At 65.2% G+C, this 458,246-nt stretch carries 375 protein-coding genes, 4 tRNA genes, 39 pseudogenes and 1 riboswitch; of the genes and pseudogenes, 210 read left to right on the top strand and 208 right to left on the bottom strand.

The window, feature by feature from the left end:
- Positions 1–24: 24 nt before the first annotated feature.
- From IDM45_RS06565 to IDM45_RS06550, 4 genes are all read left to right on the top strand, one after another.
- Entirely contained in the window at positions 25–1,263 is a 1,239-nt protein-coding gene (locus IDM45_RS06565; protein ID WP_209422133.1) for a vWA domain-containing protein, read from the top strand.
- A gap of 27 nt (positions 1,264–1,290) precedes the next feature.
- Positions 1,291–1,851 (top strand): CoxG family protein, encoded by a 561-nt coding sequence (locus IDM45_RS06560; RefSeq protein WP_209422132.1) that lies wholly within the window; start codon positions 1,291–1,293, stop codon positions 1,849–1,851.
- A 283-nt stretch (positions 1,852–2,134) separates the two neighbouring features.
- A complete protein-coding gene (locus IDM45_RS06555; RefSeq protein ID WP_209422131.1) occupies positions 2,135–3,244 on the top strand; it encodes an XdhC family protein in 1,110 nt (369 codons plus the stop codon).
- Positions 3,241–3,984, top strand: coding sequence for a nucleotidyltransferase family protein (locus IDM45_RS06550; RefSeq protein ID WP_232654237.1), 744 nt, complete (start codon positions 3,241–3,243; stop codon positions 3,982–3,984). The genes IDM45_RS06555 and IDM45_RS06550 overlap by 4 nt, the downstream gene beginning before the upstream one ends.
- A gap of 49 nt (positions 3,985–4,033) precedes the next feature.
- Here the strand turns inward: IDM45_RS06550 and IDM45_RS06545 are convergent, their stop codons facing one another.
- Both IDM45_RS06545 and trhP read right to left on the bottom strand, forming a co-directional pair.
- Entirely contained in the window at positions 4,034–4,921 is an 888-nt protein-coding gene (locus tag IDM45_RS06545; RefSeq protein ID WP_209422130.1) for a ParB N-terminal domain-containing protein, read from the bottom strand.
- A gap of 149 nt (positions 4,922–5,070) precedes the next feature.
- On the bottom strand, positions 5,071–6,456 hold the full coding sequence (trhP, locus tag IDM45_RS06540) for a prephenate-dependent tRNA uridine(34) hydroxylase TrhP (protein ID WP_209422129.1): 1,386 nt from the start codon (positions 6,454–6,456) through the stop codon (positions 5,071–5,073).
- A gap of 179 nt (positions 6,457–6,635) precedes the next feature.
- On the opposite strand from trhP, the gene IDM45_RS06535 reads away from it, so the two are divergent.
- Together IDM45_RS06535 and rimO are read left to right on the top strand one after the other, a co-directional pair.
- A complete protein-coding gene (locus tag IDM45_RS06535; RefSeq protein ID WP_232654239.1) occupies positions 6,636–7,499 on the top strand; it encodes a phosphate/phosphite/phosphonate ABC transporter substrate-binding protein in 864 nt (287 codons plus the stop codon).
- A 103-nt stretch (positions 7,500–7,602) separates the two neighbouring features.
- Entirely contained in the window at positions 7,603–9,009 is a 1,407-nt protein-coding gene (gene rimO, locus IDM45_RS06530) for a 30S ribosomal protein S12 methylthiotransferase RimO (protein ID WP_209422128.1), read from the top strand.
- A gap of 168 nt (positions 9,010–9,177) precedes the next feature.
- On the opposite strand, the gene efp is transcribed toward rimO, so the two are convergent.
- Together efp and IDM45_RS06520 are read right to left on the bottom strand one after the other, a co-directional pair.
- A complete protein-coding gene (gene efp / locus IDM45_RS06525; RefSeq protein WP_209422127.1) occupies positions 9,178–9,732 on the bottom strand; it encodes an elongation factor P in 555 nt (184 codons plus the stop codon).
- A gap of 179 nt (positions 9,733–9,911) precedes the next feature.
- Positions 9,912–11,186 carry an elongation factor P maturation arginine rhamnosyltransferase EarP gene (locus IDM45_RS06520; protein WP_209422126.1) on the bottom strand — a complete coding sequence of 425 codons (1,275 nt, stop codon included), beginning with the start codon at positions 11,184–11,186 and terminating at the stop codon, positions 9,912–9,914.
- Positions 11,187–11,296: 110 nt separating this feature from the next.
- Between IDM45_RS06520 and IDM45_RS06515 the strand changes: the two genes are divergently transcribed.
- The 6 genes from IDM45_RS06515 (at position 11,297) to alaS (ending at position 18,510) form a co-directional block, all read left to right on the top strand.
- Complete coding sequence (locus tag IDM45_RS06515) at positions 11,297–12,529, top strand: CaiB/BaiF CoA transferase family protein (RefSeq protein WP_209422125.1); 1,233 nt, start codon at positions 11,297–11,299, stop codon at positions 12,527–12,529.
- A gap of 107 nt (positions 12,530–12,636) precedes the next feature.
- Positions 12,637–14,604, top strand: coding sequence for an excinuclease ABC subunit UvrC (gene uvrC, locus IDM45_RS06510; RefSeq protein WP_209422124.1), 1,968 nt, complete (start codon positions 12,637–12,639; stop codon positions 14,602–14,604).
- A 37-nt stretch (positions 14,605–14,641) separates the two neighbouring features.
- Positions 14,642–15,208, top strand: a complete 567-nt coding sequence (pgsA, locus tag IDM45_RS06505; protein ID WP_209422123.1) for a CDP-diacylglycerol--glycerol-3-phosphate 3-phosphatidyltransferase — start codon at positions 14,642–14,644, stop codon at positions 15,206–15,208.
- A 162-nt stretch (positions 15,209–15,370) separates the two neighbouring features.
- Positions 15,371–15,643, top strand: coding sequence for an HU family DNA-binding protein (locus tag IDM45_RS06500; protein WP_209422122.1), 273 nt, complete (start codon positions 15,371–15,373; stop codon positions 15,641–15,643).
- Positions 15,644–15,675: 32 nt separating this feature from the next.
- Positions 15,676–15,751, top strand: a tRNA-Val gene (locus IDM45_RS06495).
- A 134-nt stretch (positions 15,752–15,885) separates the two neighbouring features.
- Entirely contained in the window at positions 15,886–18,510 is a 2,625-nt protein-coding gene (gene alaS, locus IDM45_RS06490; RefSeq protein WP_209422121.1) for an alanine--tRNA ligase, read from the top strand.
- 43 nt (positions 18,511–18,553) lie between these two features.
- Here alaS and IDM45_RS06485 read toward each other — a convergent pair whose 3' ends face one another.
- From IDM45_RS06485 to IDM45_RS06470, 4 genes are read right to left on the bottom strand one after another with little or no spacing between them, the layout of a single operon-like run.
- On the bottom strand, positions 18,554–19,567 hold the full coding sequence (locus IDM45_RS06485) for a GGDEF domain-containing protein (RefSeq protein ID WP_209422120.1): 1,014 nt from the start codon (positions 19,565–19,567) through the stop codon (positions 18,554–18,556).
- 41 nt (positions 19,568–19,608) lie between these two features.
- Positions 19,609–20,358, bottom strand: a complete 750-nt coding sequence (gene trmB / locus IDM45_RS06480; RefSeq protein ID WP_232654240.1) for a tRNA (guanosine(46)-N7)-methyltransferase TrmB — start codon at positions 20,356–20,358, stop codon at positions 19,609–19,611.
- Positions 20,355–21,302 (bottom strand): tRNA glutamyl-Q(34) synthetase GluQRS, encoded by a 948-nt coding sequence (gene gluQRS, locus IDM45_RS06475; RefSeq protein WP_209422118.1) that lies wholly within the window; start codon positions 21,300–21,302, stop codon positions 20,355–20,357. Before gluQRS ends, trmB begins: the two co-directional genes overlap by 4 nt.
- A gap of 24 nt (positions 21,303–21,326) precedes the next feature.
- Positions 21,327–22,397, bottom strand: a complete 1,071-nt coding sequence (locus IDM45_RS06470; RefSeq protein ID WP_209422117.1) for an NAD(P)/FAD-dependent oxidoreductase — start codon at positions 22,395–22,397, stop codon at positions 21,327–21,329.
- 181 nt (positions 22,398–22,578) lie between these two features.
- Here IDM45_RS06470 and IDM45_RS06465 point away from each other — a divergent pair, with 181 nt between their 5' ends.
- The gene (locus IDM45_RS06465; RefSeq protein WP_209422116.1) at positions 22,579–23,280 is read left to right on the top strand and encodes a pirin family protein; all 702 of its coding nucleotides are present in this window, start codon (positions 22,579–22,581) and stop codon (positions 23,278–23,280) included.
- 266 nt (positions 23,281–23,546) lie between these two features.
- Here IDM45_RS06465 and IDM45_RS06460 read toward each other — a convergent pair whose 3' ends face one another.
- The 7 genes from IDM45_RS06460 to IDM45_RS06430 form a co-directional block, all read right to left on the bottom strand.
- A complete protein-coding gene (locus IDM45_RS06460; RefSeq protein WP_209422115.1) occupies positions 23,547–24,290 on the bottom strand; it encodes an arginyltransferase in 744 nt (247 codons plus the stop codon).
- A 176-nt stretch (positions 24,291–24,466) separates the two neighbouring features.
- Entirely contained in the window at positions 24,467–25,177 is a 711-nt protein-coding gene (locus tag IDM45_RS06455) for a glycoside hydrolase family 15 protein (protein ID WP_209424031.1), read from the bottom strand.
- 12 nt (positions 25,178–25,189) lie between these two features.
- Positions 25,190–25,327 (bottom strand): hypothetical protein, encoded by a 138-nt coding sequence (locus IDM45_RS06450; RefSeq protein ID WP_209422114.1) that lies wholly within the window; start codon positions 25,325–25,327, stop codon positions 25,190–25,192.
- 95 nt (positions 25,328–25,422) lie between these two features.
- Complete coding sequence (aat, locus tag IDM45_RS06445) at positions 25,423–26,190, bottom strand: leucyl/phenylalanyl-tRNA--protein transferase (protein WP_209422113.1); 768 nt, start codon at positions 26,188–26,190, stop codon at positions 25,423–25,425.
- Positions 26,191–26,353: 163 nt separating this feature from the next.
- On the bottom strand, positions 26,354–27,562 hold the full coding sequence (gene trpB, locus IDM45_RS06440) for a tryptophan synthase subunit beta (RefSeq protein ID WP_209422112.1): 1,209 nt from the start codon (positions 27,560–27,562) through the stop codon (positions 26,354–26,356).
- A gap of 125 nt (positions 27,563–27,687) precedes the next feature.
- Positions 27,688–28,080: an SDR family NAD(P)-dependent oxidoreductase gene (locus IDM45_RS06435; RefSeq protein WP_209422111.1), complete on the bottom strand. Its 393-nt coding sequence runs from the start codon at positions 28,078–28,080 to the stop codon at positions 27,688–27,690.
- A gap of 222 nt (positions 28,081–28,302) precedes the next feature.
- Positions 28,303–29,037 (bottom strand): aldehyde dehydrogenase family protein, encoded by a 735-nt coding sequence (locus IDM45_RS06430; RefSeq protein WP_209422110.1) that lies wholly within the window; start codon positions 29,035–29,037, stop codon positions 28,303–28,305.
- A gap of 412 nt (positions 29,038–29,449) precedes the next feature.
- Between IDM45_RS06430 and IDM45_RS06425 the strand changes: the two genes are divergently transcribed.
- The 4 genes and pseudogenes from IDM45_RS06425 to IDM45_RS06410 all read left to right on the top strand — a co-directional run bounded on the left by IDM45_RS06425 (position 29,450) and on the right by IDM45_RS06410 (position 35,587).
- Positions 29,450–30,568, top strand: a complete 1,119-nt coding sequence (locus tag IDM45_RS06425) for an AraC family transcriptional regulator (RefSeq protein ID WP_209422109.1) — start codon at positions 29,450–29,452, stop codon at positions 30,566–30,568.
- 131 nt (positions 30,569–30,699) lie between these two features.
- On the top strand, positions 30,700–31,812 hold the full coding sequence (locus tag IDM45_RS06420; RefSeq protein WP_209422108.1) for an extracellular catalytic domain type 1 short-chain-length polyhydroxyalkanoate depolymerase: 1,113 nt from the start codon (positions 30,700–30,702) through the stop codon (positions 31,810–31,812).
- Between the two features lie 127 nt (positions 31,813–31,939).
- Positions 31,940–33,700 carry an AMP-binding protein gene (locus IDM45_RS06415; RefSeq protein WP_232654242.1) on the top strand — a complete coding sequence of 587 codons (1,761 nt, stop codon included), beginning with the start codon at positions 31,940–31,942 and terminating at the stop codon, positions 33,698–33,700.
- Positions 33,701–33,755: 55 nt separating this feature from the next.
- Positions 33,756–35,587, top strand: a pseudogene (locus tag IDM45_RS06410) (ABC transporter transmembrane domain-containing protein).
- 46 nt (positions 35,588–35,633) lie between these two features.
- On the opposite strand, the gene IDM45_RS06405 reads toward IDM45_RS06410, so the two are convergent.
- Positions 35,634–35,993 (bottom strand): toxin-antitoxin system HicB family antitoxin, encoded by a 360-nt coding sequence (locus tag IDM45_RS06405; RefSeq protein WP_209422107.1) that lies wholly within the window; start codon positions 35,991–35,993, stop codon positions 35,634–35,636.
- 60 nt (positions 35,994–36,053) lie between these two features.
- On the opposite strand from IDM45_RS06405, the gene IDM45_RS06400 reads away from it, so the two are divergent.
- The 3 genes from IDM45_RS06400 (at position 36,054) to IDM45_RS06390 (ending at position 38,098) form a co-directional block, all read left to right on the top strand.
- Entirely contained in the window at positions 36,054–36,311 is a 258-nt protein-coding gene (locus IDM45_RS06400; protein ID WP_209422106.1) for a type II toxin-antitoxin system Phd/YefM family antitoxin, read from the top strand.
- Complete coding sequence (locus IDM45_RS06395) at positions 36,301–36,588, top strand: Txe/YoeB family addiction module toxin (protein WP_233457478.1); 288 nt, start codon at positions 36,301–36,303, stop codon at positions 36,586–36,588. The genes IDM45_RS06400 and IDM45_RS06395 overlap by 11 nt, the downstream gene beginning before the upstream one ends.
- Positions 36,589–36,658: 70 nt before the next feature.
- Complete coding sequence (locus IDM45_RS06390; protein ID WP_209422105.1) at positions 36,659–38,098, top strand: Fic family protein; 1,440 nt, start codon at positions 36,659–36,661, stop codon at positions 38,096–38,098.
- Between the two features lie 314 nt (positions 38,099–38,412).
- Here the strand turns inward: IDM45_RS06390 and IDM45_RS06385 are convergent, their stop codons facing one another.
- The 8 genes from IDM45_RS06385 to IDM45_RS06350 form a co-directional block, all read right to left on the bottom strand.
- Complete coding sequence (locus IDM45_RS06385; RefSeq protein WP_209422104.1) at positions 38,413–39,003, bottom strand: hypothetical protein; 591 nt, start codon at positions 39,001–39,003, stop codon at positions 38,413–38,415.
- A gap of 72 nt (positions 39,004–39,075) precedes the next feature.
- Positions 39,076–39,366, bottom strand: coding sequence for a hypothetical protein (locus IDM45_RS06380; protein WP_209422103.1), 291 nt, complete (start codon positions 39,364–39,366; stop codon positions 39,076–39,078).
- Between the two features lie 36 nt (positions 39,367–39,402).
- Positions 39,403–39,546 carry a DUF1010 domain-containing protein gene (locus IDM45_RS06375; RefSeq protein WP_209422102.1) on the bottom strand — a complete coding sequence of 48 codons (144 nt, stop codon included), beginning with the start codon at positions 39,544–39,546 and terminating at the stop codon, positions 39,403–39,405.
- A complete protein-coding gene (locus IDM45_RS06370; RefSeq protein ID WP_209422101.1) occupies positions 39,543–40,100 on the bottom strand; it encodes a hypothetical protein in 558 nt (185 codons plus the stop codon). Before IDM45_RS06370 ends, IDM45_RS06375 begins: the two co-directional genes overlap by 4 nt.
- 7 nt (positions 40,101–40,107) lie before the next feature.
- Complete coding sequence (locus IDM45_RS06365) at positions 40,108–40,398, bottom strand: DUF1010 domain-containing protein (protein WP_209422100.1); 291 nt, start codon at positions 40,396–40,398, stop codon at positions 40,108–40,110.
- A 228-nt stretch (positions 40,399–40,626) separates the two neighbouring features.
- A complete protein-coding gene (gene mmsB / locus IDM45_RS06360; RefSeq protein ID WP_209422099.1) occupies positions 40,627–41,523 on the bottom strand; it encodes a 3-hydroxyisobutyrate dehydrogenase in 897 nt (298 codons plus the stop codon).
- Between the two features lie 79 nt (positions 41,524–41,602).
- Positions 41,603–42,769, bottom strand: coding sequence for an acyl-CoA dehydrogenase family protein (locus tag IDM45_RS06355; protein WP_209422098.1), 1,167 nt, complete (start codon positions 42,767–42,769; stop codon positions 41,603–41,605).
- Positions 42,770–42,898: 129 nt separating this feature from the next.
- Positions 42,899–44,422, bottom strand: a complete 1,524-nt coding sequence (locus IDM45_RS06350) for a CoA-acylating methylmalonate-semialdehyde dehydrogenase (RefSeq protein ID WP_209422097.1) — start codon at positions 44,420–44,422, stop codon at positions 42,899–42,901.
- Positions 44,423–44,561: 139 nt separating this feature from the next.
- On the opposite strand from IDM45_RS06350, the gene IDM45_RS06345 reads away from it, so the two are divergent.
- Positions 44,562–45,458, top strand: coding sequence for a LysR family transcriptional regulator (locus IDM45_RS06345; protein ID WP_209422096.1), 897 nt, complete (start codon positions 44,562–44,564; stop codon positions 45,456–45,458).
- A 267-nt stretch (positions 45,459–45,725) separates the two neighbouring features.
- Positions 45,726–46,799, top strand: coding sequence for an ABC transporter substrate-binding protein (locus IDM45_RS06340; RefSeq protein ID WP_209422095.1), 1,074 nt, complete (start codon positions 45,726–45,728; stop codon positions 46,797–46,799).
- 105 nt (positions 46,800–46,904) lie between these two features.
- On the opposite strand, the gene IDM45_RS06335 is transcribed toward IDM45_RS06340, so the two are convergent.
- Both IDM45_RS06335 and gloB read right to left on the bottom strand, forming a co-directional pair.
- Positions 46,905–48,449, bottom strand: a complete 1,545-nt coding sequence (locus IDM45_RS06335) for a transglycosylase SLT domain-containing protein (RefSeq protein WP_209422094.1) — start codon at positions 48,447–48,449, stop codon at positions 46,905–46,907.
- On the bottom strand, positions 48,446–49,225 hold the full coding sequence (gene gloB, locus IDM45_RS06330; protein WP_209422093.1) for a hydroxyacylglutathione hydrolase: 780 nt from the start codon (positions 49,223–49,225) through the stop codon (positions 48,446–48,448). The genes IDM45_RS06335 and gloB overlap by 4 nt, the downstream gene beginning before the upstream one ends.
- Between gloB and IDM45_RS06325 the strand changes: the two genes are divergently transcribed.
- Complete coding sequence (locus IDM45_RS06325; protein ID WP_209422092.1) at positions 49,224–49,997, top strand: class I SAM-dependent methyltransferase; 774 nt, start codon at positions 49,224–49,226, stop codon at positions 49,995–49,997. The genes gloB and IDM45_RS06325 overlap by 2 nt on opposite strands.
- 58 nt (positions 49,998–50,055) lie before the next feature.
- The gene (gene rnhA / locus IDM45_RS06320; protein ID WP_209424028.1) at positions 50,056–50,502 is read left to right on the top strand and encodes a ribonuclease HI; all 447 of its coding nucleotides are present in this window, start codon (positions 50,056–50,058) and stop codon (positions 50,500–50,502) included.
- 64 nt (positions 50,503–50,566) lie between these two features.
- Here the strand turns inward: rnhA and IDM45_RS06315 are convergent, their stop codons facing one another.
- A complete protein-coding gene (locus tag IDM45_RS06315) occupies positions 50,567–51,964 on the bottom strand; it encodes a cytochrome D1 domain-containing protein (RefSeq protein ID WP_209422091.1) in 1,398 nt (465 codons plus the stop codon).
- 109 nt (positions 51,965–52,073) lie between these two features.
- Between IDM45_RS06315 and rng the strand changes: the two genes are divergently transcribed.
- Positions 52,074–53,561, top strand: a complete 1,488-nt coding sequence (gene rng / locus IDM45_RS06310; RefSeq protein ID WP_209422090.1) for a ribonuclease G — start codon at positions 52,074–52,076, stop codon at positions 53,559–53,561.
- A 77-nt stretch (positions 53,562–53,638) separates the two neighbouring features.
- Here the strand turns inward: rng and IDM45_RS06305 are convergent, their stop codons facing one another.
- From IDM45_RS06305 to lptF, 6 genes are all read right to left on the bottom strand, one after another.
- Positions 53,639–54,790: a pyridoxal phosphate-dependent aminotransferase gene (locus IDM45_RS06305; RefSeq protein ID WP_209422089.1), complete on the bottom strand. Its 1,152-nt coding sequence runs from the start codon at positions 54,788–54,790 to the stop codon at positions 53,639–53,641.
- Positions 54,787–55,728, bottom strand: coding sequence for a CysB family HTH-type transcriptional regulator (locus IDM45_RS06300; protein WP_209422088.1), 942 nt, complete (start codon positions 55,726–55,728; stop codon positions 54,787–54,789). The genes IDM45_RS06305 and IDM45_RS06300 overlap by 4 nt, the downstream gene beginning before the upstream one ends.
- Before the next feature lie 35 nt (positions 55,729–55,763).
- Positions 55,764–56,156, bottom strand: a complete 393-nt coding sequence (locus IDM45_RS06295) for a sirohydrochlorin chelatase (RefSeq protein WP_209422087.1) — start codon at positions 56,154–56,156, stop codon at positions 55,764–55,766.
- 146 nt (positions 56,157–56,302) lie between these two features.
- Complete coding sequence (locus IDM45_RS06290) at positions 56,303–57,313, bottom strand: Rpn family recombination-promoting nuclease/putative transposase (protein ID WP_209422086.1); 1,011 nt, start codon at positions 57,311–57,313, stop codon at positions 56,303–56,305.
- Positions 57,314–57,414: 101 nt separating this feature from the next.
- Positions 57,415–58,521, bottom strand: a complete 1,107-nt coding sequence (gene lptG / locus IDM45_RS06285) for an LPS export ABC transporter permease LptG (RefSeq protein WP_209422085.1) — start codon at positions 58,519–58,521, stop codon at positions 57,415–57,417.
- Positions 58,518–59,615 (bottom strand): LPS export ABC transporter permease LptF, encoded by a 1,098-nt coding sequence (gene lptF, locus IDM45_RS06280; protein ID WP_209422084.1) that lies wholly within the window; start codon positions 59,613–59,615, stop codon positions 58,518–58,520. The genes lptG and lptF overlap by 4 nt, the downstream gene beginning before the upstream one ends.
- A 9-nt stretch (positions 59,616–59,624) precedes the next feature.
- On the opposite strand from lptF, the pseudogene IDM45_RS06275 reads away from it, so the two are divergent.
- The 4 genes and pseudogenes from IDM45_RS06275 (at position 59,625) to IDM45_RS06260 (ending at position 63,203) form a co-directional block, all read left to right on the top strand.
- Positions 59,625–61,120, top strand: a pseudogene (locus IDM45_RS06275) (leucyl aminopeptidase).
- A 29-nt stretch (positions 61,121–61,149) separates the two neighbouring features.
- Entirely contained in the window at positions 61,150–61,590 is a 441-nt protein-coding gene (locus IDM45_RS06270) for a DNA polymerase III subunit chi (protein ID WP_209422083.1), read from the top strand.
- A 173-nt stretch (positions 61,591–61,763) separates the two neighbouring features.
- Positions 61,764–61,940 (top strand): hypothetical protein, encoded by a 177-nt coding sequence (locus tag IDM45_RS17570; protein ID WP_232654247.1) that lies wholly within the window; start codon positions 61,764–61,766, stop codon positions 61,938–61,940.
- Between the two features lie 136 nt (positions 61,941–62,076).
- Positions 62,077–63,203 (top strand): annotated as a pseudogene (locus IDM45_RS06260) (branched-chain amino acid ABC transporter substrate-binding protein).
- 146 nt (positions 63,204–63,349) lie between these two features.
- On the opposite strand, the gene fnr reads toward IDM45_RS06260, so the two are convergent.
- The gene (gene fnr / locus IDM45_RS06255) at positions 63,350–64,093 is read right to left on the bottom strand and encodes a fumarate/nitrate reduction transcriptional regulator Fnr (protein WP_209422081.1); all 744 of its coding nucleotides are present in this window, start codon (positions 64,091–64,093) and stop codon (positions 63,350–63,352) included.
- 166 nt (positions 64,094–64,259) lie between these two features.
- Between fnr and hemN the strand changes: the two genes are divergently transcribed.
- From hemN to IDM45_RS18245, 4 genes and pseudogenes are all read left to right on the top strand, one after another.
- The gene (gene hemN / locus IDM45_RS06250) at positions 64,260–65,642 is read left to right on the top strand and encodes an oxygen-independent coproporphyrinogen III oxidase (RefSeq protein ID WP_209422080.1); all 1,383 of its coding nucleotides are present in this window, start codon (positions 64,260–64,262) and stop codon (positions 65,640–65,642) included.
- Positions 65,643–65,645: 3 nt separating this feature from the next.
- Complete coding sequence (locus IDM45_RS06245; RefSeq protein WP_209422079.1) at positions 65,646–66,395, top strand: sulfite exporter TauE/SafE family protein; 750 nt, start codon at positions 65,646–65,648, stop codon at positions 66,393–66,395.
- A gap of 126 nt (positions 66,396–66,521) precedes the next feature.
- Positions 66,522–67,793: an HD-GYP domain-containing protein gene (locus tag IDM45_RS06240; RefSeq protein WP_209422078.1), complete on the top strand. Its 1,272-nt coding sequence runs from the start codon at positions 66,522–66,524 to the stop codon at positions 67,791–67,793.
- Between the two features lie 59 nt (positions 67,794–67,852).
- Positions 67,853–70,278, top strand: a pseudogene (locus IDM45_RS18245) (putative bifunctional diguanylate cyclase/phosphodiesterase).
- 192 nt (positions 70,279–70,470) lie between these two features.
- Here the strand turns inward: IDM45_RS18245 and IDM45_RS06230 are convergent.
- The gene (locus tag IDM45_RS06230; RefSeq protein ID WP_209422077.1) at positions 70,471–70,842 is read right to left on the bottom strand and encodes a cell division protein ZapA; all 372 of its coding nucleotides are present in this window, start codon (positions 70,840–70,842) and stop codon (positions 70,471–70,473) included.
- Positions 70,839–71,066 carry a DUF904 domain-containing protein gene (locus IDM45_RS06225; protein ID WP_209422076.1) on the bottom strand — a complete coding sequence of 76 codons (228 nt, stop codon included), beginning with the start codon at positions 71,064–71,066 and terminating at the stop codon, positions 70,839–70,841. Before IDM45_RS06225 ends, IDM45_RS06230 begins: the two co-directional genes overlap by 4 nt.
- 43 nt (positions 71,067–71,109) lie before the next feature.
- Positions 71,110–71,358, top strand: a riboswitch (cobalamin riboswitch).
- Positions 71,359–71,439: 81 nt separating this feature from the next.
- Here IDM45_RS06225 and IDM45_RS06220 point away from each other — a divergent pair.
- The 12 genes and pseudogenes from IDM45_RS06220 to IDM45_RS06165 all read left to right on the top strand — a co-directional run bounded on the left by IDM45_RS06220 (position 71,440) and on the right by IDM45_RS06165 (position 83,811).
- Positions 71,440–73,329, top strand: a complete 1,890-nt coding sequence (locus tag IDM45_RS06220; protein WP_209422075.1) for a TonB-dependent receptor domain-containing protein — start codon at positions 71,440–71,442, stop codon at positions 73,327–73,329.
- A gap of 20 nt (positions 73,330–73,349) precedes the next feature.
- Positions 73,350–74,732: a cobyrinate a,c-diamide synthase gene (locus tag IDM45_RS06215; protein ID WP_209422074.1), complete on the top strand. Its 1,383-nt coding sequence runs from the start codon at positions 73,350–73,352 to the stop codon at positions 74,730–74,732.
- 11 nt (positions 74,733–74,743) lie between these two features.
- Positions 74,744–75,369, top strand: a pseudogene (locus IDM45_RS06210) (bifunctional adenosylcobinamide kinase/adenosylcobinamide-phosphate guanylyltransferase).
- A gap of 23 nt (positions 75,370–75,392) precedes the next feature.
- On the top strand, positions 75,393–76,259 hold the full coding sequence (locus IDM45_RS06205) for an ABC transporter substrate-binding protein (RefSeq protein ID WP_209424027.1): 867 nt from the start codon (positions 75,393–75,395) through the stop codon (positions 76,257–76,259).
- Between the two features lie 98 nt (positions 76,260–76,357).
- Positions 76,358–77,334, top strand: a pseudogene (locus IDM45_RS06200) (FecCD family ABC transporter permease).
- A gap of 20 nt (positions 77,335–77,354) precedes the next feature.
- Positions 77,355–78,146, top strand: a complete 792-nt coding sequence (locus IDM45_RS06195; protein ID WP_209422073.1) for an ABC transporter ATP-binding protein — start codon at positions 77,355–77,357, stop codon at positions 78,144–78,146.
- 122 nt (positions 78,147–78,268) lie between these two features.
- Positions 78,269–78,625, top strand: a complete 357-nt coding sequence (locus tag IDM45_RS06190) for a hypothetical protein (RefSeq protein ID WP_209422072.1) — start codon at positions 78,269–78,271, stop codon at positions 78,623–78,625.
- Between the two features lie 369 nt (positions 78,626–78,994).
- A pseudogene (locus IDM45_RS06185) lies at positions 78,995–81,078 on the top strand (TonB-dependent receptor domain-containing protein).
- 125 nt (positions 81,079–81,203) lie between these two features.
- The gene (cobO, locus tag IDM45_RS06180; protein WP_209422071.1) at positions 81,204–81,773 is read left to right on the top strand and encodes a cob(I)yrinic acid a,c-diamide adenosyltransferase; all 570 of its coding nucleotides are present in this window, start codon (positions 81,204–81,206) and stop codon (positions 81,771–81,773) included.
- An 82-nt stretch (positions 81,774–81,855) separates the two neighbouring features.
- The gene (locus IDM45_RS06175; RefSeq protein ID WP_209422070.1) at positions 81,856–82,377 is read left to right on the top strand and encodes a methylated-DNA--[protein]-cysteine S-methyltransferase; all 522 of its coding nucleotides are present in this window, start codon (positions 81,856–81,858) and stop codon (positions 82,375–82,377) included.
- Between the two features lie 65 nt (positions 82,378–82,442).
- Complete coding sequence (locus IDM45_RS06170) at positions 82,443–82,841, top strand: DUF4351 domain-containing protein (RefSeq protein WP_209422069.1); 399 nt, start codon at positions 82,443–82,445, stop codon at positions 82,839–82,841.
- 43 nt (positions 82,842–82,884) lie between these two features.
- Positions 82,885–83,811: an MBL fold metallo-hydrolase gene (locus IDM45_RS06165; RefSeq protein ID WP_209422068.1), complete on the top strand. Its 927-nt coding sequence runs from the start codon at positions 82,885–82,887 to the stop codon at positions 83,809–83,811.
- A 66-nt stretch (positions 83,812–83,877) separates the two neighbouring features.
- Here the strand turns inward: IDM45_RS06165 and IDM45_RS06160 are convergent, their stop codons facing one another.
- Together IDM45_RS06160 and IDM45_RS06155 are read right to left on the bottom strand one after the other, a co-directional pair.
- The gene (locus IDM45_RS06160; RefSeq protein WP_209422067.1) at positions 83,878–84,843 is read right to left on the bottom strand and encodes a helix-turn-helix transcriptional regulator; all 966 of its coding nucleotides are present in this window, start codon (positions 84,841–84,843) and stop codon (positions 83,878–83,880) included.
- A gap of 1 nt (position 84,844) precedes the next feature.
- Positions 84,845–86,350 (bottom strand): DUF2779 domain-containing protein, encoded by a 1,506-nt coding sequence (locus IDM45_RS06155; RefSeq protein WP_209422066.1) that lies wholly within the window; start codon positions 86,348–86,350, stop codon positions 84,845–84,847.
- Positions 86,351–86,560: 210 nt separating this feature from the next.
- On the opposite strand from IDM45_RS06155, the gene IDM45_RS06150 reads away from it, so the two are divergent.
- The 3 genes from IDM45_RS06150 to IDM45_RS06140 all read left to right on the top strand — a co-directional run bounded on the left by IDM45_RS06150 (position 86,561) and on the right by IDM45_RS06140 (position 87,651).
- Positions 86,561–86,869 (top strand): DUF883 domain-containing protein, encoded by a 309-nt coding sequence (locus IDM45_RS06150; protein WP_209422065.1) that lies wholly within the window; start codon positions 86,561–86,563, stop codon positions 86,867–86,869.
- A gap of 85 nt (positions 86,870–86,954) precedes the next feature.
- Positions 86,955–87,350: a phage holin family protein gene (locus IDM45_RS06145; protein ID WP_209422064.1), complete on the top strand. Its 396-nt coding sequence runs from the start codon at positions 86,955–86,957 to the stop codon at positions 87,348–87,350.
- A gap of 1 nt (position 87,351) precedes the next feature.
- Entirely contained in the window at positions 87,352–87,651 is a 300-nt protein-coding gene (locus tag IDM45_RS06140; RefSeq protein ID WP_209422063.1) for a hypothetical protein, read from the top strand.
- A 78-nt stretch (positions 87,652–87,729) separates the two neighbouring features.
- Here the strand turns inward: IDM45_RS06140 and IDM45_RS06135 are convergent, their stop codons facing one another.
- A complete protein-coding gene (locus IDM45_RS06135) occupies positions 87,730–88,788 on the bottom strand; it encodes a quinone-dependent dihydroorotate dehydrogenase (RefSeq protein ID WP_209422062.1) in 1,059 nt (352 codons plus the stop codon).
- 36 nt (positions 88,789–88,824) lie between these two features.
- Here IDM45_RS06135 and rpiA point away from each other — a divergent pair, with 36 nt between their 5' ends.
- Complete coding sequence (rpiA, locus tag IDM45_RS06130) at positions 88,825–89,526, top strand: ribose-5-phosphate isomerase RpiA (RefSeq protein WP_209422061.1); 702 nt, start codon at positions 88,825–88,827, stop codon at positions 89,524–89,526.
- Here rpiA and IDM45_RS06125 read toward each other — a convergent pair.
- From IDM45_RS06125 to IDM45_RS06105, 5 genes are all read right to left on the bottom strand, one after another.
- Positions 89,520–90,281, bottom strand: a complete 762-nt coding sequence (locus IDM45_RS06125; protein ID WP_209422060.1) for a glutaredoxin family protein — start codon at positions 90,279–90,281, stop codon at positions 89,520–89,522. The genes rpiA and IDM45_RS06125 overlap by 7 nt on opposite strands.
- 143 nt (positions 90,282–90,424) lie before the next feature.
- A complete protein-coding gene (locus tag IDM45_RS06120) occupies positions 90,425–92,458 on the bottom strand; it encodes a M3 family metallopeptidase (protein ID WP_209422059.1) in 2,034 nt (677 codons plus the stop codon).
- Positions 92,459–92,502: 44 nt separating this feature from the next.
- The gene (gene folD / locus IDM45_RS06115) at positions 92,503–93,372 is read right to left on the bottom strand and encodes a bifunctional methylenetetrahydrofolate dehydrogenase/methenyltetrahydrofolate cyclohydrolase FolD (protein ID WP_209422058.1); all 870 of its coding nucleotides are present in this window, start codon (positions 93,370–93,372) and stop codon (positions 92,503–92,505) included.
- A 102-nt stretch (positions 93,373–93,474) separates the two neighbouring features.
- Positions 93,475–94,101 carry a response regulator transcription factor gene (locus IDM45_RS06110; RefSeq protein WP_209422057.1) on the bottom strand — a complete coding sequence of 209 codons (627 nt, stop codon included), beginning with the start codon at positions 94,099–94,101 and terminating at the stop codon, positions 93,475–93,477.
- Positions 94,102–94,157: 56 nt separating this feature from the next.
- Positions 94,158–96,650, bottom strand: coding sequence for a PAS domain-containing sensor histidine kinase (locus IDM45_RS06105; protein WP_209422056.1), 2,493 nt, complete (start codon positions 96,648–96,650; stop codon positions 94,158–94,160).
- 173 nt (positions 96,651–96,823) lie between these two features.
- On the opposite strand from IDM45_RS06105, the pseudogene aceE reads away from it, so the two are divergent.
- The 4 genes and pseudogenes from aceE to IDM45_RS06085 all read left to right on the top strand — a co-directional run bounded on the left by aceE (position 96,824) and on the right by IDM45_RS06085 (position 104,250).
- Positions 96,824–99,528: pseudogene (gene aceE / locus IDM45_RS06100) on the top strand (pyruvate dehydrogenase (acetyl-transferring), homodimeric type).
- Between the two features lie 17 nt (positions 99,529–99,545).
- On the top strand, positions 99,546–101,369 hold the full coding sequence (aceF, locus tag IDM45_RS06095) for a dihydrolipoyllysine-residue acetyltransferase (RefSeq protein WP_209422055.1): 1,824 nt from the start codon (positions 99,546–99,548) through the stop codon (positions 101,367–101,369).
- A 28-nt stretch (positions 101,370–101,397) separates the two neighbouring features.
- A complete protein-coding gene (gene lpdA / locus IDM45_RS06090) occupies positions 101,398–103,278 on the top strand; it encodes a dihydrolipoyl dehydrogenase (protein ID WP_209422054.1) in 1,881 nt (626 codons plus the stop codon).
- Positions 103,279–103,368: 90 nt separating this feature from the next.
- Positions 103,369–104,250 (top strand): NAD(P)-dependent oxidoreductase, encoded by an 882-nt coding sequence (locus IDM45_RS06085; protein WP_209422053.1) that lies wholly within the window; start codon positions 103,369–103,371, stop codon positions 104,248–104,250.
- A 66-nt stretch (positions 104,251–104,316) separates the two neighbouring features.
- On the opposite strand, the gene IDM45_RS06080 is transcribed toward IDM45_RS06085, so the two are convergent.
- On the bottom strand, positions 104,317–106,146 hold the full coding sequence (locus IDM45_RS06080; protein WP_209422052.1) for a M14 family metallopeptidase: 1,830 nt from the start codon (positions 106,144–106,146) through the stop codon (positions 104,317–104,319).
- 134 nt (positions 106,147–106,280) lie between these two features.
- Positions 106,281–108,023 carry a DEAD/DEAH box helicase gene (locus IDM45_RS06075; RefSeq protein WP_209422051.1) on the bottom strand — a complete coding sequence of 581 codons (1,743 nt, stop codon included), beginning with the start codon at positions 108,021–108,023 and terminating at the stop codon, positions 106,281–106,283.
- A 276-nt stretch (positions 108,024–108,299) separates the two neighbouring features.
- Here IDM45_RS06075 and ettA point away from each other — a divergent pair, with 276 nt between their 5' ends.
- Positions 108,300–109,961 (top strand): energy-dependent translational throttle protein EttA, encoded by a 1,662-nt coding sequence (gene ettA, locus IDM45_RS06070; protein ID WP_209422050.1) that lies wholly within the window; start codon positions 108,300–108,302, stop codon positions 109,959–109,961.
- A 58-nt stretch (positions 109,962–110,019) separates the two neighbouring features.
- Positions 110,020–112,419 carry a DUF1631 family protein gene (locus IDM45_RS06065; protein ID WP_209422049.1) on the top strand — a complete coding sequence of 800 codons (2,400 nt, stop codon included), beginning with the start codon at positions 110,020–110,022 and terminating at the stop codon, positions 112,417–112,419.
- Positions 112,420–112,489: 70 nt separating this feature from the next.
- On the opposite strand, the gene IDM45_RS06060 is transcribed toward IDM45_RS06065, so the two are convergent.
- From IDM45_RS06060 to IDM45_RS06040, 5 genes are all read right to left on the bottom strand, one after another.
- Positions 112,490–113,521 carry a P1 family peptidase gene (locus tag IDM45_RS06060; RefSeq protein ID WP_209422048.1) on the bottom strand — a complete coding sequence of 344 codons (1,032 nt, stop codon included), beginning with the start codon at positions 113,519–113,521 and terminating at the stop codon, positions 112,490–112,492.
- 39 nt (positions 113,522–113,560) lie between these two features.
- Positions 113,561–114,082 (bottom strand): DUF411 domain-containing protein, encoded by a 522-nt coding sequence (locus tag IDM45_RS06055; protein WP_209424026.1) that lies wholly within the window; start codon positions 114,080–114,082, stop codon positions 113,561–113,563.
- Between the two features lie 605 nt (positions 114,083–114,687).
- Entirely contained in the window at positions 114,688–115,308 is a 621-nt protein-coding gene (locus tag IDM45_RS06050) for a YitT family protein (RefSeq protein WP_209422047.1), read from the bottom strand.
- A 183-nt stretch (positions 115,309–115,491) separates the two neighbouring features.
- Positions 115,492–115,923: a DUF3703 domain-containing protein gene (locus IDM45_RS06045; protein WP_325169002.1), complete on the bottom strand. Its 432-nt coding sequence runs from the start codon at positions 115,921–115,923 to the stop codon at positions 115,492–115,494.
- Positions 115,913–117,970, bottom strand: coding sequence for a heavy metal translocating P-type ATPase (locus IDM45_RS06040; protein ID WP_209422045.1), 2,058 nt, complete (start codon positions 117,968–117,970; stop codon positions 115,913–115,915). The genes IDM45_RS06045 and IDM45_RS06040 overlap by 11 nt, the downstream gene beginning before the upstream one ends.
- Positions 117,971–118,009: 39 nt before the next feature.
- Between IDM45_RS06040 and IDM45_RS06035 the strand changes: the two genes are divergently transcribed.
- The 4 genes from IDM45_RS06035 (at position 118,010) to IDM45_RS06020 (ending at position 121,207) form a co-directional block, all read left to right on the top strand.
- Positions 118,010–118,477 (top strand): MerR family transcriptional regulator, encoded by a 468-nt coding sequence (locus tag IDM45_RS06035; RefSeq protein ID WP_209422044.1) that lies wholly within the window; start codon positions 118,010–118,012, stop codon positions 118,475–118,477.
- Between the two features lie 99 nt (positions 118,478–118,576).
- Positions 118,577–119,389, top strand: coding sequence for an MlaE family ABC transporter permease (locus tag IDM45_RS06030; RefSeq protein WP_209422043.1), 813 nt, complete (start codon positions 118,577–118,579; stop codon positions 119,387–119,389).
- A gap of 127 nt (positions 119,390–119,516) precedes the next feature.
- The gene (locus IDM45_RS06025; RefSeq protein ID WP_411828416.1) at positions 119,517–120,437 is read left to right on the top strand and encodes an MlaD family protein; all 921 of its coding nucleotides are present in this window, start codon (positions 119,517–119,519) and stop codon (positions 120,435–120,437) included.
- Entirely contained in the window at positions 120,434–121,207 is a 774-nt protein-coding gene (locus IDM45_RS06020) for a hypothetical protein (protein WP_232654268.1), read from the top strand. The genes IDM45_RS06025 and IDM45_RS06020 overlap by 4 nt, the downstream gene beginning before the upstream one ends.
- A gap of 130 nt (positions 121,208–121,337) precedes the next feature.
- Here IDM45_RS06020 and wrbA read toward each other — a convergent pair whose 3' ends face one another.
- From wrbA to IDM45_RS06000, 4 genes are all read right to left on the bottom strand, one after another.
- Entirely contained in the window at positions 121,338–121,931 is a 594-nt protein-coding gene (gene wrbA / locus IDM45_RS06015) for an NAD(P)H:quinone oxidoreductase (RefSeq protein ID WP_209422042.1), read from the bottom strand.
- Positions 121,932–122,034: 103 nt separating this feature from the next.
- Positions 122,035–122,208, bottom strand: coding sequence for a hypothetical protein (locus IDM45_RS06010; protein WP_209422041.1), 174 nt, complete (start codon positions 122,206–122,208; stop codon positions 122,035–122,037).
- A 324-nt stretch (positions 122,209–122,532) separates the two neighbouring features.
- Positions 122,533–124,068: an NAD(P)H-hydrate dehydratase gene (locus tag IDM45_RS06005; protein ID WP_209422040.1), complete on the bottom strand. Its 1,536-nt coding sequence runs from the start codon at positions 124,066–124,068 to the stop codon at positions 122,533–122,535.
- 76 nt (positions 124,069–124,144) lie between these two features.
- On the bottom strand, positions 124,145–125,416 hold the full coding sequence (locus tag IDM45_RS06000; protein ID WP_209422039.1) for an FAD-dependent oxidoreductase: 1,272 nt from the start codon (positions 125,414–125,416) through the stop codon (positions 124,145–124,147).
- Positions 125,417–125,680: 264 nt separating this feature from the next.
- Between IDM45_RS06000 and rpsB the strand changes: the two genes are divergently transcribed.
- The 17 genes from rpsB (at position 125,681) to cobT (ending at position 142,323) form a co-directional block, all read left to right on the top strand.
- Complete coding sequence (rpsB, locus tag IDM45_RS05995; protein ID WP_209422038.1) at positions 125,681–126,439, top strand: 30S ribosomal protein S2; 759 nt, start codon at positions 125,681–125,683, stop codon at positions 126,437–126,439.
- Positions 126,440–126,585: 146 nt separating this feature from the next.
- On the top strand, positions 126,586–127,509 hold the full coding sequence (gene tsf / locus IDM45_RS05990) for a translation elongation factor Ts (protein WP_209422037.1): 924 nt from the start codon (positions 126,586–126,588) through the stop codon (positions 127,507–127,509).
- Between the two features lie 77 nt (positions 127,510–127,586).
- Complete coding sequence (gene pyrH, locus IDM45_RS05985; protein ID WP_209422036.1) at positions 127,587–128,315, top strand: UMP kinase; 729 nt, start codon at positions 127,587–127,589, stop codon at positions 128,313–128,315.
- A 57-nt stretch (positions 128,316–128,372) separates the two neighbouring features.
- The gene (gene frr, locus IDM45_RS05980) at positions 128,373–128,933 is read left to right on the top strand and encodes a ribosome recycling factor (protein ID WP_209422035.1); all 561 of its coding nucleotides are present in this window, start codon (positions 128,373–128,375) and stop codon (positions 128,931–128,933) included.
- Positions 128,934–128,988: 55 nt separating this feature from the next.
- Positions 128,989–129,714, top strand: a complete 726-nt coding sequence (gene uppS, locus IDM45_RS05975; RefSeq protein WP_209422034.1) for a polyprenyl diphosphate synthase — start codon at positions 128,989–128,991, stop codon at positions 129,712–129,714.
- 85 nt (positions 129,715–129,799) lie between these two features.
- Positions 129,800–130,654 (top strand): phosphatidate cytidylyltransferase, encoded by an 855-nt coding sequence (locus IDM45_RS05970; RefSeq protein WP_209422033.1) that lies wholly within the window; start codon positions 129,800–129,802, stop codon positions 130,652–130,654.
- A 46-nt stretch (positions 130,655–130,700) separates the two neighbouring features.
- Positions 130,701–131,876 carry a 1-deoxy-D-xylulose-5-phosphate reductoisomerase gene (gene ispC / locus IDM45_RS05965; protein ID WP_209422032.1) on the top strand — a complete coding sequence of 392 codons (1,176 nt, stop codon included), beginning with the start codon at positions 130,701–130,703 and terminating at the stop codon, positions 131,874–131,876.
- Positions 131,877–131,978: 102 nt separating this feature from the next.
- Entirely contained in the window at positions 131,979–133,349 is a 1,371-nt protein-coding gene (rseP, locus tag IDM45_RS05960; protein ID WP_209422031.1) for an RIP metalloprotease RseP, read from the top strand.
- A gap of 70 nt (positions 133,350–133,419) precedes the next feature.
- Positions 133,420–135,717 carry an outer membrane protein assembly factor BamA gene (gene bamA / locus IDM45_RS05955; protein WP_209422030.1) on the top strand — a complete coding sequence of 766 codons (2,298 nt, stop codon included), beginning with the start codon at positions 133,420–133,422 and terminating at the stop codon, positions 135,715–135,717.
- Entirely contained in the window at positions 135,717–136,259 is a 543-nt protein-coding gene (locus IDM45_RS05950) for an OmpH/Skp family outer membrane protein (protein ID WP_209422029.1), read from the top strand. Before bamA ends, IDM45_RS05950 begins: the two co-directional genes overlap by 1 nt.
- Positions 136,260–136,310: 51 nt before the next feature.
- Positions 136,311–137,306: a UDP-3-O-(3-hydroxymyristoyl)glucosamine N-acyltransferase gene (gene lpxD, locus IDM45_RS05945; protein WP_209422028.1), complete on the top strand. Its 996-nt coding sequence runs from the start codon at positions 136,311–136,313 to the stop codon at positions 137,304–137,306.
- Positions 137,303–137,743: a 3-hydroxyacyl-ACP dehydratase FabZ gene (gene fabZ / locus IDM45_RS05940; RefSeq protein WP_106685243.1), complete on the top strand. Its 441-nt coding sequence runs from the start codon at positions 137,303–137,305 to the stop codon at positions 137,741–137,743. Before lpxD ends, fabZ begins: the two co-directional genes overlap by 4 nt.
- A gap of 49 nt (positions 137,744–137,792) precedes the next feature.
- Positions 137,793–138,605, top strand: coding sequence for an acyl-ACP--UDP-N-acetylglucosamine O-acyltransferase (gene lpxA, locus IDM45_RS05935; RefSeq protein ID WP_209422027.1), 813 nt, complete (start codon positions 137,793–137,795; stop codon positions 138,603–138,605).
- Positions 138,606–138,631: 26 nt separating this feature from the next.
- Entirely contained in the window at positions 138,632–139,792 is a 1,161-nt protein-coding gene (gene lpxB / locus IDM45_RS05930; protein WP_209424023.1) for a lipid-A-disaccharide synthase, read from the top strand.
- Positions 139,764–140,468: a ribonuclease HII gene (rnhB, locus tag IDM45_RS05925; RefSeq protein ID WP_209422026.1), complete on the top strand. Its 705-nt coding sequence runs from the start codon at positions 139,764–139,766 to the stop codon at positions 140,466–140,468. The genes lpxB and rnhB overlap by 29 nt, the downstream gene beginning before the upstream one ends.
- The gene (locus IDM45_RS05920) at positions 140,465–141,250 is read left to right on the top strand and encodes a TrmH family RNA methyltransferase (RefSeq protein WP_209422025.1); all 786 of its coding nucleotides are present in this window, start codon (positions 140,465–140,467) and stop codon (positions 141,248–141,250) included. The genes rnhB and IDM45_RS05920 overlap by 4 nt, the downstream gene beginning before the upstream one ends.
- A gap of 65 nt (positions 141,251–141,315) precedes the next feature.
- A complete protein-coding gene (gene cobT / locus IDM45_RS05915; RefSeq protein ID WP_209424022.1) occupies positions 141,316–142,323 on the top strand; it encodes a nicotinate-nucleotide--dimethylbenzimidazole phosphoribosyltransferase in 1,008 nt (335 codons plus the stop codon).
- 65 nt (positions 142,324–142,388) lie between these two features.
- On the opposite strand, the gene nth is transcribed toward cobT, so the two are convergent.
- Positions 142,389–143,039, bottom strand: a complete 651-nt coding sequence (gene nth / locus IDM45_RS05910) for an endonuclease III (RefSeq protein ID WP_209422024.1) — start codon at positions 143,037–143,039, stop codon at positions 142,389–142,391.
- Between the two features lie 104 nt (positions 143,040–143,143).
- Between nth and IDM45_RS05905 the strand changes: the two genes are divergently transcribed.
- From IDM45_RS05905 to IDM45_RS05895, 3 genes are read left to right on the top strand one after another with little or no spacing between them, the layout of a single operon-like run.
- Entirely contained in the window at positions 143,144–144,370 is a 1,227-nt protein-coding gene (locus IDM45_RS05905; protein WP_209424021.1) for an aminotransferase-like domain-containing protein, read from the top strand.
- Complete coding sequence (locus IDM45_RS05900) at positions 144,367–144,594, top strand: SlyX family protein (RefSeq protein WP_232654275.1); 228 nt, start codon at positions 144,367–144,369, stop codon at positions 144,592–144,594. The genes IDM45_RS05905 and IDM45_RS05900 overlap by 4 nt, the downstream gene beginning before the upstream one ends.
- 45 nt (positions 144,595–144,639) lie before the next feature.
- Complete coding sequence (locus IDM45_RS05895; protein WP_209422023.1) at positions 144,640–145,086, top strand: CopD family protein; 447 nt, start codon at positions 144,640–144,642, stop codon at positions 145,084–145,086.
- Positions 145,087–145,169: 83 nt separating this feature from the next.
- Here IDM45_RS05895 and IDM45_RS05890 read toward each other — a convergent pair whose 3' ends face one another.
- The 3 genes from IDM45_RS05890 to ytfE form a co-directional block, all read right to left on the bottom strand.
- Positions 145,170–146,237: an alcohol dehydrogenase gene (locus IDM45_RS05890; RefSeq protein ID WP_325168950.1), complete on the bottom strand. Its 1,068-nt coding sequence runs from the start codon at positions 146,235–146,237 to the stop codon at positions 145,170–145,172.
- Positions 146,238–146,373: 136 nt separating this feature from the next.
- Complete coding sequence (locus IDM45_RS05885; protein WP_209422022.1) at positions 146,374–146,778, bottom strand: group III truncated hemoglobin; 405 nt, start codon at positions 146,776–146,778, stop codon at positions 146,374–146,376.
- A 38-nt stretch (positions 146,779–146,816) separates the two neighbouring features.
- Positions 146,817–147,515 carry an iron-sulfur cluster repair protein YtfE gene (ytfE, locus tag IDM45_RS05880; protein WP_209422021.1) on the bottom strand — a complete coding sequence of 233 codons (699 nt, stop codon included), beginning with the start codon at positions 147,513–147,515 and terminating at the stop codon, positions 146,817–146,819.
- Between the two features lie 87 nt (positions 147,516–147,602).
- Here ytfE and IDM45_RS05875 point away from each other — a divergent pair, with 87 nt between their 5' ends.
- On the top strand, positions 147,603–148,112 hold the full coding sequence (locus IDM45_RS05875; RefSeq protein ID WP_209422020.1) for an RrF2 family transcriptional regulator: 510 nt from the start codon (positions 147,603–147,605) through the stop codon (positions 148,110–148,112).
- A 70-nt stretch (positions 148,113–148,182) separates the two neighbouring features.
- Here IDM45_RS05875 and IDM45_RS05870 read toward each other — a convergent pair whose 3' ends face one another.
- Positions 148,183–149,100, bottom strand: a complete 918-nt coding sequence (locus IDM45_RS05870) for an HTH-type transcriptional regulator ArgP (protein WP_209422019.1) — start codon at positions 149,098–149,100, stop codon at positions 148,183–148,185.
- A 134-nt stretch (positions 149,101–149,234) separates the two neighbouring features.
- On the opposite strand from IDM45_RS05870, the gene IDM45_RS05865 reads away from it, so the two are divergent.
- Positions 149,235–149,867 carry a LysE/ArgO family amino acid transporter gene (locus IDM45_RS05865; RefSeq protein ID WP_209422018.1) on the top strand — a complete coding sequence of 211 codons (633 nt, stop codon included), beginning with the start codon at positions 149,235–149,237 and terminating at the stop codon, positions 149,865–149,867.
- An 85-nt stretch (positions 149,868–149,952) separates the two neighbouring features.
- Here IDM45_RS05865 and serB read toward each other — a convergent pair whose 3' ends face one another.
- The 12 genes from serB to IDM45_RS05805 form a co-directional block, all read right to left on the bottom strand.
- Positions 149,953–150,681: a phosphoserine phosphatase SerB gene (gene serB, locus IDM45_RS05860; protein WP_209422017.1), complete on the bottom strand. Its 729-nt coding sequence runs from the start codon at positions 150,679–150,681 to the stop codon at positions 149,953–149,955.
- Between the two features lie 105 nt (positions 150,682–150,786).
- Positions 150,787–151,182, bottom strand: coding sequence for a baeRF3 domain-containing protein (locus tag IDM45_RS17925; RefSeq protein WP_232654277.1), 396 nt, complete (start codon positions 151,180–151,182; stop codon positions 150,787–150,789).
- A complete protein-coding gene (locus tag IDM45_RS17920; RefSeq protein ID WP_209422016.1) occupies positions 151,143–151,556 on the bottom strand; it encodes a baeRF3 domain-containing protein in 414 nt (137 codons plus the stop codon). Before IDM45_RS17920 ends, IDM45_RS17925 begins: the two co-directional genes overlap by 40 nt.
- Before the next feature lie 484 nt (positions 151,557–152,040).
- Positions 152,041–152,116, bottom strand: a tRNA-Thr gene (locus IDM45_RS05845).
- A gap of 48 nt (positions 152,117–152,164) precedes the next feature.
- Positions 152,165–153,181, bottom strand: a complete 1,017-nt coding sequence (locus IDM45_RS05840) for a class 1 fructose-bisphosphatase (protein WP_209422015.1) — start codon at positions 153,179–153,181, stop codon at positions 152,165–152,167.
- Positions 153,178–155,937 carry an aminopeptidase N gene (pepN, locus tag IDM45_RS05835; RefSeq protein WP_209422014.1) on the bottom strand — a complete coding sequence of 920 codons (2,760 nt, stop codon included), beginning with the start codon at positions 155,935–155,937 and terminating at the stop codon, positions 153,178–153,180. Before pepN ends, IDM45_RS05840 begins: the two co-directional genes overlap by 4 nt.
- A gap of 54 nt (positions 155,938–155,991) precedes the next feature.
- A protein-coding gene (gene prfB, locus IDM45_RS05830) for a peptide chain release factor 2 (protein WP_209422013.1) occupies positions 155,992–157,096 on the bottom strand; the annotation gives its coding sequence in 2 pieces (ribosomal slippage) (positions 155,992–157,014 and positions 157,016–157,096; 1,104 coding nt in all).
- 171 nt (positions 157,097–157,267) lie between these two features.
- Entirely contained in the window at positions 157,268–157,861 is a 594-nt protein-coding gene (locus IDM45_RS05825; RefSeq protein WP_209422012.1) for a phage tail protein, read from the bottom strand.
- An 87-nt stretch (positions 157,862–157,948) separates the two neighbouring features.
- Positions 157,949–158,554: a phage tail protein gene (locus IDM45_RS05820; RefSeq protein WP_209422011.1), complete on the bottom strand. Its 606-nt coding sequence runs from the start codon at positions 158,552–158,554 to the stop codon at positions 157,949–157,951.
- A gap of 41 nt (positions 158,555–158,595) precedes the next feature.
- Positions 158,596–158,865, bottom strand: a complete 270-nt coding sequence (locus IDM45_RS05815; protein WP_209422010.1) for a hypothetical protein — start codon at positions 158,863–158,865, stop codon at positions 158,596–158,598.
- A gap of 5 nt (positions 158,866–158,870) precedes the next feature.
- Positions 158,871–159,554, bottom strand: a complete 684-nt coding sequence (locus IDM45_RS05810; protein ID WP_209422009.1) for a collagen-like domain-containing protein — start codon at positions 159,552–159,554, stop codon at positions 158,871–158,873.
- A gap of 76 nt (positions 159,555–159,630) precedes the next feature.
- Positions 159,631–161,427 (bottom strand): hypothetical protein, encoded by a 1,797-nt coding sequence (locus IDM45_RS05805; RefSeq protein WP_209422008.1) that lies wholly within the window; start codon positions 161,425–161,427, stop codon positions 159,631–159,633.
- A 103-nt stretch (positions 161,428–161,530) separates the two neighbouring features.
- On the opposite strand from IDM45_RS05805, the gene IDM45_RS05800 reads away from it, so the two are divergent.
- A complete protein-coding gene (locus tag IDM45_RS05800) occupies positions 161,531–163,078 on the top strand; it encodes an ATP-binding protein (RefSeq protein ID WP_209422007.1) in 1,548 nt (515 codons plus the stop codon).
- A gap of 310 nt (positions 163,079–163,388) precedes the next feature.
- On the opposite strand, the gene IDM45_RS05795 is transcribed toward IDM45_RS05800, so the two are convergent.
- Positions 163,389–164,306: an alpha/beta fold hydrolase gene (locus IDM45_RS05795; protein ID WP_209424017.1), complete on the bottom strand. Its 918-nt coding sequence runs from the start codon at positions 164,304–164,306 to the stop codon at positions 163,389–163,391.
- 128 nt (positions 164,307–164,434) lie between these two features.
- Here IDM45_RS05795 and IDM45_RS05790 point away from each other — a divergent pair, with 128 nt between their 5' ends.
- From IDM45_RS05790 to plsY, 4 genes are all read left to right on the top strand, one after another.
- Entirely contained in the window at positions 164,435–165,517 is a 1,083-nt protein-coding gene (locus IDM45_RS05790) for an aldo/keto reductase (RefSeq protein WP_209422006.1), read from the top strand.
- Between the two features lie 100 nt (positions 165,518–165,617).
- Positions 165,618–166,136, top strand: a complete 519-nt coding sequence (locus IDM45_RS05785; RefSeq protein WP_209422005.1) for an aminoacyl-tRNA deacylase — start codon at positions 165,618–165,620, stop codon at positions 166,134–166,136.
- Positions 166,137–166,184: 48 nt separating this feature from the next.
- A complete protein-coding gene (locus IDM45_RS05780; RefSeq protein WP_325168949.1) occupies positions 166,185–167,375 on the top strand; it encodes a GGDEF domain-containing protein in 1,191 nt (396 codons plus the stop codon).
- 131 nt (positions 167,376–167,506) lie between these two features.
- Positions 167,507–168,145 carry a glycerol-3-phosphate 1-O-acyltransferase PlsY gene (gene plsY, locus IDM45_RS05775; protein WP_209422004.1) on the top strand — a complete coding sequence of 213 codons (639 nt, stop codon included), beginning with the start codon at positions 167,507–167,509 and terminating at the stop codon, positions 168,143–168,145.
- Positions 168,146–168,357: 212 nt separating this feature from the next.
- Here plsY and IDM45_RS05770 read toward each other — a convergent pair whose 3' ends face one another.
- Together IDM45_RS05770 and IDM45_RS05765 are read right to left on the bottom strand one after the other, a co-directional pair.
- Positions 168,358–169,386, bottom strand: a complete 1,029-nt coding sequence (locus IDM45_RS05770) for an HD-GYP domain-containing protein (protein WP_411828415.1) — start codon at positions 169,384–169,386, stop codon at positions 168,358–168,360.
- A gap of 20 nt (positions 169,387–169,406) precedes the next feature.
- A complete protein-coding gene (locus IDM45_RS05765; protein WP_209422003.1) occupies positions 169,407–169,892 on the bottom strand; it encodes a YajQ family cyclic di-GMP-binding protein in 486 nt (161 codons plus the stop codon).
- Between the two features lie 75 nt (positions 169,893–169,967).
- On the opposite strand from IDM45_RS05765, the gene murB reads away from it, so the two are divergent.
- The 3 genes from murB (at position 169,968) to IDM45_RS05750 (ending at position 173,109) form a co-directional block, all read left to right on the top strand.
- Positions 169,968–171,035 (top strand): UDP-N-acetylmuramate dehydrogenase, encoded by a 1,068-nt coding sequence (gene murB / locus IDM45_RS05760; RefSeq protein WP_209422002.1) that lies wholly within the window; start codon positions 169,968–169,970, stop codon positions 171,033–171,035.
- A gap of 274 nt (positions 171,036–171,309) precedes the next feature.
- Positions 171,310–172,230 carry an alpha/beta hydrolase gene (locus IDM45_RS05755; protein ID WP_209424014.1) on the top strand — a complete coding sequence of 307 codons (921 nt, stop codon included), beginning with the start codon at positions 171,310–171,312 and terminating at the stop codon, positions 172,228–172,230.
- A gap of 15 nt (positions 172,231–172,245) precedes the next feature.
- The gene (locus IDM45_RS05750; RefSeq protein WP_209424013.1) at positions 172,246–173,109 is read left to right on the top strand and encodes a YbgC/FadM family acyl-CoA thioesterase; all 864 of its coding nucleotides are present in this window, start codon (positions 172,246–172,248) and stop codon (positions 173,107–173,109) included.
- Between the two features lie 79 nt (positions 173,110–173,188).
- Here the strand turns inward: IDM45_RS05750 and IDM45_RS05745 are convergent, their stop codons facing one another.
- The 3 genes from IDM45_RS05745 to IDM45_RS05735 all read right to left on the bottom strand — a co-directional run bounded on the left by IDM45_RS05745 (position 173,189) and on the right by IDM45_RS05735 (position 176,027).
- A complete protein-coding gene (locus tag IDM45_RS05745) occupies positions 173,189–173,788 on the bottom strand; it encodes a peroxidase-related enzyme (protein ID WP_209422001.1) in 600 nt (199 codons plus the stop codon).
- A 100-nt stretch (positions 173,789–173,888) separates the two neighbouring features.
- Positions 173,889–175,340, bottom strand: coding sequence for a catalase (locus IDM45_RS05740; RefSeq protein ID WP_209422000.1), 1,452 nt, complete (start codon positions 175,338–175,340; stop codon positions 173,889–173,891).
- A 141-nt stretch (positions 175,341–175,481) separates the two neighbouring features.
- Positions 175,482–176,027 carry a PAS and helix-turn-helix domain-containing protein gene (locus tag IDM45_RS05735; RefSeq protein WP_209421999.1) on the bottom strand — a complete coding sequence of 182 codons (546 nt, stop codon included), beginning with the start codon at positions 176,025–176,027 and terminating at the stop codon, positions 175,482–175,484.
- Positions 176,028–176,112: 85 nt separating this feature from the next.
- On the opposite strand from IDM45_RS05735, the gene IDM45_RS05730 reads away from it, so the two are divergent.
- The 3 genes and pseudogenes from IDM45_RS05730 to IDM45_RS05720 all read left to right on the top strand — a co-directional run bounded on the left by IDM45_RS05730 (position 176,113) and on the right by IDM45_RS05720 (position 178,932).
- A complete protein-coding gene (locus IDM45_RS05730; protein ID WP_209421998.1) occupies positions 176,113–176,814 on the top strand; it encodes a CoA transferase subunit A in 702 nt (233 codons plus the stop codon).
- 11 nt (positions 176,815–176,825) lie between these two features.
- A pseudogene (locus tag IDM45_RS05725) lies at positions 176,826–177,463 on the top strand (3-oxoacid CoA-transferase subunit B).
- A 116-nt stretch (positions 177,464–177,579) separates the two neighbouring features.
- The gene (locus IDM45_RS05720) at positions 177,580–178,932 is read left to right on the top strand and encodes an HD-GYP domain-containing protein (protein ID WP_232654283.1); all 1,353 of its coding nucleotides are present in this window, start codon (positions 177,580–177,582) and stop codon (positions 178,930–178,932) included.
- Between the two features lie 85 nt (positions 178,933–179,017).
- Here IDM45_RS05720 and IDM45_RS05715 read toward each other — a convergent pair whose 3' ends face one another.
- Positions 179,018–181,144 carry an AsmA family protein gene (locus IDM45_RS05715; RefSeq protein WP_209421997.1) on the bottom strand — a complete coding sequence of 709 codons (2,127 nt, stop codon included), beginning with the start codon at positions 181,142–181,144 and terminating at the stop codon, positions 179,018–179,020.
- A 324-nt stretch (positions 181,145–181,468) separates the two neighbouring features.
- On the opposite strand from IDM45_RS05715, the gene IDM45_RS05710 reads away from it, so the two are divergent.
- From IDM45_RS05710 to IDM45_RS18310, 8 genes and pseudogenes are all read left to right on the top strand, one after another.
- Positions 181,469–181,717, top strand: a complete 249-nt coding sequence (locus IDM45_RS05710; RefSeq protein WP_209421996.1) for a hypothetical protein — start codon at positions 181,469–181,471, stop codon at positions 181,715–181,717.
- Positions 181,714–182,007, top strand: a complete 294-nt coding sequence (locus IDM45_RS05705) for a hypothetical protein (RefSeq protein WP_209421995.1) — start codon at positions 181,714–181,716, stop codon at positions 182,005–182,007. Before IDM45_RS05710 ends, IDM45_RS05705 begins: the two co-directional genes overlap by 4 nt.
- Before the next feature lie 103 nt (positions 182,008–182,110).
- Positions 182,111–183,043, top strand: coding sequence for a pseudouridine synthase (locus IDM45_RS05700; protein WP_209421994.1), 933 nt, complete (start codon positions 182,111–182,113; stop codon positions 183,041–183,043).
- Between the two features lie 190 nt (positions 183,044–183,233).
- Positions 183,234–184,184: pseudogene (locus IDM45_RS05695) on the top strand (IS5 family transposase).
- A gap of 298 nt (positions 184,185–184,482) precedes the next feature.
- Positions 184,483–184,800: a type II toxin-antitoxin system PrlF family antitoxin gene (locus tag IDM45_RS05690; RefSeq protein WP_209421993.1), complete on the top strand. Its 318-nt coding sequence runs from the start codon at positions 184,483–184,485 to the stop codon at positions 184,798–184,800.
- A complete protein-coding gene (locus IDM45_RS05685; protein WP_209421992.1) occupies positions 184,800–185,258 on the top strand; it encodes a type II toxin-antitoxin system YhaV family toxin in 459 nt (152 codons plus the stop codon). The genes IDM45_RS05690 and IDM45_RS05685 overlap by 1 nt, the downstream gene beginning before the upstream one ends.
- Before the next feature lie 26 nt (positions 185,259–185,284).
- Positions 185,285–185,371 (top strand): annotated as a pseudogene (locus IDM45_RS18315) (DUF3742 family protein); the annotation flags it as partial.
- Between the two features lie 65 nt (positions 185,372–185,436).
- Entirely contained in the window at positions 185,437–185,661 is a 225-nt protein-coding gene (locus IDM45_RS18310) for a DUF3742 family protein (protein WP_456299372.1), read from the top strand.
- A 19-nt stretch (positions 185,662–185,680) separates the two neighbouring features.
- On the opposite strand, the pseudogene IDM45_RS05675 reads toward IDM45_RS18310, so the two are convergent.
- The 3 genes and pseudogenes from IDM45_RS05675 to IDM45_RS05665 form a co-directional block, all read right to left on the bottom strand.
- Positions 185,681–186,616, bottom strand: a pseudogene (locus tag IDM45_RS05675) (conjugal transfer protein TraG N-terminal domain-containing protein); the annotation flags it as partial.
- Positions 186,610–186,735: pseudogene (locus IDM45_RS05670) on the bottom strand (RAQPRD family integrative conjugative element protein); the annotation flags it as partial. The pseudogenes IDM45_RS05670 and IDM45_RS05675, both read right to left, overlap by 7 nt.
- A gap of 252 nt (positions 186,736–186,987) precedes the next feature.
- Positions 186,988–188,313: an IS4 family transposase gene (locus IDM45_RS05665; RefSeq protein ID WP_209421991.1), complete on the bottom strand. Its 1,326-nt coding sequence runs from the start codon at positions 188,311–188,313 to the stop codon at positions 186,988–186,990.
- Between the two features lie 41 nt (positions 188,314–188,354).
- On the opposite strand from IDM45_RS05665, the gene IDM45_RS05660 reads away from it, so the two are divergent.
- Together IDM45_RS05660 and IDM45_RS05655 are read left to right on the top strand one after the other, a co-directional pair.
- Positions 188,355–189,158 (top strand): hypothetical protein, encoded by an 804-nt coding sequence (locus tag IDM45_RS05660; protein WP_209421990.1) that lies wholly within the window; start codon positions 188,355–188,357, stop codon positions 189,156–189,158.
- Positions 189,159–189,167: 9 nt separating this feature from the next.
- Complete coding sequence (locus tag IDM45_RS05655) at positions 189,168–192,494, top strand: DEAD/DEAH box helicase (RefSeq protein WP_209421989.1); 3,327 nt, start codon at positions 189,168–189,170, stop codon at positions 192,492–192,494.
- 136 nt (positions 192,495–192,630) lie between these two features.
- On the opposite strand, the gene IDM45_RS05650 is transcribed toward IDM45_RS05655, so the two are convergent.
- From IDM45_RS05650 to IDM45_RS17555, 6 genes and pseudogenes are all read right to left on the bottom strand, one after another.
- Positions 192,631–193,956: an ISL3 family transposase gene (locus tag IDM45_RS05650; protein ID WP_209421988.1), complete on the bottom strand. Its 1,326-nt coding sequence runs from the start codon at positions 193,954–193,956 to the stop codon at positions 192,631–192,633.
- 71 nt (positions 193,957–194,027) lie between these two features.
- Positions 194,028–194,990 (bottom strand): annotated as a pseudogene (locus IDM45_RS05645) (tyrosine-type recombinase/integrase); the annotation flags it as partial.
- A gap of 240 nt (positions 194,991–195,230) precedes the next feature.
- Positions 195,231–195,304 (bottom strand) — tRNA-Gly (locus IDM45_RS05640).
- A gap of 152 nt (positions 195,305–195,456) precedes the next feature.
- Entirely contained in the window at positions 195,457–196,497 is a 1,041-nt protein-coding gene (locus IDM45_RS05635; RefSeq protein ID WP_209421987.1) for an IS4 family transposase, read from the bottom strand.
- On the bottom strand, positions 196,494–197,420 hold the full coding sequence (locus tag IDM45_RS18075) for a type II toxin-antitoxin system RelE/ParE family toxin (RefSeq protein WP_209421986.1): 927 nt from the start codon (positions 197,418–197,420) through the stop codon (positions 196,494–196,496). Before IDM45_RS18075 ends, IDM45_RS05635 begins: the two co-directional genes overlap by 4 nt.
- A gap of 16 nt (positions 197,421–197,436) precedes the next feature.
- Positions 197,437–197,728 (bottom strand): annotated as a pseudogene (locus tag IDM45_RS17555) (prevent-host-death protein).
- 513 nt (positions 197,729–198,241) lie between these two features.
- Between IDM45_RS17555 and IDM45_RS05625 the strand changes: the two are divergent.
- The 6 genes and pseudogenes from IDM45_RS05625 to IDM45_RS05595 form a co-directional block, all read left to right on the top strand.
- Positions 198,242–199,394: pseudogene (locus tag IDM45_RS05625) on the top strand (IS110 family RNA-guided transposase); the annotation flags it as partial.
- Positions 199,395–199,733: 339 nt separating this feature from the next.
- Entirely contained in the window at positions 199,734–200,993 is a 1,260-nt protein-coding gene (locus IDM45_RS05620; protein WP_209421985.1) for a DUF6538 domain-containing protein, read from the top strand.
- Between the two features lie 196 nt (positions 200,994–201,189).
- Positions 201,190–202,205: pseudogene (locus IDM45_RS18240) on the top strand (type I restriction-modification system subunit M).
- 14 nt (positions 202,206–202,219) lie between these two features.
- A complete protein-coding gene (locus IDM45_RS17910; RefSeq protein WP_325168948.1) occupies positions 202,220–202,738 on the top strand; it encodes an N-6 DNA methylase in 519 nt (172 codons plus the stop codon).
- On the top strand, positions 202,735–203,940 hold the full coding sequence (locus tag IDM45_RS05600) for a restriction endonuclease subunit S (protein ID WP_209421982.1): 1,206 nt from the start codon (positions 202,735–202,737) through the stop codon (positions 203,938–203,940). Before IDM45_RS17910 ends, IDM45_RS05600 begins: the two co-directional genes overlap by 4 nt.
- On the top strand, positions 203,937–207,143 hold the full coding sequence (locus tag IDM45_RS05595) for a type I restriction endonuclease subunit R (protein ID WP_209421981.1): 3,207 nt from the start codon (positions 203,937–203,939) through the stop codon (positions 207,141–207,143). The genes IDM45_RS05600 and IDM45_RS05595 overlap by 4 nt, the downstream gene beginning before the upstream one ends.
- Before the next feature lie 213 nt (positions 207,144–207,356).
- Here IDM45_RS05595 and IDM45_RS05590 read toward each other — a convergent pair whose 3' ends face one another.
- From IDM45_RS05590 to IDM45_RS05580, 3 genes are all read right to left on the bottom strand, one after another.
- Positions 207,357–207,602, bottom strand: coding sequence for a hypothetical protein (locus tag IDM45_RS05590; RefSeq protein ID WP_209421980.1), 246 nt, complete (start codon positions 207,600–207,602; stop codon positions 207,357–207,359).
- A gap of 278 nt (positions 207,603–207,880) precedes the next feature.
- Complete coding sequence (locus IDM45_RS05585; RefSeq protein WP_209421979.1) at positions 207,881–208,504, bottom strand: BRO-N domain-containing protein; 624 nt, start codon at positions 208,502–208,504, stop codon at positions 207,881–207,883.
- A 1,178-nt stretch (positions 208,505–209,682) separates the two neighbouring features.
- Entirely contained in the window at positions 209,683–210,267 is a 585-nt protein-coding gene (locus tag IDM45_RS05580) for a recombinase family protein (protein WP_209421978.1), read from the bottom strand.
- Between the two features lie 181 nt (positions 210,268–210,448).
- Between IDM45_RS05580 and IDM45_RS05575 the strand changes: the two genes are divergently transcribed.
- From IDM45_RS05575 to IDM45_RS05560, 4 genes are all read left to right on the top strand, one after another.
- A complete protein-coding gene (locus IDM45_RS05575) occupies positions 210,449–210,877 on the top strand; it encodes a KilA-N domain-containing protein (protein WP_209421977.1) in 429 nt (142 codons plus the stop codon).
- Between the two features lie 552 nt (positions 210,878–211,429).
- Positions 211,430–211,912 (top strand): BRO-N domain-containing protein, encoded by a 483-nt coding sequence (locus tag IDM45_RS05570; protein ID WP_209421976.1) that lies wholly within the window; start codon positions 211,430–211,432, stop codon positions 211,910–211,912.
- 234 nt (positions 211,913–212,146) lie between these two features.
- The gene (locus IDM45_RS05565) at positions 212,147–213,382 is read left to right on the top strand and encodes a tyrosine-type recombinase/integrase (RefSeq protein WP_209421975.1); all 1,236 of its coding nucleotides are present in this window, start codon (positions 212,147–212,149) and stop codon (positions 213,380–213,382) included.
- Positions 213,383–213,416: 34 nt separating this feature from the next.
- Positions 213,417–213,713 carry an AbrB/MazE/SpoVT family DNA-binding domain-containing protein gene (locus IDM45_RS05560; RefSeq protein WP_408631673.1) on the top strand — a complete coding sequence of 99 codons (297 nt, stop codon included), beginning with the start codon at positions 213,417–213,419 and terminating at the stop codon, positions 213,711–213,713.
- Between the two features lie 203 nt (positions 213,714–213,916).
- Here the strand turns inward: IDM45_RS05560 and IDM45_RS05555 are convergent, their stop codons facing one another.
- From IDM45_RS05555 to IDM45_RS05530, 6 genes are all read right to left on the bottom strand, one after another.
- Positions 213,917–214,381: an acetate and sugar kinases/Hsc70/actin family protein gene (locus tag IDM45_RS05555; RefSeq protein ID WP_209421974.1), complete on the bottom strand. Its 465-nt coding sequence runs from the start codon at positions 214,379–214,381 to the stop codon at positions 213,917–213,919.
- A 178-nt stretch (positions 214,382–214,559) separates the two neighbouring features.
- On the bottom strand, positions 214,560–215,516 hold the full coding sequence (locus IDM45_RS05550) for an IS5 family transposase (RefSeq protein WP_209421973.1): 957 nt from the start codon (positions 215,514–215,516) through the stop codon (positions 214,560–214,562).
- A 9-nt stretch (positions 215,517–215,525) separates the two neighbouring features.
- Positions 215,526–216,047 carry a ParM/StbA family protein gene (locus IDM45_RS05545; protein ID WP_209421972.1) on the bottom strand — a complete coding sequence of 174 codons (522 nt, stop codon included), beginning with the start codon at positions 216,045–216,047 and terminating at the stop codon, positions 215,526–215,528.
- Positions 216,048–216,191, bottom strand: a complete 144-nt coding sequence (locus IDM45_RS05540; RefSeq protein ID WP_209421971.1) for a hypothetical protein — start codon at positions 216,189–216,191, stop codon at positions 216,048–216,050.
- Positions 216,192–216,235: 44 nt separating this feature from the next.
- Complete coding sequence (locus IDM45_RS05535) at positions 216,236–216,595, bottom strand: hypothetical protein (protein WP_209421970.1); 360 nt, start codon at positions 216,593–216,595, stop codon at positions 216,236–216,238.
- A gap of 1,631 nt (positions 216,596–218,226) precedes the next feature.
- The gene (locus IDM45_RS05530; protein ID WP_209421969.1) at positions 218,227–219,438 is read right to left on the bottom strand and encodes an ISL3 family transposase; all 1,212 of its coding nucleotides are present in this window, start codon (positions 219,436–219,438) and stop codon (positions 218,227–218,229) included.
- Between the two features lie 91 nt (positions 219,439–219,529).
- On the opposite strand from IDM45_RS05530, the pseudogene IDM45_RS05525 reads away from it, so the two are divergent.
- Both IDM45_RS05525 and IDM45_RS05520 read left to right on the top strand, forming a co-directional pair.
- A pseudogene (locus tag IDM45_RS05525) lies at positions 219,530–220,402 on the top strand (IS701 family transposase); the annotation flags it as partial.
- Positions 220,403–220,898: 496 nt separating this feature from the next.
- Positions 220,899–221,231, top strand: coding sequence for an H-NS histone family protein (locus tag IDM45_RS05520; RefSeq protein WP_209421967.1), 333 nt, complete (start codon positions 220,899–220,901; stop codon positions 221,229–221,231).
- A gap of 154 nt (positions 221,232–221,385) precedes the next feature.
- Here IDM45_RS05520 and IDM45_RS05515 read toward each other — a convergent pair whose 3' ends face one another.
- Positions 221,386–222,078, bottom strand: a complete 693-nt coding sequence (locus IDM45_RS05515; RefSeq protein ID WP_232654292.1) for a type ISP restriction/modification enzyme — start codon at positions 222,076–222,078, stop codon at positions 221,386–221,388.
- A 97-nt stretch (positions 222,079–222,175) separates the two neighbouring features.
- On the opposite strand from IDM45_RS05515, the gene IDM45_RS05510 reads away from it, so the two are divergent.
- From IDM45_RS05510 to IDM45_RS05500, 3 genes are all read left to right on the top strand, one after another.
- The gene (locus IDM45_RS05510; RefSeq protein WP_209424009.1) at positions 222,176–222,673 is read left to right on the top strand and encodes a hypothetical protein; all 498 of its coding nucleotides are present in this window, start codon (positions 222,176–222,178) and stop codon (positions 222,671–222,673) included.
- A 124-nt stretch (positions 222,674–222,797) separates the two neighbouring features.
- Complete coding sequence (locus tag IDM45_RS05505) at positions 222,798–223,955, top strand: AAA family ATPase (protein WP_209421966.1); 1,158 nt, start codon at positions 222,798–222,800, stop codon at positions 223,953–223,955.
- Positions 223,952–226,177 (top strand): S8 family peptidase, encoded by a 2,226-nt coding sequence (locus IDM45_RS05500; protein WP_209421965.1) that lies wholly within the window; start codon positions 223,952–223,954, stop codon positions 226,175–226,177. The genes IDM45_RS05505 and IDM45_RS05500 overlap by 4 nt, the downstream gene beginning before the upstream one ends.
- Positions 226,178–226,359: 182 nt before the next feature.
- Here IDM45_RS05500 and IDM45_RS05495 read toward each other — a convergent pair whose 3' ends face one another.
- A complete protein-coding gene (locus IDM45_RS05495) occupies positions 226,360–226,722 on the bottom strand; it encodes a restriction endonuclease (RefSeq protein WP_232654294.1) in 363 nt (120 codons plus the stop codon).
- Positions 226,723–226,819: 97 nt separating this feature from the next.
- Here IDM45_RS05495 and IDM45_RS05490 point away from each other — a divergent pair, with 97 nt between their 5' ends.
- Entirely contained in the window at positions 226,820–227,317 is a 498-nt protein-coding gene (locus IDM45_RS05490; protein ID WP_209424008.1) for a hypothetical protein, read from the top strand.
- 172 nt (positions 227,318–227,489) lie between these two features.
- On the opposite strand, the gene IDM45_RS05485 is transcribed toward IDM45_RS05490, so the two are convergent.
- The 14 genes and pseudogenes from IDM45_RS05485 to IDM45_RS05430 all read right to left on the bottom strand — a co-directional run bounded on the left by IDM45_RS05485 (position 227,490) and on the right by IDM45_RS05430 (position 244,762).
- Positions 227,490–228,266 carry a sensor histidine kinase gene (locus tag IDM45_RS05485; protein WP_209421963.1) on the bottom strand — a complete coding sequence of 259 codons (777 nt, stop codon included), beginning with the start codon at positions 228,264–228,266 and terminating at the stop codon, positions 227,490–227,492.
- Complete coding sequence (locus IDM45_RS05480; RefSeq protein WP_209421962.1) at positions 228,267–228,941, bottom strand: hypothetical protein; 675 nt, start codon at positions 228,939–228,941, stop codon at positions 228,267–228,269. It abuts the gene before it with no gap.
- 25 nt (positions 228,942–228,966) lie between these two features.
- A complete protein-coding gene (locus IDM45_RS05475; RefSeq protein WP_209421961.1) occupies positions 228,967–232,362 on the bottom strand; it encodes a DEAD/DEAH box helicase family protein in 3,396 nt (1,131 codons plus the stop codon).
- A 715-nt stretch (positions 232,363–233,077) separates the two neighbouring features.
- A pseudogene (locus tag IDM45_RS17545) lies at positions 233,078–233,995 on the bottom strand (DNA methyltransferase); the annotation flags it as partial.
- A 1,485-nt stretch (positions 233,996–235,480) separates the two neighbouring features.
- Complete coding sequence (locus tag IDM45_RS05470) at positions 235,481–236,197, bottom strand: hypothetical protein (RefSeq protein ID WP_209421960.1); 717 nt, start codon at positions 236,195–236,197, stop codon at positions 235,481–235,483.
- Positions 236,134–238,419, bottom strand: coding sequence for an SNF2-related protein (locus IDM45_RS05465; RefSeq protein WP_209421959.1), 2,286 nt, complete (start codon positions 238,417–238,419; stop codon positions 236,134–236,136). Before IDM45_RS05465 ends, IDM45_RS05470 begins: the two co-directional genes overlap by 64 nt.
- Positions 238,416–238,619, bottom strand: a complete 204-nt coding sequence (mads1, locus tag IDM45_RS05460; RefSeq protein WP_209421958.1) for a methylation-associated defense system helix-turn-helix domain-containing protein MAD1 — start codon at positions 238,617–238,619, stop codon at positions 238,416–238,418. The genes IDM45_RS05465 and mads1 overlap by 4 nt, the downstream gene beginning before the upstream one ends.
- Positions 238,620–238,940: 321 nt before the next feature.
- Positions 238,941–240,139 (bottom strand): IS3 family transposase gene (locus IDM45_RS05455; protein WP_209421957.1). Its coding sequence is split into 2 segments (ribosomal slippage): positions 238,941–239,872 and positions 239,872–240,139, totalling 1,200 coding nucleotides; the frame shifts between segments, so codons are not numbered across the junction.
- A 67-nt stretch (positions 240,140–240,206) separates the two neighbouring features.
- A pseudogene (locus tag IDM45_RS05450) lies at positions 240,207–240,573 on the bottom strand (transposase); the annotation flags it as partial.
- 119 nt (positions 240,574–240,692) lie between these two features.
- A complete protein-coding gene (locus IDM45_RS05445) occupies positions 240,693–241,631 on the bottom strand; it encodes a lysozyme inhibitor LprI family protein (RefSeq protein ID WP_209421955.1) in 939 nt (312 codons plus the stop codon).
- Between the two features lie 222 nt (positions 241,632–241,853).
- Positions 241,854–242,655 (bottom strand): IS5 family transposase gene (locus tag IDM45_RS05440; RefSeq protein WP_232654300.1). Its coding sequence is split into 2 segments (ribosomal slippage): positions 241,854–242,325 and positions 242,324–242,655, totalling 804 coding nucleotides; the frame shifts between segments, so codons are not numbered across the junction.
- Between the two features lie 358 nt (positions 242,656–243,013).
- Positions 243,014–243,172: a DUF1010 domain-containing protein gene (locus IDM45_RS18235; protein ID WP_408631680.1), complete on the bottom strand. Its 159-nt coding sequence runs from the start codon at positions 243,170–243,172 to the stop codon at positions 243,014–243,016.
- Complete coding sequence (locus IDM45_RS05435; protein WP_209421954.1) at positions 243,142–243,423, bottom strand: hypothetical protein; 282 nt, start codon at positions 243,421–243,423, stop codon at positions 243,142–243,144. The genes IDM45_RS18235 and IDM45_RS05435 overlap by 31 nt, the downstream gene beginning before the upstream one ends.
- 367 nt (positions 243,424–243,790) lie before the next feature.
- Entirely contained in the window at positions 243,791–244,762 is a 972-nt protein-coding gene (locus tag IDM45_RS05430; RefSeq protein ID WP_209421953.1) for an IS5 family transposase, read from the bottom strand.
- Positions 244,763–245,171: 409 nt separating this feature from the next.
- Between IDM45_RS05430 and IDM45_RS05425 the strand changes: the two genes are divergently transcribed.
- From IDM45_RS05425 to IDM45_RS05395, 7 genes are all read left to right on the top strand, one after another.
- Positions 245,172–245,786, top strand: a complete 615-nt coding sequence (locus IDM45_RS05425) for a hypothetical protein (protein ID WP_209421952.1) — start codon at positions 245,172–245,174, stop codon at positions 245,784–245,786.
- A gap of 377 nt (positions 245,787–246,163) precedes the next feature.
- Positions 246,164–246,553: a hypothetical protein gene (locus IDM45_RS05420; protein ID WP_209421951.1), complete on the top strand. Its 390-nt coding sequence runs from the start codon at positions 246,164–246,166 to the stop codon at positions 246,551–246,553.
- Positions 246,554–246,569: 16 nt separating this feature from the next.
- Positions 246,570–246,989, top strand: coding sequence for a hypothetical protein (locus tag IDM45_RS05415; RefSeq protein WP_209421950.1), 420 nt, complete (start codon positions 246,570–246,572; stop codon positions 246,987–246,989).
- Positions 246,990–247,015: 26 nt separating this feature from the next.
- On the top strand, positions 247,016–247,399 hold the full coding sequence (locus tag IDM45_RS05410) for a hypothetical protein (RefSeq protein ID WP_209421949.1): 384 nt from the start codon (positions 247,016–247,018) through the stop codon (positions 247,397–247,399).
- Between the two features lie 301 nt (positions 247,400–247,700).
- The gene (locus IDM45_RS18230; RefSeq protein WP_209421948.1) at positions 247,701–247,883 is read left to right on the top strand and encodes a zinc ribbon domain-containing protein; all 183 of its coding nucleotides are present in this window, start codon (positions 247,701–247,703) and stop codon (positions 247,881–247,883) included.
- Between the two features lie 194 nt (positions 247,884–248,077).
- Positions 248,078–248,446, top strand: a complete 369-nt coding sequence (locus tag IDM45_RS05400) for a hypothetical protein (RefSeq protein WP_209421947.1) — start codon at positions 248,078–248,080, stop codon at positions 248,444–248,446.
- A gap of 118 nt (positions 248,447–248,564) precedes the next feature.
- On the top strand, positions 248,565–249,122 hold the full coding sequence (locus tag IDM45_RS05395; RefSeq protein ID WP_209421946.1) for a hypothetical protein: 558 nt from the start codon (positions 248,565–248,567) through the stop codon (positions 249,120–249,122).
- A 316-nt stretch (positions 249,123–249,438) separates the two neighbouring features.
- On the opposite strand, the gene IDM45_RS05390 is transcribed toward IDM45_RS05395, so the two are convergent.
- On the bottom strand, positions 249,439–250,557 hold the full coding sequence (locus IDM45_RS05390) for an ISAs1 family transposase (protein ID WP_209421945.1): 1,119 nt from the start codon (positions 250,555–250,557) through the stop codon (positions 249,439–249,441).
- A 468-nt stretch (positions 250,558–251,025) separates the two neighbouring features.
- Here IDM45_RS05390 and IDM45_RS05385 point away from each other — a divergent pair, with 468 nt between their 5' ends.
- A complete protein-coding gene (locus IDM45_RS05385; protein WP_325168947.1) occupies positions 251,026–251,265 on the top strand; it encodes a transposase in 240 nt (79 codons plus the stop codon).
- A gap of 194 nt (positions 251,266–251,459) precedes the next feature.
- On the opposite strand, the gene IDM45_RS05380 is transcribed toward IDM45_RS05385, so the two are convergent.
- Together IDM45_RS05380 and IDM45_RS05375 are read right to left on the bottom strand one after the other, a co-directional pair.
- Positions 251,460–251,948 carry a hypothetical protein gene (locus tag IDM45_RS05380; protein WP_209421944.1) on the bottom strand — a complete coding sequence of 163 codons (489 nt, stop codon included), beginning with the start codon at positions 251,946–251,948 and terminating at the stop codon, positions 251,460–251,462.
- Between the two features lie 225 nt (positions 251,949–252,173).
- Positions 252,174–253,260: pseudogene (locus IDM45_RS05375) on the bottom strand (IS3 family transposase).
- A 357-nt stretch (positions 253,261–253,617) separates the two neighbouring features.
- On the opposite strand from IDM45_RS05375, the gene IDM45_RS05370 reads away from it, so the two are divergent.
- The gene (locus tag IDM45_RS05370; protein ID WP_209421943.1) at positions 253,618–253,986 is read left to right on the top strand and encodes a hypothetical protein; all 369 of its coding nucleotides are present in this window, start codon (positions 253,618–253,620) and stop codon (positions 253,984–253,986) included.
- A 756-nt stretch (positions 253,987–254,742) separates the two neighbouring features.
- Here IDM45_RS05370 and IDM45_RS05365 read toward each other — a convergent pair.
- The 8 genes from IDM45_RS05365 to IDM45_RS05330 form a co-directional block, all read right to left on the bottom strand.
- A complete protein-coding gene (locus IDM45_RS05365; protein ID WP_209421942.1) occupies positions 254,743–255,759 on the bottom strand; it encodes a replication initiation protein in 1,017 nt (338 codons plus the stop codon).
- Between the two features lie 242 nt (positions 255,760–256,001).
- The gene (locus tag IDM45_RS05360; RefSeq protein ID WP_209421941.1) at positions 256,002–257,879 is read right to left on the bottom strand and encodes a helicase-related protein; all 1,878 of its coding nucleotides are present in this window, start codon (positions 257,877–257,879) and stop codon (positions 256,002–256,004) included.
- 207 nt (positions 257,880–258,086) lie between these two features.
- Positions 258,087–258,278: a helix-turn-helix transcriptional regulator gene (locus IDM45_RS05355; RefSeq protein WP_267912103.1), complete on the bottom strand. Its 192-nt coding sequence runs from the start codon at positions 258,276–258,278 to the stop codon at positions 258,087–258,089.
- Between the two features lie 300 nt (positions 258,279–258,578).
- Positions 258,579–259,277, bottom strand: a complete 699-nt coding sequence (locus IDM45_RS05350; RefSeq protein WP_209421940.1) for a hypothetical protein — start codon at positions 259,275–259,277, stop codon at positions 258,579–258,581.
- Between the two features lie 465 nt (positions 259,278–259,742).
- On the bottom strand, positions 259,743–260,273 hold the full coding sequence (locus tag IDM45_RS05345) for a hypothetical protein (RefSeq protein ID WP_209421939.1): 531 nt from the start codon (positions 260,271–260,273) through the stop codon (positions 259,743–259,745).
- Positions 260,274–260,760: 487 nt separating this feature from the next.
- A tRNA-Ser gene (locus tag IDM45_RS05340) sits at positions 260,761–260,851 on the bottom strand.
- A 93-nt stretch (positions 260,852–260,944) separates the two neighbouring features.
- The gene (locus tag IDM45_RS05335; RefSeq protein ID WP_209421938.1) at positions 260,945–262,642 is read right to left on the bottom strand and encodes a thiamine pyrophosphate-binding protein; all 1,698 of its coding nucleotides are present in this window, start codon (positions 262,640–262,642) and stop codon (positions 260,945–260,947) included.
- A gap of 19 nt (positions 262,643–262,661) precedes the next feature.
- Positions 262,662–263,621, bottom strand: a complete 960-nt coding sequence (locus IDM45_RS05330) for an amino acid ABC transporter substrate-binding protein (RefSeq protein WP_209421937.1) — start codon at positions 263,619–263,621, stop codon at positions 262,662–262,664.
- A 212-nt stretch (positions 263,622–263,833) separates the two neighbouring features.
- On the opposite strand from IDM45_RS05330, the gene IDM45_RS05325 reads away from it, so the two are divergent.
- The 5 genes and pseudogenes from IDM45_RS05325 (at position 263,834) to IDM45_RS05305 (ending at position 270,188) form a co-directional block, all read left to right on the top strand.
- A complete protein-coding gene (locus IDM45_RS05325; RefSeq protein WP_209421936.1) occupies positions 263,834–264,748 on the top strand; it encodes a LysR family transcriptional regulator in 915 nt (304 codons plus the stop codon).
- Complete coding sequence (gene cbiB, locus IDM45_RS05320) at positions 264,745–265,785, top strand: adenosylcobinamide-phosphate synthase CbiB (RefSeq protein ID WP_232653399.1); 1,041 nt, start codon at positions 264,745–264,747, stop codon at positions 265,783–265,785. The genes IDM45_RS05325 and cbiB overlap by 4 nt, the downstream gene beginning before the upstream one ends.
- Entirely contained in the window at positions 265,776–266,828 is a 1,053-nt protein-coding gene (locus IDM45_RS05315; RefSeq protein WP_209421934.1) for an aminotransferase class I/II-fold pyridoxal phosphate-dependent enzyme, read from the top strand. Before cbiB ends, IDM45_RS05315 begins: the two co-directional genes overlap by 10 nt.
- Positions 266,829–266,901: 73 nt before the next feature.
- A pseudogene (locus IDM45_RS05310) lies at positions 266,902–268,370 on the top strand (cobyric acid synthase).
- A gap of 66 nt (positions 268,371–268,436) precedes the next feature.
- Positions 268,437–270,188: a DUF262 domain-containing protein gene (locus IDM45_RS05305; protein ID WP_209421933.1), complete on the top strand. Its 1,752-nt coding sequence runs from the start codon at positions 268,437–268,439 to the stop codon at positions 270,186–270,188.
- Positions 270,189–270,204: 16 nt separating this feature from the next.
- Here the strand turns inward: IDM45_RS05305 and IDM45_RS05300 are convergent, their stop codons facing one another.
- The gene (locus tag IDM45_RS05300; protein ID WP_209421932.1) at positions 270,205–270,906 is read right to left on the bottom strand and encodes a hypothetical protein; all 702 of its coding nucleotides are present in this window, start codon (positions 270,904–270,906) and stop codon (positions 270,205–270,207) included.
- 122 nt (positions 270,907–271,028) lie between these two features.
- Positions 271,029–274,501, bottom strand: a pseudogene (gene mfd, locus IDM45_RS05295) (transcription-repair coupling factor).
- Positions 274,502–274,664: 163 nt separating this feature from the next.
- Between mfd and ispD the strand changes: the two are divergent.
- On the top strand, positions 274,665–275,477 hold the full coding sequence (ispD, locus tag IDM45_RS05290) for a 2-C-methyl-D-erythritol 4-phosphate cytidylyltransferase (protein WP_408631681.1): 813 nt from the start codon (positions 274,665–274,667) through the stop codon (positions 275,475–275,477).
- A gap of 35 nt (positions 275,478–275,512) precedes the next feature.
- Positions 275,513–275,992 carry a 2-C-methyl-D-erythritol 2,4-cyclodiphosphate synthase gene (ispF, locus tag IDM45_RS05285; protein ID WP_209421930.1) on the top strand — a complete coding sequence of 160 codons (480 nt, stop codon included), beginning with the start codon at positions 275,513–275,515 and terminating at the stop codon, positions 275,990–275,992.
- A gap of 20 nt (positions 275,993–276,012) precedes the next feature.
- Here the strand turns inward: ispF and gloA are convergent, their stop codons facing one another.
- Positions 276,013–276,432: a lactoylglutathione lyase gene (gene gloA, locus IDM45_RS05280; RefSeq protein ID WP_209421929.1), complete on the bottom strand. Its 420-nt coding sequence runs from the start codon at positions 276,430–276,432 to the stop codon at positions 276,013–276,015.
- 203 nt (positions 276,433–276,635) lie between these two features.
- Positions 276,636–276,968: an ArsR/SmtB family transcription factor gene (locus tag IDM45_RS05275; protein ID WP_209421928.1), complete on the bottom strand. Its 333-nt coding sequence runs from the start codon at positions 276,966–276,968 to the stop codon at positions 276,636–276,638.
- A gap of 124 nt (positions 276,969–277,092) precedes the next feature.
- Here IDM45_RS05275 and IDM45_RS05270 point away from each other — a divergent pair, with 124 nt between their 5' ends.
- The 12 genes and pseudogenes from IDM45_RS05270 (at position 277,093) to IDM45_RS05215 (ending at position 288,149) form a co-directional block, all read left to right on the top strand.
- Positions 277,093–278,193 carry an efflux RND transporter periplasmic adaptor subunit gene (locus IDM45_RS05270; protein WP_232653403.1) on the top strand — a complete coding sequence of 367 codons (1,101 nt, stop codon included), beginning with the start codon at positions 277,093–277,095 and terminating at the stop codon, positions 278,191–278,193.
- Between the two features lies 1 nt (position 278,194).
- Positions 278,195–281,437: an efflux RND transporter permease subunit gene (locus tag IDM45_RS05265; protein WP_232653404.1), complete on the top strand. Its 3,243-nt coding sequence runs from the start codon at positions 278,195–278,197 to the stop codon at positions 281,435–281,437.
- 76 nt (positions 281,438–281,513) lie between these two features.
- Positions 281,514–281,876: a carboxymuconolactone decarboxylase family protein gene (locus tag IDM45_RS05260; RefSeq protein WP_209421927.1), complete on the top strand. Its 363-nt coding sequence runs from the start codon at positions 281,514–281,516 to the stop codon at positions 281,874–281,876.
- Between the two features lie 55 nt (positions 281,877–281,931).
- Complete coding sequence (locus IDM45_RS05255) at positions 281,932–283,401, top strand: TolC family protein (RefSeq protein WP_209421926.1); 1,470 nt, start codon at positions 281,932–281,934, stop codon at positions 283,399–283,401.
- 46 nt (positions 283,402–283,447) lie between these two features.
- Positions 283,448–283,816, top strand: a pseudogene (locus tag IDM45_RS18225) (class I SAM-dependent methyltransferase); the annotation flags it as partial.
- Complete coding sequence (locus IDM45_RS05245; RefSeq protein WP_209421925.1) at positions 283,762–284,091, top strand: hypothetical protein; 330 nt, start codon at positions 283,762–283,764, stop codon at positions 284,089–284,091. The pseudogene IDM45_RS18225 and the gene IDM45_RS05245, both read left to right, overlap by 55 nt.
- Before the next feature lie 141 nt (positions 284,092–284,232).
- Positions 284,233–285,519, top strand: a complete 1,287-nt coding sequence (locus IDM45_RS05240; protein ID WP_325168946.1) for an NAD(P)/FAD-dependent oxidoreductase — start codon at positions 284,233–284,235, stop codon at positions 285,517–285,519.
- Positions 285,520–285,551: 32 nt separating this feature from the next.
- Entirely contained in the window at positions 285,552–285,914 is a 363-nt protein-coding gene (locus IDM45_RS05235) for a hypothetical protein (protein ID WP_209421924.1), read from the top strand.
- A gap of 64 nt (positions 285,915–285,978) precedes the next feature.
- Complete coding sequence (locus tag IDM45_RS05230) at positions 285,979–286,188, top strand: YgaP family membrane protein (protein ID WP_209421923.1); 210 nt, start codon at positions 285,979–285,981, stop codon at positions 286,186–286,188.
- Positions 286,189–286,219: 31 nt separating this feature from the next.
- Entirely contained in the window at positions 286,220–286,600 is a 381-nt protein-coding gene (locus tag IDM45_RS05225) for a rhodanese-like domain-containing protein (RefSeq protein ID WP_209421922.1), read from the top strand.
- Between the two features lie 42 nt (positions 286,601–286,642).
- Positions 286,643–286,849, top strand: coding sequence for a YgaP family membrane protein (locus IDM45_RS05220; protein WP_209421921.1), 207 nt, complete (start codon positions 286,643–286,645; stop codon positions 286,847–286,849).
- A 181-nt stretch (positions 286,850–287,030) separates the two neighbouring features.
- Positions 287,031–288,149, top strand: coding sequence for an ISAs1 family transposase (locus tag IDM45_RS05215; protein WP_209421920.1), 1,119 nt, complete (start codon positions 287,031–287,033; stop codon positions 288,147–288,149).
- A 19-nt stretch (positions 288,150–288,168) separates the two neighbouring features.
- Here IDM45_RS05215 and bioB read toward each other — a convergent pair whose 3' ends face one another.
- Both bioB and IDM45_RS05205 read right to left on the bottom strand, forming a co-directional pair.
- A complete protein-coding gene (bioB, locus tag IDM45_RS05210; protein ID WP_209421919.1) occupies positions 288,169–289,206 on the bottom strand; it encodes a biotin synthase BioB in 1,038 nt (345 codons plus the stop codon).
- A 394-nt stretch (positions 289,207–289,600) separates the two neighbouring features.
- Positions 289,601–291,001: an aminotransferase-like domain-containing protein gene (locus tag IDM45_RS05205; protein ID WP_209421918.1), complete on the bottom strand. Its 1,401-nt coding sequence runs from the start codon at positions 290,999–291,001 to the stop codon at positions 289,601–289,603.
- A 286-nt stretch (positions 291,002–291,287) separates the two neighbouring features.
- On the opposite strand from IDM45_RS05205, the gene gabT reads away from it, so the two are divergent.
- The 7 genes from gabT (at position 291,288) to IDM45_RS05170 (ending at position 299,903) form a co-directional block, all read left to right on the top strand.
- Entirely contained in the window at positions 291,288–292,589 is a 1,302-nt protein-coding gene (gabT, locus tag IDM45_RS05200; RefSeq protein ID WP_209421917.1) for a 4-aminobutyrate--2-oxoglutarate transaminase, read from the top strand.
- An 81-nt stretch (positions 292,590–292,670) separates the two neighbouring features.
- The gene (locus tag IDM45_RS05195; protein WP_209421916.1) at positions 292,671–293,747 is read left to right on the top strand and encodes an ABC transporter ATP-binding protein; all 1,077 of its coding nucleotides are present in this window, start codon (positions 292,671–292,673) and stop codon (positions 293,745–293,747) included.
- Between the two features lie 72 nt (positions 293,748–293,819).
- Positions 293,820–294,869 (top strand): ABC transporter substrate-binding protein, encoded by a 1,050-nt coding sequence (locus IDM45_RS05190; protein WP_209421915.1) that lies wholly within the window; start codon positions 293,820–293,822, stop codon positions 294,867–294,869.
- A gap of 30 nt (positions 294,870–294,899) precedes the next feature.
- Positions 294,900–296,159, top strand: coding sequence for an ABC transporter permease (locus IDM45_RS05185; RefSeq protein WP_209421914.1), 1,260 nt, complete (start codon positions 294,900–294,902; stop codon positions 296,157–296,159).
- A gap of 19 nt (positions 296,160–296,178) precedes the next feature.
- Complete coding sequence (locus tag IDM45_RS05180) at positions 296,179–296,994, top strand: ABC transporter permease (RefSeq protein ID WP_209421913.1); 816 nt, start codon at positions 296,179–296,181, stop codon at positions 296,992–296,994.
- Between the two features lie 74 nt (positions 296,995–297,068).
- Positions 297,069–298,562: an NAD-dependent succinate-semialdehyde dehydrogenase gene (locus IDM45_RS05175; RefSeq protein WP_209421912.1), complete on the top strand. Its 1,494-nt coding sequence runs from the start codon at positions 297,069–297,071 to the stop codon at positions 298,560–298,562.
- Between the two features lie 93 nt (positions 298,563–298,655).
- A complete protein-coding gene (locus IDM45_RS05170) occupies positions 298,656–299,903 on the top strand; it encodes a CaiB/BaiF CoA transferase family protein (RefSeq protein WP_209421911.1) in 1,248 nt (415 codons plus the stop codon).
- Between the two features lie 60 nt (positions 299,904–299,963).
- On the opposite strand, the gene IDM45_RS05165 is transcribed toward IDM45_RS05170, so the two are convergent.
- From IDM45_RS05165 to scpA, 7 genes are all read right to left on the bottom strand, one after another.
- Positions 299,964–300,440 (bottom strand): VOC family protein, encoded by a 477-nt coding sequence (locus IDM45_RS05165; RefSeq protein WP_209421910.1) that lies wholly within the window; start codon positions 300,438–300,440, stop codon positions 299,964–299,966.
- Positions 300,441–300,497: 57 nt separating this feature from the next.
- Positions 300,498–302,546, bottom strand: a complete 2,049-nt coding sequence (locus tag IDM45_RS05160; protein WP_209421909.1) for an acetyl-CoA carboxylase biotin carboxylase subunit — start codon at positions 302,544–302,546, stop codon at positions 300,498–300,500.
- A gap of 33 nt (positions 302,547–302,579) precedes the next feature.
- Complete coding sequence (locus tag IDM45_RS05155; RefSeq protein WP_209421908.1) at positions 302,580–304,112, bottom strand: acyl-CoA carboxylase subunit beta; 1,533 nt, start codon at positions 304,110–304,112, stop codon at positions 302,580–302,582.
- A gap of 58 nt (positions 304,113–304,170) precedes the next feature.
- Positions 304,171–305,202 carry a methylmalonyl Co-A mutase-associated GTPase MeaB gene (gene meaB, locus IDM45_RS05150; protein ID WP_209421907.1) on the bottom strand — a complete coding sequence of 344 codons (1,032 nt, stop codon included), beginning with the start codon at positions 305,200–305,202 and terminating at the stop codon, positions 304,171–304,173.
- Positions 305,203–305,208: 6 nt separating this feature from the next.
- Positions 305,209–305,622, bottom strand: coding sequence for a type II toxin-antitoxin system VapC family toxin (locus IDM45_RS05145; RefSeq protein ID WP_209421906.1), 414 nt, complete (start codon positions 305,620–305,622; stop codon positions 305,209–305,211).
- A complete protein-coding gene (locus IDM45_RS05140) occupies positions 305,619–305,975 on the bottom strand; it encodes a hypothetical protein (RefSeq protein ID WP_209421905.1) in 357 nt (118 codons plus the stop codon). Before IDM45_RS05140 ends, IDM45_RS05145 begins: the two co-directional genes overlap by 4 nt.
- Before the next feature lie 68 nt (positions 305,976–306,043).
- Positions 306,044–308,245: a methylmalonyl-CoA mutase gene (gene scpA, locus IDM45_RS05135; RefSeq protein WP_411828414.1), complete on the bottom strand. Its 2,202-nt coding sequence runs from the start codon at positions 308,243–308,245 to the stop codon at positions 306,044–306,046.
- A gap of 82 nt (positions 308,246–308,327) precedes the next feature.
- Here scpA and IDM45_RS05130 point away from each other — a divergent pair, with 82 nt between their 5' ends.
- The 4 genes and pseudogenes from IDM45_RS05130 (at position 308,328) to IDM45_RS05115 (ending at position 314,855) form a co-directional block, all read left to right on the top strand.
- Complete coding sequence (locus IDM45_RS05130) at positions 308,328–308,972, top strand: GntR family transcriptional regulator (RefSeq protein WP_209421904.1); 645 nt, start codon at positions 308,328–308,330, stop codon at positions 308,970–308,972.
- 145 nt (positions 308,973–309,117) lie between these two features.
- A complete protein-coding gene (locus IDM45_RS05125) occupies positions 309,118–311,184 on the top strand; it encodes a diguanylate cyclase domain-containing protein (RefSeq protein WP_209421903.1) in 2,067 nt (688 codons plus the stop codon).
- Between the two features lie 6 nt (positions 311,185–311,190).
- Positions 311,191–313,040 (top strand): annotated as a pseudogene (locus IDM45_RS05120) (AMP-dependent synthetase/ligase).
- 315 nt (positions 313,041–313,355) lie between these two features.
- Complete coding sequence (locus tag IDM45_RS05115) at positions 313,356–314,855, top strand: UvrD-helicase domain-containing protein (protein WP_209421902.1); 1,500 nt, start codon at positions 313,356–313,358, stop codon at positions 314,853–314,855.
- A 217-nt stretch (positions 314,856–315,072) separates the two neighbouring features.
- On the opposite strand, the gene IDM45_RS05110 is transcribed toward IDM45_RS05115, so the two are convergent.
- The 5 genes from IDM45_RS05110 to IDM45_RS05090 form a co-directional block, all read right to left on the bottom strand.
- Positions 315,073–315,360: a hypothetical protein gene (locus IDM45_RS05110; protein ID WP_209421901.1), complete on the bottom strand. Its 288-nt coding sequence runs from the start codon at positions 315,358–315,360 to the stop codon at positions 315,073–315,075.
- Between the two features lie 6 nt (positions 315,361–315,366).
- Positions 315,367–315,573 carry a hypothetical protein gene (locus IDM45_RS05105; RefSeq protein ID WP_209421900.1) on the bottom strand — a complete coding sequence of 69 codons (207 nt, stop codon included), beginning with the start codon at positions 315,571–315,573 and terminating at the stop codon, positions 315,367–315,369.
- Positions 315,574–315,683: 110 nt separating this feature from the next.
- Complete coding sequence (locus IDM45_RS05100) at positions 315,684–316,115, bottom strand: hypothetical protein (protein ID WP_209421899.1); 432 nt, start codon at positions 316,113–316,115, stop codon at positions 315,684–315,686.
- Between the two features lie 109 nt (positions 316,116–316,224).
- The gene (locus IDM45_RS05095; RefSeq protein WP_209421898.1) at positions 316,225–317,106 is read right to left on the bottom strand and encodes a ParB/RepB/Spo0J family partition protein; all 882 of its coding nucleotides are present in this window, start codon (positions 317,104–317,106) and stop codon (positions 316,225–316,227) included.
- A gap of 112 nt (positions 317,107–317,218) precedes the next feature.
- A complete protein-coding gene (locus tag IDM45_RS05090; RefSeq protein WP_209421897.1) occupies positions 317,219–318,295 on the bottom strand; it encodes a hypothetical protein in 1,077 nt (358 codons plus the stop codon).
- A gap of 115 nt (positions 318,296–318,410) precedes the next feature.
- Between IDM45_RS05090 and IDM45_RS05085 the strand changes: the two genes are divergently transcribed.
- Positions 318,411–318,989 (top strand): hypothetical protein, encoded by a 579-nt coding sequence (locus tag IDM45_RS05085; RefSeq protein ID WP_209421896.1) that lies wholly within the window; start codon positions 318,411–318,413, stop codon positions 318,987–318,989.
- A 64-nt stretch (positions 318,990–319,053) separates the two neighbouring features.
- On the opposite strand, the gene IDM45_RS05080 is transcribed toward IDM45_RS05085, so the two are convergent.
- Complete coding sequence (locus tag IDM45_RS05080; RefSeq protein WP_209421895.1) at positions 319,054–319,446, bottom strand: hypothetical protein; 393 nt, start codon at positions 319,444–319,446, stop codon at positions 319,054–319,056.
- 350 nt (positions 319,447–319,796) lie between these two features.
- Here IDM45_RS05080 and IDM45_RS05075 point away from each other — a divergent pair, with 350 nt between their 5' ends.
- From IDM45_RS05075 to IDM45_RS05060, 4 genes are all read left to right on the top strand, one after another.
- The gene (locus IDM45_RS05075; RefSeq protein WP_209421894.1) at positions 319,797–320,468 is read left to right on the top strand and encodes an EAL domain-containing protein; all 672 of its coding nucleotides are present in this window, start codon (positions 319,797–319,799) and stop codon (positions 320,466–320,468) included.
- Entirely contained in the window at positions 320,428–320,679 is a 252-nt protein-coding gene (locus tag IDM45_RS05070; protein ID WP_209421893.1) for a hypothetical protein, read from the top strand. Before IDM45_RS05075 ends, IDM45_RS05070 begins: the two co-directional genes overlap by 41 nt.
- Before the next feature lie 202 nt (positions 320,680–320,881).
- On the top strand, positions 320,882–322,081 hold the full coding sequence (locus IDM45_RS05065) for a tyrosine-type recombinase/integrase (RefSeq protein WP_209421892.1): 1,200 nt from the start codon (positions 320,882–320,884) through the stop codon (positions 322,079–322,081).
- Positions 322,078–323,244 (top strand): PDDEXK nuclease domain-containing protein, encoded by a 1,167-nt coding sequence (locus IDM45_RS05060; protein WP_209421891.1) that lies wholly within the window; start codon positions 322,078–322,080, stop codon positions 323,242–323,244. The genes IDM45_RS05065 and IDM45_RS05060 overlap by 4 nt, the downstream gene beginning before the upstream one ends.
- Before the next feature lie 44 nt (positions 323,245–323,288).
- Here IDM45_RS05060 and IDM45_RS05055 read toward each other — a convergent pair whose 3' ends face one another.
- The 3 genes from IDM45_RS05055 to IDM45_RS05045 all read right to left on the bottom strand — a co-directional run bounded on the left by IDM45_RS05055 (position 323,289) and on the right by IDM45_RS05045 (position 327,800).
- A complete protein-coding gene (locus tag IDM45_RS05055; protein ID WP_209421890.1) occupies positions 323,289–324,140 on the bottom strand; it encodes a hypothetical protein in 852 nt (283 codons plus the stop codon).
- A gap of 91 nt (positions 324,141–324,231) precedes the next feature.
- Positions 324,232–325,992 (bottom strand): UvrD-helicase domain-containing protein, encoded by a 1,761-nt coding sequence (locus IDM45_RS05050; protein ID WP_209421889.1) that lies wholly within the window; start codon positions 325,990–325,992, stop codon positions 324,232–324,234.
- Between the two features lie 2 nt (positions 325,993–325,994).
- A complete protein-coding gene (locus IDM45_RS05045) occupies positions 325,995–327,800 on the bottom strand; it encodes an ATP-dependent nuclease (RefSeq protein ID WP_209421888.1) in 1,806 nt (601 codons plus the stop codon).
- A 394-nt stretch (positions 327,801–328,194) separates the two neighbouring features.
- Here IDM45_RS05045 and radC point away from each other — a divergent pair.
- Positions 328,195–328,703 (top strand): annotated as a pseudogene (gene radC, locus IDM45_RS05040) (RadC family protein).
- Between the two features lie 167 nt (positions 328,704–328,870).
- Here radC and IDM45_RS05035 read toward each other — a convergent pair.
- The 3 genes from IDM45_RS05035 to IDM45_RS05025 all read right to left on the bottom strand — a co-directional run bounded on the left by IDM45_RS05035 (position 328,871) and on the right by IDM45_RS05025 (position 332,331).
- On the bottom strand, positions 328,871–330,715 hold the full coding sequence (locus tag IDM45_RS05035) for a coiled-coil domain-containing protein (protein ID WP_209421887.1): 1,845 nt from the start codon (positions 330,713–330,715) through the stop codon (positions 328,871–328,873).
- A gap of 205 nt (positions 330,716–330,920) precedes the next feature.
- A complete protein-coding gene (locus IDM45_RS05030; RefSeq protein ID WP_209421886.1) occupies positions 330,921–331,412 on the bottom strand; it encodes a hypothetical protein in 492 nt (163 codons plus the stop codon).
- Positions 331,405–332,331, bottom strand: coding sequence for a glutathione S-transferase family protein (locus tag IDM45_RS05025; protein WP_209421885.1), 927 nt, complete (start codon positions 332,329–332,331; stop codon positions 331,405–331,407). The genes IDM45_RS05030 and IDM45_RS05025 overlap by 8 nt, the downstream gene beginning before the upstream one ends.
- A gap of 612 nt (positions 332,332–332,943) precedes the next feature.
- On the opposite strand from IDM45_RS05025, the gene IDM45_RS05020 reads away from it, so the two are divergent.
- The 6 genes and pseudogenes from IDM45_RS05020 (at position 332,944) to IDM45_RS04995 (ending at position 338,125) form a co-directional block, all read left to right on the top strand.
- Positions 332,944–334,170: an IS256 family transposase gene (locus IDM45_RS05020; RefSeq protein WP_209421876.1), complete on the top strand. Its 1,227-nt coding sequence runs from the start codon at positions 332,944–332,946 to the stop codon at positions 334,168–334,170.
- A 36-nt stretch (positions 334,171–334,206) separates the two neighbouring features.
- Positions 334,207–334,878: pseudogene (locus tag IDM45_RS05015) on the top strand (site-specific integrase); the annotation flags it as partial.
- 139 nt (positions 334,879–335,017) lie between these two features.
- A complete protein-coding gene (locus tag IDM45_RS05010; protein WP_209421884.1) occupies positions 335,018–335,401 on the top strand; it encodes a type II toxin-antitoxin system RelE/ParE family toxin in 384 nt (127 codons plus the stop codon).
- On the top strand, positions 335,382–335,687 hold the full coding sequence (locus IDM45_RS05005) for a helix-turn-helix domain-containing protein (RefSeq protein ID WP_012479502.1): 306 nt from the start codon (positions 335,382–335,384) through the stop codon (positions 335,685–335,687). Before IDM45_RS05010 ends, IDM45_RS05005 begins: the two co-directional genes overlap by 20 nt.
- A gap of 25 nt (positions 335,688–335,712) precedes the next feature.
- Entirely contained in the window at positions 335,713–336,996 is a 1,284-nt protein-coding gene (locus IDM45_RS05000) for a hypothetical protein (RefSeq protein WP_209421883.1), read from the top strand.
- A 321-nt stretch (positions 336,997–337,317) separates the two neighbouring features.
- A pseudogene (locus IDM45_RS04995) lies at positions 337,318–338,125 on the top strand (transposase).
- On the opposite strand, the gene IDM45_RS04990 reads toward IDM45_RS04995, so the two are convergent.
- A complete protein-coding gene (locus tag IDM45_RS04990) occupies positions 338,079–338,420 on the bottom strand; it encodes a DUF2958 domain-containing protein (protein WP_209421882.1) in 342 nt (113 codons plus the stop codon). The pseudogene IDM45_RS04995 and the gene IDM45_RS04990 overlap by 47 nt on opposite strands.
- Positions 338,421–338,705: 285 nt before the next feature.
- Here IDM45_RS04990 and IDM45_RS04985 point away from each other — a divergent pair, with 285 nt between their 5' ends.
- Positions 338,706–338,999 carry a helix-turn-helix domain-containing protein gene (locus IDM45_RS04985; RefSeq protein WP_209421881.1) on the top strand — a complete coding sequence of 98 codons (294 nt, stop codon included), beginning with the start codon at positions 338,706–338,708 and terminating at the stop codon, positions 338,997–338,999.
- Between the two features lie 256 nt (positions 339,000–339,255).
- On the top strand, positions 339,256–339,753 hold the full coding sequence (locus IDM45_RS04980; RefSeq protein ID WP_209421880.1) for a BrnT family toxin: 498 nt from the start codon (positions 339,256–339,258) through the stop codon (positions 339,751–339,753).
- Positions 339,754–339,825: 72 nt separating this feature from the next.
- On the opposite strand, the gene IDM45_RS04975 is transcribed toward IDM45_RS04980, so the two are convergent.
- The 3 genes from IDM45_RS04975 to IDM45_RS04965 form a co-directional block, all read right to left on the bottom strand.
- Positions 339,826–340,140, bottom strand: coding sequence for a DUF736 domain-containing protein (locus IDM45_RS04975; RefSeq protein ID WP_209421879.1), 315 nt, complete (start codon positions 340,138–340,140; stop codon positions 339,826–339,828).
- A gap of 668 nt (positions 340,141–340,808) precedes the next feature.
- On the bottom strand, positions 340,809–342,035 hold the full coding sequence (locus IDM45_RS04970) for an IS256 family transposase (protein ID WP_209421876.1): 1,227 nt from the start codon (positions 342,033–342,035) through the stop codon (positions 340,809–340,811).
- 45 nt (positions 342,036–342,080) lie between these two features.
- On the bottom strand, positions 342,081–347,924 hold the full coding sequence (locus tag IDM45_RS04965) for an ADP-ribosyltransferase-containing protein (protein WP_209421878.1): 5,844 nt from the start codon (positions 347,922–347,924) through the stop codon (positions 342,081–342,083).
- A 420-nt stretch (positions 347,925–348,344) separates the two neighbouring features.
- Here IDM45_RS04965 and IDM45_RS04960 point away from each other — a divergent pair, with 420 nt between their 5' ends.
- The 6 genes and pseudogenes from IDM45_RS04960 to IDM45_RS04935 all read left to right on the top strand — a co-directional run bounded on the left by IDM45_RS04960 (position 348,345) and on the right by IDM45_RS04935 (position 353,401).
- Entirely contained in the window at positions 348,345–348,482 is a 138-nt protein-coding gene (locus IDM45_RS04960; RefSeq protein ID WP_209421877.1) for a hypothetical protein, read from the top strand.
- Positions 348,483–348,549: 67 nt separating this feature from the next.
- Positions 348,550–349,776, top strand: a complete 1,227-nt coding sequence (locus tag IDM45_RS04955) for an IS256 family transposase (RefSeq protein WP_209421876.1) — start codon at positions 348,550–348,552, stop codon at positions 349,774–349,776.
- Positions 349,773–351,467, top strand: a complete 1,695-nt coding sequence (locus IDM45_RS04950) for a long-chain-fatty-acid--CoA ligase (protein ID WP_232653412.1) — start codon at positions 349,773–349,775, stop codon at positions 351,465–351,467. Before IDM45_RS04955 ends, IDM45_RS04950 begins: the two co-directional genes overlap by 4 nt.
- A 46-nt stretch (positions 351,468–351,513) precedes the next feature.
- Positions 351,514–352,343 (top strand): annotated as a pseudogene (locus tag IDM45_RS04945) (crotonase/enoyl-CoA hydratase family protein).
- A gap of 120 nt (positions 352,344–352,463) precedes the next feature.
- A complete protein-coding gene (locus IDM45_RS04940; protein ID WP_209421875.1) occupies positions 352,464–352,928 on the top strand; it encodes a MarR family winged helix-turn-helix transcriptional regulator in 465 nt (154 codons plus the stop codon).
- Positions 352,929–352,981: 53 nt separating this feature from the next.
- A complete protein-coding gene (locus tag IDM45_RS04935; protein ID WP_042425476.1) occupies positions 352,982–353,401 on the top strand; it encodes an organic hydroperoxide resistance protein in 420 nt (139 codons plus the stop codon).
- Between the two features lie 22 nt (positions 353,402–353,423).
- On the opposite strand, the pseudogene IDM45_RS04930 reads toward IDM45_RS04935, so the two are convergent.
- The 4 genes and pseudogenes from IDM45_RS04930 to IDM45_RS04915 all read right to left on the bottom strand — a co-directional run.
- A pseudogene (locus IDM45_RS04930) lies at positions 353,424–353,549 on the bottom strand (IS5/IS1182 family transposase); the annotation flags it as partial.
- Between the two features lie 28 nt (positions 353,550–353,577).
- Positions 353,578–354,385: pseudogene (locus IDM45_RS04925) on the bottom strand (transposase).
- An 89-nt stretch (positions 354,386–354,474) separates the two neighbouring features.
- Positions 354,475–354,827, bottom strand: a pseudogene (locus tag IDM45_RS04920) (transposase); the annotation flags it as partial.
- Positions 354,828–355,133: 306 nt separating this feature from the next.
- Positions 355,134–356,120, bottom strand: a complete 987-nt coding sequence (locus tag IDM45_RS04915; protein WP_209421873.1) for a site-specific integrase — start codon at positions 356,118–356,120, stop codon at positions 355,134–355,136.
- 247 nt (positions 356,121–356,367) lie between these two features.
- Here IDM45_RS04915 and dusA point away from each other — a divergent pair.
- The 4 genes and pseudogenes from dusA to IDM45_RS04895 all read left to right on the top strand — a co-directional run bounded on the left by dusA (position 356,368) and on the right by IDM45_RS04895 (position 360,524).
- Positions 356,368–357,299: pseudogene (dusA, locus tag IDM45_RS04910) on the top strand (tRNA dihydrouridine(20/20a) synthase DusA).
- 35 nt (positions 357,300–357,334) lie between these two features.
- Complete coding sequence (locus tag IDM45_RS04905; RefSeq protein WP_209421872.1) at positions 357,335–358,417, top strand: GTP pyrophosphokinase; 1,083 nt, start codon at positions 357,335–357,337, stop codon at positions 358,415–358,417.
- 150 nt (positions 358,418–358,567) lie between these two features.
- Positions 358,568–359,887: pseudogene (locus IDM45_RS04900) on the top strand (polyhydroxyalkanoate depolymerase); the annotation flags it as partial.
- A 5-nt stretch (positions 359,888–359,892) separates the two neighbouring features.
- A pseudogene (locus IDM45_RS04895) lies at positions 359,893–360,524 on the top strand (RnfABCDGE type electron transport complex subunit B).
- 14 nt (positions 360,525–360,538) lie between these two features.
- On the opposite strand, the gene IDM45_RS04890 reads toward IDM45_RS04895, so the two are convergent.
- The gene (locus tag IDM45_RS04890; protein WP_408631641.1) at positions 360,539–361,981 is read right to left on the bottom strand and encodes a methyl-accepting chemotaxis protein; all 1,443 of its coding nucleotides are present in this window, start codon (positions 361,979–361,981) and stop codon (positions 360,539–360,541) included.
- Between the two features lie 343 nt (positions 361,982–362,324).
- Between IDM45_RS04890 and IDM45_RS04885 the strand changes: the two genes are divergently transcribed.
- The 4 genes from IDM45_RS04885 (at position 362,325) to IDM45_RS04870 (ending at position 367,712) form a co-directional block, all read left to right on the top strand.
- Positions 362,325–363,488, top strand: coding sequence for a PilT/PilU family type 4a pilus ATPase (locus tag IDM45_RS04885; RefSeq protein ID WP_209424003.1), 1,164 nt, complete (start codon positions 362,325–362,327; stop codon positions 363,486–363,488).
- Positions 363,485–364,402, top strand: a complete 918-nt coding sequence (prmB, locus tag IDM45_RS04880) for a 50S ribosomal protein L3 N(5)-glutamine methyltransferase (RefSeq protein ID WP_209421869.1) — start codon at positions 363,485–363,487, stop codon at positions 364,400–364,402. Before IDM45_RS04885 ends, prmB begins: the two co-directional genes overlap by 4 nt.
- Before the next feature lie 91 nt (positions 364,403–364,493).
- The gene (locus IDM45_RS04875) at positions 364,494–365,609 is read left to right on the top strand and encodes an acyltransferase family protein (protein ID WP_209421868.1); all 1,116 of its coding nucleotides are present in this window, start codon (positions 364,494–364,496) and stop codon (positions 365,607–365,609) included.
- A gap of 129 nt (positions 365,610–365,738) precedes the next feature.
- Complete coding sequence (locus IDM45_RS04870; RefSeq protein ID WP_209421867.1) at positions 365,739–367,712, top strand: ABC-F family ATP-binding cassette domain-containing protein; 1,974 nt, start codon at positions 365,739–365,741, stop codon at positions 367,710–367,712.
- Between the two features lie 353 nt (positions 367,713–368,065).
- On the opposite strand, the gene phbB is transcribed toward IDM45_RS04870, so the two are convergent.
- The 3 genes from phbB to IDM45_RS04855 form a co-directional block, all read right to left on the bottom strand.
- Positions 368,066–368,803: an acetoacetyl-CoA reductase gene (phbB, locus tag IDM45_RS04865; protein WP_209421866.1), complete on the bottom strand. Its 738-nt coding sequence runs from the start codon at positions 368,801–368,803 to the stop codon at positions 368,066–368,068.
- A 79-nt stretch (positions 368,804–368,882) separates the two neighbouring features.
- Complete coding sequence (locus IDM45_RS04860) at positions 368,883–370,064, bottom strand: acetyl-CoA C-acetyltransferase (protein ID WP_209421865.1); 1,182 nt, start codon at positions 370,062–370,064, stop codon at positions 368,883–368,885.
- Between the two features lie 44 nt (positions 370,065–370,108).
- Positions 370,109–371,815: a PHA/PHB synthase family protein gene (locus IDM45_RS04855; RefSeq protein WP_209421864.1), complete on the bottom strand. Its 1,707-nt coding sequence runs from the start codon at positions 371,813–371,815 to the stop codon at positions 370,109–370,111.
- Between the two features lie 171 nt (positions 371,816–371,986).
- On the opposite strand from IDM45_RS04855, the gene IDM45_RS04850 reads away from it, so the two are divergent.
- Positions 371,987–372,304 carry a hypothetical protein gene (locus tag IDM45_RS04850; RefSeq protein ID WP_209421863.1) on the top strand — a complete coding sequence of 106 codons (318 nt, stop codon included), beginning with the start codon at positions 371,987–371,989 and terminating at the stop codon, positions 372,302–372,304.
- Here the strand turns inward: IDM45_RS04850 and pgeF are convergent.
- A complete protein-coding gene (pgeF, locus tag IDM45_RS04845; protein WP_209421862.1) occupies positions 372,221–373,093 on the bottom strand; it encodes a peptidoglycan editing factor PgeF in 873 nt (290 codons plus the stop codon). The genes IDM45_RS04850 and pgeF overlap by 84 nt on opposite strands.
- Positions 373,094–373,164: 71 nt before the next feature.
- Here pgeF and IDM45_RS04840 point away from each other — a divergent pair, with 71 nt between their 5' ends.
- Positions 373,165–373,860, top strand: coding sequence for a fumarylacetoacetate hydrolase family protein (locus tag IDM45_RS04840; protein ID WP_209421861.1), 696 nt, complete (start codon positions 373,165–373,167; stop codon positions 373,858–373,860).
- On the top strand, positions 373,857–374,435 hold the full coding sequence (locus tag IDM45_RS04835; RefSeq protein ID WP_209421860.1) for an NUDIX hydrolase: 579 nt from the start codon (positions 373,857–373,859) through the stop codon (positions 374,433–374,435). The genes IDM45_RS04840 and IDM45_RS04835 overlap by 4 nt, the downstream gene beginning before the upstream one ends.
- Positions 374,436–374,442: 7 nt before the next feature.
- Here the strand turns inward: IDM45_RS04835 and ligA are convergent, their stop codons facing one another.
- The 4 genes from ligA to IDM45_RS04815 form a co-directional block, all read right to left on the bottom strand.
- On the bottom strand, positions 374,443–376,551 hold the full coding sequence (gene ligA, locus IDM45_RS04830) for an NAD-dependent DNA ligase LigA (protein ID WP_209421859.1): 2,109 nt from the start codon (positions 376,549–376,551) through the stop codon (positions 374,443–374,445).
- A gap of 18 nt (positions 376,552–376,569) precedes the next feature.
- Positions 376,570–377,664, bottom strand: a complete 1,095-nt coding sequence (locus tag IDM45_RS04825; RefSeq protein ID WP_209421858.1) for a cell division protein FtsZ — start codon at positions 377,662–377,664, stop codon at positions 376,570–376,572.
- A gap of 22 nt (positions 377,665–377,686) precedes the next feature.
- Positions 377,687–381,223, bottom strand: coding sequence for a chromosome segregation protein SMC (smc, locus tag IDM45_RS04820; protein ID WP_209421857.1), 3,537 nt, complete (start codon positions 381,221–381,223; stop codon positions 377,687–377,689).
- Between the two features lie 172 nt (positions 381,224–381,395).
- Positions 381,396–384,173, bottom strand: a complete 2,778-nt coding sequence (locus IDM45_RS04815) for a bifunctional diguanylate cyclase/phosphodiesterase (RefSeq protein ID WP_209421856.1) — start codon at positions 384,171–384,173, stop codon at positions 381,396–381,398.
- 138 nt (positions 384,174–384,311) lie between these two features.
- On the opposite strand from IDM45_RS04815, the gene IDM45_RS04810 reads away from it, so the two are divergent.
- Positions 384,312–386,147: an ABC transporter ATP-binding protein gene (locus tag IDM45_RS04810; protein ID WP_209424002.1), complete on the top strand. Its 1,836-nt coding sequence runs from the start codon at positions 384,312–384,314 to the stop codon at positions 386,145–386,147.
- On the opposite strand, the gene IDM45_RS04805 is transcribed toward IDM45_RS04810, so the two are convergent.
- Together IDM45_RS04805 and msrA are read right to left on the bottom strand one after the other, a co-directional pair.
- Complete coding sequence (locus IDM45_RS04805; protein ID WP_209421855.1) at positions 386,125–387,705, bottom strand: BCCT family transporter; 1,581 nt, start codon at positions 387,703–387,705, stop codon at positions 386,125–386,127. The two genes, IDM45_RS04810 and IDM45_RS04805, sit on opposite strands and share 23 nt — an antisense overlap.
- 101 nt (positions 387,706–387,806) lie before the next feature.
- The gene (msrA, locus tag IDM45_RS04800) at positions 387,807–388,358 is read right to left on the bottom strand and encodes a peptide-methionine (S)-S-oxide reductase MsrA (RefSeq protein ID WP_209421854.1); all 552 of its coding nucleotides are present in this window, start codon (positions 388,356–388,358) and stop codon (positions 387,807–387,809) included.
- 174 nt (positions 388,359–388,532) lie between these two features.
- On the opposite strand from msrA, the gene IDM45_RS04795 reads away from it, so the two are divergent.
- Positions 388,533–389,243 carry a protein-L-isoaspartate O-methyltransferase family protein gene (locus IDM45_RS04795; protein WP_209421853.1) on the top strand — a complete coding sequence of 237 codons (711 nt, stop codon included), beginning with the start codon at positions 388,533–388,535 and terminating at the stop codon, positions 389,241–389,243.
- A gap of 21 nt (positions 389,244–389,264) precedes the next feature.
- Positions 389,265–389,606, top strand: a complete 342-nt coding sequence (locus tag IDM45_RS04790; RefSeq protein ID WP_209421852.1) for a rhodanese-like domain-containing protein — start codon at positions 389,265–389,267, stop codon at positions 389,604–389,606.
- Here the strand turns inward: IDM45_RS04790 and IDM45_RS04785 are convergent.
- From IDM45_RS04785 to IDM45_RS04765, 5 genes are all read right to left on the bottom strand, one after another.
- Complete coding sequence (locus IDM45_RS04785; protein ID WP_232653423.1) at positions 389,600–390,094, bottom strand: CBS domain-containing protein; 495 nt, start codon at positions 390,092–390,094, stop codon at positions 389,600–389,602. The genes IDM45_RS04790 and IDM45_RS04785 overlap by 7 nt on opposite strands.
- A gap of 68 nt (positions 390,095–390,162) precedes the next feature.
- On the bottom strand, positions 390,163–391,497 hold the full coding sequence (glmM, locus tag IDM45_RS04780) for a phosphoglucosamine mutase (RefSeq protein WP_209421851.1): 1,335 nt from the start codon (positions 391,495–391,497) through the stop codon (positions 390,163–390,165).
- A 142-nt stretch (positions 391,498–391,639) separates the two neighbouring features.
- Positions 391,640–392,473: a dihydropteroate synthase gene (gene folP / locus IDM45_RS04775; protein WP_209421850.1), complete on the bottom strand. Its 834-nt coding sequence runs from the start codon at positions 392,471–392,473 to the stop codon at positions 391,640–391,642.
- A gap of 107 nt (positions 392,474–392,580) precedes the next feature.
- Positions 392,581–394,497: an ATP-dependent zinc metalloprotease FtsH gene (ftsH, locus tag IDM45_RS04770; protein WP_209421849.1), complete on the bottom strand. Its 1,917-nt coding sequence runs from the start codon at positions 394,495–394,497 to the stop codon at positions 392,581–392,583.
- Between the two features lie 153 nt (positions 394,498–394,650).
- A complete protein-coding gene (locus IDM45_RS04765; RefSeq protein ID WP_233457472.1) occupies positions 394,651–395,325 on the bottom strand; it encodes an RlmE family RNA methyltransferase in 675 nt (224 codons plus the stop codon).
- Positions 395,326–395,346: 21 nt separating this feature from the next.
- Here IDM45_RS04765 and IDM45_RS04760 point away from each other — a divergent pair, with 21 nt between their 5' ends.
- Together IDM45_RS04760 and IDM45_RS04755 are read left to right on the top strand one after the other, a co-directional pair.
- Positions 395,347–395,817 (top strand): YhbY family RNA-binding protein, encoded by a 471-nt coding sequence (locus IDM45_RS04760; RefSeq protein ID WP_209421848.1) that lies wholly within the window; start codon positions 395,347–395,349, stop codon positions 395,815–395,817.
- A gap of 26 nt (positions 395,818–395,843) precedes the next feature.
- Positions 395,844–396,587 carry a glycosyltransferase gene (locus tag IDM45_RS04755; RefSeq protein ID WP_209421847.1) on the top strand — a complete coding sequence of 248 codons (744 nt, stop codon included), beginning with the start codon at positions 395,844–395,846 and terminating at the stop codon, positions 396,585–396,587.
- A gap of 85 nt (positions 396,588–396,672) precedes the next feature.
- Here IDM45_RS04755 and IDM45_RS04750 read toward each other — a convergent pair whose 3' ends face one another.
- Together IDM45_RS04750 and greA are read right to left on the bottom strand one after the other, a co-directional pair.
- Positions 396,673–397,110: a DUF4149 domain-containing protein gene (locus IDM45_RS04750; RefSeq protein WP_209421846.1), complete on the bottom strand. Its 438-nt coding sequence runs from the start codon at positions 397,108–397,110 to the stop codon at positions 396,673–396,675.
- Complete coding sequence (gene greA, locus IDM45_RS04745; protein WP_209421845.1) at positions 397,110–397,586, bottom strand: transcription elongation factor GreA; 477 nt, start codon at positions 397,584–397,586, stop codon at positions 397,110–397,112. Before greA ends, IDM45_RS04750 begins: the two co-directional genes overlap by 1 nt.
- Before the next feature lie 138 nt (positions 397,587–397,724).
- Between greA and IDM45_RS04740 the strand changes: the two genes are divergently transcribed.
- The gene (locus tag IDM45_RS04740; RefSeq protein ID WP_209421844.1) at positions 397,725–398,429 is read left to right on the top strand and encodes a carbonic anhydrase family protein; all 705 of its coding nucleotides are present in this window, start codon (positions 397,725–397,727) and stop codon (positions 398,427–398,429) included.
- A gap of 128 nt (positions 398,430–398,557) precedes the next feature.
- Here the strand turns inward: IDM45_RS04740 and IDM45_RS04735 are convergent.
- From IDM45_RS04735 to IDM45_RS04715, 5 genes are all read right to left on the bottom strand, one after another.
- Positions 398,558–399,422 (bottom strand): IS5 family transposase gene (locus tag IDM45_RS04735; protein ID WP_209421843.1). Its coding sequence is split into 2 segments (ribosomal slippage): positions 398,558–399,005 and positions 399,004–399,422, totalling 867 coding nucleotides; the frame shifts between segments, so codons are not numbered across the junction.
- A 67-nt stretch (positions 399,423–399,489) separates the two neighbouring features.
- On the bottom strand, positions 399,490–402,732 hold the full coding sequence (gene carB / locus IDM45_RS04730; RefSeq protein ID WP_209421842.1) for a carbamoyl-phosphate synthase large subunit: 3,243 nt from the start codon (positions 402,730–402,732) through the stop codon (positions 399,490–399,492).
- 28 nt (positions 402,733–402,760) lie between these two features.
- Complete coding sequence (gene carA, locus IDM45_RS04725; RefSeq protein ID WP_209421841.1) at positions 402,761–403,942, bottom strand: glutamine-hydrolyzing carbamoyl-phosphate synthase small subunit; 1,182 nt, start codon at positions 403,940–403,942, stop codon at positions 402,761–402,763.
- 167 nt (positions 403,943–404,109) lie between these two features.
- On the bottom strand, positions 404,110–406,344 hold the full coding sequence (locus IDM45_RS04720) for a RelA/SpoT family protein (protein ID WP_209421840.1): 2,235 nt from the start codon (positions 406,342–406,344) through the stop codon (positions 404,110–404,112).
- Positions 406,341–407,285, bottom strand: coding sequence for an alpha/beta fold hydrolase (locus IDM45_RS04715; RefSeq protein WP_209421839.1), 945 nt, complete (start codon positions 407,283–407,285; stop codon positions 406,341–406,343). The genes IDM45_RS04720 and IDM45_RS04715 overlap by 4 nt, the downstream gene beginning before the upstream one ends.
- A gap of 74 nt (positions 407,286–407,359) precedes the next feature.
- Here IDM45_RS04715 and IDM45_RS04710 point away from each other — a divergent pair, with 74 nt between their 5' ends.
- Complete coding sequence (locus tag IDM45_RS04710; protein WP_209421838.1) at positions 407,360–408,142, top strand: 3-hydroxybutyrate dehydrogenase; 783 nt, start codon at positions 407,360–407,362, stop codon at positions 408,140–408,142.
- A gap of 104 nt (positions 408,143–408,246) precedes the next feature.
- On the opposite strand, the gene IDM45_RS04705 is transcribed toward IDM45_RS04710, so the two are convergent.
- Entirely contained in the window at positions 408,247–408,954 is a 708-nt protein-coding gene (locus tag IDM45_RS04705) for an SIMPL domain-containing protein (protein WP_209423999.1), read from the bottom strand.
- Between the two features lie 251 nt (positions 408,955–409,205).
- Here IDM45_RS04705 and ompR point away from each other — a divergent pair, with 251 nt between their 5' ends.
- A complete protein-coding gene (gene ompR / locus IDM45_RS04700; protein WP_209421837.1) occupies positions 409,206–409,937 on the top strand; it encodes an osmolarity response regulator transcription factor OmpR in 732 nt (243 codons plus the stop codon).
- A 184-nt stretch (positions 409,938–410,121) separates the two neighbouring features.
- Positions 410,122–411,560, top strand: a pseudogene (locus IDM45_RS04695) (sensor histidine kinase).
- Positions 411,561–411,701: 141 nt separating this feature from the next.
- Here the strand turns inward: IDM45_RS04695 and IDM45_RS04690 are convergent.
- The gene (locus tag IDM45_RS04690; RefSeq protein ID WP_209421836.1) at positions 411,702–412,715 is read right to left on the bottom strand and encodes a DNA-binding protein; all 1,014 of its coding nucleotides are present in this window, start codon (positions 412,713–412,715) and stop codon (positions 411,702–411,704) included.
- A 108-nt stretch (positions 412,716–412,823) separates the two neighbouring features.
- Between IDM45_RS04690 and IDM45_RS04685 the strand changes: the two genes are divergently transcribed.
- Positions 412,824–414,053 (top strand): tyrosine-type recombinase/integrase, encoded by a 1,230-nt coding sequence (locus IDM45_RS04685; protein ID WP_209421835.1) that lies wholly within the window; start codon positions 412,824–412,826, stop codon positions 414,051–414,053.
- 98 nt (positions 414,054–414,151) lie between these two features.
- Here IDM45_RS04685 and eda read toward each other — a convergent pair.
- The 3 genes and pseudogenes from eda to IDM45_RS04670 form a co-directional block, all read right to left on the bottom strand.
- Positions 414,152–414,873, bottom strand: a pseudogene (eda, locus tag IDM45_RS04680) (bifunctional 4-hydroxy-2-oxoglutarate aldolase/2-dehydro-3-deoxy-phosphogluconate aldolase).
- Complete coding sequence (edd, locus tag IDM45_RS04675; RefSeq protein WP_209421834.1) at positions 414,864–416,708, bottom strand: phosphogluconate dehydratase; 1,845 nt, start codon at positions 416,706–416,708, stop codon at positions 414,864–414,866. Before edd ends, eda begins: the two are co-directional and overlap by 10 nt.
- A 374-nt stretch (positions 416,709–417,082) precedes the next feature.
- Positions 417,083–417,625 carry an OmpA family protein gene (locus IDM45_RS04670; RefSeq protein WP_209421833.1) on the bottom strand — a complete coding sequence of 181 codons (543 nt, stop codon included), beginning with the start codon at positions 417,623–417,625 and terminating at the stop codon, positions 417,083–417,085.
- Positions 417,626–417,695: 70 nt separating this feature from the next.
- On the opposite strand from IDM45_RS04670, the gene IDM45_RS04665 reads away from it, so the two are divergent.
- Positions 417,696–418,298 (top strand): gamma-glutamylcyclotransferase, encoded by a 603-nt coding sequence (locus IDM45_RS04665; protein WP_232653428.1) that lies wholly within the window; start codon positions 417,696–417,698, stop codon positions 418,296–418,298.
- A gap of 12 nt (positions 418,299–418,310) precedes the next feature.
- Positions 418,311–418,979 (top strand): pyridoxamine 5'-phosphate oxidase, encoded by a 669-nt coding sequence (gene pdxH, locus IDM45_RS04660; RefSeq protein ID WP_209421832.1) that lies wholly within the window; start codon positions 418,311–418,313, stop codon positions 418,977–418,979.
- Positions 418,980–419,005: 26 nt separating this feature from the next.
- Here the strand turns inward: pdxH and IDM45_RS04655 are convergent, their stop codons facing one another.
- Together IDM45_RS04655 and mdtD are read right to left on the bottom strand one after the other, a co-directional pair.
- Positions 419,006–419,959, bottom strand: a complete 954-nt coding sequence (locus IDM45_RS04655) for an AEC family transporter (RefSeq protein WP_209421831.1) — start codon at positions 419,957–419,959, stop codon at positions 419,006–419,008.
- 174 nt (positions 419,960–420,133) lie between these two features.
- Complete coding sequence (gene mdtD / locus IDM45_RS04650; protein WP_209421830.1) at positions 420,134–421,576, bottom strand: multidrug transporter subunit MdtD; 1,443 nt, start codon at positions 421,574–421,576, stop codon at positions 420,134–420,136.
- Positions 421,577–421,752: 176 nt separating this feature from the next.
- On the opposite strand from mdtD, the gene IDM45_RS04645 reads away from it, so the two are divergent.
- Positions 421,753–422,076, top strand: coding sequence for a hypothetical protein (locus IDM45_RS04645; protein ID WP_209421829.1), 324 nt, complete (start codon positions 421,753–421,755; stop codon positions 422,074–422,076).
- A gap of 112 nt (positions 422,077–422,188) precedes the next feature.
- On the opposite strand, the gene IDM45_RS17905 is transcribed toward IDM45_RS04645, so the two are convergent.
- The 3 genes from IDM45_RS17905 to IDM45_RS18065 are packed head-to-tail and all read right to left on the bottom strand — an operon-like array spanning position 422,189 to position 423,392.
- Positions 422,189–422,323 (bottom strand): hypothetical protein, encoded by a 135-nt coding sequence (locus IDM45_RS17905; protein WP_267912102.1) that lies wholly within the window; start codon positions 422,321–422,323, stop codon positions 422,189–422,191.
- The gene (locus IDM45_RS04640) at positions 422,320–423,117 is read right to left on the bottom strand and encodes a catalase-related domain-containing protein (protein WP_325169001.1); all 798 of its coding nucleotides are present in this window, start codon (positions 423,115–423,117) and stop codon (positions 422,320–422,322) included. The genes IDM45_RS17905 and IDM45_RS04640 overlap by 4 nt, the downstream gene beginning before the upstream one ends.
- Positions 423,003–423,392, bottom strand: coding sequence for a catalase (locus IDM45_RS18065; protein ID WP_325168945.1), 390 nt, complete (start codon positions 423,390–423,392; stop codon positions 423,003–423,005). The genes IDM45_RS04640 and IDM45_RS18065 overlap by 115 nt, the downstream gene beginning before the upstream one ends.
- 549 nt (positions 423,393–423,941) lie before the next feature.
- Here IDM45_RS18065 and IDM45_RS04635 point away from each other — a divergent pair.
- On the top strand, positions 423,942–424,100 hold the full coding sequence (locus IDM45_RS04635) for a DUF3309 family protein (protein WP_209421828.1): 159 nt from the start codon (positions 423,942–423,944) through the stop codon (positions 424,098–424,100).
- A gap of 89 nt (positions 424,101–424,189) precedes the next feature.
- On the opposite strand, the pseudogene IDM45_RS04630 reads toward IDM45_RS04635, so the two are convergent.
- The 3 genes and pseudogenes from IDM45_RS04630 to IDM45_RS04620 all read right to left on the bottom strand — a co-directional run bounded on the left by IDM45_RS04630 (position 424,190) and on the right by IDM45_RS04620 (position 429,841).
- Positions 424,190–426,894, bottom strand: a pseudogene (locus IDM45_RS04630) (bifunctional acetate--CoA ligase family protein/GNAT family N-acetyltransferase).
- A gap of 107 nt (positions 426,895–427,001) precedes the next feature.
- Positions 427,002–428,354 carry a 3-deoxy-D-manno-octulosonic acid transferase gene (locus tag IDM45_RS04625; RefSeq protein ID WP_209421827.1) on the bottom strand — a complete coding sequence of 451 codons (1,353 nt, stop codon included), beginning with the start codon at positions 428,352–428,354 and terminating at the stop codon, positions 427,002–427,004.
- Positions 428,355–428,453: 99 nt separating this feature from the next.
- Positions 428,454–429,841 (bottom strand): annotated as a pseudogene (locus IDM45_RS04620) (phosphomannomutase/phosphoglucomutase).
- A gap of 232 nt (positions 429,842–430,073) precedes the next feature.
- Between IDM45_RS04620 and IDM45_RS04615 the strand changes: the two are divergent.
- Together IDM45_RS04615 and IDM45_RS04610 are read left to right on the top strand one after the other, a co-directional pair.
- Positions 430,074–430,997 (top strand): DMT family transporter, encoded by a 924-nt coding sequence (locus tag IDM45_RS04615; RefSeq protein WP_209421826.1) that lies wholly within the window; start codon positions 430,074–430,076, stop codon positions 430,995–430,997.
- The gene (locus IDM45_RS04610) at positions 430,994–434,854 is read left to right on the top strand and encodes a sensor domain-containing protein (RefSeq protein WP_209421825.1); all 3,861 of its coding nucleotides are present in this window, start codon (positions 430,994–430,996) and stop codon (positions 434,852–434,854) included. The genes IDM45_RS04615 and IDM45_RS04610 overlap by 4 nt, the downstream gene beginning before the upstream one ends.
- A 133-nt stretch (positions 434,855–434,987) precedes the next feature.
- On the opposite strand, the gene IDM45_RS04605 is transcribed toward IDM45_RS04610, so the two are convergent.
- The 3 genes from IDM45_RS04605 to IDM45_RS04595 all read right to left on the bottom strand — a co-directional run bounded on the left by IDM45_RS04605 (position 434,988) and on the right by IDM45_RS04595 (position 438,995).
- On the bottom strand, positions 434,988–436,892 hold the full coding sequence (locus IDM45_RS04605; protein ID WP_209421824.1) for a propionate--CoA ligase: 1,905 nt from the start codon (positions 436,890–436,892) through the stop codon (positions 434,988–434,990).
- 264 nt (positions 436,893–437,156) lie between these two features.
- A complete protein-coding gene (locus IDM45_RS04600; protein ID WP_209421823.1) occupies positions 437,157–437,771 on the bottom strand; it encodes an isochorismatase family protein in 615 nt (204 codons plus the stop codon).
- A gap of 78 nt (positions 437,772–437,849) precedes the next feature.
- Positions 437,850–438,995 carry a PQQ-dependent sugar dehydrogenase gene (locus IDM45_RS04595; protein ID WP_408631642.1) on the bottom strand — a complete coding sequence of 382 codons (1,146 nt, stop codon included), beginning with the start codon at positions 438,993–438,995 and terminating at the stop codon, positions 437,850–437,852.
- Positions 438,996–439,200: 205 nt separating this feature from the next.
- Between IDM45_RS04595 and IDM45_RS04590 the strand changes: the two genes are divergently transcribed.
- Positions 439,201–439,782, top strand: a complete 582-nt coding sequence (locus tag IDM45_RS04590) for a C40 family peptidase (protein WP_209421822.1) — start codon at positions 439,201–439,203, stop codon at positions 439,780–439,782.
- Here the strand turns inward: IDM45_RS04590 and IDM45_RS04585 are convergent.
- Entirely contained in the window at positions 439,747–441,372 is a 1,626-nt protein-coding gene (locus IDM45_RS04585; protein WP_209421821.1) for a methyl-accepting chemotaxis protein, read from the bottom strand. The genes IDM45_RS04590 and IDM45_RS04585 overlap by 36 nt on opposite strands.
- Positions 441,373–441,474: 102 nt before the next feature.
- Entirely contained in the window at positions 441,475–442,029 is a 555-nt protein-coding gene (phaR, locus tag IDM45_RS04580; RefSeq protein ID WP_209421820.1) for a polyhydroxyalkanoate synthesis repressor PhaR, read from the bottom strand.
- Between the two features lie 230 nt (positions 442,030–442,259).
- On the opposite strand from phaR, the gene crcB reads away from it, so the two are divergent.
- Together crcB and IDM45_RS04570 are read left to right on the top strand one after the other, a co-directional pair.
- Positions 442,260–442,643 carry a fluoride efflux transporter CrcB gene (crcB, locus tag IDM45_RS04575; protein WP_209421819.1) on the top strand — a complete coding sequence of 128 codons (384 nt, stop codon included), beginning with the start codon at positions 442,260–442,262 and terminating at the stop codon, positions 442,641–442,643.
- A gap of 109 nt (positions 442,644–442,752) precedes the next feature.
- A complete protein-coding gene (locus tag IDM45_RS04570) occupies positions 442,753–443,631 on the top strand; it encodes an LOG family protein (protein WP_209421818.1) in 879 nt (292 codons plus the stop codon).
- A gap of 75 nt (positions 443,632–443,706) precedes the next feature.
- On the opposite strand, the gene IDM45_RS04565 is transcribed toward IDM45_RS04570, so the two are convergent.
- From IDM45_RS04565 to IDM45_RS04540, 6 genes are all read right to left on the bottom strand, one after another.
- Positions 443,707–444,339 (bottom strand): hypothetical protein, encoded by a 633-nt coding sequence (locus tag IDM45_RS04565; RefSeq protein ID WP_209421817.1) that lies wholly within the window; start codon positions 444,337–444,339, stop codon positions 443,707–443,709.
- A gap of 123 nt (positions 444,340–444,462) precedes the next feature.
- Positions 444,463–446,100 carry a DNA recombination protein RmuC gene (locus IDM45_RS04560; RefSeq protein WP_209421816.1) on the bottom strand — a complete coding sequence of 546 codons (1,638 nt, stop codon included), beginning with the start codon at positions 446,098–446,100 and terminating at the stop codon, positions 444,463–444,465.
- Positions 446,101–446,167: 67 nt separating this feature from the next.
- The gene (locus IDM45_RS04555) at positions 446,168–447,142 is read right to left on the bottom strand and encodes a 2-hydroxyacid dehydrogenase (protein ID WP_209421815.1); all 975 of its coding nucleotides are present in this window, start codon (positions 447,140–447,142) and stop codon (positions 446,168–446,170) included.
- 17 nt (positions 447,143–447,159) lie between these two features.
- Positions 447,160–448,575 carry a sodium:proton antiporter gene (locus IDM45_RS04550; protein ID WP_209421814.1) on the bottom strand — a complete coding sequence of 472 codons (1,416 nt, stop codon included), beginning with the start codon at positions 448,573–448,575 and terminating at the stop codon, positions 447,160–447,162.
- A gap of 76 nt (positions 448,576–448,651) precedes the next feature.
- On the bottom strand, positions 448,652–449,824 hold the full coding sequence (gene pncB, locus IDM45_RS04545) for a nicotinate phosphoribosyltransferase (RefSeq protein ID WP_209421813.1): 1,173 nt from the start codon (positions 449,822–449,824) through the stop codon (positions 448,652–448,654).
- Between the two features lie 63 nt (positions 449,825–449,887).
- Positions 449,888–450,367 carry an acyl-CoA thioesterase gene (locus tag IDM45_RS04540; RefSeq protein WP_209421812.1) on the bottom strand — a complete coding sequence of 160 codons (480 nt, stop codon included), beginning with the start codon at positions 450,365–450,367 and terminating at the stop codon, positions 449,888–449,890.
- 232 nt (positions 450,368–450,599) lie between these two features.
- Here IDM45_RS04540 and IDM45_RS04535 point away from each other — a divergent pair, with 232 nt between their 5' ends.
- The 3 genes from IDM45_RS04535 to IDM45_RS04525 all read left to right on the top strand — a co-directional run bounded on the left by IDM45_RS04535 (position 450,600) and on the right by IDM45_RS04525 (position 453,471).
- Positions 450,600–451,169 (top strand): phasin family protein, encoded by a 570-nt coding sequence (locus IDM45_RS04535; protein WP_209421811.1) that lies wholly within the window; start codon positions 450,600–450,602, stop codon positions 451,167–451,169.
- Positions 451,170–451,485: 316 nt separating this feature from the next.
- The gene (locus IDM45_RS04530; RefSeq protein WP_209421810.1) at positions 451,486–452,541 is read left to right on the top strand and encodes an extracellular solute-binding protein; all 1,056 of its coding nucleotides are present in this window, start codon (positions 451,486–451,488) and stop codon (positions 452,539–452,541) included.
- Between the two features lie 171 nt (positions 452,542–452,712).
- Positions 452,713–453,471, top strand: coding sequence for a 3-hydroxyacyl-CoA dehydrogenase (locus IDM45_RS04525; RefSeq protein ID WP_209421809.1), 759 nt, complete (start codon positions 452,713–452,715; stop codon positions 453,469–453,471).
- 421 nt (positions 453,472–453,892) lie between these two features.
- Here IDM45_RS04525 and IDM45_RS04520 read toward each other — a convergent pair whose 3' ends face one another.
- The 4 genes from IDM45_RS04520 to IDM45_RS04505 all read right to left on the bottom strand — a co-directional run bounded on the left by IDM45_RS04520 (position 453,893) and on the right by IDM45_RS04505 (position 457,886).
- Positions 453,893–454,228: a TraR/DksA family transcriptional regulator gene (locus IDM45_RS04520; protein ID WP_011518936.1), complete on the bottom strand. Its 336-nt coding sequence runs from the start codon at positions 454,226–454,228 to the stop codon at positions 453,893–453,895.
- 16 nt (positions 454,229–454,244) lie between these two features.
- On the bottom strand, positions 454,245–455,108 hold the full coding sequence (locus IDM45_RS04515) for a universal stress protein (protein ID WP_011518937.1): 864 nt from the start codon (positions 455,106–455,108) through the stop codon (positions 454,245–454,247).
- A gap of 14 nt (positions 455,109–455,122) precedes the next feature.
- Positions 455,123–456,601 carry a SulP family inorganic anion transporter gene (locus IDM45_RS04510; protein ID WP_209423996.1) on the bottom strand — a complete coding sequence of 493 codons (1,479 nt, stop codon included), beginning with the start codon at positions 456,599–456,601 and terminating at the stop codon, positions 455,123–455,125.
- A gap of 520 nt (positions 456,602–457,121) precedes the next feature.
- On the bottom strand, positions 457,122–457,886 hold the full coding sequence (locus tag IDM45_RS04505; protein ID WP_001389365.1) for an IS6-like element IS6100 family transposase: 765 nt from the start codon (positions 457,884–457,886) through the stop codon (positions 457,122–457,124).
- Positions 457,887–458,246: the final 360 nt, after the last annotated feature.

Below are 458,246 nucleotides of genomic sequence, written 5' to 3'. Positions count from 1 at the left end.
GGACAAGCGCCAGCAGCTATCAAAATGTCAGAGCAGACCATCCCTGACCGACCCATTGCGCAGCTGGGCGACGCGCGCAGCGGCAAGCTGTCGGCCAACTTGAGTGCCTTTGGCCGCAGCCTGCGCCGCGCCGGCGTGCCGGTCGATGCCGCGCGCATCGCCCTGGCGCAGCAGGCCCTGCTGGCCGTGGGCGTGGCGCAGCGTCAGGACATGGAGGCGGCGCTGGAGGCCGTGCTGGTCAGCCGCGAGGCCGACCGGCTGGTGTTTCGCGAGCTGTTCGCCGCGTTCTTTCGCGACCCCGACCTGGCCAGCAAGCTGCTGGCGCAGATGCTGCCGCGCGCCGATGGCCGGGCCGAAGCGCCGCGCCGGCGCCCGCGCGTGCGCGAGGCCCTGACGCCGCCGCGCACGGCCCAGGCCGCCCAGCCGGCGCACGAGCAGGCCATCGACCTGGACGCCGCCATGAGTGCCAGCCAGACGGCACGCCTGAAAAACGCCGACTTCAACCAGCTCAGCGCCAGCGAGTACCGCATGGTCGAGCAGCTGGTGCAGACCATCGCGCTGCCCGTGCCGACGGTGGCCGGGCGTCGCAGCCGCGCCGGCAGCCGGGGCGCGCGCATCCATTGGGCGCGCACCCTGCACGCAGCCGCGCGCAGCGGGGGCGATGTGGCGCTGCTGGCACGCCGCCGGCGCCGGCGCCAGCCGCTGCCGCTGCTGATCCTGGTGGACGTATCCGGCTCCATGGAGCGCTACGCCCGACTGCTGCTGGCCTTTTTGCACGCCGCCACGGCGCGCGTGGTCGTGGGTGGGCAGCGGCTGCCGGTGCGCCGTGACGTATTCGCCTTCGGCACGCGCCTGACCGACCTGCAGGCCGCTTTTGCCCATGCCGACACCGACGCCATGCTGGTACACGCCGGCGGGCTGATCCAGGACTTCGGCGGCGGCACCCGCCTGGGCGAGAGCCTGGCCGCGCTGCGCCGCCACCATGCGCGCCGCCTGGTGGGACGGCGCACGCTGGTGCTGCTGGTCAGCGACGGCCTGGACACGGGAGGGCCTGAGGCGCTGGCGCAGGAGCTGGACTGGCTCAAGCGCCACACGCGCAGCCTGCTGTGGCTCAACCCGCTGTTGCGCTTCGATGGCTACCAGCCGCTGGCCCAGGGCGCAGCGGCGCTGCACCGCGCCTGCGATGCCATGCTGGCCGTGCATAACGTCACCCGGCTGCAGCAACTGGCCGACGCGCTGGCCGAGCTGCTGCGCCAGCGCTGAGATTTGTCAAAGGAAAGGAGACACACCATGGAAATGCAAGGCACGCGCCAGCTCGCCGTCACCCAGCAGCAGGCCTGGGAGGGACTGAACGACCCCGAAGTGCTCAAGGCCTGCATCCCGGGCTGCGACAGCATCGAGGCCACGGGCGAGAACGCCTACGACCTGGTCAATGCCATCAAGGTCGGCCCGGTGTCGGCCAAGTTCAAAGGCAGCATCGAACTGTCCGACATCCAGCCGCCCGAGAGCTATACGCTGGTCTTTGAGGGCAACGGCGGCGTGGCCGGCTTCGGCAAGGGCAGCGCCCAGGTACGGCTGCTGCCCAGCGACGGCGGCTGCGAATTGCACTACAGCGCCAATGCCACGGTGGGCGGCAAGATTGCCCAGGTTGGCCAACGGCTGATCGACGGCGTGGCCAAGTCCATGGCGGAGAGCTTCTTCAAGCGTTTCGAGGAGGAGATGCAGCGCCGCCACGGCCCGCAACCCGAGGAGGGGGCGCAAGAGGAGGCCAAGCCCGGTGCGCTCAAGAAGATGTGGGGCAAGCTGACGGGGGGCGGCAAGGACGAGCCGGCAGCCCAGGGCGAGGCCTGAGCCTGACTGCACGCCCTCTGCGGGGAAAGAGGGCAGCTGCCCCGGGAGCGGCCGCCACTCCCTCTCCCCTCTGGGGAGAGGGCTGGGGTGGGGTGAGGGGCCGGTTCGAGCGCTGCGCCTGTTGCAGGCCTGCCCTCACCCTCACCCTCTCCCGCACGCGGGAGAGGGAGTTGCGTCGCCATGCGCTTGCGACATTGGAAAAATCACCGCCTTGCCCGCGCTCCAACGCCAACTGGACAGTGTGCTATCAATTTGATCAGCAAACCCTCACGAAAGGCCCGCCATGGAAAACCTCGACGTCACCGTATTGCGCGGCCTGCGCGACTGGCGCGCTGCCGGCCAGCACGCGCTGCTGGTGACGGTGGTGCGCACCTGGGGCTCGTCGCCGCGCCCGGTCGGCTCCATCATGGCGCTGCGCGGCGATGGCGCAGTGGTCGGCTCGGTTTCGGGCGGCTGCATCGAGGACGACCTGATCGCTCGCTATACCCGACCCGCCACCCAGCCCGATGCCCAGGAGGCCCTGCCGCGCAGCGCTGCTCCCCCGCAACTGGTGCGCTACGGCGTCAGTGCCGAGGAGGCTTTTCGCTTCGGCCTGCCCTGCGGCGGCACACTGGAGCTGCTGCTTGAATTCGACCCCGACGCCGCGCGGCTGCGCGAACTGGTGCAGGCGCTCGATGCCGGCCAACTGATGCACCGCAGCGTGCGCTTGGCCGATGGCGTGGTCACGCTGCAGCCGGCCGACGCCCCTGCCGAGCTGCGCGTGGGCGAGGCGCAACTGGTCAACACCTTCGGCCCGGAATACCGGATGCTGATCATCGGCGCCGGCCAGATGAGCGAATACCTGGCGACCATGGCGCAGTTCTGCGGCTTTGCCGTCACCGTGTGCGACCCGCGCGAGGAGTACCGCGGCAGCTTCGCCGTACCCGGCGCGCGGCTGGTGACCACCATGCCCGACGACACCGTGGCCGAAATGCAGCCCGATGCGCGCACCTGCGTCGTCGCCCTGACGCACGACCCCAAGCTGGATGACCTGGCGCTCTTGCAGGCGCTGCAGACGCCGGCCTTCTACATCGGCGCCATCGGCAGCCGGCGCAACAACGCCGCGCGGCGCCAGCGCATGATCGAGCACCTAGAGCAGACCGAAGAAAGCCTGGCGCGCCTGCGCGGCCCGGTGGGCATCTACATCGGCAGCAAAACCCCGCCCGAGATCGCCGTGAGCATCATGGCCGAGGTGCTGGCGGTGAAGAACGGCGTGCCGTTGCCGCGCGATATGGATGTGGCCCACGTCAAGGACAGGCTGGGCGCCGTGCCGCCCGGCTCGGCCTGCACCGTGGATGTGGCAGATGCCGCCAGCGCGGCGCATACGCCGGGCGCAATGGGCGCGGCAGTGTGAGCCAGCCGGACAGGCCTGCGGCCCTGCCGGTCGCCCCGCAACCGCTGCCGGGTGACCCGCCGGCCTGTGTCGCCGTGCTGCTGGCCGCTGGCGCTGGCCGGCGCATGGGCGGCGTACCCAAGTCGCTGCTGCTGCGCGATGGCCAGACGCTGCTGGCGCGGCAGATCCGCCTGCTGGCCGGCGCCGGTGCTGCGCGGATCGCCGTGGCGCTGGGCCACCATGCCGGACGCTTGCAGCCGGTGCTGCAGGATGTGCGCGCCGAGCTGCAGGGCCGCAGCGCCGGCGCGGTGCAGCTGGCCTGGGCCATCAACCCGGCACCCGACGCTGGGCCGGGCAGTTCGCTGCGCTGCGCCCTGGCGCTGCTGCCCGAGGCACCCACGGTGCTGGTGGCTCTGGCCGACCAGCCGCTGCTAGAGCTGGCCGACGTGCAGGCCGTGCTGCAGGCCTGGCAGCAGCGCGGCCCGGGCATCGAGCTGCTGGTGCCCGTCCACCAGGGGCAGCCCGGCCACCCCATCGCCCTTGGCCCGGCGCTGCGCGCCGCCGTCATGCAGATGCCGGGCGGGCAGGGCGTGCGCGAGTGGCGCCGCGCCCATGCGCAGCAGGTACAAACCCTGGCAGCCCGGCACGCGCGCCACTGCACCGATGTCGATACGCCGCAGGATGTGCAGCGCCTGCAGCGCGAATGGGGCGTGGCGCTGGCGCTGCCTGCTGATTTCCCCTTTTCCTGCGAGGGCGGGTAGGGCAAGGGCCGGCGATGGTGGCACGGCAGCGCCAGCGCCGCCTCCCTCCTCACTCCTGCTCGGCCAGCAGCTCCTGCAGCGCCTTGACCTGCTGGCGCAAGCGCTCGTTTTCCTGCTCCAGTTCGGTGATGCGCTGCTGCAGGGCGGCAGCGTCAGGCGCGGGGGTGGGCGCGGCCTGCTCGGCAGTGCTGCCGCCGCCGGCGTCGGCCTTGGGCTTCTTTTTTGCCTCGCGCACCCGGCGGGCGGCCTGCTTGAGCTCCTGCGCGCCGCCGGCAGCGACGGTTTTCTGCTCCTCCTGCGGCAGGCTGGCCACCACGGCGGCGGCGTTGAGCGACAGCTCGCCGGATTTCACGGCAGCCACCACCTCGGGCGCGGCGTTCTGGTGGATGGCCTCGATCATCTTGACCTGGCTGGCCGTCAGCCGCGCAGCGCGCGCCAGCGCCTCGCGCGTGTCCAGCGCCTCGTCGGGCACCTTGGGCACGCTGGCCAGGGCGCGCGCCACCGCCGGGTCGGCCTCGCCCTCCCAGGGGGCAGGGCCGCCGGCCTCGTCCGGCGCGTCGGCCCGGGCGGCGACCACGGCGGCAGCGGCAGCCGCCCGGCGCGCGGCGATGATCTCGCGCTTCCTCAGCGCCAGCACGCCGCGCTGGAACTCGGACACGCTGCGCCGGCCCAGATGCTGGTCGATCATCCACAGGTGTACGTCCTCCAGGCTCTGAAAGTGCGGGTTCTGCACGGTCTGGAAGGGCAGACCGTGCTTTTGGCACAGCCGATAGCGGTTGTGGCCATCGACCAGCACGTCGCCCCACAGCACCAGCGCGTCGCGGCAGCCCTCGGCCAGGAGGCTGCGCTCCAGCGCCTCGTATTCATCGGGGGTGAGCGGGTCGATATAGGCCTGCAGCTCGGGCAGGACGGTGATGGCGGGGGGCGTGAAATCCATAGGGGCAAACCACAAAAAACGCAGGCAAAAGCAAAAGGCCCGGTCGGGCCTTTCATCAAAAACAATAGCTGGCAGCGCTTGCTGCACAACGGTTTCAAGGTGTTTTCTGCCTCAAACCCTTGATGGGCAAGCGCTGCCAGCTATGCATATCAAAGCAGGCGCGAGATCAGCGCGCCGTCCACCGGCCCTTCGAGCGGGATGCGCACGCGGATCGGGCTGCCCTGGGCGACCTGCACCGGCTCGCCGTCCAGGTTGAACATTTCCCTCAGCTCGATCTGGCGGTTGCCGCTGGGGTGGATGATCTCCAGCCGATCGCCCACGGCGAAGCGGTTCTTGGTTTCCACCTCGGCCATGCCGTCCGCATAGCCGCGTACCTCGCCGACGAAGTGGGCGCGCTGCAGCACGCTGTTGCCGGTTTCGTAGTTCTGGTAGTCGTTGGCCGGGCGGCGCTCCAGCAGGCCACCGGTGTAGCCGCGATTGGCCAGGCCCTCCAGCTCGGTGATCAGGTGTGGATTGAAGGGCCGCCCCGCCACGGCATCATCAATCGCCCGGCGATAGACCTGCGCCGTGCGCGCCACGTAGTACAGGCTCTTGGTGCGGCCCTCGATCTTGAGCGAATCGACGCCTATCCTGACCAGCCGCTCGACGTGCTCGACGGCGCGCAAGTCCTTGCTGTTCATGATGTAGGTGCCGTGCTCGTCTTCCATGATGGGCATCAGCTCGCCGGGGCGGCCTCTTTCCTCGATCAGATAGACCTGATCGGCCCTGGGGTGGCGCTGGCCGCTGCCGCAGGTACTTTGCGTGGTGCTGCTGAACTGGCTGTCGGCCTCCTGGCGCGCGGCCTCGAAGTTGAAGGCCGCGCCGCCGCTGCTGTCCATGCGCGAGGCCAGGGCCTCGCCGGTGTTGGGATCGACGGCCGCATCGTGCGTCTTGTACTCCCAGCGGCAGGCGTTGGTGCAGGTGCCCTGGTTGGGGTCGCGCCGGTTGAAGTAGCCCGATAGCAGGCAGCGGCCTGAATACGCAATGCACAGCGCGCCGTGGACGAACACCTCCAGCTCCATGTCCGGGCATTCCTGGCGGATCTTCTCGATCTCGTCGAGCGACAGCTCGCGCGACAAGATGATGCGCGACACACCCACGCTCTGCCAGAACTTGACGGTGGCCCAGTTGGTCGTGTTGGCCTGCACCGACAGATGGATCTCGGTCTCGGGCCACTTGTCCTTGACCATCATGATCAGGCCCGGGTCGGCCATGATGAAGGCGTCGGGCCGGCACGCTATGACCGGCTCGATGTCGCGCAGATAGGTGCGCACCTTGTCGTTGTGCGCGATCAGGTTGCTGGTGACGAAGAACTTCTTGCTGCGCGCGTGCGCTTCGCTGATGCCCTGGGCGATCTGCTCCAGGCGGAACTCGTTGTTGCGCGCACGCAAGCTGTAGCGCGGCTGGCCGGCATAGACGGCATCGGCGCCGAAATCGTAGGCGGCGCGCATCTTGTCGAGCGAGCCGGCGGGCAGCAGCAGTTCGGGGCTTTTCATGGCGGGGTGGGGCTGGGCAGGGGGCGCAGGCGGGCAAAGCCGGCGATTGTCCCCCAAGGGCAAAGAACGCAATGGCGGCCCAGGCAATGGGCTGGCAAAACCTCTTGGTCGCACAGGCTGGGTTGGCTATGCTGGCTCGTCGCCTAAAGCCATCCTGCCCATCTTGCTCGAGACCTTCCATGACCACCGTTCGCATGTTCCAGTTGCTGTGCCTGTCCGCTTTCCTGAGCTGCCTGCTGTTGCCGGCCAGCATGTCGCACGCTCAGGCGCAGCCCCAGATGCCGCCCCAGGCACAGCAGTTGGTGCTGGTGGTCAGTGAGGGCACCTCTGGCGGGCTGGATCATGCCCAGGCCATCGCCAAGTACCAGGACTTGGCCAACGTCATCGGGGGCGCCCTGAACAGCAAAGTCCGCGTAGTGTTTGCGCGCGAGTTCGCCACATTGGAAAACGGCATGAAGGAGGGCCGGTTCGATTTCGTCATGGCCCGGCCCAGCGACTATCCGGCCCGGGGTATGCGCGACAGCGGCTATCGCTACGTCGCCAACGCCAAGCCCGCCGGTCAGTGCCTGATCGTTGTGCCCCAAGATTCGCCCGTCAAGACACTGGCCGATGCCCGCGGCAGGCGTTTCGTGATGCCCGAGCAGGTGTCGTACATGGCGCGGTTTTGCCGTGCCGAACTGCGTGACCAGGGCATCAAGCTGGCAGCCGAGGACGTGAAATACGTGCGCGAGCAGGCCGCCGTGTCGTTTTACCTGAACAACAAGCTTGCTGATGTGGGCGGTATTGCTTCGTACTCGGGCCCGGCCAGAAAACTGGAGCAAGAGGGCCTGAGCATCCTGCATGGCAGCGTCCCGCAACCCTACTTTCCGCTGGTGGCGCACCGCCGCTTCGATGCCGCGCAGATCAAGGCTGTCCAGGGCGAGCTGGAAAGCCTGGCTGGAAGGCCGCAAGGGGTCGAAATCCTCAAGCGCATCGGCATCGCCGGCTTTGGCACCGATGGCGAGGGCGCGATGAAGGACTTGCTGGTCTGGCTGGAAAAATAGCCTGGACAGAGGGGAAAAACAGGCACTGCCGTAGAATTTGCGCCTTTTTCCCTTCCGCAACCTCCCCAAACAGGTCGCGCTGCGACGCTGCGAGACACACGCCATGCAATCCACTGTCGAGGGCGCGCAGTCGGCGGCCCAGGCTCCCAAGATCGCCTTCGCCAGCCTGGGCTGCCCGAAGAATCTGACCGATTCCGAACTCATCCTGACCCAGCTCTCCGCCGAGGGCTACCGCACCTCCAAGTCCTTCGACGGCGCCGATCTGGTCATCGTCAACACCTGCGGCTTCATTGATGACGCCGTGCGCGAAAGCCTGGACACCATAGGCGAGGCGCTGGCCGAAAACGGCAAGGTCATCGTCACCGGCTGCCTGGGCGCCAAGGCCGGCAAGGACGGCGGCGGCACGCTGGTGCAGGACGTACACCCGAGCGTGCTGGCGGTGACTGGCCCGCACGCGGCGCAGGAGGTCATGGATGTGGTGCATCGCCACCTGCCCAAGCCGCACGACCCCTTCATCGACCTGGTGCCGGGGGCGTTTGGCGAAGCCGGCATCAAGCTCACGCCGCGCCACTACGCCTACCTGAAGATCAGCGAGGGCTGCAACCACCGCTGCACCTTCTGCATCATCCCGTCCATGCGTGGCGACCTGGTCTCGCGCCCGGTGGGCGACGTGCTGCGTGAGGCGCGTGCGCTGTTCGAGGGCGGCGTCAAGGAGTTGCTGGTGGTCAGTCAGGACACCTCGGCCTATGGCGTGGACGTGAAATACCGCACGGGTTTCTGGGACGGCAAGCCGGTGCGCACGCGGCTGCTCGAATTGGTGCAGGCGCTGGGCGAGCTGGCCCGGCCCCACGGCGCTTGGGTGCGGCTGCACTACGTCTATCCCTACCCCAGCGTGGACGAGCTGATCCCGCTGATGAACGAGGGCCTGGTGCTGCCCTATCTGGACGTGCCGCTGCAGCACAGCCACCCGGATGTGCTGCGCCGCATGAAGCGCCCGGCCAGCGGCGAGAAGAACCTGGAGCGCATCCAGCGCTGGCGCGAGCAGTGTCCGCAACTGGTCATTCGCAGCACCTTCATCGCCGGTTTTCCGGGCGAGACGGAGGAGGAATTCCAGCACCTGCTGGATTTCCTGCGCGAGGCGCAGATCGACCGCGCCGGCTGCTTTGCCTACAGCGACGTGCCGGGCGCGGCGGCCAATGCGCTGCCGGGCATGTTGCCCACCTTGCTGCGCGAGGAGCGCCGCGCGCGCTTCATGGCGGTGGCGGAAGAGGTGTCCACGGCGCGCCTGGCGCAGCGCATCGGCTCGACAATGCAGGTGCTGGTGGACAAGGCCGTGAGCCTGGGCAAGAAGGGCGGCGTGGGCCGCTCCTGGGCCGATGCGCCGGAGATCGACGGCGTGGTGCATCTGCAGCCCGTCGAAAAGGCCAGCCGGGCCTACAAGAGCGGCGACTTCGTGCGCGCGCGCATCGTCGGCACGCAGGGGCACGATCTGGTGGGCGTGCCGGTCTGACGATCTCCTGCTCCCCCGGCGGCGGCTGAATATCTGGCCGCTGCGCCCACCGCCAGCCGGCCCCCATCCCAGCCTTCCCCCAAGGGGGAAGGAGCACAAACCAGTAGGCCGGGCAGGCACAAAAAAGGCTTCCCTCGGGAAGCCTTTCTGCTGGACGCTGCCGGCGCTTCAGACGCGCTTGCGGTATTCGCCCGTGCGGGTGTCGATTTCGATCTTGTCGCCTTGCGAGACGAAAAGCGGCACCGGCACTTCAAAGCCGGTGGCGATCTTGGCCGGCTTGAGCACCTTGCCCGAGGTGTCGCCCTTGACGGCGGGCTCAGTCCAGGTGATTTCGCGCTCGACGCTGGTGGGCAGTTCGACCGAAATCGCCTTGCCGTCGTAGAACACCACTTCGGCGGTCATGCCGTCTTCCAGGAAGCTGATGGCGTCGCCCATGTTGCCGGCTTCGACCTCGTACTGGTTGTACTCGGTGTCCATCCAGACATACATCGGGTCGGCGAAGTAGGAATAGGTGCATTCCTTCTTGTCCAGCACCACGTTGTCGATCTTGTCGTCGGCCTTGAAGACGACTTCGGTGCCCATGCTGTTGAGCAGGCCCTTGAGCTTCATGCGCACGGTGGCGGCGCCGCGGCCACCGCGGGCGTATTCGGTGCGCAGCACGATCATGGGGTCTTTGCCCTGCATGATGACGTTGCCGGCGCGGATTTCTTGAGCGAGTTTCATGGCTTGGCCTGATAGAGGTGAAGGTTAGGCCGCTCGCACGAGGCGGGGCGAAACCGGCAGGGCCTGCCGGGCAGGGCCTCTGCTGAATCACCCCGGCGCTGGGACGCTTGCGGCGGGGGCGCCGGCTGGCATCGATCACGCTGAAAGAGCCGGCCACGGATGGCGCAAAGCCGGCGATTCTAGCTTTTGTCGCGCACAAACCCCAGCAGTTGGGTCAACAAATCCGGCTGCTGCATGAGGCGATGGCGCGCCGTCTGGATGCAGGCGCGCCATTCGGCCAGGGTGGCAGGCTGCAGCAATGCAGGCAGTGAGGTGGGCGCAGCCAGGCCGTTCCAGGCCAGATGAGCCTGGCGCAGCGAGGGCGGGGCGGCCAGCCAGTCCAGGAAGGCGTGCAGCTTGGCGTGGTGGGCGTTGTCGTGCTGCGGGTAGATGTGCCAGACCAGCGGCTGGCCGGCCCACAGGGCGCGCACCAGCGAGTCCTCGCCGCGCACGAAGTTCAGCTCGCAGGCCCACAGCAGCTCGTCGAACTGCGGCTGTGGGCGGGGTGGGAGATACGAAATTGATAGCTGGCAGCGCTTGCCCAGCAATGGTTTGAGGCCGATTTCATCTGAAAAACGTGCCTGTTCGCCACGCTCCAGCCTGCCTTCAGCCCCCTCTCCCGCCAGCGGGAGAGGGAGCAAGGCAGGAGACGCGGCGCACAGCGCCTGGCGCAGCGCAGCACTGGCACGGCCCGGGGTGGCCAGCAGGTGGGCGCCCGGGCAGCCCTGCAATTGCGCCAGCAACTGTCCCAGCGCCGGTGGCTCGTAGCAAAACAGGCTGACGGTCAGGGCATCCGGGGCGATGCCGTGGCGCCGTCGCCAGGCCGTGCGGTCGAAGGCCGCCTGGCGTGCCGACAGGCCCGGCTCGCGCAGCAGGCCGCCCGTGCGCGGCGTGAAGCCGGGGTAGAAGAACCAGCGCGTCAGCCCGGCTCCCGGCCCGCTGGCCAGCGGCGAGGGCAGGCCGTGGCAGCGCTCGACATAGGCTTCGGCGGACAGGTATTCCAGGTTGATCCACAGCGGCGCGCGTTGGCCTTCGCCTGTGCTTTCGCCTGTGCCTGCGCTTTCCCGTGCCGCCTGTGCGATGGCGGTAACAAAGGGCGCCGGGATCTCGCAGCCGAAGGCCTCGACCACCACGTCGCCCGCACCGTCCTCGGGCGGCTGCGTCGGCCAGGGCAGCACCTGCACGCCGGCAGCGCCCTGCGGTGCCATCCAGGCCAGGGCGCTGGCGTCGTCCGTCCACAGGCGCACGCTGTGTCCGCGCGCCGCCAGGTCGGCAGCCAGACGCCAGCACACGCCTATGTCGCCGAAGTTGTCGATGACCTGGCAGAAGATATCCCAGCGCAGTGCGGGTGGCGAGGGCCGGGCCGGGAGCAAAGGCGCGGCGGCAGGGGCTGGTGCAGGGGCGGGGCTGGGCATGGCGGGCGATTATCGGCAGCGCCGGGCATGGCAAGATGCCGCGCGCATGGCAGGCGCGCCGTCGCCTTGCCTTCTTTCCAGACCAGGATTCACTACGCGAGAGGCTTTCGATGACCGAGCAGGCACTGACCCAGCACCCCTCCAGCACCGCCGCCCCGCAGGCCCTGGCCGGCGTGCGCGTGGTCGAGATGGGCCAGCTGATCGCCGGGCCGTTTGCCGGCAAGACGCTGGGCGACTTCGGCGCCGACATCATCAAGATCGAGGCCACGGGCGAGGGCGATCCGCTGCGCAAGTGGCGCCTGCTGCAGGACGGCACCTCGGTGTGGTGGCAGGTGCAGTCGCGCAACAAGCAGTCGCTGGCGCTGGACTTGCGCTGCGCCGAGGGCCAGGACATCGCCCGGCGCCTGATCGCCGAGGCCGACGTGCTGATCGAGAACTTCCGCCCCGGCACGCTGGAGGGCTGGGGCCTGGCGCCCGAGGCGCTGCACGCGCTCAACCCCGGGCTGATCATCCTGCGCATCTCCGGCTACGGCCAGAGCGGGCCGTACCGCGACCTGCCGGGCTTTGGCGTCATCGGCGAGGCCATGGGCGGCCTGCGCCACCTCACGGCCGAGCCGGGCCGCGTGCCGGTGCGCGTAGGCGTGTCCATCGGCGACACGCTGGCGGCGCTGCATGGCGCCATCGGCGTGCTGCTGGCGCTGTACCACCGCAAGGCGCACGGCGGGCCGGGCCAGGTCATCGACGTGGCGCTGCACGAGGCCGTCTTCAACTGCATGGAAAGCCTGATCCCCGAGTACAGCGCCTTTGGCGCCGTGCGCGAGCCCGCCGGCAGCGCCCTGCCGGGCATCGCGCCAAGCAATGCCTACCCCTGCCAGGACGGCTGGGTGCTGGTGGCCGGCAATGGCGACAGCATCTTCAGGCGCCTGATGACGGCCATTGGCCGCGCCGATCTGGCCGCCGATACGCAACTGGCCGGCAACACTGGCCGCGTGGCGCGCGTGGCCGAGATCGACGATGCCATCGGGCAGTGGACGGCTGCGCGCGGCGTGGCCGAAGTGGTCGAGGCGCTGGCGGCGGCGCGCGTGCCGGCGGGCAAGGTCTATACCGCACGCGACATCGCCCAGGATCCGCACTACCGCGCGCGCGACATGCTGCTGACCCAGCGCACGCGCGATGGCCATGAACTGCTGGTGCCGGGCATAGTCCCCAAGCTCTCGGCCACGCCCGGGCGCATCCGCGCGAGCGCCCCGCACCTGGGCGAGGACACCGATGCCGTGCTGGCCGAGGCCGGCCTGACGCCCGGGCAGATCGCGCTGCTGCGCGAGCGGGGCATCGTCCAGTGAGTGGATGATTTTGGGTCAAAAGACGATTTTGACCATACAGGACAAGCGCTGACAGCTATTTATTTGGTAGCAAAACAGGCTTGTCCCGCTGCACCCACAATAGCGCCATGACCCGCGCTGCTGCCCATCCCGAGGAACTGCTCGCCCAGGTGGCGGCCCTGCCGCCGCTGCCCGGCGTCTATCGCTATTTCGACGAGGCGGGCACGCTCTTGTACGTAGGCAAGGCGCGCAACCTGAAAAAGCGCGTTTCCAGCTATTTCACCAAGCAGCATGGCGGCACGCGTATCGGCCACATGGTGGGCAAGATCGTGCGGCTGGAGACGACGGTGGTGCGCTCCGAGGCCGAGGCGCTGCTGCTGGAAAACAACCTCATCAAGACGCTGCACCCGAAGTACAACATCCTGTTTCGGGACGACAAGAGCTACCCCTACCTGAAGCTCACCGGCGTGGCGGCCAGGGATGGCACGGGCGAGGCGCCCGGCCAGCGTTTCCCGCGCATGGCCTACTACCGCGGCAGCACCGACCGGCGCCACCGCTACTTCGGCCCCTATCCGAGCGGCTGGGCCGTCAAGGAAACGATCCAGCTGCTGCAGAAGGTGTTTCGCCTGCGCACCTGCGAGGACACGGTTTTTGCCAACCGCACCCGGCCCTGCCTGCTCTACCAGATCAAGCGCTGCACGGCGCCCTGCGTCGGCCTGATCTCGCCCCAGGCCTACGCCGTGGACGTGGCCCACGCCGAGGCGCTGCTGCGCGGCGAGACGCAGGAGTTGCTGGCGCAGCTGGAGCAGCGCATGTTGACGCACGCCGAGCAGCTTGAGTTCGAGCAGGCCGCCGAGGTGCGCAACCAGATCACGGCCCTGTCGCGCGTGCTGCACCAGCAGGCCATCGAGACGGTGAGCGACAAGGATGTGGACATCCTGGCCGTGCGCGTGCAGGGTGGGCGTGCCTGCGTCAACCTGGCCATGGTGCGCGGCGGGCGGCATCTGGGCGACCGGGCCTATTTTCCGGTGCATGTCGAGGATGCCGCCGGCGTCTGGCACGCCGAGGAAGAGGCCGCCGCGCACGCCAGCGACGGCGGGCACAGCGTCGCCGCGCAGGTGCTGGAGGCCTTCATCGCCCAGCACTACCTGGGCGTGCCGGTGCCGCCGACGCTGGTGGTGAGCGAGCCGGTCAGCCCCGAGCTGCTGGCCGCGCTGGCCCAGCAAAGCGGCGTGCGCGTGACGGCCGTGCAGCAGCCGCGCGAGCAGCGCCGCGCCTGGCTGGACATGGCGCAGCGCGGCGCCGAGCTGCAACTGGCCCGCCTGCTGGCCGAGGAAGGTTCGCAGCAGGCCAGAACGCGCGCCCTGGCCGAGGTGCTGGATCTGGACATGGAGCGGCTCGACGAGATCACCATCGAGTGCTTCGACATCTCGCACACGGCGGGCGAGGCCACGCAGGCCTCGTGCGTGGTTTTTCACCACCACAGGATGCAAAGCAGCGAGTACCGGCGCTACCGCATCGAGGGCATCACGCCCGGCGACGACTACGCCGCCATGCGCCAGGTGCTGGAGCGCCGCTATGCCCCGGTGGCCCAGGCCCAGCGCGAGGCCGGCGGGGCCGAGGTCAGCAGCCGTCAGGCGCGCCTGCCCGACGTGGTGCTGGTCGATGGCGGCAAGGGCCAGGTCAGCATGGCGCGCGAAGTGTTCACCGGGCTGGGCCTGGACATCGCGCGCATCGTCGGCGTGGAAAAGGGCGAGGGCCGCAAGGTGGGCCTGGAGGAGCTGGTCTTTGCCGATGGCCGGCCCAAGATCTTCCTCGGGCGCGATTCGGCAGCGCTGATGCTGGTGGCGCAAATCCGCGACGAGGCGCACCGCTTCGCCATCACCGGGATGCGCGCGGCGCGCGCCCGGGTGCGCGTGGGCGCGGGGGCCAGCCGGCTGGAGGACATCCCCGGCATCGGCCCCAAGCGGCGCGCACGGCTGCTGCAGCGCTTTGGCGGCGTGCGCGGCGTACACGATGCCAGCGTGCAGGATCTGATGCAGGTGGAAGGCATTTCGCAGGCACTGGCAGAGGACATCTACCGCGCGCTGCGCTAATGCAGCAGGGCGACACCCCATGCCACAATCGCGCCCCATGTTTTTCACCATCCCCACCCTGATGACGTGGACGCGCATCGTCGCCATCCCGCTGATCGTGGGCGTGTTCTACCTGCCGCTGGCGCCCGAGGCGCGCAACCTCATCGCCACCGTCATGTTCATGGTGTTTGCCGCCACCGACTGGCTCGATGGCTTCCTGGCGCGCAAGCTGAACCAGACCTCGGCCTTCGGCGCCTTCCTCGACCCGGTGGCGGACAAATTCCTGGTCTGTGCGTCGCTGCTGGTGCTGGTGCATCTGCAGCGCGCCGACGTGTTCGTCGGCCTGATCATCATTGGCCGCGAGATCGCCATCAGCGCGCTGCGCGAGTGGATGGCGCAGATCGGCGCGGCGCGCAGCGTGGCCGTACACATGCTGGGCAAGCTCAAGACCACGGTGCAGATGGTAGCCATCCCTTTTCTGCTCTACGACGGGCGCGTGGCGGGCATCGACACCGGCGTGTGGGGCACCTGGCTGATCTGGCTGGCGGCGGTGCTCACGGTGTGGTCGATGGTGTACTACCTGCAAAAGGCGCTGCCGGAAATCCGTGCGCGCGTCAAGCGTTGAGGAGGCGGCTGCCTGGTGCGCTGCTTGTCAATCGGGTATCGACCCGGCACCGGCGTCTGCGCGACAGCACGGCAGCGCCCAGCCTGAATCGGGGTGGCAATTGCGTCTAGAATTTGCCGTTCCGCGCCATGTATCCACTGTCCACGCGAGAGGGATTTTTCTGTGAACAAGACCGAATTGATCGAGCACATCGCCAACAACGCCGACATCTCCAAGGCCGCTGCCACGCGCGCGCTCGAATCCACCATCGATGCGGTCAAGCAGACTCTGAAAGAAGGCGGCACGGTGTCCCTGGTGGGCTTTGGCACCTTTGCCGTCGGGCGCCGCGCCCCGCGCACGGGCCGCAATCCGCGCACTGGCGCCACGATCAAGATAAAAGCTGCTAAAGTGCCGAAGTTTCGTCCAGGCAAGGCATTGAAGGATGCCCTGAACTGAACGCAGGAAAGAGTTTCAACAATTCTTGAGAGGGGTGCTTAGCTCAGTTGGTAGAGCGGCGCCCTTACAAGGCGTAGGTCGGCGGTTCGAGCCCGTCAGCACCCACCACCCTCTCATAAATGAAATCAAGGGCTTGGAGCGTATCCAGGCCTTTTTTTTGGTCGATCCGCTGTAGGCCGGAAATTTATAATGGCCGGTTTGCCGCAGCGCAGCACGCAGCACGCCCACTCCCCACGACAGCCATGAGCACACCCACTTTTTCCGTTGCGGACATCCGCAAGACGTTTCTCGACTTCTTCGCCGCCAAGGGACATACGGTGGTGGCTTCCAGCCCGCTGGTGCCGGGCAACGACCCGACGCTGATGTTCACCAACTCTGGGATGGTGCAATTCAAGGATGTGTTCCTGGGCACCGACAAGCGCCCCTACGTGCGCGCGGCCTCGGTGCAGACCTGCCTGCGCGCCGGCGGCAAGCACAACGACCTGGAAAACGTCGGCTACACCGCGCGTCATCACACATTTTTCGAGATGCTGGGCAACTGGTCGTTCGGCGACTACTTCAAGCGCGAGTCCATCCACTGGGGCTGGGAGCTGCTGACCCAGGTGTACAAGCTGCCGGCAGACAAGCTGCTGGCCACGGTCTATCACGAGGACGACGAGGCCTACGACATCTGGACCAAGGAAATCGGCCTGCCGCCCGAGCGCGTGATCCGCATCGGCGACAACAAGGGCGGCAAGTACAAGAGCGACAACTTCTGGATGATGGCCGACACCGGCCCCTGCGGCCCGTGCTCGGAGGTCTTCTACGACCACGGCCCGCACATCCCCGGCGGCCCCCCGGGTAGCCCGGACGAGGACGGCGACCGCTTCATCGAGATCTGGAACCACGTGTTCATGCAGTTCGACATGAAGGAAGACGGCAGCGTGGTGCCGCTGCCGGCGCCTTGCGTCGATACCGGCATGGGCCTGGAGCGCTTGGCCGCCATCCTGCAGCACGTACACAGCAACTACGAGATCGACCTGTTCGAAGTGCTGATCCGGGCCGCCGCACGTGAAACGGACACCGCCGACCTGGCCAATCCGTCGTTGAAAGTGATTGCCGACCACATCCGCGCCACGGCCTTCCTGGTGGCCGACGACGTCATCCCCAGCAACGAAGGGCGCGGCTACGTGCAGCGGCGCATCATCCGCCGCGCCATCCGCCACGGCTACAAGCTGGGCCAGAAAGCGCCCTTCTTCCACAAGTTGGTGGCTGACCTGGTGGCGCAGATGGGCGATGCCTATCCGAAGCTGCGCGAGCAGGCCGGGCGCATCACCGAGGTGCTGCGCGTGGAAGAAGAGCGTTTCTTCGAGACGCTGGCGCATGGCATGGAAATCCTGGATGCGGCGCTGGCCGGTGGCGCCACCGAACTGCCCGGCGACGTGGCCTTCAAGCTGCACGACACCTACGGCTTCCCGCTGGATCTGACGCAGGACGTGGCGCGCGAGCGCGGCGTGGAGGTGGACAGCGCCGGCTTCGACGCCGCCATGGAGCGGCAAAAGAGCCAGGCGCGCGCGGCGGGCAAGTTCAAGATGGACAAGGCGCTCGAGTATTCGGGCGCCGGACACGCCTTCACCGGCTACGACTGCCTGCAAGAGGGCGCGCAGGTCGTGGCCCTGTACCACGAAGGCAGCCCGGTGCAGGAGCTGACCGAGGGCCAGAGCGGCGTGGTCGTGCTGTCCTCGACACCGTTCTATGCCGAGTCCGGTGGCCAAGTGGGTGACCAGGGCCTGCTCGCCGCCGAGGGCGTGCAGTTCGGCGTGTCGGACACGCAAAAGATCCGCGCCGATGTCTTCGGCCACCACGGCACGCAGACCCAGGGCACGCTGCGCGTGGGCGATGCCGTGACCGCGCGCGTCGATGCCGGCTTGCGCGCCGCCACCGTGCGCAACCACAGCGCCACACACCTGATGCACAAGGCGCTGCGCGAAGTGCTGGGCGGCCACGTGCAGCAAAAGGGCTCGCTGGTCAACGATGAGCGCACGCGCTTCGACTTCACGCACAACGCGCCCCTGAACGACGCGCAGATTGCCGAGATCGAGCGCCTGGTCAACGCAGAAATCCTGGCCAACGGCGCCACCCAGGCGCGCGTCATGGACATCGAGAGCGCGCAAAAGACCGGCGCCGTGATGCTGTTCGGCGAGAAATACGGCGAGACCGTGCGGGTGCTGGACATCGGCACCAGCCGCGAACTGTGCGGCGGCACGCACGTGGCGCGCACCGGTGACATCGGCCTGTTCAAGATCGTCGCCGAGGGCGGCGTGGCCGCCGGCGTGCGCCGCGTCGAAGCCATCACCGGCGCCAATGCCCTGGCCTGGGTGCAGCAGCTCGAAGCCACGCTCGAATCCGCTGCCGCCACGCTCAAGGCCCCGTTGACCGAAGTGCAGCCGCGCCTGGCGCAGGTGCTCGATCAGGTGCGCGCCCTGGAAAAGGAAGTCGCCGCGCTCAAGGGCCGGCTGGCGGCCTCGCAGGGCGACGACCTGGTCAGCCAGGCTGTCGAGGTCAAGGGTCTGAAAGTGCTGGCGGCAAGGCTCGAAGGCGCCGACGCCCGTGCACTGCGCGAGACCATGGACAAGCTCAAGGACAAGCTGGGGACTGCCGCCATCGTGCTGGCTGCGGTTGACGGCGACAAGGTGCAGCTGGCCGCCGGCGTCACCGCCGACAGCCTGGGCCGCGTCAAGGCCGGCGAGTTGGTCAACTTCGTCGCCGCGCAGGTCGGCGGCAAGGGCGGCGGCAAGCCCGACATGGCCATGGCCGGCGGCACCGATGCGGCCGCGCTGCCGCAGGCGCTGGCCTCGGTGGCCGGCTGGGTGGGCGAGCGCCTCTGAGCCTCTGCGGCTCGATGGTGGCCCCTCAGGGGGCCTCAGGCGCTCAGAACAACTCGACCTCGCTGTGTTCGACCTTGCGGGCCAGGGCGCCGCTGGCCACCAACTCCTCGTAGTGGCAGACGCGATTGCGCCCGTGCTCCTTGGCGTAGTACAGCGCCTGGTCGGCCCGGCCCAGGATTTCCACGGGCGCGCCACTGTCGGTGGCTGCAAATCCGACGCTGACGGTGATGTGGCCGACTTGTGGGAACTCATGCGCGGCCACGGCGGCACGCAGGCGCTCCATGGCACTGCAGGCCTGCTCCAGCGTACTTGAGCGCAGCAGCACCACGAACTCCTCGCCGCCGAAGCGGAAGATCCTGTCCTGACTGCGGAACTGGCTACGCAGGCGGTTGGCCACCAGGATCAGCACCTCGTCGCCATACAGGTGGCCGAAGCGGTCGTTGACCAGCTTGAAATGATCGATATCCACCACCGCCAGCCAGTCGCGCGGCTGCTCGGGTGCGTCCGGCAGGGGCTGTGCGCTGATGTTGCCTCGGCGGGCAAACTGCTCGTCGAAGGTCTTGCGGTTGAGCAGGCCGGTCAGCGCATCGCGCTCGCTGTAGTCCAGCAGGCTCTGGTAGTTCTGATAGACCAGGAACACGGCGGTGATGACGTCGCGCTGATGGCGGCTCAGGCGGCGCGGCTGGGTCACTTCCAGGCAAGTCTGGGCGCGCTCGCCCAGCCAGACCGGCAGCCACAGCACGTGCTGCTCGGCACTGACGCGCTCGGCGCTGCGTGCGCTGGCGGCGATGCACTCGGCCAGCTCGGGCAACTGCGCCAGGGTAATGGCATGGGGGTCGGACACGGCCTCGAAGGTGCTGGTGACGATCTGCCCGTCATGGCTCCAGCTGCGCGGGCGCAGCATGGTCTCGCCATCGCGCCCGGCATTGAACAGCTCCAGCGCGCGCACCTGCATGTTGCGTCCTTGCTGCAGGATGGTAGAGAGAACCGATACCTCCAGGCGCAGGTGATCGCGGTGGGCAGTCATCTCGGCCAGGTTCTGCAGCAGGGGTTTCATGGCGGGAGATTCTCAGCTGAACGGGACGGAAAGGACGGGCATCAGGCCTGCCCGGTGCGCCGAAACACCAGATCCCACACGCCGTGGCCCAGGCGCAGGCCGCGGTTTTCGAACTTGGTCAGGGGGCGGTAGTCGGGCTTGGGTGCATAGCCGGTGGCCGTGTTGGCCAGCAGGGGTTCGTGCGACAGCACCTGCAGCATCTGCTCGGCGTAGGGCTGCCAGTCGGTGGCGCAGTGCAGGTAGCCGCCGGGCGCCAGGCGGCTGGCCAGCCGGGCCACCAGCGGCGGCTGGATCAGGCGGCGCTTATTGTGGCGCTTCTTGTGCCACGGGTCGGGAAAGAAGATGTGGATGCCGGCCAGCGACTGCGGCGCCAGCATGTGCTCCAGCACCTCGACGGCATCGTGCTGCACGATGCGGATATTGGTCAGGCCTTGCTCGCCGATGCGCTTGAGCAGCGCGCCCACGCCGGGCTCATGGACTTCGCAGCACAGGAAGTCATCGCCCGGGCGCACGCCGGCGATATGCGCCGTGGCCTCGCCCATGCCGAAGCCGATCTCCAGGATCAGCGGCGCCTGGCGGCCAAAGGCAGCGTGCGCGTCCAGCGGCTGCGGGGCGTAGTCCAGCACGTAGCGCGGCCCGAGTTCTTCCAGGGCGCGGCTTTGGCCGGTGGTAGTGCGGCCGGCGCGGCGCACATAGCTTTTGATGCCCTTGGGGTGGGCGACATCCGCAGGAGTGTCAGGGCGGTGCGGTGCGGGGCGGGCGGTGGCGGGAGAGGTCGGGGTTTCGGTCACGGTGTGCGATTGTAGATATCCGCCCAGGCGCGTACCCACAAAGCAAGCGCTTGGCCGACTGTGGCGCCAGCCGGAGGCGGGGGCAGGGCCAGCGCGCGTGCTGCGTCGGCCAGCACGGCCAGCGGGCGTGTTTCGTCGATGGCCGGGGCGCCGTGCTGCTTGGAGAGTTTTTCGCCATCGCTGGCGCGCACCAGCGGCGCGTGCAGGTAGCGCGGCGTGGCCAGGCCCAGGGCGGCTTGCAGCAGGAGCTGGCGCGGCGTGTTGTCGGCCAGATCCTCGCCGCGCACGATGTGGGTGATGCCCTGGTCGGCATCATCGACCACCACGGCCAGCTGGTAGCTCCACAGGCCGTCAGCGCGGCGCAGCACAAAATCGCCCACCTGGGCGGCCACGTCCTGCGCCTGCCAGCCCAGGCGGCGGTCGTGCCAGCGCACGCCTTGGCTGCTCAAAAAAATCATAGCTGTCAGCGCTTGACTGGCAAGGGTTTGCGGCTGATTCGACTGGTATTTTTCGGTGTGGAAGCGCCAGGCACGCGGCGCGCGCCCCCCCAGGCCGGCGCGGCAGGTGCCGGGGTAGGGGCGCTCGACATGGCGCTCATGCACCAGGCCGCGCGCTGCCAGGGCGGCATCGATGTCGCGGCGCGTGCAGGCGCAGGGATAGGCCAGGCCGCGCGCCACGCACGCGTCGAGCACCTGCTGGTAGCGCGCACTGCGGCTGGACTGCCACAGCGGCGGTGCGTCGGGCAGCAGCTGGCAGGCGGCCAACTGCTGCAGGATGCGCTCGGCGGCGCCACCGGGGCAGCGCGGCGGGTCGATGTCCTCGATGCGCACCAGCCAGCGTCCGCCGGCAGCGCGCGCGTCCAGCCAGCTGGCCAGCGCGGCGACCAGCGAGCCGGCGTGCAGCGCGCCGGTGGGCGAGGGGGCGAAACGGCCAACGTATGGCAAGAGACGCGGCAGGACTTCAGAACATCAGAGGGCCGCCAGCGCCAGCGACAGGCCCGAGACGAAGGCGTCCTCCAGCCTGTGCCCCAGGCACCAGTCGCCGCAGGCGCCCAGGCCGGCGGCCTCGTCCCAGACGAAGGGCTGGCCCAGCGCAGTCTGCGTCTGGGCATGAGGCCAGCAGCGCACCTGGGCTTGCGTGGGCGCGGCGTGGATGCCAGTGACTTCGGCAAAGGCGCGCGTGAGCTTGGCGCGGATGCGGGCATGGTCGTCGTGCAGATGCTCGCGCGACCAGGCCGGCGAGGCCTGCACCGTCCAGCGCTCGATCTGCGTGCGGCCCGGCTTGCTGGACTCGCGCGCCACCCAGGCCACGCGGTGATGCGTGCTGCGCGCGGCGTTCCACTGCGGCCCCAGCGTCACCAGGCCCGGGCGCACGGCCTGGGCAAAGGCCAGCATCAGCGTCCAGCACGGCGCAATCTGCACGTCCGACAGGGCCGGCGCCCACTCGGGGGCCAGGGCGCACTGCGCCAGCAGCTCTTGTGTCTGCGGCGCCGGCAGGGCCAGCACCACGGCGTCGAAGCCGGCCAGGGTGCGCGAGCTGCCGTCGAGCGATTCGGTGCGCAGTTGCCAGGCGCGCGGGCGCATGGGGTCGCGCTCGATGCGCGTGACGCTGGTGTGGGTCAGCAGCCGCCCGGCGCGCGCCAGCGGCTCGGCCCAGGCCTGCACCAGCGCATCCATGGTCGGCGTGGCCACCCAGTGCGCCTCGCCCGGCGGTGGCGCGGCGGCGGCCACCCGGCCACTGGCGTCGAGCACGCGCACGGTGCTGACGCTCCAGCGGCGCGTCAGCTCGGGCACGGTCTGCAGCGCCAGGGCGAAACGCTCGTCGCGCACAGTGAAATACTGCGCGCCAGCGTCGAAGCTGCCATAGGCTGTGTCCACCGAGCTGGTGCGCCCGCCGGCGTGCGGCTGTTTTTCGATCAGGGTGACCGTGTGGCCGGCCTGCGCCAGCGTGCGCGCGCAGGCCACGCCGGCCATGCCGGCGCCGACCACGGCAAAGCGGCGCGCACCGGCGGCAGGGGTGGGGTGTCGGGATGCAGTCATGGTCGGGCCTGGCACGGAGGGTGGCGATGTGCCGGCAGCGCCGGCAGGGAAGTGGCTTTACTCTACACGCGCTGATGGGGCCGGCCCAGCGCTCTCCCCTGGTGCCGGCACAGCACATACCCGTAGGCGCCGATGGGCGCCGCCTCTTGCCGCCTCTTGTTTTTTGCCATCTGGAGACTCCATGCACACCATCCGCCGCTCGCACGAACGCGGCCAGGCCGACCACGGCTGGCTGCAATCCCGGCACAGCTTTTCCTTTGCCAGCTACCACGACCCGCAGCACATGGGCTGGGGCAACCTGCGCGTCATCAACGAAGACCGTGTGGCCCCCGGGATGGGCTTCGGCACGCACGGCCACCGGGACATGGAGATCATCAGCTACGTGCTCTCGGGTGAGCTGGCGCACCGCGACAGCTTGGGCCACGTCAAGACCATCCCGAGCGGTGACGTGCAGCGCATGAGCGCCGGCACCGGCGTCATGCACAGCGAGTTCAACCACTCGGCCAGCCAGGCCGTGCATTTTCTGCAGATCTGGATCCTGCCCGCGCAGCATGGCATCGAGCCGGGCTACGAGCAGGCCAGCGTCAGCGATGCCGACAAGCGTGGCCGGCTGCACTGCATCGCCGCGCCGCAGGGCCAGGGCGGCGCCGTCGCCCTCCATGCCGATGCGCGCATCCATGCCGGCTTGTTCGACGGTGACGAGTCGGAGCGGCTGGAGCTGAACCCCCGGCGCAAGGCCTATGTGCAGGTGGCGCGCGGCAGCGTCGTGGCCAATGGCGTGGCGCTGCAGGCGGGCGATGCGCTGTTGCTGCGCGACGAAGCCGCCGTGGCGCTGGCGCAGGGGCAGGACGCGGAGGTGCTGGTGTTCGACCTGGCGCCCTGAGGAGTCCGCCCTCAGAGCGTGTTTACGATCTCCGCGCGCAGGGGCGCCGGTGCGGATCGGGATGGGCTGCCAGGCGCAAACCGCAGCGATAGCTCGTGCTATCGCGAGGATTTGCAACGCCGCAGACCGCCCGAGGCCGCGCTCGCGCACCCGCGCGGGGATCGTAAACACGCTCTCAGCGGCGTTGCAGCGATGAATAGCCCTGCGTGACTATTAAAATAGTAGCTGTCAGCGCTTGCCTGGCTTGGGTTTGGGCCCGAAATCACCTAAATTTCCTCAAAGCGCTGCCACTGACCCGCCAGGCGCCGCTCGTGCGGCAGGAAGCGCGCCTTGTAGTTCATCTTGGCGCTTTGCTCGATCCAGTAGCCCAGATAGACATGCGCCAGGCCCAGCGCCTGCGCCTGGCGGATCTGCCACAGCACGCTGTAGGTGCCGTAGCTGGTGTTGGCCTCAGGCTCGTAGAAGGTATAGACGGCGGACAGGCCGTCGTCGAGCACGTCCAGGATGGAGACCATCTTGAGCACGCCCGGCCCGCCGCCCTCGGACGGCTGGCGAAACTCCACCAGGCGCGAGTTGACCCGGCTTTGCAGCAGGAACTGCGTGTACTGATCGATGCTGTCGTGATCCATGCCGCCGCCGGCGTGGCGCTGGTTCTGGTAGCGCAGGTACAGCTGGTAGTGCTCGGGCACATAGCACAGGCGCAGCACGCGCACCTGCAGATCCTGGTGGCGGCGCTCGGCACGGCGCTGGCTGCGATCCGGGCGGAACTCGGTGGCCAGCACGCGCAGCGGCACGCAGGCCTGGCAGCCGTCGCAGTGCGGGCGATAGGTGAACATGCCGCTGCGGCGAAAGCCCTGCGCCACCAGCTCCGAGTACACCGCGCCCTGGATCAGGTGGCTGGGCGTGGCCACCTGAGAGCGCGCCTGGCGGCCCTGCAGGTAGCTGCACGGGTAGGGCGCCGTGGCATAGAACTGCAGGCTTTGCAGCGGGAGATCGTTGAGTTGCGTCACGCGGCTGTCGAAAATGGAGCGAACGAAAGGGCTGGTGGCGGGCTGGTGTCCGGCTGGTGTCCGGGGCGGCTCCAGGGGGCGCTTCCAGTATAGGCAGCAGCAGGTTCAGTCCTGCCCGGGCGGCGCCGATCCCTGCTCCTGCCTGCGGCATTCCTGCACGGTGACCGCCGCGTTGATCAGCGCCAGGTGGCGAAGCCGCTGCCCGCGTGCAGCAGCACCGAGGCGTCCAGCGCCGTGCCGCCCGCCCAGGCGGTGTAGCTGCGCTGCTGCGGCGACCAGCAGTGCTCGCGCACCCAGGCGCGGATGGTGTCGGCCTCGGCGCGCCATTGCGCCACCGGCCCGTCGATGGCGCCCATCTCGTGCAGCCGCACGGCCTCGATGAGCGCCTGCCAGCAGCCCATCTTGGAGGAGGTGTAGTGCCGCGTCTGCGGCAGCTCCCAGATGCCCGAATCCTCCTGGCGCCACAGGCCCAGCACTTCGTCCGCCAGCGTGCGCAGCAGCTGCGCCGTCCCGGCGTCCAGCAGATTGCCCGCTTGCACATAGACGCGCATGAGCTTCATCAGGTCGCCGAAGATGCCGAACTGCATCTGGCCATTGGCGCGGTTGCCGGCCACCACCGGGCCGATGCCGCGCCAGCCCGGCACGCAGCGCTCTTGCACGCCGCCCGGCAGGCTGCCGTCGAGGGCATAGAAGATGTGCAGGCGCGGGCCGTGGCGCTGGATGGCGCGCAAGAGCCAGGCGACGGCGGCGTGCGGCTCCTCGCGCAGGCCGAAGCGGATCAACGCCTCCACCGTGAAGGCGGCGTCGCGTATCCAGCCGAAGCGGTAGTCCCAGTTCTTGCCGCCGCGCCAGCTCTCGGGCAGCGAAGTGGTGGCAGCGGCGGCAATGGCGCCGGTGGGTTAGTGCATCAGCAGCTTCAGGATCAGCGCGCTGCGCTGCACAGCCTGCGCCCACGGCCCTTCGTAGCGAAAGTCGCGCGACCAGCGCTGCCAGGAGGCGATGGTGCGCTCCAGCCCCTCGTCGCTGAGCTGCGGCACGGGCACATGCACCGGCCCGTCCTCGGCGCCCGCGACCGCTATGCTGCGCCGCTGGTCGGTTTCGGCTATAGGACGCAGGAGCAGGGCGGCGTGGGTCAGGGGCCAGAGGCGGCCTGGCCTGCAGCGCCCAGTACGGCAGCCCAATCACGGCTCTCGAAGCGCCAGTGCAGCGCCGGCTTGGCACTGGCTGCCGCCACATGCTGCAGGAACTGCGCGCGCGGCACTTCATGCGCGCCCAGCGAGGCCAGATGCCGGGTGTTTTGCTGGCAATCGATCAGCTGCACGCCGCCGCGCCGGGCGATGGCCACCAGCGCCGCCAGCGCGATCTTGGAAGCGTCGGTGACGTGCGCGAACATGGATTCGCCAAACACCGCCCGGCCCAGCGCCACGCAGTACAGGCCGCCGACCAGCCGGCCATCGACCCAGGTCTCGACGCTGTGCGCGTGGCCGGCGGCGTGCAGCGCCTCGTAGGCGGCCACCATCTCGGCCACGATCCAGGTACCGCCGCCCTGGCCGGCGCGCGGCGTGCTGGCGCAGGCCTGGATGACGGCGGAAAAATCGCTGTCCACGCGCACCTCGCAGCCCGGTGTGGCGCGAAAGCGCTGCAAGGTCTTGCGCAGCGAGCGGTGTAGCCGGAACTGCGCCACCGGCAGCACCATGCGCGGCTGCGGGCACCACCACAGGATGGGCTGGCCCTCGCTGAACCACGGGAACGTGCCCTGGCGGTAGGCCTGCAGCAGCCACGGCACGCTCAGGGCGCCGCCCGCCGCCAGCAGGCCCGGCGCGGGCGAATGGTCGCCCCAGGCCTGCTGCGGCGCCGGCAGCGGCTGGTCAGGAGTCAGCCAGGGCAGCGGCAGGGACATGCTGTTTATCAAAAATGATAGCTGTCATCGCTTGATTGGCAAGGGTTTGAGGTCGAAAACACCTGAAAAATCGATGTTTTCGAGTGCCAAACGTCAGGTGTCAGATGTCAGATGTCAGATGTCAGGTGTCAGGTGTCAGGTGTCAGGTGTCAGGTGTCAGGTGTCAGATGCCCAGTACCTTGGCCACGTAGTCGGCATCCTTGTCGCCCCGGCCCGACAGGTTGATCAGGATGTGCTGCTCCCTGGGCAGCGTCGGCGCCACGCGCATGGCCCAGGCCACGGCGTGGGCGCTCTCCAGCGCCGGGATGATGCCCTCGACGCGCGACAGGCGCATGAAGGCGTCCAGCGTCTCCTGGTCGCTGGCGACTTCGTACTGCACGCGGCCCACGTCCTTCAGATAGCTGTGCTGCGGGCCGATGCCGGGGTAGTCCAGGCCCGAGGCGATGCTGTGGACGGCATCCGGCTCGCCCTGGGCATTTTCCAGCACGTAGCACTTCATGCCGTGGATCTCGCCGGGCTTGCCCATGGTCAGGGTGGCGGCGTGGCGGCCCGGCTTGTCCGTGCCCTCGCCAGCCGGCTCGACGCCGACCAGCCTGACATCCTGGTCGTTCAGGAAGGCGGTGAACATGCCGATGGCGTTGGAGCCGCCGCCCACGCAGGCCGCGACATAGTGCGGCAGGCGGCCATGCCTGGCCTGGAACTGCTCGCGCGCCTCGCGCCCGATGATGGACTGGAAGTCGCGCACCATCATGGGGAAGGGGTGCGGGCCGACCACCGAGCCGATGGCGTACAGGTAGTCGGTGGGGTTGTTCAGGTACTCCTCGAAGGCGCTGTCCACGGCCTCCTTGAGCGTCGCCGCGCCGCGCGTCACGGCCACCAGCTTGGTGCCCAGGATGCGCATCTTGGTCACGTTGGGGTGCTCTTTCTCGATGTCCACCTGGCCCATGTGGATCTCGCAGGGGATGCCTACCAGCGCGCAGGCCGTGGCCAGGGCCACGCCGTGCTGGCCGGCGCCGGTCTCGGCAATGACCTTTTTCTTGCCCATGAACTTGGCCAGCAGCGCCTCGCCCAGGCAGTGGTTGATCTTGTGCGCGCCGGTGTGGTTGAGGTCTTCGCGCTTGAGGTGGATCTGCGCGCCACCCAGCTGCTCGGACAGGCGCCGGGCGTGAAAAATCGGGCTGGGCCGGCCCACGTAATCGGCAAACAGCTGCGCCAGCTCGTCCTGGAAATCCTGCCGCTGGGTGATCTCGGCATAGGCGGCGTTGATGTCGTCCATGGCCTGCTTCAGATGCGGCGGCACGAGCTGGCCGCCGTAGGGGCCGAAGAAGCCGGCGGCGTCGGGCATGGGGGCGAAGGTGGGCTGTTGGCTCATGGTGCGAAAGACAGGAAAAGCGGGTTGATGGAAGAACGAGGCCGCGCCGGCGGAGGGCGCCGCGCCGGCGATTGTGTCCCGGAAAACTGCTCCGTCCCTGACAGCGCCAGCGCGCCCTGGCCCGGCTAGCGCAGGCTGCGGCGCACGATGGCGCGGCTCATGCGGCGCATCAGGCCAGGCAGGTGCTGTGTCAGCCAGGCGGTGGCGCGGCCCTTGAAGCCCACCTTGATGAGAAATTGCCGCCGTGCAATGCCGCGCAGCATGCTGTGGCAGGCCGGGCCGACCTCCAGCACTCCGGGCAGCTCGGCCGGCAGGCGGGTGGTGGGGTGTTCGACTTGCTGCTCGTGCGCCACCATGGGTGTGTGGATGATGCCGGGGCAGCACACGCTGACGTCTATGCCCAGCGCCAGCAAATCCAGGTCGAGCGTGCGCGCCAGGCCCACCACGCCGAATTTCGATGCGCCGTAGGCGGCATAGCCGTAGTTGCCCACCAGCCCGGCCAGCGAGGCCACCAGCACCAGATGGTGGGTCAGGTTGAGTGATTTTGATGGTGCGGGGGGCGTTGATGGGCGTGGGTATTGGCTCTCTCGCCCTGCAGGAGGAGGGCTGGCCTTTGCTCCCTCCCCCTTTGGGGGAGGGCTGGGGTGGGGCCAGCGACGGTGGCCTTGAACGCACGGCTTGCCAGAACCCGCCGGCCCCCATCCCCGCCTTCCCCCAGCGGGGGAAGGAGCAACGCGGCGCTACGACTTCATCCGCGTCATCACCTCCAGAATGCGCTGCGGCATCCCCCGGTACGGCGGCATGAACAGATCCAGCGCCCGCCACGGCCCCTGGCGGAACACCGGGCGCAGCTTGGAAAACGTCAGAAACCCTTCGTAGCCGTGGTAGTGCCCCATGCCGCTCATGCCCGCGCCGCCAAAGGGCAGGTCGTGCATATTGGCCTGCACCAGTGATTCGTTCAGGCCGACGCCGCCCGACAGGGTCTGATCCAGATAGAAGTCCTGCTCGCGCCGGTCGTCGCTGTACAGGTACAGCGCCAGCGGGTGCGGACGGCTGGCGATGTAGTCAACGACCTGCTGGCGGTCGCGGTAGGTCAGGATGGGCAGCAGCGGGCCGAAGATCTCGCGCTGCATGAGCTGCATGTCGTCGGTGGCGCCGACCACGGCTTCGAGCGGCATCAGGTGCCGGCTGGCATCGCCCGGCTGGCCGCCGCACAGGTTGACCAGGCGCGCGCCGCGCTCCAGCGCGTCCTGGCGCAGCTGCTGCAGGCGCTCATACTGGCGCGCATCGATGCTGGCGGTGTAGTCGCCGTTGGTGATGTCGAGGTGGCGGCGCATCCAGCGGCGCAGGTGGCGGATGGCGTGCAGGCAGGCGTCCATGACCTGCAGCAGCTCGGTGGCGCGGGTCTCGAAGGCGCTGCGGCAGCCGAAATCGGCATTGACGGCAGCCACGAAGGCGTCCTGGTTCTCGGCCACCAGAGCGTGCAGGGCGCGCAGGTCGGCCGCGCGCTACTGACGCGTGGGGTTGCGCTGGGCGCGCCAGGCGGCCTGCTGCAGGGCCAGGCAGTCGGTGAATTCGGCTGGAAGGCCCAGGGTGATCGGGGGCAGGGATGCGTTCATGGTGGCTCCGGGAGGGCGGGCAGGACAGGGGCTGGGGCGTACCGCTGGTTTGCAATTATTTTGATAGCTGTCAGCGCTTGTCCAGCAAGGGTTTCAGCCGTTTTTCATGCTTAAACCAACGAAACGATGCCAAACCTGGATGTTTCCCCAAGAAGCCGGTCAAGTCTTGACAATTGACGTCAATGATTTGACTTTGCACGACAATTCGGCTTCGGGTTATCCCCGGTGCCCGTCCCTGCCCGATCCATTCAGCCGCATGTTTCTATCCATGACTGTCCTCGTGCGCTCCTCGTGTCTGTCCGGCCTGGACGAACTGGCCGCCGGCCTGGGCCTGCAGCTGCCCCTGCTGCTGCGGCGCTTCGGCCTGCCGCCCGAGGCGGCGACCGACCCGGATTTGCCCGTGTCCTACCAGGCCTTCATCAATCTGCTGGAGCACTGCGCCCAGGCGGGACGCTGCCCCGATCTGGGCTTGCGGCTGGCGCAGCGCCAGGGCATCGGCGTGCTCGGGCCGATTGCCGTGCTGCTGCGCCACGCGGCCACGGTGGGCGAGGCGCTGGCCCTGGCCTCGCGCTATCTGTTTGTCCACAGCCCGGCGCTGCCCCTGCAGATCGACCCGGTGCCGGGCCGTGCGCACGAGATGGATGTGCTGTTCGCCCTGGACGGCGCCGCGCTGACGCCCCGGCCCCAGGTCATCAGCCTGTCGCTGGGCATCATCTGCCACAGCCTGCGGGCGCTCACGGATGGCCAGGCGCAGCCCGTGCAGGTGAGCCTGCCCCATCTGCCTGTGGCTGCGCCCGGGAGCTACCGGCAGGCCTATGGCTGCGCAGTGGTGTTCGGCGCGTCCGCCGCTGCCGTGCGTCTGGCCAGCGCCGACCTGGCGCTGGTGCTGTCCGAGCACGACCCGCAGATCAAGGCGCTGGCGCTGGGCTATCTGGAGCAACTCGCCGGCAGTGCGCACACGCCGGTCTCCAGCCAGGTGCGCGGCCTGCTGCGCGGCCTGCTGGGCTCGGGCAGCACCGGGCACGAGGAGTTGGCGCGCGCCCTGTCCATGCACCCGCGCACCCTGCAGCGGCGCCTGCACAGCGAGGGCACGACGTTTGCGCGGCTGCTCGATGAGGTGCGCCGCAGCCAGTTCGAGGCGCTGATTGCCATGCCCGGCGGGCCTGGCCTGACGCAGATCGCCCACATCCTGGGCTATGCCGAGGCATCGGTGCTGACGCGCAGCTGCCAGCGCTGGTTTGGCGTGGCGCCATCGCGGCTGAAAAAACCCCTGCTCCCAGGTGGCAGCGCAGGCGGGCAGGGGGAACGGGAAGCGCAGGAAGTGCAGGAGGTACAGGAAGTGCAACAGGAACAGGGCGCTGGGACTACAGCCAGCCACGGCGGCTGACCGCAGCTGCAGGCCGGTCGGGACGGCAACATGGCCGGCCAGGGTGGCGCGCAGGTTGCCAGCCCGTCAGGGCCGATCTTTTGCCACCTTTCACTTCACGCGCGCTTTGAGCGCCGCAAGCAGTTTTTCCTATGAACCACCCTTTCCACGACATGCTCGGCGAGGCCACGCGCCTGACGCAGAGCGGCGACCTGATGGCCGCCACCGAGCTTATCCAGCGCGTGCTGTGCGGGCAGGCCGCCTTCGCTCCGCCAGCCGCCAGCCCGCGCCCCGACCGCGCCGGTGCCGCTACCGGTGCTGGTGCCGGCCTGGTGATCGACGTGGACAGCCGCGTGCTTGCCGATCCCATCCCCGATCCCGATGTCATCCCCGGCGCCGCCGAGCAATGGCTGCGCGGCAGCTACGCCGGCAAGGGGCGGCAGCTGGCCTATCGGCTGTATGTGCCGCCGCGCCAGGCGGGCCAGGACGAGGCGCGCCCGCTGATCCTGATGCTGCACGGCTGCACCCAGGATGCCGACGACTTCGCTGCCGGCACGCGCATGAATGCGCTGGCGCGCGAGGCTGGCGTGCTGGTGCTCTATCCCGAGCAGACCCAGCACGCCAACGCCCAGCGGTGCTGGAACTGGTTCAAGCCGCAGCACCAGCAGCGCAACCGGGGCGAGCCAGCGCTGCTGGCTGCGCTGACGCAGCAGATCATGGCCGAGTACCACGCCGATCCCACGCGCATCTATGTCGCCGGACTGTCGGCGGGGGGCGCCATGGCCGACATCCTGGGCCGCACCTATCCCGAGCTGTTCGCTGGTGTGGGCGTGCATTCGGGTCTGGCTGCCGGCGCCGCTGCCGACCTGCCTTCGGCGCTGAGTGCTATGCACGGCGGTGCGGCGGCAGGCCATGCCAGTGCGCCGGCCTTGCGCCCGCTGATCGTGTTCCACGGCGATGCGGACGCCACCGTCCATCCGGCCAACGGCGCGGCCCTGGTCGAGGCCGCACGCAGCGCGCAGCGCGCGAGCCTGGGCGCGGCGCAGGTCAGCGAGGGCCGGGCGCCCAACCAGCAGCGCTTCACGCGCACCCTGCATGGCCGGGCGGAAGGCGGCACGGCCATCGAATACTGGCAACTGCATGGCACCGGCCATGCCTGGTCGGGTGGCAGTGCAGCGGGCAGCCACACGGCGCCCGGCGGGGTGGACGCCAGTGCGCAGATGCTGCGCTTCTTCTTGGCGCACCGCCAGACGGGCGCGCGCTGACGGCGGCGGGGCTTGCCGGGGTGCGCAGTCCGCTGGGGCCGGCTCTGCCAACGCTTCTGGCCTGCTGCTGGACTTGGCCGGGTTTGGGTATAAACACCCGCGACTGCAACCCTATCTGGAGGCCCACGTGACCTACCTTGCTGACCCTGCTTCGGCTGTTGCCTTCCGCACCGCACGCGACCATCTGCTGGCCCACGGCGCCAACCCGGCGGCCACGGCCGCCGCTTTCCGCTGGCCGCGCCTGGAGCACTTCAACTGGGCGCTGGATCACTTCGACCGGCTGGCGCGCGAGCAGCCCGAAGCGCCGGCGCTGTGGATCGTCAACGAGGGCGCGGATGAGCTACGCATCAGCTACGGCCAGATGGCGGCGCGCTCCGACCAGGTGGCCAACTGGCTGCGCAGCCTGGGCGTGGCGCGCGGCGAGCGCATCCTGATGATGCTGGGCAACGAGGTGGCGCTGTGGGAGGCGCTGCTGGCCGCCTTCAAGCTGGGCGCAGTGGTCATCCCGGCGTCCGCCCTGCTCACGCCGCAGGACTTGTGCGACCGCGTCGAGCGCGGCGGCGTGCGCCATGTGATTGCCGGCGAGGCGCATGTGGACAAGTTCGCCGAGGTGCCGGGCGAGTACACGCGCATCTGCGTGGGCGCCGCCCCTGCCGGCTGGACGGACTTTGCCGCCAGCGGCGGCGCCAGCGCCGATTTCACGCCCGATGGCGCCACGCGCGCCACCGATCCGCTGCTGCTGTACTTCACCTCAGGCACCACCTCCAAGCCCAAGCTGGTGCTGCACACGCACCAAAGCTATCCGGTGGGGCATTTGTCCACCATGTTCTGGATCGGCATCCAGCCCGGCGACATTCACCTGAACATCTCGTCGCCCGGCTGGGCCAAGCACGCCTGGAGCTGCTTTTTTGCGCCCTGGAATGCCGGCGCCTGCATCTTCATCCACAACAACGCGCGCTTTGCCGCCCGGCCGCTGCTGGAAGTGCTGGCGCGCTGCCAGGTCAGCACGCTGTGCGCGCCGCCCACGGTCTGGCGCATGTTGATCCAGGAGGACTTGAAGGCCTGGCGCGGCAAGCTGGCGCTGCGCGAGGTCATAGGCGCGGGCGAGCCTTTGAACCCGGAGATCATCGAGCAGGTGCAATCGGCCTGGGGCCTGACGCTGCGCGACGGCTACGGCCAGACCGAGACCACGGCCATCGTCGGCAATGCACCGGGGCTGCCGGTGAAGGCCGGCTCCATGGGGCTGGCGCTGCCAGGCTACCGCGTGGTGCTGCTCGACCCCGACGGCAACGAGGCCGAGGACGGCGAGGTGGCCCTGCGGCTGGACGACGCGCCGGGTGACGCCCCCGGCGGCCACCCCGGCACGGGCCGGCCCCTGGGCCTGATGGCCGGCTACGAGGACAGCGCTGCGCGCACCGCCGCCGTCATGGAGGGCGGCTACTACCGCACGGGCGACGTGGCGCGGCGCGACGCGGACGGCTACTACACCTTCGTGGGCCGGGCCGACGACGTGTTCAAGGCCAGCGACTACCGCATCAGCCCCTTCGAGCTGGAGAGCATCCTGATCGAGCACGACGCCGTGGTCGAGGTGGCCGTGGTGCCCAGTCCCGATCCGCTGCGCCTGTCCGTGCCCAAGGCCTTCATCACGCTGGCCCAGGGCTGCGTGCCCGACGCGCAGACCGCCCGCGAGATCCTGGCCTATGCCCGCGAGGCGCTGGCGCCCTACAAGCGCGTGCGGCGCATCGAGTTCGTGCAGGAGCTGCCCAAGACCATCTCCGGCAAGATCCGCCGCGTGGCATTGCGCGCGCTGGAAGACGAGCGGCGCGGGCGCGGCGAGCGCGAGCAGGGCGAGTTCTTCGAGGACGATTTTCCGGATCTGAAGGCCTGATGGCTGGACGAGCCGAGACCCGGGGCCGCCCGGGCCGGGTGGCGCTTTTTCCTTCATGACCCGCACATCGCCCGCACCCTCTGCCAGCCCTGCCGTCCGGGGCCAGCCGCGCGCGCTGCGCGGGCTGCTGCCGTTCCTGCGGCCCTACCGCTGGCCGATTGCGGCGGCGCTGCTGTGCCTGCTGCTGGCATCGGCGGCCACGCTGGCTTTTCCGCTGGCGCTGCGCCAGTTGATCGACCAGGCGCTGGCAGGGGCGGCGGGGGCAGCGGGCGGGGCAGCCCACGCGCATGACCTGGGCCGGCTGCGCGCCTATTTCGCGCTGCTGTTTGCCGTGGCGGCGGCGGTGGGGGTGTTCTCGGCGGCGCGCTACTACGCCATGAGCTGGCTGGGCGAGCGCGTCACCGCCGACCTGCGCAGCCGGGTCTATGCCCAGGTGCTGCGGCAAAGCCCGGCGTTTTTCGAGACCACGCAGACGGGCGAAGTGCTGTCGCGCCTGACGGCGGATGTCACGCTGGTGCAGACCGTCATCGGCTCGTCGTTTTCCATGGGGCTGCGCAACGCCGTGCTGGGCCTGGGTGCGCTGGCCATGCTGGTGTGGAGCAGCCCGCTGCTGATGGGCCTGGCGCTCTCGGCAGTGCTGGTCGTGGTGCTGCCGGCCATGCTGATTGGCCGGCGCGTGCGGCGCCTCTCGCGCGCCAGCCAGGATCGGGTGGCCGATGCCAGCGCCATCGCCGCCGAGGTGCTGGGTGCCATCCCCGCCGTCCAGGGCTTCACCGCCGAAGGGCGCGAGGCCGCGCGCTTTGCCGCCGCCGCCGAGGACGCCTTTCGCACCGCCGTGCGCAGAAGCGGCGTGCGCGCGGCGCTCATCGCCTTCATCATCGTCGCCAATGCCGCGCTGCTGCTATGGGGTCTGTACCGCGGCGCCGAGGCCGTGCTGGCCGGCCAGATGAGCGCCGGCGCGCTGGGGCAGACCATCGTCTATGCGCTGTTCCTGGCCGGTGCCGTGGCGGTGCTGGGCGAGGTCTATGGCGACCTGCTGCGCGCCGCCGGCGCCATGGAGCGGCTGATGGAGCTGCTGGCCGCCCAGCCGGACATTGCCTCCCCCATCCTGCTGAACGGCAGCACCTGCCGCCCGGGCGGGCCTGGGCGGTGGCGTTCGAGGCGGTGGATTTCCACTACCCGTCGCGCCCGGATCGGGCGGCGCTGGCGGGCTTCACGCTGCACTGCCGGCCCGGCGAGACAGTGGCCCTGGTCGGTGCCAGCGGGGCCGGCAAGACCACGGTGTTCCAGCTGCTGCAGCGCTTTTATGACGTGCAGGCCGGGCGCATCGCGCTGGGCGGCTGCGACATCCGCACGCTGGGGCTGGATGAACTGCGCGCGCATATCGCCGTGGTGCCGCAGGACGCGGTGATTTTCTCCAGCAGCGCGCTGGACAACATCCGCTACGCCCGCCCGCAGGCCACGCGCGCCGAGGTCATGGCTGCGGCACGCGCCGCCTTCGCGCATGATTTCATCGAGGCCTTGCCCGAGGGCTACGAGACCTTCCTGGGCGAGCGCGGCGTGCGCCTGTCGGGCGGCCAGCGCCAGCGCATCGCCATTGCGCGGGCGCTGCTCAAGGATGCGCCGGTGCTGCTGCTGGACGAGGCCACCAGTGCGCTGGACGCGCACAGCGAGCGGGCGGTGCAGCAGGCGCTGGACGCGGCCCTGGCGCAGGGTGCTGGCCGGCGCATCACGCTGGTCATCGCACACCGGCTGGCGACGGTGCAGCACGCGGATCGGATCGTGGTGCTGGAGCAGGGCCGGGTGGTGGAGCAGGGCAGCCATGCGCAGCTGCTGGCGGCGGACGGGGTATATGCGCGGCTGGCGCGGCTGCAGTTCACTGCGTGAGCTGTTGCTGTTGCTGTTGCCGTTGCCACGCCCGCGCTCATGCGCCTCAGGTCAGGTGCTCGCGGCGCCCCAGGCCTTCTGCGATGAAGGTGAGCACCAGAGCATTGAGCGACACACCTTCGGCCTTCGCGCGGGTGGTCAGCTGGGCGTGTGTCTTCTTGGGCACGCGCGCGACAAACTTGCCGGAAGCCACGCCGCCACTGTTGGGGGCGGGCACGGCAAAGCCCTTGGCCTCCAGCGCGGCAATGGTGCTTGCCAGTGCATCGCGGCCGTTGCCGATGGCCTCCGCGATGGTCTCGCCATCGGAAATGCACTCCGAGAAATCCGGATAGGCAATCAAAAAACCGCCGCCCTCGGCAGCGGTCAGGGGACGGATTTCAAAAGGGTAGTCGTCCAGGTTTCGCATGGCTCACGCTCCACTGACCAAAGACAGAAATTTCTTCACATAGATCGGCTTTACCGGTCGATGTGCTGGAACCGGCAAGGTCTTGCCGTCCGCACGGATGAACACGCAGTGGCTGGAGCCTTCGAGGATGCCGACTACACAGTCATCGTCCGGCGTGACGCGCCCGATGCCGTGGTCATGTCTCTGGACACTTTCAACAGCCTGATGGAGACCGTGCACCTGCTCAAGTCGCCCGCCAACGCCACCCATCTGGCGCGCTCGATCGCCCAGTTGCGCGCAGGCCAGGTGCAGGAGCGGGATCTGGCAGATGCCGATTGAGTCGCCAGCAGACAGGCTGGTGCGGCTGACCTGGACGCAGGCGGCCTGGGACGACTACGCCTATTGGCAGGGCCAGGACAAAAAAACCCTGAAACGCATCAACCTGCTGATCCAGGATTGCCTGCGCCAACCGCTTTCCGGCATCGGCAAACCTGAGCCGCTGAAAGAAAACCTGTATGGCTTTTGGTCACGGCGCATCGACGATACGAACAGGCTGGTGTATTGCGTGGACGGGCAGGCGTTGGTGGTGATCGCCTGCCGCTATCACTATCGCTGAATATAGCGGTTTGGTAGAAAACGAGGGTTTTTCTAGCAAAATGGCTGCTCCCATAGCGAAATTACAGACCATGCCCGACACCCTCCTGGGCTTCCACCGGCTCGCGGAAATTTACGGCATCCAACTGGTGCAGCCGCTGTTCACGCGCAGCCGCCTGGGGTCTGTGCGCCAGCGTGAAGCGACCGAAGGCCAGGAAACACGCACCTGGCCCGCGCAATACCAGCCAGCCGACAACTTCCGCGGGCACTTCGAATTCGGCCTGAAGTACGAGCGGCTCAGCTTCGAGTTCTTCTCACGGCTGTTTCACCGTGTCGAGCCAGAGGACGTGGCGGCCTGGGTGAGGGACGAACCCATGGGCCGCTATGCCCGGCGTGCCGCCTTCTTCTATGAATGGTTCACCGGGCGGCAACTGGCCGTGCCGGACACTCCGCCCAACGTGGGCTACGTGGACGCGATCGATGCCGGCCAGTACCTGGCCGCGCAGCGGCCGGACCGGGTGCGGCGCTGGCGGGTCAACGACAACCTGCCAGGTTCACGCGATTTCTGCCCGATGGTCTTCCTGGGACTACAGGATCAGCGTGACTTGCTCTATGACGTGGCAGCGGGTGTCCAGTCGCTTGACGACACCTATGGGGCAGAGTTGCTGCTGCGCAGCGCGGCCTGGCTGACGTTCAAGGAATCGCGGGCCAGCTTCGCGATCGAGCACGAGGCAGACCAGCAAGACCGGGTGAAGCGCTTCGCGGCGGCCATCGCCCACTACAGCGGCCGTATGGACGACCCAATGGCGCCCGAGCAGCTGCTGACGCTGCAGCAGGCCGTCCTGGGCGAGGCAGCACTGCGGGTGGGCATACGCCAATCGCCCGTGTTCGTGGGCGAACGCAGCTTTGCGCGCGAGATCGTCCACTACATCGCGCCGCCTGCGGAACTGGTGACGGACATGCTCGGTGCGTTGCGCCGCTTCGAGGCCCGCACGCGGGGCACGAGCCCGGTGGCGCGCGCGGCGGCGGTGTCGTTCGCCTTCATCTATTTGCACCCGCTCGCCGATGGCAACGGCCGCATCCATCGCTTCCTGGTCAATCACCTGCTCGCGGCGGATAAGGTGGTGCCGGCCAACATCATCGTGCCGGTCTCGGCAACGATCGCCGGCTCGGCCAAAGGGCGTGCTGACTATGACCTGGCCCTGGAGGCTTTCTCGCGGCCCTTCATGCAGCTCTACGCCGATGCCTACCGCTTTGGACAGAAGCGGGTGTGCCCGGATGGTGTCGAGACCAATGTCGAATTCCTGCAGGCAGAGGATGCGCAGCATGCGTGGCGTTACCTCGATCTGACCGGGCAGGCACGCTACCTGAGCGGCGTGCTGCGCCAGACGGTCGAGCAGGAAATGGCGCAGGAGGCGCTAGCGCTGCGCCGCAACGACCAGGCGCGAGCGGCGATCAAGGAGTTTGTCGAGATGCCGGACGCGGATGCGGACCGGCTCATCCGCTCGCTCAAGGAAGGGGCTGGCAGGTGAGCAATAAGCTGCGCAAGGATTTGCCACAAATCTTTGCCGAAGGTGGGGTCTTTTACCCAAGGCATGTGCGGATCATCGCTGCAGTGTGTGCGGTGTTCGAAGACGACGGCTCGGAAACCGAATAAGGCTAGTGCGCGTGAGCTGATGCCACCACAGGGCGCAGAGTAGCCTTGCCACTCATTAAGAGGGCGGAGCTCCACGCGCGCCATTTTGTTTTTCCATTTTTTCTGAGGTTGGCTGATGTCTGTGTGCGCCCTAACACCTGAGTTAAGCCGCGCCGCGAAGCGGCGTCGGCTTGAATGAATTGTTAGATTTCACACTCGTTTGGCCTCAATTGCTACCAGCTGCGCAGCCATGATCAGGTGGTGAACTGGCACGAGGTCTAGGTGCATGAAGGTCCCGGGGGCGTTCTCATATATGTAACGCCAGTCAACAAAAATGCGGCTCGCCTTCTCAACGAGTTGCTCCCGAAAGTCTTCAAGCTTCAATCGTGGGACTCCCATCCGAGCGCCGAAGATGTCAGCGAGGCGATCTTTGTGTCGACCTTCGATAAGGTCAAAGATCGTCGGGATGTGATGCGTCTCTAGCTTCTTGCGAAGAGATGCTGGAAGAGCTGAATATTCAAATGCGTTGCTGTGCTCCAGTACAACAAGGCATTTGAAGTACAGTTCTAACGCCATGGAGAGGCACATGATTTGCCCAGGCGCCACATTTGCATTCTTTACAGTCTCGATGTGCTTTCCGAGAGCGTTTGACGATTCGAGATACTTGTTTGCTAGTTGGAAAATCTGAAGGCTTATCTTGCGCTGTGTCTTAGCACCCTCCGTAAGCGCGGCATGCATCTCTTTGGCTTGCTCAAACGTGTATCCGAACTTCTTCACAAGCTCTTCTGGCGATTCGAGCATCCGATAACCTCCAGTGAAATCTAACGGGCTAGATAAGCCGCCCGCAGTATGCGGGTCGGCTTGAGCGATGGGTTAGGCTTGAGTTTCACCTCTTGGAATAGAGCCCGAAAGCCTATCCACTAAGGCACGGGCTTGACCAACAGTTTTTGCCTGCAGAGCATTTTTTATTTCCTCCTGATCCCATTTGTATCTCTCAACATAAATGGAAACACTTGTGACCAGCGCTGCATGAACAGCGGGTTGTAATTCTGAGTCAGCACTTCCGTTAAAGCAGGATTGATTTGCAATCCAGCGACCATCTTCGTTTTTGGCGATATCGAGAGCATGTCTAACAAATCCCTCGTCTTTAATTCCTCTATCCATAAATATTTCCTTTCTGAAAATTGAAGTGAAAAATTCCTAACGGGCGAGGTAAGCCGACCGCAGAATGCGGGTCGGCTTGACCGAAATGTTAGAGCCAGAAGCCAAAATCGATAACCTAAATTTGACGACGGGCACGAACTGCGAAAAAGCGTGGCGCCACCGCTGCGAGTTATGGCTCATGCTGCGGTGAATCGTAAGAGTGAAAGCGCTATGAGTGCCAAAATACAGGCGCTACTGACTGCGAGTGCAGTAAACCGGGCTACTCGATAAGTAGACTCGCCTGTTTGTACTCGGCGCCACTCTTCCTTTAGCAGCAATTGAGCTTCACCGACCAATCTCTTTTCTATGGCGTTGATTTCTCGATAATCCATTTTTTGACCAGGCTGCAATAAATTTTCAAGAGATTCGATAGTAGAAAGCACGGCGATAGCTTGGGCTTCTTTGGGATTTAATCTAAGCCTAATCTTGGCAGTTGCTTCATTAATTCCGACGAAGTCGTCTCGCACGACCTTCCAGAGTTCGACGGAGCTTTCTATGTTTGCAGCACCAGCACCATAAATAGCATTGGTATGTGCAATGACAGCCGCTATTTCGGAGCGCAAAGCGTCAATCCATGCTTGGCGGAACTCGGAAGTTTTTTGTTCTTTACTTACGATCAATCCTAAGAGAGATATCAGGCCCGCAATTAAGGCGGCCACAACAGCGCCGATAGCAACATCTGGAAGATTAGGCATATATTTTCTAACGGGCGAGGTAAGCCGACCGCCGTAGGCGGGTCGGCTTGACCGAAATGTTAGAGCCAGAAGCGAAAACCGATAACTTGGATTTGGCGACGGGCACGAACTGCGGAAAAGCACAGCGCAACTGAGGCTGCGCAGCACTGCAAAAACAATAGCTGCTTGCGCTTGCTAGGCAAGGGCTAGAGGCCAAAAATAATAAAAACCCGCGTGACGACAGCAGGCGAAGCCCAGAGAAACGACAAACCAAGCGCTGCACAACGCTTGAGAAAATAAATGCCGTTTGAATAAGCATGGGCTTGATGAATAAAGCGGGTTTTGAGTGGTGCTAACTAGGTTTAGGCGACAGTCTTTCGTGGACGACAGTCGCATAAAAAGATCGCCATCCGGGTTTTCTTTTGTTGCGGTTTCACCGCAGAATCGTTTAGCCAAACCTAAATTTCCCCGGATAGAAAACGCCAAGGGCGCTGAAACGACATGCTACAGCGCCCTTGCTCTGCGGTAAAGCCACTACCTCAGCAGCTCACCCCTGTTTCTGCACCATCTTGATCACACTCGAAAAATCTTCGCCACCATGTCCGGCAAGGCTATGCGCCGCATACAGCGCCCGCGCCATGCCGCCCAGCGGCGTGCTGGCCTTCATCGCCATCGCATTCTCCTGCGCCAGGCCCAGATCCTTCAGCATCAGATCCGTGCCAAAGCCGCCCGCATAGCCCTTGCTGGCCGGCGCGTTCTCATGCACGCCGGGGAAGGGGTTGTATTTCTCCAGCGCCCAGTTGCCGCCCGAGCTGCGGCGCATGATTTCGGCCAGCACCTTGGGATCCAGTCCGTTGGCCACGCCCAGCGCCATGGCCTCGCTGGTGCCGATCATCAAAATGCCCAGCAGCATGTTGTTGCAGATCTTGGCGGTCTGGCCGGCGCCCACGCTGCCGGCGTGGAAGATGTTGGCGCCCATCTTTTCCAGCAGCGGGCGGGCGCGCTCCAGGTCGGCGTCGCTGCCGCCGACCATGAAAGTCAGCGTGCCGGCAATCGCCCCGCCCGTGCCGCCCGAGACCGGCGCGTCGATGAAGGCGATGCCCGCAGCCTCGGCAGCCTTGGCGACCTTCTGGCTGGTGGCGGCGGCAATGGTCGAGCTGTCGATGACCAGCGCGCCCTTGGCAATGTGCGCCAGCAGCCCGCCCGAGCCGTCCCGGCCCAGGAACAGGCCTTCGACGTGCTGGCTGGCCGGCAGCATGGTGACCACGGCCTCGGCGCCCTGCACGGCGTCCTCGGCGCTGGTGGCGATGGCCAGGCCTTCGGCGCGGGCCTTGGCCAGCGCGTCCTGGCTCAGGTCGAAGGCCTTGACGCTGTGGCCAGCCTTGTGCAGGTTGATGGCCATGGGGCCGCCCATGTGGCCCAGGCCGATGAAGGCGATTTGCATGTGTGTCTCCTTGGAAATTCAGATGAAAAGCGGCGCAAAGCCTTGTTTAGCAAGCGCTGACAGCTATGGTTTTTGATGGTTATCGGATCGCGTCCGGCGCGTCGCCGTCCAGCATCCGGCGACCGATGATGACGCGCATGATCTCGTTCGTGCCTTCCAGAATCTGATGCACGCGGGCGTCGCGCAGCAGGCGCTCTAGTGGGTATTCGCGGATGTAGCCGTAGCCGCCGTGCAGCTGCAGCGCTTCGTTGACCACATTGAAGCCGGCATCCGTGGCAAAGCGCTTGGCCATGGCGCAGTAGGTCGATGCGTCGGGCGCGCCGGCGTCCAGCTTGGCTGCAGCCAGGCGCACCATCTGGCGCGCGGCGACCAGTTCCGTGGCCATGTCGGCCAGCTTGAACTGCAGCGCCTGAAAGCTGGCGATCGGCTTGCCGAACTGCTTGCGCTCCTGGATGTAGCGCTGGGCGTGGGTCAGCGCTCCTTGCGCCGCACCGACCGAGCAGGTGGCGATGTTGATGCGCCCGCCGTCCAGGCCCTTCATGGCGATCTTGAAGCCCTCGCCCTCGCGGCCCAGCAGGTGGCTCGCGGGGATGCGCACGCTGTCAAAACTGATGGTGCGCGTGGGCTGGCTGTTCCAGCCCATTTTTTCTTCCTTCTTGCCGTATTCGATGCCGGGCAGATTCGCTGGCACGGCAAAGGCGCTGATGCCGCCCGCGCCCGAGCCGCTGTCGCCCGTGCGCGCCATCAGCACCAGCACGTCGGTGGCGCCGGCGCCGCTGATGAAGGCTTTTGCGCCGTTGATGACGTATTCACTGCCGACCAGCTCGGCGCGGGTCTTGATGCTGGCCGCGTCCGAGCCGGCGCCCGGCTCGGTCAGGCAGTAGCTGGCGAGTTTCTGGCCGCTGGTCAGTGGCTCGCCCCATTCGGCGCGCACCTCATCCGTGGCCCAGGTGCCCAGCATCCAGGTCGCCATGTTGTGGATGGTGATGAAGGCTGTGGTGCTGGGATCAACCGCTGCCAGCTCCTCGAACACCAGCGTGGCGTCCAGGCGCGGCAGCTGCAGGCCGCCGGCGTTTTCGGGCGCGTACAGGCCGCAAAAGCCCAGTTCGCCGGCCTTGGCGATGGCTTCGCGCGGGAAGATGGCCTCGGCGTCCCAGTGGGCGGCGTGTGGCGCGAGTTCCGACTGGGCGAATTGCCGGGCGGTGTCGGCAAAGGCGCGTTGGTCTTCGGTCAGGTCAAAGTTCATGCGCTTCAATCTCCTCGGATGCTCGTGTTTTTATAGCTGCCAGCGCTTGCTGGGTAAGCGCTGGAGCCTGTTTTGGCTGCTACTCCCTCTCCCTGCAGGGAGAGGGATCAGGGCAGCGGGCGCGGCGTCTTACTTCAGGCTGATGGTGGTGTTCACGCCGTGGTGCAGCGTGCTGTCGTCGAACCAGCGGGCGGTCACCGTCTTGGTCTGGGTGTAGAACAAGACCACCTGCTTGCCGTAGGGGCCGAGGTCGCCCAGCTTGGATGCGCGGCTGCCCGTGAAGGAGAACAGCGGCACCGGCACCGGCACCGGCAGGTTGATGCCGACCTGGCCGACGTCGATGTCTTCCTGGAACATGCGCGCGGCTGCGCCCGATTGCGTGAAGATGGCCGTGCCGTTGCCGTTGGGGTTGGCGTTGATGAAGTCGATGGCCTGCTCCAGATCGTCGGCTTCGACAATCGCCAGCACCGGGCCGAAGACTTCCTGGTCGTAAATCGTCATGCCGGGCTTGACGCCGCTGAAGATGGTCGGGCCGACGAAGTTGCCCTTCTCGAAGCCTTCGACCTTCGGGTTGCGGCCGTCGAGTTCGAGCTTGGCGCCTTCCTGGACGCCGCGCTCGATCAGGCTCTCGACCCGCTCGCGCGCCTGGCAGGAAATCACCGGGCCCAAATCGGCGCCCGGCGTGGTGCCGGCCGAGACCTTCAGGCCCTTGGCCTTTTCCACGATGTCGGAGACCCAGTTGCGCGCCTCGCCCACCAGCACCACGACGGAGATCGCCATGCAGCGCTGGCCGGCGGCACCGAAGGCCGCGCCCACCAGGGCGTTGAGCGACTGCTCCTTATGCGCGTCGGGCATGACGATGGCGTGGTTCTTGGCGCCCATCATGCACTGCACGCGCTTGCCGGCGAGGCTGGCGCGGTTGTACACATGGGTGCCGACCTTGGTCGAGCCGACGAAGGAAATCGCCTTGATGTCCGGGTGGTCGCAGATGGCGTTGACCACATCCTCGCCGCCATGCACCACGTTCAGCACGCCGGGGGGGATGCCGGCTTCCAGCGCCAGCTCGCAAAGGCGCATGGTGACCATCGGATCCTGCTCGGAGGGCTTCAGGACGAAGGTATTGCCGGTGGCAATGGCCATGGGGAACATCCACAGCGGGATCATGGCCGGGAAGTTGAACGGCGTGATGCCGGCGCACACGCCCAGCGGCTGCATGACGGTGTAGGTGTCAACGCCGTTGGCCACGTTGTTGGCAAGTTCGCCCAGCTGCAGGTTGCCGATGGCGCTGGCGTGCTCGACCACTTCCAGGCCGCGAAAGACATCACCCTCGGCGTCGGGCAGGGTCTTGCCCTGCTCGGCGGTCAGCAGGGCGGCGAGTTCCTTCATGTTCTCGCGGATCAGCTGCTGCAGCTTCAGAAAAATGCGCGCGCGCGTGCCGATGGGCGTCTTGCGCCAGGTCTTGAAGGCCTCCTTGGCGTTGGCCACGGCCTCGCCCACTTCCTCGGGCGTGGCAAAGGGCACGTGGGCCAGCACTTCCTGGGTGGCCGGGTTGACCACGTTGCGCCACTGGGTGGTCTTGGACTCGACCAGCTGGCCGTTGATCAAGAGCTTGACGGTGGGAACCTTGACGGCTTGCGAGGTGGATGCGTCCATGGCGTTGATGTCTCCTGAAGAAAAAGGGGGGAAGGACGGCGCCTATGGTATGTGTGCAAAATTGTGAGGGCAAGGCCCAAGAATGCACCTTGGCTTTGCATATATGCACATCACACCGTGCGCTGGAGAAAGGCCGCTGATGGACTGGGACAACCTGCGCTATTTCCTGGAGCTGGCTCGCTCGGGCACGCTGGCCGCCGCCGCCCGGCGCACGGGCGTGGAGCACACGACGGTGGCGCGGCGCATCCAGGCGCTGGAGAAACAGATGGGCGCGCCGCTGTTCGTGCGCGAGGCGGCAGGGCACCGCCTGTCCGAGGCGGGCCGCCATTTGCTGCCCGCCGTCGAGGCCATGGAGGCTGCCGTGCTGGGCGTGGAGCGCGCCGCCCCGGCCAATGCCGCCGCCAGCGGCCCGGCTGGCCTGGTGCGCGTGGGGGTGACCGAGGGCTTTGGCACGCTGATCCTGGCGCCGCACCTGGCGCGCCTGACACGTCAGCATCCGCACCTGTCCATCGACCTGCTGGCCGTGCCGCGCATGTTGCACCTGTCGCGGCGCGAGGCCGACATCGTGATCTCGCTGGAGCGGCCCAAGCGCGGCTCGGTGCTGGTCACCAAATTGGCCGACTACGCGCTGCACCTGTACGGCCAGCGCGAGTACCTGGCGCGCCGCCCACTGGTGGCGCGGCGCGAGGACTTGCGGCACCACGATTTCGTCAGCTACGTCGATGACCTGCTGTTTTCCAAGGAGCTGCAGTTCATCGACCAGCTGTGGCCGCCCGAGCGCTTTGCCCTGCGCAGCACCAGCGTCACCGCGCAGTACGAGGCGGTGCGTGCCGGTGCCGGTCTGGCGGTGCTGCCGGCCTTCCTGGCCGACCGCGACCCGACCCTGGCGCGCGTGCTGCCGGGCGAGGCGCGCTTCATCCGCACCTTCTGGATGAGTATGCCGGCGGAGGCCAAGCACCTGGCACGCACGCAGGCGGTGTGGGCGCATCTCAAGGATGTCGGCCAGCGCGAGGCAGCACGCCTGATGCCGGGGTGAGGGCGGCTGCAGGGAGGTTGTGCGTGGCGCGTTTGGCAGTGAGCTTCTGATTTGTAATTTTGATAGCTGTCAGCGCTGTCCCAGCAAGGGTTTGCGGACGTTTTCATTCAAAAAATACCGCTTGCAGCAGACCGGATGAAGGCAAGTTGTGGGTTTCCCTTACGTAGTTGCTGCAAGGGTTGTCCCGAGTGGTTTCAGGGCAGTGGTGAGGCAATATTGCTGCGCTGCAACATGAAACTTTGCAGTGCCTTTTTCTTCTGTCCTTCGATGTTCGATTCTGCTTCGTCGCGTCGCCAGTGGTTCAGCCAGCTGGCCTGTCTGGGGGCCACGGCTGCACTGCCCCGCTCCACCCTTGCCTGGCCTGCAGCGGGCGCACAAGACCAGGGAGGCGGCCAGCCGCCGCTACGCATTGCCGTCGGCGCACGCGGCACGCTCTACCACCTGCCGCTGCTGGTGGCGCAGGAGCTGGACTACTTCGCCCAGGAAAAGCTGGCGGTGCGCATCGTGGATTTTTCTGCCGGCGCCCAGGCCGTGCAGGCCTTGGCCAGCGGTGCGGTCGATGTGTGCTGCGGTGCCTACGAGCACGTGGTGCGCGGCCAGCTGCAGGGCCGCGACTGGCGCAGCCTGGCGCTGCTGGCCCGGGCGCCGCAGATCGCCCTGATGGCGCCGGCCCATCTGCGCCTGGACGCCGACCCGGGGCGGCTGGCGACGCTGCGCATCGGGGTTACTGCGCCGGGCTCGTCCACCCACTACCTGGCTCGCCTGTGGCTGCAGGGTGCCGGCATACCTGCCGATGCGGCCCAGTTCGTGCCGGTGGGCGTCGGCACGACGGCGCTGGACGCCCTGCGCCAGGGCCGCATCCACGCCCTGTGCCATGCCGATCCGCTGCTGACCCTGCTGGAGCAGCGCAGCCGTGTCACGGTGCTGGCCGACACGCGCTCGCTCAAGGGCACGGCGCAGGTCTATGGCGGCCCCATGCCGGGTGGCTGCCTGTTTGCCGCGCAGACTTTCATCCAGAGCCAGCCGGAGCAGGCCCAGGCGCTGGCCAATGCCATGGTGCGGGCGCTGCGCTGGCTGCAGACCGCCAGCCCGGCCGATCTGGCGCAGATCGTGCCCAAGGCCTATCTGCTGGGTGATCGCGGCGCCTACCTCGCGGCCTTCGAGAAGGTGCGCGAGACTCTCTCGCCCGACGGCCTGATGCCCGCCGACGGCCCGGTCACTGCGCTGCGCGCCGTGCAGCGCATGCGGCCCGAGGCCAGCCAGCAAGCCCGCGTGGCGCTGGAGCGCACCTTCAGCAACACCTGGGCGCACAGGGCGCGCGCCAAGCTGGAGCGGGTTTGAGGATAAAAACGGCTGAAACCCTTGCTGGGACAGCGCTGACAGCTATCAAAAAATAGCCCAGGCAGTTCTGTGTGAACTGACTGGGCCGGGCATGGCCGGAGCGCTTCAGCGCACCCGTGCCTTGGCTGCCGGGCGGGCGCTGGCGGTGGCCGTGCGGGCAATCGGCGCGCGGGCCTTGGTCGCAGCCACCTTGCCGCGCGGGGCGGCGGCCACCGGCTGGCGTGGGCTGGTGCGTGCCAGCGAGGTGGCGGTCAGGCGCACCGGCAGATACATGGTCACGGCCTCGCCCGCCTTGAAGCGGCTGCCCACCTTGACATCGTTCCAGTCGGCCACGTCGGCGGCGCTGACCTTGTAGCGCCGGGCGATGGCGGCCACGGTCTCGCCGCGCTTGGCCGCGCGCACGCTGGTGCGGCGCGTGACGATCTCGGGCGTGAAGGCGATCTGGCCGTTGTCCGCCAGGTGGCTGGATACGTCCTGGCGCGTGGTGGCGGCGCGCGGCACCATCAGCGCCGAGCCGGCCTTGATCATCATGCGCGGCGGGATGCCGTTGAGCTGGCGCAGGTCGGCCTCGCTCATGCCGGCGCGCTGGGCGGCGGCGGCTGCGGTCATGTTGCTGGGCACTGTCCACACCGTCCAGCTGGCGTACTGGCCTTCGCTGTAGGCCTGCAGGTTGCGCCGGAAGACCTGCGCGTTGTCCCAGGGCAGCAGGATGCGCGGCATTCCGGCAGCCAGGATGACGGGCCGGTGCAGCGACGGGTTGAGCGCGCGGAAGTCCTCCTCGCGGATGCCGGCCAGGCTGGCCACCAGCGCCACGTCGATGTCGCGTGTGATCTCCACGCTCTGGAAGTAGGGGTGGTTCAGGATCAGCGGCAGCTCGGCGCCGAAGCGCTCTGGCTCGGCCACGATGTTCTTCACCGCCTGCAGCTTGGGCACATACATGCGCGTCTCGGCGGGCATGGAAAGCTCCGGGTAGCTCGTGCCCAGGCCGAGTTTCTCGTTCTTGGCGATGGCGCGGGCCACGCTGCCCTCGCCCCAGTTGTAGGCGGCCAGGGCCAGGTGCCAGTCGCCGAACATGCCGTGGAGCTTTTGCAGGTAGTCCAGCGCCGCACGGGTGGAGGCCAGCACGTCGCGCCGGTCATCGCGGAAGGCGTTTTGCTTGAGGTCGAAATACGTCCCCGTGGCCGGCATGAACTGCCACATGCCGGCGGCCTTGGCGCTGGAGACGGCCTGCGGGTTGAAGGCGCTCTCGATGTAGGGCAGCAGCGCCAGCTCGGTCGGCATCCCGCGGCGCTCCAGCTCCTCGACGATGTGGAACAGGTACTTGCGCGAGCGCTCGGTCATGCGCTGCATGTAGTCCGGGCGGTTGGCATACCACTGCTCGCGGTCGGCGACCAGCTCGCTGTCCAGGTCGGGCATGGCAAAGCCGCGGCGGATGCGATCCCACAGGTCGGCCGGGGCGTCGATGCCGGCGACGGCCTGCGCCCGGGTGCTGCCTGCCGTGATCGGGCGCAGCGGCCCGGTGGGGTACAGCGGCTGGTGCGCGGCGGCGGCGGGGCTGGAGTCGGCAGGGGCGGAGGCGTCGGGCGTGCTGGTGGTGGCACAGCCGGTCAGCAGCAGGCTGGCCAGCAGCAGCAGGTGCAGGAATTTCATCGGAATTCGTTTTTCCATTGGCGCAGCGCGGCCAGGACGGATGCGGGCGAGGCCGTGTCCACGCTGCTGTCGAAGCGGCGTGCGGCCTGGGCCACGGCGGGCACGCGCACGCGCAGAAAGGGGTTGATCTGGCGCTCCAGCGCCAGCGCGGCGGGCAGGGTGGGCCGGCCCTGCGCGCGCAGGGCCTCGCAGCGCTGGCTGTACTGGAGCAGCTCGGCGTTGGCTGGCTCCACCGCACGCGCGAACTTCAGGTTGGACAGGGTGTATTCGTGGGCGCAGCAGACCCGGGTGTCATCCGGCAGCGCGGCCAGGCGGTCGAGCGAGGCCAGCATCTGCGCCGGCGTGCCCTCGAAGATGCGCCCGCAGCCGCCGGAAAACAGCGTGTCGCCGCAAAACAGCAGCGGCCCGCCGGGCGCATCGGCGCAGAAATAGGCGATGTGGCCAGCGGTGTGGCCGGGCACGTCGATGACCTGGAAATGCAGGCCCAGCGCCTGGATGCTCTGGCCGCCGGCGACGCGGTGGACGGGCTGCGGCAGCTCGGCCTCGGTGGCTGGGGCGTGAACCTGGGCGCCGGTGGCCTGCTGCAGTTCGGTCACGCCGCCGACATGATCGCCGTGGTGGTGGGTGACTAAAATTGCCTGCAGCGGCACCCCTGCGCCGCGCAGCGCTGCCAGCACAGGCGCAGCATCACCCGGGTCTACCACGATGGCGCCTTGCGCGCCTTGCAGCATCCAGATGTAGTTGTCGGCGAAAGCGGGCAGCGGCAGCAACTTCATGAGCGGCGAAATTATAGGTTTGCATCAATGGTTCGGGTCTGCCCCAGGCCGCTATCTGCTGGACTGGGAGCAAGCCCGCTATGACGAGCTGGTGGCGGATGTGTTCGGCTTTCATGCGCTGCAGCTGGGTCTGCCGGCCCTGCAGGGCCTGCGCGCCAACCGTATGCCGCACCGCTGGCTGGCGCTGAGCCAGGAGGAAAGCCGCGACAGCGGGCTGCAGGGTAGCAGACCGGCGCTGCTGGCCGAAGCGGTCATGCTGCCCTTCCCCGAGGCCAGTCTGGACTTGGTGCTGATGCCGCACACCCTGGAGCTCAGCGTGGAGCCGCACGCCGCGCTGCGCGAAGTCCACCGCGTGCTGGTGCCCGAGGGCCGGGTGGTCATCAGCGGCCTCAATCCCTGGAGCCTGTGGGGCCTGCGGCAAAAGCGCGCCCGGCTGTACCAGCGCCTGGGCGCGGGCGGTCAGCTGTATCTGCCCGAAAGCGGCGAATTCATCGCCCCGGGACGCCTGCGCGACTGGCTGCAGCTGCTGGGCTTCGAGCTGGAGAGCGTGAGTTTTGGCTGCTTTCGGCCTGCCGTGTCCAGCCAGCGCTGGCTGCAGCAGTACGAGTGGATGGACGGCCTGGGCGCGCGCTGGTGGCCGGTGCTGGGCGCAGGCCATGTGACGGTGGCTGTCAAGCGCGTGGCTGGTGCGCGGCTGCTGGAGCCAGCGTGGCGCACGGCAGCGGCGCCGGTGGCCGCGCAGGCGCAGGTGGCGCAGCGGCGGGCCGGATGAGCGGTTTTTTCAATTTTTCGAGGTTGTCGATGTTTTCAAGGGGTGTGGTTTGTCTGCTCTGACCGAGGTGGTGATCTATACCGATGGGGCTTGCAAGGGCAATCCGGGGCCGGGTGGCTGGGGTGTGCTGCTGCGCGCGGGCACGCTGGAAAAGGAGCTGTTCGGCGGCGAGCTGGGTACTACCAACAACCGCATGGAGCTGATGGCCGTGATCCAGGCGCTGTCGGCGCTCAAGCGGCCCTGCCAGGTGCAGCTGTACCTGGACAGCCAGTACGTGCGCCAGGGCATCACGAGCTGGATCCACGGCTGGAAGAAAAAGGGCTGGCGCACGGCTGCTGGCCAGCCGGTCAAGAACGTCGAGCTGTGGCAGCGCCTCGATCAGCTGGCGCATGGCGCCGGGCACCGCATCGATTGGCACTGGGTGCGCGGCCATGCCGGCGACCCCGGCAACGAGCGCGCCGACGCGCTGGCCAATCGCGGCGTGGAGCTGGCGCTGGCGGCCTGAGGGTTTTGGGGTAAAAAGTGGCCCAAAGCCAAGCTGGGAAAGCGGAAAAAGCTATCAAAATATTTCAATGATCCAGTGCCAGCACCGGATTGACAAAAGGCACTGGCTGGACGCTGCAAGGCGCGCGCATGGGCAGGCGCCTGATCTCGCGCAGGCTCTGCGTGTCGTGGATGAGCAGCGCGCCGGTATTGGCCTCCTGCCCCTGCACGCTGACCAGCGCATGGCGGCCATCGCGGCTGAACAGCGTCTGGGTCGGCGTGCCGCCCGGGATGTCCAGTGCGCCGGTCGGCTCCAGCGTGTCCTTGTCGTACAGCGCCAGCGTGCCGGGCAGGGCAGCATCCGTCCACAGGTGGGCCGCCGCCACGTGGCTGGCGACGAAAGTCCCTGCGGCTGCGGGCACCAGGGAGCGGATGCTCTGGCGCTTTTCCAGGTCGAACACGTGCAGCAGCGCAGCGTGGCGATTGGCGCTGGCCAGGGCGCTGCGCCCCTGCCAGGTGAAGAAGGCGCCCGTGGCCGGGCTGGGCTGGCCAGGCTCGGGTGTCAGGCTGATCTGCACTCGCGCGTCCAGGTGCAGCATGGCCATGCCGGCGTAATCCGGGCCGGCACCCAGCAGGTAGCGCTGGGCCGGGTCGAGCCGCAATTGCCGCAGCGGCGCGCCCAGCGGGGTGCGGCGCACGCCCAGATGGCCAGGCCGGGCGATGGCCTCGCCCATGCGGTAGTCATGCACCAGGCCGTCGTAGATGGGCGCGGCGCCAGGGTCGTAGGAGATCTCCCAGAGCTGCGGGATGTCGCGCAGCGCGACGATGAAGCTGCGGCGCAGCGGCGCGTGCTGCAGGGCGGCGATGCGCGATGTCTGCCTGCCGTCCAGCGTGGCGGCGCGGTGCAGCCGGGCCAGGTGCAGCTCGGCGTCGAACAGGGCGACGGCGCCTGGGGCATCGCTGGCAGCCAGCAGCCAGCGGCCATCGCCGCTCAACAGTAAGCCCTGCAGCCGTTGGCCAATGCGCACCTGCGCTGCCTGCCGGCTGCGCCACAGGTCGTATTTCACGACCCAGCCATCGCGTGTGGCCAGGAAAGCATGGCGCCGGTCGGGGGCCAGGTGTACGGCGGGCAGCAGTTGCGGGCGGATGCGCTGGCGTGCCAGGACTGCCAGGTGCGTGCCGTCCAGCAGGCTCAGGTGCCCATCACCCTCGATGGCGATGAACAACTCCCGCCCGGCACTGGCCCAGGCGGGTGGCTCGGGGCTTGCATCGGTGGGCGCAGCGAAGGTCTGGCGGGAGGCGCGGATGTCGGCCTCGGCCTCGGCCTGGGACGGCGCCGGCGCTTCGCCCTGGGCTGCGTGCAGAGCCTTGGCGGATGGCATCAGGCAACTGCCCGCTAGCGTCAGTACGGCAGTGCGCCGGTGCATGGCTGGGAGGGTGGGCAGGGCGCAGGGTGAGAGCGGCAGTGGCGTGTCGGAGGGCATGGCGGCGGGCGGCTCTGGCTGGACGGGCAGGCAAGCAGGCAGGATGGCCCTGCCGATGGTGCCACGCGGCCCGTTGTGCCGACCAGCTTTCAGGCATCATGAACGTCCCATGCAACAAGACATTCTCATCAACTGGTCGCCCCAGGAAACGCGCGTCGCCGTGGTCGAAAACGGTGCCGTGCAGGAGCTGCACGTCGAGCGCACGCTGGAGCGCGGCTTGGTCGGCAACGTGTACCTGGGCAAGGTCTCGCGCGTGCTGCCGGGTATGCAGTCGGCCTTCATCGACATCGGGCTGGAGCGCGCGGCCTTTTTGCACGTCGGCGACGTGTGGCATCGCCAGGAGGGCGGCGAGGCGCCCATGTTCGCGCGCAAGGGCGAGCCGCCCGTGCCGATTGAGCGCCAGGTCTTCGAGGGCCAGCCGCTCATGGTGCAGGTCATCAAGGATCCGATCGGCAGCAAGGGCGCACGTCTTTCGACCCAGATCAGCGTGGCCGGGCGGCTGCTGGTGTTCCTGCCGCAGGACGACCACATCGGCATCTCGCAAAAAATCCCGTCTGCCGAGCGCGAGGCGCTGCGCGCGCGGCTGCAGGTGCTGGTGGGCGACAAGGCATCGGGCGGGGGAGGCGGCTTCATCCTGCGCACCAACGGCGAGGACGCCAGCGACGAGGAACTGGCCGAGGACATCGCCTACCTGCGCAAGACCTGGGGCCGCATCCGCCAGGCGGCGCTGGAGCGCCCAGCCGGCTCGCTGCTGCACCAGGATCTGAACCTGCTGCAGCGGGTGCTGCGCGACCTGGCCAGCGAGCACACGCAGTCGATCCGCATTGACTCGCGCGAGCAGTTCGAGCTGCTGTTGGGTTTCGGGCGTGAGTTCATGCCGGCGGCGGCGCCCAAGCTGCAGCTGTACAAGGGCGAGCGACCGATTTTTGACCTGTACGCCATCGATGAGGAGATTGGCCGGGCGCTGGGCCGGCGCGTCGATCTCAAGTCCGGCGGCTATCTGATCGTCGATCAGACCGAGGCGCTCACGACCATCGACGTGAACACTGGCGGCTATGTGGGCGCGCGCAACTTTGACGACACCATCTTCAAGACCAATCTGGAGGCCGCCGGGGCGATTGCCCGCCAGCTGCGCCTGCGCAACCTGGGCGGCATCGTGATTGCCGACTTCATCGATATGGCGCGCGAGGAGCACCGCGCGGCCGTGCTGGCCGAGTTCAGGAAGCACTTGGCGCGCGATCGGGTCAAGACCATGGTGGGCGGCTTCTCGCAGCTCGGCCTGGTGGAGATGACGCGCAAACGCACGCGCGAATCGCTGGCGCACATGCTGTGCGAGCCGTGCCCGACCTGCGCCGGCGTGGGCGAGGTCAAGACGGCGCGCAGCGTGTGCTACGACATCCTGCGCGAGGTGCTGAGGGAGGCGCGCCAGTTCAACCCGCGCGAGTTCCGCGTGGTGGCCTCGCCCAAGGTCATCGAGCTGTTCCTGGATGAGGAGAACCAGCACTTGGCCGGCCTGTCGGACTTCATCGGCAAGCCCATCTCGCTGCAAGCGGAAAGCGGCATGGGGCAGGAGCAGTACGACATCGTGCTGCTGTGAGTTTTGCTATTTTATCAATAGCTGTAATCGCTTGACTGGCAAGGGTTTGAGGCTGATTTGATGCTCAAAATCGATGCTCACAGCCGGCGCAGTCGCGCAAGTGCCGTGTGCAGCGTGGCATCCTGCTTGGCAAAGCAAAAGCGCATCACGCCCTGCTCGAAGCCGTCGCCGTAGAAGGCCGACAGCGGGATGCCGGCCACGCCGACCTCGCGGATCAGCCATTCGCAGAACTCGCGCTCGGGTAGGTTGCTCACGGCGGAATAGTCCACGCACTGGAAGTAGCTGCCGCTGCTGGGCAGGAGCTTCAGGCGCGAGTCGGCCAGGCCGGCGCGAAACAGGTCGCGCTTGGCCTGGTAGAAGGCCGGCAGGCCCAGGTAGGGCGCGGGGTCTTGCAGGTATTCGGCCAGGCCGTGCTGCATGGGCGTGTTCACGGTGAAGACGTTGAACTGATGCACTTTGCGAAACTCGGCCATCAGGGCGGCGGGTGCAGCTACGGTGCCCACCTTCCAGCCAGTGACGTGGAAGGTCTTGCCGAAGCTCGACACGATGAAGGCGCGCTCGGCCAAGCCGGCAAAGCGCGCTGCACTCTGGTGCTCCTGGCCATCGAAGACCATGTGCTCATAGACCTCGTCGCTGATGAGCAGCACGTCGGTGGGCGCCAGCAGGGCTTCGAGCTGGCGCATCTGCGCGGCGCTCCAGACGCTGGCGCTGGGGTTGTGCGGCGTGTTGAGCAGCAGCAGCCGGGTGCGTGGCGACAGGGCGGCGGCGATGCGCTCGAAGTCGGGCGCAAAGCTGCCTGGCGTGAGCGGCACGCGCACCACGGCGGCGCCGGCCAGCTCGATGTTGGGCACGTAGCTGTCATAGCAGGGTTCCAGCACGATGACTTCGTCGCCCGGCTGCACGCAGGCCAGGATGGCCGTCAGGATGGCTTGGGTGGCCCCGGCGGTGATGGTGATTTCGCTGTTTTCGCAATACCGGCGTGCGTGCAGTGCTTCTATTTTTGCAGCAACAGCAGCGCGCAGCGCGGGGATGCCGGGCATGGGTGGGTATTGGTTGTGGCCGGCTTGCATGGCGCGGCTCACGGCATCCACCAGCGCCGGGTCGCAGGCGAAATCTGGAAAGCCCTGGCCCAGGTTCACGGCGCCGTGCTCGGCGGCGAGCTGCGACATGATGGAAAAGATGGTCGTGCCCACCTGGGGCAGGCGGCTGGGGAAACTCGGTGTGTTCATAGTTCGTAGTCGTTGACATGCCCGGTCATGGCGCGATCGACCAGATCGCGGTTCAGCCGGTCGCTGAGCAGTTCGGCAAAGCGATAGACGAAGTTGCGCAAATAGGCGCCGCGCTTGAAGGCCACGCGCGCCACGCTCTGGCCGAACAGGTGGCCCACCGGGCGCACGGCCAGATCGCCCTGCGGGTCGTCGCGCATGGCCATCTCGGCCACGATGCCAATGCCCAGGCCCAGGCGCACGTAGGTCTTGATGACGTCCGAGTCGATGGCCTCCAGGATGATGCGCGGCTGCAGCTTGCGCGCAGCAAAGGCCTGGTCGATCTTGGCCCGGCCAGTGAAGGAGGGGTGGTAGGTGATCAGCGGCTCGTGCGCCAGGTCGTCCAGGCCGACGCGCTCCTTCTTGGCCAGCGGGTGTGCGACCGGGATGACCAGCACGTGCTGCCACTCGTAGCAGGGCAGGGTGACCAGATCGGGGTAGGCGGCGAGCGACTCGGTGGCCATGCCGATTTCCGCGACCTCGTCGAGCACCATGCGCGCCACCTCGTGCGGCGTGGCTTGGTGCAGGCTGATGTTGACCTTGGGGTATTGCTCGCGCAGCTTGGCCACCGGCAGCGGCAACACGTAGCGTGCCTGGGTGTGCGTGGTGGCGATCGACAGGGTGCCGCTGTCTTGCTGGCTGTACTGCTCGCCGATGCGCTTGAGGTTGCCGACCTCACGCATGATCAGCTCGATACTCTTGAGCACGTGCTGGCCAGGCTCGGTCACGCGCTTGAGGCGCTTGCCGTGGCGCGCGAAGATGTCCACGCCCAGCTCGTCTTCCAGTTCGATGATGGCCTTGGACACGCCGGGCTGGGAGGTGTGCAGCGCCTTGGCGGCTTCGGTCAGGTTCAGGTTGCGGCGCACGGCCTCCTGGACGAAGCGAAATTGGTGCAGGTTCATATCTTGTTGAGAATAATGAATTAAATTATTATGCCTCAATCATCTATGAAATCCTGGCTATCCAGTGCCTGTGCTGCCATTTGCGCCAGCAGCGCCACCACGCGCTCGTCCTCGCCGATGTGCCCGGCCAGGCTCAAGCGCAGCTGCGGAAATTGCTGCGCCAGCGCGCGCACGGTCTGCGGCAGGTCTTCGCGCACATGCCGGCCGGCGCCCAGGAACAGCGGTGCGATGGCGATGCGGGTGCAGTCGCCATCTGCCAGCTCCTGCAGCACTTGTTCCAGCGAAGGCGGGCACAGCTCCAGATAGGCGCAGCGCACGGCAATGCCGGGTCGTAGCGTCTGCAGCCGGGCCTGCACGGCTTCGATGGGCCGGCGCCACAGCGGATCGCGCGAGCCGTGGGCCAGCAGGATGATGGCGCGTTCACTCATGGATATTGTCTGTTTCGCTGCCAGGGAGCGTCATCGATCGGCTCCGCTAGGGGAAGAGGGCTGGAGGCCTTGATGAAGAAGGCCGCCCGGTGGAAGCGGTCTGGGGGATTCAGAGAGTGGCCAGTGCGCCAGGCAGAACGGCTGCTTCAGGAATGCTCGCCACCCGTCTGACCAAACAGCTCCTGCACCGAATTGGCGGTGAGGATACCTGTCGCCCAACCGATCAGCTCATCTTGCGTGGCCGATTGGAGCCGGGCATAGACCCAGGGCGGCACGCCGCCAAAGCGCATCTGCACCTGCAGGGCGATGGCGCGGGCCAGGCCTTTGTGCATGCCCTTTTCCATGCCCTTTTCCATGCCCTGGCGCACGCCGCGCATGGTGGCCTCATCAAACCAGCGTTCAATCGTCTGCTCCAGCATGGCATGGCCCTCCAACAGGTCGGTGATGGTCTCAATGTCGGTGATGTTAGCTTTGGGCACCTTGCGCCGCAGCAGCTTGCGCACCCAGATGTCCACCGTACGCCGCAGCTGTTGCATCTCCTGGCCCTGCAGCACCTCGCCCAGGCTTTTGAGCACGCGGATGATGTCCTCGGGCGTGCGGCTTTGCTCCAGTTGAAACAGCGCCTCGGCCAGGTTGCGCACTCCCTGCAGGGAATGCAGCTTCAGCCGCGCCTCGTCGACCAGGTGGTAGAGCAGGCGCGGGCGATAGGGTTCCAGCCCGGGCAGGCTGGGCGCGTAGCACTCGGCCACGTCGGTGGCGGCCTTCCACGCCGGCGCGCCGTTGTACAGCACGATGGGCACGATGGCAGGGAGCTTGCCGTCCTGCAATTCCCCCTCCTTGACCAGGTGCTGCGACAGCAGGCCCACATAGACCAACATGCGCAGCGCCATCCAGGCGTCCGCCTCGCTTTGGAACTCCAGCAGCAAATAGACCCACACCCACTGCTCGCCCACCTTGAGGCGCCAGACCATGTCGTCGTGGCGCTGGCGGTCGGATTCGCTCACATAGCTGGCGTTGACGCGCTCCAGTGATGAGAAGTCCGCTCGCTCGCGCCACGGCCCGGGCACGAAGCCCAGCAGCAGGTCGCGCACCATCTGGGGGTGCGAGAACAATTGCTTGTAGCCGCTGTCGTGGCTGTGGGCGCTGGGTGGTGGCATGGAGTGGCGGGAAGACAGGGGGCAGGGGTGGCAGCGCCGGGGCTGGGGAAGTGATCAGTTGAACTGCTTTCAATCGTCAGAGCATTGGCTGAGGACAGGCCTCAGCGCCGATGCACCAGCCAGCCGAAAGCTGCCAGTGACACTGCCGTGTAGATCAGCCCTGGAGCGGCAGCGGTGATCCAGGGCGACCAGTTGCGCAGATTGCCGACGAAGCCGAACAGGTTGTTGAGCAAGAAGAAGCTGATGCCAGCCATGACCCCGGCAAAAACGTAGCCGGCAATGCCGCCAGAGCGAAAGTGCAGATAGGCAAAAGGCAGCGACAGCACCACCATGACCAGGCAACTCAGTGGATAGAACACCTTGCGCCAGAACTCGATTTCGTAACGTTGAGCGGCTTGGCCGTTGGCCTTCAGGTGGCGCACGTAGCGAAACAATTCGATGGCCGGCATCTTGTCTGGCTTGAGCACGGCGGCGGCCACCATGCTCGGGCTGATGCTGGTGGGCCACAGCAGTTCAGCCTCGCTGGTGCGCTGCACCTGCAGCTCGTCGCCCTTGCTGCGCTGGAACAGGCTGCGCTGCACCTGGTGCAGCCGCCAAGCCTCGCCGCTAGCGTCGAACTCGCCGCGCTCGGCAGTCACTGTGGCAGCCACGCGGCCGCGTTCGTCGAACTCGAACGCGCGGACGCCCAGCATCTGTCCATCCGTGCCCAGGCCGCGCACGTTGATGGCGCGCGAGTGGCTGCCCCGGCGCTCCTTGAGCCAGGCGCCGGTGGCGCCGGTGCTGAGCTGGCCGAGGTGGCGCACACCCACCAGCTGTGCCGCCCGCTCGCTGGTCGGCGCCACGTAGTCGCCAATCAGGAACGTCAGTGCCACAAAGCTGCTGCCCAGCAGCAGCAGCGTGGACAGCGCCCGCCCCGGCCCCAGTCCGCTGGTACGCATGATGGTGAATTCCGAGCTCTGTGCCAGCCGTGCCATGACGAAGATGGTGCCGATCAATACCGTGATGGGTAGCAGTTCGTACAGGTGCTGGGGCAGGCTGAGGGCGACATACAGAAGTGCCTGCGTCAGTTGGTATCCGCCCGCGCCGCGCCCCACCCAGCGCAGTTCATCGACCAGGTCGAAGAAGAAGAACAGGCCTAGGAAAGCCAGCGTCACGAAGCCGACGCTCAGAGCGATCTCTCGATAGATGAAGCGACGTAGGACTTTCACGCCGCCGCCTCCCTGCGAGGCAGCAGCGCGCGCAGCGACCACTGGTTGTGCCGTGCGGCCAGCAGCAGCAGGCCCAGCGCCAGCGTGCCGCCGTGCAGCCCGATCATGAAGGTGGGCAGGGTGGTGCGCTCGCTGGCGATCCAGCTTTGCCCGACAGTCATCAGGTTGTAATAGACCAAGAAGGTGAACAGGGCCAGCAACATGCTGGCGCTGCGCCCGGCGCGCGGATTGGCGGCAGCCAGGGCAGCGCCCAGCACCACGAAGTTCAGCACCGCCAGCACCAGACCGGCACGCCAGGCGAGTTCGGCGCGGTAGGCGGGCAGCGGATCGGCCAGCAGTTGCCGTGTGTCGCGCGCCTTGATGGCGCCCTCCTCGGCGCCGCTGCCGGAGGCGGCACCGATGCGCGTGCCGTACTCCATGAATTCGCTCAGGCGCAGGCGCGGCTGCTCGCGCAGCGTCTCCAGGCGCTGCCCCTGGCTGAGGATGACCACGCGTTCGCCATCGATGACTTGCAGGCGTGCCCCTTGAGCCGAGGTCACGGTCTCGCGGCTGGCATCGCTGGTGGCAATGAAGACATTGCTGGCCGAGAGCGCGTCCGGCGTGTCCTTGTCGATGAAAAACACCCGCGTGCCGCCTGCCGATTCCTGGAACTGGCCGGGAGCGATGCGGTCGATGTCCGAGCGCTGCTCGTAGCGTGTCTTCAGATCCTGGATCTGCTGGTTGGCCCAGGGCCAGGCCACCAGCGACAGCGCACCTACGACCAGCACCACCGGCCAGGCAAAGCGCAGCAGCGGCTCGAGCAGGTTGGCTAGGCCCCGACCGGCAGCAAACCAGATGACCATCTCGCTGTCGCGGTACATGCGCGAGAGCACGCTGACGACGGCCACGAACAGGCTCAGGCTCAGGATGGTGGGCAACTGGCCCAAAACGGTAAAGCCCATGACCAGCAGCACATCGGTAGGTGCCACGCTGCCCTTTGAGGCCTGGCCCAGCGTGCGGATCAGCATCATGGTCATGACGACGGTGATCAAGACCACCAGCGTCGCGCCGAACGAGCGGGCCAGCTCCTTGCGGATGGACGAATCGAATAACATCGGTCGATTATGAACTTCGAACTCAAGACGCTTTCGCTGTCCGCCGCTGCACGCCACAAGTGCGATCTGCTGGCCGTGCTTATCCCCAGGACTTCGCCGGACAGGACGGCGCCATCGGCACGCTGGCTGCCCAGGCCTTGCAGGCGGGTGACCTGCAGGACAAGCCGGGCAAGCTGCTGCGCCTGTATGCCAGCCCGGGCGTGGCGGCCCGGCACCTGGTGCTGGTGTCATGCGGCGATGGCTCGCCTGGCGATGTGCGCAAGGCTGTGCTGGCATTGGCCCCGGCCCTGAAGTCGCCCGGCGTGCAGCGCGCCGTCCTGGCGTTCGCCGCCGCACCAGCCGCCGGAGCCGTAGCGGCGGCGCTGCGCTCGGCTGCCGATGCAGCCTATGTCTATGCGGCCACCAAATCCAAGGTCGAGGAGAGCGGGCCAGAGTCCTGCCTGCTGGGTGTGCCCAGCGCCGCTGGCGTGCAGGCCGAGTTCGATGCTGCCCGGGCTGTGGCTGCCGGGGTCGAGTTTGCCCGCGAATGGGCCAATCGCCCGGCCAACCATGCCACGCCGACTCTGCTGGGTGAAGCGGCCAAGTCGCTGTCCAAGGACAAGGCCATCCGCTGCACGGTGCGCGGCCCCGAGGAGGTCGCCAAGCTGGGCATGGGAGCCTTCATGGCCGTGGCCCAGGGCTCGGTCGAGCCGCTGCGCTTCATCGAGCTGCAATACCAGGGCGCAGCCAAGGGTCAGGCACCGGTGGTGCTGGTGGGCAAGGGCATCACCTTCGACACCGGCGGCATCTCGCTCAAGCCGGCGCCCGAGATGGACGAGATGAAGTTCGACATGGGCGGCGCGGCCAGCGTGCTGGGGGTGTTTCGCGCACTGGCCGAGCTCAAGCCGGCCATCAATGTGATCGGCCTGATCCCGGCCTGCGAAAACATGCCCGATGGCCGGGCGCTCAAGCCCGGCGATGTGGTCACCAGCATGAGCGGCCAGACTATCGAAGTGCTCAACACCGATGCCGAAGGCCGCCTGGTGCTGTGCGATGCCCTGACCTATGCCGCACGATTCAAGCCCGTTGCCATCGTGGACATCGCCACCCTGACGGGAGCTTGCGTGATTGCCCTGGGCGGCCTGCGCAGCGGCCTGTTCAGTACCAGCGACGAGCTGGCTGCGCAATTGCTGGGTGCTGGCGATGCAGCGCTCGACCCCTGCTGGCGTATGCCGCTGGACGATGAGTATGGCGAGGGGCTCAAGAGTAATTTTGCCGATGTCGCCAATGTGGGCGGGCGGCCTGCCGGAGCGGTGACGGCGGCCAAATTCCTGCAGCGCTTCGTCGGCAATACGCCCTGGGCACATCTGGACATTGCCGGTACGGCCTGGAAGAGCGGCACAGCCAAGGGCGCCACCGGGCGTCCGGTCGGGTTGCTGCTGCGCTGGCTGGCAGAGCGCGCTGCCGGGTCTGCGGACTCTGGCCAGCAGACAGCAGCCGCACGCCGCCGCGCTGCCAAGGGCTGAAGGGCGCGCCCGCGTCGGGCCAGATCCGCATGACGGACATCGTGTTTCATTTCAACGTGCCAGACCGGCTGGCCTATGCCAGCCGACTGGCCCATCAGGCGTTCAGACGCGAGGTGAAGCTCACCATCACAGCCAGCGAAGGGGAGCTGGCCGAACTCGATGACCGATTGTGGAGCCTGGCGCCGTCGGACTTCGTGGCCCATTGCCGTGCTCCACAGGCGCACGCGGCACTGCTGGCGGCATCGCGGATCATTCTGTGTGCCGATCCGCGTCTTGGCTTGCCAGAGGGCGTTCTGCTCAATCTGGGAGCGCAATTGCCGACCGGTTTCGAGCAGTTTCAGCGGGTTGTCGAGGTAGTGAGCCTGGAGGAGGGCGATCGCGTCCAGGCGCGTCTTCGCTGGAAGCAGTATGCCGATGCTGGACATGCGATCTCCCGCCATGATGCGGCAGCGGGGATGGGCCGACGATGACGACTCCCGGACACATTCCTGCGCATTTCATTCCGACCTTGACCGAGGTGGTGCCGGAAGCTGCCCCAGCTCCTCCGACGCCAGCCGACGCTGCGCCTCCCGCTGTGGTGCCGACTCCTGTCGGCAGATCGCCCTTGCCCGAGGATTTCGAGGAATATGTGGTGCATCGTGTCATGCAACGCATCGATCTGGCCCTTGAAGAGCGCCTGCGCGAGGCCATCGCCCGGGTGACCCTGGAGCAGACGCGCTCGCTGGTGCCACGTCTGCGCGAAGAAGTCGAAACCGTGGTGCGTCAGTCGGTCTATGAAGCCGTAGCACAGGAATTGGCTGGAGAACGCCACAAGCCGTGAATCGATGGCAGGGAATATCCCTGTGTGGTATCGATATGAATTTCGTGTGTTCCCTAGTGTTGGCTGGGTTGAATTGCGCTATGTTCCAGCGCGTTGTGACCACACAATATTTCCAGCGCACTCTTTGGAGACATATATGCAATTGAAGTTGAAACTGACCGTGGCCGCTGCCATCGCAGCCGCTGCCGCTGTGACTTCCGCCCAGGAGGTGGTGAAGATCGGTCACGTTGCCCCTCTGTCGGGGCCGCAGGCGCACTACGGCAAGGACAACGAAAACGGCGCCCGCATGGCCGTGGAGGAACTCAATGCCCAAGGCTTCACCATTGGCGGCAAGAAGGTGAAGTTCGAACTGCTGGCCGAAGACGACGCAGCCGATCCCAAGCAAGGTACTGCTGCCGCGCAAAAGCTGTGCGACGCCAAGGCAGCCGGTGTTGTGGGCCACTTGAACTCGGGCACGACCATCCCTGCAGCCAAGGTCTACAACGACTGCGGCATCCCGCACGTTACTGGCGCTGCCACCAACCCCAACTTGTCCAAGCCGGGCTACAAGACCACGTTCCGCATCATTGCCAATGACAACGCATTGGGCGCGGGTCTGGCGGCCTATGCTTCCGAGACGCTCAAGCTCAAGACAGTGGCCGTCGTCGATGACCGCACGGCCTATGGCCAGGGCCTGGCCAGCGTGTTCAAGAAGGTGGCTGCAGAAAAGGGCATCAAGGTCGTGGATGAGCAGTTCACCACCGACAAGGCCACCGACTTCATGGCCATCCTGACAGCCATCAAGTCCAAGAATCCCGATGCCATCTTCTACGGTGGCATGGATCCGCAGGCTGGCCCCATGCTGCGTCAGATGGAGCAGTTGGGCATGAGCAATGTCAAATTCTTTGGCGGTGATGGACTGTGTACGACCGAGATCGCCAAATTGACGGCTGGCGCCAAGACCCTGAGCAATATGGTGTGTGCCGAGGGGGGGCTTCTCTGGCCAAGATGCCTGGCGGCATGGCGTGGAAAGCCAAATACGACGCCAAATATCCCAATCAATACCAGATCTACAGCCCTTATACCTATGACGCCACCATGCTTTTGGCTGATGCCATGAAGCGTGCCGGCTCCTGGGATCCCAAGGTCTATATCCCCGAACTGCTCAAGTCGAACTACAAGGGCGTGACGGCCAATATCGCCTTTGAATCCAATGGAGAGATGAAGAACCCGGCCATCACTCTCTACCACTATCCGGATGGCAAGAAGACGCCTATGAACTGATCTGCTGATCTGCTGATCTGCGGCCTTCGGCTTGCCCGTCGTGCAGGCCAGAGGCAGATCGCGGGCGCAAGGAAAAAGGCAATGTGCCGCAGCACATTGCCTTTTTCGTTTTCAAGCCCGGGTTGAGGAGCGCTTGCAGGGTCGTGTCAGTGACAGGCCTGTTGACTGTTCACGATGCGCCTGAGTGCTGCCGTGTCCACGATGCGGACATGGCGCTGCTTGACCTCGACGATGCCATCCTCGACGAATTTCGAGAAGGTGCGGCTGACGGTTTCCAGCTTCAGCCCGAGGTAGCTGCCGATTTCCTCGCGGGTCATGCGCAGGATCAATTCGGATTGGGAGAAACCGCGTGCGTGCAGACGCTGCACCAGGTTCAGCAGGAAGGCTGCCAAGCGCTCGTCGGCCCTCATGCTGCCCAGCAGCAGCATGACGCCATGCTCGCGCACGATTTCACGGCTCATGATCTTGTGGACATGCGTCTGCAGTGCCGTCACCTCGCGCGACAGCTCTTCGATGCGGTCAAAGGGCATGACGCAAACTTCCGCATCCTCCAGTGCCACGGCATCGCAGGTGTGATGATCGTTGACGATTCCGTCCAGACCGATGATCTCGCCGGCCATCTGAAAACCGGTGACCTGATCGCGCCCATCCTCCGTGGCCACGCAGGTCTTGAAAAATCCCGTGCGGATCGCAAACAGGGAGGTGAACGCCTCTCCGTTACGAAACAGGGTGCCGCCACGCTTGACCTTGCGACGCATGGCAACCACATCGTCGATGCGCTTGAGCTGGTGCTCTTCGAGACCGACCGGCATGCACAGTTCACGCAGGTTGCAGTTGGAGCAGGCCACCTTGATGGCCTGGAGCTGGGGCGGCGTGTTTTCCCTTTTCATGGCGTGAGCTTACCTCCGAACGTGCGCTGCCTCGTCATTGACCCCGGGCAGGATAAGTGTCGGAGCCCGGGATTGTCATTTTTCCGACATGGTGTGGGCTTGATCATAATCAAGACCATAGGGTACCCCTGGGGCACAGTGACAAATTACGCAAGGAATTCTCATCATGACTGTTGTCACCCCCGAGCTGCTGCGCCGCTTTGACGTCTCCGGCCCCCGCTACACCTCCTATCCGACGGCTGACCGGTTCGTCGAGGCGTTCGGCGAGGATGAGTACGTCATTGCGCTGCAGCAGCGCCGGGTCGGCTCGGTAGGCAAGGCTCTGCCGCTCTCCCTGTACGTACACATTCCGTTCTGCGAGTCGCTGTGCTACTACTGCGCGTGCAACAAGATCATCACACGCCATCCGGAGCGCGCCGACGTCTACCTGCGCTACCTCAGTCGCGAGATCGATCTGCACACCGCGCATTGCGGTGTCGGGCAGCAGATTAGCCAGTTGCACCTGGGTGGCGGCACGCCGACCTTCCTGTCCGACGATGGTCTGCGCGAATTAATGTCCATGATCAAGCGCAGCTTCACGCTGGTGCCTGGCGGGGAATACTCCATCGAGGTCGATCCGCGCACCGTGGACGAGCAGCGTCTGGCCCTGCTGGCTGAGTTGGGCTTTAACCGCCTGAGCTTCGGGGTGCAGGATTTCGATCCCGAAGTGCAAAAGGCCGTGCATCGCATCCAGCCGGCGGAAAAAGTGTTCGCGCTGGTGGAGAGTGCGCGTCGCCTGGGCTTCGAATCCATCAACGTGGACTTGATCTACGGCCTGCCCCGGCAGACGCCGGAGTCCTTTGAGCGCACACTCAGGCAGGTGGCGCAGTTGCGTCCCGACCGGATCGCCATGTATGCCTATGCCCATCTGCCAGAGCGCTTCAAGCCACAGCGCCGCATCGTGACGGCCGAGTTGCCCATGGCTTCGGCTAAGCTGACCATGCTGGCGCTGGGGCTGGATATCTTCAATGAGGTCGGCTATACCTATATAGGTATGGATCACTTTGCACTTCCCGAGGATGCGCTGGCTGTCGCCAAGCGGCAGGGGCGGCTGCATCGCAATTTCCAGGGCTACAGCACACAGCCCGATTGCGATCTCATTGCTCTGGGTGTCTCGGCCATTGGCCGGGTGGGCGCGACCTACAGCCAGAACGTCAAGACGCTGGATGAATATTACGATGCCATCAACCGGGGACATCTGCCCATCGCCCGGGGCTTGGCGCTCAGCCGTGATGATCTGGTACGCCGCGCGGCCATCATGGCGCTGATGTGCCAGGGCAAGCTGCTGTTCGAGCCGCTGGAGCAATCCTGGCTGATCGATTTCCGCAGCTACTTCGATTCCGAACTGCAGCAGCTGCAGGGTATGGCCGAGCAGGGCCTGGTGACCCTCAATGACGAGGGTGTCACGGTCACGCCGATGGGCTGGTACTTCGTGCGTGCCGTGGCCATGGTGTTCGACAGATACCTGCAAGCCAATCTGAACCGCGCCCGGTTTTCGCGAATCATCTGATCCATGTTCTGGGCGTTGGCATCCACGGTATTTTTCATGGGACTGGCCGGCGGCACGCATTGCCTGACGATGTGCGCCGCTCCCTGCGGAGCATTGACCGGAGCCGGGCAGCGAAAGGCCGGGCTGGCTCCCGGCGAGCAGGCAGTGCAATGGCAACCGCACGGTTCGGCAGCCTTGGCAGGTGTGGTGCTGCGCCGTACTGTCATCTTTCATGTAGGGCGCCTGATCGGCTACGGCATGGCTGGGGCGCTTGCTGCCTACGCCATGGACAGGCTGGCCTGGTTGAGTGGGCACAGCATGGCGCTACGCCCTCTATGGACACTGACCCATGTGGCCGTCATGGGTTGGGGCTTGGCCATGTTGGCTCAGGCACGCCAGCCGGCCTGGATCGAGGCAGCTGGAAGACGCCTGTGGCGTGTTACCCAGCCTGTGGTTGCGCGGCCTGGAGGTCTGCTGCTTGCCGGGATGGCCTGGGCCTTGCTGCCCTGCGGCCTGCTGTACACGGCCTTGATGACAGCAGCCTTGAGCGGCGGCCTGCTCGCCGGTGCGCTGTGCATGGTGCTGTTCGGCCTGGGAAGCGGGCTATGGCTGGTGGCTGGCCCGTGGGTCTGGCTGCGGCTGCGCTCCGGGCTGCCCGGAAATGCCCAGGAATGGGGCGCACGCCTGGCAGGGCTGGTGCTGTGCGTGCTGGGCGGCTGGGCGCTGTGGATGAACCTCGTCCACGGGCAGCCGGCTCCCTGGTGTGTTGTTTGAAATGGCTTGACTTCCTGCAGATAGTCAACGCTGGCCTGCGCACAAGCTCTGGCGTGGTGGCAAGCATGGTGATAATCAGGCGCGATCGATTTTTTGCTTGCATGGCCCAACCCTTTTCCTGCTCCTGTGAATTCTTCTATCCCGATCAAGGTTGACGAGCTGCGGATAGGCATGTTCATCCAGCTGCCCTTGGGCTGGCTGCAACATCCCTTCCCGACTGGCAGTTTCCGTATCACCTCGGTCGAGCAGATCGACCTTCTGCGTGAGCTGGGTTTGGTAACGCTGCATTACCTGCCGGCCAGAAGCTCCCTCCACGAGGAAGAGTTGCAGTCTTCGGGAGAGGTTGCCGATGGTGGCGACGCCCTTTCCTGTGGGCAGTCAAGTCTTGCCGAATCCGGCCAGGATGCTGCTGCTGGCAATGACGCGGCAGGTCTGCCCGCCTTTGAAGTCAAATACCAGCTGGCATCAGCAGCATACGAACAGGTGACGATCCAGGTGGTACGTCAACCGGCCCGGGCTCGACAGGCTGCCGAAGGCCTGGTCAACGCCTGCATCGACGAGCTGGCCGAGGCGGAGTGCCACGTCATCTGCCTACTGTCCGGCAGTCACGTCGAAGGTTCCGCGGCCCATGCAGTCAATGTCCTGGTGTTGGCGTTGCTGTTGGGGCGCGCGCTGGGAATGCATGGCTCGGTGCTGCAGGAGTTGGGTTTGGCGGCGCTGCTGCACGATGTCGGCAAGATCACCATGCCGATGCACATCGCTGAGCCTGGCGCCCCTTTGAGCGCCGTCGAGTTGCAACGCTACCGCGCCCATGTGGGTGAATCGGTCGCGCTGGGGCAGCAGATGGGCTTGTCCAGCGATGTGCTCATCTCCATTGCCCAGCACCACGAGGCTGCCGATGGCAGCGGTCACCCTCTGGAATTGATGGGTGATGAGATTGGACGCAGCGGGCAGATTCTCGCTCTGGTCAATACCTATGAGCGGTTGTGCAACCCACTCTTTGGAAACCAGCCTCTGACGCCCCATGAGGCGGTGTCCGAGCTTTATGCACGGCAGAACAATCGTTTCGACCCAGGCATTCTTACCACCTTCATTCGCATGATGGGCGTCTATCCCCCTGGCTGCCTGATCCAGCTGCTGGACGGGCGCTATGGCCTGGTGGTCAAGGTCGATCCCGCCCATCCCTTGAAGCCGGTGGTCAGGATACACGCCACGGACATGCCGGGCGCTGGTATTCACACGATCGAGCTGCTTCACAGCCCAGGCCTGGGCATACGGCGCAGTCTGCGTCCAGTGCAGGTGCCGTTCGACGTTCTGGCTCAGTTGCAGCCGGGTTCTCGCACTCATTACTATTTCGAGCGCGCAGCGGCAAAGTCTGAGCGGGACGCAAATCCATGAATTTTCCCCTTCTGCCCGTCGGCACTTGGCACAGCATCGCTGACGCCTGGCCACAGGCGATGTGGCTGATTGATGCGGCGACGTTGGAAGTGATCTATGCCAACCGGGCGGCGGGCGAGCTGTTGGGCAGGCCTGTCGCAGAAATGGTGGGCCGCTCTGTGCATCAGCTTGCTTCTGCTCCGCAGGATCTGCTGTTTTGGGAGCAATCGGCAACGGAAATCGCTGCCGGCATCCATTCATGCACCAGTATCTGGAACCCGCAGCGTGGTGAGCAAATCCCCGTTGAGCGCTGGATTCAGGCTGTTCCTCCTGTGCAGGATGCATCCAGTACACAGGGCGCGAGCCTGCTTGCCATGTACATGCAGGACTGCTCCGAAAGCGAAAACTCCACGCGGGAGCTGGAGGGTCTGCTGTCCCAACTGCGCGCCACTCTGGATTGCGCTGCAGATGGCATCCTGTCGTGCGACCTGCAGGGGCGTATCCGAGCGTTCAACCATCGTCTGGTGCAGATCTGGAAACTGCCCGACGCACTGCTGAGGCGGCGTGATGACGACGCCATCCACGCCCACATGCAGGCCCAGGTTGAGGATGTGGCTGCATACAGGCAAAGCCTGGCCACACTGCGGCGCGAGCCGCTGCTTGAAGCCACGCATGTGTTTCGCCTGCGTGACAGTTCTGTGGTGGAGCTGCGCTCTGTGCCGCAGCTGATTCACGGCAAGCCGGCTGGCCGGATCCATGTTTATCGCGACATTTCCGGGCAAATCCAGGCCCAGGCCAATCTCCAGCTGGCAGCCCAGGTATTCGAATCCAGCCTGGACGCCATTTTTATTGCAGACACCCGGGGCATGTTGGTGCGCATCAACCCCAGTGGCTGCGAGTTGCTGGGGGCCCGGCAGCTGGAATTGCTCAGCCGACCGGTCACCGCCATGATCGATTTGGACAGGCCGGCAGCTTCCTTTCTGCGCCAGGTGGAGCAAGCCTGGGACTTGCAGGGATTCTGGGTGGGCGATGTCACGCTTCGCCCGGGTGCCTCAGATTCGGCCATTCCCATTGCCCTGTCATGGGTGGCGCTGCGCGATGAGCGGGGCAACGTCAGCCAGAGCATAGGCTTCATGCGTGACCTGACGACGCACCATGCGGCGCAAAGACGCATTGAAGAGCTGGCATTCACTGACCCCTGACAGGGCTGCCCAACCGGCTGCAGTTGACGCAGTGGGTTGGCTCGGTCATCGAAGGCGCCCGCAGTCGCAGCGCCGAGTTCGCGGTGCTGTTCCTGGATCTGGATCGCTTCAAGATCGTCAATGATTCCCTGGGCCACCCGTTCGGCGACCAGGTGCTCAAGATGGTGGCGCAGCGTCTGCAGGATTGCCTGCGCCAGTCGGACATGCTGTGCCGGCTGGGGGGCGATGAATTCGTGGTCTATCTGCACGACGCAGATCGGAAGGTGGCTGAAGCGGTGGCCCGCCGGATGCTTGATGAAATGGCGCATCCTTTTACTCTGGAGGGAATGAATTTTTCCATCCAGGGCAGCATGGGAATAGCCCTGTACCCTCATGATGGGCTGACGCTGGATGATCTGATCAAACACGCCGACTCAGCCATGTACCGGGTCAAGGAGCGGGGCCGGGGCCACTACAGCTTCTACCGCCCCCAGATGAGTGCCGATCTGTTGCCGCGCATGAAGATGGAGCACGCCATGCGTCTGGCTCTCGGCCTGGGGCACATGGAGGTTCACTATCAGCCCCAGGTCGAATTCGCTACCGGGCGCATCGTAGGCATGGAAGCGCTGCTGCGCTGGCGAGATCCGGAATTGGGGTCGGTACCACCAGCAGTTTTCATCCCACTGGCAGAAGAAAGTGGCTATATCGTCACCCTGGGCGCCTGGGTGATGGAGCAGGCGATCAAGGAGGCTGCGCACTGGCATGTCAGCGGGACGCCCATGGTGGTTTCCGTCAACGTCTCGGCCCTGGAGTTCCGCCAGCCCGGTCTGGTCGAGCGGATTTCCGGCTTGCTGGCCCAGCATGGCCTGCCTGCCGCTATGTTGGAGTTGGAGTTGACGGAAAGCGTGCTGCTGCAGGATGCGCAGGAGATGGAGCAGCTCCTGGGAACGCTGGCCCAGTTGGGCATAGGGCTTTCCATCGATGATTTCGGTACCGGCTACTCCAGCCTGGCGTATCTCAAGAAGCTGTCCATCCACCGCCTGAAGATAGACAAGTCGTTTGTCGATGGCTTGCCGCTGCATGAGCGTGACCAGGCCATTGTGCAGGCCATCGTCAGCATGGGGCGCGCCCTGGGCATTGCCACGGTGGCTGAAGGCGTCGAGACAGCAGCCCAGCGCGATGCGCTGCAAGCCATGGGCTGCGACTTCTATCAGGGGTATCTGTGTGCGCCGGCGCTGCCGGTGCCGCAATTGCGAACTCTGGTGGGGCGGGCCGGCCAGGCTCGGCAAGAGGTGTCTGCAAGTGCCACCGAGCCGTCATCCTGAACCGAGGGTTCAGGGGGGCAAGGGCAGCGTGGCATTGGGTTCATCTGACGCGAGATGATCACGCCTGCCAGGCGATGTACCAAGCCCGGGCTCATATGAGCATTGGTTCAAGGAACTATAAAGCCCGGCAGCACCGCAGACGAGTCCATTGTAAGCCCGCCTGTGCCCTTTGGGCGCTGTGCTGGCCAATGTTTACAAAGCTGCTGGCATCTGTTCGTCCAGAGCTTCATCCAGTCGCTCGATGAGCTGGCCCAGGCGCTCGTTGGCGTATGCGTCGTCGGCGTATGTGTCGGCAGTGGGCTGCACCTCGGCGGAGGCGCCCTCGTACTCGGCACGGGCCTGGGCGGTCACTGCGGCCACCACATCGCGGTCGGCGATCTCGAAGGCCAGATTCAAGGCCACCAGCACGGCGATGCGCTCGCGGGCGCGCACCTTGCCCGTGTCGCGGATGCGTGTCATGGCCGTATCCACGCGCTCCACTGCTTCCAGCAGACGCGCTTCCTGCCCCTCGGCGCAGGCCAGCAGATAGCTCTGCTGCAGTATCTGAACTTCGATCTGTTTCATGGGGTGTCGTCGTCCATGGCTGGCTGGTTGGCCGGCAGGCGGTCGAGCAGCGCATCGACACGCGCACGGGCAGCCTGGAGCCGGGATTTGAGGGAATCGCGCTCCTGGGCGAGCGCCAAGACCTCCTGCGTCAGCAGGGTATTGGCGTGCTTGATCTGCTCGTGCTGCTGCAGCAGCCGCTCCACGCGTTCGGCAAGCTGGTCAATCGGAGAGGGGGCTGGCATAGGGGTGCGATTGTAGATAGTGCCGGGGCGATGCTGCACCTGCACATAAAATCGCCCCGTTGGTGCTCGCTGCATGGTTCACATGCCGCAGTTCAACGGGAAGCAGGGAGGGGCTCTTCAGCGCGAAGAAACATGTCCCGGGCCTGCGCTGCCCCCGCAACGGTCAGCGAACGAGCCGCACGCCGGCTCCCCTTTCACGCACGAAGCCACTGGGCGCCTTGAACAAGCGCCTGGGAAGGCGCCTGGAAGGCGTGTCGCCAGCCCGGATACCGGCCAACAAGGAGGCTGCGCCGTGCCCGCTGGGCAGGCGCAGCCATGTCACCCACTGCTGGCGGGGAAGCTGGCACGGGTTTGTTGCTTCTTTTGTCCTTCCATGTCGATTACCCTGTCTAGCGCCCGTCTGGCTGCCATTGGCGCCGGCGCGCCCCTGCGTCTGAGCGCTTTGGCCCTGGCATCTTTGAACCTGTGCGCCGCCCAGGCGCAGGACGCCACGCTGCTGGCGCAGAACCTGCACGCGCCAACGATGAACGAAATCGTGGTCACGGCCAATCGGGTGGCCCAGCCGCTGACCGATGTGCTGGCCGATGTGACCATCGTCGATCGCCAGACCATAGAGAGCAGCGGCGCTGCGGCGCTGGCCGATGTGCTGGCGCGCCTGCCCGGCATCGAGCTGTCGCGCAACGGCGGCCCCGGCACGGTCACCAGCCTGTTCCTGCGCGGTGCGGAGACGCGCTTCACCGCCGTCTATGTCGATGGTGTGCGGGTTGACTCGCAGGCCGGCAGCGGCGGCGCGACCTGGGAGGCCCTGCCGCTGTCGCTGATCGACCGCATTGAGGTGCTGCGCGGGCCGGCAGCGGCCATCTATGGCTCGGACGCCGTGGCTGGGGTGATCCAGATCTTCACCAAGAAGGGCGAGGCCGGCGTGGCGCCCTACGTGGGCATTGGCCTGGGCACGTACCGTACCTGGCGCACCGAGGCCGGCGTAAGCGGCGCCAGCGGCACGCTGGACTATGCCCTGGGCCTGACGCGCGAGGGCAGCCGGGGCTTCAGCGCCAAGACCGACGCCAAGAGCAACCCTGACCGCGACGGCTACCACCAAAGCGCCGTCAATGGCCGGCTGGGCTGGCAGATCAACGCCGCGCACCGCCTGGAAGGCACGCTGCTGCACAACGAGTCCAACAGCGGCTACGACACCAGCCAGGAAGATGACCGCAGCCTGCACCGTATCCAGACGCTGGGCGCGCACTGGCAGGCGCAATGGAGCGAGGGTTACAAGACCCGCCTGTCCGTGACCGAATCCCGGGATCGCTACGAGACCCGGCCCTCGCCCTACCTGACCAACACCCAGTTGCGCGGCTACCTGCTGCACAACGAGTGGCGCCTGGGCGAGCACCAGTTCACCGCAGCGCTGGAGCGGCGCGAAGACCACCTGGACAACGCCCCTATCGACCGCGACCGCTCGCAAAATGCCCTGGCCCTGGGCTGGGGCCTGCGCGCCGGGGCGCACACGCTGCAGCTCAACGCCCGCCACGACCGCGACAGCGAGTTCGGCGGCAAGAGCACCGGCAGCGCCGCCTATGGCTACGAATTCGCCCCCAACTGGCGCGCCACTGCATCGATGGGCACGGCCTTTCGCGCGCCCACGCTGTACCAGCGCTTCAGCATGTACGGCGACGCCAGCCTGACCCCCGAGACGGCACGCAACGTCGAGCTGGGCCTGAAATGGCTCCAGGGTGCCAGCAGCTTCTCGGCCACCGTGTACCGCAACAACGTCAGTAACCTGATCACCTTCGTCAGCGGCCCCGGCCCTTGCCCGGGTGGCAGCGGCCCCTACCCGGGCTGCTACGACAGCATCGGCAAGGCACGCTACCAGGGCCTGACCCTGGCCGGCTCGCACCAGTTGGCCGGCGTGCGCCTGCACGGCTCCATCGATTTGCAGAACCCCAAGAACCTGGACACTGGCAAGCAGCTGCAGCGCCGTGCCAAGCGCCACGCCGCCCTGGGCGCCGAGACCCGGATCGCCCACTGGACGGTGGGCGGCGAGGCGCAGCTGTCGGGCCGGCGCTTCGACGATGCTGCCAACAAGAACGTGCTGGGCGGCTACACCCTGCTGAACCTGCACGCCAGCACCCGCGTGGCGCGCGACTGGCAGATCGTCGCCCGCCTGGACAACCTGACGGACAAGCACTACGAAGTCGCGCGCACCTACGCCACGCCGGGGCGCAGCTTCTATGTCGGCCTGAAGTGGGCGCCGCAGTACTGACGGCAGCTGGCGCCAGCGGCATGAGCACACCCGCCACACCCGCGCGCTGTCCGGCGCTGGTCATTGCCGCGCCCGCCTCGGGCCAGGGCAAGACCACGGTGGCCGCTGCGCTGGCCCGGCTGCACACCCGGGCCGGGCGGCGCGTGCGCGTGTTCAAGTGCGGGCCGGATCACCTCGACCCGCACTGGCACGAGCTGGCCAGTGGTGCGCCCGTGCATCCGCTGGACTTGTGGCTGACCGGCGAGCACGACTGCCGCGCCCGCCTGCACGCCGCCGCCCATGAGGCCGACCTGATCCTGATCGAAGGCGTCATGGGCCTGTTCGATGGCCAGCTGAGCGTGGCCGAACTGGCGCGCCGCCTGGGCATCCCGGTGCTGGCCGTGATCGACGCCAGCGCCATGGGCGGCACGCTGGGCGCGCTGGTGCATGGCCTGCGCAGCTATTGGCCTGATCTGCCCTGGGCCGGCGTGCTGGCCAACCGCGTGGCCGGCGCGCGCCACGCCGACATGCTGCGCGCCGGCCTGCGCGATGCGAGCGACTGGCTGGGGGCCGTGCCCTCTGTGGCCGGGCCGCAGGAGCAGCCGGGCCGCCAGAGCCGCCCTGCCGCCCTGCTGCCCGAGCGCCAGCTCGGCCTGGTGGCGGCGCGCGAGCTGCCCGATGCCCTGGCGCGGCTGGACGCTGCCGCTGACGCCCTGCAGGCCACGCCGCTGGGCCGCATGACGGCGCAGGACTGGCAGCGCTGGGCTGTTGAATTCCCGCCGCCGGCACCGTCGGCCAGTGCCGCGCCCGCACCCCTGCTGGCCGGGCGACGCATTGCCGTGGCGCAGGACGAGGCGTTTTGCCTGATCTATCGGGCCAACCTGGACGTGCTGCGCCAGCTGGGCGCGCAGGTCGCGTGCTTTGCCCCGCTGCGCGGCGAGCCGCTGCCGGCGTGCGACGCGCTGTGGCTGCCCGGCGGCTTTCCCGAACTGCACGCCCCGGCGCTGGCAGCGCAGAGCGCGCTGCGCGAGCAATTGCGCCAGCACATCGCCGCCGGCAAGCCCATCTGGGCCGAAGGCGGCGGCATGGTGGCGCTGCTGGGCGGCATCACCTTGCCGGATGGCAGCCGCGCGCCGCTGTGGGACTTGCTGCCCGGCCACGCCACCTTGCACACCCGCCTGCAGGCGCTGGGAATGCGCGTGCTGCAGTGGCCGGATGCCGCCGGGCTGCGCGGCCACAGCTTCCACTATTCGAGCACCGACACGGCAGTGCCCATCGTGGCCCAGGCCGTGCGGCCTGATCCGGCAGACGGTGCTGCCGGCGCCGAGCCGGTCTATCGCCACGGCAGCATCCACGCCAGCTATTTCCACGCCTGGTTCGCCTCCGAGCCGCAGGTCGTGGCGCGGCTGCTGGGTGCGGCTTGAGAGGACACGCCATGCAGCTTGCCCGCAGCGAACTCATCCTGGGTGGCCAAAAAAGCGGCAAATCGCGCCGCGCGGAAGAATTGGCACGCCTGTGGCTGCAGACCCCCGGCCAGCGTGCCACGCTGATCGCCACGGCCCAGGCGCACGACGCCGAGATGCGTGCGCGCATCGAACGCCACCAGCGCGAGCGTGCCGAGCGAGTGCCGGGCATGGGGCTGATCGAGGAGCCGCGCGACCTGGCCGGCGCGCTGGCGGCGCACAGCCGGGCCGACACCCTGCTGGTGGTGGACTGCCTGACGCTGTGGCTGACGCACTGGCTGATGCCGCTGAAGGCCGGCCCAGCACCTGCTGCCGCCGCCACCGTTCAACGCGCCAGTGCCGCTGAATTTGCATCAAATCGGCCCCAAACCCTTGACTGGCAAGCGCAAGCAGCTCATTTTTTGAAGCATTGCAGCAAGCCCCCGGCCCCGTCGTGCTGGTGGGCAACGAGATCGGCCTGGGCGTCATCCCGCTGGGGCGCGAGGTGCGCGCCTTCGTCGATGCCCTGGGCCTGCTCAACCAGCGCGCTGCTGCGGCCTGCCGGCGTGTCACGCTGATGGCTGCCGGCCTGCCCCTGACCCTGAAGGACGAGCCGTGAAGCAAGCTGTCTGCCCCCGTCTGCTGCGTGCCATCGCCGGCGCGCTGGCCCTGGCCGGCGCGGCCCTGTCGGCGCACGCCACTATCCAGATCACCGACGACCGGGGCCGCACGCTGCACTTCGACGAGCCGCCGCGCCGCGTGGTCAGCCTGCTGCCCTCCAGCACCGAGAGCCTGTGCGAGATGCAGCAGTGCGAGCGCCTGGTCGGGGTCGATCGCTACTCCAACTGGCCGGCCTCGGTGCGCCAGTTGCCCAAGGTGGGTGGCGGCATAGACCCCAATATCGAGGCCATCGTGGCGTTGCGGCCCGATGTGGTGCTGCTGTCGGTGAGCAGCCGCGTCAGCGACCGGCTCGAAGCCCTGGGCGTCAAGGTCGTGGCGCTGGAGCCCAAGACCCATGCCGACGTGCGCCGGGTGCTAACCCTCATCGGCGACCTGTTCGCCGTGCCGCGAGCGCAAGGGGCCGACCGGCTGTGGCGCGTCATCGACGCCGCCGTGCAGGCCGCCGCCCAGTCGCTGCCGCCCAAGGCCCGGGGCGCGCGCGTGTATTTCGAGGTCAGCCGTGGGCCGTATGCCGCCGGCCAGCCGTCCTTCATCGGCGAGACGCTGGCGCGCCTGGGCGCGCGCAACGTCGTGGCAGCGGATCTCGGCCCCTTCCCGCGCCTGAGCCCGGAGTACGTGCTGCGCGCCCAGCCCGACGTCATCATGGTGTCCAACCGCAGCGCCCAGCCCATGACCCGGTACCCTGGCTGGGACAAGCTGGCGGCCATCCGCGCAGGGCGGCTGTGCGTCTTCGGCCCCGAGCACTCGGACGTGCTGGTGCGCCCCGGCCCGCGCATGGCCGAGGCGGCGCGCCTCATGGCCGGCTGCCTGAGCGAGAAATTTCAGTGAGTTCGGCAAGTTCAGCGAGCACTGCCGGCGCCAGCGCACCGCCCCATGCGGCGGATGCCAGCCGCGCCGCGCCGGCCAGCGGCCAGCGCCGCGCCGCCGTGCTGGCTGCCGCGCTGCTGGGCCTGAGCGTCCTGCTGCTGCTGCTGGGCGCCAGCGTCGGCAGCACGGGCTTCGACAGCGTATTGAAGATGGGCCACGACCCGCTGGCGCAGCAAATCGTCTGGGACATCCGCCTGCCGCGCACCCTGGGCGCCTGGCTGGCCGGCGCGCTGCTGGGCCTGGCCGGGCCATCTCGCAGGGCCTGTTTCGCAACCCGCTGGCCGACCCCTACTTGCTGGGCAGCGCCTCGGGCGCGGCCCTGGGCGGGGCGCTGGCGCTGGCGCTGATGGGCGTGGGCCTGGCCAACGCCGGCTGGTGGGCGCGCCTGGGCCTGACCGGGGCAGCCTTCCTCGGCGCCACCGGCGCGGTGCTGCTGACCCTGGTGCTGGCGCGCGGCGTGCAGCACACGCTGCGCCTGCTGCTGGCTGGCGTGGTGGTCGGCGTGGTGCTGAGCGCCGCGCGCGACCTGATCCAGGTGGCCAACCCGCAGATCCTGGAGGCCATGCAGGTCTTCACCATGGGCAGCTCGGCCTTCGTCGGCTGGCAGGCCTGCCTGCTGATGGCCGTGCTGTGGCTGCTGTGCGCGCTGGCGGCCTGGGCGCTGTCGCGCCTGCTCGATGGCCTGCTGCTGGGCGAGGCCACGGCGGCCAGCCTGGGCCTGCCGCTGGTGCCCATGCGCGCCGGCCTGGTGCTGGCGCTGGCGCTGGCCACCGGCACGGCGGTGGCACACACCGGGCTGATTGCCTTCGTCGGCCTGGCGGCGCCGCACCTGGTGCGCTCCATGGCCCGGGTGACGCACCAGCGGCAGGTCTGGCTGGCCAGCCTGATGGGCGGCGTGCTGCTGCTGGCGGCCGACATCCTGGCGCGCTGGCTGATCGCGCCGCAGGAGCTGCCCGTGGGCGTGCTCACCGCCGCACTGGGCGGCAGCTACCTGCTGTGGCTGATGCACCGGCGCTCGCTCGGGGGCGGGCTGTGAGTCTGCGGACGACGAAGACCATGCATTCATCAGCTACTGATTCAATAGCTGTCCGCGCGCGTGGAATAAGGGCCAACGTGCAAAAAACCCAGATATTGCACGGTGTGGACGTGGCCTTGCCGGCAGGGCGCTGGACTAGCGTGGTCGGCCCCAACGGGGCAGGCAAGTCCACCTTGCTCAAGTGCCTGGCCGGCCTGCTGCGCCACGCCCGCATCGAGGGCGAGATCGAACTGCTGGGCCGCCCGCTGGCCGACTGGCCGGCGCGCGAGCGGGCGCGGCAGCTGGCCTGGCTGGGCCAGAACGAGGCCGCTGCCGACGAGCTGCCCGCCTACGACATCGCCATGCTGGGCCGCCTGCCGCACCGCGCCTGGATGGCTCCGCCCTCGGATGCCGACCATGCCGCCGTGCAGGCTGCGCTGCACACCACCCAGGCCTGGGACTGGCGCGCGCGGCCCCTGGCGCAGCTGTCCGGCGGCGAGCGCCAGCGCGTGCTGCTGGCGCGCGCGCTGGCGGTGCAGGCGCCCATCACGCTGATGGATGAGCCGCTGGCCAACCTCGACCCGCCACACCAAAGCGACTGGCTGCGCACCGTGCGCGCCCTGGTCGCTGGCGGCGCCACGGTGGTCAGCGTGCTGCATGAGATCTCCATTGCGCTGCAGGCCGACGATCTGCTCATCATGGCCGCAGGCCGGGTGGTGCATCACGGCCCCTGCAGCGACGCCGCCACGCACGCGGCGCTGGAGCAGGTCTTCGAGCAGCGCATCCAGGTGCGCCAGATCGACGGCCTGTGGATGGCGCTGCCGCGCGTGTGAGCGATGAAAAGTGGCGGGCCGAGGGATGACTCTTTGCGCGTTCGCGCCGCTGCCCGGTCGGTCTGGTTTATCCTGCCCAGCCCCCTATGAGCAGACCGCAGCTTCCTCCCCGCTTCAATCCCATGGCGCACCGCCTTGCGCTGGGGTGGCTGCTGCTGGCGTTGCTGCTGGGGCCGGCACTGGGGCGGATGCACCAGATCGTCCACGGCCTGGGCGGCGGCGCCCCCCCTACGCCAGCGCATGGGGCCGACAGCCAGGGTCTGCAGGCGCTGCAGGCGCTGCAGGCGCTGTTTGCCGGCCATGGCAGCGCCGACTGCCAGGTGCTCGATCAGCACACCGTGGGGGGGACTGCGCCCGTGCCCTTACTGGCGCTGGCACATGCGCCGCCCCATGCCGCGCCCGTGCATTTTTCCGCCGCGCTGCCTGTAGCGCGCCGGCCCACACCGTTTCAGGCGCGCGCCCCGCCCGGCAGCCGCTGAGTGTGCGTGGGTCGCGGCTGGCTTGGCGCTGCGCCTGGCTGCTCGCACGCGGCGTTCAAGCGCTGCCCAGGCCCCTGCCACCGCGCACGGGGTGTGCGGCAGGCGTGGGCCTCTCGTTGCACGGCTCGTGGCGCCGCCTGCGCGGTGCTGGCATCGGGCCCGCCGGACAGCGTGGGGGGCCGCTTGCGCCCGCACCGCAACACCCGCCAGGACTCCTGATTTGATAGCTGACAGCCCGTGTCCCTGAAGGGTTGGTGCTGATTTTCATCAATTTTGCGGCAGCTTCGCCTGCTGTGCGTTGTGTCGTGCCCGTTGCTGCAGCAAGTGGCTGGCGTGGCGCATTCACTTCTTTCTTGATCGAGTCGATTCATGACTTCTGCGATTGCTTCTTCTTTTCTCGTGCCCTGCGGGCTGGCGGCCCTGGTGGCGTCTGGCTCTGCCTGGGCGCAGCCTGCAGGCGATGACCGCCTGGCGGCTGCAGGCGCTGCCAGCCTGCCCGAGGTCACCGTCTCCACCAGCGGCCTGCAACTGGGCGTATCCGAAATGACGCAGCCCGTGTCGGTGCTCGAAGGCGACGCGCTCGTGCGCCAGCGGGGCGCCACCCTGGGCGAGACGCTGGAGGGCGAGCCCGGCATCACGGGCAGCCACTTCGGCGCCGGTGCGAGCCGGCCGGTGATCCGCGGCATGGACGGCGCGCGCGTGCGCGTGCTGACCGACGGCGCCGAACTCCATGACGCTTCCACCATCAGTCCCGACCACGCGGTCGTGTCCGAGCCGCTGCTGGCCACGCAGATCGAGGTGCTGCGCGGCCCCTCGGCGCTGGTGCATGGCGCCGGCGCCGTGGGCGGCGTGGTCAATGTGCTGGACGGCAAGGTGCCGACGGCCGTGCCGTCCAAGGGCTACGAAGGCAGCGCCGAGCTGCGCGCCGGCAGCGCTGCGCGGGACAAGGCCGGCGCCGTGGCCATCACCGGCGGCAGCGGCCCATTCGCCATCCATGTCGAGGCCGCTGGCCGCGATGCGGGCGACTATCGGGTCGGCGGCGGCTGGGAGGGCGGCCGCCGCGTGCCCGGCAGCTTCAGCGACACGCGCAGCGCCAGCCTGGGCCTGTCGTGGGTCGGGAGCAGCGGCTATCTGGGCCTGGCCGTCACGCGCCAGACGGCGCGCTACGGCCTGCCCGGGCACAGCCATGGCTTCGAGGGCTGCCACACGCACGGCAACCACCTGCACTGCGGCACCCACGACCACGACCACGGGCAAGACCACGGGCAAGACCATGACCATGACCATGACCACGGGTCGGTGCCGGTGGTGGACTTGCGCAGCGAGCGCATCGACCTGCGCGGCGAGCTGCGCCGCCCGTTCGCCGGCGTGGCCGCGCTGCGCCTGCGCGGCGGCTTCACCGACTACGTCCACGACGAGATCGAGGGTGACGCAGTGGCCACCACGTTCAAGAACAAGGCCCATGACCTGCGCGTGGAACTGCAGCACGAGCCCATCGCCGGGCTGCGCGGCCTGCTGGGCGTGCGCAGCGCCGAGCGCAAGTTCAGCGCCGTGGGCGAGGAGGCCTACGTGCAGCCCACGCGCACGCGCTCGACCGGCGTGTTCCTGCTGGAGGAGTACCGCCTGGGCGACTGGCGCATCGAAGGCGCGCTGCGCCACGACCGGCAAAGCGCCCGCGCGCTGGACAGCGATGTGGAGCGCTCGCACCACGGCACCTCGGCCTCGCTGGGCGCCGTGTGGCGCGTGGCGCCAGGCTATGCGCTGGGCGCCAGCGTCACGCGCGCCAGCCGCGCGCCCACGGCCGAGGAGCTGTATGCGCGCGGCCTGCACATGGCCACCGCCACCTACGAGCGCGGCGACACCGGGCTGCGCTCGGAGATCTCGCGCAACGTCGACCTGACGCTGCGCAAGACCAGCGGCCCGACCACTTTTGATGTGACCCTCTACCGCAACAGCATCCGCCACTACGTCTACGGGCGCACGCTCGATGAGCTCGATGGCCTGCAACTGCTGCAGTACAGCCAGGCCGACGCCACCTTCACCGGAATCGAAGGCCGCGTGCGCCAGGCGCTCACGCGCCACATTGGCCTCGCGCTGTGGGGCGACAGCGTGCGCGCGCGCCTGGATGGGGCGGGCGCCTGCCGCGCATCGCGCCGGCGCGCGTCGGCCTGAAGCTGGACGCGCAGTGGCAGTCCTGGCAGGGCGACATCGAATGGCTGCAGGTGGCGCGCCAAAGCCGCGTGGCGCAATTCGAGAGCGCCACGCCCGGCTATGGCATGTTGAACCTGGGCCTGACCTACCACGGCGGCGCCGGCACGGCCACGCCGTGGCAGGTCTACGTGAAGGCACGCAACCTGACCGACCGCCTGGCGTACTCGCACGTGTCCTTCATCAAGGACGCGGCGCCGCTGGCCGGCCGCAGCGTGACGTTGGGGATGCGCGTGGCGTTCTGACGCCGGCCTTCGGCCTGCAGGAGTGGGGCGGGCCGGCACTGCACAGGCCCGCCCCATCACCTGCAGCCCCTGCAGCCCTGCATCTCTTGTATCGTCGCCCGTTTGTTGTCAGGAGAGCCTCCACCATGCAGATCGAAACCCCCCCGAGCGAAAAACCCTACGAAAAGCCCGAGGGCGAGCGCCGCGGCCTGGTCATCGTCAACACCGGCGATGGCAAGGGCAAGAGCACGGCGGCGTTCGGCCTGGCGTTTCGCGCCACGGGCCGGGGCAAGCCGGTCAAGGTCTTTCAGTTCATGAAAGTGCCTAGCGCGCGCTTTGGCGAGCACCGCCTGGCCGATCAGGTCGGCCTGCCGGTCGAAGGTTTGGGCGACGGCTTTTCCTGGAAGAGCCGCGATCTGGAGCAGTCCGCCCAGCTGGCGCGGGGTGGCTGGGCCAAGGCGCGCGAGGCCATTTTGTCGGGCGAGTATTTCCTGGTCGTGCTCGACGAGGTGACCTACCCGCTGATCTACGGCTGGCTGCCGCTGCAGGACGTGCTGGACACCCTGGCGCAGCGCCCGCGCGACGTGCATGTGTGCCTGACGGGGCGGCGCTGCCCGCAGGAGCTGATCGACGTGGCCGACACGGTGACCGAGATGAAACTCGTCAAGCACGCCTTCCAAGCCGGCGTGCCGGCGCAGCGCGGCATCGAGGATTGACCGCCTGGCGCACCGGCACAATGATTGCAGCCCGCCATCCATCGTCCCCTCACCCCCGCCAGGACACCGACAGGAGCACGCCATGCCACTGACCTCGACCACCATCCCCACGCCCCTGGGCGACATGCTCGCCGTGGCCTCGCCGCAGGGCCTGTGCCTGCTGGAGTTCGTCGGCCAAAAGGGCGTCGAGCGCGAGCTGGCCCAGGTCGAGGCAGCACGCGGCGGCAAGGCCGAGGAGGGCAGCAGCCCCATCCTGGAGCAGACGCGCCAGCAGCTGGGCGAATACTTTGCCGGCCAGCGCCAGGAGTTTTCCATTGCGCTGGATCTCGTGGGCACGCCGTTCCAGCTCAAGACCTGGCAGGCGCTGCTGGCCATCCCGCACGGCCAGACGCGCAGCTACGGCGAGCAGGCGCGCCACATCGGCCAGCCCACCGCCACACGCGCCGTGGCCGGGGCCAATGGCAGCAATAAGGTGTCCATCGTCGTGCCCTGCCACCGGGTCATAGGCAGCAACGGCAGCCTGACGGGCTTTGGCGGCGGCCTGGAGCGCAAGCAGGCGCTGCTGGAGCTGGAAGGGCGCGTCTTTGCCCCGATTTCAGCATGAAATCGACCGAAAGCCCTTGCCAGGCAAGCGCTGACAGCTATCAATTTTGAGAACACGCCGCAGCCATGCCCGCCGCGCACGACGCCTCCTACAAGCTGCTGTTTTCCGCCCCCGAGCTGGTGCGCCAGAGCAAGAACCGCCTGACCCTGCCCAAGGTGCAAGACTTGAAGGAGTTGAAGATGACACTGGCCGTGCGTTTTGAGGAATGGGCGCAGCAGCATGAGCAGCGGGGTATGGAGACGGGGCTGCAAAAAGGACTGCAGAAGGGGCTGCAGAAGGGCCGACAGGAGGGCGAGGCTCGCCTGCTGCAGCGTCTGCTGGTTGCCCGCTTCGGCCCGCTGTCGCAGCAGGCGTTGGCGGCGCTGCAGGCGGCTGATTCTGAGCAATTGGAGGCATGGACGGATCGGCTGCTGGACGCGCGCTCGCTGGCAGACATCTTCCAGGGCGAGCTGGGTGAAACATGAAGGTTTTCAGGGGAAAACCCTTACTGGTAAAGCGCATAAAGCTATGAAAAACGCAGCGAACCAAGCTCTGCAATTCGGCCCTGTCCAGGTTTGGCTGGGCGCCAAGTCCGGCAAATATCCCGATGGCAACCAGGTGCTGGTGCAGGGCCGCGACACGCGCGTGGCCTTCGATACGCCGCTGGTGGCGCGCCAGTTGCTGCACGAGCTGCAAAGCGTCGATCTGCTGCTGCTGGGCCACGTGCATGAGGATCACACCGTCGCCCTGGGCCAGCTGCAGCAGGCGGCGGTGCAAGTCCACGAGGCTGATCTGCAGGCCGCGCAGTCCTGGGAGGGCCTGGCACGCCACTACGGCTATCCGCCGCCGGTGCTGCAGGAGCTGCACCAACTCGTGCTGCGCGACTTCGACTATGTGCCGCGCCCCGATGCCACGGCCTATGTCGATGGCCAGGCGTGGGAGCTGGGCGGCGGCGTGCGCGTGCGCGCCCACCACCTGCCCGGACACACGGCGGGCCACTGCGCGCTGGTCGAGGAAAGCGCCGGCGTGGCCTTTATTGGCGACATCGACCTGACGGGCTTTGGCCCCTACTACGGCGATGCTGGCTCCGACCTGCGCGCCTTTCAGCGCAGCCTGCAGCGCGTGCGCGAGCTGGATGCGCGCGTCTGGGTGACTTCGCACCATCGCGGCGTGCTGACCGAGCGCGCAGCCTTCGAGCAGGCCCTGGCGCAGTTCGCCAGCAGGATCGATGAGCGCAACGACAGGCTGCTGGGCTATCTGCGGGATGGCCCGCAGACCCTGGCGCAGCTCACGGCCCGGCGCATCCTCTACCCGGTGGGCTTCGAATACCCGTATGTGGACAGCGCCGAGCAGCGCAGCATCGAGCAGCACCTGGACTGGCTGGTGGAGCAGGGCGAGGTGCGGCGCAGCCCCGGGGCCGATGGCGAAGACCTGTTTGCCCTGGCCCGCGCCTGAAAAAGCTGCCAGCCCCCGACAAACAGAAATCCCGCTGTCGGCGCTGCCCTGGCCCGCGCCGCGCTTTCAGGTGCGCTCCACCGCTTGTTTGCTGACCTCCTGCACCGCATCGCCAAAGCCCCGCAGCCACCACTGCAGCATGGCGCTGTCCACCACCGTCGCCTGCACGAGCAGCCAGTCGCCCTGGTCTTGCACCTGCTGGTTGTGCGCCAGGGGCGTCTCCAGCAGGTGCTGACCGGCGCCGCGCTGGATGCGAAAGCGCAAGGACACATGCCGGCCCTCGCCAAAGCCGAAGCGGCCATCGTCGTCATAGCGCTGCAGATCGAACTCCGGCGGCGGCTCGAAGGTCAGGGTGGACGCCTGGGCGCTGCGGATGCGGTGCAGGGCCAGGCTGCGCTCGTTGTCGAAGCCGTCGTAGCGGCAGACCAGGTACAGCCGTGGGCCTTGCTGCGCCAGGCCCAGGGGCATGACGCGCACTGGCCGGCGCTTGCCTGCAGCGTTCTGGTAGTCCAGCTCCAGCCAGCGGTTGGCGTACAGCGCCTCGCTGACTTCCTCCAGCACGCTGGGGCGGATGCGCGGGGGCAGCAATGGCTGGCTGGTTGCCACCACGCGCACCTTGCGCGGCCATTGGCGCTCCAGTTGGGTGTTGGCGGCGTCGCCCAGGTTGCGCCGCGCCTGGGAAAAAAAGCCGTTCATGGACTGCATCAGCCGGGGCGGCAGCAGGTGGCGCAGGTGCTCCTCGGCCAGGCGCAGCAGCAGGGATTCCTGCGCCGTCAGGTGCGGCACGGCCAGGCCGCGGGCGTGCTCCAGCCAGCGGTAGCCGTAGGGCTTGCTGCGCTCGTCGCGCTCGATCTCGAAGTGCTGACTGAGCATTTCCAGCAGCCGCTGGATGGAGCGCATGTCGCGCTCCAGGCCTATGCCCTGGAGCTCGCGCTGCAGCTCGCCAGCGGTGATCCTGCGCCCGCGCGGGATGCGGCGCAGCAGCTCCACGGCCAGGCGCGTGGTCTCCAGGGTGTCGGGGCGGCGGGCCATGTCAGCCTTTCGACTGGATGTGCTGCACGCCGGTGAAGGCGGCCCACAGGCGCACCATGGCCCAAGTGTCGAGCCGGCAATAGGCCAGCAGCTGGCGGCGCAGCACGGCGCGGCGATCGGCGTCGGTGGCCGGGGCGATGGCCTCCAGGAAGGCCTGCTGCGCGCCGTCGCCGTCCTGCACGCCGTCCAGCGCGTCATAGCTCAGGTCGGGGCACAGCGCGGGCAGCACGACCTTGATACTCCAGCTGCCCTGCTGACTGGGGTGGTAGTAGTGGGCGCGCGCCACGGGCAACAGATCGACCAGGCGCTCGGCCAGCGCCAGCAGGGCCGGGGCCAGCTGCGGGTAGCGCTCGGCCAGGGCGCGGATGCAGCCGCCCTCGAAGCCGGCGTTGTAGGCATAGATCGGCCCTTGCCGGCCACAGGCGTCGATCAGCGCCTGGGCCAAGGGCAGGGTGGGGTTGTCGCCCGAGAGGTCGAGGAACTCGCGATGCTCGATGCTGCCGCCGCGCCCCAGCCGGTGGACGCTGAATTGGAAGGGCAACTGTTGGTAGGGCCGGGTGCCACGCCACAGCGGCACGGCAAACTGGATGGTTTCGAAGTCCAGGAAGCAGGCCGGCAGCTTATGCTGCGCCAGCTCCTGCGCGCTGGCGCGGCGGTCGAAGTAGGGCCGGCCCGTCAGCGTGGCGGCCTTGACGCGCTGCTGGCGCTCGTTGAGCCAGTCGTCGGGCACGTCGGCCAGCTCGGTGATGCCGTCTGCAGCCAGGCGCTCGTCGAGCTTGCGGCCCCGATAGGGCAGCCACTGCACCGGATGACGCGCCTGGGGTTGCTGCGTCTGGCAGTGCTGCTGAAAGCCGCAGGCGTAGGGCGTGCTGCAATGCGCGCCGGGCGGGGCGAGTGGCGGTCTGCGCCGCTGCACCACGGCCTGCGCCTGGGCGATCCATTCGCGCACCTCGCCAGCGCGGGCAAGAGCGTCCTCGGTCAGGTCTTCTTCCCTGAGCAGACCCTGGTAGTCGCCACCGCCCGGGTAAGTCCAGGAGCTATCGATGTGCGCCAGCGCCACGGCGCGCAGTGGCAGACCGCTGGCGCGTGCTGCAAAGGCCTGCACGGCCACGTCCTCGCGGTAGTGCTCGTGTACCCGGGTGCTGGACTTGATCTCGACCATGCGCCAGCCGGCGTGTGCGCCCCGGCCATGGGGCAGCAGCACATCGGCAAAGGCCAGCGCACCCTCGCCCTGGAAGCCGGCCTCGAAAATGGGCCGACGCTCCTGCAGCAGCTCGCGCGTGCGGACAAAGGCGGCGCCGAAGTTGCGGCCATCGATCTCGATCAGCTCGCCGCGCCCCTGCGGGTCGTAGAGCTGGCGCGCCAGCTCGCCCACGCTGTGGCCAACGGTGAAGCTGGCCTGCGTGGCGGAGCTGTCTTCGCGCAGCTCGGGCCGATGCACCTCCAGCCACAGGCGCAGCGGGCATTGGCGCAGGGCCATCAGCTTGGTCTTGGACAACAGGCGCATGGGCGCTCCTCTCTGTTTTTTGATGCGTGTCAGAAATTGTGTCAAACCTGCAGGGCGCGGCCCGTGCCGGCAGCGCTGCCCGTGCAACGGTCTGCATGGGCCGTAGCCAGGCGGCAGAAGTTGTAACTTCAGCGCTTAAGATGGGACACCCGCCTACACAGGCCGTGTGCAGCGGGTTTTACTGTTGAGTCCAACGAAGAAAGGCTTGTCATGACCTCCGTATCCGACACCATCTCCAGCACCCAAAGCGAACTCGAACGCCTGGTGGGCGATCTGCGCAGCCTGCTGTCCAGCAAGGATTTGGACAACATCCCGCAGATCCGTCAGTTGCGCGAGCGCCTGGACGATGGCATCGACACCGTGCGCGACTCCGCTGTGCGCGCTGCCCAGGAGGCTGCCAGCCAGGCGCGCGATGCCGCCCGCGCAGCCGACCGCTACGCCCACGACGAGCCTTGGCGCGTCGCCACTGCCGCCGTGGCCGTGGGAGCGCTGGTGGGCTTTTTGCTGGCGCGCCGCTGATCGGCGGCCCGCACCGCTGCCTCTGTACCGTCCCTCGCCTCATCCATTGCGCGCAGCGCGCGCCAGCCACTGAAAGAAGGAGCGCATGAACTGGTTATCCCTGCTGGGCCTGGAAGGCTGGGTGGCACGCTGGCGCGCCGCCGCCATCGAAGGCGCGATTGCTGCCGAAGACCGCATCGCGCTGGCGCGCCTGGAGCTCGATGATCTGAAGCGCCGACTGGCGCAGATGATCGTCATGGTCATCCTGTTCGGCGCGCTGGCGGTGCTGGCGCTGTTGCTGCTGTCGCTGGCCGTGCTGGTTCAGTTCTGGGATTCGCCGCAGCGCTCGCTGGTGGCCTGGCTGCTGGCCGGCGGCTGGACGGTGGCCTGCGTGGGTGTGCTGCTGGCCATCGTGTCGCTGGCGCAGCGCCTGGGCAACGCTTTTGCCTTCACGCGGCGCGAGTTGGGCAACGACTGGAACCTCATCAAGGGAAAGCTGTGACATGAGCGCCAAACCTCTGCCCGTCCCCACGCCCGAGCAGCAGCAGGTGCTCGACCGCATCCTGGTACAGCGCGAACGCCTGCGCGCCCGGCGCGAGGCCTATCGGCAAACGCGCGCCATCATGCAGGCGCGCACCGGCGTCGATCCGCACTCGCCCCTGCCGGCGCGACTGCTGGCCTTTGCCAAGCTGCATCCCGCCGTGGTGGCCGCCCTGGCCGGGGTGGCAGTGCTGGCCGGGCCGCGCCGGCTGATCCGCCTGAGCGGGATGCTGATGCCGCTGCTCTCGCGCCTGCGCCGCTGATGGACGCTGCAGCGCAGCCTGTAGAGACAAAAAAGGGCCGCCCGTGTTGCGGCCCTTGGTTTTTTCGGGAAAGTGCGCTCAGCGCATGGCCCGGATGGCGCGCGCCGCCTGGCCGACCAGCGCCGGGCCTTGGTAGATCAGCCCGGTGTAGAGCTGCACCACGTCGGCGCCGGCGCGGATCTTGTCCACCGCGTCCTGTGCGCTCAGGATGCCGCCCACGCCGATGATGGGAAACTGCGCGCCCAGGGCGGCACGCAGTTGCTGGATGACGGCATTGCTCTTGTCGCGCACCGGTGCGCCGCTCAGGCCGCCTGCCTCCCCGGCATGGGGCAGGCCTTGCACGGCGTCGCGGCTGATGGTGGTGTTGGTGGCGATCACCCCGTCCATGCCGTGGCGCTGCAGCGTGGCGGCGATGACGGTGACCTGCGCCTCGTCCAGATCAGGGGCGATCTTGACGAAGATCGGCACGCGCCGGCCCTGTGCCTGGGCCAGCCGCTCGCGCTCGGCGGCGATGGCCGACAGCAGCGCGTCCAGCGCCGCGTCGCTTTGCAGCGCACGCAGGTTCTGCGTATTGGGCGAGCTAATGTTGACGGTGACGTAATCCGCGTGCGGGTAGACGCCGACCAGGCACTGCAGATAGTCGCGCGTGGCGTCCTCGATGGGGGTGGCGGCGTTCTTGCCGATGTTCAGGCCCAGCAGCAGGGGCTGGCGGCCCGCGCTGCGTTCGCCGCGCACGCGCGAACGCTGCACGTTGTCGATGAAGGCCTGCAGGCCATCATTGTTGAAGCCCAGCCGGTTGATGAGGGCCTGCTTTTGCGGCAGGCGGAACATGCGCGGCTTGGGGTTGCCGGGTTGCGGGCGTGGCGTCACCGTGCCGACTTCGACGAAGCCGAAACCCATGGCGGCCAGCGCGTCGATGCAGCGGGCGTTCTTGTCCAGGCCAGCAGCCAGGCCGACGCGGTTGGGGAAGCTGAGGCCGGCCAGCTGCAGCGGATCGCTCACCGCCGGCTGCTGCCAGGCCCATTGCAGGGGCGTGCCCTGGCCGCGCGCCAGGGTCTGCATGGTCAGGTCGTGGGCGGCCTCGGGGTCGAGGTGGAACAGGAAAGGGCGCGTCAGCGCATAGGGCAGGAGGGACATGCGGATAATTCAGTGCTTTGCCGTGGATTTTCGCCCATGACCACCTCAACAGATTCCGCCCCGCTGTCCCAGGACGCGCTCAAGACCCTGGTCGGCCAGGCCGCGCTGCACTATGTCGAGCCTGGCACCATCGTCGGCGTCGGCACCGGCTCGACGGTCAACAAGTTCATCGATGCCCTGGCCACCATCAAGGAGCGCATCCAGGGCGCCGTCTCCAGCTCCGAGGCCAGCACCGAGCGCCTGCGCGCGCTGGGCATCCCGGTGCTCGGCGCTGACCAGGTGGCGTCGCTGCCGGTGTACATCGATGGCGCCGACGAGATCGACGCACACGGCTACATGGTCAAGGGCGGCGGCGCGGCGTTGACGCGCGAGAAGATCGTCGCCGCGCTGGCCGAGCGCTTCGTGTGCATCGTCGATGAATCCAAGCAGGTGCCGACCCTGGGCCGGTTCCCGCTGCCGGTGGAGGTCATCCCCATGGCGGCGGCGCAGATTGCCCGGCGCTTCGAACAGGCCTTCGGCGGCGCGGCGCGGCTGCGGCTCAAGGACGGACAGCCCCTGGTCACCGACAACGGCCAGCACATCCTGGACGTGACCGGCCTGGCCATCAGCGACCCGCTGGCCTTCGAGAGCGAGGTCAACCAGTGGCCCGGCGTGGTCACCGTGGGCGTGTTCGCGCACCAAAAGGCCAGCATCTGCCTGCTGGGCACGGCGCGCGGCGTGCAGACCCTGAACTACTGACTGGCTGGGCCGGGGTGCCCCTGCGGCGCCAGCGCCGAGGAGGCCGACCCGGCGGAGCTTCCCCCGAACTGAGGGCCGGGAGGGGCTGATCCTCTAGAAGATGATGCCGGCGGGATTGGTCGCGGGATTGGTTGGGCTGGCAGGGTTGCGCGGCGTGCCGGGACGTCGGGCGCCGGACTGCGGCTCGGCATCGGCGGGCGCGGGGCGGTCGCCGGCTCGACCACCACCGGCACCAGCGGCGTGGCAGGGGGCTGGCGGTAGCTGGCCGGCAGTTGCGACTGCTTGGGATAGCCGGCAGCGTCCAGGTACTGCGTCCACTCGGCATCCTGGAAGCCCTTGAGCTGCTGCGCGCCAATGGTCAGCAGCGGCAGGCTGGCCTCGCTGGCCAGGCGCTTGAGGGCGTCGATCTCGTCATTGGTATTGACCGTGCGCTCGGTGAACGGGATGCCGCGCTGCATCAACAGCACGCGGGCGTTGGCGCAGGGCGCGCACCCGTTGCTGGTGTAGAGGGTGACGGGGTAGCGGCTGGTGATCTGGCGCAGAGCGAAGGGCAGCTGCGGCGTGGCGGCGGGGCTGCCACCGCGCGCCGTGCCGACCACCTGGCTGTCCTCGGCACTGCCGTCGGGGGCGCGATCGGAGAACGTGACCTTGCCATCCGGCCCGACGATGCGATAGACCTGCTGGGCCTGGATGGCCGATGACAGCAGACCAGCCCAGACGCAGATCACGGCAGCGGCAATGCGCGAGGCACTCATGCGCTTCTCCTCATATGGCTTTGGTGGATGCAAAAATCATAGCTGCTTGCGCTTGCTGGATAAGGGTTTGCATGTCAAAAAACCTGCAAAGCCTTATATGAAAAGCGCTGATAGCTCATCTTTTCATAGTGAGTACAGGGTGCTCAGGCCATGCCCTGGTGGCGCAGCAGGGCGTCGATGCTGGGCTCGCGGCTCCGGAAGGCCTTGAAGGACTCCATGGCCGGGCGGCTGCCGCCGGCTTCCAGGATGGCCTGGCGGTAGCGCCGGCCGGTCTCGGGGCTGTGCCGGCCTTCGGCGTCCACGGTTTCCTCGAAGGCGGCGTAGGCGTCGGCGGACAGCACCTCGGCCCACTTGTAGCTGTAGTAGCCCGCCGCGTAGCCGCCGGCGAAGATGTGGCTGAAGGTGTGCGCCGTGCGGCTGAAGGCCGGCGGCTGGAGCACGGCGACCTCGTCGCGCACGGCGGCCAGGAGCTGCTGCAGGTGCTCGGCGGGCTGGGCGTCGCTGTGCAGCAGCATGTCGAACAGGGCAAATTCCACCTGGCGCAGCGTCTGCATCCCGGCCTGGAAGTTGCGCGCGGCCAGCATCTTGTCGTAGAGCGGGCGCGGCAGCGCTTCGCCTGAGTCCACGTGCGCCGTCATGTGGCGCAGCACGCTCCACTCCCAGCAAAAGTTCTCCATGAACTGGCTGGGCAGCTCCACGGCATCCCACTCGACGCCGCCGATGCCCGACACGTCGCGCTCGCTGACCTGGGTCAGCAGGTGGTGCAGGCCGTGGCCGAATTCGTGGAATAGCGTGATCACGTCGTCATGCGTCAGCAGCGCCGGCTTGCCCTCGACGCCGCTGGCGAAGTTGCACACCAGGTAGGCAATCGGGGTCTGCAGCTGCTCGGTGTCCGGGCGCAGCCAGCGCGTGAGCGCATCGTCCATCCAGGCGCCGCCGCGCTTGCCGGTGCGCGCGGCAGTGTCCAGGTAGAACTGGCCGATGAGTTCGCCGCCGCGCTCCAGCCGGTAGAACTCCACGCCGGGGTTCCACACGGGCGCTGCGTCGCGGCGGATCTCGACCTCGAACAGCGTCTCGATGATCTTGAACAGGCCGGCCAGCACCTTGGGCGCGGTGAAATATTCCTTCACTTCCTGCTCGCTGAAGGCGTAGCGCGCTTCCTTCAGGCGCTCGGAGATGAAGGGCCAGTCCCAGGACTGCGGCTCGTGCAGATCGAGCTGCTCGGCGGCAAAGGCGCGCAGGTCGGCCACGTCCTGCTCAGCATGGGGCCGGGCGCGGCGCGCCAGGTCGCGCAGGAAGGCGATGACCTGCGCTGGCGAGTCGGCCATCTTGGGCACCAGCGAGACTTCGGCAAAGCTGGCGTAGCCCAGCAGCTTTGCCTCCTCTTGGCGCAGCGTCAGGATCTCGGCCATGACAGCGCTGTTGTCCAAGCGTGCGGCTTCGCCCTCGGCCTGGTCGGAGGCGCGCGTGACGTAGGCGCGGTACAGCCGCTCGCGCAGCGCGCGGTTGCGCGCGAACTGCATCACCGGCAGGTAGCAGGGCATCTTGAGCGTCAGCTTGTAGCCCTCCTGGCCCTCGGCCTGGGCGGCTGCGCGGGCGGCCTGCACCACGTCGTCCGGCAGGCCATCGAGCTCGTCCAGGCGGGCGAAGTAGCCAAAGCTGTCAGTGGCGTCCAGGGCGTTTTCGCTGAATTTCTGCATCAGCTCGGCCAGGCGCTCCTGGATGGCAGCAAAGCGCTGCTTGTCGGCGCCCTGCAGCTCGGCGCCCGAGAGCACGAAGTTGCGCATGGCGTTGGCGTGGGCGCGCTGCTGCTCGGCGTTCAGCGTGGCTACATCGATGGCCTTGTACTTGGCGTACAAGGCTTCGCTGGCGCCCAGGCGTGTCCAGAACTCGGTCACGCGCGGCAGGGCGGCGTTGTAGGCGGCGCGCAGCTCGGGCGTGTCGGCTACGCTGGACAGGTGGCTGACGGCGCCCCAGGAGCGGCCCAACTCCTCGGTGGCCACGTCCAGCACGCGCGAGATGGCGCACCAGTCGGCCGGGAAGCCGGGCGCCGTGACCTGCGCCAGGGCTGCCTCGCTGCGGCGCAGCAGCTCGTCCACGGCGGGGGCGACGTGCTCGGGCGTGATGCGGTCAAAGGGGATGTGGCCGGAAAAGTCGAGGAGGGGATTGCTGGTCATGACAGGGCAGAGTGGCGACGCGGGCGGTAAGTTTCAAGCCGGGTTCAAGCCAGGGCCGGGGTGGCGGCCAGCCGCTCGGCGGCCTCCAGCGTGTTGACCAACAGCATGGTGATGGTCATGGGGCCGACGCCGCCGGGCACGGGCGTGATCCAGCCGGCCACCTCGCGCACGCCGGCAAAGTCCACGTCGCCGCACAGCTTGCCCTCGTCGTTTCGGTTCATGCCCACGTCGATGACCACGGCGCCGGGCTTGCACATGTCGGCCGTCAGCACGTCCCGCTTGCCCACGGCGGCGACCACGATGTCGGCCTGGCGCGTGAATGCGGCCAGGTCTGCCGTGCCGCTGTGGCAGATGGTGACCGTGGCGTTGGCGGCCAGCAGCATCAGCGCCATGGGCTTGCCGACGATGTTGGAGCGGCCAATGACCACGGCGTGGCGGCCCCGCAGGTCTTTCATCCCGATGGATTCGAGCATCTTCATGCAGCCGTAGGGCGTGCAGGCCTTGAAGCCACTTTCGCCCACCAGCAGCGCGCCGGCGCTGGCGACGTGGAAGCCGTCCACGTCCTTGGCGGGCGAGATGGCTTCTATGACCTTGTGGTCGTCGATGTGCGCGGGCAGCGGCAGTTGCACCAGGATGCCGTGGATGGCCGGGTCGCGGTTGAGCGCCTCGATGCGCGCCAGCAGCTCGGCTTCGGACAGGCTGGCGTCGTGCCGCTCCAGCACTGAATGAAAGCCCACGTCCTCGCAGGCCAGCACCTTGTTGCGCACATAGACCTGGCTGGCCGGGTTGTCGCCCACCAGGATCACAGCCAGGCCGGGGGTGATGCCGCGCTCCTTGAGGGCAGCGGTGCGCTGGCGGACTTCGCCGCGCAGTTGGCGCGACAGGGCATTGCCGTCGATGAGTTGGGCAGTCATGGTGGTTTGCAGAGGTTTTGCCAATGAAAAAGCTGCCTGGGGCTTGTGGGACAAGCGCCGGCAGCTATGAAAATGATAGTTTTGTGAGGTGCGGGAAGGCGCTCAATGCTTGGCCGGACTGGGTGCCAGGGCGATCTTGAGCAGATCGGCCACAGTGTTGGCGCCGAGTTTTTCCATGATGTTGGCGCGGTGCGCCTCCACGGTCTTGATGCTGATCCCTAAGTCGTCGGCGATCTGCTTGTTCAGGCGCCCGGCGACGATGCGCTCGAGCACCTGCGCCTCGCGGCTGGTCAGTTTGGACAGCAGCGCGTCGCGGCTGATGGCCTGCTGGTGGTCGGCGAAGGCCTCGCGGGCGCGATCCAACATGCGCTCGACCAGCTCGACCAGCTCGTCTTCGTTGAAGGGCTTCTGGATGAAGTCCAGCGCGCCCTTTTTCATGGTGTTGACGGCCATGGGCACGTCGCCGTGGCCGGTGATGAAGACGATGGGCAGGGGCGACTTGCGCTCGATCAGGCGATCTTGCAGCTCCAGGCCCGTCATGCCGCCCATGCGGATGTCCACGATTAGGCAGGCGATTTCGTGCGGGTCGTAGCGCGACAGAAAGGACTCGGCCGAGTCGAAGCAGCGCACCCGGTAGTCCTTGCCTTCGAGCAGCCATTGCAGCGAATCACGGACGGCTTCGTCGTCATCGACGATGTGGACGGTGCCCTTCTTGGGAGTCATGCTCATGCGGAAAAATCTCTCGACGCTGGGATGATGCTACAAGTTATGTAGCTCGATGGCGGCTATGCCAGCGGCAACCAGAAGGAAAACCGGCAACCGATAACCTCCGAACCATTGTAGAGGTTCTCGGCCTGCATCCGGCCCTGGTGCGATTCGACGATGCTGCGGCACAGGTTCAGGCCGATGCCCATGCCCTCGCTCTTGGTCGAATAGAACGCCTCGAACAGGTGCGCCAGCATCTGCGGCCCCAGGCCGCCGCCGGTGTCCTGCACGGTGAATTCGATCACGTCCTGCTCCTCGGCCTGGCGCGGCACGACGCGCAGCTCCACGCTGCGCTGTGCCGGCGGGCGCTGGGCGTTGGCGATGGCCTCGGCGCCGTTTTTCATCAGGTTGATCAGCACCTGCTCGATCAGGATGGAGTCGGCCATGATGGGCGGCAGCCGCGCGGCGACATAGTGCGTCAGGCGCACGTTGTGCCGGCGCAGCTCGATGCCGGCCAGCTCCACCGCCTCGGCCACGATGTGGTTGACATCGGCGGGCTGGCGGTTGGGCTCGCTTTTCTTCACGAAGGCGCGGATGCGCTGGATGATCTGGCCGGCGCGCTGCGCCTGGTGGGCGGTCTTTTGCAGTGCGCCCAGCAGAGCTTCTTCGGTGATTTGCTGGCGCTCGATGCGCGAGATCATGCCGCTGCAGTAATTGCTGATGGCGGTGAGCGGCTGGTTGAGCTCATGCGCCACGCTGGAGGCCATCTCGCCCATGGTGATCAGGCGGCTCACCGACTGTGCGCGTTCGGCCTGGCGCGCGGCCTGCTCCTCGGCCAGACGGCGCGGCGTGATGTCGGTGGCAATGACCATCTGCGCCAGGCGCCCGTCCACCCAGTTCAGGTAGCGCGAGCGCACCTCCAGCCATTTGTCCAGCTCGGGCAGGTAGATTTCGGCGTTGCCCGGGCCAGCGCTGGTCAGCGAGTCGGTGGGCAGGCCCATCAGGCCGTCCTCGTCGCTGGCGCCGTCGCCGCCCTCGCTGGCACGCTGCAGCGGCAGCCTGCCGGCCTGGGCCAGCAGCTGCAGATGGCCCACGGTCTGCGAGCCGAACCACTGGCGGTACAGCCGGTTGGCAAACAACAGCTCCTGGCTGCCCAGCGGCGCCACCGAGACCGAGGCGTCCAGCGCCTCCAGCACGATGGTGAAGCGCTCGTGCGAGGCGGTGAGCTGCTCGCGCACGCGGTTGGGTTCGGTGATGTCGGTCATGGAGGTCATCCAGCCGGTCTGCTGGCCGCGCGCATCGACCAGCGGCGAGACATACAGCCGCGCGTCGAAGACCACGCCGTTCCTGCGCTGCACGCGCACCTGGAAGCCCCCGGGCGCGACCTGGCCCGACAGCTCCTCGCGCAGCTTGGCGTGCAGGGTTTCGTGTTCTTCCTCGGGCCAGTAGCTGTAGGGCGGCATCTGGCCGACCAGCTCGGCCTCGCTCCAGCCCGTCATCTGGCAAAACGCCGCGTTGACATAGGTGATGCGCCCGTGCAGGTCGAGGGCGCGCATCCCGGTCAGGATGGAGTTCTCCATCGCGCGGCGGAAGTTGGTCTCGGCAATCAGGGCCTGCTGGGCCTGCAGGCGCCGGCGTGTGTGGCGCCAGGTGGCGATCAGCATCCAGGTGGTCATGGCGCTGAGCGTGCCGACCAGCCAGAACAGGCCGCTGCCGACCACGCCCAGCGAGGTGCGCCAGGCCTGCGCGCGCAACACCAGCCCGTTGCCCACCGGCGAGACCGGGATCTGGTAGGCATTGGCCTTGGTCGTCCAGGGCAGCAGCGCATTGCTGCGCGGCGGCAGCGGCGTGCCGGCCAGCACGTGGTTGCTGGCGTCCAGCAGCGTGACGGCGTAGCGCGCCAGCACCTCGGTGGGCGTGCCATAGCGCAGCAGGCTGTCGATGGAGTACTCGGCCAGTACCACGCCGCCAAAGCGCCCCTGCGGCGCCAGCGGCACCTGCAGCTGCAGCAGCGGCACCGTCTCGTCGCTGGTCAGCACGGGCTGCGAATAGACCGGCTGCAAGGTGTCGCGCGCCAGGCCGAACAGGTTGGCCGCGTCGCCCGTGCGCAGCACCTCGCCGCCCACGCGCAGTTGGCTGCTGGTCACGGTGGGCGCGGCGTGGCTGGCGCGGATGCGCCGGCGCTCGTCGATCCAGGTGATGGCCTGCAGCTCGGGGTATTGGCTGATCAGGGCGTCGGCGCGGGTGACGAAGTCGCTGCGTTCCAGTTCGTGGTTGGACAGATCGCGCGCCAGGCGCATGATCTGCTCCTGGCGCTCCAGCAGGCGCAGCCGCACGCGCTGCTGGGCGTATTCGGCGTCGCGGCGCAGGGCTTCCTTCTCGCGCTCGACCTCCTCGGCGCGCAAATACCAGAACGACACGACGATGGCCAGCAGAAACATCATCACCGCCGCCAGCGGCGCCAGCGCAGCAAAGCGATCCTGGCGGGTAGGCGAGAGATTGCGCCACCAGGTGCGCCACCAGCGTTCAGGCGGCTCGGCAGGGGGGCAGGACGGTTCGGCGAGGGACGGCATGGGCAGAGTTTAAGCGTCGGTTCAGACCCGATTTCGCCAGGAGAAATAATGTGCGGATGCAGCAAAATTTTGTATTAAGAAACACAAAGGCGCCATTTGGAACGCAATGAAACTGTGCGAAACTCAGCGTCAATATCCCCTTTTTGCAGCCATTGATCCAAAGGAGACTGGGCATGTCCGACCCGACCAAAAATCTGGCATTGACCGATACCGATCAGCAGGAAACCCGTGAGTGGCTGGACGCGCTGTCCGCCGTCATCGACCAGGGGGGGCCGAGCGCGCGCACTTTCTGATCGAGCAATTGCTGGAGCACGCCCGGCAAAACAGCATCGACCTGCCGTTTTCCGCCACCACCGGCTATGTCAACACCATAGAGCCTGAGCAGGAAGAGCGCTGCCCCGGCAACATCGCCATCGAAAAGCGCCTGCGCGCCTTCATGCGCTGGAACGCCATGGCCATGGTGGTGCGCGCCAACCGCCTGCACCCGCACGATGGCGGCGACCTGGGCGGGCACATCGGCTCGTTCGCCTCGCTGGCGTCCATGTGGGGCGCCGGCTTCAACCACTTCTGGCACGCCGAGAGCGAGAACCACGGCGGCGACTGCATCTACTTCCAGGGCCACAGCGCACCCGGCATCTATGCCCGCGCCTACCTGGAAGGGCGCATCACCGAGGAGCAGCTGGAGAACTTCCGCCAGGAAGTCGATGGCAAGGGCCTGTCGAGCTACCCGCACCCTAAGCTGATGCCGGGTTTCTGGCAGTTCCCCACGGTGTCCATGGGCCTGGGGCCGATGATGGCCATCTACCAGGCGCGCTTTCTCAAATACCTGCACGCGCGCGGCATTGCCGATACCGCCCGGCGCCGCGTCTGGGTGTTTCTGGGCGACGGCGAGATGGACGAGCCCGAGAGCAAGGGCGCCATCAGCCTGGCGGCGCGCGAGAACCTGGACAACCTGATCTTCGTCATCAACTGCAACCTGCAGCGCCTCGACGGCCCGGTGCGCGGCAACGGCAAGATCATCCAGGAGCTGGAGGGTGACTTCCGTGGCGCTGGCTGGCACGTCATCAAGCTGCTGTGGGGCAAGGGCTGGGACGAGCTGCTGCGCCGCGACAAGAGCGGCAAGCTCAAGCAACTCATGATGGAGACGCTGGACGGCGACTACCAGACCTACCGTGCCATGGACGGCGCCTACCTGCGCAAGCACTTCTTTGGCCGCTACCCCGAGACGGCAAAACTCGTCGAGCACATGACCGACGACGAGATCTGGGAGCTGCGCCGTGGCGGCCACGACCCGGAGAAGGTCTATGCCGCCTTCCACGCCGCCAATGCGCACCAGGGCGAGCCGACGGTGCTGCTGATCAAGACCGTCAAGGGCTACGGCATGGGCAAGGCCGGCGAGGCCAAGAACACCGTGCACCAGACCAAGAAGCTGGCCGACGAGGACATCCGCTACATCCGCGACCGCTTCAACATTCCGATTCCCGACAGCCAACTCGAAGAGCTGCCCTACTACAAGCCGGCTGACGACACGCCGGAGATGAAGTACCTGCACGAACGCCGCAAGGCCCTGGGCGGCTATCTGCCGCACCGCCGCGAGAAGGCCGACGAGAGCTTCACCGTGCCCTCGCTGGAGACCTTCAAGGCCGTGCTCGAACCCACGGCCGAGGGCCGCGAGATCAGCACCACCCAGGCCTACGTGCGCTTTCTCACGCAGCTGCTGCGCGACAAGGCGCTGGGCCCGCGCGTCGTGCCCATCCTGGTCGATGAGGCGCGCACCTTCGGCATGGAGGGGCTGTTCCGCCAGATCGGCATCTACAACCCCAAGGGCCAGCAGTACACGCCGGTCGATCGCGACCAGGTCATGTATTACAAGGAGGACAAGGCCGGGCAGATCCTGCAGGAGGGCATCAACGAGGCCGGTGGCATGTGCTCGTGGATCGCCGCGGCCACGTCGTACTCGACGAACAACCGGATCATGATCCCGTTCTACGTGTACTACTCCATGTTCGGCTTCCAGCGCTTTGGCGACTTCGCCTGGGCCGCCGGGGACATGCAGGCGCGCGGCTTCATCCTGGGCGGCACCAGCGGGCGCACCACGCTCAACGGCGAGGGCCTGCAGCACGAGGACGGCCACAGCCACATCCTGGCCAGCACCATCCCCAACTGCGTCAGCTACGACCCGACGTTCGCGCACGAGGTGGCGGTCATCATGCAGCACGGCCTCAAGCGCATGGTCGAGCGCCAGGAGAACGTGTACTACTACATCACGCTGCTCAACGAAAACTACGCCATGCCGGGCCTGCAGCCGGGCACGGAGGAGCAGATCCTCAAGGGCATGTACCTGTGCAGCCAGGCGCCCGCGCTGCCCGAGGGCGCGCCCGTGGTGCAGCTGCTGGGCAGCGGCTCCATCCTGCGCGAATCGCTGGCCGCGCAGCAACTGCTGCAAGACGACTGGGGCGTGGCCGCCCAGGTCTGGAGCTGCCCCAGCTTCACCGAGCTGGCGCGCGACGGCCAGGATGCCGAGCGCTGGAACCTGCTGCACCCGCTGGAGACGCCGCGCCAGTCCTTTGTCGGGCAGCAGCTGTCGCGCTCCGAAGGCCCGGTGGTGGCCTCGACCGACTACATGAAGGCCTTTGCCGAGCAGATCCGCCCGTTCATTCCCAAGGGCCGCAGCTACCAGGTGCTGGGCACGGACGGCTTTGGCCGCTCGGACTTCCGCTACAAGCTGCGCGAGCACTTCGAGATTAACCGCCACTACATCGTCGTGGCGGCCCTCAAGGCGCTGGCCGATGACGGCGTGCTGCCCGCCAGCCGCGCCGCCGAGGCCATTACCAAGTACGGCATCAAGGCCGACAAGATCAACCCGCTGCACGCCTGAAGAACCGGGAGGCTGACATGGCATTGGTAGATATCAAAGTCCCGGACATCGGGGATTTCGACGAAGTGGGCGTGATCGAGGTGCTGGTCGCCCCTGGCGACCGGGTGCGCGTCGAGCAGTCGCTCATCACCGTGGAATCGGACAAGGCGTCGATGGAGATCCCGTCGGTCCAGGCCGGCGTGGTGCGCGAGCTGAAGGTGCAGCTGGGTGACAAGGTCAAACAGGGTTCCGTGATCCTGACGCTGGAAGTCAGTGACGCCGGCAGTGATACAGATCCCCAGGAATCACAGGAAAAACCGGCTCAAATCCTTGCTGGGCAAGCGCAACAAGCTACTGAAAACGTAGCAAAACCGGATGCGGCAAGTGCGCCCGCGCCCGCCCAGGCCCCTGCGCCCCAGGCTGCCCCGGCTGCTGCCCCGGCCCAAGGTGCAGCGCCCGAGCTGCTGCAGGTGCATGTGCCCGACATCGGCGACTTCCGCGACGTGGCCGTGATCGAGATACTGGTCGCCGTGGGCGACACGGTGACGCTGGAGCAGTCGCTGTTCACCGTCGAGTCGGACAAGGCGTCCATGGAGATCCCCAGCTCCGCCGAGGGCGAGATCCGCGAGATCCGCGTGGCCATTGGCGACAAGCTCAACACGGGCGACCTGGTGGCCGTGGTCGAAGGCCGGCGCGAGCGCGGGCCCGAGCCGGCAGGCCAGGTGCAGTCGCCAGCGGTCTCGCCCGCCGCTCCGGCAGCGGCTGCAGCCACACCGGCACCTGCTCCTGCGCCCCAGCCTGCGCCCGCAGCGCAGGACTCGGCCAAGACCGCACAGCCGCCTGCGCCGTCCGCACCTGCCGCCGCACCGCACCAGCCGGGCAGCCCGGCGCCCGGCCTGCCGCACGCCAGCCCGTCGGTGCGCAAGTTCGCGCGCGAGCTGGGCGTGCCGCTGGCCGAGGTGCAGGGCAGCGGCCCCAAGGGCCGCATCACGCAGCAGGACGTGCAGGGCTTTACCCGTGCCGTCATGGCCGGCAGTGCGCAGACCCAAGCGCAGGCCCAGGCCCAGGCCCAGGCAGTCCGTGCTCCAGCGGCAGGCGCGCCGTCCAGCGGCGGTGGGCTCGATCTGCTGCCCTGGCCCAAGGTGGACTTCGCCAAGTTCGGCCCGGTGGAGCGCAAGGAGCTGACGCGCATCAAGAAGATCAGCGGCGCCAACCTGTCGCGCAACTGGGTCATGATTCCGCACGTCACCAACAACGACGAGGCCGACATCACCGACCTGGAGGCCTTCCGCGTGCAGACCAACCACGAGGGCGCCAAGGCCAAGAGCCCGGTCAAGGTGACCATGCTGGCCTTCGTTATCAAGGCCGTGGTGGCAGCGCTCAAGAAGTACCCCGAGTTCAATGCCAGCCTCGATGGCGATGCGCTGGTCTTCAAGCAGTACTTCCACATCGGCTTTGCCGCCGACACGCCCAACGGCCTGGTGGTGCCGGTGCTCAAGGACGCCGACAAGAAAGGCATCCTGCACATCAGCGAGGAAATGGGCGAGCTGGCGAAAAAAGCCCGCGACGGCAAGCTGGGCGTGGCCGACATGCAGGGCGGCTGCTTCACCATCTCGTCGCTGGGCGGCATCGGCGGCACGCACTTCACGCCCATCATCAACGCGCCCGAGGTGGCCATCCTGGGCCTGTCGCGCAGCAGCATGAAGCCCATCTGGAACGACGAGCGCGAGAAATTCGAGCCGCGCCTGATGCTGCCGCTGTCGCTGTCGTACGACCACCGCGTGATCGACGGCGCGGCTGCGGCGCGCTTCAACGCCTATCTGGGGCAGTTGCTGGCGGACTATCGCCGCATCGTGCTGTGATGGCGCTCAGGATGAAAGGAACAGCAACATGGCAGTGATCGACATTCAGGTGCCCGATATTGGCGACTTCGACTCCGTCGCGGTGATCGAAGTGCTGGTGCAGCCGGGCGATGCCATCGAGGCCGAGCAAAGCCTGGTCACGCTGGAGAGCGACAAGGCCTCGATGGAAATCCCGTCCAGCCATGCGGGCGTGGTCAAGGAGCTGAAGGTCAAGCTGGGCGACAAGGTCAAGCAGGGCAGCGTGCTGCTGACGCTGGAGGTGCAGGCCGCTGCGGGAGCACCCTCACCCCAGCCCTCTCCCGCCAGCGGGAGAGGGAGCGAAGATGCCGCCGCTGCGCCAGCGTCCGCCAGCGCCGCGCCCTCTGCTGCACCCGCCAGTGCCACTCCCTCTGCCGCAAGCGGGAAAGGCAGCGAGTACGGTGGTGCCGTTGACGTGGACTGCGAAGTCCTGGTGCTGGGCGGCGGCCCAGGCGGCTATAGCGCCGCCTTCCGCGCCGCCGACCTGGGCCTGAAAGTGGTGCTGGTCGAGCGCTACGCGAGCCTGGGCGGCGTGTGCCTGAACGTCGGCTGCATCCCCTCCAAGGCGCTGCTGCATGTGGCGGGCGTGATCAACGAAGCGCGCCACCTGGAGGCAGCCGGCGTGACCTTCGGCTCCATCCAGGTCAACCTGCCGACCTTGCGCGGCCACAAGGAAAAGGTCATCGCCAAGCTGACCGGGGGCCTGGCGCAGATGGCCAAGATGCGCAAAGTGACGGTGCTGCGCGGCTATGGCAGCTTCGTCGGCAGCCACCACCTGCAGGTCGAGGAGACCGCAGGCGAGGGTCAGGACAGGAGCGGCGGCAGGAAGGTCGTGCAGTTCCAGCGCGCCATCATCGCCGCCGGCAGCCAGGCCGTGCGCCTGCCCTTCATGCCCGACGATCCGCGCGTGGTGGACTCCACCGGCGCCCTGGCGCTGCAGACGGTGCCCAAGCGCATGTTGATCCTGGGCGGCGGCATCATCGGCCTGGAGATGGGCACGGTGTACTCCACGCTGGGCACACGCCTGGACGTGGTGGAGATGCTGGACGGCCTGATGCAGGGCGCTGACCGCGATCTGGTCAAGGTCTGGCAGAAGATGAACCAGCACCGCTTCGACCGCGTCATGCTGGACACCAAGACCGTGGGCGCCGAGGCCACGCCCGAGGGCATCAAGGTCAGCTTCGCTGCGACCAAGGAGGGCGCCGCCGCGCCTGAGCCGCAGACCTACGACCTGGTGCTGCAGGCCGTGGGCCGCTCGCCCAACGGCAAGAAGATCGGCGCCGAGGCCGCAGGCGTGGCCGTCACCGAGCGCGGCTTCATCGAAGTGGACGTGCAGATGCGCACCAACGCGGCGCACATCTTCGCCATCGGCGACATCGTGGGCCAGCCCATGCTGGCGCACAAGGCAGTGCATGAGGCACACGTGGCCGCCGAGGTCATCGCTGGCGAACTCAAGGGCGACGACAAGCTGTCCAAGGCAGCGTTTGACGCGCGCGTGATTCCCAGCGTTGCCTATACCGACCCGGAGATCGCCTGGGTCGGCCTGACCGAGGATCAGGCCAGGGCGCAGGGCATCAAGGTCAGGAAAGGCCTGTTCCCCTGGGCCGCCTCGGGCCGGGCGATCGCCAATGGGCGCGACGAGGGCTTCACCAAGCTGCTGTTCGACGACTCGCCCGAGGCCGGCGGCCACGGTCGCATCCTGGGCGGCGGCATCGTCGGCACGCACGCCGGCGACATGATCGGCGAGATCGCTCTGGCCATCGAGATGGGCGCCGACAGCGTGGACATCGGCAAGACCATCCACCCGCACCCCACGCTGGGCGAGAGCATAGGCATGGCGGCGGAGGCGGCGCACGGCGCGTGTACCGACCTGCCGCCACAGCGCAGATAATGTGAGTAAGCTATTGAAAAGATAGCTGGCCGCGCTTGCTCCAAAAGGGCTGCGCGGCTTTTTCGCCATGGAACCAAAGAAAGGCTGAGTATGGACGTACCCCACATCGCCCTGATCGGCGTCGGCCTGATGGGCCATGGCATTGCCTTCAATCTGGCCAGCAAGGGCTGCCCGCTGACCGTGCTGGAGCACCCCGGCAACCAGCCGCTCGATGAGTTGCGGGCGCTGGGCGTGGCCACGGCAGCCGGTGTGCAGCCGCTGGCCCGCCAGTGCGACGTGCTGATCCTGTGTGTCACCGGCTCGCCCCAGGTCGAGGCGGTGTTGCTGGGCGAGGGCGGCGCATTGGCGGCGCTGCGCCCGGGCGCAGTGGTCATCGACTGCTCCACGGCCATCCCCGCCTCCACCGAGCGCGTGGCGGCGGCCTGCCGGAGCGCCGGGGTGGATTTTCTGGATGCGCCCATGACGCGCACGCCGCGCGAGGCGCGCGCCGGGCGGCTGAACCTGCTGGTCGGCGGCGAGGCGACCGTGCTGGCGCGCTGCCGGCCCATCTTGGAGCGCTTTGCCGAGAACATCATCCACACCGGCGCCGTGGGCAGCGGCCACCGCATGAAGCTGCTGCACAACTACGTCTCGCTGGGCAGCGTGGCCTTGATTGCCGAGGCTGCTGCCTGTGCGCAGGGGGCCGGGGTGGCGCCCGAGGTCTTTGTGGATGTGCTGGCTCAGGGCGGCGGTGCCGGCGTGGCGCTGGAGCGCCTGCGCCCCTATCTGCTGGCGCAGGATGCGTCGGCGCTGCGCTTCGCTCTGGGCAACGCCCTCAAGGATATGGGCTATTACACGACCATGGCCGGCGACAGCCGGGCCGCGTGCCAGATCGCCCAGGCCGTGCAAGACACTTTCGCCAGCGCTGTCAGCCAGGCCGGGGCGGATGCCCCGGTGCCCGAGTTGGTGCGGTTGCTGGCACGCAAAGATTGAGTGTGATTGGGAATCAAAACAGGCTCAAACCCTTGCTGGACAAGCGCTGTCAGCTATCTTTTTTGATTAATCCATTTCCTCGAAGATCAACGACGGGTTGCCCATGATGCGTGCCGTGTCCGATAGCTGGTTGAGCACGCCCAGGCTCAGGTAGCCGGCATCGGTGTCAGGCTCCAGGGCGGCCACGGCTAGATTGCCCAGGGGCTGGCCCAGGGGCACGTAATAGCTGGAGGCTGGCACGTCCATCAGGTTGCGGCGCAGCGTCACCTGCAACTGGCTGCCCCGGCCCGGGCCGCTTGGCTCGTACTGGTCGGCCAGCACGGCGCCAGCCTCGGCCACGCGCAGCACCTGCAGGCCCAACATGCGCAGCCGCTCGACGGCGGCGCCGGCGTGCGGCGCCAGCCAGTAGCCGCACGGGCGCGCCCGGCTCAGCAGGGGGCGCAGTTGCTGGGGCGAATCGGCTTGCAGATGCAGCGGGCGCTCCTGCGCGCTGGCCGGATCGAGCACCAGTAACTCGCGCTGCAGCGGCGTGCCCTGGGCGCGCACCGTCATCTGGCCACGGCAGGCCTGCGAGGCCGCCTCGCGCACGTCGTATGAGCGTACCGACTCCAGATCGCCGGCGCGGGCGATGGTGCTGCGCAGCACGCTGGTCAGCGCTGCGACCTGGGTGTGAACGCGCCGCTGCAGGTGCTGGCGATCCAGGTCGCTGCCCCGGCTGGCGATCATCAGGCTGACGGCGTTCTTCAGGCCGTTGACGTTGCGCGCGCTGTCGGCTTCGATGCCGCCCAAGTCCAGCCGTGGAACGGCGCTGTGTCCAGCTGCGTGGTACCAGTCCTGTGTCAGCCCGGCAGTGCCGAGGGCGCGCGCCATGGGCTGTTCATACCATTCGCGCGCGGCCCGGGCCATGAATTCCGGCTGGTTGGGCACGGTGGCATGGGCATACATCAGGTCGGGCCGGAGCAGGGCGTCGAACTGCTCGAAAAACGGCCCGGCCACGGCGTACTCGTGGGCATCGACGATGGCGATGGGCCGGTAGTTGCGCACCAGCCGGGCCAGGGCCTGGGCCTCGGGCGAGCGCAGCGCCAGATGGTCGCGGTTGAGGTCGCTGCCATCGGCCAGCAGGCGCTGGCCGGCCTCGGCGCCATCGGGGTTGGCACGCGGCACGATGACGACGTTGAGGGCGTCCAGCATGGGCTCCAGCAGACCGCCCGGGGCCAGCTCGCGCGCCAGCACCAGCAGGGCCTCGGCGCTGGCCGGCTCGTCGCCGTGCTGCTGGCCAAGCAGCAGCACCGTGGGACGCTGGCTGGCGTCCAGAGCGGCGGCATCGGTGCCGGCGGCGCGCGTCAGCACCAGGGCCTGCAGTGGCGTGCCGCGCTGCGAGCGGCCAAAGTCCAGCACCTGCACATGCGTGGCGCTGCCGCGCGCGCCGGCCAGCTGGCGCAGCCATTGGCCTAGTTCGGCATTGGTGGTGAAGGCGCGCCGTCCTGCGGCCAGGCCGGGCGTTTCGTAGCGCACCGAGGGGTCGGCATAGCGCGCATCCAGGGCGGCCTGGACGGCAGACACCCGGGGCGTTGCCGGCTCGGCAACAGGCGGCGGCTGCCCAGCGTCTGTTGCGCCCAGCGGCGTGACCGTGACGCCATCCTCGTCCTGGGTCACCGGTGCGCCCTGGGGCTGCGGCATGGCCGGCTGGCTGCCCAGCGGCCTGGGTACCACCCGCCCTGGCTGTGCGCCCGGGGCGCCGGATGACTGGGCCGGCCAGGGTGGCAGGGGCGTGCTGGAGCAGGCAGCCAGCAGCAGCGCTGCCAGCGGCGGCAGCAGGCGGGTGGCCAGGACGGGCAGACCGGAGGCAGTCCTGGCGGCACGGGCACTATGGGGGTGAGTGGAGCGGATCGGCATGGCGTGCAAGCATGAATGGGGTTGCCGGCGATGGTAGTCGGCATCACGGCATTGCCTTTGAAAGACAAAAGCCCGGCAGATGCCGGGCTGGTGCTTCAAGGCTGCGTCAACGGATCGTGGGCGCTAGTCCTGCTTCAACGGCCATAGCCGCCGCCACGTGGGCCGCGCGAGCCGCCACCGCCGCTGCGAAAGCCGCCGCCCCGGCGGCCACTGCCGGCCATCATGTCCACATTGGTGCGCATGGGGTCGGGCTGGCCGCCGCCGCCCATGCGGCGTGGCATCAGCGAGTGGCCGGTCTGCGTCAGCAGGTGGGCGTTCTCGCTGCGCGGCTGGCTGTCGTCGTGGTGGCGCTGGCCGCCACCGCCGCCCATGCCGCCGCTGCGCCGGCGGGCATTGCCACCGCTGGGCTGCTGCTGTTGCTGCTGGCTGCGCCCGCCACTGCTGCGGCTGCCGTGGCCGGCGCCCGGCCCTTGCGCGGCCTTAGTGCTCCTGCCGCGCCGGCTGCCGTCCTCGGCGCCCTCGCGGCGAGGCTGCTCGTCGCTGCCATTGCCGCCCTGGCGACCGCGCTGGCCACCGCCGCCGCCCTGCGCTGCCTTGTTGCTGCGGATGCGCTCCATCATCTCCTGGCGCGCGGCCTTGGCAGCAGCCTGCATGACTTCGCGGCTGGGCGGCCGGCCGGCGCCGCCCCAGATGGTCTGGCGGCCCATGGCAATGGGCTCGGCCTGCTCGCCCTCATCGGGGCCGAAGCCGTCGATGAGCTGCACCGGGATCTCCTGCTTGGTGAAGCGCTCGATCTCCATCATGAAGCCTTCCTCGTCCATGCACACCAGGCTCACGGCATGGCCCTCGCGCCCGGCGCGACCGGTGCGGCCGATGCGGTGTACGTAGTCCTCGGGCACGTTGGGGATCTCGTAGTTGACGACGTGCGGCAGGTCGTCGATGTCGATGCCGCGCGCGGCGATGTCGGTGGCCACCAGGGCGCGGATCTGGCCGGTCTTGAAGCCTTCCAGCGCCTGGGTGCGGGCGCTCTGGCTCTTGTTGCCGTGCAGCGCCATGGCCGTCACGCCGTTCTTGGTCAGGTAGTCGGCCACGTTGTTGGCGCCGAACTTGGTGCGCGTGAACACCAGCACCTGGCTCCAGTCGTGCTGCTGGATGATGTGCAGCAGCACCTGCTTTTTCTTGGCGCGGCCCACCGGGTGGATGACCTGGCTGATGCGCTGCACCGTGGTGTTGCGCGGGGTGACCTGGATGCTTTGCGGGTTCTTCAGCAGGCCGTTCGCCAGCTCGCGGATCTCGTCGCTGAAGGTGGCAGAAAACAGCAGGCTCTGCTTGGAGGCAGGCAACAGGGCCAGCACCTTCTTCACGTCGTGGATGAAGCCCATGTCCAGCATCCGGTCGGCTTCGTCCAGCACCAGGATTTCGACCGTGGACAAGTCCAGGAAGCCCTGCTGCTGCAGGTCGAGCAGGCGGCCCGGCGTGGCCACCAGGATGTCCACGCCGCGCTTGATGCGCTCGATCTGCGGGTTCATGCCCACGCCGCCGAAGATGACGGTGGACTTGATGTCCAGGTGCTTGGCGTAGGCGCGCACGGATTCTTCGACCTGGGCGGCCAGTTCGCGCGTGGGCGTCAACACCAGGGCGCGCACGCCGCGGTTGCCGAAGCGGCTGGTGGCTGGCTGGCCTTCGCTCAGGCGCTGCAGCATGGGCAGGGTGAAGGCGGCAGTCTTGCCGGTGCCGGTCTGGGCGCCGGCCAGCAGGTCATGGCCGGCGAGCACGGCGGGGATGGCCTGGGCCTGGATGGGAGTGGGGCTGTCATAGCCCTGTTCCTGCACGGCGCTCAAGATGGCCGGTGCGAGATTCAGTTCTTCAAATGTCATGGATATTGGCTGCGCCCGTCCTGGGCGCCGGGTTCCGATCCGTCGCCGGCAAAACAGCGGTTGCCGGACCAGTGCCTGAGGAATCGGAGATTGCAAGAGCGGGAGCCTGGATGAGCGGTGCATCCTTCGTCCCCAGCTTGACTGCTGCTGTCAGGGTGACTGGAGTGCCTGACAGCCGCAATTGTCGCATGGGTCGATAATCACGGGTTGCGCGCGCCATGTCTGGCGCCACTTTTTTGCTATTTTTTTCAAATCAACCCCCGGAAGCGACGCCCCATGGCCCAGTACGTTTTTTCGATGAACCGCGTCAGCAAGACCGTGCCCCCGAAGCGGCAGATCTTGAAGGACATCTCGCTGTCGTTCTTCCCCGGCGCCAAGATCGGCGTGCTGGGCCTGAACGGCTCGGGCAAGTCGTCGCTGCTCAAGATCATGGCCGGCGTGGACAAGGAATTCGAGGGCGAGGCCATCCCCATGCCTGGCCTGTCCATTGGCTACTTGCCGCAGGAGCCGCAACTCGACCCCAGCCGCACCGTGCGCGAGGAGGTCGAGGACGCCATGGCCGAGGTCAACGCCGCGCGCCAGCGTCTCGATGAGGTCTATGCCGCCTATGCCGAAGAGGACGCCGACTTCGACGCCCTGGCCGCCGAGCAGGGCAAGCTCGAAGCCATCATCGCCGCCGCCGGCACGGATTCGGAGCACCAGCTGGAGATTGCCGCCGATGCCCTGCGCCTGCCGCCCTGGGATGCCGTGATCGGCAATCTGTCGGGTGGCGAGAAGCGCCGCGTGGCGCTGTGCAAGCTGCTGCTGTCCAAGCCCGACATGCTGCTGCTCGACGAGCCGACCAACCACCTGGATGCCGAATCCGTCGAGTGGCTGGAGCAGTTCCTGCACCGCTTCACCGGCACCGTGGTGGCCATCACCCACGACCGCTATTTCCTGGACAACGTGGCCGAGTGGATTCTGGAGCTCGACCGTGGTCACGGCATCCCCTACAAGGGCAACTACTCCGAGTGGCTGATCCAGAAGCAAAACCGCCTGGAGGCCGAGCAAAAGGGCGAGGAAGCGCGCGCCAAGGCCCTGAAAAAAGAGCTGGAGTGGGTGCGCCAGAACGCCAAGGGCCGCCAGTCCAAGTCCAAGGCGCGCATCGCCCGCTTCGAGGAGCTGAGCGACTACGAATACCAGCGCCGCAACGAGACGCAGGAGATCTTCATCCCCGTGGCCGAGCGCCTGGGCACGCAGGTCATCGAGTTCAAGGGCGTCTCCAAGAGCTTCGGCGACCGGGTGCTGATCGACAACCTGAGCATGAACATCCCGGCGGGCGCCATCGTCGGCATCATCGGCCCCAACGGCGCCGGCAAGTCCACGCTGTTCAAGCTGATCGCCGGACGCGAGCAGCCCGATTCCGGCGAAGTCGTCGTCGGCCAGACCGTCAAGATGGCCTATGTCGACCAGTCGCGCGATGCGCTGGCCAACGACAAGACGGTGTGGGAGGACATCTCGGGCGGGCTGGACATCATCAACGTCGGCAAGTTCCAGATGGCCAGCCGGGCCTACGCCGGGCGTTTCAACTTCAACGGCCAGGATCAGCAAAAGAAAGTCGGCAACCTCTCGGGCGGCGAGCGCGGGCGGCTGCACCTGGCCAAGACGCTGATCCAGGGCGGCAACGTGCTGCTGCTGGACGAGCCCTCCAACGACCTGGACGTGGAAACCCTGCGCGCGCTGGAAGATGCACTGCTGGAATATGCCGGCACGGTGCTGGTCATCAGCCACGACCGCTGGTTCCTGGATCGCATCGCCACGCACATCCTGGCCGCCGAGGGCGATAGCCAGTGGGTCTATTTCGACGGCAACTACCAGGAGTACGAGGCCGACAAGAAAAAGCGCCTGGGCGAGGAGGGCGCGGCGCCCAAGCGTATGCGCTACAAGGCCCTCAAGTGATTACCCTGCGGTAGTAGTATCGGGCGCAACTGTCGCCCTGCCTCTTTTTCCACGAGTCATGCCCCTGCCAGCGTCTCGCGCCAGAACGGTTTTCCGCGCATGTGTCGTCAATGCCATCCGTGAGGGTGAGACGCTGATGCAGCAACTCGTGGGCGCTGCCAAGGCGGCGCTGGCCGAGCAGGAGTCCAGCAGCCGTGATCTCGTCCAGCGCGATCTGGCCGCGCAGGCTCTGCGTCTGCTGGGCCAGCACGAAGCGCAACTGGCGCGCGCCTATCCGCTGGCATTGCTGGAGGCTTTTGCCGATGGGCCGGCTCAGCCACAGCAGTCGGGCCAGCCCCAGACGCAACCGCAGGCTGGCCCCGGCCAGGACAGCGGCATCGACTTTGGCGAGCTGTCCCTGGTGGATGAGGCCGATGTGCTGGCGCAACTGGAGCTGGCGCGTGCCCAGCAGGCCGCCATCCACGCCACCGAGGCGGCGCTGTCGGAACTCAATGCACTGGTCAGCTCGGCCCAGGGCCTGACCAGCGTGCAGCCCGAGCGCAATCCGCTGCGCCCGGAAAACTACATCCGCGCCCTGCAGCAGGTCATTGCCGAGCTGGGCGTGGCCGCCGAAGTGCGGCAGCTGTGGATGACGCACATGCGCGACCTGCTCGGGCAGCAGCTTGTCGGAGCCTACCAGCGTGCCGCCCGGCAATTGCGCGAGCAGGGCGTCGAGCCAGTGGGCTATGCCGTGGCCGCCATCGCCGGCGCCGTGCGCTTCGTCGGCGGCGCAGCCCTGCCGGCCACCAGTAGCTTTGCCGGGATGGAAACGGCAGCGCACACCCTGGCCTCGGGGCTGGGCAGTCATTACGGCGCTCCGGTTACCGGAGCCTCTGCCTGGGGCGGCATGTCCAGTGGGGCGCCACTGGACATGCATACGCAGGAGGCACTGCTCACCGTAGGGTTGCTGCAGCAGATGCTGGCCACGGGGGGCGACCCCCATGCCTGGTCAGGCTCGACGGCTGCGGCACCCATCCAGAGCCATCCAGGGCAGCCGGGCGGCCAGGTGCAGCAGGACGCGGCGGAGGCCATGCAGGATCTGGCGCAGCTCGAACAGCTCGTCGGGCGCCTGGCGGGCAGCGGAGTCAGTGCGCACGGCCAGGCGGCAGTCTCGCGGTCGGCGGCCCTGCCGGCGGCACCAGGCGCCGAGCTGGATGCTGCCGCTGGCGTGGTCAGCCGCATGATGGACAACATCGCGCTGGACTCGCGGCTGCTGCCTGCGATGCAGCGCGCCGTGCAGGAGCTGGCGCCGGCGCTGCGGCAGCTGGTGCGCCACGACACTGGCTTTTTCTCCGACGAGCAGCACCCGGCGCGGCGCCTGCTCGATGAGCTGACGCAGCGCAGCCTGGCCTTCCAGTCCGAGGATGAGCCGGGCTTCAGCCGCTTCATGCGGTTGGTGGATGAAGCCGTGCTGTATCTGGCCGGTGCCAGCATCGAGAGCGCCAAACCCTTCGAGCGGGTGCTGCGCGCGCTGGACAAGGCCTGGGAAACCCAGGAGCGCCGCCAGCGCGAGTACCAGGAGCAGCGCCAGCGCGCACGGCAGCAGCGTGAGCGCCGCGCCCTGCTGGCCGAGCGGGCAGCGGCAGATTTCCGCCGCCTGCCGGCGGCGTCCAGGGCCTTTCCGGAAATGCTGGCCTTCGTCACCGGCCCGTGGGCGCAGGTGGTGGCGCTGGCGCAGGGCGAGGGCGACACGGATGCCGCGCAGGACTACGTGCAGCTGGTGCCGGTATTGCTGGCCATGGGCGGGCCTGCGCCTGCCGACGCGGACGCCACGGCGCTGGTCTCTGCCATCGGCCAGGCGCTGCCGCTGCTGGAGCGCGGGCTGGGCAGCATCGCCCATCCGGCAGACTCGACGGCGCAAATCATGCAGCTGCTGCGCGATTGGCAGACGCGGCTGCAAACGCGGCTGCACGAGCGCGCCCAGGCGGCGCAGGAGCTGCCGCCGCCAACGGAACAACAGCTGTCGGAGCCGGAAGTGGAGCCGGAAGCGGAGCCGCTGGTGGTGTCGCCGATGGAGTTGCCAATGGAGCCAGCGCCGGCACCTGTGACAGCCCAGATGCGGGGCGAAGCCGTGCCAGCCGTGCCAGCCGAGTCGCCCACCGAGCAGATGCCGGAAGCGATCCCCATGCCAGCCCCTGCCGTGCCAGACCCTGTGCCCACCGCCCCGGCGGAGGCACACCCTGAGCCAGCCGCGCAGCCGGCGGCAGCTCGGCAACCGGCTGCGCTGGAGCTGAGCCTGGGCCTGTGGTTCGAGATCGGCAGCCCGCAAGCGGGCGTGCGGCGCCAGCTCACCTGGACTAGCCCGAACCGCACGCTGTTCCTGTTCACCAGCGCCGATGGCAGCACCCAGTCCATGACCCGGCGCATGATCGACCGCCTGGCTGCCGAAGGCAGATTCCGCGCCTTGCCGGCAGGGTGAGCGCCTGGCGAACGGTTGTGCGATGAGCGTTGTGCGTTTTGCGTGAACATTCCGCACAGCGCACAACGCCTCAAACAGGCAGATCGCCGTGCGCCGGTAGCTCCAGGCCACCTTCCAGCACCAGCCCGCGCGCTGCCAGCACGGCGCAGACGGTGGCCCGAGCCACGGCTTCGGCGGCCATTGTGGCCAGCACCATCATGCCGGGGTGCTGCGCGGCCTGGCCGGTGGCCAGGGCGAACAGCGTGTCGCCGTCGCTCATGGTGTGTACCGGGTTGATGCTGCGCGCCAGCCCATCGTGGCCGGCCATGGCCAGGCGCTGTGCCTGCACCTTGCTCAGCCGAGCATCGGTGGCGATCACGCCGATGGTGGTGTTGCTGCCGGCCAGCAGCGGGTGCGGCGGCTCGCCCGCCAGCAGCGCGCGGCGCGTGTCCCGCAGGCTGCGGCCATCGGCGGTGCGTGCGCCGGCCAGGGGCAGGCCGGTTTCGGGATCGACCACATCGCCCACGGCATTGCAGGCGATGAGCGCGCCCACCGTCACCCCGGCCACGCGCACACTGGCGCTGCCGATGCCGCCCATCATCGCGTGTTCCATGCCGAACATCTTGCCGACCACTGCGCCAGCGCCGGCGCCCACGTTGCCCTGTGCCGGTGCCTGCGCGCTGGCGGCGGCGCAGGCGGCGTAGCCGGCGGCGGCATCGGGGCGGATGCGCGCGTCGCCCACCGGCAGGTCGAACAGCACGGCCGCCGGCACTAGTGGCAGCCGGGCCACGCCCACATCCAGGCCGACGCCTTGCTCTTCGAGCCAGCGCACGGCGCCGCTGGCCGCGTCCAGGCCGAAGGCACTGCCGCCGGCCAGCATGATGGCGTGGACTTCGCTGACCAGGTTTTCCGGCGCCAGCAGGTCGGTCTCGCGCGTGCCGGGCGCTGCGCCGCGCACGTCCACCCCGGCCACGGCCCCGGCGCGGGCCAGGATCACGCTGCAGCCGGTGGGCCGGCGCGAGTCGGTGAAATGCCCGACCTCGATGCCGGGAACGTCGGTGATGGCGCCCTGGGGCGGGCGCGATGGGTCTTGGCCCTGGGCCTGGTCTTGGGTGTGCTGCATGGCCCGGCATTATGGAAGGCCGGGCCAAAGCGGCGCCCGTCAGCGGTAGCTGGTGAAGACCCGGGTCGAGACGTTGCTGTTCATCAGGTTCCTGGTCACCAGCAGCACGTCGTAGGGATCCTTGCGACCGCCGTACTCGGGGCCGTCCATGCCGGGACTGCCAACGGGCATCCCAGGCACCGTCAGGCCCAGCGCCTTGGGTTTTTCCTGCAGCAGTTTCTTCACGTCCGACGCGGGCACATGGCCTTCGAGCAGATAGCCGCCGACCAGCGCCGTATGGCACGAGCCCAGGTTCTGCGGCAGGCCGAGCTTGGCGCGTACGGCGGCGTTGCCGCTGTCGTGGACGACGGTCTTGAAGCCGGCTTGGTGCATGTGGTCGATCCAGTCCTTGCAGCAGCCGCAGTTGGGGTCTTTCCAGACTTCCACGGTATTGCTGGCGGTGGCGGTGGCGGTGGTAGCCGGCGCAGCCGGGGATGCTGCCCAGGCGGGCAGGGCGGCGGCGGCCAGCAAGGCGGTGCCGGCGGCCAGCCACTGGCGGCGGGTGGTGGGGTTGAAGGTCATGAAGAAAACTCCCTGGGAACGAAAAATGACGGATTGATGGTGCTGCGGCCCACTGCCGGCTCGGAAATGGCCGGCGCTCGGGCAGGCAAGGTCGAAATTGCCGGGCCGGTCGGGGTGCCTGCTGCCCAGCGGTGCAGCGGGGCTGCCCTGGAGGGCAGATGCGCCCGCCGGGGGCTCAGGTGGCAGCGATGGGAGGACGGATGGCGCGCGTGCGATGCGCGCTGGCGAAGCGGGCGCTGCGCTCGGCTGGAGGGCGGCTGGCGCAGCCGCAGGGCTGGCCAGGCCCGGGGAGGGCGCCAGGGGCGCTGGATGGCACAGGCCGCAGGTGGCGCAGGCGCTGTGGCCCTGCGGCTCGGCGCAGTGGCCGGTATCGGCCCTGCCGCCGCAGTGCTGCGCCGGGGAGACCGCTGCAGCCGGCGGCAGCGCGCCGGCATCGAGGGTCAGGCCCATGGCCACGGCATCCCCCAGCAGGCCGCGCGCCATGAGCAGCAAGGTCACGAGGAGGAAGGCAAGGTGCCGGAGCATGGCTGGGAATGATACGCAGGCGGCGGCGCAAGTTCCCGAGAGACCGGGCGTTGTGCGTTGTGCGTTGGTGCAGAGGGCGTTCACGCCACCAGATAGCGCCCCGGCCTGTGGTTCATGGCCAGCACCAGGTTCAGCACCACGGCACCCAGCACCGACCAGGCCACGCGCTGTGGCTCCACGGTGGCCAGGGCGGCGGCGACGATGCAGCAGTCGATGGCCATCTGCACCTTGCCGGCGCGCCAGCCACGCCTGTCCTGCAGGTACAGCGCCAGGATGCCCACGCCGCCCAGGCTGCTGCGGTGGCGAAACAGCACCAGGAAACCCATGCCCATGAGCAGCCCGCCGGTCAGCGCGGCGTACAGCGGCTGCAGTTGCTCGATGTGCAGCAGCCGTGTCTGCACCTCGCTCAGCAGCGACAGCAGCGCCACGGCGGCAAAGGTCTTGGCCGTGAAGGTGGCGCCCATGCGGCGCAGCGCCAGCCAGTAAAAGGGCAGGTTGAGCACGAAAAACAGCTTGCCGAAGCTGATGCCCGTGGCGTAGTGCAGCACGAAGGCCAGGCCGGCCATGCCGCCCGTGAGCAGCCCGGCGCTGCCCAGGAAGGCGATGCCGATGGACACCAGGGTCACCCCGGTCAGCAGGGCGATGGCATCCTCGATGCGGGAGTGGGCAACGGGTGGGCGGGCGAGGGCGGGGCTGGTCATGAAGGCGGGCAGGCGGACAAGAGCGGGACGCAAAAGACGAATGCAGGCAACTGGCGCAAAAACCCGGCTATTGCAGCGGCTGGGCAATAGCCATGTCTTGTGTTGCATCAAAAAACATAGCTGTCAGCGCTTGTCAGTAAAGGCTTTCAGGCTGATTTCATATGAAATCCACAGCCCTGCACCTCATTCCAGAGCTGCCGATGCCGATGGCGTATCCGGGTTGACCGCTGCCATGGCGGCGCTGATGCGCTGGCGCACGGCGGCGCTGGGCACCATGGTGCGAAACGCCGGCACGATGGCGCGCCCGGTGTTGCCCTGCGGGATGCGGCGCACCACATGCCCGAGCACGGCATAGCCCAGCTGCCGCCACTGGCCCTGCACCTCGTGCTCGTCCCGCAGCTGGCGGGCAAAGGCCAACATGCGCCGATGGGCGCGCCAGTGCAGCGCCAGGCGGTTCTGGCCGATGACGTGGGCGGCCTCCAGATACAGCCAGCGCTCGCGCGGCGGCTGATCGGCGCTGGCCTCGAAGGCGGCCATCAGGTGCTCGAAGGCCTGGCGCTGGCGCTCGCGGCCAGCGGGGTTGGCGGGGTCTTTGCATACTTGGTCAAGCGGTATCTCCCTGGCGGGGCGGCGCGGTGCCGGCCCCGGCGCGCAGGCGCAGGCCGTTGGCCACCACGGCCAGGCTCACGCCCATGTCGGCCACGACGGCCATCCACATGGTCGCCAGGCCCAGCACGGCGAGTATGAAGAAAACCGCTTTGACCCCGAGCGCCAGGGTGATGTTTTGCCACAGCACGCGGTGCGCGCGCCGCGCCAGCACCACGGTGTCGGGGATGCGGCGCAGGTCGTCGTTCATCAGCACCACGTCGGCGGTCTCCATGGCCATGCCGGTGCTGTGCGCGCCGCCCATGGCAAAGCCAACATCGGCGCGCGCCAGGGCCGGTGCGTCGTTGATGCCGTCGCCGGTCATGGCGGTGGGGCCGCGCGTGCGCTGCAGCTCGGCCAGGGCGTCCAGCTTGTCCTGCGGCAGCAGGCCGCCGCGTGCGTCCTGGATACCGGCCTCGCGCGCCACGGTCTGCACGGTAGCCGGGTTGTCGCCGCTGAGCACCAGCGGCTGTACGCCGATCGCCTGCAGCTGCGCCACTGCCTCGGCAGCATGGCCGCGTAGCGGGTCGGCCACGGCGAACAGGGCGTGTACGGCCTGCTCGGTGGCCAGCAAAGTCACGGTGCGGCCCTGCTGCTCGTGCGTGGCCAGCAGCTCCTCCAGGGCCGCATCGGCCAGGCCCAGCTCGCGCACCAGGCGCAGATTGCCCAGCACCCAGCGCTGGCCGGCCAGCAGGCCCTCCACGCCCCGGCCCGGCAGGGCGCGCACGTCCTGGGCGGCGTCCGGTGCGCCTGCCGGCAGACCGGCGGCGATGGCGCGCGAGACTGGATGATCCGAGCGGCTGGCCAGCTGCCAGGCCGCCGCTGCAGCGTCTACCTGATCGGCACTGCCCACGGCCTGCCAATGCACCAGCGCCGGGCTGCCGGTGGTCAGCGTGCCGGTCTTGTCCAGGGCAATGGCCTTGAGGCCGCGTGCCGTCTCCAGCGCACTGCCGCCCTTGATCAAAATGCCCCGGCGCGCGGCAGCCGTCAGCGCGCTGACCACGGTGACCGGCGTGGAAATCACCAATGCGCACGGGCAGGCGATGACCAGCAGCGCCAGCGCCTGGTAGGCCGCCTGGTGCCAGCTCCAGCCCATGAGCCAGGGCGCCAGCACGCCCAGCGCCAGCGCCAGCGCGAAGACGATGGGCGTATAGACGGCGGCAAAGCGATCGACGAAGCGCTGCGTCGGCGCGCGGCTGGCCTGGGCCTGCTCGACGGCGTGGACGATGCGCGCCAGCAGCGTGCTGCCCGGCGCCGCCGTGACCTGCATGAACAGCTCGCCATGCTGGTTGACGCTGCCGGCATACAGCGGGTCGCCCGGGCCTTTGTCGGCCAGCTGGCTCTCGCCGGTGATGGGCGCCTGGTTGACCGCGCTCAGGCCGCGCGTCACCGTGCCATCGAGCGGCACGCGCGCACCGGCGGCGATGCGCAGCACGGCGCCGGGCGACACCTCGGCGGCGCTGGTGCGCTGCGTGCTGCCGTCGGCCTGCACCACGTCGGCCGTCTCGGGTGCCAGATCGAGCAGGCCGCGAATGGCGTTGCGCGCCCTATCCATGGCGGCGTGCTCGATGCGCTCGGCGGCCACGTACAGCGCCATGACCATGGCCGCCTCGGGCCACTGGCCGATCAGCACTGCGCCCGTGACGGCCACGGCCATCAGGGCGTTGATGCCCAGGCGCAGCCGCGCCAGATCCTGCAGGCCGGCCTGATACACGCCCAGGCCGGACAGGGCGATGGCCAGCACTGCCAACGCCATGCCGGGCAGGTCGTACTGCAGCCAATGGGCGACCTCGGCGCCGGCGGCCAGCGCCAGGGCGGCGCTGATACGCGGCCAGCCGGGCAGGGCGCCATGGTCGTGGCCGTCGCCCCCGTCATCGCCGTGGCCGCAGGGCGAGCAGGCGGAGGTGCTGGTGCTGGCGCAGGCCGGGGCAGCGCCGGCGGCATGGCCGTGGCTGTGCCCGTGGCCGTGGCCGTGGCCGGCTTCGGGCGGGTGAGGGTGGTGGTGTTTCTGGCTCATGCGATGATTGGAAACCTTGAAGTCACTTCAATGTCAAGCATGAGCGCCCAAAGCCCCCGCCACCGCATCGGCGATGCCGCCCGCCTGTCGGGCGTGCCGCCGGCCAACATCCGCTACTACGAACGCGAAGGCCTGCTCAGTGGCCACACGCGCGCCGAGAACCGCTATCGCCTGTACAGCGACGAGGAGGTGCACCGCCTGCGCTTCGTGCGCCTGTGCCGGGCCATGGACATGTCGCTGCAGGAAGTGCGCGCCCTGTTGCAGCTCGATACGCGCACCATCCATGCTGATGGCGCCGACCACGCCGCCTGCGCTACGCTGGACGAGCATCTGCAGCATGTGCGCACCCGGCTGGACGAGCTGCGCGTGCTTGAGCGTGAGCTGCAGGCGCTGCGCGGGCGCTGCGATGGCTCGGGCGGGCAGTGCCACGTCATCGAGGCCCTGCACCAGCGCGCCGATGCCGAGCCGGTGCCCGAGCCGACGGTGGCAGGCAAGCGGCACGTCTGAAGATGCTTCGATTGGGCTATGATTTCCATAGCTGAAACCGCTTGACGCATAAGGCTTTGAAGCGCTTTTCATTCATATTTCTGTGATCTTCCGACAGCCATGAATGCCCTGCACGCCGCCTTGCACCAGCCCACGCGGCTGGCCGTTATCGCACGCCGCTGGGGCCTGGCCTGGGCGCGCATCTTCTATCTGGGCGCAGTGGTGCTGGTGCTGATGCTGTCGCCGTCGAGCTACTCGCGCGGCACGCGCTGGCGCCTGGCGCGCCACATGTACCAGGACACGGCGCCCATCCTGCTGGGCTTCACGCTGCTGGCGGCGCTGCTGTCGCTGGTCATCACGCGCATCGTGGTGGTCACTGCCGAGAGCTACGGCCTGACGCGCTATGCGCTGGAGATGGTGATCCGCGTGCTGGTGCTGGAGCTGATCCCGCTCACGGCGGCGCTGTTCGTGGCCATGCGCGCCACCATCCCCAACGGCACGCAGCTGGCGCTGATGCGTGAATCGGGCCACTTCCAGGCGCTGCGCGCACGCGGCGCCGATCCGGTGCGCATGGAGCTGCTGCCGCGCGTGGTCGCCGGCATGTATGCCAGCATCACGCTGGCGGCGCTGTCGTGCGTGGTGGCGCTGGTCATGGCCTATCTGGGCGTCTATGGCCTGACGCTGGCCGGCCTGTCCGGCTACACGCGCATGTTCGGCCACGTCTTCACGCCGCAGATCACGCTGGTGTTTGCGCTGCGCACGCTGTTCTTCAGCATGGCGATCGCGCTGATTCCCATGGCCTCGGGCATCTATGAGACGGGCCGGGCCGGACAGGCGCAGCAGCCCGACTCCGAGATCGGCGGCCTGGCGCGCATGTTCGCCGTGCTGCTGCTGATCGAGGTCGTGTCCCTGATGAGCAATTACTACTATTGACCCCTGACTGCCGCCCTCTTGCAATGGCCCACTCCAAGCCCCCCACCCCGACGACGAGCTGCTGCGCCCCGTCGCCCACCTGCGCGCCAAGGCGGCGGCGCTGCTGCTGTTCACGCTGACGCTGATCGTGGGCTCGGCGCTGTACCTGATGTATGCGCGCGGCGTGTTCGAGCCGACGCAGCGCCTGATCCTGGTGGCCGATGACTCCGAGGGCGTGGCCGTGGGCATGGACGTGACGTTCTCGGGCTTTCCGATCGGGCGGGTGCGCGGCCTGCGCCTGGCCGAAGGCGGCGAGGTGCGCATCGCCGTCGATGTCGCGCGGCGCGACGCGCACTGGCTGCGCGAGTCCAGCGTCTTCACCCTGGTGCGCGGCCTGGTCGGCGGCACCACCATCAAGGCCTACAGCGGCGTGCTGAGCGACCCGCCCCTGCCCGATGGCGCCGTGCGCCCGGTGCTGCGCGGCGACGCCACCGCGGAAATCCCGCGCCTGATGGCCGAGGCGCGCGAGCTGCTGGAAAACCTGACCCAGCTGACGGCAGCCGACTCCGCGCTGGGCGGCGCCATGGGCAATGTGCGCACGCTGACCGAACGGCTGAACGCCCCCGGCGGCGTGCTGTCGGTGCTGACCGGCAGCGATGCCGAGTCCCGGCAGGTGCTGCTGGCCCTGCAGCGCAGCAACCAGCTGCTGGCGCGCCTGGACGGCATGGCGGCGCGCATCGACGGGGCTGTGGCGCGCGTCGATGGCATGGTCGCGCGTGCCGACAGACAGGTGCTGGGCAGCGAAACCGATGCCGGCCTGGTGGCCGAGGTGCGCGCCACCGTGCTGCAGCTCAATGCCCTGCTGGGCGATGCGCGGCGCAGCATGGCCAAGGTCGATGCCGTGCTGGCCGAAGCCCAGGCCGTGGGCGCCAACACCCGCGAGGCCACGGTCGGCCTGGGCGAGCTGCGCGCCGAGATCGAGGCCAATTTGCGCAAGGTCGAGGGCCTGCTGGCCGAGATCAACCGCAAATGGCCCTTTGCCCGCGATGCCGAACTGAAGCTGCCATGACTGCCGCGCTCACCATGCCCACTGTGTCCACCGTGCCTACTGCTCCCATTGCCGCCACTGCCACGCACGGCCTGCGCCGGCCCTGGTCGCGACTCCCACTGTCCCTGGCGGTGCTGGCGCTGACGCTGGTGCTGGCCGGCTGCTCCAGCAAGCCGCCGCAGCCCGACTGGCAGATCAACGCCCACGACAGCGCCGAGCGGGCCACGCGCGCCTGGCTGGCCAGCGACAGCCGGGTGGCGCAGCAGGAGTGGAAGCGCGCCCGCGCCGAGGTGGCGCGCACCGGCAGTCCGGCGCTGCTGGCGCGGCTGGAGCTGATGCGCTGCGCGGTGCAGGTGGCCAGCCTGGACGGCGGCGAGTGCCCGGCCTTCGAGGCGCTGCGCACCGATGCGCAAAAGCCCGAGCGCAGCTATGCCGACTATCTGGCCGGGCGCAGCATGGCCGAGGTGGATGCCGCCCTGCTGCCGCCGGCGCAGCGCGCGGCCCTGGCCAGCCCCGGGGCGATTGCCGCCATCGAAGACCCGCTGGCCCGGCTGGTGGCTGCCGGCGCCGCGCTGCAGGCGGGCCGCGCCACGCCCGAGACGCTGGTCATCGCCACCGACACCGCCTCGGCCCAGGGCTGGAGCCGGCCATTGCTGGCCTGGCTGCTGCTGCGTGTGGAGCGTGCACGCGCTGTCGGCGATGAAGAACTGGCCCAGGCCCTGCAGCGCCGCGCCGCATTGGTGCAAGGGCGCGGCCAGCCTGCCGAGGCAGGGCAAAAGACCGTTGATTGAGGGGAGGGAATGCGCCGCGCTCCCTTCGAGGGGGCGCAGCGGATGGGCACCTTGGTGCGCTGATGGACGGTGGTGCGTTCTGCGTGGAGCGCTTTGCGTTCTGCGGCTGTCCACGCCCAACGCCCGGCGCTCACCCTTTGAGCTTGCCCGCCACCTCCAGCAGGCGCCGCACCTGGTGGCCGATGGCCGATTTCACGTCATCGGTGAAATCGTCGCCCTGCTTGTGCGTGTAGCCGTAGGGATTGCCGCCGGTCTTGAAGATCACCGGGTCGGTGTAGCCCGGCGCGACGATGACGCTGCCCCAGTGCATGGCCGTGACGTAGAACGACAGCAGCGTGCTTTCCTGCCCGCCGTGTGTGTTCTGCGCCGAGGTCATGCCCGAAATCGCCTTGTTGGCCAGGCCGCCCTTGGCCCAGACGCCGCCCAACGTGTCGATGAAGGCGCGCATCTGGCTGGCCATGACGCCAAAGCGCGTTGGTGCGGAAATCAGATAGGCGTCGGCCCATTCCATGTCCTGCGCGCTGGCCGTGGGAATGTCGGCTGTCCTGTCGGCCTGCGCCTTCCACGGCTCCTGACCAGCCACGACCTCGGCGGGTGCTGTCTCGGCGGCCTTGAGCAGGCGCACTTCGGCACCGGTGGCGCGGGCGGCATCGGCGGCGATCAGCGCCATCTGGTGGTTGGTGCCGTAGGTCGAGTAATAGACGATGGCGAGCTTGACGGGCATGGCTGTCCTCCTGTGCTGTGGTGAAAGAAACGTAACCTGCCGCATGTTAGGCCGGCGCGGTCGCGCCGCCTGTCGGAGACAGTCCCGTCCAGTAAAGCGCCGCTCAGTCCAGCAGGCCGGCGGGCAGGAGTTGCTCGATATCCAGGTGTACCTGCGAGTCGGCCGCCTGGGCGGCGTGGCGCGGCAGCAGGGTCAGCACGCTGGCCACCACTGCCAGCAGCACGGTGACCACGAAAGCGACAAGCGCCGGGGTGCTGGAGTGGATGGGGTGTTTCATGGCAATGACCTCTGGCTATGTGAGGCGGGCTGGTGGCTGGGCAGCGCGCAACGATGAGATTGCAACGCGGCAGCAGCGTTTTGGTTGTCAGACGAGGCCCAGTGCCCCGGTGAGATCGGGTTTCCAGTGCTGTCCCAGCTATCGCAGCCGTGAATGCTGCGCCTTGGGGCTGGGGGCAGTCGAGCGTCGAGTGTTGCGCGGTTGCGTGCCCCAGGCGCCCAAGGCGCGGCGCTCAGCCGCTCGGAGGTGCGGGGAGGCTGATCCGCCGCGTTACCCTGCAAGGAGCGGGTTCCAGCGCGTGCGGAGGCTCTCGTGCGGGCGCTCTCAGCCCGGCGTCAAGGCCTGTGCCAGGGCCAGCGCCGTGAGCGCCCGGCCCGCCGGCCAGGCGTCTGCCGTAGCTCCGTGCTGCCAGCAGGCGGCTGCCGCCGCCTCGAAAGCCGCATCCGCTTGCAGCGCCCGGCCAGCCAGCCGCGCGCCCAGCAGGCCGGCCAGCACGTCGCCCGTGCCGGCGGTGGCCAGCAGGGCATTGCCGCTGGCGTTGATGAGTGGCACGCGGCCCGGTGCGGCGATGACACTGCCCGAGCCCTTGAGCACCACAGTGCAGGCAAAGCGCGCGGCCAGTTCGCTGGCGGCGCCCAGGCGGTCGGCCTGCACGGCCTCGGTGCTGCTGTCCAGCAGCCGCGCGGCCTCCAGCGGGTGCGGGGTCAGTACGGTACTGCCCGGTGCGTGGGCGCCGCGCTCGTGCAGCAGGCGGGCCAGCTGCCGGTCGGTGGCAATGGCGTTGAGCGCGTCGGCGTCCAGCACCAGGCGCGCCGCGCGCTGCACGATGGGCGCCAGCACGCCCGCCACGGCCACGCCGCCGCCGCAGCCGGCAACGATCGTCAAGCCATCGAGCGCCAGCGCCTCGAAGCGGCGCAACATGCACTCGGGCTGCAGGCTGGTCAAGGCCTGCGCCTCGATCTGGCTCTCGTCCTTGCCTGGCAGCAGGCTGACCAGCACCCGCCCGGCGCCAGCGTGCAGCGCAGCGCTGGCCGCCAGCAGCGCAGCGCCGGTCATGCTCATGCCGCGCTGCGCCAGGCCCTCGCCGCCAACGATGGCGACATCGCCAAAACTGCCCTTGTGGCTGGCATGGCTGCGTGCGATGGGCGCTGGTGCCGCGCCCAGCCAGGCATCGGGGGCGGTCTGCGGTGCCTGCACGCCCAGGTCATCGAACCAGACCTGGCCAGCGGCGTCGCGCCCCTGCGCCGTGAACAGGCCGGGCTTGAGGGTCAGCAGCGCCAGGGTATGCCGCGCCGAAATGATCGGGGATTGCGGCGCCAGCCCAGGGGCGTACTGCCCGCTGCCGGCCAGCAGGCCCGAGGGCAGATCGACACACAGCACTGGGGCGGCGCTGGCCTGGACGGCTGCCAGGTGCCGCAGCAGGTGGGCGTCTGGTCGGCTGCGCGGTGCGGGCGACAGGCCCAAGCCGAGCAGGGCGTCGATGCACAGATCCTGCGCGCCCAGCGCAGGGGGCGCCTCCAGCAGCGGCACGCCGGCCTGCAATGCACGCTGCCAGGAGGCGCGGGCGTCGGCGGGCAGTTGCTGCGGGTCGTGGGCCAGACAGGTCAGCACCACATGCTGCCCGCTGGCGTGCAGGAGGGCAGCGGCCTCCAGCCCGTCGCCGCCGTTGTTGCCGCTGCCGCAGGCCACCCAGATGGTGCGCGCGTGCGGCGCCAGCGCCCGCGCCAGGCGGGCCGTGGCCTGGCCGGCGCGCTGCATCAGCGTGTGGGCGGGTAGGTGGGCGGCGGCGGTGTGCTCGATGGCGCGCGTGGCCTGGGCGCCGAACAGGGGTTGGGCGGTGGTGGAGGTGATGCGCTGCATGGCGGCATTGTGGGGGGCGCAGTGTGCGCTCTCTCGGAGCGTCGCGGGGCGCAGGCCTTGCAACGCATAGCGAACGCTAGAACCGCGACAGCGCCAGCGGTGCCAGATCGACCTGTGGCGTGCGCCCGGCGATCAGGTCGGCCACGGCCCGGGCGCTGCCGCAGGCCTGGGCCCAGCCGCTGGCGCCGTGGCCGATGTTGAGCCACAGACCCCGCGCCGGGCCGGCGCCGATGATGGGTGCCCCATCGGCCAGCGTCGGCCGCGCGCCGCGCCAGACCTGCACTTGCGGCGACGACAGCAGCGCCCCGCCCGGAAACCAGCCCGACAGCGCCAGATACAGCGTGCGCAGCGTCGCGTCGTCATGCCGCCCGCCGGCGTAGCCCAGTTCGGCGCCGCCGGACACACGCACGCGCTGGCCCTGGCGGCTGATGGTGATGCGGTGCTGCGGGTCGATCAGGCTGCCCTGCGGGGCGTGCAGGTCGTCGCGCACCGGGGCAGTGACCGAATAGCCATGCACCGGCATCAGGGGCACGCGCACACCCAGCGGGCGCAGCAGCGCGGCGCTGGCCTGGCCGGCGCACAGCACCAGCGCATCGGCGCGCACTGGCTCGGTGCGGCCAGCGAGCTGCACGCCCGTTGCCTGCCCCGTCTGTCCCTTGCCCGAGCCGGGCACCAGCGCCTGTACCCGGGTGTTGAAGACAAAGCGTGCGCCGCGCTCCTGCGCTGCCTGGCGCAACAGTTGGGCAAACAACCGGCAGTTGCCGCTGGCGCCCTCGGGCGCGTGCAGGGCGCCGGCCAGCGGCACATCGGCGGCCAGGCCGGGCTCGATCAGCCGCGCGGTCTCGGCATCGACCTCGCGCAGCGGTGCGCCGGCAGCGTCCAGCACCTGCATGGCCGGCTCCAGCAGCTGCCGGTCGCTGTGCTGGCGCAGCAGCACCAGGGTGCCGCGACTGGCTTCGATGTCGGTGTCCAGCATGGCCGCGATGGCCTGGGTGCGCTGCAGGCTGTCGCGGCCCAGTGCGGCCAGCGCGGCCAGCCGCTCGGCGGCCTGCGCCTGGTGGCCGGCGCGCAGCCAGCGCCACAGCCAGGCCAGCCCGGCCAGGCCCGCGCCCTGCATCAGCCGCATGGTGGCGCGGCTGCCCATCAGGCGCCGCGCCAGCCGGCCATTCACGCCGGGCACCGCCCACGGGATCAGCAGCGCTGGCGCCAGCAGCCCGGCACTGGCAAAGCTGGCCTGCTCGGCGGCGGCGGCCTGCTGCTCCAGCACGACGACCTCATGGCCATCGCGGGCCAGCTCATGGGCAGTGGCGGTGCCAACGATGCCGGCTCCGACGATCAGGATACGCATAAAAAGGATGAAAAGCGGCGCAAACCCGCTTGCAGCAAGCGCGAATAGCTATGGTTTCAGGAATGTGCAGCAGTCTGCGTGGAGGACGCAGAGCGGGCGCGTGAGGCTGCAGGGCAGGGTGTCTATGGTAGAATCCCTGAGTTTTGCCAAGTCCTGGCAAGACAAATAGCAAACCAGCCTTCTCAAGGTGTTGCGCCTGGATGCCGGCAAGGCACGGCGCAATGATCGGGCTGGATTTTAGACCCAACCTTTGGAGCAATTTTCATGTCCGTGACCATGCGCGAAATGCTGGAAGCCGGTGTCCACTTCGGCCACCAAACCCGCTTCTGGAACCCCAAGATGGCCCCCTACATCTTTGGCCATCGCAACAAGATCCACATCATCAACCTGGAAAAATCGCTGCCGATGTTCCAGGAGGCGCAGAAATTCGCCCGGCAGCTGGCTGCCAATCGCGGCACCATCCTGATGGTCGGCACCAAGCGCCAGGCGCGCGAGCTGGTGGCCGAGCAGGCCCAGCGCGCTGGTATGCCCTATGTCGATCAGCGCTGGCTGGGCGGCATGTTGACCAACTTCAAGACCGTCAAGACCTCCATCAAGCGCTTGAAGGACATGAAGGCCCAGCAGGAAGCCGGCCTTGAGTCCATGAGCAAGAAAGAGCAGCTGATGTTCACCCGCGAGCTGGAAAAGCTTGAGCGCGACATTGGCGGCATCCAGGACATGAACGCCCTGCCCGACGCCATCTTCGTGATCGACGTGGGTTTCCACAAGATCGCCGTGGCCGAGGCCAAGAAGCTGGGCATCCCGCTGATCGGCGTGGTGGACTCCAACCACAACCCCGAAGGCATCGACTACGTCATTCCCGGCAACGACGACTCGGCCAAGGCCGTGGCGCTGTACGCACGCGGCATGGCTGACGCCATCGTCGATGGCCGCGAGAACGCCGTGAACGACCTGGTCAAGACCGTCGCCGGCAGCGAAGACTCCACCGACGAATTCGTCGAAGTGGAAAACACCGCCGCCTGATCAGTCCTGTGGCCCAAGCGCCCGCCCCGCCGCACAAGGCGGGCGTGGGAGCCTGACAAAAGCGGGATTCGCCAAAGCGCCCGCTTTTTTGTTTTGCGGGCCGCTGCCCGCCCCCTGAACAATTGCAACGAACGGAGAACACAACAATGGCTGCTATTACCGCAAGCATGGTCGGCGAACTGCGCGCCAAGACCGACGCCCCCATGATGGAGTGCAAGAAGGCCCTGACCGAAGCCGGTGGCGACATGGCCAAGGCCGAGGAGCTGCTGCGTGTCAAGCTCGGCACCAAGGCTGGCAAGGCCGCGTCGCGCGTCACCGCCGAGGGCGTGATCGCCGCCAGCATCGAGGACAGCCGTGGCGCCATGATCGAAGTCAACAGCGAAACCGACTTCGTCTCCAAGAACGACAGCTTCATCGCCATGGCCAATGCCGCCGCCCGTCTGGTGGCCGAGCACCAGCCCGCTGACATCGAGGCCCTGGGTCAGTTGGCCTACGAGCAGGACGGCTTCGGCCCTACGCTGGAAGACGTGCGCAAGGGCCTGATCGGCAAGATCGGCGAGAACATGTCGTTTCGCCGCTTCAAGCACTTCGCCGGCACGCAACTGGCCTCCTACCTGCACGGCACGCGCATCGGCGTGGTTGTCGAGTACGAAGGTGACGCCACCGCCGCCAAGGACGTGGCCATGCACGTGGCTGCCATGAAGCCCGTGGCCGTGACCAGCGCCGATGTGCCTGCCGAGCTGATCGAAAAAGAGCGCGCCGTGGCAGCCGGCAAGGCCGAGGAAGCCAACAAGGAGCTGGAAGCCGCCGGCAAGCCGGCCCAAAGTCCCGAGATCACCGCCAAGCGCATCGACGGCGCCGTGCAGAAGTACCTCAAGGAAGTCTCGCTGTCCGACCAGGTCTTCGTGAAGGCTGCCGACGGCAAGCAGACCGTGGGCCAGATGCTCAAGGAAAAGGCTACCCGCGTACTGGGCTTCACCCTGTACGTGGTGGGCGAGGGCATCGAGAAAAAGGCCGACGACTTCGCCGCCGAAGTGGCCGCGCAAGTCGCCGCTGCCAAGGCCGGCTGACCGCCGGCTGATCGCCCACCGCCTCTGTCCCTGCCCCCTGTCCATCCCCTCAACCCTTGCCTTACGGAGCCCCCGCCATGACCGCCACCGCCCAGCCAGCCTATACGCGCATCCTGCTCAAGCTGTCTGGCGAGGCGCTCATGGGCGACGATGCCTTCGGCATCAACCGCAGCGTCATCGAGCGCATGGTCTCCGACATCGCCGAGGTCATAGCGCTGGGCGTGCAGGTGGCGGTGGTGATCGGCGGCGGCAACATCTTTCGCGGCGTTGCCGGCGGAGCCGAGGGCATGGATCGGGCCACCGCCGACTACATGGGCATGTTGGCCACGGTGATGAACTCGCTGGCGCTGGCCGACGCCATGAACCGCCGCGAGGGCCTGACGGCCCGCGTCATGTCGGCCATCGACATCCAGCAGGTGGTCGAGCCTTACGTGCGGCCCAAGGCGCTGCAATACCTGGAAGAGGGCAAGGTGGTGGTGTTTGCCGCCGGCACCGGCAACCCGTTCTTCACCACCGACACGGCTGCCGCCCTGCGCGGCGCCGAGATCGGCGCGCAGCTGGTGCTCAAGGCCACCAAGGTCGATGGCGTCTATACCGCCGACCCGGTGAAAGACCCCAGCGCCACGCGCTACACCCAGCTCACGTTCGACGAGGCCATGGTGCGCAATCTGGGCATCATGGACGCCACCGCCTTTGCCCTGTGCCGCGACCAGAAACTCCCCATCCGGGTGTTTTCCATCAACAAGCCCAGTGCGCTCAAGCGCGTCGTGCTGGGCGAGGACGAGGGCACCCTGGTGTACGCTTGAGCGCTTTTTCGGGTCTGCACCGCACCCGTGTGTTGAAGCCATGTTGAAGGAATTCCCATGACCATCGCCGACATCAAGAAAAACACCGAAGGCAAGATGGAGCAGTCCATCGCCGCCCTGAAAAACAACCTGTCGCGCATCCGCACGGGCCGCGCCAACCCGCAGCTGCTCGACGCCATCCATGTCGAGTACTACGGCTCCATGGTGCCGCTGTCGCAGGTGGCCAACGTGTCGCTGCTGGACGCGCGCACCATCAGCGTGCAGCCCTGGGAAAAGAACATGTCGGCCAAAGTCGAGAAGGCCATCCGCGAAAGCGACCTGGGCCTGAACCCGGCGTCGCTCGGCGAGCTGATCCGCGTGCCCATGCCGCCCATGAGCGAGGAGCGCCGCAAGGAGATGACCAAGCTGGCGCGCACCGAGGGCGAGGCCGCCAAGGTGGCCATCCGCAACCTGCGCCGCGACGCCAACGAGGGCGTCAAGAAGCTGGTCAAGGACAAGCTGGCTTCCGAGGACGACCAAAAACGCTCCGAAGCCGATGTGCAAAAGACCACCGACAAGTACATCGCCGAGATCGACGCCCTGGTCGCTGCCAAGGAGCAGGACATCATGGCCATCTGAGCGGCGCAGACCGCTCACTGCCTGCCTGCTGCATTTTTTCGGCCCTCGCCTGCCCATGCCCGCTGCCCTCCCGCACCACATCGCCATCGTCATGGACGGCAATGGCCGCTGGGCGCGCAAGCGCTTCCTGCCGCGCCTGGCCGGGCACGCGCAGGGCGTGGAGGCGCTGCGCCGCTGCGTGCGTGCCTGCGCGGCGCGCGGCGTGCAGGTGCTGACGGTGTTTGCGTTTTCCTCGGAAAACTGGAGCCGCCCAGCCGATGAAGTCTCTGGCCTGATGGGCCTGCTGGCCAAGGCGCTGGCACGCGAGGTGCCTGATCTGAGCCGCGACGGCGTGCGCGTGCATTTCGTCGGCGACCGCGCCGCGCTGTCCGACAGCGTGCGCCGAGGCCTGGAGCAGGCCGAGCAGCTCACCGTCGGCAACAGCCGGCTGGTGCTCAACATCTGCTTCAACTACGGCGGGCGCTGGGACATCGTGCAGGCCGCCGCCCGCCTGGCCGAGCGCGGCCAGGCCATCACCGAAGCCAGCCTGCACGCCGCCATGGGCCTGGCGCACGTGCCCGACCCCGATCTGGTCATCCGCACCGGCGGCGAGATGCGCATCAGCAACTTCCTGCTGTGGCAGGCTGCCTACAGCGAATTCGTGTTCAGCGAGCGACTATGGCCGGACTTCGACGAAGCAGCGCTGGACGAGGCCATTGCCAGCTACGGCGCGCGCGAGCGCCGCTTTGGCCGCACCTCCGAGCAAGTCTGCGCGCAGCAGCCCGAGGCGCTGCAGGCTTGAGCCGCATACGTCCGCAGCGCTGGCGGCACCGGCTGCCGCCTGGCCATCCTTGTTTTCCACATCCGCCAGCGAAAGGGGTCTTGGCGTGCTCAAGCAACGTGTCATCACTGCCCTGATCCTGCTGGCCATCCTGCTGCCGGCGCTGTTCTATCCCTCGCCGCTGCCCTTTGCCGCGCTGGCCCTGGCCATGATGGCGGCGGCCGCCTGGGAATGGGGCCGGCTCAACGGCCTGGGGCAGGGCGCCAGCGTGGCCCTGGGCGCCATTTGCGTGACCCTGTGCGCCAGCAGTTGGACGGCGGGCTGGCTGGAGCAGCCCCTGACCGGCCTGTGGCTGGCCACTGGCGCCGCCTGGGTGTTGGGCGCCGCAGCGCTGCTGCGTGCCGGTGTGGCCGGCTGGCCGGGCGTGCCGCGCGGCGTGCGCGTGGCCGGCGGCGTGGTCGCGCTGTGGCTGGCCTGGCTGGCAGTGGCGCAGGCACGCACCATCGGCATCAATTTCCTGCTGTCCGTGCTGGCCCTGGTCTGGGCGGCGGACACCTTTGCCTATTTCTCTGGCCGGGCCTTCGGCCTGCGCTTCACCAAGGGCAAGCTGGCCCCGTCCATCAGTCCCGGCAAGAGCTGGGAGGGCGTGTGGGGCGGCATGGTCGGCGTGCTGGTGCTGGCGCTGGCCTGGATCTGGCTGGATCGGGCCAACGCCGTGGCCGTGCCCAGCTTCTACAGCGTGCTGGCGCGGGCCGGCTGGCTATTGCTGCCGGCGCTGCTGTTCATGACCGCCATGAGCGTGGCCGGCGATCTGGTCGAATCCCTGGTCAAGCGCAGCGCCGGCGCCAAGGACTCCAGCCAGCTGCTGCCCGGCCATGGCGGGGTGCTCGACCGCATCGACGCGCTGCTGCCCATCCTGCCGCTGGCGCTGATGCTGACCCGCCTGGCTTCCCCCTCCTGAATCCGAAGCTGCCTCGGGCCGACGCCCGGCTTTGCTGAACTTGCGCATGACACAAAAAATCACGGTGCTCGGCTCCACGGGCTCCATCGGCACCAGCACCCTGGACGTGCTGGCCCGCCACCCCGACCGCTACGAAGTCTTTGCGCTCAGCGCTGCCACCCAGGTGGATGCGCTACTGGCGCAGTGCGCTGCCTTTCGGCCGCGCTACGCCGTCATGGCGAGTGCCGGACACGCCCGCGAACTGGCGCAGAAAATCAAGGCCAATGGCCTGCCAACCCTTGTCCTGCAAGCGCCGGATGCTCTTGAAACCATAGCTTCGCATGAGGATGTCGATGCCGTCATGGGCGCCATCGTCGGCGCCGCCGGCCTGGCGCCCTGCCTGGCTGCGGCGCGCGCCGGCAAGCGGCTGCTGCTGGCCAACAAGGAGGCGCTGGTGGTCGGGGGGCAGATGTTCATGGACGCAGTGAAAAGCGGCGGCGCCACGCTCTTGCCCATCGACAGCGAGCACTCGGCCATCTTCCAGAGCCTGCCCGAAGATCCATCGACCTGGCCGCGCCGCGTGCAGCACGTGTTGCTGACGGCCTCGGGCGGGCCGTTTCGCACGCGCACGCCGCAGACGCTGCGTGACGTGACGCCGGGCGAGGCCTGCGCACACCCCAATTTCTCCATGGGCCGCAAGATCTCCATCGACTCGGCCACCATGATGAACAAGGCGCTGGAGGTCATCGAGGCGCGCTGGCTGTTCGACCTGGCGCCCGAGCAAATCAAGGTCGTCATCCACCCGCAGCAGATCATCCATTCGATGGTGCAGTTCGTGGACTTGTCCATCATCGCCCAGCTGGGCACGCCCGACATGCGCGTGCCGATTGCCTGCGGCCTGGCCTGGCCCGAGCGCGTGCAAAGCGGCGCGGCGCCGCTGGACTTCACGCAGCTGGCCGCGCTGACCTTCGAGGAGGCCGATGCCGTACGCTTTCCCGGCCTGCACCTGTCGTGGCAGGCGCTGGCCGCCGCGCCGGGCACGACGGCGGTGCTCAACGCCGCCAACGAAGTCGCGGTGGCGGCCTTTCTGGACGGGCGCATCCGCTTCGACCAGATCCATGCCCTGAACCTGGCAACTTTGGAGGCCGTGCCGGCATCCAACGCCGATTCGCTGCAGGGCCTGCTGGAGCTGGACGCACGCACGCGCAGCCGCGCCGGCGAACTGCTGCAGCGCTTCCAATAAGATAGCTGGAAGCGCTTGTCCCATAAGGATTTTCAAGTGTTTTCATGTTGAAACCCTTGCCTGACAAGCGCTGCCAGCTATGATTTTGATAGGGGATGGATCATGCTGCTGACTGTCGTCGCCTTCATCGTGGCCCTGGGCCTGCTGATTGCCGTACACGAATACGGCCACTACCGCGTGGCCGTGGCCTGCGGCGTCAAGGTGCTGCGCTTTTCCGTGGGCTTTGGCCAGCCGCTCGTGCGCTGGCAGCGCCCCGGCTCGCCGACCGAGTTCGTCATCGGCGCCTTCCCGCTGGGCGGCTACGTGCGGATGCTCGACGAGCGCGAGGCGCCCGTGCCCGAGGCCGAGCGCCATCTGGCCTTCAACAACCAGAGCCTGCGCGCACGCGCCGCCATCGTTGCTGCCGGGCCGCTGGCCAATTTGCTGCTGGCCGTGCTGCTGTACGCCCTGGTCAACTGGAGCGGCGTGCAGGAGCCGCGCGCCGTGCTGGCCAGCCCGGTGGCTGGCTCCATCGCCCAGCAGGCCGGCCTGCGTGGCGGTGAGCTGGTGCTGGCGCAGGCGCGCGAAGGCCACGATGGCGAGGCCGAGCCGGTGCGTTCGTTCGAGGATTTGCGCTGGGCGCTGACACGCGGCGCGCTCGATGGCGAGAACGTGCTGCTCACGCTGCAGCCGCACCCGGGCGCCGCCGAGCGCCAGGTGCTGCTGCCGCTGGCCGGCATGGATGTCAGCCAGGCCGACGCCACGCTGCTGCGCAAGATCGGCATCGCCAGCCCGTGGACGCGCCCGGTGCTCAATGGCCTGACCGAAGGGGGCGCCGCCGAGCGTGCCGGCCTGCGGGCCGGGGACGTGGTGCTGCGCCTGGGTGCTATTGACATCGTGGACGGCGCGCAGCTGCGCGAGGCCATCCGCCAATCGCTGCAGAATGGCCAAGCGCTGGCCAGCACCTGGCGCATCGAGCGCGACGGCCAGACGCTGGAGCTGTCCGTGACCCCGGACGTGGTGCAGGAGCAGGGCAGCGCTGTGGGCCGCATCGGCGCCTATGTGGGCGCGGCGCCGGAGATGCTGGAGGTGCGCTATGGCCCGCTCGAAGGCCTGGCGCTGGGTGCGCAGCGCACCTGGGAGGTATCCATGCTGACGCTGCGCATGATGGGCCGCATGGTCATCGGCCAGGCTTCGCTCAAGAACCTCAGCGGCCCGCTGACCATTGCCGACTACGCTGGCCGCTCGGCCAGCATGGGGCTGGTGCAATACCTGACATTTCTGGCGCTCATCAGCGTCAGCCTGGGCGTGTTGAACCTGCTGCCGCTGCCCGTCCTCGATGGCGGACACCTGATGTATTATCTTTGGGAGGGGGTCACCGGGCGCGGCGTGCCCGAAGCCTGGATGGAGCGCCTGCAGCGCGGCGGCGTGGCGCTGCTCCTGCTGATGATGACCATCGCCCTCTTCAACGACATCACCCGGCTCATTGGCTAATCCCTCATCGGCTCATTTTCTTCGCCGCGCCTGCGTTGCAGCATCCGGCGCCAGCTTCACTCCTGCACTCATGAGAACCACCATCAATCGCCTGGGCGTGCGCACTGCAACCGCCGTTGCCGCCCTGGCCCTGGTCGCCAATGCCGCCTGGGCGCTCACGCCCTTTCAGGTGCAAGACATTCGCGTCGAGGGCCTGCAGCGGGTCGAGCCCGGCACCATCTTCGCGTCGCTGCCGCTGCGCGTGGGCGATGAGTACAACGACGACAAGGGCGCGGCTGCCATCCGCGCGCTGTTTGCCCTGGGCCTGTTCAAGGACGTGCGCCTGGAGGCCGCAGGCAACGTGCTGGTGGTAGTGGTGGAGGAGCGTCCGACCATTGCCGACGTGGACTTCGCCGGCACCAAGGAGTTCGACAAGGACACGCTGAAAAAGGCCATGCGCGATGTCGGCCTGACCGAAGGCCGGCCCTTCGACAAGGCCCTGGCCGACCGCGCCGAGCAGGAGCTCAAGCGCCAGTACATCAACCGCAGCCTGTACGGCGCCGAGGTGGTGACCACGGTGACGCCCATCGAGCGCAACCGTGTCAACCTCACTTTCACGGTGACCGAGGGCGAGCCGGCCAAGATCCGCGAGATCCGCATCGCGGGCAACCATGCCTTCAGCGAGTCCACCCTCAAGGGCCTGTTCGATCAGGACACGGGCGGGTGGCTGAGCTGGTACACCAAGAGCGACCGCTACTCGCGCGCCAAGCTCAATGCCGACCTGGAGACGCTGCGCTCGTACTACCTGGCGCGCGGCTACCTGGAGTTCCGCATCGACTCCACCCAGGTGGCGATTTCGCCGGACAAGCAGGACATCTCCATCACTGTCAACGTGACCGAAGGGCCGAGCTACGTGGTCTCGGGCGTCAAGCTGGAGGGCAACTATCTTGATCGCGACGACGAGTTCAAGTCGCTCGTCACCATCCGCCCGGGCGAGCCCTACAACGCCGACCGGGTGACCGAGACCACCAAGGCCTTCAGCGACCACTTCGGCAACTTCGGCTTTGCCTTCGCCCGTGTCGAGGCGGTGCCCGAGATCGACCGCGAGAACAACCGCGTGGCCCTGGTGCTGCGCGCCGAGCCGGCGCGCCGCGCCTACGTGCGCCGCATCCAGGTGTCGGGCAACAACCGCACGCGCGACGAAGTCATCCGCCGCGAGTTCCGCCAGTTCGAGGCCTCCTGGTACGACGGCGACAAGATCAAGCTCTCGCGCGACCGGGTGGATCGGCTGGGCTACTTCACCGACGTCAACGTCGAGACGCAGGAAGTGCCTGGCGCGCCCGATCAGGTCGATCTGGTGGTGGGCGTGCAGGAAAAGCCCACCGGCTCGCTGCAGCTGGGCGCGGGCTTTTCCAGCGCCGAAAAAGTCTCGCTGTCGTTCGGCATCAAGCAGGAAAACGTCTTCGGCTCGGGCAACTACCTGGGCCTGGATGTCAACACCAGCAAGTACCGCCGCACGCTGGTGCTGTCCACGACCGACCCCTACTTCACCCAGGACGGCGTGTCGCGCACGCTGGATGTGTACTACCGCACCGCCAAGCCCTACGAAGACCAGGGCGGCAACTACCAGTTGGTGACAGCCGGCGGCAGCGTGCGCTTTGGCGTGCCCTTCAGCGAAACCGACACGGTGTTCTTCGGCGGCGGCGCCGAGCAGACCAAGATCAAGGCCGGCACCAACATCCCGGCGGCCTATCTGTCGTATGCCGAGAAATTCGGCCGCACCAGCGTCGCCGTGCCGCTGACCATCGGTTGGTCGCGCGACGATCGCGACAGTGCGCTGGCGCCCAACTCGGGCCGCTACCAGCGCCTGAACTCCGAGTGGTCGATCGGCGGCGACGCCCGCTATGTGCGCGCCAACTATCAATACCAGCAATACGTGCCCCTGACCAAGCAGTTCACCCTGGCCTTCAATGGCGAGGTGGGCGTAGGCAAGGGCATGAATGGCCGGCCCTTCCCGGTCTTCAAGAACTTCTACTCGGGCGGGCTGGGTTCGGTGCGCGGCTTCGACCAGGGCACGCTCGGCCCGCGCGACGTGACCGGCGCGTCGCTGGGCGGCCCCAAGAAGGTCACCCTGAACGCCGAACTGATCGCCCCCTTCCCCGGCGCCGGCAACGACCGCACGCTGCGCTGGTTCGCCTTCGTCGATGCCGGCAACGTCTATGGCGAGAACGAAAAATGGGATTTTGGCGACCTGCGCGCCTCCGCCGGCCTGGGCCTGAGCTGGATCTCGCCGCTGGGGCCGCTGCGCCTTGCCTTTGCCCAGCCGGTGCGCAAGTTCGCCGGCGATAGAATCCAGAAACTGCAATTCCAGATCGGAACGTCCTTCTAATGAAATCGTTTGCTCGTCAATCGTTTGCCCGTCACTTTTCGCTGGCCATCGTGCTGGGCGCTCTGGCTGCTGCCGCTCCCGCGCAGGCCGAGGAGTTCAAGGCCGGCTTCGTCAACACCGACCGGGTGTTCCGTGAAGCCAATTCCGCCAAGGCGGCGCAGACCAAGCTGGAGCAGGAATTTTCCCGGCGCGAGAAGGAGCTGGTCGATCAGGGCAATGCCCTGAAGAGCGCCACCGAGAAATTCGAGCGCGAAGCGCCCACCATGGCCGAGAGCCAGCGCGTGCAGCGCCAGCGCCAGCTGGTCGACCAGGATCGCGACTTCCAGAGGAAGCGCCGCGAGTTCCAGGAAGACCTGACGGCACGCAAGAACGAGGAACTCAGCCAGGTGCTGGAGCGCGCCAACCGCGTCGTCAAGCAGGTGGCCGAGGCCGAAAAATACGATGTCATCCTGCAGGAAGCGGTGTACATCAACCCCAAGCACGACATCACCGACAAGGTCATCAAGGCCATGAACGCTGCTGCCAATGGCAGCGGCAAGTAAGCCGCCTGCGCTCAATCGCGACGCAATGGTGCAGCAGCAGGTGGATGGCGCGTGAGCTTGCGGCTGGGCCAGATCGTCGAGGCGCTGGGCGGCGAGCTGCACGGGGACGGCAATACCGACATCGCCCGCATCGCGCCGCTCGATGAGGCTGGCAGCGATGCGCTGTCCTTTCTGAGCAATCCGCGCTACCAGGCGCAGTTGGCGCATTCGCGCGCCGCCTGCGTCATCGTGGCGCCGCAGCTGCGCGAAGCAGCCCGCGCGCGTGGCGCCTGCATCGTGGCCGCCGACCCCTACGTCTATTTCGCACGCACGACCCAGTTGTGGGCGCGCATCCACGGCCTGGGCGCAGCCGCCGGCATCCACCCCAGCGCCGTGGTCGATGAACAGGCCCGGGTACACCCCAGCGCCAGCATCGGCCCGCTATGCGTGGTCGAGTCCGGTGCGGTCATTGGCGCGCACACGCGGCTGCACTCGCGCGTCAGCGTCGGGCGCGACTGCGTGCTGGGCGAGCGCTGCATCGTCCATCCCGGCGTGGTGATTGGTGCCGACGGCTTCGGCTTCGCGCACGAGGCCGGCGAGTGGGTCAAGATCGAGCAGCTGGGCGCCGTGCGCATCGGCGACGACGTGGAGATCGGCGCCAACACCTGCATCGACCGCGGCGCCCTGGGCGATACCGTGATCGAGGACGGCGTGAAGCTGGACAACCTGATCCAGATCGCCCACAACGTGCGCATCGGACGGCACACCGCCATGGCCGGCTGCGCGGCGGTGGCCGGCAGCACCACCATCGGCGCGCACTGCACCATTGCTGGGGCCGCATCCATCATCGGCCACCTGCAATTGGCGGACAATGTGCATGTCTCCACCAACACGGTGGTCACGCACTCGATCACCCGCGCCGGGCACTACAGTGGCTCGTTTCCCATGGACGAGAACGCCCGCTGGGAAAAGAACGCCGCCACGCTGCGCCAGCTCTATCGCCTGCGCGAGCGCATCAAGGCTCTCGAACGAAAGAATCAGGACGGCCCCGCCGCCACACAAAAATGATGGACATCCACCAAATCCTCAAGCTGCTGCCCCACCGCTATCCTTTTTTGCTGGTGGATCGGGTGGTCGAGCTCGAACGCGGCAAGCGCATCCAGGCCATCAAGAACGTGACCATCAACGAGCCGTTCTTCACCGGGCACTTCCCGGCGCGCCCGGTCATGCCCGGCGTGCTGATGCTTGAAGCGCTGGCCCAGGTGGCCGGTCTGCTGTCGTTCGACATGATGGGCGAGGCCCCGGGCGACGACAAGGTGTTCTACTTCGTCGGCATCGACGGCGCGCGCTTCAAGCGCCCCGTGGAGCCGGGCGACCAGCTGATCCTGGAAATCGAGCTCGATCGCATCAAGGGCGGCATCTACAAGTTCAAGGGCTGCGCGCGCGTGGGCGACAGCATGGCCTGCGAGGCCGAGATCATGTGCACCATGCGCACGGTGGCCTGAGCCGGCGCCTCCCTTTGCCCAACCAGCTTCGTGCCAGCCGGCCTGCCGCGTGAGTTCCAGCCCCCTCATCCATCCCAGCGCCGTGATCGACCCGGCAGCGCAGCTCGACGCCAGCGTGGCGGTCGGGCCGTATGCCGTGATCGGCCCGCACGTGGTCATCGGCGCGCGCACGCGCATCGGCGCTCACTGCGTCATCGAGGGCCACACCCGCATCGGTGCGGACAATCGCATCTACCAGTTCGCCTCGCTCGGGGGTGATCCGCAGGACAAGAAATACGCCGGCGAGCCGACGCGGCTGGTCATTGGCGAGCGCAACACCATCCGCGAGTTCTGCACCTTCAACACCGGCACGGTGCAGGATCGCGGCGAAACCACCGTCGGCAGCGACAACTGGATCATGGCCTACGTCCACATCGCGCATGACTGCGTGGTGGGCGACCAGACCATCCTGGCCAACAACGCCACGCTGGCCGGCCATGTACACGTGGGCGACCACGCCATCATCGGCGGGCTGACCGGCATCCACCAGTTCTGCCACATCGGCGCGCACGCCATGGCCGGCTTTGCCAGCCATGTCTCGCAGGATGTGCCGCCGTATCTGATGGTCGATGGCAACCCGCTGGCCGTGCGCGGGCTCAACACCGAGGGCCTGCGCCGGCGCGGCTTTTCTGCCGCCCGCATCGGCGCGCTCAAGCAGGCCTACCGGCTGCTGTACCGCCAGGGCCTGACGCTGGAGGCCGCCCTGGCCGCGCTGGATGCCCTGGTGCAGCAGCTGCACGGGCAGGGCGGGGACGTGGGCGGCGCCGACGTGCAGCGGCTGCGCGACTTCGTCGCCGCCTCGCGCCGCGGCATCGCCCGCTGATCCAGCCGCCTGCTGGCATGGCCGACATGCAAACCTCGCCGCGCATTGCCCTGGTGGCCGGAGAGACCTCCGGCGACCTGCTCGCCGGCCTGCTGCTGGATGGCCTGCGCGCCCAGTGGCCGCAGCTGGCCAGCATGGGCATAGGCGGGCCGCGCATGATGGAGCGCGGCTTTGCCGCCTGGTGGCCCAGCGAGCGCCTGGCCGTGCATGGCTACAGCGTCGAGCTGGTGCGCCGCCTGCTGGGCATCGTGCGCATTCGCCGCCAGCTGCGCGCCCGCCTGCTCGCCAGCGAGCGCCCGGATGTCTTCATCGGCGTCGATGCGCCGGATTTCAACCTGGGCCTGGAGGCCGACCTGCGCGCCGCCGGCATCAAGACCATGCACTTTGTCTGCCCGTCCATCTGGGCCTGGCGGCCCGAGCGCGTGGCCAAGATCCGCCGCGCCTGCGACCACGTACTGTGCCTGTTCCCCTTCGAGCCAGAGCTGCTGGCGCGCCACGGCATCGCCGCCACCTACGTCGGCCACCCGTTGGCCAGCGTCATCGCGCTGCAGCCAGACCGCCTGGCCGCGCGCTGCGCCCTGGGCCTGCAGCCCCACGATGAAGTGCTGGCCATCCTGCCTGGCAGCCGCTCGGGCGAGGTGGCTTATTTGGCCGATACGTTCTTTCAGGCCGCAGCCCTTGTCAGGCAAGCGCGACCAGCTATCAAAATAATAGTTCCGGCAGTGCCTGCACTGCAGGCGCGGCTGGAGCAGGCAGCGCGCGCCTGCGGCCTGCACGGCGCCATCAGCATCGTCGCTGGCCAGTCGCACACCGTGCTGGCCGCCTGCGACACCACGCTGATCGCCAGCGGCACGGCGACGCTGGAGGCGGCGCTGTTCAAGCGCCCCATGGTCATCGCCTACCGTATGCACCCCTGGAGCTGGCGGCTGATGCGCGCCAAGCAATTGCAGCCCTGGGTCGGCCTGCCCAACATCCTGTGCGGCGACTTCGTCGTGCCCGAGCTGCTGCAGGATGCCGCCAACCCGCCGGCGCTGGCCGCCGCTGTGCTCGACTGGCTGGACGCCGCCCGCAGGGGCGACACCCGGGTGCAGGCGCTGCACGAGCGCTTCACCGCGCTGCACCAGAGCCTGCAGCGCGACACCCCACGCCTGGCCGCCGATGCCGTCCGCACCCTGCTTGCGTCCTGAACAGCAGGCCAGCTTCGACTGGTTCGCGCCCGGCCTGCTGGCGGGCGTGGACGAGGCTGGCCGTGGCCCGCTGGCCGGCCCGGTGGTGGCCGCCGCCGTCATCCTGGACGACGCCCACCCCATTGCCGGCCTGGGCGACTCCAAGGCGCTGACGGCGGCGCGGCGCGAGCGCCTGTACGACGAGATCCGTGCCCACGCCCTGTGCGTGAGCATCGCCTGCGCCAGCGTGCAGGAGATCGACCAGCTCAACATTCTGCAGGCCACGCTGCTGGCCATGCGCCGCGCCGTGGCCGGCCTGCGCCTCAAGCCCACCCGGGTGCAGGTCGATGGCAACCGGCTGCCGGTGCTCAATGTGCCCGCCGAGGCCATCGTGCGCGGCGACGCGCTGGTGCCGGCCATCTCGGCTGCCTCCATCCTGGCCAAGGTCACGCGCGACCGCTGGTGCGCCGAGCTGCACCAGCAATACCCACACTACGGCTTTGCCGGCCACAAGGGCTATGGTACGGCGGCGCATCTGGCAGCACTGGCCCAGCACGGCCCCTGCCCGGAGCACCGGCGCAGCTTCGCCCCGGTGGCGCGCGCCCTGGCGGCCAATATCGGCAGCGCCGCAGGCATCGCCAATACCGCAGGCACCGCCAATACCGCAGGCAACGCCAACACCCTGTCCGCCCGATGACCGACGCGCCCCCGCCGCCCACCTTCATCCACTCCGCCGCCAATGCCCTGGTCAAGGAGCTGCGCCGCCTGGCCCACGACAGCACGGCCTACCGCAAGGCCGGGCGCGTGTGGGTCGAGGGCGAGCACCTGTGCAGCGCTGCCCTGGCGCGCGGCTGGACGCCGGTGCAGGCCGTGTTTTCAGAGTCTTTTTGGCCTTTAGCCCAAGACTGGCAAGCGCTGGCAGCTATCAAAAACATAGTTCTTGCCGACGCCTTGTGGGCCGGCATCAGCGCGCTGGAGTCGCCCGCGCACATGGGTTTCGTGCTGGAGCTGCCGACAGCTCCCGCGCTGCTGCCCGATGCGCCCACCGTGGTGCTCGACCGCCTGCAGGACGCGGGCAACGTCGGCTCCATCCTGCGCTGCGCGGCGGCCTTTGGTTTCACGCAGATCGCCGCCCTCAAGGGCACGGCGGCGCTGTACTCGCCCAAGGTGCTGCGCGCCGGCATGGGCGCGCACTTCGGCCTGCGCCTGGTCGAAGGCCTGGACGAGGCCGATCTGGGCGCTGGCCTGCAGGTGCCGCTCCTGGTCACCAGCTCGCACGAAGGCCAGCACCTGCACCGCGCGGCGCTGCCCTGGCCCTGCGCCTGGGTGCTGGGCCACGAAGGGCAGGGCGTCTCGGCCCGCCTGGAGCAGCGCGCCAGCCAGCGCATCCGCATCATCCAGCCCGGCGGCGAGGAATCGCTCAACGTGGCCGCCGCCGCCGCCATCTGCCTGCACGCCAGTGCTGCCAGCCAGGCCTGAGCCGATCCTCTGCGAGCCATCCCACATCACCACAGACCCGCCATGCAGTTGCCTGACATCCCCCCATCGCCAACCAGGCCCTGGCCGCACGCCTGCAGCACCTGATCGACAACAAGACCAAGCCGCTGGGTTCGCTGGGCCAGCTCGAAGCGCTGGCGCTGCGCCTGGGCCTGATCCTGGACAGTGAGGCGCCGCAGTTGCAGGCCCCGCAGATGCTGGTCTGCGCTGCCGACCACGGCCTGGCGGCGCGTGGCGTGTCGGCCTTTCCCAGCGACGTGACCTGGCAGATGGTGCATAACTTCGTCACCGGCGGCGCGGCGGTGAGCGTGCTGGCGCGCCAGCATGGCCTGGGCCTGACGGTGGTGGACTGCGGCGTGCGCCACGACTTTGCGCCCTATCCGGGCCTGGTGGTGCGCAAGATCGCCCCCGGCACGCAGGACGCCAGCCGTGGCCCGGCCATGACGCCCGCGCAGTGCCAGGCCGCCATCGACAATGGCCGCGAGGTCGTGCGCCTGCTGCCCGGCAACGCGCTGCTGCTGGGCGAGATGGGCATTGGCAATACCTCGGCCGCTGCGCTGCTGCTGGCGCGCCTGACGGATGCCGACATCGCCGACTGCGCCGGCCCCGGCACCGGCCTGGATGCCGAGGGCGTGGCGCGCAAGGTGGCCGTGCTGCGCGAAGCCCTGGCTGCCAACCAGGACGCGCGCACGCCACTGGCTGCGCTGGCCGCGCTGGGCGGCTTCGAGATTGCTACGCTGGTCGGCGCCGTGCTGCAGGCGGCGCTGGAGCGGCGCGTGATCGTGGTTGATGGCTTCATCACCAGCGCAGCCGTGCTGGTGGCGGCGCGGCTGGCGCCCGCCGTGCTGGAGCGTTGCGTGTTCGCCCACTGCTCGCACGAGCCTGGCCATGCGCGCCTGTTGGCGGCTCTGCAGGCCCAGCCGCTGCTCGATCTGGGCCTGCGCCTGGGCGAAGGCTCGGGCGCGGCGCTGGCTTGGCCGCTGCTGGTGTCGGCCTGCGCCATCCTGCGCGAGATGGCCAGCTTCGAGGCGGCAGGGGTGGACAGCAAGCTGTAGGGCGCGTCGAGCGTTGGGCGTTGTGCGGCTGTTTACGCCCAACGCCCAACGCCCAACGCCCAACCTCAGGGCACGCCCGGCGGCGGCGGCGTCTTGGGCGTGTAGTCGCACCAGCGCGCCACCACGCATTCCCAGCAGCGCGGCTTGCGCGCCTGGCAGACGTAGCGCCCGTGCAGCAGCAGCCAGTGGTGGGCGTTGTCCAGGTACTGCGCCGGCACGCGCTGCACCAGGGCGCGCTCCACTGCCAGCGGCGTTGCGCCCGGTGCCAGCCCGGTGCGGTTGGCTACGCGCAGGATGTGTGTATCGACGGCCACCGTCGCCTGGCCGAAGGCGGTGTTGAGCACCACGTTGGCCGTCTTGCGGCCCACGCCGGGCAGCTCCTCCAGCTCCTCGCGCGTGCGCGGCACCTGGCCGCCGTGGCGCTCCAGCAGCAGGGCGCAGGTGGCCAGCAGGTGGCGCGTCTTGCTGCGGTACAGGTTCAGGCTGGACAGATGGCCCTCCAGAGCCTCCTGCCCCAGCGCCAGGATGGCCTGCGGCGTGTTGGCGATCGGAAACAGCCGCCGCGTCGCCCGGTTCACGCCCACATCGGTGGCCTGGGCCGACAGCAGCACGGCAGTGAGCAGCTCGAACACGCTGGTGTATTGCAGCTCCGTCGTGGGGTGTGGATTGCCGGCCTGCAGAGCGGCAAAGAAGGGCGCAATGTCTCGTTTTTTCATGGCTGCCATTGTGGGCGGATACGCGTGGCGCGCGTTGCGATTGGCGACAATGCGCGCTGCACTCCAACGCCTTCCACCTTCCACAAGACCCATTGCACATGCCCATCGCCTTTGCCCAACGGCTCGACCAGATCGAGACCTCCGCCATCCGTGAACTGTTCAAGCTGCTGGGCAAGCCCGGCATCATCAGCTTTGCCGGGGGCTTTCCGGACAGCGCCATGTTCGACGTGGAGGGCTTGCGCGCGGCCAGCGAGGCGGCCCTGCGCGAGGATCCCGGCGCAGCCCTGCAATACGGCGCGACCGAGGGCCATCAGCCGCTGCGCGAGCAGCTCAGTGCCTTCATGGCTGCCAAGGGCGCGCAGGATGTGGCGCCCGATCAGCTCATCGTCACCACCGGCAGCCAGCAGGCGCTGGATCTGCTGGGCAAGACGCTGATCGACCCGGGCGACAAGGTCATCGTCGAGGGGCCGACCTTTCTGGCCACCATCCAGTGCTTTCGCCTGTATGGCGCCGATCTGGTCAGTGCGCCCATCGACGCCCAGGGCGTGGACACCGATCGGCTGGAGCAGCTGATCGAGCAGCACCGTCCCAAGCTGGTCTATCTGATCCCGACCTTCGGCAACCCCAGCGGCGCCACCCTGAGCCTGGCGCGGCGCCGGCGCGTGCTGGAGCTGGCCGTCAAATACCAGACCGTGATCGTCGAGGACGATCCCTACGGCGACCTGTACTTCGGCGAGGCGCCGCCGCCCAGCCTGCTGGCGCTGTCTCGCGAAGTGCCGGGCAGCCGCGACTGGCTGGTGCATTGCGGCAGCTTGAGCAAGGTGCTGGCCCCCGGCCTGCGCGTGGGCTGGCTGGTCGCGCCGCCCGAGCTGCTGGCGCGCGCCACCATGTGCAAGCAGTTCTCGGACGCGCACACCAGCACCTTTGCCCAGGCCACGGCGGCGCAGTACCTCCAGGCCGGGCGGATGCCGGCGACGCTGGCGCGCGTGCGCGAGGTCTATGCCGCACGCGCCCAGGCCATGGGCGAGGCGCTGCGCAGCGAACTGGGTGCGGCCATCGATTTCGTGCAGCCGCGCGGCGGCCTGTTCGTCTGGGCGCGGCTGACCGGTGCCGAGGGCGCCGTGGCCGACGGGCGCGAGCTGGCGCGGCTGGCCATCGAGCAGGGCGTGGCCTTCGTGCCCGGCACGCCGTTCTTTTGCAGCCAGCCCGACCACGCCACACTGCGCCTGTCCTTTGCCACTGCCGATGTGGACAGGATCGGCGAAGGTATCGCCCGCCTGGGCCAGGCCGTGCGGGCCAGCCAGGGCGCTGCGGCGCTGCAGCAGGCATGAGCGGCGCCGCGCCGCCCATGGCCCAGGTCGATGCCCGCCTGGAGGCGCTGGAGGTCAAGGCCGCCTACGCCGAAGACCTGCTGGAGCGCCTGAACCTGCTGGTCTATCGCCAGCAGCAGGACATCGAGCGTCTGCAGGGGCAATTGTCCGAACTGCGCCGCCAGATGCCCGAAGGGGGCGCTGTGGCGCGCAGCCTGCGCGACGAGCTGCCGCCGCATTACTGAATGCCGCGCTGTTGAAGCCGCACTGTTGAAAAGAGCCCCCGCACCATGTACCCCTATGTGTTCTCGCTGCACGTCCTGGCCGCCACCATCTGGACGGGCGGCCATCTGGTGCTGGCGCTGACCGTGCTGCCGCGTGCCGTGCGCGCGCGCTCGCCGCAGATGCTGCTGCAGTTCGAGCAAAGCTACGAGCATGTCGGCATGGCGGCGCTGGCCATCCAGATCGCCAGTGGCCTGTGGATGGCGCTGCAGCTCGTGCCCGACTGGGGTCAGTGGTTCAGCCCGGATACGGGCATGGAACAGGCAATCGCGCTCAAGCTGGCCCTGCTGGCCGCCACGGCGCTGGTGGCGGCGCACGCCCGGCTGCGCGTCATTCCGCAACTGCGCCCCGAAACCCTGCCGCTGATGGCCTGGCACGTTGCCGCCATCACGCTGCTGGGCGTGGCCTTCGTGCTCACGGGCATCAGCTTTCGCTACGGCGGCGTGGGCGGCTGAAGGTCGCGGACGAAAAAAAGCCCGTGCGCATCGGCTGGACTGCCGCTCGCACGGGCTTGGCTGGATTTTTCGGGGGATGAGGCTCAGGCCGCTTCGGGCGTCAGCACCTGCCGGCCTACGGCTTGGCCCTTTTCCAGGGCCAGCAGCGCGGTGAAGGCCTTGCTGAACGGCATGCAGGTGGTGGGCACGGGCGGCAGGTTCCTGTCCTTGACCAGCTGCATCAGCTCCTGCAGCTCGCGCAGGTTACCCACGTAGATGCCCTGGTAGGTCAGGGCGCGCAGCGCCATGAAGGGCGTCGGCATGTCCACGTGGCCGCCGTACAGGCCGATCTGCACCAGGTGGCCGCCCTTGGTCAGCATGTCGATGGCCGCTTGCACCGTCTGGGTCGAGCCCACGCAGTCCAGCACGGCCCAGACGGCGCCGCCGGCGGCCTTCTTCACCTCGGCGATGTAGCCGTCCTGCTTCGGGCTGAACACGGCATCGGCGCCGGCCTGCAGGGCGGCGGCGTGCTTGGACTCGTCGGGGTCGATGACGATGGCGCCGGCGCCGCCCATGGCTTTGAGCAGCATGATCGCCATCAGGCCCAGGCCGCCGGCGCCGATGATCACCACCTTCTCGTCGCGCAGCACCTGGGGGTCGAACTTGCGCAGCCCGCTGTAGGTCGTCAGCCCCGAGCAGGCATAGGGCGCGGCCTGCACCGGCGACATGTCGCCGATGTCCACCAGGTAGCGCGAATGCGGCACCAGCACATGGTCGGCATAGCCGCCGGCCTGATAGACGCCCATGGACTTGCCGGCCATGCACAGGTTCTCGTCGCCGCGCTGGCAGACCTTGCACTGGCCGCAGCCGTGCCACGGAAAGACCACGTAGCGCTTGCCCACCTGCACGCCCTGGGCCGCGTCGCCCACGGCGATGACCTCGCCAGCGATCTCGTGGCCCATGGTCAGGGGAAGCTTCAGGCCGCGGTCGAGCATGGACAGCTTCTTGCCGTGGCCCAGGTCATACGAGCCGTGCCAGATATGCAGATCCGAGTGGCACACGCCAGCGGCCTTGACGCGCATCAATACCTGGTCGCCCGTGGGCTGGGGCAGGGGGCGCTCCTGGCGCTCCAGGGGCTCGCCACAGGCGACCACGTCGTAGCTGATCATCATTGCTGTCTCCTTCGTGAATGGAAAGTTGCCATCGGCCAGGCCTGCCAGAAGGCAGGCATGGCGCAAAGGATAAAAGCGATGCCGTCCGGCGGCGAGTCACCTGCGCGATAGCCGTGCGCCGCGCCCGCCGAGGCTGTCAGAAAGTGTCGGGGAAGCGCCCGAAATAGCCCCGGTGCAGGTTGCGGGCGATGCCGCGGGCCACGCCCTGCAGCTCCTGCGCCACCTCGGGCACGAAGATGGCCGCCGTGGCGCGGCCCCACAGATGCAGCCAGATGGCGAAGTGGCCGGGCTGCACGCCGTCGATGGCCATGTGCTTGCGAAACACGTCGCCACGAAAGCTGCGCGTGCCCAGCACCACCGTGCTCCAGAAATCCACCATGCGCGCCAGATGCGGCTGCCAGTGATCCTGGATGACGCCATCGAACAGCGGGCCGAGCTGAGGGTCGGCGCGCACGTCGGCATAAAAGCTGTGTACCAGCCGGTGGATGCTGGCGGCATCCGGCTGCTCGACCAGAGCGGGGGGAGCCTCGACTTCATTCATGGCAGTGTTCACCTGGGCACCTGTGGCAAGCCCGGCACTCATGCCTGCTGGGCGGCAGCGGCAGGCTCGAACTGCGGGAACAGCACATTGTTTTCCAGGTGGATGTGGTTCATCAGATCGTCCGACAGCTGCGCCAGGCCCGAATACAGCGCGCGCCAGGTGTTGCAGGCGCCGGGCGGGGGGATCATGTCGGTGCTCAGGCGGGCGATCAGCTCCAGGGATTCGGCGTGCTCGTTGTGTTCGGCGCGCATCACGCCGATGGGCTGCACGACGAAGCTGTTGCCGCCGCGCGCGAGCATCGGAAACAGGATCGCCTCCTCCTTGTGCATGTGGCCCAGCAGCCCCTCGTGCATGGCCTCCAGCGCATCGGCTAGGCCCGCGGGCACATCGGGGTTGAGGCGATGCACGGCCTCGACGCGGCGCGCCATGCGGATCAGCTCGGGCAGCTGCTGGCGGTGTACCTCGTGGTAGCGGGTGATGATGTGCTCGACCAGCTCGGCGGGCGTGCCGGCATCGGGCACGCTGTCCGGGCGCTGCAGGGCCGACAGCTCGCATACCACCGCCTCCAGTTCCAGCCCCCGATCAGCCGCTGCCTGACGCAGGCTGAGGTGGCCGCCGCAGCAAAAATCCAGCTTCAGACGGCGAAACACCGCAGTCGCGCCGGGCAGCTCCACGGCGATCTGGCCGATGCTCTGGGCTGGATCGACGGAGGCTGGAGCGTTCGGGATGGCATTCATGGAGTCAGTCCTTCAAAGAATCAAATGACGTGAATATTTTAATTCCATAAAATTCTTCTCCTATGAACCTTTTTTCCGGTACGGCTTATGCGACTGACCCAATGGACTGATTACACGCTGCGCGTGCTGATGTATTGCGCTGCCTGCCAGGATCGGGCGCAACCGGTGACCATCAGCGAGATTGCCCAGGCACACGGCATCTCGCGCAGCCACCTGACCAAGATCGTGCAGCAGCTGGCTGCACGCGGCCTGCTGGACACCATGCGCGGGCGCGGCGGCGGGATGCGGCTGATGATCCCGGCCAGCGAGATCAACATCGGCGCCATGGTGCGCTCCACCGAGACCGACTTCGACATGGTGGAGTGCTTCGACCCCGAATCCAACACCTGCCGCATGAGCGAGCACTGCCATCTGCGCGGCCTGCTGATACGCGCCACCCAGGCCTATCTGGCCGTGCTCGATGCCGTCACCCTGGCCGACCTGGTGCCCTCGGCGCACGGCGCCGGAGTGCGGCGGAGCAGCCAGGAAGGCCAGCCGCTGCAATTCCTGCCCGGCCTGCCTGCACTTGTCCCCGGCAGCGTCGGCGCCCAGGGATAGGTTTTTCGGGCCATGAATAAGCATGAAAACTCGCCTAAACCCTTACCAGGCAAGCGCTGATAGCTATATTTCATGTAGCACAAGGTAGCGTATCCAGGCAGGCTCGCGCTGCCGCCATGACGCACTGCGTGAGCCGCGAGAGCGACTGCTGGGCGCTGCGCGGGTGCGCCCAGTACAGCGGCACATCCAGCGGCGCATCAGGCAGCAGCGCCACCAGCGTGCCGGCGGCCAGTTGGCCGGCGATCAGCGCCGTCGGGTGCATACCCCAGCCCATGCCGACCTCGCAGGCGCGCACATAGCCGAAGTTGGACGGCAGGGCGTGCCGGGGCGCCTGGGTGCGCGTGGCCAGGCCCTGGGCCTGCAGCCAGCGCTCCTGCAGCCGATCCTTGCGGTCATAGATCATCATCGGCGCGCGCGCCAGGGCAGCCGGCGTTACGCCGTCGGCAAAGTGCCGCGCGATGAAGCCGGGGCTGCCCGCCGCCACGTAGCGCATGGTGCCCAGTGGCCAGGTGTTGCAGCCGGCGATGGCCGTGCCGGTGGCGGTCACGGCGGCGATGACCTCGCCCTCGCGCAGCCGCTCGCCGGTGTGCTCCTGATCGTCGATACGCAAGTCCAGCAGTTCGTTGCCGCCGGCAGTGAAGGCGGCCATGGCGTCCATGAACCAGGTGGACAGCGAATCGGCATTGACCGCCAGCTTGAGCGTAGGCGCCGGCGCGCTGGCGCTGCCGGCCAGCAGGTCGGGGTTGGTGCGGCGCAGCTCGTGCTCCAGCAGCTGCACCTGCTCCAGATGCAGGCACAGGCGCCGGCCCGCCTCGGTGCCGGTGCAGGGTGAGCCGCGCAGCACCAGCACCTGCCCGGTGCGCTCCTCCAGCAGCTTGACGCGCTGCGACACCGCCGAGGGCGTGACATGCAGCCGCCGCGCCGCGCGCTCGAAGCTGCCCTCGCGCAGCACGGCGGCCAGCGCCTGCAGTCCAGCGTAGTCCAGCATGGGGCTTCTCTCCTCAGATCGAGCGCTGTGCGTGAACAGCCGCACGACGCACGACGCTCAAAATTAAGCTTTGCTAATCATTGTTCAGGATTTTGAAGTGTACGTAAGTCTGCGCCGGGCCTAGCATCCGGCCCATGTTGACCACTGCTGCAGCTTCCTCCACCTGGCTCACCGGCTTCACGGTGTGCCTGTCGCTGATCGCCTCCATCGGCGCGCAAAACCTCTATGTCCTGCGCCAGGCGGTGCAAGGCGAGCATGTGCGCGCCTGCGTAGCCTGGTGCGTGCTCAGCGATGCGCTGCTGGTGGCTCTGGGGGTGTTGGGCATGGCGCAGCTGCTGGGCAACGCGCCCACGCTGGCGCAGTGGCTGCAGTGGGGCGGGGCGCTGTTCTTGCTGGCCTATGGCCTGTTTGCCTGGCACCGGGCGCTGTTTGCGCCGGGTGCGGGGCTGGATGCCTCGGGCCAGCGCGTGGCGCGCGGCCTACTGGGGGTCGTCAGCGGCCTGGCCGTCATCACTTTGCTCAACCCGCACGTCTATCTGGACACCGTGCTGCTGATTGGCTCCATCGGCGCGCGCCAGGATGGCTGGCTCAAGGGCTTTTTTGTGCTGGGCGCCGCCAGCGCCAGCCTGACCTGGTTTGCCGCGCTGGCCTTTGCCGGGCGCCGGCTGCAGGGCGTGTTTGCCAACCCGCTGGCGTGGCGCGTGCTGGACGGCCTGACCGGCGCCATGATGCTGGTGCTGGCCTGGTGGGTCTGGCAGGGCGCCTGACGCGGCAGACTTTCAAAAAAGATAGCTGCCAGCGCTTGCCCAGCAAGGGCTGTAGGGCGATTTCACCATTGACTGGGGGAGTGGCTTATTGCAGCACTTCCAGCAGCCTGTCCAGCCCGCCGCTGTTGATGGCCACGCGGGCCTGGGCGCGCACCGCCGGCTTGGCGTGGTAGGCCACCGACAGGCCGGCTGCGCCCATCATGGGCAGATCGTTGGCGCCATCGCCCACAGCAATCGCCTGGCGCGGGTCTATGCCCAGCAACGAGGCCAGCTCCAGTAGCGTGCGGCGCTTTTCCGCGCCGTCGCAGATGTCGCCCCAGGGCTGATCGACCATGCGCCCGGTCAGCACGCCGTCCTCGGCCTCCAGCACGTTGGCGCGGGCGAACTGGATACCCAGCTGCGCCTTGACGCGGTCGGCAAAGAAGGTGAAGCCGCCCGAGACCAGCAGCGTTGCCAGGCCGGCGGCACGGGCCGCATCAATCAACTCACGGGCGCCGGGGTTGAGGCGCAGGCGCTCGGCAAAGACCTGCTCCAGGTGCTGCACGCTTACGCCGCGCAGCAGGGCCACGCGCTGGCGCAGGCTGTCCTTGAAGTCGGTGATGACGCCCTGCATGGCCGCCTCGGTGATGGCGGCTACTTCGGCTTTCTTGCCGGCGGCATCGGCGATCTCGTCCACGCACTCGATGTTGATGAGGGTCGAGTCCATGTCGAAGGCGATCAGCCGGTAGTCGCCCAGGCGCAGCGGCGGGGTGATGCCCTGCACGACAAGGCCGGGGGCGAATTCAACGGGGGCAGCGAGGGAAGAGGTAGTCATGGGCCGGGATTATCCGGGGCCTGACGCCGTGCGTTGGGCGTTTGCGTTGTGTCCAGGTAGTGGCTGCGCACGCCCAACGCACAATACCCAACGCACGACCTGCCCTCAATAGCGATAGATCGCTGCCAGCCCGCTCCTGGTCGGCATCCGCTCTGCCGGCACCACGACCACCTCGCCGCAGCCCTTCATGACCAGCTCGGCCACGTCGTCCAGCAGATCGTCGACCTCCGGGTTGGCCAGCTCGTCGAACTCGATACGCCCCGTGGCGCCATCCATGCGGCCCGGGATGTGCCGCTCGGCCTCGACCAGCAGCGTCGCCACCCGGCCTTCGCGTGCGGCGCGCGCCACGCCGGCCAGGTCGCCCTCGGCCTGGCCACGCGCCTCGGACGCGCCGAAAGTGTCCACCAGACCCGCCAGCCGCTCCAGGTACAAAGGCTCGACCAGCTGCCAAGCGCGCTGGCTCAATTCCTCGATGGGCATGGTCTCGGCGCTCGTGCCCAAGCCGGTGGGCAGCAGCTGCGGGTTGTGGCTGACCTTGCGGAAAAGATGGCCTCGTTTTCCGGCAGCGCCGCCAGGATGATGGGCACACCGGCGCCGGGGTGCGAGTGGTGTTCGATCAAGCCCCGATCAAGCGCGCGCAGGAACTTTTCCGCATCGCTGTCCAGAATGTTCGAGTTGTCGGTGCGCAGCGCATCGGCGCTGACGCGGGGTACAGCCGGGTGCAGCTGCACCGGCACCAGGCCGTAGCGGTTGCCCTCATACAGCGCCACGCTGTCGCGGCTCAGGCTCAGCACCTGGTAGTCGCCAGCGGATTGCAGCGTACGCAGCAGCGGCTTGAGGTGAAAACTGTCCGCCACGATGGCCAGATCGGGCATGGGGCGGTTGACGTGATAGATGCGGAAAAACTCCGGCGCATTTTGCGATGGCTGCCCGTGGGTGTCGGAAACTCTTCCGTGGCCCCCCGCGCGATGGGCGGCCTGGCCTGCTGCTAACAAACTCTGCATTTCCGTAGGGCTTGGCAGGCGGGGTGTGAATTGAATTTACCCCCTCGCCGGGTCTTATCCAATCCTGGATGCCCCCGGCCCGCTGGGGCTGCAAGGATGGGCCCGCGTGGCGTTGCCGCACCCTTTGCGCCTTGCCCGCAAAAGCCCGCCGGCATGGCCCGAAGAAATGGGGCATCTTCGATGCTGGCCGCCATCGCGCTGCTGGCGCGCCCTATGTTCAGCATAGACCGCCGCCCCGGCACGCCCGTCCGCCGCTGGACAGCAATCCAGCCCCAGGCCGTGGCGAAATTGCCTACAGATGGCCGGAAAGCAAAAAGGCCAGTCCCGAAGAACTGGCCTAAGTGCTTGATTTCATTGGTGCCGGAGAGAGGAATCGAACCCCCGACCTTCTCATTACGAATGAGCTGCTCTACCGACTGAGCTACTCCGGCGAAACCGCGATTATATAGCGCTTTTTCGTGCCTTCTGGCGTCCTGTCCTCAGGCTGCGCCGCTCTCGCTGTGGTAGCTGGTCACGCGCTCGACCTCGTTCTTCGAGCCCAGGATGACGCTCACGCGCTGGTGCAACTGCGTGGGCTGCACGTCCAGGATGCGTTCGCGGCCATTGGTGGCGCTGCCGCCGGCCTGCTCGACCAGCCAGCCCATGGGGTTGGCCTCGTACATCAGGCGCAGCTTGCCTGGCTTGTTCGGCTCGCGCTTGTCCCAGGGATACATGAAGATGCCGCCGCGCATCAGGATGCGGTGTACGTCGGCCACCATGCTGGCAATCCAGCGCATGTTGAAGTTCTTGGCCCTAGGGCCGGTCTCGCCGGCCAGGCACTCGTCGATGTAGCGGCGCACCGGCGCGTCCCAGTGGCGCATGTTGCTCATGTTGATGGCGAATTCCTTCGTGTCCTCCGGGATGCGGATGTTCTCGCGCGTCAGCACGAAGGAGCCCTGCTCGCGATCCAGCGTGAACATGGCGACGCCATTGCCCACCGTGAGCACCAGCGTGGTCTGCGGGCCGTAGATGCAATAGCCGGCGGCCACCTGCTGGCGGCCCGGTTGCAGGAAGTCGCTCTCGTGTACGCCCGGGTGGTCTTCGGGTTTTTTCAGCACGCTGAAGATGGTGCCGATGCTGACGTTCACATCGATGTTGGACGAGCCGTCCAGCGGATCGAACAGCAGCAAATATTCACCCTGCGGATAGCGGTTGGGCACTAGGTAGATGCCCTCCATCTCCTCGCTGGCCATGGCCGCCAGGTGCCCGCCCCATTCGTTGGCTTCGATCAACGTCTCGTTGGCGATGATGTCCAATTTCTTTTGCACCTCGCCCTGCACGTTCTCGGTGCTGGCCGTGCCCATGACGTCGCCCAGGTCGCCCTTGTTGACGGCCAGGGCGATGCGCTTGCAGGCGCGCGCCACCACTTCCAGCAGCAGGCGCAGCTGCGGCGGGATGCGGCCATGGTCGCGCTGCTGCTCGACCAGGTAGCGGGTGAAACTGACGCGTTCGGTCATTGCGATGCTCCCTCGGTGTTGTGGTTGGATGGGTCTTCGGCCAGCGCGCGGGTAACGACCTCGCGCACGTCGCTGGACAGCTTGTCCTTGGCCGCCACGCGCTTGAGCGCCATGCGCGCTGCGCTGCGGTACGGCTCGGCGAGCCTGCGCCAGCGATCCAGCGCACGCGCCAGACGCGCCGCCACCTGGGCGTTGATGGCGTCGAGCGCCAGCACCTGCTCGGCCCAGAAGGCGTAGCCAGCGCCGTCCGCGCGGTGCAGGGCAGCCGGGTTGCCGCTGCAGTAGCTGAAGATCACGCTGCGCGCCCGGTTGGGGTTCTTGAGCGAGAAGTCCGGGTGCTGCATGAGCTGGCGCGCAATCGGCAGGATGTGGCCCTGGCGATCCGGCGCCATGACCTGCATGGCAAACCATTTGTCGATGACCAGCGCATCCCCCTTGAACAGGGCGTGAAAGCGCTCCAGCGCCGGCTGTGCCAGCTCGCTGCCGCTGGTGATCAGGGCGGCCAGGGCGTTGGCGCGGTCGGTCATGTTGCCGGCCACCTTGAAGCGCTGGTAGGCCTTGCCCGGCCAGACGGCATCGCCCTGCGCCTGCGCAGCCAGGCACAGCATGGACAGGGCCGTGCCAGCCAGGGCGCGCCGGCCTGCGCTGGCGGCGTCGGGCCGGTAGGCGCCGCTGTCTTGGTGCGCCTCGAAGGCCCACTGCCAGTCGGCCTGCAAGGTGGTGGCCAGCTCCAGGCGCAGCGCCTCGCGCACGGTGTGGATGCGCTGCGGATCGACCTCGCCCAGCTGCTCGGCGATGTAGGTTTCGGAGGGCAGCGTCAGCACCAGATCCTTGAAGGCGGCATCGAGCTGCGGGTGGCGCAGCACGCCGCGCAGCGCCTGTACCAGCGCCGGGGGCAGCATGTTGGCTGTGTTTTTGGTGTCAAAACCGGCCTCAGCCCTTAGCTGGTCAGCGCTGATAGCTATGCTTTCGATAGCGATGCGCAGCAGCAGGCGCTGGCCGGCTTCCCAGCGGTTGAAGGGGTCGCTGTCGTGCGCCAGCAGCAGCAGCAGGTCTTCGTCGCTGTAGTCGCACTCCAGGATGACCGGGGCGCTGAAGCCGCGCAGTAGCGAGGGCACGGGCGGCTGGGCCACGCCGGTGAAGGTCAGCGTCTGGCTGGCCTCGTGCAGCACGATGGTGCGCTCGTTGCCGCTGGCTGCGTCCTCGCCGGCCAGCTGCAGGGGCAGGGCGCTGCCGTCTGGCCCCAGCAGGCCCAGCGCCACCGGGATGACGAAGGGCTGCTTGTCCGGCTGGCCGGGCGTGGGCGCGCAGCTTTGCGACAAGGTGAGGGTGTAGGTCTGGGCGCCCGCGTCGTAATGCCCTTCGGCCTTGACGCGCGGAGTGCCGGCCTGGCTGTACCAGCGCTTGAACTGCTCCAGGCGCTGGGCCAGTTCGCTGCCGGGGTTGGCATCGGCCATAGCGGCCGCGAAGTCGTCGCAGGTCACGGCCTGGCCGTCGTGGCGCTCGAAGTACAGCTTCATGCCACGTGCGAAGCCTTCGCGCCCGACCAGGTTGTGCTGCATCCGCACCACCTCGGCACCTTTTTCGTAGATGGTGACGGTGTAGAAGTTGTTGATCTCGATGTAGCTGTCGGGCCGCACCGGGTGCGCCATGGGGCCGGCGTCCTCGGGGAACTGTACGGTGCGCAGCACGCGCACGTCCTCGATGCGCTTGACCGCCCGCGCCGACGGGCTGCCGGCCATGTCCATCGAGAACTCCTGGTCGCGAAACACCGTCAGCCCTTCCTTCAAGCTGAGCTGGAACCAGTCGCGGCAGGTGACGCGGTTGCCCGTCCAGTTGTGGAAGTACTCGTGGCCGACCACTGATTCGACGTTGGCAAAGTCCACGTCCGTGGCTGTCGCCTGGCTGGCCAGCACGTACTTGGTGTTGAAGACGTTCAGGCCCTTGTTTTCCATCGCGCCCATGTTGAAGTCGCTGGTGGCGACGATCATGAAGCGCTCCAGATCCAGCGGCAGATTGAAGCGCGCCTCGTCCCAGGCGATGCTGGCCATGAGCGAATGCATGGCGTGCTCGGTCTTGCCCAGGTCGCCGGCGCGCACCCAGACCTGCAGCAAGTGCTCGGTGCCGGCGCGGCTCCTGATTTTTTGCTCGCGCGCAACCAGCTTGCCGGCCACCAGGGCGAACAGGTAGCTGGGCTTTCGGTGCGGATCGTGCCAGCGGGCGAAGTGGCGGCCATCGTCCAGCTCGCCAGATTCCACCAGGTTGCCGTTGGACAGCAGCACCGGGTATTGGGCCTTGTCCGCGCGCAGCAGCACGCTGTAGCTGGCCATGACGTCCGGGCGATCCAGAAAGTAGGTGATGCGCCGAAAGCCCTGCGCCTCGCACTGCGTGAAGAAAGTCCCCTCGCTTACGTACAGGCCCGACAGCTGGGTGTTCTTGGCCGGCTGGCAGGTGGTGAAGATCTCCAACTCGAAGGGCTCGTGGCCGTCCGGCAGGTTCTCCAGCACCAGCTGGCCGCCGTCCATCTTGAAGGACGTGCCGGCGCCGTTGACCTGCACGCGTGCCAGGTTCAGCTCCTCGCCGTCCAGGCGCAGCGGCTGTGCCGGCACGCCGGGGTTGCGGCGCAGGCGCATCTTGTTGAGCACCCGCGTCTTGGCTGGATCGAGGTCGAAGCACAGCTCCACCGTGTCGATCCAGTAGGCCGGTGGCGTGTAGTCCAGGCGATGCACGGCAGTGGCCGCTTGGCCTTCTCTCATCATCATGGCAATTGCTTTCATCCAGGCCGTGCGGCGCACCGCACGGATGGGGGTTTACAGGCCCTGCTTGAGCGAGGCTTCGATGAACTGATCCAGGTCGCCGTCCAGCACCTTCTGCGTGGCGCTGACTTCGACGTTGGTGCGCAAGTCCTTGATGCGGCTGTTGTCCAGCACATAGCTGCGGATCTGGTGGCCCCAGCCGACGTCGGTCTTGGTGTCCTCCAGCTTTTGCTGCTCTTCCATGCGCTTGTGCATCTCCAGCTCGTAGAGCTTGGAGCGCAGGCGCTGCCAGGCCACGTCGCGGTTGCTGTGCTGGCTGCGCCCGTCCTGGCACTGCACGACGATGCCGGTGGGGATGTGCGTCAGGCGCACGGCCGAGTCGGTCTTGTTGATGTGCTGGCCGCCGGCACCGCTGGCGCGGAAGGTGTCGGTGCGCACGTCCGCCGGGTTGATGTCGATCTCGATGGAGTCGTCGATCTCCGGGTAGACGAACAGCGAGGCAAACGAGGTGTGGCGCCCGCCCGAGCTGTCGAATGGCGACTTGCGCACCAGGCGATGCACGCCGGTTTCGGTGCGCAGCAGGCCATAGGCGTATTCGCCCTCGATGTGGATGGTCGCGCCCTTGATGCCGGCCACGTCGCCGGGGGTTTCGTCATCGACGGTGGCCTTGAAGCCCTTCCTCTCGGCGTACTTGAGGTATTGGCGCAGCAGCATCCCGGCCCAGTCGCAGGCCTCGGTGCCGCCGGCGCCGGCCTGGATGTCGATGTAGCAGTTCAGCGGGTCGGCCTCGCGGCCAAACATGCGGCGGAACTCCAGGTCTTCGATCAGCGGCTGCAGCTTGGCAGTCTCGGCCTCGATGGTGGCCAGACCCGCCTCGTCGCCTTCCTCGCGGCTCATCTCGAACAATTCGCTGTTGTCGGCCAGTTCGCTGGTCAGCTTTTGCAGCGTCAGCACCACGGCGTCGAGCGACTTCTTTTCGCGGCCCAGTTCCTGGGCCTTCTTGGGGTCGTTCCAGACCGCCGGGTCTTCCAGGGCGGCGTTGACGGTTCTCAGGCGTTCGTACTTGGCATCGTAGTCAAAGATACCTCCGTAACTCTTGCGTGCGCTCGGTCAGGTCTTCAAGCGTGGTTTCGATCTGGTTGATGCGTTCTGCTTCCATGGTGAATCTGTCCTGTATTTGTGGCGGGAAAAATGACAGGCGATTTTGGCACGGGGGGCAAGGCCGGGTTGACTGCAGCCTTTGTGGCGCCCGGCTGGGGCATGGGACGGGCATCAGTCAAGCATCAGGCATGTGCCGGACGTGAGCCCGGCAGTGCTGCGATGCCCCAGATCATTGCCGCTGTGGGAATGGGCCCTGCAGGGCCACGCACCAGGTCATGGCCAGGTAGGGGCTGCGCAGATACACCGGGCTGCCACCGGTCTGCTGGGTGCCGGGGCCTGCGGTGTCGGGCGGGCCGGCATGGTACAGCGCGGCTTCGCGCGCCTGCGCCAGCGTCTGGCTCGATGCGGCAGTGGCGTGCGTGGCCGGGGCAGTGGTGGCAGACAGACTGTGGCTGTGCGCTGGCAGATGGCTGCTGTTGAGGGTGGTGAATTCGCTGCCACCGAAAGCCCCTGGCGACAGGCCCGCGCCAGCCCCGATGGGCGTGCGCCTGGCCAGATCGGGCAAGGCAAAGGTCTGGGCGCCATTGCCGCCGTAGCGGGCAGACAGGATGGAAAACAGTGCCGTGTTTTGTGCAACGGGCAGGAGTTGCCCGCGCGCCTGGTCCCAGTCTTTGGGGCACCAGTTGAAGGCAAACAGCCGTACTTCGCCAATGAACGGCTCGTCGGCGTGTGCCGGCAGCGCTGCAGCGCCAGCCACAGCCAGGGCCCATGCAGCGGCGCGCATCCAGGCGCGCGGGGCCGGGGCGCGGGAGCGTGCCGACATTGCCATGCTATTGAAATGAGAGCTGATTGCGCTTTCTGGATAAGCGTTTGCGCTGGTTTTCATGGTGATTCAATTGATTCAATTGATTCAATTGCGCGAGGGGAATGCCCCGTCGACCGCGATGCACCACTGCATGGTCAGGTACGGATCGCGGATGGAAAACGGCGCGGGCGCCGGCGAGCCGGCCACGCCTGTGGGCGCCAGCGCCACGGTGGCGCCGGAGTTGCTGGCATAGACGCCGGCGTTCTGTGCCTTGCCCAGCACCTGTCCGGGTGCCGGCGTGGCATGGGTGGCCGGCTGGGTGCTGGCGGCCAGGGCATGGCTGTGCATGGGCAGGTTCTGTGCGTTCAGCGTGGCGGTCTCGCTGCCGCCGCGCTGGCCGACTGCCATGCTGTTCAGCCCTGGGCCCTGTCCCGCACCGATGGGTGCGCGGCCACGCAGGTCGGGCAGGGCAAAGTTGATCGTGCCATCGCCGCCGTAGGTGCTGCCGATCAGGGCGAAAAGCGTCTCGTAGGCGCTGACGGACAGCAACCGGCCATCGGCAGGCAGCCAGTAGCGCGGACAGAAATCACCGCTGAACAGCATCAACTCGCCGAGGAAGGGTTCGCTGCTGGCCTGCGCGGGCAGGGCGCCGGCCACGGCAGCGGCCAGCAACAGGGGGCGCAGGGCGGGCAAGAGCGCAGTGGAGGGCATGGCAAAGGCTTTCACGGAATGACAAAAAGGCAAACAGAAATTCAGCGCACCAGCATGAAGCAGATGCGGGTGATGGTCTCGCCGCCGGCATCGAGCCAGCCGCGCGTGAGCGTCAGGCCGGTGCTGACCGTGCCGCTGGTGCTCAGGGCCAGGGCGCGTCCGGTGCTGGTACGGCCATCGAGCAGCACGGTGTAGTTGCCCGCGCCCGGGGCCGGGTTGAAGCTCAGGGTGTAGGCGCCGGAGCTGGCGCTGACGCTGTAGCCGCTGCCGCTTTGCACAACGCCGCCGCTGTCGAAGCAGCCGTGGCGCACTTCGCTCAGGCCTGCCGCTCCTGTGCCTGCCGGGCCTTGTGGCCCCTGTGGCCCTGCGGCCCAGTGGGGCCGGGAAGCCCTACGCCTGTCGCCCCAGTGGCACCTGTCGCACCAGTGGCTCCTGTCGCTCCGGTGGCGCCAGTGGCTCCGTTTGCCCCATTGACTCCTGCGGGGCCCATGGCTCCCGCCGGGCCTTCCGGGCCGGCTGCTCCTGTCGCCCCAGTGGCGCCAGTTGTCCCAGTCGGGCCGATGGGGCCTGTCGCTCCGGTTGCCCCGGTTGCCCCGGTTGCTCCCGTCGGGCCTGCTGCGCCCGTTGCACCTGTCGGGCCTGCGTCTCCCTTGGCTCCGGCTGTGCCATCGGCTCCTGCCGGCCCCTGTGGGCCTGTGGCGCCGGTCGGGCCGGTCGGGCCGCTCGTCAGCTGCGCCGGATCGCAGCGCCCCAGCGCCCCGGTGGTCGGCTCCAGGCACAGCGGCTCGGACAGGCTGGCCGGCGCTGCGCCCACGGCGGGCAGCTCGACGATGCCCGAGGGCGGCACCCGCAGCGCCGGGCTGGCGCTGGGGGTCTGGATGATGACGGCGCTGCCCGGCGCAGGGGTGAGCGTCATGTCGGCTGCGCCGGCAGCGGTGCTCAGGGCGCAGGTGGCGGCGGCTGCCAGGGCGGTGCGCGATCGGATGCGGAAAGTCTTCATGGCCTTGGGTCGAAGGTGCTGGGGTTGCGGATCAGGTGCGGCAAGGGCAGTGGGGGCAGGGTGCGGCGATGACTCGTCAACGCACCTGCATCCCCTGCACCAGGCCGGCGCCCACGGGCAGAAACAGTTGGCTGCCATCGAGCCAGACGGGTGTGCTGTCCTGACCGGGTGGCAGCGGCGTCAGGGCGCTTTGCGGCAGCAGCTCGAAGCGCTGGCCGGACAGGCCCAGCACCGCAGGCTGACCCACGGGTGCATCGAGTGCCGCCTGCGCGTCGAACTGCCGGGCCGTGCGCAGCAGCGCCGTGTAGTCGGCCAGCGCAGGCTGCAGCAGACTGGCCCATTGACCGTCCGCCGAGTGCAGCACGCTGCCGGGCTGCCCCGTGACCTCGGCAAAGCCAGTCGTCCCGGCAGGCAGCAAGGCCCAGTGGGGACGAAAGACCACCCCGGCGCCAGGCACCTGCCAGCGCCAGGTGCCGTCGGCGCTGATGTATATGTGGCCTTGGGGCTGGAGCCGGGCCAGGCTGTGCGCCAGGGCCGCCGGGTTAGGCACGGCAGGCGCCAGGTACAGGGCCAGGCCGTTGACCACGACGCGCAGCGTGCCGTTGGGTTCGAAGGTGGCGGCATCGGGCTGCCCTTCGGCGATCTGCACCCGGCCCAGTGGCCAGGCGGCCAGGGGGATGTGCTCTTGCGCAATGCTCAGTTGCACGACGCCTTGCTCGCCCTGCGCGCTGGCCGGCAGGCCGTAGCCGGTCAGCAACGCCGCCAGTTGCTGATCCAGCGGCAGGCTGTGCCCGGCCAGACGCTGGCGCTCGGGCAGACCGGACAGGCGCGGCACCCCGGCACTGACCTGCCAGGGGCCGGTGGCAGGAGCGAGGCTGTCACCCAATTGCCCGCCCTGGCCCTGCGCGCTGCCCAGGTGGCGCTCCAGCAACTGACCGCTGGCGGGGTCGAAGAGGGCGCTCTCGCCGGCGTACAGCCGAGCCAGCGGTGTGGACGGCGGGAGGGACGCTGTCTGATCCAGCAGTTGCACGCTGCCCTGGATCTGGCTGACGCTGACCAGGTGGCCGGCGACATAGCTGGCCTGCAGGCGGTTGCTGGCCTGCTCGCCCACGAGCAGCAGATCGGTGGCCAGCAGCAGCGGCTGGCGCGTGCCGCTGAAGTCCACACTGCCCTCCCGGGCTGCCAGCAGCAGCGTGCCGTCGGCTGCCCGTACCACGATGAGCTGCACGCCGGGCTGGCTGGTGTGGACGGTCAGGATGTGCCCACTCAGCTCGAAGCGGGTGCTGCCGCTGCCGTCGATCAGCACTTGCGTGCCGGCCTGGCCGGTGTCACTGATGCGCACCAGAGTGCCTGCCTGGATGGTGTGTTGACTGCCACTGCTGGGCAACACGGGCGGCTGCGGCACCACCGGGCCAGGGTCTTCCGGCTGGGGAGACGGGGGCGGTGGAGGCGGTGGAGGTGGAGGTGGAGGTGGAGGTGGGGGCGGTGGGGGCGGTGGGGGTGGGGGTGGCGGTGTCAAGGGGACGGGGCCGGGAGTGCCGTCCAGCGCACAGCCAGCGCTGGCCACACGCGTGACGCCGCCGCTGCCACTGGCCGTAACCTGTCCCTGGTTGCTCCACTGCTGGGCCAGTTGCACCTGGCCGGTGCCGATGTCCAGCAAGGCGGTGCTGCCCACGTTGACATTGCGCGCAGCGATGACGGACGCGCCGCCGTCCATGCTGACCTGGCCGTCGATCTGCCAATCGGCGCAACCCAGGCTGGCCGTGCCGCTGGCCAGCTGTACGCTGGCGCCGGCAGGAACTGCCCAGCCTGCCTGGGCCAGGCTGCTGGTCAACGCCAGCAAGGGCACGAGGGTGAGGTGTCTGGACGGCATGGCGTGATGTCCGGCAAATTGCGAGGGCTGCAGTGTAGGCAGCATTCGATGCCGGGCGCGATCACACAAATGGACTAGCTGCCTGCCTTCCTACAATCGTCCGATGACCCGCAAGAAGCTCCCCATCGGCATCCAGACCCTGCGCGAGATCCGCGAGGATGACCACTACTACGTGGACAAGACGCCGATTGCGCTGCAGTTGATAGCGCAGGGCAAATACTTCTTCCTCTCGCGGCCCCGGCGCTTCGGCAAGAGCCTGTTCCTGGACACGCTCAAGGAGCTGTTCGAGGGCAACCGGGTGCTGTTCGAGGGGCTGCACGCCGAGCAGCACTGGGACTGGTCGGTGCGGTATCCGGTGCTGCGCTTCAGCTTTGGCGGCGGCTTGCTGGGCAGCGTGGAGGACTTGCGCGCCAGCCTGCACACCCAACTGACGCGCCATGAGGAGCATTGGGGTCTGTCAGCCAAGTATCCTGATGCGCGCAGCCGGTTTTCCGAACTCATCCTGCGCCTGGCCGAGCAGACCGGCCAGCGCGTGGTGGTGCTGATCGACGAATACGACAAGCCCATCCTCGATCGCATCGAAGACCAGGACGTGGCGCTGCAGCTGCGCGAGGTGCTCAAGGACTTTTATTGCGTCATCAAGGACAGCGACGCGCACATCCGCTTTGCCTTGCTGACCGGTGTATCCAAGTTCAGCAAGGTGAGCATCTTTTCCGGCCTGAACAACCTCAACGACATCACGCTGGATGCGCCGTATTCAGCCATTTGCGGCTACACCGAGCACGACATCGACACCGTGTTCGCGCCCGAGCTGCCCGGGCTGGATCGCGATGAGATCCGCCGCTGGTACAACGGCTACAACTGGCGCGGCGAGTCGGTCTACAACCCCTTCGACGTGCTGCTGCTGTTCCAAAAGCGCCAGTTCCAGCCTTACTGGTTCGAGACCGGCACGCCCACCTTTTTGGTCAAGCTGCTCACGCGGCGGCGCCAGTTCACGCCGGCGCTGGAAAACGTCTTTGAATCGGCCACGCTGCTGTCGTCGTTCGAGGTGGACAACATCGCCACCGAAGCGCTGCTGTTCCAGGCCGGCTACCTCACCATCACCGGCGAGCGCTACCGCCCCGGGCGGCTGGCGCTGCAGCTGTCCTATCCCAACCTGGAAGTCAAGACCAGCCTGAACAACAGCCTGCTGGGCGCACTGTGCGGCGCCACCGAAGTGCCCGAGCGCTACATCAACCCGGTCTATGACCTGCTCGAAGCGGGCGACCTCGCGGGGCTGCAGCAACTGCTGCACAGCTTCTTTGCCAGCATCCCGCACGACTGGTACCGGGGCAACCCCATTGCCCAATACGAAGGCTACTGGGCCAGCGTCTTCTACAGCTACTTTGCTGCGCTGGGGCTGGACATGGTGCTGGAGGACGCCACCAACCAAGGCCGCATCGACATGGCGCTGCGCTGGCTGGGGCAGACCTGGCTGTTCGAGTTCAAGGTCGTGGAGCTGGTGCCTGAAGGGCGGGCCATCGAGCAGCTGCAGCAGAAAAACTATGCCGACAAATACCGCGCCGGCGGGCCGGTGCACCTGGTGGGCGTGGAGTTCAGCCGCGAGAGCCGCAACATCGTGGCATTCGATACGCTGACCGTGGGTAGCTGAGGCGCTTGCTTCCTCTGCCTCTTGAGGGTGCGTCTTCACCCCCTCATCCTTTGAGGAGCACCTCTTCCCCCCTCCCCCCTGGGGGAGGGCTGGGGTGGGGGCCAGCGACGCTGGCCGCACGGCATGGCGCGCCAGAACCAGCCGGCCCCCATCCCGGCCTTCCCCAGCGGGGGAAGGAGCCAGGACAGCGCACGCCTGCATCGGGCGCAGCGCATGGCAGCACACCGCCTGCATCAGCCCCGCAGAACTCCTGTTTTGATAGCTGTCAGTGCTTGCCCGGCAAGGGTTTGCAGCCGATTTGACCAAAAATCTAGGCTATGAATCCCTCAATCAACCCTGCCACGACCTGCGGCTGGTCGTGGTGCAGCATGTGGCCGGCGTCCTCGACCCGGGCGGTGCGTACGTCGCGCACGTGCTGCAGGCGCTGGTGGTATTCGGCCAAGGTGTATCTGTCCTTCCACCATTGGGAGAGGCTGTCGCTGCTGGCCTCCACCGACAGCACCGGCGCCTCGATGGCCGCGTACAGCGCATTGGCCTCGTCCACCCGGTACAGCTGCGGATTGACCACCTTGTGCGCGGCGTCGCCCAGGATGGCCCAGCGGCCATCGCTGCCAGCCTCGGCCCACTGGTGCGCCAGCCAGGCGGCCTTGTCGGCGCTGATGCGCGGGTTGGTCTTCATCAGGCGCTGGGCCACGCCCTCGGCGTCGGCGTAGGTCTTCAGATCCAGCTCGCCGCGCTGGTGCTGGCGCAGCTCGTCCATCCACTGCACGTAGCGCTTGCCGGCCTGCTCGGGCCGGGTGGCCGGCAGGCCAAAGCCCTCCAGATTGACCAGCCGGCGGATGCGCGCAGGCCGGATGCCGGCGTAGAGCATGGCGATGTTGCCGCCCATGCTGTGCCCGATCAGGTCGATGGGCTGGCTGCCGGCGTAGTGATCCAGCAGCTGATCGAGGTCGGCAAAGTAGTCGGCAAAGACATAGTGATCGACCGGCGCCGGCGCGCGCGTGTGGCCAAAGCCGCGCCAGTCGGGCGCGATGATGCGCCGGCCCTGCGCGAACGCGGCGCCGAAGGCATCGACCACGAACTGCCAGGACGCGCCGACGTCCATCCAGCCATGCAGCAGCACCAGCGGCGGCAACCCGCTGGCGGCCTCGCCCCACAGGCGGACGTGGTAGTCGAGTGTTCGGATGCGCACGCTTTCGGTGCGCGCGGTGCGCAGGGGCCGGTACATGGAGGTGGAAGAGGACATGAACCGATTATTGGTCTGCCCCCGTCTTGCCTTCAGTCAAGCGCGGGACAAAACGGCGCCAGCCGCGCCGTACCGCGCGACGCCTCGGCCAGCCCCTACACTTGCCCGCCATGAGCAAAAGCACCGCCCCGTTCCCCCTCGTCCCGCTTGGCCGCAGCGAGCTGCGCGTCACCCCCATCTGCCTGGGCACCATGACTTTTGGCGAGCAGGTCGGCGAGGCCGACGCCCACGCCATCCTCGATCGCGCCGTCGAGCGCGGCGTCAACTTTCTTGACACGGCAGAGATGTACGCCGTGCCGGCGCGGCGCGAGACCTGCGGCGCCACCGAGACCATCATCGGCCGCTGGCTGGCCGCACGCCCCGGCCTGCGCGAGCGGCTGGTCATCGCCACCAAGGTGGCCGGCCCCTCGCGCGGGATGCCGTGGATACGCGATGGCCTGGGCCTGACGCCGGCGGACATCGCGGCTTCCTGCGAAGGCAGCCTGCGCCGGCTGCAGACCGACGTCATCGACCTCTACCAGATCCACTGGCCTGAGCGCCACGTGCCGGCCTTCGGCCAGCTCTACTACGAGCCGGCCCAGGAGACCAGCCAGACCTCCATCCATGAGCAGCTCGACGCGCTGGCGCAGCTGGTGCGCGCCGGCAAGGTGCGCCACATCGGCCTGTCCAACGAGACGCCCTGGGGCGTGCACGAGTTCGTGCGCCTGGCCGAGGCGCATGGCCTGCCGCGCGTGCTGTCGGTGCAAAACCCGTATTGCCTGCTCAACCGCAGCTGGGACAACGCCATGGACGAGAGCTGCCACCGCCTGGGCGTGTCGCTGCTGGCCTACTCGCCCCTGGGCTTTGGCCTGCTCACGGGCAAGTACGACCAGCACGCGCCCGCCGACCCGCAGGCGCCGCAGGATGCGCGCATCGCCCGCTACGAGTCGGTGCGCAAGCAGCGCTGGGGCCGGCCCGAGGCGCTGGCCGGCGCGCGCCGCTACAACCAGCTGGCGCGCGAGCATGGCCTGACGCCGGTGCAATTGGCGCTGGCGTTTTGCTACCGCAGTTGGCGCGTGGCCAGCACCATCATCGGCGTGACCACGCTGGCCCAGCTCGATGAGAACCTGGACGCCTGGAGCGTGCCGCTGGCACCCGAGCTGCTGCGCGAACTCGACGCCATCCGCTGGCAGCTGCGCGATCCGGCGCAGTGAGTGAAGTGGCCTTGATACCACCTGAAAATTCAGTCAAATCGACCGCAAACCCTTGCCAGACAAGCGCTAACAGCTATCATTTTTACCAATCCATCCCATCATGGCCAAAAAGGACAAGGCGGCACACGTCAGCGAAACCCCGGCAACGCAGTTGCTGCGCGCCCATGGCGTGCCCTTTACCGAGCATCCGTATGACTATGTGGAGCACGGCGGCTCGGCGGAGTCGGCGCGCCAGCTCGGCCTCGATGAGCACATGGTGGTCAAGACCCTGGTCATGCAGGATCAGGACGCGCGCCCGCTGATCGTGCTGATGCACGGCGACTGCACGGTCTCCACCAAGAACCTAGCACGCCAGATCGGCGCCAAGAGTGTGCAGCCGTGTAGCCCGGAGGTGGCGCAGCGCCACAGCGGCTACCTGGTCGGCGGCACCTCGCCCTTCGGCACGCGCCGCGCCATGCCGGTGTTCATCGAAGGCAGCATCCTGGCGCTGCCGCGCATCGCCATCAACGGCGGGCGGCGTGGCTACCTGGTGCAGCTGGCCCCGCAGGTCTGCGTGCAGTTGCTGGCCGCCCGGCCCGTGCAGTGCGCGCTGGGCGACGAGGGCGCCGCCCGCGCATAGCGCACGGGCGCACAGGCGTTCGGACACACAGGCAACAGGGCCAGCACCGTGGCAAGCCTCCTCGTCGCCATGTTGTGCGTACACCTGCTGTGCTTTGGCGCCATGTTCTGGCTCATCAGCACGCGGCTGCAAGAGAGCCGGCTGGGCATGGACGTGTTCGCCCTGGGCAATGCCATGCTGGGCCTGGCCTATGTGCTGCAGCTCTCGGGCGGGCCGCCGGGCTGGAATGCTGCGAGCGTGCTCAACCACACCCTGACACTGTGTACGCCCGTCGTCTATTGGATCGGCGGGCTGCGCTTCTTCGGGCGGCCCGCGCGCCTGCTCGGGCCGCTGCTCATGCTGGCGCTGGCCTATGCGCTGGCGCAGGCGCTGGTGCAGTGGCTGCTGGGGTCTGCGGCGCGCTACGCCATGCTGGCGCTGGCCTCGGCGCTGATCTTTGCCGCCATGGTCGTGGCGCTGCTGCACGCCGCGCGCACCAGTGCGCGTGACCTGCGCGTGGAGATGCTGTTCTTCGCCGTGCTCCTCGCCGGGCTGGGGGCCTTGAATGCTGCCAAGTTCGTGCGCCTGCTGCAGGGCGGCCTGGCGGTGCTGGACATGGGGCAGCCTTTCCAGAGGGTGTTCTATGCCTACATGACTTTTCTGACGGCAGTGCTGGCGCCGGCCATGATCTGGCTGGTGCTGCGCCGCCTGACCGATGCACTGCGCGCCACGGCGGCGCACGACCCGCTGACGCAGCTGCTCAACCGGCGTGGCCTGCTGGCGGCGCTGGAGGGCCACTTCGGCGCCCGCAGCGCCGGGCCGGCACACCTGCTGCTGCTCGACATCGACCACTTCAAGCACATCAACGACACCCACGGCCACCAGGTGGGCGATCTGGTGCTGTGCCAGGTGGCGCAGGTGCTGCGCGAGGCCGTGCGCCACGGCGACCTGGTGGCCCGCATGGGGGGCGAGGAATTCGTCGTCATCAGCCTGGACACCGACGAGGCGGGGGCGCTGCAGTTGGCCGAGCGCCTGCGCGCTGCCATCGAAAGCCAGGCGCTGCAGCCCGCAGGCGCCCAGGAGCTGCTGCACTGCAGCGTGACCATCGGGGTTGCGCGCCCCTTTCATGAGCCGCGCGGCCTGGGCAGCGCCATGCAGGAGGCCGACGCTGCCCTCTACCGGGGCAAGGCTGGCGGGCGCAACCGGGTCGAGCCGGCCTGTCCCGGCGGGGCCGAGGCCACCGCGCTGCACCCGGCCTGAATGCCGGACGCGCTGCCGGACAGGCGCAGGGCGGATGGCAAAATGCCCCGCCGCGCCATCAGCCGCCCATCTTCTGTCCCCCTTGGCGCCTCCCTGCCGCCCATTTCGTCCGCTTTCGAGAAAGCCCGCTCGTGACCCTTGCCTCCGTCTATCCCATCCTGGCGACCATCGCCGCCTATCTGCTGGGTTCGCTGTCCTTTGCCGTCATCGTCAGCCGCCTGATGGGCCTGTCCGACCCGCGCACCTACGGCAGCAAGAACCCGGGGGCGACCAATGTGCTGCGCTCGGGCTCCAAGGCCGCCGCCGTCGTCACCCTGGCGCTGGATGCGGCCAAGGGCTGGCTGCCGGTGGTGCTGGTGCGCTGGTTCGGCGCGCCTCATGGGCTGGAGGAGGGCACGCAGGCCGCCGTCGGCCTGGCGGCCTTTGTCGGGCACCTGTGGCCGGTGTTCTTTCGCTTCGAGGGCGGCAAGGGCGTGGCCACCGCCGCCGGCGTGCTGCTGGGCGTGAGCGGCTGGCTGGGCCTGGCCACGCTGGCCACCTGGGTCATCATCGCGGCGTTCTTTCGCTACTCGTCGCTGGCCTCGCTGGTGGCGGCGGTGTTTGCGCCGTTTTTCTACATCCTGGGCGCCGGCATGGCCTGGTACTCGGACGCGCGCATCGGGCTGGCGATCGCCGTCATGGCGGGCCTGCTGGCCTGGCGGCACAAGGACAACATCCGCCGCCTGCTGGCCGGCACCGAGTCGCGCCTGGGGGCGAAGAAGAAGGCCTGAGAGCGTGCTTACGATCCCCGCGCGGGTGCGCGAGCGTGGCCTCGGGCGGTCTGCGGCGTTGCAAATCCTCGCGATAGCACGGGCTATCGCTGCGGTTTGCGCCTGGCAACCCATCCCGATCCGCACCCGCGCCCCTGCGCGCGGAGATCGTAAACACGCTCTGAGGGCCGTCCCTTCCAGGGCGTTGGGGCGAGTCAGCCCTTCTCTCGCCTTCAGCCTTTCAGCGAGGTGCTGCGCTGCGCGGCAAACAGGCCCAGGCGCACCATGACGCGGTGGTTCAGCTCCAGGCTGACGGCCGAGCGCGCCAGCGCCGATTGGATGCGCGGTGCGCCGCGCCCGGCGTGGTACAGGCGCGGCGCGGCCAGGGCGCTGCCGCGCGCGTCGATGACGCTGGCCACCAGGGGCGACTGCGCCTGCAGGCCACGGCGCAGCACGGCGCCGATCTCGCCGTTTTCCAGCCGCACGAAGGTGCCCGGCGGGCACAGGCCCACGGCGCGCGTCAGCGTCAGGCCGACCTCGTCCTGGGCCGATGCCGGCGCGCCGAGGATGGCGCGTGCCGAATCGGTGATGCTGCGCCCGGTGCGCGACTTGCGCGGGCTGATCATGGCGGCGTAGCGATCCACCGTGGCCAGGATGCGCGCCAGCCGCCCGGACGGACTCATGCTGGCCAGCGGCGGCGGCTGGCCCACTGGCACATGGTGCGCGGCCACGGCATCCAGCCACAGCGCATCGTCCACGCCCAGGTGCTGCAGCATGGCCCGGCTGACCTGCGGGTGTTCGTTCACGGCCTGCTGCTGCATGGCGCTCAGCGGCTCGTGCTGCAGGGCCAGTTCATCCTGCAACTGGGTCATGCCGATGTTCATGGTGAAGGCCGCGCACACCAGGCTGATGCGCTCGGCCTCGGGCAGCAGCAGCTCGTGCGCCAGCACATGGCACAGCGCGGCACAGACCAGGGCGTGCGCGGCGCTGTAGCCCGCCGTGGAGGTCGCGGCCAACTGGAACATCAGGTACAGCGCTGCGTCGCTGTCGTGTGCCACCAGGTCATCGAGCCAGTATTCGCACTGGTACACCTTGGGCACGAAGCCCTGCACGTGCGCCGGGCGGCCCATCAAGGTGGCGGCAAAGGCCTCCAGGTCAGCCCACTGGCCCAGCAGGTCTTCGTACTCGCTGTCGGGCAGCTCGGCGGCGGCGCGCGGGGCGCTGGAGCGGGCAGGGCGGTCATGGTGGCGGGCAGGCAGCACGGTCGGGCCGCGCTGCGTGTTCAGTCGCGGAAGTTGTCGAACGTCAGCGGCAGGTCGGCCACTTCCTTGCGGATCAGCGCCATGGCGGCCTGCAGATCGTCGCGCTTGGCCCCGGTGACGCGCACCTTGTCCTCCTGGATGGCGGCCTGCAGCTTCATCTTGCTGTCCTTGATGAGCTTCTGGATCTTCTTGGCCTGCTCGCTGTCGATGCCGTTCCTCACTTTGATGACCTGCTTGAGCTTGTCGCCGCCGATCTTCTGCGGCTTTTGCACGTCCAGGAAGCGCACATCGACATTGCGCCGGGTCAGCTTGCCGCGCAGCAGATCCTCGACCTGCTGGAGCTGGAATTCGGCATCGCCGAACAGGGTGATTTCCTTGTCCTTGAGCTCCACGGCAGCGGACGTGCCCTTGAAATCGAAGCGCGTGGCGATTTCCTTGGCGGCGTTGTCCACGGCGTTCTTCACTTCAACAAAATTGGCTTCACAGACGGTATCGAAAGAGGGCATGGCTACACCTTGGATGAACGGGTCGGACGCCCGCCGGGCAGAGGCTGCAAAAGGGCGGGTGCGACAATCCGGGCGATGTTAGTCGAGAAAAATGTGTCCCTTCAGGCCTGCAACACCTTCGGCATCGCGGCCAGTGCCGATACCCTGGTGCGCGTGCGCTCGGCACAGGATGTGCAGGACGTGCTGGCCGATCCGCTGCTGGCGCGCCAGCCGATGTTCGTGCTGGGCGGCGGCAGCAACATCGTGCTCACGGGCGATGTGCAGCCGCTGGTGCTGAAGATGGAAATCCAGGGCCGGCGCCTGCTGGAGGAAACCCCGCGCGGCTGGATCATCGAGGTCGGCGCCGGCGAGAATTGGCACGACACCGTGGCCTGGACGCTGGCCCAGGGCTGGCCGGGCCTGGAAAACCTGGCGCTCATCCCCGGCACCGTGGGCGCCGCACCGGTGCAGAACATCGGCGCCTATGGCGTGGAGCTGCAGGATCGCTTCCATTCCCTGGTCGCCATCGACCTGCACAGCGGCGAGCCCTTCATGCTGGATGCCGCGCAGTGCGCCTTCGGCTACCGCGATTCGGTCTTCAAGCACCGCGCGCCCGCAGGCCAGCAGGGCGCGCCGCGCGGCATGGGCCTGGCCGGGCGCGCCATCATCACCCACGTGCGCCTGTGGTGCCCCAAGGACTGGCGGCCCGAGCTGGGCTACCTCGACCTGGAGAAAAAACGCCAGGAAGCCGGCATCGCACAGCCCAGCGCGCAGCAGATCTTCGAATGGGTCTGCGAAGTGCGCCGCGCCAAGCTGCCCGACCCCGCCGTGGTTGGCAACGCCGGCAGCTTCTTCAAGAACCCCACGGTGTCGCCCGAGCAGTGCCTGGACATCATCGCGCGCGACCCCAAGGTGGTGCATTACCCGCTGCCCGACGGCAGCATCAAGCTGGCCGCCGGCTGGCTGATCGATGCCTGCGGCTGGAAGGGCAAGCGCGTGGGCAAGGCCGGGGTCTATGACCGCCAGGCGCTGGTGCTGGTCAACCGTGGCACGCCGGACGACAGCGTGACCGGCGGCGAGGTCATGACGCTGGCGCGCGCCATCCAGACCAGCGTTTATGAGCGTTTCGGCATCCGGCTGGAGCCCGAGCCGGTGGTGGTGTGAGGCAAGTTTTTCAGATTTGATAGCTGCCAGCGCTTGCCTGGCAAGGGTTTGCGGCTGATTTGACCTGATTTCTGGCAGGGCTGCCCACGGCTGCTGGGCACCTGGGCGACGCCACCCGGGCAGGCGGGCCATTACGATGCCGCGCCATTGACACCCGCCCTGTCTCGACAGCCCAGGAGAGATCCATTTGAGCCACAGCAAGCACTCGCCGGCCAGCGCGCCGGCCACCGATCAACCCTCCGGCCACGCCTTCGCCCGGCGCCTGACGCCGCAGATGCTAGGCGTGCTCGAACGCATGGCGCGGCGCAACCTGCCGCCCATGCACAGCCTGACCCCGCAGCAGGCGCGCGCCGCCTATGCCGCCGGGGCCGACGTGCTGGAGGTGCCGCGCGCCGAGCTGGCGCGGGTGGAAGAGCTGCACATCCCGGCGCGCGACGGCGCGCAGCTGCTGGCGCGGGTGTACGCGCCCACGCACGACCCCGGCCTGCCGCTGCTTTTGTACCTGCACGGCGGCGGCTTCACCATCGGCAGCGTCGAGACGCACGACGTGCTGTGCCGCGAGCTGGCGCGCCTGGCCGGCTGCATAGTGGTGTCGCTGGACTACCGGCTGGCGCCCGAGCACCGCTTTCCCACCGCCGTGCATGACGCCTGGGATGCGCTGCAGTGGCTGGCCGGGCACGCCGCGCAGTGGGGCGCCGACCCGGCCCGGCTGGCCGTGGGCGGCGACAGCGCCGGCGGCACGCTGGCCGCCGTGTGCGCCCTGCTGGCGCGCGATGCCGGCCAGGCGCTGGCGCTGCAGCTGCTGATCTACCCCGGCACCACGGCGCACCAGGACACGGCCTCGCACCGGGAGTTCGCCCACGGCCTGGTGCTGGAGGCCAGCGGCATCGACTGGTTCTTCGAGCAGTACATCGGCGCCGGCAGCGCGCGCGAGGACTGGCGCTTTGCCCCGCTGCTGGCGCCCGACGTGGACGGCGTGGCGCCGGCCTGGTTCGGCCTGGCCGAGCTCGATCCGCTGGTGGACGAGGGCATCGCCTACGCCGACCGGCTGCGCGCCGCTGGCGTCGCCGTCGGGCTGGAGATTTATCGCGGCGTGACGCACGAATTCATCAAGATGGGCCGCGCCATCCCCGAAGCGCGCCAGTTCCACCACGACGCCGCGCAGGCCCTGCGCCACGCCTTCGGCACCGACTGACACATGAATATGAATATGCAACGACAGGATTTCCGCTGCACGCTGCGCCTGCGCGTGCGCTGGTCGGAAGTAGACCCGCAAAAAATCGTCTTCAACGGCCACTATCTGAGCTATGCCGACTGCGCCATGACCGAGTACTGGCGCGCCCTGGCGCTGCCCTACGAGGCCAGCATGGGCGCCCTGGGCGGCGAGGTCTATCTGAAGAAGGCCAGCGTCGAGTACCACGCCTCGGCGCGGATGGATGACTGGCTGGACATCGGGATGCGCTGCACGGCCATCGGCAACAGCTCCATGACCTTCGTCTGCGCCATCTTCTGCGGCGACCGGCTGCTGGTGACGGTGGATCTGATCTACGTCTTTGCCGACCCGGCCACGCAGACCAAGCGCAGCGTGCCGCCGGCGCTGCGCGCCATCGTGGAGCACTTCGAGGCCGGCGGCGAGATGGCCGAGCTGCGCTGCGGCGACTGGGCCACGCTGGAGCGCGATGCCACGGCGCTGCGCATGGCGGTCTTCGTGCAGGAGCAGGGGATCGATGCGGCCATCGAGATCGACGAGCAGGATGCGGCGGCCTTGCACGCCGTGGCCTACAACCGCCTGGGCCTGCCGATTGCCACCGGGCGGCTGTTGCCGGCGCACGGCGGCGTGGCGCGCATCGGTCGCATGGCGGTGGAGCGCACCATGCGCGGGCAGCGCTGGGGCCGGGCGGTGCTCGATGCGCTGGTGCAGGCGGCACGCCAGCGCGGCGACCGCGCCGTGCTGCTGCACGCCCAGCGCAGCGCCGAGACCTTTTATCTGCGCGCCGGCTTCGCGCCCGAGGGCGCGCCCTTCGAGGAGGCCGGCATCGCCCACATCACCATGTGCCGCACGCTGGCAGACTGAATAATCTGCAAAATTGATAGCTGCCAGCGCTTGCTGGGCAAGGGTTTGAAGGCGTTTTGATCCATATTCCAGGCCGGTATCAGGCGCTGGCCTTCTTCTCGCGCGGCAGGCGGCCCATGAGGTAGAACTCGGCGTTGGGCTGCATCCCCGAAAAACTCGCCATGCGGTTGGACAGGCCGAAGAAGGCCGTGATGGCGGCGATGTCCCAGATGTCCTCGTCGTCGAAGCCGTGCGCGTGCAGGGCCGTGAAATCGGCGTCTTCGATCTCGTGCGAGCGCTGGCAGACCTTCATGGCGAACTCCAGCATGGCGCGCTGGCGCGGGCTGATGTCGGCGCGGCGCCAGTTGACCGCCACCTGGTCGGCGACGAAGGGCTTTTTCTCGTAGATGCGCAGGATGGCCCCGTGCGCCACCACGCAGTACAGGCACTGGTTGGCAGCGCTGGTGGCGGTGACGATCATCTCGCGCTCGCCCTTGGTCAGGCTGCTGGTGCGCCCGCAGCTCTCGGGCTCCATCAGCGCATCGTGGTAGGCGAAGAATGCCCGCCACTCGGCTGGACGGCGGGCAAAGGCGACGAAGACATTGGGCACGAAGCCGGCCTTTTCCTGCACGGCCAGGATACGGGTGCGGATGTCTTCGGGCAGCTCGTTCAGATCGGGCAGGGGGTAGCGCTCGGCCATGGATTCTCCTGAAAGTGGTGTTGTCGTCCCCGGATGGGGGCGGGCCAGCATAGCCGAGCGCCCCGGGCGTCCCTGACCCCTGCGGGACGGGTGCCCCTGCCTACAGCCGGCCTGCGCGTTGCGCCTCGATGGCGGCGCGCACGCCTGCGCCATAGGCCGGGTCGGCCTTGGTGCAGTGCTCAATGTGCTTTTGCACGATGGGGTCGGACACACCGGCGATGGCGCGCGCGGTGTTCTCGAACAGCAGCTGCTGCTTGTCGGGCGTCATCAGGCGAAACAGGTCGCCGGGCTGGGTGAAGTAGTCGGCATCGTCTTCGCGGTAGTTCCAGCGCGCGGCGTCGCCGTAGAGCTTTTCGACGGGTTCGGCGTACTCGGGCTGCTCCTGCCATTGGCCACGGGTGTTGGGCTCGTAGGCGATGGTGCGGCCAAAGTTGCCGTCCACGCGCATGGCGCCGTCGCGGTGGTAGTGGTTGACCGGGCAGCGCGGCGCGTTCACCGGGATCTGGTGGTGGTTCACGCCCAGGCGGTAGCGCGCCGCGTCGGCATACGAGAACAGGCGCGACTGCAGCATCCGGTCGGGCGAGGGGCCGATGCCGGGCACCAGGTTGGAGGGCGCGAACGAGGCCTGCTCGACCTCGGCGTAGTAGTTGTCCGGGTTGCGGTTGAGCTCCATCACGCCGACCTCGATCAGCGGGAAGTCCTTCTTGCTCCAGACCTTGGTCAGATCGAAGGGGTGGAAGCGGTAGGTCTGCGCCTGCTCCTCGGTCATGATCTGCACGCACAGCTTCCACCTGGGGAAGTCGCCGCGCTCGATGGCGCCCAGCAGGTCGAGCTGGCTGCTTTCGCGATCCACGGCAATGGTGGCGGCCGCCTGGGCATCCGAGAGGTTCTCGATACCCTGCTGGCAGACCCAGTGGAACTTGACCCAGTGGCGCACGCCCTCCCGGTTGATCAGGCTGTAGGTGTGCGAGCCGAAGCCGTGCATGTGCCGGTAGCCGCGCGGAATGCCTCGGTCGCTCATCACGATGGTGACCTGGTGCAACGCTTCGGGCAGGCCAGTCCAGAAGTCCCAGTTGCTCTCGGGGCTGCGCAGGTTGGTGTAGGGGTCGCGCTTGACGGCCTTGTTCAGGTCGGGGAACTTGAGCGGGTCGCGAAAGAAGAACACCGGCGTGTTGTTGCCCACCAGATCCCAGTTGCCCTCCTCGGTGTACATCTTCACGGCAAAGCCACGGATGTCGCGCTCGGCATCCGCCGCGCCGCGCTCGCCGGCCACAGTGGAAAAACGCGCAAACAGGGGGGTCTGCTTGCCAATCTCGGCAAACACCCGGGCGCGGGTGTAGGCCGTGATGTCGCCGGTGACGGTGAAGCTGCCGTAGGCGCCCGAGCCCTTGGCGTGCATACGCCGCTCGGGGATGACCTCGCGGTGGAAGTGCGCGAGTTTTTCCAGGTGCCACAGATCCTGCAGCAGCATGGGGCCGCGCGGGCCGGCGGTCAGCGAGTCCTGGTTGTTGGCGACGGGAGCGCCAGCGGCAGTGGTGAGGCGGTGGGCCATGGGTGAACTCCTTTGCGGTGATGAAGCGTTGGGCGGCGTGCCACTGTTTATTTCTTGTAATTGTTGTCATCACCCATGAAAAGGGCAACGCCCCGGCCATTGGATTTATCCAAGGCCGCCATAGCCGGGCCTGTGCCGGCTTCAGCCCACCAGCAGCTTTTGCACCAACTCGGCTGCCGTGGAGGCGCCGTATTTGCGCATCAGGCGGGCGCGGTAGATCTCCACCGTGCGGTGGCTGATCTCCAGCGCGCGCCCGATTTCCTTGCTGGTCATGCCATCGAGCAGGCGCGCGGCGACCTCGCGCTCACGCGCCGTGAGCTCGGCGCGCACCGGGCGCTCGGCGCTGAGATCTTCAAAGGCCCAGATGCCCGAGGCGTGCGGCTGCTCGCGGTTGAGCGCCCGGCCCGAGACGTGGCACCAGAAGATCTCGCCGCTGGCGCGCTTCATCAGGCGGCTGTCGGCGTAGTGGCCGCGTGCGTTCAGGATGGGCTCCATGCGCCGGCCCAGGCGCTCGTACTCGTCGGCGGACGGATACAGGAGGCGAAACGACTGGCCGATCAGCAACTCGCGCGAGGCGCCGAACATCTCGCATACCTGCTGGTTGCAGTCGATCATGGTGCGGTTGCGCGAGATGACCAGGCCCACGGGAGCCATCTCGAACGCCAGGCGGTAGTCGGCAATGTCCATGGAGATACTTAGGGAATACTACTTAAAAACTTACGTAGTATCGTAGCCGACTCAATCCCCCATTCCTTTCATCAGGAGACAGTCAGTGAACAAGCTCTACCCTTCTGCGGCCGAAGCGCTGGCAGGCGTCGTGCGCGATGGCCAGATGCTGGCCGTGGGCGGCTTCGGCCTGTGCGGCATTCCCGAGGCGCTGATCGAGGCGCTCAAGGACAGCGGCGTGCGTGACCTCACGGTGATTTCCAACAACGCTGGCGTCGATGGCTTCGGCCTGGGCCGGCTGCTGGAGACGCGCCAGATCAAGAAGATGATTAGCTCCTACGTCGGCGAGAACAAGGAGTTCGAGCGCCAATTCCTGGCCGGCGAGCTGGAGCTGGAGTTCACCCCGCAGGGCACGCTGGCCGAGAAGCTGCGCGCCGGCGGCGCCGGCATCCCGGCCTTCTTCACCAGGACGGGCGTGGGCACCCTGGTCGCCGAGGGCAAGGAAACGCGCGAGTTCGACGGCCACACCTACGTCATGGAGCGCTCGCTGGTGCCCGATGTGTCGCTGGTCAAGGCGCACCGCGCCGACAAAAGCGGCAACCTGCAGTTTCGCCTGACGGCACGCAACTTCAACCCGGCTGCGGCCACTGCCGGCAAGGTCTGCATCGTCGAGGTCGAGGAGATCGTCGAGACCGGCCAGATCGCGCCCGACGATGTGCATCTGCCGGGCATCTACGTACATCGCATCGTACACAACCCGAATCCCGAAAAGCGCATCGAAAAGCGCACCCTCAGCGAGAAGAAATAAGGAGAGCAGACATGCCCTGGACGCAAGATCAGATGGCCGCGCGCGCGGCGCAGGAGCTGCAGGACGGCTTCTATGTCAACCTCGGCATCGGCATCCCGACGCTGGTGGCCAACCACACGGGCGACAAGGAAGTGTGGCTGCAGTCGGAAAACGGCATGTTGGGCATCGGCCCCTTCCCGACCGAGGATGAGGTGGATGCCGACCTGATCAACGCCGGCAAGCAGACCGTGACGACGATCGCCGGCTCGGCCATCTTCGGCTCGGATCAGTCGTTTGCCATGATCCGCGGCGGCAAGATCAACCTGTCCATCTTGGGCGCCATGCAGGTCAGCCAAAAAGGGATCTCGCCAACTGGATGATCCCCGGCAAGATGGTCAAGGGCATGGGCGGCGCCATGGATCTGGTGGCCGGCGTGCCGCGCGTGATCGTGCTGATGGAGCACGTGGCGCGCAAGAAGGACGGCACCACCGACCTGAAGATCCTGCCCGAATGCACGCTGCCGCTCACGGGCGTGGGCGTGGTGAACCGCATCATCACCGACCTGGGGGTGATGGACGTGACCCCCGAGGGGCTGAAGCTGGTCGAGCTGGCGCCGGGCGTGGAGTTCGACGAGATCCAGGCCAAGACCGGCGTGCCGCTGCTGCGCTGAGGCGCGCCGCCGGCGCTGATCCGTGCCAGCCGGGCCTGCCAGCCCGGCTTTTTTCTTGCGGCGGCGGACAAACGTATAGTTCCCCGCCATTGCCATTTGCTTTGCCGGGTTGCCGCATGTCCGAATCCACGTCTTCCGCCGACCTCGCCGCCCTGCAGGGCGAAGAGGGCAACAACGAGCACTATCTGCAGGCCGTCACCGACATGGCCGAGCACAGCAGCGTGGTCACCCAGTACGCGCTGTACAGCGAGCAGGGCGTCAAGCTGCTGGACAAGGGGGTGCCGGTGGAGGCGCAGCTGTACGAGCGCCTGGTGCGCCACAAGCTGCGCGGCTCCATCGACGAGCAGCTGGCGGTCGAGGGCATGGTCAGCGTGGAGTCGGTGCTGCAGGACGCTGCCGGGCAATATGCACAGGACGCGCTGATGCAGCTGCTGGCCAGCGCCCTGCCGGGCCTGGAGCTGGATCGGCTGTTGGCCCCGGTGCGGGCGCTGGAGCTGCCGCACCCGCTGGCCTTCAAGCTGACGGTGATGCGCGAGCAGCGCCGCCCCCTGTATGAGCACAGCATCCGCATGATGCTGGTGGGCCTGGCGCTGGGCCTGGACAGCGGCCTGGACGAGCGCCAATGCCAGAGCCTGGCGACAGCGGCGCTGCTGCACGACATCGGCGTGCTGCACATGACGCCCGACTGGCATGACCCGCAGACTCACATCAGCGGGGCCAGGCGCAAGGAGCTGCTGGTACACCCCATCACCGCCGCCATGCTGATCCAGGAGCACAAGGGCTATCCGCCTGCCGTGGCCCAGGCAGTGCTGGAGCACCACGAATACCTGGACGGCAGCGGCTACCCGCGTGGCCTGCGCGGGGCGGAGATCTCGCCGCTGGGGCAGATCCTGCTGCTGGCCGAGGTGGCGACGGGCTTTTTCGAGAAATACGCCGGCCAGGGCGCGGCGCCGCGCCTGTCGCTGATGCTGCGCATGAATCACCGCAAGTTCCCGCCAGCGCTGGTGGCCAGGGTGTTGCCGGCGCTGGCGCAGGCCACGGCGCAGGCTGGCCCGCCCGTTGGCGCCGAGCAGGTGCGCATCCTGATCAGCCAGTTGTCCCAGGCTTTTGCCGACTGGGACAGGCTGTGCCTGACGCTGCCGCCCGAGGCCTTTGCGCCCGACAGCGGGCGCCCCAGCACGTTTGTCACGCAGCGCCTGGTGGGCCTGCAGAAATCGCTGTTCGAGTCCGGCTCGCACCCCCAGCAGCAGGCCGAAGCGCTGGACTATCTGCAGGGCGACCCGCAAAGCCTGGCCGAGCTGGCCTGGCTGGGGCGCGAGGCGCTGTGGCAGCTGCGCAGCATCGTCGATGTCGTCCACGGTCGCTGGCCCCGGCTGCATGACAGTGCGGATGCCAGCGACCAAGCGGTGCTGGCCTGGGGCGAAACCCTGGCAGCGCAGGCCCCGCAGGCTGGGGCCGCCCTGCAGTGATGGGGGGGGTGTGCAGCACTTGGTTTGCTATGTTTAATATAGCTGTCAGCGCTTGTCTGGTAAGGGTTTGAGCCTGATTTTGTTCTTATTTTGATGGTTTTGCCGGATGTTCAGGCGCTTTCTGGCGCAGCGGCGCCAGCAGCCGGGCGCAGTTGGCATCGTCCTCGGCGCCGGGCACGGTGATGGGCACCAGGGCCAGCGCCGCCGGCGCCACGGCGGCAGCGGCCACGGCAGCGCCGGCGCGCAGCAGCAGCGGGCCAGGGTCGATGCCGACCTGCGGATGGGCAAAAGTGCCGCGCACGTGCAGCGGCGTGCGCAGCGACAGGAACTTCCATTGCAGCGAGCGGGGCTTGATGCGCAGGCTCATCTCCTCCTCGGCCAGGTCGATCAGGCCGGTCATATCCACGATGGCTTCCTCGGTGTTGAGGCTGACCCGGTTGGCATCCGCCATGCCGTGGCGAACCCGGAAATCCGCTACCGCGCAGCGCAGCCTGACCTCGCGGTCGTCGCCGAACAGCTTGGCCACGATGACGCTGCCCAGGTTCAGCGCCGCCAGGTCGAGCATTTCCTTGCTGAAGGTGCCCTCGCGGATGAACAACCGCGTGCGTCCGGCGCTGCTGGCCAGCATGGCGGCCACCGAATCGCCCGAACCGGCCAGCTCGAACGAGCCGTCGAGCCGGCCAAAGCTCTTTTTCATCAGCTCCACCTTCGGAAACAGCGCCGACAGCTGCAGGCCTTCCACCGAGCCCTTGAGCGTGGCCTTGAGCGGCTGGCTGCGCCCGTCGATCAGCACGTCCGAGTCGATGCGCCCCCGGGCCAGGCCAAAGCGCAGCGGCGCCAGGTGCAATTGCCGGTCATCGAGCACGGCGCGCACGCTCAGGCGCTCCAAAGGCAGTGCCTCGGGGCGGATGATGTGCTCGCCGTCGAAGGCGACGTCCAGATCCATGGCGTCCCAGCGCCCGGTGGCAAAACGTGCATCGGGCAGGACTTTGCCGGGGCGCTGGTGCGTGCCTTTTTCCTGAGGGCGCTTGCCGCTGGGCGCGCCCAGTACCGGCCCGAGGTCGGCCAGGCGCAGCTGCTTTGAAGTGACGTGGCCCTGCAGCCTGGGGCGCGGCTGGCCGGAGGTGTAGCGCAGCGTGCCGTGCAGGTCGCTGTCGCCCACAGTGCCGTTGAAGTCGCGGTACTCCCAGACCGCACGATCGGGCGCCAGGCTGCCCAGCAGACGGCCCTTGACCTCGAAGGGCGGCGTGTTGGGCAGCACCAGGCCGGTCAGCGGGAACAGGTCGGCCATGCTGGCGCCGCCCAGCAGCACCTGGAAGTCCAGGCCCGACAGGGCCGCCGGGTTGTCCAGCACGCCTTCGAGTTGCACCTGGACGTTGCCTGAGCGCGCCGACAGTTGCAGCGGAAAGCGCACCTGGCGCTCGCGCAGCGCCAGCACTGGCCCGGCCAGGCCGCTGCCTTCGATGGCGGCCTTGCCGTACCGGCCCTGCAGCCCCAGCCGCACGCCGTAGCGATCTTGCGACTGAGCCGCACCCTGCTCCAGGTTGTCCACGCGCACGCGCAGCGCCAGGTCTTTGCTGTCATCGGCGTAGCCCAGCCAGCCGCCCCGGATGACGAGCTGGCCGACCTGCAAATCCCACGGGTTGTCGCGCCCGGGCCGCTCCTGGCCCTGTTCAGTGGTGGTGAACGTCCAGTTGTTGCTGCCATCCTGGCGCCGTGCGAACACGATGTCGGGCGCTGTCAGCACCAGGGTGTCCAGCAGCAGCGTGCGCGACAGCAGGGGCAGCAGGCGCAGCGTGGCGCTGGCGCTGGCGATGCGGCCCATGCCTGGCGGTGCAGGCGGCACCAGCGCCGCTGCCTGCGCCGTGGCAAAGCCCTGCGGGTTATCCATGCGCAGCTGCTGCGCCTGCAGCGTCAGCCCGGGCACCCAGTGGCGCCAGCCGCTCTCCAGCGGCTGCGGCCAGTGCCAGCGGCCCGTCAGATCGCCCTCGATGGCGAAATCGCGCCCGGTGGCGGCGCTGACCTTGCCGTTCACCCAGGGCTTGAGACGGTTCCAGTCGAAGCTTGCTGCCAGCACGATCAGCAGCAGCACCAGGGCGACAAGCGCTGCCAACAGCGCCAGCGCCCAGCGTAGCGCCCGCCGTGCCGGGCGCTGGCGCGGGGCGGTGGGCGATGGATTGGGGGCAGCGGCGGGTGCGGGAGCAGGGGTCATGGCGTGCGGCAGCGGGGCAGCGCAAGTCCTGGACTGGCGCCGGGCCTTTCATGCTAGGGCCGCAACCGCTCTGCACAGCCCCCGGGCCAGCGTTTGCCGCGCTTGTCCTACAGCCCGGCGCCACGCCTTGCCGCGCAGCCTGGGCTGTGCGGATCGGTGTTGCTGGCCGGCAGCGTCCAGCAGGCAGGCATCCATGGCAGGCACATGCGCTTTCTGCCTACAGGCTGACGGGATATGTTGCAAGCAGAATCGAAACAATTTGCAGTCAACCTTGGGGCCAAGCTTTTTTCTTCCACCTTTTCGACACCAGCGAGGCTGCCATCCATGCACACTGCCACTGCACTGACCCAGGAAACCATCTTCGGCATGGCCGACGGTGCCGCGTACTCGGGGATGCTGTGCCTGGGAGGAGACGGCAAATGCTATTTCTTCGCCCAGGTGCAGGTCGATGGCGAGCCGGTGACGCTGCCTCAGGCGCGTTTCGATTCGCGCGAAGCCGCCCTCAAAGGTTTGGCCAGCATGGCCTCGGGTGCCGCCCGCCAAGCCGCCCATCCCACACCGGAGCACCCATGACTGCAGACCCCCAAGGCATCCACATTCTGGAAGAAGGCTATCGCGGCTTTCTGATCCGCATCCCCGTGCCGCAGCAGGACGGGCGCATCGTGTCCCAGCCGGTCGAGGCCAGCGTGACTGCGGTGACCGACCATGCGGCAGCGCACCTGGAGGCCGTGCGCTGGGATGCGGTCGAGCGCTCCGAAGGCGACTTACACACCCTGGCGCACATCAAGCACGCCATCGACGTGGCCTTGGAGGGGACGGAGCACCAACCGCCCCTGCCGGGCGTGTTCGAGCCTGCTGCATGACCGGATTAGGGTAAAAAATGGCTCAAACCCTTGCCAGTCAAGCGTTGCAAGCTATTGAAGGAATAGCAAGCTGAGAGTCTGGCGCCGCTACAATGGCGCCCCCATGCACAACCCCCACGACCCACGCGTCCTGCCCATGCGCGATGGTGTCAGTCCAAGCTGCGTCGTGCTGCCGTCCACGGGCTCGGGCCTGTTGCTGGACTTCCTGTGCCAGCGCCTGCCGGCGGTGGCACGCGCCGACTGGCTGCGGCGCATGGCGGCGGGTGAGGTGGTCGATGAGCATGGCCGGGCCGCCGGCGCAGCCACCGTGTTCACTGCCGGCCTGCGCTACTACTACTACCGTGAGCTGGCGCATGAGTTGGCGCTACCGTTCCATGAGCGCGTGCTGTATCACGACGAGCACCTGCTGGTGGCTGACAAGCCGCATTTCTTGCCGGTGGTGCCAGGCGGGCAGTACCTGCAGGAGACGCTGCTGGTGCGCCTCAAGCGCCGTCTGGGCCTGCCGGAGCTGTCGCCCGTGCATCGCATCGATGCCGGCACTGCTGGCCTGGTACTGTTTTCCGTCCAGCGCGCCACGCGCGGCAGCTACCAGGCCCTGTTTCGTGAGCGCGCGATACGCAAGGTCTATGAGGCCATCGCGCCCTGGCGCGCCGACCTGCCCCTGCCGCGCGTGCAGCAAAGCCGGCTGGAGGAAAGCGGCCATTTCTTTCGTATGCACGAGGTGCCGGGCGTGCCCAATGCCATCACCGCCATCGATGTGATCGAGCGCTCGGCAGGGCTGGCGCGCTATCGGCTGGAGCCCATCACCGGGCGGCGCCACCAGTTGCGCGTGCAGATGGCGGCGCTGGGGCTGCCGCTGGTCGGCGATACGCTGTACCCGCAGGTCAATGATGCGGCGCCTGGGGATTGGTCTAACCCGCTGCAGTTGCTGGCGCGCAAACTGCAGTTCACCGATCCACTGACGGGGCAGCGGCAGCACTTCGTCAGTACCTTGCGGCTGCGAGATTTACGTGATTGGGAGGGGGTAGAGGGCTGAAGCGCCGGCCCTGCCGAGGGTGGCGGGCTGGAGCGGGCGATGGGAAAAACCCTACATCACATTTATTCAATAAAACAACAACTTACCAAGTTTCATGCTCAAAAAATGGGCAGGAAAGTGTGGGTTGAATTTGTGGGTTGATTGGGCTTTGTTGCACAAATCGCCTCGCTGCCACGCGTAGACTGACGGCGTGACAGAAGCGAAGAGAAGGCAGCGGAGCAAGTACCGCACGACGAACTGGAAGACGTACAACGCGGCGCTGAAGGCGCGAGGCTCGTTGACGATGTGGCTGGATCAGGGCATGCAGTGGCTTGGCACGCCGAGTGGCAAGCGCGGACGCAGCCCGACCTTCTCGGACGCAGCAATCCAGTTCTGCCTGAGCATCAAGAGCCTGTTCGGCCAGCCCTTGCGCCAGGCGCTTGGCATGGTGCAAAGCCTGCTGCGGCTGGCCAAGCTGGACTGGCCAGTGCCTGACTTCAGCACGGTCTGCCGACGCCACAAGACCTTGCAGGTCGAACTCAGCTACCAGCGACCCCAGTGGCCGCTGCAGTTGCTGGTGGACAGCACCGGCATCCAGTTCCTGGGCGAAGGTGAGTGGAAACGCAACAAGCATGGTGCCGAGTATCGGCGCGAATGGCGCAAAGTCCATCTGGGCATCGACGCCACGAGCCTGCAGATACGCGCCATCGAGGTGACCAGCAACGCCATCGGAGACGCACCGATGCTGCCCGAGTTGCTGGCCCAGATTGCCGCCGACGAGCCCATCGAAAGCGTCTGTGCGGATGGTGCCTACGACACGCGAGGCTGCCTGGACGCCATTGCCCAACGGCAGGCGATGGCGGTGATCCCGCCGCGCAAGAACGCCAGCCATTGGAAGAAGTCCAGTCCGGGCTGGGCGCACCGCAACGAAGCCATTGCTGCGTGCAAGCGCCTGGGTCACAGCATCTGGAAGAAGTGGAGCGGCTAGCATCGACGCAGCCTTGTGCAGACGAAGATGCACTGCTTCAAGCGACTGGGCGAGCGTGTGACGGCGCGCACGTTCGAGCGCCAGGTGGTGGAGTTGCATGTACGCGTGGCCTTGCTGAATCGCTTCAGCCAGATCGGCCGTCCTCGAACCGTACCAGTGGCTGCCGTGGCATAGATCCGTCTGGGGTGGGGGTCATGCCGTCTGCAACTCGATTTGTGCAACAAAGCCCTTGCACCCCATTCCCTTGCCATTTGGCCCTTTGGCCCTTAGAAGTCTTTGGATATAGAGCGGTGGACATTGGTCGTCCACCGTCAATGTGGGGGTGGTGAGGCCGGATTGATGCGGGAAGGCTGGCTGTTCCCGCCCTACGATGAGGCTCATTGTTGGATGCTGGAGAACCCCGGTGAGCCCTTTTATTGATCATGTAAGGATTTTTCCTTACAATGCGAGCATTGCGATCAGGAGAGCCGCCATGCCTGCCATTCACGAAGTTGCCACGCTGACCTCCAAGGGTCAGATCACGCTGCCCAAATCCATCCGGCAGGCGCTTGGTGCCGATACTGGTAGCAAGCTTGCGTTCGAGCTTCGTGGCAGTGAGGTCGTCGTGACCCGCGCCGATGCCGAGCACGAGGACCCGGCCATTGCCGCGTTTCTGACCTTGCTGGCCCGCGACATTGAAGCGGGCCGGAATGTGCGCGGCCTGCCCGAGGATGTGGCTCGCACCATGCTGGAGCACGCGGGACACAAGGTGGACCTGGGCGATGATTTCGATGAGGAAGTGGAAATCTGATGCAACAGCATGGCTGGACTCTGCTGTTTCACGACAACCTGATCGAGCAGATGATGAAGCTGCGCGCGGCCGTGCTACGCGCCCAAGAGAACGGCCCGGAAGGGTTCGGATCGAACGCCAACGTCAAGTTCTTCCGGGCCTTGGTTCAATTGATACAAGACGTGATACCGAATGATCCGGCGCGTGACGAATACCGCCAGGGCAACACCCTGGGGTCGGATCACCGCCACTGGCGGCGGGCCAAGCTCGGAAGGCGATACCGGCTGTTCTTCCGCTACGACTCGAAGGCGAAGGTCATCGTGTACACCTGGGTCAACGATGAACAGACCCTGCGGTCTTCGGGAAGCAAATCAGACCCGTATGCCGTGTTCGAGAAGATGCTCGGGCGCGGGAACCCGCCGGACGAATGGAGGGCATTGGTACAGGCAAGCAAGCAGGATTGGAGCAAACTGGAATAGGCATCCCTCAGTAGCAGGAGACGACCATAAACACCACGACCCGCATCAGCACCGCAGAACGCCTCGGCCGTAGCTTTGGCCGTGGATGGCGCGCCTATGCGCGTGGCGAACGGCGGGCGTCGAGCTGGTTGGTGTACAGGGGCGTGCCGGTAGTTGGTGCCACCGTGCTGTTGTGTGGGTGGTCAAGCTGGCCGTGCTCGGTGTACTGCTCTATTCCGCGTTCTGGCTGGCACTGCTGTTGGTTTGTGTCGTGGCTGTGGGATGGGCAGCAAATCAGAGCCATTCAGACGAAGAGTTCCATTTGCAGTTTCCTACCACCTTGGAAGAACTTCGAGAGACACCGGGTTATGACCCGAATCTCTACAACGACACATCTCATGAGATGTACAAGGATGATGACTGACACTCGGCTTGAGCGTGCGTCACTTCAACTTCCTTGACATTGCGCCAGCTCCTTTTCCACCGGCAGCGCCTGCGTCCCTCGTACCTGCTGAGAAACTGTTTGCGATCGTTCCAGCGCGGATTCCGGCCCAGGTCAGCGCACCGATCCAAAAGGTGGGCAGCACGATGAACATCGTCCCCATAACGAAGTTCAACAACAGGTCGCCAAAGGCGTTGTTCAGCCCCACCAGTGGATCGAAGTTGGCGTGTGGCCGGTTCCAGCCGAAGCCCCAGCCATAAAGCGCATCGAGGATGGTGCTGTCGATCCAGCGCGCGAGCTGGAACCAGAAATCGACGAAGAACAGCGCGAACTGCACGACGCTCACGGTAACGACCGTCTTCAAGTCATAGGTGCCCACAACCAGCACCAGCGGGATGCAGATGACCAGCGCCATCTTGAGCAAGCCGAGCACCATGGGCAGCGCTTGGCGCACCACGTCCATGGCGGGAAACGCGGCAATCGCGCCGACAGCCATGCCGACGTCGCCCGTGGCCCGCGTCACGATGTTTGGCAGGGTCTTGTCGATTTGGCCGCCGTAGTCCGTATAGACGTTGCCCTGGTTCAGTTTCTGCTGCCGCGGCGAGGCGATGGTGCGGATTACCGAGTCGTCCACCTCGGCTCGGCTCAGAAAGCCGGCCCAGCCCGCCAGGCGATTCAGCAGGCTTGGGTCTACCTGCCCCAGCAGGCGTGCGCGCAGGCCATTGCTGCCATCGGCCCACCACTGCCTGCAGGACGGATAGCCGCCACCGCTGGCCACCTGCGCAAGCCCGGCATCACGGTTGCTGTCGTAGGGCCAGTCATCGCGTGGTGTGCTGGAGCGATAGCTGTCGTAGTAGCCGCCGGTGTCCGTGAAGAAGCGCGAGCCGATCCAGGTCACGTCGTGCATTTGTGTCTCATCGAGGTCCGGGCGCGCCGCTGTACCGGCGTTTCGGCACGGGCCATCGGCGACTGGCCCAGCAGGAGGGCCGTCACCAGAACAAGGGGAAGAAGGGGCACGCCGCGATGCGCGGCGCGCAGCCAGATCGAAGCCACCATCGCGCCATTCCTGTGTGATCAGCAATGGCTTGATCGTGGAGATCAGGGCGACTTCAGGCCGCAAACAATAGGAATCCAAGCATCACCGGATTCATACGTTAAATAGCTTCACACGGCACTTTCGATGTGTCCAAAGATCTTGCGTGAAGCGCTTGATAGAGCACTACCTAGATTGTTTCTGCGGGTTACAATTTTCAAGGAAAACGTCAGGGCGGCACGTAGTGCCGTAAAGGGCATCTCGTTATACACAACTCACCCCAGCCCGGCCTCGCGCATGTAGCGCACCCCGGCCACAAACGCCGCTACGTCCTGCATTCCCAACCAGATCGTCTTGGCGCCGGGTTCACCATCGCCCTTGCGTGCCAGAAACCCACCGCGCTGTGCGATCAGCCGCAGCACCGTATTGAGCTGGGGCACCTCCTTGGGTGGTTTTTTCTTGTTCAAGATGAACGCCGCGTGCCACTCTTGGGTCTCCAGCAGCAGATCGGCGGGCAGCTCGGGCAGGGTGCGTCCCAGACGCATCAAGCGGTTGATGCGCCAGGCAATCACCATGTACAGCGCCAGGGCCGTTTGCAGCGCCTGCGTGTTGCCCAGCTGCAGGCGCTGGACTTGGCAGCCTTCCTTGAGCACCAGAAAGAACAGCTCGATTTCCCAGCGCGCGCGGTACCAGTCGATCAGCTCACAGGCCTGCTCCAAGGTGACGGCCTGGCGGTTGCTCAGCAGCCGCCAGACCACGGGCTGCACTCCCGGCGGGGGATCGATCTCGGTGGCGATCAGGCAGCTGACTTCGATGCGGCCCTGGCGGCTGTCCTTGACAACGACACGCCGCACGCGCACCTCTTGTTTGACGCTGCGCGCCTTGCGGCCACGACCGGCGGCAATCTCAAAGCGCACGCACCCCAGCGGCGCGCTGTCCATCACGTTTTGCCACAGCTTGCCGCCTTCGGGCAGGACGCGGTTGTGCTTGCAGCGCACCAGATAATCGGCTGGATAGTCCAGCTCGTGCGCGCGTTCGAGCAACGCCATGATGTCCCCTTCGCGGTCGCTGATGCACACATGGCGCGTTTGCGGCAGCTGCGCGGCCTGCTCTGCGATGCGCTCATAGCTCTCAATCCAGCGCAGGCTCTCCACAACGCCTGGGCGCTGGCCATCGAGCGGCTTGGGCTCGCGTGCCCACATCCAGGCGTCGGTCACGCCCAGCGGTTCACGCTGCGGGGTGATGACGTAAGTGGGGTGCAGGTACATGCCGCGCTGGGCTTCGTAGCTCAGCGGCCCCAGACCCTGCATTTGCTGGCCGTTGTAGTCCAGCTCCGTGGTGTCTTGCAGGCACAGCACCAGCGGGTGCGCGGCCATGCGCTGGACGCTGGCTTGCCAGTGCGGCTGCATCACGTCCTCCCAGGACAGGCGGTCGTTGTTCAAGAAACGGTAGGCCGCAATCGTCTCTGTCCAATTGCTGCAGGCGTTGGGGATGCTCGCCGTCGGCTTGGCGGCCAGGCGTTCGGCCAGCAGCACCGCCCGCTTGTTCAGCCGTGCATCGCCCAGATCGAGGGTTTCAAATTCCTGTGCTGCCCAGCTCATCGGTTTGCTTCTTTACGGAGAAATGTGGATGGTAGAGGGTTGTGTATAACGAGATGCGTAAAGGGGGACATATGCCGATTACTCTGACAGCATTTACTGTTCAGAAAGAATGGGAGGGCTGTACGTGGAGCGTGCCCTCCGTTGACGAGCTTGCAAACGCCATCGCCATTATCGCGGTAGGCCAAGCCCTTCATGTCGCTAACATCTTGCACGCTGCAGGCTTGGCTGCAAAAACCACCACCAAAGGCGCGGTCAAGGGGGCGATCAAGCTCCTTACCTCATCTGGCAATATCGCGCACCGGGATGGCTGGATGTTCCAGGTCATGTCCTGGCTTGCTGCCCAGTTGCGCACCCCGGGTGCGCTGATGAACACCCCTCACATGATTCATGCCCACAAGGGCTTGGATGGGTTGCAGGTGTCCATCGACGGAGCCGAGAAGGTCACTGCCGTCGTACTCTTCGAGGATAAGGCGACGGAAAACCCTCGGTCTATGGTGACCAGCAAGGTGTGGCCTGGATTCATGGAGTTCGAAACTGGCGAAAACGAGCACCTTGTTGCTGCCGAGGTGACTCTGCTCCTCAAGAGCTCTGGGCACTCTGACCCCCAGCATGCGGTAGCTGACATTATGTGGAAGCAGGCCCGTCGCTACCGCTTGAGCATCACGGACGGGCAGAGTACGGATCAGTCACAGGCCAAGCTGTTCAAGGGGTACGAGAAAAATGTTCCTGGCGGGGTGGAGCGGCGGCGCGCTGAAGTTTTTGAAGTGATGGGCCTTCGCAAATGGATGGATGACTTGGCGAAGGTGGCCATTAAGAAGGCTGAGTCTTTGGCAACTACTGACTGAGAGCGACGCGTGTTTGATGACCCCACCTCCGAGCTCATCCGATCTGCCCCAGAACTGTCTGGCTTAGATCCCGACTCATTGCCCAAGGCTCTTACCAAGGCCTTCGCCGAAATCGTTGCAGTACGGCTGCGCCTCCGAAAGATGGCGAACGGGGCGTCCAACGCCGCTGATCTGCTGGAGGCGCTACGACCTGAGCTTGAGCGGCTCCGGAAGATTGCATTTACCCAAGAAGCCATCGCTTCCGTAAATCCTGAAGGATCTCAACGACGTGGTGCGGCCTTTTTGGCAGCGACGGCGCATTATGTGACCCTGCAAGCGCAGCGGCTGGCGGCCCCGGATGAGCGAGACGATTATGGTCCGCTCACGGTCGGCGGAATTGCGCCGGAGGTCTCAGCGACGCTTCTATTCCTTGCTGCCGGCGCTAGTCCGGACGCCGCCGAGATGTCGCTCCAAATTCATCTTCCTGATGGCTTGCCGCAAGTCGAGCGGAGGCTCTTGCAGGACATCAAACGGCTTGCAACGGGCGATCTTGCCGCACTGCTTGCAGACTCGAACGTTCCTGAACCGCCATCCTTGGATAGTCATTTGACGATGGCCGAGGTTGGAGCGAGTGCGCTTTACCTAATGTTGCAGCGGTGCGTTCAGAGCATCGCGGCTGAGGTGCTCGGACGACCCGGATATCAGCCGTCACTACCCGAGCTTGAGCGTGTTGAAGCCATCTGCACGCAGCCGGTTGTGCAGTTCCAAGATCGACTTGGCAATAGCGGATTCCCTGGTCCTCGCCACTTGGCGTCTTTGTTGAGGGCCGTAGGTCGTGAGCTTCCAGTCGACAGTTTGGCCCGTCTGCCGGCGCCGCCTGACGTCAGCGCCTCTCTTTGGATTTCGGGCTTAACACTCATTGCTAATACCCGGCCGTATCTTTGGATAAATCACCGGAGCGCTGTTGCGCAGGGGTATCTCACCCCTGGTGTTTCGGCTGCTATCAGCTTTCCCACGGGGGCCGGGAAATCCACACTATCCGAGCTCAAGATTCTCTCGAACCTATGTCAAGGGAAGGACACTATCTTTCTGGCGCCGACATTGGCGCTAGTTGACCAGACCGCGCGCGCACTCCAGAAGACCTTTCCTGACGCGCGGCTGAGCCGTGAGCGGGGGAATGACAACCCCTTCGACTTTGACGTAAGCGATCGTCTTCCGCCGATATCGGTGATGACGCCAGAGCGCTGCTTGGCGTTGATGGGGTTTCAAGAGGAACTTTTCCAGAATGTTGGCTTGCTCGTGTTTGACGAGTGTCACCTGCTACACGCGGGCGTGAACGACCGTAGCCGGCGTGCCGTTGATGCGATGCTATGCATTTTGAACCTCTCTACGCACGCTCCGGATGCGGACTACCTATTGCTTTCGGCCATGATGAGCAACGCTGAGGAGGTGGCAGCTTGGTTGACGGAGCTCACCGGTCGGCAATGTCTATCGCTGAACATGGCATGGAAGCCGACGCGACAAGTGCGTGGCTCAGTGGTTTTTCCGAGCGACCAAATCACTAATTTACACAACAGGCTGTCGGCAAAGCGCCATGAATTGGTGGCGGCAGGCAAGCGCAAGTCCGGACCGCCAGCTGCGCTAAAGCGCGAACTCAAAGCTCGACCGCTGGGGTTTATTGGACTGAGATTTCGATGGGATTCGATGCGTCGAGACGACTACACGTTGCTTCCACTCTCAGACCACGAAATGCTACTTTCGGTCAGCCCAACAACTTGGAGGCTCACTCCGAATGTGAATAGAGTGGCCGCTGAGCTTGCTGCGCTCTCATCCCGCAGTGAGGGCAGCAAAGCGCTGATCTTCGCCCAGACAGTACCATACGCTATGAGCGCTCAGGAGATAGCAGGCCAGCATCTCGGAGAAGCAAATATTGCCTTCACGGAAGAAGAGCAACATCTGTACGACCTGACGCGGGATGAGTTGGGCGACGACTCGGCGCTCTACATCGACGTTGTCGAAGGCACGCGCGTGCGGTGGGCAAGCCTCTGTCATCACGGACTTCTGCTGCCGACTGAGCGGCAGTTACATGAGTCTCTCTTCAAGCGTCCGGACGGCGTGTCCGTGCTCGTTGCTACATCCACCCTGGCGCAGGGAATGAACCTTCCAAGCCACGTTGTCATCATCGCAGGTGACAGCAAGTTTGATGAGGAGAACAAGCAGTTGGCGCAGATGAAGGCGCATGACCTGCTCAACGCCGCCGGCAGGGCTGGGCGGGCAGGTCAGAGTTCGTATGGTCTCGTGCTAGTTATTCCCAGTAGAGTCATAGAAATCGATGACTCGAATAATCGGGTTGGCAAACATTGGAGGGATCTTCAAGGCATCTTCTCGCAGAGCGATCAATGCTTGGCCATCGAAGACCCGCTGGATGCCATCCTCGACCGTATCCAGGAGCTTGGCGAGCATGCCGGAGGCGATGCGGACTACCTTCTACGTCGGCTCCCTATCTCAACACAGGCCGCAGACGTCGATGGCCCTGCCAAGACGCTTCTAAGCAAGTCATTCGCGGCCTTCAAGCTAAGGAAGCAAGCGCGAGAGAATCTGCTGAACGATCGTATCAATCATGCACTGCGCGCGCGCAGGAAGCTTCAAGAGCTGGATGAAGAGCCCGACTGGGCCGATAAGATGGCCGCCAACTATGGCGCACCATCGGACGTATTGCGCGAACTCAAGGTTCGGCTTGAGAAGTCGCCTCCTTTTGGTCGAACGACGCTGGACTGGTTCACGTGGACTGCAACATGGTTGACCGAACGCCCCACCCTCATCGCACAGATGACTAGGCGCGAGAGCTTGGATGGTTATATGGGCGAACCGTTCAAGTCGATAGAAGGCGATGAGGAGCGAGGCAAGCTCGCCGTAGACGTTGTGCTTGAAGCGCTAAAGGCTTGGGTTGCCGGGCGGACGCTGGCAGAAATTCAGCAGCTGAAGCCCACGACCCAACAGCGGAAGCACTGCGAGCATGCTCGACGGTTCGTCCTGCGGGTACTTCCGGAACTCGCCTATATCTTCTCTCTTCCAGAGCTCGTTCGCCGATACTTGACGGAGGAAGAATTATCTTTGGAGATTGGTGAGCTTGTCTCGGTCGAACTCGAAAAGCTTGGAAACTGTGTTCGCGAGGGGTACGACACAGTTGAGAAGCTTGCGTTGGCGAAGGTTCGAGGCAAGACCGCATCGCGCATTCGCATCCATCGTCAGTGGGACGAGATGGATTGGTGGATGGACCTAAAGGTGCCTGGAGAGACTTGGCAGGAGCTGTTTGAGCGAGTCAAACGGAATACAGAGGAGTACGACGGAGCTTAGCGGAGATCGATGCTTTCATGCGGGGGACGAAATCCGCCGTTCCGTGATTGTTACGAACTGGAGGTCAAGGTTTAGAGGTACTTCTTGAAGCTGCCCGCAGTGGCTCCTCGTCGATTCGTGTGGAATCTGACAGGCACTACACATGGCGGTAGCCCGTGTCATTGCCAGGCTCAGCCATCTTGAATGGGCTTTGCGGCAAATCCTTGAGCCGGCCCATGCGCAGATGCGCAATCGCGATGAAGTTCTTGGCTGTGCGAAAGCCCCGGGCCGCCCGCTTGACCTGCAGCAGCAGCCCGTTCATGGCCTCCACATAGGCGTTGGAGCGGTTGTCCAGCATCGCCCGCACGACGCCATCGAAGTGTTCGGTGATGGTCTTGGCCAGACGCACAAAGGGCTTCAGGCGGCTTCGCCTGGCCCAGCTGAGCCAGCGCCTGAGCTCAAGCTGCGCGCTGCCCGAGTCGTTGTGTTCACGCGCCCTGGCGTACACCTCACGCAAACTCATCTTCATGCGCCAGGCACGGGCAGACTGAAGATGCGAGCGCTGCAGCCAGTGCATGGCGGCGCCTTGCCTGGCCGTCCAGCCCTGCGGGTTCTTGCGCATGCCCCACATCAAGCCCTTGCGGGTTTCGCTGTCCTTGTCACCAAAGACCTCCGTGACCGCCTTGGGGTGGCTGCGCCACTCGCTGGTGCGCACCTGGTCCATGGCCTGGCCGGCCAGGGCCACCACGTGAAAGCGGTCGTAGCTGATGGCCGCCTGGGGCAGCGCCTGGCTCACCCCCTTGAGGTAGGCGCCGCTCATGTCCTGGCAGACATGCTCGATCTTGGCGGGATCGCCCTGGTGCGCCTGCAAGTCCTGCACGAAGGCGTGCACCGTTTCATGGTCGCGCCCTTCGGTGGCAAACAGCAGCCGCTTGGCCTCCAGGTCATGCACCACGGTGATGTAGTTGTGCCCCTTGCGCAGGCTGGTCTCATCGATGCCGATGCGGCGCACGCCGCTCATGTCGTCGCCGTGGCGAGCGCACCCGACGTAGTGCTCGATGCGCAGCCACAGCTGTTTGTCCGAGCAGCGCAGCAGCTCAGCCGCCTGGCGCACCGGCATCTGCGCGCACAGCGACAGCGCCAGCGCTTCAAACAAGGCCGTAAAACCCGATCCCTCCCGGGCCCAGGCAACAGGCGCCTGCGCCGTCTTGCCGCAGCCCGAGCAGGCCACGCGCGGCACGTCGGCGTGCAGCCAGGCTTCGTATTGAAAGAAGTCCAGGTGGCGCCAGCAGCGGCGCAGCCGGTCGTGGATGCCTTGCTCGGCCAGGCCGCAGTGCGGGCAAGCCAGGCGCTTGGCGCTGCAGCGCACTTCAAAGTCGATGCGCCGGCGGGCCGTCTCAAGCTGCACCTGCACCACCTCCCAGGGCGGCTGCAGGCCCAGTGCCGTGGTGAACAACGCCTCGATCCCTGCTCCTGCGGTCATGTCGGTTTGCATCTTTCTTCTGATCTACTCAGTGTTGCCCCAGGGGCCAATTGCGGGTGTTGGGATCCACACGAATCGACGAGGAGCCGATACACCTGTGCTGGCTTCAGATTTCCCAGCAAATGACGAACGACCTCTTGTGCCTGCAACGACAGTGGCACGATGTATGGCGGGATGTCGGCGAAACGCTGGCGCTTCTTCTTGGTGAGCTGCTTGCGTTGCTTGAGCCTGACAACCGGGATGATCCACAGACCGCGCTCCAGATCAAACTGATCGGGCGTGGCGTAGCGCAATTCACCGGTGCGCACGCCCGTGAGCAGCAGCAGACGTAGACCCAGTTGCGTATTTAGGCGACCGCTGTACTTGCGCAACGTCTGCAGCATTGCCGGCAGCTCGGGCATGCGCAAAAAGGGATTGTTCTCCACCGGGGGCAGCGGCATCGCCACCACGTCCAAATCCTTGGCCGGGTTGTCGCCCATGTTGGGCACCACCACCGAGGCGTAGGTGAATAGCTGGCTGAACCAGGTGCGCAGCTTCTCGGCCACCGACAGCGAGCCACGCTTTTCCACTCTGCCGATGATGTCCAGCAGGTGGGCGCGGGTGACGTCGTAGATGGTCAGGTGGCGCAATACGGGAAACACGTCCTTGGCGAAGACGCGCCCGATCTGCTTGGGCGTACTTTGGCGGCCCTCATTTTCCAGAGAGAGGCTGCGGTGGGCCAGCCATTTGTCGTAGATGGCCTGGAAGGTGTGCTCGCCCGCCAGGACGATGGCGTGGCGCTTGCGCTCCGAATGCGGGTTGATGCCCTTGGCCAGCATGGCCCGGGCCTCGTCGCGCAGATTGCGAGCGTCTTTCAGGGAAAGCGCGGGATAGCCACCGAAGGACATGCGCTCGCGCTTGCCGCCCCAAGTGAAGCGGAAGTGCCAGGCCTTGAAGCCGGTGGCGGAGATGTAGAAGTAGAGACCGTCGAAATCGACAAGCGAATACGCCTTGCCGGTCACCTTGGCCTGTCGAACCTGGAGGTCTGAAAGCATGAGTCCAACTCCTGCGAAGCGAGTTGGATGCCATGTTCCCGACGGAACCCCGGCTCCTCCAGCAACAATACGGTTTTGGGGACCTCCGTATTGCCAGTGTACCGCTCAACGTACCAGTTAGAACCGGCTGGGAGTGGATTTCGCTGGATGTCAGTGGATTGAGATCAGGCAAAAATCTCAATCCTGACAATGACTTACGACGTTCCCTGGCGTTCGGTGGAAGTCCCTGGAAAGTCGAAGTGGAGCGGGCGATGGGAATCGAACCCACGTCTTGAGCTTGGGAAGCTCAGGTCCTGCCATTGAACGACGCCCGCATTCTCGTAAGTTTCTGATTTACCAGGGATTTCTACTGTAAGTGCTTGATTTTCTGGTGGATTGTACTCGCTTGCTGCTCGCGGCGTGGCAATTTAGAACCCAGCAAAACCCATCTACACTTACGTCCTAGCGTAGGCTTTGGCGTAGTTTCTTACGCTACGCCAGGTTGGCAAAAAAACCTACGCCAGACACAGGAGAAATTGTACCGTGCAGTTCGACCCGCGCGCCGCAAAGCAGCTCCAATCAGGCCAGCACTTGCTGGTCGATGGTTGTTCGGGGCTGCGTCTGGTAGCTCACAGGCCTGCTCCAAGGTGACGGTCTGGCGGTTGCTCAGCAGCCGCCAGACCACGGGCTGCACTCCCGGCGGGGGATCGATCTCGGTGGCGATCAGGCAGCTGACTTCGATGCGGCCCTGGCGGCTGTCCTTGACAACGACACGCCGCACGCGCACCTCTTGTTTGACGCTGCGCGCCTTGCGGCCACGACCGGCGGCAATCTCAAAGCGCACGCACCCCAGCGGCGCGCTGTCCATCACGTTTTGCCACAGCTTGCCGCCTTCGGGCAGGACGCGGTTGTGCTTGCAGCGCACCAGATAATCGGCTGGATAGTCCAGCTCGTGCGCGCGTTCGAGCAACGCCATGATGTCCCCTTCGCGGTCGCTGATGCACACATGGCGCGTTTGCGGCAGCTGCGCGGCCTGCTCTGCGATGCGCTCATAGCTCTCAATCCAGCGCAGGCTCTCCACAACGCCTGGGCGCTGGCCATCGAGCGGCTTGGGCTCGCGTGCCCACATCCAGGCGTCGGTCACGCCCAGCGGTTCACGCTGCGGGGTGATGACGTAAGTGGGGTGCAGGTACATGCCGCGCTGGGCTTCGTAGCTCAGCGGCCCCAGACCCTGCATTTGCTGGCCGTTGTAGTCCAGCTCCGTGGTGTCTTGCAGGCACAGCACCAGCGGGTGCGCGGCCATGCGCTGGACGCTGGCTTGCCAGTGCGGCTGCATCACGTCCTCCCAGGACAGGCGGTCGTTGTTCAAGAAACGGTAGGCCGCAATCGTCTCTGTCCAATTGCTGCAGGCGTTGGGGATGCTCGCCGTCGGCTTGGCGGCCAGGCGTTCGGCCAGCAGCACCGCCCGCTTGTTCAGCCGTGCATCGCCCAGATCGAGGGTTTCAAATTCCTGTGCTGCCCAGCTCATCGGTTTGCTTCTTTACGGAGAAATGTGGATGGTAGAGGGTTGTGTATAACGAGATGCCCCAAGCCTTCGCTGCTGAACGAAAAGGAGCCGAGTGCAGCCTGTTGTGCGGAGCCTTGTGAATCCCTCAAAACCAAGGTGCCCTGGGGAATGGGGCCGCTGGCGTGACGAACATCGGCTTTGCTTTCGAGCCAAGCAGCCAACTTTCTCGCAAGCCAGGGAGCTTGCAACTTGTTTCGGGAGGCTCGGTCAGCCGCCGTCCCCAACAAGCCCAACTGCTCCTGCTCTGTGCCCTTTGTTGGTGCGGTGGAGGTTGGTGGCACCACCAGGCGCGCATTCGACAGGTGCGGCAGCTCAGTCAAGACTTCGGAGAAGGCATAGAGCGAGAAGGATGGCGACACCATGTCCATCCGATGGTTGGGCTTGAGCCAGGGGCGGATCAAGTCCAAAACCCGATCAGATCCAGCGTTACTGACAAACTTCATTGCGCCCCCTCGCTCGACATCCCGTTGATTCTTTTTGCTTCGCTCACGCACTGCCTCCCCAATGCCCTCGAAGTCGAATGACAGTTGCTTGTGGTGCTTGATCGACAGCAGGAAAAGGGTGTCTTCAACCTGCACGTACAGCACTAGGTAGTGGTTCATCACGTAATCACGCAAGCTGGTCAACGAGGTGCCCACCAGAGCAGCCAGCTTGGCTTTCAGTGCGGCAGTGGCGTTGGTGGCCTCCGCAGAGCCGACAGCACGGTTGAAAAAAGGCCGGCCTAGCTCTGGAAACCGTTCCAGGTTGGGCAGCACCGTGCCGAGCAACTCGTCGATCAATCCGTCGAATGCCTTAGGAGCTTCTGCCTCGGTCAGGAACTGTTCGATGTCGGCCAGGTTCCGCTCGAAGTTGGCGGTGAGCTTGATGGTCACGCGGTTGGTCATGGGATGCCAACGGGACTCAAGCGACTGCACGTCGTTTTTTGATGGCTGACAGTGCTAAGCGAGCATCTTGGGTGCGTCCTGCCACCACGTCATCCAGGCCCTTGGATGCTTCGTCGATCAGCAGCAGGTGGATGCGCTCGCGCTCTAGCTGGTGGTAGTAGTCGAGCCGCTTCGCGTCAATGATGGCGATGTAGGCCTCACCGTTTTTGGTGATGAGTTTTTCAGCACCACCCTGACATCCTCAGCCAGCTCAGAAAAGTTGGCACGAGCGTGGGACAGGGGATCACGTCGCTGGCTGAGATTGCCATAGGGGCCTCCGGTTGACGAGAATTGTGCAAAATTCTGTACATCATACACAGCGCGGGCAGATTCGCGTGCGCCTGCAAAATGGCAGGTCAAAGTTTGGCCGTGTGCGGCATCAGGTGTTGTTCCAATGGCTGTGACATTGTGGCAATGGGGGGCTAACTGTCATGACCCAGTTGGTTCACCCTGGATGATGGAAGACACTGCAGGCGTGCGGGCCAGCACGGGTAGAGGTCGGTCAATTCTTTGATGGCACTCGACCGCGATCGCTAACTTGACCCGCTGCCGACCACTCGTACCCAGGATTGCCTGCGGGCGTTGCACAGACCCAGCCGCGTCAGAGCGCGCCTGACAGCCCACATTAAAGAGAGCCGCCGGGCTTGCCCGGCAGGCCGTTGGTCGGCGGCACCTTGGCTGGTCCGCACCCTTGTGATTGTCATTGAAGCTGCAGGAGAGCCGCAATGGATTTGACCCCGATGCACAAGCGCGTCATTGCGCTGGATGTTCACTAGGCCAAGATCACGGCCTGCGCCGTTATCGAACATGACGATGGCCAGGTCGAGGTCACCAAGCGAGACTTCGGCGCCTTCAAACGCGACCGCCGCGCCTTGGCGCAGTGGGCGCTGGAGATCGCCCCTGAGGTCGTGGTGATGGAGAGCACAGGGCTGTATTGGAAGAGCCCGTTTGTGGCGCTGGAGGCGGTGGGCCTGATCGCGTGGGTGGTCAACGCGCGGCATGTCAAGGCCGTGCCCGGTCGCAAGACCGACATGGCTGATGCGCAGTGGCTGGCCACGCTGGCACGTGCAGGTTTGCTGCGCGCCTCGTTCATCGCGCCGGTGCAGATGCGCCAGCTTCGCTTGGTGGCACGCCAGCGTCAGAAGCTGGTGGGCATGTGCAGCGCCGAGAAGAACCGGCTGCACAAGGTGCTGGTGGACGCGGGCATTCGCATCAACGTGCTGGTGGCCGACATGCACGGACAGAGCGCGCGCGCCATGGTCAAAGCCTTGATTGCGGGCCAACCCATGCACGAGGTGCTGGACCACAAGGGTCGGCTGCGAGCGAGCCGTCAAGAACTGTGCGAGGCCTTGAGCACCCAGCAGTTCAGCGCAGTGCCAGGAGATCATGCAGCACATTGAGCAGATCGAGCAGCGCATCGCCCGCATGGACCAGTACCTGCTGCAGGGCCTGCGGCCCTGGCAGCCGCAGCTCAGGCTGCTGCAGACCCTGCCGGGCATCGACGAGCAGGGTGCGGCCATGCTGCTGGTGGAGATTGGCGCGGACATGAGCGTGTTCGGCAGTGCTGAGCGCCTGGCCAGTTGGGTGGGCATCTGCCCGGGCAACAACGAGAGCGCCGGCAAGCGCAAAACCGGGCGCATCCGCAAGGGCAACGCCTGGGTCAGAAGGCTGCCGTGCGAGTTCGCCCAGGCTGCAGCACGAACGCGCTGCGCACTCAAGGCCAAGTTCGACGCGCTGACCATCCGAAAGGGCCACAAGAAGTCAGTGGTGGCCCTGGCCCACAAGATGCTGCGCACCATCTATGCCATGCTCAGCAACGGCAGTCACTACCAGGACAAGGAAGTCGATTACGAGGCGCTGAACGTTCAGCGCAACGCGCCGCGCTGGATCAAAATGTTGCGCAAGCACGGTTTCATCGCCACGCCCGCTGCCGCCTCAGACTCGATCAGCCCGCTGACCTTGCGGCCCTGGCCTGCCTCAGGTCAGGTGTCTGCACGTACGGTGGCGGGTGTCTTCCACATTAACCGCAGCCACGAAAGCAATATGGTTAGAGAGTTGGGTGGACAACAAAAAAGCCACCTTTCGGTGGCTTTTTTCCTTCTAAATCAACAACTTAGAAAATTTTTCTGGCGGAGAGGGCGGGACTTTCCGCCTAGAGCATCTAAGTCGTTGATTCTTAATGGTATCAAGCACTTACGTGGCATGATGTGGTAAATCCGTGTGGTAAATACGTGTGGTAAATTACTATCTCCGCCACCGTTTTGTTACCCCCTCATGGCTAACATCGAACGCCGTCGAAACACTTGGTACGCCACCTTGCACGTACCCAAAGACGTGCAGCACATCATCGGCAAAGCCAAGCTGTTTGAGACCCTGAAGACCACTGACAAGCGAGTCGCTGAGACCAGGGCTGCCCCCTTGGTTGCCAAGTGGAAGGCCCGCATAGCTGCCGCACGGGGTGAATCTGACCCCTTCATTGACAAGGCCCTGATGTGGCGACAGGAGATCGAGACCAACGAGGCTGCTGAAGTTGTTCGTGATCTCATCGAAGAAGAGGCGAAGAAGTTCGCCCGTGCCCAAGGGCCTGATGCTGGTGCTGCCTTCTACGGCGTGGCTACCGGGACACACGAGCCACTGCTGCCCCACTTTGATGACTGGGCTGCTCAACTGTCACACACGCCCAAGACAGTTGATCAGATGAAGAAGGACGTGCGGCTGATGATCAAGCACTTCGGCACCGTACAGGCCATCACCGGCCAAGGGGTGAGGGAGTGGGTCAGGATGTTGATGCGTGGAACCCCCGCCTCACAAGGCGCAGCAGCAAAGCCAGGAGCATCCGAGTCGTCCATCAAGCGCATCGTGAGCTTCTCGCGCAGCTTCTGGGGCTACCTGCAAGAGATTGAGAAGGCCCCTGGTGAGATTCAGCCCTTCGTCGTTCCGTCCTTCAGCAAGAAGGCAGCCACCAAGGCAACCACCGGCAAGGGAGGCTGGGAACCGTTCCTTCCCCATGAGGTGGTATCCCTGCTCAACGCCGCCGTGGAAAAGGGTGACCAGGAGTTGGCCGATCTCATCAGGCTGGGTATGTACACCGGGGCGCGTATTGAGGAGCTGTGTGCGCTGAAGGTCGAGAACTGCACCAAGGAAGTCTTGTCCATCACCGACAGCAAGACGGATGCCGGGATCAGGCAGGTGCCTGTCCATTCCGCACTGGTTGAGGTTGTGGATCGCTTGATGGCTGCCAGCCAGGATGGCTACCTCTTGTCCGGTTTGACCTTCAACAAGTACGGTGACCGCTCCAATGCCATCGGTAAACGCTTCGGGCGACTGAAGGCATCCCTTGGGTTCCCCGAGAAGAAGGTCTTCCACTCGATCAGAAAGACCGTGGTGACCCTGCTGGAAGACGCTGGGGTCTCTGAGAACCTCACGGCGGACATTGTGGGCCACGAGAAGCCCCGCATCACCTACGGGCTGTACTCAGGAGGGCACTCGCTAGCCTCTATGAAGGATGCTATCGAGAAGATTCGCTACCCGTGAGGCTGGGGATGAGACCTTCCCGAAGCTCGCGTGAAGACCCTTGGCTGAAGCAGTCCAGGAACTCAGATGATCCCAGCGGCTTTGGTCTGAGCAACGGGGCGGTCGCATGGTAGATTCATCAGTTACGGGCAGTCACAGAAACCTGTGAGGCTTTCCCCTTTGAAGAACACTGTGCTATGGGAGTGCAGCAAGAAAAATGACGATTGACCTGAACCAGCTCGAAAACCGCCTCTGGGCCACTGCCAACCAAATGTGGGCCAACACAGGGCTGAAGCCTTCCGAGTTCTCCAACCCTGTGCTGGGCCTGATCTTCCTGCGCTATGCAGAGAAGAAGTTCCACGAGGCTGAAACCACGCTGCTCGACAAGGGGCTGGATGTCTCCGAGATTGAGAAGTTCGACTACCAGGCCGAGGGTGCGCTGTATCTGCCAGAGAACGCCCGCTTCACCTACCTGCTTGATCTGGCAGAAGACCATGATCTGGGCCGAGCCGTCAATGAGGCGATGTCTGCTGTGGAGACCGAGAACGAAGAGTTGAAGGGTGTGCTGCCCCGCTCCTACGGGAAGCTGCCCAACACCGTCCTGGTCGAGTTGCTGCGTGTGCTCAATGGCCTGGGAGAGATCGAGGGCGATGCCTTCGGGAAGATTTACGAATACTTCCTGGGCAAGTTCGCAATGGCAGAAGGCCAAAAGGGGGGCGTGTTCTACACCCCCACCAGCATCGTCAAGCTGATCGTCGAAATCATCGAACCCTTCCACGGCAAGATTTTTGACCCTGCCTGTGGATCGGGGGTATGTTTGTTCAGAGTGCCCAGTTCGTCAGCCGTCACAAAAAGCGGGCAGCCGAGGAGTTGACCGTCTTCGGCACCGAGAAGGCCAACGACACGGTGAAGCTGGCGAAGATGAACCTCGCAGTGCATGGCCTGTCTGGTGACATCCGGGAGTCCAACACCTACTACGAAGACCCCCACAAGGCCCTGGGCAAGTTCGACTTCGTCATGGCGAACCCGCCCTTCAACGTCTCAGGGGTGGACAAGGAGCGGTTGAGCGATGACCCCCGGTTCTCCTACGGCATCCCCAATACGGACAACGCCAACTACCTGTGGATTCAACTGTTCTACACCGCACTGAATGAGCAGGGTCGTGCAGGCTTTGTCATGGCGAACTCGGCGGGGATGCACGGGGCACTGAGCTGGAGATTCGCAAGAAGCTGATCCAGACAGGTGGTGTGGATGTGATCGTCTCGGTGGGTTCCAACTTCTTCTACACCGTCACGCTGCCCTGCACCTTGTGGTTCTTTGACAAGGCCAAAGCCAAGGGCTGGCGCAAAGACCAAGTGCTGTTCATTGATGCGCGGAGCTTCTACCGGCAGGTGAGCCGTGCGCACCGTGACTTTCTGCCTGAGCAGATCGAGTTCCTGGCAAACATCGTGCGGCTGTGGCGCATTGAAGCCGTTGAGACTGAGGCAGGTAGCCAGGAGTTGATCCAGCAGCACTTCCCGGAGGGGCGCTATCAGGATGTGCCAGGAGTGTGCAAGGTTGCGACGCTGGCGCAGATTGAGGCGCAGGGGTGGAGCCTGAACCCTGGGCGCTATGTGGGGGTGGCTGATCGTGGGTCTGATGACTTTGATTTTTTGGAACGACTGGAAGTTCTCGCTGAAGAGTTGACGCTGATGAATTTTGAAGCAAAGGAACTCGAAGAACGTATTCAGATGAACCTAGCGTCCTTTCTTGAGGATCGATCATGAGTTGGCCCGAGATGCGGTTTGGCTCGCTTTTCCTAGAGCCGTCACGCAACGGCCTTTATAAGGCGAAAGAGTTCCATGGCGATGGCGCAAAGATAATCAACATGGGCGAACTTTTTGCATATCCATTTGTTGGATGTCAACAAATGAAGCGCCTTCAGGTTACCAATATAGAGTTGGCGAGGTTCGGTGTCTCCAATGGAGACCTTTTGTTTGCTCGTAGAAGTTTGATCGAGGCTGGTGCAGGGAAGTGTGTCATCGTTGAAAACCTTTCCGAGCCGACAGTATTTGAATCATCTATTATCCGCGTTCGTCTTGACACTTCACGTACTCTACCGCGTTTTTACTACTACTACTTTCGAAGTCCTATTGGGCGGTCGCGTATAGAAGCGATTATTACGGGTGCAGCTCAGAAGGGAATTCGCAGTTCTGAGTTGGCAGATATCAGTATCCATGCTCCACCGCTTGAAGAGCAGCGCCGCATAGCCTTCATCCTGTCCGCCTACGACGACCTGATCGAGAACAATACCCGCCGTATCGCCATCCTTGAGGAAATGGCCCGGAGGATTTACGAGGAGTGGTTTGTCCACTTCCGTTTTCCAGGGCATGAACAGGTGAAGATGGTGGAGTCGGAACTGGGGTTGATACCGGAGGGGTGGAGCTTCAAGCCAATTACTACTATTGCCACCGTTAAGTACGGGAAGGGTCTTCCCACTAAATATCTTGTCGAGAATGGTGATTACCCTGTTTATGGGGCTGCAAAAATTATCGGTCGATTCAATGAGTACACTTGTGAAAATAGAACCCTGATTGTTGGCTGCCGAGGGAGTGTTGGAGTTCCTCAGATCACACTGCCAAGATGTTTTGTGACGAATAACTCATTTACCATCAATCCCCAAAACCCCAACGGGATGCTTTGGTTGTTCCAAGCATTGAAATACAGGGGGCTAAATGATGTTATTGGTGGTGCGGCACAGCCACAAATAACAATTGAGGGATTGGATAATGCAAAAATGCTGACTCCTGGCGACACCTTTCTCGAAAAATACAACGAGGCAGTGTTGCCATTGTTTAATCTCGCATGGAATCTTCAATTCCAGAACGCCAACCTCCGCACCACCCGAGACCTACTGCTCCCCAAGCTGATCTCCGGTGAACTCGACGTGTCCAACCTGCCTGAACCTGGGGAGGCCATCGCAGCATGAATGCCGTTCTCACCACCAAAGACGTGACTGCCGGTTACGGGGAACTCGCACTCGTCGAGTTACCAGCCATCGACTGCCTTGCTTCCTTGGGGTGGGAAACGGCCAACCTCTACAACGAGACCTTCGGGGTTGACGGCACGGAGGGACGCAAATCCTCTGCAGAGGTCATCCTGGTGCCACGCCTCAAGAAGGCCCTGGAACGCATCAACCCTGGCCACCCAGCCACAGCCTACGAACAGGCCATCAATCAGCTCACAGAAGACCGCTCCAAGCAGATTCCGGTCAATGCCAATCAAGCGTTCTACAAGCTGCTGCGTGACCGGGTGAAGGTGGAGATCACGGACGACGATGGCAACCCGCAGACGGTGGAGCTATCGGTGGTGGACTGGAAGAACCCAGACAACAACGACTTCTTCCTCACCCAGCAGATGTGGGTCTCAGGGGAGATGTACAAGCGCCGCTGTGACCTCGTGGGCTTCGTCAATGGCATCCCGCTGGTCTTCATCGAACTGAAGGCGCCCCACGTTCCCCTGAAGTCGGCCTACGACGACAACCTGAAGGACTACAAGGGCCAGAGCGTCCCGCAACTGTTCCACCCCAACGCATTCATCATCCTCTCCAATGGCTCCCAGACCCGTGTGGGAACGCTCACCAGCCCCTGGGAACACTTCTTCGAGTGGCGGCGCATTGACGATGAGACCGAGGCAGGATCGACCTCGCTGGAGACAGCCTTGCGGGGCCTGTGCGACAAGCGCCGGTTGCTTGATGTGGTGGAGAACTTCACCGTTTTTGAGACTGCACGGGGTGGCCTGATCAAGAAGGTTGCCAAGAACCACCAGTACCTCGGTGTGAATAAGGCTATCGAGCAGATGATTAAGCTGCGTGAGTCGGGTGACCGAGAGGCAGCCAAACGCCTTGGTGTGTTCTGGCACACACAAGGCAGCGGCAAGAGTCTGTCGATGGTGTTCTTCACCCAGAAGGTGCTACGCAAGCTCCCTGGCAAGTGGACGTTCGTGATGGTCACTGACCGATCCGAACTTGATGACCAGATTTACAAGACCTTCACTGCCACCGGGGCCATCACCGGGGCAGAGGTGCAGGCCACCAGTGCAGAGAACCTCAAGCAGTTGCTGCGCGAAGACCACCGCTATGTCTTCAGCCTGATCCAGAAGTTCCGCACCGAGAAGGGCGAGGCGTACCCCAAGATTTCTGATCGGGACGACATCATCGTCATCACCGACGAGGCACACCGCAGCCAGTACGACGTGTTCGCTCTGAATATGCGTAACGCCCTGCCCCATGCAGCCTTCCTGGGCTTCACGGGCACCCCGCTGATTGCTGGTGAGGAGGAGCGTACCCGCGAGGTCTTCGGTGAGTACGTCTCGGTCTATGACTTTGCACGATCCATCGAGGATGGGGCCACGGTGCCGCTGTACTACGAGAACCGCACACCCGAACTCCAGATCACCAACGAGAACCTGAACCAGGACATTGAGCAACTGCTGGAAGAGGCAGAACTCGACGAGGAACAGGAGAAGAAACTGGAGCGGGAGTTCGCCAGGGAGTACCACCTGATCACCCGCGATGACCGGCTGGAGACGGTGGCTGCTGATTTGGTCAAGCACTTCCTCGGGCGGGGCTATCGGGGCAAGGCCATGATGGTCTGCATCGACAAAGCCACGGCGGTGAAGATGTACGACAAGGTGCAGGCCCACTGGAAGCAGCATCTGGCCGAACTGAAGGGGCAACTGAAGACCGCCACGGGCGATGCTAGAGAGACCCTGATCGACAAGATCAAGGTGATGGAAACCACCGACATGGCCGTGGTGGTGTCGCAGTCTCAGAACGAGATTGAAGACCTGAAGGCCAAGGGCCTGGACATCGTTCCACACCGACAGCGCATGGTCAGTGAGAACCTGGACGATCAGTTCAAAGACCCTGATGGCCCACTGCGGCTGGTCTTCGTCTGTGCCATGTGGATCACTGGGTTTGATGTGCCCACTTGCTCGACCTTGTACCTCGACAAGCCCATGCGCAACCACACCCTGATGCAGACCATCGCCCGTGCTAACCGGGTGGCAGCAGGCAAGACAGCAGGGCTGATCGTCGATTACGTGGGCATCTTCCGCAACCTTCAGGATGCCCTGCGCATCTATGCCAAACCCAACCAGCCGGGGCAACTGCCCATCAAAGAGAAGGCTGCCCTGGTGGAGCAACTGGAGGGGCTGCTGAAAGAGGCTCAGGCGTTCTGTACGGGCCTTGGAATCGACCTGAATGGGATCGTAGCTACACCACCAGCCAAGCGCCTGGAGGCCCTTCAGAAGGCGATGGACGTGATCCTAGAGGCGGGGGAAGACAAGACCAAGGCGTACCTGCTGCTGTCTGGTCAGGTTGCCCGTACCTTCAAGGCCATCCTGCCTGACCCAGAGGCCAACGCCCATGCTCCCACCTCGGTGCTGGTGTCGTACCTGGGGGCCATGATCAAGGCCCTGAGGCCACCACCAGACATCTCAGGGGTCATGAGCGACCTGGATGCTCTGCTGGATGATTCGATTGCCACGGAGGGCTACCGCATTGGTGAACGCCCACAGGCAGAGGCTTTGATCGACCTGTCCCAGATCGACTTCGCTGCCTTGCAGAAGAAGTTCGAGGAAGGCAAGAAGGCCACCGAGACCGAGAAGCTCAAGGGCCAGATCGAGAAGAAGCTGGACAAGATGGTCAGGGAGAACAAGGGCCGGATCGACTTCCTGGAGAAGTTCCAGAAGCTGATCGAGTCCTACAACGCATCCAGCCACAACCTGGAAGGGTTCTTCAAGGAGCTGATGAGCTTTGCCCAGAACCTGACTGAGGAGGAGCAGCGGGCACACCGGGAAAACCTGACCGAGGAAGAACTGGCGATCTTCGACTTGTTGACTCAGCCCGAACCTGCCCTATCCGAGAAGGAAAAGGACGAGGTGAAGAAGGTCGCCAAGGAGTTGCTGGCGAAGCTCAAGGCCGAGAAGCTGGTGCTGGACTGGAAGCTCAAGACCCAAACCAAGGCCGATGTGGAGCGCACCATCAGGGACTTCTTCATCCAACTGCCCAAGGCGTACACCATCGAGTTGAAGAAAGAGAAGCGATCCAAGACCTACGCCCACATCTACGAGAACTACTCAGGGGCTGGTCAGAGCGTGTACCAGGGGATGGGTGCCGGGTTGCACTGAAGTGGCTGTGGTGTGTGAGCTTCAGCGAGGGCGCAGCCCGAGGGCTTTGCGAACTTCAGGGGCTGTGGTTGGACTGCTGTTGGACTGGTGCGGTGCTGGGGGGTTAAGGCCCACAGATAGCATGGATCAAATGATAATTTTTCTCATTTGCACCAAAAAAACCCCTCCTCAAAGCGGTGAGGCCATGAGAAGGGGTTGTCTTGAGATCGTGGATCAACGCAAGTGCTCAAGGGCGCAGCCCGAAGGCTTTGCGACACGATTGCCTTGTGGACGGAAGCGTCCTGTGGCCTCGCTGAGGCTCTCCAGCACCAGGGCAAAAGCAGCCCATAAGGGCAGATTGGGAACTGTCGTCTTGAAGCCTTCCGAGACAAGGCCAACGCTCTTGGTGATGTCAGCACCCGAGACCCCCACACGCCGCAGCACTTGATGGAGCCTGGGGTACGTGGTGGGTTCTTGCATGTTGGCAATCCGTATCCCAGCACGGTGAAGGTAGCCCCTCAAGTGCCCCGCATCAGTCCTGTTCCAACGCTCGATGAGCTTGTGCCATGCCTTGCTGTTCTTGCTGACAGTCTCCCGTCCTGGGGGCTTTGCCTGGATCATGTTGGCAACATCAATCAGCACACCTGAAGCCTGTGGTGCCTTCCGCTTTACAGGGCCAGCAAGTGGTGTTGAGGGGCTGGTTGAGGGGTAAGTCTTTGAAGGGCTTGAAGGCCCTCCTGAGAGGCTCTTGGCCTGTTTCATGCCTCAATGACGGAAACACCCTGCATGGTGAGCTTCTCCACCAGAGAAACAGGGAGGTCGAATTTCAGGGCAGTCTCTTGGATTGCCCATTCGGCACTCGCTCGGCATCTGGCCGGGGACTTCCAGTGATCGTGTTCAGTGAGCTTGTCGTAGTAGCGCAGTGCAGGCAGGGCGTTTTCCTTGATGGTCTTGTGAAGAGTCGCCACTAGGGTCGGAGACAAATCCTCCTGGCCTTTTGAGTACCCGCCGTGCTGACGGATCGAGGGAAGCACAGTGCCCAAGACCCACCGCTTGAATGCCTTGGCTTCAGGTCGGCGGCTTCCAAGAATCAAGGAATACAGACCCTCCTCATTGATGACCACGGGGGCACTGCCAGCCAAGCCTAAGGAAAACTTAGCCTTGCATTCTGGCTCTACGTGCGTATCGACAGCGACCGTGGTGTTCTTGTAGCCGAGGGCTTTGCAGACATCCGTAGCAACAAACCACGGCTCCTCACGGTGGTGGATCATTCGGATTGTCCCGAATGCCTCGTGCTCAAACGTGGTGTGGACGAATACAGCGGCATTTGCGAGTGCTCGGCACGAGTGCCTTGCGGGTTGCCCTGTTTGTGTCTTGTTCATGGTGTGTGTCTTTCTTTGGTTGAAACCCTCCAGCCGAGTCCACCCACAATGCGGCCCAAGACAGGACACACATGAAACCTATACCGCATTGCGGCAAGGCGGGAGGGCTCCAGCCAAAGAAGGTTCTTGGTTGGAAATTGGCCGTGGATGGCCGCGTCATCCCCCTGAATCAAGGGGATGGATGGGTCAGTGAATGACCATGTTGGAGGTGCTATCGGGAGCAGGTTGAAGAGCCAATTCAGTCCTGTCTTCCGTGACCACTGGTGTGGCTACTGGAAGTTCACCGGAAGATGACTTCAGCTTTTCTGACGCAAGGTCTCGATCTTGGTCAGTAACCAAGATGGCCTGCATCGCCAAGTGGGAGGCAACGTCACGGGAGAGGGTGTAGTCAGTGTGGGGGCCTCGATCAGCAGTGGGTCTGATGCCGTGGAAGACTTACGCGGAAATTTCCGCGTTAATCCCTGAGTCTTCAAACGGAGAAAATCCTCCGTTGATCTCTCCGCCAGGAACAGCCGCTGATGGAAGCGACTGACCATGGTGATCATGGTTCTTGGTGATTCTTGATGGTATTGACCAGGATGGATCACATCACCAGCATCCCTTCAGCCATACCTTCAGTCTGGACTTCCGTGACCACTGGTGTGGTGTCTGGAAGTTCACCGAAGATCAACTGAAGTAGTCCCATGAGTGCAGATCACTATGGTTCTATCAAGGATGATTTCATCAAGGGAGACAACTAAGTATTCACCTAGCTGCTTCCCTTAGATTCCTCCGCATCCACCGATGAGCCAAGTCCTCCACCTTTGGGGGTGGTGATCAAGGGTACCGACCTCATCCAGGGTGCATCACTTCCTGAACCGTCTTGGTGGATGTTCAGCTTACTCCGGTGGGTCGTCCACCCAGGGAAGGGTGAATGACCAGCGATCCAGAGCAGTCCTGTCCACGGTACTTAACATCGTTGGTACGGAGGCAGAAGTCGTCGGTTTTCACCTGAGCCGCTCCCTTGAGTTCCTCCGGGGAGACTTGCATCTCCTCCAGGACTGCGGGCATTTCATTAAACGTCGATTTCATATGCGTTTTTGCATATGAAGCTATGGGTTTTGCAGGGGCAGAGGGCCTTGCTACTGCCCTTGATGGCGCTTCCTGACTCTTGCCTTCACTCTCCCTCCACGAGGCCTCTATGAGGCCGCCAAGGCCCTTCCTGCGCCTCCCTGAAACGCCCTTTTGACCGAGGCCGTAGAGATGCCGAAGTGTTCTGCTGTGGCCTTGATGCTGGCGCTGTTGGCCTGTCGCCATTGGCGCACCTCTTCATCGTTGATCACCTTCTCGCGGCCTAGGTTCTTCCCCTCGGCCCTGGCTCTCTCGATCCCAGCCATCTGCCGTGCCTTGATGTTCTCCCGCTCCAGTTCAGCGACTGCTGCCAGCATGGTGAGCATCAGTTTCCCGGCAGGGGTGGCGAGGTCGAAGCCTTCTCGCATCGAGACCACGGAGACCTTCTTAGCCTGGAGTGCTTCCACCGTGCTAAGAACGTCGATGGTGTTACGGCCAAGGCGGTCGATGGCAACCACCACCACCGTGTCACCCTCACGCACGTAGGACAGCAAGGCGCTCATAGCAGGGCGCTGAGAGGCCGGGATGCTGCCCGATACTCCTTCCTCCTCGAACCATCTGGAGACCTTGTAGCGGCTCTCTATGGCCCTGCGCTGGTTCTCGTTGGTTTGGTCGTCGGTGCTGACTCGGACGTAGGCGATGACTGAGGACATGGGGAATGGCTCCTGCCAGGATGGCTCACAATGTATGGCTCACATCATAGGCGGTGGCTCATTAAAAATCAACAGCAATGATCCAAGCGGCAGAGGTTGATTTTGGGTGGCTCACAGGGAGTACCTTTTGATCCACAGGAGTAGAGCCTGTGGGTGTGTCCTCCGGCCACAGGAGAACACCGTGAACAACACCATCACCCTCGACAACACCACCATCAAAACTGACAGCGCAGGCCGCTACTGCCTGAACGATCTGCACAAGGCAGCGGGTGGTGAGCCGAACCATCAACCAGCCTTCTTTCTGCGTCGTGAAGAGACCGCCGAACTAATGGTTGAACTTTCTAATTCTGCGGATTCGCAGAGTTACCAACCTGTGATCTCGAACGCTGGTCGCTACGGTGGAACCTACGTCTGCATGGAACTGGCCTATGCCTACACCATGTGGTTGGCCGAGGTAGGACAGGCTGTCACACCACCGAGTCCCTGCCCGAAGTGCTGCCATGTGGTTTGCACAGGCTGGTGTCCAACCGTTGGACACCTCGGAGTCACACCCGACCCGCATCAGGATGTGGTTCGCGGAACACTGGGCCGTTGTCGGAGCCTCCGATAACGAGGTGACCCACCCGACGTGGATCAGAAAGGCGTTCAACGAGCAGAAGACCACCGAGACCCTGCCCGAAGTGCTGCCATACGGTTGGGCCAGCCCTGTAAAAGGGACAGATTTGTCCTGTTTACTACCGACCCGCTCACCAGATGTGATGAGCGCCCTCTCAAATTACACCCTGTCTGCGTGGAGTCGGACGATCCTCCACTAGACAGCGGCTGTCCAGTAGATGCCACTCACCCTCACCGCCTTTGTCAGTGGGCACGAGAGCAGAAGACCACCGAGTCCCTGCCCGAAGTGCTGCCATGTGGTTGGCCGAGGTGTCGGCGGCGATGACACCAGCTTTCCCACAGGGGATGAGGTGTGTGACGGTCTCACACCCCACACACCTTCGTCAGTGGTTCAACGAGCAGAAGACCACCGAGACCCTGCCCGAGGGGCTGCCATGTGGATGGTAGGGCACTGGGCTACTGTGGAGTGACTCCACACAAGCGAGTCCCATCCCAAGAACATCCGAGAGCTTTGCATCCACCACCACCACCTCCACAGGAGAACACCATGAACAACGTGTCCACCTTCAACTTCAACACCAACAACATCCGAGTCATCACCATCAACGGCCAGCCCTGGTTCGCTGCGGTTGATGCTTGCCGTGTTCTTGGGTTGAACAACACTGCCAACGCTGTGCGCCCGCTGGATGAAGCTGAGAAGGGTATTCAAACTTTTAACACCCCTGGTGGGTGCCAGCGTCTAACGACCGTCTCCGAGTCCGGCCTCTACAAGCTGATCATGCGCAGCTACAAGCCAGAAGCCAAGGCGTTCCACCGCCTACCTGCTGGCGCTGGGTATATGAAGGGGACACCCTCGCCGTGGTCACCGAGAGCGAAGACTTCCTTTATTCAGGGAGTGCAAGCACAGCCACACTACACCCCCGGCACGGGGGAACTCGGCACAGTATTGCTTAGGGGTGAGACCTCGAAAGTTTGCGGTAAAAAATCGTGGGAGCCTCTGGGGGTGATCAACCACCTGGGCGTGTGGTAACTGCGTGTGGTAAGTCACCAAACCTGAAAAAGAAAAAACCCTTGCAAATCAATGACTTACAAGGGTTCATCTATTTTGGCGGAGAGGGCGTCCGTCACTTAGCAGTCTAGGGTAGTTCGAAATAAGCTAAAAAAGCAATGTAAAACAATGACTTAGGTTTAAGTTTGATCCTGAAGAATCCGAGAGTATCCCATACAATCGTTCCATGTAACGTGGGTAGAAATGTGGGTAAAAATGGCAAGGGCAATCAATCGTTTGAGCGCGCTGCAAGTCAAAACGGCAAAGGTGCCAGGTTACTACGCCGATGGCGGCAACCTGTGGCTGCAAGTGGCGCGTGGTGGCAGCAAGTCATGGGTGCTGCGCTACACCATCGCCGGCAGGGCGCGCGAGATGGGTCTGGGCAGTGTCATCGCATTCACCTTGCAAGAGGCGCGCGAGCGTGCCCAGGCGGCACGCAAGCTGCTGGCCGATGGCATAGACCCGATTGAGCAAAGGCGCGAGGTGCAGCGACAGGCCCGCTTGGAGCTCAGCAACAGCCGCACCTTTGCGTCATGTGCTGACGACTACATCAAGGCGCACGAGGCCGGCTGGAAGAGTGCAAAACACGCTGCCCAGTGGACGGCGACCCTGGAGACCTATGCCTATCCCATCATTGGTGGGCTGCTCATTGCCGAGGTCGAGACCACGCACGTCATGCGCGTGCTGGAACCGATCTGGCGCACCAAAGCCGAGACCGCTGCACGCCTGCGCGGCAGGATTGAGAGCATCCTCGATTGGGCGACGGTGCACGGCTACCGCCAAGGGGACAACCCGGCCCGCTGGCGTGGACACCTGGACAAGCTGCTGCCGGCACGCTCGAAGGTACAAAAGACAGAACACCATGCTGCCCTGCCTTGGCGCGAGATGGGAGCCTTCATGCGCGAGCTGCGCAGCCAACAAGGTGCTGCCGCGCGAGCCGTCGAACTGGTCATCCTGACCGCTTGCCGTACGTCCGAAGTCTTCAACGCCGAGTGGCGCGAGATCGACCTGACGCAGCGCACCTGGACGATTCCAGCTGCTCGCATGAAGGCGGGCAAAGAGCACGTCATACCGCTGTCAGATGCCGCCGTGAACGTGCTGCAAATGCAGGCTGATGTGTATGGCAAAGGGGACTATGTATTCCCTGGAGTCAAGCTCCAAAAGCCCTTGTCCAACATGGCCGGCTTGGCACTACTCAAGCGCATGGGCCGGCAGGATTTGACCGTGCATGGCTTCAGATCCAGCTTCAGGGACTGGAGCGGTGAGGCCACCAACCACCCGCGCGAGGTCATAGAGCATGCGCTGGCGCACCAGTTGAAGGACAAGGCCGAGGCCGCCTATCAGCGTGGGAGCCTGTTTGAAAAGCGCCGCGTCCTGATGGCCGATTGGGCGCGGCATTGTGACCATGTGGTGGTGCCGGCAGGCGTCGTCCCCCTGAGCCGATCTGCCTGAGCAGTTGCAACCATGTTGCTACGAGGATTTGACGGTGGAAGGTGTCGGTAATAACGTTGTGGGCACTATGCAGGCCATTCACGTCACTATCCGCCCCATCGGCAACAGCCGGGGCGTTGTCCTGCCAAAGACTGTATTGGCGCAAGTGGGTCTGGAGGATGCGACCGATGCCGAGATGACCGTCGAAGGCGGGGCCATCATCTTGCGCAAACCTGCCAAGCCACCGCGCCAAGGCTGGGCACAAGCCGCCCGAAGGCTCGCCGCCGAGGGCGATGACGGGCTGGTCATGGGCGAGTTCGGCAACGAGGGGGATGTGGAGCTGGCGTGGTAAGGCACGGTGAAATCTGGCTCGTGAACCTCGAGCCGACCATAGGTAGCGAAATCAGGAGGTCGTGCCCCTCGTCGTGGCGTCGCCCGCTGAGCTGTACGACCACTTGAGGACTGTGATCATCACCCCGATGACTTCCAAGGGTTTTGCTGCGCCGTTGCGCGTGCCTGTGACGCACGCTGGCATCAAAGGATTGATGCCTGGCCTCAATCTTGAAAGTCATCGCAGCCACTGAGCCAGTAACCGCGCGCATTGCTCATGACGCTGTTGCTCAGGAGCTGGATATCGTAGCCGGGCAGCCTTTCTTGCAAGGCTTGGCGGTAGTAGTGCGCTCCACCTCCGGCAAGAAAAACACGACTCAAGCGGGATTTGTTGGCGTCAATACGGCTCAGGAAAGCCAGGACTTCTTTACGGGCCGCGTCCAGAACAGTGCTTTGATAAGGGCCGGTATCGATCACCTGATACCCCAGGTTGATGCGGCCCCGTGTGAGTCCTTCTTCCACCTGGTCGAACTCCAGGCTGCCCGTGCCGTGGTCATGGCCGATCTGATGGCTCACCTGCCGTAAGATGCTGGATACACCCCCGTCGAATGAGCCGCTGAGTTTGAGTTCTGGCATCATGGAGTTGGCAACAAACCAATCGAAGGTGCGATAACCAGGGTCGATCACCATGGACAGTGCTCGGTCGGCAAACATCTCATCGTCCTCGGGCAAATGCTGGGCTGCATAACGCAGTGCTCCGTAGGGCTGAGGCAGTACCTTGACTTGTTTTGCGGTGACGGTGATGCTTTCAGGGGGCTTTGTTGCACAAATCGAGTTGCAGACGGTATGACCCCAACCCCGGACGGACCTATGCCACGGCAGCCACCGGCACGGTTTGGGGACGGCCGATCTGGCTGAAGCGATTGAGCAAGGCCACGCGGACATGCAACTCCACAACCTGGCGGTCGAACGTGCGCGCGGTCACCCGTTCGCCCAGTCGCTTGAAGCAGTGCATCTTCGTCTCCACAAGGCTGCGCCGGTGGTAGCCGCTCCACTTCTTCCAGATACTGCGGCCCAAGCGCTGGCACGCGCCAATAGCCTCGTTGCGGTGCGCCGAGCCCGGGCTCGACTTCTTCCAATGGCTGGCGTTCTTGCGCGGCGGTATCACCGCCATCGCTTGCCGCTCGGCAATGGCGTCCAGGCAGCCTCGCGTGTCGTAGGCGCCATCCGCACAGACGCTCTCGATGGGTTCGTCGGCGGGGATCTGGGCCAGCAACTCTGGCAGCATCGGTGCATCGCCGATGGCATTGCTGGTCACCTCGATGGCGCGTATTTCCAGCGTTTGCGCGTCGATGCCGAGATGGACTTTGCGCCATTCGCGCCGGTACTCGGCGCCATGCTTCTTGCGTTTCCACTCGCCTTCACCCAGGAACTTGATGCCAGTGCTGTCCACCAGCAACTGCAACGGCGACGGCGACTTTCTCGGCTGGTAGCTCAGTTCGACCTGCAAGGTCTTCTGGCGTCGGCAGACCGTGCTGAAGTCCGGTACCGGCCAGTCCAGCTTGGCCAACTGCAGCAGGCTTTGCACCATGCCCAGCGCCTGGCGCAAGGGCTGGCCGAACAGGCACTTGATGCTCAGGCAGAACTGGATCGCTGTGTCCGAGAAGGTCGGGCTGCGCCCACGCTTGCCGGTCGGCGTGCCACGCCACTGCATGCTCTCATCGAGCCACATCGTCAACGAGCCTCGCGCCTTCAGCGCCGCGTTGTACGCCTTCCAGTTCGTCGTGCGGTACTTGCTCCGCTGCCTCTTCTTCGCATCTGTCACGCCGTCAGTCTACGGGCGTCGTCGTGGCGATTTGTGCAACAAAGCCCTTTCAGGGTGTCCTTTTTCCTGAAGCGCGCCTGGAACGGGAATGGTGCGAGGCTGAGAGGCGATTTGCTCCAGGCGTTTGCTGCGGGCATTGAATCCCAAAACGGGCAAGCCCACGACCAGCATGTCGATTTCTTCAAACACACAGTTCATGTCGCGCATGGCAAAGTGCAAACTGGCCCGAAGCAAAGCCTCATGTTCGTCGGATTCGATGTAATTGGGGTCGAGCGCCCGCGATTCGATGCCCAGCGATGCACCCGGCCCGGCGTAATAGTTGCGGTCGTTGATCGAGAGCAGAACCTTGTTGTGACTGTGGCTCATGCCAGAGGATTTTTCATCCACCAGGGCCAAGGGTGCAACTGAACGAAAGCAGATTTCCCCCCAGCGCTCACGCCCGAGCTTGTCTATGCCGTTTTTCCAGACGGCCTTGGTGTTGCCGTATCCAACGTCGATTGCGATTACTTTTGTTTCCATCTTGGGTTCCAATCAATTTTGCTGCTTGAGCATATTGGCCGACATGCGCATTTTTTCCCTGAAAGAAGCGCTTTTTTTGGTGACGATTGTTATTTCGTCCCGAGCTTGTCCTGCATCGGGAACCAATTCGGTTGGATGCTGGGAGCTGCTGGACATTTTGGGTGGGGATTCCTTGGGTGGGTGCGTGTCTAGGCTCTCCTTCAACGTGGGTGGGGCATTTCTGTCAGATCGGCAGTGGTGCTTTGATTGGCCGGTGTTTTGATGGTTACTGGCGGCTCAGATGGGGCCAAGGATGCGGTAAAGGGTTGTGGTGCCATCTCCTGCTGCTGAGATTGCACCCCTTGATGTTGAGGTTGTTCCAGTGCGGCGTCTTGAATAGGTTGAATTTTTCCCGTTGTATTTTCTATTTGCTTAAAGGCCAGCGAGTTATTTTCCAAGGAATATATTTTGGATAATCGCTGCTTGACGAAGGTGCTTCTCTCTGCCGGGGTGTTGATTTGGGTGATCTCCTGGAGCAGCGACAGCAGCCAGGGATCTCTCGCGCTCAAGGTGATGCGCACGGACAGGGCTGAGACCTCTGGGGAGGGGCCACTGGTTGGGCAGGTGAAGGCAGCCTGCACCCAAATGTCAAAACATGGCGGATAGCCCCCGCTCTTTCACTCTCGGTAGGCATGGCCGCCAGCAGCGAGAAAAGCTCCCTGAGAGACCACTCGGCCCGGTGAAAGTACAGCCGCAGGCGCACGGATGGGGTAGGGCGGGAGTGTTCTTCGCTGGCTTGCTCATTGTTTGCGTCTTGCTGTTCGCTGTCCAAATTTGGACAATCCTGTCCAAAATTGGCGAAATTTGTCCAAAAGTGGACAGTCCTGTCCAAAAGTGGCGGAATTTGTCCAAATCTGGACAGTCCTGTCCGAAATTGGCGGAATTTGTCCAAAAGTGGCGCGGGTCAGCCTTCAGTCTCAAGCAAGAAGGCTTTGAGTCAAATTTGAAAGGCGCTGCGTTTGCGCTCTCATTTGCACTGCACGATCAGCCCAGGCCGTGCTACGCTGGCCCCCACGCATGGTTTGCTAGAGCCATGCACCACTTTCCAACACCGCTTTTGCGGAAATGTCTGGCAACTCTTGACCCGCAATGGGCGAAAGAAACGGCAGCTTCGGCTGACCCGTTTTTTTTGTTGCGCCCACTGCCCTATAGGGGTAGTGCGCTTTTTTGGAATTCACAACAGACCAACACAGAGTGTCATATCTCGGTCGAATTCCTCAATGGTGACAAGCACTTACGCGCTTCGTTCAACACAGAGGCGGGCACAGAACGTGTTTATTGAACGATTTCGGCACTGAACTGCTGAAAATTTGAGCAACTTTGGTGTTGTCCGGGGCGGCGTGTGTACTGTTTTGGGCGTGGCGCTGCGTGTGTGTTGCGGCTGCTTGCTGGGTGGTTTTCTGGGGTTTTTGGCGCGAGGGAAAGCGTGCTGAGGACTGCTGGGGAGCTGCTGGTGGGGAGCTGTGGAACTGCGCTGCGATGGGTGGCTGCTGGTGTGCTGCTGGCGGCTGTGGGTAGGCAACGATGAAGGGAGCGATGGTGGGCCGCAGTAGGCTCGATGGGGGTGATGGGTGTGTAGGGGTTGCTGGCGCTTTGCTGGCTCTCTGGGGCGCTCTGTAGCTAGCGTGATAAGGGAACCTGCTGGATAGGCGTCCAGTGCGCGTGAGGGCCTGCCGACTGGGGCGGGGAGTAGCGCGTAGGTTGGGTTCACGGCGGTGGTCTCGCAACCACGGGGGTCTGTTGGCTCTCGAAATAGCGGCTGGCCCGGTCTAGGGTGCTTTTCCAGGCGTCTGGGTTCTTCGGAGCTACGGGTTATGGAGGTCGCATTACCGTAAGGGTGCGGGCGTACAGTCGTGACACGGGCTGTACGTAGCGGTTAGGTTTCTTCAAGTGGGGTGTCGGGGGTGCAAATCCCCTCCCTATCCAACGGGGTGAAGTTGGCGCAGGGCTGGCGGGCGAGACTGCTGGCGAGGAGGGGCGTTGAGGGCGCTCCGGGTTTGTTGCGTCTGGACGATTTGCGCTGGGCGCTTGGCTGATTGCCACTGGTTACTGGCGGCGGCGCTACTGGCGGCTGCACTTGGTAATGGTGGGTTTGGCGGCCTGGTACGCGGGTGTTTGGCTCCTCGTCGATTCGTGTGGAATCTGACAGGCACTACACATGGCGGTAGCCCGTGTCATTGCCAGGCTCAGCCATCTTGAATGGGCTTTGCGGCAAATTCTTGAGCCGGCCCATGCGCAGATGCGCAATCGCGATGAAGTTCTTGGCTGTGCGAAAGCCCCGGGCCGCCCGCTTGACCTGCTGCAGCAGCCCGTTCATGGCCTCCACATAGGCGTTGGAGCGGTTGTCCAGCATCCCCCGCACGACGCCATCGAAGTGTTCGGTGATGGTCTTGGCCAGACGCACCTTCATGCGCCAGGCACGGGCAGACTGAAGATGCGAGCGCTGCAGCCAGTGCATGGCGGCGGCTTGCCTGGCCGTCCAGCCCTGCGGGTTCTTGCGCATGCCCCACATCAAGCCCTTGCGGGTTTCGCTGTCCTTGTCACCAAAGACCTCCGTGACCGCCTTGGGGTGGCTGCGCCACTCGCTGGTGCGCACCTCGTCCATGGCCTGGCCGGCCAGGGCCACCACGTGAAAGCGGTCGTAGCTGATGGCCGCCTGGGGCAGCGCCTGGCTCACCCCCTTGAGGTAGGCGCCGCTCATGTCCTGGCAGATATGCTCGATCTTGGCGGGATCGCCCTGGTGCGCCTGCAAGTCCTGCACGAAGGCGTGCACCGTTTCATGGTCGCGCCCTTCGGTGGCAAACAGCAGCCGCTTGGCCTCCAGGTCATGCACCACGGTGATGTAGTTGTGCCCCTTGCGCAGGCTGGTCTCATCGATGCCGATGCGGCGCACGCCGCTCATGTCGTCGCCGTGGCGAGCGCACCCGACGTAGTGCTCGATGCGCAGCCACAGCTGTTTGTCCGAGCAGCGCAGCAGCTCAGCCGCCTGGCGCACCGGCATCTGCGCGCACAGCGACAGCGCCAGCGCTTCAAACAAGGCCGTAAAACCCGATCCCTCCCGGGCCCAGGCAACAGGCGCCTGCGCCGTCTTGCCGCAGCCCGAGCAGGCCACGCGCGGCACGTCGGCGTGCAGCCAGGCTTCGTATTGAAAGAAGTCCAGGTGGCGCCAGCAGCGGCGCAGCCGGTCGTGGATGCCTTGCTCGGCCAGGCCGCAGTGCGGGCAAGCCAGGCGCTTGGCGCTGCAGCGCACTTCAAAGTCGATGCGCCGGCGGGCCGTCTCAAGCTGCACCTGCACCACCTCCCAGGGCGGCTGCAGGCCCAGTGCCGTGGTGAACAACGCCTCGATCCCTGCTCCTGCGCTCATGTCGGTTTGCATCTTTCTTCTGATCTACTCAGTGTTGCCCCAGGGGCCAATTGTGGGTGTTGGGATCCACACGAATCGACGAGGAGCCGGAAAAATTGTATGGGAACATGTTCAAGGGGATATTTTCCGATCCCCTCGTGGCTGCCTTGTTTTTGATGATTCAATTTTGGACAAGGGGCACTCGCATCGGATCGACATGGTCAGATGGCAATACAGTGGCAACGCCCACGGGCTGATCAAAGGCATCGGCATGGTCAATTGCCTTTATATCAACCCAGAAACACATCAATATTGGATTGTGGATTACAGGATCTATGATCCTGACGGTGACGGCAAGAGCAAGCTCGATCATGTGCGGGAGATGCTGGTGGCTGCTGTTGCATCCAAAGAGTTGCCCTTCGACAGAGTGTTGATGGACAGCTGGTACGCTACCAAGGAGCTGATGCTGCTCATCGACTCCCTGGGCAAGCTCTTTTACTGCCCCATCAAGTCCAACCGCCAAGTCGATGACAGCGGGGCAACCCTGCGTTATCGCCGTGTTGATGCTCTGCAGTGGAACGATTTTGAGGAAGGTTTTGGCAAGACGATCAAGATCAAAGAATTTCCCAAAGACTACAAGGTGAAATTATTCCGGGTAGTGGTTTCTTCCAGCCGCACGGATTGGGTCGTGACCAACGACTTGGCGCAAGATACTACGCGAGGGGCGCAAAATGTGTGTGCCTTGCGTTGGAAGATTGAGCAATTTCATCGAGAGTTGAAGCAGTTGACAGGTGTTGAGAAATGTCAGGCGAGAAAATCCAGAATTCAAAGAAATCACATTGCCTGCGCTGTCTTGGTCTGGATTCGTTTGACCGCTATTGCTAGAAAAGCAGGAAAAAGCATATACCAGCTCAAAAAAGAGATGCTATCCAACTATCTACGCCAAGAGCTGCGTTGTCCATCCGTCCCTATGGCGGCTGCGTAAGTCCTAATGGCGAAAGAAGAGAAGCACAATTCTCGGGTTGCGGGCAGGCTGGGAACCATTGGCGGCAGCGGCCCTGGAAAGAATTGTTTGCAGTCTTTGAATGATGTTTGAGCAAGTTTTTGTGTGCTTGGGCTTGAAGACGCGAGAGGGCTGGCAGAAGTCTTGGCCGTGGCTGTTGGGAACAGGCGGCTTGCGTGCTGCCACAGGCGCTGGCCCTGATTCTTGATCTGTGAGACGCTGGGGAGCTGAGAGAGCGAATCGGGCAAGGGCAGGGCGCAACTGGAGAGCTGCACGCCGGTGGAGATGGGAACCAGCACGTAGAGCCATCGCCTGATACGGTAGATCTTTGAGGGCAATTTTTTGAGGCTGGGAGATTTTTTTCTTGCCATGTATTGATTTTTTCTAAAAACCGCTGTTAGACTTCGATCATTGTTCGACTCTGCCGAGGTGGAATCCACCACTGGGGTCTATTTTTTCAACGATGATGGGGTTTGCCATGGATACTATCGAAAACCAGGAACCTGTAAAAACATACAGGGAGCTGTTGGAAGAGCGCAAGGCGCTTGACGAGAAGCTGGCGGTGATGCGCCGAGAGGCGACCCAGAGTGCGGTGCGTCAGGTGCGTGAAATTATCGAGACCTACGATCTGACGGAGGCGGATGTGTTTGGGCGCGGCGCTGCTCGCGGCATTGCTGAGCCTTCGGAAAAGCGTCCGGTGGCACCCAAGTACCGTGACCCGGTGACCGGCCAGACGTGGACTGGGCGTGGCAAGCCGCCGAGGTGGATCGCTGGTGTCGAGAACCGCGATGAATACCTAATTGCGGCCTGAAGCTGCGGCAATCGGACTGAAAACCCCGTGTAGTGTTGATGCTACACGGGTTTTTTGTTTGGGGCTTTGAATGTCGGGGAGGCTTTCAGGGTGCGAATCACTGAGTTCCAGGGCGGGTGCGCGGTCTCCCATCGCGGCATCTCGCCGACGTGCATCACGCCTGTTGTTCTAGTAGGGCAGGAAGGTTTTTGACGATTTTTACTGTCTCTATACTGACCCTGACGATGCGGCGCACGAGATCGAGGATATACCTGGGGTCACTTGACCACTGATTGGGGTCGTTTTTGATGCCGCTGGACTTATCCACGGATACGGCGTAGCGCTCCATCACCCACTCGATGGCGGATTTGCCGTTGACCACGTAGTCATAGGCTTCCAAGGGTATATCCCGCAGGGTGAGGTGCGCGTTGTAGAGGATGACGCTCTTGTCGGGCTTGCCATCTTTCTTGCCAAAGCTCATCTTGTCCACTCGCAAGTCACCTGGCTCCATCACTAGCCGCTTGGATTCTTCATTCAAGGCATAGGGTTCGATGGTTTCGTAGTTCAGGTGCCAGTGGCCCAGCGACCGCCCCGCGTCGCTGAACGCGCGGAAGTCGTTCGCGTAGGGGATGCGGGGCACCATCTTCTTGAGGTCTGTCGCAAAGCGTGACTTGTACTCGGGCGAGTGCAAGATGCCGTACACGTACCAGAAGATGTCTTCCTTGGTGATGGAGTCGCGGCGCACGTAGCCATCGACAGCAGGCTGGTCTTGCGCGTCGAACATCGCTGCCTGCGTGGCCGGAGCACCTTGCTGTACTGCCTCATACCAGTACATAGGGAAGCACTGGCCCGTGTCGGTCAAGTGCATGTTCGGGACCATGTTCGCTGCCAGCGAATGCGCGTTTGTGCGGTGGGCTGGCCACACGGCGACAGGCCGAGTACCACTAGTGCATTGGGGACGTGCCATAAGCCTGATTCCTTGGCCGTACCGCTGGCTGGCCCTCGTCCTGCTCGCCGCTGCCCTGGTCAGCTTCGGCTGGGTGAAAGGCGCGGGCCACGTTCAAGCCCAGTGGGATGCCGCCATCCAACAACAAACCCTGCAGGCCGCCGTCGTCCAGAAGCGGCAGGCCGAGGCCACCGTCAAGGTCGTCACCGAGTACGTCGACCGCGTCCGCGTCGTCCGTGAGAAGGGTGACACCATCATCAAGGAGGTTCCCGTCTATGTGCCCGTTCAAGCCGATGCTGCTTGCACTATCAACCGTGGCCTTGTGCGCCTGCACGACGCTGCCGCCGCCGGTGAACTGCCCGAACCCGCCGGAGATGCTGATGCGGCCGCCGCAGGCATTGCGCTCTCTGCCGTCGCCGGAACCGTTGCTGCCAACTACCAGACCTGCCACGAGAACGCCGAGCAGTTGAGGGCGTTGCAGACGTGGATCAGGGAGATGGCATCCGCCATCAAGTAGCCAACGCCTGAGGTGGCGTGCTCGTGCCGATCTCCTTCACAGGCACCACAGAAGTATGAGACAATACAAATAGTCCGTTTTCAATAAATGAAAACACTATATGAATCAATAACTTGAGATTGCTATGGGCGAGTTGACTGGTTTGAAGGCTGATTTAGCCCAGGTTGTCCGACTGGCGCTTGCTGAGCAGGCGGAGGACGTGCGCCTGTTTGCTGCGAGGCTGGTCAGGAAGTACCGAGGCACTGAGCCGGAGTTGGCCGAACAGGTGGATCTGTTCCTTCGGGCCAAGCCGCATCGGGCAGGGGCACCGCTGCGCAAAATGACATCGCCTTCGCTGCCGGAGCAGGTGCTGCCGGTGGATGACGAGTCGCGTCTGTCGCTGCTGAAGGTCTTCAAGGACTCACCGGATCGTAAGGCTCCATTGTTGTCTGCCGAGCTGGAAGAGTCCCTTGGGCAATTGATCCAGGAGCGCAAGCAGGCAGCGCGTCTCGCCACGCTTGGTTTGACCCCGACCCGCTCTGCCATCTTTGTTGGTCAACCCGGGGTGGGCAAGACGCTGACGGCTCGCTGGTTGGCGGCTCAACTGGGCGTGCCGTTGTACGTGCTCGATCTGACTGCCGTGATGAGCAGCCTGCTGGGACGCAGTGGCAGCAACCTGCGCGCGGCGCTGGATTTCGCCAAACGTAGTCCCTGTGTCCTGCTGCTGGACGAGATCGATGCAATCGCCAAACGCCGCAGCGATGACACGGACATCGGTGAACTCAAGCGGCTGGTGACCGTGATCTTGCAAGAGGTCGACGAGTGGCCAGCAACGGGATTGCTGCTGGCCGCCACCAATCACCCGGAGTTGATCGATCCAGCGCTGTGGCGACGGTTCGATCTGGTTGTGGAATTCAAGGTGCCAGCGGCGGCGGCGGTCAAAGAAGCCATCAAGCGCTTCTTGGGGCCGGACTTTGCCTTGTTCGGCCGCTGGATCGAGATTCTGGCTTTCGCGTTTCGCGGACAGTCCTTTAGCGACATCGAGCGCGAGATACAGCGCTTTCGTCGTGCTGTGGCGTTGGGGACAACGCCGGATGCCGACCTGATCGAAGAATTCATCAAGGCACGCGCCCTCTCTCTGGATCGGCAAGGCCGCATCGACATGGCAGTGTTGCTGGCAAAGCAGACGCGCCTGTCTCAGCACAGTATCTCGGACATCACCGGCGTGAGCCGGGACACCATTCGCAAATACACCACCGACAGTTCGACCGTGGTTCCCAAGAAACGGAGACGTGAGGCATGAGCCAGACCAACTTTCTGATCGGGCGCGGCGAGTTGCTGACCCACGAGATCAAGGGCCCCAAACGCGGCATGGACAAGGCTGAGGTCTACACGTTGCAGCAAGCGAGGAGCCGACTGATGCCGCAGTTCGCCGAAGTTGCGGCGAACCTCGATAGCGTGCCCGATAAAGCCTGTCCGGGAGATTTGGGCGTGGCTCGTCTCACGCTCAATCCGAGTTACATCGCGCGCTCCTTCTTCCCGACAGCCATGCTGCGGAGCGCGAGCCTCTATTCGGTCGGCAGCAGGGTCGTCAAACTCACGCCCGAAGGCTGGTCAAGGAAGGGGCCGCCGCGTGAATCGGCCACCACGGAGCTTTTCGTGGTGGGCCAGCGCCAAGCCTTCCGCCAGTTGAAAGACTGGGCCGGGCGACTGGGCGAAGGGTCGAATGAAGCCAAGGATCTGTCGCATATCGAGCGGTTTTCTGCCTTTGAGCCCAAGGATCGCATCGTCTCGCTAGGCAAGGCAAAAGATCGCTTCTTCGAGGTTGGTATTCATCTGCTTCCCGGTGACAACGACCAGTTCGTGCAACGCGCGTTCGCCAAGTACGCAGCCGATGTTGGTGTGACGATCCATACCGACTTGGCGTTCAGCGCGGGCAACCTGTGGTTCCTTCCAGCCGAGGGTACGCACCACAACATCAAGCGCTTGGCTGAGTTCACCCTTGTGCGCGTGATTCGTCCCATGCCGCAACTGCGTGGCATGCGTCCGGTGCAACGCTCTGCGGGCGTGATGGTAGCGTGCAGCCTGCCGACAGAGCAACCCCTGTCGTCCGAGCCCAAGGTGGCCATCCTCGACGGCGGTCTACCCGAACAGCACAGCATCGCTCCGTGGTTGCGAACCTACCGAGCACTGGATGAAAACGCGGCGGATGACCCGAGCGGCTTGGAGCACGGCCTCGGCGTGACCTCGGCCTTCCTGTTCGGCCCAATAACACCGAACAGTACTGCGGCACGCCCATACTCCTACGTTGACCACCTGCGCGTGCTGGATCGCGAGACTGAATCGGAAGATCCACTGGAGCTGTACCGCACGCTGGGATTGGTTGAAGAAGTTCTGCTCTCGCGCCAATACCAATTCCTCAATCTCAGCCTGGGGCCGGATCTACCGATTGAGGACACCGACGTTCATGCGTGGACATCGGTGATCGATGACCTGCTCAGCGACGGTGATACCTTGATGACCGTCGCCGTTGGCAACAACGGCGAAATGGATCGCTCGGTGGGTAATGCCCGCGTGCAGGTGCCCTCGGACTGCGTCAACGCCTTGTCCGTGGGCGCTGCCGACAACGTGGATGCGACGTGGTCGCGTGCCGCCTATAGCGCCGTTGGGCCTGGGCGCAGTCCGGGCGTTGTGAAGCCTGACCTCATGGCATTTGGTGGAGACGCCGCCAGCTCCAAGTACTTCCATGTGCTGGGCGCTGGCGCGAAGCCGACGCTGATCCCGCAGTTGGGCACCAGCTTTGCGTCGCCATACTTGTTGCGTAATGCCGTCGGTGTTCGGGCGATTCTCGGCGCGGATTTGACGCCGCTGGCCATCAAGGCCTTGCTCGTTCACGCCGCCGATTCTTCCACCCACGACAAGCTCGAAGTAGGTTGGGGCAAGGTTCCGGAAGACCTGATGGAGGTCATCGCCTGCCCGACCGGCGTGGCACGAGTGGTCTATCAGGGTGAGTTGAAGCCGGGCAAGTACCTGCGCGCAACGCTCCCCCTGCCTGTAGGCGGCCTGCAAGGCAAGATTCGTTTGAAGGCAACCTTTTGCTATGCATCGCCGACAGACCCGCAAGATGCTGTGGCCTACACGCGCGCTGGCCTGGAGGTTGTGTTCCGCCCCAGCGACAAGAAGGTCAAGGACGGCAAGACCAGCGCCACCGCAACGGGCTTCTTCAGCATGAAGAAGTACGCCACGGAGGAAGAGCGCCGCTCTGACCTCGGCAAGTGGGAGACTGTTTTGCACGGCAACAAACCCATGCTGGGTCGCAGTCTCGACAACCCGGTGTTCGATATCCACTACAACGCCCGAGAAGCTGGCGGGCCGACGACCAACGCCGAGAAAATTCGCTACGCGCTGATCATCACGGTTGAAGCGCCCAAGCATGCAGACCTCTACAACGAGATTCTGCGCGCTTACGCGAAGACGCTGGTGCCCATCCAGCCGAAGGTGACGTTGCCGGTTCGCGTGCAGTGACTTCCCCTCAGCCCCAGCCGCTCAGAGTGGTGTCGACGAGCATCCAAGAGAATTCTCGGCCACGACCTTGAGGGCGATCATTTTTATTTATCGAGGGGCGAGTTCCCTCAAGGTTGCCGCCGTGGTGAACAGCGTGATTGCAAACGGCTGCACGCTCTCCTGGCTGTGCTTTTCCGTGATGACTACTTCACCACTTCCATCAACTTCCCGAAGCTGTCCACCACGTCGTACTTGACGTTCTCCGGGGCGAAGCGGCGGTTCATCTCATCGAAGAACTTGCGGGCGCATTTGATCTTGGTTTTCTCAATCTCGCGCAGATCCATCGAGGATATTGACCCCTTGGTTTCCGCTACGAAGTAGATGTGCTTCACCGCGCCTTCCTTGAACGAAATGGCCCAGTCGGTGACGGAGTCGCGGCGCACGCAGCCATCGGCATCGGGTTGGTTTTGTGTGTCGAACATCGTGGACTGTGCAGTCGCGGCCTGCTCTCCTACGGCCTCATACCAGTACATAGGGAAGCACTGGCCCGTGTCGGTCAAGTGCATGTTCGGGACCATGTTCGCTGCCAGCGAATGCGCGTTTGTGCGGTGGGCTGGCCACACGGCGACAGGCCGAGTACCACTAGTGCATTGGGGACGTGCCATAAGCCTGATTCCTTGGCCGTACCGCTGGCTGGCCCTCGTCCTGCTCGCCGCTGCCCTGGTCAGCTTCGGCTGGGTGAAAGGCGCGGGCCACGTTCAAGCCCAGTGGGATGCCGCCATCCAACAACAAACCCTGCAGGCCGCCGTCGTCCAGAAGCGGCAGGCCGAGGCCACCGTCAAGGTCGTCACCGAGTACGTCGACCGCGTCCGCGTCGTCCGTGAGAAGGGTGACACCATCATCAAGGAGGTTCCCGTCTATGTGCCCGTTCAAGCCGATGCTGCTTGCACTATCAACCGTGGCCTTGTGCGCCTGCACGACGCTGCCGCCGCCGGTGAACTGCCCGAACCCGCCGGAGATGCTGATGCGGCCGCCGCAGGCATTGCGCTCTCTGCCGTCGCCGGAACCGTCGCAGGCAACTACCAGTCCTGCCACGAAAACGCCGAGCAACTGAGGGCGTTGCAGGTGTGGATAAGTGAGATGGCGGCAACTGTGAGGTAGTTTGCTCACGAATCAGATCGCAGAAGGGGTGGGCTGGATTTTCCCTTTGAGCGCGGTAGGGAGCATTCTCGGATGGCCGGGGCTACAGGCTCGGCGTGCGCAGCACGTAGCACCCAGTCAAACTAAAATGCCGAGCCGCTACAACCTTGTTGGATCTGGATGTTGCTTTAGATCAAAACTGTAGAACGATTCGGAACTCTGAGTATGATGTGCCGCCCATCTGATACAGATTTTGGCGTCCGATCTCAGCACGTATCTGAGCGTCGTGAAACCTGCAGACCTGCTTGGCCAAGAATAACCCAAGCCCTTCACCCGGCAAGCTTGCTGTCTGCGCGCCGCGATACCCCTTCTCGAAAAGGTGCGGCAGCTCTGCATCTGCAACAGCTGGGCCGACGGACGTGACGGTGACAAACTGACACCCCCTGATGGTTTCAAAACTGACAGTCACAGACTGGCCTCTCGGTGAGTACTTGACTCCGTTCTCAAGCAGAACGAACGGCAGCAGTTCGAAAACTGGCAGAGCATCAATCTCGATTCTTGACTCGCCCTCAAGCCGAATCGTCACTCCGTGATCGCGCGCCTCCTCTGCGAGGATTCGCCGGGCCTTGTCAAATTTTTTGTAGATTCCCGACCGAACTGTTGTTTGACTTTCGAGTGCGCGGGGGTTGAGCTCAATGTCGGTGTAAGCCAATCTCGACGAGATCATGCCCGCCGTATAGAAGACTGACAGCGCAGTTTGGTTAAGTTGCGCCTGACCTTCTGTTTCCCTACTGAGCCGCTCAGAAAACTTGGTCAGTTGAGCGCTGAACCTGCGCACTTCGTGGAGGGTACTGTCCAGGATTGCCTGGATACCCTGGGCTTCGGCTACGAGGCGGGTGTTCTGCATCCTCAAGTCCTCGATCTCGGCTTGTAGGCGATCCAGCCGCCGGTTCTGCTTGTCGTAACGCATTCAGATACCGAGACTTGCGCCAATCAGGGCTGCGACCGCCGTCGCCGAGAATTTGATGACCAAATCCTTAATCTCTTGCGCAATACCAAGATTGCGTGCTTCGTTGGCCAGCACGTCCGGCTTGCCCTGCCTGACCGCCTTGATGAATGCTTGCTCCAACTTGAAGACGTCAAAGAGCTCGATGCCACGCTCGAGCAAAGCCCTGCGCATCCGGACCCATCGGTTCCGAGGATTCATCACCTCACTCATGCCAGCCTCGAGATTTTTTATCCAAGCCTCAATGCTCTCGTCCTTCGCCATGCGCCTGTCAGCAGCGGTCAGAGCATTAGTGGTGGCAACGCTGTGGGTCTGCCCTGTATAGCCGATGAGAAACTTGTCTGGATAGGCCTTGCGAATCTCGTTGACAAGGTGCGCCCCCTCCAAGCTGCTGCCGAAAGCGCGCCCAACACCCGCCACATCGCACACGATGATTGGAAACGTAGCAACCTGATCCAGAGACCTGATGTCAGGCCCCAGCTCTGTGATGCGAAATTTGTGATGCAGCAGCGCCTCCTTGGGTGCGAACGGGTTGTCGTCCAAGACGGCAATCTCCACCTGACGTTTGGCCTCAGCCATATCGATGGATTCCTGCCCGATTGATCTGAGTGGCTCCGGGGTTCCAAAGGTATGGAACATAGCTTCTCCTTAAATGTATGGGCCATCAGATGATTCGCGAGAACATCTCGCCTAGATACTTGTCCCGCCCGTCCTCCATGAACAGGACGTGCCGGTCTTCCAGATCCTGCTTCTTGGCAGGATCACCGACGTTCAGCAGGTCAGAGAACTTGGTCGGCGATAACACAAAGGCGTTGAGCACCAGGCGTGGCTCGTCGGTCTTGGCCTGCTTGTTCAGCGTGGCCTCCAGCGTCTTGACCTCCTTGTAGAGGCCCAACTTGGGGTGGGTTAGATCCAGGTTGCGCAGACCCTTCGGATCGACGAAGGTCAGCCATTGTTCACCTGTGGCATCGTCCACCAGCCACAGCAGGAAGTCAGGATAGAAGTTGCCCGCCAACGCGAAGCCCAGACCTTTCTCTTCCCGATCCGCATTGCGCAACAGGTACAGACTGCGCGGGCCAATCGCTTCCTTGCCTTCGCTGGAGTTGTAGAACGCCTCCAGATCGCGGACAAAATCCCATTCGCTGGGCGCGTCAAAGGCCAGCGGACGCAGTTTCAGCGGCACTGCATCCTTGTCCTCCAACGCCAGTAGCGGGTAGTACAAGTGGCGGTCGAAGCTGATGGCGACCATGTGTGGTGCGTTCCATTTGCTGGCTTCTCCGATCTTGCCGTCCGCCACCAGCTTCTTCAGCACTTCCAGCTTCGCCTGATACTCCAGACCGTCGTCGCTGTTCTCGATCTCGAACTGGTACAGCTTGAGCATCGACCCGTGATCTTCATCGATGTGGGTGATGTCGTAGAACTGGCCCTCGTAGCCCGTCTTCAGGGCCTTGTAGAAGCGGTCGGTGTAGTCCGTCAGCAGTCGAAGCAGGATGTCTTCCTGCTTGCGGATGTCGGCGAAGGTCGTCACGTTCAGTTCCGCCACCGGGATGAACAGCGTGTACCAATCCTGCGTGCCCGCACAGAAGTCGATCAGCTTCTGCCGTTCCAACCGCAGGTTGCTCCAGCTGCGCTGCAACTTGTAATCCTGCAACGCCAGATAGATGCGATCCCAATTGAAAGCCGGGAACAGCGTCTGATTCAGCTTGCCCTTGTTGCGGGCTTCCGTCGTGGGGGTTGTGCCCTTGTCCTTGCTGGACAGCGCTTCGACACGCGGGTACAGGTCGAGTACCACATGAGGGGGCTTGATCTTGCCCTGGAACTGCGTGGGTATTTCGTACAGCCACGGGAAGTGCGTGCGCTTGAACCCAAGTTTCTGGTTGTCCTTGTAGCCATCCTTCAGCGCCAAGGTCTTGAGTTTGCCTTTGGGCAGGTTTGCCCGCGTTGGGAAGTCAAGCTCCAGCACTTCGTCACTGGGCGTGATGCCTTCCTCGCGCAGGTAGTCTTTGAACGCGGCCATGTAGCTGGCGCGCACGCCGAAGATGTTCAGCGCCTCCAGCTTGTCCAGATGCACGCCCTTGGGTCGGTCCTGCGGCAATGTGCGCTTGAGCGAGAAGCCCTTGCCCTTGAGGCGCACCCCGCGTCCGAACAACTGGATGATCTGCGAGCCTTCACCCTGGCCCATGTTCAGCAGACCCATCGTGGACACGCGCCAACTGCTCCAGCCTTCCGTGAATTTGCGCGAGCCGATCAGCACGTTGAGGCGGCTGTCCTTGTTGTTCAGCGTGCCGAACAGCGCGCCGCCGAAGTCGTCGCGTTCGCTATCGAAGGCCTCCACGTCCTCCGCCATCCCGAAGAAGCCCGCATCGTCGCCGATGTTGATGAGGCCGAAGGGTTCGGCGTCGCCCACGCGCAGTGCCAGCTCGCCCTTGCTGCTCTTGATGTTGACCAGTTTCAGCCGTTGCTTCGCTGAGGCGTTGAAAACGCGCAGCACGATGTCTGCGTAGAGTTCATCCACCTTCCCGGAAAATCCCATCAAGGGCGTGAAGCGCCCGCTGAAGATATTGTTGCCCTTTGCATCCAGAATCTGCGCTCGGTCGGCAATCAGGTCGGCCAGCCACGTCTTGGTCTGAGTGTCGTTGTTGAGGAAGGCCGCGAGGAAGTTCACCACTTCCAGGATGTCCGACTCCTCGCCTGACACCGTGTTGCCCACGAATACCCACAGCGGCTTTTCGATGTTGAAGTCAGTCAGCTTGTCGCGGTGCGTGCTCCAAAGAAACAACTGCTGATAGAACGCCAGCAAGCACGCGGTGAAGTATTTGGCGGCGTTGTCGGCCTGTTCGTAGGCGTCGCCGCTCATATTGAGGATCAGCGATTCCTTGCCGTAGCCATCCTCGTAGAAGAACTTGTACGAGTAGTCGAACAAGATGCACTTGGCGTAGATCTCACGCGTGGCCGTGATGCGCGCGCGGCGCTTGTCCTCGGCGGTCAGCACGAGTTGCGCCTTCTGTCCGTCGTCCAGGTTGCGCAGGCTGGTGGTGTTGAACAACATCTTGGCGCGCTTCTTCTGGATGTCTTCTTCCGCCGCCGCCACGATCATGCCCTTGGCCACCGCCTGCCCAAAGGTGGCCGAGTACTCGAAGGCAAAACCACCGCGCACCAGCGCATCGCGCCGCGCCATCCACGCGCCCGCCGCCGTGCCCGTACCACGGTGGCCTTCGTCCACCAGCACCAGGTTGTTGCCCTCGAAGGCATCCACGGCGACGGTCTTGTCGCCCATCTCATCGCCCAGCTTGTTGATGTCGATGATTTCGATGGTGCCGCGCGCGGGCGACTGGGCTTTGTTGAAGAACTGCGAGAACCCGAAGCCGGACAGGTGCAGCTCCTCCAGATGCTGACGGCTCAACCCTTCGTTGGGCGTGAGCAGGATGATCTTGTCGGGAAAGTGATCGCTGCGCCCCGCCTGGAAGTAGTGCAGGTACTGGCGGATGTTGACGTGCAGCAGCAGGGTCTTGCCGCTGCCGGTGGCGTTCCAGAAGGCGATCTTGTTCAGATCATCCGCCTCGAAATCGCGGAACGGTTCCGCGCCCGTCTCGGCGCGGTAGCGAACCATTTCCTCGTTCAGGCCATCGAGCAAGTCCTGACGGTGGTTGAAGTACCAGTCCAGATACAGCTCGGTGAACAGCAGCGAGAGGTACTGGAAGTACTTCATCTGCAGTTCGTGGCCTTCCAGCTTATTGCGCTGGGCGGTGATGGCCTGCCAGTGCGCGACGACGTTCAAGTCGTAGCGCCGCAGATCGGCCTCGGGCACCTTGTTCGGGTCGAACAGGCCTCGGATCAGTTCATGGAAGAACTTGGTCTGGCCGTCCTCGTCGATGCCCTCGAAGCGGTCATCGCCCAAGCGCATCTTGAGTGCCGCCAGCGTGCCGCCCTGAAAGAAGCCCAGCACCCAGCGGTTGAGCACCAATTCCTGATGGAAGCTGCGCTTCTTGCCGCCGCGAGTGGAACCGGCTGCGCCGCTTGCGCCCGAACCGGCGACAGGGGTCTTGCGTGGCCGTGCCATCAGATGTCCTCCACCGAGAACATGCGCTCCAGAAACTCCGGCTCGATCTGGCGCAGCTTGAGCACGCGGGTGGCCCCCCTTCCTCGGCCGTCTGCGTCAGCACGGTGGGAATGTTGTGGTCGCCGTTGATGTAGACCACGTCGAACTCGTTGTCCGCCGGGTTGATGGCCAGCTTGTCGCAGAGCTTGGTGACGCCTTCGTAGTCCAGTACGTCGCAGTCACGCCAGAGCACGAGACAGCTTTCGCCGCTGGGCAAGGTGCCGGTGACGGTGACGAAGCCGCGCTGCGGTTCCGTGTCGATGTGCTTGACGCGCAGTCCGATCAGAAAATTGAAGGTCTCGACCAGATCGATCTTGCGCGGCTCGAACGCGCCCGCCGAATCCACGGCCACGTTGAGGGTGTAGTCGAAGGGCTTCTTGAAGTCTTCCACCGACAGCAACGAGCCACGGCTCTCCACGTCCAGCAGGTAGTTGAGCAGGTAGTCGTCCTTGGCCTGCTGCGGCAGGCTGTTCAGCAGATCGCCCTGCGCGGACGTACGACGCAGTTGCAGGTTGTTCAGGGTGTCTTCGTAGCTTTCCAGCTTAAGGACCCTGAAGCAGTGAGAGATACCAGTCTCTGGATTAGTCGCCTTTCCCTCAGACCAATCTGCGGAAAAAATGATTTTCTGAAGTCTGGGTTTCAAGACAGTGTCAAAGTAATCGCCTTGCTCAACCATCAAATACGAAAGATCAAGCTCCTCTTCTCTATTCAAAGAAATTACCGCATGCGCGGTAGTTCCAGACCCTGCAAAGAAGTCCAAAATCACCCCATTGGATCGACAATTCGCTGCGACGATCGCATGCCGAACTGTATACAGTGACTTTGGAAACGAAAATCCATTGCCAGGAACGATATTCTTTAGCAGGGTGCTTCCATACTCGGCCGCATTGAACTCGGCGTCGCTCCAAACAGTCCTGTAGGACTCCTTGTCCTTTGCGAGATTTATGGAGGGCAGCCCATTTCTTCCAGTCTTAACTTCAAGATTATCGATAATGGCATCGACCGATTGTCGTGCGTAACGCCACTTACGCTCCAATCCATCTGTCGATGAGATCGGCCACACCGCCAGAACTCCATTTTCAAGTTCAGTGCACGCACTGCGCGGATGAAAATCATCAGCAGGAACGTCTCCGAACCCGACTACTGCACCGTTCTTAACGAAAATTGGATAGAAGCAGTTCTTTGCCGTGTGCCGCTCTGATTCGCTGCCCGTTTTCATCAGCGGCTTGGACTTCGAATCACTAAGACTTCGCTTTCCCAACAGCTTGCCTTCAGGCCTGAAGAAAATAGCTGATTCGTTTGTTACAGAGAACCCGTTGCCCTGAATGCCACGCGGATTGTGGATCACGCTGATTTGGGTTATGTCCCCGTCTGAGAACAGGTCTTTCATCAGCAGCGACAGGTGCTCCCTCTCGTTCTCATCGATTGCAACACAAACTGGCGCGTCAGCGCGCATTAGCGCTCTTGCCCGAGACAGCCGATTTTCCATGAGCGTGATCCAAGAACCATGCTTAAAGCCATTCTTGTAGGCTATTTCACTCGTGGTTGCGTTGTATGGAGGATCGATGTAAACGAAATCGACTTCATCAGCCATCCGATTGCTCAATAGAGCAAGCGCCTGGAAGTTATCGGCGTTGATAACGGTGCCTCCAAGGCCAGCATCAATATCATCAATGTTAGCCAGAAGTCGCTGCTTGAAATCATCCGTGAACAGCGCGGTATCCAGCATACGAAACGGCGCAGCCTTCAAGTCCTCCACCGTCCCCGGCGCATCGCCATCCCACACGCCCAGCTGTTTCCACCGCGCCCATTGCTGCGCGTTCGCTACCACTTCCGGCCACAGCGCTTCCGGCACCCGATCCAGCGTGATGCAGTAGTGACTGGAGACAACGAACTTCTTTTTCAGCCACAGCTTCTTCTGGAAGTCTTCCAACTGGGCCAAGAAAGCGATCAGCTCCAGCGCGATGGCGCGCAGGCACTGAATCATGCGCAGGTTCTTTTCGATGTCCGCGAACGCGCCCGCGTTCTGCACATCATCCAGATGCATGACTTCGTTCTTGATGTAGAAGTCCAGCTCGCGCCGGAGGAAACCACCCAGATCCTTGTGGATGAAGTAGTCCGCCGTGTTTTTGGTGGTGTAGTCGGAGAGGTGCTTTTCCAGCAGAGTGCGCTGCGGATTCTTCTCGGTAGGCGCGCGGTTGCCCAAGGCCAGCCAGCGGGCCTTGACCGCCGCATCGTCCAGAATGGTTTCGACGGCCTTGGTGACCAGCGCCTCCTGCTTGGTGCCTTTGGGCTGGGCGGCATACTCGAAGCGGATGATCAGCTCCTGATTGCCGTCACTGCCCGATGCTTCCTCCACTGGCACGAGCTCTTCCTCGTACTCGTCACCGTTTTCATCCACACGGGTGACGGTCTTGGCCGTCACCAGGACAAAGCGGCGCTCCTTGTCGTTGTCCTTGCGGTTGTCCTTGGCGGTGTCCGCAGCGGCGAGGCGGAAATGCACCGTGCGACCGTCTTCCAGCTTGAAGCTGTAGTTGCTGAAGTTCTCGCCGCTCTTGGTGTAGTACTGATCCTTGTTGGCCCAGTGCAGCATCACCTCTTCGCCCGCGTAGGGGATGGCGTAGGTGTCGCCCTTGTAACGGCGCTGGCTGATGAAGTCGCCTTGCTCGTAGTAGCGGGAGAAAAAGGCCAGCAGGTGCGAGAACACTGCGTTCTCGTGTTCGCTGCTGCCTGCGGTCGCATCCTTCAGCCGGGCGCGTAAATCCTTGACCTTGGGCAGGTCGTCGGGGTTCGCGCCCAGCGCCTGTGCCTGTTTGATCGCTTCGTCCAGATCGGTCTGCAACTGCTGGGCGCTGGCGGCGCTGCCAGCGGACAGGGCGGCCTGCACCTTCTCAGCCAGCCGGTTTTGCAGGTAGTCGTTGATCTCGCCCGCGCGGGCGTTGAGGATGCGGTAGATGCCGAAGTCGAGTTCCGGGCGGTCGATCTGGAAGATCTCGCGCAGCTTGGCGACGAGCTCCTGGAATTTTGGATTCTGTTTGTTGGTCATGGTTTGGCCTAATCTCCGGATACTTGAACCGGGTTAGAGCACCTGCCAGCGCACGCTGAACAGGGTCTCATTGCTTGTTTTTTCTTGCAGGCGCTGCTGGAGCGAGGCAATCAATTCGTCGCGCTTGGCAATGATCTCGTCCTCGACGGCGAAAATTTCCTGCCGCAGGCGGCGTTGCTTGCGCTCCAGCTCAGATAGCTCGCGCTGGATGCCGTCTTGCTCCTGCAATGTGGCAGCCTTGCGGGCGTCACGCTTCAACTGTGCGATGCGCGCCTTGGTGTTCTTCAAGGCTTCCTCTGCGGCCAGCAGCTTGTCGTCTGCCCAACGTTCCAGTTTGTCCCGTTCTTCATTGAAGAGGCGCTGGTTGGCTTCCAGTACCTGGGCAATGGTGGCGGCGACCGCGCGCTGGCTGTTGGCCAGCAGTGCCTCGGGCACGGTGGTGCTCAAAGGAGTGGGTTTGCCTGCTGCTGGAATGGCCATCAGCTTTTCGCAGGCTTCCTGATCCAGCACCTGACCATCGTCAGTGATGCCAGAGAACAGCAGCGCCTCAGTGGTCTCGAATGCGGTGACTTCCAGCCTGGCCAGCGTCAGCCAGCCGGACTTGCCGCGCAGTCTCTCGATGACGGAGACACGCGCACCGTATTTGCCATAGTCGAGCTTCAATGTGGCGACGGGCGTGGCCGCGTTCAGGCTGGCATCAATGCTCCATTCCCCCAGCGGGTGGCTGAGGCGGTAGGCGTGCGCCAGCATGTCCGGCTGCGCCGCACCGCGAATGAGCTGATAGCGGCCAGGGGGGCTAGTTGTGCGACTCCAGTTGGCGGCGTGCTCAGAGAGAACGCGTAGGACTGTTCGTCGAAGCGCGCACGGTCATTGAGCGCATAGCGGGTAACACCCCAGAACCAGCGCCCCAGTTTGTCGAGCCGCGCTTCAGCCTCGTCCAATCGCAGCTTGAGCCGGTCGTGAACGTCTTCGTCAAAATGCTCCAGCAGCTGGGACTGGGTGTCTTTGATGCGGTCGGCTATGGATTCTTCTAGCTCCGCCTGCAGGGCATTAAAGGCGGCTTCGATCTGCGCGGGCTGGCGGCAGGTGTCGTAGATTTGGAGGATGCGTTTTTCAAAATCGAGGCCCCCCTCGATGCGGCCCAGCACTTCATCGCTTGCGCCAAACACCCCAGAGAACAGCTTGAATTTTTCGGTGAGCAGCTCCAGCACACGCTGGTCGGCCTGGTTGCGGGTGTTCAAGAAGTTGATGACCACCACGTCGAAACGCTGACCGTAGCGGTGGCAGCGGCCAATGCGCTGCTCAACGCGCTGCGGGTTCCACGGCAGGTCGTAGTTGATGATCAGCGCGCAGAACTGCAGGTTGACGCCTTCGGCAGCCGCTTCGGTGGCGATCATGATTTCCGCACCGGTGCCGTCGTCCTTGCGGAAGTGGTCGATCAGCGCGGTGCGGCGATCTACCTGCGGCGAGCCGGTGACGCGATCCGTGCCTTTGTACTCTTCCAGCCAGCGCTGGTAGATGGCGGTCGATTCCTCGTGGGTGTTGGTGCCACTGAACAACACCAACTTGCCCGCGTGGCCGTTGGCTGAGAGGAAGCGGTGCAGGTACTCCTGCGTGCGCTTGGACTCTGTGAAGATGATGGCCTTGCGTGGCGCACGTAGCTCGGCCATCTTGCCGAAGCCCAGGTTGAGCGCCTTGAGTAACGCCTGTGCTTTGGTGTCGGTTTTCAGGGCTTGGGCGGCATCGACGAACGCAGTCAGCTCCGCGATCTCGGCGGTGATGGCGGCGCGGACGGCATGGGCATCTTTTGCCGCGCCCGGCTTACCTTCTTCGGCTGGCGCAGGCGTCGGGACTTCGGCGTTTTCTTCTGCCTCGCTGGCTTCCTCTTCCAGGTAGTCCTGCTCCAAGTCGTCCTCGGCAATGAGCTGTTCGACCAGCTGGCTGCCATCGTCTTCCGCTTTGTCTGCTGTGAGCAAGCCCCGCAGGCGCTCGCGGATGGTGACCAACGTGGCAGCGACGGCGTGCGAACTGGAGGCCAGCAGCTTGCGCAAGATCAGTGCTGTGAGGTGGCGCTGCTGCTTGGGCAGGGCGTAGGAGTCTTCCTTTTGCAGAAAGGCCGAGATGCGCTCGTACAGCGCCTGCTCGTCGTCGGTGGGGTTGAACGGCTGGGTGAGAGCCTTACGCTCGGTGTACTTGATGTACTCCAGCACGTCACGGCGCAGTGTGCGTTTGGCGAAGCTGGCAAGACGCTCACGCAGTTCGTCAAGGCCTGTCCCGCTGTTCATGAACTGCTTGCGGAAGGCAGTTTCGTCGCCGAACAGGTGCTCGTCGATCAGCGTCGACAGGCCGTACAGCTCCATCAGCGAGTTCTGCAGCGGCGTGGCGGTGAGCAGCAGCTTCTTGCGGCCTTGCAGCGCGCGCTTGAGCGCCTGCCCGGTACGGTTGCTGGCCCGGTGCGCGTTGCGCAGCTTGTGCGCTTCGTCGATGACCACCACATCCCAAGGCACGGCGCGCAGCTCGGCCTCCAGCTTGGCGGCAAACTGGTAGGACATGATGACGACTGCCTTGCCGACTTGCCGTTGCAGGGTGGCGAGCATGTCGCCAGCGGACTGCTTGCGCAGAGAAACGGCATCCACCACGGTGGTGGGCACGGCGAACTTGTCGTGCAGCTCCTGCGCCCATTGCTTGCGCAGGCTAGCCGGGCATATGACCAGTAGCCGACGACGGCGCTCAGCCCAGTATTGGCAAACCACCAGCGCGGCTTCGATGGTCTTGCCTAGCCCCACCTCGTCAGCCAGCAGTACGCCTTCCTGCAATGGGTTCCGAAGGGCGAACAGCGCCGCCTCGATCTGATGCGGGTTCAAATCGACGCTGGCATCGAACAGCGATTGGGAGAGGCGATCAACGCCATCGGCGGCGTGCCGCCGCGTCAGCTCGTGGGCGTAGTACTTGGCGTGGTAGGCGGAGATCAATCGGTTCCCTCCGCCTTCTTCGACTGGTCGGCTATCCAGCCGTCGATGTCCGTTGCCCGGAAGCGCCATGTCCCGCCGACCTTGAAGGCCGGTATTTTCTTGGCTGCCGCGAGTCGGTAGATCGTCCGCTCCGTGACCTTCAGGTACTCGGCGACTTCCTTGATCGTCAGGATTCCGCTTTCGCTGGTGTTTTTGGGCATGGAATGGGGCCAGTCGGATGATTGGTAAAGGACGACAGGATAGTGCAGAATTTTCCAACTGGCGACCAAAAGCGACCGAGCTCGGAAAGTTTGTCTTCTACTTGGTAGGGGTGGGATGGATTGCCTCAGTCAAGCTGAGTACGACGCGCTTGCGCACGGCCTCAGGCGCGGGTGGCCAACTCGTCGAATTCACGCCCCCAAGGCGGAGGCGTTACTATCTGGCTCGGATTACGGACGCGGGTTCGGTTCCGTGTTCCACCACCAATACCCAAAATCCCAAACTGACCTTGCCCCTGTTTCGTGTAGCTCTTAACCCACGGTTCACGCGGCCTTTTTACGCTGTGCCTCGTACCAGCGCTGCTCGTACTGCATCGGGCTGAGGTAGCCCAGCGACGAATGCAGCCTGCGGTGATTGTAGAAGGCCATCCAGTCCATCACCGCCTGCCTGGCCTGCTCACGGGTAGCGAATTTGCACCCATGTACGCTGGCTGTTTTCAGCCGACCCCAGAAGCTCTCGGTCGGTGCGTTGTCCCAGCAGTTCCCCTTTCTGCTCATCGATGAACGCATGCCCCAGTCCTTCAAGGCATCCTGGAACTCATGGCTGCAATACTGGCTGCCCCGGTCGCTGTGGAATATCAGTCCAGGAGGTGGCCTGCGGCGCCACCACGCCATGGCCAGCGCGTCCTTGACCAGGCTGGCCTGCATGTGCGGCTGCAGGCTCCAACCCACCACCTGACGGTTGAACAGGTCGATGACCGCAGCCAGGTACAGCCAGCCCTCGTCGGTTTGGATGTAGGTGATGTCGCCACTCCACAGCTGGTTGGGCGCCTCGGGGTTAAAGCGCCGCTGTACCAAGTCGGGCGCCACCGGCAGGCTGTGGCGGCTGTCGGTAGTCACCACGAACTTGCGTTTGGTCTTGGCCCTGATGCCGTGCTGCTGCATGAGCTTGCGCACCCGCTCCTTGCCCACCCGGATGCCCCGGGCCAGCAGTTCCTTGTGCATGCGGGGCCAGCCGTATTCCCCCTTCACCTCGGCGTGGATGGCGCGCATGTACGCCAGCAGGGCTTCGTCGCTGTGACGCCGGGCAGGTCCACCGTGGCCAGACTCACGCCGGCGTAGCCAGTTGAAGTACCCGCTTGCGCTGACCTCCAGCACCCCGCAGGACACACTCACCGGGTACAGCTTTCTCATTTGGTGAATCCAGGCGTACCTCGCAGCGTGTCCTGCGCGAAGTACGCCGCGGCTTTTTTTGCGATGTCGCGCTCCATGCGAAGGCGAGCATTCTCTGCACGCAACCGGGCTATCTCCATCTGCTCGGGCGAGACCTGGATGCTCTTGTCTCCACCGCCCGCACCGTCCAATTCTCCCCTGGCTGACAGCCGTACCCAGTTGCCCAGGCTCGCTTTGGGAATGCCCAGCACCTTGGCCACCACCGCAATCGCCTGACCCGAGCGGACCTGCCGAACAGCCTCCTGCTTGAACTCTCGCGTGTACTGCGCACGCACCTGCTTGTCACTCATCTCTGAACTCCTTGTCGCTATTTTCAACAAGGGTTAAGAACTCCAGTTTTCAGGGGCAACCTCAACCTCGCGAGACACCGAGCGCTTCGCACATCAGATTGACCGACCAGAGCCCTCGGTGTTTCGCCACAAAGCCCAACCTCACATCGACTCCTTGGCGAAGTAGGCCGCGGCTTTTTTAGGATGTCGCGCTCCATCTTGAGCTTGGCCACTTCCTTGCACAGCCGTGCTATCTCAGCATCTGCGGCCCTTTTTTTTCCGTTGCCAGGGAACGCCTCCTGGGGCTCCTCTCGCAGCTCGCGCACCCACTTGCACAGTACGTTTTCGTGAACGTCCAGGTCTTTGGCCGCCTGGGCCACAGACACGCCACGCTCGGTGACCAGCTTCACCGCCTCGAACTTGAACTCGCGACTGAATGCTCTTCTTCTGTCCATGAACCACCTCCGGTTTTATCTTCCACCTTAACAAGGTGTCTGTGAAACCGGCAGCAGCTCAATTTTCTGCGAGCACACGAAGATCGTGAACACGCTCTTAGGGACTGGTTGACCCGAACCTATCGTCGCGGCTCGATGGGACGCCAATTACTTGAGCCAGGGCGGCTCTTTTTAGCAGAAATGGCTAACCACATGGACATGAGCTGATCGCGCCTCACAAGATAAGCTTCCCGCACACAATGCACGACGCTTGAATATCCATTAGGCGCTCCATCATTAATGCATGAGTTTCGATAGCGTCTCCAACGATCTTGCTCTGTCGAAAGTTCAGCCGGTGCGCCCTCTTTTTGAATCTTTGCATAGAGGACGTTTAGCTCTTGATCTAGAAATGAAATATCAATATGAGCGCAGACTGCACTTAGTACAGTGAAGTTATGCTCTTGAGGGCACTTGAATCCCGGGTGACCAAACTGGCTCGGGCGGCGAGCCAAGGTAATTGCGCCCATGGATCCCAGTTCGGAGTCATCTAGGACCGCGATCTTTGCAGCCGACGTGGACAGTGCTCTCAACGCAATGTCTGTTCGCCCGGTCATTTCGTGAACGTAGGCGGTGGTGATTGCGCTAAGCTGTTGAATGGTGTCAAGTTGATCGTTGCGGTCGCCCTGCTTTGCTTTTGCGTTGAGGGATGCCGCGTGAACACCGTACCTTCCCTCTACAGTCCGTTCCTGACCACCAAGGAACGCCAACGCGCAGGCAGAAAAGCAGGACTGATTAGCTCCAACATTCGTATGCACTCCAAGCCGACGCAGAGCATACCCGAGGCGCAGACCGCCCAATAGACTTCCACCAGGAGAATCAAGACTCACTGTTACTAAGTTTCTTACATTGTGATGCCGCTGCCGATAATCGAGTGTGATGATTCCTGCGATTTTTTCTGCATCTCGTGGCTCTACTATTCCCGTAGCAACTATTTCTCCGGTTGTGGAATTCTCGTAGAACTCGAGCGCATGAACCGAAAAGGTTAGGCCTAGCAGACAGAGCAGAAGAAATCTAAGCATTGTACTATGCAAAAAAAGATGCAGTGACGTTGCTCGAAGCGTTCGGCTGCAGGATTCGAAAATCAAACATTGCTAAGAAATAAACAAATTTAGTTCACATTCACAGATGTTTAGGGAGCCTCTGCATAAATCCGTTTTTCGCGTTTTATGCACACGTAAGTTATTGATTTTTTGGGGGTGTTCATCACGATGAGTGATTTATGCAGAGGTTCCTTAGAGCGGCTAACAAAACCGCTCCACGCAGCGCAGACAGATGATCGCGCAGGCGAGCTTGAGCAAGGCCAAGTGGGTGTCCAATTGGCGCTCGAAGCGAATGCGCAGCTTGCCAAAGCCGGCCAGCCAAGCGTGCGTGCGCTCGACCACCCAGCGGTGGCGTCCTAGCCGCTGGCTGCTGTGCATGCCGCGCCGTGCGATGCGCGCCTGGATGCCACGCTGGCGCAGCGCCCTTCGGCACTTGGCATAGTCATAGCCTTTGTCCGCATAAACTTTGTCGGGGCACTTTCTCGGTCTGCCTTGCAGCCCCGCCACAGGGGGTACAGCGTCCAACAACTCTTCAAAGAGCATTGAGTCGTGCCGATTTGCCCCGCTGACCAAGATCGCCAGCGGCACGCCCCGTGCATCGGTCAAGATGTGGCGCTTGCTGCCAAGCTTGCCCCGGTCCGTGGGGTTGGGACCAGTTTCCTGGCCCCCGGGGGCTGGCAACGCTGGCGCCATCGATGCTTGCGCGGCTCCAGTCGACCTGGTCGTACTGGCGCAGACGGCAAAGCAGCGCCTGGTGCAGCCGGTCCCACACGCCTTGGCGCTGCCACTGCCTCAGGCGCCGCCAGCACGTCATGCCGCTGCCAAAACCCAGCTCTTGGGGCAACTCCTCCCACGGGATGCCAGTCATCAGGATGAACAAAATGCCGTTGAAGGCGGCGCGGTCATCCAACCGAGGACGGCCTCCTTTGGGCGAGGGCTTGGCAGCGGGCACCAGCGGCTCAAGTTCTTCCCAGAGCTTTTGGCTGATCAGGGCAAGTCTCATCAGGGCAAGGACTGCCAGCCTTAGCGTAAGTTTCTGGTTTTGTTGGCCGCTCTTATTATGCTGAATGGTGGCAGTTTAGTCATCATCGTAAAATGGTCCCATATTCATATCCAAATCTCTTCTAATGTTGACTCTTCTAATTATCACATCTCTTATTTCTCGGTGATTAGTAACTTCTCCAAATACGTCAGGATCGCCGACGATCCTTGATCTATCAATGGTTGTTTGTATTTTTATATTGTAATATTCGCCAAAATACACAAAAATTGGATAATTTCTGTCGCCGTCCTCCCACGTGAACTTTGAGCAATCAATTGTAATATTCATCGGTGGGTCGCTTGCGTATACAAGCTCTACATCAACTTCCCCAATGAGATTCATGAAGACTCCAAAAAAAGCGTAAAGAATGAAAGTAAGCCGCCCGCCGCAGGCGGGTCGGCTTGACTGCACAGTTAGGCATAAAGTATCTACACGCGCGACTTTGCGTTACTTGCCGTTCTTGCGGTTCTTCTCGGATTTCAACAGTTGGGTGATGCGTCCGGGTGTAACGCCAAGTGTTTCAGCAACACGAGCTTGCGCACCACGAGGGTTCTGCTCGCTCTCGATTTTTACAAGTTCCTCGGCATATCTTGATTTTCCACTCCCAGTCATTCCCTGGTATGCGGCGCGAGCCTGTTGTTGCAGCCTCTGCTCCAGGCTTGCCTGTTGCACGCGAAGGTCTTGGATCGCTTCCGTGGTCATCTTGAAGCCCTGAACGACAGTGGCCATGACTTGTTCCAGCGGGTCGGGTTGGATCGGCTGAGGTTGCTTTACCATATGAGTACTCCGAAGGTTGAACGAGGGTCAGAGCATATCTCGCGAGTAACCAAAAGTCAACGATATTGTTTACTGTCTCTAAACATTGTCATCTACACGCATCGCCGCCTAACGTCTGAGTTCAGCCGCCGGCAAAGCCGGTCGGCTGCGACGAAATGTTAGGGAAGGTCTGCAAAACCCCGTTCGTGGCGACTGCGTCCATGTCGAGCGGGATTTCTGTTTCTCAAGATGGTTGCGCACGCGTGAATCTAGCGTTTTGAGCGCTGCGCAGACCCGTTTACTGGCCCTCGCGTGACCATTTGGCGCACTGCAGACGCACCTATCCCTGCGCGCCCATCAACTGTCGGCGCGCCATCCACAAATTGCCCAGCGCAAACAGCATCGTGAGGCGCGCCGTGTTCTTGGCCAGCCCGCGATAGCGGGCCTTGGCGTAGCCAAATTGCTGCTTGACGAGGCGAAATGGGTGCTCGACCTTGGCACGGATGCTGGCCTTGAGCTTCTCGGCCTTGTCCAGCAACTGATGCAGTTCGCGCTCGGGATCGAGGGCGCGGCGCTTGCCCGGGCGCATGGCCACTTCCCAGCGCACTTTGCTGTCCTTGAACTCCTCGCGCTTGTCCACGCCCTGGTAGCCCGCATCGCCCCATGCATCGGTCTCGTCGCCGTGCAGCAGCCCCGCGGCCTGCGTTACGTCATGGACGTTGGCTGCGGTGCCAATCACCGTGTGCACCAAGCCCGAGGCGGCGTCCACACCAATGTGCGCCTTCATCCCGAAGTGCCATTGATTGCCCTTCTTGGTCTGGTGCATCTCGGGATCGCGCGCTGCACGCTTGTTCTTGGTCGAACTCGGCGCGGCAATGATGGTGGCATCCACCACCGTGCCAGTCTTGAGCATGAGGCCGCGCTCGGCGAGCGTGGTGTTGATCGCGGCCAGCACCTTCTGCGCCAGCTCGTGCTTCTCCAGCAGGTGTCGAAAGCGCAGGATGGTCGTCTCGTCAGGCATGCGCGCCGCACCCTCCAGGCCGACGAAGCGACGGTACAGCGGACGCTCGTGCAACTCTTCTTCCATGGACGGGTCGCTCAGATTCCACCATAGCTGCAGGCAGTGGATGCGTAGCATCGTCTCCACGGCAAATGGCGGGCGTCCGCCCAGCGTCTGATGCGCGCCGCGCACGTGCGCTTGAATGAGCGCCACCAGCGCAGCCCATGGCACGACTTGGTTCATCTCTTCGAGGAAGACCTCCTTGCGGGTCTTCTTGGGTAGCGGGTCAAGGCCGAGCATGATCTGATCCATGCATCGCATCTTCCCAGACGTTCACGCCCAGCACCAGTCGGGGTGACCAAGGGTTTTGCAGACCTTCCCTTGGAAAGGCTTCAGCAAATGCCGGAAATTGTCCGTGGATTCTTTGCACATCCAGAATTTGGGTTTGTGAATTAAATTTATTAATTGCTTAGTATTTCGTCCCCGTTCTGGCGGGGTTGTTCTTGATGTTGCTGGGCCTGGTTTGGCATGGCATGTCAGTGCCCGCCATGGTCTGGGGGGCGCTGGCACTGGCCGTCCTGCTGCTCCCGTTGCATACCCAGGCCCATGCCGCCGTGGGCCATTTCTTGCGCAGCCATCTGGCCAGTCCGTGGCCGTGGCTTGTGCTGTCAATCGGCTTGTGTTCCCTGGTTTTATGGCTTGGGGTGGAAGAGAACGGCGCTTGGCGTTATTACCCTGTGGCGTCCTTGCGTTCGGGTTGTGGGGCTTGGTGGCGTTTGTGGTTGCCCTGGCATTGTTCTCGCAGCGCCGTGTGCCTGGCATGGCCGCATATGCGGGGCTGGCCATGGGTTGCATGGCATTGGCGGCATGCCTTTTGGCGCAGCCGGATTTCTACAGCCTGCAATTGTTGGGTGTGGTTGCCGTCGTGATCAGCCTTTCAGCACGCAATGCCATCCGCGTGGGGCTGCCCATGGCCGTTGGTGCGGGAGTGGCGGCTTTCCTGGCATGGGTTTTTGTGTCGCCATTTCGTCGGGAAAGGTTCTGGAATACCTTTTTTCGAGCGAGCGGCGAGGTGCTTGCAGGAACAACTCCCAGCGCATGGTGGATGGCCGCCGTAGCCATGGGTTTTGCAGTGATTCTGGTCTGGCTTGTGTGGGTGCGGTGGGCAGATGCCGCGACGCCATTGCAAAGGCAGTTCGCCGTGGCAGGCGTTGGGGTTCTGCTGGTGGTCGTGGGCTACCCGCTGCTGGCTGGCATGTTGTCTTTGGATGTCTCCAGCGGCATGAATGGGCATTCGCGGCTGAAGCCGCTCCCACAGTGGCAGGAAGCACGCTAACTGAACAGCATTGGGCTTACACCCGGTTGCAAAGGTAACGGCCTTTGCTATATTGCGGCGCAGGCAGGTGGCAGCAGGCACCAGAAGCGACACCTGCCGCCCACCATCAACCCGTAACCGCCACACACCACCCCGCCGCATGTTCGCCCGCAGCCCGCAGCCCGCAGCCCGCAGCCCGCAGCCCGCAGCCCGCAGCCCGCAGCCCGCAGCCCGCATGTAGAACGGGTTGAGCGGAATAGTTCCGCTCGGTTTTCCTTTTTTCCTTCTTTTTTGAGCCCCCATCGCGCATTGGCGCGATGGGGGCTTTGCTTATTTGGTTGCCTAATTTTATATGCTGAATAGTGGCTTATGAGGTTTTATTTATCAAGGGTGAAATTATGAAAATCGTATGTTTTTTCTTTTTAATTATATCTCAGGCAATTATTCATCCCGCTCTGAATGCTGCTGAATTGAATACAAAAATTGAGATGGAGGATCGTGGCAATGGAGTGCAGTTGAAAAGGGAGTACGAATATTTTGGCGGTGATTTGAAGGAAATACGTGTTTCTGTATATCAGCATTCTGATATTTTGGCGACGGGATATTTTCCCTCAAAGAGAGATGAAGTTAATAAAAATCCATTTAAGGCGATTAAGTATCAATATAAAAATGGGCGACTTGATGGGAAAATAGTGATGACAGGTGGAATTGTGCGAGAGGCGTATATTTATAGAAATGGAAAGATGAATCCACTGCCAAAATCATTTGTTGATGCTCTAAATAGATGAAATGAATCGTGGGTTTGTGATTGAAATGCTTCCTGGAGATATTGTGATGAGTAGAAGAAAAAACACGCGAAATACGTTGATTTCCGGATTGTTCTTTGTTTCATTTTTTGCATTTTCTCAGCCTGCAATGCCCAGGCTGGATAAGGCAGAATATCAATCCCTTGCTGAAAAATCTGGAACTCAATTTGCCGTTGCGGATGAGTGCGGAATGAGTAATGAAATTCAGAAAAAGATGAAATCTCTGGATGAATTTTTGAGTGCCAATTATGGCTATTCCGGTTTGGATGGATATTTCAATTCTGCTAGAGGTAGTAGGCATGCAAATTTTAATATTCTAGACAAAGTGAAGCAGTGTTATATATCATCCGGTAAGGTGAAAAGTGGTATCTTGAGAGTCGAAAGGGAGATCGATGGGTATTATAAAAAATCAAAATAAACTATGATGGATATGAAAAAGAATTAATGGCGTGGCGAGAAAATGAAAGAAAGAAGAAGGAGGAGAGGCGGGTTCGAATTCAGAGTGAAGCCAGAGAACTTGCTGATTTCTACGGAAAGTGGGTTGTTCGTAGTTATTATGACGGAGGAAAAAAAATACAAGTCAATCTCATAGAGCATGATCTCCAAGATTCTTCGCAAAATGAAATTCGATTAAAAGTTAATATGACTTGGTCTGGCAGTATTTCAGATGAGTCGGGCTATGGTGCTGATGGGATTATCTCTGTGACAACTGTTGATGGTAAGTGGAGCGGGAAAGACTGGAGTCCGAGTTGGGAGTCGTCAAAATTGAAAGATTATAAAGAAATGAAGCAAATTGGAAATGTATTTAGATCCCTTCTTGGGCAATAAATTGTCTAGTGCTAAATAGGGGTTGTGCAAAATATATACGAACTGACGGCGGTGCAAATCCTTACGTAAGTCCTGATTATTTGAAAATCTCTAAACCACAGAGGATTTCCGTCGATGCAAATTATTGATTTCATTGGGGAAATTAATATTTTGCTTTTATTTCGAAAAATACTTTGCGTAAATCCTAAAGATACGAGGCAAGTTGAAATTTTTTGGATCTATCTTTCGGAAATAAATTTCTGATTTATTTGAAAATATGAAATTTCTACCCTCTATGGTGTTTTTTTGATGGGATAATTATATGGCACTAGTGGAATGTACTGAGTGTGGAAAAGAAGTTTCCAAATCTGCTAAAGTATGCCCGCACTGCGGTAAAGGTGAGCCTGGGATTAGCGACGCCAATAAAATCATCCAATTTATTGTTGGTGTAATTATTGCAGTTGTTCTGCTTGAGTATTCAGGGTGCTCTCAATTGTTTAAGTAGGAATTGTGCTATTGATGAGAGATTTAAGAACTTGAAATTCAGGTCGCCAAGCTCTCTCTGATGGAATATGGGTTGATATCAAGTTCATTGCTTTCGGGGCAATAAGTCTATGTAAAATGACGGTGGCGCAACTCCTCGCGCAAATAGTCAAAAGTATGTTTATACCGAGCTCATCTACGAGTGCTCCCCTTTGCATGAAGAAAAATCTTTTACCGATCCTGCTCGCCTCCATCGCCGTCACCCTGGCGGTCTGGCTTGGCTGGTCATTGCTCACGCCCGTCAGCCCGCGTCTTGCCAAGGCTGCCTTGTTCAGTTGGGGGCCGCTGGTCAGCGTGGGCATGGCCGTGTTGCTGGCCGTGGCCTGGGCGCTATGCCGCGTGCTGCGGCTGGCGTCGGGCTTCTATCCGGTGTTGGCGGGACTGCTTGCGGTAGTGGTGGTCGCTGTCATGGTTGGGCTGTCCCCGTCAGGTTTGCCGCTGCCGGGCTATGGCGTGGTCATCGCCGTAACGGGTGCGGCCTTTCTGTCCATACCGGGGATATGGTGCAGGCCGGGCAGTGAATGAGGTCGCGTGAAGTCGGTAGTTCGACTGCCTGTACGAGGGTGATTTCGGAATAGCGGGTAATTGATGGAAAATTTATCGAATTAAGATTCATGTGTAATTTTTTTGGAGGATGATTGTAATGAAAAATATGATGTTTGTTTTTTTGTTTGGTGTGAATTTTTCTTGTTATGCAGCTATTGTTGAAATGTATCCTAGCATGCCTCCTGATGGTTTTTGTAAGAAAAAAGTGGAGGTGGATCATCGTGATGTTATTAGGGAGGGGATGATATATAATACCCTTAGGGTCAAGGGGCAGGATAAGTATATTTCTGAGTCAAAATCAAAAATAATGATTTGGGAGTCCCGGGAAGGAATTTTAAATGGTTGTCGTAATGCATCTGACTGGAGGAAAATTAGTGACATTGTTCCTGTTGATCAAAAAGTAGTTACGTTTGGTTCAAATAGTTGCGATTTGGGTAATTTTTCCAAGGATGCTGGTGATGTGGTTTATATCGCTTTTCGGGAGAGCCTGGGAGTGATTAAAAAATCTGGGAAAGAGAAGGCTGTTCGATATTTTTACAAAATAGAGGATTGGTACAAAAAACCTGCCGTGCGAAGTAAAAAGGAATTTGATAATTATTATGTTGATGGTTACGGTGTTGTGGATTTTTCTGCGCCGTGTTTGGTGATTAAATGAGATAGGACTTACGCAAACTATTAATTTTTGATTTTTAAAGCCGCCGATTGGAAGATGAAGAATTATATATTTTATTTCCTGAAATTACATTAAAATCCTGACTCATGAACAGGGTAGATTATTGTCAATTCCTTGCCTCAAGTCATACCAACTTCACCATGACTTCAACACCGTTGGCTGTGCGAGTGCGCTGCCAGCTATAAAAGCTAGCGCTAAAAAAAGACCTCTCATACCCTCCCCTATGAAAAAGGAGGGTGGTAACCGGATTTTTCACTTTTTGTATAGCAGCGTCGACCTCGACCCAGGGCGATCGCATCTAAATGCATAGCTCCATGACCCGCTCCAAGTAGGTCAAGTCCCAGCCCGCGCGTTTGCGCTTGGCCTTGAGTCCGGCCTTCACGCTGGTGTCGGCTTGCAGCATCTGCTGGGCCATGCGCCTGAGCAGCGCCTGGTTGTGCGCAGCGTGGTCTTTCTGACTCAGACCGCTGTCGTCGCCCATGCCCACATCCAGGCTCCAGTGCAGCTGGTTTTCCACGCTCCAGTGCCCCCGGATGTATTGCGCCATTTGCTGGGCGCTGGTGTGTGCGCTCAGGCTGCTGAGGTAGTAGCTGGTTTGTTCGCCGACTCGCTCTTGGCCTGGCAGTTGGCGCGTGCGCACCACGCGCACCACGCTTTGCAGCTGGGGCCAGTGCTGGGCCGCACGCTGCAGCGCCGGCGGCAGTGCCGACACCTGGTACTTGCGCGTCTCGATGCGCCCGTGGCCTTTGTCTGAGTCACTGAACGTTTGCTGGCCCCTGTCAGCTTCAGCGCTTTCAAAGTGTTTCTTGCACACGTTGAACATGTGCCGCTGATTGCCCTTGAGGCTGAGCACGTAGTGGGCGCCTTGGTCGGCGATTTGCTTGGCAATGGCTTTTTGGCAGCCCATGGCATCGATGGTGATGGTGCACCCACCAATGTCCAACAACTTGAGCAACTCAGGAATGGCCGTGATCTCGTTGCTCTTGCCATCGACCTTGCGCTGGCCCAGCAGCAAGCGCTGCTCAGATGCCCAGGCGCTGACCAAATGCAAACTGTGGTGCGCACCCTTGCCCTTGCGGTGGGCGCTGCGCACGCTCTTGCCATCGATGGCCACATGGCCCGAGGCGCTCGCAGACATACCCTTGAGCCATTGCTGCAAGACCTGTTCGAGTGCCTGCGGATCCAGGCGGCGAAAGACCCGCGCGAAGGTGTCGTGTGAGGCAATGCCGCAGGGCAGGCGCAAAAAGCGTTGCAGCCAGGCCTGGTGGGCCTGGGCAAACTCCACCGTCTCGATCCAGTTGTCTGCTCCGGCGACAGTAGCGCACAGGGCGATAGCCAGCAAGTCGATGAGCTCATGGCGGCGGGTGCGCTGCACACGGGGATCGGGAATTTGTTGGAGCAGTTGCAGCAGGCTCAAGGTCGCATCCGGTTGGCTTTAGGAGCCTGCACTTTGCATCAAGATTGGCTCAAAATTTAGATGCGATCGCCCTGGACCTCGACCGTGGTGGATGGGGACAGGTCAGGCGCATAAGCGGGGCGCTTTGGCTACCGGCGCATCTATGACCTGTTGGCTCTGGAAGGCCGTTAAGTGAATCACAAGCGAGTGTGGTGTCTGTACAAGCTGGCCAATCTGTCAGTGTGCAAGCGCTGCAAGATCAAGCATCCCACAGGCGAGCGTCCGCCCTTGCCTTGGTGAGTAGCCGCCATGCCAATAATACCTGGAGCGCGGACTTCATAATGGGCGCGCTGGCCAATGGCCGGCGCATCAAGTCATCAAGCGCTTGACGGTGGTCAAAGACTTCAGCCGGGAGTGCGTGGGCATCACGGTGGACCACGGCACGGGCAGCGAGTACAGCGTGCGCTTGCTGGACTAGACCGCGCAGTTTTGAGGCTACCCACTGGCCATCTGCACCGATCAGGGGCCAGAGTTCCCAGCCGGGCTTTCATGGCGTGGGCGGCGGTCTGGGCCAAGGTCGAGCATCCGTTTCAAGTCATCAAGAGGCAGTGGGGCCACGTCAAGGTGCGCTACCGGGGCCTGGCCAAGAACACGGCGCAACTGCACACGCTGTTTGCCCTGTCCAATCTGTGGATGGTGCGACGCCAGTTGGGTGCAGTGCAGGCATGAGTGCGCCTGCTGTGCGGCCACAGGGCCGCAAAAGCGATCTGCATGGGCTGAAATCGCCTGCGCATTCGGCCAAAGATGAACCCGAACCCTTTCAACGTCGCATCAGCACAGCTCAAGGTGCTTTGTGCACAGGTTTTCTAGCATCATCTCTGACCAAAAAAACCATCAAGGCATTTCCAAAAACAAGAAATTACTTACATATCCTTCAGGGTCGAATAGCGATTAAATTCTTTTAAGACTTCTGATCCATTTATTTCCCCAAGAGAAGCCTTTTCCTGCAAATTCCTACAAACATAGGCGCTTATTTCAGCTGCTCGCTTATTCGAAGGATGACTCTTTAAGAAAATTTTATCCATACCAACATCTACACCATCAGCCATTACCTTTCCCGCAGATAGACAAGCCCACTTATTCCATTCGGAAACTTGTTTGGTAGAGGTTTTTAAATAAAAAGAAAAACTCTCTTTAAACATTGCCCCTGACGCTGTTTTAATTGGAGAACATTGGGTTGGACTGCTTGGGAAAACGCCGTTTACAGTGGCGGCAATTTTGTAACAGACCCTCTCCCCTGCCGGTAGCGCTTGTATCTGGTCAGAATTAAGTTCAACAAATAATGGCACCTCCGGCGTTCTTTCACCACAGCCAATAAAAAAAGCGCAAGCCAAAAACACCAATTTTTTCATCACTTGTTACCTGTTCCATTAGAAGTGGAAATTCTAGTTTATAACAATAGGATTTACAACGCGTAAGTTACACGAATACCACATCGGTGCAGAGTGCAGCGTCCGAAACGGGCGACACAGATTTAGAGCGGCTAAGGAACCTCTGCATAAATCTGCCGCGCTCATGCTAGCGCGCCTGTCGAACACCTGGTAATCCCCCATAAACCACCGCTCCGAGAAGTAGAGCTAAGCGGCCATGGCCAACCGCTGCTTGGGGGTGATGCCGCCCAAGGCCATGTTTGGGCGTTCATGGTTGTACATCCACATCCATTGGGTGGCATGCAGCCTGACCTCATCAAGATCAGACCAATGGTACTGCGAGAGCCACTCGTAGCGTACCGTCCGGTTGAAGCGTTCGACGTAGGCGTTCTGTTGGGGCTTGCCTGGTTCGATGTGCTCGAAACGAATGCCCCATGACTCGGCCCACGCCGCGATGGCTGCGCTGATGTACTCCGGCCCGTTGTCGCAGCGAATGACCTGCGGCTTGCCACGCCAGGCAATGACCTGTGTGAGCGTGCGGATCACCCGCAGCGTGGGCAGCGAGAAGTCGACCTCGATGCCCAGTGCTTCGCGGTTGAAGTCATCGATGATGTTGAGCAGCCTGAAGCTTCTGCCATCCTCCAACTGGTCATGCATGAAGTCCATCGACCATACCTGATTGATGGCCTCTGGTACCGATAGCGGCTGGGGCTTCTCTCGCACCAGGCGCTTGCGTGGTTTGATGCGCAGGTTCAACTCCAGCTCCCTGTAGATTCGGTACACGCGCTTGTGGTTCCAGGCAAAGCCTCTGACGTTGCGCAGGTACAGGAAGCACAGCCCGAAGCCCCAGTTGCGGTTGTTGTCCGTCAGGCGCAGCAGCCAGTCGGCGATCTCATCGTTCTCGGCCTGATGCTTGGCTTCGTATCGGTAGCAAGCCTGGCTGATCTGGAACGCCAAACATGCGGCACGGATCGACATGCCTCGTTCCAGCACGCCCTTTGAGCCATCTCGCGGCGGCGAGATGGCTTCACCACTTTTTTGCGAGCGCCTCCGAGACCACTTCGGCCTTGAGCTTTTCTTCGACGTACATCTTGCGTAGCCGGCGGTTCTCCTCCTCCAGCTCCTTCATGCGCGCCATCAGCGAGGCATCCATGCCGCCGAACTTCGAGCGCCACTTGTAGAACGTGGCTGTGCTGACGCCCATCTCGCGGCACAGCTCGGGCACGGCGAGACCAGCCTCCACGCGCTTGAGTGCATCAATGATCTGGCTGTCGGTGAATCGAGACTTCTTCATGGTAGAAATTTTCCTTCGAAAACTTCTACTTCTCAGTGCTCTGGTTTTGCGGGGGGATTACCATGTGGCAGCTATGAGGGCAGGATGCCGATCCTTTGCTACCTCTACCCGTCTTCAGATCTCCGATGCCGATCGTGGTAGCGCTTTGGGTCTGCGGCGTGTCGAGGCTTGGCGCGGGGAGGGCGCAGAGCCGTGTACTTACGTACCAAGGAGGATCAGCGATAGCTCTCTGTCCTTGTCCAAGTGGATGGATCTTAGACCGGCCAAATTTGGCCGGTCGCTCAGACGAAGGCTCCAACCACTCCAGCGGACAGGAGCGCTCTTGCAACAGCTGGCTCATCCGCCACGTTGATTGCCATGGCACGCTCGAAGAACGTCTGGATTGATGAAAGTCAAAGCAAACGAAAAATGACGCTTGGCGTGCGTCTTTCGACCGGCCAAATTTGGCCGGTCGCTCGTCAGCACGGGGCGATCACCTCGCCTCTCCGATCACAAGGCTGCTCGCGTTTGATGTATCAAGAGGGCTCACCACTGCGCAGAGCCTGCCTCCTGGTCAAGCACCCAAAATATGCCTATTGGCATCAAATTTCGGTTCATAACTATCATTGGTTATTTAGACGGCGAATTTCCGTAAAATTTTCAAAAGATGAGGTCTTTTCATCATCTTTTGACCGGCCAAATTTGGCCGGTCGGTGGCGCAGCCGCCGCCCTCATGCATGGACATGAGCGAAAAAAGTCCAAGCTGCGTCAAAAAACTAATTTTTCACGCGACCGACTACTCCGGGGCCCTCAGAAAGGCTGGGGGCGCAGACAGGGTATATCTGATATGGCTTTTGCTCAGTCGGTTGGGCATGGGTTCGGGCTAGTGGCCGACAGTCGTTTGGAGGGACGCCGACGGCAGCACCGATGGATGCCATCAGGAAGCCCTGGTTGGCAGAGCACCGGCCAAATTTGGCCGGTCGTCCCGACCCAAGCAGCAGCCGAAGCACTCGACGCGAGCAGCTATCGAACTGCGCTCGGACTTGGGTGGGTGTTTTTGGCGTTCAGAATCAGTTTCGGCATCCAAAGACACCTCTTTCCCGGCATCTTTTGACCGGCCAAATTTGGCCGGTCGGTGGCGCAGCCGCCGCCCTCATGCATGGGCATGAGCTGAAAAATGCAGTTTGCGTCAAAAAAACGAATTTTTTCGCACGACCGACTACTCTGGGGCCCTCAGAGAGGCTGGGGGGCGCAGACAGGGTATATCTGATATGGCTTTTGCTCAGTTGGTTGGGCGTAGGTTCGGAGCCAGTGGCCGACAGTTGTTTGGAGGACGCCGACGGCAGCACCGATGGATGCCATCAGGAAGCCCTGGTTGGCAGAGCACCGGCCAAATTTGGCCGGTCGGTGGCGCAGCCGCCGCCCTCATGCATGGACATGAGCTGAAAAATGCAGTCTGCGTCAAAAAACTAATTTTTCACGCGACCGACTACTCCGTGGCCCTCAGAGAGGCTGGGGGGCGCAGACAGGGTATATCTGATATGGCTTTTGCTCAGTCGATTGGGCGTGGGTTCGGAGCCAGTGGCTGACAGTCGTTTGGGCAACACCGACAGCAGCACTGATCCTACGCTGCGAATAACCTTCAGACGCCATGAGGAGCACACGCTCTAGCTCGGCGGCACGTTTGGCTGCGCCCTTACGCCTGCCCACTGCCGACTGGTAAGCCGCGAACCCCGAAGCGGAAAAATGACGCCACACCCATTTGGCTACGCTGCGAGCGATGGCGCGGGTCTCAGCGGTTGACAAGGGCGTGCGTGGGCTGCTTTTGGCTGCCAAATCGATAGCCCTCAGTTCTACCTCAGATTGAAACGTCTCGAACCCTGCGAGACGGTAGTGACGCCAAGCGGCGTAAGCGAAGGTACGCAGCAGCTCGAACAACAGACAATTGCGACCCAGGCCCGCATATTCGCTGTTTTTGACCTTCTTACGTAGATCTACAAGCTTGACAGGCGTTACCCAGTCTGCCAGATCGTCCAAGCTGTAGGTTCCAGCATAGGACGCGGTGTGCCACGCAGGGTGCCCTGGCGTTTTCAATAGTCCACCAGAGTACCCCAGGTCAGCGCCTGCCTGTGCGCGAATTCCCTCGGACACGGCAGCCATGTATTGCAAGGGCTTGATACGCGATATATCGGATCGCGGGATCGGTTTGGTCAGGGCATAAGCCAAGTGCGCGTGACCATTGTGGGGGTTCTCGATAGTCAACGTGGGTGGCGGCAAGTTGCGATCGTACCAGTCGTAGGCAGCGCCGGGTCGATCGATGTCGAAACAAAGCCACGTCACAAGTTTAGGCGTGTTGGGTTGGATATGGCGGCGCTTTAATGCTTCGCATCGCCTCAATTGATATTGACCCTGAGTGCGTGGATCATCGCTGCAAAAAGGGCGTGCAGGTGCTGTTTCCTTAAAAAATCGCATAGCCTGCTGCAAATAATTGGTACGGCTTGCCGAAATCAATGCTTCCATTTCTAAAAATATCCACATCTAGAGTTTGCACAAAAATTGTGGCGCAACCGATGGCAGGCGCAAAATAGCCAAAATCATGAGTCCGTGCTGCTCTGGATACCTCATGCGGAGCCGATGCTCAAGTTGAATCAAAATATTCAATGATTCAACGTAGATAGCGATAGATGCAGCATTTTGGACCCCCTCGCGTCTTCGGCCACCATGGCCGTCATGCAATGGTGATGGAGTGATGCAGAGGCTCTCTAGAAGTGGCGCTTGGACTGGATAAAGTCCTGCACCTCCAAACGCGGAAGCTTGAAAGTACCCAGGGATTTGCCCGTCTGAAACTCACCCAGCACATCTCCGAAGCCTCGGATCTCCATGTCCCGCTCGGCCAGCGAAAATCCGTCTGGGTGATCACACACAGCTTGGAGCCGCTCCTGGGTCAGGCGCGAAGGCTGCTTGTCGAGCACCATCACGAAATCGGCGCTGCCGCCATTACGGGCCAACCGCCCGCGCAATTGGTGCAGTTGGGCGACCCCGAAGCGGTCAGCGCCAGAGACCACCATCAACCCAATATCGGGCACATCCACGCCGACTTCCACCGCAGTGCTGGCTACCACAATGGGTTTATCGCCGCTGGCAAATGCCTGGAGCGCCTGAGTCTTGGCTTCGCTTGCCATCTGCCCGTGCAGCACGGCCACCTTGTTCTTGAAGTGCTGTCCCAGTCGCTCACCGGCAGCCTTTACGGACGCGCCCTGACCGCTGACCTTGGGGTACAAGAAAATGATTTTGCGCCCATTGCTCATATGTGTGCGAATCAACTGGTTGACCTTTGAGCGCTCGGCATTCGAGGCGATGGACGAGCGAATGGTTTTGCTCACCGGGCTGTTGGTGAGGCGAATTTGCTGCCAGCCGTCAAAGAGGGCAAGTGCCAGAGAACGAGGAATCGGCGTTGCACTGGCTTCGATAATATGGGTGTGGCCTTGGGAGAGCACAGTGCGCTGCTGCACAGAGAACTTGTGCTGTTCATCGACTACCAGAGCCTCCAGATCCAATTCGCCAGCATGTGTAAACAGCGCTTGGGTGCCAATGAGCATCCGTGCGTGGGGTGAAGGTGTGGTGCCAGCGATTACCAGATCAGGCTCCAAGTGAGGAAAGCGCCGTACGGCCTGGGCATGAATCTGTCGTGCTACCAAATCGCTTGGCACCACGACGGCAACACGTCTGAGACTGGCCTGACAGATGGCGGCCAGCGCCAGCAGAAACACCAGCGTTTTGCCGGTGCCCACGTCGCCATTGAGCAGGATGCGCACGCCGCGTTGGGCGTTGACAAGTTTACGAATGCCGTTGAGGGCATGGCGCTGGTCATGGCTGAGGGTCTCGGGCTGGGCCTGCACCAGGGCGCGCAAGTCCTCATCCAGGTTGTAGAAAGCTGGCACGACTTCGCTACGGCTTGCATCACTGCCTTGCAGCGCCAGCGCACGTACCTCTTGGACGACGCAGTGACGGGCCAGCCGCAGGGCGGTGTCGGCACGCTCAAACGAGCTGGGCCGGTGCAAATCCACAATAAGTTGTCGGGCGGTGATGCTGTGCTGATGCAGCAAGCGGGCGATGGTCGGGTTGTCCATGAGGATCTGCGCTGCTGCATCCAGAGCGTCAGGCATCGCCAGCGCAGCCCGTACTGCGGCCTCAATCTTGGTGCCCGAGACAGAACCTTGCACGCCGGCGTACTGTGGCTCGATCTTGCCGCTCAATGCAGCAAGTTGAGCGTTTTGTAAAAATCGCTGACCATCGGTGTAGTCTTTGATACTGGCCTGAAACTCCAGCGGCATATCGACAAGCATCTTGGCTGCATCAGGAGTCAGGCCGAAGAAGCGCACCCGAAAACCTTTGGTATCTTCAAAATCCAGCATCAGGTCAATGCAGCGTGGGTATGGGCTGTAGGTCACTTGACCTTGGCTGTTGAGACCTCTCCAAGAGCGAGCAACAGCGCAGAACATGATGAGGCGATTGGTCGGTAGATGTGCGTTGATGCATCGGTACATGTGGGTTTTGTCGACATAATCCTTGGGTAGTACCAGCAGTGCCTCTGCGGGCGTCTGGCAACCAATGCGATCGAGAGCAGTAAAAACAGTCATGTTGCAACTACAGAGGTAAAACCATACGTGTACCGCACCTCAAGCCCATCATCTAACTCCCAAGGCCTGCCTATTGGAAAGCGGATGGAGCCACCGAGCACCCAGGCACACGTCGGTGAGGATTTGTGCGATGACGATGGCGTGATTGATCTTGAAGTACAACGGCTTCAGATTTCACAGAGAAGGCTTTGAGCCTTCTCCGGTAGATCACAATTTTCCACTGATGCGTTCTTGCATCCAAGTTGCCACTGCGGTGCTGTCCCAAGCGACTGATCGTGCGCCAATTTGCACCGGGCGCGGAAATTTTTGCTCCTTGATCATCTTATAGAGACTGCTGCGCCCCAAGCCTGTCATCTCCAAAACCGACCTCAAGCGCAGCAGACGACGCTCTTGGTACATTGTGTTGCTCATACCAAGCATTACAGACATAGATATACCCTTCAACAAAAGCAAAGATCGAAGAAGATCCGGTGCCACCCGCGTGCTGCGTACAGTCGATTGGCAGTGCATAGGCGTGAGCCGGAAACACCATGGATTCAATCGGTACGTCCATGAATCCATGTGAGCATGGTAAGCACTCCACGAACGGCTCTGGAAGCAAATAACACGCGTTGGGTATCAACATTCAGTAGCGCAACCTGTCGTTAGGCGAGAGCCGGAGCCTTCAAGGCCCAGGCTCTTTCGCCACTATCTGCTGCCTCAGCAAGACTGTTGGACAAACTCCTGGAAGTCACTGTTGCTGAACATCCATTGCCAACTGGTCGTCAGAGGCTTGCGGGCATTGACCTCCAGACCCTCCAGGATCTGCGCCTTGCAGGGGTCGGTTGACTCCATGGCGGACAGATGGGTATGCAAATGATTGGCACCCAGGGTCAGCACCTCTACTATTTCCTGCTGAAGGGCCATCAACTCAGAGGTTTCCTGTTTTTCGCTGATTCTGGCCTCCAGTGTTCTGCGCTCTCGTTGCCATTGGCGCACGATCGCATCAGTATCTGCGGCCCAACGATCCAGGCTGATCTGCCCCTTCCAGTGAAACCCCACTCTCTCCATATCCGTCAAAAGCAACTGAACGACTTCTTCATTCAGAACATGAGCATCGGGCGCTTGCCTGAACAGCACCTTCACCCGAGTAGCCAAGTCAAGCGCTGCCTTGATCCTCAAATCCAGCAATTGCAGTCGCAACCGATCAGTCTTGAGATGCTCGGCGAGAAGAGTCTTTTGCAAGACCCCGTAATCGGGGAAATTTTCAGCATACATCACTTCGAGCAGCAGTGTCTTGCCCAGCTGAACGTTAAGCTGGACAAGAGCTTTTGCCAAGGTGATGCAGCCTGTAGCCACGTCTGCCTCGGAGTATTGGCCTGAAGAGCTATCTTCTTGGTGGTTGGTACAGTCTTTCATGGGTTCTCCTATGTGAGCCAATTGAGCAGACCGTCTGCTCCGATTGGTTCAATTCAATATCCCATGAATAATCTCTCAGTCAAGCGTAGTCCGAGGATGGCTTGGCAGCAGTCTGCCGAGGCAGTCGGCAATTTTGTTTTTCTTGCGCCAGTAAAGAGGTGTATGCGCTGTTTGCCAGCTATTCAATGCGCTTTGCTTCTTTGGGTACAGGCTAGGTTCGGCAATAAACTCTGCTACAGGAATATCCCGTGCAGATCCCTTCCTGATGAAACACTTCCCTGATGGGCCAAAAGCCTTGGGAGAAACTGGAGCCGCAGGTGTTTGCTGCCCGGCCCTCGCCTAAGACAGCGTCCACGCCTGGATGACCGAGCCACCTTCAACAGCATCTTGGCTGCTCAAGTGAACGTGCCCGGCAGCTACCCGCAAGATAGGAAGCGCCGGGCTCACGGCAGGCTTGCGCTTTTTTCAGTCGATCAGGTTGCCCAGAATGAATGCCGCAGTTCTGATGTGTTGTGCGAGCTCCATTGCGTCGGCGCAGGAGGAAAAACAACTTTCACCGCCACTGCCGGCAGCCAGGCGTTGTTCGCCGTCTGCGTAGCGAACGAGGACTTGCCAGCCCTGGGCAGGCGAGGACTCCTGGGTGACTTCGATGGCTGTGATTTGCTGGCCGACACGCAGCCATGAGCGGTCGTGCGTGTGCAGCACACCGGGCAAGAAGAAATTTCCCAAGTCTGCGAAGGTGGGGAAGGCCAAGCCAGCGCTGCGGCGCTGCTGTGGCTGGATGACGCAGTCCTCGTACATCTCCAGGATGACGGGCAGGGCGTCGCCTGCCTGAGCTGCCAGTTGGCGCTTGTCGGCCTCGCTGGTGGCCCTGCGGATGGCTGTCTGGGCGGCTGCCGGGAGCAGGGGGAAGATGACGCTGCGCTCGATGCCCTGGGAGCCGATTTCTGGCAGGCCCAGCAGGGCGTGGATGGGGGAGGTCGCGTTGGTGTGCATGGTGCTCTCTCTTTTCTGCGGACGAGCTTCAACATCGAAGCCAAAAGAGAGAGGCGCAACGCGCGGAAGTATATGCCACACCAGCCGAAGCAAGCAATGCTGATGTGCGAGGCTGATGTATGAAGCCGACAGTGGCTGGGCGACTTGCTGAAGCGATCGCAGCCAAGCGACCGGCCAAATTTGGCCGGTCAAAAGACGACCGGATAGGCTCCTCTTTCGGCAAGAGGCTGGCTTGGGCCATCCATGGCGGCACGAGGAGGCAGCTCATCGCAGCAGAGTTCAGGCAGCCTGGCACTTGCCGATCTCCAGCGTGGGCGCTGCTCATGGCAGACAAGGCTTCAGGCTCGTGCGTTCGAAGGGGGATGCGACCCCGTTGAACCGTGCTGGACGTCCGCTGCTACCGACGTTTTCGACGTGGGTAAAAACGTGGGTAGAGAAAAAACCCAAAAAAAAAGCCCAAGTGAATCAATCACTTGGGCTCATATATTGGCGGAGAGGGCGGGATTCGAACCCGCGGTGGGCTATTAACCCACACACGCTTTCCAGGCGTGCGACTTAAACCGCTCATCCACCTCTCCGAAGCCGGCCATTGTAGCCATGATTTCGGCCGATTTTGCTAATGCAGCTCCAGGAAACCCAAAAAACTCGGCAGCGCTGCCATGCGGGGCAACTCAGCTCTGGGCCAGCGCCGCTGCCCGGATACCGTCGAGCGTGCTGCCGGGCGTGATGGCCTGCGGGTCGATCAGGCAGTGCAGCAGGGCCGGCAGGCCGCTGGCGCGTGCGCGCGCCAGGGCCGGGGCGAACTCCTCGGTGCGCTCGACGCGCTCGCCGTGGCCGCCGAAGGCCTGGGCGTAGGCCCTGAAGTCCGGGTTGCGTAGGCTGGTGGCACTGACGCGGCCCGGGTACTCGCGCTCCTGGTGCATACGGATGGTGCCGTACATGGCGTTGTCCAGCACGATGACTACCAGCGGCAGGCCGTACTGCACGGCAGTGGCGAACTCCTGGCCGTGCATCAGAAAATCGCCGTCGCCGGCAAACACCACCACCTCGCGCTGCGGCCACAGGCGCTTGGCGCCGACACCCGCCGGCAGGCCATAGCCCATGGAGCCGCTGGCTGGCGCCAACTGGCTGGCGTAGCACTCGAAGTGCCAGAAGCGGTGTACCCAGGTGGCAAAGTTGCCGGCGCCATTGCACACGATGACGTCCGGCGGCAGCACGGCCCTGAGGTGCTGCATGACCTGGCCCATCTGCAGCTCGCCCGGGATGCGAATGGGCGCCGGGTCGCTCCAGGCCAGGTATTCGGCGCGCGCGGCGCGGGTGTGTTCCAGCCAGCGCGGGGTGGCTGATGGGGCCGGCAGTTGCGCCAGCGCACGTGTCATGGCCACGGGGGTGGCGTGGATGGCCTGCGCCGGGCGGTACAGCCGGCCCAGCTCGTCGGCATCGGCGTGGACATGCACCAGCGGCTGCACTGGGTTGGGGATGTCCAGCAGCTCATAGCCCTGTGACGGCACTTCCGACAGCCGCCCGCCCAGCAGCACGACCAGGTCGCTGTCCCTGATGCGCGCCAGCACCCGGGGGTTGACGCCCAGGCCCAGGTCGCCTGCGTAGCAGTCGTGGCTGGCCGGCAGCAGCATCTGGCGGCGGAAGGAGCAATACACCGGCACCTGCCAGCGCTCGGCAAAATCCGCCACATCGCGCACGGCCGCTTCGCTCCAGCGGCTGCCGCCCAGGATGAACACGGGCTGGCGGGCGGCCTGCAGGCGTCCGTGCAGCTCCTGCAGGGCTGCGGCGCCGGGGTGGGTTTCGCTGACCTGGTAGGGCAGGGCGTCGGCCACGCTGGCGCTGGCGGTCAGCATGTCCTCGGGCAAGGCCACCACCACCGGCCCAGGCCGGCCCGAGGTGGCGACGTGGAAGGCGCGCGAGACCAGCTCCGGCAGCCGCGCCGGGTCGTCGATGTCCACCACCCACTTGGCCATGGTGCCGAAGACGGCGCGGTAGTCCAGCTCCTGGAAGGCCTCGCGCCCCTTGGCCCCGCGTGCCACCTGACCGACGAACAGGATCAGCGGTGTCGAATCCTGCTGCGCAATGTGGATGCCGGCGGAAGCATTGGACGCCCCCGGCCCGCGCGTCACGAAGCAAATGCCCGGCTGCCCGGTCAGCTTGCCCTGCGCCTCGGCCATCATGGCGGCGCCGCCCTCCTGGCGGCAGACGGTGACGGCAATGTCGGCATCGTGCAGTGCATCGAGCACGGCCAGATAACTCTCGCCCGGCACGCAAAACAGCTGCTGCACGCCGTGGGCCAGGAGCTGGCGCACCAGGATCTGGCCGCCGGTGCGGGAGGAAGGAGGGGTAGGGGTTGGGATGGTCATGACGGCGGGCCAGAAGGCATCAAGGCTGCTGGTAGGACTCCAGCGGCTTGTCGTTGGGGTTGGCGAACAGCTGACGCAAGGTGTTGCCCAGCGGCAGGTTCAGGCTGACGTTCTTGGGCGGGATGGGCTGCACGAACCACTTGGTGTAGAGCTTTTCCATCTCGCCCGACTGCATCAGGCGCGTGATGGCGCCATCGACCGCCGCCTTGAAGACCGGGTCGTCCTTGCGAAACAGCAGCGCGATCGGCTCCGCGCCCAGCGGCTCGCCGACGATGCGAAAGGCGCCCGGATCCTTGGAGTTGGCGATGACGCCGGCCAGGATGTTGTCGTCCAGCACAAAGGCATCGACCCGGCCCGACTCGAGCAGCATGAAACTCTCGTGGTGATCCTTGCCCAGCACCGTCTTGATGGGCGCGCCGACCACGCGCTCTTGCTTGCGCAGCAGCTGCACGGCCGTGGTGCCGGTGGAGGCGGCCACCGTGCGCCCGCCCAGCTGGCTGATGGACTTCAAGTCCGAGTCGCTGCGCACGGCCATGCGCACCTCGCTGACATAGCTGGTCACGGCAAAGGCCACCTGCTGCTGGCGCGCCAGGTTGTTGGTCGTGGGGCCGCAGCCGATGTCCACCGTGCCGTTGCTGACCAGCGGCATGGTGCTTTGTGCCGTGATGGCCATGTATTCCAGCTTCGCGGCGGGTGCGATGTCCTGGAGCACCCGCTCGCACAGCTCGACGTGGTAGCCGACATACTTGTCGTTGGCGCCCAGGGCATAGGCCATGGGCGGAGAGGTCTCGCGCACGCCCAGCACGACCTTGCCGCTGGACTTGATCTTGTCGAAGGTGGCTGAAGGGGCCTGTGCCTGCGCAGCCGGCACCACGGCGGCGCACAGCAGCGCCAGCGCCGCCCCTGAAAAGGCCGAGGAAGCCGTGGAAAGCGAAAACGAGGCCGCTTTCCTGTGCCAGGTCTGGTGCCAGAAGGTCATGCTTGCGTCTCCTTGAATGGTTGTTCTGCCTTGCGATACACACTATCGCCCGGCCTGGCACCTGTGGATAGCAAAAATGCGGAACGACTTCATGCGCACAGCGAATGAACCCGGTCAGAATTGAGACCTCTCGACCGGGTTTTGCCGGGCTTGACAAGGGGCGATTGTTCTGTCTCACGGCACTGACTTCGCCAGCATCATTCCTTTCCTGCATGAACAGTTTTCGCAAGAACTTTCTGCCGCCCATCAGCGACCTGCTGGCCTTCGAGGCCGCCGCGCGCCAGGCCAGCATCTCGCGCGCTGCCGATGAGCTGCACCTGACGCAAAGCGCTGTCTCGCGCCAGATCCGGCAATTGGAGCAGCGCCTGGGCATGGCGCTGTTTCACCGCGTGCGCCAGCGCATCGTGCTGACCGATGCGGGCCGCGTCTATGCCGCTGACGTGCGCGCCGTGCTGCAGCAGCTGTCGGCCAGCACGCAAAAGGCCATGGCGTTCTCACACGCCGGCGGGCTGCTGAACCTGGCCGTGCTGCCCACGCTGGGCACGCGCTGGCTGGTGCCGCGCCTGCCGCGCTTCCAGGCGCGGCATCCGCAGGCCACGGTCAACCTGGCGGCGCGTTCCGAGCCGTTCGACTTTGCCGGCACGCCCTTCGACGCCGCCATTCACTTCGGCGCGCCGACCTGGGCCGGGGCGGTATGCGAGTTCCTGATGCACGAGCAGGCCGTGGCCGTGGCCAGCCCGGCGCTGCGCGACGCGCACGGCATCGGGCAGCCACAGGATCTGGCGCGCGTGGTGCTGCTGCAGCAAAGCACGCGGCCAGCGCAGTGGGCCGAGTGGTTCGAGCAATTGGGCATCGAGACCAATGCGGCCCTGCGCGGCCCGCACTTCGAGCACTTCGCCATGATTGCCCAGGCCGCCGCCTGCGGCATGGGCGCTGCGCTGCTGCCGCGCTTTCTGATCGAGCAAGAGCTGGCCAGCGGCGCCCTGGTGGAGTTGTTTGCCGACACGCTGGTCAGTGGCGATGCCTACTACCTGGTCTATCCCGAGGCGCGGGCGCAGACGCCGCTGGTCACGGCGTTTCGCGACTGGTTGGTGCTGGAATGCGCTGGTGCCGGGGAGTTGCCATGAACACCTGGCTGGCATCGCTGGGCAGCCTTGCCGGAGCGGCCCAGACCGCTGGCAGCACGCCGGCACTGCTGGCGGGCGCGCTGCTGGTGGCCCTGGCCATCGATGCGCTGTGGGGCGAGCCGCCCGTGCGGCTGCACCCCGTGGTCTGGATGGGCCGGGCGCTGGGCGCCTGCGGGGCGCGCCTGGCGCCAGCGCAGGAGCGCTCGCACGATTACAAGACATTTTGGCTTGCAGCCCTTGTCTGGCTTGCGCTGGCAGCTATGGTTTGCATAGTAGCCTGGATGCTGCAATGGAGCCTTCTGCGCTATCTGCCTGGCTGGGCGGCGGCGCTGGCGCTGGGCGTCGTGCTCAAGCCGCTGCTGGCCTGGCGCATGTTGCGCGCCGAGGTGCTGGCCGTGCAGGCGGCGCTGGCGCAGTCGCTGGCCGCCGGGCGCGAGCGCCTGTCCTGGCTGGTCAGCCGCGACACCGCGCAGCTCGACGCCGCCCAGGTGCGCGAGAGCGCCATCGAGACCCTGGCGGAAAACCTCTGCGACTCGGTGGTCGCGCCGCTTTTTTGGTTCGCCCTGCTGGGCCTGCCCGGTGCGGCGCTGTACCGCCTGGCCAACACGGCCGATGCCATGTGGGGCTACCCCGGCTGGCGCGGCGCCGGTGCCGAGCGGCGGCATTGGCAGTGGGCTGGCAAGTGGGCAGCACATGCCGATGATGTCCTGAGCTGGCTGCCGGCGCGCCTGACGGCAGCGCTGCTGTGGCTGGCGGGCCTGGCCGGTGGCGGGCAGCGCCTGGCGCTGGCCCAACTGCGCCGCGATGCCAGCACCACGCCGTCGCCCAACAGCGGCTGGCCCATGGGCGTCATGGCGCAATTGCTGGGCGTGCGGCTGGGCAAGCCAGGCGTCTATGTGCTCAACCCGGCGGGTTGCGCGCCGCAGGACGGGCATGTGGCGCAGGCCGTATTTTTTGCACGAAAAGCGGTTCTAGCCCTTGCTGGGATTGCGCTAGCAGCTATGATTTTTGATATTTCAATGAAGGAATGGTGGTGAGCACAACACCCCTGCATGGCGGCCCGGATGCGCTGGGCGTGCCGCAGCATGACTTCTCCACCAACGCCAACGCCTGCGGCCCCTGCCCGGCGGCGCTGGCTGCGCTGGCGCAGGCCGACCGCACGCGCTACCCCGACCCGGCCTATACCGCCCTGGGCGCTGCCCTGGCGGATTTCCACGGGGTGGCCCCCGAGCGCATCGTGCTGGCCGCCAGCGCCAGCGAGTTCATCCACCGCATCAGCGCACTGGCGGCGCGCAGCGGGCTGCGCCGGGCCGTCGTGCCGGCGCATGGCTATGGCGACTACGTGCGCGCTGCGGCGCTGTGGGGCCTGGCCGTGCAGGCACCGCCGTCCGACGCTGCAGCGCCCGCCCTGCACTGGGCCTGCGAGCCGGCCAGCCCGCTGGGCGGGCGCGATGGCGCGCTCGACGCCTGGCAGGCCGGCGCAGCCGGCGCCGACTGGCGTGTGCTGGACTGCGCCTATGCGCCGCTGCTGCTGCCGCCCGGCCCATCCGACCCACCCGGCCCGGCGCACTATCCGGCCCATGATCTGCCGGACGGCATCTGGCGCATGTATTCGCCCAACAAGGCGCTGGGCCTGACAGGCGTGCGCGCTGCCTACGCCATCGCCCCATTCACCGCCGTTGCCGACGGCACGGCGCAGCACCTGCGCGCGCTGGCGCCGTCGTGGCCGGTGGGGGCCGATGGCGTGGCCCTCCTGAGCACCTGGACGGGGCAGGGCGCGCAGCAGTGGCTGGCCGCATCGCTGCCCGTACTGCAGGACTGGAAGGCGCAGCAACTGGCCCTGTGCCGGGCGCTGGGCTGGCAGGTGCTGCCCGGCAGCCTGGCCAATTTCTTCACCGCCCGCCTGCCGCAAGAGGTGCTGCGCGAACCCGGCGCGCTGCTGGCGCACCTGCGCGCACGCGGCATCAAGCTGCGCGACTGCGCCTCCTTCGGCCTGCCCGGCCATGTGCGCCTGGGCGTGCTGGCGCCGGTCGCGCAGCAGGCCTTGCGCGCTGCCGTGCGGGACTACCATCGCGCCTGACCGCCTCGCCGTCATCCACCCCGCGCTGCCACCGGCACCGCTTTCCATTTCTAGTTTCTCGAACGGAACCCCCATGAGCGCCCGCTGCATCATGATTTTGGGCACCAGCAGCGGTGCCGGCAAAAGCTGGCTGGCCACCGCCCTGTGCCGCTGGTATGCCAATCAAGGCCTCAAGGTCGCGCCCTTCAAGGCGCAGAACATGAGCAACAACGCCCGCGTCGTGGCCACGCCGGCGGGCGAATATGGCGAGATCGGCAGCGCCCAGTACTTCCAGGCGCTGGCCGCGCGCGCCGTGCCCGACGTGCGCATGAACCCGCTGCTGCTCAAGCCCGAGGCGGACACCAAAAGCCAGGTCATCGTGCTGGGCCGGGTCGATCACGCGCTGTCGCAGCTGCCCTGGCGCGGGCGCAGCCAGCGCGTGTGGCCCACGATCGCGCAGGCGCTCGATGAGCTGCGCGCTGAGAACGACGTGGTTGTCATCGAGGGCGCCGGCTCGCCCGCCGAGATCAACCTGTCCAGCGGCGACGTGGTCAACATGCGCGTGGCACGCCATGCCGGGGCGCGCTGCCTGCTGGTGTCTGACATCGACCGTGGCGGCGCCTTTGCCCACCTGTACGGCACCTGGGCACTGCTGCCCGAGGACGACCGTGCGCTGATCCAGGGCTTTGTGCTGAACAAGTTCCGCGGCGACGCCAGCCTGCTGGCCCCGGCGCCGCAGTTGCTGCACGAGCGCACCGGCGTGCCCGTGGTGGCCACCATCCCCATGCAATACGGCCACGGCCTGCCCGAGGAGGATGGCCTGTACGAGGGCAGCCTGAACCCGCAGCTGGCCGGGGGGCCGGGCGCATCCACACCCGCGTGGCCATCGTGGCCTATCCGCGCGGGAGCAACCTGGACGAATTCGCGCCGCTGCAGTCCGCCGGCGGCGTCGCCGTGACCTGGGCGCGCAGCCCGGCGCAGCTCGAAGGCGCAGACTGGATCATCCTGCCCGGCAGCAAGGCTACTGCCGCCGACCTGGCCTGGCTGCGCGCCCAGGGCCTGGACAGCGCCATCGCCCGGCACGCCGCGCAGGGCCGGCGCGTGCTGGGCGTGTGCGGCGGCCTGCAGATGCTGGGCGAGGCGCTGATCGACACCGTGGGCGTGGACGGCAACGGCCCCGGCCTGGGCCTGCTGCCGCTGGTCACCAGCTTCGAGCAGCACAAGACCGTGCGCAGCACGCAGGCGCGCTTTGGCCAGGTGCAGGGAGCATGGCAGGCACTTGCCGACGTGGAGGTGTTGGGCTACGAAATCCACCACGGCCAGACCGCGCAGCACCCGGCCATGGCCGCCAAGGGCGATGTGGCGCGCGAACTCATCCCCGGCTTGGCCTGGCAGAACGTCGCCGGCAACGTGCTGGGCGTCTATCTGCACGGCCTGCTGGAGAATGCCAGCGTGCTGCAGGCGCTGCTGGGCGGGGACGCGCAGACGCTGGAGGCCGCCTTCGAGCGCATGGCGGCGGGGGTGGGGCAGTGGTTCGATGCTAATGCCCTGACGCACCCCTGACGCACATGCGCTGAAGCCAGCCGACGCTGCGCGGTGCAAATCAAATATCAACTCCGAGGGAATGCCATGTCCAAGCTGAATGTCGATCAAAAAACCATACTTGCCCTGCTGTCCGACAAGAAAGCGGATTTTCTAATTCCTGACTATCAGCGTCCCTATGCGTGGGGTGAGGAGCAGTGCCAGCTACTGTGGGATGATATTTTTGCCTTTTCCTTTCCGAACAATGATTGTGATGCCTTCGACAACAATGAGGAATATTTTCTGGGCTCCATCGTTGCCTACAAGAATGAGGACGGCAAATCCGAGATCATCGACGGCCAGCAACGGCTGACCACATTGATGCTGATTCTGCGGGCGTTCTATGAAAAATTCGCCAACATGCAGGACAAGAATTCCATTGCGACCCGTGAGTACATCGAGAAATGCATCTGGAAGACCGATATATTCGGAAATGCCGACAAGGAAAAATTGAAAATAGACTCGGAAGTTGCCACCGATGCCGACAAGGATGAATTCATCGAGTTGTTGCGCACTGGATCGGCAAAGAGTGGTAATAAGAGCCGTTATGTGAAAAACTATCGCTTCTTTCAAAAAAAGATCGATGAATTCCTGCAGGACTACCCCAGTTATTTTGCCTATCTGCCGGCGCGCATCCTGAACAACTGCATTCTGCTGCCCATCGAGGCGGAGTCACAGGATACGGCTTTGCGCATTTTTTCCACACTCAACGATCGTGGTCTTCCGCTGTCGGATGCCGATATCTTCAAGGCGCAGCTCTATAAGTACTATGGCGGCCTTGTGAACGAAAAGGGCGAGAGCAGGAAGGATGCATTCATCGCCGAGTGGAAGGAGCTGGAGGCGCTGGCCAGCGAGGTGTTCACCAACCCGCCCAGCACGCCCATGGATGAGCTGTTCACCCGCTACATGTACTACCTTCGGGCCAAGGAGGGCAACAAGAGCACGACCACGGATGCCCTGCGAAAATTCTATGAGCGCAACAAGTATCAGTACCTGCACTGCGAGACCACACTGGATGACTTGAAGGCCTTGGCGCTTTTTTGGAAAGACGTCGCGCAGCAGGATACGGAAAGATTTTCTGACGATATCCTGAAAAAGCTGTTCATCCTGAATTACGCGCCAAATGGTATGTGGCAGCATATCACCTCGGTCTATTTTCTGTTCAATCGGCTGGAGGACGAATTGCTTGAGCCAGTGCGGTTCGGGCAATTCCTCGACAGGATCACCGCCTTCATCTATGCCTATGCAGTGACCAACCCCGGGGTCAACGCGCTGCGCACCCCGGTATATGATGAAATGGTCAACATCGTGAACGGCGGTGATGTCAGGTTCGACAAGCACAGGTTCACCGAAGCCCATGCCAGAGCGATGTTCGACAACTATACGTTCACCAATCAGCGCAACATCACTCGTTCCATTCTGACCTGGTATGCCCATACCCACCCCGAGCAGAAGCTGCTGGATGCAGGGCAGGTCTATCAGCTGGAGCATATCTATCCCAGGAAGCGCCAGGAAATGGAAAAAGGCCTCGCCAATGCAGAGAACATCGAAGCGCTGGGCAACAAGATCCTGCTGGAGTCCAGCATCAATATCCGGGCCTCCGACTACCGCTTCGAGGACAAGAAAAAGATATACACCGGCAAGCTGCGTCGGGGCAGTTACCTGGAGCCCAGCAAGATTGCGCAAGCCCTGTCACTGAGCGAGCTGGCCAAGTTCGATGAGGACGATATAGTGCAGCGCAGCAAGGATATATTGGACAGGTTTTTCCAATATCTGAAAGAAGAAGAGCTGCTGGCCTGACCAGGGTTGAGGCGGCTCAATCGCCGCCGCTGCCCCCGGGACTATCAGGCCGGCGCAGATAAATCTCATCCGACCACGTAGCCAGCCACTGCGGCTTGAAGGCGGCGAACACGGCGCACAGCATCCCGGTGACGAAGGCATCGCCCCAGGCCATGAGCCAGCGCGCCACCAGCGACAGCCCTTCGCCCACGCCGGGCAGGACGTGGCCCGTCCACTGCGCCAGGCTGCCGGCGATGAACATGCACAGCGCCGTGCCCAGAAAGCCCCGGCCCAGCACGTAGATGAACACGCGCACGCCGCCAAGGCTGCGCTCGCCCATCAGCCGGCGCACCAGCACGCCCAGCAGCATGGCCAGCGTGGCCGGCACGATGCCCGACCACACGGCCAGCCCCAGGGCCTCCTCCCAGCCCAGGCCGGGCGAGAACAGGCAGGCCAGCGCGCCCACGGCCAGCAGCGTGGGCACGGCCAGCGGCCAGCCCAGCATCAGCAGCACCAGGCAGGCGCCCGACCACTGCAGCTGCAGCGGCATCCGGTGCAGCGTGGGCAGCGCCCAGGCCCAGGGCAGGATGGCCAGCGTGGCCAGCAGCGGCGTCCACAGCGCTGCCGGGGCGCCGTGGGCCTCATGCACCAGGGGGCGCTGACTGGCCAACATGCGCCAGGGCCGCGCGGCCAAGGCCAGCAGCAGCGCCAGGGTGGCCAGCGCGGACTCAAACTCCATTGCAGGCACCCTCGATACCCGCGCGGCATGTGTTCGCAGGTTTGCTGCAACTATCATATTGGTAGCTGTCAGCGCTTGCCTGTATTGGGTTTGAGGCTGATTTCATATAAATACGGACAGATTCAAGCCGGTGTCGGCTCGGCCAGCGGCTGGCCCAGGCTGCGCAGTACGTCGCGCACCATCTGCGCACGGTCGCGCGCTTCGGGCAGGGCGCGTTCAATGCGCAGCTTCTCGTTGCCGGCCAGCTTGATGTGCCGGTTCTTCTGGATCAGCTGGATGATGGCCAGCGGATCGACCGGCGGCTGCGGCTTGAAGGTGATGGTGATGACACCCGGCGCCGCATCGACCTTGACCACGCCGTAGGTCTGGCTCAAGACGCGCAGGCGGTGTACGTCGATCAGCGTCTGCGCCTGCGGTGGCAGCTTGCCGAAGCGATCGACCAGTTCTTCCAGCAGCGCATCGATCTGCTCGCTGCTCCTGGCGGTGGCGAGTTTCTTGTAGAACGACAGGCGCAGGTGTACGTCGCCGCAGTAGTCCTCGGGCAGCAGGGCCGGGGCGTGCAGGTTGATGTCGGTGGCCGCCTGCATGGGCGCCAGCAAGTCCGGCTCCTTGCCGGCCTTGAGGCTGCGCACGGCCTCGGCCAGCATCTCGTTGTACAGCTGAAAACCCACTTCCAGCATGTTGCCGCTCTGGCTCTCGCCCAGCACCTCGCCGGCGCCACGGATTTCCAGGTCGTGCATGGCCAGATAAAAGCCGCTGCCCAGTTCTTCCATCTGCTGGATGGCCTCCAGGCGCTGGCTGGCCTGCCTGCTGAGGCTTTCCAGGTCGGGCACCATCAGATAGGCATAGGCTTGGTGGTGGCTGCGGCCCACGCGCCCGCGCAGCTGATGCAACTGCGCCAGGCCGAACTTGTCGGCGCGGGCGATGACGATGGTGTTGGCCGAGGGCACGTCGATGCCGGTCTCGATGATGGTCGAGCACAGCAGCACGTTGAAGCGCTGCGCCACGAAGTCGCGCATGACGCGCTCCAGCTCGCGCTCGGGCATCTGGCCGTGGGCGATGGCGATGCGCGCCTCGGGCAGGATTTGCTCCAGCGCCTGGCGGCGGTTTTCGATGGTTTCGACCTCGTTGTGCAGGAAATAGACCTGGCCGCCGCGCTTCAACTCGCGCAGCACGGCTTCGCGGATGACGCCGTTGCTCTCGCTCCTGACAAAGGTCTTGATGGCCAGGCGGCGCTGGGGCGCGGTGGCGATCACCGACAGGTCGCGCAGGCCCTCCAGCGCCATGCCCATGGTGCGCGGAATCGGCGTGGCCGTCAGCGTCAGCACGTCCACTTCGGCGCGCAAGGCTTTCATGGCTTCCTTGTGGCGCACGCCAAAGCGGTGCTCCTCGTCGATGATGAGCAGGCCCAGGTTCTTGAACTGGGTGGATTCACTGAGCAGCTTGTGCGTGCCGACCACGATGTCCACCGTGCCGTCCGCAATGCCCTTGACGGCTGCCGTGATCTCCTTGCCCGAGCGAAAGCGCGAGACTTCCGCCACCTTGACGGGCCAGCGGGAAAAGCGATCGGCCAGCGTGCGGTAGTGCTGCTCGGCCAGCAGCGTCGTCGGCGCGAGAAACGCCACCTGCTTGCCGCCCGCCACGGCGACGAAGCACGCGCGCAGGGCCACTTCGGTCTTGCCAAAGCCGACATCGCCGCAGACCAGCCGATCCATGGGCTGCGGGCTGATCATGTCCTGCACCACGGCGGTGATGGCCGCCTGCTGGTCGGCGGTCTCCTCGAAGCCGAAGTCGCTGACGAATTCCTCGTAGTCCTGCGCCGGGAAGCGAAACGCATGGCCCTGGCGTGCGGCGCGGCGGGCGTAGATGTTGAGTAGCTCGGCGGCGGTGTCGCGCACCTGCTCGGCAGCCTTGCGCCGGGCTTTTTCCCACTGGCTGCCGCCCAGCTTGTGCAGCGGCGCCTCGTCGGGCGACACGCCGGTGTAGCGGCCGATTTGCTGCAGCTGGCTCACGGGCACGTACAGCGCGGCCTTGTCGGCGTATTCCAGGTGCAGGAATTCCTGCAGCGCCGGCGTGCCGTCAGGGTTTTTCTGGCCTACGTCCATGTTGACCAGGCCCAGGTAGCGGCCAATGCCGTGCTGGGTATGCACGACCGGGTCGCCCACCTTGAGCTCCGACAAATCCTTGATCAGCGCTTCCAGGTCGCTGGCCTGCTCCTGCTTTCTGCGCCGGCGCGTGGTGCCGCTGGCGGCGAACAGCTCGGTCTCGGTGACGAAGTCGATGCCGCCCTCGACCCAGGCAAAGCCGTGCGCCAGGGCGCCAACGGCGATGCCGATGCGTTCGTCCTGCGTCTGCTGGAATTGCGCCAGGCTGTCGAAGGCCGGCGGGTTCAGGCCCGAGGCGCGCAGAAAGTCCAGCAGGCTCTCGCGCCGCCCGCTGCTTTCGGCCAGCAGCAGTGTGCGCTGGCCGCCCATGGCGATGTGCGCCTGCAGCCGCGCCAGCGGGTCTTCGGCGCCGCGCACCACGGCCAGGGGCGGCAGCGGCTGAAACACCGGGTTGTCCGGGCTGTCCTCAATGCCGGCGCGTAGCGCCAGCTGGGCGTGCGGCTTGGCCTGTACGTAGAACTGCTCGGCGGACAGGAACAGCGCCTCGGGCGGCAGGGCAGGGTGCTCGGCATCGCCTTCGATGAGTCGGTAGCGCTCGCGCGTGTCCTGCCAGAAGCGCTGGAAGGCGGCCTCCAGGTCGCCGTGCAGCACCAGTGTGGCGCTGCTGCCCAGGTAGTCGAACACGGTGGCCGTGTGCTCGAAGAACAGCGGCAGGTAGTACTCGATGCCGGCGGTGGCAATGCCCGCGCCCATGTCCTTGTAGATGCGGCTGCGCGTGGGGTCGCCCTCCAGCAACTCGCGCCAGCGCTGGCGAAAGCGCGCGCGCGCGTCGTCGTCCATGGGGAATTCGCGCCCGGGCAGCAGGCGGATTTCCTGCACGGCATGTGCGCTGCGCTGGCTGTCTGGGTCGAAGGTGCGGATGGAGTCGATCTCGTCGTCGAACAGATCGACCCGGTAGGGTTGCTCCGCACCCATGGGAAAGAGGTCGATCAGCCCGCCGCGCACGGCGTACTCACCGTGGCTGACCACCTGCGAGACGTGCTGGTAGCCGGCCAGCGTCAGCTGCGCGCGCAGCCTGGCTTCGTCGAGCTTCTGCCCGGTCTTGAAGTGAAAGGTGTAGGCAGCCAGGAAGGACTGCGGCGCCAGGCGGTACAGCGCCGTGGTGGCCGGCACCAGCACCACGTCCACCTCGCCCTGCGAGATGCGCCACAGCGTGGCCAGGCGCTCGCTGATCAAGTCCTGGTGCGGCGAGAAGCTGTCGTAGGGCAGGGTTTCCCAGTCGGGGAACAGGGCGCAGCGCAGCTCGGGCGCGAAGAAGGCCAGCTCGTCGATCAGGCGCCGGGCGTCGGTGGCATCGGCGGTGATGACGGCGCTCAGGCGGCCAGCGGCGGCCTGCTGCTGGCCCAGGCGGGCCAGCAGCAAGGCATCGGCGCTGCCCGCGGGCGGGGCAGGGTGAAGCGTTTTCCGGGGGAGAGTTTGGGTAGATCCATGCAAGGGCGCCGCGCAGCAGGGGGCAGGCTGCGGGCCGGGCGGGGCGGCGGGTCAGCTCCTGGGCGGCGGAGGGCGATTCTAGAATGCGCGCCCATGACTGCCTTGTCCGCCCCCGGCACTGCGCCGGGCCAGCCTCCGGCCCGCGATGCGGCCTACGCGACCCTGTCCGCACCGCCGCCTGCGGCCGTGCGGCTGTGGGCCCTGATCCCCTGCGCCGGCACTGGCACGCGCGCCCTGGCCCCGGGCATGGCCGGCGGCCCCAAGCAGTACCAGGTCATTGCCGGCCAGCCGCTGGTGCTGCACACCCTGACGGCCTTTGCCGGCGTGGCGCGGCTGGCCGGCACGCTGCTGGCGGTGGCGCCGGGCGATGATTTCTTCGAGCGCCACGCCCTGCACCCGGGCGGCTTTGCCGTGCCCTGCGGCGGCGCCACGCGCGCCGATTCGGTGCTGGGCGGCCTGCGCGCGCTGGCACAGCGTGGCGCGCATGAGGACGACTGGGTGCTGGTACACGACGCAGCGCGCTGCCTGGTCACCAGCGCGCTGATCGATGCGCTGATCGATGCCTGCCTGGACGACAGCGTGGGTGGTCTGCTGGCGCACAAGGTGGCCGACACGCTTAAGACGGCCAGCGACGGCCCAGGCGGCGTGCGCGTGCTGGCCACGGTGGATCGCAGCGACAAATGGCTGGCGCAGACGCCGCAGATGTTCCGCCTGGGGGCGCTGCGGCAGGCGCTGGAGCAGGTCGGCAGCGGCGCCACCGACGAGGCCAGCGCCATGGAGGCGCTGGGCCTGCACCCGCGCCTGGTCGAGGGCGGGGCGCAGAATTTCAAGGTCACCTGGCCGCAGGACTTCGCCCTGGCCGAGGCAGTGCTGGCGCAGCGCCTGCTGGGCACCACGGTCGAGCGTTTCGGTGGCGCTGCGGGCGAAGCAGCCGGCGGGGAAAAGACGGCGTTCTTCCATCGTCCGCCGGGCTGAGCATCCGGCACACAACAAGCGAGAGTCGAAGCGACATGAATTTCAGGATTGGCGAGGGTTGGGATGTCCACGCCCTGGTGCCCGGACGCAAGCTGGTCATTGGCGGCGTGGAGATCGCCCACCGCACGGGCTTGCTGGGGCATTCGGATGCCGACGTGCTGCTGCACGCCATCACCGATGCGCTGCTGGGCGGCGCCGGGCTGGGTGACATCGGCAGTCATTTCCCCGACACCGACGCGCGCTTTCGCGGGGCAGATTCGACCGTCCTGCTGGCCGAAGCCATGCGGCGCGTGGCCAAACAGGGCTACGCTGTGGTGAATCTGGACAGCACCGTCATCGCCCAGGCACCGCGCCTGGCGCCGCACATCGCCGCTATGCGCGGACGCATCGCGCAGGTGCTGGGCCTGGCGCCCGAGCAGGTCAACGTCAAGGCCAAGACTGCCGAGCGCCTGGGGCCGGTCGGCCAGGGGTTGGCCATCGAGGCGCGCGCAGTGGTGCTGCTGCAGCGGCCCTGAACTGCCGCCGCCGAGGCTGGCTATGAGCGCAGCGGATCGGCCTTGGCAGCTCGCGTGTTCTCCTGGATCAATTCGATCTTGTAGCCATCGGGGTCGGTGACGAAGGCGATCACCGTCGAGCCGCCCTTGACCGGGCCGGCCTCGCGGGTGACGTTGCCGCCAGCCGCCTTGATGCGTGCGCAGGCGGCGTAGGCGTCGGGCACGCCGATGGCGATGTGGCCATAGGCCGTACCCATCTCATAGTTGTCCACGCCCCAGTTGTAGGTCAGCTCAAGCTCAGCCTGGTCGGGATTGCCGCCCGAGAAACCGAGAAACGCCAGCGAGTATTTGTACTCGGGGTTCTCCGAGGTGCGCAGCAGTTGCATGTCCAGCACCTGGGTGTAGAAGTCGATGGAGCGCTGGAGATTGCCAACGCGCAGCATGGTGTGAAGGAATCGCATGGGGTGATTATCCCGATCAGCGAAAGGCCCGGGCGGCCCTTGGGCATGGTTTTTATATATACGATGTATATTATGTTAATTTACAAACAACAATTGCCAAAGATTCACCGTTTCCGCCGCACTTACCGCCCTGTAACCAGGAACAGAAAAAGCCGTCGGCGGTCGGTCGGTCGGCACACATGACCTGCAGCCGCAAACCGCAGTCAGCGATTGAACATCGCACCCTCCTGGACGCGCTGCTCGAACTGCCGCGCCAGGGAGCCACACACCAGATCGCACAGGGCATCAATGGTGTCGTCGGCGATGCGGTAATAGACGCTGGTGCCACGGCTTTCGCGCGCGACCATGCCTTGCTGCGCCAGCAGCGCCAGGTGCTTGGACGCATTGGCCGTGGTGCAGCCGCATTCACGCGCCAACTCGCCCACGTTGCGCTCGCCGGCACGCAGCAGGTTGATCAGCTGCAGGCGCATCGGCTCGGACAAGGCCTGGAAATATGCAGCGATGTGCTCCAGCGCCTCGGGCGGGAGTTCCTTCATGACGTCCTCCCTCCAGACAGAACAGACAGAACAGGTTCACAGGTGTGGTGCATGGCCGACATTCTATGAGTTGTTTGACTAATTAACTGTTTAGTTAAATAATGCCTGCATGTTCTGTCCTGTCTTGCCCCTTGATTCCCGGCGGATGCTGGTGGCGCTGGCTGTCACAGCCGGGCTGGCTTCGGTCGCTGGCTTGCCCTTTGCCAACGCCCAGGCTCTGGCGTCGGCTCCGATCCTGGCCAGCCACAGCCCGCACTTGCACGCCGCAGACGGCGTTGTCGAGGCCGTGCGCGACACCACCGTGTCCACCCAGGTGGCCGGTGCCGTGGTGCAGTTGCTGGTACGTGTGGGCGACCGGGTGCAGGCCGGTCAGGAACTGCTGCGACTGGATGCCCAGCCGGCCCGGCAAGGCGCTCTCGCCAGCGCCGCCCAGGTGGAGGCGGCCCGCACGCAAGCCCAGTTGGCCGACAGCGAGCTGGCGCGGCAAAAACAATTGTTCGCCCGCCAATACATCAGCCAGGCCGGGCTGGAGCGCGCCCAGGCCCAGGCCCAGGCCGCCCATGCCCAGATGCGCGCCCTGCAGGCCCAGGCCGGTGCCGCCTCCGCACAGGCGGGCCTGCACATCGTGCGCGCGCCCTACTCCGGCATCGTCAGCGAACTGCCGGTGGCCCTGGGCGACATGGCTACGCCCGGGCGCCCGCTGCTGCGCCTGTACGACCCGGCAGCGCTGCGCATCACCGCCAGCGTGCCGCAGACCCTGCAACTGGCCGATGCGCCCGCGCAATGGGAAATCCCCAGCCTGCCCGGCAGCCGCGCCAGCGTGGCGCTGAACGACATCCAGCGCCTGCCCACCATCGACCGCAGCACGCACACGGCGCAATGGCGCCTGCCCCTGCCCGGCGATCTGACAGGCGCCGCACCCGGCATGTTCGCCCGGCTGTGGCTGCCGGTGGCCCCAGGTGCCAGCGCCCAGCCTGGCGCCAGTTCCGTCCCCACGCCTGCGCTCGCCGTGCCGGCCAGCGCCGTGCTGCGCCGCGGCGAGCTGACCGCCGTCTATGTGCTGGACGAGCAGCAGCGCCCGCGCCTGCGCCAGGTGCGCCTGGGCCAGGCGCCGGCCAGCCCGGCCAGCGCCGCCGATGCCCAGGCCTCCATCCCCGTCCTGAGCGGACTGCGCGCCGGCGAGCGCGTGGTGCTCGATCCACAGGCTGCGGCCCGGGTGCGCTGACATGCAGCACGCCAACCCGGCCCGCATGGGCATCTCCGGCCGCATTGCCGCCCTGTTCCAGTCGGCGCAGATCACGCCGCTGCTGGCGCTGGTGGCCTTTCTGCTAGGCGCCTTTGCCGTGCTGGTCACCCCACGCGAGGAGGAGCCGCAGATCGACGTGACCATGGCCAGCGTGCTGGTGCCCTTCCCCGGCGCCTCGGTGCGTGATGTCGAGCAACTGATCGCCACACCCGCCGAGCAACTGCTCGCCGGCATGGAAGGCACGGAGCATGTCATGTCCGTCTCGCGTCCGGGCCTGGCGCTGCTCACGGTGCAGTTCAAGGTCGGCGTGCCGCGCAATGAAGCCCTGGTGCGCCTGCACGACCAGTTGCGCAGCCATGCCGACCTGTGGCCCCAGGGCCTGGGCGTGCAGCAGCCCTTGATCCGCCCCAAGGGCATCGACGATGTGCCCATCGTCAGCTTTACCCTGCACGCCAGCGACGAGACCGCCGACACCTTCGGCCTGGAGCGCGTGGCCCACACCATCGAGGCTGAGCTGGCCCGCGTGCCCGGCGTGCGCGAGGTGCGTGCCATCGGCGGGCCGGGCCGCGCCGTGGTGGTCGAACTCGATGCTGCGCGCATGGCCAGCACCGGCGTGTCGGTGCGCGAGCTGCGCGCCGCGCTGCAGTCGGCCAACTTCGGCCTGCCGGTGGGCGACTTGCTGGCCGGCGGCCAAAGCGTCGAGCTGCAGGCCGGCCCTTTCCTGGCCTCGGCGCGCGAGGTGGCCGGGCTGGTCGTGGCCACGCGCGCCGGTCGCCCCATCTTCCTGCAGGACGTGGCGCAGGTGCGCGACGGCGCGCCGCCGGCGCAGCGCCTGGTCTGGCTGGGCCAGCGCGGCAAGGATGGCGAAGGCGGCCAGGTGCAGGAATGGCCAGCCATCACGCTACAGGTGACCAAGAAGCCCGGCGAGAACGCCATCGACGTGGCCAATGCCCTGTCGGCGCGCATGACGCAGCTCCAGGGCGTGCTGATCCCCGATGACGTGCAGGTGCGCCAGACGCGCAACTATGGCGAGACCGCCAACGACAAGGCGCAGAAGCTAATCCAGAAACTGCTGTTCGCCACGGCCTCGGTGGTGGCGCTGGTGTTCCTGGCGCTGGGCCGGCGCGAGGCCGCCATCGTCGGGCTGGCGGTGGTGCTGACGCTCACGGCCACGCTGTTTGCCTCCTGGGCCTGGGGCTTCACGCTGAACCGGGTATCGCTGTTCGCGCTGATTTTTTCCATCGGCATCCTGGTCGATGACGCCATCGTGGTGGTCGAGAACATCCACCGCCATCAGCAGCTCCAGCCCGGCCTGCCGCTGGCGCAGATCATCCCGCGCGCCGTCGATGAGGTCGGCGGGCCGACCATCCTGGCCACCTTCACGGTCATTGCCGCGCTGCTGCCCATGGCCTTTGTCTCCGGCCTGATGGGGCCGTACATGGCGCCCATCCCCATCAACGCCAGCATGGGCATGTTGCTGTCGCTGGCGATTGCCTTCGTCGTCACGCCCTGGCTGGCCCGGCTCTGGATGAAGTCGCACAGCGCCGGCGGCCATACCGGCCTGACCGCCCGGCTCGAGCCGTTCTTCGCCCGCACCTTCGCCCCGCTGCTCCATGAACAGCGCGGCGGGCGCAACCGGGCGCTGCTGTGGCTTGCCGTGGCCGCGCTGATCGCGCTGTCGGTGCTGTTGCCGGTGCTGGGCTGGGTGCAGCTCAAGATGCTGCCCTTCGACAACAAGTCCGAGTTCCAGATCGTCGTGGACATGCCCGCCGGCACACCGCTGGAAGACACCGCCGCCGTGCTGCGCGAACTGGGCACACACCTGGCCAGCGTGCCCGAGGTGCAGGACTGGCAGGCCTATGCCGGCACCGCAGCGCCCATCAACTTCAACGGCCTGGTGCGCCAGTACGAACTGCGCGCCAGCAGCGAGCTGGGCGACATCCAGGTCAATCTGGTGGATCGGCAGCACCGCAAGCAGCAAAGCCACGCCATCGCCATGCGCGAGCGCGCCGCGCTGCAGGACATTGGCCGGCGCTGGGGCGCCAATGTCAAGGTGGTGGAAGTGCCGCCCGGCCCGCCGGTGCTGGCGCCCATCGTCGCGGAAATCTACGGCCCCGACACCGAAGGCCGCCGCCAGGTGGCGCAGGCCGTGCGCGCGGTCTTCGAATCGACGGCGGGGGTGGTCGATGTGGACTCCACATCCATTGCCCCGGCGCCGCGCACGCTGCTGCTGGTCGATCGGCAAAAGGCCGCGCTGGCCGGCGTGGCGCAGCCGGACATCGTGGCCACGCTGCGCGCCGGCCTGGCCGGCGAGGCCGTGACCTGGCTGCGCGACGCCAGCCGCCACCCGGTGCCCGTGTGGCTGCAGTTGCCGCCCGAGAGCCACGGCAGCCTGGATGCCCTGCTGCAGCTCGGCGTGCCGGGCGCGGCGGGCCGGCTGGTGCCGCTGCGCGAGCTGGTCAGCGTGAGCAACACACAGCGCGAGCAGCCCATCTACCACAAGGACTTGCTGCCGGTGGACTTCGTGCAGGGCGACATGGCCGGGCGCGTGGACAGCCCTTTGTATGGCATGTTCGCCATGCGCGGCGCGCTGGCCGGCATCGCCACGCCCGGCGGCGGCGCGCTGCAGGAGCTGTTCGTCGAGATGCCGCAGGACGCCCAGCGCGACTACAGCCTGCGCTGGGACGGCGAGTGGCGCATCACCTACGAGACCTTCCGCGACATGGGGGCGGCCTACGCCGTCGGCCTGATCCTGATCTACCTGCTGGTGGTGGCGCAGTTCGGCTCCTACCTCACGCCGCTGATCATCATGGCGCCCATTCCGCTCACCGTCATCGGCGTCATGCCCGGCCATGCCCTGCTGGGCGCGCAGTTCACCGCCACCAGCATGATCGGCATGATCGCCCTGGCCGGCATCATCGTGCGCAACTCCATCTTGCTGGTGGACTTCGTGCGGCTGCAGCAGGCCGGTGGCGTGCCGCTGGCCCGTGCCGTCGTCCACGCCGTGGCCGCGCGCACCCAGCCCATCGTGCTCACCGGCCTGGCGGCCATGATCGGCGCCTTCTTCATCCTGGACGACCCCATCTTCAACGGCCTGGCAATCGCGCTGATCTTCGGCATCCTGGTGTCCACGCTGCTGACGCTGGTGGTCATCCCTACGCTGTACTACGCCGCCTATCGCCGGCGCGCGCCAGGCCAGCAGGAAATGGGCAAAACGGCCTGAAACCCTTACCTGGCAAGCGATTCCAGCTATTGAATGGATAGCTTGCTTTTTCACCCTCACGACAAGGAGTCACACCATGTTCCCCAGCTACCAGGAAATCATCAAGGACACCAGCGCCGAGATCGGCAAGCTGCGCGGCGAGATCGGCGACACGCTGCGCGGGTTTTCCGCCATGGCGCAGGCCGCCACCAAGGACGGCGCGCTGGACGCCAAGACCAAGGAGCTGATCGCCATCGCCCTGTCGGTGTCGGTGCGCTGCGACCCCTGCCTGGGCTACCACACGCAGGCCCTGGTCAAGCTCGGCTGTACCCGCGAGGAGCTGACCGAAGCCCTGGGCATGGCCGTCTACATGGGCGGCGGGCCATCGCTGATGTATGCCGCCCGTGCCAGCGCCGCCTTCGACGAGTTCGCCGCCCAGGCCGCCGCCAAGGCTGGCTGAAGCCCGCCGGCAGCGCCCCGTCCCCCTTCGCTCTCCACACAAAGACTGCCCACCCATGCCTGCCTTGCCCCTCTCCTCCAGGGCCTTGAGCGCCCTGGCCCTGGCTGCCGGCCTGACGCTTGCCGGGGCCCTGCCGCGCCCTGCCCTGGCAACCGACCTGCTGGCCGCCTGGGCGGGGGCCGAGCAGCACGACCCCGAGCTGGCCGTGGCGCGTGCCGCCCGTGCCGGCGCCCAGCCGCTGCGCGAGCAGGCCGCCGCCCTGTGGCGCCCAGGCGTGCAGCTTGCCGCCAGCGCCGGCGCCGCCAGCCACGACAGCGACACGCGCGGCGCCCACTTTGCCGCGCCCGGCATGGGCCAGAACGACGGGGTGGATTTTTCCACCTCCGTCCACGGCGGCACGGCCACGCGCTGGGCGCTGCAGGCCAGCCAGCCGCTGTACCACCCGCAGCGCCGCGTCCAGCAGCAGCTGCTGCAGCTGCAGGCCGACAGGGCTGAGCTGCAATGGCAGGCGGCGCACCAGCAGGCCATGCTGCGCACCGCCGAGCGCTACCTGGACGCCGCCCTGGCGCAGCAGGCCCTGCAGCTGACGCGCCAGCAACTGCAGGCCGTGCAGCGCGCGCTCGAAGAAGCGCAGGAGCGCTTTCGCATCGGCGACGCGCCCATCACCGACACCCACGAGGCCGGCGCCCAGCTGGCTGCGCTGCAGGCGCAGGAGCTGGCCGCGCAGGTCGCGCTGCAGGTCAAGCTGCGCCTGCTGGCCGACACCACCGGCCTGCCGCCCGAGACCCTGCGCCCGCAGCTGCCCGTCGCCGCGGCTACAGCCGCGAACGCCAGTGCCGCCACCGCCCTGCCCCTGGCGCACTGGCAGCAGCAGGCCGAAGACGCCAACCCCGGCATCCGCCTGCAGCGGCTGGCGCAGGAGCTGGCGCGCGCCGAGGCCGAGCGGCACAGCGCCCGCGCCGCGCCCAGCGTCGAGCTGGTCGCCCAGGCCGGTCAGGAGCGACTGCACGGCAGCGGCGACTTTGGCCGCTCGCGCAGCAGCGCCCGCAGCGCCAGCGTGGGCGTGCAGCTCACCGTGCCGCTGTACACCGGCGGGATGCGCGAGGCCCGTCAGGAGCAGGCCCTGCGCCAGCTCGAACAGGCCCAGGCGCAGGCGGACAGCACGCGCCAGCAGGTCGCCAGCCAGACCCATGCCGCCTGGCTGGGCCTGTCCGCCGGGGCGCAGCGCGTGCAGGCGCTGGAGCACGCGCTCAACGCCAGTCGGTCGCGCCTGGACGCCACGCGCACCGGGCGCGAGGCCGGCGACCGCACGCTGCTGGACTGGCTCAACGCCCAGAACGACGCCGCCGCCGCCGAGCTGGCTTTGAGCCAGGCGCGCGGCGCGCTGCTGCTGGACGGCCTGCGCCTGGCCCTGCTGGCCGGCCAGCTGGACGAACAGCGCCTGCGGGCCGCCAGCCAGGCATTGGCAGCGGCAGCGGCAGCGGCAGATGCCGCCACAGGCAGCGCCCAGAAAGAAAAGGAGTGAAAAAAATGCTGACCAGCAAGTGTATTCACTCACTTTTCAATAGCTGATGGCGCTTGTCCAGCAAGGGAAAAACAGCAAAAGGAGGCAAAAAATGACATTCTGGGATCAGGCTTTCGACAGCCCGCACTACAAGTACGGCACCGAGCCCAATGCCTTCGTGCGCGAGCAGGCACGGCGGCTGCCCCCGGCGGCCCGCGTGCTGGTGCCCGGCGACGGCGAGGGGCGCAACGGCGTCTGGCTGGCGGCCCAGGGCCACGAGGTGCTGTCCGTCGATGCCTCCGCCGTGGGTCTGGACAAGGCCCGCACTCTGGCCCGCCAGCAGGGCGTGGCCCTGCAGACCCTGCAAGCCGACCTGGGCACTTGGACGCCCGAGCCGGCCAGTTGCGACGCCGTGGTGCTGACCTACGTCCACCTGCCCGCGCAAGCGCGCCCCGCCATCCATCGCCGCCTGGCGCGCGCCCTGCGCCCGGGGGCTGGCTGCTGCTGGAGGCCTTCCATCCCGGGCAACTGGCCTTCACCAGCGGCGGCCCCAAGGACGTGGACATGCTCTACACCCTGGCCGCGCTGCGCCAGGATTTCGCCGGCCTGCTGCGCGAGGAACTGGGCGCCGAAGTGCTGGCCAACCTGGACGAAGGCCCGGGACACCAGGGGCCGGCGCAGGTCGTGCGCTGGCTGGGGCAGGCGCTGTAGCCACGCCGGCACAGACCAGGAAACAACCAGGAAACAGGGAGATGACCATGCCCATGCACCCCCATCCGCAAGGCTGCCCGACCCCGGCTGGCGCCACCCAATCCTCCACCGCCCTGCCCCTGTCCCGCCGCGCCTGGCTGGGTGCAGCCGCAGGGCAGGAGCTGCCGCCGGCATCGGCCTGGGGCCACTGCCGCCCCGGCCCATGCCGCCCGCCTGCCGACCAAGGCGCACATCGTCATCGCCGGCAGCGGCCTGGGCGGCATCGCCGTGGCGCACCGCCTGCAAGGCCTGCTCGATGGCGCGCGCATCACCATCATCGATGCCAAGCAGGCACACCACTACCAGCCCGGCTACACCCTGGTGGCCACGGGCGTATGGCCGGTGGACAAGGTCATCGAGCGCAACGCCGCGCTGCAGCCCGCCGGCGTGCAGTGGGTGCAGGACATGGTGGCCGAGTTCGACCCGGCGGCCAACACGGTGGTCACCGCCAGCGGCCAGCGCATCACCTACGACTACCTGGTCGTGGCCACCGGCACGCACCAGGACTGGGCGCAGATCGAGGGCATGGATATCAAGGCCATCGGCAGCAACGGTCTGGCCAGCGTCTATCCCAGCGCCGAGGCAGCTGTCGCCACCTGGGCCGCCATGGACAGCTTTCGGCAAAAGGGCGGCCAGGCCGTCATGACGCTGCCGGCCACGCCGCTCAAGTGCGCCGGCGCGCCGCTGAAGATGACCTTCATGCTGCGCGACCGGCTGGCGCAGGCCGGCACCCTGGACAAGTCGAGCATCACCTTCTATTCGGCGCTGCAAAACGTCTTTGGCGTGCCGGCGGTCAACGACAGCGTGCTCCAGCGCTGGCAGGCCCTGGGCGTGGGCGTGCAGTACGGGCAAAAGCTCACGGCCATCGACATCGGCGCACGCCGCGCCACCTTCGCCACGCCCGAGGGCGAGGCCAGCGAAGTGCCCTACGACTTCATCCACGTCGTGCCGCCCATGCGCGCCGTCGATGCGGTGAAGAATTCGGATCTGGCCTGGCAGGACGGCCCCATGGCCGCCGGCGGCTGGCTGGAGGTGGACAAGAGCACCCTGCAGCACCGGCGCTACAAGAACGTCTTCGGCCTGGGCGACACCAATGGCACGCCGCGCGGCAAGACGGCGGCCACCGTCAAGAAGAGCGCGCCCATCGTCGCCCGGCATCTGGTGGAGGTCATCGCCGGGCGCACGCCGGGCGAGGTGTTCGACGGCTACACCTCCTGCCCCATGATCGTGCGCGAGGGTTCGGCCTGGCTGATCGAGTTCGACTACGAGGGCCGGCTCACGCCCTCGCTGCCCATGATCGAGCCGCTGCAGGACAGCTACGCCGCCTGGCTGATGAAGATCCGGATGCTCAAGCCGGCCTACATGGCGGTGCTCAAGGGCCGTGTCTGATGCCCTGCTGATGTTTTCCAAGGAGACACGTCATGTACGAAATCTGGCTGGTGCTGAACATCCTCTACGAAATCGCCCTGGGCCTGTGGCCGGTGCTGCTGGCGCTGGCCGTGGTCTGGCTGGCGCTGATGGTGCTGGCGCGCTCGCGCCTGAGCCTGCTGGCGCTGCGCCGCGCCCTGTTTCCGGCCAGTTTCGTGGCCGGCCTGCTGTTCTTCACGCTGCCCCACCTGACCCAGTCCTCGTTCGACAACATGGGCTACTGGGTGGACTGGCTCAACCTGCTGGGCATGGCCCTGGGCCTGGGTGCGGCGTTTGCGCTGTTCGCCTGGCCGCTGGTGGCCATGTTCTGCCCGGCCTGTGCCGGCGGCGCCTGCCCGGCCCGGCCAGCCAACTGAGCCGGCCAGGCACAACATCCCGAGTGCCCTGCCCTTTCTTTTCATTCTTCAAGGAGCTGTTCCCATGACTTCCTGGCAAATCGTGCGCCTGCTGGCCGGTACCTTCATCCTGCTGTCGCTGGCCCTGGGCATCCCTGGCAGCCCGCTGTTCATGAGCCAGTGGTGGCTGGCCTTCACCGCCTTCGTCGGCGCCAACCTGCTGCAAAGCAGCTTCACCAAATGGTGCATGTTGGAGAACATCCTGCGCAAGCTGGGCGCCCAGCCCGGCTGCTGAACCGATTGTTGAACCTCCGCAAAGGAAGCCCATGAAAACCGCCCTTGAACTGGTGGCCGAGGCCAAGGCCCGCGTCCACGAACTGTCCGTTGCCGAGGCCGCCCAGGCCGTGGCCGGTGCCGACGTCCTGATCGACGTGCGCGAGCCCGACGAGTACCGCCAGGGCCACCTGCCCGGTGCCGTGAACATGCCGCGCGGCCTGCTGGAATTCCAGCTCAGCAGCCACCCGGCCTGCCAGAACGCCGAGTTGAACGTGCTGCTGTACTGCAAGACCAGTGGCCGCGCCGCCCTGGCGGCGTGCGCCATGCACGACATGGGCTACCGCAACGTGCGCTCGATTGCCGGTGGCTACGACGCCTGGGTCGCCGCCGGCCAGCCGGTGCAGCAGCCCAAGCTGCCGCAGTTCGGCTGATTGCGCCCAGGCCTTTTTTTTCTGCAACCCGAGGAGCACTCCATGAAACTCAACGTTGGCGGCATCGACCGCATCCTGCGCATCATCGTCGGCCTGGTGCTGATCGCCCTGGCCGCAACCGGCACCGTGGGCTGGTGGGGCTACATCGGCATCGTGCCGCTGGTGACCGGGCTGTTTCGCTTCTGCCCGGCCTATGGCCTGCTGGGCATGAACACCTGCCCCATCAAGCAGCAGCCGCCCAAGCCGTGAGTACCGCCCTTTCCGGGCCAGCAGCCAAAGTAGCATCAAAATTGGCTGAAACCATTGCTGGATAAGCGCTGCAAGCTATTAACAAAATAGCAAAACAGGCTTGTCCCCAGGGCGATCGCATCTAAATTTTGAGCCAATCTTGATGCAAAGTGCAGGCTCCTAAAGCCAACCGGATGCGACCTTGAGCCTGCTGCAACTGCTCCAACAAATTCCCGATCCCCGTGTGCAGCGCACCCGCCGCCATGAGCTCATCGACTTGCTGGCTATCGCCCTGTGCGCTACTGTCGCCGGAGCAGACAACTGGATCGAGACGGTGGAGTTTGCCCAGGCCCACCAGGCCTGGCTGCAACGCTTTTTGCGCCTGCCCTGCGGCATTGCCTCGCACGACACCTTCGCGCGGGTCTTTCGCCGCCTGGATCCACATGCACTCGAACAGGTCTTGCAGCAATGGCTCAAGGGTATGTCTGCGAGCGCCTCGGGCCATGTGGCCATCGATGGCAAGAGCGTGCGCAGCGCCCACCGCAAGGGCAAGGGTGCGCACCACAGTTTGCATTTGGTCAGCGCCTGGGCATCTGAGCAGCGCTTGCTGCTGGGCCAGCGCAAGGTCGATGGCAAGAGCAACGAGATCACGGCCATTCCTGAGTTGCTCAAGTTGTTGGACATTGGTGGGTGCACCATCACCATCGATGCCATGGGCTGCCAAAAAGCCATTGCCAAGCAAATCGCCGACCAAGGTGCCCACTACGTGCTCAGCCTCAAGGGCAATCAGCGGCACATGTTCAACGTGTGCAAGAAACACTTTGAAAGCGCTGAAGCTGACAGGGGCCAGCAAACGTTCAGTGACTCAGACAAAGGCCACGGGCGCATCGAGACGCGCAAGTACCAGGTGTCGGCACTGCCGCCGGCGCTGCAGCGTGCGGCCCAGCACTGGCCCCAGCTGCAAAGCGTGGTGCGCGTGGTGCGCACGCGCCAATTGCCAGGCCAAGAGCGAGTCAGCGAACAAACGAGCTACTACCTCAGTAGCCTGAGCGCACACACCAGCGCCCAGCAAATGGCGCAATACATCCGGGGGCACTGGAGCGTGGAAAACCAGCTGCACTGGAGCCTGGATGTGGGCATGGGCGACGACAGCGGTCTGAGCCAGAAAGACCACGCTGCGCACAACCAAGCGCTGCTCAGGCGCATAGCCCAGCAGATGCTGCAAGCCGACACCAGCGTGAAGGCCGGACTCAAGGCCAAGCGCAAACGCGCGGGCTGGGACTTGACCTACTTGGAGCGGGTCATGGAGCTATGCATTTAGATGCGATCGCCCTGGGCTTTCATGCGCCCTCTACTCGTGCTGCAGGTCTGAGCCCCAGGCGCTGCAGCAGCCGCTCATCCGCCTCGGCCTCGGGGTTGCCGGTGACCAGCAGTTGGTCGCCATGAAAGATGGAGTTCGCCCCGGCCAGAAAGCACAGCGCCTGCACGGCATCGCCCAGCTGCTGGCGCCCTGCCGACAGGCGCACCCGGGCGCGCGGCATGGTGATGCGCGCCACGGCGATGACGCGCACGAAGTCCAGCGGATCGACCGGCGCGCTGCCGGCCAGCGGCGTGCCGGGCACCGGCACCAGGCTGTTGATGGGCACGGACTCCGGGTAGGGGTCGAGGTTGGCCAGCTGCGCCAGCAGGCCGGCGCGATGCACCGGCGCCTCGCCCATGCCGATGATGCCGCCGCAGCAGACCTTGACGCCGGCGCCGCGCACGGCCTGCAGCGTGTCCAGCCGATCCTGGTACTGGCGCGTGCTGACCACGTCCTGGTAGTACTCGGGCGCGGTGTCCAGGTTGTGGTTGTAATAGTCCAGCCCGGACGCCTTGAGCGCCTGCGCCTGGGCCGGCGTCAACATGCCCAGCGTGGCGCAGGTTTCCAGGCCCAGCGCCTTGACGGCGGCGATGCGCTCGGCCATTTTTTCGATGTCGCGCTCCTTGGGCGCGCGCCAGGCCGCACCCATGCAAAAGCGCGTGGCGCCGGCCTCGCGTGCGGCCCGGGCGGCGGCCAGCACCTCATCGAGCGGCAAGAGCTTTTGCGCCGCCACGCCGGTGTCGAACTGCGCCGACTGCGGGCAATAGCCGCAGTTTTCCGGACAGCCGCCGGTCTTGACCGACAGCAGCGTGGCCAGTTCGATGTCGCCGGCTGGCCAGTGCTGGCGGTGTACGGCCTGGGCCTGCCAGAGCAAATCCAGGAAAGGCAGGTCGAGCAGCGCCTGGACGCCGGCGACGCTCCAGCGCTGGGTCGGGCGGGCGCTGGTGGCCTTCGGGGACAGAAAGGTGAGCGGCCTGGCGACCGCTTCGGGGGCAGAGGGGGACAGGGCTTGGTTCATGGCGGCGCATTGTGGCCGTGCCAGCCGCCTCCTGGCACACCTGCAGCTGCAAATAGTCGGCCCTTGGCAAGAGGTGGTAAAAGATGGCATTTGTCGCCAAATTTGCCAGCAGAAGATGATTTTTGGCGGAATCTTTGCGTCTTTTGCCGGCAGTATGGCAAGAATGCCGGAAGCCGCCGCCCGAACCACGGCAAAAGACGGCAAAAGACGGCAAAAGCCCTTCGCTGCGCCAGAACAAGACGACAGACCGACACAAGCGCTCTGCCGGGCAGGATTTGATAAAAAACAGCGCCAAACCCGCACCAGACAAGCGCTGACAGCTATCAAATTTGATATTTCTCGGGCTTTCCCACAACGCTTTTCAAAGCGCGCTCATGCCCAGCGCAGAACGCCCTCAACCCAGCTGCGCGCGCAGAAAGGCCAGCACCGCCGGGTCGTTGCAGTGCGCCACGTTGAAGCGCAGCCAGGCATTGGGCTGCAAGTCGATGGTGAACAGGTGGCCGGGGCCGAGCAGCATGTCGTGCTCGGCGGCGCGGTAGGCCAGTTCGGTGGAGTCGGTGATGCGCGGGTGCCGCGCCCACAGCAGCATCCCGGCCTTGGGTTCGGCAAACAGCTCGAAGCCCAGGTCGAGCAGCTCCGAGGCCACGCGCTGCTGGGCCACGGCCAGGCGGTCGCGCAGCGCCTTGGTGTGCTTGCGCCAGCGGCCATCGAGCAGGGCGCCGTAGGCCAGGCGCTCGGTGAACTCCGATGAGGTCAGGCCCGAGACCATCTTCAGTCGCGCCAGCTCCTCCAGCAGATCCGGGTGCGCCGCCAGGTAGCCCACGCGGATGTTGGGCGAGATGGTCTTGGAAAAGCTGCTGACATAGACCACGCGGCGCAGTTGATCCAGGCTGGCCAGCGTCGGGCGCGGCTCGGGGTCGAGGTCGGCGTAGATGTCGTTTTCCACGACCACGAAATCGTATTTCTCGGCCAGCTGCAGCAGCCGGTACAGGTGCGCCACCTGCGCCGTCGAGGCCGTGGGGCTTTGCAGCCGGGGCTGGGTGAACAGCACCTTGGGCCGGTGCTGGCGCACACGCTCCTCCAGCAGCTCCAGGTCGTAGCCCTGGGCGGTGCGCGGCGCACCGATCAGCCGCGCGCCCTGAAAGCGCAGCGCCGACAACTGGTTGGCATAGCCCGGGTCGTCCACCAGCACGGCGTCGCCCGGGCGCAGCAACTGGCGCGCCACCAGGTCGAGCGCCTGGGTCGAGCCCTGGGTCAGCAGCAGTTGCTCGGCGCTGGCTGCCACCTCGTGCTCGGCCAGCAGGTCGCGCACCAGCTGGCGCAGCGGCAGATAGCCCTTGGGCTCGCCGTAGCCGCCCAGGTCGGCATCCTCGGCGGCCAGCGCGCGCAGGCTGCGGCGCACGCCGTCATGGAACAGCCACTCGCCGGGCAGCCAACCACAGCCGGGCTTGAGGCGCAGCGCCCGGTTCTCGAAGATGCGCTGCATGTACCACATGGCATCGAAGCGGTACTCCCCCGTGGAGACCGGTTCGGCCAGGGGCTCGGGCTGCAGCGCATCGGCGCGCCGGCGCACGAAAAAACCCGAGTGCGGCCGCGACACACAGTAGCCCTGCGCCACCAGCCGGTCGTAGGCATCGACCACGGTATAGACGCTGATGCCGTGCATGTGGGCGAACTGGCGGATGGAGGGCAGCTTGGCGCCGGCGCGCAGGCTGCCGCTGTCCACCAATTCGCGAAAGCCCTCGACCACCTGCACGACAAGAGGGGTGGCGGACTGGTGATCGAGCGAGAACATGGCGGCAGGCAGCAAGAGGGGGCAAGGCGGGCGCCCGGAGGCACACGGATGGCGGCAGGGCAGGAGCCGGGCGGGTGGGCTGGCCCGACAAATGCCCAGGGTTTGCCCGCTCAGGGTTTGCCTGGACAGGGTTTTGCTGTACAGGCTGGCCGGGCAGCACAGTGCATTGGCTGTAGCGCGGCAACTGTATATGTTAGTTCCCGCCAGGCCTTCCTACAGTGGCGCGACCACGGCCCCACAGCCCGACCCACAGCCCGAGCGCACCCTCCAGGAAGGACATCCCCTCATGCAACGCGAACCCCATCTCGACAACGCCGCCCTGTTTGCCCGCCGCGAGGCCGCCATTGCGCGCGGTGTCGGTCACTCCCACCAGATCTTCATCGACCGGGGCGAGAACGCCGAAATCTGGGACGTGAGCGGTCGGCGCTACATCGACTTTGCCGGCGGCATCGCCGTGCTCAACACCGGGCACCGCCACCCTGCCGTGGTGCAGGCGGTCAAGGAGCAGCTCGACCGCTTCACGCACACCTGCTTTCAGGTACTGGCCTACGAGAGCTATGTCGAGCTGGCCGAGCGCCTGAACGCCAAGGCGCCAGGCGACTTCGCCAAGAAGGCGCTGTTCCTGACCACCGGCGCCGAAGCGGTGGAAAACGCCGTCAAGATCGCCCGCGCCTACACCGGCCGCCCGGGCGTCATCGCCTTCACCGGCGGCTACCACGGCCGCACGCTGATGACCATGGGCCTGACCGGCAAGGTCGTGCCCTACAAGGCGGGCTTCGGTCCCTTCCCGGCGGATATCTTCCATGCGCGCTTTCCCAATGCCCTGCACGGCGTGAGCGTGCAGGACGCCATCGATTCGCTGGAGAGCATCTTCAAGAACGGCATCGAGCCCACGCGCGTGGCTGCCATCATCATCGAGCCGGTGCAGGGCGAGGGCGGCTTCAACGTCGCGCCGGCGGCGCTGCTGCAGCACCTGCGCGCGCTGTGCGACCAGCATGGCATCGTGCTGATCGCCGACGAGGTGCAGACCGGCGCCGGGCGCACCGGCAAATGGTTTGCCATCGAGCACAGCGGCGTGGCCCCGGATCTGATCACCATGGCCAAGTCCATGGCCGGGGGCTTTCCCATCTCCGCCGTCATTGGCCGTGCCGAGATCATGGACGCGCCCAACCCCGGCGGCCTGGGCGGCACCTACGCCGGCAGTCCGCTGGCCTGCGCCGCCGCACTGGCGGTGCTGGACGTGTTCGAGCAGGAAAACCTGCTGCAGCGCGCCGAGGACGTGGGCCAGCGCCTGATGCTCAATCTGCAGGAGCTGGCGCAGCAGCACGCCTGCATCGCCCAGGTGCGCGGCTTGGGCGCCATGGTGGCCATGGAGCTGTGCCAGGACGGCGATCCGGCCCGCCCCGATGCGCAGCTGGCCAAGAACCTGTGCGCCCAGGCGGCCGAGCGCGGCCTGATCCTGCTGTCGTGCGGCACCTACGGCAACGTCATCCGCATCCTGGTGCCGCTCACGGCCAGCGATGCGCTGCTCGACGAGGGCCTGGCCATCATCGGGCAGTCGCTGCAGGCCGCGCTGGCGGCAGGCTGAGCGCGCGCGGGCGCCGGACAGTCCCGCAGCCTCTACAGTTCGGCGCCTGAGCCGTTTCGCACGACAACCGATGGAATTGCCATGACAGCTAGCGATGCCCTCGTCACCTTCCGAGGGGTGCAAAAGACCTATGACGGCACCAGCCTGGTGGTGCGCGACCTGAACCTGGACATCCAGCGCGGCGAATTCCTGTCGCTGCTGGGGCCGTCCGGCTCGGGCAAGACCACCACGCTGATGATGCTGGCCGGGTTCGAGTCGCCCACCGCCGGCGAGATCAGCCTGGACGGCGTGCCGATCACGCGCACGCCGCCGCACAGGCGAAATTTCGGCATGGTGTTCCAGAACTACGCGCTTTTTCCGCACATGACGGTGGCCGAGAACATCGCCTACCCGCTGCGCGTGCGCAAGCTGCCCCAGGCCGAGCGCGAGGCGCGCGTGCGCCGGGCGCTGGAGATGGTGCAGATGGACACCATGGGCGCACGCTACCCGGCGCAGATGTCGGGCGGCCAGCAGCAGCGCGTGGCGCTGGCGCGCGCGCTGGTGTTCGACCCGCAGCTGGTGCTGATGGACGAGCCGCTGGGCGCGCTGGACAAGCAGCTGCGCGAGCACATGCAGCTCGAACTCAAGGCGCTGCACCGGCGCCTCGGGGTGACCTTCGTCTATGTCACGCACGACCAGTCCGAGGCGCTCACCATGTCCGACCGCGTGGCTGTCTTCAACGACGGGCGCATCCAGCAGATCGACGCGGTCGATCAGCTCTACGAGCGCCCGGTCAACCGCTTCGTGGCCGGCTTCGTGGGCGACAACGCCGCTCTCAAGGCGCGCATCCAGGCCCTGGACGGCGAGGACTGCGAAGTGGTGCTGGACGACGGCGCGCGCCTGCGCGGCATCAACGTCAACCGCGCCGCCGTGGGCGATGCCGTGCAGTGCTGCGTGCGCCCCGAGCGCATCGCCCTGGCCGGCGCCGCCGGCGCCAACACCCTGCCCGGCACGGTGCTGGACATCATCTATTTCGGCGACCACCTGCGCCTGCGCTGCCGCATGGCCGGCGACGCCGAGGTCATGGTCAAGCTGCCGCTGGGCCACGAAGCCCTGCCCCGGCCCGGCCACGAAGTGCATCTGCACGCCCCGGCGCAGCACATGCGCGTCTATCGCTGACGGCAGGCCAGCGCGCTGGCCCGGCCCTTGTTCACCCCATCACGACAACACCATCCCCGAGGAGACATCACCATGATCCGTTCCACCGCCCGCACCGCCCGCACCGCACTGCTGGCCGCTGCCGCCGCCCTGGCCCTGCCAGCCCTGGCGCAGCAGGCCATTACCGTGGTCAATTTCGGCGGCGCCAATGGCGCAGCACAGAAAAAAGCCTATTTCGATGCCTACGAGAAAGCCACGGGCGGCAAGGTCACGCAGGTGGAATACAACGGCGAGCAGGCGCGCATCAAGGCCATGGTCGAGGCCAAGAAGGTGACCTGGGACGTGGTCGAGGTCGAAGGCCCGGACATCAGCCGAGGCTGCGACGAGGGCCTGTTCGAGACCATGGACTGGAGCCGCATCGGCAACAAGGCCGACTTCCTGCCCGCTGCCGTGCATGAGTGCGGCGTGGGCACCTTCGTGTGGTCTACCGTGCTGGCCTACAACGCCGACCGGCTCAAGACCGCGCCCACCGGCTGGGCGGACTTCTGGGACGTCAAGAAATTCCCCGGCAAGCGCGGCCTGCGCAAGGGCGCGCGCTACAACCTGGAGTTCGCCCTGATGGCCGATGGCGTCAAGGCCGCCGACGTGTACAAGCTGCTGTCGAGCAAGGAAGGGGCCGACCGCGCCTTCAGGAAACTGACCGAGCTCAAGCCGCACATCCAGTGGTGGGAGGCCGGCGCGCTGCCGCCGCAGTTCCTGGTGGCCGGCGACGTGGCCATGACCAGCGCCTTCAGCGGCCGCATCGACGCCGCGCAGCGCGAGGGCCAGAACCTGCAGATCACCTGGGCCGGCGGCATCTACGACCTGGACTTCTGGGTCATGCCCAAGGGCGTGGCCAACAAGGACGCGGCCATGAAGTTCATCGCCCTGGCCAGCAGTGCCGACACGCAGGCCGAGTACGCACGCCAGATCTCCTACGGCCCGACCAACACCCAGGCCATGGCCAAGATCGATGCCAAGACGCAGGCGCTGCTGCCGACCTCGCCGGCCAACAGCCGCGATGCGCTGCGCTTTGACGTGGCTTTCTGGGCCGACCAGGGCGAGGCCCTGGAAAAGCGCTTCGCCGCCTGGGCCGCCCAGTAAGCGCGCGCCGTCCACGCCAGCGCTTCGACCATGCAAGCCACCACCCTGACCCTGCCTCCGGGCCGCGCCGCCCCGGCGGATCTGCGCCAGCAACTGCGCGCCAGCGAGCGCCGCCGGCGCCTGCGCTCGATCGCGCTCACGCTGCCCTTGCTGGCTTTTTTGCTGGCCGTGTTCGTCGTGCCCCTGGCCGCGCTGATGATCCGCGCCGTGGAAAACCCCGAGGTGGCGGGCACCCTGAGCGCCACCGGCAGCGTGCTGGCCGACTGGGACGGGCGCAGCGCCCCGCCCGAGGCCGCCTACGGCGCGCTGGTGCGCGACCTGTCGGGTCTGCCCGAGACGGCGCAGGCCGGAGCGCTGGCGCGCCGCCTCAATAGCGAGGTCAGCGGGGCGCGCTCGCTCATCATGGGCACCTACCGCGCCCTGCCGCTGGAGCCGGGCCTGAGCGACGCCCAGGTGCGCGACCAGCTGCTGCAGCTGGATGCGCGCTGGGCCGAACTGCCCTATTGGCAGGCGATCGCCAAGAACTCGGCGCGCTGGACGCCCGACTACCTGCTGGCCTCGGTCGACCTGCGGCGCAATTCGCAGGGCGAGATCGTCGCCGTGCCGGCCGAGGCGGCGGCGTTCCGCGACATCCTGGTGCGCACCTTCGAGATGAGCGCCACGGTGACGCTGATCGCCATCTTGCTCGGCTACCCGCTGGCCTACTGGCTCAGCCTGCTGCCCGAGCGGCGCGCCAACCTGATGATGATCCTGGTGCTGGTGCCGTTCTGGACATCGGTGCTGGTGCGCATCGCCGCCTGGATCGTGCTGCTGCAAAACAACGGCCTGCTCAACCGCGCGCTGATGGGCCTGGGCCTGACCGAAGCGCCGGTGGCGTTGCTGTTCAACCGCCTGGGCGTGGTCATCGCCATGGTGCATATCCTGCTGCCCTTTCTGATCCTGCCGCTGTACAGCGTCATGAAGACCGTGCCGCCCAACTACCTGCGCGCCGCCATCTCGCTGGGCAGCACGCCACTGGCGGCCTTCTTCAAGGTCTATGTGCCGCAGACCTACCCGGGCGTGGCCGCCGGCGGGCTGCTGGTGTTCATCACCTCCATCGGCTACTACGTCACCCCGGCGCTGCTGGGCGGGCCAAGCGACCAGATGCTGAGCTACTACGTTGCCCAATACACCAACGTAGAAGTCAACTGGGGCATGGCGGCGGCGCTGGGCTCGGTGCTGCTGGTGACCACGCTGGCGCTGTACGCCGTCTATCGCAAGTTCGGCAAGGCCGAGCTGGGCATGGGCTGAATTCACGCAAGACACCGCCATGAGACCCTCCCGCTTTCCCGCCCACTACACGCTGGCCGACAAGCTCGGCTGGCTGGGCCTGCGCGCCTTCGGCATCGGCGTGCTGCTGTTTCTGCTGCTGCCCATCTTCGTGATCGTGCCGCTGTCGTTTTCCAGCGGCTCCTTCCTGGCCTATCCGCTGCCGGGTTGGTCGCTGCAGTGGTACCGCGAGCTGTTCGCCTCGCCCGAGTGGGCGCGCGCGGCGCGCAACAGCTTCATCGTGGCGCCGCTGGCCACGCTCCTGGCCACCACGCTGGGCACGCTGGCAGCCATGGGCCTGGCGCGCACGCAGTTCGCCGGCAAGGGCCTGCTCAGCGCCCTGCTGATCTCGCCCATGGTCGTGCCCATCGTAGTGGTGGCCGTCAGCACCTACCTGTTCTTTGCCCGCATCGGCCTGAGCGAGAGCTACCTGGGCCTGGTGCTCGTCCATGCCGCGCTGGGCGCGCCCTTCGTCGTGACCACGGTGCTGGCCACGCTGCAGGGCTTCAACCAGAACCTGGTCAAGGCCAGCCTGAGCCTGGGCGCCGGGCCGGTGCAGACGTTTTTCCGCATCACGTTGCCGGTGATTGCGCCGGGCGTCATCTCGGGCGCGCTGTTTGCATTTGCCGCATCCTTCGACGAGGTGGTGGTCACGCTGTTCCTGGCCGGGCCGGAGCAGGTCACGCTGCCGCGCCAGATGTTCACCGGCATCCGCGAGAACATCTCGCCGGTCATCGCCGCCGTGGCCACGCTGCTGACCCTGTTCACCACAGCGCTGATGATGACGCTGGAGTGGCTGCGCGGACGGCGCAAATAACTCCTGCAATTCCAGTCAAAACCCCTTGAAACCCTTGCCAGGCAAGGGCAAGCCACTCTTTATTCAATAGCATCATGACCTCTGCCCAACCCAGTCCCCTGGCCCAGCTTCGCGACCCGGCGCTGCTCAAGACCGATGCCCTGATCGATGGCCAATGGGTCTGCGGCGCCAGCCGCTTTGCCGTCCACGACCCGGCCACGGGCGCGCACCTGGCCGATGTGGCCAACCTGGGGCCGCAGGATGCGCAGGCCGCCATCGCGGCCGCGCACGCCGCCTGGCCGGCCTGGAAGGCGCTCACCGCCAAGGAGCGCTCCATCGTGCTGCGCCGCTGGTTCGACCTGCTGATGGCGCACCAGGACGACCTGGCGCGCATCATGACCGCCGAACAGGGCAAGCCCCTGGCCGAGGCGCGCGGCGAGGTCGCCTACGGCGCCAGCTTCGTCGAGTGGTATGCCGAGGAGGCCAAGCGCGTCAACGGCGAGACGCTGCCGCAGTTTGACAACAACCGCCGGCTGCTGGTGCTGCGCCAGCCGATCGGCGTGTGCGCGGCCATCACGCCGTGGAACTTCCCGCTGGCCATGATCACGCGCAAGGTGGCGCCGGCGCTGGCGGCGGGCTGCCCGGTGGTCATCAAGCCGGCGGAGCTGACGCCGCTCACCGCCCTGGCCGCCGCCGAGCTGGCGCAGCGCGCCGGCATCCCTGCCGGGGTGCTGAACATGCTGTGCGCCGACACTGCGCAGTCGGTGGCCATCGGCAAGGTGCTGTGCGAAAGCCCCACGGTGCGCCACATCAGCTTCACCGGCTCGACCGAGGTGGGCCGCATCCTGATGGCCCAGTCGGCGCCCACGGTCAAGAAGATGTCGCTGGAGCTGGGCGGCAACGCGCCCTTCATCGTCTTCGACGATGCCGACCTGGACAGCGCCGTGGAGGGCGCCTTTGCCAGCAAGTACCGCAACGCCGGCCAGACCTGTGTGTGCTCCAACCGCTTCTATGTGCAGGACGGGGTGTATGAGGAATTCGTCCAGCGCTTCGTCGCCAAGGTGCGCACGGCCCGGGTGGGCAACGGCTTCGAGGACGGCGTCAACCAGGGGCCGCTGATCGAGGAGGCGGCGCTGGCCAAGGTGCAGCGCCATGTGGACGATGCCCTGGCGCGCGGCGCTCGGGTGCTCACCGGCGGGCGACGGCTGCCAGACCTGGGTAGCGGCCAGTTCTACGAGCCCACGGTGGTGGCCGACGCCACGCCCGACATGCTGTGCGCGCGCGAGGAGACCTTCGGCCCGTTCGCCCCGGTGTTTCGCTTCAAGACCGAGGCCGAGGCCATCGCGGCGGCCAACAACACCGAGTTCGGCCTGGCCAGCTACTTCTACAGCCGCGACGTGGGCCGCATCTTCCGCGTCGGCGAGGCGCTGGAGTACGGCATGGTGGGCATCAACGTCGGCATCCTGGCCACCGAGCACGTGCCCTTTGGCGGCGTCAAGCAGTCCGGCCTGGGCCGCGAAGGCTCGCACCACGGCATGGATGACTACGTGGAACTCAAATACCTGTGCGTGGGCGACATCGCCCGCTGAGGCAAGCTGGTGGATCTGTTGCTGCACATCGTTTTGATAGCTGCCAGCGCTTGTCCAGCAAGGGTTTGAGCCGATTTTGACCATATTCTCATCATGACTGACATCTCCTCCAGGCCCGCCGCCTTGGCCGGCATCCGGGTGCTCGACCTCTCGCGCGTGCTGGCCGGCCCGTGGTGTACGCAGGTGCTGGCCGATCTGGGCGCGGACGTGATCAAGGTCGAGCGCCCCGGCGCCGGCGACGACACGCGCCACTGGGGCCCGCCCTTTGTGCGCGACGCCCAGGGGCGCGACACCGAACAGGCCAGCTACTTCACCGCCTGCAACCGCAACAAGCGCTCGGTCACCATCGACATGGCCACGCAGGACGGCCAGCAGCTCATCCGCCAGATGGCGCAGGACTGCGACGTGCTGGTGGAGAACTTCAAGGTCGGCGGCCTCGCGCGCTACGGCCTGGACTGGGACAGCCTGCGCGCCCTCAACCCACGGCTGATCTACTGCTCGGTCACCGGCTTCGGCCAAGACGGGCCGTATGCCGAGCGCGCCGGCTACGACCTCATGGTGCAGGCCATGACCGGCATGATGAGCATCACCGGCCGCAGCGATGACGCGCCTGGCGGCGGGCCGCTGCGCGTAGGCGTGGCGGTGATCGACCTGTTCACCGGGCTGTATGCCAGCAACGCCATCCTGGCGGCGCTGCACGTGCGCGAGCGCACCGGGGCGGGCCAGCACATCGACATGGCGCTGCTCGATGTCGGCATGGCGGTGCTGGCGAATCAGGCCGCCGGCTTTCTGGCCACGGGGGTGGCGCCCGGCAGGCAGGGCAACACGCATCCGAGCCTGGCGCCCTACCAGGATTTCCCGACCCGCGACGGCGCCATGCTGCTGGCCATCGGCAACGACGGGCAGTTCGCGCGCTTTTGCGCTGCTGCCGGCCAGCCCGAGTGGGCGCAGGATGCGCGCTTTGCCAGCAACACGCTGCGGGTGCGGCACCGCGAGGCGCTGATCCCTGCCATGGAGGCGGTGACGCGCACGCGCACAACTGCCGAGTGGATTGCACTGCTGGAGGACAAGGCCGTGCCCTGCGGCCCCATCAACACCATTGCCCAGGCCTTCGACGATGCCCAGGTGCGCGCCCGTGGCCTGCGCGTGGAGCTGCCGCGCGATGCGGGCGATGGCGTGGAGCGCATCGCCACCGTGGCCAGCCCGCTGCGCCTGTCGGCCACGCCGCCGGTGCTGCATCGTGCCCCGCCGGCGCTGGGGCAGCACACGGACGAGGTGCTGCGCGAGTGGGGGGTGGATGAGGCGCGCCTGGCCGAACTGCGCGCGCGCGGGGTGGTTTGACGAGCAAAAACCGCCCTCACCCCAACCCTCTCCCGCACGCGGGAGAGGGAGCCGCCAGATTCAGCCCAGCGCCGCAATCACCTCCGGCGGCGCCTGCACCAGCTCGACCAGCACGCCCTCGCCGGCGATCGGGAATTCCTCGCTGGCCTTGGGGTGCAGGAACGTGATGTCGTGCCCCGCCGCGCCCCGGCGGATGCCGCCCGGAGCAAAACGCACGCCCTGGCTGGTCAGCCACTCCACCGCCCGGGGCAGGTCGTCGATCCACAGGCCGATGTGGTTCAGCGGCGTGGCGTGTACGGCCGGCTTTTTCTCGATGTCCAGCGGCTGCATGATGTCCACCTCGACCGTGTGCGCGCCGCGCCCCACGGCCAGGATGTCCTCGTCCACGTTCTCGCGCTCGCTCACGAAGGTGCCGGTGTGCGTCAGGCCCAGCATGTCCACCCAGAGGCGGCGCAGTGCGCCCTTGTCCGTGCCGCCGATGGCGACTTGCTGAATGCCCAGCACCCGGAACGGGCGCACGGATGCTGCGTCAGTCATGAGAACTCCCTTTTTGATAGCTGCCAGCGCTTGACTGGCAAGGCTTGAGGCCGGATTTCATTCAAATTCCAGGATGACCTGATCGACCGACAGCGAAGCGCCCTTGTCGGCGGCGATCCTGGCCACCACGCCGTCCTGCGCGGCGAACAGGACGTTTTCCATCTTCATCGCCTCGATGACGGCCAGGCGCTCGCCTGCCTGCACCTTCTGGCCGGGCTGCACCGCCACATCGACCAGCAGGCCCGGCATGGGCGAGAGCAGGAACCTGGACAGATCCGGCGGCGCCTTGTAGGGCATGAGCTTGAACAGCTCGGCGCGGCGCGGGGTGAGCACGATGGCATCGATCTGCGCGCCGTTGTGCGAGATGCGCAGCACCAGCGGGTTCTTGGGCGTGCCGCGCTCGATCTGCGCCGTGAAGCCCTGGCCGTTGCACGCGCCCTGCACGCAGATGCTGCCCAGGTGGGCGCTGCTGGTGATGCGGTAGCTCTTGCCGCCCACCTGCACGGTGCTGGCGCCGGACTGGCTCTCGTAGTCCGTCACCTCGACGTCGTGGTATTGGTGCTCGCCGTCCTGGCCCAGGGCAACGACGACAAACTGCTCGCCGACCTGCACGCCGTGGCCGGCCAGTTGCCCGCTGATGCCGCTGGCACGCGCCCGGTAGCGCCGGTGCATGTAGGCGGCCAGGGCGACCAGGAACGGCGGGTCGTCGTGCTGCACGTCGCCTGCGGCAAAGCCGTGCGGATAGTGCTCGGCGATGAAGCCGGTGTTGAAGTTGCCCGAGACGAAATCCGGGTGTGCCAGCAGCGCCGCCTGGAACGGGATGTTGCTGCTGATGCCCCGGATCACGAAGCCATTGAGCGCGGCGCGCATCTTGGCAATGGCGTCGTCGCGATCCTGGCCATGCACGATGAGCTTGGCAATCATCGAGTCGTAGAACATGGGGATCTCGCCGCCCTCATAGACGCCGGTGTCCACGCGCACGCCGTAGCGCCCATCGGTCTCGCCCTGGAACAGGTTCTGCTCGGGCGGGGCAAAGCGCACCAGCCGGCCCGTGGAGGGCAGGAAGTTGCGGAAGGGGTCTTCGGCGTTGATGCGGCACTCGATGGCCCAGCCGTCGCGCTTGACGTCCTGCTGCGCCAGCGGCAGCTTCTCGCCGGCGGCCACGCGGATCATCAGCTCGACCAGATCCAGGCCGGTGATGCACTCGGTCACCGGGTGCTCGACCTGCAGCCGGGTGTTCATCTCCAGGAAGTAGAAGTCCTGATCCTTGCCGACCACGAACTCCACCGTGCCGGCGCTCTGGTACTTCACCGCCTTGGCCAAGGCCACGGCCTGCTCGCCCATGGCGCGGCGGGTGGTGTCGCTGATGAAGGGCGACGGGGCTTCTTCGATCACCTTCTGGTGCCGGCGCTGGATGGAGCACTCGCGCTCGTTCAGGTAGATCACGTTGCCATGCGCGTCGCCCAGCACCTGGATCTCGATGTGGCGCGGCTCCTGCACGAATTTCTCGATGAACACACGGTCATCGCCGAAGCTGTTGCGCGCCTCGCTCTGGCAGCTGGCAAAGCCCTCGTGCGCTTCCTTGTCGTTGAAAGCCACGCGCAGGCCCTTGCCGCCGCCGCCGGCGCTGGCCTTGATCATCACGGGGTAGCCAATGCCACGGGCGATCTCCACGGCCTGCTCGGGTGTGGCAATAGGCTCGTTGTAGCCGGGGATGCAGCTCACGCCGGCTTGCTGCGCCAGCTTCTTGGAGGCGATCTTGTCGCCCATGGCGGCGATCGCGTAGTGCTTGGGGCCGATGAAGACCAGGCCTTCTTCTTCCACGCGCTTGGCGAAGGCCTCGTTTTCCGACAGAAAGCCGTAGCCCGGGTGGATGGCCTGCGCGCCGGTCTGCTTGGCCGCGGCAATGATGCGGTCGGCCTGCAGATAGGACTCGCGGCTGGGCGCGGCGCCGATGTGTACGGCCTCGTCGGCCAGCTTGACATGGCGCGCGGCGGCGTCAGCGTCGGAATACACCGCCACGGTGGCGATGCCCATTTTCTTGGCCGTGGCGATGACGCGGCAGGCGATCTCGCCGCGGTTGGCAATCAGGATTTTGGTGAACATGTCTGGTGAACTCCTGGTTTCTTGTTCTTGTAGTTACAGCGGGATGTTCCCGTGCTTGCGCCACGGGTTTTCCAGCTTCTTTTCGCGCAGCATGACCAGGCTGCGGCAGATGCGCTTTCTGGTCTCGTGCGGCAGGATCACGTCGTCGATGTAGCCGCGCGCGCCGGCGACGAAGGGGTTGGCGAAGCGCTCCTTGTATTCGGCCTCGCGGGCGGCGAGCTTGACCGGGTCGTTCTTGTCCTCGCGGAAGATGATTTCCACTGCGCCCTTGGCGCCCATCACGGCGATCTCGGCGTTGGGCCAGGCCAGGTTCACGTCGCCGCGCAGGTGCTTGGAGCTCATCACGTCATACGCGCCGCCATAGGCCTTGCGGGTGATGACGGTGATCTTGGGCACGGTGCATTCGGCATACGCATACAGCAGCTTGGCGCCGTGGCGGATGATGCCGCCGTACTCCTGCGCCGTGCCGGGCATGAAGCCGGGCACATCGACGAAGGTGACCACGGGGATGTTGAAGGCATCGCAAAAGCGCACGAAGCGCGCCGCCTTGATGCTGGAGCGGATGTCCAGACAGCCGGCCAGCACCAGCGGCTGGTTGGCGACGATGCCCACGGTCTGCCCTTCCATGCGCGCCAGGCCAATGAGGATGTTCTTGGCGTAGTCGGGCTGCAGCTCGAAGAAGTCGCCGTCGTCCACGGTTTTCTGGATCAGCTCCTTCATGTCGTAGGGCTGGTTGGGATTCGCCGGCACCAGGGTGTCCAGGCTCAGGTCGGCGCGGTCGGCCGGATCCTTGCTCGGGCGCACGGGGGGCTTTTCGCGGTTGTTCAGCGGCAGGTAGTTGTACAGGCGGCGCAGCATGAGCAGCGCCTCCACGTCGTTCTCGAACGCCATGTCGGCCACGCCGCTCTTGGTGGTGTGGGTGATGGCGCCGCCGAGCTCTTCAGCCGTGACTTCCTCGTGCGTCACGGTCTTGACCACCTCGGGGCCGGTCACGAACATGTAGCTCGAATCCTTGACCATGAAGATGAAGTCGGTCATGGCCGGCGAATAGACCGCGCCGCCGGCGCACGGGCCCATGATCATGCTGATCTGCGGGATGACGCCCGAGGCCATGACGTTGCGCTGGAACACCTCGGCGTAGCCGCCCAGACTGGCCACGCCCTCCTGGATGCGCGCGCCGCCCGAGTCGTTCAGGCCGATGACCGGCGCGCCGACCTTCATGGCCTGATCCATGACTTTGCAGATCTTCTCGGCATGGGCCTCCGACAGCGCGCCGCCGAACACAGTGAAGTCCTGGCTGAAGACGAAGACTAGGCGGCCATTGATCATGCCGTAGCCCGTGACCACGCCGTCGCCCGGAATCTTGTTGCCCTGCATGCCGAAATCGGCGCAGCGGTGCTCGACGAACATATCCCATTCCTCGAAGGTGCCGTCATCGAGCAGCAGCTCGATGCGCTCGCGCGCCGTCAGCTTGCCTTTCTTGTGCTGCGCGGCTATGCGCTTTTGTCCACCGCCCAGGCGGGCAAGCTCGCGCTTTTGCTCCAGTTGATCGAGGATGCTTTGCATGTGGAGTTCGTCCTTGTGTTGAACCGGGGATTGGTTGGAAATTGTCGGTATTAGCTATTCAATCGATAGCTGTCAGCGCTTGTCCTGATTGGGCTGCAAGCAGATTTCGTGCTGCAGTGCTGGCGGCAATGCGCCCTGTGGCCACGTCCTGCTGCAGTTGCGGCAGCAGCGCCTGCACTTGCGGATGCTGGCGAAACGCGGCCTTCAGGCCGAAGTCGATGCGCTCCCACATCCAGGCCAGGGCCTGGCGCTCGCGCCGCGCGGCCAAGCGGCCATTGCCTGTCTGCATGGCGCGGAATTCGCTGACTACGGCCCAGAACTCGTCCACGCCCTCGCTCTTGAGCGCGCTGAGCGTGATGACCTTGGGCCGCCAGACCAGGCCGGCCTTCCAGTCGTGATCGGGGTTGCCGTGCATGGCCAGCAGGCGCAGGCTCGACGTGATCTGCGCCTGCGCGCGCATGGCGGCGTGCGGGTCGATGTCGGCCTTGTTGATGACGACCAGGTCGGCCAGCTCCATGACGCCCTTCTTGATGGCCTGCAGGTCGTCGCCGGCGTTGGGCAGTTGCAGCACGCAAAACATGTCCGTCATGCCATGCACCGCGATCTCACTCTGGCCCACGCCCACGGTCTCGACGATGACCACGTCGTAGCCGGCCGCCTCGCACACCAGCATGGCCTCGCGGGTTTTTTCTGCCACGCCGCCCAGGGTGCCGCCGCTGGGACTGGGGCGGATGTAGGCGTCCTGCTGGTTGGACAGCTGCTCCATGCGCGTCTTGTCGCCCAGGATGGAGCCGCCCGAGACGGTGGATGAGGGGTCGATGGCCAGCACCGCCACCTTCAGGCCATGTTCGCGGATCAGGTGCAGCCCGAGCGCTTCGATGAAGGTGGATTTGCCCACACCGGGCACGCCGCTGATGCCCAGCCGCAGCGCACGGCCCGTGTGCGGCAGCAGCGCCGTGAGCAGCTCGTCGGCCTGCGCACGGTGGTCGGCGCGGGTCGATTCGAGCAGGGTGATGGCCTTGGCCATGGCGCGGCGGCGCTCTGGAGGCGAGCCATGCAGCAGTGGTTCGAGCAAGGGAGGATGGCTCATGCCGGATCACAGAATCTCAAAAGCACGCCCATCGGGCAGGCGGTAGCGATAAAAATCACGCACGTCGATAGTCCAGATCTGCGTGATCCCGGTCTCTGTTGCCGCCCACACCAGAGAGGCATCGGCGAAATCCATTTCGCTGCGTCTGTCGGTGTAGCGGCGCATCAGGGTCAGCATGTCTTCCAGATGTCCGGGATCGAAGGGAAACACCGAGACACCTCCCATGGCCACCCAGTCGAACATCTTCCAGCGAGCGGCGGGCAGCAGGAAATGAGAGGCTTCCACCAGGCAAGGCCAGGTGGTGGTCAGGTGCCAGCCTGAGGTTTCTGTCGTCAACAGATGGCTGTAGTGGTCATGGGCCAAATCCTGCTGATCAAACAGTGCAATCAGCGGGCCGGCATCGAGCAGGGCGATGTTCACGCAGCGCCTTCCTCATCGTCCGGCACCCAGGCAACGCCTCTCTTGCGCGCTTCCTGGTAGGCCTGCCAGTCGCGGGACTGCGCCTGATGTCGTGCGCGCAATTTTTCACGCAAGCGAATGCTGGTGCTGTTCGCAGCATCGGTTGCCATGCCCTCATCCGATCCGCGCGCGTGCGCTGCATCCGTGAAGCGGGGTTGTGCGGCCTCCTCGGCCTTGCCCATTACCTGCTGGTATAGCTGCGCCGGGTCTTTGCGCCCCAGGGCGCGCTCCACCGCAGCAATGATGAATTGCGATTTGCTCACGCCCTGGCGACGCGCAGCTTGCTCCAGCTCCTTTTCCAGCAGGGGATCCATGCGAACAGAGACAGCCATGATGTTCTCCTGGGTTGAAATACTGCAATACAGTATTTCAACCTACGGCGTCAAGCAAGCGCCGCCTTGATCTGCTCCAGCACATCCTTTGCGCTCGCCGGAATCGGCGTGCCCGGCCCGTAGATGCCCTTGACGCCCGCCTGCCACAGGAAGTCATAGTCCTGCGCCGGGATCACGCCGCCGACGAAGACGATGATGTCGTCGGCGCCCTGCTCGCGCAGCGCCGCGATGATGGCCGGCACCAGGGTCTTGTGGCCGGCGGCCAGCGTCGAGACGCCGATGGCGTGGACGTCGTTCTCGATGGCCTGGCGCGCGCATTCCTCGGGCGTCTGGAACAGCGGGCCGATGTCCACGTCGTAGCCCAGATCGGCAAACGCCGTGGACACGACCTTGGCGCCCCGGTCGTGGCCGTCCTGGCCCAATTTTGCGATCATGACGCGCGGGCGGCGGCCTTGCCTGGCGGCGAATTCGTCGATCTCGCCCTTGAGTTTTTCCCAGCCCTCGGCGCCCTCATAGGCGGTGGCATAGACCCCTGTGACCATCTGCGTGTCGGCGCGGTGCCGTCCAAAGGATTTTTCCAGTGCGTCCGAGACTTCGCCCACGGTGGCGCGGGCGCGGATGGCCTCGATGGCCAGGCCCAGCAGGTTGCCCTCGCCGCTTTGCGCTGCAGAACTGAGAGCATCCAGCGCCCGGCTGACGCGCCCTGCATCGCGTTTTTGCTTGATGCCGTTCAGACGGGCGATCTGGCTGTCGCGCACCTTGACGTTGTCCACTTCCAGGATATCAACCGGGTCTTCCTTGGCCAGCTTGTATTTGTTGACGCCAACGATGACTTCCTTGCCCGAGTCGATGCGCGCTTGCTTCTCGGCGGCGGCAGCCTCGATCTTGAGCTTGGCCCAGCCCGAGTCCACGGCGGCCGTCATGCCGCCCATGGCTTCCACCTCCTCGATGATCTTCCAGGCAGCGTCGGCCATGTCCTGGGTCAGCTTTTCCATCATGTAGGAGCCGGCCCAGGGGTCGATCACGTTGGTGATGTGGGTTTCCTCCTGAATGATGAGCTGGGTGTTGCGCGCGATGCGGGCAGAAAATTCAGTGGGCAGGGCGATGGCTTCGTCCAGCGCGTTGGTGTGCAGGCTTTGCGTGCCGCCGAAGACTGCTGCCATGGCCTCGATGGTCGTGCGCACCACGTTGTTGTAGGGGTCTTGCTCGGTCAGGCTCCAGCCGCTGGTCTGGCAGTGCGTGCGCAGCATCAGGCTCTTGGGCTTCTTGGCATCGAACCCCTTCATGATCCGGCACCACAGCAGGCGTGCGGCGCGCATCTTGGCAATCTCCAGGTAGAAGTTCATGCCAATGGCCCAGAAGAACGACAGCCGGCCCGCAAAGTCGTCCACGTCCATGCCCTTGGCAATGGCGGTCTTCACATACTCCTTGCCGTCGGCCAGCGTGAAGGCGAGTTCCAGCGCCTGGTTGGCCCCCGCCTCCTGCATGTGGTAGCCCGAGATCGAGATCGAGTTGAACTTCGGCATGTTCCTGGCCGTGTACTCGATGATGTCGCCGATGATGCGCATCGACGGCTTCGGGGGGTAGATGTAGGTGTTGCGAACCATGAACTCCTTGAGGATGTCGTTCTGGATGGTTCCGGACAGCTTGTCCTGGCTGACGCCCTGCTCCTCCGCTGCCACCACATAGCCGGCCAGCACCGGCAGCACGGCGCCGTTCATGGTCATGGACACGCTCACCTTGTCCAGCGGAATGCCGTCGAACAGGATCTTCATGTCCTCCACGCTGTCGATGGCCACGCCAGCCTTGCCCACGTCGCCGGTGACGCGCGGGTGATCCGAGTCGTAGCCGCGGTGCGTGGCCAGGTCGAACGCCACCGACACGCCCTGCCCGCCGGCAGCCAGCGCCTTGCGATAAAAGGCGTTGGACTCCTCGGCGGTGGAAAAGCCCGCGTACTGGCGAATCGTCCAGGGCCGCACGGCGTACATGGTGGCCTGCGGGCCGCGCACGTAAGGCTCGAAGCCCGGCAGCGTGTTGACATACGGCAGACTGGCCGTGTCCTCGGCGGTGTAGAGCGGCTTGACAGTGATGCCGTCGGGTGTGACCCAGTCGAGGGCCTGCACGTCGCCGCCAGGGGCGGACTTGGCAGCTGCCTTGGCCCAGTCTTCGAGGCTGGCAGATGAGAACGAGGGGCGGAGGACTGGCTCATGGCATGGAGCTTTCGCAAATGTGGCAAATCGACAGGCGGGCACGGGCCGCCGTTCGCAATTTGGCACCGAGTTTACCGCATCCATAATTATTAATTCTTAGTTTTTCTCGGCTACAGTTGCGCGCATGTCCGCCGCCTCTGCCGTCTCCCTGACCCCTCGCGCCCTGTATGAGCAGGTGGCGGAGGAGTTGCGCCAGCGCATCTTCCGGCGCGAGCTGGAGCCGGGCAGCTGGATCGACGAGCTCAAGATCGCCGAGGAATTCGGCATCAGCCGCACGCCGCTGCGCGAGGCGCTCAAGGTGCTGGCGGCAGAGGGCCTGGTGACCATGAAGGTGCGCCGCGGCGCCTACGTCACCGAGATGAGTGACAAGGACTTGCGCGACGTCTATCACCTGCTCAGCCTGCTGGAGCGTGACGCCGCCGCCAGCGTAGCCACCCGGGCAACGCCGGCGCAATTGCAGGAGTTGCAGGCCCTGCATGAGGAGCTGGCCGCTGCCACCCACGACCGCGAGCGCTTTTTCGCCATCAACGAGCGCATCCACATGCGGCTGCTGGATCTTGCCGACAACCGCTGGCTCAGCCAGGTGGTGGCCGATCTGCGCAAGGTCATGAAGCTCAACCGCCACAACTCGCTATTCAAGCAGGGGCGCATCGAGCAATCGCTGGCCGAGCACGCCACGCTCATGGCGGCGCTGCGCGCACGCGACCCTGCGGCCACCGAGAGGGCCATGCGGGCGCACTTCGCCAGCGGACTGGAGGCGGCAGGCTGAATCTGCCTGTGGCCTGTTGGCCTACAGGCCAGGGGCTGCTGCTGCGCTTCCAATGCTGTCCTGGCCGGTCGCTGCACACTCGGGTGCGCGAGCGGGTCATCTCTCAGGACACAAGGCCCGGACAAGGCCCAGCACCCGCATGACGATGGAGCGGCTCTTTCCTTCCAACTTCGCCCCGGACGCCTATGCCACCGGACGGCACGACCCGGCGCTGGTCGCGCTGTCCCTTGCCGTCGCGATCGCCTCGGCTGCCCTGGCCCTGTACCTGGCCGAGCAGGCGCGCCGCCGGCCATCGGGCACCGTGCGCCGGCACACGGCGCTGGCCAGCGGCGCCGCGGCCCTGGGCCTGGGCGTGTGGGCCATGCACTTCATCGGCATGCTGGCGCTGCGCCTGCCTGTGCCGGTGACTTACGACTTGCGCCTGACCATGCTGTCCCTGCTGCCGTCGCTGGCGGCGTCCTGGCTGGCGCTGCGCCTGCTGGTGCAGCGCCAGGTCACGCTGCGCCAACTGCTGGGCAGCGGCGCGCTGCTGGGCCTGGGCGTTGCGCTGATGCACTACAGCGGCATGGCAGCCATGCTGCTGGACGGTGGCCTGCACTACGACCCGCTGCAGTTCGCCATTTCCGTGACCGTGGCGCTGGCCCTGGCCACGCTGGCCCTGTGGCTGCATTTCGGCTTCGCAGGCCTGGGACTGGCGCCGCTGGGCGCGCGCCTGGCGGCAGCCGTGGTCATGGGGCTGGCCATCGCCGGGATGCACTACACCGCCATGGGCGCAGCGCGCTTCACCGGCCTGCCGGCGCTGCAGGTGCCCACGCACATCACCTGGCAGCATCCACTGGCCCTGGCGCTCACCTTCACCCTGGCCATCGTGGGCGTGCTGCTGCTGCTGCTCAACGGCCTGCTGCGCTACCGCGAACTGTTTCGCCAGGTACACGGCAACGAACTGCGCCTGCGCGCGCTGGTGGACACCGCCGTGGACGCCATCATCACCATCGACCACCGCGGCATCGTGCAAAGCGCCAACCGCTCGGCCACGCGCATCTTCGGCTGGAGCGAGCAGGACATGGTGGGGCGCAACGTGCGCATGTTGATGCCCGAGCCCTTCAGCAGTGCCCATGACGGCTACCTGGAGCGCTACATGGCCACCGGCGAGGCCCACATCATCGGCATCGGGCGCGAGGTCATCGGCCTGCGCAAGGACGGCAGCACCGTTGCGCTGCGCCTGGCGGTGGGCCGCTTCGGCCTGCGCCGCCGGCCGCTGTTCGTCGGCTTCCTGACCGACCTGAGCGCCCTCAAGCAGGCGCAGGAGCAGCTGCGCATCGCCGCCAGCGTGTTCCATCACAGCTACGAGGCCATCGCCATCCTGGACGCCCAGCGGCGCATCGTGGACTTGAACCCGGGCTTCGAGCGCATGAGCGGCTTCCAGCGCAGCGAATGCCTGGAGCGCACCCTGGAGAGCTTCTACGAAGCGGTGGATTTCGCCGCCATCTGGCAGGCCGTCGAGCAGCACGGGCACTGGCAGGGCGAGTTGACCATGGCCGGCGCCAAGGGCCGGGTGCTGGCGCAGCGCGCATCCATCGCGGCGGTGCGCGAGGAGGCACTGCCGTCGAGCCACAGCATTGCCGTGCTCAGCGACATCACGGCTTCCAAGGCCTACGAGCAAAGGCTCGAACGCATCGCGCTGCACGATGGCCTGACCGGGCTGCCCAACCGGCGCCTGCTGGCCGATCGCCTGCGCCAGGCCATCGTGCGCGCCCAGCGCCAGCAGCAGCTGCTGGCCGTGTGCTACCTGGATCTGGACGGCTTCAAGCAGGTCAACGACCAGTTCGGCCATGACGCCGGCGACCAGCTGCTGGTGGAGATGGCCCGGCGCATCCAGGGCCTGCTGCGGGCGCAGGACACCCTGGCGCGCCTGGGCGGCGACGAGATGGCACTGCTGCTGGGCGATCTGGACGATGCGCAGGACTGCCAGCCCGTGCTCGAACGGGTGCTGCAGCTGGTCAACGAGCCGGTGACGCTGGACAGCAGCACGGCCCGCGTGTCGGCCAGCATCGGCATCAGCCTCTACCCGCTCGATGCCGACACGCCCGATCTGTTGCTGCGCCGCGCCGACCAGGCCATGTACCAGGCCAAGCAGGCCGGCAAGAACCGCTGGCAGCGCTTTGGCGCCGAGGCCCGAAAGGGCGCAGGTATGATTTCGGGTTTTCCCTGATTTGCCATGATCGACGCATTTCCCGGCCTGGGCGCGGTGCGCACCCTGCCCGAACTGTTGACGCAGCGCGAGCGCGCCACCCCGCAGGGCGAGGCCTACCGGGAGTGGGACGCCGCCGCCGGCGACTGGCAGCGCCTGGACTGGGCGCAGACCCTGGCGCGCGTGCAGCAGTTCAGCCGGGCCATCGCAGGCCTGGGGCTGCCGCCCGGGGCGCGCATCGCCATCTTGCTGCCCAACGGCATCGACGCCATGAGCGTGGATCAGGCCACGCTGGCCACCGGCTGCGTACCGGTGCCGCTGCACGCCATCGACAACCCGGGCAGCATCGCCTACATCCTGGCCGATGCCGAAGTCTCGCTGCTGGTGGTGGCCGAGCTGGCCCAGTGGGAGCACATACGCGGCGTGGGCGCCGCCCTGCCCCAATTGCGGGCCGTGGTGGTCACCCAGCCCGGCGCCGCCGGCCTGCCCGCTGTCCGCCCTGCCGCCCCGACGGCGCCAGCCCTCCTGGCGCTGGCCGACTGGCTGGCCCAGGCCGACCCGCAAGCCCCGCTGCCCCCCGGGCCGGCGCCCGGCGACCTGGCCGCCATCGTCTATACCAGCGGCACCACGGGCAAGCCCAAGGGCGTCATGCTGACCCATGCCAACGTGGTGGCCGACGTTGCCGCCGTGCTGGCGCGCATCACGCCCGTGCCGCAGGACGTGTTCCTGTCCTTCCTGCCGCTGTCGCACACCTTCGAGCGCACTGCTGGCTACTACCTGCCCATGGCGGCGGGCAGCAGCGTGGTCTATGCGCGCTCGGTGGCACTGCTGGCCCAAGACCTCAGGAGCGTGCGCCCCACGGTGCTGGTCTCGGTGCCGCGCATCTACGAGCGGGTACACGCCAAGGTGCTCGAATCGCTCTCGACCTCGCCGCTGAAGAGGCGCCTGTTCGATGCCGCGCAGGACAAGGGCTGGCGACGCTTTCGCGCCCGCCAGGGCCTGGCGCCCGAGCCGATGGTCGACGCTGCGGCGCGCGGCGGCTGGGCGCGGCTGCTGCCCTGGCCGCTGCTGCGGGCGCTGGTGGCCGTGCCCCTGCTGGAGCAGTTCGGCGGTCGCGTACGTGTGGCGGTGAGCGGCGGCGCACCGCTGTCGCCGGCCATTGCGCGCTGCTTCCTGGGCTTGGGGCTGGGCCTGGTGCAAGGCTACGGCATGACCGAGACCACACCGGTGGTCAGCGTCAACACGCTGGACGACAACGACCCGGCCACGGTGGGCCGCCCCCTGCCGGGCGTGCAGGTACGCATCGGCGCAAACCGCGAGCTGCAGGTGGCCGGCCCCATCGTGATGAAGGGCTACTGGAAGCGCCCCGAGGACACGGCCCGCGTGCTGGACGGGCACGGCTGGCTGTCCACTGGCGACCAGGCCGAGATCGTCGATGGCCGCATCCGCATCCTGGGCGGCTCAAGGAAATCATCGTCACCTCGACGGGCGAAAAGGTGCCGCCGGGGGATCTGGAGCTGGCCATCACGGCTGATCCGCTGTTCGCGCAGGCCTTCGTGGTGGGCGAGGATCGGCCCTTCATCGCTGCCGTGGTAGTGCTCAACGGGCAGGAGTGGACGCGCCTGGCTGGCGAGCTGAGCCTAGACCCTGCCGCAGCCCAGAGCCTGGCCGACCCAAGGGCGCAGCGCGCCGCGCTGGAGCGCATCGAGCGCCAGGCGGCGAGTTTTCCGCGCTACGCCGTGCCCCGGGCCATCCACCTGAGCCTGGAGCCGTGGACGGTGGAAAACACCTTCATGACGCCGACGCTCAAGCTCAAGCGCAACAATCTCATGGCGCAATTTGCCCCGGCCATCGAGGCCATGTACACGCGGCGCTGAAACGCACGGCCCCGTCAGCAGATCGTAATTACTACTTTTTTCATAGCTGTCAGCGCTTGCCCAGCAAGGGTTTTAGGCCAAAAACACCCATATTGTGTCGAACAAAGAATCCAATGTCCCTGGCTTCAGCCCGTGGCGCATGTCGGTTGCCCCCATGCTGGATGGGATGCGCAAACATATAAATCATTGATTTTATTGATGTTTTTTGAATCGAAAAAAATCGTGTAGCACTTATGTGGCTCCGCTGACCACTCAAGAGCTAACCTGCGCCTACATCCAACTTGCTTTCCCTTCTTCCTCCTGCACGATGGACACATGTCCTACCTGCAAGAACTCACCCGCAAGCGCCGCCGAGGCGCAGCAGCTCCCGCCGCCCCTGCGCAACCCCCGACCGAAAACCTGACGGCGCAGCAGGCCGCCCTGGCAAGCAGCACACCATCAGGCATAGTCCAGGTCAACGCCTATGCCGGCACAGGCAAGACCGCTTCGCTGTGCGCCCTCGCCTATCAGCAAGCCAGCCTGAACTGCCTGTATCTGGCCTTCAACAAGTCCGCGCAACAAGACGCCGCCAAGCGTTTTGGCCCCAACACGCGATGCGTTACCGTACATGGGCTGGCCTTTGGCAGCTACGGCAAACGCTACGCCCACAAGCTGGGGGAGCCGCGCAGCACCGACATCATCCGGCTCATGGGGCTGCCCTGGAACTGGGGGCTGGCGCAGGTCATCATCGAAACCATTCGCGCCTGGTGCGTGAGCGACTGGACAGTGTTTCCCGATACCGCCAAGGCCATTGGCGGGCCTGTGGCCGGGCACCCTCTTTTCCTGGCCGAAGCTGCAGGGATTGCCAAGCAGGTATGGCAGCGCATGTGTGACCCCAACGACCTCATGCCGATGCCCCACGACGGCTACCTCAAGCTCTACCAACTGAGCAAGCCCAGCATCAAATGCGACTTGCTGATGCTCGACGAAGCCCAAGATACCAACCCTGTCACCTGGGCCATCATCCAGGCGCAGACCTGCCCAGTGGTCATCGTAGGCGACCGCTACCAGTCGATCTACAAGTTCCGTGGAGCCATCAACGCGATGGAGGCAACCCGGCCAACCCAGAGTTTTCCCCTGACACAAAGCTTTCGCTTTGGCCATCGCGTGGCCGCCATCGCCACCGAGCTGCTGACCACCTTCCACCACGAGATGCTACCCGTTGAAGGACTGGGGCCGGACACCCGCATTGGCGAGCCGCCGCAGGGCGCCGCAAAGGCCATCTTGGCACGCACGAACGCAACGGTTTTTCTTCATGCCGTCGATGCCATTCAACAAAAAAAGAGCCTGGGCCTGATCGGTGGAGTGCATTCCTACGGCTTCGACAAATTGATGGATGTGAATTATTTGGCACAAGATCAAAACGAAAAAATACGCGATCAATTCCTGCGGAGCTTTCCCAGCTTTGAGGATTTCGTCAATTACAGCAAGGAGGCCAAGGACATTGAAGCCAAGCGGCAAATTGAAATCATCTTCAATTACGGAGGCAGCCTTGAAAGACTGATCGAGGATATTTACAAGTCCACCGAAAGCAATTTGTCAAAGGCAGAAGTCATCCTGGGCACAGCGCACAAATCAAAAGGCTTGACGCTCGATCATGTTGTTCTGGCCGATGACTTTCCCGAACTCATCGACCACGAAGGCATCCCCCTGGAGCCAGAAGAATTGGATCGACAGGAAATCAATTTGCTGTACGTGGCGGTCACTCGGACTAAACACAGTCTGGAGCTGAATTACGAAACCCGGAGATTCCTCAGCGAGTGCTGCATGGATTAAATCTAAGCACAAAAAAACCCGCCACATCCGAAGATGGGCGGGTTTTTTTATTTGTCGATAGATTTTATATATTTTGTAATTCCAATTTTTGCTGCGTGCCAAGATTTGGCTGCGCGATATTCATTGAAATCATTTGTCATCCAATACACCGATCCGTCAGTATTTTGGTGTATCCAATGCCTCTTGTAGCTGACAACCAGCGAACATGACCGCCGCCTCATGCCAACTCCTCGAAGAACATCCCGGCAATCATGTCCCAGAATTCTTTTTCATCCATGCAGGAGACTTCTGAAAGCCTCACGGGGACTGGAGTTGGGCCATCGACCGCATCTCCCCTTGCATCCAGGCGGTAGGCATCCGCCACCCAAAAGCCAAGGGTGCCGCGAACAAACATCGCGGCGACGATTTTAATTTCTTCGCCTTCCTCGGTTACATAATTCTCGGTAAGCTTCCCAAGGCGGTTTTCTTTGAACGCCTTGATGATTTCAGATTTGTGAATTTTCATATATCCTCATTTTTTGAGAAAAAAGTAAGTGCAAAGCACAGTCTTTTCCCCTTGGAAGTCCCCAATAAAATCCTCGCCACAAGAAACCGGCTCGGGCAAGCCGGCTTTCTTTACCCAAGTTTTAATCTGGGCAACCTCATCTTGGTCGTAACCGCTCCAATCATTGTTGATCAGAGCAGAAGCCCAGCTTGACGGAAGTACAATCTCAATCACGTCACTCCTTTCCTGCATCACAGCAGTGTTGACAAAGGAATGCCAGAGGCTTATCAGAATCTTGTGATTCAGATAAGCCCCCGGAGGGGCTGTTAATTGAATTGGTGAAATTACTTTTCAGGAATTTCGGCTACATCAGCCAAATCCCTGAAACGCTCGGGTGGCAACCCTGTTTTTACGGGATCTTCCTTGTAGTTATCCCAGTCGAAAATTTCGACATCGACCCCGGTGTCGCAGACGTAATCTGCAACACCACCCGACACGATGATCAGGCACCTTCTACTCTGGGCGAGATTTTTGGAAACCAGACGCTCCACCTGAAGTTTCTGGCGAAGATCGTCGCAAGACCAACAATCTCCAGAAAAAGCTCCTTGTATTTTATCGACGAAATTAACTTCGCCAAGAGAAAGATCTTCCTTTGAATCGCAAATTTCCACCCTTACGTCGTTCAGCGCACCCACAACGAGCCGGGTGATTTCGTCTTTTTCGGCACCTTTGGGCGCCATGACGTTCAGGGTTAACTGAACAATTTTGTATTCCATTAAAACTCCTTTTCCCGCATCTGCGGTGTTGAAAAAAAGAGCGCCAGAGGCTTACCGAAATCACTCAACTTCGGTAAGCCCCCGAGGGGGCTTTTTCAATCGAACTGGTTTATTTGGAAAGATCGGGGTTAATCCGAGCCTCCACTTCCTCCAGGCCGACACAGGCCAGGAACGCCAGCAGGCGAACGCTGGCGTCATCTTGAGGCGCGTTGGCTTCAAGCCACTTCACGCCTCGCTCCAGCACTTCATTGACCGCTGGGACAGCGGGAGCTGCGGCTTTGCGAACCGGTGCAGGCTTGGGCAAATGCCGTCCAGTGACCTTGCTCTTTCCTTGAGCCTGGGCTTCTTTCAGCCCATCCTGAAGGACTTGGGGCGCTTGCGAGCCGTGCGCCTTGACCGCCTCGACTGCCAAGGTGGCGCTCACGGTGCCCTCTTGCACCATGTTGGTGATCGCCCGAGGGGCTGATACCAACAGCAAGAGGTTGTCCACATAGGGCTTGCTCTTGCCGATGCGGCGGGCAACTTCCGCCTCATCCATACCGAAGCCGATCAGGCGCTTGCACACCAACGCGACCTCGTAGGGCGTCAAGTGCCGGCCTTCGTTGGACACCACCAGGGCGACCGTGAGGTCTTCCATACTGGTGCCCGCAGGCTTGGTGACCACCGGGATCTCGTTGATCTCGGCGCCCTCGCTGTTGGCCAGATCGACAGCCTCCAAGCGGGTATGGCCGTCGATGACGTAGATGATGTTCTCGCCATCTTCCTTGGCGACGAAGCCGGCAAGTGGCTTGTCCGGGAAGAAGCCATTGGCCTTCATCGAATCCGCAATGAATCTCACCTGGGCTTGGTGATCCTCATTTTTGACACGTACATTGAATCCCGACATGACCTTGATCCGGTCACGCGGTACTTTCCACAGGTCGGCACTTTTGACGCCAACCATCGCTGCTTTGACGGCACCCGGGACGAGGTTCAGATCAAAATTTTCCATTTCCTTCTCCTATTCCGCAAAAGCGGTGTTAAAAAAAGGAGACCCAAGAGGTTTGTGGCTGCCACCTTCACTGCAAAGCAGGGCAGGCACAAACCCCCGAAGGGGCTTGTTTTTAGAACAAATCGAATTGCTTCAGATCTGAATCATCCAATTGAGCGCAGCTCTCCATAGAGGCGCACTCAATTTTTGGCGGCATCCACAAGACGTTTTCGGCAGGAATGCAAAAAAGCCGATAAAGGCTCTCCCATACTTGCGTATGGGATGGTTTTATTTCAAAACCATACCCATGAGCCGTCTCCGTGGGACACCCCAATTGAAGGTGCGGCCCGAAATCATCGATGGCACCAATTTTCCAGGACTGATGCAGCCTGTGACCTACATCGACAAATGCAGACCAATCAGGCCCAATTTCCGGGAAGTTCTTAAAATCCTCCCTCAATTTCTTGATGGATTTCAAGAAGGAACCAGGATACTCAAGTTCATGCCTATAGAAAGCGCTCACGAACTCAGATATAAGCGAATATCCCTGGGATGCGCACCTCCATCGATGAGAGTGATCTTTGGTGAGAATCCACTCATCCAATCTTCGCGGATCGCAAAGATCGACTTCTTTGATAGGGCAAGATTTTTTCACTTCCGGGTTGTATGCCAACTCAGGAGCAGGATTGTCGCAGGCGGAAAAATATCCCGGAACGATTCTCCAGGGAAGAACCAGCCCCTGAAGGCACAAAATGAAATCGGCATTCTTGTCCAAAGAGACTTTGACAAGACCACCAGACCTCAGTAGATCAATTTGATCTTGAGCCATCCCAGCCTTGGCCAGCCTCTTGAGGGCTTCCTCGGCGTGCTTCGTTTGAATAGGAGTGTAAAATCCATCCCCTATTTTGAGATCCACCTCTTCCATTGTGAAATGAAATGGATTTTTCAAAGCCCTCATCCAGCCTTGAAAATAGCTCTCGGGCTTGATGCTCCCGGAGCGACTGCGAAGACTGCCGCCCTCGCAAGCGGAGGCGGAGGAAAAAATCCGCTGCAAGGCAGTGTCTATCGTTCCCACATGAATCGCGCTCCAATGCGGTTCATGAGGGTAGCAATTGCTTTCATACGTTTCCTCAAAGAGGACGTACACGATTTTTTCCTGATCGGTTTTGAAGGCCGTAGCCTTCTTCCCGGTCACAACAGTAGATCCCATGTGTACCTTTCATTTCCGCAAAAGCGGTGTTGAGAAAGGTCAGAAGCTATCCAAAGTACCGACTTTGGGTAGCGCCCGACAACGGGGATTTGCGTTTGCAGCGAAGCCCCTTACAATGAACCCAGATGCACGGTTTTTTGGCTTCGACGTTGAAGCTCGACCTCAAAAAGGAAAGAAAGCCATGCACAGCACATCCAACTCCCCCGTTCGCGCCCTGCTGGGCCTGCCCGAGATCAACGCTTGCGGCATCCTCCACTCCATCGTTTTCAAGGCTCTGCCGCCAGCCGCGCAGCACGCCATCCGTGCAACAGCCGACGAGCAGCAACAAGTGCTCCTGGCCTGTGAAGCAGGGGACGATCTGCCCGCCATCGCGCAGATGTACGAAGACCTCATCACCGCTCCTGCACAGCGTCGCGCCCAAGGGGTCGCACTGGCCCAGATCGAGAACCTCGACAACAGCTTTCTTTCGGGTCTGCTGCGCGAGAGTGATCGCCAGTGGCTGCGGGTGAGCCAACCCATCGAGGCAATCGAAGTCGTAGCACATCAAGCCGGCTGGGCCGTCCGGGTCAGCTACAACGACGGACAGCAGCGGCTGGCCACAGCCCTGCAAGGCCAAAGTTATTCCAGCCAGGCGCAGGCCCAAGATCGCGCCCAGCAAATCAAGGAAACAGCCGCCAACATGGGGCTGATCTGACCTGCAGCCCGGAGCAACCCCTCAAGAGAAGGGTGTCCGGGCCGGCAGTCAGGATTGGGACAGGTCAGAGAACGCCAGCGGCCTGTACAGCCTCAGCCATTTCCCTGAACTTACCGACGGGCAGGTTTTGCCCAGGTACGCCCAGCTTTCCGAGCGGGCGCAGCAAGTCAGCGGGCGACAGCACCCGGTGGTTGTCAAAACACAGCCGAGATGCCCTCTGCAGGCCGATGGCCTGGGCCTGTTCGTCATCGAGCAGCACATCGCAGCGCGACGATGTGCTGTCGAGCTTTTGCGTCCCCACAAAAGCCGCTTTGCAGCCATAAGGCCGCGACTCCAGAAGCAACACGGGGCGAACCTTGTAAGAACCGCCCTCCTCAAATGAAAACTTTGCCAACCAAACCTCCCCGGCTTCCGGGCTTGTTTGATTGGCGGCGTTCAAAGCAAAAACTTCTTTCATCAGAGTTCCCCTTAAAAATGCCACAAAAGCGGCGTTGAGAAAGGGGTGCGAGGCTGTTCAAAACTTCCACGCGAGAGGCTTTGAGCAACCAGGCAAAGGCGCGATACGAAAGAAAGAGGGAAGCAGACCGCAGGCATGGTCTGGCGGCTTGGTGCGGCTTGTCCTGGCAGGGCACACCAACCACTGCCGTTGCAGCAATGGCGCGAACAATTCCGAAGGCTCGGTTCTTTGAGTGTAGTGGAGCCTGGATGTTTTGCGTGCCTCAAATGACGCGCCACAAAAGCCATTTTTCAATGCAACAGGGGCCAAGGCTTGTGCAAACCTTCCCGCTCACCTCAACGCAGCCTCCCATGCCCACCCAAGAAAAACAACCACTCCACAGCCCCAATGCCTGTCCATCCGAAGCAATCTTCCTGGTTGCCCAGCACTTCAAGGCACAAGCCATCGTGTGTCCCCACACCCTGCAGCCTCACTCCTGGGAGCTGCTGTCACGCCAACCCCTGAATTTTTCAGAAAAAACCGCTTTGCTGGCGCAAGACATCGCCGCCCTGCAGGCTTGCTCGCTGCTATCGCGCACCTTGGGCATACCCACGCACTGCAATGCAGAAATCTTTTCCCTGATGCACCTGCAATGGCTGAAGGCGGCACGCAGCGCCGACCTGTCCTCGGTGGTCATCGAAATTGTTGAGCGCAACGACTTGCTGGAAAGCCCGGCGATATTTGAGCGGATCGGAAACGTTTTTGATGAGCTGCGTCGGCGCGGAGCCAAAATCGCCATTGATGATGTAAAGTTGACCGAATTGGAAATAAGGGAAATTCAAGCATTCTCGCCTGACTTCATCAAGATCGAAGACCCTCGCATAGCGATGGAGGTGAGAAAATTCCACGCAGGGAAAGTCATCGCGGAGTTGGTTGCCAGTGAACTCTTGGCTCACGAAGCCATCGCGCACGGCGCGGATTTCATGCAAGGATTTTGGATCGATGGACAAACCAAAAACAACCCACTCCAAGCAGCACGCTGAGAACTTTTCTCATATCTCCCCCGGGCAAACCTGGATGGATATTACCCCCGGAAAAAAAGGCCGTCTCAGAAGAATTTCCAGCATCGATCAAGAAAGAAAAGTCGCCGTGCTTTTCGGCCATCCATTGATGGAAATCCCATTTTCCAAAATGCACAGAACCAACGGGCTTGGAAAGAAATCCGGCTGGGTGCTTTGGCAGCAAGCTCATTGAAAAAACCGCCAGGAGGCGGTTTTTTTGTTTCACGATGACTCTAGCTCGGCAATTCGCTGGACTACGCCAAGGCTCGATACAGCAGGTTTATCAATCACTTAGGCGAGTTCAATATATGCCGGTGCTTTCCGAAACTTGACCCGGCTTCCCCTCGCGTGGCTCCCATGCGGCTCTTGGAAACCGGGCTTTCCGAGGAGTCATCATGGCGAAGATCAAGCTCACCAAGTCCGCAGTCGATGCGGCACAACCCCAAGACAAGGCCATCGAACTGCGGGATACCGTAGTGCCCGGCTTCATGTGCAAGATCACCCCGGCGGGCCGCAAGGTGTTCATGCTCCAGTACCGCACGAACGCCGGCGAACGCCGCAAGCCCGCCCTGGGCCAGTACGGGGAGCTGACGGTCGATCAGGCACGCTCAATGGCGCAGGAGTGGCTGGCCGAGGTACGCAAGGGTGGCGACCCCAGCGCGGCCAAGAACGCCGCCCGCAAGGCTCCGACCATGAAGGAGTTTTGCCACTCTTTCATGGAGGACTACTCCAAGCAGCGCAACAAGCCCAGCACGCAGCGCGGCTATCAGGGCGTCATCGACCGTTGCATCATCCCGATCATGGGCCGGATGAAGGTGCAGGACGTGAAGCGCCCGGACGTGGCCGCGCTGATGAAGAAGCTGGCTTACAAGCAGGCCGAGGCGAATCGTACCTTCGGCGTGCTGCGCAAGATGTTTAACTTGGCCGAAGTGTGGGGATTGCGCCCGGACGGCACCAATCCGTGCCGCCACGTCCCGATGTACCCGCCCGGCAAGGAAACCCGGCTCATCGTGGACGATGAACTGGTGCGGATCTTCCGTCACCTGGAGCATCTGGAAGCCGAGGGGTTGGAGAACTACGTCATCCCGCTGGCGATTCGCCTTCAATTCGAGTTCGCCGCCCGCCGCTCCGAAATCTGCCCGTTGGAGTGGGATTGGATTGATCTGGAAAAGCGCCGCGTCGTCTGGCCTGACAGCAAGACCGGCGGCATCTCCAAGCCCATGAGTGAGGAAGCCTATCGGCTGCTGTCCACCGCACCGCGTCGGGAAGGCTGCCCCTATGTCCTGCCGTCGCCCAATGACCCGACCCGGCACATGACCCACGGTGAGCACTACGGCGGCTGGACGCGCGTGCTCAAGGCTGCTGGCGTGCCGCACGTTGGCACGCACGGTATCCGTCACCGAGCGACGACCGACATTGCCAATTCGGGCGTGCCCACCAAGGTGGGCATGAAGCTCACAGGCCACAAGACCGTGGCGATGTTTATGCACTATGTTCATACCGAGGACAAGCCGGTGCGGGATGCAGCCGAACTGGTGGCGAATCGGCGGCTGGCGATTACCGGGGCATCCCGTTCTATGGAGGTGACAGCATGACAAGGAAGACGCCCGTGGCAAAGCGGAAACCTGCGGCCTTACCGGCCGGCTATGCCGGCATCCACGGCGGCATCGTTGAGCTGCTGGATGCCGCGCGTCAGGCAGCGGCGCGCAGCGTCAATGCGCTGATGACGGCCAGCTATTGGGAGATTGGCCGCCGAATCGTCGAAGCTGAGCAGAAAGGCAGGCGACGGGCTGGCTACGGCGAGCAGTTGATGGCAAGGCTGTCCGCCGATCTGACGGCACGATTCGGGCGCGGTTTCAGCCCGGACAACCTGGAGAACATGCGGCGCTTCTTCGCCGCTTACCCCCTTGAAGCAATTTCCGAGACACTGTCTCGGAAATCTGGAGACGGACTGCCCATCGAGAATTCCGAGACGGCGTCTCGGAAATTCGACCTCTCCGAACTGGCCCAGGTCTTCACTCTGCCGTGGTCGGCCTATGTCCGGCTGCTGTCGGTCAAGGATGACCATGCCCGTCAGTTCTACGAGGCCGAGGCGTTGCGCGGTGGTTGGAGCGTGCGCCAGCTCGATCGACAGATTGGAAGCCAGTTCTACGAGCGCACTGCCTTGTCCAAGGACAAGGCGGCAATGCTGGTCAAGGGTTCGGTGGCCAAGCCCGAGGATGCCGTCACGCCCAACGATGCCATCAAAGACCCGTATGTGCTGGAGTTCCTCGACCTCAAGGACGAGTATTCGGAATCCGACCTGGAAGCGGCCTTGATCCAGCGGCTGGAAGACTTCCTGCTGGAACTCGGGGAAGGCTTCACCTTCGTCGGGCGGCAACGTCGCTTGCGCATCGACCAGACATGGTATCGGGTCGATCTGCTGTTCTTCCATCGCAAGCTGCGCTGCTTGGTCATCATCGACCTGAAGCTGGGCAGCTTGAACCATGCCGATGTGGGGCAGATGCACATGTACTGCAACTATGCCAAGGAGCATTGGGCCTACCCGGACGAAAACCCGCCAGTGGGCCTGATTCTGTGCGCGGACAAGGGCAATGCCCTGGCGCGGTATGCGTTGGATGGCTTGCCGACCAAGGTGATGGCGGCGAACTACCGCACCGTACTGCCAGATGCAGAATTGCTACAAAAAGAGCTGGAGAACACGCGGCGTCTGCTTGAATCTCGTGGAACGCTAATCCCCAAGACACGCAAGAAATAACCGGGTGTCTCGGCGTGCAACCCGCGGGATCCGCGATCGAAGGCCTACTTTTTCTTGGTGATTCGCTGGAACTGCACAGAACAGATTGTCGCCGACACCTTCATTGCCTCGTTGTATTCCGGGTAGCCTGAAACCGTGTCGCAGAAATAGTTGTGATACTCGGCGAGCCATGCGAATTTTGAGAACACTGTAGGGATTGAGGCATAGGCTTTCAGCGCTGATTCGACCTGCTTCTTGTGCCGGCGAAGGGATTTGGCATCGAGATACTCTCGATCATCACCCTCAATAATGCACTCCGTCAGATAGTTCAAGAAATAACGGCCGTCCGGGCCTTTCAGAACATCCCGGACTTGAGGGGCCGCCTCCCCGGAGTAGTAGCCGATGTGCTTGTCAACCAGCTTCATGGTGTTGTCGCACAGCACAACGATGGGATTAACGGCGACTTTGCTTTCAAGGTCATGGGCCGTCAACAACGCCATGCCGTACACGCTGTTTCCATCCATGAACAACTGGTCAACCGCCAATCCCCCTCGAATGAAAAAGCCTTTGAGCGCCATCTGGAACTGGTATTCCCTGATGGACCAGAGGGTGAATCCGAACTCCGATTCCATGTCGTCGCTGAATCGAGGATGGGCTAGTACCACGTTGTCGGTGAACGACTTGAAATAGAGCATCGACTCGTCGGTATTCTCCTTAAGCCGTGCAATGCTCTTGGCGAGGATTTTATGAAAACTTTCCAATAGCGCGTTCGCGGTGCCATCCTTATAGCTGGTGCGAATCCTCTCCGAAAAGCCCAAGACATCCAGAAAAGCACAATACGACAGCCGGTGAACTGGCTTGCCAGCGGAGAAGTAGTCGGTTTTTTCCCCGTTTTTCTCGTGCGCAGATTTAGTCATTGAATTTATAGCGTTCCTGTAAGGGTTGCGGATTACGGTAGAACTGAAGTCCGTCAGCGTTATCTGTGGAAGAGCTTCGCAGACCTTGCGCCTACAACTTATGTCCTCGCAGGATTGGACAGGCCGGCCACATGGGATTGACGATCAATGTGTGGATACGAGCACGGGTGATCCCCACACGCAGGACTTTGCGGCTTTTAGGATGTGGTGCCTCATCTCCTCGCCAAACGAAGGAAGACTGTACTCCGGCAGCCGTGCGCCGTGCTTCTCGGACAATGACAACTCCATCGAACTGCTTACCCTTGGCCTTATGAAAGTTCATCACCTGGAGCCCGGCAGGAGCCTCGATACCATCCAAAATTTGCTCTTGTGCAAGGGCCTGATCTAACGCTAACCGAGCGTTCGTGTAGGCACCGTCGCGCAGCCATTCGTTGGCTAAGCCTGCTGAAATTCGATGTCCGCGTCGGAAGGCGACTAGGAAGTCAAGCTGGGAAGCCACACGCAGCAACTCATTTTGGCCAGTGGCTCGAAGAGCGTATTTGACGGTAAGCCAGTCGGTGGCGGGGTCTCCGGTGAAGCCGTCGGCGTGAAGACCTGAAATTAGCCTCCGCAACGCTTTCACGATGTTGATGTTGAGGGTCTTGCCGCCTCGAATTTTTCCCGCCTGCTCCAAAAGTTTGCTCACGGCGGCCTTAGCTTGTCCGGTCGCCCGCCGCGCAGCGGCGATCAGCTCCATGCTGGCTGCCACATCGAGCTCGAGCTGAGCAAGGTCTTTGGGCTCAAGCAGAAACGCCGCAAATCGTGCCGATAGTAGGGCCTCGGCCTCGTCGAACAACAGCCTGTGGCGCACAGCCTTGCCTACATTCGGTTCGATTGCGTTGAGCGCGTTGGACATGCGTAGCGCACTTCTGTTGTTTGACACCAATATTGCGAGCGTTTGGGGTCGGCTATCGGACTCCGCGCGGATTTTCGATAGCAACTGAGCTATGGCGCGTCGTAGCACATGGTTCCAGTTCGGCGTTGGGTTTTCTGGCCGATAGGAAAAGGAAGAAATCCCTTTATAGGGCGCACCGCGTGCCTGCCCGGCCAGAATGTCGTTGGCAAAGATCAATATTTCAGAGTCTGGGCTGCGATGGTTCTGAGTGCCCAGATCGACTTCGAGTGGATGAAGTGCAGAGCGAATCGCTGCGATCCGCTCTGGTCCAACGCCAGGCAGGTAATCGAAGATTTGTTGTTCGAGGTCAGCGAGGCAAACGATCTGCGCGTGTGGAGCAAGCATTTCAACGCATTGCCACGCGAATTGCCCGGTGTCCTGGGCCTCGTCAACGATGATGATGGGATGCCGTCGCGCGAGCGACGAAAGCAAATGGCTGCTAGTGGCGAGCAGACGAGTAGCGTTGGGAGCGAACAGGTCGAACGCGATGCGGCCCTCTTCGCGGAACAGCCGCTCGCGCTCAATCAGCCATTGATCCCATTCGTCGTCCTCGTCGTCGATGCCCCCGTTCAGAGCCTTTTCATCCTGCGGCAGCAAAATCGACAGTTTGCGCGGAGCACCGAGCAGGTACGCGTGCGCCTTGAGGATGTCCCAGAAGAAGGAGTGGAAGGTCTGAATGGAAAGTTGTTCTTGCTCGGCTGCTGTAGCTTCTAGCTTGGCCGCGTCGAGGATGCGCGCCACTGCCGCGCGCGAGAAGCTCAAGAAGAGAGCGGATTGCCCAGGCGTCATTCCCTGTTGAATACGCTTGACCGCCTTTCGCAATGCAATGGTCGTCTTACCGCTTCCAGGGCCACCAGTCACCAGCGCGTGCCCTTCGCAAACAAGGACACTGTCACGAAGCGGGCAAGGCTCGTTCATGGTCAGGCGAACAGATCGGCGTTGTCGCCGCCGCCCTCGTCGATGGGCGGCGGCGGTGGGAACAGAGCGAACACGGACGCAAGGAACTGTGTGGCGGTAGCCGGCAGCTCGTTGAATTCGCACTTTTCAAGAAGGCGGGCCGACCAGCCTGCGCCTTTGTTTCCGCCGAGAGCCTCCTTGGCGACGGCCTTGACCGCGTCGTCGGGTGGGCGCGCGTCGGGGATGGCGATATTGCCATGTTCGCCGTTTGCTTTGAGGCTTGCGAGGAATGACCAAAGTCGATCCACTGGCACTTCAGCCACCAGGAGGTCTTCAAAGCCCTTGTAGGCGTGCTCGACGTTAATCTCGAAATTTTCCGCAAGTGCCTGCGCCTGCTCGGCTTTGCGCTTCTTCTTGTAGTCGAGGTCGTAGAAAGCGAAGGTGCGCAGCCCCAGCGTTTTGAAGAACTTACCGAACTTGGGCATGTTCGACTCGCCGTCGGCGTCGAAGAACGCCACGCCGGCGATGTCCAGAGGCTGCAAGTTAGGGTCGTTTTCTTCCATGCGGCGCGCGATGATGGGCATTGCATGCAGCTCAGTGACGCCCTCAACGACGATGGCTGCTCGCCCCAGCATGCATTCGGACAGCCCCGAGCGGGAGAATCGCTTGTAGTCGTTGTCTTTGAGGCCCGTTGCGTCGGATACCTTGCGGGCGCTGACCATACCGCCGTCACGCGAGAGAAGTAGTGTTTTCGACGGCTCGAATTTCTCGATCACAAAGGGCGAGTGAGAGGTCACGAAGGCCTGGGTGGTCTTCGTCAGCAGGTATTGGGCGATTCGGCGCTGCGTGTGCGGAGGTACTGCGATCTCGGGCTCCTCCATGGCGAAGATAACGGTGTCGGGCTTGAGATCCGCAATGAACGACAACAGAGCGAGCACAAGCGTGTTGACAGTGCCGGTGCCCGCGTGGGGAAAGGGAACGGGGCCTTGGTCGGCAGAGATGGACAGGAAGAACGACATCGTCTTGCGAAGATGCTCGCGCGTGAGCTCCGAGACGTGCAGCTTCGTCGCGTTGCCGGGCGACTCCAACGCGATGTAGCGGGCAAGCCGCTTTTCGACCGAACGCAAGACAGGAGCGATCTCGGCGGCGTCGGCTTCAATGTCGAGCCCGCGTAGTCGCTCAATGGTCTTTTCCCAAAGAGTCGTGCGAACGCCCTTGTTGCGTAGGATGATGTCCAGAAGCGAGCCGCGCTCAAGGCTCAGCGCCCGCGATCCCGTCCGCAATGCCCGCAGGTAGAGAAATCCGAACTGCCGTTTGATCGGCTTAGAGACGGGCGTCAGTGTGCCTTCTGGTGCGTCGGGACTGTGGGAAAAGAAAGTTCTGGCTTCGAATTCGTCCTCGGCAAGATCGTACTTGCCAATGGTCTCCAGACGAAGGCAAGGAACCACATGTGGCGGGTTGGCGGCCTGTACTTCCCCCTCGTCCAAAAGGCGCTGTTCCTCTAAGTGCCAGAATTCTGTGTTGCCACCGCACTTGGCGTCGATTTCAGCGCTCAATTCGATCAGGACGACTTCTATGCGTAATGAAATTGACTCGGGCTCGGCCCCCTCTTGTGCAGGCGGGGCCAGATACTGGGCGTTGTAAAAGTCAAACTCGTCAATTGGCGGGAATCGGTTTAGCCGATCTGGCCCCAAGACAAGGTCTAGCGCGTCACAGATGGTACTCTTACCGACGTTATTAGAGCCGACCATGAGCGTGTGCCCATCGAAAAGCAGTTCCGCAGACTTGATGCCCCGAAAATTCGAGATACCTAGCCGAACTACCTTCATTTTCTACTCCTTTTCCGATTATGGCCAATCCACAAAGGCAAACCGCATAATTCTTTCGATCCACTGATCCTATGAATCGGCGCATAAACAATTCCTAGCCGTTCGTTCTTGGTCGGAATCAGGCGCTGATGCAAATAGATAATAAGCGAAATACATGCTTGCGTCTCCGCTTCGCGGACCGCGCTGTTCCAGGTTCGCTGTTCGCTCATCCCTGACGGGACTCGCATCCGCCAGCCTTCCACCTCCCTGACGCCTTCGCCCCCGCTTCCAACTTCGGGCCTGCGCGTGCTCGCACGCTTGTGGCCTGTCGGCCGTCTTCGATCCCTGACTGCTTGCGCTGCGCCGTGCTGGCCACGGTTCCGGGCAATTCCGCCCGAGCAGCCGGAGCACGATCATGTCGCAACTGTCCTTTTCCTCGTTCGATGACGCTTTGCTGGTGTGTGACGCACAGGGGCGCTACCTGCCGGCATCGGTGGATCAAATTCTTGAAGCGGCACGTCAGGCCATCGAGCTGAAGATGCGGCGTGGAGCTGAATTCACTTCCCCGGCGCTGGTCAAGGAGTACCTGCGCAATAAGCTGGCAGGCTTCGAGCATGAGGTCTTTGTGGTGCTGTTTCTGGATACGCGCCACCGGTTGATCGAATACGGGAGATGTTTCACGGCACCATCGACAGTGCCTCGGTGTATCCGCGTGAAGTCGTCAAGGAGGCGCTACGGCTCAATGCTGCGGCAGTGATCCTTTCGCACAACCATCCGAGCGGGAATCCTGAGCCGTCGCAGGCCGATAAGTTGCTGACGCAGCGGCTCAAGGAAGCACTGGGGCAGGTGGAAGTACGCACTCTGGATCACGTCATCGTAGCAGGAGCCAATACAGCGTCATTTGCAGAGCGAGGACGAATCTAACGTCGAGGGCTTCGGCCCCTTCTTTGCTTTGATTTTTTCCTTGTTTCAGCAGTTGATTTCTACCCCCAAGCCATCATTCGAAATTTTTCGAATTGGCGAGTGCCCCTTTTTATCCTATGGGTTCATGGGTGAAAATGACTATTTTGGAAGAATAGTCGATAAATATCCTACAGGTTACCGTTCAGCCGCTTCTTAATCACCCGCCCATTTATTTCATGTAGGCTGTGATTCAGGTTGCTTAGGTGTTCTTTGAGACGCACCTTCTCCTCACTGGTGAAGAAGACGACTTGCTGGCCGTGTTTGGATGCGTTGGAAGCGCGTGCAAGTAAAGCGGCAAAGCTGACATCACGTGTAGACTGCTGACGCGGCTCATCGAATACGAGCATACCGGGGTGATTGGTTGAGGCTTCACGTGCTACTTCAAGCATGCCAGATTGATACGCCCAAATGGTGCGAATGAGGTCGCTGGCGGAAATGGTGGTCTGCAGTTCGAAGCCTTCGAGTTCCGGCTTGTATGTGAAGGGCGATAGTTCAATCTCAGATGCAGAGATACTCCCAAAACCATACTCCCTGAGTTGCTGCCGGACAGAGGATCCCCACAACGTCAGCTTCTGACGGTCGTCAGCGGATAGGTCATCCTTCGGCAAATTTTCCAGTGCAATTTGAAGATCTTTCCAGTCGCGCGATAAGTCGGCGAACTCAGTGAGAGTATTCGCGAAGGATTCACTATAACGAATGTCCTGCTTGAGATCGCGCTCGAGTTCGACGCGTTCATACACCGCAGCAATCGAGGGACTTTTGTCGTCTGAGATAAGCGTTTGACGGAGATAGCGGACTCGATCGCGCAACTGACTGATTTCAACGCGAGCGGCTTGTATCTGGAGCTGCCTTGCAGCTACCACACGCTTACTTTGCTGCAAAATACCTTCAAACGTACGGCTCTGTTCGCTCAGAAAGCTGATGCTTTCATCGAGTGACATAACAGTTTGACCGGGTGCCAAGGGTACGAGAGAGTCGGCGACGTGTTGATGGCAGACGGGACAAGTACCATTGTCCAGCTCTGACCCTTGTCGCGACCCTAGACTGCGGAGAGTGCGAGCATCTTTATTGCGTTGAATATCTTCCTTGATCACAGCGAGCCGATCCTGAACACGGGCGACCTCTTGCTCCTCGGCAGATAGCGCATCTATAAGCCGCGCTAGAGTAGCTTGCTGGTTGATAACATTTGACTCCGCTTCCATTAATTCGTGTTTGACTGACTCTGCTGCATTCGATACCTGTGGAACATTTTGAGCCTCGAGAGCTTGCTTCTTCTTTTCTCGTTGCTTGATGCGTTCCTCCAAGTTAATCCAGTGCTTCTGCTCTGGGACGTTGATAGTAGGAGAAACTTGCGGTGGCCATACGGAAGTTGGCTCGCTTGGAAGTGCTTGAGCCACGCCGCCCGCTGTAGTTGCGATTTCCTTGAGTTGACGGATCTGTGCGGACCACCGTGCCTCGAGGCGAGTTTTGCGAAGTTGCAGTTCTTGGCGGGTCAGCGCATTCTTGTGCGCATCCATACCAAGTAAAAACTCCACGGCTCGTTTGTGTACATCGCGGATTCGGAACTGCGTAGGAACCGGAGGTTGTATGCTAGACCACCCTCGCGTCTGCTCGGTCATAAAAAATGGGAAGATGCACTGAAGATACAGCGGCGTCTCATTTCCTTCGTAGGTTTGGACTGCAGGTAAGTCCCATTCCAGGAAGTTTGCAAGAAACCTGTGGAAACCCACTGAACGTGTGGCGCCACCGGCCCTATTCACGAAATAGTCTGTGGTTTGATAGGTGCCAGGCTCAGTCAGCGCTGGCCCGTCGTGTACGGTAATGAGGTTTTTATCTCGACCACCTTTAATAGTCCGCTGGACGGCAATGCGCCTACCCTTCAAGTTTTCAATCTCAAGCCATACCTCAGATTCTAGTACTGCGTATTCGAGCGTGGCCCCACTGGTCGCTCCGGCGTCAAGCTTGGCAGTCATTGCAGGGGGAAGAGGAAGTTCCTGCTGAGACGTAGTTAGCATGGCTTCCATGCCTAGTGCCACAAGAATGGCTCGAGCGCATGTGGATTTCCCCATTGAGTTGTCCGCCCAAATTACTACAAGGCCATCGGAAAACGGCACCGTTGCCCCGTAGTGGCCGTCAACTGTACTGATGTTTATCTTAAGTTGTCGGAGTCTCATGGTCCTACCTCTTGCCGAAGATATTGTCTACCAGCGTTTCTGAAGCTCTTTGTCTGAGCACGCCGGTGAGCTTCTTCTCTGGGATATAAAGGCTCGAATCTTTTAAGATTTCTTCTGCGAACTCCTTGCCGTTATCAGTGAGTTCAACTCGAGCACCATCGACTCTTTTTACGAGATTCTCACCGATAGCAAAGTCAATTGCTCGACTAAACGCAGGTTCAAAACGAACGATGAGTGCATCGGGTGGCAGCCGGCCTTCAATCAATGCGGTTAGCTCCTGATAATTCGCCTCAGAGCGCACAGCCCAGTTCAGCACATGTAGCCTCGTAAGACTAGAACGTTGCTGGCGACAACATTGACTAAGGAGTAGCATCAATAGGCCGATACGCCAGGTAGGGCGTAGGTCTCCTGGCAAGGCTACTGGGCGACGTCGAAAGATGAAATCCACGTCTAGTTCAGGTATGGAGAAGAAATGATCCTCGTGCAGTTCAGCCATTTTTCGTCTCCGGGAACTGCAACGGACACCGCATGAGCCAGTCGGCCACAGCTTCCGCCGCCAGTTGTTCTGCGCAGAAACTGTGAAGTTCCTTGGCTTCGCGTTGCACGGTCTCTCGAAAGTCTTTTAAGGTTTCTGCGAATACGATATTAGAGGCAGATCCGTGCAAAGATCCTATGGACAGATATTCTTCACGGTGGGATTTTGTTTCGATGATCTTCTCATAGACCTGTGGGTAATCTCGGAGTCGCTCCAGTAATGCTTGGCCTGTCAAGTACCACTTCAACACCTTAATGGCGAACTCGTCTCGATCAGTCTGAGTATGCAAAGTAGGTAGCTTTGTAAGCTTTTCTTTTAGTACGCCAAGAAGGCCAACGTTTAATTGGCTCCATGCATCAACGTCTTCAGCTGTTATGGAAGGGGCGTTTATTTTGAGACTCTGCGTGGTCGCTCCCAGAAGCTGATCACGAGCAACAGCGAAACTGGACTCTTCGCTGACGACGATGCGGAAATCATGGTCAACGTAAGGTAGCGCTGCATTGATGACTTCTTGAGTTTTTGTCGCTGCGTGTGCCACGATTTCTTTGCTATCAAATACGGGAACGAAGAGCACCCAACGCTTCATCTTGAGCGGTCCAAATAACCGCAGCAATGCATCTTTGTTATTGATGAACTTCTTGATATCGGTTGTTATCTTGGTGCGCTGCTTGTCATAGCGAGCTTCGACGCTGATAGGCTCTTCACATCCGTAGCACTGGAAAGCCTCCCGCTTAGAAACGCTAAACCCCTCTATGCCGGCGTCTCCGCGATCTTTTGCGGGAACCCTTTGATAGTCTGTCGGGCCGAAGTGATGCGACAAGAGACGATTTGCCCAATCTTCCCAATCGGTACCAACTAGACGTGCGGCGCTAGCCGTCATTTTCCCCTCCATTCCTTGTCACAATAATTATCAGATTTTCCTCTCGCGCACAGTTTTGTGGAACGATCAAAGTGACCTGCATTCATGACTGTGCAACTGCTCTGCGCCTGAATTCTGGCCGTCCGCTCTTAATGGGAAGAAACCGATAGCGCAAATAGATAATAAACGAAACAAATAGTCGCGTCTCCGCTTCGCGGACCGCGCTGCTCCAGGTTCGCTGTTCGCTCATCCCTGACGGGACTGGCATTCGCCAGCCTTCCACATCCCTGACGCCTACGGCCCGACTTCCAGCTTCGGGCCTGCGCGCTTCGCTTGCGTGCGGTTTGCACATCGCGGCGGCCGTTGCCATGTCCATCCGTCTCTCCTGACTCCATCATCTTGCTCGCGACTGTAGCCCGTGTCCGCGTGCCATCGAGGCGCGCCAGGCCGTGTCCTCAGCTGCGCTTGCGGGCCGCACCACCCTGACGCTTTTCTCCTTGACGGCCCACGTCCGTGGGCTCCTGACCGTCGCGGGCGATGAACTCAGGAAAGACGGTGGCAACAGAGGGTGTGCAGAAATTTGTGTAAACGGACAATCCACCGCCGGCGCAAGCCGGCCTGTCCGTAAGCACAATGAACACCAAGAAACACGACGTACCCGAAGAACTGCTCTCTGGCCTGCTGGCCAACTACAAGAAGCCCGAAGACCTCATCGGCGAGAACGGACTGCTCAAGCAGTTGACCAAGCTGCTGGTCGAGCGAGCTTTGGACGCTGAGCTGACTGAGCACCTGGGCCATGAACGCAACGAGGCGGTGGCCAACCCCGCTGGCAACACCCGCAACGGCAAGAGCAAGAAGACCCTCAAGGGCGAGTTCGGCGAATTGCCCATCGAAGTGCCACGCGACCGCCATGGCAGCTTCGAGCCTCAGCTCATCCCCAAGCACCAGACCCGCTGGGCCGGCTTCGACGACAAAATCATCTCGCTGTACGCCCGTGGCATGACGGTGCGCGAGATACAGGCCCATCTCGAAGAGATGTATGGCACCGAGGTCTCACCCAGCTTGATTTCCTCGGTGACCGATGCCGTGGCCGATGAGGTCAAGGCCTGGCAGGCCAGACCGCTGGAGCCGATTTACCCCATCGTCTATCTGGACTGCATCCACGTGAAGGTGCGCGAGGGCGCGGTGCGGGTCAAGGCGGTGTACCTGGCCATCGGCATCACCATGACGGGCGAGAAGGAGGTGCTGGGTCTGTGGCTGGCGCAGACCGAGGGTGCCAAGTTCTGGCTGCAGGTTGTGACCGAACTGCGCAACCGGGGCGTGCAGGACATCTTCATTGCCTGTGTCGATGGGCTCAAGGGCTTCCCGGACGCCATTGAGGCGGTGTTCCCCAAGGCGGTGGTGCAACTGTGCATCGTTCACATGGTGCGCCACAGCCTGAACTACGTCTCATGCAAGCGCCGCAAGGAAGTGGCTGCCGACCTGCGCCGCATCTACACGGCCGCCACCGCCGAAGAGGCCGAGCTGATGCTCGCAGAGTTCGAGGCCCGATGGGATGCCGAGTACCTGCCCATCGGCCAGTCATGGCGCAGGAACTGGAGTCGCTTGACCCCGTTCTTTGACTACCCGCCGGAAATCCGCAAGGTCATCTACACCACCAACGCCATCGAGTCGGTCAACATGAGCCTGAGGAAGCTGACCAAGAACCGGGGCTCGTTCCCCAGCGACGAGGCGCTGACCAAGCTGTTCTACCTGGCGCTGCGCAACATCAGCCAGAAGTGGAACATGCCCATCCGCGATTGGAAGGCCGCGCTGACCCGCTTTACCATTCAGTTCGGAGACCGCATCTCCGTCAATTGAAGTCCGACCCGTTTACACAAAAATTCGGACACGCCCGTGTGGGGCTACCGCCCGGACGGCACGAACCCGTGCCGGCATGTCCCGATGTTCCCGCCGGGCAAGGAAACCCGGCTCATCGTGGATGGCGAATTGGCGCTGATCTACCGCCACCTGGACAAGTTGGAGGCCGAAGGGCTGGAGAACTACGTCATCCCCCTGGCGATCCGGCTGCAATTCGAGTTTGCCGCCCGGCGCTCCGAAATCTGCCCACTCGAATGGGCTTGGCTGGACTTCGAGAACCGCCGTGTGGTTTGGCCCGACAGCAAGACTGGCGGCATGTCCAAGCCCATGAGCGCGGAAGCCTATCGGCTGCTCTCGACGGCGCCGCGCCGGGAAGGCTGCCCGTATGTCCTGCCGTCGCCCAACGACCCGGACAAGCACCTGACCTTTGGCGAGCACTACGGCGGCTGGTGCCGGGCGCTCAAGGCCGCCGGCGTGCCGCACGTCGGCACGCATGGTATTCGCCACCGCTCGACCACCGACATTGCCAATTCGGGCGTGCCGACCAAGGTAGGGATGAGACTGACAGGACACAAGACCGTAGCGATGTTCATGCACTACGTCCACACAGAAGACAAGCCAGTACGCGAGGCGGCCGAACTGGTGGCCAGCCGGCGTCAGGCCATCACCGGCGCAGGGCAGCGCCAGTCGCTGGAGGCCGCAGCATGAACAGCGAAATGCTTCTGTATATGGACGACAAGCCAATCCGCCAGACATTGTCTGGCGAATCCTCTCCAACGCCGAGAAAGCCGAAAGTTGAACTGGCAAACCATGCCCGTTTCGGGTATAGTTTTCGGGAGTGCCAAATATGACCGTCTTCAAACGCAGGGACTTTGCACGGTGGCAGGCCAGCGAAAGGCTACCTGACGCCGCTTTGTGCAAAGCAGTCCAGGAGATGGAGGCCGGTCTGGTTGATGCTGACCTGGGCGGCTTTCTCTACAAGAAGCGGGTAGCGCGCCCTGGTGGCGGCAAAAGCGGCGGCTATCGGACGCTGCTGTCGGCACGGATCGGCAGCAGCTATGTGTTCCTGCATGGGTTCCCCAAGAGCAACAAGGCGAATATCACTCAGCACGAAAGGAAGGCGTTGCAGTTCGCTGGCAAGGTGTTTCTGGAACTGTCGGCAGAGAACTTGGCGAAAGCGCTGGAGTCCGGCGTTCTACTGGAGGTGTGTTGTGACGAGCAAGCTCATTGAATCCCTGCGCGGCGACTTGGCTGCGCTGCATGACGCTGGCGCAATCGGCAAGGTAACGATGCGCGAGTTCGATGCCATCTGCCCGCCGCCAGTGCGGGAGTTCAGTGCTGCCGACATCAAACACCTGCGCGAAGAACTGAAGTTCAGCCAGCCGGTGTTCGCGCTGCATCTGCACACGACTGCTTCGACGGTGCGCAAATGGGAGCAAGGCGATACCCACCCGGCCGGCCCGGCGCTCAAACTGCTGAACATCATCGCCGACAAGGGCTTGCAAGCCATCATCTAGTGCCCCGCACTGGTGACTGCCACGCATGGATGAAGCCGTAGTCGTTTTCTCCCGCAAGGGCCTGTTTCAGACCCGGATTGTGGCGCGCGATGTTCGCAGCCGGGAACATGCGCGCAAGTTATGGCCGTTGGTGTCTCCCGATGCTTTGTGGCAAATGGTGACGTGGGTCAGCCCTATCTTTGAAGATGGAAAGCTGCGTCGGCGCTCCCATTTCCGGCAATTGCCCGTTGATCGCATCTACGACCTCAGGGCGCACTTTGATGACGAAGAAACCAACCGGCAGCGGGCCGTACAGGAAAGCCAAGAGCATCGGCGCGCAAAAGAGTTGATCGCGGCAGAGCTTGGTCGGCGTCTGGATGCCCGGCTTGCCATGCCGTGGTGGTTCAAGGATGCGGATGCATCAGACTACCCGCTGGAAGGTAACCTATTGCTCGGCGCTGATCGTGTAGCGACCGAGCATCCATTGGATACACCCTTCGGCAGCCGATTCCGGCTCGATGTTGCGGTGCTTGGGCCGCCTGTCCAAGCGGAGCCAATGGTTTTGGGTGGCGTGGAAATCGAGCTTGGCCATGCCTTCGACGGACGTAAGGCACTGATCGGTAAGTCGCTGGGGTTCCCGCTCATCTCCATCGACATCACGGAAATGTCGATCGACGAGTTGACGCCAGAATGGGCGCAGCAGGCATTGACCGCCACCACGCGCAGCCACGAACAAGGGCGCCGGCAAACGTACATCTATCTCCATGACCTGCTGTACCCCCTCTACGCCCAGTTGCCAGCATTCCTCGATGACGAGCAACGTCACCAGTTCCTAGTGTTCGCAGATGATGCAACCTTGCAAAAGCTGGCGCACTGGATGAACTTGCTGGCGGAAAGGCTGGAATACCCGAAGGGAGCTGTTGCGGTCGCGTTGGTCAACGGAAAAAGTGAACAATCACGCAAGATGCTGGAGCGCGCAGGGGAAGTTGCCGGGCCTGATTGGAAGGACTTCAATAGCCAGCGGTGCCTGCGTTTGACTCTTCCTCGCCCTCGAAACACTGCGGATCTTCAGGCCCATCGTTTTCATATGACGATGGCGCGACTGCTGCTTTCCCATGCCGATGCACTTGTCGGCTACAAGTATTGCAACGGCGTGAACAACAACGATCCAGAGGAGGATGTCTGGATCGCCCATCGCTGGATTGCCGAGCAGGGTATCCATACCCAACACTGTGTGCTGCCCAAGCGATTGGCCGAGCCGATCAACCGGCTGATCGCAGTGGTGTCCGATTTACGCCGCGATCATGAAACGTCGGCCGCAGAGTCGTAACCACGCGATGCCAAAAATCATCAGGTAGCCGAATAGCCGAATAGCTGATTGCTTACGCTGCGCCGTACTGGCCACGGTTCTGGGCAATTCCGCCCGAACAACCGGAGCACGACCATGACGCAACCGTCCTTTTCATCGTTCGGTGCTGCACTGATAGAGCCCGATTCCCAAGGCCAGAACTGTCGGCGCGACGGCTGACCAGATTCAGGAAGCCTACGTCATGCCATCGAGCTGGCTCCTCGTCGATTCGTGTGGATCCCAACACCCACAATTGGCCCCTGGGGCAACACTGAGTAGATCAGAAGAAAGAAGCAAACCGACATGACCGCAGGAGCAGGGATCGAGGCGTTGTTCACCACGGCACTGGGCCTGCAGCCGCCCTGGGAGGTGGTGCAGGTGCAGCTTGAGACGGCCCGCCGGCGCATCGACTTTGAAGTGCGCTGCAGCGCCAAGCGCCTGGCTTGCCCGCACTGCGGCCTGGCCGAGCAAGGCATCCACGACCGGCTGCGCCGCTGCTGGCGCCACCTGGACTTCTTTCAATACGAAGCCTGGCTGCCAGGCCATGGACCAGGTGCGCACCAGCGAGTGGCGCAGCCACCCCAAGGCGGTCACGGAGGTCTTTGGTGACAAGGACAGCGAAACCCGCAAGGGCTTGATGTGGGGCATGCGCAAGAACCCGCAGGGCTGGAGGGCCAGGCAAGCCGCCGCCATGCACTGGCTGCAGCGCTCGCATCTTCAGTCTGCCCGTGCCTGGCGCATGAAGATGAGTTTGCGTGAGGTGTACGCCAGGGCGCGTGAACACAACGATTCGGGCAGCGCGCAGCTTGAGCTCAGGCGCTGGCTCAGCTGGGCCAGGCGAAGCCGCCTGAAGCCCTTTGTGCGTCTGGCCAAGACCATCACCGAACACTTCGATGGCGTCGTGCGGGGGATGCTGGACAACCGCTCCAACGCCTATGTGGAGGCCATGAACGGGCTGCTGCAGCAGGTCAAGCGGGCGGCCCGGGGCTTTCGCACAGCCAAGAACTTCATCGCGATTGCGCATCTGCGCATGGGCCGGCTCAAGGATTTGCCGCAAAGCCCATTCAAGATGGCTGAGCCTGGCAATGACACGGGCTACCGCCATGTGTAGTGCCTGTCAGATTCCACACGAATCGACGAGGAGCCTCCCGCCTCACGGGCTGCTGGCGCGGCCCGACGATAGCGGCCAGGTCTGACAGCTTCACCGTACCCAGTGCTGGCATGCCAATCCCCAAGTCGATCAGGCCGTGGGCAGTATCGCCGTCAGTGGGATCGAGCGACACCAGCAGCCACGTCGCATGCGCGTCCGGGGTGAACAGGCGCACGACCGGCAGCGGATCGGTGGTGCGCGCCTCGCCCTTGGCGAGCAGGTGCGCGCGGTCTGCGTCAGTGATGAGCGGGTTCATGAGCGCGGTTCTTCCCCGAATGCTCGAAACCGCCGAAACGTATCTGTGCCACCGCAGACAAACACAAAGACGCAAGCCCGCGAATCCGCAGAAGCACAAAGGCACGAAGGTGCATGGGTGCAAGTCAGTAAAGACACGAATGCGGTTCCCTGGATTTGGAGCCATCCGCAGATGCGGATTTCCGTAAAGGCACGAAAGCGTAGAACAACACCAAATGAACACTATAGATTGTAGTCCTATAGGGCGCAATGGGCTGTCATCTTGGTTTTTGCGAGGAAACCATAGGTGGCGGCAGCGTACTCGTTGGCGAAGGCATTGAAGACGGTCAGGAAAGCGCGAGGCTTGAGCCAGGAAGCGTTCTCCGACGTGTCCAGCCGCACCTATATGAGTACGTTGGAGCGCGATCTGAAAAGCCCCACCCTGCACAAGCTGACCGAACTGTGCGAGGTCATGGAAGTGCATCCGCTCACGCTGTTGACCCTGGCCTACGCTGGCAACGACACGCACAAGGCCGACGAACTGCTGGCGCAGGTGCGCCAAGAATTCGAGACCGTGCTGAAAAAGCACGACGCGCCGTGAGTTGCCACGCTACGCTCTGTAAGCTGCTGGCTTACTGGGGTAAGAAATTCAAAGTTAAGAAAGCAGGATGCGAAATGGACATATCTGAAGCTTGGCAAGCCATCAAAGACCTCAGCAGGGAAGAGTTTGAGGAAAGGATCAAGCACCAAGGATTACCCGAAGCTCGAAAGGACTTGCTTTTCAAATTCATCCGAGGGGTATTCAGGCCAGTTACAGCTGCAAACCTGACATTGAAGCCTATGCGCTCAAATGCTTGATGCCAGAATTTTACGAGTCTATTCCATATAAAGGGCATCCATATTCAAACAACGAACTTTATGAATATGATCCACCGAAGAATGGGCAGAATATCATCAAGCATGGCATTGGATTTGGCGAGGCCGTTAGCTACTCAAGAAAATTCGGAACATTGCTAGTTCCCATCCCTAATGAGGCGGATGGTGAAAGATGCGTAATCTTCTCTGACCTTGATCTAAAACGCGATGGAGATGAGCTAGAAATTCCTCCTCCCGGCATCAAGGAGATGAACTACACCATTTCTATTGCGAACCATAGAAACGGAAAATTCAGATTCATTTCTGCAAGGCTTTTGAGTTCAAAAAAGAAAAAATACGAAGAAACCATAGCGCAGGTTCTCGGAGAGATAATTCCCGACGAACAGGCAAGACGAGGTTTTATCGACCGTTGTGTGGAAATTCTAGAAAAAAACCTGATTCAGCCTGCATCGCCAGGTTCGGAAAGCGGAGCGCCATAGGCATATGTGCGGCAGTGTTGCGATCAGCAGCACCGCGCCCCGCCGCAACGGGCGGGGCGCGGTGGGCGGTCGTCAGGCCGCCTTGGGCTTGCTGCGCGACCAGATCAGGTCGTGCGTACCGTCCTCGTTCTCGATCAGGCGGGCATAGACGGTTGCCGGGAACGAAGGATCGTCGAGGGATACGGACACGTAGGGCCGCCCGGCTTCGCTGGTCTTCTTCCACCCCGCGCCGATGTCGTGGCCGGCCGCCTGAAGGCGGAAGTCGGGGGCGCTTTCGTTCTCGCCCTTGGCGTTGGCAACCAGCTTGACCTTGACGTTGAGGGTCAGGGTGCGAAGCGTGCCGGTGAAGCCGTCTTTCTCTGCGGTGAAGGTGCCGATGTTTGCCATGATGAATTTCCTTTCGGTTGAACAGGGTTCGCGCCCATCGCGTCCTGTTGTGATCCGACCGGCGGGGGATGGGCTGGCTGCACCGCTCGCGGGCGCAACGCAGTGGAGCGCCTGGAAGCGAAAAGAACTTGTCCCGCGAGGAATGCGCGCAGCGCAGGGGAAATTGTTTTCGCTGGAAGGTTGCAGCCATAGAAGCCCGGCTACCGCCAGGATTCACAAACAGACAGGACGCCTTGGGCCGACCCACTCCGAAAGGAACATGGCCGACTCGGCTTCCCGCGTGACGGCTTCACCGGCTTGCGCCCTGGCACGGGCAAGGACAATGCCCAGCGACAAGGTGAAAGCGTCCTTGACGTAGCAGGCGGCCTCTTGCTTGAGGCGTGGCGTGGAAGCGCCATTGCAAGGCCGGGCGGCGTGTCGGTAAACCGTCCTTCGTGATGTACAGGCGACGAACCGCCAGCGTCGAGGACGGCACGCTTTCGTGCAACCTGCAGCAGCAAGCCGGGGCGTAGGCCCACAAGCCCCGCCCCTTGCAGCGGGGTGCGACTTTCACCGCAAGCGCAGCGCGCAGCGCCACAGGCGCGAAGGCGTGAGGGATTGACGCCGAATGGCCGTGACGGCGAAGTCGGGATGGGCGTGTCCGAATTTTTGTGTAAACGGGTCGGACTTCAATTGACGGAGATGCGGTCTCCGAACTGAATGGTAAAGCGGGTCAGCGCGGCCTTCCAATCGCGGATGGGCATGTTCCACTTCTGGCTGATGTTGCGCAGCGCCAGGTAGAACAGCTTGGTCAGCGCCTCGTCGCTGGGGAACGAGCCCCGGTTCTTGGTCAGCTTCCTCAGGCTCATGTTGACCGACTCGATGGCGTTGGTGGTGTAGATGACCTTGCGGATTTCCGGCGGGTAGTCAAAGAACGGGGTCAAGCGACTCCAGTTCCTGCGCCATGACTGGCCGATGGGCAGGTACTCGGCATCCCATCGGGCCTCGAACTCTGCGAGCATCAGCTCGGCCTCTTCGGCGGTGGCGGCCGTGTAGATGCGGCGCAGGTCGGCAGCCACTTCCTTGCGGCGCTTGCATGAGACGTAGTTCAGGCTGTGGCGCACCATGTGAACGATGCACAGTTGCACCACCGCCTTGGGGAACACCGCCTCAATGGCGTCCGGGAAGCCCTTGAGCCCATCGACACAGGCAATGAAGATGTCCTGCACGCCCCGGTTGCGCAGTTCGGTCACAACCTGCAGCCAGAACTTGGCACCCTCGGTCTGCGCCAGCCACAGACCCAGCACCTCCTTCTCGCCCGTCATGGTGATGCCGATGGCCAGGTACACCGCCTTGACCCGCACCGCGCCCTCGCGCACCTTCACGTGGATGCAGTCCAGATAGACGATGGGGTAAATCGGCTCCAGCGGTCTGGCCTGCCAGGCCTTGACCTCATCGGCCACGGCATCGGTCACCGAGGAAATCAAGCTGGGTGAGACCTCGGTGCCATACATCTCTTCGAGATGGGCCTGTATCTCGCGCACCGTCATGCCACGGGCGTACAGCGAGATGATTTTGTCGTCGAAGCCGGCCCAGCGGGTCTGGTGCTTGGGGATGAGCTGAGGCTCGAAGCTGCCATGGCGGTCGCGTGGCACTTCGATGGGCAATTCGCCGAACTCGCCCTTGAGGGTCTTCTTGCTCTTGCCGTTGCGGGTGTTGCCAGCGGGGTTGGCCACCGCCTCGTTGCGTTCATGGCCCAGGTGCTCAGTCAGCTCAGCGTCCAAAGCTCGCTCGACCAGCAGCTTGGTCAACTGCTTGAGCAGTCCGTTCTCGCCGATGAGGTCTTCGGGCTTCTTGTAGTTGGCCAGCAGGCCAGAGAGCAGTTCTTCGGGTACGTCGTGTTTCTTGGTGTTCATTGTGCTTACGGACAGGCCGGCTTGCGCCGGCGGTGGATTGTCCGTTTACACAAATTTCTGCACACCCTCCCTTGAGCGCACCCACTGGCGCACCGAAGTCGGCGCCAGCGCCCGTGCGTTCTCGTACTCGGTGACGATGTAGGCGGCAGCCTCCTCGGCGCTGGCCTCGCCGGCGGATTCCATGCGGGCCTTGACCCGGCGCAGGAAGTCGCTGCCCCCCTCTTGCACCAGCGCCTGAGCGCGCTCGAACAAGGGCGCCAGCGTGCCGTCAGCCGCCATGTGGATGCCGACCTCGTGCATCAGCGTGCCCGGCGCCGTGGCCTCGCTCAAGCCATCGGCCACCAGAAAGGACTGGCCCGATACCGGGTCGAAGAAGCCCTCGACGGCGCCAGCGGCGCTGCGCTTGATGTCCAGGCTGCCTTGTGCCACACTGGACTCGCCCGCCCCCACCGCCAGGTCGCTAGAGTCAGCCTGGTCGTGCGTAGCGCGGCTGGTGTCATTGGCCGCCGCCGTTGCATCGGGCTTCACTTCCCACCCCGTCAGCATCCATGCGTTGCTGCCGGGGGTTTTTACGAGGATGGCCTCCATGTTGCGCAGTCCGACGACCGCGCGGATGGAGCCGCCCAATTCGCGCCGGCGCACCTCAGCGCCGTTCGCAATGGTTTCTATCAGACCATCGAGCAGCCTGAGCGCCTTCGCTTCGGGCAACCCGTCCTTGCGCTGCCTCGCTTCCAGGATGTGTGCGATCCCCTTCTCGCCAGGGCGCGAGCCGTTTCTTTTGACAGCGCCCCCCTCATCGCCCCACACAAAATCCACCCACCCCAGGCCGTTGCGGTACATGGCCCGATGCACGCTGGTCTTGCCGTTGAGCGCCCGCGCCAGGGCCTCGCGGCCACGGCGGATGTTGGCCTCCACCGACTTCATAGGCGAGCGGCTGCTCTGGACACTGGCCATCAGACTGGCCCGCGCGCGCTCCAGCGCCTCGCCCGTCTTGGCTGCGCGCGCCTGCGCTGCGGCCTCCACCGCCTCATCCTCGGACTGCACCAGCGTCACCAGACCCTTGGCCTGCAGCTTGTCCAGCAAGCTGCCGTAGGCGCGGCGGATGGCGCCGGCCACCTGCGTGGTGGTGGCGCCGCTCGGCGCTGCAGCAGCGCCCTCTCCCAGTACGGTGCGGCGCATGGCGTCAAAGTCGAAGCCGGCGGCATTGGCCGGCATCGGCGCGCTGGCCATCTCCTGGCCGTTGAATGTGACGATCACGTCGGTATCGGCCACGTCGGCAGTGGCGCCGGGCGGCGTGGCGCTGCGCTGTTCGTCGGTCAGCTTCTGGCGGGCCTGGGTGTTGCGGGCCTCGACCTCGCCGGCCAGGCGGCGATACAGCTCACGCGGGGACGCAGTACCTGCCCTGCTCAGAATGTCACGCTTTTGCTGCAGCAACGCGTCATACTCGTCCATGTCGTACTCGCCGCTGTTGAGCCGCTCATTGATCCGGTCAAGCGCGGCCTGCGCCGCCAAATCAACGCCCGCAAACTGCGACGGCGAGCCGCCCGTGGCAAAGCCCTCGATGTTCTGGATGCCGTGCTGCACCTCGTGCAGCAAGGTCGATAGCGCTTGCCGCTGCGCCAAGTCCTCGTGCAAATAAAGCGTCCCATTGGACGGGTTGAATCTCCCATCTGCCTGACCCATCGCCGAGCCGGGCATGAACTTGACGGGCATTGCCGCCAGGTCGGGATAGGCGGCAAACAGCGCCGGATGATCCAGCAAATCGGCCAGTCGATACCAGCCTGCCTGCATCTGCGCAACACCGGCCAGCAGTTGCGACACAGGCACGCCCTTGTGGCCTACCTTCAGCCGCGCATCCGCATCGCTGATCTCAAAGCGCCACTTGCCATCGGCGCCACGATGCCAGCCGGTGTCACGCCGCACGGCCTCGGCATCCTCGCCCGCCTCCAGGCGCTGCTGGGCCGATGCCAGCGCGTGCTGGTCGGCAGTGGCGGCCTGCTGGCCGGCGAAGCTGCGCCGGATGTCGGGGTCGCTGGAGCTGAAGTTGCCGTTGTTGCCGATGGCGCTCTTGATTTGCTCAGGCCGCAAGGCAATCACGGTATCGCCCGTGAGGCCGTTCTTGAACATGCCATCGCCGCTGCTGCGCAGGAGCACACCGTCGTGGCCTTGCTCTTTGGCCTGCAGGATGTAGTCACGAAAGCGGGCTGCATCGTAGTCACGCCCACCCTCGTCGATGGCCAGGGGGTTCTGCAGCGACACGTAGGCGGGCATGATGTTGGCCCCGCCATCTGCAACAGCCTCCTGGGCATACTCGCTGGCGATTTCAGTCGAGGATGACAGGAAAAAACCTTGGCGAGCATCCACCTCGCGGGTGTTGGAGCCGCGCTTTTTGTCATCGAACACCGAGAAGTCGGCACCAGTGCCGTGATACACCACCAACGGCTCGCCGGTGCTCGGATCGACCACCTTGGAGACCTCGGCAGGGTTGACACGCGCCAGCGGGCGGCGTACAAAGTCGGAAAGCCCAGCGATAGGGGCGACACTTGAACCGGCTTGCTGGTCAGGACGCCCATAGGAATCCTGGGCTTTTTCTTTGGCGTCGTGCAGCGCAACCGCGTTGTAGTACCACTGGCCGTCCGACTGGTGGCGCACCGTGAACGAGGCCACCAATGGCACACCGGCCACCTCTACGCGGGCCAGCAGCGTCGAGTAACCGGCAATGTCCGGGCCGTCGCCGCGTGCCACCTCGGAGCGGGCATAGATGGCCGCCGGAATCAGTGCCTTGATGTCCGCGACGATCAACGATTTCGCCGGGTCACGCGCCGCGCCCTGGGATTTTTTGGCCCCTGCGCGCCCCACACGAATGGCGCCCAGCTCCGGGTGCTCAATCTCCACCTTCTCGCGCACCATGCGGTCTAGCTCCAGTGCCAGCTTCTCGCGCAGCTCTGCGTGACCGAGCCCATGCCACTCACCCGGCACGCGCACCCGGACGGGCTCCATCGCATCCAGCCGCTGCTGCGCGGCCAGCGCCTGCCAGTCGCCAAACCACGCCTTGAAATTCGGCGTCCTCACCTGCACCCACTGCCCATAGGCCAGCTTCGTCTTGCCGGCAGCCTTGGCGCGGTCGTAGGCTGCGCGCCCGCCGTAGGCGCGCTCGGTGTCCTTGAGCTGCTGCGCCACCTCAGGCAGCGCCTGCGCCGCAGAAGCGCTGCGGCTGAACATCGGCGCCTGCTCCTGGCCCTGCACGTCAGCCGGCGCACGCTCGACCGGCCCGTCCTTGAGTTCGCGCGCCGTCGGCGCAGTCGAGTGCGTGCGTGCGCGCTCGGGCACATCGCGCCACTGGGCGCCGGAGCGCTCCACCGGCATGACGCGCACCGACCAGGCGCCTTCGGCATCCGGCGCGCTGTAGGCCAGCACACGTTCGAGCGAGCCGTCGTAGCCGCGCACGATGTTGCCCGGCGCGAAGTAGTCGGCGCGCGCGGCCTCCTCGGCCTGCGCCTTTTTGGCCAGCACGCCGCGCGGGGCGGGGGCGGCTGGCGCAGCAGGGGCGGGTTGCGCTGGCGTCAGCCCATCCGCTTGTACGCCACCTCCTCCAGCCTGCGCGGCGGCAGCAGGTACTGCGCCCGCTTCTCCTGCTGCTGCTCGGCCAGCAGGCGGCGGATTGCCTGCTTCTTGCTGTTGCGGGCTTGCTTGGATGGCTTGGGCTTGGCTGGCAAGGCTGTCTCCTAGGGTGGATGCCGCAGGCGCGGCGGGGGAAGTCGTCGCAGCAACGGGTGCTGCGGCAGTGGTCATTGGCGCAGTTGCAGCTACACTTTCTGTAGCATTCTGCGCTTGCCCAGCAAGACCAACGACCGTTTCTGGCGCTGCCCCTTGGGGCGCAGCGCTGGCCGCTGGCGCCGGCGGCTCATGGGCGGCGCGCGCATCGAGCGCCTCGACCTCGGCCACCACTTGCGCCAGGCGCTTGCCCTTCGTGTCGATGCCCAAAGCCTGGGCCACCGGCACGGCCTTGAGCATGGTCTTGCGCCAGCCCTCGGGGCGCAGGCCGCTCAGCCCATCCATGGGCGCGCCCTGCGCCGGCGCCTGCGCCTGCGGGCCAGGGCCAGAGCCTGCACCCGCCTGGCGCGCGGCGTCGTCGTAGCCGCGCAGGTGCTGCAGCCGGGTGGCGACATTGGGGATGGCAGCCAGCTCCTGGCGGGCGGCGCCACTGCGAAACGCCTGCCCCCCCAGGTCGTAGGCACTCGCCCCGCCAGCGGGCGCCGCCAATTGGGCAGCGTTGCCCGGGTGCGCCGGCGCGGCGTCCACCGCCTGCGTTGCCGCACGCGACAGCGGCCCGGCAGCCGGGTCGATGCCCAGACGCTGCGACGGCGTGCGCGTATCCAGCTCCAGCGTGCCCACATCGACCTCGCGCGCGGGCATGTCCAGGCCCGGCAGTCGCTCAGGTGCAGCGCCAGCGGCGGTCTCCCACTGCGGCTCGATGGGGGTGGCTTCGTAGTCGATGCTGGCGGCGCGCGCGCGCTCGGTCTCAGCCGGATCTTGCAGGGTCAGGCCGCCATGGTCGAACTCGCGCGTGAAGTCGATGCCGTCGCGCGGCGCCTGTGCGCCCAGGGCAGTCTCGGCCTGCAGCGCCTCGATCATGGTGCGCGGGCGCTCGGGCTGCGCTGCCGGATCAGCAGCGCCGGGTGAAGTGGTTGGCTCAGCCGGCTGCGCCGCATAGCCATACAACGCCGCGCGCGCGGCGGTCTGCTGATCCTCGGGCAGGCTGGCCAGGTAGGCATCCACCTCGGCGCGCCGGCCTACCGTGCCGTCCGGGAACACGACCAGCGGGTCGGGCGTGTGGCCCAGTTGCAGCGGCGCGGCATCCGGCTGCGGCTGGGCATCCGGCGCAGGGCTCGGCTGCTGCGCGCGCGGGCCGCGCAAGTTGGCGCCAGCGCCCATCACGCCGCCAGCCAGGGCGCCTTCAGTACCGGCGCGCGCCACGCCCTCCATCAGCGGCTTGCCCTCGGCCCAGTTGCTCCACATCTGCTCCTGCGCGGACTGCGGCAGCTCCTGCAGTAGCGCCTCAGACACCATGCCGCCCAGGATGCGGCGCTTGGCCGATGCCGGCACGTTGTCGCCAGCGCCGCGCCCGGCGCGCACCAGGGCGGTCTCAGCCGTCTCCAAGCCCCAGGCATTCGCCACCCGGCCTGCGCCAGCGCCAATCAGCGCCGTGCCCAGGCCCGCGCCCAGCGCGCCCGCAGCGCCGCGCTGCGCGTCCTCGCCCTGGTACTCGGCCATTTGCTGGCCGGCGGTCACGGCGCCCTCGCCCGCGCCTGCCGCAATGGCGGTGGCGGCGCGCTCGCCCACGGCGCGCTCCAGCGCGCCAGGCACGGCAGCACGCGCTGGCGCCGCAGCCGTGGCAGCGCGGCCCGCCACGGCGCCGGCTCCCATCAGGACGCGGCCCGCCAGGCCGCTCGCCACCATGCCGGGCAAGGACTCGGCCACCTGGTTGGCGGTATAGCCGGGGTTGGCCAGGTAGGCGCGGGCGATGTTGCCCGCGCCGCCTTCTTCCCACGCCTTGTCCACCGCGGCGCGGCCCTGCTCGTAGCCGGCGCTGAACTTCGTCTCGTCGGCCCACTTGCCGGGCTGGAAGCCCGTGGCCTCGCCCAGCGCGTCAGCAGCGGCGGTGAACGGGCGCGCGCCCGTGGCCAGGGCAATGGGCAGGTCGGCCAGGCCAGCGACGGCGCCAGGCAGGCGCTGCACGCCGGCCTTGAGGGATTTGCCCAGATCGGAGAGGGTGCCGCCGGCGGGTGCCGGCTTGGCCGATCCTGGGTCGAACTGGTCGAAGAAATTCCCGCCGCCCTCGGGCTTCGCGCTGGCGGGGTCGAACTGGTCGAAGAAGTTGGCAGCCATGCCCGCAGGATGGCGGGGCATCCGGCGGGCGGCAAACCCTATAGGGGTGCCTCAGAAACGACAAAGGGCGCCGAAGCGCCCATGTGGAAGGTCTGCCCAGAAGCTCAGTGGGTCGTGACGTACCAAGTCACGCAGCCAGCGATCACGACGAACAGGATGATGGCGGTAATCATGGTGTAGGCCTCCTTAGACGCCAAGAGAATGCGAGAAGTATAGGGCAGGCCGCAAACAGGATGCCAATCTCCAGCCTGCTCAAGACGCTGTGCCCTGCAGCGCCCACCACGCCACCGATGAAGGCCGATGCCGCGATGGTGTCGATGAAGCGGGCCAAGCCCTCCTTCTGCTCCTTGGTGAATTTCGATGCCATGCGTTCTCCCGCGGGGAATGTAGCAGCACGACCGCCCCCAAGTCAGAAGTGACTTGGCCGGTCAGCCCTTCTTTGAGGCTGGGGGCGCCTGGTCTAAGCTCAAGAGCCACTTCCGCGTCGGCTACCGCCAGATTCCGCGCCATGAGCTGGCCGAGGCTGTCTCCATCGTCACCCGTCAAGCTGTGGAATGAGGGTGTGCAGAAATTTGTGTAAACGGACAATCCACCGCCGGCGCAAGCCGGCCTGTCCGTAAGCACAATGAACACCAAGAAACACGACGTACCCGAAGAACTGCTCTCTGGCCTGCTGGCCAACTACAAGAAGCCCGAAGACCTCATCGGCGAGAACGGACTGCTCAAGCAGTTGACCAAGCTGCTGGTCGAGCGAGCTTTGGACGCTGAGCTGACTGAGCACCTGGGCCATGAACGCAACGAGGCGGTGGCCAACCCCGCTGGCAACACCCGCAACGGCAAGAGCAAGAAGACCCTCAAGGGCGAGTTCGGCGAATTGCCCATCGAAGTGCCACGCGACCGCCATGGCAGCTTCGAGCCTCAGCTCATCCCCAAGCACCAGACCCGCTGGGCCGGCTTCGACGACAAAATCATCTCGCTGTACGCCCGTGGCATGACGGTGCGCGAGATACAGGCCCATCTCGAAGAGATGTATGGCACCGAGGTCTCACCCAGCTTGATTTCCTCGGTGACCGATGCCGTGGCCGATGAGGTCAAGGCCTGGCAGGCCAGACCGCTGGAGCCGATTTACCCCATCGTCTATCTGGACTGCATCCACGTGAAGGTGCGCGAGGGCGCGGTGCGGGTCAAGGCGGTGTACCTGGCCATCGGCATCACCATGACGGGCGAGAAGGAGGTGCTGGGTCTGTGGCTGGCGCAGACCGAGGGTGCCAAGTTCTGGCTGCAGGTTGTGACCGAACTGCGCAACCGGGGCGTGCAGGACATCTTCATTGCCTGTGTCGATGGGCTCAAGGGCTTCCCGGACGCCATTGAGGCGGTGTTCCCCAAGGCGGTGGTGCAACTGTGCATCGTTCACATGGTGCGCCACAGCCTGAACTACGTCTCATGCAAGCGCCGCAAGGAAGTGGCTGCCGACCTGCGCCGCATCTACACGGCCGCCACCGCCGAAGAGGCCGAGCTGATGCTCGCAGAGTTCGAGGCCCGATGGGATGCCGAGTACCTGCCCATCGGCCAGTCATGGCGCAGGAACTGGAGTCGCTTGACCCCGTTCTTTGACTACCCGCCGGAAATCCGCAAGGTCATCTACACCACCAACGCCATCGAGTCGGTCAACATGAGCCTGAGGAAGCTGACCAAGAACCGGGGCTCGTTCCCCAGCGACGAGGCGCTGACCAAGCTGTTCTACCTGGCGCTGCGCAACATCAGCCAGAAGTGGAACATGCCCATCCGCGATTGGAAGGCCGCGCTGACCCGCTTTACCATTCAGTTCGGAGACCGCATCTCCGTCAATTGAAGTCCGACCCGTTTACACAAAAATTCGGACACGCCCATCCCTGGATCAAGACCTATCCGCCCGGCACCCGTTGGAATGCGCCGCTGCGCACGCTGGCGCTCCCGCAGATGCTGGACGGCGCCGCCGCGCGCTGGCCGGCGCGCTGCGCGCTGCATTTCGAGGGCCGCAGCTTCAGCTACGCCGAACTGGCCGATCTGTCGGACCGCATGGCCCAGGGATTGCTTCGCCTGGGGATAGGGCCCGGCTCCCATGTCAGGCTCTATCTGCCGAACACGCCGCACTACATCATCAGCTTCTTTGCGGTGCTCAAGGCGGGCGCGACGGTGGTGAATTACTCGCCGCTGGACGCCGGCGCTGCGCTGGAGCACAAGATCGGCGACAGCGAAACCGACTTCATCGTGACGCTCGATAGCCCCGCCTTGTTCGCAAAGATGAACGGGTTTCTGGGCACGACGCGGCTGCGCGGCCTGATCGTCGGCTCGGTGAACGAGTTCGGCGGCGCCAGCGCCCCGCAGGACGCGCATGCCGTGGCCTGGGACGCGCAGCGCCTGCGCTTCGCCGACCTGCTCAAGGCCTCGCCTGCCGCCGGGGCCGCACGGCCCCAGCCGCCCGCCCTGGAGGCCGTGGCCGTGCTGCAATACACTGGCGGAACCACCGGCCACCCCAAGGGCGCCATGCTCACGCATGCGAACCTGAGTTCGGCCGTGTCGCAGGTGTGGCACACGCTGGTGGGCGCCGGCACGCTCGCGGAAGGCGAGGAGACGTTTCTGTCGGTCCTGCCGCTGTTCCACATCTATTCGCTGGTCGTGAACATGCTGTTCGGCCTGAGCATCGGCGCCAAGCTGATCCTGCACCAGCGTTTTGACCTGCAGGCGACGCTCGACGCAATCGTGGCCAACAAGGTCAGCGTCTTTCTGGGTGTGCCGACCATGTATGTGGCCTTCACGGGCCATCCGGACATCGGCCGTACAGACCTGTCCTCCCTCAAGTTCTGCAATTCGGGCGGCGCGCCCATCGCTGCCGAGGTGTTCCAGAAATTCGTGCGCCTGGCGCAGTGCCGGCTGCAGGAAGGCTGGGGCATGACCGAATCCTGCACCATGGCCACGGCCTCGCCCGGCGTCGGTGCGCACCGTGCGGGCTCCTGCGGCATTCCTGTGCCGGGCGTCGAGGTCAAGGTGATCAGCCTGGACCAGCAGGTCGAGGTGCCGCTGGGTACGCACGGCGAGTTGTGCATTCGCGGCCCCAATGTCATGAAGGGCTACTGGAACAACCCCGAGGCGACGCGCGAGGCGATGACCGCCGACGGCTATCTGCGCACCGGCGACATCGGCTACATGACGGAGGAAGGCTTCGTCTACATCGTCGACCGCACCAAGGACATGATAATCTGCGGCGGCTTCAACGTCTACCCGCGCAACATTGAGGAAGCCATCTACCGCCACCCCGCCGTGGAAGAGGTGATCGTGATCGGTGTGCCCGATGCCTATCGCGGCCAGTCGCCCAAGGCCTTCGTCAAGCTCAAGGAGGGCAGCGCGCCGCTCACGCTCGAGCAGCTGCGCGGCTTTCTTGGCGAGTACCTGGGCAAGCACGAGATGCCGCACGCCCTGGAGCTGCGCGCCGAGCTGCCCAAGACGGCCGTTGGCAAGCTCTCGAAGAAGGATTTGTACACCCAGGAGCTCGGCGCTGCCTGACGCAGTCCCGCCGCCCGCCCGCCTGCACGAAAAGGATTTCCGAACCATGTCTTTCGCCTTGGCCATCGCCCCTCCCACCGTCCCGCCGCCGGAAGGCTGCATCGACACCCAGGTGCTCGGACACATTCTGCTGATCGGCATCAACCGTCCGGCAAAACGCAACGGCTGGACGCCTGCCATGTTCCGCCAACTGGCCGAGGCGTATACGCGCCTGGACGACGACCCGGAGCTGCGCGTGGGTGTGCTGCATGCATTTGGCGACCATTTCACGGGGGCCTGGACCTGCCCGCCGTCACCGCCTATCTGCAGCGCGGCGAAAAGGCCATTCCCGAAGGCCTGGTGGAGCCGCACGACTTCGGCCAGCCCGGCTACCGGCGGCGCACCAAACCCATGGTGGTGGCCGTCAAGGGCATTTGCTTCACGGTGGGCATTGAGCTCATGCTGGGCGCAGACATCGTGGTGGCAGCGGACAACTGCCGCTTCTCGCAGATGGAGGTGCAGCGCGGCATCATGGCCACAGGCGGCGCCACGCTGCGCATGGCCGAGCGTGCCGGCGCCGGCAATGCGCTGCTGCACCTGCTGACCGCCGACGAGTTCGACAGCGCCGAGGCCTTGCGCCTGAATTTCGTGCAGAAGGTGGTTCCTGCCGGGCAGGAGCTGGACGAGGCGCTGGCCATCGCCCGGCGCATCGCCGCCCAAGCGCCGCTGGCGGTGGTGGCCACCCGGCTCAATGTGCTCAAGGCGATCGAGCAAGGACCGGCGGCGGCAGTGGCGGACTTCGTCCCTGTGCAAAAGCAGTTGGCCAACAGCGCGGATGCCGCCGAAGGGGTGCGCGCGTTTGTCGAACGGCGGCCCGCGCAGTTCAGCGGGCGCTGAACACGCAGCCAGGCGCGCCAGCGCGCCTGCAGGCCACCACCCCCGCGCCAATCCCACACCACGGACCACGTTTTTTCAATTCAATTGCGCACAATTGAATTGCTCGCCATAATTCACCCCATGCCCGCCGCCGCATACACCGCCGACCGTCCCAGCCCGCCCCTCCTGCAGCTCGACAACCAGGTGTGCTTTGCGCTGTACTCGACCTCGCTGGCGATGACCAAGCTCTACAAGCCGCTGCTCGATGCCATCGGCCTGACCTACCCGCAGTACCTGGTGATGCTGGTGCTCTGGGAGCAGGACGGCCCCACGGTGTCCGAGCTTGGCGAGCGCCTGTTCCTCGACTCCGGCACGCTGACGCCGCTGCTCAAGCGCCTCGAAGCCTCGGGCCTGGTCGCGCGCCAGCGCGACCCGCAGGACGAGCGCCGCGTGCGCATCACCCTCACCCCCCGGGGCCGCGCGCTGCGCGACGACGCCGAGAGCGTGCCCGCCTGCGTGCTGCGCAGCAGCCGTACCGCCCTGCCTGAACTGCAGGCGCTCACGCGCCAGCTCCAGGCCCTGCGCGCCCAGCTCGGCCAGGCCTGAACCCACCGATTCAACCCCGCCCGCACCGGGCACCACCCGCAAAGGAAAGCACCATGGCCACCCTCGACAAAGTCCTCTACACCGCCCGCGCCCACACCACCGGGGGCCGCGACGGCGCCTCGCGCACCGACGACGGGCGCCTGGATGTGAAACTGTCCTCGCCCGGCACCTCGGGTACCGGCACCAACCCCGAGCAGTTGTTCGCCGCCGGCTACTCGGCCTGCTTCATCGGCGCACTCAAGGCCGTGGGCGGCATGCAGAAGATTGCCGTGCCGCAGGACGTGGCCGTGGACGCCGAGGTGGACCTGGGCCCCATCACCGGCGGCTATGGCATCGCCGTGCGCCTGCAGGTGCACCTGCCCGGCATGGAGCGCGCCGCCGCCCAGGCCCTGGTGGACGCCGCGCACCAGGTCTGCCCCTACTCCAACGCCACGCGCGGCAACGTCAACGTGACGCTGACCCTGGCGCCCTGAGCCCGCAATCGCTACTAAGGATTTATCCGTAAATAATATTAACGGGCAGGTGGATTTTCCGCAGCGCGATGATGGCGGCGGCGAGATGGTTGAGTGCGAGGAACGTGTGCTCCAGCTTCTCGTAGCGCACCAGTAATTTCCGGCTCCTCGTCGATTCGTGTGGAATCTGACAGGCACTACACATGGCGGTAGCCCGTGTCATTGCCAGGCTCAGCCATCTTGAATGGGCTTTGCGGCAAATCCTTGAGCCGGCCCATGCGCAGATGCGCAATCGCGATGAAGTTCTTGGCTGTGCGAAAGCCCCGGGCCGCCCGCTTGACCTGCTGCAGCAGCCCGTTCATGGCCTCCACATAGGCGTTGGAGCGGTTGTCCAGCATCCCCCGCACGACGCCATCGAAGTGTTCGGTGATGGTCTTGGCCAGACGCACAAAGGGCTTCAGGCGGCTTCGCCTGGCCCAGCTGAGCCAGCGCCTGAGCTCAAGCTGCGCGCTGCCCGAATCGTTGTGTTCACGCGCCCTGGCGTACACCTCACGCAAACTCATCTTCATGCGCCAGGCACGGGCAGACTGAAGATGCGAGCGCTGCAGCCAGTGCATGGCGGCGGCTTGCCTGGCCCTCCAGCCCTGCGGGTTCTTGCGCATGCCCCACATCAAGCCCTTGCGGGTTTCGCTGTCCTTGTCACCAAAGACCTCCGTGACCGCCTTGGGGTGGCTGCGCCACTCGCTGGTGCGCACCTGGTCCATGGCCTGGCAGCCAGGCTTCGTATTGAAAGAAGTCCAGGTGGCGCCAGCAGCGGCGCAGCCGGTCGTGGATGCCTTGCTCGGCCAGGCCGCAGTGCGGGCAAGCCAGGCGCTTGGCGCTGCAGCGCACTTCAAAGTCGATGCGCCGGCGGGCCGTCTCAAGCTGCACCTGCACCACCTCCCAGGGCGGCTGCAGGCCCAGTGCCGTGGTGAACAACGCCTCGATCCCTGCTCCTGCGGTCATGTCGGTTTGCTTCTTTCTTCTGATCTACTCAGTGTTGCCCCAGGGGCCAATTGTGGGTGTTGGGATCCACACGAATCGACGAGGAGCCCCAGCCCTATCAAGGCGCAAGCGCGCCGTTCGCTGATCGGAGTCGCCTTCAACATCTCGCCCACCGCGCGTCGCTTCGCCGGTGGGCTCAGCGCTTTACACCGAAGGCCACCTTCAGCGCCTCGTTGTCCAGCACCGCCTCGGCCAGCAGCTTCTTGAGCCGGTTGTTCTCGGCTTCTAGATCGCGCAGCCGCCTGGCGTCGCTGGTCTCCATCCCGCCGAACTTGGCTCGCCACTTGTAGAAGGTTGCCGAGCTGAATCCCTCTCGGCGGCACAAGTCCACCACGCTCATACCGGCGTCGGCCTGCTTGATGAACCCAATGATCTGTTCGTCTGTGTACCTGCTCTTGCGCATCGCGCTTCCTCTCAGTTGCGCGGATTCTTCTCTATTGCCTTGGTACGGGCCGCGGGTTGCAGGTCATTGCTGAATCGCTTCAGCCAGATCGGTCGTCCTCGAACCGTACCAGTGGCTGCCGTGGCATAGATCCGTCTGGGGTGGGGTCATGCCGTCTGCAACTCGATTTGTGCAACAAAGCCTATCCCTACATACAAACTCGGGGAAAGCGCAGCCCTTGGTTTGTGAGTGCGGAAAAACTGGCCGAGTACATCGACAGAAAAAAACGCGAGGCCCAGCAGGACTGGGAGCGCGTGCGCGCATAATCTACCGCTCTGGGATGGCGTCAGGGCGAAGATGGGTGTATATCTTGAGAGTGCTCCAGCTATCATGCAACGTGAACTGAGCCACCTCCTGTATGCTGTAACCCTTCTCAAAAAGCCGACTGGTTGCTTCGTGCCGCAGGTCATGGAAATGTAGATCTGGCAGATCCAGAAACCTGCACGCTCGCGTGAACGCGGCTCCCACACTCCTGGATTGATAGGGGAACACTTCAGCGGCAACGCGCGGCTGGCGCATGATGATCTCCATGGCGGGTCTCAGGATACGGAACTCGCGCCGATTGCCTCTTTTTTGAGTGGGGTGCTTCACGTCGTCGATCCAGCCTGTGCCTTTTTCCTCATCAACATCCTCCCAGCGCAAGCGGCAAATTTCCTCCTGCCGTCTCGCAGTGAGCAGCGCGAAAAGCATGATGTCCAGCATTGGAATCTGGCTACGCCTGTCACGGCTTGAGAAGTAATCGATGAGGCGCTCTTCTTCTCCTGTGGCCAGCCTGCGTTTCCTCTTTTGAGCCTTGGCGATGACCCGCGAGCGCATCAACTCTACTTTGGCGGCATCAACCGCTAGCAAAGGCTGCTGGATGTGGAGCAAGGTTGCAGCCATCAAAAACGCCTGACGCAGCCACACTATATCGTTCAGCACCGTGGCAGGCCCGGCCCCGTCGTTCAGCCGCCGCCTTTTGGCGTGCTCGATCAGGTCTGCTGCCGTCAGCAGCCGTGCATCTTTTTGAGCAAGTCCTGCCGTTTGGAGGCGGGCAATGTCCGCTTTTTTGGATCTGCCCCACTCCGTGATTCCGGTCGATTGCTCGACGTAGGCCTGGAGAATTTCTCCAACGGTCAGGGGAGCGACGGCCAATTGCCCGCTTGACCGTGCGGCCTCCAACTCTGCCTCCCTGCGCTTGAGCCATGCCTGCGCCAAGGCCCGCTTGCTGAAGGTCTGCGCTTCGGTATGCACAATCACGCCCTTGTTTTTCATGCGGATTTGGGCCGTGTACCCTGTCGTGCCGTCGCTGCGTTTTCGTGCTGTGATAGTGCCCATGATTGCAGTGCTACAAGACTTTGCTGTAGCACTCAATGTAGCATCGGCAGAAGCTTTCCAGGGTTTTTCGGGGGATTTCGGGTGCTTCAAGAATGCTACGGGGCGCAGAAAAATATGTATGAGAAAAGAAAAAACTAAGATAAATCAACAACTTAGCAGCCCGTGGCGCATGTCGGTTGCCCCCATGCTGGACTGGACGGACCGGCACTGCCGCCACCTGCACCGGCTGCTGAGCCGCCACGCCCGCCTGTACACCGAGATGGTGACCACCGGCGCGCTGCTGCATGGCGATGTGCAGCGCCATCTGCGCTTTGGCCAGGCCGAGCACCCTGTCGCCCTGCAGCTGGGCGGCAGCGAACCTGCCGATCTGGCACGCTGCGCCCGGCTGGCCGCCGAGTGGGCTATGACGAGGTCAACCTCAACTGCGGCTGCCCCAGCGAGCGGGTGCAGCGCGGCGCCTTTGGCGCCTGCCTGATGAACGAACCGCAACTGGTGGCCGACTGTGTCAAGGCCATGGCCGACGCGGTGGCCCTGCCGGTGACCGTCAAGCACCGCATCGGCATCGACCAGCGCGAGGACTACGGCTTCGTGCGCGACTTCATCGGCACCGTGGCCGAGGCCGGCTGCCAGGTCTTCATCGTCCATGCCCGCAATGCCTGGCTCAAGGGCCTGAGCCCCAAGGAAAACCGCGAGATCCCGCCGCTGCGCTACGACGTGGTGGCCCGCCTCAGGCATGACTTTCCGGCGCTCACGCTGGCCATCAACGGCGGTATTGCCACCGATGCACTGGTGCATGAGCAACTGCAACTGCTCGATGGGGTCATGGTCGGGCGCGAGGCCTACCACAACCCCTGGTGGCTGGCGCGCTGGGATGAGGCGTTCTTCGGCGCAGCGCCCAACCCGCTCACGCGCGAAGAGATCGAAGAAGCCATGGTGATCTACATGGAGCACGAGGCCCGCAGCCACGGCACGCCCTGGCAGGCCATCGCCCGGCACATGCTCGGCCTGCGCAACGGCCTGACCGGGGCGCGCCGCTGGCGCCAGGTCTGGAGCGACCACCGCCTGAAACATCTGCCAGCGCGCGAGGTCATGCTCCTGGCGCGCACCAGGCCCTGAGCCTGGGTGACGCCGCATCCATCCGCCCACGCACCATGACCGAAACTGCCCGGCTCAGCCCTGAAGAGGCCGATTTCCTCGCCTGGTACGACCGCGAGCGCGCCGCGCTGGAGCTGGCCTGCACCCTGCATGTGGCGCGGCTGCAGGCGCTTTTGCAGCAGGCCGGCGGTGTCGAGATCGCCAAGATCGAGGGCCGGGTCAAGGATCGCGAGGAGTGCCTGCGCAAGTTCGCCCGCAAGTACCGCACGGCGCTGGAGGACGGCGGCGCGCCCTACCGCATCCAGGAACACATCACCGACCTGATCGGCGTGCGTGTGGTCTGCCTGTATGAGGACGAGCTGGCCAAGGTGGCGGCCATCGTGGGCCAGCACTTCGATGTGATCGACGTGACCGACAAGGCCGGCGCCATGCAGGGCACGGAATCGTCCTTCGGCTACAAGGGGCTGCACTTGGACTTACGCCTGAAGCCGGCGGCGCTGGTGCAGGCGCAGCCGCTGCCCAGCCACGCCGACCGCCCCTTCGAGCTGCAGGTGCGCACCATCATCCAGGACGCCTGGAGCGTGCTCGATCACCGCATCAAGTACAAAAAATCCATCCCGGCCGAGCTCAAGCGACGCATCAACGTGCTGTCGGCCTTGTTCGAGCTGGCCGACCGGGAGTTCAGCCAGATTCGCGATGCCACTGAGGCCGAGTTGCGCAGCGCCAGCGCCGAGCCACAGGAGGGTCAGGAGGCGCAGGACAGCGCCGGGCGCAGCAGCTCCAGTTCTTCAGCCCGGCTCAATGCCTTCACCTTCCTGCGCACCGCGCAGCACTTCTTTCCGGAGCACGATTTCGATCCGGTGCGGGTCGATCACTTCGTCGATGAAATCCACGGCTGGGCGCCCGGCCTGACGCGCGCCCAGTTCAACAGCCTGATGCGCAGCACGCTGGGCACCGTCAAGCGCTATCGCCAGCACCATGAGAGCGTCAACCGCCAGGGCGGCTTCAACGCTTTCACCATGATGCGCCACTGCCTGTACCTGCAGGACAAGGCCGCGTTCCAGCGTGCGCTGCGCAACAGTGCGCGTGAGGCCTTCGAGACATGGCTGCAAGCCAATTCACCATCAAAACACGCGTAAAACACCGACAGATCAGCGTAAGGCGCTATCGCAAAAATAGCATCATCAACATCTGTCAATCCTGTTGTTGTCCCGCACCAGCCGATTCACCCCGCACAGCAATTCGCAGACGTTACTGCTATATTGCACTGCAACAACCTTTTACATGCCATGTTGTATACACTTTTCGAGACCCAGCGCGCCCTGATGGAGCCCTTTACCGACCTGGCACAGGCCACGGCGAAGTTCTACAGCAACCCGCACAACCCGTTTTGCCAGACCCAGGCCGCCCATCGGCTGTCGGCTGGCTACGAGCTGCTGTACCGGCTCGGCAAGGATTACGAAAAGCCCGAATTCGGCATCCGCTCCGTCGAGGTCGATGGCGTCGAGGTGGCCATCCACGAGCGGGTGGAGATCGAGCGGCCCTTTTGCGAGCTGCGTCGCTTCAAGCGTTTTTCTGACGATCCCGCCACCTTGAACGAGCTCAAGAACCAGCCCGTGGTGCTGGTCGTCGCGCCGCTGTCGGGGCACTACGCCACGCTGCTGCGCGAGACGGTGCGCACCATGCTCAGCGGCCACAAGGTCTATATCACCGACTGGAAGAACGCCCGCACCGTGCCGCTGTCCGAGGGAGACTTCCACCTCGATGACTACGTCAACTACGTGCAGGACTTCATCCGCCACCTGCAGGGCAAGTACGGCAACTGCCATGTGATGAGCGTGTGCCAGCCCACGGTGCCGGTGCTGGCCGCCATTTCGCTGATGGCCAGCCGGGGCGAGAGCACGCCGCTGTCCATGACCATGATGGGCGGCCCCATCGATGCGCGGCGCTCGCCCACGGCGGTCAACGACCTGGCCACGCAGCGCAGCTTCGAGTGGTTCGAGAACAACGTGATCTACCGCGTGCCCAGCAAATTCCCGGGCGCCGGGCGCATGGTCTATCCGGGCTTCCTGCAGCACACCGGCTTCATCGCCATGAACCCGGATCGCCACGCCACCAGCCACTACGACTACTTCAAGAACCTGGTGCAGGGCGACGACGCCAGCGCCGAGGCACACCGCAAGTTCTATGACGAGTACAACGCCGTGCTCGACATGGATGCGCACTACTACCTGGAGACCATCCGCACGGTCTTCCAGGACTTCAAGCTGATGAACGGCACCTGGGACGTGCGCTCGCCCGGCGGCACGCTGGAGCGCGTGCGCCCCCAGGACATCGCCACCACGGCCCTGCTGACCGTCGAGGGCGAACTCGACGACATTTCCGGCAGCGGCCAGACCCAGGCGGCGCACGAGCTGTGCAGCGGCATCGCCGCCAAGCACCGCCAGCACCTGGAAGTCCAGGGCGCCGGACACTACGGCATCTTCAGCGGCCGGCGCTGGCGCGAGATCGTCTATCCCCAGGTGCGCGACTTCATCCTGGCCCACAACAGGACTGAACCCAGCAAGCAGGCAGGCACTCCCGCCAAAGCCCTGCACGCCGCTGCGGCCTGACCATGGTGCCGGGTTGCGCACGCGGCTCTGATCTGTCTGCGCTGGCGGCGCGCATCGACGCCGCCCTGCCGCAGACCCAATGCACGCGCTGCGGCTATCCCGACTGCCATTCCTATGCCCAGGCGGTGGCCCAAGGCACCGCCGCCATCGACCGCTGTCCGCCCGGAGGCGCCGAAGGGGTGGCCCGGCTGGCGGCCATCGCGGCGCTTGCTGTGGCAGCCTGCGAGGTCGATCCGCAATATGGCCAGGAGCTGCCGCGTGGCGTCGCCGTGATCGACGAGGACTGGTGCATCGGCTGCACTCTGTGCCTGGCAGCCTGCCCGGTGGACGCCATCATCGGCCTGAACAAGCGTATGCACGTGGTGCTGCCCGAGCACTGCACCGGCTGCGAGCTGTGCCTCCCCGCCTGTCCGGTGGATTGCATCCGCATGGAAAACGCCAGCGGCAGCCTGACTGGCTGGGCTGCCTGGTCGCAGACCCAGGCCGAGCACGCCCGCCAACGCCACCGCGCCCGCCAGCAGCGGCTTGCAACCTCCCCCGCCGCCCCGAGCAGGCGCCGCCACCCGTCCCGGACAGGCAGGCAACCGTGGCCGCCGCCCTGGCGCGCGCGCGCGCGCGCCGCAGCAACGCCTGAAAATTGCCTGGCCCTCAGGACACTGCCGTCAGGCTCTTGTAGACGCCGCAGCCCAGATAGACATCCGCCACCCGCTGCACAAACGACATCTTGGTTTGCACGGCTCCGCTGGTCGGATGCACGATGTCGTACTCCACCCAGCCCGGGCTGCGCTCGGCCTGGGCAATGATGGCCTGCAGCAGCGCCTGGCCATCGACTCCCGGAATGTCCTGCACGCGCGAGCCGACCTTGGCCGGATTGCCGGCAAAGGCAAGATAGGCTCCCTGCGCATCAAGGGCAAACACGTACATGTCCCGGTCGTGAAATGGCTGGGCAGGGTCGGTGATGGTGCGCAGGAAACCCTCGCGGCTGCGGCCCTGGGCCACGGCTGCGGCGCGCTGTACCAGTGCCAGGGCCTCCTCCGCTGTGCCCTGCTGCAGGCGAAACACCTGTACCGCACGCGCCAGGGTATGGGCGCGGCCCTGCAGGGCGCGCGCCTGCTGCAGCGTATCGCCCACCATGCTGGCGTTGTGCTGGGTGAGCTGATCGAGTTGCTGGACAGCGGCATTGATCTCGCGCAGGCCCGTGCCCTGCTCGACCACCGAGTGGGAGATGCTGGCCACGTGGCCAGCCACCGTGCGGATACCCTGCTGCGCCGCAGCCATGCCATCGCCAGCATTGCGGATCAGGGTGCCACTGTCCTGGACTTGCTGCACCGAGGTCTGGATCAGGGTGCGGATCTCGCGCGCCGCCTCGGCCGAGCGGCCCGCCAGGGTGCGCACTTCGCTGGCCACCACCGCAAAACCCCGGCCCTGCTCGCCGGCGCGCGCCGCCTCCACGGCAGCGTTGAGCGCCAGGATATTGGTCTGGAAGGCGATCGAGTCGATCACCCCGATGATTTCGCTCATGCGCCGGGCGCCATCCTGGATGGATTGCACCGAGGAGATGGCGTGCGTCATGGCCTGGCTGCCCTCTTCGGCGCGCAAGCGCACCCGCTCGCCCTCCTGCGCCGCCTCCCGGGCCGCCTCGATGGTATTGTCGATGGCCGCCGTCAGCTGCTCCACGCTGGCGGCAGTCTGCTCGACGCTGCTGGCTTGCTGCTCGGTTCTCGCGGACAGCGCTGCGCTGTCGCGGGCCAGGCTGGCGCCGGCGTGATCGACCAGTGCCGCATTGCTGCGGATATCGGCTACGGCGCTGGACAGATGCAGCACCAGCCGATCGAGCCGATTGCCCAGCCGCGCCAGCTCGTCGCTGCCGTCCAGGCTGGCACGCGCACATAGATCGCCCTGCGCCGCCTGCTCCATGGCTTGGCGCAAGCGGTTGAGCGGCCCGGCCATGCCGGCGTGCAGGGCAGCCGCCAGGTAGCCGACGAGCAACACCAGGCACAGGCACAGAGGCCACAGAGCCTGCGGCAAGAATTCAGCAGTTGCAGCCAGAAGCACCAGGGACAGCACCGCCAGCCCGGCCAGCAGGGCCATTCGCCCCCCTAGCCCGAGCCGCTGCAACAGCCACAACCCCGGACGCAGGAATATTGAATTGCGCATCGCTCCCTTGCCTCATCATGTGTGCTTGCCAACGCCGCCAGCCGGCGTCAAGTCATGATATCTGTTGCAACCAGTTGCCAAATCGGGCCGCGCATGAATGCAACATTTCTGCCCGCCTGCCCCATCCGTGTGCCTGCCGCAGCGGCAGACCTGCCGGCAGCCGCCACCGGGGCAGCGCTGCTCGATAATCGCGCCTTCCCACATGCCTGGCGCGCGCCTCCCCGCCCGCTTGCATCGCCCATCCACTTCACCAGACAAGACATCGACCATGAGCACTATGGGAACCATGGAGCGGATCCTGCGCCTGATGGCGGACAAGAACGCCTCGGACGTTTACCTGTCGGCCAAGGCCCCGGCCCTGATCAAGATCAATGGCGAATGCATCCCGATCAACAACCAGGAGCTGCCGGTCGATGCGCCGCTGAACCTGCTGTCCGAGATCGTCCCGCCCGAGCGCATCGAGGAGCTGCAGGAGACGGGTGAGCTGAACATGGGTGTGCCCATTGCCGGCGTGGGGCGCTTTCGAGTCAGCGCCATGCGCCAGCGCGGCACCGTGGCGGTGGTCATCCGCTTCATTGCCCAGCACATTCCGGCCCTGTCCTCGCTGGGGCTGCCGCCGCTGCTGGGCGAGCTGGCCTTGCACAAGCGCGGCCTGATCCTGATCGTCGGCGCCACCGGCTCGGGCAAGAGCACCACGCTGGCCGCCATGCTCGACGAGCGCAACCAGACGACTGCCGGCCACATCCTCACCGTCGAGGATCCGATCGAATACCAGTTCAAGAACAAGAAATCCATCGTCAACCAGCGCGAAATCGGCAGCGACACGCGCTCGCTGCAGACGGCGCTGAAGAACGCCCTACGCCAGGCGCCGGATGTGATTCTGATCGGCGAGATCCGCGACCGCGAAACCATGTCGGCGGCCATTGCCTATGCCCAGTCGGGCCACCTGTGCCTGGCCACCCTGCACGGCAACAACAGCTACCACGCGCTCAACCGCATCCTGTCGTTCTATCCGGTGGAAGTGCGCGAGACCATGCTCAGCGATCTGGCCTCGGCGCTGCGCGCCATCATCTCGCAGCGCCTGGTGCGCACATCCGGCGGCGGGCGCGTGGCAGCGGTGGAGATCATGCTCAACACCAAGCTGGTGGCCGAGTTGATCGAGCAAGGGGACTTCTCCGGCGTGCGCGACGCCTTGGAAAAATCCATGGCCGAAGGCTCCAAGACCTTTGAGGAGTCGCTGGCAGAGCTGATCCTGGCAGGCCGCATCGAGCGCAAAGAAGGCCTGGCCTATGCCGACTCCCCGACCAACCTGATGTGGCGGCTGCAAAACGATTTCGCGGCCGCCTCCCGGGAGGCGCAGGCCGCCAGCCAGGCGGGCCGTTCGGCGGACGACGACGCTCCGTCCTTCACCGAGATCGTCCTGGATGTCCACTCCCAATGACGCAGCGGCACATCACCGGCAGCACGCTGGGCGAGTTGATCCGGGACGGCGAGCAATATCTTCTGCAGGCCGGCGTGTCCTTTGGCCACGGCACGACCAACGCCCGCGATGAAGCCGCCTGGCTGGTGCTGTGGAGCCTGGGCCTGCCGCTGGACAGCAATCTGGCTGAACAGGCCGAGGATTCAGTATCGAATCGGCCTGTAAGCCTTGCTGAGCAAGCGCGGGCAGCTACTGTTTTTGAAGAACGCATCACCACCCGCAAACCAGCCGCCTACCTCACGCACGAGGCCTGGCTGCAGGGCGTGCCGTTCCATGTGGATGAACGCACCATCGTGCCGCGCAGCCTGATTGCCGAGCTGATCGCAGATGGCAGCATCGACCCCTGGCTGAGCGATCGCACCCACCGCGTGCTGGATTTGTGTACCGGCAACGGCAGCCTGGCCGTGCTGGCCGCGCTGGCCTGGCCCGAGGTGCAGGTGACAGGTGCCGACCTGTCCGCCGATGCGCTGGAGGTGGCGCGCATCAATGTGGAGCGCCACGGTCTGGGCGAGCGTATTGCCCTGGTGCAGGGCGACGGCCTGGCAGCGGCGCCTGGCGTTTGGGATCTGGTGCTGTGCAACCCGCCCTATGTGAACGCTGCCAGCATGGCCGCCCTGCCGCCCGAGTATCGCGCCGAGCCCGAGCTGGCCCTGGCCGGCGGCATCGACGGCATGGATTTCATCCGCCAGCTGCTGCAAGCCCTGCCGGAACAATTGGCTGAAGATGGGGTGCTGGTGCTGGAAATCGGCAACGAAAAACCGTTTTTCGAGGCAGCTTTTCCTGAATTTCCGGTGTTCTGGCTGGAAACCAGCGCAGGCGATGAACAGGTGTTGCTGGTGACTGCGTGCTCTCTGAAAGCATGGATGGGCTCCTGAAGCAATTTCATTATCCTAGAATGCAGCAAAATAACATTGCCCTTAAAAATCATAAATCGACCAAAAATATTATCGGAGTCTAATCCGCTTCATGCCAGGCATAAAAAATAATTTCGATGAATATTGGCGTGGATTATTTGACAATCAGCGCCAGAACAACATTGACCTATTACGCGCCATCGCTGTAATTTCCGTATTCATTCATCATGCGCAATCGACCTTTGGAGGTGATTTTCCTTTCTTTGGGGAATACGGCGGGCAATTCGGCCCACAGTTGTTTTTCCTCATAAGTGGTTACCTCATAAGTGCCAGCTGTACCAGACACCCGCTGACAGATTATGCAATCCACAGAATTTTCCGCATAATACCCGCCTACCTGTTGTTTTTTTTAGGCATTGGATTATTTAATGGAGTGATTTCCTGGGACAATATTTCTCAGGCTCCATGGGAGTTTTTGGCAAATATATTGCTGATGCAACATTTGTTCCCAAAAGCGTTGCTTCATTATGATACATTGCATGTTACTTGGACTCTGACTGTAGAGGTATTATGGTATGCAAGCGCACCTTTATTACTGTGGCGTCGTTCATTGAGCACAGCCACCGTAATGGGGATCACATTGTTTTCTTCCGCTTGGGCTTATGCGGCCAACCAGCATGTCTTTGATGGATTTTATCCAGGGGTGACAGATGTCAATCCGGGATTTTCATATCTTTTTCTGGCGAATCATTTCTTTTCACAAATTTGTTTTTTCGCCTTTGGAGCGTGGATATTTTTCCACAAAGATAGGCTGAGGAAGGTAAATCCATTTCTCCTGATGATGCTTGCTGTCTTGTTATTCATATTGAGAAAATATTATTTCATTTATAATCCAATATTCATTACCGGAATAGGACTTGGCCTGTTGATGCTGGCAGGAATAAATAGCCCTGCATTCCGCAGTAAAGGGGTATTTATTATTTCCGAAGTGTCATATTCAATTTATTTGTGCCACTTCCCAGTATTACTCATGGTGAAAAATATTTGGCAGATCTCCGGATATCTCGGCGTCGCAGTTAGTATATTATTGACATTGACTCTATCTGTTATTAGTTATATTTTCCTGGAAAAGCCGGCTATTAATTTTGGCAAACACTTGACAAAGTCAAAATTCCCTCTCTCATCAACATCAGCTCAGAAAAATCTGGATACGCATCCCGGCAGATAATCTTGTGCTTCATCGAAAGCTGACGGCAAGAGCTGGCTGCAGCTTCGCTCCCCCCTCGCCAGGGGGACTGCATTTGTTCGGAACAGCCCCCCTGTCCCCAGTTCGTCCCGAAGGGGCGCGGATTGAAACATGATCTCCCTACGCCAAGTCACCTTGCGTCGCGGTAGCCGCGTGCTGCTCGACAGCGTTTCCGCGACCCTCAACCCCGGTGAAAAAATCGGTCTGGTCGGACGCAACGGCGCCGGCAAGTCCTCGCTGTTCGCCCTGCTGGCCGGCCATCTGCACGAGGATGGTGGCGATTTTTCCATCCCGCCCCAGTGGCGCATGGCCCAGGTGGCGCAGGAGATGCCCGAAACCAGCGAAAGCGCCAGTGCCTTCGTGCTGGCCGGTGACGCGCGGTTGGGCGAGTTGCAGGGGCGTCTGGTCGCAGCCGAGGCCAGTGGCGACGGCATGGCCATCGCCCAGTTGCACGCCGACCTGCAGGATGCTGGCGCGCACGACGCGCTGGCGCGCGCACAGACGCTGATCCTGGGTCTGGGTTTTCAGCCGGCGCAGCTTGAGCAGCCGGTCAACAGTTTTTCCGGTGGCTGGCGCATGAGGCTGCAGCTGGCACGCGCGCTGATGGCTCCGTCCGACCTGCTGCTGCTCGACGAGCCGACCAACCACCTGGATTTGGACGCCCTGGTCTGGCTGGAGGCCTGGCTCAAGCGCTACGGCGGCACGCTGATCGTCATCAGCCACGACCGCGAGTTCCTGGATGCCGTCACGGACGTCACCCTGCACATCGAAAATGCCCAGCTCACGCGTTATGGCGGCAACTACAGCCGCTTCGAGGAGCTGCGCGCCCAGCAGCTAGTGCTGCAGCAGGCGGCGTATGAGCGCCAGCAGGAAAAGATCGCCCACCTGCAAAGCTTCATCGACCGCTTCAAGGCCAAGGCCACCAAGGCAAAGCAGGCGCAAAGCCGCGTCAAGCAGATCGAGCGCATGGAGCGCCTCGCGCCGGTGCTGGCCAGCGCCGATTTCACCTTCACCTTTCGTGAGCCGGCCAACCTGCCCAATCCCATGCTGGCCATCAGCGATGCCTCCTTCGGCTATATCCATGAGGACGGCACGCAAACCACCATCCTGCGCGGCGTGAACCGCTCGGTGCTGGCCGGCCAGCGTATCGGCATCCTGGGCGCCAACGGCCAGGGCAAGTCCACGCTCGTCAAGACCATCGCCCGCGAAATGGCCCCGCTGACGGGCAAGGTGACCGAGGGCAAGGGACTCACCATCGGCTATTTCGCCCAACAGGAACTGGACGTGCTGCGCCCGCAGGACAACCCGCTGGAGCACATGGTGCGCCTGGCGCGCGAGTTGGGGGCGGACGCCGCCAGTAGCCGCGAGCAGGAGTTGCGCAACTTCCTGGGCAGCTTCAACTTCAGCGGCGACATGGTGGCGCAGGCCGTGGGCAGCATGAGCGGCGGCGAAAAAGCCCGCCTGGTGCTGGCCATGATCGTCTGGCAGCGGCCCAACCTGCTGCTGCTCGACGAGCCGACCAACCACCTGGATCTGGCCACACGCGAAGCCTTGGCCATGGCGCTGCAGGATTTCGACGGCACTGTCATGCTGGTCAGCCACGACCGGGCGCTGCTGCGTTCGGTCTGCGAGGATTTCTGGCTGGTCGGGCGCGGCCAGGTCAGCCCCTTCGATGGCGATCTGGACGAGTACCAGCGCTATTTGCTGGAAGAAGCGCGCCGCCTGCGCGAGGCGGCCCGGGTGGCGGCGGACGCCGCCAGCACAGCGCACGCTGCCGAGCGCCCGACGCCGGTCAACTCGCGCGAGCAGCGCAAGGCCAGCGCCCAGGCGCGCCAGCAATTGGCAGAAAAAACCCGTCCGCTGCGCCGCGAGCTGGCCCAGGTGGACAGCCGGCTGGCAGCACTGTCGGCGGAAAAGGCCGAGCTGCAGGAGCGCCTGGCCACATCGCTGCCGCCTGCCGAGATTGCCGATTGCGGCCGGCGCCTCAAGGCCTGCGGCGACGAGATCGAGCAGCTCGAAGAGCGCTGGCTGGAGCTGGGCGAGGCCCTGGAAGCGCTGGAGGCAGGGGCGGCAATTGAAGTGTGAAATACCGCTGCAGCCCAATACTGGCAAGCGCTGACAGCTATCAATTTTGAAAATTAGCAAAGCGTTGCAGGGGATGGAAATTATTTTTCCCGCTGTGTCAACGCGGTTCAACCCGGGTGCGTTGTTCCTGTCATCTTAGGAGATCCCACATGAGCACCACCATCCTGTCCGCCTGGCCCGAAGACGAACGCGACCGCAAACGCGCACCGGCCCGCGTGTGAGCGCCGCCGGCGCGGGCCGCCAGCGCCCTGCCCGCCCGAACCAGAGCCGACAGCCGGCGCTCCTTTTTCCCGCCAAGCCGCCCCATCAAAAAACCCGCTTTCGCGGGTTTTTTGTTGCGTACAAGGCCGGCTTCAATTCATGTGCAGGCCGCCGTTGACCGAGAACTCGGCGCCGGTGGTGTAGCCGCCCTCATCGCTGGCCAGCCAGGCGATGATGGAGGCGATCTCGCTGGGCTCGCCCAGGCGCTTGACCGGGACGGTGGCGACGATTTTTTCCAGCACGTCCGGACGGATGGCCTTCACCATGTCGGTGCCGATGTAGCCCGGTGCCACAGTGTTCACGGTGACGCCCTTGGTGGCCATCTCCTGCGCCAGCGCCATGGTGAAGCCGTGCATCCCGGCCTTGGCAGCCGAGTAGTTGGTCTGTCCGGCCTGGCCCTTCTCGCCGTTCACGCTGGAGATGTTGATGATGCGGCCCCAGCCCTTTTCCACCATGTCGGCCACGACCTGCTTGGTCACGTTGAACATGGAGTTCAGGTTGGTTTCGATCACCGCATCCCAGTCCTCGCGCGTCATCTTGATGAACATGCGGTCGCGCGTGATGCCGGCGTTGTTGACCAGCACGTCGATGCTGCCGTGCTCGGCCTTGGCTTTTTCAAACGCGGCCACGGTGGAGTCCCAATCGCCCACGTTGCCCGCCGAAGCGTAGAACGTGTAGCCCAGTGCCTTTTGCTCATCCAGCCACTTCTGGTAATCCCGCGTGGGGCCGCAGCCGGCGATGACCTTGAAGCCCTCCTTGTGCAGGCGCTGGCAGATGGCGGTGCCGATGCCTCCCATGCCGCCGGTGACGTATGCTACTTTCTGGCTCATTTTCCTTCTCCTTTTTTGCTGATGAACCTGGTCACTCTAACCAGGGTTGTGAGCAATTCTTGCTCAGGTAAATACTGATTCAGCGCTCCACCGCCAGGGCCACGCCCATGCCGCCGCCGATGCACAGGGCTACCAGGCCCTTTTTGGCGTCGCGGCGCTGCATCTCGTGCAAGAGCGTGACCAGCACGCGGCAGCCCGAGGCGCCAATGGGGTGGCCGATGGCAATCGCCCCGCCGTTGACGTTGACCCGGGCCGGGTCGATACCCAGCTCCTTGTTGACGGCGCAGGCCTGGGCAGCGAAGGCCTCGTTGAGCTCGAACAGATCGACCTCCTCGGCCTTCCAGCCGGCGCGCTCCAGCGCCTTGCGCGACGCCGGCACCGGCCCCATGCCCATGGTGGCCGGATCCAGGCCCGAGGTGGCGTAGGCGCGGATGTGCGCCAGCGGCGTCAGGCCCAGTTCGCGGGCCTTGGCAGCGCTCATGACCACCACGGCGGCAGCGCCATCGTTGATGCCCGAGGCATTGCCTGCCGTCACCGTGCCGGCCTTGTCGAAGGCCGGGCGCAGGCCGGCCAGGGCGTCGGCATTGGACTTGCGGTTCAGGTACTCATCCTGATCGACGGTGATCGGCTCGCCCTTTCTCTGCGGAATCTGCACCGGGACGATCTCGTCCTTGAAGCGGCCCGCGTCCTGCGCAGCAGCGGCCTTTTGCTGGCTGGCCAGCGCCAGCGCGTCCTGCATCTCGCGCGTGATGCCGTGCTCTTTGGCGACGTTCTCGGCGGTGATGCCCATGTGGTATTGGTGGTACACATCCCACAGGCCATCGACGATCATGGTGTCCGCAAGCTTCCAGTCGCCCATGCGCTGGCCGTCGCGCGAGCCGTTGAGGACGTGGGGCGACAGGCTCATGTTTTCCTGGCCGCCGGCGACGACGATCTCGCTGTCGCCCGTGGCCACGGCCTGGGCGGCCAGCATGACGGCCTTGAGGCCCGAGCCGCACACGGCGTTGATGGTGAGTGCCGGTGTCTCCTTGGCTACTCCGGCAGCCATCATGGCCTGGCGCGCCGGGTTCTGGCCGCAGCCCGCCGTCAGCACCTGGCCCATGATGACCTCGCCCACTTGGTCGGGTGCCACCTTGGCGCGCGCCAGCGCTTCCTTGATGACGGTGGCGCCCAGCTGCGTGGCCGGCAGCTTGGCGAAGGCGCCGCCGAATTTGCCCACGGGCGTGCGCACGGCGGAGACGATGACGATGTCCTGTTCCATGTCGGTCTTTCTGTTGTCTTTGGTTGGTTGCTGAAGGGAAAGGGTCAGGCCTTTTGCTTGACGTAGCGCCCCGGCGCCGGCTCGATGGCCTTGTAGGCCTTGCCCCGGCCATAAGTCTTGGGCGCAGCGATCTGCTTGCCGGCATGGCTCTTGAGCCATTCGGCCCAGTCCTCCCACCAACTGCCGGGTACCTGCGTGGCGCCTTCGAGCCATTCATCCAGCGTGGCCGGGAATTCGCCGTCCTCGCGCAGCCAGTGGCTGCGCTTGCCGGCGGCCGGCGGGTTGATGACGCCAGCGATGTGCCCGGACGCGCCCATGACAAAGCGCTTGTCGCCCGGCAGCACCTGGGTGGAAGCGTAGGCCGCGCCGATGGGCACGATGTGATCCTCGCGCGAGCCGTAGATATAGACCGGCAGCGTGACCTGGTTCAAGTCCAGCTGCTCGCCGCAGACGGTGAGCGCGCCGGGCTGCACCAGCTTGTTTTCCAGGTAGAAGTTGCGCAGATACCAGGCGTAGAACGGCCCGGGCAGGTTGGTCGAGTCGCCGTTCCAGTACAGCAGGTCGAAGGCCGGCGGCGTCTCGCCCTTGAGGTAGTTGCCCACAACGTAGTTCCACACCAGGTCGTTGGGCCGCAGGAAGCTGAAGGTGCTGGCCATGTCCTGGCCCTTCATCAGCCCGCCGCGCCCCATCTGCATCTCGCGCAGGCGCACGAAGTTCTCGTCGATGAAGACATCCAGGATGCCGGTATCGGTGAAGTCCAGCAGCGCGGTCAGGAAGGTGGCGCTGGCCACCGGCTCCTCGCCGCGCGCTGCCAGCACGGCCAGAGCGTTGGCCAGCATGGTGCCGCCGACGCAGAAGCCCAGGGCGTTGATCTGCTCGGCGCCGCCGATCTCGCGCGTGACCTCTATCGCCTTGAGTACGGCGTGCTCGATGTAGTCGTCCCAGGTCTTGCCCGCCTGCGACTCGTCGGGGTTGCGCCAGCTCACCACGAAGGTGCGCTGGCCCTGCGCGACGGCATAGCGGATCAGCGAATTGGCCGGCTGCAAGTCCAGGATGTAGTACTTGTTGATGCACGGCGGCACCATCAGGAAGGGGCGCTCGTGTACCTTGGCCGTCAGCGGCTTGTACTCGATGAGCTGGAACAGCTCGTTTTCGAAGACCACCGCGCCCTCGGTGGTGGCGACGTTGCGCCCGACCTCGAAGCCCTCGGTGTCGGTCATGGAAATCTGCCCCTGGCGCATGTCGTGCAGCAGGTTGGCCACGCCCTTGGCAATGCTCTCGCCCTTGGTTTCCAGGGCTTTTTTCTGCGCTTCCGGGTTGAGTGCCAGAAAGTTGCTCGGCGCCGTGGCCGCCAGCCACTGGTCAACCGAGAAGCGGACGCGTGCGCGCGTCTTGTCATCGGCCTGCACGGCATCGGCCAGGCCGGTCATGATGCGCGCCTGCAACTGGTAGGCCGCCGCCGCGTAGGCCGCCAGCGGGTTGTGCGCCCAGCTCTCGCCGGCAAAGCGCTTGTCGCCACTGTCCATCGCTGCCGTGCCCTGCGCCCACAGCGCCTGCACACCCGACAGGTATTGCTCGCGCAGCTGGGCCAGCCTGTCCGGGTCGAAGCCAATCGGCGCCTGTGCCGGCAAGCCCGCCGGCAGTGCGCCGGCCCCGCCAGGCTGCAATGCACCCAGCATCTTGCCCCAACTCTCGTTCATCAGGTTTTGCCATTGCTGGGTGGCCTGTGTCCAGCCTGCATCCGTGTTCATGCTGCCTCCTTCAACCGATAGTTCAACAATGTGTCCCGCTGGTGCTCAAGTCCGGGCGCCAGCGGCTTTAAGCACGCCTTCATGCTCTTGTAACTGGCCACAGTATCCTGACACAAAAATACGCCAGCCTTACCTGCGTCCCCCATTGGGGATTTTTTCTTGACTTGCATCATGTATCTGGTTGCCATTGCCTGGCTTTACGTCACCCTGATGATGGCCGTCGCCGAAGCCGGCGCGGACAACGGCACGGTGCTGGGCGCCGTCATCACCTTTGTCCTGTACGGGCTGCTGCCGCTGTCCATCCTCCTGTACATCCTCGGCACGCCGGCGCGCAAGCGGCGCCTGCGTGTGCGCCAGCAGCGGGAGTTGCAACAGGCCGCCCCGGCGCCCGCATCAGTGCCCGCATCAGCCGCACCGCCAGATGAGGGCCGCCATGCGCCCGCTGCCGCCCAGGACGCGGTGGTCGCGCCGGTACGAAAAAAACCTTGAGGCATTGGCCACCGTACACCAGGCCTTTGAACTGTCGTTGCCATGGATGCTGGTCACGCCGGCAGCGCGCAGGCGCTGGCGGGCCAGGGCGGCCAGGTCGGCCAGGTACTTGTCCCCGCCGCAGCTCGCCTTGCCGGGGCGCGCCTGGAAGTGTTGCGCCGCAGCCGGATCGTGCGCCACGAAGGCAGCGCGCACCTCGGGGCCGACTTCAAAGGCCTGGGCGCCTATGCCCGGGCCGATCCAGGCCATGACAGTTTCTGCATTCCCGGCATTTTTTGCTTCGCTTTCAATAGCTGTCATCGCTTTCCCAGCAATGGTTTGAGCCAGAAAAGACTGCAAAACATTCTCCAGTACCCCACCCGCCAGCCCGCGCCAGCCGGCATGGGCGGCAGCCACCCGGGTGCCGGCACGGTTGGTCAGCAACACCGGCAGGCAGTCGGCGGCCATGACCACGCAGGCCACGCCGGCCGCGCTGGTAGTGCTGGCGTCGGCAGCCTGCTGGTCGGGCGTGGCGCGTTCGATGGGCAGCACTGCGGTGCCGTGGATCTGGCGCAGGCGCACCGGATGCACCGGCTGGCCGTCCGGCTGCATGGCCTGCAGGGCAGCCTGCAAGCGCTGCCAGTTGGCGGCCACGGCCTGCGGCGCATCCTGCGTGCCCAGCCCCAGGTTCAGGCTGTCGTGGGGCGCGGCGCTGACGCCGCCATTGCGCGTGGTACACATGGCGCGCACCTGCGCCGGCGCCGGCCAGTCGGGGATGAGCCAGTCATGCAAGAGAGAGGGTGTAGCCATCGTGTCGGGGCCTGCAGGTGCTGCATGGCACACTGCGGCGCTTGCCATCTGTCGTTCAACGAGCCCGCATCATGCGCCATGTCTTCCCCCCTGCCGCCCCGGCCTGCGTGCCCGTTGCGGGCAGCGACGCCCTGTTTCCGGTACACCGGATCTTCTGCGTGGGCCGCAACTACGCCGAGCACGCCCGCGAAATGGGCTTTTCCGGGCGCGAGCCGCCGTTTTTTTTCATGAAGCCGGCGGATGCCGTCGTGCCGGTGACTGCCGGCGAGACGGGCCGCCTGCCCTACCCCACGCTGACCGCCGACCTGCACCACGAGATCGAGCTGGTGGCAGCCATCGGCCAGGGCGGCAGCAACATCGCCGCTGCCGACGCGCTGGCCCACGTCTGGGGCTACGCCATCGGGCTGGACATGACGCGGCGCGACCTGCAGGCGGACATGAAGAAACAGGGCCGTCCCTGGTGCATCGCCAAGGGCTTTGACGCCAGCGCGCCCATCAGCGCCATCACCCCGGCGGCGCAGGCCGGCGACGTGCAGCACGCCGCCATCTGGCTGGAGGTCAACGGCCAGCAGCGCCAGGCCAGCCGCATCGACCGGATGATCTGGAGCGTGGCCGAGGTCGTGGCCCACCTGTCCGCCGCCTGGACGCTGCGCCCTGGGGACCTGATCTTCACCGGCACGCCCGAAGGGGTCGGCGCCGTGCGGCATGGCGACGTGCTGGAGGGCGGCATCGACGGCCTGGGCACCCTGCGGCTGGCCGTGGCATGACGTTCGGTCGCCGCCCCATCCGCCACTGCCGCGAGTGCGGCGCCGCCGTGGCCTATCGCCTGCCCGACGATGGCGACACGCGCCAGCGCGCCATCTGCCCAGCCTGCCAGACTATCCATTACGAAAACCCGCTCAACGTGGTCGGCACCATCCCAGTGCTGGGCGAGCGCGTGCTGCTGTGCAAGCGCAACATCGAGCCGCGCTGGGGCAAGTGGACGCTACCCGCCGGCTTCATGGAGCTTCAGGAGACCACCGCCCAGGGCGCGGCACGCGAGACCGACGAGGAAGCCGGCGCGCAGATCACCCTGGGGCCGCTGTTTTCGCTGGTCAACGTGCCGCACGTCGGCCAGGTACACCTGTTCTACTTGGCCACGCTGCTGAGCGAGCAATTCCACCCCGGGCACGAGACCATCGAAGCGCGGCTGTTTGCCGAGCACGAGATCCCCTGGGACGAGATCGCCTTTCGCACCGTGCGCGTGACGCTGGAGCGCTTCTTTGCCGACCGGCGCGCAGGCCGGCTGGGAATGCACTGCATCGACCTGGCGCTGCCACCCGAGGCCGTGGCGCGCGGGTGAGGCCGGTTCAGGCCGCGCCGCCCTGCAGCAGGGCGTGCAGGCCGTCCTCGTCGAGCACCGGCACGCCCAGGGCGCGGGCGCGCTCGAGCTTGCTGCCGGCCTCGGCGCCGGCCACCACATAGCTGGTCTTGCCACTGACCGAGCCGGCCACCCGGGCGCCGGCGGCTTCCAGCATTTCCTTGGCCTGCTCGCGGCCCAGGGTGGGCAGCTGGCCGGTCAGCACCACGGTCTTGCCGGCCAGCGGCAGCAGCGCCGCCGGCTGCGGCTCGCCCTCGGGCCAGCGCACGCCGCAGGCGCGCAGCTGCTCGACCACCTCGCGGTTGTGCGGTTCGGCAAAGAAGTCGTGTACCGCCTGGGCGACGATCGGCCCCACGTCGGGCACCTGCATGAGGGCGTCCACGTCGGCATCCATCAGGGCATCGAGCTGGCCGAAGTGCCGCGCCAGCTCCTTGGCCGTGGCCTCACCCACATGGCGGATGCCCAGGGCGAACAGAAAGCGCGCCAGCGTCGTGCGCTGGGATTTTTCCAGCGCCGCCAGCAGGTTCTGCGCCGACTTGTCGGCCATGCGATCGAGCTGCGCCAGCGTCGCCAGACCCAGCCGGTACAGATCGGGCAACGAGCGCACGATGTGGCCCTCGATCAGCTGATCGACCAGCTTCTCGCCCAGGCCCTCGATGTCCATGGCGCGGCGCTGGGCGAAGTGCAAGAGCGCCTGCTTGCGCTGCGCCGGGCAGAAAAGGCCGCCCGAGCAGCGATGGTCGGCCTCGCCCGGCTCGCGCAGCACGCGGCTGGCACAGATCGGGCATTCGCGGGGCATACGGAAGTTCGCCACATAGCTGCCGCGCGGCGCCGGCAGCCGGCCCACGACCTCGGGGATCACATCGCCAGCACGGCGCACGATGACCTCGTCGCCCACGCGCACGCCTTTTCTGCGCAGCTCGAACAGGTTGTGCAGCGTGGCATTGGTCACGGTGACGCCGCCGACGAACACTGGCGCCAGCCGCGCCACCGGGGTGAGCTTGCCGGTGCGTCCGACCTGGATGTCTATGCCCTCCACGCGCGTGACCATCTCCTGCGCCGGGTACTTGTGCGCCACCGCCCAGCGCGGCTCGCGCGTGACAAAACCCAGCTCGCGCTGCAGCTGCAGGCTGTCCACCTTGTAGACCACGCCGTCGATGTCAAAGGGCAGCTCGTCGCGCAGAGCGCCGATGCGCTGGTGATACGCTACTAATTCAGTAGCTCCCAGCGCTTGACTGACAAGGCTTGAGACCGGAAAACCCCATTTTTTCAGCTGCTGCAGCACCTGGTGGTGGGAGGTGAAATCCGGCCCGTCCTCCCCGGGCGGCGTGACCTCGCCCAGGCCATAGGCGAAAAACGACAGCGGGCGCTGCGCGGCAATGCCCGAGTCCAGCTGGCGCACCGCGCCGGCGGCGGCGTTGCGCGGATTGACGAAGGTCTTGTCGCCGCGCTCGCGCTGGCGCTCGTTCAGGCGCTCGAAATCGGCGCGGCGCATATAGACCTCGCCGCGCACTTCCAGCACCGGCGGCACGGGCAAGCTGGCGTCATCGCCGCCGCCGTGCAGCAGCAGCGGAATCTGGCGGATGGTGCGGATGTTGTGTGTCACGTCCTCACCCACTTCGCCGTCGCCGCGCGTGGCCGCCTGCACCAGGCGGCCAGCCTCGTAGCGCAGGCTCATGGCCAGGCCGTCGAACTTGGGTTCGGCGACGTATTCGACCGGCGGCGCGTCGGCGGCCAGCTTGAGCTCGCGGCGCACGCGGGCGTCGAAGGTTTGGGCGCCGCTGGCCTCGGTGTCGGTCTCGGTGCGGATACTGAGCATGGGCACGTGGTGGCGCACCACCGCCAGGCCCGGCAGCACGGCGCCGATCACGCGCTGCGTGGGCGAGTCGGGCGTGACCAGACCGGGGTAGGCACCCTCCAGGGCCTGCAGCTGCTGGAAGGCGCGGTCGTACTCGGCGTCCGGCACGCTGGGCGCGTCCTGCACGTAGTACTCATGCGCCCAGCGGTTGAGCTGCGCCCGCAGTGCTTCGATTTTTGTAGCTGCTCGCGCTTGTCCCTTGGGCGCTGGAGCCGAAAAAAGCTCGGATTGCTCGGCCATGTCGATGGGCTGCTGCGGTCAGCTGAACAGGCGCCGCGCCAGGGCCGAGCCGGCCGACAGGTCACGCTGGTCGAGCTGGTCGTAGAGCTGCTCCAGATCGGCGGCGATGGGATCCATGGCCATGGCCGGCAGCGGCGCGCCGTTGCCGTCGCACAGCACGCCGTCCATGGCCTCGCACAGCGTCTGCGCCAGCTCGCGCAGGCGGGCGAAGGGCTGCTCGGCGCGCGCCACCTGGGCAACATCCAGGCTCAGGGCCACTTCGCGCAAGGCAGTCTGCTCGGGCTCGTCGGACATGGCGGCTTGGGCATCGTAGTCCAGCACCAGCAGCGGCGGCAGGCCGGGCTCGGCCACGGGCAGCACCATGCGCCCGGGGATGGGGCCGGGCACCAGGCCCTGGCGTGCGGCGTTCTGCTCGACGTAGCCGGGACTCCAGGCGGCCTGGCGCGCACGCAGCACGAAGGTCAGCTGGGCGTCGTGCTCGCTGGCGAACTGGTCGAGTTCGCGCGCGCGCGCCACCTCGTGCAGCATGTCCGGGAAGTCCGCCGCCGCGCCGATGGCATCGGCGAACTGCTGGGCCTTCATGACGAACTCGGAAAATTCGATCTCGTTGAGCGCTCCGGTGCGGTTGGCCAGCTGCACCCCGGCCTGGAAGTGCCGGTAGCGCTGGCCGGCCTGGGGCGCCTCCCACTGGCGCGTTTCCTCGCGCAGCGCCTCAATGGCGAAGGGCTTGCTGCCGGCGCGGCGCGTGGGCGGCAGCGCAGCCAGCGCGGCCTCGCCGGCGACTTCGCGCTCAGGCGTGATGGGCGCAATGGCATCAATCAGCACATCCAGCCCGCCGCGCCGCTCGGTCATAGGGGCAGGCGCGGGCAGATCCAGGGCGTCGCGCGGGTCGATGGCGTGGCCGCTCAGGGCGCTGTCCACGCCCTCGCCCGAGGCCAGGGCTGCGCCCTCCAGGGCCGGCTCGTGGCGGGCGCCGGCGCCGTCCGCAGCTCCGCCGGCTGGCGGGCGCGGGCGCTTGGGCGCATTGCGGTGGTTGTTCCAGGCGTTGTGTGCGACCACGATGATCAGCACGAGCGCGCCGGCAATGATGAGGCCGAGTTGGAAATTGCTCATGGTCAAAAAATGGGTTCTGGCATCAGGCCTCGGCCATGGACAGGGCGGATTGCATGTCAACGGCAACGATACGCGACACACCCTGCTCCTGCATGGTCACACCGATCAATTGTTCAGCCATTTCCATGGCGATCTTGTTGTGGCTGATGAACAGGAATTGTGTGCCATGCGACATGCTGGCCACCAGACGGGCATAGCGCTCGGTGTTGGCATCATCGAGCGGAGCATCCACTTCGTCCAGCAGACAGAACGGCGCCGGGTTGAGCTGGAAGATGGCGAACACCAGGGCAATCGCCGTAAGCGCCTTCTCCCCGCCCGACAGCAGGTGGATGGTCTGGTTCTTCTTGCCCGGCGGCTGGGCCATGACCTGCACGCCGCAGTCCAGGATTTCGTCGCCGGTCATGATGAGGCGCGCCTGGCCGCCGCCGAACAGCTCGGGGAACATGCGACCAAAGTGCCCGTTGACGGTCTCGAAGGTGCCCGACAGCAAGGTGCGCGTCTCGGCGTCGATCCGGCGGATGGCGTCTTCCAGCGTGCTCATGGCCAGCTGCAGATCCTGGGTCTGCGCGTCCAGAAAGCCCTTGCGCTCGCGCGCCGCCGCCAGCTCCTCCAGCGCCGCCAGGTTCACCGCGCCCAGCGCGGCAATGGCCTGCTGCAGCCGCTCGATCTCGCCGGCCAGGCCGGCCAGGCGCACGCCGCCCTCGGCAATCGAGCGCTCGAGCTGCTCCAGGTCGGCCTGCGCGTCCTGCAGCAGCGTCTCGTACTGCTCCAGGCCCAGGCGGGCGGCCTGCTCTTTGAGCTGCAGCTCGGTGATGCGCTGGCGCAGCGGCTCCAGCGTGCGCTCGTGCTGGCTGCGCTGCTCGTCGCTGGCGCGCAGGCGTGCCGTGAGGCCGTCGTAGTGGCTGCGCTGCTCGCCCAGCAGGCGCTCGCAGGTGCTGCGCCGCTCCAACGCCTGCTGCAGGCCGCCCTGCGCGGCAGCGTCGCCCAGGCGGGCCAGCTCGTCGTGGGCGCGCTGGCGCTCGTCGTGCAGGCTGCGCGCCTGGGTGCTGGCGGTGTCGATGGTGCGCGCCAGCTCGGCACGGCGTGCGGCCAGGCTGCGCTGGGCGAACTGCGCCTCCTGGGCGCGCCGCTCCAGGCTGCGCTGCTGCTCGCGGCACTCATTCACGCGACGCTCGGCCTCGATCGCACGCTCGCCCAGCTGGGCATGGCGCTCCTGGCTGTCGGCCAGCTGCATGTCCAGCTCCTCGAAGCGTGCCTCGGCACTGGCGGCGCGCTCGTGCAGTTCGGCCAGCTGCTCGTCGGCCTCGGCCAGGTCGGCGCCCAGCTGCTCGCTGCGTGCGCGCGACTGCTCGACGGCCTGGGACAGGCGCAGCACCTGCACCTGCAGCTCGTGCGTGCGCGCCTGGCTGTCGCTGGCCTCGCGCCGGGACGTTGTCAGGCGCTGCGCGGCATCGGTGTGGGCGGCCTCGGCGCGCGCCAGGGCACTGGCGGCCTCCTCGGCGATCAGCGCTTGGGCGCGCAGTTCCTTGTGCAGGTGCTCGATCTCCTGGGCGCGCGCCAGCAGGCCGGCTTGCTCGGAGTCGGGGGCGTAGAAGGTCACGCTGTGCGCCGTCACGGCATGGCCGGCGGGGACGTAGAGGGTCTCGCCCGGTGGCAGGTCGGCGCGCTGCGCCAGCGCGTCGTCCAGCGTGGGTGCGGTGCGGCAGCCGTGCAGCCAGTGCTCCAGCACGGCGCGCAGGCCGGCATCGGCTACCTGCAGCAACTCGCTCAGGCGCGATGGTGCGGCTGGCCCGGTTGCCTGCGGGGGCTGCAATGGCTGCGGTGGGGCGCTGTAGAAGGCCAGCCGCGTCGGCGGCCCTTCGGCAGCGGCGGCGCCGGCAAAGCCGCGCACGCTCTCCAGCCGGCCCACGGGCAGGGCTGACAGGCGTTCGCGCAGCGCTGCCTCCAACGCCGGCTCCCAGCCGGGTTCGATCTGGATGCGGCTCCACAGGCCGGCCAGACCGTCCAGGCCGTGGCACGCCAGCCAGGGCTGCAGCCGGCCATCGACCTTGACCTTGTCCTGCAGCGCCTGCAGGGCCTGCAGACGCGCGGCCAGTTGCGCCTGCCGGGTGCTCTCGGCGTTGAGCTGCTGCTGGCGCGTGCGGCGCTCGTCGTCGAGCTGCGGCAGGGCGTCCTGCAGCTCGGCCAGTTGCGCCTGTTCCATCTCGGCCTGCTCCTGCGCCTGTTCGAGCTGCTGGCGCAGGTGCACCAGGCGCAACTCGTCGGGTGCGGCCAGGGCATTGCGCTCGGCGCGCAGGCGTTCGCTGCGCGCCGTGAGCTGGCGCATCTGCTCGGACAGCGCGCGCTGCTCGGCGGCCAGTACCTGGATCTGCTGCTGCACCTGCACCACGCCGGTGCGCTGGGCCTCGCTGGCCTGGCGCGCGCGCGCCAGGGCGTCCTCCAGCTCGGGCAGCGCCTGGGCCTGCTCGTCGAGCTGCGCGGCCAACAGCTCGGCCTGCTCCTCGGCCTGCAGATCCTCGCCTTCGAGCTGCTCGGCCTCGGCCTGGGCCTGTTCGCGCCGCTCGGCCCACTCCTCGATCTGCCGCGCCAGTTGCTCCAGGCGCAGCTGCACGCGCTGGCGGCCTTCGACCACGTAGCGGATCTCGGCCTCCAGGCGCGCCACCTCGGCAGTCGCCTCGTACAGCCGCGCCTGGGCCTGGTTCAGCGTGTCGCCGGCCTCGTAGTGCTGCTGGCGGATGACCTCCAGCTCGGCTTCGCCGTGGCGCAGCTCGGCCATGCGCGATTCCAGGTCGTTCACGGCCTGCAGGCCGTCGCTGCGCACGCGCGATTGCTCGGCCAGCGCGTCGGCGCGCTTGAGAAACCACAGCTGCTGCTGGCGCAGCGTGGCCTCGGCCTGCAGGCGCTGCCAGCGGGCGGCGACCTCGGCCTGGCGTTCGAGCTTGTCCAGGTTGGCATTCAGCTCGCGCAGGATGTCCTCGACGCGCGTCAGGTTCTCGCGCGTGTCCGCCAGGCGGTTTCCCGTCTCGCGCCGGCGCTCCTTGTACTTGGACACGCCGGCAGCCTCTTCCAGAAACAGGCGCAGGTCTTCGGGGCGCGACTCGATGATGCGCGAGATGGTGCCCTGGCCAATGATGGCGTAGGCGCGCGGCCCCAGGCCGGTGCCCAGGAAGACATCCTGCACATCGCGCCGGCGCACCGGCTGGTTGTTGATGTAGTAGCTGGAGGTGCCGTCGCGCGTGAGCACGCGCTTGACGGCGATTTCGGCGAACTGGTTCCACTGCCCGCCGGCGCGGTGGTCTTCGTTGCTGAAAGTGAGCTCGACGCTGGCGCGGCTGGCCGGCTTCCTGCTGGTCGTGCCGTTGAAGATCACGTCCTGCATGGACTCGCCGCGCAGCTCGCTGGCGCGCGACTCGCCCAGCACCCAGCGCACGGCGTCCATGATGTTGGACTTGCCGCAGCCATTGGGCCCGACCACACCCACCAACTGGCCCGGCAGCAGGAAGTTGGTGGGTTCGGCAAAGGACTTGAAGCCGGCAAGCTTGATGGAGCTGAGGCGCACGAAGGAGCGAAAGGAGGCGGTGACCCGGAAATGGCCGCCCTGGCGGGCAGGGACGAAATCATAACGTGCCGCCTACCCCGCCTGCCGGCACTGCCTTTTGCATACGAAAAGTGCCTCCAGCCAGCGCCAGGCAAGCGCTGCCAGCTATCAAAAAAGAAACTCGGCAGGAGTCTCAGGAGGCATCCGCAGCGTGCTCCAGCACCAGGGCTTCGAAGCGCTCGCGCGGCAACGGCGGCGCCAGCAGGTAGCCCTGCCAGACATGGCAGCCGCTCTTTTCCAGGAACTGGCGCTGCGCCTCGGTCTCCACGCCCTCGGCAGTGACCTGCAGCCCCAGGCTGGTGCCCAGGGCGACGATGGTGCGGGCAATCGCCGCGTCGTTGGGGTCGGTCAGCACGTCGCGCACGAAGCTCTGGTCGATCTTCAGCTCGTGCAGCGGCAGGCGCTTGAGGTAGGCCAGCGAGGAGTAGCCGGTGCCGAAGTCGTCCAGCGAGAAACCCACGCCATAGCCGCGCAGCTGCACCATCTTGGCGATGGTGTCTTCCACGTCGCGCAGCAACATGCCCTCGGTCAGCTCCAGGCGCAGCCGGTGTGCCTCGGCACCGCTGCCGGCCAACGCCTGCAGCACCTGGGCGACGAAGCCCGGCTCGTGAAACTGGCGCGGGCTGACGTTGACGGCCAGGGTCAGGCGCTGCATCAGCGGGTGGCTGCCCCACTGTGCCAGTTGCCGGCAGGCCGCCTCCAGCACCCACTGGCCCAATTGCAGGATCAGGCCGCTTTGCTCGGCCAGCGGGATGAATTCGGAAGGCGGCACGAAGCCGCGCTCGGGATGGCGCCAGCGCAGCAGTGCTTCGGCGCCCTGGATGCTGCCGCACGCCACCTTGGGCTGGTAGTACAGCTCGAAGCCGCCGCTGGCCAGGCTGGAGCGCATGTCGGTCTCCAGCTGCGCACGCGCGGCCACCACGGCCTGCATCCGGGGGTCGAAAAAGCGCAGCGTGTCGCGCCCGGCGGCCTTGGCGTCGTACATGGCCAGCTCGCTGCGCTTGAGCAGCTCGTCGGCCGGCTCGCCATTGCCGTCGAAGACCGTAATGCCGATGCTCAGAGTGGTGTGGTAGGGCTCGCCCGCGCCCAGCGTGAAGGGCTCGCGCAGCGCCTGCTGCATCCGGCGCGCGACTTCCTCGGCGTGCGTCCCGGCCTCCTCGGCGTCCCCGCTCAGCTCGTTGAGCACAACGACGAACTCGTCACCACCCTGGCGTGCCAGGGTGTCGTTGCTGCCCAGGCAGGCGTGCAGACGCTCGGCCACCTGGTGCAGCAGGCGGTCGCCGGCGTCATGGCCGCGCGTCTCGTTGAGCGTCTTGAAGTGATCCAGGTCGAGCAGCAGCACGGCGCCCCAGCTCTTGTGCCGCGCCGCCGTGCTCAGGGCCTGCTCCAGCCGATCGAGCAGCAGGCGCCGGTTGGGCAGGCCTGTGAGCAGATCGTTGTAGGCCAGGTAGCGCAGCTCCTCCTCGGTCTTGCGCCGCCGGGTGATGTCCTGCACCACCACGATGTAATGCTGTCCGTTGCGGCCCTCCTCGCGCATGGCAGAAGTCGTGACATCGACCCAGACCAGATTGCCGTCCTTGCGCACATAGCGCTTTTCCTGGCGGTACTCGGCCACCTCGCCCGCCAGCAGCTGGCGCAGCGGCGCCCTGCCGCGCTCCAGGTCATCGGGATGGATCAACTCGTGCATGTGCATGTGCTGCAATTGCTCGGGCGCGTAGCCGACGATGTCGCAAAAGCGCTGGTTGATGCGCACCAGCCGCCCGCTGTCCGACTCGACCTGCGCCATGCCTACGGCTGCCTGGTTGAACACAGTGTGAAAGCGCGTCTCGCTCTCGCGTGCAGAGGCCGTCGCCAACTGCGCAAAGGCCAGCGCCTGGGAGCGCCGGCGCACCAGCAGCCCCACCAGCGCCGTGAGCAGGGCGGTCATGACCAGTCCGCCGGCGGCAAAGAACGCCGGCTGGCGCGCTTCGGCAGGGCTGATGAAGGATTCGGCAGAGGCAAAGTCCAGCTGCCAGTGGCGCCCGCTGACCGCGATGATCTGGCTGTGGCGCATGGCATCTGCCGGCAGGGTCTCGGCGTCGTACAGGGCAACGCCTGCAGCGGTCGCCAGCTGCTCCACAGGGCCGATGTCGCGCACTGCAATCAACAGTCCGTCCAGGAAGCCGCGCTGGCGCAGGCTGTCCACCATGGCCTTGACGCTGACGATGGCCCCTGCGGCACCCAGGAAACGGGGCTGCGCCGCCGGGCCGTCCTGGGCGAAGACCGGCAGCAGGAAGTTGATGGTGGTGACCGGGCCGGATTCCTGCTGCAAGATCCTGAACGGCGCCGAAGCCGTCAGCGCCCCGGTATCGCGCGCGCGCAGCAGGGAGTCCAGATTGACCGGCTGCGAATGCACTTCCAGGCCCTGCACTTCCTCGTTGCCATGCAGCGGCCAGACGTAATCGACCACGAAATATTCCGGCTGCACCAGGGCCGGGTGGATGGAGAAGTTGCGCGGGAAGCTGCCATCGAGATGGGGATTGGCGCGCGCCTGCGCTTCGAAGGCCTGGCGCTGGCTGGCCGGCACATGGCGGGTGAAGTGCAGGTTCAGCACGCTGACGTGGGCGACATCCAGCTGCAGGCTGCTGGCTACTTGCTCGAAGGCGCTGCGCGGCAGCTCGGGATTGACCACCAGCAGACCGCGCAGGCCCATCAGCAAATCGTTCTTGGCCCCCACCCGCTGCCTGAATACATCGGCAGCAGCGCGGGCTTGACGCTCGAAGCGGGCCTGCGCCAGGGTCTGGGTCAGGCCTTGCTGGTACTGCCACAACCCGTAGCTGGCCACCACGCCGACCAGTGCCACCAGCGGCCCGGGCAGGGATTGCCAGAGAGGTCGTTTGGCTTTTGGGAGTGTGAAGATGTCGATTGCCATGGCGTGATGGGTGTGCAGCATAGTCTGATTCGCGCGTGCCCAGGGCTAACCGTGGAGAGCGCCGTCCTGCGCGCCTACCCATCGGGGCGCGCAAGCTTTTATGCTGGGTGGTTCCTCGTCCTTTATCGCAAGCCTGTGCTGTTTCGTTTCTTTGAAAACCGTATAGCGCCCTACCCCGGCGCAGAGCCCGAGCCGCCACCGCAAGGCTTTTTCGCCTTCGTCTGGCGCTGCACCCAGGGGATGCGCGGCTGGATCGCGCTGCTGACCTGCACCTCCGCCCTGCTGGCGGTGTATGAGGCACTGCTGTTTGCCATCCTGGGCCGGGTGGTGGACTGGCTGTCGTCCATCTCGCCCCTTGATTTCTGGCAAGCGCAGCGCTCCACGGTGCTGGCGATTGCCGCCGTGCTGCTGTCCAGCACCGCGCTGCTGGCGCTGCACACCACTGTCATGCACCAGGTGCTGGCCATCAACTTCCCGATGCGCCTGCGCTGGCTGTTCCACCGGCTGATGCTGGGCCAGAGCATGGCCTTCTATGCCGACGAGTTCGCCGGGCGCATCACCACCAAGATCATGCAGACGGCGCTGTCGGTGCGCGAAGTGGTCTTCATGGTGGTGGACGTGCTGGTGGGGGTCAGCGTGTACATGATCGGCATCCTGGTGCTGGCGGCCAGCTTCGAGTGGCGGCTGATGCTGCCCTTTGCCCTGTGGCTGATCGGCTACGGCGCGGCGTGCTGGTACTTCGTGCCGCGCCTGGGAGCCATCGGCAAGGCACAGGCCGATGCGCGCTCCATGATGACCGGGCGGGTGACCGACGCCTACACCAACATCGCCACCGTCAAGCTGTTCGCCCACACCCGGCGCGAGGCCGAATACGCACGCAATGCCATGGAGGCCTTCAAGGCCACGGGCTACACGCAGATGCGCCTGGTCAGCCGCTTCGAGATCGTCAACCACCTGATGATCACGCTGCTGCTGCTGGGCTCGGGCGGCACGGCGCTGTGGCTGTGGAGCCAGGGACAGGCCAGCGCCGGCGTGGTGGCGGCGGTGCTGGCCATGGCGCTGCGGCTGATGGGCTACTCGCACTGGATCATGTGGCAGATGACCGGCCTGTTCGAGAACGTGGGCACCATCCAGGATGGCATCGTGACGCTGACGCGCCCGCGCAGTATCGTGGACGGCGCCGATGCCCAGCCCCTGGTGGTCACGCACGGCGGGATCGTCTTCGACGATGTGAGCTTTGCCTACAAGGACGGCGGGCGTCAGGTCATCGACCATCTGCAGCTGACCATCCGCCCGGGCGAGCGCATCGGCCTGATCGGGCGCTCGGGCGCGGGCAAGTCCACGCTGGTCAATCTGCTGCTGCGCCTGTCGGACGTGGGCAGCGGGCGCATCCTGATCGACGGGCAGGACATTCGCCATGTCACCCAGGACAGCCTGCGCGGGGCCATTGGCATGGTCACGCAGGACACGTCGCTCTTGCACCGCTCCATGCGCGAGAACATCCTGTATGGCCGCCCCGATGCCAGCGAGGAGCAAATGCGTGCCGCAGCCGCACAGGCCGAGGCTGCGGATTTCATCGCCCAGCTGACCGACAGCCTAGGCCGCAGCGGCTACGACGCCCAGGTGGGCGAGCGCGGCGTGAAACTCTCGGGCGGCCAGCGCCAGCGCGTGGCCATTGCCCGGGTGCTGCTGAAAGACGCGCCCATCCTGCTGCTGGACGAGGCCACCAGCGCGCTGGACAGCGAGGTCGAGGTGGCCATTCAGCGCAGCCTGGATGCGCTGATGCAGGGCAAGACGGTGATTGCCATCGCCCACCGCCTGTCCACGATAGCCGCCATGGATCGCCTGATCGTCATGCACGAAGGCCGCATTGCCGAGCAGGGCACACACGCCGAGCTGCTGGCGCGCGGCGGCATCTATGCGCGCCTGTGGGCGCACCAAAGCGGCGGCTTCATGGGAGCTGATCCGGATTGAGGTTGCCGCCCTCGCGATCCTCGCGCTGCGCCTCGCGCTCGCGTGCCATCCACAGCTCCACGATGCGGCGCCGGCGCAGGGCGCGGCGGCGCAGCCGGGTGTCCTCGCCGTCAAGCTCGCGATAGACGCTGACCATGACCAACGCCATCAGCACGGCAAAGGGCAGCGCGGCGATAGTGATCAGTGCCTGCAGGGCATCAAGCCCGCCGGCGAGCAGCAGCACGCCGGCGATCAGCGCCACGGCCACGCCCCAGGCGATGCGCTTGGACAGGGGTGGATCGCCCGCCTCGGCAGTGGACATGCTGGCCAGCACCAGCACCGCCGAGTCCGCCGAGGTGACGAAGAAGATGATCAAGAGCAGCAGCGCCACCAGCGCCAGCACGCTGGAGCCGGGCAGGCTGTCGAACAGCGCGAATAGCACGGTTTGGTAGCCATTGGCCAGGGCCTGCAGCAGATCAACCTTGCCGAAGATCTGCGCCTGCAGCGCCGCCCCGCCAAAGACCGAGAACCACACGAAGCCCAGCAGGCTGGGCGCCAGCACCACACCGACCACGAACTCGCGCACCGTGCGGCCCTTGGAGACGCGGGCGATGAAGGCGCCGACGAAGGGCGCCCAGGCGATCCACCAGGCCCAATAAAAGACCGTCCAGTCGCGCACCCAGGTGCTGTCGGAAAACGGCGACAGGCGCAGGCTCATCACCACCAGCTGGTTGATGTAGGCGCCCAGCGTGGTGGTGAAGGTATCCAGGATGAAGCCGGTGGGGCCGATGACCAGCACTGTCAGCATCAGCAGCCCGGCCAGGATCAGATTGAAGTTGGACAGCCACTTGATGCCGCGCTCCACCCCGCTGGTGCTGGACGCCATGTACAGCACGAAGGCCACGGCGATGATGACCAGCTGCGTCGTGGTGGTGGCCGGCAGGCCGAACACGCGCTCCAGGCCGGCTGCGATCTGGATGGTGCCGAAGCCCAGCGTGGTGGCCACGCCGATGGCCGTGGCCACCACGGCGGCGATGTTGACCGCGTGGCCCAGCGCACCACTGTGGTGGCGGCCAATGACTGGCTCCAGCATGTCGCTGATCAGGCCGCGCCCGCTGCGGTTGTACTGGAACCAGGCCATGGCCAGGCCCACCAGGGCGTAGATGGCCCACGGGTGCAGGCCCCAGTGAAAAAAGGCATAGCGCATGGCCGCGCGTGCGGCCAGCGAGCTTTGCGGCTCCAACCCCTCGGGCGGCTTCATGAAGTGCGAAACCGGCTCGGCCGCACCCCAGAAGACCAGGCCGATGCCCATGCCGGCGGCAAACAGCATGGACAGCCAGCTCATCTGGGAAAACTCCGGCTCGGCATCCTCGCCGCCGATGCGCAGCCGGCCAAAGCGACCGAAGGCCAGGTACAGCAGAAACAGCAGCGCCAGGAACACGATCAAAAGATACATCCAGCCGGCACCGCGCACCACCTGGGCCAGAGTGGACTGCATGACATCGTTGAACGGCCCAGGCATCAGGCCGGCCAGCAGCACCAGCGCGGCGACGATGGCAATGGAGATGCGAAAGACCATGGACAGCTCTCCTTCAGGCGTCAGGCATCGCCTGGGTGTGGGTGCAGGTGTGAAGGGGTCGCAAGCGGGGCGGCTGGGTTGGAGGAAAGGCCGCGCCTGCCTCAGCCATGCGGCTTGAGGTAGCGCTGGAAGGTCTTGCGGAATTTCTCGACCTTGGGCGCGATGACCATGGCGCAGTAACCCTGTTGCGGATTGCGCTCGTAGTACCTGCTGTGGTAGTCCTCGGCAGGCCAGAAATGCGCCAGCGGCTGCAGCTCGGTCACGATGGGCGCGCCGAAAGTCCCGTCGCGCTCCATCTGGCGCAGCATGTCCTGGGCCACTTCGCGGTGCGTCGGGTCGCTCCAGTAGATGCCGCTGCGGTACTGCGTGCCCACGTCGTTGCCCTGGCGGTCGAGCGTGGTCGGGTCGTGCGTGGCAAAGAAGATTTCCAGGATCTCGCGCACGTCGATCTCCTCGGGATCGAAGCTGATGCGCACGGCCTCCGCATGTCCCGTGCGCCCGGTGCATACCTGCTCGTAGGTCGGATCGGGCATCTGGCCGTTGACGTAGCCGCTTTGCACGCCGGTCACGCCACGCACGCGCGTGAACACGGCTTCGGTACACCAGAAGCAGCCACCAGCCAGGGTGATGGTTTGGGTTTGCAGAGAGGACATGGCGTGGAGGGAGGGGGAAATTGTGACGACTTGCGCATGATGGGCAACGAATTGCATCCTGGCTGCAGGACAAAGGCGCAAGTTGCTGCGGCAGGGAGGCGCTGCCGGGGCAGCCTAAAATCGCGGGTTTGTCCTTGTCCGTCGCCCCAGGCGCCTGTCTTTTCGGAGTTTTGCATGAACCTGCCCTTGAACACGTTTGCCGACGTTCACGATGCGACCGCGCAGGCGCGCTTCAACATGATCGAGCAGCAGATCCGCCCCTGGAACGTGCTGGACGAGCGAGTGCTGGAGACTCTGGCCATGGTGCGCCGCGAGGATTTCGTGCCGCCGGCCTTCCAGGGCATGGCCTTTGCCGATGTGGAAATCCCCCTCAGCCATCCGGTCGAGACCGCCGAGCGCCTGGGCCAGATGATGCTGGCGCCGCGCATCGACGCCCGCACGCTGCAGGAGCTGCAATTGCGCCCGACCGACCGGGTGCTGGAGATCGGCGCCGGCTCGGGGTACATGGCGGCGCTGCTGGCGCACCAAGCCGAGCATGTGGTGTCGCTGGAGCTGGTGCCCGAACTGGTCGAGTTCGCCCGCGAGAACCTGCGCAGCGCCGGCGTGCTGAACGCCGACGTGCGCCAGGCCGATGGCGCACGCGACCCCATCAACGACGGGCCATTCGATGTCATCGTGCTCAGTGGCTCGGTGGCCGAGATCCCGCATCGCCTGCTGGGCCTGCTGCGCGACGGTGGCCGCCTGAGCGCCATCGTCGGCCTGGAGCCCATGATGCGCGCCACCATCGTGCGCCGCGCTGGCGACCGCTTCGAGACCAGCCAGCCCTGGGATGCCATCGTGCCCCGGCTGCGCCATTTTGGCGAGCCCTCCACCTTCCGCTTCTGAAAGCCGCCATCCGCGCCCGCCATGATCGAGCAGCTGTATCCCAACGAGGCCCTGGCCTGGCTGGCCGAGCACGCCGGGCAGCGACCGGTGCTGCTGGACGTGCGCGAGGCCTGGGAGCTGCAGCAGGCCAGCGTGGCGCCTGCTGCCAGCTTTGAATTCCTGCACATCCCCATGGGTTCGCTGGTGGCGCGCCTGCACGAACTGGATCCGCAGCGCCCAGTGGCCTGCCTGTGCCACCATGGCGCGCGCAGCCTGCGCGTGGCCATGTTCCTGGCCCAGCAGGGCTTCGGGCAGGTGGCCAACGTGGCCGGCGGCATCGACGCCTGGTCGCAGGTGTGCGATCCGGCGGTGCCACGCTACTGAACTCCAGCTGCTGAGCTCCAGCCCCGGCCCCGGCGCCTACAGCAATACGGCGCGCCCATGTGCTCGCCACCGCCGCCGAAGCGCCCGATGTCCTCCTGCGCCTCCTCCATCAGCGCGTCGATCACGTCGTCCACCGTGACGATGCCGACCATGCGCTGGTCTTCACCGACCACTGGCAGAGCCAGGAAGTTGTGCCGGCGGATGATGCGCGCCACCTCCTCGCGGTCGGCATACGGCCCGCAGGCAATGGCCGGGCGCCGGCGCAGGCTGGTCAGGGCCAGCTGCGATCCGGCGCAGACCAGCTCGCGCAGCGACACCACGAACTGCAGGTGCTGGCGCCCGTCCACGGCGTAGATGGCATAGACCGTTTCATGCTCGTGCTCGGTGGCGCGGATGTGCTCCAGCGTGCGCGCCACCGTCCAGTCCTGTGGCACCTGCACAAACTCGGTGGTCATGATGCTGCCCGCCGTGCCCTGCGGGTAGGCCATCAGCCGCATGATCGAAGTGCGCGACGCCGGGCCGAGCAGCTGCAGGGCGCCCTGGCTCCCTCGACCCTTCAATCGGCGCGCGCCGCCTCGGCCAGCAGCCGGGCGCAGCGGCCGGCCTGGTCGGCATCGCGCGCCTCGACCATGACGCGCAGCAGCGGCTCGGTGCCGCTGGCGCGCACCAGCACCCGGCCCTGGCCAGCCAGCTCCTGCTCGACGGCGCGCGTCGCCTGGGCCAGCCGGGCGTTGGCGCGCCAGTCCTGCCCGGGCGCCAGCCGGATATTGATCAGCTCCTGCGGAAACAGCTGCACCTGGGCCAGTAGCGCGCTCAGGCTCTGGCCGCTGCGCACGCAGGCCTGCAGCACCTGCAGCGCGCTGACCAGGCCGTCGCCCGTGGTGTGGCGATCCAGCGCCAGCAGGTGGCCCGAACCTTCGCCGCCTAGCAGCCAGCGCCGGCGCATCAGCTCCTCCAGCACATGGCGATCGCCCACCTTGGCGCGCACGAACTGCACGCCCTGCTGCTGCAGCGCCAACTCCACCGCCATGTTGGTCATGAGCGTGCCGACCACGCCGGGCACGCTCTCCTGGCGCGCCAGGCGGTCGGCGGCCAGCAGGTACAGCAGCTCGTCGCCGTTGTACAGGCGCCCGCTGGCGTCCACCATCTGCAGCCGGTCGGCGTCGCCGTCCAGGGCAATGCCGAAGTCGGCGCGGTTGGCGCGCACCGTACGCACCAGGGCATCGGGGTGCGTGGCGCCGACCTCGTGGTTGATGTTCATGCCGTCGGGCGCGCAGCCGATGGCGATAACGTCGGCGCCCAGCTCGTGGAAGACCTTGGGCGCGATGTGGTAGGCCGCGCCGTGGGCGGCATCGACCACGATGCGCAGGCCGCGCAGCGTCAGGTCGTGGTCGAAGGTGCTCTTGCAGAACTCGATGTAGCGCCCGGCGGCGTCATCGAGCCGCCGCGCGCGGCCCAGCGTGGCCGAATCGGCCCAGGCAGGCGGCTGCTGCAGGGCGGCCTCGACCTCGCCCTCCCAGGCATCGGGCAGCTTGCAGCCCTGGGCGCTGAAGAATTTGATGCCATTGTCCGGGTAGGGGTTGTGGCTGGCGCTGATGACCACGCCCAGGCTGGCGCGCTGCGTGCGTGTCAGGTAGGCCACACCGGGCGTGGGCAGCGGCCCCAGCAGTACCACGTCGGCGCCGGCGGAGTTCAGGCCCGATTCGAGCGCGCTCTCCAGCATGTAGCCGGAGATGCGCGTGTCCTTGCCGATCAGCACCGTCGGGCGCTCCTCGCTGCGGCGCAGCACCCGGCCCACGGCATGGCCCAGGCGCAGCACGAAATCAGGAGTGATGGGCGCCTGGCCCACCGTGCCGCGAATGCCGTCGGTGCCGAAATAAGTGCGTGTCATGGAGCGTCCGGGTGAGTATTCGGGTGGTTGTTCAGAGGGTTTTCGGGGGTCTGCTGAACTTCGTTTTTGATAGCTGCCAGCGCTTGCCAGGCAAGGCTTTGAGGCCGATTTGACCAAAATTCTTGCCTGAAAATGCCTGCCATCAGGCACGCTGCGCATCCATGGCCTGCCATACGGCCAGCGCCGCCACGGTTTCGCGCACATCATGTACGCGCACGATGCGCGCGCCCTGCTCCACCGCCAGCACGGCGGCGACGACGCTGGGCACCAGGCGCTCAGCCACGGCCAGCCCGGTCACGCTGCCCAGCGAGGACTTGCGCGACCAGCCGGCCAGCAGCGGCCAGCCGGCGGCCAGCAGCGCGTGCTGGCGCGCCAGCAGGGCGAAGTTCTGCTCCACGGTCTTGCCAAAGCCAATGCCATAGTCCAGCACGATGCGGGCCTTTTGCACGCCCAGGCCTTGCAGGGCAAGCGCACGCTGCTGCAGAAATTGCAGCACCTGAGACACGGCATCGCCGCTCATGGGAGTCGCCTGCATGGTCTGCGGCTGGCCGTGCATGTGCATCAGGCAGACGCCGCAGCGCCCATGCCGCGCCACCACCTCGGCGCTGCCTGGCAGGCGTAGCGCCTGGATGTCGTTGATGATGTCGGCGCCCAGATCCAGCACGGCCTGCATGACCTCGGCCTTGCAGGTATCGACGGAGACCGGCACGCCCAGGCGCACGGCCTCCTGCACGATGGGCAGCACGCGTGCCAGCTCTTCATGCAGCGGCACCGGCGGGCTGCCCGGGCGGGTGGACTCGCCGCCGATATCCAGGATGTCGGCACCCTCTTGGAGCAATTGCTCGCAGCGCCGCAGGGCGGCATGGGCATCGGATAGCCGGCCCCCGTCGGAAAACGAATCCGGCGTGGCGTTGACGATGCCCATGACGCGCGGACGCGCCAGATCCACGGCGAAGCGGGTGGTCTGCCAGAGCATGAAAGAAAAAGGGAGAAAGGGAAAAGGAAAAGTAAAAACCGGCCTGCAGGGCGTGAAAAACGGGGCGCTTGGCCCCGTTTGTCATTTCAGCCCTGCGGCGCAGTATGTCAGGCCGCCGTGGGGGCCGGATCCGGCTTGACTGCCGGCGTGCCGCCCGAATCGTCGCCGCCGGAGGGCGGGCGGCGCGGCGTCCAGTCCTTGGGCGGGCGCGGCTCGCGCCCGGCCATGATGTCGTCGAGCTGCTCGGCGTCGATGGTCTCCCACTCCAGCATGGCGCGGGCCATGGCGTGCATCTTGTCCTGGTTGTCCTCGATCAGGCTGCGCGCCAGGGTGTACTGCTCGTCGATGATGCGGCGCACCTCGGCATCCACCTTTTGCATGGTTTCCTCGGAGATGTTGGTGGTCTTGGTGACCGAACGGCCCAGGAAGACCTCGCCCTCGTTCTCCGCATAGACCATGGGGCCGAGCGCTTCGCTCATGCCGTAGCGCATGACCATGTCGCGGGCGATCGACGTGGCGCGCTCGAAGTCGTTGCTGGCGCCGGTGGTCATCTGGTTCATGAAAACCTCTTCGGCGATGCGGCCGCCGAACAGCATGGCGATCTGGTTCAGCATGTACTCCTTGTCGTAGGAGTAGCGATCCTTCTCGGGCAGGCTCATGGTCACGCCCAGGGCGCGCCCGCGCGGGATGATGGTGACCTTGTGTACCGGGTCGCACTTCGGTAAAAGCTTGCCGATCAGTGCGTGGCCGGCCTCGTGGTAGGCGGTGTTGCGCCGCTCCTCCTCGGGCATGACCATGGACTTGCGCTCCGGCCCCATGATGATCTTGTCCTTGGCGCGCTCGAAGTCCTGCATCTCGACCACGCGGGCGTTGCGCCGCGCGGCCATCAGGGCAGCCTCGTTGCACAGGTTGGCCAGATCGGCGCCACTCATGCCGGGTGTGCCACGTGCGATCACCGCCGGGTTCACGTCCTGGCCAGCGGGAATCTTGCGCATGTGGACGTTCAGGATCTGCTCACGGCCCCGGATGTCGGGTAGCGTGACATAGACCTGGCGGTCGAAACGGCCCGGGCGCAAGAGGGCCGCGTCCAGGATGTCGGGCCGGTTGGTGGCAGCCACGACGATCACGCCCAGGTTGGTCTCGAAGCCGTCCATCTCGACCAGCATCTGGTTGAGCGTCTGCTCGCGCTCGTCGTTGCCGCCGCCCAGGCCTGCGCCACGCTGGCGACCCACGGCGTCGATTTCGTCGATGAAGATGATGCAGGGCGAGTTCTTCTTGGCGTTCTCGAACATGTCGCGCACGCGCGCCGCGCCCACGCCGACGAACATTTCCACAAAGTCGGAGCCGGAAATGCTGAAGAACGGCACCTTGGCCTCGCCGGCGATGGACTTGGCCAGCAGCGTCTTGCCAGTGCCGGGCGGGCCGACCAGCAGCAGGCCGCGCGGGATGCGCCCGCCGAGCTTCTGGAACTTGTTGGGGTCTTTCAGGAAGTCCACGACCTCCTTGACTTCCTCCTTGGCCTCGTCGCAGCCGGCTACGTCGGCAAAGGTGACGGTGTTGTTGTTCTCGTCGAGCATCCGCGCCTTGGACTTGCCGAAGCTGAAGGCGCCGCCCTTGCCGCCGCCCTGCATCTGACGCATGAAATAGACCCACACGCCGATCAGGAGCAGCATCGGCCCCCAGCTGACCAGCAGCGTCATGAGCAATGAGCCTTCCTCGCGCGGCTTGACATCGAACTTGACGTTGTTGTTGATCAGGTCGCCCACCAGGCCGCGATCCAGGTAGGTGGCGGTAGTGCGCACGCGGCGGTCGTCGTTGGTGATGGCGACGATCTCGGTGCCGCCCGGGCCTTCCTGGATGGTGGCGCTCCTGATGCGCCCATTGCGCACGTCTTCCAGGAAGGCCGAGTAGCCCACCGTGCCGGCGCCCATGCCGGCGCGGGTGTCAAACTGCTTGAACACCGTGAACAGCACCATGGCGATGACCAGCCAGACGGCGACTTTGGAAAACCACTGATTGTTCAAGCTGAACTCCAGAGACTGAAAAAAAATGGGCCGGCTACCTGGTTTCAGGCAGGCCGTCCTAGAGGCACGTGGGGCGGATTTTAGGCCTTTCAACCCTTGCCGATGGCCCATTAACCCCGCGCCAGGCCATGGACTAGGGCCGGTGCGGCGCTCTCAGCCTCCTGGCTTGAGGCGCATTCCGACCAGAAAGGTTTCCGCCGAACGGTCGCGCGAGGCCTTGGGCTTGATGGTCTTGACTAGCTGGAAAGTGTCCCGGAACAGCTGCACCAGGGCATCGTAGCCACTGCCGTGGAACAGCTTGACCACCAGCGCGCCTTCGGGTTTGAGTTGCTGGCGGGCAAAGTCCACCGCCAGCTCGATCAGGTGCGCGATGCGCGCATCGTCGGCCGAGGCGATGCCCGACAGATTGGGCGCCATATCGGAGACCACTACGTCCACCGCCCGGCCCTGCAGCGCCTGCTGCAGTTGCACCAGCACGGCGTCGTCGCGAAAGTCCCCCTGGATGAAGGCCACGCCCTCGATAGGCTCCAGAGGCAGCAGATCCAGGCCGATGATGGTGCCGTCCAGCGCTCCTGCTGCGGCCCCGGCGGGTGCCATGCGCCGGCGCAGGTACTGGCTCCAGGCCCCGGGCGCGCAGCCCAGGTCAACTACCACCTGCCCGGGCCGGATCAGCCCGAGTTGCTCGTCGATCTCCTTGAGCTTGTAGGCGGCGCGGGCGCGATAGCCGTCCTTTTGCGCCTGTCTGACCCAGGGGTCGTTGACGTGGTCGTGCAGCCACGCCTTGTTCACCTTCTTGCCTTTGCTCTGGGACTGGATCTGGGGTTTCATGCCTTGAAGAATAATATGGGGATGCCCCAAATCGAACTGACCACCGCCGAGCGGCGCGCCCACCGCGCCGACGCGCACCACCTCGATCCTGTCGTGCTGATCGGCGCCGACGGTCTGACCCCTGCCGTCCACAAGGAAATCGACGCCGCCCTGAACGCCCACGGCCTGATCAAGATCCGCGTCTTCGGCGACGACCGGGTGGCGCGCGAGGCCATGTACCAGCAACTGGCCGACGAGCTGGACGCCGCGCCGGTGCAGCACATCGGCAAGCTGCTGGTGCTGTGGCGGCCCATCCCCGAGAAAGTGCGGGCCGTCGATGAAGACCGCAAGCCTGGGCCGCGCGATGTCAAGGTGCTGAAATTCGGCCGGCCCGGCCAGCGCCCCGAGGTCAAGCAGCTGCGCGTGCTGGGTAACCAGCGCCTGACGGCCGGCGGGCAGATCAAGCGTGCCAAGCCCAAGCAGACTTCGGTGAAGAAGCGCCAGAGCGACTGAAGCGACTGAGCCTGAGAGATCAATCGATGCCTGACACGGCGGCGGCGCAGCGCCACGTCATCTGCATGAAATGGGGTCGCAAGTACGGCCCCGAGTATGTGAACCGCCTGTACGCCATGGTGCGGCGCCACCTGCGCGGGGATTTCTCCTTCGTCTGCCTGACCGATGACGCCACCGGCATCCGCCGCGAGGTGCGCTGCCTGCCCATCCCGGCGCTGGACTTGCCGCCCGGCATCCCCGAGCGCGGCTGGAACAAGCTGGCCACCTTTAGCGCCGACCTGCACGGCCTGCGCGGCACGGCGCTGTTTCTGGATGTCGATGTGGTGGTCGTGGGGGCGCTGGATGATTTTTTCACCCAGCCCGGCGAATTTCTGATCATCCACGACTACAAGCGGCCGCGCCGCATCACCGGCAACTCGTCGGTCTATCGTTTCGAGCTGGGCGCGCATCCGGATGTGCTGGAGCACTTTCGCGCGCATGTGCAAGAGGTGCGCCAGCGCTTTCGCAACGAGCAGGCCTATCTGTCGGATTTTCTGCACGCCCAGGGCAAGCTGGCCTACTGGCCGGCGCACTGGTGCCCAAGCTTCAAATACCACAGCATCCCGCGCTGGCCGCTGAACTACTGGCAGGCCCCAGGCGTGCCGCCGGGGGCGCGCATCGTCATCTTCCACGGCGAGTGCAACCCGCCCGACGCCCTGGCCGGGCGGCGCAACCGGCGCTTTCGGCACATCCAGCCAGCGACCTGGGTGGCCGAGCATTGGCGCGAATAAGGCCTGTCCCTTTGAAAGGGTATGGTGCGTTGAGCGTTTTGCGGCTTTTCGCCCCTGGCGCCAAACGCTCGACGCTCCACCTCCCTCAACGCCGGCTCAGCCTGAGCAGCACGACCAGCGCGCACAGCCACTGCGCCACATACATGAGCGTGCCCACGCTGTGCCACAGGCGCAAGTCCTGCCGGGCCACGATGCGCGGCGCCACGCCGAACTGGATGAGCAGCGCCAGCAGCATTCCGCCTACTATGAAAATAGTAGCTGACTGCGCTTGACTGGCCTGGGTTTGAGCCGGTTTTTCTTCATATTTCGGCAATGAATGCACCAGCAGCACCAGGGTGCAGGCCACGGACAGCCACATCTGCGCCGCAAACAGCTGCGCTGCCATGTTGCCGGCCATGACCGGCGTCGGCATCCTGGCGAACAGCAGCGGCACGGCCATGAAGCCGATAGCCGACAGACTGCCCCACCACAGCGCCGCCGCCAGCAGCGGCACATCGGCGCGCAGGCGAGCCAGCCAGCCCATCACCGATAGCTGACGGTGACGATCTCGTAGCAGCGCACGCCGCCGGGCGCCTGCACTTCAGCGGTGTCGCCCTCTTCCTTGCCGATCAGCGCGCGGGCAATCGGGCTGCCGACGTTGATCAGGCCCAGCTTCAGATCGGCCTCGTCCTCGCCGACGATCTGGTACTTGACCGTCTCGCCCGTATCCTCGTCCTCCAGCTCCACCGTGGCGCCGAAGACCACACGGCCACCGGCGTCCAGGCTGGCCGGGTCGATGATCTGCGCGGCGGCCAGCTTGCCTTCGACCTCGGCGATGCGGCCCTCAATGAAGCCTTGGCGATCCTTGGCGGCTTCGTATTCGGCGTTTTCGCTCAGGTCGCCCTGGGCGCGCGCCTCGGCAATGGCGGCGATGACCGCCGGACGATCCTGGGACTTCAGGCGTTGCAACTCGGCCTTGAGCAGCTCGGCGCCGCGCTTGGTGATGGGAAAGGTGGCCATGGAATGGGTGTGATGGAGGGCAAATGCGTTGTTGACGGGGCTTGAAAAAGAAGAAACCATCGGCGCTCGAACGCAGATGGTTTGCTCTATCGGCCCGATTCTAAGCCGCCCATTGGCTACCGCACCCAGGAGGAAGACATGCCAGTCCTGAACCGCCGCCAGACGCTGGGCCTTGCCAGCGCCGCCTACCTGGCCCTGCCGGGGGCCGCCTGGGCGCAGGCTGCCTGCGCCATCTCCACCGCCGCCACGCAAAGCGCCCTCACGCCCGATGCCGCACTGCGGCGGCTGCAGGAGGGCAACGCGCGCTTCGTCGCCGGCAAGCCGCTGCACTGCGACCTGCGCCAACAGGTGCGCGGCACGGCGCAGGCGCAGGCGCCCTTTGCCGCCGTGGTCGGCTGCATCGACAGCCGGGTGCCGCCCGAGCTGGTGTTCGACCAGCACATCGGCGACATCTTCGCCGCACGCGTGGCCGGCAACATCGTCAACGACGACATCCTGGGCAGCCTGGAATTTGCCACCCGCCTGGCTGGCGCCCGGCTGATCGCCGTACTGGGGCACAGCGAATGCGGCGCCGTCAAGGGCGCCATCGACGGCGCGCAGCTGGGCCATCTGACGGGGCTGCTGGCGCGCATCCGACCATCGCTGCAGCGGCTGGATTACTCGGGTGTGCCCAGCTCCAAGGACGCCGCGCTGGTGCAGCGCGTGGCCGAGCGCAATGTGCGCGACGCCGTGGCCCAGCTGGAGCAAGCTGAAGTGCTGCGCGCCCTGATCGAGCAGGGACAGCTCAGGGTGGTCGGCGCGATGCACGATGTGGCCACGGGCCGCATCGACTGGCTGGCCTGAAACGCACAGGCCGACCCCGGGCGAGGTCGGCCTGTCCGGGGACAGCCAATTATTGGCAAAAAAGCCGTTTCACCCTTGCTTGGCAAGCGCTGGCAGCTATTGAAAAAGTAGCTGCCCGCACTTAGGATTTATCCGTAAATAATATTAACGGGCAGGTGGATTTTCCGCAGCGCGATGATGGCGGCGGCGAGATGGTTGAGTGCGAGGAACGTGTGCTCCAGCTTCTCGTAGCGCACCAGTAATTTCCTGAACCGGTTGAACCAGCCATGGCAAGGCTCCACAACCCAACGGCGCGCTTTTTTCTTCGGATCACGCTTTTTGTGCTCTGCCTCGCTTTTGCGGCCCACCACATGCGGGATATAGCCGTGGGCCAGAATGATCTTCATGGCGTTCTTGCCCGGGTAGCCCGCATCAGCACATAGGTGCTTGCTGCGCCGCTGCTTGGGCGTGGGGCGTTTGACCATGCAGCAAGACAACACGGCCTCAAGTTGCGTCACGTCGTGCGCGTTCGCCCCGGTCACGACGAGCGACAACGGGACGCCACGCCCGTCCACCAGCAGGTGACGCTTGCTGCCTTTTTTTTCCCCGATCCGTCGGGTTGCGCCCCACAGCTTCCTGCGCCAAGGGCGCCTTGAACATGGCGCCGTCGATGCTCTGCCAGCGCCAGGCGATGCCTTCACAGTCGTCGTATTCGGCCAGCCCTGCCTTCCACAGGTTCTCGAAGAACCCGGCCTTGGACCACAGCATGAACTTGTGATGGATCGCGCTGGCGCTGCCAAAGCGTTCAGCCGGCAGCGCCTTCCACTGGCAGCCTGTGCGCAGCACATACATGATGGCCTCGAACACCAGCCGTGGCGGTTTTGCGGGGCGGCCCGCCCCGGCTGCGCGTTCGTAGTGCTTGCCTGGATCGCGCACTGGCTGTGGCACCAGCGGCTCTACCAGTTTCCAGAACTCGTCCGTTACCTCCCACGAATTGGCATGCGCCTTGGCCATTTATCGCTCCTTCGTCGCATCACGGGCGACTCGGGGGAATTTTAATTTACGGACAAATCCTTAGGCCTCAGGCCAGTTGCGCGTGCATTTCCTGGATCGAGATGACGCCCAGCTGATCCATGAACTTCATGCCTTCCACCGCGGCTTCGGCGCCGAAGATGGTGGTGAAGGTGGTGACTCGCGCCTGCAGCGAGCTGGTGCGGATGGCGCGCGAGTCGGCGATGGCGTTGCGGCGCTCCTCCACCGTGTTGATGACCATGGCGATCTCGCCCATTTTGATCATGTCCACGATGTGCGGCCGGCCCTCGGTGACCTTGTTGACCACCTGTACGGCAATGCCGGCCTCGGCAATGGCCGCCGCCGTACCCTTGGTGGCCAGCAGCTCGAAGCCCATGCCGGCCAACTCGCAGGCGATTGCCACGGCGCGCGGCTTGTCGGCGTTCTTCACCGTCAGGAACACCTTGCCCGACTTGGGCAGGCGCGTGCCGGCGCCAAGCTGGCTCTTGACGAAAGCCTCGCCGAAAGTCTTGCCCACGCCCATGACCTCGCCGGTGGACTTCATCTCGGGGCCGAGGATGGTGTCCACGCCAGGGAATTTCACGAAGGGGAAGACGGCCTCCTTGACGCTGAAGTACGGCGGCGTGACCTCGCGCGTCACGCCTTGCTGGGCCAGCGTCTGGCCGGCCATGCAGCGCGCCGCCACCTTGGCCAGCTGGATGCCGGTGGCCTTGGACACGAAGGGCACGGTGCGGCTGGCGCGCGGGTTGACTTCGAGCACATAGATCACGTCGCCGGCATCGGTTTCCTGGATGGCGAACTGCACGTTCATCAGGCCGACCACATTCAGGCCTTCGGCCATGGCAGCGGTCTGGCGCTTGATCTCGGCCACGGTCTCGGCCTTGAGGTAGTACGGCGGCAGCGAACAGGCCGAGTCGCCCGAATGCACGCCCGCCTGCTCGATGTGCTCCATCACGCCGCCGATGAAGACTTGGCCGGTGGCATCGCGCACGCAGTCCACGTCGCACTCGATGGCGTTGGACAGGAAGTGATCCAGCAGCACGGGCGAGTCGTTGCTGACCTTGACGGCCTCGCGCATGTAGCGCTCCAGGTCGCGCGCCTCATGCACGATCTCCATGGCGCGCCCGCCCAGCACGTAGCTGGGACGCACGACCAGCGGGTAGCCCAGGGCAGCGGCCTTGTCCATGGCCTCGGCCTCGGTGCGTGCCGTGGCGTTGGGCGGCTGGCGCAGGCCCAGCTCGCCCAGCAGCTTCTGGAAGCGCTCGCGGTCTTCGGCGGCATCAATCATGTCCGGCGTGGTGCCGATGATGGGCACGCCCTCGCGCTCCAGGCCCAGCGCCAGCTTCAGCGGCGTCTGGCCGCCGTACTGCACGATCACGCCCTCGGGCTTTTCCAGGGCGACGATCTCCAGCACGTCTTCCAGCGTCAGCGGCTCGAAGTACAGGCGATCCGAGGTGTCGTAGTCGGTGGAGACGGTCTCGGGGTTGCAGTTGACCATGATGGTCTCGTAGCCATCCTCGCGCATGGCCAGCGCGGCATGGACGCAGCAATAGTCGAACTCGATGCCCTGGCCGATGCGGTTGGGGCCGCCGCCCAGCACCATGATTTTTTTCTTGTCCGTGGGCGCGGCCTCGCACTCGTCCTCGTAGGTCGAGTACATGTAGGCAGTGTTGGTCGGGAATTCGGCAGCGCAGGTGTCCACGCGCTTGTAGACCGGGCGCACGCCAGCCGCATGGCGGGCGTCGCGCACGGCTTTTTCCTGGGTCTTGAGCAGCTTGGCCAGACGGCGGTCGGAAAAGCCCTTGCGCTTGAGTTCACGCAAGCTCGCCTTGTCCAGGCTGGCCAGCGCGCCCTCGCCCTTTTCTTCCGCGAGTTTGTCCAGCTCCAGCTCGATCTTGACGATCTGCTCGATCTGCACCAGGAACCACTTGTCGATCTTGGTGAGGTCATGCACCTCATCGACCGATAGGCCCATGGCGAAGGCGTCGCCCACATACCAGATGCGCTCGGGGCCGGGCTCGCCCAGCTCCTTTTCCAGCAGCTCGCGATCCTGGGTCTTCTCGTTCATGCCGTCCACGCCCACTTCCAGGCCGCGCAGGGCTTTCTGGAAGGATTCCTGGAACGTACGGCCCATGGCCATGACCTCGCCCACGCTCTTCATCTGCGTGGTCATGCGCGAGTCGGCGGCGGGGAATTTCTCGAAGGCAAAGCGCGGGATCTTGGTGACCACGTAGTCGATGGTCGGCTCGAACGAAGCCGGGGTGGCGCCGCCGGTGATCTCGTTCTTCAGCTCATCGAGCGTGTAGCCGATGGCCAGCTTGGCGGCAATCTTCGCGATCGGAAAACCGGTCGCCTTGGAGGCCAGCGCCGAGGAGCGGCTCACGCGCGGGTTCATTTCGATCACGATCATGCGCCCGTCCTTGGGGTTGACCGCGAACTGTACGTTGGAGCCGCCCGTGTCCACGCCGATCTCGCGCAGCACCGCAAGGCTGGCGTTGCGCATGATCTGGTATTCCTTGTCGGTGAGCGTCTGCGCCGGCGCCACGGTGATGGAGTCGCCCGTGTGTACGCCCATGGGGTCGAGGTTCTCGATGGAGCACACGATGATGCAGTTGTCCGCCTTATCGCGGATGACCTCCATCTCGAACTCCTTCCAGCCCAGCAGCGACTCTTCGATCAGCAGCTCGCTGGTGGGCGAGGCCTCCAGGCCGCGCTTGGCAATGGTTTCGAACTCTTCCGGGTTGTAGGCGATGCCGCCGCCCGTGCCGCCCAGCGTGAAACTGGGGCGGATCACGGTGGGAAAACCCACGCGCTTTTGCACGGCCCAGGCCTCGTCCATGGTGTGGGCTATCCCTGAGCGCGCGGATTCGAGGCCGATGCGCGTCATCGCGTCCTTGAATTTGAGGCGATCCTCGGCCTTGTCGATGGCCTCGGGCTTGGCGCCGATCAGCTCCACGCGGTACTTGTTGAGCACGCCGTGCTTCCACAGATCCAGCGCGCAGTTCAGCGCCGTCTGGCCGCCCATGGTCGGCAGGATGGCGTCGGGGCGCTCCTTGGCAATGATTTTTTCCACCGTCTGCCAGGTGATGGGTTCGATGTAGATGGCATCCGCCGTGGCCGGGTCGGTCATGATCGTCGCGGGGTTGCTGTTGATCAGGATGACGCGGTAGCCCTCCTCGCGCAGCGCCTTGCAGGCCTGCACGCCGGAGTAGTCGAATTCGCAGGCCTGGCCGATGACGATGGGGCCGGCGCCGATGATGAGGATGCTCTTGAGGTCTGTGCGTTTTGGCATGGTGTTGGCTGGTGGTCGGTCGCGGCGGTCAGGCGGCCCGGGCGGTGCGGGCAGAGTGCATCAGGTCGGTGAAGCGGTCGAACAGATGCGCGACGTCCTGGGGGCCGGACGAGGCCTCGGGGTGGCCCTGGAAGCAAAACGCCGGCTTGTCGCGATGCGTGAAGCCCTGCAGCGTGCCATCGAACAGGCTCACGTGCGTGGCACGCAGGTGTGCGGGCAGGCTCTCCATGTCCACCGCGAAACCGTGGTTCTGGCTGGTGATGGCCACGCAGCCGCTGTCCAGATCCTTGACCGGATGGTTGCCGCCGTGGTGGCTGTTGACCATCTTGAAGGTCTTGGCGCCGGCGGCCAGCGCCATGATCTGGTGCCCCAGGCAGATGCCGAAGACCGGCAGGCCGCTGTCCACCAGGGTGCGCACGGCCTCGATGGCGTAGTCGCAGGCAGCCGGATCGCCCGGGCCGTTGGACAGGAAGACGCCATCTGGATTCATCGCCAGCACCTCGGCAGCCGGGGTCTGCGCTGGCACCACGGTGAGCTTGCAGCCGCGCTCGGCCAACATCCGCAGGATGCTGTACTTGACGCCGAAGTCGTAGGCCACGACGTGGAACTGCGTCTGGCCCTGGGTGCCGTAGCCCTTGCCCAGCTCCCACTCGGTCTGCGTCCACTCATAGGGCTTGGCGGTGCTGACCACGCTGGCCAGATCCAGGCCCTTCATGCTGGGCGCAGCCTTGGCGGCAGCAATTGCAGCGTCGATGTGCTGCTGCGTCACCGCTTCACCAGCCTGCAGGCCAATGATGGCGCCGTTCTGCGCGCCCTGGTCGCGCAGCAGGCGCGTGAGCTGGCGCGTGTCGATGTCGGCGATGGCCACGGTGCCATTGCGCGCCAGGTAGTCGGACAGGGTTTCGGTGCAGCGGAAGTTGCTGGCCAGCAGGGGCAGGTCGCGGATGACGAGGCCGGCGGCCTGGACTTTGTCGGACTCGATGTCCTCGGGGTTGACGCCATAGTTGCCGATGTGCGGATACGTGAGCGTCACGATCTGCTGGCAATAGCTGGGGTCGGTGAGGATTTCCTGGTAGCCGGTCATGGAGGTGTTGAAGACCACCTCGCCGGCTGTGGTGCCGCTGGCACCGATCGAGCTGCCGATAAAGACCGTGCCGTCTGCAAGCGCCAGGATGGCGGGCGGGAAGGCTCCCTTGAGAGACAAAAGCACTGGGTTCTCCGAAATGTGCGGGTCGCCCGGTCAAACCGCAGGGCACTGTGTCCTGCGGTTTGCTGCTTGTGAAGGGATTGCTTTTCGTGCGGCCGGGCGACTGTTTGGCGGGAAAGCCCTGCATTGTAGCGCGAGGCCGCCTGCCGCCCGGGCGGCCCCGGCACCTTTCAGCGCCTGCGTGCAGCGCGCACGCCGGGCACGCCGGCCACGATGCCCAGCACCTTGGCGAGCCGGCCGGCATCGGACACTTCGACCGTGAACGTCATCCAGGCCGTGCCGCGCACGGACTGCGTCTGCACACCGATGACGTTGGTCTTTTCACGGGCAAACACGTCGGAGATGTCACGCAGCAGACCCTGGCGGTCGGACGCCTCGACCATGACATCGACCGGATAGACCGCTGGCCGCACCGAACCGCCGCCGCCCGGGGTGCCCCACTGCACGTCGATGACCCGCTCGGCGCTGCGCGCTGCCATCTCGCGGAAGTTACGGCAGTCGCTGCGGTGTACGCTGACCCCCTTGCCACGCGTGACGAAGCCGGCAATCGGGTCGGGCGGCGCCGGGCGGCAGCACTTGGCCAGTTGCGTCATCAGCGAGTCGATGCCGACCACCAGCACCCCGCCCTTGCCGGAAGAGCGGGCGGCACTGGGTTTCTTCAGCAGCAGCTGCGGCTCGGGCACCGCCGGCTCGGCGGGTGGGCGCAGCAGCTGCTCGATGCTGCGCAGCGAAAACTCATCCTTGCCGACCACCTCGAACAGCGCATCCGCCGTCTTGAAGCCCAGCTGCACCGCCAGGTCGCCCTGCTTGACGGCGGTCTTGCCCTCGCGCTGCAGCAGCTTTTCCACCAGTTCGCGCCCGCGCGCCACGGTGGCGTGCGTGGCCTGGGCGTTGAACCAGGCACGCACCTTGGCGCGGGCGCGATTGCTGTTCAGATAGCCCAGCTCGGCGTTGAGCCAGTCGCGCGAGGGCCGGCCCTCCTTGACGGTGCTGATCTCCACCGTCTGGCCGTTGTGCAGCGGCGTGTTGAGCGGCACCATGACCCCGTCCACACGCGCGCCACGGCAGCGGTGGCCCAGGCTGGTGTGTACGGCGTAGGCGAAGTCCAGCGGCGTGGCACCCTGGGGCAACTCGACCACGGCGGCATTGGGCGTCAGCACATAGATGCGGTCTTCGAACAAGCCCTGGCTGGCTGCGCCCGACAGGTCGCGCTCCCAGGCCAGCAGCTGACGCAGCACGGCAATCTTTGCGTCGTATTCACTGCTGGCGGCCACGCCGGCATAGCCCTTGGTGCCAGCTTCCTTGTAGGCCCAGTGCGCGGCCACGCCATTTTCCGCATGGTCGTGCATGGCCTGGGTGCGGATCTGGATCTCAATGGCCTTGCCGCTGTCGTCGCGCACCACGGTGTGCAGCGATTGGTAGCCGTTGGGCTTGGGCCGGGCGATGTAGTCGTCAAATTCGGCCTCGATGGGCTGGAAGTGGCTGTGTACCCAGCTCAATGCCGCGTAGCAGTCCTTGACGCTGGGCACGATGACGCGCAGCGCGCGGATGTCAAACACCTGGTCGAAGCCCAGCGACTTGCCGCGCATCTTCTTGACGATGCTGTAGATGTGCTTGGGCCGCCCGGTCACCGTGGCGCTGATGCTGTGCGCGCGCAACTCCCCCTCCAGGCGCTCGCGCAGCAACTGCATGTTGTGCTCGCGCTCGGTGCGTTTTTCATCAAGCAGGCGGGCGATCTTTTTGTAGGTCTCGGGCTCCAGGAAGCGAAACGCCAGGTCTTCCAGCTCCCACTTCATCTGCCAGATGCCCAGGCGGTTGGCCAGCGGGGCGAAGACCTGCAGCGCCTCGCGCGCCACTGCCGGCGATACCGGTCGCTTGCTGGCTGCGTAGTAGCGCAGCGTCTGCAGCCGTGAAGCCAGGCGCAGCATGACCACGCGCAGATCGCGCGAAAACGCCAGCAGCATCTTGCGCACGTTCTCGGTCTGCGTGGCGGCATCGTCCACCTGCTGGCCACTCACGTGCGCATCGCGCGCCTGCCGCTGCACATGCATCAGCTTGGTGGTCTCCACCGCCAGCTCGGCCAGGTTGTCACCAAAGGCCTTGGCGATGACCTCGTGCGGGCGCGTCAGATGAGCGCAGGTATAGACCAGGTAGGCAGCCGCCTGCATGGCCTCCGAGCCGCCCAGATGGCGCAGGATGGCGCGCACGCCGTCTGCATGGGCCAGGGCGTTTTCACCAGTATCCAAGGTCTGGCCGGCCAGCAGTGGCTCGGCAAAGGTACGTGCGCGCTGCAGGGAACCGACCTCCTGCGGCTGCACCTGCGCCGTGGCCGCGATGAGCTGCGGCACGGCATCGGGGGCGACGCCAGAGGTGGCCGATGCGGGAGCGGGACTGGCAGGCTTCATGGCGCTCCCGCCGCGTTGAGCAAAAAGCGCTCGACCACGGCCCGCTGACCCGGCTCGACCAGGGTCGGCGCATGGCCGACGCCCTCGAACTGCACCAGCTGCGCGCGCGGGCCGCGCTGCGTCATGGCCTGAGCCGTCTCCAGGGTCAGCAGATCCGACTGTGCGCCGCGCAGCAGCAGCACCTGGGCCGTGATGCGGTCGTAGAGCTGCCACAGCTGTTGCTCACCGCCGGTGGCCGCCTCGCGCGTGAGTGCCCGAAAGGGCACGGCAATGGCCGGGTCGTAGTGCAGCCGCCAGCCGCCCTGTCCGTCCTCGCGCAGCATGGGCTGCGACAGCGCCAGCCACTGCTCGCGCGTGTGCGGGCCAAAGCTGCTGGAGATCGCCCACAGGGCGTCGGCGGCCTGCTCCTGGCTGGCAAAGCGCACTGATGCGCCCAGGTACTGCCCGATGCGCTCCAGGGCTTCCCACTGGATGACCGGCCCGACATCGTTCAGCACCACGCGGCGCAGCGGCGCTGGCAGCGCCAGCCCGGGCTGCCCGGCCAGGGCCATGCCGATCAGGCCGCCCATGCTGGTGCCGACCCAGTCCAGCGTCTGGATGGGTGCCTCGGCGTGCAGCTGCGCCAGCAGCGCCAGCATGTCGGCGGCATAGACCGGCACCTGGTAGTGCATGGGGTCGGCCAGCCAGTCGCTGTGGCCCCGGCCCACGACATCCGGGCAGACTACCCGCGCGTGCGGCGCCAGGGCCTGCGCCAGCTCGTCGAAATCCCGCCCCTGGCGCGACAGGCCATGGACGCACACCACTACATGGGGCGCCAGCGTTGCGCCGCCCGTTGCGTCCCACTCCCAGTAGGCCATGCGATGGCCCTGGGCGGCGGCAGGATCGGCTCCCACAGCAGCCGGGCCGGGACACGATACGTAGTTCAGCTTAGGTTCAAACATGGAAATACCCGGTGTACGGTGCGCTCGATAATGCCTGCGCTGCATCCTAATTCATCAAGACTGGAGAGATTCATATGCTGAAAGGCAAAACTGCCCTCGTCACCGGCTCCACCAGCGGCATCGGCCTGGGCATCGCCTGCGCCCTGGCGCAGCGCGGCGCCAACATCGTGCTCAACGGCTTTGGCGACGCCGAAGGCCCGCGCGCCCAGGTGCTGGCTGCCGGCGAACAGGCCGGCGTTCGCGTGGCCTACCACGGCGCCGACATGAGCCGCCCGGACGAGATCGAGGACATGATGCGCTATGCCGCCGGCCAGTTCGGCCGCGTGGACATCTTGGTCAACAACGCCGGCATCCAGCATGTGGCCAGCGTGCAGGACTTTCCGCCGCAAAAGTGGGACGCCATCATCGCCATCAACCTGACCAGCGCCTTCCACACCAGCCGCCTGGCGCTGCCGGACATGCTGGCCGCCGGCTGGGGCCGGATCATCAACGTGGCCTCGGTGCATGGCCTGGTGGCCTCGGCGCAGAAATCGGCCTACGTGGCCGCCAAGCACGGCATCGTCGGCCTGACCAAGGTGACCGCCTTGGAGACCGCCACCACCGGCGTGACCTGCAACGCCATCTGCCCCGGCTGGGTGCTCACCCCGCTGGTGCAAAAGCAGGTGGACGCCAAGGCCGAGCAGCACGGCATCTCCAACGAGGAGGCGAAGAAACTGCTGTTGGGCGAGAAGGAGCCCTCCATGCAGTTCACTACGCCTGAAGAACTGGGCGAGTTGGCCGTGTTCTTCTGCTCACCGGCCGCCAACAACGTGCGCGGCGTGGCCTGGAACATGGATGGCGGCTGGGCAGCGCAATGAATTCATGCTGAACCCACAGCGGAATGCTATATTTTATATAGCTATCAACGCTTGCCAGACAAGGGTTTTAGCCGAAAATCATCAAAAAATCGCTCGGGTTCTGTTCAGCGCAGCTGCACCGAACCCGAGACCGTGACCTCGACCAGCGCCTTGCCGGCCTCCACCGGCACTGCCGCGTCGGCCTCGAAGCCCGGGCCCTTGGCTGCCATCGCCAACATGCGCGGACGCGGGCCGGGCGAGGCGGCATGGCTGTTCACGCTGACCTCGCGCAGGCTGTAGCCGGCAAAGCCGAAGCCCCGGGCCAGTTCGCTGGCACGCGCCTTGAAAGCCTCGATGGCCTCGGTCTGCGCTTGGCTTTCGGCCTGCTCGCGCGCTTGGCGCGACAGATCGAACGCTACCTGGCCGATGGTCATGCTGCGGATGCGCCCGGCAGCGTTGGTGATGCGGGCGAAGTCGCGCCCGGACAGCACCAGCTCGGCGCGGCCCTGCCAGCCGCTCATGCGCCCCTCCTTGCCGTAGCGCGGCTGGATGCTGAAATCACCCGTGCGCACCTCCAGCTGGTCTTGGGCGGCGTCGCGCCGGGCCTCGGCCAGTGCGGCGTCCAGCGCCTGGCGCAATTGCGCCTGCACGCCGGCGGCATCCTCGCCCTCGCGGCTCGTGGCCAGGGTCAGCACCAGCTGATCCTGCTGCACCTGGACGCTGCCCGAGGCCGACAGCTGCAGCACATTGTGCGGCGGCGGCCCTTTGGCGCCCTGGGCCACGGCGGCGGCAGCGGCGCCGGCCAGCAGGACGGCGAAAAATGTGCGGGTCATGAGGGTCATGGGGCCTTTCCTTGGAATCTGCAAAATCTTTTGTAGTGCGCGCGGGCGACAGGCAAATGCGCTGGCCGCTGACAGCCGTGGCACGCTCAGCCGTGGCAGGGCTTGCGACTTTTACCCCCAGTTGCCTGCGAGACGCCGCAAAACCTGTAACAGTTGGTCAGGCCGGCCTGCCAAATCGGGGATTGCCCTGCCAAGCTGGTCAGAATCGCCGCTGTTACAAATTGGATTCGAGGAAAAAAGACATGGCTTCGACAACCAACCGCACCGACAAAGTCCTCGTGGTGGATGACGACGCGCGCATCCGCGATCTGCTGCGCCGCTATCTGACCCAGGAGGGTTTCGAGGTCATGGTGGCCGAAGACGGCAAGGCGCTCAACCGCATCTTGCTGCGCGAGACGGTGGATCTGATCGTGCTCGACCTGATGATGCCGGGCGAGGACGGCCTGTCCATCTGCCGGCGCCTGCGCGCGGCCAACGACCGCACGCCCATCATCATGCTCACGGCCAAGGGCGAGGACGTGGATCGCATCGTCGGCCTGGAAGTCGGCGCCGACGACTACCTGGGCAAGCCCTTCAACCCGCGCGAGCTGCTGGCGCGCATTCACGCCGTGCTGCGCCGCCGCCCGCCCATGGAGGCGCCGGGTGCGCCCTCGGGCGAGAACGAGGTCGTCACCTTCGGCCCCTTCACCTTCGATCTGGGCACGCGGGCGCTGCAAAGGAACGGCGAGGAGCTGCCGCTGACGACCGGCGAGTTCGCCATGCTCAAGGCGCTGGTGCGCCACCCGCGCCAGCCGCTGTCGCGCGAGAAACTCGCCCTGCTGGCTCGTGGCCGCGAATTCGAGCCCTTCGACCGCAGCCTGGACGTGCAGGTCTCGCGCCTGCGCAAGCTGGTGGAGATCGACGCCGCGCAGCCGCGCTACATCCAGACCGTGTGGGGCGTCGGCTATGTCTTCGTGCCCGATGGGGCCAACTGAAGACCTGCGCCAAGGCCCGCGTCCCAAGCCTGAGCATTCCCACCCTGGCCCTGCCAGCCCTGCGAACGCACGCTCCCATCCTGCCCTTTTGCTCCAGGCCCGGCGCGCTACGCGCCGTGACCGGGCCAGGCGCCATGAACGCTCATCACCCCACCCCCCTCCTGACGTCACCAGCCCGGCTCCGCTGGAGGACACCGCCGCGCAGCGCGCCCGTGTCGGCCTGAACCTGTTTTGGCGCACCTTTTTCCTGCTGTCGCTGCTGCTGGTGGGCAGCATCCTGGCCTGGCTGCAGACCCTGCGGGCGCTGGAGTTCGAGCCGCGCACGCTGCAGACGGCGCAGCAGGTCGCTTCGCTGGTCAACCTGAGCCGGGCGGCACTGATCCACGCCGACGCCATTGCGCGCGTGTCACTGCTCAAGACCATGGCCGACCAGGAGGGCGTGCGCATCCTGCCGCGCGAGCCGACCGATCATTTCGAAGTGCTGCCGCCCTCGGCCCTGGGCGCGCGCCTGACCGAGGAGCTGACCGAGCGCCTGGGGCCGGGCACCATCGTGGCCGGCAGCGTCAATGGCGAGACGGGCCTGTGGGTGGGCTTCACCATCAACGGCGATCCCAACTGGCTGCTGATGGATCGCTCGCGCCTGGCCACCGCCAGCGGCAAGACCTGGCTGATCTGGCTGCTCACTGCCGGCGCCCTGTCGCTGGCCGGGGCGGCGCTGATCGCCCGGCTCATCAACCGGCCCCTGAAAGAGCTGTCCTATGCCGCCAACCGCGTGCGCGACGGGGATTTTGCCGCCAGCCAGCTCGACGAGGGAGCAGTGACCAACGAGATCCGCGAGGTCAACATCGGCTTTAACCGCATGGCGCAGAAACTTGCCAAGCTGGAGCAGGATCGTGCCGTGATGCTGGCCGGCATCTCGCACGACCTGCGCACACCGCTGGCGCGGCTGCGGCTGGAGACCGAGATGAGCGTGAGCGACGACGTGGCGCGCCAGCACATGGTGGCCGACATCGTGCAGCTGGATGCCACCATCGACAAGTTCCTGGACTACGCCCGCCCGACGGCGTGGCGCTGACGGCCGTCAACCTGCACGCCGTGGTGTCCTCGTGCGTCTATGCCGTGCAGGATCACCGCGAGCTGGCCATCACCATGAACGTGCCGGAGAACCTGAACGTGCTGGCCGACGAGGTGGAGCTGGCGCGCGTGATCTCCAACCTGCTGGAGAACGCCCGGCGCTACGGCAAGGATCGCGAGACCGGCATCACCACCGTGGACATCGCCGCCAAGGCGCGCGAGCGCTGGGTGCTGCTCAAGCTGCGCGACCACGGCCCCGGCGCACCGCCCGAGCAGCTGGCGCACCTGACCAAGCCGTTCTTCCGGGGCGACTCGGCGCGCACGGCGGCTGCCGGCGCCGGACTGGGCCTGTCCATCGTGGACAAGACGGTGCAGCGCCTGGGCGGCGTCTTCGCCCTGGCCAATTCATCCTCGGGCGGGTTGGTGGCGCATGTGCAGCTGCAGCGCGCCGACCTGCCCGATGGCAAGGACGTGAAGCAGCGCCTGCAGCGCCCCCAGGTCAAACGCCAGCCGCCGCCGAAGACGCACAAGTCCACTCGGCCCCTCTGAGGGCTGCCCTGCCCCTTCACCTTTCAAGAGGGTTGCGGCGACCAGCCCTGTGGGCGCCGCCAGGCGGCTGTGCGCTGTGCGGGAGTCCGTGCCAAACGCATAACGCTCAACCTCCCAGCAGGTCGGCGGCGTGCATCAGGGTCAGGGTGCCGGGCCGGGCGCCTGGGCGGCGCGGCGGTTCTTGCGCAGCATCCGGGGCGCAGGCCGGCCCTGCTGCAGCACTCCGCGCAGCGCGCTGGCCTCGGCCTGCTGGCGTGCCAGCGACTGCATGAGCTGCTGCACCTGGGTGTGTTGCTCCGAGACCGTCCGCTGGGCCTGACTGGCCGACAGCCTGGCGGCATCCAGCTCGGCGGCCAGGCGCGCCTGCAGCGCACTGGCCTGTAGCGCCTGGGCCTGGCGCTCGTGCTGCTCTTGTGCCAACTGGGCACGGGCGGCATCCAGTTGCTTGCTGACGCCGGCACGCGCCGTGCGCTCGGCATCCATGTCGCGCAACGCCCGGCGCTCGGTGTCCTGGGCGCGCCGGCTCGCCAGCGCGACCGCTTCGCGCCCTTTGTCCAGCTCGGCGCTGAAATGCTGCCGACTGGTCTCCAGCTCCTGGCGCAATTGGGCAATCTGCTGCTCCAGCGCCTGGGTGCGCGCCTGCGTGGCAGCGTGGCCACGCTGCTCCTGCGCCAACAGCTCGTCCCGCACGCGCTGCTGCTCCTGCTGCTGCTCGACCAAGGCGCGCATGGCGGTCATTTCCGCCTCCTGCTGCTGCTGGCGCTGCTCGGCGGCAGCCAGGCTTGCCAGCGCCTGCCGGGCCTGAGCCTGGGCCTCGACACGCAAGGCCGCCAGCTCATCGCGCGCCAGTTGCGTGGCTTGTTCCCATAGGCCAGCCAGCGCCTGCCCGGCCGCCTGGCGCAGGGCATCGGGCACACCCGGGTGGTCGATCTCCACCCGCGCCCTCTCCCGCAGATCGTCCCAGAACTGCGCCAGCGCCTGCGCCGGCACGCCCATCGAACCCCGGCGGACGTACTGGTACAGCCGGCTGGCCGTCGGTGTGACGCCGTGGCGGAAGAACAGCAGCACGCACACCTCGCGGTACAGCGCGCGCGTGTCAGCAATGCGGGCCTTGAGCAGGTCGATCTCGGCCTGGATGTCAGTCTCTGTGGTCATTTCCAAATATTACTACGTAATATGTAATATTTATTGATATTTCATGAAATCTTTGGACATAATTCACATAATGTCTAAAATTCTGCGAGAAATCCTAGAATCAAGGCCATGAACGCTGCCCCCGGACGATCCATCAACTCCTTACCCTCCCCGAGCGGCCTGCCCGCAACCCAGGGACAGCCGGCCTCCCCCCACCTGTCGGGCGCTCACGGGCGCAATCGGGGCCGGGGTCTGGCACAGGTGGCGGCGCATGACGACCGCACGGCGGTGTTGGCCTGGCTGGCGCGCTACCAGGATTCGCCGGCCACGCTGGCCAGCTACCGCAAGGAGGCCGAGCGCCTGCTGCTGTGGTGCGTACACCAGCACGGCAAGGCGCTGTCCGATCTGGCGCACGAGGATTTCCTGCTCTACGAGCGCTTCCTGGCCGACCCGCAGCCCGCCGAGCGCTGGGTCATGCAGGTGGCGCAGAAGGCGCCGCGCGCCTCGCCGCACTGGCGCCCCTTCGCCGGCCCGCTGGATCGCGCCAGCCAGCGCCAGGCCATGACCATCCTGAACAATCTGTTCAACTGGCTGGTGCAGGCCGGCTACCTGGCCGGCAACCCCCTGGCCCTGCGCCGGCGCAAGGCGGCAGCCGGCAGCCGGCAGGTCAGCCGCTTCCTGCCACAGGAGCACTGGGCGCAGGTACGCGCCACCATCGAGGCCCTGCCCGCCGACACTCCACGCCAGGCCCTGCACGCGGCGCGCTACCGCTGGCTGTTCTCACTGCTGTATCTGGCCGGGCTGCGCATTTCCGAAGTCTGTGGCAACCGGATGGGCGACTTCCACGCACGCCAGGGCACGGACGGCCAGTTGCGCTGGTGGCTGTCCGTCCAGGGCAAGGGCAGCAAGACGCGCACCCTGCCTGCCACCGATGAGCTGGTGCAGGAGCTGGCGCGCTACCGCCGGGCGCACGCCTTGCCCGATCTGCCCCGGGAGGGCGAGGAGCGCCCCTTGCTGCTGCCGGTGATCGGCGCCTCAGCGACGCTGGAAGGCGCCCGCCCTCTGAGCCGCAGCGCCATCCATACCCTGGTCAAGGACATCGTGCGCCAGACGGCTGCGCGCCTGCGCGCCTGCGGCCCGCAGCACGAGGGCGCGGCCTGCCACATCGAGCAGGCCTCGGCACACTGGCTGCGCCACACCGCCGGCACGCACCAAAGCGATGGCATGGATCTGAAGATGGTGCGCGACAACCTGGGCCACGCCAACATCGCCACCACCAGCATCTACCTGCACACCGAGGACGATGCCCGCCACGATGCCACGTCGCAGGCCCACCGCCTGGGCTGGGGGCAGCCCTGAGCAGGCAGCGCAGCGCTTCAGCTCAATTAACTATGAAAAAGATAGCTGTCACCGCTTGCTGGCATTGGGTTTGAGCCGTTTTTTATTCAAATTTATTGTCAATCCAGACCGCGCAGGCTGCAGGCAGCCCGCGCCAGCGCGGTGACCTGTGCCCAATCGCCCCGCTCCAGCGCTGCTGCCGGCGCCAGCCACGAGCCACCCACGCAGGCCACGTTGGGCAAGGCCAGCAGCTGCGGGGCGTTGTCCGGCTGCACGCCGCCCGTGGGGCAAAACAGCACGTCGGCAAACGGCCCCTGCCAGGCCCGCAGCATGGCCGTGCCCCCGCCTGCATGGCCGGGAAGAATTTCAGCGCGTTCAGGCCCTCGTCCTGCGCGGCCATGATCTCGCTGGCCGTGGCCACGCCGGGCAGCAGCGGCAGGGCCAGCGCCCGGCAGGCACGCGCCAGCGCCGGGGTCAGGCCCGGACTGACGGCAAAACGCGCGCCGGCGCGCTGGGCCGCCTCGGCATCGGCTGCCTGGCGCACGGTGCCGGCGCCGACCACGGCCTGCGGCACTTCGGCAGCGATGGCGCGCATGGCCTGCAGCGCCTGCGGCGTGCGTAGCGTGATCTCCAACATGCGGATGCCGCCGGCCACCAGGGCGCGCGCCAACGGTACGGCGTGGCGCACCTCGTGCAACACGATGACCGGGATGACCGGCGCGTCGCGCACCACATCCAGCGCAGTCAAGGGCATGGGCAGAGACTTGGGCCGAGGCGCAGCAGCAGCAGCGCACCCTGCGATTGCTGCCGTTGCGCCCTCCTCCTTGCGGTTCACAGCCATGTGCAAGCCCCTTCCTCGGCGCCCAGGGCGTTGCGCCGAAAGCCGGCAAACAGCTCCCGGCCCAGGCCGTGGGAGCTGTCCTGGGCCTGCTGCGCGGGCAGTTGCGCCACCTCGCGTGCGGCCCAGGTGTCCGCATCGACCAGCACATCCAGCGTGCCGGCCACGCTGTCCAGGCGGATCAGGTCGCCGTCGCGCACCCGGGCGATCGGCCCGCCGGCCAGCGCCTCGGGCACGACATGGATGGCCGCCGGCACCTTGCCCGAGGCGCCGCTCATGCGCCCGTCGGTCACCAGTGCCACCCGATGGCCCTTGCCCTGCAGCACGGCCAGCGGCGGCGTCAGCTTGTGCAGCTCGGGCATACCGTTGGCGCGCGGCCCCTGCCAGCGCACCACGCAGACCGCGTCGCCATCGAGCTCACCGGCGTGGAACGCCGCCAGCAGCGCCGCCTGCGAGTCGAACACCCGCGCCGGCGCCTCGATGACGTGACGATCCTCGGGCACGGCAGAGACCTTGATGACGCTGCGCCCCAGGTTGCCGCTCAGCACCTTGAGTCCGCCGGTGGCGCTGAAAGGCTGGGCCACCGGGCGCAGCACATGGTCGTCGGCGCTGGCGCCAATGTCCGTCCAGTGCAGGCGCTGCGCTGCATCGCCCTGCGGCAGCCGGGTGTATTCGCGGATGCCGCCCGCGCGCACGGTGAGCACGTCCTCGTGCATCAGGCCGGCGTCCAGCAGTTCGCGGATGACATAGCCCGGCCCGCCCGCTGCCTGGAACTGATTCACATCGGCGCTGCCATTGGGATAGACCCGCGCCAGCAGCGGCACGACGGCCGACAGGTCGGAGAAATCCTGCCAATCGATGGCCATGCCCGCCGAGCGCGCCACCGCCACCCAGTGGATCAGGTGGTTGGTCGAGCCGCCCGTGGCCAGCAGCGCCACCATGGCGTTGACGATGGCGCGCTCGTCCACCACCTGGCTGATGGGCGGGCAGCGCCAGCCGCCCGGCCCGCCCGGCCCACTAGATCGGCCCAGCACGGTGCGCACGGCCTCGCGCGTCAGCTCGCGGCGCAGCGGCTCGCCCGGATTGACGAAGGCCGTGCCCGGCACGTGCAGGCCCATGGCTTCGAGCAGGGTCTGGTTGCTGTTGGCCGTGCCGTAGAAGGTGCAGGTGCCCGGCGCGTGGTAGGCCGCCATCTCGGCGCGCAGCAGCTCGTCGCGTCCCACCAGGCCCTGGGCAGCCTGCTCACGCACATGGGCCTTCTCGCTGTTGGACAGGCCCGAGGGCATGGGCCCGGCAGGCACGAAGACCGTGGGCAGATGGCCGAAGTGCAGCGCGCCGATCAGCAGGCCGGGCACGATCTTGTCGCACACGCCCAGCAGCAGCGCGCCGTCGAAGACATCGTGGCTGAGCGACACGGCAGTCGCCATGGCGATGGTGTCGCGCGAGAACAGCGACAAATCCATCGCCGGCGTGCCCTGGGTGACGCCATCGCACATGGCCGGCACGCCGCCGGCGACCTGCGCCGTCGCGCCCTGGCGATGCGCCTCGTCCTTGATCAGGTCGGGGTAGGACTGCAGCGGCGCGTGCGCCGACAGCATGTCGTTGTAGGCCGTGACGATGCCGATGTGCGGCCCACGCTCGACCACGATGCGCAGCTTGTCGTTGTTCGGGATGCCGGCCACGGCGTGCGCGATGTTGGCGCAGCCCAGGCGATCCATGCTGTGCTCACGCCGGCCCCAGGCGGCAGTGCGCTCCAGGTAGGCGCCGCGCGTGGGCGCGCTGCGCTCGCGGATGCGTTCGGTGACGCGGTGGACGGTATCGATGGCGTTGCGCGGCATGGTGGGCGTACCTCCTGACATCTGAACTGGCCTCCTGGCCGTCCGGCCGTCTGGCCAGACACCCGGCATGGTAGCCCTCCCCTCCTGCGGCGGCGTAGGCCTGCGCACCTGCTGGCGGTGTCGGCATGGGCAGGGACAACAAAAAGCCCGGCAATGCCGGGCTGGTGGGATGGGCGCAGGCCGGTGCCGGCCCGCTTGTTGCCGACTCGCTCAGAGCGTGTTTACGATCTCCGCGCGCAGGGGCGCGGGTGCGGATCGGGATGGGCTGGCAGGCGCAAACCGCAGCGATAGCCCGTGCTATCGCGAGGATTTGCAACGCCGCAGACCGCCCGAGGCCGCGCTCGCGCACCCGCGCGGGGATCGTAAACACGCTCTCAGGGCAGCAGCAGCACTTCCACGCGGCGCGCCTGGGCGTTGTTGCCGTCGGCCTGGGTGACTTCGGGCTTCTTCAGCTCCACCTTGTCCTCGGCCACACCCAGCGCCAGCAGCGCCTCGCGCACGGCCACGGCGCGCTGCTTGGCCAGCTCGGCGTTCAGGGCAGCGTCGCCCGTGGCGTCGTGGTAGCCGGAGATGGCAGCGCTTCGGCCACCCTCGTTCACGCCGCGCGCCACGTCCTGCAGGGCCTCGGCAGCGCCGGGCGCCAGATCGACCTTGCCGCTGGCGAAGTAGAACTTGACCACGCCGCCCTCGACCACCACGGCAGCCTCCTCGGTCACGACCACACCGGGCGCTGCGGCAGCCACGGGTGCCGGCTCGGCCACTGCCACGGCTGCCGGAGCTGCCACCGGCGCACGCTGGATGCCGCGCTTGAAGACCACCACGCCCAGCACGGTGGCGATGATCAGCGTGATCAGGGCAAAGAGAAAGCCGAGGGCGAAGCGCTGCTGGCTGTCGTCGTCGGAGGCATTGAAGGACATGATCGGAACTCCCGGGGCTTGTGAATAATCGGTAGCGTTGGACAAAACCCGCCGATTGTAGATTCCCCTCATGCTGCCCTCCGCCCACGCCGCCACGCGCGACCCCGCCCCCATGTTGCAGCGCACCCTGCGCGAGTGGGGCGGGCAGCAGGACTTGTGGCTCTTCGGCTACGGCTCGCTGATCTGGCGGCCTGAATTCCCGTATGTCGAGCGCCGCCCGGCCACGGTGCATGGCTGGCACCGGGCGCTGAAGATGTGGAGCCGCGTCAACCGGGGCACGCCCGAATGTCCGGGCCTGGTCTTTGCCATGCTGCCCGGCGGCAGTTGCCGGGGCATGGCCTACCGCATTGCGCGCGACGAGGTGGCGGCCATGTTCCCGGCCCTGTGGCAGCGCGAGATGGTGCTGGGCGTCTATGACCCGCGCTGGCTGACCTGCCGCACCGAGGCCGGGCCGGTGCACGCCCTGGCCTTCACGCTGTCGCGGCGCAGCCCCAACCACACCGGCGTGCTGCCCGACGAGCACTACCGGCAGATCTTCGCGCAGGCGCAGGGCATCTACGGCAGCACGCGCGACTACGCCGAGGCCACCCACGCCGAACTGCAGCGCCTGGGCATCCACGACCGGGCGCTGGCGCGGCTGCTGAGCCTGGTCGGGGGCGGCGGCGAGCGCTGAGGGCGCTGCACAATGGCAGCCATGAGCACCGAACGCCCCGCCCTGTCCACCACCATCGCCGACCTGCGCAAGAGCTACGAGCGCGCCGAGCTAAGCGAGGACGCCTCGCTGGCCGATCCGCTGGCCCAGTTCGACCAGTGGCTGCAGCAGGCCATTGCCGCCCAGGTGCCCGAGCCCAACGCCATGACGCTGGCCACCGTGGGCGCCGACCAGCGCCCGAGCACGCGCATCGTGCTCATCAAGGGCTACGACGCGCGCGGCATCGTCTGGTACACCAACTACGACAGCCGCAAGGGCCGCGAGCTGGCCGCCAACCCCTTTGCCGCGCTGCAGTTCCACTGGATCGAGCTGGAGCGCGTGGTGCGCATTGAGGGTGCGGTGGAAAAAGTGGACGTCGCCGAGAGCGACGCCTACTTCCACAGCCGCCCGCTGGACTCGCGCATCGGCGCCTGGGCCAGCCCGCAAAGCCAGGTCATCGCCGGGCGCAGCGTGCTGGTGGCCAATGCGGCCCGCTACGGCGCGCAATTCCTGCTGCAGCCGCCGCGCCCACCGCACTGGGGCGGCTATCGGCTGGTGCCGCAGCAGTGGGAGTTCTGGCAGGGCCGCAAGAGCCGACTGCACGACCGGCTGCGCTACCGGCTGGATGGCGGCCAATGGCGGCGCGAACGCCTGGCGCCCTGAGAGCATGAACACGCTCTGAGACAAGCTCATGCCTCGAAAAGCCGCGCCAGCATCAGCATCAGCGGCAGCGTGAGCAGCGCCAGCGCCGTCGAGATGGCGATGGCCGAGGACACCTCGTCCTGCATGGCCCCGTAGCGCTGGGTGAACAGCAGCACATTGGCCCCTACCGGCAGCGCCGCCGTGGTCAGCATGACGGCAATCGCCAGGCCGGACAGGCCCAGCGCCCAGGCCAGCGCGCCCAGCAGTAGCGGCAGGGCCAGCAGCTTGACCCCAGCGATACGCAGCGCCGCACGCCAGTGCTGGCCGACGCGGGTGCAGGCCAGGCTGATGCCCACCAGCAGCAGGGCCGTCGGGCCGACGGCGCGCCCCAGCAGCGCCAGCGCCTGATCCAGCACCTGCGGCAGTGCCAGCCCGGTCTGGGCAAAAAGCAGCCCGGCCAGGATGGGCAGGGGCACCGGGTGCAGGATGCTGTTCTTCACCACCCGCCCCAGGGTCTGCCAGCGGGAGGCAGCGACAGCGCCCGGCTGGCCCTGGCGCGCCCGCGCCTGCACCAGCTCGAACACCAACGTCGCCGCCGTCAGCAGCACCAGCGAATGCATGGAAATCAGCGTGAACAGCGCCACCAGCCCCGACTCGCCATAGACCAGGCCGACGAAGGGCACGCCGATCATGACCGTGTTGCCGAAGGTATGTGCCAGCGCCCGCGCCGCGCCAGTGCTGCTCCAGCCCTGCAACAGCAGCGTCGCGCCAAAGACCAGCAGGGCGCTGGCAAAGTACAGCGCCACAGGCGCGAAATCCAGCTCCTGCACGCGCGTACCCGCCATGGTGCGAAACAGCAGCGCCGGCGTCAGCACCAAAAAGACGATGTTGGACAGGTCAGGGATGGCGCTGCTGCGCACCCAGCCGAAACGGGCAATGGCAAAGCCGACGGCGATGCACAGGACGACGGGTACCAAAGGCGCAAGAACGGAGGACAGCAAGGGACGAGCGGCAGAAATGTGGCAGGGGCGCCAGTGTAGAGGCGCGGCTGGCAGGATGTTTGCTACTTTAAAAATAGCTGTCAACGCTTGCTGGCAAAGGGTTTGAGGCCGAAAACACTAAAAATCTTCGCGCCAGCACCGGGCGCCGGACGCGCGGCTGGCCCGCAGCCGGCTTCAGGGCAGCGAGCCCTGCTCCTTGTCCTGCCGAGCCTGGGCCTGCGCCCGGTGTATGCCACGCGGCGGCAATTGGAAAAACAATGCCGTGGCCGCCAGCGTCAGCAGCCCCATGCAGATGAAGGTGACGCGAAAGGCGTGCAGCGTGCCCGCTGCGCCCTGCGCTGCCGCACTGGCCTGCAGACTGCCCAGCACGGCCCCGGCCAGCGCCACCCCCATGCCCATGGCCAGCATCTGCACCATGGACAGCAGGCTGTTGCCGCTGCTGGCGTGGCCCGGCTCCAGATCCATCAGCGTCACCGTATTCATGGCGGAGAACTGCGTCGAGTTAGCCGCGCCGAACAGCGCCAGCTGCAGCACCATCAGCGCCAGCGGCGCGCCCGGCGCCATCAGGGCGAAGCTGCCGACCAGCAGCGCCAGCACGGCGGTGTTGGCCACCAGCACCTCGCGGTAGCCAAAGCGCTGCACCAGCCGCGTCACCAGCGCCTTGACCGCCATGCTGCCCAGCACCGTGGGCAGCATCATCATGCCGGCGTGCATGGGCGAGTAGCCCAGGCTGACCTGCAGCACCAGCGGAATCATGAAAGGCATGGCCGAGCTGCCCAGGCGCGAGAAGAAATTGCCCAGCAACCCGACGCGCAGCGTACGCACGCCAAACAGCGCCGGGGTGAACAGCGGATTGCGGCTGCGCAGCGCGTGCAGGCCGTAGCTGGCCAGGCTGGCGATGCCAAAGACCAACAGCACCAGCGCCGAGGCCCGGCTCAGCCCGCCGCCGGCCATGGCCTCCACGCCCAGCGATACCGCCGCCATGCCAAAGGCCAGCAGACCGTAGCCCAGCAGATCGAAGCCGCGCGGCGGCTGCGCGTCGCCCGCCGGCATGAAGCGCCGCGCCGCTGCCAGGCCCGCCAGGCCGACCGGCACGTTGACCCAGAAGATCCAGTGCCAGGAGGCGAACTCGACCAGCCAGCCGCCCAGCGTCGGGCCGATCAAGGGGCCGATCAGTCCGGGGATGACGACAAAGCTCATGGCGCGGATGAACTCGTCGCGCGGAAAGGCGCGCAGCACCGCCAGCCGGCCCACGGGCAGCAGCAGCGCGCCGCCCAGGCCCTGCACCACGCGCGCGCCCACCAGCAGCGGCAGCGTGGGCGAGAGCGCGCACAGCACCGAGCCGGTGACGAACAGCGCAATCGCCGACATGAAGACCCGGCGCGTGCCGAAGCGGTCGGCCAGCCAGCCCGAGGCCGGGATCAGCACCGCCATGGCCAGCGAATAGGCGACGATGACCGAGTGCATCTGCAGCGGGCTTTCGCCCAGGTCGCGCGCCATGGCCGGCAGCGCCGTGTTGACGATGGTCGCGTCCAGCGTCTGCATGAAAAAGCCCAGCGCCACCAGCCACAGCAGGGCCTGGCGTTCGCCGGTCGGAAGGGAGAGGGAGAGCTTCATGGCAGGGGGAAGAAACCGTGGCTGCCGGCCAGTGTGCCCGGCATTGGCGCAGCCCGCTGGCGCCGACAGCGCCCGCCACGCGCTTTCCGGCGCGGGCTGGGGCATTCGTCTGACGCACCGGGCGCCGTGCGCCCACGTAAGGTCACGCCATACCCTTTTTTGCCTGGAGACCCGCCATGTTCAAGCGATTTTTCGACCCCGCCACGATCTACATGCGCCGCGCCCAGCGCTCCATGGACGAGGCGCGCATGGCCGCGCTGGAGCATGAGAGCGCCGCCGAGCACCACGCCGCCCTGGCCCGCATGTACCGCGAGCGGGTGGCGCGCCTGCAGCTGGAAATCACGCCCGAGCAGCGGCTGCCGCAAGCGGCCCCGATACCGCAGGAGACGAGCATGGCGCCAGAGTCGGGCGCCCAGGTGGCGCGCATCACGGCGCTGAAGAAGCGCGAGGACACGGGCGGACTCAAGGGCGCCATGCTGGCCCAGGGTCTGGCCGGATGAGGGCGGCACCTGGCCCCGCAACAGGCATGACCCCGCAACAGACGAGCCGGCCCTGAGCCGGCTTTTTGCTGTGCCTGCGCCGCCCGCGTGCCGCAGGGCGCCACACTGCCGCTCACCAGGGAGTCCAGATGGCGAGGAGCAGGAAAGCCAGCACCATGCCTGCCACGATCAGGGTGCGCTTGGTGGCGAAGCGATTGCGCTGGGATGAGGTGGGTACGGCGCCCGGGTCTTTCCTGGGAGTGGTCATCTCGCCGCCCCCTCGCGGGAAAAGTCGCGCGGCGCGCCCAGGCACGAGACCAGCCGCTCGATGGCCGACTCCTGGGCGGATTCTTCTTCCTGCCGCTGTTCCAGAATCAGCGCCTTGTCGGCCTGTGCAGCGGCGCCTTCGGGCAGGATCCGCGCCACCAGTTCGCACGCGCTGCCGATGGCCAGCAGGGGCTTGCAGTGCCGATAGACATCGCGCACGAATTCCCACAGGTGGGCGTCGCGCGCCAGCTCCTGCACGCCGTGCGGGATGACCAGGGCGTCGAACAGATAGCCGGGCGCGTTTTCCATCGAGGCATCAGCGTCGAGGGCAGTGCCGTCCGCCGCCGCCACGGCACCGATGTGCAGGCCGACGAAACGGCCAACAGCGCCGCCGTCCAGCAGCGTTTGCTGCACCCTGCGGGCAAAGCCGCCCGCCACGCCCGGGCCGACCAGAATCGCCACCTTGCGCCCGGCGATGGAGCCGTCGCCAGGGCGCGCCAGCAGCGACAGGTAGCTGGAGCGGGTGACCTCCGGCGCGGGTGGATTGCGCACCGCCAGGGGCAGGGGCGCCGGCAGCGGGTCGATGCCCAGGCCGGCAGCCACCTTGGCGGCAAACCCGTCCGACACATTGCGCAGCGACGCCACCATGCGCTCGCGCACTGCCGGCACGGTGCATTTGCTCAGCTCGAAGCGGAAGGCGGCGGCAATGTGCTCCTGCTCGGCAGGCGTCTGGCTGTCCAGGAACAATCGCGCCTGGGCGTAGTGCTCGGCGAATTTTTCGGGCTTGGCGCGCACCTTGGCCGTGCCCTGGCGCGCCTCGTCGCGCGCTGCCACCGAAACAAAGCCCTGCCCGCCGGCCTGGAACGGACAGCCCCGGCCAGCGAATTGGGCTCGTAGGCCACGCGGCCGCGAAAGATGGCCTGGCGATGAAAGCCGTCGCGCTGGTTGTTGTGTACCTGCACGATGGGCGCATTGATCGGGATTTCGTGGAAATTCGGCCCGCCCAGGCGCAGCAGCTGCGTGTCTGGTGGCGTTGCGGCCCTCGGGGGCGGCCCCGCCAGTCTTGGCATTGGTGTTCTTCTCGGACAAGGCACTGGCCAGCACCTGCCGCGAAGGCGGCTGCACCGTGGCGCCGGCACTGGGTGCCAGGCCATTTGCCTCGCCGTACTCCAGCGGCTTGGACGGGTTGTCCGGCATGGCGGCAGCCATCTGCTGGGTCTGGCCGGCCTTGGCAGCTGCAGCGGTACTGGCGCCAGACGGCAGGGCAGCCGGGCCGCTGTCGGTATTGCGCGCAGCGGCTTCGGCGCTGGTGGCGCCGGTGGTGGCGGTATCGGACGGGGTGGCTTTCTGGCTCATGCGGGGCGCTCCTGGTGGGACTGGGCAGAAGGCTGCAACGCTAAAAGCCCGGCCCTCGCCCGCATGTAGGAAGGTGCGCCATCGCACCGCCCAGGTCGGCCAGGCGGCGGCCAGGCAGGCGTTCGGCCAGCGCCGGCTGCCCTCCCCGGCTGACCCGGCCTTGCGCCAGCGGACTACCCCGCCTGCGCTGCCTCCGTCAGAACAATGCACCCACCTGCGGCCTTGCGCCCGGCAATGGCTGCTCAACGAAAGGAAACCGCACCATGTCGCTCTCCCTCCTCCTGCTCATCGTCCTGATCCTGATCCTGATCGGCGTGCTGCCGACCTGGGGCTACAGCCGCTCCTGGGGCTACGGCCCGGGTGGCGGCGTCGGCCTGGTGGTGCTCATCCTGCTGGTGCTGTTGCTCATGGGGCGGATCTGATGGAGGTTGGGCGCTGAGCGTTGAGCGTTTGGCGTGAACAGCCACAAAGCGCGCAACGCACAACGCTCGGCCCCCCCCGAAAACGCCCCTCACAGCTGATGCACGACCAAGCGGAACTCGGGGTCTTCCGGGAAGGAGCGGATCTCGAAGTTCAGCCGGCGCATCAGCTTGAGCATGTTGGGGTTGTTGGCCAGCACCAGGCCCTGGATCTCCGCCAGGCCCCGGTCGCGCGCCACGTCCATGATGCTCAGCATCAGGCGCGCGCCCAGGCCTTGGCCGGCAAAGTCGTCGGCCACCAGCAGGGCGAATTCGCAACTGGTCTGATCAGGGTTGGTGACGTAGCGCGACACGCCGACGATGCGCTGCTTGTAGCTGACCTCGCCATCATCGCCCACGACGCGCTCGCGCCGTTCGGCCACCAGCGCCATCTCGCGGTCGTAGTCGATCAGCGTGAAGCGCGCCAGCATGGACGGCGGCAGCTCGGCCAGTTGCGAGACGAAGCGGAAGTAGCGGCTCTCGGGCGAGAGTTCGCGCACCAGCCGCTGCACCATCTGCGCGTCATCCGGGCGGATCGGGCGCACCAGGTATTCGCCGCCGCCGCGCAGCGGCCAGACCTGCTCGTAGCGCGCCGGATACGGCAGGATGGACAGGTGGGCGTACTGCCCGTGCCCCTGCCCGTCGCTGCGGGTGTTGGCCTGGGCGCTTTCGCCGACCACGATGCGCGCATCCACGGCCACGGCGCCCAGCTCATCGACGATCAGCGGGTTGATGTCCATCTCGCGCAGTTGCGGCAGCGCGCAGACCATCTCGGACACGCGCAGCAACGTCTGCTCCAGTGAATCGCGATCAACGGCAGCCGCGCCGCGCCAGTCGCCCAGCGTCTCGGCCACGCGCGAGCGGTCAATCAGCCGCCGCGCCAGGAACTGGTTGAGCGGCGGCAGCTCCATGGCGCGATCCTTGATCAGCTCGATCATGGTGCCGCCAGCGCCGAAGGTGATGACCGGGCCGAACGGGTCGTCCGTGACCAGGCCGATGTTGATCTCGCGCCCACGCCGCGCGCGCGCCATGTTCTGCACCGTCACGCCGTTGACCCGGGCGTCAGGCTTGAGGCGCGCCACGCGCTGCACCATGTCGTTGAAGGCATCGCGCGCCGCAGCGCCGCTGTGGACGTTGAGCACCACGCCGCCGACATCGGACTTGTGCGCGATGTCGGGCGAGTCGATCTTCAGCGCCACCGGAAAGCCCAGCTGCGTGGCGATCATCATGGCCTCGTGCCCGCTCCTGGCCAGCACCGTGCGCGTGACCGGGATGTGGAAGGCCGCCAGCAGCGTCTTGGACTCCATCTCGGTCAGCGCGGTGCGCCGCTCGGCCAGCACCGACTCGATGACCAGCCGCGCGCCCTCGATGTCGGGCTTGACCAGGGTGGACAGCGGCGGCGGCGTCTGCTGCAGCAGTTGCTGGTTCTGATAGAACTTGGCGATGTTGCCGAAGGCGCCCACGGCCGCCTCGGGCGTGCGAAATTGCGGGATCTGCGCGTCGCGCAGCGCCTGGCGCGCCGCCACCACGGACAGATCGCCCATCCAGCTGGCCAGCAGCGGCTTGGGCGCCAGGCGCTTGGCCTCGGCCACGGCGTTGGCAATCGCCGTGCCGTCTATGCCCTCCTTGGGCGAGAACATGGCCAGCACGCCATCGATGCCCCGGTCGCGAAAGGCCGCGTCCAGCGCGGCGCGGTAGTGCTCCGGGCCGGCCTCCTCGGACAGGTCGATCAGATCGACCAGCGAAGCCAACGGCGGCAGCCCGGGCGCCAGCTTCTCCACCGACTCGGGCGACAGCCGGCCCAGCTCCAGGCCGATCTCGCAGGCCCAGTCGGCCGCCAGCACACCGGGGCCGCCGCCGTTGGTGATGACGCCCAGGCGCCGGCCCACCGGGCGGTAGCGCGAGGCCAGGCACTTGGCAGCGGAAAACAGCTCGACGAAGGAGCGCACGCGCACTGCGCCGGCGCGGCGCAGCGCGGCATCGAACACATCGTCGCTGCCGACGATGGCGGCGCTGTGCGTCTGCGCGGCCACGTTGCCCGCCGGCTTGCGCCCGGCCTTGAGCACCACCACCGGCTTGGCGTGGGAGGCCGAGCGCAGCGCGCTGACGAAGCGCCGGGCGCTCTGGATGCCCTCCATATAGACGACGATGCTTTGCGTGCGCGGGTCATGCGCCAGAAAGTCCAGCGCCTCGCTCAGGCCCAAGTCGGTGTGCGGGCCCAGCGACACCACGCTGGAGAAACCCACGCCGTTGTTGTGCGCCCAGTCCAGGATGGAGGCGGTGAGCGCGCCCGACTGGCAGATCAGCGCCAGCGAGCCATCGCGCGCCAGCGGCCCGGCGGCGCTGGCGTTCAGGTGCAGCGAGGGGCGCTGTATGCCCAGCGAGTTCGGCCCCAGCAGGTGCATACCCTCGCGCCGGGCGATCTTGTGCAGCCGCCGGGCCAGCTCGGCATCGACGCCGCTGGAGATGATCAGCGCGCAGCGGCAGTTCACGCGACCGGCCAGCTCCAGGCCGGCGGCCAGCTCCTCGGGGGCAGCGCCAGCACGGCCAGATCGGCGCGCGTCTGCGCCAGGTCGGCCAGCGTGCCGCTGGTGTGGATGTCGAAGAAGGTGAGCGTGCCGCTGTAGGTGTGCGCACGCAGTGCCTCGTGCAGCAGCCGCCCCTGGGGCGCGAGCATGTCGGCATGGTCGCGGCTGCCCGCCAGCACGATGATCGAGCTGGGCGCAAACAGTGGCGTGAGGTAGTGTTTGTCCATCATGGCGGTCGAAATCTCTCTGGAAGTGGGCCAGCGCGGGCTGCGCAAGGAATATGCCGCTCGATTGTGGCCCAGGGGAGAGACGATTGACCGCTTTCAGCGCCACCGCGCTACCGGGCGTGCAGCACATCGGCAATGGCCTGCGCCGTGGCCCGGGCGGCGCCCCGGTGGGCGGCGGCAAAGGCCAGGCTGTCGGCGCAGCGCCGCTGCTGCAGCGCAGCATCGGCCACCAGGGCGCACGCTGCCTGGACACCCGCAGCCATGTCCGGCACGCGCTGCGCGGCCCCGGCGGCCAGCGCCAACTCGGCGGCCTGGGCGAAATTGAAGGTGTGCGGCCCCATGACGACCGGGCAGCCGCTGGCCGCCAGCTCGATCAGGTTCTGCCCGCCCAGCGGGGCAAAGCTGCCGCCCAGCAGCGCCGCGTGCGCCATGCCGGCGTACAACGCCATCTCGCCCAGGCTGTCGCCCAGCCAGACATCGGCAGGCGCGGGATCGCCCGTCCACTGGCTGCGCCGCGCCACGCGCAGGCCGGCGGCCCGGCACAGCTGCTCCACTTCGTCGAAACGCTGCGGATGGCGCGGCACCAGCAGCCATTGGACGGGCGGCAGAGCTGTTTGACCCCTTTTTGCGACTTCGTTTTTAATAGCTGTCAGCGCTTGCCCAGCAAGGGTTTGAGCCTGATTTGACTGCAAAACCTGCAGCCACAGGGCTTCCTCGCCCTCGCGCGTGCTGGCCAGCAGGATCACGGGCCGGCCAGCCCGCGCACGCCAAGAGCGGCCCTGGGCGTGCTGTGCGGCGCTCGGCTGCACGTCGAATTTCAGATTGCCCAGCACTGCGGCCACCGGCGCACCGACATCGGCCAGGCGCGCGGCATCGGCCTCGGTCTGCGCCCAGACGGCGCGCAGGCCAGCATAGGCCGGGCGCGCCAGCCAGGACAGGCGGCGCGCGCCGGCGTAGGACTTGGCGTTCAGCCGCGCATTGGCCAGCACCAGCGGCACGCCGGCGGCGCGGCAGGCGGCAGCCAGATTCGGCCAGACCTCGGTTTCCATCAGCACGCCTATGGCCGGACGCAGTTGCCGCACGAAGCGGCGCGTCGCGCCTGCCGTATCCCAGGGCAGCCAGACCTGCAGGTCACCCGGCTGCAGCAGCGCCTGCCCGGCAGCGCGGCCCGTGGCCGTGCCGTGCGTGAGCAGCAGCCGCATGGCGGGCAGTTGCTGGCGCAGCTCGGCCAGCAGCAGCGCGGCGGCCCGCGTCTCGCCCAGCGAGACGGCGTGCAGCCAGACCAGCGGCCCGGCCTGGGCCGCCGCCGCCGTGCAGACTGCGGTCTCGTAGTGGCCAAAGCGCTCGTCCACCTGGAGGGCATAGCCCGGCTCGCGGCGCGCACGCCGGCGCAGCTTGGCGCGCAGCAAAGGGCTGGCCAGCCAGATCAGCAGGCCGTAGAGCTTCAGCGCCAGGAACTGCATGGTCTTTAAGTAAGGGATGCGGCACAGGGCGTGTTCCCCGCCTTGGTGTGCGTTGTGCGTTGTGCGCCAAACGCCGGGCGCACCACGCACACCCTCCCTTCAATGCGCCGCGCCGCCGATCTGCGCGCCGGGCTTGACGCGCTCGAGCAGCGCGCGCATCTCGCCCTCGATGCGCGCCAGGGCCTCGCTCGTCTGGCCCTCGAAGCGCAGCACCAGCACCGGCGTGGTGTTGCTGGCGCGGATCAGGCCGAAGCCGTCGGGCCAGTCCACGCGCAGGCCGTCGATGGTGCTGATGCGCGCCGGCTCGGCAAAGGCGCCGGCGGCCAGCGCCTGCAGCTCGGCGGTCAGGCGGTGCGGCTCGCCCTCCTCGCATTGCACGTTCAGCTCGGGCGTGCTGAAGCTGGTCGGCAGGGCGTCGAGCACGGCGCTGGCGTCTTCGTGGCGGCTGAGGATTTCCAGCAGCCGGCAGCCGGCGTAGGTGCCATCGTCGAAGCCGTACCAGCGCTCCTTGAAGAAGATGTGCCCGCTCATCTCGCCGCCCAGGGGGAGTTCAGCTCCTTCATGCGCGCCTTGATCAACGAGTGGCCGGTCTTGAACATGACCGGCTCGCCGCCGGCCTCGGCAATGGCGGGTGCCAGGCGCTGGGTGCATTTGACATCGAACACGATGGGCGCGCCCGGCACGCGCGACAGCACGTCGCGGGCGAACAGCATCATCTGCCGGTCGGGAAAGATGTTGTTGCCGCCCCGCGTGACGATGCCCAGCCGGTCGCCGTCGCCATCGAAGGCCAGGCCCAGCTCGGCGCCGCTCTCGCCCAGGGCGCGGATCACGTCGCGCAGGTTCTCGGGCTTGCTCGGGTCGGGATGGTGGTTGGGAAAGTCGCCGTCCACCTCGGAAAACAGCTCGACCACTTCACAGCCCAGCGCGCGGAAGATGCCCGGCGCCGAGGCCCCGGCAATGCCGTTGCCGCTGTCCACGACGATCTTCATGGGCCGCGCGAGTTTGACGTCGCCCACGATGCGCGCGCTGTAGTCCGCCAGCACGTCGGCCCGGCGCACGCCGCCGCCGTCCTTGGGCTGCCAGTCCTGCTGCTCGATGGCGCGGCGCAGCTGCTGGATGTCCTCGCCGTGGATGGCGCGGCCGGCCAGCACCATCTTGAAGCCGTTGTAGTCCTTGGGGTTGTGGCTGCCCGTGACCTGGATGCCGCTGTTGCACAGCGTGCTGGCGGCAAAGTACAGCATGGGCGTGGTCACCGCGCCCACGTCGATGACCTGCAGGCCCACGTCCACCAGGCCCTGGATCAGTGCGGCGGCCAGCGCCGGGCCGGACAGGCGCCCGTCGCGGCCTACGGCCACCGTGCGCTCGCCCTGGCGCAGCGCCGCCATGCCGAAGGCCCGGCCCAGGGCGCGCGCCACGTCCTCGTCCAGCGTGGCCGGCACGATGCCGCGGATGTCGTAGGCCTTGAAGATGGCGGGGGATGGCTGCATGTCGCGCTCCTGATCCTGTGAAACTGTCCTTGACCAGCAAAAACAGGCAAAAAACGGCCAGACCCCGCACCAGTCAAGCGCGAGGCGCTATCAAAAAACTGCCTGCATCCAGCCCGCTCGGGATGCTGGACAAAGCTAAGCATTGTAGGAGGCGCATTGCCACAATCTCATGGAGGGCGCAGACGTTTTCGTTTGTAATGCAGGCCTGCCGCCTGTGCGGGAACTGCCCTCCATGTCCGCTTCTGCCTCTCCCATTGCCACCCCTGCCGCCCCGGCCCGCGAGCCACCCTGGCTTGGCGAATTCATCCTGCTGTCCAGCCTGTGGGGCGCCTCGTTCCTGTTCATGCGCCTGGGCGCCGTGGAGTTCGGCCCGCTGCCCACAGCCGGCCTGCGCGTGGCGCTGGCGGCGCTGCTGCTCACGCCGCTGCTGCTGCGCAGCGGCCATTGGCCGGCCTTGCGGCGCCACTGGAAGCCGGCGCTGCTGTCCGGCCTGGTCAACTCGGCCATTCCGTTTGCACTGTTCGCCTGGGCCGTGCTGCACCTGCCCACCGGGCTGACTTCCATCCTGAATGCCGCCGTGCCGCTGTTCGGCGCCCTGGTGGCGCTGCTGTGGCTGGGCGAGCGCATCGCCGGCCTGCGCTGGCTGGGCCTGCTGCTGGGCTTTGCCGGCATCGCCTTGTTGGCCTGGCGCACGCCCGGCGCGCTGGCCAGCAGTGGCAGCACCCCCGGCTGGGCCGTGGCAGCCTGCCTGGCGGCCTCGACCTGCTACGCCGTGGGCGCCAGCTTCGTGCAGCGCTACCTGCAGGGCGTGCCGCCACTGGCCTGCGCCACCGGCAGCCAGATCGGCGCCGCCGTGGCGCTGGCCCTGCCCACCCTGTGGGCCTGGCCGCAGCACACGCCCAGTGCAAGCGCCTGGGCGGCGGTGGCGGCGATTGCGCTGCTGTGCACCGGCATCGCCTACTTGCTGTACTTTCGCCTCATCGCCCGCGCCGGCCCCAGCCGCGCCCTGGCCGTGACCTTTCTGGCGCCGGTGTTTGCCGTCTGCTATGGCGCGCTGTTCCTGGGCGAGCAGGTCACGCCGTGGATGGTCGGCTGCGGCGCCATCATCATCTGCGGCACCATGCTGTCCACCGGCTTGCTGGGCCGGCGCCGATGAACAGCACCCTGACCCTGGCCAGCGCGCTGTATGTGCTGATCATCGGCCTGGTGGCCTTGCTGCCCCAGGCGCAACTGGCGCAGCCTGCAGGCCGCACGCGCCTGCTGCTGGGCGCGCTGTGCGGCGCAGCCTCGCTGGTGCTGGCCGCCGATCCGCAGACGGTGGCGCTGGGCATTGGCCCGATCAACCCCTCGCTGGTGGCCTCGGCAGCCTTCCTGTGGGGCTTCGGGGGCGGCGCGGCGGCGGTGTTGATGGCCCTGGCCGGCCTGGCTCTCGTGCCCGGGGTCGATTGGCCGCTGGCCAGCCTGCTGGCTGCTGCCAGCGCCCTGTTGGGCGCGCTGGGCTGGCTGGCGCTGCACCGCATCAGCCGCGTGCCTGTGTGGCTGGGCGTACTGGCCCTGGCGACACTCTTGCCGCTGCTGCTGGCCGGGACGGCTGCGCTTTGGGACAGCGCCCCGCCCTCCCTGGAAAGCAGTGGCAGCCAGGCGCTGGGGGTTGTGGTGCTGTGCGGCGGCGTGGCGCTGCTGCGCAGCCGCGCGCGCTCGCTGCTGGCGCTGCACCGGCGCGAGGACGACCTGGTCAGCGCCCTGCGCGCCACCGGCGGTGGACGCTGGGAGTGGGACGTGCGCGGGCAGCAGCTTGGCTACGCTGGCCGGCTGTACCGGCGCTTTGGCCTGCGCGACACCCCCGATGACGGCAGCAGCGCCCTGGCACGCCTGAGCCTGGGCAGCCGGGCGGGCCGGCGCTGGAGCCGCGAGCACCACCACCCCGAGGACAGGCGCCGCCTGCGTGCCTATCTGCGCAGCGTCCTGGCCGGCCACGAGGCCACGGTACAGGCCGAGTTCCGGATGCTCGACGACCTGGGGCGCTGGCGCTGGATGCTCACACGCGGCCACATCACCCAGCGCGATGCCCGGGGCCGGGTGCTGCGCCTGGCCGGCATGGTGCTGGACATCACCGAGCAGCGCGAGCTGCGCGAGGCCCTGCGCGCCTCCGAGGTCAAGTACTCCATCATCTACCGCACCCTGCCCGACGCCGCTGGCGTCACGCTGCTGGCCGATGGCCGGTATCTGGATGTCAACCCGGCCTTCGAGCGCCTGGTCGGCCTGCCGCGCGCGCAGATCGTGGGCCGCACCTCGCTGGAGCTGGGCGTGTGGGCCGTGCCTTCCGAGCGCCAGCGCGTGCTCGATGCCCTGCAGCGCCAGGGCGAGGCGCGCGGCCTGCCGGTCACGGTGCGCAGCGGCGCCGACAGCGTCAAGGGCCTGATGTCGGCGCGCAGCGAGCACATCGATGGCCAGCATTGCATGGTCTTCGTGTTCCACGACCAGAGCCAGGAGCTGCGCGTGCGCGAGGAGCTGCTGGCCAGCAACAGTCTGCTGCGCCAGGCCGGGCGCATGGCGCGCCTGGGCGCCTGGGAGGATGCGCACGACCTCGACACGCTCTATTGGTCCGAGGCGTGCTACGACCTCCACGGCTTGCCGCCCAGCGCACCCCTGCCGCGCAACTATGTCCAGGCATTCGTGCTGCCCGAGTGGCAGGAAACCATACGCCAGCACATGCGCGAGTGCGTGCGCGAGGCCCGGCCCTGGCACCAGGAGATGCAGATCCGGCGCGCCGATGGCGTCCACCTGTGGGTGCGCGCGCACGCCGAGCCGGTGCTCGAAGACGGGCGCGTGGTGCGCGTGCGCGGCGTCATCCAGGACATCGACGACGTGCGCCGCGCCACCGACCAGCTGCGCGCCTCCGAGGAGCGCATGGCCAAGCTGTTTCACCTGCTGCCCTCGCCGCTGGGCTTCAGCCGGCGCAGCGACGGCCTGTTCCTGGATGTCAACCCGGCCTGGGAGCGGCTCACCGGCCATGCGCGCGAGCAGGCCATCGGCCAGACCTCCACCGGCCTGGGCATTCTCACGGCTGCGGAGCGGCAAACGCTGCTGCGCGCACTGGACGAGAGCGGCGGCGAGCTGCGCGCCCATGAGCTGGACATCACCACCGCCGCTGGCCAGCAGCGCACGGTGCTGCAGTCGGTCTCCCCGCTGGAGCTGCGCGGCGAGGGCTGCTGGCTGTTCACGCTACTGGACATCACCGAGCGCCAGCGCGCCGAGCAGCACGTGCGCGAGCGCGAGGAGCTGCTGTCGCTGACCATCTCGGCGGCATCGCTGGGCCTGTGGGACTGGGATCTGGCCAGCGGCACCATCACTGGCGATGCACGCTGGCGCGAGTTGCTGGGGCTGGCGCCAGCGCCTGCGCCCCGCGCCGAACCCTGGACGCAAGTGCTGGCGCACACCGACCCGGCGGCCATCGCGGCGGAGCTGTCGCGCCACCTGTCCGAGCCATGGCTGCCCTTCGATGTCACCAGCCAGGCGCCGAATGCCCCGCAGGGCCAGCCCGTGCGCTGGGTGCGCAGCCTGGGCAAGGTGGTCGCCTGGAGCGCCATGGGCGAGCCCCGGCGCATGGTCGGCATGACCATGGACGTGACCAGCCAGCGCACCCAGGCGCAGCAGCTCGAACGCATGGCGCACTACGACGCGCTGACCGGCCTGCCCAACCGCGTGCTGCTGGAGCGGCGCCTGCGCGAGGGAATGCGCCAGACCACTGCGCGCCAGGATCGGCTGGGCGTGGGCTACCTGGATCTGGACGGCTTCAAGCCGGTCAACGACCGCCTGGGCCACGCCGTAGGCGACCGGCTGCTGATGCAGGTGGCCGAGCGGCTGCAGCGTGCGCTGCGCAGCGGCGACACCGTGGCGCGCCTGGGCGGCGACGAATTCGTCATCCTGCTGCCCGGCCTGGCCAATGCCCAGGAGTGCGAGCTGCGCCTGCGCGCCGTCATGGCCAGCGTCGCCGCGCCCTACCCGCTGGGCAGGGAGCGCGCCGTGGTCACAGCCAGCATCGGCTACACCCTGTACCCCGACGATGGCGCCGATGCCGACACCCTGCTGCGCCACGCCGACCAGGCCATGTATGTGGCCAAGCAGTCCGGGCGCAACCGCTACCACGCCTTCGATGCAGCGCACGAGCGCGCCCAGCAGGAGCGGCGTGCGCAGTGCGAACGGCTCAAGCAGGCGCTGGAGTGTGCCGAGCTGGCGCTGTACCTGCAGCCCAAGGTGGACATGCGCCAGGGCGTCGTGGTCGGCGCCGAGGCGCTGGTGCGCTGGGAGCATCCGCAGCGCGGCGTGCTGGCGCCGGGGCATTTTTTGCCGCTGCTGGACGGACACTCGGAGCTACAGGCGCTGTTTGGCGAGTGGGTGGTGGACACGGCGCTGGAGCTGATCGGCACGCTGATGCATCAGGGCCTGCATCTGCCGGTGAGCATCAACATCACGCCCGAGCACCTGCAGCGCGAGGGCTTTGCCCACTGGCTGCTGTCGCGCCTGGCGCAGCACCCGCAGATACCGGCGCGGCTGCTGGAGCTGGAGCTGACCGAGAGCGCGGCGCTGTACGACATCGAGCACGCGGCGCGCGAGCTGACGGCGCTGCGCGAGCGCGGCGTGGGCGTGTCGTTCGACGACTTCGGCACCGGCTACTCGTCGCTGACCTATCTGCGCCGCCTGCCCATGAGCCATCTCAAGCTGGATCGCAGCTTCGTTGCCGGGATGCTCGACGATGCCGGCGACCGGGCCATCGTGCGCGGCGTGATCGGCCTGGGGCGCTCGTTTGGCTGCGAGACCATTGCCGAAGGGGTGGAGACCGTCGAGCAGGGCAGTGCGCTGCTGCACATGGGCTGCACGCTGGCGCAGGGCTACTGCATCGCCCGGCCCATGCCGGCGCATGACTTCCCGGCCTGGGTGCGGCAATGGCAGGTGCCCCAGCAATGGCGCGGCAGCCAGCAGCAGGAGCTGGCGGCCACGGATTGGGATTGACCGGGCTGCCGCGCTATATTTTTTATAGATGAAAAAGGCCGGAAACCCTTGCCCAGCAAGCGCTGTCAGCTATCAAAAATGATGATGAAGATGATGGCGCAGCCTGCTGCCGGCTGCGCCATCAGCCCCGCCATCAGCCCATCAGGGACTTGATCTGCTGCAGCGCTGCCGGGTCTTCCATGGTCGTCAGGTCGCCCGGGTCGCGCCGCTCGGCCACGGCCTGCAGGGCGCGGCGCAGCACCTTGCCGCTGCGTGTCTTGGGCAGCGTGGCGACGAACAGCACGCGCGCCGGACGCGCCACGGCGCCGAGCTGGGCATCGACCTGCTTCATGACCTCGCCCTCCAGGCGCAGGCGATCCGCATCAGCGGCCACGCTGGCGGCGTCGCGTGGCACGGCAAAGGCCAGCGCCACCTGGCCCTTGAGGCTGTCGGCGATGCCCACCACCGCCACCTCGGCCACGGCCGGGTGGCCGGCGATGCACTCCTCGATCTCGCGTGTGCCCAGGCGGTGGCCGGCGACGTTGATCACGTCGTCGGTGCGCCCCAGGATGAAGTAATAACCATCGGCGTCGCGGATGCCCCAGTCGAAGGTGCTGTAGATCAGCCGGCCCGGGATGCTCTTCCAGTAGGTATTGACGAAGCGCTCGTCGTCGCGCCAGACGGTCTGCAGGCAGCCCGGGGGCAGCGGCCCTTCGATGGCCACCACGCCCTTTTGGTTGGGCTCGGTCAGCTCGGCGCCGGTGGTCTCGTCGATCAGCCGGATGTCGTAGCCATAGACCGCCTTGCCCGGGCTGCCGAAGCGCGAGGGCTGCTGCTCGACGCCGTTGCACAGCGTCAGGATGGGCCAGCCGGTCTCGGTCTGCCAGTAGTTGTCGATGATGGGGATGTTCAGGGCGCCGCTGATCCAGCTGGCCGTGGGCTCGTCCAGCGGCTCGCCGGCCAGCCACAGCGCCTGCAGGCTGGAGATGTCGTACTTGCGCAGGTACTCGGGGTCGTGCTTTTTCAGCACCCGCACCGCCGTGGGCGCGGAGAACATGTGCGTGACCTTGTACTTTTCCACGATGCTCCACCAGATGCCGGCGTCCGGGCGGATCGGCAGGCCCTCGTACATGACGCTGGCCATGCCGGCCAGCAGCGGCGCGTAGATGATGTAGCTGTGGCCCACCACCCAGCCGATGTCGCTGGTGCAAAAGTAGGTGTCGCCCGCCTTGGCATGGAAGATGTGCTTCATGCTGGAGGCCAGCGCCACGGCGTAGCCGCCGGTGTCGCGCTGCACGCCCTTGGGCTTGCCGGTGGTGCCGCTGGTGTAGAGGATGTAGCTCGGGTGCGTGGCCTCGACCCAGGTGCAGGGCACCTCGGCATCCAGGTGCTGCTGGCGCAGCGCCGCCCAGTCGTGGTCGCGCCCGTCCTGCATGGCGGCCTCGGCCAGGCCTCGGTTGACCATCAGCACGGCGGCGGGCTGGTGCGGCGACAGGGCGATGGCCTCGTCCAGCAGCGGCTTGTAGGAAACGACCTTGCCGCCGCGCGAGCCGGCATCGGCGCTGACGATGACCTTGGGCGCGGCATCCTCGATGCGGCTGGCCAGCGACGACGAGGCAAAGCCGCCGAAGACCACCGAGTGGATGGCGCCGATGCGCGTGCAGGCCAGCATGGCAAAGGCCGCCTCGGCAATCATGGGCATGTAGATCAGCACCCGGTCGCCCTGCCCCACGCCCAGCGACTGCAGCACCGCAGCCATGCGCTGCACCTCGCGGTGCAGCTCGGCGTAGCTGTAGGTGCGCTCGCTGCCGGTTTCGGTGGAAATGGCGATCAAGGCTGCCTGCTCGCCGCGCTGCGCCACGTGCCGGTCGATGGCGTTGTGGCACAGGTTGGTCGTGCCGCCGACGAACCAGCGAGCAAAGGGCGGGTTGCTGTAGTCGCAGATCTGCGCTGGCCGGCTTTGCCAGTCGATCAGCTCGGCCTGCTCGGCCCAGAAGGCGTCGCGCTCATGGATGGAGCGGTGGTGGAAGGCGGCGAAATCGGTGTCTGCGGTAGCCATGGTAAGTCCCCTTGGATCGATGATCGGCGGCACGGTTGGCACGGCAGCAGATCATTCAAAATTCATAATTATTCACGCCGCCCTTGCAGCAATCTGACGATTGAACTGCCTGCTCAAGCAACGGTTGCAACACTTGAAAACTCCCTTTTTGATAGCTGCCTGCGCTTGCCAGTCAAGGCTTTGGGGCGAAAATCATGCAAATCATTGGTGCCCTGGATGGCGCTGAATGGCGCGGCATGGATGCTGGTGCCAGGCGGCCTGTGCTCATTTGATGAGCGCCAGCATGTCCCGGAACGCCGGGTGCTCGCACGAGCGCAGCCACTCGAAGGCCACCATCTCGGTGGTCACCAGTTCGGCGCCGGCGCCGGCCAGGCGGTCGAAGGCGGCGTCGCGGTTGCGCTCGGTGCGCGAGGCGCAGGCATCGGTGACCACCCAGACCTCGAACTCGTCCTCCAGCAGCTCCAGCGCCGTCTGCAGCAGGCAGACATGGGTTTCGCAGCCGGCAATGACGATGCTCGGGCGCTCGTCGTGCGGCGGTTGCTCGCGTTTTTGCAGGTGCTTGGGCAGGCTGCGCGCGTTGCCGCCTTGCGGGCGCGCGGGGGGAGCGGGTGGCCGCAGCCAGTCGGCCAGGCCATCGGCCACGGCGCTGAAGTGCATCTTGCCCAGGGTGCGCTGGCACAGGGCGCGCAGCTCGGCGTCGTTGGGGCCGAGCCGGGTGGGGTTTTGCTCCGTGCCCCACACGGGTACCTGCACCAGGTGGGCCACCTGCGCCAGGCGCCTGGCCTGGGCCAGCGCGGCGCTGCCGTCCAGCAGGGCCGGCATCAGGCGCTCCTGATAGTCCACGAGCACGAGTTGGGATTGCGAGGCGTCAAGCAGCATGGGCGTCTTTCTGGAAGTGAAAAGAAAGCGTGCAAGTCTGGCACGTTTGCCGCTCCTGGAACCGGTGCAGTAGCGGCTTCAGGGCGACTTCAGGCGCAGCAGCTGCCCATGCGGGCTGTCGGTCAGTAGGTACAGCCAGCCATCGGGGCCCTGGCGCACGTCGCGGATGCGCGCGCCCAGCTTGTCCAGCAAATATTCGTCGCGCACCACGCGCCCGTCCTCGATCTGCAGGCGGTGCAGCCGCTGCGCCTTGAGGGCGCCGACGAACAGGCTGCCGCGCCAGGCCGGCCCGTAGCGGTCGCTGCTCAGGAAGGCCATGCCCGATGGCGCGATGGAGGGCGCCCAGTAATGCAGGGGCTGCTCCATGCCATCCTGGTGCGTGCCCTTGCCGATGGCGCCGCCGCCGTATTCCTCGCCATAGGTGATGACCGGCCAGCCGTAGTTGCGCCCGGCCTCGGGGCGGTTGATCTCGTCGCCGCCCTGCGGGCCGTGCTCGTGCAGCCACAGCCGGCCATCCGGCCCCCAGGTGGCGCCCTGCGGGTTGCGGTGGCCCCAGCTCCAGATTTCCGGCAGGGCGCCGGCGCGGCCTGCCAGCGGGTTGCCGGGCGCCGCACCGCCGCCCGGCGCGATGCGCACCACCTTGCCCAGATGGTTGTCCAGGCGCTGGGCGGCGTCCCGGCGGCTGAAGCGCTCGCCCAGCGTCAGGAACAGATTGCCGTCCGGCGCCTGCACGATGCGGCAGCCAAAGTGCAGCTTGCTGGCCACCTTGGGCTGCTGGCGAAAGAGCACCTGCACGTCCTGCAGTTCGCCGCCCGGCAGTGCCAGCCGGGCGCTGGCCAGGGCCGTGCCGTTGCCCGGGCCGCGCTCGGCAGGCTCGGAGTAGCAGAAATGGATGCGCTGGTTGCGTGCGAAATCCCGATCCGTGATGACATCCAGCAGACCGCCCTGCCCGGCGACATCGACCCGGGGCAGGCCGTGCAGCAGCGGCTGCAGGCTGCCGTCGGCATCGATGATGCGCAGGCGCCCCGGGCGCTCGGTGACCAAAAAACGCCCCTGCGGCAAGAAGGCCACGGCCCAGGGATGTTCGAGGCCGGTGGCAACGACCTGCACCTGCCCCGGCTGCGCCGCCGCTACCGGCGCCGGCGCCGGGTTGGCCTGCAGTGCCGGCGCACTGCCGACCAGCAAGGCCAGGGTCAGGGGTCGGGCGGATGAAAAAGACAGCAAGGCAGCCTCCTGAGCAAAAAAACGTCCGCTTGCGCTGCCCGGGTTGGCTGGACGCCAAGCCTTTGCGCAGCAACTCACAGGCCAGGATGTCGGATTTCACCTCTCCCGGCGTCAGTCCAAGCCGCCATCTGGCGCCAGACGGCGCTACCCCTTGCAACAACTGCGACGGCCGGGTTGCAGCTGGCCCATGCTACCCTCGCGCCCCATGTCTCGCTGGTTGTGCCTGTTGTTACTTGCCTGCGCCAATTCTTACGCCTCCCCGGCTGTCGAGGAATGGCCCGCCACTCCCGTTTCACGCACCGAGCGCCTGCCGCTGCTGAGCCAGTTGCGCGATGCACAGCATGTCGTGGCCGACCGCACGGGCGATCTGATCTCCACTGCCATGGGCTTTCTCGGCGTGCCCTACCGGCGCGGAGGCAGCAGCGCCGAAATCGGTTTCGACTGCAGCGGCTTCGTGCGCGCAGCCTTCCACCAGGCCCAGGGCCTGCTGCTGCCGCGCCGCGCCAGCGAGCAGGCTGCCGCCACCGAAGTCATCGACAGGAAAGACCTGCAGCCGGGCGATCTGGTCTTCTTCAACACCATGCGCCGCGCCTTCAGCCATGTCGGCATCTACCTGGGCGAGGGCAAGTTCATCCACGCCCCGCGCGCTGGCGCCCAGGTGCGCGTCGAGGACATGCACGCCAGCTACTGGCAGCGCCGCTTCAACGGCGCCCGCCGGGTGGCCGACGCCCAGGCCGGCGCAGCCACGCTGTCAGCTGCCAGCGCGCAGTTGCAGGACGGGCGCTGAGCCGGTTGCGGCCCCCGGCAGTGCCGCGCGGCGGCCTGACTCGTCAGCTCCAACGTTGAACACGGCAACGGCCTGCGCCAGCCGCTGGGCCTGCTCGTTCATGGCGGCAGCGGCGGCGCTGGCCTGCTCCACCAGCGCCGCGTTCTGCTGCGTCATCTGATCGAGGTTGCTCACCGCCTGGTTGACCTGGCCGATGCCGTCGCGCTGCTCGGCGCTGCCGGCCGAGATCTCGCCCATCAGATCGCTGACCTGGCGCACGCTGTGCATGATGGCCTGCATACTCTGGCCGGCTTGCTGCACCTGGCTGCTGCCCGCCTGCACACCTTCGACGCTGCTGGAGATGAGCGCCTTGATCTCCCGCGCCGCCTCGGCGGAGCGCCCGGCCAGCACCCGCACCTCGCTGGCCACCACGGCAAAGCCCCGGCCCTGCTCGCCGGCGCGTGCGGCTTCGACGGCCGCATTGAGCGCCAGGATATTGGTCTGGAAGGCAATCGAGTCGATCACGCCGATGATGTCGCCGATCCTGTGGCTGGAGCGCGAGATGCCCTCCATGCTGGCGATGACCTGCCCGACCACCGTCTCGCCCTGCTGCGCCGCCTGCAGCGCACTGCCGACGAGCTGATTGGCCTGGCGGGCGGTGTCGGCGCTTTGCGTCACGGTGGCCGTGAGCTGCTCCATGCTGGCGGCAGTTTCCTCCAGGTTGGCCGCCGTCTGCTCGGTACGCGCCGACAGGTCGTGGTTGCCCATGGAGATTTCGCCGGCAGCGGCAGAGACGGTCTGCACGCCCGAGCGCACCTGCCCGACCAGCTGGCGCAGGCTGGCCCCCATGGCCGACAGGGAGCGCAGCAGCTGGCCCAGCTCATCGCGGCGCTCGTCATGCGCCTGGTGCGTGAGGTCGCCGCCGGCGATGGTATCGGCCAGCTCGACCGCGCGCTGCAGTGGTGCGGTGATGCTCCTGACCATGAGCCAGGCCAGGGCCAGGCCAACCAGCAGCAGGAACACCGTCACCGCCGCGCCCAGGGCGTAGCTGGCCCGGCGCGAAGCCGCCGCATCGGCAAGGGCCTCGTCCCGGCGCTCCTGCTGCATCCGGATATAGGTGTCCAGCGCCGCCACGTATTTGTCCATGGCCGGGGCGAATGTCTGCTGCGCGGTCTGCTGCAGGGCCGCCATGTCGCCGTCGGCGCGCTGCTTTTGCAGCACTGCGGCCACCTTGAGCACTTCGGCGCGCTCGGCGGCGATGCGTTCGAGCTGCGCCCGGTTGTCCGGCCAGAAGGCCTGCGCCTCGACCTCTTTTTGCAGTTCGCCCACCGCTGCGGACATTTTCTGCGCCTGGGCCAGCTGCCGTGCGCTCAGCTCCTGATCGCTGGCCTGCATGGCCACCAGCAGGCTTTCCACGGATGAGTGCGTCAGCGCCTTCCAGCGCAGGGCCGAGAAGATGCGCTCGTTGCCAAAGCCGACCAGCTGCTCGGACTGGCGCACGACACCCTCCGTGCGCGCCATCAGGGCTGCGCCCAGCACGACCAGGCTGAACATCAGCCCCATTACCAGCGTCCAGAGCTTGGCTCTGACGGAAAGGTTGTGGAACTTCATGCGTGCCTCCGGTCATCCGCCCCAGGCCTGCTTGGAGCGCAGCATGGATTAAGCCAGACAACGGCGGCTCAGTGGCCAGGGTTTTGCCAGCTGCAGGCGCGCTCAGCGCTTCTTGAGTCCGAACGCTTCCAGCATCTGGTCGGTCTGGCGCTGCATCTGCTCGCCCATCTGGGCAAAGGCGTTTTGCGACTGCTCGGCGTAGCTGCCCATCCAGGTCTTCATCAGTGGCGAGTTGATCTGCATGAACTGTGCCCACTTCTCGGGCGACAGGCCCTGCGCCTGCTCGGCCAGGCGCGCCTGGAACTCGGTGAACATCTGCACGTTCTTTTCCAGGTAGGCGCCCATGTAGCCCTGCATGGCGTGGCCGTAGAAGCGGATGATGTTGGCCAGCGCCGCCTCGCTGAACATGGGCGCTCCGCCGGCCTCCTCGTCCAGGATGATCTGCAGCAGGATGCTGCGCGTGAGGTCGTCGCCCGTCTTGGCATCGCGCACCGCGACGGCCTCGCCGTCGATCACCAGTTGCTTGACCTCGGCCAGGGTGATGTAGGTCGAGGTCTTGGTGTCGTACAGACGACGGTTGGGGTATTTCTTGATGACGCGCTCGTCGGCGGCGGCATCGCCGGGCTGGTCATGGCTCTGGTCGGGGGTATCGGACACCTGGTATTCCTCGCTGTGGCCCGGCAGTCTGCGCAGCCGGGTATGTGTGGTGCATGTATTGCAGTGCAGCAGATTCTAGGCAGGCACGCCCGGACACCCCTGACGAAGTACGCAGGAATACCCTGAAATGCACTCCCCAGAGTGCGTTCGCACCCTGGGAAGGCGTGCATCGTGCGTTGTGTGCCAGACGCACGGCCGCCCCCCGGACGGCTTTGCTACATTCGCGCCCCATGCTGCAAGCTCTCGCCATCTGCGTCGGTGCCTGCGCCGGCGCACTGGCGCGCTGGCGACTGGCGCTGTGGCTCAATGCGCCCGGCGCCCTGCTGCCCTGGGGCACGCTGGCGGCCAACGTGGCGGGCGGCTACCTGATCGGCCTGGCGCTGGCCGTGCTGCAGGCGCTGCCCGGGCTCGACCCGCTGTGGCGCCTGCTGGCCGTGACCGGCTTTCTGGGCGCGTTGACCACGTTTTCCACCTTCTCCGCCGAAGTGCTGGGCCTGCTGCTGCAGGGCCGCGCCGCCTTGGCGCTGGGAGTCACGCTGGCGCATGTGCTCGGTTCGCTGGCTGCTGCCTGGCTGGGCCTGCACAGCGGCACCTGGCTGATGCGCGGTGCCTGAGCCGGCCCGCGCCAGAGTGCTGCGATCTTTTTTACTATCTTTTCAATAGCTATCAGCGCTTGCCCCACAAGGGTTTGAGGCTAAAAAGACTAAAATTTTGTATTTTCCGATGGACGCCAACACCAAACTGCAAGACAGCCGCCTGGCCAACGCCTGGGCCGAACTGCACAACTACGCCGTGGCCGGCAACCCCCTGGAGGCCGACGCCTACCGCCTAGCCTTCACCGACCCGGAGTTCCTGCTGCGCCGCGAGACGCGCGGCATCCGCTTCCAGCTCGAACTGCTCAAGCCCGACCTGGGCCAGAGCGCGCAAGGCATCGAGAGCACCATCGTGGTCTATGGCAGCGCGCGCTTTCTGGCACCCGAGGACGCCCAGCGCCTGCACGAAGACGCGCTGGACAGCGGCGACGACGCACGCATCGCCCTGACCGAGCGCGCCCTGAAGAACTCCGCCTACTACGACGCTGCACGCCGCTTTGCCGCCCTGGTGGCCGAGTACAGCGAGCGCCGCCCGCTGCCCGAGCGGCTGTACATCTGCACCGGCGGCGGCCCCGGCATCATGGAGGCGGCCAACCGCGGCGCCCACGAGGCCGGGGCGCCCAACGTGGGGCTGAACATCACGTTGCCGCACGAGCAAAGCGGCAACCGCTACATCACGCCCTCGCTGTCGTACAAGTTCCACTACTTCGCCATGCGCAAGATGCACTTCATGATGCGTGCCAAGGCGCTGGTGGTCTTTCCGGGCGGCTTCGGCACCATGGACGAGCTGTTCGAGGTGCTGACCCTGGTGCAGACCACCAAGGCCAAGCCCGTGCCCATCGTGCTGTTCGGCAGCGCCTTCTGGCGTGCGCTCATCAATTTCGACGTGATGCTGGAGCACGGCACCATCTCGCCGGCCGACCTGGAGCTGTTTCGCATCACCGACGACCCGCAGGAGGCCTGGGACATCATCCAGGAGTTCTACCGGCTGACGCCCGTGGCCGCCTGACGGCGCCAGCCCCGCCCCTGCCTTTTGGCCCTTAGAGCGTGTTTACGATCCCGCGCGGGGATCGTAAACACGCTCTTATTGGTACACGTAGGTGGCCGTGTAGGGAATGTTCATGGCGGGAAGGCCCGGGTATGGCGCCTGGATGCCCAGCTCCATCGATACCTGGCCGCGCGTGCCGTCGAATGCACAGCTTTTCAGGGTCAGCGTGCCTACGGCGCCGCCCGACTGCTGGGTGATGGTGTTGCGCAGCTCCTGCATCCGCGCGTCGTCGCAGAACTCGGCCTGGTTGGCCGGCTTGGGGATGTCCACGATACGGGAGACCTCGCCCATGTCCTGGCCGCCGACATTGAGGTACAGCACCAGGGTATGGCTGCCTTGCACGGGCGAATCGATCTCGATCGGCCCCAGGCTGAGCAGCTGGATGGCCGAGCCGGTCAGGCTGACACCAGTGAACCGCGCGCCGTCCAGGATCAGCTCCGGGATGCGCAAGACGTTGCTCTGGCTGAGAAATTCGATCTGGCTGCCGACCGCTGGATCACCTACCTGTATCTGGCCGAAATCCAGGAACGTCAGCACTACATCGCTGGCGCGCAGGCTGTTGTCTATGCGCACCTGCGGCAGCGTCAGCTGCAGGTTGCTCGTGCTGAAGACTGCGGTTGCCGCCGGCGTGGCTGCAGCCGGCAGGCCGGCCACCGCTGCCCAGGCCATCGATGCGGCCAACACGGTTGACCTGATCCACTTTCCGCCCTTCATGACGCATCCCTCCAAAGAGTTCAAGGAAACAGAATGATACCTTTGCAGATGATTTTGGGGAAAGGGCATTCCCCGAGGTCAGGCGTCCTCGGCCTCCATTTCGACCCCGACCAGGGCCGTCTCCAAAGCCTGCCCGGGCGCGGGCAGCTCCTGCACGTCGCGCAGCTTGCGCTGGATGGCGCGCGTCCTCACGCCCACCTGCTCGAACTTCTTGGCCGCTGCGTCGATCGACTTGCGCGTGGCCTCGACCACTTCGCCGAACTTGGCAAACTCCGTCTTGACCTGGCCAAGCACGCCCCAGACTTCGGAGGAGCGCTTTTCGATGGCCAGGGTCTTGAAGCCCATCTGCAAGCTGTTGAGCATGGCTGCCAGGTTGGCCGGGCCGGTGATGACCACGCGGCACTCGTTTTGCACTGCCTCGACCAGGCCTGGCCGGCGCATGACCTCGGCAAACAGGCCTTCGGAGGGCAGATACAGCACGGCAAAGTCGGTGGTGTGCGGGGGCGAGACGTATTTGGCCGAAATCTTCTTCGCCTCGCTGCGGATCGAGGCCTCGAAAGCAGTGCCGGTCGCCTGCACCAGCGCCTTGTCGGCCGCGTCGTGCGCGTCCTGCAGGCGCTGGTAGTGCTCGACCGGGTATTTGGAGTCGATGGGCAGCCACACCGGATGCTCGTCATTGCGGCCCGGCAATCGGATGGCGAACTCGACCAGGTCTTCGCTGCCGGGCATGGTCTTGACGTTCCTGGCGTACTGCTCGGGGGTCAGCACGTTGTCGATGATCAGGCCCAGTTGCATCTCGCCCCAGGTGCCGCGCATCTTGACGTTGGTCATGACGCGCTTCAAGTCGCCCACGCTGCCGGCCAGGGTCTGCATCTCGCCCAGGCCCTTGTGGACTTGCTCCAGCCGGTCGCTGACCAGCTTGAAGGATTCGCCCAGGCGCTGCTCCAGCGTCGACTGGAGCTTTTCGTCCACCGTGCGGCGCATCTCTTCCAGCCGCGCAGCGTTGTCGCTCTGGATGGCCGCCAGGCGCTCGTTGAGCGCACCGCGCAGCGCCTCGGCGCCCTGCTGGCTGCTGGCCGACAGCTCGACCAGTTGGCGCGTGTTGCCAGCCAGCTGGTCTTTCAACGCCAGCGCCATGGCAGCCAATTGGGTGTGGATATCGCCCTTGAGCGAGTCCAGCGTGCTGCGCGTGGCCAGGCCCAGGGCGTCGAAGCGCTCCTGGATGCGCTGGCCGAACAGCTGCGTGCTCTCGGTGATGGCCTGGTGCGATTTGCTGGCGCCCTCGGCCAGGGTCTGTGTGGTCTGCGTCAACTCACCGCGAAAGGCGGCCAGGGCCTCGCCCAGCTCCTTGCGCCCGGCGCCGGTTTCGGCGCGCGACTGTGCCAGCTGCTGCTCCAGCCGGGTCTGCAGGGCGGCAAAGGCGGCCTGCAACTCGCTGCGGCTGGTGCGCGACTCGCCAGCGGCCTGCGCCAGGCGCTCGTCCAGCAGCGTCTGCGTGGCCTGGGTGAAGCCGCGCAACTGCTGATCCATGGCAGCCAAGGCGCCATCGTTGCGCGCCACGGCCAGTTGCGTGGCCTGTACTGCCGCCTGCATGGCCTGCAGCTGCGCCAGCCAGTCCGGTGGCAGTTGCACGCGCGGCGCCCGCAGCAGCAGCGCAGCCAGCAGGGCGACACTGAGCAATCCCAGGGCCAGCAAAAGATAGATTGCCATATTCATTTCACTACTGAATCAATAGCTGCCAGCGCTTGTCCATCAAGGGTTTGAGGCTGATTTGACTGATATTTCAGGTCATTTCCACCGGCGTCAGTGCCTGACCGTCCCGAAAAAAGGCGATCAGGTTGTCGGCAGCCAAATTGGCCATGGCCAGGCGCGTGGCCACGGTGGCGCTGGCGATGTGCGGCGTCAGCACCACGTTGGGCACCTGCAGCAGCTCGGGGTGGACGGCAGGCTCGCCCTCGAACACGTCCAGGCCGGCGGCGGCAATGCGCCGCTCAGCGAGCGCCTGGGCGAGCGCCGCGTCATCGACGATGCCGCCGCGCGCAATGTTGATGAGCGTCGCCGTGGGCTTCATGCGCGCCAGTTCTGCCGCGCCGATGGCATGGTGCGACTGCTGCGTATAGGGCAGCACCAGCATCAGATGGTCGGCACGCGCGAGCAGCTCGTCCTTGCCAACGTACTCGGCGCGGCATTCGGCCTCCAGCTCGGGCGCCAGGCGCGAGCGGTTGTGGTAGAGCACGCGCATCCCGAAGCCGTGCGCGCCGCGCCGGGCAATGGCTTGGCCGATGCGGCCCATGCCCAGGATGGCCAGCGTGCTGCCGTGTACCTCGGCGCCGGCGAACATGTCGTAGCGCCAGTTCTGCCACAGGCCGGCGCGCAGGTAGTGCTCGGCCTCGGCCATGCGCCGCGCCGTGGCCATGAGCAGGGCAAAGCCAAAGTCGGCCGTGGTCTCGGTCAGCACGTCGGGCGTGTTGCTGCCGAGCACGCCGGCGGCCCGCATGGCTGCCACGTCGAAGTTGTTGTAGCCCACCGCCATGTTGGCGACGATCTTCAGGCGCGGGCACAGCGCCAGCAGCGGCGCGTCGATGCGCTGGCTGCCGGTGGTCAGCGCGCCGTCCTTGTCGGCCAGCTGCGCGGCCAGCTCCTGCGGCGTCCAGGCGATGTCCTCGTCGTTGGCCTGCACCTCGAAATGCTGCGCCAGGCGCTGCACCACCTCGGGGAAGATGCGGCGCGCGATCAGGATGCGGGGTTTGGTACTCATGGCATTCATGTACGCGGTCAGCGCAGCCAGACGAAGGTGATAACGACGAACAGCGGCATCAAAATGCCTGCCGACCACAGCATGTAGCCAAAGAAGCTGGGCATATTGACGCCGCGATCCTCGGCAATGGCCTTGACCATCAGGTTGGGCGCGTTGCCGATATAGGTGTTGGCACCCATGAAGACCGAACCGGCGGAGATCGCCGCCAGCGTCGCCGCGTGCGTGGTCATCATGGTCACCGGGTCGCCACCGGCGGTATTGAAGAACACCAGGTAGGTCGGCGCGTTGTCCAGGAAGGATGACAGCAGGCCCGAGGCCCAGAAATACATGGCCGGGTCGGGCGCGCCATCGGGACGCGTTACCGCCGACACGATGGCGCCAAACGGCCCGTTGACCCCGGCCTTGAGCATGGCGATGACCGGGATGATGGTCAGGAAGATGCCGGCAAAGAGCTTGGCCACCTCCTGCATCGGCCCCCAATTGAACTGGTTGTCCTCATGTACCTGGCCTGGCGTGAGCGCCAGCGACACCAGGGTGACCACGATCAGGCCGGCATCGCGCACCAGGCCCGGCAGACCGACCACGGTGCCCATGACATCCCATTGCACGTCGCTCTTCCACACGCCGCTCATCAGCACCAGGGCGACGACCACGGCCAGCAAGGCGAAGTTGACCTTGCCGTCGAAGCCAAAGGACTCGGGCGGCGTGTCGGGTGTCGGATCAGCAGGCAGTTGTTCGCCCGGCTGGCGCCAGAACCAGGCATCGACCACGAAGAACAGGGCCAGCAGCACGCTCACCAGGAACAGCGTCTCGGGCCAGATGTGCTGGAATGTCCAGAAGAAGTCCACGCCCTTCAGGAAACCCAGGAACAGCGGCGGGTCGCCCAGCGGGGTGAGCGAGCCGCCGGCGTTGGAGACCACGAAGATGAAGAACACCACCACGTGCGTCACATGCTTGCGGCCATCGTTGGCGCGGATCAGGGGCCGGATCAGCAGCATGGATGCGCCCGTCGTGCCCATGAAGCTGGCCAGCGCCGCGCCGATGGCCAAGAGGCCAGTATTGAGCAGCGCGCTGCCGTGCAGGTTGCCGCGGATGTAGATGCCGCCCGCCACGGTGAACAGCGCCGCCAGCAAGATGACAAAGGGCAGGTATTCGGCCACCAGGGCATGGATCAGCCCGGCAGTAGCCGCTTGCGGGCCGAACGCCAGCGCAAACGGCAGCAAGAAGGCCAGTGCCCAGGCAGCCGTCACCTTGCCGAAGTGCTGGTGCCAGAAATGCGGCGCCACCAGCGGCAGCAGCGCGATCGACATCAGCACGCCGGCAAACGGCACGCCCCACAGCAGAGAAAGCTGGCTGCCGTCCATGTCGGCAGCCGCCGCCAATGCCGGGGCCAGGAAAAACGCGGTCAAGGCCAGCGCGCGCATGGGCTTCATCGATTCACCTCCTCGAATTCTTGCAACGTTGTCTCGGCGTCGCCGGGCACCAGCGGCCCGGTGCTGCGGCGTGTGCTCACGCCGGGCTGGGAATGTCAAAGACCTGGCGCAGGTAGGCCAGGTATTTCTCGTCATCGCACATGTTCTTGCCCGGAGCATCCGACAGCTTGGCCACCGGCTGGCCATTGCAGCGCGTCATCTTGATGACAATCTGCAGCGGCTCATGCCCCAGATCGTTGGTCAGGTTGGTGCCGATACCGAACGCCAGCAGGCAGCGGCCCTGGAACTGGCGGTGCAACTGCACGATGCGCGGCACCGTGAGGCCGTCGCTGAAGATCAGCGTCTTGGTCAGCGGATCGACGCGGTTGTCGCGGTAGTGCTGCAGCATCCGCTCGCCCCAGGCGAACGGGTCGCCCGAGTCGTGGCGCGCACCGTCGAACAGCTTGCAAAAATACAGGTCGAAGTCGCGCAGGAAGGCATTCATGCCATAGACATCGGACAGCGCAATGCCCAGATCGCCCCGGTACTCCTTGGCCCACATCTCGAAGCCAAAGACCTGCGTGTCGCGCAGGCGCGGGCCCAGCGCCTGGCAGGCCTGCAGGTACTCATGCGCCATGGTGCCCAGCGGGGTCAGGCCCAGCTTCATGGCGTACAGCACGTTGCTGGTGCCCGCGAGCTGGTGGGGTGCGCGCGCACGCAGGATGTGCAGCACCTCCTCGTGCCAGGCGCGCGAGAAGCGCCGGCGCGTGCCGTAGTCGGCGATCTTCAGGCCCTCCAGGCCACTTTCCTGCAACTGGGCAATCTTGGTGTCCAGCCGGCGGCGGCCCTCGGCATAGTCAGGCGTCTTTTGCGTGTTGCGGAAATAGACCTCGTTGACGATGGCCAGCACCGGGATCTCGAACAAGATGGTGTGCAGCCACGGCCCGGTGATGGCGATGTCGATTTCGCCCGAGGGCAGCGCCGTCACGCGGATGTACTTCTCGTTGAGCCGGAACAGACCCAGGAAATCCACGAAATCGCTCTTGATGAAGCGCATCGAGCGCAGGTAGGACAGCTCGGCATCGGCAAAGCGCAGGCTGCACAGGGCGCGGATTTCCTCGCGGATCTCGCCCACGTAGGGCGCCAGTTGCACGCCAGGATTGCGGCACTTGAAACGGTATTCGACCTGCGCTCCCGGAAACTGGTGCAGCACCACCTGCATCATGGTGAACTTGTACAGATCGGTGTCGAGCAGGCTGGTGATGATCATGGAAGAGCGGAGATGGGTCGCGCGTCGGGCTGGGCTGCTTCAGAAAGACAGGGCTTTAGATGCTCAGGGGTTCAGGCGCAGCGCGGCCAGCACGTCGCGCAGGCGCTGCGGCAAGGCCCGGGGGCGGCGGTCGTCGCGCCCCACATAGACATGCACGAAATGCCCGGCTGCAGCACTCATCGGCTCGCCCTGGGCGAACAGCCCGACTTCATAGCGCACGCTGGAGCTGCCCATGTGCGCCACGCGCAGGCCGGCCTCGACCGTCTGCGGAAACGCCAGCGGCGCAAAGTAGTTGCATTGGGTCTCGATGACCAGGCCGATGGTCTCGCCCTGGTGGATGTCCAGCGCGCCTTGCTCGATCAGATGGGCATTGACCGCCGTGTCGAACCAGGAGTAATAGACGACGTTGTTGACGTGGCCATACACGTCGTTGTCCGACCAGCGCGTGCCAATGGTGCGAAAGACCGCATAGGCACTGCGTGGCTCAGGGGCGGGGCGGCGCGGCGCAGAGGCCGGCGCGGCATGGGTTTGCGAGGCGTTCATGGGCGCACGATTGTGCCAGCCTGCCCCGGGCGGACATGAAGCTTGTGCCTGCCTGCCGCAAAAGTGTCAGGGGGTAACAATTGCTGCACTGCAGCATAAATTTGGCAAACCTGCGGAAAACCCGTATAATTCATCTCATGCTGCACTGCAACATAAGTTTCTGGCTCACCTGCCAGTCAGCGCAGCCATCTCACTCAACCCGCCCAACGGGGCATCTCACCGGAGAGAAGACATGAACCTGACCCAGGAACAACTGATTGCATCGCACAAAGCCAACCTCGAAACCCTGTTCGGCCTGACCAACAAGGCCTTCGAAGGCGTGGAAAAGCTGGTCGAGCTCAACGTGGCCGCCACCCGCGCCGCCCTGAATGAGGCCTCCACCCACGCCCAGGCCGTGCTGTCGGCCAAGGACGTGCAGCAGCTGCTGGCCCTGCAAGCCAACCAGTTCCAGCCCCTGGCCGAGAAGGCCGTGGCCTATAGCCGCCATCTGTACGACATCGCTTCCGGCACGGGCAGCGAGTTCGGCAAGGCCTTCGAAGCCCAGGCTGCCGAGATGCAGCGCAACTTCAGCAACCTGGTGGACACCGCCACCAAGAACGCTCCCGCCGGCTCGGAGACCTCGGTCGCTGTGTTCAAGAGCGCCGTGTCGGCCGCCAACAACGCCTTTGAATCTGTGCAAAAGGCCGTCAAGCAGGCCAGCGCCGCTGCCGAAGCCAACCTGAACGCCATGGCTACCAGCGCTTCGCGCCAGACCGCCACTGCTGCTGCCGCCGCCCAGGCCGCCACGCAAGGCAAGCGTTGAACAAAAACAACCCAAACATAATTTCAGGGTTTACCCTATAATCACGCACATCGGGTCTGCAGCGGCTGCAGACCTCCCGGTTGTCTCCTTGGATCCTCTCGAAACTCCCGTTTCTGGATCCTTTCAAGCCCAGTCCCTGACTGGGCTTTTTTTTGCCTGCTGTTTTCGTCTGCCATCAGCCTCTGTGGTGCTGGTCGGCCAGCCCTCCTGACAAAACGCAAGGTTTGACCAGATTCTTATTTAAGAACGATTCTCGTTTGCCTTATCATCCCGGGCGTTGTCACTCAGTTGCCATTTCGAGAAAGCATCCCCGCTCATGTCCTTCCGCCTCAAGACCCTGTTGTTCACCTGCGCCCTGGCTGCTGCCGCCACCGCCGCCAGCGCCCAGGAAGAAAAGGTGCTCAACCTCTACTCCGCCCGCCACTACGCCACGGACGAGGCGCTGTACGACGGCTTCACCAAGACCACGGGCATCAAGATCAACCGGGTGGACTCGGACGACGCCGGCATCATGGCGCGCCTCAAAGCCGAGGGTGCAGCGTCCCCTGCCGACGTGATCCTGCTGGTCGATGCCGCGCGCTTCTATCGCGGCGAGGCCGACGGCCTGTTCCAGCCGGTGCGCTCCAAGCTGCTGGAGGAAGTCATCCCGGCCAATCTGCGCGCCAAGCCGGCGGCAGACGGCGGCATCGCCTGGTTCGGCCTGTCCACGCGCGCCCGGGTCATCGTCTACAACAAGACCAAGGTCAAGCCCGAGGACGTGGACACCTACGAGAAGCTGGCTGATCCGCGCAACAAGGACAAGGTCTGCATCCGCTCAGGCTCGCACCCCTACAACCTGAGCCTGTTCGGCGCCGTCATGGAGCACATGGGCGAGGAAAAGACCCAGGCCTGGCTCAAGGGCATCGTGGACAACATGGCGCGCTGGCCCAAGGGCGGCGACACCGACCAGATCAAGGCCGTGGCCACGGGCGAATGCGAGATTGCCGTGACCAACAGCTACTACCTGGCGCGCATCATGCGTTCGGACAAGGCCGACGACAAAGCCATCGTGCAGAAGGTGGGCGTCGTGTTCCCGAACCAGAACTCCTGGGGCACGCACCTGAACATCGCTGGCGGGGGCGTGGCGCGCCATGCCAAGCACAAGGACAATGCCGTCAAGTTCCTGGAATACCTGGCCAGCCCCGAGGCGCAGAACTACTTTGCCAACGCCAACAACGAGTGGCCGGCGGCCAAGGGCGTGGAGCTGGAAAACCCGGCCCTGAAGGCCATGACCGGCGGCCAGCCCTTCAAGAGCGAGACCATCCCCATCGGTGCCGTGGGCGCCAATCAGGTCAAGGTGCAGCAGATGCTCGACCGCGTAGGCTTCCGCTGAACCGCCCCTCCCTCCTCTTCTTTCTTCCCCCTTCCGCCCGGCTTGCCGGGCATTTTTTTGCCTTGCTTCTTCAGCCTTGTGCCAAGCCCCAAAGGGGGCAGCAATGGCGGCGATAATTGACGTTCACGTCAACAACCAACCATTTCCAACCACTCTCACAGGAGACACTTCATGGACATCAAGGGCAAGGTTTTCATCGTCACTGGCGGCGCATCCGGCCTGGGCGAAGGCACGGCGCGAATGCTGGCCGAGGCTGGCGGCACGGTCGTCATCGCCGACATGCAGGCAGACAAGGGCGAGGCCCTGGCGCGCGAGATCGGCGCGACCTTCGTGCGCTGCGACGTTGCCAGCGAAGCCGATGGCCAGGCCGTGGTGGATAAGGCCGTGTCGCTGGGCAAGCTGATGGGCCTGGTCAACTGCGCCGGCATCGCCCCGGCGGAAAAGACCGTCGGCAAGAACGGCGCGCACGCCCTGGCCACCTTTGCCAAGACCGTCACCGTGAATCTGGTGGGCAGCTTCAACATGATCCGCCTGGCCGCCGAGGCCATGAGCAAGAACGAGCCCGAAGCCACGGGCGAGCGCGGCGTGCTGATCTCGACGGCCAGCGTCGCTGCCTACGACGGCCAGATCGGCCAGGCGGCGTACTCGGCCTCCAAGGGCGGCGTGGTCGGCATGACGCTGCCGATTGCCCGCGATCTGGCCAGGAACGGCATCCGCAACATGACCATTGCCCCGGGCATCTTCGGTACGCCCATGCTGTTTGGCATGCCACAGGAGGTGCAGGACGCGCTGGCCGCCGGCGTGCCCTTCCCCAGCCGCCTGGGCAAGCCCGAGGACTACGCCCGCCTGGTGCGCCACATCTTTGAAAACGACATGCTCAACGGCGAAGTCATCCGCCTCGACGGCGCCATCCGTCTCGCCCCAAAGTAAAAAATCATAGCACCCACCGCTTGCCACGCCTGCCTTGCAGGCGTTTTTCATCAGAATCGAGCTGGGGTTTGCTCCTTTTAGGGGGATGGAATTTTTTGGAAGAGGAGTCACCCTTTCCAAGTCCGCCCCGCCAGGGGTGTGGATTGACATAGGGCCGATGGGCTGTGTTGCGGGCAGCGCTTGGCAGCCTTCGGCGGCATCGACGAGTTCAACCAATCGCTCAACCAACCTGTCAGGCGCGCGCAACAGCCCCACGTCGAGCGGTTGGGCAAGACCTGCCGCACCGAAGGGGTCGGGTGCCATGCCTGCGACAGCCTACAGGAGGCGCTTGGCATGGCACTTTCAGGGGTCGCCTCAGAAAACGGAAAATAAAGCACGTTAAGGCAAAACGGCTCCGCCGTTGGGCATCAATACGGCTTTGTCATTGACGCGCTGTCGCGCATTCCTGGCAGAACACAACAGCAGGATCGGCGTTCAACAGTTCCGGCTCCAAATCACTGTGACAGGCGCAGCACAGCCCATAGGTGCCAGAGTCGAGGCGGGCCAGCGCAGCTTCGACCTTGCGCTTGCGAATGGTCAGCCGCTCCCGCAATCCTTGGGCAAGAGCCTGTTGTTGGAGGGCGTCGATACGCGACACCCTACCGACACAGGATTGATCCAGCTCGACCGGCGCGGCGGACTGTTGAGCCTGCTGGATTGCCTCAACGGTTTCCCTTTGCTCGATCAGCAGTCGAGCGCGGAACTGTTCCATGTCCATTGAGGCGACTCCTTCGCTATCGCAGTAGAAGCGTGGGGATGGTCGAGGAACGCAGCAGGTCAGCGGTCTTGCTGCCGAACATCAAAGTGCGCAGCGGCGAGTGACCGAATGCGCCCATGATGAGCATGTCGATGGACTGCTCCTTGACCGTCTTGGCGATGATGCTTTCCGCATCGCCGGGGATCAGTGAGGCGGTGACGTCGAAGCCAGCCGATTCCAAGGTGGTCTTGGCCCAATCAAGCTGCTTGGGTGCATCCTGGCTTTTCTTCCCCGACATCAGCAGGATGATAGGCAAACCTCGGAACAGCGGGCTGCCAGCGACCATTTCGACGCCACGCCGGGTCACGACACCGCCGTCGAAGGCGATCATCACGCGCTGCGGCTCTTTGAAGCCTTCGGTCACGGTCAGGATCGGTTTGTGCAGCGAACGTACCACCCGCTCCACATTGCGGCCCAAGTCGCGCTGTGTGGCTTCTGCGGCTTCGCCACGGCGTCCGAGTATCAGCAGGCGCACGCCGTCTTCCTGTTCGGCCAGCGTTGCTTCAAGTTCGCCGTGCCGCTGGCGAACATCGACCAGCGCGGCACCGGCAGCGGTGGCCCGTTCGCGCAGTCGGTTCAGGAAGATGCGGCCTTGCTCGCGAGCATTCTTGGTGCGGGCCTCGTCTTCGGCGGTGAGCTTGGTCAGCAGATTTTCCTGGGCGTCAATGCCGATGGCACCGCTGTGATCTTCGCCCGATCCCTGCTCGGGGTGGCGGTCGATGACGTGCAGAAACTCCAGCGGCGCGTCCATTCGGCGAGCGGCCCATGCGGCGTAGTCGGCCACGTAATCGGCGAAGTGGGATTGATCCACGCAGGCCAGCACTTTGTTTTCGTTCTTCATGATCCTGTTTCCTCTCAGTGGCCCATCAGCATGTCTTCGGCACCGTCTTTGTCATGCACGGCGAACTTGTCCACCATTGTGGCGCTGGCCTCGTTCAAGCCGATGACTTCGACCTCGGTGGCTTCACGGCGGAACTTGATGACCACCTTGTCTAAGGCGCTAACAGCGGTGATGTCCCAGAAGTGGGCGCGACTTACGTCAATGCGCACTTTCTCGATGACTTCCTTGTAGTCGAAGGTATTGATGAAGCGATCCGCCGAGGCAAAGAACACTTGGCCGGTAATGGTGTAGGTGCGCACGCGGCCTTCGTCCTCGGTGCGAGAGGTGACGCGCAGAATCTGGCCCACCTTGTGCGCGAAGAAGAAGCCCGACAGCAGCACTCCGATTAGCACGCCCTTGGCCAAGTCGTGGGTGCCAACCGTCACTACCACGGTGGCCAGCATCACCATGCTGGAACTTTTTGGGTGCTCGCGCAGATTGCGGATCGAGGCCCAGTTGAAGGTGCCGATAGACACCATGATCATCACCGCGACCAGTGCGGCCATCGGAATGCGGGCCACCCAGTCACCGATAAACACCACCATCAGCAGCAGAAACACGCCAGCGGCCAGCGTGGAGAGTCGGCCACGACCGCCGGATTTTACGTTGATGACCGACTGGCCAATCATGGCGCAACCTGCCATGCCGCCGAGGAAGCCGGTAGCAATGTTTGCCACACCTTGACCCACGCATTCGCGGTTCTTGTTGCTGTTGGAGTCGGTCAGGTCATCGACGATGGAAGCCGTCATCATGGATTCCAGCAAGCCGACGACCGCCAAGGTGGCCGAGACAGGGAAGATGATCTTGAGCGTTTCGAGGTTCAGCGGCACATCAGGCAGCAGGAACACCGGCAGACTGTCAGGCAGTTTGCCCATGTCGCCCACAGTGCGAATGTCGAGGCCGAGGAAGATCGCCACTCCGGTCAACACGACGATGGCAACCAGCGGCGACGGCACGGCCTTGGTGATGTAGGGAAAGCCGTAGATGATGCCGAGACCTGCCGCCGTCATGGCATAAACGTGCCACGTCACATTGGTCAGCTCGGGCAACTGCGCCATGAAGATCAGGATGGCCAGCGCATTGACGAAGCCGGTGATGACCGAGCGAGAGACAAAGCGCATCAATGCGCCCAGCTTGAGCCACCCCGCGAGAATTTGCAGTACGCCGGTCAACACGGTGGCAGCCAGCAGATATTGCAGGCCGTGGTCTTTGACCAAGGTCACCATCAGCAGCGCCATTGCACCTGTGGCCGCAGACACCATGCCAGGGCGACCACCGGCAAAGGCAATGATCGCGGCAATGCTGAATGAGGCGTCAAGACCGACCTTCGGATCAACGCCCGCAATGATCGAGAAGGCGATTGCCTCGGGGATGAGCGCTAGCGCGACGACGATGCCCGCTAGTAAGTCGTTTCGGACATTGGAAAGCCAGTCCTGGCGTAAGGATTTCATCATTCTTCTATTCCGTTGTGGTTGCCAGCCAGTGGTGGCAGTTGGGGCGAACGCAAGCGCGTCTTCCCGGCCAGCGGAATAGAGAACGAACCCCGAGTAATCCAGGGCCAGCAAGACGCAGTGAATCGGACGTGCAGCCTCGTGCGAGCGTGGTGTGTATTGAAGCTGGCTCGCAGCGAGAAAGAGGCTTACACGGGTAGGAACTCCGATAGTTGGCTTGCTGATTCTTTGGGAAAAGGCATTTTACCTTCTTTGCGGCGGCGCAACAATAATAATGTCAGTCTGAGCTATACCCTAACTTGGCGTCAGACCATCCGTGTCATTTTCAGAAGACGACTGCACCAGTTGATTGGGCGTAATGGCTGTTGTGCAGCCAGCTCCTGACAGTTCAATATCAGAAGTGATCTGCACCAATCTCGACTATGCTCAATACTCGTGTGCACCAAAGCGAGGTGAGCATGGCGACGGAGGCTCTGTTGCAAAGATTGGCGGCAGTCAGAGGTAGGCTGTCGCTCTGCGCCGATCAGGCGGCTGCTGCGAAATGGTGGTTGAGCATGCCCATGGCCTCCGTCAGCGCCGAGGGCCCAATGCCAAAAGCTCTCTCCACAAGGCGCACCTCGCCCCTGATGCCGGGCTGCAGGCACCAGGGGCGAGCCTGTCCTTTGCGCAGGGCTCGCATGACTTCGAATCCCTTGATCGTGGCATAGGCCGTGGGGATCGATTTGAAACCGCGCACCGGCTTGATCAGTATCTTGAGCTTTCCGTGATCGGCCTCGATCACGTTATTGAGATACTTCACCTGCCGGTGGGCCGTCTCCCGGTCCAGCTTTCCTTCGCGCTTCAATTCGGTGATCGCTGCACCATAGCTCGGCGCTTTGTCGGTATTGAGCGTGGCAGGCTTTTCCCAGTGCTTCAGGCCTCGCAGGGCCTTGCCCAGGAACCGCTTCGCTGCCTTGGCGCTGCGGGTCGGCGACAGGTAGAAATCGATCGTGTCGCCCCGCTTGTCGACTGCCCGGTACAGGTAGGTCCACTTGCCCCGCACCTTGACGTAGGTTTCATCCAGGCGCCAGCTCGGATCAAAGCCACGCCGCCAGAACCAGCGCAGCCGCTTCTCCATCTCCGGGGCGTAGCACTGGACCCAGCGATAGATCGTCGTATGGTCGACCGAAATGCCGCGTTCCGCCAGCATTTCCTCAAGGTCGCGATAGCTGATCGGATAGCGACAATACCAGCGCACCGCCCACAGGATCACATCACCCTGGAAATGGCGCCACTTGAAATCCGTCATCGTTCCGTCCGTCCAATCTCCGCCAAGCATGCTCAAGCTTCACGATTTTTGCAACAGAGCCCACACGAGTATTGAGCATAGTCGAGATTGGTGCAGATCACTTCTGATATTGAACTGTCAGGAGCTGGCTGCACAACAGCCATTACGCCCAATCAACTGGTGCAGTCGTCTTCTGAAAATGACATTTGGTATCTCTCATAAACGGATGTTTTTGAGAGAACTATCTTCGGCCTTCACACGCACGAAAGGCGGCGAAGCTCCGCCGTTAATCCGTCCGCCGGAGATCTCGCCCAGGCAGGCTGAAGGCCGAGCAAGCCTGACAGGCCCGAAAAGCCCGGCACGGGCGTCGGCGGCGATGAC

Source organism: Melaminivora jejuensis, from assembly GCF_017811175.1.
Taxonomy (GTDB): domain Bacteria; phylum Pseudomonadota; class Gammaproteobacteria; order Burkholderiales; family Burkholderiaceae_C; genus Melaminivora; species Melaminivora jejuensis.
Note: the sequence above shows the minus strand (reverse complement) of the source record. Positions and strands in the feature narration are given on the sequence as shown.

Bases quoted from the DNA above. Each gene is read 5' to 3' on its own strand.
- IDM45_RS05785 (WP_209422005.1), top strand. From the start codon at position 165,618: ATGGCCAAAAAGGACAAGGCGGCACACGTCAGCGAAACCCCGGCAACG.
- lpxB (WP_209424023.1), top strand. From the start codon at position 138,632: ATGCAAACCTCGCCGCGCATTGCCCTGGTGGCCGGAGAGACCTCCGGC.
- aat (WP_209422113.1), bottom strand. From the start codon at position 26,190: ATGTCCCTGCCGCTGCCCTGGCTGACTCCTGACCAGCCGCTGCCGGCG.
- IDM45_RS05420 (WP_209421951.1), top strand. From the start codon at position 246,164: ATGAAAATCGTATGTTTTTTCTTTTTAATTATATCTCAGGCAATTATT.
- IDM45_RS06140 (WP_209422063.1), top strand. From the start codon at position 87,352: ATGAGCGCCAAACCTCTGCCCGTCCCCACGCCCGAGCAGCAGCAGGTG.
- mmsB (WP_209422099.1), bottom strand. From the start codon at position 41,523: ATGCAAATCGCCTTCATCGGCCTGGGCCACATGGGCGGCCCCATGGCC.
- IDM45_RS04625 (WP_209421827.1), bottom strand. From the start codon at position 428,354: ATGCAGTTCCTGGCGCTGAAGCTCTACGGCCTGCTGATCTGGCTGGCC.
- IDM45_RS06065 (WP_209422049.1), top strand. From the start codon at position 110,020: ATGCCCCTGCCAGCGTCTCGCGCCAGAACGGTTTTCCGCGCATGTGTC.
- IDM45_RS06470 (WP_209422117.1), bottom strand. From the start codon at position 22,397: ATGACTGCATCCCGACACCCCACCCCTGCCGCCGGTGCGCGCCGCTTT.
- IDM45_RS05700 (WP_209421994.1), top strand. From the start codon at position 182,111: ATGCACAACCCCCACGACCCACGCGTCCTGCCCATGCGCGATGGTGTC.
- efp (WP_209422127.1), bottom strand. From the start codon at position 9,732: ATGAAACTCGCTCAAGAAATCCGCGCCGGCAACGTCATCATGCAGGGC.
- pdxH (WP_209421832.1), top strand. From the start codon at position 418,311: ATGGCAGCCATGAGCACCGAACGCCCCGCCCTGTCCACCACCATCGCC.
- IDM45_RS04940 (WP_209421875.1), top strand. From the start codon at position 352,464: ATGCCCGCCGCCGCATACACCGCCGACCGTCCCAGCCCGCCCCTCCTG.
- IDM45_RS05045 (WP_209421888.1), bottom strand. From the start codon at position 327,800: ATGAAGGTAGTTCGGCTAGGTATCTCGAATTTTCGGGGCATCAAGTCT.
- IDM45_RS05790 (WP_209422006.1), top strand. From the start codon at position 164,435: ATGAGCAAAAGCACCGCCCCGTTCCCCCTCGTCCCGCTTGGCCGCAGC.
- IDM45_RS05365 (WP_209421942.1), bottom strand. From the start codon at position 255,759: ATGGAAGCATTGATTTCGGCAAGCCGTACCAATTATTTGCAGCAGGCT.
- IDM45_RS04515 (WP_011518937.1), bottom strand. From the start codon at position 455,108: ATGAAGAACGAAAACAAAGTGCTGGCCTGCGTGGATCAATCCCACTTC.
- IDM45_RS04610 (WP_209421825.1), top strand. From the start codon at position 430,994: ATGAACAGCACCCTGACCCTGGCCAGCGCGCTGTATGTGCTGATCATC.
- IDM45_RS05445 (WP_209421955.1), bottom strand. From the start codon at position 241,631: ATGCTTAGATTTCTTCTGCTCTGTCTGCTAGGCCTAACCTTTTCGGTT.
- IDM45_RS04615 (WP_209421826.1), top strand. From the start codon at position 430,074: ATGTCCGCTTCTGCCTCTCCCATTGCCACCCCTGCCGCCCCGGCCCGC.
- IDM45_RS05745 (WP_209422001.1), bottom strand. From the start codon at position 173,788: ATGGCCGAGCGCTACCCCCTGCCCGATCTGAACGAGCTGCCCGAAGAC.
- IDM45_RS04645 (WP_209421829.1), top strand. From the start codon at position 421,753: ATGTTCAAGCGATTTTTCGACCCCGCCACGATCTACATGCGCCGCGCC.
- IDM45_RS06005 (WP_209422040.1), bottom strand. From the start codon at position 124,068: ATGCAGCGCATCACCTCCACCACCGCCCAACCCCTGTTCGGCGCCCAG.
- IDM45_RS05765 (WP_209422003.1), bottom strand. From the start codon at position 169,892: ATGCCCTCTTTCGATACCGTCTGTGAAGCCAATTTTGTTGAAGTGAAG.
- cbiB (WP_232653399.1), top strand. From the start codon at position 264,745: ATGAACACCTGGCTGGCATCGCTGGGCAGCCTTGCCGGAGCGGCCCAG.
- IDM45_RS04805 (WP_209421855.1), bottom strand. From the start codon at position 387,705: ATGGTCTTTCGCATCTCCATTGCCATCGTCGCCGCGCTGGTGCTGCTG.
- IDM45_RS05840 (WP_209422015.1), bottom strand. From the start codon at position 153,181: ATGACCGAACGCGTCAGTTTCACCCGCTACCTGGTCGAGCAGCAGCGC.
- IDM45_RS04855 (WP_209421864.1), bottom strand. From the start codon at position 371,815: ATGAACACGGATGCAGGCTGGACACAGGCCACCCAGCAATGGCAAAAC.
- IDM45_RS05330 (WP_209421937.1), bottom strand. From the start codon at position 263,621: ATGACCTTCTGGCACCAGACCTGGCACAGGAAAGCGGCCTCGTTTTCG.
- pyrH (WP_209422036.1), top strand. From the start codon at position 127,587: ATGACCGCCACCGCCCAGCCAGCCTATACGCGCATCCTGCTCAAGCTG.
- IDM45_RS05795 (WP_209424017.1), bottom strand. From the start codon at position 164,306: ATGTACCGGCCCCTGCGCACCGCGCGCACCGAAAGCGTGCGCATCCGA.
- IDM45_RS05265 (WP_232653404.1), top strand. From the start codon at position 278,195: ATGCAGCACGCCAACCCGGCCCGCATGGGCATCTCCGGCCGCATTGCC.
- IDM45_RS04740 (WP_209421844.1), top strand. From the start codon at position 397,725: ATGCCAGTCCTGAACCGCCGCCAGACGCTGGGCCTTGCCAGCGCCGCC.
- IDM45_RS06030 (WP_209422043.1), top strand. From the start codon at position 118,577: ATGAATGCCCTGCACGCCGCCTTGCACCAGCCCACGCGGCTGGCCGTT.
- IDM45_RS04860 (WP_209421865.1), bottom strand. From the start codon at position 370,064: ATGGAACAGGACATCGTCATCGTCTCCGCCGTGCGCACGCCCGTGGGC.
- IDM45_RS06075 (WP_209422051.1), bottom strand. From the start codon at position 108,023: ATGACATTTGAAGAACTGAATCTCGCACCGGCCATCTTGAGCGCCGTG.
- murB (WP_209422002.1), top strand. From the start codon at position 169,968: ATGTTAGTCGAGAAAAATGTGTCCCTTCAGGCCTGCAACACCTTCGGC.
- tsf (WP_209422037.1), top strand. From the start codon at position 126,586: ATGGCTGCTATTACCGCAAGCATGGTCGGCGAACTGCGCGCCAAGACC.
- folP (WP_209421850.1), bottom strand. From the start codon at position 392,473: ATGCTCTGGCAGACCACCCGCTTCGCCGTGGATCTGGCGCGTCCGCGC.
- IDM45_RS04755 (WP_209421847.1), top strand. From the start codon at position 395,844: ATGCCTGACACGGCGGCGGCGCAGCGCCACGTCATCTGCATGAAATGG.
- IDM45_RS05570 (WP_209421976.1), top strand. From the start codon at position 211,430: ATGAACAACGTGTCCACCTTCAACTTCAACACCAACAACATCCGAGTC.
- IDM45_RS18230 (WP_209421948.1), top strand. From the start codon at position 247,701: ATGGCACTAGTGGAATGTACTGAGTGTGGAAAAGAAGTTTCCAAATCT.
- IDM45_RS04715 (WP_209421839.1), bottom strand. From the start codon at position 407,285: ATGTTTGAACCTAAGCTGAACTACGTATCGTGTCCCGGCCCGGCTGCT.
- IDM45_RS05805 (WP_209422008.1), bottom strand. From the start codon at position 161,427: ATGCCGTCCAGACACCTCACCCTCGTGCCCTTGCTGGCGTTGACCAGC.
- IDM45_RS05825 (WP_209422012.1), bottom strand. From the start codon at position 157,861: ATGTCGGCACGCTCCCGCGCCCCGGCCCCGCGCGCCTGGATGCGCGCC.
- rnhB (WP_209422026.1), top strand. From the start codon at position 139,764: ATGCCGTCCGCACCCTGCTTGCGTCCTGAACAGCAGGCCAGCTTCGAC.
- IDM45_RS04605 (WP_209421824.1), bottom strand. From the start codon at position 436,892: ATGGCTACCGCAGACACCGATTTCGCCGCCTTCCACCACCGCTCCATC.
- IDM45_RS06000 (WP_209422039.1), bottom strand. From the start codon at position 125,416: ATGCGTATCCTGATCGTCGGAGCCGGCATCGTTGGCACCGCCACTGCC.
- IDM45_RS18065 (WP_325168945.1), bottom strand. From the start codon at position 423,392: ATGCCAAGACTGGCGGGGCCGCCCCCGAGGGCCGCAACGCCACCAGAC.
- IDM45_RS04970 (WP_209421876.1), bottom strand. From the start codon at position 342,035: ATGAACACCAAGAAACACGACGTACCCGAAGAACTGCTCTCTGGCCTG.
- IDM45_RS06125 (WP_209422060.1), bottom strand. From the start codon at position 90,281: ATGAGTGCCTCGCGCATTGCCGCTGCCGTGATCTGCGTCTGGGCTGGT.
- IDM45_RS05590 (WP_209421980.1), bottom strand. From the start codon at position 207,602: ATGCAAGAACCCACCACGTACCCCAGGCTCCATCAAGTGCTGCGGCGT.
- IDM45_RS06370 (WP_209422101.1), bottom strand. From the start codon at position 40,100: ATGCCTAATCTTCCAGATGTTGCTATCGGCGCTGTTGTGGCCGCCTTA.
- IDM45_RS06350 (WP_209422097.1), bottom strand. From the start codon at position 44,422: ATGGACGCATCCACCTCGCAAGCCGTCAAGGTTCCCACCGTCAAGCTC.
- IDM45_RS05540 (WP_209421971.1), bottom strand. From the start codon at position 216,191: ATGTCCAGCAGCTCCCAGCATCCAACCGAATTGGTTCCCGATGCAGGA.
- rseP (WP_209422031.1), top strand. From the start codon at position 131,979: ATGCTGCTGACTGTCGTCGCCTTCATCGTGGCCCTGGGCCTGCTGATT.
- IDM45_RS04915 (WP_209421873.1), bottom strand. From the start codon at position 356,120: ATGAAAAACAAGGGCGTGATTGTGCATACCGAAGCGCAGACCTTCAGC.
- IDM45_RS06305 (WP_209422089.1), bottom strand. From the start codon at position 54,790: ATGAACACACCGAGTTTCCCCAGCCGCCTGCCCCAGGTGGGCACGACC.
- IDM45_RS04885 (WP_209424003.1), top strand. From the start codon at position 362,325: ATGGGAACCATGGAGCGGATCCTGCGCCTGATGGCGGACAAGAACGCC.
- IDM45_RS06345 (WP_209422096.1), top strand. From the start codon at position 44,562: ATGGACTGGGACAACCTGCGCTATTTCCTGGAGCTGGCTCGCTCGGGC.
- IDM45_RS05470 (WP_209421960.1), bottom strand. From the start codon at position 236,197: ATGCTGGCGCACGCCTACCGCCTCAGCCACCCGCTGGGGGAATGGAGC.
- IDM45_RS04850 (WP_209421863.1), top strand. From the start codon at position 371,987: ATGTATCTGGTTGCCATTGCCTGGCTTTACGTCACCCTGATGATGGCC.
- IDM45_RS05070 (WP_209421893.1), top strand. From the start codon at position 320,428: ATGGACAAACCAAAAACAACCCACTCCAAGCAGCACGCTGAGAACTTT.
- IDM45_RS05735 (WP_209421999.1), bottom strand. From the start codon at position 176,027: ATGGACATTGCCGACTACCGCCTGGCGTTCGAGATGGCTCCCGTGGGC.
- meaB (WP_209421907.1), bottom strand. From the start codon at position 305,202: ATGAGCCATCCTCCCTTGCTCGAACCACTGCTGCATGGCTCGCCTCCA.
- ompR (WP_209421837.1), top strand. From the start codon at position 409,206: ATGGCTTCGACAACCAACCGCACCGACAAAGTCCTCGTGGTGGATGAC.
- IDM45_RS05515 (WP_232654292.1), bottom strand. From the start codon at position 222,078: ATGCACTTGACCGACACGGGCCAGTGCTTCCCTATGTACTGGTATGAG.
- IDM45_RS06055 (WP_209424026.1), bottom strand. From the start codon at position 114,082: ATGACCTTCAACCCCACCACCCGCCGCCAGTGGCTGGCCGCCGGCACC.
- IDM45_RS05410 (WP_209421949.1), top strand. From the start codon at position 247,016: ATGGCGTGGCGAGAAAATGAAAGAAAGAAGAAGGAGGAGAGGCGGGTT.
- IDM45_RS05530 (WP_209421969.1), bottom strand. From the start codon at position 219,438: ATGAGCGCAGGAGCAGGGATCGAGGCGTTGTTCACCACGGCACTGGGC.
- IDM45_RS05020 (WP_209421876.1), top strand. From the start codon at position 332,944: ATGAACACCAAGAAACACGACGTACCCGAAGAACTGCTCTCTGGCCTG.
- IDM45_RS05115 (WP_209421902.1), top strand. From the start codon at position 313,356: ATGTCCTACCTGCAAGAACTCACCCGCAAGCGCCGCCGAGGCGCAGCA.
- IDM45_RS05225 (WP_209421922.1), top strand. From the start codon at position 286,220: ATGAAAACCGCCCTTGAACTGGTGGCCGAGGCCAAGGCCCGCGTCCAC.
- IDM45_RS05595 (WP_209421981.1), top strand. From the start codon at position 203,937: ATGAATGCCGTTCTCACCACCAAAGACGTGACTGCCGGTTACGGGGAA.
- IDM45_RS06390 (WP_209422105.1), top strand. From the start codon at position 36,659: ATGCCCGACACCCTCCTGGGCTTCCACCGGCTCGCGGAAATTTACGGC.
- IDM45_RS06170 (WP_209422069.1), top strand. From the start codon at position 82,443: ATGCCCGCCGCGCACGACGCCTCCTACAAGCTGCTGTTTTCCGCCCCC.
- IDM45_RS17570 (WP_232654247.1), top strand. From the start codon at position 61,764: ATGCAACGCATCGATCTGGCCCTTGAAGAGCGCCTGCGCGAGGCCATC.
- IDM45_RS05030 (WP_209421886.1), bottom strand. From the start codon at position 331,412: ATGGCTGAACTGCACGAGGATCATTTCTTCTCCATACCTGAACTAGAC.
- aceF (WP_209422055.1), top strand. From the start codon at position 99,546: ATGGCATTGGTAGATATCAAAGTCCCGGACATCGGGGATTTCGACGAA.
- IDM45_RS06300 (WP_209422088.1), bottom strand. From the start codon at position 55,728: ATGAACCTGCACCAATTTCGCTTCGTCCAGGAGGCCGTGCGCCGCAAC.
- IDM45_RS06485 (WP_209422120.1), bottom strand. From the start codon at position 19,567: ATGAAACCCCTGCTGCAGAACCTGGCCGAGATGACTGCCCACCGCGAT.
- IDM45_RS04825 (WP_209421858.1), bottom strand. From the start codon at position 377,664: ATGAGCAATTTCCAACTCGGCCTCATCATTGCCGGCGCGCTCGTGCTG.
- IDM45_RS05875 (WP_209422020.1), top strand. From the start codon at position 147,603: ATGCGACTGACCCAATGGACTGATTACACGCTGCGCGTGCTGATGTAT.
- IDM45_RS06375 (WP_209422102.1), bottom strand. From the start codon at position 39,546: ATGAGCCATAACTCGCAGCGGTGGCGCCACGCTTTTTCGCAGTTCGTG.
- IDM45_RS06040 (WP_209422045.1), bottom strand. From the start codon at position 117,970: ATGAGCCAGAAACACCACCACCCTCACCCGCCCGAAGCCGGCCACGGC.
- IDM45_RS05665 (WP_209421991.1), bottom strand. From the start codon at position 188,313: ATGAGCTGGGCAGCACAGGAATTTGAAACCCTCGATCTGGGCGATGCA.
- IDM45_RS06035 (WP_209422044.1), top strand. From the start codon at position 118,010: ATGAGCGCCCAAAGCCCCCGCCACCGCATCGGCGATGCCGCCCGCCTG.
- IDM45_RS05900 (WP_232654275.1), top strand. From the start codon at position 144,367: ATGAGCGGCGCCGCGCCGCCCATGGCCCAGGTCGATGCCCGCCTGGAG.
- cobO (WP_209422071.1), top strand. From the start codon at position 81,204: ATGCAGATCGAAACCCCCCCGAGCGAAAAACCCTACGAAAAGCCCGAG.
- IDM45_RS05275 (WP_209421928.1), bottom strand. From the start codon at position 276,968: ATGAAGGAACTCCCGCCCGAGGCGCTGGAGCACATCGCTGCATATTTC.
- IDM45_RS05195 (WP_209421916.1), top strand. From the start codon at position 292,671: ATGACAGCTAGCGATGCCCTCGTCACCTTCCGAGGGGTGCAAAAGACC.
- IDM45_RS05885 (WP_209422022.1), bottom strand. From the start codon at position 146,778: ATGAATGAAGTCGAGGCTCCCCCCGCTCTGGTCGAGCAGCCGGATGCC.
- ispC (WP_209422032.1), top strand. From the start codon at position 130,701: ATGACACAAAAAATCACGGTGCTCGGCTCCACGGGCTCCATCGGCACC.
- greA (WP_209421845.1), bottom strand. From the start codon at position 397,586: ATGGCCACCTTTCCCATCACCAAGCGCGGCGCCGAGCTGCTCAAGGCC.
- trpB (WP_209422112.1), bottom strand. From the start codon at position 27,562: ATGAGCCAACAGCCCACCTTCGCCCCCATGCCCGACGCCGCCGGCTTC.
- IDM45_RS06220 (WP_209422075.1), top strand. From the start codon at position 71,440: ATGTCGATTACCCTGTCTAGCGCCCGTCTGGCTGCCATTGGCGCCGGC.
- IDM45_RS04535 (WP_209421811.1), top strand. From the start codon at position 450,600: ATGAACCTGACCCAGGAACAACTGATTGCATCGCACAAAGCCAACCTC.
- IDM45_RS04790 (WP_209421852.1), top strand. From the start codon at position 389,265: ATGATCGAGCAGCTGTATCCCAACGAGGCCCTGGCCTGGCTGGCCGAG.
- IDM45_RS04565 (WP_209421817.1), bottom strand. From the start codon at position 444,339: ATGGCCTGGGCAGCGGTGGCCGGCCTGCCGGCTGCAGCCACGCCGGCG.
- IDM45_RS05585 (WP_209421979.1), bottom strand. From the start codon at position 208,504: ATGAACAAGACACAAACAGGGCAACCCGCAAGGCACTCGTGCCGAGCA.
- IDM45_RS06520 (WP_209422126.1), bottom strand. From the start codon at position 11,186: ATGCCCAGCCCCGCCCCTGCACCAGCCCCTGCCGCCGCGCCTTTGCTC.
- IDM45_RS05810 (WP_209422009.1), bottom strand. From the start codon at position 159,554: ATGAAGACTTTCCGCATCCGATCGCGCACCGCCCTGGCAGCCGCCGCC.
- IDM45_RS04875 (WP_209421868.1), top strand. From the start codon at position 364,494: ATGCCAGGCATAAAAAATAATTTCGATGAATATTGGCGTGGATTATTT.
- folD (WP_209422058.1), bottom strand. From the start codon at position 93,372: ATGACTGCCCAACTCATCGACGGCAATGCCCTGTCGCGCCAACTGCGC.
- IDM45_RS06365 (WP_209422100.1), bottom strand. From the start codon at position 40,398: ATGCTTATTCAAACGGCATTTATTTTCTCAAGCGTTGTGCAGCGCTTG.
- trhP (WP_209422129.1), bottom strand. From the start codon at position 6,456: ATGAAAAGCCCCGAACTGCTGCTGCCCGCCGGCTCGCTCGACAAGATG.
- IDM45_RS18075 (WP_209421986.1), bottom strand. From the start codon at position 197,420: ATGACCAACCGCGTGACCATCAAGCTCACCGCCAACTTCGAGCGGAAC.
- IDM45_RS05720 (WP_232654283.1), top strand. From the start codon at position 177,580: ATGTCCGAATCCACGTCTTCCGCCGACCTCGCCGCCCTGCAGGGCGAA.
- IDM45_RS06060 (WP_209422048.1), bottom strand. From the start codon at position 113,521: ATGCAGCACACCCAAGACCAGGCCCAGGGCCAAGACCCATCGCGCCCG.
- fabZ (WP_106685243.1), top strand. From the start codon at position 137,303: ATGATGGACATCCACCAAATCCTCAAGCTGCTGCCCCACCGCTATCCT.
- IDM45_RS06315 (WP_209422091.1), bottom strand. From the start codon at position 51,964: ATGCCCTCCGACACGCCACTGCCGCTCTCACCCTGCGCCCTGCCCACC.
- IDM45_RS05865 (WP_209422018.1), top strand. From the start codon at position 149,235: ATGTTGACCACTGCTGCAGCTTCCTCCACCTGGCTCACCGGCTTCACG.
- IDM45_RS05505 (WP_209421966.1), top strand. From the start codon at position 222,798: ATGGGCGAGTTGACTGGTTTGAAGGCTGATTTAGCCCAGGTTGTCCGA.
- IDM45_RS05650 (WP_209421988.1), bottom strand. From the start codon at position 193,956: ATGACCGCAGGAGCAGGGATCGAGGCGTTGTTCACCACGGCACTGGGC.
- IDM45_RS05085 (WP_209421896.1), top strand. From the start codon at position 318,411: ATGAACCCAGATGCACGGTTTTTTGGCTTCGACGTTGAAGCTCGACCT.
- IDM45_RS04840 (WP_209421861.1), top strand. From the start codon at position 373,165: ATGCGCCATGTCTTCCCCCCTGCCGCCCCGGCCTGCGTGCCCGTTGCG.
- IDM45_RS05740 (WP_209422000.1), bottom strand. From the start codon at position 175,340: ATGGCCCACCGCCTCACCACTGCCGCTGGCGCTCCCGTCGCCAACAAC.
- IDM45_RS04890 (WP_408631641.1), bottom strand. From the start codon at position 361,981: ATGGCCCTGCTGGCCGGGCTGGCGGTGCTGTCCCTGGTGCTTCTGGCT.
- IDM45_RS05095 (WP_209421898.1), bottom strand. From the start codon at position 317,106: ATGGAAAATTTTGATCTGAACCTCGTCCCGGGTGCCGTCAAAGCAGCG.
- IDM45_RS04590 (WP_209421822.1), top strand. From the start codon at position 439,201: ATGTCTCGCTGGTTGTGCCTGTTGTTACTTGCCTGCGCCAATTCTTAC.
- IDM45_RS04980 (WP_209421880.1), top strand. From the start codon at position 339,256: ATGCCAGAATTTTACGAGTCTATTCCATATAAAGGGCATCCATATTCA.
- IDM45_RS05475 (WP_209421961.1), bottom strand. From the start codon at position 232,362: ATGGCACGGCCACGCAAGACCCCTGTCGCCGGTTCGGGCGCAAGCGGC.
- IDM45_RS06270 (WP_209422083.1), top strand. From the start codon at position 61,150: ATGACGGACATCGTGTTTCATTTCAACGTGCCAGACCGGCTGGCCTAT.
- IDM45_RS05110 (WP_209421901.1), bottom strand. From the start codon at position 315,360: ATGAAAATTCACAAATCTGAAATCATCAAGGCGTTCAAAGAAAACCGC.
- IDM45_RS04720 (WP_209421840.1), bottom strand. From the start codon at position 406,344: ATGAAGCCTGCCAGTCCCGCTCCCGCATCGGCCACCTCTGGCGTCGCC.
- IDM45_RS05325 (WP_209421936.1), top strand. From the start codon at position 263,834: ATGAACAGTTTTCGCAAGAACTTTCTGCCGCCCATCAGCGACCTGCTG.
- IDM45_RS06195 (WP_209422073.1), top strand. From the start codon at position 77,355: ATGCATTCATCAGCTACTGATTCAATAGCTGTCCGCGCGCGTGGAATA.
- IDM45_RS06465 (WP_209422116.1), top strand. From the start codon at position 22,579: ATGCACACCATCCGCCGCTCGCACGAACGCGGCCAGGCCGACCACGGC.
- rimO (WP_209422128.1), top strand. From the start codon at position 7,603: ATGCAATCCACTGTCGAGGGCGCGCAGTCGGCGGCCCAGGCTCCCAAG.
- IDM45_RS05010 (WP_209421884.1), top strand. From the start codon at position 335,018: ATGACCGTCTTCAAACGCAGGGACTTTGCACGGTGGCAGGCCAGCGAA.
- IDM45_RS05305 (WP_209421933.1), top strand. From the start codon at position 268,437: ATGTCCAAGCTGAATGTCGATCAAAAAACCATACTTGCCCTGCTGTCC.
- IDM45_RS06290 (WP_209422086.1), bottom strand. From the start codon at position 57,313: ATGCCACCACCCAGCGCCCACAGCCACGACAGCGGCTACAAGCAATTG.
- IDM45_RS05035 (WP_209421887.1), bottom strand. From the start codon at position 330,715: ATGACTGCCAAGCTTGACGCCGGAGCGACCAGTGGGGCCACGCTCGAA.
- IDM45_RS05800 (WP_209422007.1), top strand. From the start codon at position 161,531: ATGACCCGCAAGAAGCTCCCCATCGGCATCCAGACCCTGCGCGAGATC.
- IDM45_RS06165 (WP_209422068.1), top strand. From the start codon at position 82,885: ATGAAAAACGCAGCGAACCAAGCTCTGCAATTCGGCCCTGTCCAGGTT.
- IDM45_RS05495 (WP_232654294.1), bottom strand. From the start codon at position 226,722: ATGCACTTGACCGACACGGGCCAGTGCTTCCCTATGTACTGGTATGAG.
- IDM45_RS05715 (WP_209421997.1), bottom strand. From the start codon at position 181,144: ATGACCCCTGCTCCCGCACCCGCCGCTGCCCCCAATCCATCGCCCACC.
- mdtD (WP_209421830.1), bottom strand. From the start codon at position 421,576: ATGAAGCTCTCCCTCTCCCTTCCGACCGGCGAACGCCAGGCCCTGCTG.
- IDM45_RS04965 (WP_209421878.1), bottom strand. From the start codon at position 347,924: ATGGCTGCCAACTTCTTCGACCAGTTCGACCCCGCCAGCGCGAAGCCC.
- IDM45_RS05950 (WP_209422029.1), top strand. From the start codon at position 135,717: ATGAAATCGTTTGCTCGTCAATCGTTTGCCCGTCACTTTTCGCTGGCC.
- IDM45_RS05920 (WP_209422025.1), top strand. From the start codon at position 140,465: ATGACCGACGCGCCCCCGCCGCCCACCTTCATCCACTCCGCCGCCAAT.
- IDM45_RS06545 (WP_209422130.1), bottom strand. From the start codon at position 4,921: ATGGATTTCACGCCCCCCGCCATCACCGTCCTGCCCGAGCTGCAGGCC.
- IDM45_RS04685 (WP_209421835.1), top strand. From the start codon at position 412,824: ATGAACGCTGCCCCCGGACGATCCATCAACTCCTTACCCTCCCCGAGC.
- IDM45_RS05820 (WP_209422011.1), bottom strand. From the start codon at position 158,554: ATGCCCTCCACTGCGCTCTTGCCCGCCCTGCGCCCCCTGTTGCTGGCC.
- IDM45_RS05705 (WP_209421995.1), top strand. From the start codon at position 181,714: ATGACTGCAGACCCCCAAGGCATCCACATTCTGGAAGAAGGCTATCGC.
- IDM45_RS06160 (WP_209422067.1), bottom strand. From the start codon at position 84,843: ATGGCCCGCCGCCCCGACACCCTGGAGACCACGCGCCTGGCCGTGGAG.
- IDM45_RS05380 (WP_209421944.1), bottom strand. From the start codon at position 251,948: ATGAAAAAATTGGTGTTTTTGGCTTGCGCTTTTTTTATTGGCTGTGGT.
- IDM45_RS06145 (WP_209422064.1), top strand. From the start codon at position 86,955: ATGAACTGGTTATCCCTGCTGGGCCTGGAAGGCTGGGTGGCACGCTGG.
- IDM45_RS06175 (WP_209422070.1), top strand. From the start codon at position 81,856: ATGCCACTGACCTCGACCACCATCCCCACGCCCCTGGGCGACATGCTC.
- IDM45_RS05600 (WP_209421982.1), top strand. From the start codon at position 202,735: ATGAGTTGGCCCGAGATGCGGTTTGGCTCGCTTTTCCTAGAGCCGTCA.
- IDM45_RS04815 (WP_209421856.1), bottom strand. From the start codon at position 384,173: ATGGCAATCGACATCTTCACACTCCCAAAAGCCAAACGACCTCTCTGG.
- IDM45_RS05160 (WP_209421909.1), bottom strand. From the start codon at position 302,546: ATGTTCACCAAAATCCTGATTGCCAACCGCGGCGAGATCGCCTGCCGC.
- edd (WP_209421834.1), bottom strand. From the start codon at position 416,708: ATGCCGCGCAACGCCATCGATACCGTCCACCGCGTCACCGAACGCATC.
- IDM45_RS06420 (WP_209422108.1), top strand. From the start codon at position 30,700: ATGAACCACCCTTTCCACGACATGCTCGGCGAGGCCACGCGCCTGACG.
- gloA (WP_209421929.1), bottom strand. From the start codon at position 276,432: ATGCGATTCCTTCACACCATGCTGCGCGTTGGCAATCTCCAGCGCTCC.
- bamA (WP_209422030.1), top strand. From the start codon at position 133,420: ATGAGAACCACCATCAATCGCCTGGGCGTGCGCACTGCAACCGCCGTT.
- IDM45_RS04510 (WP_209423996.1), bottom strand. From the start codon at position 456,601: ATGATGAAATCCTTACGCCAGGACTGGCTTTCCAATGTCCGAAACGAC.
- IDM45_RS04550 (WP_209421814.1), bottom strand. From the start codon at position 448,575: ATGAAGCCCATGCGCGCGCTGGCCTTGACCGCGTTTTTCCTGGCCCCG.
- IDM45_RS04785 (WP_232653423.1), bottom strand. From the start codon at position 390,094: ATGGCCTACCCGCAGGGCACGGCGGGCAGCATCATGACCACCGAGTTT.
- IDM45_RS05260 (WP_209421927.1), top strand. From the start codon at position 281,514: ATGTTCCCCAGCTACCAGGAAATCATCAAGGACACCAGCGCCGAGATC.
- serB (WP_209422017.1), bottom strand. From the start codon at position 150,681: ATGACTACCTCTTCCCTCGCTGCCCCCGTTGAATTCGCCCCCGGCCTT.
- IDM45_RS04600 (WP_209421823.1), bottom strand. From the start codon at position 437,771: ATGCTGCTTGACGCCTCGCAATCCCAACTCGTGCTCGTGGACTATCAG.
- IDM45_RS05345 (WP_209421939.1), bottom strand. From the start codon at position 260,273: ATGCACACCAACGCGACCTCCCCCATCCACGCCCTGCTGGGCCTGCCA.
- IDM45_RS06340 (WP_209422095.1), top strand. From the start codon at position 45,726: ATGTTCGATTCTGCTTCGTCGCGTCGCCAGTGGTTCAGCCAGCTGGCC.
- IDM45_RS06110 (WP_209422057.1), bottom strand. From the start codon at position 94,101: ATGAGCATGACTCCCAAGAAGGGCACCGTCCACATCGTCGATGACGAC.
- IDM45_RS05170 (WP_209421911.1), top strand. From the start codon at position 298,656: ATGACTGACATCTCCTCCAGGCCCGCCGCCTTGGCCGGCATCCGGGTG.
- IDM45_RS04520 (WP_011518936.1), bottom strand. From the start codon at position 454,228: ATGGACATGGAACAGTTCCGCGCTCGACTGCTGATCGAGCAAAGGGAA.
- IDM45_RS05555 (WP_209421974.1), bottom strand. From the start codon at position 214,381: ATGGTGATCGACCCTGGTTATCGCACCTTCGATTGGTTTGTTGCCAAC.
- IDM45_RS05520 (WP_209421967.1), top strand. From the start codon at position 220,899: ATGGATACTATCGAAAACCAGGAACCTGTAAAAACATACAGGGAGCTG.
- IDM45_RS05125 (WP_209421903.1), top strand. From the start codon at position 309,118: ATGGAGCGGCTCTTTCCTTCCAACTTCGCCCCGGACGCCTATGCCACC.
- IDM45_RS05175 (WP_209421912.1), top strand. From the start codon at position 297,069: ATGACCTCTGCCCAACCCAGTCCCCTGGCCCAGCTTCGCGACCCGGCG.
- IDM45_RS05685 (WP_209421992.1), top strand. From the start codon at position 184,800: ATGCAACAGCATGGCTGGACTCTGCTGTTTCACGACAACCTGATCGAG.
- IDM45_RS05205 (WP_209421918.1), bottom strand. From the start codon at position 291,001: ATGTTCTCGCTCGATCACCAGTCCGCCACCCCTCTTGTCGTGCAGGTG.
- crcB (WP_209421819.1), top strand. From the start codon at position 442,260: ATGCTGCAAGCTCTCGCCATCTGCGTCGGTGCCTGCGCCGGCGCACTG.
- IDM45_RS05185 (WP_209421914.1), top strand. From the start codon at position 294,900: ATGCAAGCCACCACCCTGACCCTGCCTCCGGGCCGCGCCGCCCCGGCG.
- IDM45_RS05300 (WP_209421932.1), bottom strand. From the start codon at position 270,906: ATGGAGTTTGAGTCCGCGCTGGCCACCCTGGCGCTGCTGCTGGCCTTG.
- IDM45_RS06135 (WP_209422062.1), bottom strand. From the start codon at position 88,788: ATGTCCCTCCTGCCCTATGCGCTGACGCGCCCTTTCCTGTTCCACCTC.
- IDM45_RS05090 (WP_209421897.1), bottom strand. From the start codon at position 318,295: ATGGGATCTACTGTTGTGACCGGGAAGAAGGCTACGGCCTTCAAAACC.
- IDM45_RS05500 (WP_209421965.1), top strand. From the start codon at position 223,952: ATGAGCCAGACCAACTTTCTGATCGGGCGCGGCGAGTTGCTGACCCAC.
- IDM45_RS04870 (WP_209421867.1), top strand. From the start codon at position 365,739: ATGATCTCCCTACGCCAAGTCACCTTGCGTCGCGGTAGCCGCGTGCTG.
- IDM45_RS06120 (WP_209422059.1), bottom strand. From the start codon at position 92,458: ATGACCAGCAATCCCCTCCTCGACTTTTCCGGCCACATCCCCTTTGAC.
- IDM45_RS04635 (WP_209421828.1), top strand. From the start codon at position 423,942: ATGTCGCTCTCCCTCCTCCTGCTCATCGTCCTGATCCTGATCCTGATC.
- IDM45_RS05355 (WP_267912103.1), bottom strand. From the start codon at position 258,278: ATGTACCAAGAGCGTCGTCTGCTGCGCTTGAGGTCGGTTTTGGAGATG.
- IDM45_RS04760 (WP_209421848.1), top strand. From the start codon at position 395,347: ATGCCCCAAATCGAACTGACCACCGCCGAGCGGCGCGCCCACCGCGCC.
- IDM45_RS06400 (WP_209422106.1), top strand. From the start codon at position 36,054: ATGTGCTGGAACCGGCAAGGTCTTGCCGTCCGCACGGATGAACACGCA.
- IDM45_RS06190 (WP_209422072.1), top strand. From the start codon at position 78,269: ATGGCGCACCGCCTTGCGCTGGGGTGGCTGCTGCTGGCGTTGCTGCTG.
- IDM45_RS06335 (WP_209422094.1), bottom strand. From the start codon at position 48,449: ATGAAATTCCTGCACCTGCTGCTGCTGGCCAGCCTGCTGCTGACCGGC.
- IDM45_RS05050 (WP_209421889.1), bottom strand. From the start codon at position 325,992: ATGAACGAGCCTTGCCCGCTTCGTGACAGTGTCCTTGTTTGCGAAGGG.
- IDM45_RS05360 (WP_209421941.1), bottom strand. From the start codon at position 257,879: ATGACTGTTTTTACTGCTCTCGATCGCATTGGTTGCCAGACGCCCGCA.
- phbB (WP_209421866.1), bottom strand. From the start codon at position 368,803: ATGAGCCAGAAAGTAGCATACGTCACCGGCGGCATGGGAGGCATCGGC.
- IDM45_RS05065 (WP_209421892.1), top strand. From the start codon at position 320,882: ATGGCGAAGATCAAGCTCACCAAGTCCGCAGTCGATGCGGCACAACCC.
- IDM45_RS06020 (WP_232654268.1), top strand. From the start codon at position 120,434: ATGACTGCCGCGCTCACCATGCCCACTGTGTCCACCGTGCCTACTGCT.
- alaS (WP_209422121.1), top strand. From the start codon at position 15,886: ATGAGCACACCCACTTTTTCCGTTGCGGACATCCGCAAGACGTTTCTC.
- uvrC (WP_209422124.1), top strand. From the start codon at position 12,637: ATGACCCGCGCTGCTGCCCATCCCGAGGAACTGCTCGCCCAGGTGGCG.
- IDM45_RS05635 (WP_209421987.1), bottom strand. From the start codon at position 196,497: ATGAGCTGGGCAGCACAGGAATTTGAAACCCTCGATCTGGGCGATGCA.
- IDM45_RS06080 (WP_209422052.1), bottom strand. From the start codon at position 106,146: ATGCCGATCCGCTCCACTCACCCCCATAGTGCCCGTGCCGCCAGGACT.
- IDM45_RS06215 (WP_209422074.1), top strand. From the start codon at position 73,350: ATGAGCACACCCGCCACACCCGCGCGCTGTCCGGCGCTGGTCATTGCC.
- IDM45_RS05755 (WP_209424014.1), top strand. From the start codon at position 171,310: ATGCTAGGCGTGCTCGAACGCATGGCGCGGCGCAACCTGCCGCCCATG.
- uppS (WP_209422034.1), top strand. From the start codon at position 128,989: ATGCCCGCTGCCCTCCCGCACCACATCGCCATCGTCATGGACGGCAAT.
- IDM45_RS06150 (WP_209422065.1), top strand. From the start codon at position 86,561: ATGACCTCCGTATCCGACACCATCTCCAGCACCCAAAGCGAACTCGAA.
- ispF (WP_209421930.1), top strand. From the start codon at position 275,513: ATGAATTTCAGGATTGGCGAGGGTTGGGATGTCCACGCCCTGGTGCCC.
- IDM45_RS06395 (WP_233457478.1), top strand. From the start codon at position 36,301: ATGCCGATTGAGTCGCCAGCAGACAGGCTGGTGCGGCTGACCTGGACG.
- IDM45_RS04525 (WP_209421809.1), top strand. From the start codon at position 452,713: ATGGACATCAAGGGCAAGGTTTTCATCGTCACTGGCGGCGCATCCGGC.
- IDM45_RS06380 (WP_209422103.1), bottom strand. From the start codon at position 39,366: ATGGATAGAGGAATTAAAGACGAGGGATTTGTTAGACATGCTCTCGAT.
- IDM45_RS06295 (WP_209422087.1), bottom strand. From the start codon at position 56,156: ATGAGTGAACGCGCCATCATCCTGCTGGCCCACGGCTCGCGCGATCCG.
- IDM45_RS05100 (WP_209421899.1), bottom strand. From the start codon at position 316,115: ATGGAATACAAAATTGTTCAGTTAACCCTGAACGTCATGGCGCCCAAA.
- IDM45_RS06535 (WP_232654239.1), top strand. From the start codon at position 6,636: ATGACCACCGTTCGCATGTTCCAGTTGCTGTGCCTGTCCGCTTTCCTG.
- IDM45_RS06230 (WP_209422077.1), bottom strand. From the start codon at position 70,842: ATGAAACAGATCGAAGTTCAGATACTGCAGCAGAGCTATCTGCTGGCC.
- prmB (WP_209421869.1), top strand. From the start codon at position 363,485: ATGACGCAGCGGCACATCACCGGCAGCACGCTGGGCGAGTTGATCCGG.
- IDM45_RS05370 (WP_209421943.1), top strand. From the start codon at position 253,618: ATGGCACGCTCGAAGAACGTCTGGATTGATGAAAGTCAAAGCAAACGA.
- IDM45_RS05315 (WP_209421934.1), top strand. From the start codon at position 265,776: ATGGTGGTGAGCACAACACCCCTGCATGGCGGCCCGGATGCGCTGGGC.
- IDM45_RS06325 (WP_209422092.1), top strand. From the start codon at position 49,224: ATGAGCGGCGAAATTATAGGTTTGCATCAATGGTTCGGGTCTGCCCCA.
- pgsA (WP_209422123.1), top strand. From the start codon at position 14,642: ATGTTTTTCACCATCCCCACCCTGATGACGTGGACGCGCATCGTCGCC.
- msrA (WP_209421854.1), bottom strand. From the start codon at position 388,358: ATGTCCTCTCTGCAAACCCAAACCATCACCCTGGCTGGTGGCTGCTTC.
- nth (WP_209422024.1), bottom strand. From the start codon at position 143,039: ATGAAAAAACGAGACATTGCGCCCTTCTTTGCCGCTCTGCAGGCCGGC.
- IDM45_RS05235 (WP_209421924.1), top strand. From the start codon at position 285,552: ATGTACGAAATCTGGCTGGTGCTGAACATCCTCTACGAAATCGCCCTG.
- IDM45_RS06555 (WP_209422131.1), top strand. From the start codon at position 2,135: ATGGAAAACCTCGACGTCACCGTATTGCGCGGCCTGCGCGACTGGCGC.
- IDM45_RS05000 (WP_209421883.1), top strand. From the start codon at position 335,713: ATGGATGAAGCCGTAGTCGTTTTCTCCCGCAAGGGCCTGTTTCAGACC.
- IDM45_RS04705 (WP_209423999.1), bottom strand. From the start codon at position 408,954: ATGACCCGCACATTTTTCGCCGTCCTGCTGGCCGGCGCCGCTGCCGCC.
- IDM45_RS05165 (WP_209421910.1), bottom strand. From the start codon at position 300,440: ATGACTGACGCAGCATCCGTGCGCCCGTTCCGGGTGCTGGGCATTCAG.
- IDM45_RS05140 (WP_209421905.1), bottom strand. From the start codon at position 305,975: ATGGATCCCCTGCTGGAAAAGGAGCTGGAGCAAGCTGCGCGTCGCCAG.
- IDM45_RS05155 (WP_209421908.1), bottom strand. From the start codon at position 304,112: ATGCAAAGCATCCTCGATCAACTGGAGCAAAAGCGCGAGCTTGCCCGC.
- gloB (WP_209422093.1), bottom strand. From the start codon at position 49,225: ATGAAGTTGCTGCCGCTGCCCGCTTTCGCCGACAACTACATCTGGATG.
- bioB (WP_209421919.1), bottom strand. From the start codon at position 289,206: ATGAACCAAGCCCTGTCCCCCTCTGCCCCCGAAGCGGTCGCCAGGCCG.
- IDM45_RS04990 (WP_209421882.1), bottom strand. From the start codon at position 338,420: ATGAACCCGCTCATCACTGACGCAGACCGCGCGCACCTGCTCGCCAAG.
- IDM45_RS05060 (WP_209421891.1), top strand. From the start codon at position 322,078: ATGACAAGGAAGACGCCCGTGGCAAAGCGGAAACCTGCGGCCTTACCG.
- carB (WP_209421842.1), bottom strand. From the start codon at position 402,732: ATGCCAAAACGCACAGACCTCAAGAGCATCCTCATCATCGGCGCCGGC.
- IDM45_RS05220 (WP_209421921.1), top strand. From the start codon at position 286,643: ATGAAACTCAACGTTGGCGGCATCGACCGCATCCTGCGCATCATCGTC.
- IDM45_RS04835 (WP_209421860.1), top strand. From the start codon at position 373,857: ATGACGTTCGGTCGCCGCCCCATCCGCCACTGCCGCGAGTGCGGCGCC.
- IDM45_RS04555 (WP_209421815.1), bottom strand. From the start codon at position 447,142: ATGAGTACCAAACCCCGCATCCTGATCGCGCGCCGCATCTTCCCCGAG.
- IDM45_RS04670 (WP_209421833.1), bottom strand. From the start codon at position 417,625: ATGTCCTTCAATGCCTCCGACGACGACAGCCAGCAGCGCTTCGCCCTC.
- IDM45_RS04585 (WP_209421821.1), bottom strand. From the start codon at position 441,372: ATGAAGTTCCACAACCTTTCCGTCAGAGCCAAGCTCTGGACGCTGGTA.
- IDM45_RS05580 (WP_209421978.1), bottom strand. From the start codon at position 210,267: ATGTCCTCAGTCATCGCCTACGTCCGAGTCAGCACCGACGACCAAACC.
- lptF (WP_209422084.1), bottom strand. From the start codon at position 59,615: ATGTTATTCGATTCGTCCATCCGCAAGGAGCTGGCCCGCTCGTTCGGC.
- IDM45_RS05400 (WP_209421947.1), top strand. From the start codon at position 248,078: ATGAAGAAAAATCTTTTACCGATCCTGCTCGCCTCCATCGCCGTCACC.
- IDM45_RS04665 (WP_232653428.1), top strand. From the start codon at position 417,696: ATGCTGCCCTCCGCCCACGCCGCCACGCGCGACCCCGCCCCCATGTTG.
- mads1 (WP_209421958.1), bottom strand. From the start codon at position 238,619: ATGCCCAAAAACACCAGCGAAAGCGGAATCCTGACGATCAAGGAAGTC.
- IDM45_RS17920 (WP_209422016.1), bottom strand. From the start codon at position 151,556: ATGCCCGATCTGGCCATCGTGGCGGACAGTTTTCACCTCAAGCCGCTG.
- IDM45_RS04690 (WP_209421836.1), bottom strand. From the start codon at position 412,715: ATGACCACAGAGACTGACATCCAGGCCGAGATCGACCTGCTCAAGGCC.
- IDM45_RS05075 (WP_209421894.1), top strand. From the start codon at position 319,797: ATGCCCACCCAAGAAAAACAACCACTCCACAGCCCCAATGCCTGTCCA.
- IDM45_RS05230 (WP_209421923.1), top strand. From the start codon at position 285,979: ATGACTTCCTGGCAAATCGTGCGCCTGCTGGCCGGTACCTTCATCCTG.
- rng (WP_209422090.1), top strand. From the start codon at position 52,074: ATGCAACAAGACATTCTCATCAACTGGTCGCCCCAGGAAACGCGCGTC.
- IDM45_RS04505 (WP_001389365.1), bottom strand. From the start codon at position 457,886: ATGACGGATTTCAAGTGGCGCCATTTCCAGGGTGATGTGATCCTGTGG.
- lpdA (WP_209422054.1), top strand. From the start codon at position 101,398: ATGGCAGTGATCGACATTCAGGTGCCCGATATTGGCGACTTCGACTCC.
- IDM45_RS04710 (WP_209421838.1), top strand. From the start codon at position 407,360: ATGCTGAAAGGCAAAACTGCCCTCGTCACCGGCTCCACCAGCGGCATC.
- IDM45_RS17905 (WP_267912102.1), bottom strand. From the start codon at position 422,323: ATGACCACTCCCAGGAAAGACCCGGGCGCCGTACCCACCTCATCCCAG.
- glmM (WP_209421851.1), bottom strand. From the start codon at position 391,497: ATGACACGCACTTATTTCGGCACCGACGGCATTCGCGGCACGGTGGGC.
- hemN (WP_209422080.1), top strand. From the start codon at position 64,260: ATGACTGTTGTCACCCCCGAGCTGCTGCGCCGCTTTGACGTCTCCGGC.
- IDM45_RS05485 (WP_209421963.1), bottom strand. From the start codon at position 228,266: ATGCGTTACGACAAGCAGAACCGGCGGCTGGATCGCCTACAAGCCGAG.
- IDM45_RS04750 (WP_209421846.1), bottom strand. From the start codon at position 397,110: ATGGGCTGGCTGGCTCGCCTGCGCGCCGATGTGCCGCTGCTGGCGGCG.
- IDM45_RS05565 (WP_209421975.1), top strand. From the start codon at position 212,147: ATGGCAAGGGCAATCAATCGTTTGAGCGCGCTGCAAGTCAAAACGGCA.
- IDM45_RS06565 (WP_209422133.1), top strand. From the start codon at position 25: ATGTCAGAGCAGACCATCCCTGACCGACCCATTGCGCAGCTGGGCGAC.
- ytfE (WP_209422021.1), bottom strand. From the start codon at position 147,515: ATGAATGCCATCCCGAACGCTCCAGCCTCCGTCGATCCAGCCCAGAGC.
- IDM45_RS06245 (WP_209422079.1), top strand. From the start codon at position 65,646: ATGTTCTGGGCGTTGGCATCCACGGTATTTTTCATGGGACTGGCCGGC.
- IDM45_RS05335 (WP_209421938.1), bottom strand. From the start codon at position 262,642: ATGACCATCCCAACCCCTACCCCTCCTTCCTCCCGCACCGGCGGCCAG.
- rpiA (WP_209422061.1), top strand. From the start codon at position 88,825: ATGACCACCTCAACAGATTCCGCCCCGCTGTCCCAGGACGCGCTCAAG.
- pepN (WP_209422014.1), bottom strand. From the start codon at position 155,937: ATGAGAGAAGGCCAAGCGGCCACTGCCGTGCATCGCCTGGACTACACG.
- IDM45_RS05130 (WP_209421904.1), top strand. From the start codon at position 308,328: ATGTCCGCCGCCTCTGCCGTCTCCCTGACCCCTCGCGCCCTGTATGAG.
- IDM45_RS05750 (WP_209424013.1), top strand. From the start codon at position 172,246: ATGCAACGACAGGATTTCCGCTGCACGCTGCGCCTGCGCGTGCGCTGG.
- IDM45_RS05395 (WP_209421946.1), top strand. From the start codon at position 248,565: ATGAAAAATATGATGTTTGTTTTTTTGTTTGGTGTGAATTTTTCTTGT.
- IDM45_RS04905 (WP_209421872.1), top strand. From the start codon at position 357,335: ATGACCGAAACTGCCCGGCTCAGCCCTGAAGAGGCCGATTTCCTCGCC.
- ettA (WP_209422050.1), top strand. From the start codon at position 108,300: ATGGCCCAGTACGTTTTTTCGATGAACCGCGTCAGCAAGACCGTGCCC.
- IDM45_RS05890 (WP_325168950.1), bottom strand. From the start codon at position 146,237: ATGATGATCAGCTACGACGTGGTCGCCTGTGGCGAGCCCCTGGAGCGC.
- IDM45_RS05025 (WP_209421885.1), bottom strand. From the start codon at position 332,331: ATGACGGCTAGCGCCGCACGTCTAGTTGGTACCGATTGGGAAGATTGG.
- IDM45_RS05480 (WP_209421962.1), bottom strand. From the start codon at position 228,941: ATGTTCCATACCTTTGGAACCCCGGAGCCACTCAGATCAATCGGGCAG.
- gabT (WP_209421917.1), top strand. From the start codon at position 291,288: ATGCAACGCGAACCCCATCTCGACAACGCCGCCCTGTTTGCCCGCCGC.
- IDM45_RS04540 (WP_209421812.1), bottom strand. From the start codon at position 450,367: ATGAACGCCTCGCAAACCCATGCCGCGCCGGCCTCTGCGCCGCGCCGC.
- IDM45_RS06105 (WP_209422056.1), bottom strand. From the start codon at position 96,650: ATGCCGTCCCTCGCCGAACCGTCCTGCCCCCCTGCCGAGCCGCCTGAA.
- IDM45_RS04530 (WP_209421810.1), top strand. From the start codon at position 451,486: ATGTCCTTCCGCCTCAAGACCCTGTTGTTCACCTGCGCCCTGGCTGCT.
- IDM45_RS05190 (WP_209421915.1), top strand. From the start codon at position 293,820: ATGATCCGTTCCACCGCCCGCACCGCCCGCACCGCACTGCTGGCCGCT.
- IDM45_RS06355 (WP_209422098.1), bottom strand. From the start codon at position 42,769: ATGAACTTTGACCTGACCGAAGACCAACGCGCCTTTGCCGACACCGCC.
- fnr (WP_209422081.1), bottom strand. From the start codon at position 64,093: ATGAAAAGGGAAAACACGCCGCCCCAGCTCCAGGCCATCAAGGTGGCC.
- IDM45_RS06515 (WP_209422125.1), top strand. From the start codon at position 11,297: ATGACCGAGCAGGCACTGACCCAGCACCCCTCCAGCACCGCCGCCCCG.
- wrbA (WP_209422042.1), bottom strand. From the start codon at position 121,931: ATGCCCGTCAAGCTCGCCATCGTCTATTACTCGACCTACGGCACCAAC.
- IDM45_RS06085 (WP_209422053.1), top strand. From the start codon at position 103,369: ATGGACGTACCCCACATCGCCCTGATCGGCGTCGGCCTGATGGGCCAT.
- IDM45_RS04955 (WP_209421876.1), top strand. From the start codon at position 348,550: ATGAACACCAAGAAACACGACGTACCCGAAGAACTGCTCTCTGGCCTG.
- IDM45_RS05690 (WP_209421993.1), top strand. From the start codon at position 184,483: ATGCCTGCCATTCACGAAGTTGCCACGCTGACCTCCAAGGGTCAGATC.
- IDM45_RS04570 (WP_209421818.1), top strand. From the start codon at position 442,753: ATGGACGCCAACACCAAACTGCAAGACAGCCGCCTGGCCAACGCCTGG.
- IDM45_RS05430 (WP_209421953.1), bottom strand. From the start codon at position 244,762: ATGGATCAGATCATGCTCGGCCTTGACCCGCTACCCAAGAAGACCCGC.
- pgeF (WP_209421862.1), bottom strand. From the start codon at position 373,093: ATGGCTACACCCTCTCTCTTGCATGACTGGCTCATCCCCGACTGGCCG.
- IDM45_RS04765 (WP_233457472.1), bottom strand. From the start codon at position 395,325: ATGAAACCCCAGATCCAGTCCCAGAGCAAAGGCAAGAAGGTGAACAAG.
- IDM45_RS05435 (WP_209421954.1), bottom strand. From the start codon at position 243,423: ATGGCCACTGTCGTTCAGGGCTTCAAGATGACCACGGAAGCGATCCAA.
- IDM45_RS06425 (WP_209422109.1), top strand. From the start codon at position 29,450: ATGACTGTCCTCGTGCGCTCCTCGTGTCTGTCCGGCCTGGACGAACTG.
- IDM45_RS06155 (WP_209422066.1), bottom strand. From the start codon at position 86,350: ATGCGCCTGTTGTCCAAGACCAAGCTGATGGCCCTGCGCCAATGCCCG.
- IDM45_RS04560 (WP_209421816.1), bottom strand. From the start codon at position 446,100: ATGAATATGGCAATCTATCTTTTGCTGGCCCTGGGATTGCTCAGTGTC.
- IDM45_RS06050 (WP_209422047.1), bottom strand. From the start codon at position 115,308: ATGACCAGCCCCGCCCTCGCCCGCCCACCCGTTGCCCACTCCCGCATC.
- IDM45_RS05870 (WP_209422019.1), bottom strand. From the start codon at position 149,100: ATGCTGGACTACGCTGGACTGCAGGCGCTGGCCGCCGTGCTGCGCGAG.
- IDM45_RS05255 (WP_209421926.1), top strand. From the start codon at position 281,932: ATGCCTGCCTTGCCCCTCTCCTCCAGGGCCTTGAGCGCCCTGGCCCTG.
- IDM45_RS06225 (WP_209422076.1), bottom strand. From the start codon at position 71,066: ATGCCAGCCCCCTCTCCGATTGACCAGCTTGCCGAACGCGTGGAGCGG.
- IDM45_RS06560 (WP_209422132.1), top strand. From the start codon at position 1,291: ATGGAAATGCAAGGCACGCGCCAGCTCGCCGTCACCCAGCAGCAGGCC.
- IDM45_RS05080 (WP_209421895.1), bottom strand. From the start codon at position 319,446: ATGAAAGAAGTTTTTGCTTTGAACGCCGCCAATCAAACAAGCCCGGAA.
- IDM45_RS05055 (WP_209421890.1), bottom strand. From the start codon at position 324,140: ATGACTAAATCTGCGCACGAGAAAAACGGGGAAAAAACCGACTACTTC.
- IDM45_RS04975 (WP_209421879.1), bottom strand. From the start codon at position 340,140: ATGGCAAACATCGGCACCTTCACCGCAGAGAAAGACGGCTTCACCGGC.
- IDM45_RS05180 (WP_209421913.1), top strand. From the start codon at position 296,179: ATGAGACCCTCCCGCTTTCCCGCCCACTACACGCTGGCCGACAAGCTC.
- IDM45_RS04795 (WP_209421853.1), top strand. From the start codon at position 388,533: ATGAACCTGCCCTTGAACACGTTTGCCGACGTTCACGATGCGACCGCG.
- ligA (WP_209421859.1), bottom strand. From the start codon at position 376,551: ATGGCCGAGCAATCCGAGCTTTTTTCGGCTCCAGCGCCCAAGGGACAA.
- IDM45_RS06385 (WP_209422104.1), bottom strand. From the start codon at position 39,003: ATGCTCGAATCGCCAGAAGAGCTTGTGAAGAAGTTCGGATACACGTTT.
- IDM45_RS06405 (WP_209422107.1), bottom strand. From the start codon at position 35,993: ATGCGAAACCTGGACGACTACCCTTTTGAAATCCGTCCCCTGACCGCT.
- IDM45_RS05710 (WP_209421996.1), top strand. From the start codon at position 181,469: ATGCACACTGCCACTGCACTGACCCAGGAAACCATCTTCGGCATGGCC.
- IDM45_RS04935 (WP_042425476.1), top strand. From the start codon at position 352,982: ATGGCCACCCTCGACAAAGTCCTCTACACCGCCCGCGCCCACACCACC.
- IDM45_RS05620 (WP_209421985.1), top strand. From the start codon at position 199,734: ATGGCTAACATCGAACGCCGTCGAAACACTTGGTACGCCACCTTGCAC.
- IDM45_RS05350 (WP_209421940.1), bottom strand. From the start codon at position 259,277: ATGAAAGACTGTACCAACCACCAAGAAGATAGCTCTTCAGGCCAATAC.
- frr (WP_209422035.1), top strand. From the start codon at position 128,373: ATGACCATCGCCGACATCAAGAAAAACACCGAAGGCAAGATGGAGCAG.
- rpsB (WP_209422038.1), top strand. From the start codon at position 125,681: ATGTCCGTGACCATGCGCGAAATGCTGGAAGCCGGTGTCCACTTCGGC.
- IDM45_RS05895 (WP_209422023.1), top strand. From the start codon at position 144,640: ATGTACCCCTATGTGTTCTCGCTGCACGTCCTGGCCGCCACCATCTGG.
- pncB (WP_209421813.1), bottom strand. From the start codon at position 449,824: ATGATCATCACCAGCCTGCTCGACACCGATCTGTACAAGTTCACCATG.
- IDM45_RS06010 (WP_209422041.1), bottom strand. From the start codon at position 122,208: ATGAAACACCCCATCCACTCCAGCACCCCGGCGCTTGTCGCTTTCGTG.